The organism is Streptomyces sp. NPDC046821 (assembly GCF_040645335.1).
In the GTDB taxonomy this organism is placed as follows: Bacteria; Actinomycetota; Actinomycetes; order Streptomycetales; family Streptomycetaceae; genus Streptomyces.
On sequence record NZ_JBEYYB010000001.1, the window covers coordinates 334,193 to 785,458 of the forward strand.

The 451,266-nt window shown below is 69.8% G+C and carries 370 protein-coding genes, 1 tRNA gene, 19 pseudogenes and 1 riboswitch (1 of these 391 running past the window's edge); of the genes and pseudogenes, 175 read left to right on the forward strand and 215 right to left on the reverse strand.

Annotated elements, in window-relative coordinates; translation table 11 throughout:
• Positions 1–259: the start of a histidine kinase gene (locus ABZ893_RS01670; protein ID WP_361395025.1), read on the reverse strand. Its footprint begins 1,496 nt before the window's first position; the window shows 259 of its 1,755 coding nt (coding positions 1–259); its start codon is at positions 257–259; its stop codon lies off the left edge, out of view.
• 183 nt (positions 260–442) lie between these two features.
• Between ABZ893_RS01670 and ABZ893_RS01675 the strand changes: the two genes are divergently transcribed.
• Positions 443–3,409, forward strand: coding sequence for an ATP-binding protein (locus ABZ893_RS01675; protein WP_361395028.1), 2,967 nt, complete (start codon positions 443–445; stop codon positions 3,407–3,409).
• A gap of 34 nt (positions 3,410–3,443) precedes the next feature.
• Here the strand turns inward: ABZ893_RS01675 and ABZ893_RS01680 are convergent, their stop codons facing one another.
• The 8 genes from ABZ893_RS01680 to ABZ893_RS01715 form a co-directional block, all read right to left on the reverse strand.
• Positions 3,444–5,822, reverse strand: coding sequence for a beta-N-acetylglucosaminidase domain-containing protein (locus tag ABZ893_RS01680; protein WP_361395031.1), 2,379 nt, complete (start codon positions 5,820–5,822; stop codon positions 3,444–3,446).
• An 89-nt stretch (positions 5,823–5,911) separates the two neighbouring features.
• Entirely contained in the window at positions 5,912–7,171 is a 1,260-nt protein-coding gene (locus ABZ893_RS01685) for an alpha-L-fucosidase (RefSeq protein ID WP_361396060.1), read from the reverse strand.
• Complete coding sequence (locus ABZ893_RS01690) at positions 7,171–8,205, reverse strand: ABC transporter ATP-binding protein (protein WP_361395035.1); 1,035 nt, start codon at positions 8,203–8,205, stop codon at positions 7,171–7,173. Before ABZ893_RS01690 ends, ABZ893_RS01685 begins: the two co-directional genes overlap by 1 nt.
• Complete coding sequence (locus ABZ893_RS01695) at positions 8,189–9,214, reverse strand: ABC transporter ATP-binding protein (protein ID WP_361395038.1); 1,026 nt, start codon at positions 9,212–9,214, stop codon at positions 8,189–8,191. The genes ABZ893_RS01690 and ABZ893_RS01695 overlap by 17 nt, the downstream gene beginning before the upstream one ends.
• Positions 9,211–10,158, reverse strand: coding sequence for an ABC transporter permease (locus ABZ893_RS01700; protein ID WP_361395041.1), 948 nt, complete (start codon positions 10,156–10,158; stop codon positions 9,211–9,213). Before ABZ893_RS01700 ends, ABZ893_RS01695 begins: the two co-directional genes overlap by 4 nt.
• The gene (locus tag ABZ893_RS01705; protein WP_361395044.1) at positions 10,155–11,207 is read right to left on the reverse strand and encodes an ABC transporter permease; all 1,053 of its coding nucleotides are present in this window, start codon (positions 11,205–11,207) and stop codon (positions 10,155–10,157) included. Before ABZ893_RS01705 ends, ABZ893_RS01700 begins: the two co-directional genes overlap by 4 nt.
• Positions 11,208–11,212: 5 nt before the next feature.
• Positions 11,213–12,874, reverse strand: coding sequence for an ABC transporter substrate-binding protein (locus tag ABZ893_RS01710; protein ID WP_361395047.1), 1,662 nt, complete (start codon positions 12,872–12,874; stop codon positions 11,213–11,215).
• An 83-nt stretch (positions 12,875–12,957) separates the two neighbouring features.
• Positions 12,958–14,004, reverse strand: a complete 1,047-nt coding sequence (locus ABZ893_RS01715) for a LacI family DNA-binding transcriptional regulator (protein ID WP_361395050.1) — start codon at positions 14,002–14,004, stop codon at positions 12,958–12,960.
• Positions 14,005–14,229: 225 nt separating this feature from the next.
• Here ABZ893_RS01715 and ABZ893_RS01720 point away from each other — a divergent pair, with 225 nt between their 5' ends.
• From ABZ893_RS01720 to ABZ893_RS01770, 11 genes are all read left to right on the forward strand, one after another.
• Positions 14,230–15,471, forward strand: coding sequence for a glycosyl hydrolase (locus ABZ893_RS01720; protein ID WP_361395053.1), 1,242 nt, complete (start codon positions 14,230–14,232; stop codon positions 15,469–15,471).
• A 94-nt stretch (positions 15,472–15,565) separates the two neighbouring features.
• Complete coding sequence (locus ABZ893_RS01725) at positions 15,566–17,533, forward strand: hypothetical protein (RefSeq protein ID WP_361395056.1); 1,968 nt, start codon at positions 15,566–15,568, stop codon at positions 17,531–17,533.
• 142 nt (positions 17,534–17,675) lie between these two features.
• Positions 17,676–18,539: a TetR/AcrR family transcriptional regulator gene (locus ABZ893_RS01730; RefSeq protein WP_361395059.1), complete on the forward strand. Its 864-nt coding sequence runs from the start codon at positions 17,676–17,678 to the stop codon at positions 18,537–18,539.
• Between the two features lie 67 nt (positions 18,540–18,606).
• Complete coding sequence (locus tag ABZ893_RS01735) at positions 18,607–19,518, forward strand: 3-keto-5-aminohexanoate cleavage protein (protein ID WP_361395063.1); 912 nt, start codon at positions 18,607–18,609, stop codon at positions 19,516–19,518.
• Between the two features lie 2 nt (positions 19,519–19,520).
• Positions 19,521–20,489, forward strand: a complete 969-nt coding sequence (locus ABZ893_RS01740) for a 3-hydroxyacyl-CoA dehydrogenase NAD-binding domain-containing protein (RefSeq protein WP_361395066.1) — start codon at positions 19,521–19,523, stop codon at positions 20,487–20,489.
• A complete protein-coding gene (locus ABZ893_RS01745) occupies positions 20,486–20,962 on the forward strand; it encodes a thioesterase family protein (RefSeq protein WP_361395069.1) in 477 nt (158 codons plus the stop codon). The genes ABZ893_RS01740 and ABZ893_RS01745 overlap by 4 nt, the downstream gene beginning before the upstream one ends.
• A gap of 243 nt (positions 20,963–21,205) precedes the next feature.
• The gene (locus tag ABZ893_RS01750; protein WP_361395071.1) at positions 21,206–23,191 is read left to right on the forward strand and encodes a hypothetical protein; all 1,986 of its coding nucleotides are present in this window, start codon (positions 21,206–21,208) and stop codon (positions 23,189–23,191) included.
• On the forward strand, positions 23,188–24,687 hold the full coding sequence (locus tag ABZ893_RS01755; protein WP_361395073.1) for a branched-chain amino acid ABC transporter substrate-binding protein: 1,500 nt from the start codon (positions 23,188–23,190) through the stop codon (positions 24,685–24,687). The genes ABZ893_RS01750 and ABZ893_RS01755 overlap by 4 nt, the downstream gene beginning before the upstream one ends.
• Before the next feature lie 122 nt (positions 24,688–24,809).
• Positions 24,810–25,898 carry a toll/interleukin-1 receptor domain-containing protein gene (locus tag ABZ893_RS01760; protein ID WP_361395076.1) on the forward strand — a complete coding sequence of 363 codons (1,089 nt, stop codon included), beginning with the start codon at positions 24,810–24,812 and terminating at the stop codon, positions 25,896–25,898.
• On the forward strand, positions 25,895–28,177 hold the full coding sequence (locus tag ABZ893_RS01765) for a toll/interleukin-1 receptor domain-containing protein (protein ID WP_361395079.1): 2,283 nt from the start codon (positions 25,895–25,897) through the stop codon (positions 28,175–28,177). The genes ABZ893_RS01760 and ABZ893_RS01765 overlap by 4 nt, the downstream gene beginning before the upstream one ends.
• Positions 28,159–28,608 carry an HIT domain-containing protein gene (locus ABZ893_RS01770; RefSeq protein ID WP_361395081.1) on the forward strand — a complete coding sequence of 150 codons (450 nt, stop codon included), beginning with the start codon at positions 28,159–28,161 and terminating at the stop codon, positions 28,606–28,608. Before ABZ893_RS01765 ends, ABZ893_RS01770 begins: the two co-directional genes overlap by 19 nt.
• A 25-nt stretch (positions 28,609–28,633) precedes the next feature.
• Here the strand turns inward: ABZ893_RS01770 and ABZ893_RS01775 are convergent, their stop codons facing one another.
• The gene (locus tag ABZ893_RS01775) at positions 28,634–29,062 is read right to left on the reverse strand and encodes a hypothetical protein (protein WP_361395084.1); all 429 of its coding nucleotides are present in this window, start codon (positions 29,060–29,062) and stop codon (positions 28,634–28,636) included.
• Between the two features lie 197 nt (positions 29,063–29,259).
• Here ABZ893_RS01775 and ABZ893_RS01780 point away from each other — a divergent pair, with 197 nt between their 5' ends.
• Together ABZ893_RS01780 and ABZ893_RS01785 are read left to right on the forward strand one after the other, a co-directional pair.
• On the forward strand, positions 29,260–31,056 hold the full coding sequence (locus ABZ893_RS01780; RefSeq protein WP_361395087.1) for an acyl-CoA dehydrogenase: 1,797 nt from the start codon (positions 29,260–29,262) through the stop codon (positions 31,054–31,056).
• A gap of 146 nt (positions 31,057–31,202) precedes the next feature.
• Positions 31,203–32,561 carry an aminopeptidase P family protein gene (locus ABZ893_RS01785; protein WP_361396063.1) on the forward strand — a complete coding sequence of 453 codons (1,359 nt, stop codon included), beginning with the start codon at positions 31,203–31,205 and terminating at the stop codon, positions 32,559–32,561.
• Between the two features lie 80 nt (positions 32,562–32,641).
• Here the strand turns inward: ABZ893_RS01785 and ABZ893_RS01790 are convergent, their stop codons facing one another.
• A complete protein-coding gene (locus ABZ893_RS01790; RefSeq protein WP_361395090.1) occupies positions 32,642–34,087 on the reverse strand; it encodes a glyceraldehyde-3-phosphate dehydrogenase in 1,446 nt (481 codons plus the stop codon).
• A 346-nt stretch (positions 34,088–34,433) separates the two neighbouring features.
• Between ABZ893_RS01790 and ABZ893_RS01795 the strand changes: the two genes are divergently transcribed.
• Entirely contained in the window at positions 34,434–35,093 is a 660-nt protein-coding gene (locus ABZ893_RS01795; protein ID WP_361395093.1) for a YceI family protein, read from the forward strand.
• A gap of 44 nt (positions 35,094–35,137) precedes the next feature.
• On the opposite strand, the gene ABZ893_RS01800 is transcribed toward ABZ893_RS01795, so the two are convergent.
• A complete protein-coding gene (locus tag ABZ893_RS01800) occupies positions 35,138–37,288 on the reverse strand; it encodes an MMPL family transporter (protein ID WP_361395096.1) in 2,151 nt (716 codons plus the stop codon).
• A gap of 355 nt (positions 37,289–37,643) precedes the next feature.
• Between ABZ893_RS01800 and ABZ893_RS01805 the strand changes: the two genes are divergently transcribed.
• The 8 genes from ABZ893_RS01805 (at position 37,644) to ABZ893_RS01840 (ending at position 50,859) form a co-directional block, all read left to right on the forward strand.
• A complete protein-coding gene (locus ABZ893_RS01805; protein ID WP_361395099.1) occupies positions 37,644–39,884 on the forward strand; it encodes a bifunctional glycosyltransferase family 2 protein/CDP-glycerol:glycerophosphate glycerophosphotransferase in 2,241 nt (746 codons plus the stop codon).
• Between the two features lie 22 nt (positions 39,885–39,906).
• On the forward strand, positions 39,907–42,135 hold the full coding sequence (locus ABZ893_RS01810; protein WP_361395102.1) for a CDP-glycerol glycerophosphotransferase family protein: 2,229 nt from the start codon (positions 39,907–39,909) through the stop codon (positions 42,133–42,135).
• Between the two features lie 59 nt (positions 42,136–42,194).
• Positions 42,195–44,435 carry a bifunctional glycosyltransferase family 2 protein/CDP-glycerol:glycerophosphate glycerophosphotransferase gene (locus ABZ893_RS01815; RefSeq protein ID WP_361395105.1) on the forward strand — a complete coding sequence of 747 codons (2,241 nt, stop codon included), beginning with the start codon at positions 42,195–42,197 and terminating at the stop codon, positions 44,433–44,435.
• A 56-nt stretch (positions 44,436–44,491) separates the two neighbouring features.
• Positions 44,492–46,024, forward strand: a complete 1,533-nt coding sequence (locus ABZ893_RS01820) for a hypothetical protein (RefSeq protein WP_361395108.1) — start codon at positions 44,492–44,494, stop codon at positions 46,022–46,024.
• A 57-nt stretch (positions 46,025–46,081) separates the two neighbouring features.
• Entirely contained in the window at positions 46,082–47,593 is a 1,512-nt protein-coding gene (locus ABZ893_RS01825) for a hypothetical protein (protein ID WP_361395111.1), read from the forward strand.
• Positions 47,594–47,671: 78 nt separating this feature from the next.
• Complete coding sequence (locus ABZ893_RS01830) at positions 47,672–49,696, forward strand: N,N-dimethylformamidase beta subunit family domain-containing protein (RefSeq protein ID WP_361395113.1); 2,025 nt, start codon at positions 47,672–47,674, stop codon at positions 49,694–49,696.
• Positions 49,697–49,738: 42 nt separating this feature from the next.
• Positions 49,739–50,164 (forward strand): hypothetical protein, encoded by a 426-nt coding sequence (locus ABZ893_RS01835; protein ID WP_361395115.1) that lies wholly within the window; start codon positions 49,739–49,741, stop codon positions 50,162–50,164.
• Between the two features lie 110 nt (positions 50,165–50,274).
• Entirely contained in the window at positions 50,275–50,859 is a 585-nt protein-coding gene (locus ABZ893_RS01840) for an acyltransferase (protein ID WP_361395118.1), read from the forward strand.
• Positions 50,860–50,889: 30 nt separating this feature from the next.
• On the opposite strand, the gene ABZ893_RS01845 is transcribed toward ABZ893_RS01840, so the two are convergent.
• A complete protein-coding gene (locus tag ABZ893_RS01845; protein ID WP_361395121.1) occupies positions 50,890–51,855 on the reverse strand; it encodes a glycosyltransferase family 2 protein in 966 nt (321 codons plus the stop codon).
• 91 nt (positions 51,856–51,946) lie between these two features.
• On the opposite strand from ABZ893_RS01845, the gene ABZ893_RS01850 reads away from it, so the two are divergent.
• Positions 51,947–52,402, forward strand: a complete 456-nt coding sequence (locus ABZ893_RS01850) for a GtrA family protein (RefSeq protein WP_361395124.1) — start codon at positions 51,947–51,949, stop codon at positions 52,400–52,402.
• A gap of 1 nt (position 52,403) precedes the next feature.
• Here the strand turns inward: ABZ893_RS01850 and ABZ893_RS01855 are convergent, their stop codons facing one another.
• The 22 genes from ABZ893_RS01855 to ABZ893_RS01960 form a co-directional block, all read right to left on the reverse strand.
• Positions 52,404–53,441, reverse strand: a complete 1,038-nt coding sequence (locus tag ABZ893_RS01855) for a Gfo/Idh/MocA family oxidoreductase (protein ID WP_361395127.1) — start codon at positions 53,439–53,441, stop codon at positions 52,404–52,406.
• Positions 53,438–54,535: a DegT/DnrJ/EryC1/StrS family aminotransferase gene (locus ABZ893_RS01860; protein WP_361395130.1), complete on the reverse strand. Its 1,098-nt coding sequence runs from the start codon at positions 54,533–54,535 to the stop codon at positions 53,438–53,440. Before ABZ893_RS01860 ends, ABZ893_RS01855 begins: the two co-directional genes overlap by 4 nt.
• A gap of 204 nt (positions 54,536–54,739) precedes the next feature.
• Positions 54,740–55,657 carry a peptidoglycan-binding protein gene (locus ABZ893_RS01865; protein ID WP_361395133.1) on the reverse strand — a complete coding sequence of 306 codons (918 nt, stop codon included), beginning with the start codon at positions 55,655–55,657 and terminating at the stop codon, positions 54,740–54,742.
• Positions 55,657–57,270 (reverse strand): DUF6519 domain-containing protein, encoded by a 1,614-nt coding sequence (locus ABZ893_RS01870; RefSeq protein ID WP_361395135.1) that lies wholly within the window; start codon positions 57,268–57,270, stop codon positions 55,657–55,659. The genes ABZ893_RS01865 and ABZ893_RS01870 overlap by 1 nt, the downstream gene beginning before the upstream one ends.
• 117 nt (positions 57,271–57,387) lie before the next feature.
• Complete coding sequence (locus ABZ893_RS01875; RefSeq protein WP_361395137.1) at positions 57,388–59,511, reverse strand: hypothetical protein; 2,124 nt, start codon at positions 59,509–59,511, stop codon at positions 57,388–57,390.
• Positions 59,511–63,311, reverse strand: a complete 3,801-nt coding sequence (locus ABZ893_RS01880) for a putative baseplate assembly protein (protein WP_361395140.1) — start codon at positions 63,309–63,311, stop codon at positions 59,511–59,513. Before ABZ893_RS01880 ends, ABZ893_RS01875 begins: the two co-directional genes overlap by 1 nt.
• A complete protein-coding gene (locus ABZ893_RS01885) occupies positions 63,308–66,445 on the reverse strand; it encodes a putative baseplate assembly protein (protein ID WP_361395143.1) in 3,138 nt (1,045 codons plus the stop codon). The genes ABZ893_RS01880 and ABZ893_RS01885 overlap by 4 nt, the downstream gene beginning before the upstream one ends.
• Positions 66,442–66,828 carry a GPW/gp25 family protein gene (locus tag ABZ893_RS01890; protein ID WP_361395146.1) on the reverse strand — a complete coding sequence of 129 codons (387 nt, stop codon included), beginning with the start codon at positions 66,826–66,828 and terminating at the stop codon, positions 66,442–66,444. Before ABZ893_RS01890 ends, ABZ893_RS01885 begins: the two co-directional genes overlap by 4 nt.
• Complete coding sequence (locus tag ABZ893_RS01895; protein WP_361395149.1) at positions 66,825–67,073, reverse strand: hypothetical protein; 249 nt, start codon at positions 67,071–67,073, stop codon at positions 66,825–66,827. The genes ABZ893_RS01890 and ABZ893_RS01895 overlap by 4 nt, the downstream gene beginning before the upstream one ends.
• Positions 67,074–67,209: 136 nt before the next feature.
• Positions 67,210–67,743: a phage baseplate assembly protein V gene (locus tag ABZ893_RS01900; RefSeq protein WP_361395151.1), complete on the reverse strand. Its 534-nt coding sequence runs from the start codon at positions 67,741–67,743 to the stop codon at positions 67,210–67,212.
• 48 nt (positions 67,744–67,791) lie between these two features.
• A complete protein-coding gene (locus tag ABZ893_RS01905; RefSeq protein ID WP_361395154.1) occupies positions 67,792–68,931 on the reverse strand; it encodes a hypothetical protein in 1,140 nt (379 codons plus the stop codon).
• Positions 68,924–69,277, reverse strand: coding sequence for a hypothetical protein (locus ABZ893_RS01910; RefSeq protein WP_361395156.1), 354 nt, complete (start codon positions 69,275–69,277; stop codon positions 68,924–68,926). Before ABZ893_RS01910 ends, ABZ893_RS01905 begins: the two co-directional genes overlap by 8 nt.
• A gap of 10 nt (positions 69,278–69,287) precedes the next feature.
• On the reverse strand, positions 69,288–69,974 hold the full coding sequence (locus ABZ893_RS01915) for a hypothetical protein (RefSeq protein ID WP_361395159.1): 687 nt from the start codon (positions 69,972–69,974) through the stop codon (positions 69,288–69,290).
• On the reverse strand, positions 69,971–70,537 hold the full coding sequence (locus ABZ893_RS01920) for a hypothetical protein (protein ID WP_361395162.1): 567 nt from the start codon (positions 70,535–70,537) through the stop codon (positions 69,971–69,973). Before ABZ893_RS01920 ends, ABZ893_RS01915 begins: the two co-directional genes overlap by 4 nt.
• 12 nt (positions 70,538–70,549) lie before the next feature.
• On the reverse strand, positions 70,550–77,041 hold the full coding sequence (locus ABZ893_RS01925) for a DUF4157 domain-containing protein (RefSeq protein ID WP_361395165.1): 6,492 nt from the start codon (positions 77,039–77,041) through the stop codon (positions 70,550–70,552).
• A complete protein-coding gene (locus ABZ893_RS01930) occupies positions 77,038–77,358 on the reverse strand; it encodes a hypothetical protein (RefSeq protein WP_361395168.1) in 321 nt (106 codons plus the stop codon). Before ABZ893_RS01930 ends, ABZ893_RS01925 begins: the two co-directional genes overlap by 4 nt.
• Positions 77,349–79,346 carry an ATP-binding protein gene (locus tag ABZ893_RS01935; RefSeq protein WP_361395171.1) on the reverse strand — a complete coding sequence of 666 codons (1,998 nt, stop codon included), beginning with the start codon at positions 79,344–79,346 and terminating at the stop codon, positions 77,349–77,351. The genes ABZ893_RS01930 and ABZ893_RS01935 overlap by 10 nt, the downstream gene beginning before the upstream one ends.
• A 33-nt stretch (positions 79,347–79,379) precedes the next feature.
• Positions 79,380–80,279 (reverse strand): DUF4255 domain-containing protein, encoded by a 900-nt coding sequence (locus ABZ893_RS01940; RefSeq protein WP_361395174.1) that lies wholly within the window; start codon positions 80,277–80,279, stop codon positions 79,380–79,382.
• A 61-nt stretch (positions 80,280–80,340) separates the two neighbouring features.
• Positions 80,341–80,853: a hypothetical protein gene (locus ABZ893_RS01945; protein WP_361395177.1), complete on the reverse strand. Its 513-nt coding sequence runs from the start codon at positions 80,851–80,853 to the stop codon at positions 80,341–80,343.
• A gap of 241 nt (positions 80,854–81,094) precedes the next feature.
• Complete coding sequence (locus ABZ893_RS01950) at positions 81,095–81,865, reverse strand: hypothetical protein (protein WP_361395180.1); 771 nt, start codon at positions 81,863–81,865, stop codon at positions 81,095–81,097.
• 85 nt (positions 81,866–81,950) lie between these two features.
• A complete protein-coding gene (locus ABZ893_RS01955; protein WP_255979047.1) occupies positions 81,951–82,475 on the reverse strand; it encodes a phage tail protein in 525 nt (174 codons plus the stop codon).
• A gap of 26 nt (positions 82,476–82,501) precedes the next feature.
• A complete protein-coding gene (locus ABZ893_RS01960; RefSeq protein ID WP_361395183.1) occupies positions 82,502–84,364 on the reverse strand; it encodes a phage tail sheath C-terminal domain-containing protein in 1,863 nt (620 codons plus the stop codon).
• A gap of 595 nt (positions 84,365–84,959) precedes the next feature.
• On the opposite strand from ABZ893_RS01960, the gene ABZ893_RS01965 reads away from it, so the two are divergent.
• Complete coding sequence (locus ABZ893_RS01965) at positions 84,960–86,219, forward strand: diacylglycerol kinase family protein (protein ID WP_361396066.1); 1,260 nt, start codon at positions 84,960–84,962, stop codon at positions 86,217–86,219.
• Positions 86,212–86,802, forward strand: a complete 591-nt coding sequence (locus ABZ893_RS01970; RefSeq protein WP_361395186.1) for a phosphatase PAP2 family protein — start codon at positions 86,212–86,214, stop codon at positions 86,800–86,802. The genes ABZ893_RS01965 and ABZ893_RS01970 overlap by 8 nt, the downstream gene beginning before the upstream one ends.
• A 63-nt stretch (positions 86,803–86,865) precedes the next feature.
• On the opposite strand, the gene ABZ893_RS01975 is transcribed toward ABZ893_RS01970, so the two are convergent.
• The 8 genes from ABZ893_RS01975 to ABZ893_RS02010 form a co-directional block, all read right to left on the reverse strand.
• On the reverse strand, positions 86,866–87,915 hold the full coding sequence (locus tag ABZ893_RS01975) for an MASE1 domain-containing protein (RefSeq protein WP_361395189.1): 1,050 nt from the start codon (positions 87,913–87,915) through the stop codon (positions 86,866–86,868).
• A gap of 106 nt (positions 87,916–88,021) precedes the next feature.
• Entirely contained in the window at positions 88,022–89,353 is a 1,332-nt protein-coding gene (locus tag ABZ893_RS01980; protein WP_361395192.1) for a GAF domain-containing SpoIIE family protein phosphatase, read from the reverse strand.
• A gap of 103 nt (positions 89,354–89,456) precedes the next feature.
• Complete coding sequence (locus ABZ893_RS01985) at positions 89,457–90,887, reverse strand: DUF2252 domain-containing protein (RefSeq protein ID WP_361395195.1); 1,431 nt, start codon at positions 90,885–90,887, stop codon at positions 89,457–89,459.
• Between the two features lie 129 nt (positions 90,888–91,016).
• Positions 91,017–91,343: a carboxymuconolactone decarboxylase family protein gene (locus ABZ893_RS01990; protein WP_361395198.1), complete on the reverse strand. Its 327-nt coding sequence runs from the start codon at positions 91,341–91,343 to the stop codon at positions 91,017–91,019.
• Positions 91,344–91,396: 53 nt separating this feature from the next.
• Positions 91,397–91,654 carry a LapA family protein gene (locus ABZ893_RS01995; RefSeq protein WP_361395201.1) on the reverse strand — a complete coding sequence of 86 codons (258 nt, stop codon included), beginning with the start codon at positions 91,652–91,654 and terminating at the stop codon, positions 91,397–91,399.
• 166 nt (positions 91,655–91,820) lie between these two features.
• Entirely contained in the window at positions 91,821–94,031 is a 2,211-nt protein-coding gene (locus ABZ893_RS02000) for a xanthine dehydrogenase family protein molybdopterin-binding subunit (RefSeq protein ID WP_361395203.1), read from the reverse strand.
• Positions 94,032–94,099: 68 nt separating this feature from the next.
• A complete protein-coding gene (locus ABZ893_RS02005) occupies positions 94,100–95,125 on the reverse strand; it encodes a xanthine dehydrogenase family protein subunit M (protein ID WP_361395206.1) in 1,026 nt (341 codons plus the stop codon).
• Positions 95,122–95,619 (reverse strand): 2Fe-2S iron-sulfur cluster-binding protein, encoded by a 498-nt coding sequence (locus ABZ893_RS02010; RefSeq protein WP_361395209.1) that lies wholly within the window; start codon positions 95,617–95,619, stop codon positions 95,122–95,124. Before ABZ893_RS02010 ends, ABZ893_RS02005 begins: the two co-directional genes overlap by 4 nt.
• Before the next feature lie 261 nt (positions 95,620–95,880).
• On the opposite strand from ABZ893_RS02010, the gene ABZ893_RS02015 reads away from it, so the two are divergent.
• A complete protein-coding gene (locus tag ABZ893_RS02015; RefSeq protein ID WP_361395212.1) occupies positions 95,881–96,753 on the forward strand; it encodes an AraC family transcriptional regulator in 873 nt (290 codons plus the stop codon).
• 179 nt (positions 96,754–96,932) lie between these two features.
• Here ABZ893_RS02015 and ABZ893_RS02020 read toward each other — a convergent pair whose 3' ends face one another.
• A complete protein-coding gene (locus ABZ893_RS02020) occupies positions 96,933–97,511 on the reverse strand; it encodes a carbon-nitrogen hydrolase family protein (protein WP_361396069.1) in 579 nt (192 codons plus the stop codon).
• Between the two features lie 318 nt (positions 97,512–97,829).
• Here ABZ893_RS02020 and ABZ893_RS02025 point away from each other — a divergent pair, with 318 nt between their 5' ends.
• Positions 97,830–98,312 (forward strand): GNAT family N-acetyltransferase, encoded by a 483-nt coding sequence (locus ABZ893_RS02025; protein ID WP_361395215.1) that lies wholly within the window; start codon positions 97,830–97,832, stop codon positions 98,310–98,312.
• A 576-nt stretch (positions 98,313–98,888) separates the two neighbouring features.
• Positions 98,889–99,531, forward strand: a pseudogene (locus ABZ893_RS02030) (hypothetical protein); the annotation flags it as partial.
• Positions 99,532–99,549: 18 nt separating this feature from the next.
• Here the strand turns inward: ABZ893_RS02030 and ABZ893_RS02035 are convergent.
• Both ABZ893_RS02035 and ABZ893_RS02040 read right to left on the reverse strand, forming a co-directional pair.
• The gene (locus tag ABZ893_RS02035; protein WP_361395218.1) at positions 99,550–99,960 is read right to left on the reverse strand and encodes a VOC family protein; all 411 of its coding nucleotides are present in this window, start codon (positions 99,958–99,960) and stop codon (positions 99,550–99,552) included.
• Positions 99,961–100,516: 556 nt separating this feature from the next.
• The gene (locus tag ABZ893_RS02040) at positions 100,517–101,113 is read right to left on the reverse strand and encodes an MBL fold metallo-hydrolase (protein WP_361395221.1); all 597 of its coding nucleotides are present in this window, start codon (positions 101,111–101,113) and stop codon (positions 100,517–100,519) included.
• A gap of 308 nt (positions 101,114–101,421) precedes the next feature.
• Between ABZ893_RS02040 and ABZ893_RS02045 the strand changes: the two genes are divergently transcribed.
• The 6 genes from ABZ893_RS02045 to ABZ893_RS02070 all read left to right on the forward strand — a co-directional run bounded on the left by ABZ893_RS02045 (position 101,422) and on the right by ABZ893_RS02070 (position 108,235).
• Positions 101,422–103,125 carry an AMP-binding protein gene (locus ABZ893_RS02045; protein ID WP_361395224.1) on the forward strand — a complete coding sequence of 568 codons (1,704 nt, stop codon included), beginning with the start codon at positions 101,422–101,424 and terminating at the stop codon, positions 103,123–103,125.
• Positions 103,126–103,268: 143 nt separating this feature from the next.
• Entirely contained in the window at positions 103,269–104,435 is a 1,167-nt protein-coding gene (locus ABZ893_RS02050) for an acyl-CoA dehydrogenase family protein (RefSeq protein ID WP_361395227.1), read from the forward strand.
• Entirely contained in the window at positions 104,432–105,487 is a 1,056-nt protein-coding gene (locus ABZ893_RS02055; RefSeq protein ID WP_361395230.1) for a MaoC family dehydratase N-terminal domain-containing protein, read from the forward strand. Before ABZ893_RS02050 ends, ABZ893_RS02055 begins: the two co-directional genes overlap by 4 nt.
• Entirely contained in the window at positions 105,487–106,596 is a 1,110-nt protein-coding gene (locus tag ABZ893_RS02060) for an acyl-CoA dehydrogenase family protein (protein WP_361395233.1), read from the forward strand. Before ABZ893_RS02055 ends, ABZ893_RS02060 begins: the two co-directional genes overlap by 1 nt.
• Positions 106,593–107,054 carry a MaoC family dehydratase gene (locus tag ABZ893_RS02065; protein ID WP_361395236.1) on the forward strand — a complete coding sequence of 154 codons (462 nt, stop codon included), beginning with the start codon at positions 106,593–106,595 and terminating at the stop codon, positions 107,052–107,054. Before ABZ893_RS02060 ends, ABZ893_RS02065 begins: the two co-directional genes overlap by 4 nt.
• Entirely contained in the window at positions 107,051–108,235 is a 1,185-nt protein-coding gene (locus tag ABZ893_RS02070) for a lipid-transfer protein (RefSeq protein ID WP_361395239.1), read from the forward strand. Before ABZ893_RS02065 ends, ABZ893_RS02070 begins: the two co-directional genes overlap by 4 nt.
• 166 nt (positions 108,236–108,401) lie before the next feature.
• On the opposite strand, the gene ABZ893_RS02075 is transcribed toward ABZ893_RS02070, so the two are convergent.
• The 6 genes from ABZ893_RS02075 to ABZ893_RS02100 form a co-directional block, all read right to left on the reverse strand.
• On the reverse strand, positions 108,402–108,746 hold the full coding sequence (locus ABZ893_RS02075; protein WP_361395242.1) for a hypothetical protein: 345 nt from the start codon (positions 108,744–108,746) through the stop codon (positions 108,402–108,404).
• 63 nt (positions 108,747–108,809) lie between these two features.
• Positions 108,810–109,100, reverse strand: coding sequence for a DUF1330 domain-containing protein (locus ABZ893_RS02080; RefSeq protein WP_361395245.1), 291 nt, complete (start codon positions 109,098–109,100; stop codon positions 108,810–108,812).
• A gap of 200 nt (positions 109,101–109,300) precedes the next feature.
• Positions 109,301–110,047 (reverse strand): hypothetical protein, encoded by a 747-nt coding sequence (locus tag ABZ893_RS02085; RefSeq protein WP_361395248.1) that lies wholly within the window; start codon positions 110,045–110,047, stop codon positions 109,301–109,303.
• Between the two features lie 99 nt (positions 110,048–110,146).
• A complete protein-coding gene (locus ABZ893_RS02090) occupies positions 110,147–110,665 on the reverse strand; it encodes a putative immunity protein (protein ID WP_361395251.1) in 519 nt (172 codons plus the stop codon).
• 39 nt (positions 110,666–110,704) lie between these two features.
• Positions 110,705–111,064, reverse strand: coding sequence for a hypothetical protein (locus tag ABZ893_RS02095; protein WP_361395254.1), 360 nt, complete (start codon positions 111,062–111,064; stop codon positions 110,705–110,707).
• The gene (locus tag ABZ893_RS02100; RefSeq protein WP_361395256.1) at positions 111,061–112,296 is read right to left on the reverse strand and encodes an MFS transporter; all 1,236 of its coding nucleotides are present in this window, start codon (positions 112,294–112,296) and stop codon (positions 111,061–111,063) included. Before ABZ893_RS02100 ends, ABZ893_RS02095 begins: the two co-directional genes overlap by 4 nt.
• Positions 112,297–112,365: 69 nt before the next feature.
• On the opposite strand from ABZ893_RS02100, the gene ABZ893_RS02105 reads away from it, so the two are divergent.
• The gene (locus ABZ893_RS02105) at positions 112,366–112,797 is read left to right on the forward strand and encodes a MerR family transcriptional regulator (RefSeq protein WP_361395260.1); all 432 of its coding nucleotides are present in this window, start codon (positions 112,366–112,368) and stop codon (positions 112,795–112,797) included.
• A 503-nt stretch (positions 112,798–113,300) separates the two neighbouring features.
• Here ABZ893_RS02105 and ABZ893_RS02110 read toward each other — a convergent pair.
• From ABZ893_RS02110 to ABZ893_RS02120, 3 genes are all read right to left on the reverse strand, one after another.
• On the reverse strand, positions 113,301–114,119 hold the full coding sequence (locus ABZ893_RS02110) for a BN159_2729 family protein (RefSeq protein WP_361395263.1): 819 nt from the start codon (positions 114,117–114,119) through the stop codon (positions 113,301–113,303).
• Entirely contained in the window at positions 114,116–114,754 is a 639-nt protein-coding gene (locus ABZ893_RS02115; RefSeq protein ID WP_361395266.1) for a sigma-70 family RNA polymerase sigma factor, read from the reverse strand. The genes ABZ893_RS02110 and ABZ893_RS02115 overlap by 4 nt, the downstream gene beginning before the upstream one ends.
• A gap of 101 nt (positions 114,755–114,855) precedes the next feature.
• Entirely contained in the window at positions 114,856–115,059 is a 204-nt protein-coding gene (locus ABZ893_RS02120; RefSeq protein ID WP_361395270.1) for a helix-turn-helix transcriptional regulator, read from the reverse strand.
• 274 nt (positions 115,060–115,333) lie between these two features.
• On the opposite strand from ABZ893_RS02120, the gene ABZ893_RS02125 reads away from it, so the two are divergent.
• The gene (locus ABZ893_RS02125; protein ID WP_361395272.1) at positions 115,334–115,888 is read left to right on the forward strand and encodes a helix-turn-helix transcriptional regulator; all 555 of its coding nucleotides are present in this window, start codon (positions 115,334–115,336) and stop codon (positions 115,886–115,888) included.
• A 111-nt stretch (positions 115,889–115,999) separates the two neighbouring features.
• Complete coding sequence (locus ABZ893_RS02130) at positions 116,000–116,170, forward strand: hypothetical protein (protein ID WP_361395275.1); 171 nt, start codon at positions 116,000–116,002, stop codon at positions 116,168–116,170.
• Here ABZ893_RS02130 and ABZ893_RS02135 read toward each other — a convergent pair.
• Positions 116,139–116,594 (reverse strand): annotated as a pseudogene (locus ABZ893_RS02135) (DUF6183 family protein); the annotation flags it as partial. The gene ABZ893_RS02130 and the pseudogene ABZ893_RS02135 sit on opposite strands and share 32 nt — an antisense overlap.
• Positions 116,595–116,850: 256 nt before the next feature.
• On the opposite strand from ABZ893_RS02135, the gene ABZ893_RS02140 reads away from it, so the two are divergent.
• Positions 116,851–117,594, forward strand: a complete 744-nt coding sequence (locus tag ABZ893_RS02140; protein ID WP_361395278.1) for an SDR family oxidoreductase — start codon at positions 116,851–116,853, stop codon at positions 117,592–117,594.
• A 408-nt stretch (positions 117,595–118,002) separates the two neighbouring features.
• Here ABZ893_RS02140 and ABZ893_RS02145 read toward each other — a convergent pair whose 3' ends face one another.
• The 3 genes and pseudogenes from ABZ893_RS02145 to ABZ893_RS02155 all read right to left on the reverse strand — a co-directional run bounded on the left by ABZ893_RS02145 (position 118,003) and on the right by ABZ893_RS02155 (position 119,122).
• Positions 118,003–118,269: a hypothetical protein gene (locus ABZ893_RS02145; RefSeq protein ID WP_361396073.1), complete on the reverse strand. Its 267-nt coding sequence runs from the start codon at positions 118,267–118,269 to the stop codon at positions 118,003–118,005.
• 198 nt (positions 118,270–118,467) lie between these two features.
• Positions 118,468–118,723, reverse strand: a pseudogene (locus ABZ893_RS02150) (transposase); the annotation flags it as partial.
• A gap of 186 nt (positions 118,724–118,909) precedes the next feature.
• On the reverse strand, positions 118,910–119,122 hold the full coding sequence (locus tag ABZ893_RS02155) for a hypothetical protein (protein WP_361395281.1): 213 nt from the start codon (positions 119,120–119,122) through the stop codon (positions 118,910–118,912).
• A 248-nt stretch (positions 119,123–119,370) separates the two neighbouring features.
• Here ABZ893_RS02155 and ABZ893_RS02160 point away from each other — a divergent pair, with 248 nt between their 5' ends.
• Positions 119,371–119,511 (forward strand): hypothetical protein, encoded by a 141-nt coding sequence (locus tag ABZ893_RS02160; protein ID WP_361396148.1) that lies wholly within the window; start codon positions 119,371–119,373, stop codon positions 119,509–119,511.
• Between the two features lie 82 nt (positions 119,512–119,593).
• Here the strand turns inward: ABZ893_RS02160 and ABZ893_RS02165 are convergent, their stop codons facing one another.
• Positions 119,594–120,067 (reverse strand): MarR family transcriptional regulator, encoded by a 474-nt coding sequence (locus ABZ893_RS02165; RefSeq protein WP_361395284.1) that lies wholly within the window; start codon positions 120,065–120,067, stop codon positions 119,594–119,596.
• 48 nt (positions 120,068–120,115) lie between these two features.
• On the opposite strand from ABZ893_RS02165, the gene ABZ893_RS02170 reads away from it, so the two are divergent.
• The gene (locus ABZ893_RS02170) at positions 120,116–120,583 is read left to right on the forward strand and encodes a hypothetical protein (protein ID WP_361395288.1); all 468 of its coding nucleotides are present in this window, start codon (positions 120,116–120,118) and stop codon (positions 120,581–120,583) included.
• A 64-nt stretch (positions 120,584–120,647) separates the two neighbouring features.
• Here the strand turns inward: ABZ893_RS02170 and ABZ893_RS02175 are convergent, their stop codons facing one another.
• Positions 120,648–121,340 (reverse strand): TetR/AcrR family transcriptional regulator C-terminal domain-containing protein, encoded by a 693-nt coding sequence (locus tag ABZ893_RS02175; protein WP_361395291.1) that lies wholly within the window; start codon positions 121,338–121,340, stop codon positions 120,648–120,650.
• Between the two features lie 58 nt (positions 121,341–121,398).
• Here ABZ893_RS02175 and ABZ893_RS02180 point away from each other — a divergent pair, with 58 nt between their 5' ends.
• The 3 genes and pseudogenes from ABZ893_RS02180 to ABZ893_RS02190 all read left to right on the forward strand — a co-directional run bounded on the left by ABZ893_RS02180 (position 121,399) and on the right by ABZ893_RS02190 (position 124,692).
• Positions 121,399–122,535 (forward strand): NAD(P)/FAD-dependent oxidoreductase, encoded by a 1,137-nt coding sequence (locus ABZ893_RS02180; protein WP_361395294.1) that lies wholly within the window; start codon positions 121,399–121,401, stop codon positions 122,533–122,535.
• A gap of 120 nt (positions 122,536–122,655) precedes the next feature.
• Positions 122,656–122,916: pseudogene (locus ABZ893_RS02185) on the forward strand (hypothetical protein); the annotation flags it as partial.
• Between the two features lie 819 nt (positions 122,917–123,735).
• A complete protein-coding gene (locus tag ABZ893_RS02190) occupies positions 123,736–124,692 on the forward strand; it encodes a helix-turn-helix domain-containing protein (protein WP_361395297.1) in 957 nt (318 codons plus the stop codon).
• A gap of 35 nt (positions 124,693–124,727) precedes the next feature.
• On the opposite strand, the gene ABZ893_RS02195 is transcribed toward ABZ893_RS02190, so the two are convergent.
• Together ABZ893_RS02195 and ABZ893_RS02200 are read right to left on the reverse strand one after the other, a co-directional pair.
• On the reverse strand, positions 124,728–126,047 hold the full coding sequence (locus ABZ893_RS02195; protein WP_361395300.1) for a hypothetical protein: 1,320 nt from the start codon (positions 126,045–126,047) through the stop codon (positions 124,728–124,730).
• A gap of 269 nt (positions 126,048–126,316) precedes the next feature.
• Entirely contained in the window at positions 126,317–127,363 is a 1,047-nt protein-coding gene (locus tag ABZ893_RS02200) for an FAD-dependent oxidoreductase (RefSeq protein WP_361395303.1), read from the reverse strand.
• 744 nt (positions 127,364–128,107) lie between these two features.
• Here ABZ893_RS02200 and ABZ893_RS02205 point away from each other — a divergent pair.
• A complete protein-coding gene (locus tag ABZ893_RS02205; protein ID WP_361395306.1) occupies positions 128,108–128,335 on the forward strand; it encodes a hypothetical protein in 228 nt (75 codons plus the stop codon).
• Between the two features lie 329 nt (positions 128,336–128,664).
• Positions 128,665–128,961, forward strand: a complete 297-nt coding sequence (locus ABZ893_RS02210; protein WP_361395309.1) for a hypothetical protein — start codon at positions 128,665–128,667, stop codon at positions 128,959–128,961.
• 291 nt (positions 128,962–129,252) lie between these two features.
• Here the strand turns inward: ABZ893_RS02210 and ABZ893_RS02215 are convergent, their stop codons facing one another.
• Positions 129,253–129,603: a DUF4333 domain-containing protein gene (locus tag ABZ893_RS02215; protein WP_361395312.1), complete on the reverse strand. Its 351-nt coding sequence runs from the start codon at positions 129,601–129,603 to the stop codon at positions 129,253–129,255.
• A 143-nt stretch (positions 129,604–129,746) separates the two neighbouring features.
• Here ABZ893_RS02215 and ABZ893_RS02220 point away from each other — a divergent pair, with 143 nt between their 5' ends.
• The 4 genes and pseudogenes from ABZ893_RS02220 (at position 129,747) to ABZ893_RS02235 (ending at position 133,139) form a co-directional block, all read left to right on the forward strand.
• On the forward strand, positions 129,747–129,929 hold the full coding sequence (locus ABZ893_RS02220; protein WP_361395315.1) for a hypothetical protein: 183 nt from the start codon (positions 129,747–129,749) through the stop codon (positions 129,927–129,929).
• Between the two features lie 429 nt (positions 129,930–130,358).
• Positions 130,359–131,348, forward strand: coding sequence for a S66 peptidase family protein (locus tag ABZ893_RS02225; RefSeq protein WP_361395318.1), 990 nt, complete (start codon positions 130,359–130,361; stop codon positions 131,346–131,348).
• Between the two features lie 317 nt (positions 131,349–131,665).
• Positions 131,666–131,887: pseudogene (locus ABZ893_RS02230) on the forward strand (DUF664 domain-containing protein); the annotation flags it as partial.
• A 517-nt stretch (positions 131,888–132,404) separates the two neighbouring features.
• Positions 132,405–133,139, forward strand: a complete 735-nt coding sequence (locus tag ABZ893_RS02235; protein ID WP_361395321.1) for a dienelactone hydrolase family protein — start codon at positions 132,405–132,407, stop codon at positions 133,137–133,139.
• A 413-nt stretch (positions 133,140–133,552) separates the two neighbouring features.
• Here the strand turns inward: ABZ893_RS02235 and ABZ893_RS02240 are convergent, their stop codons facing one another.
• Both ABZ893_RS02240 and hisC read right to left on the reverse strand, forming a co-directional pair.
• Entirely contained in the window at positions 133,553–135,022 is a 1,470-nt protein-coding gene (locus tag ABZ893_RS02240; protein ID WP_361395323.1) for a cytosine permease, read from the reverse strand.
• A gap of 136 nt (positions 135,023–135,158) precedes the next feature.
• Positions 135,159–136,190, reverse strand: a complete 1,032-nt coding sequence (gene hisC, locus ABZ893_RS02245) for a histidinol-phosphate transaminase (protein ID WP_361395326.1) — start codon at positions 136,188–136,190, stop codon at positions 135,159–135,161.
• A gap of 283 nt (positions 136,191–136,473) precedes the next feature.
• Between hisC and ABZ893_RS02250 the strand changes: the two genes are divergently transcribed.
• Positions 136,474–137,208 (forward strand): IclR family transcriptional regulator, encoded by a 735-nt coding sequence (locus ABZ893_RS02250; protein WP_361395330.1) that lies wholly within the window; start codon positions 136,474–136,476, stop codon positions 137,206–137,208.
• Between the two features lie 59 nt (positions 137,209–137,267).
• Here the strand turns inward: ABZ893_RS02250 and ABZ893_RS02255 are convergent, their stop codons facing one another.
• Positions 137,268–137,741: a GNAT family N-acetyltransferase gene (locus ABZ893_RS02255; RefSeq protein WP_361395333.1), complete on the reverse strand. Its 474-nt coding sequence runs from the start codon at positions 137,739–137,741 to the stop codon at positions 137,268–137,270.
• Between the two features lie 64 nt (positions 137,742–137,805).
• Complete coding sequence (locus ABZ893_RS02260; RefSeq protein ID WP_361395336.1) at positions 137,806–138,789, reverse strand: helix-turn-helix transcriptional regulator; 984 nt, start codon at positions 138,787–138,789, stop codon at positions 137,806–137,808.
• A 115-nt stretch (positions 138,790–138,904) separates the two neighbouring features.
• Between ABZ893_RS02260 and ABZ893_RS02265 the strand changes: the two genes are divergently transcribed.
• Together ABZ893_RS02265 and ABZ893_RS02270 are read left to right on the forward strand one after the other, a co-directional pair.
• Positions 138,905–139,717: an ABC transporter ATP-binding protein gene (locus ABZ893_RS02265; RefSeq protein ID WP_361395338.1), complete on the forward strand. Its 813-nt coding sequence runs from the start codon at positions 138,905–138,907 to the stop codon at positions 139,715–139,717.
• The gene (locus ABZ893_RS02270; RefSeq protein WP_361396076.1) at positions 139,717–142,242 is read left to right on the forward strand and encodes an ABC transporter permease; all 2,526 of its coding nucleotides are present in this window, start codon (positions 139,717–139,719) and stop codon (positions 142,240–142,242) included. Before ABZ893_RS02265 ends, ABZ893_RS02270 begins: the two co-directional genes overlap by 1 nt.
• Positions 142,243–142,414: 172 nt before the next feature.
• On the opposite strand, the gene ABZ893_RS02275 is transcribed toward ABZ893_RS02270, so the two are convergent.
• Positions 142,415–143,470 carry a winged helix-turn-helix domain-containing protein gene (locus tag ABZ893_RS02275; RefSeq protein WP_361395342.1) on the reverse strand — a complete coding sequence of 352 codons (1,056 nt, stop codon included), beginning with the start codon at positions 143,468–143,470 and terminating at the stop codon, positions 142,415–142,417.
• A 58-nt stretch (positions 143,471–143,528) separates the two neighbouring features.
• On the opposite strand from ABZ893_RS02275, the gene ABZ893_RS02280 reads away from it, so the two are divergent.
• Positions 143,529–144,710, forward strand: coding sequence for an MFS transporter (locus ABZ893_RS02280; RefSeq protein ID WP_361395344.1), 1,182 nt, complete (start codon positions 143,529–143,531; stop codon positions 144,708–144,710).
• 61 nt (positions 144,711–144,771) lie between these two features.
• Here the strand turns inward: ABZ893_RS02280 and ABZ893_RS02285 are convergent, their stop codons facing one another.
• Positions 144,772–145,662 carry a LysR family transcriptional regulator gene (locus ABZ893_RS02285; protein ID WP_361395347.1) on the reverse strand — a complete coding sequence of 297 codons (891 nt, stop codon included), beginning with the start codon at positions 145,660–145,662 and terminating at the stop codon, positions 144,772–144,774.
• 153 nt (positions 145,663–145,815) lie between these two features.
• Here ABZ893_RS02285 and ABZ893_RS02290 point away from each other — a divergent pair, with 153 nt between their 5' ends.
• Together ABZ893_RS02290 and ABZ893_RS02295 are read left to right on the forward strand one after the other, a co-directional pair.
• Positions 145,816–146,184, forward strand: a complete 369-nt coding sequence (locus ABZ893_RS02290; protein ID WP_361395350.1) for a hypothetical protein — start codon at positions 145,816–145,818, stop codon at positions 146,182–146,184.
• Between the two features lie 114 nt (positions 146,185–146,298).
• On the forward strand, positions 146,299–147,330 hold the full coding sequence (locus ABZ893_RS02295) for a hypothetical protein (RefSeq protein WP_361395353.1): 1,032 nt from the start codon (positions 146,299–146,301) through the stop codon (positions 147,328–147,330).
• Between the two features lie 82 nt (positions 147,331–147,412).
• Here the strand turns inward: ABZ893_RS02295 and ABZ893_RS02300 are convergent, their stop codons facing one another.
• Positions 147,413–148,357: an amidohydrolase family protein gene (locus ABZ893_RS02300; protein WP_361395356.1), complete on the reverse strand. Its 945-nt coding sequence runs from the start codon at positions 148,355–148,357 to the stop codon at positions 147,413–147,415.
• A 58-nt stretch (positions 148,358–148,415) separates the two neighbouring features.
• Between ABZ893_RS02300 and ABZ893_RS02305 the strand changes: the two genes are divergently transcribed.
• Positions 148,416–148,994, forward strand: coding sequence for a MarR family transcriptional regulator (locus ABZ893_RS02305; RefSeq protein WP_361395359.1), 579 nt, complete (start codon positions 148,416–148,418; stop codon positions 148,992–148,994).
• Between the two features lie 39 nt (positions 148,995–149,033).
• Here ABZ893_RS02305 and ABZ893_RS02310 read toward each other — a convergent pair whose 3' ends face one another.
• Complete coding sequence (locus ABZ893_RS02310) at positions 149,034–149,558, reverse strand: ATP-binding protein (RefSeq protein ID WP_361395362.1); 525 nt, start codon at positions 149,556–149,558, stop codon at positions 149,034–149,036.
• Positions 149,559–149,890: 332 nt separating this feature from the next.
• On the opposite strand from ABZ893_RS02310, the gene ABZ893_RS02315 reads away from it, so the two are divergent.
• The 3 genes from ABZ893_RS02315 (at position 149,891) to ABZ893_RS02325 (ending at position 153,709) form a co-directional block, all read left to right on the forward strand.
• Positions 149,891–151,075: an LLM class flavin-dependent oxidoreductase gene (locus tag ABZ893_RS02315; RefSeq protein WP_361395365.1), complete on the forward strand. Its 1,185-nt coding sequence runs from the start codon at positions 149,891–149,893 to the stop codon at positions 151,073–151,075.
• Between the two features lie 3 nt (positions 151,076–151,078).
• On the forward strand, positions 151,079–152,143 hold the full coding sequence (locus tag ABZ893_RS02320) for an alcohol dehydrogenase catalytic domain-containing protein (protein WP_361395368.1): 1,065 nt from the start codon (positions 151,079–151,081) through the stop codon (positions 152,141–152,143).
• A 168-nt stretch (positions 152,144–152,311) separates the two neighbouring features.
• Complete coding sequence (locus tag ABZ893_RS02325) at positions 152,312–153,709, forward strand: MFS transporter (RefSeq protein WP_361395371.1); 1,398 nt, start codon at positions 152,312–152,314, stop codon at positions 153,707–153,709.
• 52 nt (positions 153,710–153,761) lie between these two features.
• Here the strand turns inward: ABZ893_RS02325 and ABZ893_RS02330 are convergent, their stop codons facing one another.
• Complete coding sequence (locus ABZ893_RS02330) at positions 153,762–154,403, reverse strand: TetR/AcrR family transcriptional regulator (protein WP_361395374.1); 642 nt, start codon at positions 154,401–154,403, stop codon at positions 153,762–153,764.
• Between the two features lie 91 nt (positions 154,404–154,494).
• Between ABZ893_RS02330 and ABZ893_RS02335 the strand changes: the two genes are divergently transcribed.
• Complete coding sequence (locus tag ABZ893_RS02335) at positions 154,495–155,469, forward strand: alpha/beta hydrolase (RefSeq protein ID WP_361395377.1); 975 nt, start codon at positions 154,495–154,497, stop codon at positions 155,467–155,469.
• Between the two features lie 166 nt (positions 155,470–155,635).
• Positions 155,636–156,847, forward strand: a complete 1,212-nt coding sequence (locus ABZ893_RS02340; RefSeq protein ID WP_361395380.1) for an oxygenase MpaB family protein — start codon at positions 155,636–155,638, stop codon at positions 156,845–156,847.
• Positions 156,848–156,856: 9 nt separating this feature from the next.
• Here the strand turns inward: ABZ893_RS02340 and ABZ893_RS02345 are convergent, their stop codons facing one another.
• The 4 genes from ABZ893_RS02345 to ABZ893_RS02360 form a co-directional block, all read right to left on the reverse strand.
• Positions 156,857–158,020 (reverse strand): TetR/AcrR family transcriptional regulator, encoded by a 1,164-nt coding sequence (locus ABZ893_RS02345; RefSeq protein ID WP_361395383.1) that lies wholly within the window; start codon positions 158,018–158,020, stop codon positions 156,857–156,859.
• Positions 158,021–158,097: 77 nt separating this feature from the next.
• The gene (locus ABZ893_RS02350; protein ID WP_361395386.1) at positions 158,098–158,892 is read right to left on the reverse strand and encodes a WecB/TagA/CpsF family glycosyltransferase; all 795 of its coding nucleotides are present in this window, start codon (positions 158,890–158,892) and stop codon (positions 158,098–158,100) included.
• Positions 158,889–159,962, reverse strand: a complete 1,074-nt coding sequence (locus ABZ893_RS02355) for an NAD-dependent epimerase/dehydratase family protein (protein WP_361395389.1) — start codon at positions 159,960–159,962, stop codon at positions 158,889–158,891. The genes ABZ893_RS02350 and ABZ893_RS02355 overlap by 4 nt, the downstream gene beginning before the upstream one ends.
• Positions 159,963–160,019: 57 nt before the next feature.
• Complete coding sequence (locus ABZ893_RS02360; RefSeq protein WP_361395392.1) at positions 160,020–161,213, reverse strand: glycosyltransferase family 4 protein; 1,194 nt, start codon at positions 161,211–161,213, stop codon at positions 160,020–160,022.
• Between the two features lie 494 nt (positions 161,214–161,707).
• Between ABZ893_RS02360 and ABZ893_RS02365 the strand changes: the two genes are divergently transcribed.
• The 3 genes from ABZ893_RS02365 to ABZ893_RS02375 all read left to right on the forward strand — a co-directional run bounded on the left by ABZ893_RS02365 (position 161,708) and on the right by ABZ893_RS02375 (position 165,725).
• Positions 161,708–163,036 carry a sugar transferase gene (locus tag ABZ893_RS02365; RefSeq protein WP_361395395.1) on the forward strand — a complete coding sequence of 443 codons (1,329 nt, stop codon included), beginning with the start codon at positions 161,708–161,710 and terminating at the stop codon, positions 163,034–163,036.
• Between the two features lie 296 nt (positions 163,037–163,332).
• A complete protein-coding gene (locus tag ABZ893_RS02370) occupies positions 163,333–164,292 on the forward strand; it encodes a UDP-glucuronic acid decarboxylase family protein (protein WP_361395397.1) in 960 nt (319 codons plus the stop codon).
• A 44-nt stretch (positions 164,293–164,336) separates the two neighbouring features.
• Positions 164,337–165,725: a UDP-glucose/GDP-mannose dehydrogenase family protein gene (locus ABZ893_RS02375; RefSeq protein ID WP_361395400.1), complete on the forward strand. Its 1,389-nt coding sequence runs from the start codon at positions 164,337–164,339 to the stop codon at positions 165,723–165,725.
• A 235-nt stretch (positions 165,726–165,960) separates the two neighbouring features.
• On the opposite strand, the gene ABZ893_RS02380 is transcribed toward ABZ893_RS02375, so the two are convergent.
• From ABZ893_RS02380 to ABZ893_RS02390, 3 genes are read right to left on the reverse strand one after another with little or no spacing between them, the layout of a single operon-like run.
• Complete coding sequence (locus ABZ893_RS02380) at positions 165,961–167,037, reverse strand: GNAT family N-acetyltransferase (protein WP_361395403.1); 1,077 nt, start codon at positions 167,035–167,037, stop codon at positions 165,961–165,963.
• Complete coding sequence (locus tag ABZ893_RS02385) at positions 167,034–168,197, reverse strand: glycosyltransferase family 4 protein (RefSeq protein WP_361395406.1); 1,164 nt, start codon at positions 168,195–168,197, stop codon at positions 167,034–167,036. The genes ABZ893_RS02380 and ABZ893_RS02385 overlap by 4 nt, the downstream gene beginning before the upstream one ends.
• A 17-nt stretch (positions 168,198–168,214) precedes the next feature.
• Complete coding sequence (locus ABZ893_RS02390) at positions 168,215–169,474, reverse strand: nucleotide sugar dehydrogenase (protein ID WP_361395409.1); 1,260 nt, start codon at positions 169,472–169,474, stop codon at positions 168,215–168,217.
• A gap of 187 nt (positions 169,475–169,661) precedes the next feature.
• Here ABZ893_RS02390 and ABZ893_RS02395 point away from each other — a divergent pair, with 187 nt between their 5' ends.
• On the forward strand, positions 169,662–170,507 hold the full coding sequence (locus ABZ893_RS02395; protein WP_361395412.1) for a class I SAM-dependent methyltransferase: 846 nt from the start codon (positions 169,662–169,664) through the stop codon (positions 170,505–170,507).
• Positions 170,504–171,508, forward strand: coding sequence for a polysaccharide deacetylase family protein (locus tag ABZ893_RS02400; RefSeq protein WP_361395414.1), 1,005 nt, complete (start codon positions 170,504–170,506; stop codon positions 171,506–171,508). Before ABZ893_RS02395 ends, ABZ893_RS02400 begins: the two co-directional genes overlap by 4 nt.
• Here the strand turns inward: ABZ893_RS02400 and ABZ893_RS02405 are convergent.
• Positions 171,484–172,050 carry a low molecular weight phosphatase family protein gene (locus tag ABZ893_RS02405; RefSeq protein ID WP_361395417.1) on the reverse strand — a complete coding sequence of 189 codons (567 nt, stop codon included), beginning with the start codon at positions 172,048–172,050 and terminating at the stop codon, positions 171,484–171,486. The genes ABZ893_RS02400 and ABZ893_RS02405 overlap by 25 nt on opposite strands.
• The gene (locus tag ABZ893_RS02410) at positions 172,047–174,716 is read right to left on the reverse strand and encodes a polysaccharide biosynthesis tyrosine autokinase (protein ID WP_361395419.1); all 2,670 of its coding nucleotides are present in this window, start codon (positions 174,714–174,716) and stop codon (positions 172,047–172,049) included. Before ABZ893_RS02410 ends, ABZ893_RS02405 begins: the two co-directional genes overlap by 4 nt.
• A gap of 177 nt (positions 174,717–174,893) precedes the next feature.
• Between ABZ893_RS02410 and ABZ893_RS02415 the strand changes: the two genes are divergently transcribed.
• Positions 174,894–176,351 (forward strand): oligosaccharide flippase family protein, encoded by a 1,458-nt coding sequence (locus ABZ893_RS02415; protein ID WP_361395422.1) that lies wholly within the window; start codon positions 174,894–174,896, stop codon positions 176,349–176,351.
• A gap of 97 nt (positions 176,352–176,448) precedes the next feature.
• Here ABZ893_RS02415 and ABZ893_RS02420 read toward each other — a convergent pair whose 3' ends face one another.
• From ABZ893_RS02420 to ABZ893_RS02465, 10 genes are all read right to left on the reverse strand, one after another.
• On the reverse strand, positions 176,449–177,786 hold the full coding sequence (locus ABZ893_RS02420) for a glycosyltransferase family 4 protein (RefSeq protein WP_361395425.1): 1,338 nt from the start codon (positions 177,784–177,786) through the stop codon (positions 176,449–176,451).
• 176 nt (positions 177,787–177,962) lie between these two features.
• Positions 177,963–179,825, reverse strand: coding sequence for a DUF4012 domain-containing protein (locus ABZ893_RS02425; protein ID WP_361395428.1), 1,863 nt, complete (start codon positions 179,823–179,825; stop codon positions 177,963–177,965).
• An 11-nt stretch (positions 179,826–179,836) separates the two neighbouring features.
• The gene (locus ABZ893_RS02430) at positions 179,837–180,538 is read right to left on the reverse strand and encodes a hypothetical protein (RefSeq protein ID WP_361395431.1); all 702 of its coding nucleotides are present in this window, start codon (positions 180,536–180,538) and stop codon (positions 179,837–179,839) included.
• A 227-nt stretch (positions 180,539–180,765) separates the two neighbouring features.
• On the reverse strand, positions 180,766–182,139 hold the full coding sequence (locus ABZ893_RS02435) for an MFS transporter (RefSeq protein ID WP_361395434.1): 1,374 nt from the start codon (positions 182,137–182,139) through the stop codon (positions 180,766–180,768).
• A 550-nt stretch (positions 182,140–182,689) separates the two neighbouring features.
• Positions 182,690–183,145, reverse strand: coding sequence for a nucleoside deaminase (locus tag ABZ893_RS02440; protein WP_361395437.1), 456 nt, complete (start codon positions 183,143–183,145; stop codon positions 182,690–182,692).
• A 46-nt stretch (positions 183,146–183,191) separates the two neighbouring features.
• Positions 183,192–183,866, reverse strand: a complete 675-nt coding sequence (locus ABZ893_RS02445; protein WP_361396079.1) for a GntR family transcriptional regulator — start codon at positions 183,864–183,866, stop codon at positions 183,192–183,194.
• 101 nt (positions 183,867–183,967) lie between these two features.
• The gene (locus ABZ893_RS02450; protein WP_361395440.1) at positions 183,968–185,242 is read right to left on the reverse strand and encodes an amidohydrolase; all 1,275 of its coding nucleotides are present in this window, start codon (positions 185,240–185,242) and stop codon (positions 183,968–183,970) included.
• Positions 185,239–185,748, reverse strand: coding sequence for a nucleoside deaminase (locus ABZ893_RS02455; protein ID WP_361395443.1), 510 nt, complete (start codon positions 185,746–185,748; stop codon positions 185,239–185,241). The genes ABZ893_RS02450 and ABZ893_RS02455 overlap by 4 nt, the downstream gene beginning before the upstream one ends.
• Before the next feature lie 73 nt (positions 185,749–185,821).
• Entirely contained in the window at positions 185,822–186,385 is a 564-nt protein-coding gene (locus ABZ893_RS02460; RefSeq protein ID WP_361395446.1) for a 2-oxo-4-hydroxy-4-carboxy-5-ureidoimidazoline decarboxylase, read from the reverse strand.
• 52 nt (positions 186,386–186,437) lie between these two features.
• Entirely contained in the window at positions 186,438–187,538 is a 1,101-nt protein-coding gene (locus ABZ893_RS02465; protein ID WP_361395449.1) for a sugar phosphate isomerase/epimerase family protein, read from the reverse strand.
• A gap of 615 nt (positions 187,539–188,153) precedes the next feature.
• Here ABZ893_RS02465 and ABZ893_RS02470 point away from each other — a divergent pair.
• On the forward strand, positions 188,154–188,774 hold the full coding sequence (locus tag ABZ893_RS02470) for a dihydrofolate reductase family protein (protein WP_361395452.1): 621 nt from the start codon (positions 188,154–188,156) through the stop codon (positions 188,772–188,774).
• Between the two features lie 99 nt (positions 188,775–188,873).
• On the opposite strand, the gene ABZ893_RS02475 is transcribed toward ABZ893_RS02470, so the two are convergent.
• On the reverse strand, positions 188,874–189,707 hold the full coding sequence (locus tag ABZ893_RS02475; RefSeq protein WP_361395455.1) for a PIG-L family deacetylase: 834 nt from the start codon (positions 189,705–189,707) through the stop codon (positions 188,874–188,876).
• A 307-nt stretch (positions 189,708–190,014) separates the two neighbouring features.
• On the opposite strand from ABZ893_RS02475, the gene ABZ893_RS02480 reads away from it, so the two are divergent.
• Positions 190,015–190,782: a polysaccharide deacetylase family protein gene (locus ABZ893_RS02480; RefSeq protein WP_361395458.1), complete on the forward strand. Its 768-nt coding sequence runs from the start codon at positions 190,015–190,017 to the stop codon at positions 190,780–190,782.
• Between the two features lie 31 nt (positions 190,783–190,813).
• Here ABZ893_RS02480 and ABZ893_RS02485 read toward each other — a convergent pair whose 3' ends face one another.
• Positions 190,814–191,272, reverse strand: coding sequence for an ATP-binding protein (locus ABZ893_RS02485; protein WP_361395461.1), 459 nt, complete (start codon positions 191,270–191,272; stop codon positions 190,814–190,816).
• A gap of 299 nt (positions 191,273–191,571) precedes the next feature.
• On the opposite strand from ABZ893_RS02485, the gene ABZ893_RS02490 reads away from it, so the two are divergent.
• The 3 genes from ABZ893_RS02490 to ABZ893_RS02500 all read left to right on the forward strand — a co-directional run bounded on the left by ABZ893_RS02490 (position 191,572) and on the right by ABZ893_RS02500 (position 193,624).
• Positions 191,572–192,438, forward strand: a complete 867-nt coding sequence (locus ABZ893_RS02490) for a helix-turn-helix transcriptional regulator (protein WP_361395464.1) — start codon at positions 191,572–191,574, stop codon at positions 192,436–192,438.
• Complete coding sequence (locus tag ABZ893_RS02495; protein WP_361395467.1) at positions 192,435–192,686, forward strand: DUF397 domain-containing protein; 252 nt, start codon at positions 192,435–192,437, stop codon at positions 192,684–192,686. Before ABZ893_RS02490 ends, ABZ893_RS02495 begins: the two co-directional genes overlap by 4 nt.
• 119 nt (positions 192,687–192,805) lie before the next feature.
• The gene (locus ABZ893_RS02500; RefSeq protein WP_361395470.1) at positions 192,806–193,624 is read left to right on the forward strand and encodes an SAM-dependent methyltransferase; all 819 of its coding nucleotides are present in this window, start codon (positions 192,806–192,808) and stop codon (positions 193,622–193,624) included.
• Between the two features lie 51 nt (positions 193,625–193,675).
• Here the strand turns inward: ABZ893_RS02500 and ABZ893_RS02505 are convergent, their stop codons facing one another.
• Positions 193,676–195,115 carry a cytosine permease gene (locus ABZ893_RS02505; RefSeq protein ID WP_361395473.1) on the reverse strand — a complete coding sequence of 480 codons (1,440 nt, stop codon included), beginning with the start codon at positions 195,113–195,115 and terminating at the stop codon, positions 193,676–193,678.
• A 202-nt stretch (positions 195,116–195,317) separates the two neighbouring features.
• Here ABZ893_RS02505 and ABZ893_RS02510 point away from each other — a divergent pair, with 202 nt between their 5' ends.
• From ABZ893_RS02510 to ABZ893_RS02530, 5 genes are all read left to right on the forward strand, one after another.
• Positions 195,318–196,139: a carbon-nitrogen hydrolase family protein gene (locus ABZ893_RS02510; RefSeq protein ID WP_361395476.1), complete on the forward strand. Its 822-nt coding sequence runs from the start codon at positions 195,318–195,320 to the stop codon at positions 196,137–196,139.
• Between the two features lie 192 nt (positions 196,140–196,331).
• A complete protein-coding gene (locus ABZ893_RS02515) occupies positions 196,332–197,636 on the forward strand; it encodes a phospholipase D-like domain-containing protein (RefSeq protein WP_361395478.1) in 1,305 nt (434 codons plus the stop codon).
• 164 nt (positions 197,637–197,800) lie between these two features.
• The gene (locus ABZ893_RS02520; protein WP_361396082.1) at positions 197,801–198,595 is read left to right on the forward strand and encodes a polysaccharide deacetylase family protein; all 795 of its coding nucleotides are present in this window, start codon (positions 197,801–197,803) and stop codon (positions 198,593–198,595) included.
• A gap of 118 nt (positions 198,596–198,713) precedes the next feature.
• Entirely contained in the window at positions 198,714–199,163 is a 450-nt protein-coding gene (locus tag ABZ893_RS02525; protein ID WP_361395481.1) for a hypothetical protein, read from the forward strand.
• 119 nt (positions 199,164–199,282) lie between these two features.
• The gene (locus ABZ893_RS02530; RefSeq protein WP_361395483.1) at positions 199,283–203,920 is read left to right on the forward strand and encodes an HEXXH motif-containing putative peptide modification protein; all 4,638 of its coding nucleotides are present in this window, start codon (positions 199,283–199,285) and stop codon (positions 203,918–203,920) included.
• 98 nt (positions 203,921–204,018) lie between these two features.
• Here the strand turns inward: ABZ893_RS02530 and ABZ893_RS02535 are convergent, their stop codons facing one another.
• From ABZ893_RS02535 to ABZ893_RS02575, 9 genes are all read right to left on the reverse strand, one after another.
• Positions 204,019–205,686 carry a M14 family zinc carboxypeptidase gene (locus ABZ893_RS02535; protein ID WP_361395486.1) on the reverse strand — a complete coding sequence of 556 codons (1,668 nt, stop codon included), beginning with the start codon at positions 205,684–205,686 and terminating at the stop codon, positions 204,019–204,021.
• 665 nt (positions 205,687–206,351) lie between these two features.
• Positions 206,352–206,963, reverse strand: coding sequence for a methyltransferase domain-containing protein (locus ABZ893_RS02540; protein WP_361395489.1), 612 nt, complete (start codon positions 206,961–206,963; stop codon positions 206,352–206,354).
• A gap of 269 nt (positions 206,964–207,232) precedes the next feature.
• Entirely contained in the window at positions 207,233–207,838 is a 606-nt protein-coding gene (locus tag ABZ893_RS02545; protein ID WP_361395492.1) for a CoA pyrophosphatase, read from the reverse strand.
• A gap of 181 nt (positions 207,839–208,019) precedes the next feature.
• Positions 208,020–208,316: a TetR family transcriptional regulator C-terminal domain-containing protein gene (locus tag ABZ893_RS02550; protein WP_361395495.1), complete on the reverse strand. Its 297-nt coding sequence runs from the start codon at positions 208,314–208,316 to the stop codon at positions 208,020–208,022.
• The gene (locus tag ABZ893_RS02555) at positions 208,205–209,491 is read right to left on the reverse strand and encodes an MFS transporter (RefSeq protein WP_361395498.1); all 1,287 of its coding nucleotides are present in this window, start codon (positions 209,489–209,491) and stop codon (positions 208,205–208,207) included. The genes ABZ893_RS02550 and ABZ893_RS02555 overlap by 112 nt, the downstream gene beginning before the upstream one ends.
• A 3-nt stretch (positions 209,492–209,494) precedes the next feature.
• Positions 209,495–210,079, reverse strand: a complete 585-nt coding sequence (locus ABZ893_RS02560) for a DUF5825 family protein (protein WP_361395500.1) — start codon at positions 210,077–210,079, stop codon at positions 209,495–209,497.
• A complete protein-coding gene (locus ABZ893_RS02565) occupies positions 210,076–211,983 on the reverse strand; it encodes a RiPP maturation radical SAM C-methyltransferase (RefSeq protein ID WP_361395502.1) in 1,908 nt (635 codons plus the stop codon). Before ABZ893_RS02565 ends, ABZ893_RS02560 begins: the two co-directional genes overlap by 4 nt.
• Positions 211,984–212,048: 65 nt before the next feature.
• Positions 212,049–212,174, reverse strand: a complete 126-nt coding sequence (locus tag ABZ893_RS02570; RefSeq protein WP_361395505.1) for a hypothetical protein — start codon at positions 212,172–212,174, stop codon at positions 212,049–212,051.
• A 762-nt stretch (positions 212,175–212,936) separates the two neighbouring features.
• A complete protein-coding gene (locus tag ABZ893_RS02575; protein WP_361395508.1) occupies positions 212,937–213,428 on the reverse strand; it encodes a class I SAM-dependent methyltransferase in 492 nt (163 codons plus the stop codon).
• 143 nt (positions 213,429–213,571) lie between these two features.
• Between ABZ893_RS02575 and ABZ893_RS02580 the strand changes: the two genes are divergently transcribed.
• On the forward strand, positions 213,572–213,853 hold the full coding sequence (locus tag ABZ893_RS02580) for a hypothetical protein (protein WP_361395510.1): 282 nt from the start codon (positions 213,572–213,574) through the stop codon (positions 213,851–213,853).
• Positions 213,854–213,892: 39 nt separating this feature from the next.
• On the opposite strand, the gene ABZ893_RS02585 is transcribed toward ABZ893_RS02580, so the two are convergent.
• Together ABZ893_RS02585 and ABZ893_RS02590 are read right to left on the reverse strand one after the other, a co-directional pair.
• Positions 213,893–214,114: a hypothetical protein gene (locus ABZ893_RS02585; protein WP_361395513.1), complete on the reverse strand. Its 222-nt coding sequence runs from the start codon at positions 214,112–214,114 to the stop codon at positions 213,893–213,895.
• Between the two features lie 53 nt (positions 214,115–214,167).
• Positions 214,168–216,954 (reverse strand): heparinase II/III family protein, encoded by a 2,787-nt coding sequence (locus ABZ893_RS02590; RefSeq protein WP_361395516.1) that lies wholly within the window; start codon positions 216,952–216,954, stop codon positions 214,168–214,170.
• Positions 216,955–217,677: 723 nt separating this feature from the next.
• Here ABZ893_RS02590 and ABZ893_RS02595 point away from each other — a divergent pair.
• Positions 217,678–217,920: pseudogene (locus tag ABZ893_RS02595) on the forward strand (M24 family metallopeptidase); the annotation flags it as partial.
• Positions 217,921–218,127: 207 nt separating this feature from the next.
• Here the strand turns inward: ABZ893_RS02595 and ABZ893_RS02600 are convergent.
• The gene (locus tag ABZ893_RS02600; RefSeq protein ID WP_361395518.1) at positions 218,128–218,355 is read right to left on the reverse strand and encodes an FCD domain-containing protein; all 228 of its coding nucleotides are present in this window, start codon (positions 218,353–218,355) and stop codon (positions 218,128–218,130) included.
• Positions 218,356–218,749: 394 nt separating this feature from the next.
• A complete protein-coding gene (locus ABZ893_RS02605) occupies positions 218,750–219,397 on the reverse strand; it encodes a GntR family transcriptional regulator (RefSeq protein WP_361395521.1) in 648 nt (215 codons plus the stop codon).
• 129 nt (positions 219,398–219,526) lie between these two features.
• Here ABZ893_RS02605 and argH point away from each other — a divergent pair, with 129 nt between their 5' ends.
• From argH to ABZ893_RS02640, 7 genes are all read left to right on the forward strand, one after another.
• Positions 219,527–220,954, forward strand: coding sequence for an argininosuccinate lyase (argH, locus tag ABZ893_RS02610; protein WP_361395524.1), 1,428 nt, complete (start codon positions 219,527–219,529; stop codon positions 220,952–220,954).
• Between the two features lie 126 nt (positions 220,955–221,080).
• Complete coding sequence (locus ABZ893_RS02615) at positions 221,081–222,007, forward strand: amino acid ABC transporter permease (protein WP_361395528.1); 927 nt, start codon at positions 221,081–221,083, stop codon at positions 222,005–222,007.
• Positions 222,004–222,783, forward strand: coding sequence for an amino acid ABC transporter ATP-binding protein (locus ABZ893_RS02620; protein WP_361395530.1), 780 nt, complete (start codon positions 222,004–222,006; stop codon positions 222,781–222,783). Before ABZ893_RS02615 ends, ABZ893_RS02620 begins: the two co-directional genes overlap by 4 nt.
• Before the next feature lie 100 nt (positions 222,784–222,883).
• A complete protein-coding gene (locus ABZ893_RS02625; protein ID WP_361395534.1) occupies positions 222,884–223,759 on the forward strand; it encodes an ABC transporter substrate-binding protein in 876 nt (291 codons plus the stop codon).
• Positions 223,760–223,830: 71 nt separating this feature from the next.
• Complete coding sequence (locus ABZ893_RS02630) at positions 223,831–224,718, forward strand: polysaccharide deacetylase (RefSeq protein ID WP_361395537.1); 888 nt, start codon at positions 223,831–223,833, stop codon at positions 224,716–224,718.
• Positions 224,711–225,619, forward strand: a complete 909-nt coding sequence (locus ABZ893_RS02635; RefSeq protein WP_361395540.1) for a polysaccharide deacetylase — start codon at positions 224,711–224,713, stop codon at positions 225,617–225,619. Before ABZ893_RS02630 ends, ABZ893_RS02635 begins: the two co-directional genes overlap by 8 nt.
• Complete coding sequence (locus ABZ893_RS02640; protein ID WP_361395543.1) at positions 225,616–227,019, forward strand: MmgE/PrpD family protein; 1,404 nt, start codon at positions 225,616–225,618, stop codon at positions 227,017–227,019. The genes ABZ893_RS02635 and ABZ893_RS02640 overlap by 4 nt, the downstream gene beginning before the upstream one ends.
• Positions 227,020–227,354: 335 nt before the next feature.
• On the opposite strand, the gene ABZ893_RS02645 is transcribed toward ABZ893_RS02640, so the two are convergent.
• The 5 genes and pseudogenes from ABZ893_RS02645 to ABZ893_RS02665 all read right to left on the reverse strand — a co-directional run bounded on the left by ABZ893_RS02645 (position 227,355) and on the right by ABZ893_RS02665 (position 233,421).
• On the reverse strand, positions 227,355–227,564 hold the full coding sequence (locus tag ABZ893_RS02645; protein ID WP_361395546.1) for a hypothetical protein: 210 nt from the start codon (positions 227,562–227,564) through the stop codon (positions 227,355–227,357).
• Between the two features lie 898 nt (positions 227,565–228,462).
• Positions 228,463–228,651, reverse strand: a complete 189-nt coding sequence (locus ABZ893_RS02650) for a DUF6381 family protein (RefSeq protein WP_361395549.1) — start codon at positions 228,649–228,651, stop codon at positions 228,463–228,465.
• Between the two features lie 582 nt (positions 228,652–229,233).
• A complete protein-coding gene (locus ABZ893_RS02655) occupies positions 229,234–231,492 on the reverse strand; it encodes a GH92 family glycosyl hydrolase (RefSeq protein ID WP_361395551.1) in 2,259 nt (752 codons plus the stop codon).
• Between the two features lie 112 nt (positions 231,493–231,604).
• Positions 231,605–232,123, reverse strand: a pseudogene (locus ABZ893_RS02660) (D-arabinono-1,4-lactone oxidase); the annotation flags it as partial.
• Complete coding sequence (locus ABZ893_RS02665) at positions 232,087–233,421, reverse strand: GH1 family beta-glucosidase (protein WP_361395554.1); 1,335 nt, start codon at positions 233,419–233,421, stop codon at positions 232,087–232,089. The pseudogene ABZ893_RS02660 and the gene ABZ893_RS02665, both read right to left, overlap by 37 nt.
• Before the next feature lie 97 nt (positions 233,422–233,518).
• On the opposite strand from ABZ893_RS02665, the gene ABZ893_RS02670 reads away from it, so the two are divergent.
• On the forward strand, positions 233,519–234,106 hold the full coding sequence (locus tag ABZ893_RS02670; RefSeq protein ID WP_361395557.1) for a TetR/AcrR family transcriptional regulator: 588 nt from the start codon (positions 233,519–233,521) through the stop codon (positions 234,104–234,106).
• Positions 234,107–234,140: 34 nt separating this feature from the next.
• On the opposite strand, the gene ABZ893_RS02675 is transcribed toward ABZ893_RS02670, so the two are convergent.
• The 3 genes from ABZ893_RS02675 to ABZ893_RS02685 form a co-directional block, all read right to left on the reverse strand.
• Complete coding sequence (locus ABZ893_RS02675) at positions 234,141–235,403, reverse strand: MFS transporter (protein WP_361395560.1); 1,263 nt, start codon at positions 235,401–235,403, stop codon at positions 234,141–234,143.
• Positions 235,400–237,460 carry an alpha-galactosidase gene (locus tag ABZ893_RS02680; protein WP_361395563.1) on the reverse strand — a complete coding sequence of 687 codons (2,061 nt, stop codon included), beginning with the start codon at positions 237,458–237,460 and terminating at the stop codon, positions 235,400–235,402. The genes ABZ893_RS02675 and ABZ893_RS02680 overlap by 4 nt, the downstream gene beginning before the upstream one ends.
• 171 nt (positions 237,461–237,631) lie before the next feature.
• On the reverse strand, positions 237,632–239,698 hold the full coding sequence (locus ABZ893_RS02685; protein ID WP_361395566.1) for a discoidin domain-containing protein: 2,067 nt from the start codon (positions 239,696–239,698) through the stop codon (positions 237,632–237,634).
• Between the two features lie 238 nt (positions 239,699–239,936).
• Between ABZ893_RS02685 and ABZ893_RS02690 the strand changes: the two are divergent.
• Positions 239,937–240,200 (forward strand): annotated as a pseudogene (locus ABZ893_RS02690) (ATP-binding protein); the annotation flags it as partial.
• A gap of 341 nt (positions 240,201–240,541) precedes the next feature.
• Here the strand turns inward: ABZ893_RS02690 and ABZ893_RS02695 are convergent.
• The 7 genes and pseudogenes from ABZ893_RS02695 to ABZ893_RS02725 form a co-directional block, all read right to left on the reverse strand.
• On the reverse strand, positions 240,542–240,880 hold the full coding sequence (locus tag ABZ893_RS02695) for a thioredoxin domain-containing protein (protein ID WP_361395569.1): 339 nt from the start codon (positions 240,878–240,880) through the stop codon (positions 240,542–240,544).
• A 268-nt stretch (positions 240,881–241,148) separates the two neighbouring features.
• Positions 241,149–241,379 carry a hypothetical protein gene (locus ABZ893_RS02700; protein WP_361395573.1) on the reverse strand — a complete coding sequence of 77 codons (231 nt, stop codon included), beginning with the start codon at positions 241,377–241,379 and terminating at the stop codon, positions 241,149–241,151.
• Between the two features lie 84 nt (positions 241,380–241,463).
• Complete coding sequence (locus ABZ893_RS02705) at positions 241,464–241,619, reverse strand: hypothetical protein (protein ID WP_361395576.1); 156 nt, start codon at positions 241,617–241,619, stop codon at positions 241,464–241,466.
• A pseudogene (locus tag ABZ893_RS02710) lies at positions 241,612–241,830 on the reverse strand (HAD hydrolase-like protein); the annotation flags it as partial. The pseudogene ABZ893_RS02710 and the gene ABZ893_RS02705, both read right to left, overlap by 8 nt.
• A 494-nt stretch (positions 241,831–242,324) precedes the next feature.
• Positions 242,325–242,489: a hypothetical protein gene (locus ABZ893_RS02715; protein ID WP_361395578.1), complete on the reverse strand. Its 165-nt coding sequence runs from the start codon at positions 242,487–242,489 to the stop codon at positions 242,325–242,327.
• Between the two features lie 190 nt (positions 242,490–242,679).
• Positions 242,680–248,091 carry a tetratricopeptide repeat protein gene (locus tag ABZ893_RS02720; RefSeq protein ID WP_361395581.1) on the reverse strand — a complete coding sequence of 1,804 codons (5,412 nt, stop codon included), beginning with the start codon at positions 248,089–248,091 and terminating at the stop codon, positions 242,680–242,682.
• Complete coding sequence (locus ABZ893_RS02725) at positions 248,088–248,876, reverse strand: hypothetical protein (protein ID WP_361395584.1); 789 nt, start codon at positions 248,874–248,876, stop codon at positions 248,088–248,090. Before ABZ893_RS02725 ends, ABZ893_RS02720 begins: the two co-directional genes overlap by 4 nt.
• A gap of 318 nt (positions 248,877–249,194) precedes the next feature.
• On the opposite strand from ABZ893_RS02725, the gene ABZ893_RS02730 reads away from it, so the two are divergent.
• Positions 249,195–249,728, forward strand: a complete 534-nt coding sequence (locus ABZ893_RS02730; protein WP_361395586.1) for a Pycsar system effector family protein — start codon at positions 249,195–249,197, stop codon at positions 249,726–249,728.
• 20 nt (positions 249,729–249,748) lie between these two features.
• On the opposite strand, the gene ABZ893_RS02735 is transcribed toward ABZ893_RS02730, so the two are convergent.
• Positions 249,749–250,447: a Crp/Fnr family transcriptional regulator gene (locus ABZ893_RS02735; RefSeq protein ID WP_361395589.1), complete on the reverse strand. Its 699-nt coding sequence runs from the start codon at positions 250,445–250,447 to the stop codon at positions 249,749–249,751.
• A gap of 374 nt (positions 250,448–250,821) precedes the next feature.
• On the opposite strand from ABZ893_RS02735, the pseudogene ABZ893_RS02740 reads away from it, so the two are divergent.
• The 4 genes and pseudogenes from ABZ893_RS02740 to ABZ893_RS02755 all read left to right on the forward strand — a co-directional run.
• Positions 250,822–251,105, forward strand: a pseudogene (locus ABZ893_RS02740) (integrase); the annotation flags it as partial.
• A gap of 72 nt (positions 251,106–251,177) precedes the next feature.
• Positions 251,178–252,269, forward strand: a pseudogene (locus tag ABZ893_RS02745) (integrase core domain-containing protein).
• A gap of 192 nt (positions 252,270–252,461) precedes the next feature.
• Complete coding sequence (locus tag ABZ893_RS02750) at positions 252,462–253,646, forward strand: hypothetical protein (RefSeq protein ID WP_361395591.1); 1,185 nt, start codon at positions 252,462–252,464, stop codon at positions 253,644–253,646.
• Positions 253,622–254,716 carry an integrase core domain-containing protein gene (locus ABZ893_RS02755; RefSeq protein WP_361395594.1) on the forward strand — a complete coding sequence of 365 codons (1,095 nt, stop codon included), beginning with the start codon at positions 253,622–253,624 and terminating at the stop codon, positions 254,714–254,716. The genes ABZ893_RS02750 and ABZ893_RS02755 overlap by 25 nt, the downstream gene beginning before the upstream one ends.
• An 87-nt stretch (positions 254,717–254,803) precedes the next feature.
• Here the strand turns inward: ABZ893_RS02755 and ABZ893_RS02760 are convergent, their stop codons facing one another.
• Entirely contained in the window at positions 254,804–255,061 is a 258-nt protein-coding gene (locus ABZ893_RS02760) for a hypothetical protein (RefSeq protein ID WP_361395597.1), read from the reverse strand.
• Positions 255,062–255,309: 248 nt separating this feature from the next.
• Here ABZ893_RS02760 and ABZ893_RS02765 point away from each other — a divergent pair, with 248 nt between their 5' ends.
• On the forward strand, positions 255,310–255,849 hold the full coding sequence (locus ABZ893_RS02765) for a hypothetical protein (protein WP_361395600.1): 540 nt from the start codon (positions 255,310–255,312) through the stop codon (positions 255,847–255,849).
• Here ABZ893_RS02765 and ABZ893_RS02770 read toward each other — a convergent pair.
• Both ABZ893_RS02770 and ABZ893_RS02775 read right to left on the reverse strand, forming a co-directional pair.
• Positions 255,846–259,454, reverse strand: coding sequence for a hypothetical protein (locus ABZ893_RS02770; protein ID WP_361395603.1), 3,609 nt, complete (start codon positions 259,452–259,454; stop codon positions 255,846–255,848). The two genes, ABZ893_RS02765 and ABZ893_RS02770, sit on opposite strands and share 4 nt — an antisense overlap.
• Positions 259,451–260,347 carry an S-4TM family putative pore-forming effector gene (locus tag ABZ893_RS02775; RefSeq protein WP_361395606.1) on the reverse strand — a complete coding sequence of 299 codons (897 nt, stop codon included), beginning with the start codon at positions 260,345–260,347 and terminating at the stop codon, positions 259,451–259,453. Before ABZ893_RS02775 ends, ABZ893_RS02770 begins: the two co-directional genes overlap by 4 nt.
• Positions 260,348–260,681: 334 nt before the next feature.
• On the opposite strand from ABZ893_RS02775, the gene ABZ893_RS02780 reads away from it, so the two are divergent.
• Positions 260,682–261,188 (forward strand): hypothetical protein, encoded by a 507-nt coding sequence (locus ABZ893_RS02780; RefSeq protein WP_361395609.1) that lies wholly within the window; start codon positions 260,682–260,684, stop codon positions 261,186–261,188.
• Here the strand turns inward: ABZ893_RS02780 and ABZ893_RS02785 are convergent.
• The gene (locus ABZ893_RS02785; RefSeq protein ID WP_361395612.1) at positions 261,177–261,602 is read right to left on the reverse strand and encodes a transposase; all 426 of its coding nucleotides are present in this window, start codon (positions 261,600–261,602) and stop codon (positions 261,177–261,179) included. The two genes, ABZ893_RS02780 and ABZ893_RS02785, sit on opposite strands and share 12 nt — an antisense overlap.
• 271 nt (positions 261,603–261,873) lie before the next feature.
• Between ABZ893_RS02785 and ABZ893_RS02790 the strand changes: the two genes are divergently transcribed.
• From ABZ893_RS02790 to ABZ893_RS02805, 4 genes are all read left to right on the forward strand, one after another.
• Positions 261,874–262,320: a hypothetical protein gene (locus tag ABZ893_RS02790; protein WP_361395615.1), complete on the forward strand. Its 447-nt coding sequence runs from the start codon at positions 261,874–261,876 to the stop codon at positions 262,318–262,320.
• 52 nt (positions 262,321–262,372) lie between these two features.
• Positions 262,373–263,626 carry an IS21 family transposase gene (gene istA / locus ABZ893_RS02795; RefSeq protein WP_361395618.1) on the forward strand — a complete coding sequence of 418 codons (1,254 nt, stop codon included), beginning with the start codon at positions 262,373–262,375 and terminating at the stop codon, positions 263,624–263,626.
• Complete coding sequence (istB, locus tag ABZ893_RS02800) at positions 263,626–264,435, forward strand: IS21-like element helper ATPase IstB (RefSeq protein ID WP_361395621.1); 810 nt, start codon at positions 263,626–263,628, stop codon at positions 264,433–264,435. Before istA (ABZ893_RS02795) ends, istB (ABZ893_RS02800) begins: the two co-directional genes overlap by 1 nt.
• A gap of 121 nt (positions 264,436–264,556) precedes the next feature.
• A complete protein-coding gene (locus ABZ893_RS02805) occupies positions 264,557–265,177 on the forward strand; it encodes a site-specific integrase (protein WP_361396086.1) in 621 nt (206 codons plus the stop codon).
• Between the two features lie 332 nt (positions 265,178–265,509).
• Here ABZ893_RS02805 and ABZ893_RS02810 read toward each other — a convergent pair whose 3' ends face one another.
• Positions 265,510–265,935, reverse strand: coding sequence for a hypothetical protein (locus ABZ893_RS02810; RefSeq protein ID WP_361395624.1), 426 nt, complete (start codon positions 265,933–265,935; stop codon positions 265,510–265,512).
• Between the two features lie 716 nt (positions 265,936–266,651).
• Here ABZ893_RS02810 and ABZ893_RS02815 point away from each other — a divergent pair.
• From ABZ893_RS02815 to ABZ893_RS02830, 4 genes and pseudogenes are all read left to right on the forward strand, one after another.
• Positions 266,652–267,500, forward strand: a complete 849-nt coding sequence (locus ABZ893_RS02815) for a tyrosine-type recombinase/integrase (protein WP_361395626.1) — start codon at positions 266,652–266,654, stop codon at positions 267,498–267,500.
• A 120-nt stretch (positions 267,501–267,620) separates the two neighbouring features.
• Positions 267,621–268,031: a hypothetical protein gene (locus ABZ893_RS02820; RefSeq protein ID WP_361395628.1), complete on the forward strand. Its 411-nt coding sequence runs from the start codon at positions 267,621–267,623 to the stop codon at positions 268,029–268,031.
• A 35-nt stretch (positions 268,032–268,066) separates the two neighbouring features.
• On the forward strand, positions 268,067–268,618 hold the full coding sequence (locus tag ABZ893_RS02825) for a GNAT family N-acetyltransferase (RefSeq protein WP_361395631.1): 552 nt from the start codon (positions 268,067–268,069) through the stop codon (positions 268,616–268,618).
• Positions 268,619–268,686: 68 nt separating this feature from the next.
• Positions 268,687–269,229: pseudogene (locus ABZ893_RS02830) on the forward strand (transposase); the annotation flags it as partial.
• 77 nt (positions 269,230–269,306) lie between these two features.
• Here ABZ893_RS02830 and ABZ893_RS02835 read toward each other — a convergent pair.
• A complete protein-coding gene (locus tag ABZ893_RS02835; RefSeq protein WP_361395634.1) occupies positions 269,307–271,235 on the reverse strand; it encodes an ATP-binding protein in 1,929 nt (642 codons plus the stop codon).
• A 56-nt stretch (positions 271,236–271,291) separates the two neighbouring features.
• On the opposite strand from ABZ893_RS02835, the gene ABZ893_RS02840 reads away from it, so the two are divergent.
• Both ABZ893_RS02840 and ABZ893_RS02845 read left to right on the forward strand, forming a co-directional pair.
• Complete coding sequence (locus ABZ893_RS02840; protein WP_361395637.1) at positions 271,292–272,377, forward strand: integrase core domain-containing protein; 1,086 nt, start codon at positions 271,292–271,294, stop codon at positions 272,375–272,377.
• Positions 272,378–272,991: 614 nt separating this feature from the next.
• Positions 272,992–273,818 (forward strand): IS5 family transposase gene (locus ABZ893_RS02845; RefSeq protein ID WP_361396089.1). Its coding sequence is split into 2 segments (ribosomal slippage): positions 272,992–273,327 and positions 273,330–273,818, totalling 825 coding nucleotides; the frame shifts between segments, so codons are not numbered across the junction.
• Here ABZ893_RS02845 and ABZ893_RS02850 read toward each other — a convergent pair.
• The 3 genes and pseudogenes from ABZ893_RS02850 to ABZ893_RS02860 form a co-directional block, all read right to left on the reverse strand.
• On the reverse strand, positions 273,800–274,333 hold the full coding sequence (locus ABZ893_RS02850) for a CbrC family protein (protein ID WP_361395640.1): 534 nt from the start codon (positions 274,331–274,333) through the stop codon (positions 273,800–273,802). The two genes, ABZ893_RS02845 and ABZ893_RS02850, sit on opposite strands and share 19 nt — an antisense overlap.
• A gap of 128 nt (positions 274,334–274,461) precedes the next feature.
• Positions 274,462–274,905 carry a LamG-like jellyroll fold domain-containing protein gene (locus tag ABZ893_RS02855; RefSeq protein ID WP_361396092.1) on the reverse strand — a complete coding sequence of 148 codons (444 nt, stop codon included), beginning with the start codon at positions 274,903–274,905 and terminating at the stop codon, positions 274,462–274,464.
• A 9-nt stretch (positions 274,906–274,914) separates the two neighbouring features.
• Positions 274,915–275,022: pseudogene (locus ABZ893_RS02860) on the reverse strand (IS5/IS1182 family transposase); the annotation flags it as partial.
• A gap of 375 nt (positions 275,023–275,397) precedes the next feature.
• On the opposite strand from ABZ893_RS02860, the gene ABZ893_RS02865 reads away from it, so the two are divergent.
• From ABZ893_RS02865 to ABZ893_RS02875, 3 genes and pseudogenes are all read left to right on the forward strand, one after another.
• Entirely contained in the window at positions 275,398–276,312 is a 915-nt protein-coding gene (locus ABZ893_RS02865; protein ID WP_361395643.1) for an NADP-dependent oxidoreductase, read from the forward strand.
• Positions 276,313–276,457: 145 nt separating this feature from the next.
• Positions 276,458–276,541: pseudogene (locus ABZ893_RS02870) on the forward strand (IS5/IS1182 family transposase); the annotation flags it as partial.
• A gap of 288 nt (positions 276,542–276,829) precedes the next feature.
• Entirely contained in the window at positions 276,830–277,279 is a 450-nt protein-coding gene (locus ABZ893_RS02875) for a hypothetical protein (RefSeq protein ID WP_361395646.1), read from the forward strand.
• A gap of 107 nt (positions 277,280–277,386) precedes the next feature.
• On the opposite strand, the pseudogene ABZ893_RS02880 reads toward ABZ893_RS02875, so the two are convergent.
• A pseudogene (locus ABZ893_RS02880) lies at positions 277,387–277,743 on the reverse strand (transposase); the annotation flags it as partial.
• 173 nt (positions 277,744–277,916) lie between these two features.
• Here ABZ893_RS02880 and ABZ893_RS02885 point away from each other — a divergent pair.
• Together ABZ893_RS02885 and ABZ893_RS02890 are read left to right on the forward strand one after the other, a co-directional pair.
• Complete coding sequence (locus ABZ893_RS02885) at positions 277,917–278,369, forward strand: SMI1/KNR4 family protein (RefSeq protein WP_361395649.1); 453 nt, start codon at positions 277,917–277,919, stop codon at positions 278,367–278,369.
• 61 nt (positions 278,370–278,430) lie between these two features.
• Positions 278,431–278,706 (forward strand): hypothetical protein, encoded by a 276-nt coding sequence (locus ABZ893_RS02890; RefSeq protein WP_361395652.1) that lies wholly within the window; start codon positions 278,431–278,433, stop codon positions 278,704–278,706.
• Positions 278,707–279,223: 517 nt separating this feature from the next.
• On the opposite strand, the gene ABZ893_RS02895 is transcribed toward ABZ893_RS02890, so the two are convergent.
• Positions 279,224–279,297 (reverse strand) — tRNA-Pro (locus ABZ893_RS02895).
• A gap of 147 nt (positions 279,298–279,444) precedes the next feature.
• Between ABZ893_RS02895 and ABZ893_RS02900 the strand changes: the two genes are divergently transcribed.
• Both ABZ893_RS02900 and ABZ893_RS02905 read left to right on the forward strand, forming a co-directional pair.
• Positions 279,445–280,161, forward strand: a complete 717-nt coding sequence (locus ABZ893_RS02900) for a transketolase (protein WP_361395655.1) — start codon at positions 279,445–279,447, stop codon at positions 280,159–280,161.
• A 37-nt stretch (positions 280,162–280,198) separates the two neighbouring features.
• Entirely contained in the window at positions 280,199–281,113 is a 915-nt protein-coding gene (locus tag ABZ893_RS02905) for a transketolase (RefSeq protein ID WP_361395657.1), read from the forward strand.
• Here ABZ893_RS02905 and ABZ893_RS02910 read toward each other — a convergent pair.
• The 10 genes from ABZ893_RS02910 to ABZ893_RS02955 form a co-directional block, all read right to left on the reverse strand.
• Entirely contained in the window at positions 281,079–282,329 is a 1,251-nt protein-coding gene (locus ABZ893_RS02910) for an MFS transporter (protein ID WP_361396095.1), read from the reverse strand. The genes ABZ893_RS02905 and ABZ893_RS02910 overlap by 35 nt on opposite strands.
• 675 nt (positions 282,330–283,004) lie before the next feature.
• The gene (locus tag ABZ893_RS02915) at positions 283,005–283,355 is read right to left on the reverse strand and encodes an MmcQ/YjbR family DNA-binding protein (protein WP_361395660.1); all 351 of its coding nucleotides are present in this window, start codon (positions 283,353–283,355) and stop codon (positions 283,005–283,007) included.
• Positions 283,356–283,508: 153 nt separating this feature from the next.
• Positions 283,509–284,411 (reverse strand): LysR family transcriptional regulator, encoded by a 903-nt coding sequence (locus ABZ893_RS02920; protein ID WP_361395663.1) that lies wholly within the window; start codon positions 284,409–284,411, stop codon positions 283,509–283,511.
• A 43-nt stretch (positions 284,412–284,454) separates the two neighbouring features.
• Positions 284,455–285,660: a glycine C-acetyltransferase gene (locus tag ABZ893_RS02925; RefSeq protein WP_361395666.1), complete on the reverse strand. Its 1,206-nt coding sequence runs from the start codon at positions 285,658–285,660 to the stop codon at positions 284,455–284,457.
• A 53-nt stretch (positions 285,661–285,713) separates the two neighbouring features.
• A complete protein-coding gene (gene tdh, locus ABZ893_RS02930) occupies positions 285,714–286,742 on the reverse strand; it encodes an L-threonine 3-dehydrogenase (protein ID WP_361395669.1) in 1,029 nt (342 codons plus the stop codon).
• 296 nt (positions 286,743–287,038) lie between these two features.
• Positions 287,039–289,258, reverse strand: a complete 2,220-nt coding sequence (locus ABZ893_RS02935) for a right-handed parallel beta-helix repeat-containing protein (RefSeq protein WP_361395672.1) — start codon at positions 289,256–289,258, stop codon at positions 287,039–287,041.
• An 8-nt stretch (positions 289,259–289,266) separates the two neighbouring features.
• Positions 289,267–290,709 (reverse strand): M1 family metallopeptidase, encoded by a 1,443-nt coding sequence (locus ABZ893_RS02940; RefSeq protein ID WP_361395675.1) that lies wholly within the window; start codon positions 290,707–290,709, stop codon positions 289,267–289,269.
• Positions 290,706–292,379 (reverse strand): extracellular solute-binding protein, encoded by a 1,674-nt coding sequence (locus tag ABZ893_RS02945; protein ID WP_361395678.1) that lies wholly within the window; start codon positions 292,377–292,379, stop codon positions 290,706–290,708. Before ABZ893_RS02945 ends, ABZ893_RS02940 begins: the two co-directional genes overlap by 4 nt.
• 96 nt (positions 292,380–292,475) lie before the next feature.
• Positions 292,476–293,336 carry a carbohydrate ABC transporter permease gene (locus tag ABZ893_RS02950; protein ID WP_361396097.1) on the reverse strand — a complete coding sequence of 287 codons (861 nt, stop codon included), beginning with the start codon at positions 293,334–293,336 and terminating at the stop codon, positions 292,476–292,478.
• A 94-nt stretch (positions 293,337–293,430) separates the two neighbouring features.
• Positions 293,431–294,387, reverse strand: a complete 957-nt coding sequence (locus tag ABZ893_RS02955; RefSeq protein WP_361395680.1) for an ABC transporter permease subunit — start codon at positions 294,385–294,387, stop codon at positions 293,431–293,433.
• Between the two features lie 298 nt (positions 294,388–294,685).
• On the opposite strand from ABZ893_RS02955, the gene ABZ893_RS02960 reads away from it, so the two are divergent.
• The 5 genes from ABZ893_RS02960 to ABZ893_RS02980 all read left to right on the forward strand — a co-directional run bounded on the left by ABZ893_RS02960 (position 294,686) and on the right by ABZ893_RS02980 (position 303,070).
• Positions 294,686–295,672 (forward strand): hydroxyacid dehydrogenase, encoded by a 987-nt coding sequence (locus ABZ893_RS02960; RefSeq protein WP_361396099.1) that lies wholly within the window; start codon positions 294,686–294,688, stop codon positions 295,670–295,672.
• Positions 295,673–295,767: 95 nt separating this feature from the next.
• Positions 295,768–296,868: a LacI family DNA-binding transcriptional regulator gene (locus ABZ893_RS02965; protein ID WP_361395683.1), complete on the forward strand. Its 1,101-nt coding sequence runs from the start codon at positions 295,768–295,770 to the stop codon at positions 296,866–296,868.
• Positions 296,869–297,209: 341 nt separating this feature from the next.
• Complete coding sequence (locus ABZ893_RS02970; protein WP_361395686.1) at positions 297,210–298,598, forward strand: M60 family metallopeptidase; 1,389 nt, start codon at positions 297,210–297,212, stop codon at positions 298,596–298,598.
• A gap of 21 nt (positions 298,599–298,619) precedes the next feature.
• The gene (locus ABZ893_RS02975; RefSeq protein ID WP_361395689.1) at positions 298,620–301,037 is read left to right on the forward strand and encodes a polysaccharide lyase 8 family protein; all 2,418 of its coding nucleotides are present in this window, start codon (positions 298,620–298,622) and stop codon (positions 301,035–301,037) included.
• Between the two features lie 107 nt (positions 301,038–301,144).
• Positions 301,145–303,070 (forward strand): DUF2264 domain-containing protein, encoded by a 1,926-nt coding sequence (locus ABZ893_RS02980; RefSeq protein ID WP_361395692.1) that lies wholly within the window; start codon positions 301,145–301,147, stop codon positions 303,068–303,070.
• A gap of 6 nt (positions 303,071–303,076) precedes the next feature.
• Here the strand turns inward: ABZ893_RS02980 and ABZ893_RS02985 are convergent, their stop codons facing one another.
• The 5 genes from ABZ893_RS02985 to ABZ893_RS03005 all read right to left on the reverse strand — a co-directional run bounded on the left by ABZ893_RS02985 (position 303,077) and on the right by ABZ893_RS03005 (position 308,656).
• Complete coding sequence (locus ABZ893_RS02985; RefSeq protein ID WP_361395695.1) at positions 303,077–303,673, reverse strand: ATP/GTP-binding protein; 597 nt, start codon at positions 303,671–303,673, stop codon at positions 303,077–303,079.
• Entirely contained in the window at positions 303,651–304,022 is a 372-nt protein-coding gene (locus tag ABZ893_RS02990; protein WP_361395698.1) for a DUF742 domain-containing protein, read from the reverse strand. Before ABZ893_RS02990 ends, ABZ893_RS02985 begins: the two co-directional genes overlap by 23 nt.
• A gap of 2 nt (positions 304,023–304,024) precedes the next feature.
• Complete coding sequence (locus ABZ893_RS02995) at positions 304,025–304,459, reverse strand: roadblock/LC7 domain-containing protein (RefSeq protein WP_361395701.1); 435 nt, start codon at positions 304,457–304,459, stop codon at positions 304,025–304,027.
• A gap of 230 nt (positions 304,460–304,689) precedes the next feature.
• A complete protein-coding gene (locus tag ABZ893_RS03000; protein ID WP_361395703.1) occupies positions 304,690–306,714 on the reverse strand; it encodes an ATP-binding protein in 2,025 nt (674 codons plus the stop codon).
• Between the two features lie 706 nt (positions 306,715–307,420).
• Complete coding sequence (locus ABZ893_RS03005) at positions 307,421–308,656, reverse strand: MBL fold metallo-hydrolase (protein ID WP_361395706.1); 1,236 nt, start codon at positions 308,654–308,656, stop codon at positions 307,421–307,423.
• Between the two features lie 388 nt (positions 308,657–309,044).
• On the opposite strand from ABZ893_RS03005, the gene ABZ893_RS03010 reads away from it, so the two are divergent.
• The 5 genes from ABZ893_RS03010 to ABZ893_RS03030 all read left to right on the forward strand — a co-directional run bounded on the left by ABZ893_RS03010 (position 309,045) and on the right by ABZ893_RS03030 (position 316,025).
• Positions 309,045–310,202: an acyl-CoA dehydrogenase family protein gene (locus ABZ893_RS03010; RefSeq protein ID WP_361395709.1), complete on the forward strand. Its 1,158-nt coding sequence runs from the start codon at positions 309,045–309,047 to the stop codon at positions 310,200–310,202.
• Positions 310,203–310,216: 14 nt separating this feature from the next.
• The gene (locus ABZ893_RS03015) at positions 310,217–311,812 is read left to right on the forward strand and encodes a thiamine pyrophosphate-dependent enzyme (protein WP_361395711.1); all 1,596 of its coding nucleotides are present in this window, start codon (positions 310,217–310,219) and stop codon (positions 311,810–311,812) included.
• Positions 311,809–312,996 (forward strand): Glu/Leu/Phe/Val dehydrogenase dimerization domain-containing protein, encoded by a 1,188-nt coding sequence (locus ABZ893_RS03020; RefSeq protein ID WP_361395714.1) that lies wholly within the window; start codon positions 311,809–311,811, stop codon positions 312,994–312,996. Before ABZ893_RS03015 ends, ABZ893_RS03020 begins: the two co-directional genes overlap by 4 nt.
• Positions 312,993–315,479: an acetate--CoA ligase family protein gene (locus ABZ893_RS03025; protein ID WP_361395717.1), complete on the forward strand. Its 2,487-nt coding sequence runs from the start codon at positions 312,993–312,995 to the stop codon at positions 315,477–315,479. Before ABZ893_RS03020 ends, ABZ893_RS03025 begins: the two co-directional genes overlap by 4 nt.
• Before the next feature lie 120 nt (positions 315,480–315,599).
• Positions 315,600–316,025, forward strand: a complete 426-nt coding sequence (locus ABZ893_RS03030; RefSeq protein ID WP_361395720.1) for a cytidine deaminase — start codon at positions 315,600–315,602, stop codon at positions 316,023–316,025.
• Between the two features lie 60 nt (positions 316,026–316,085).
• Here ABZ893_RS03030 and ABZ893_RS03035 read toward each other — a convergent pair whose 3' ends face one another.
• Complete coding sequence (locus tag ABZ893_RS03035) at positions 316,086–317,645, reverse strand: APC family permease (RefSeq protein WP_361395723.1); 1,560 nt, start codon at positions 317,643–317,645, stop codon at positions 316,086–316,088.
• Positions 317,646–317,886: 241 nt separating this feature from the next.
• Here ABZ893_RS03035 and ABZ893_RS03040 point away from each other — a divergent pair, with 241 nt between their 5' ends.
• Positions 317,887–318,510 carry a TetR/AcrR family transcriptional regulator gene (locus ABZ893_RS03040; protein ID WP_361395726.1) on the forward strand — a complete coding sequence of 208 codons (624 nt, stop codon included), beginning with the start codon at positions 317,887–317,889 and terminating at the stop codon, positions 318,508–318,510.
• A 96-nt stretch (positions 318,511–318,606) separates the two neighbouring features.
• Here ABZ893_RS03040 and ABZ893_RS03045 read toward each other — a convergent pair whose 3' ends face one another.
• Positions 318,607–319,398, reverse strand: a complete 792-nt coding sequence (locus tag ABZ893_RS03045; RefSeq protein WP_361395729.1) for an SGNH/GDSL hydrolase family protein — start codon at positions 319,396–319,398, stop codon at positions 318,607–318,609.
• A 172-nt stretch (positions 319,399–319,570) separates the two neighbouring features.
• Positions 319,571–320,149 (reverse strand): M23 family metallopeptidase, encoded by a 579-nt coding sequence (locus tag ABZ893_RS03050; protein ID WP_361395731.1) that lies wholly within the window; start codon positions 320,147–320,149, stop codon positions 319,571–319,573.
• A 4-nt stretch (positions 320,150–320,153) separates the two neighbouring features.
• A riboswitch (cyclic di-AMP (ydaO/yuaA leader) is annotated at positions 320,154–320,349 on the reverse strand.
• Between the two features lie 416 nt (positions 320,350–320,765).
• Between ABZ893_RS03050 and ABZ893_RS03055 the strand changes: the two genes are divergently transcribed.
• Positions 320,766–321,563, forward strand: coding sequence for a tyrosine-protein phosphatase (locus tag ABZ893_RS03055; protein WP_361395734.1), 798 nt, complete (start codon positions 320,766–320,768; stop codon positions 321,561–321,563).
• Between the two features lie 51 nt (positions 321,564–321,614).
• Here the strand turns inward: ABZ893_RS03055 and ABZ893_RS03060 are convergent, their stop codons facing one another.
• From ABZ893_RS03060 to ABZ893_RS03150, 19 genes are all read right to left on the reverse strand, one after another.
• Entirely contained in the window at positions 321,615–321,824 is a 210-nt protein-coding gene (locus tag ABZ893_RS03060) for a DUF6126 family protein (protein WP_361395737.1), read from the reverse strand.
• Positions 321,821–322,483 (reverse strand): XRE family transcriptional regulator, encoded by a 663-nt coding sequence (locus ABZ893_RS03065; RefSeq protein WP_361395740.1) that lies wholly within the window; start codon positions 322,481–322,483, stop codon positions 321,821–321,823. Before ABZ893_RS03065 ends, ABZ893_RS03060 begins: the two co-directional genes overlap by 4 nt.
• An 87-nt stretch (positions 322,484–322,570) precedes the next feature.
• Positions 322,571–323,956 carry an aspartate aminotransferase family protein gene (locus tag ABZ893_RS03070; RefSeq protein ID WP_361395744.1) on the reverse strand — a complete coding sequence of 462 codons (1,386 nt, stop codon included), beginning with the start codon at positions 323,954–323,956 and terminating at the stop codon, positions 322,571–322,573.
• Entirely contained in the window at positions 323,953–325,866 is a 1,914-nt protein-coding gene (gene dxs / locus ABZ893_RS03075; protein WP_361395747.1) for a 1-deoxy-D-xylulose-5-phosphate synthase, read from the reverse strand. The genes ABZ893_RS03070 and dxs overlap by 4 nt, the downstream gene beginning before the upstream one ends.
• A gap of 22 nt (positions 325,867–325,888) precedes the next feature.
• The gene (gene ispG / locus ABZ893_RS03080; protein ID WP_361395749.1) at positions 325,889–327,058 is read right to left on the reverse strand and encodes a flavodoxin-dependent (E)-4-hydroxy-3-methylbut-2-enyl-diphosphate synthase; all 1,170 of its coding nucleotides are present in this window, start codon (positions 327,056–327,058) and stop codon (positions 325,889–325,891) included.
• A gap of 6 nt (positions 327,059–327,064) precedes the next feature.
• Positions 327,065–328,087, reverse strand: coding sequence for an adenosyl-hopene transferase HpnH (gene hpnH / locus ABZ893_RS03085; protein WP_361395752.1), 1,023 nt, complete (start codon positions 328,085–328,087; stop codon positions 327,065–327,067).
• Positions 328,088–328,092: 5 nt separating this feature from the next.
• A complete protein-coding gene (locus ABZ893_RS03090) occupies positions 328,093–328,752 on the reverse strand; it encodes a 1-hydroxy-2-methyl-2-butenyl 4-diphosphate reductase (protein WP_361395755.1) in 660 nt (219 codons plus the stop codon).
• The gene (gene shc, locus ABZ893_RS03095; RefSeq protein WP_361395758.1) at positions 328,752–330,761 is read right to left on the reverse strand and encodes a squalene--hopene cyclase; all 2,010 of its coding nucleotides are present in this window, start codon (positions 330,759–330,761) and stop codon (positions 328,752–328,754) included. Before shc ends, ABZ893_RS03090 begins: the two co-directional genes overlap by 1 nt.
• 148 nt (positions 330,762–330,909) lie before the next feature.
• Entirely contained in the window at positions 330,910–332,040 is a 1,131-nt protein-coding gene (locus ABZ893_RS03100; RefSeq protein ID WP_361395761.1) for a polyprenyl synthetase family protein, read from the reverse strand.
• Positions 332,037–333,434 (reverse strand): hydroxysqualene dehydroxylase HpnE, encoded by a 1,398-nt coding sequence (hpnE, locus tag ABZ893_RS03105; RefSeq protein ID WP_361395764.1) that lies wholly within the window; start codon positions 333,432–333,434, stop codon positions 332,037–332,039. The genes ABZ893_RS03100 and hpnE overlap by 4 nt, the downstream gene beginning before the upstream one ends.
• 61 nt (positions 333,435–333,495) lie before the next feature.
• Positions 333,496–334,446: a presqualene diphosphate synthase HpnD gene (hpnD, locus tag ABZ893_RS03110; RefSeq protein WP_361395767.1), complete on the reverse strand. Its 951-nt coding sequence runs from the start codon at positions 334,444–334,446 to the stop codon at positions 333,496–333,498.
• Positions 334,443–335,348, reverse strand: coding sequence for a squalene synthase HpnC (hpnC, locus tag ABZ893_RS03115; RefSeq protein ID WP_361396102.1), 906 nt, complete (start codon positions 335,346–335,348; stop codon positions 334,443–334,445). The genes hpnD and hpnC overlap by 4 nt, the downstream gene beginning before the upstream one ends.
• 372 nt (positions 335,349–335,720) lie before the next feature.
• On the reverse strand, positions 335,721–336,509 hold the full coding sequence (locus tag ABZ893_RS03120) for an ABC transporter ATP-binding protein (RefSeq protein WP_361395770.1): 789 nt from the start codon (positions 336,507–336,509) through the stop codon (positions 335,721–335,723).
• Positions 336,502–337,431 carry an ABC transporter permease gene (locus tag ABZ893_RS03125; protein WP_361395773.1) on the reverse strand — a complete coding sequence of 310 codons (930 nt, stop codon included), beginning with the start codon at positions 337,429–337,431 and terminating at the stop codon, positions 336,502–336,504. The genes ABZ893_RS03120 and ABZ893_RS03125 overlap by 8 nt, the downstream gene beginning before the upstream one ends.
• 95 nt (positions 337,432–337,526) lie before the next feature.
• A complete protein-coding gene (locus ABZ893_RS03130) occupies positions 337,527–338,411 on the reverse strand; it encodes a glycosyltransferase (protein WP_361395776.1) in 885 nt (294 codons plus the stop codon).
• Entirely contained in the window at positions 338,408–339,187 is a 780-nt protein-coding gene (locus ABZ893_RS03135; protein ID WP_361395779.1) for a CDP-alcohol phosphatidyltransferase family protein, read from the reverse strand. The genes ABZ893_RS03130 and ABZ893_RS03135 overlap by 4 nt, the downstream gene beginning before the upstream one ends.
• Positions 339,165–340,232: an iron-containing alcohol dehydrogenase family protein gene (locus tag ABZ893_RS03140; protein ID WP_361395783.1), complete on the reverse strand. Its 1,068-nt coding sequence runs from the start codon at positions 340,230–340,232 to the stop codon at positions 339,165–339,167. The genes ABZ893_RS03135 and ABZ893_RS03140 overlap by 23 nt, the downstream gene beginning before the upstream one ends.
• Positions 340,220–340,972: a phosphocholine cytidylyltransferase family protein gene (locus tag ABZ893_RS03145; RefSeq protein ID WP_361395786.1), complete on the reverse strand. Its 753-nt coding sequence runs from the start codon at positions 340,970–340,972 to the stop codon at positions 340,220–340,222. Before ABZ893_RS03145 ends, ABZ893_RS03140 begins: the two co-directional genes overlap by 13 nt.
• Positions 340,969–342,792, reverse strand: a complete 1,824-nt coding sequence (locus ABZ893_RS03150) for a DUF5941 domain-containing protein (protein ID WP_361396105.1) — start codon at positions 342,790–342,792, stop codon at positions 340,969–340,971. Before ABZ893_RS03150 ends, ABZ893_RS03145 begins: the two co-directional genes overlap by 4 nt.
• Before the next feature lie 445 nt (positions 342,793–343,237).
• On the opposite strand from ABZ893_RS03150, the gene galE reads away from it, so the two are divergent.
• The 3 genes from galE to idi all read left to right on the forward strand — a co-directional run bounded on the left by galE (position 343,238) and on the right by idi (position 346,177).
• Positions 343,238–344,221 carry a UDP-glucose 4-epimerase GalE gene (galE, locus tag ABZ893_RS03155; protein WP_361395789.1) on the forward strand — a complete coding sequence of 328 codons (984 nt, stop codon included), beginning with the start codon at positions 343,238–343,240 and terminating at the stop codon, positions 344,219–344,221.
• Between the two features lie 292 nt (positions 344,222–344,513).
• The gene (locus ABZ893_RS03160) at positions 344,514–345,449 is read left to right on the forward strand and encodes a cation diffusion facilitator family transporter (RefSeq protein WP_361395792.1); all 936 of its coding nucleotides are present in this window, start codon (positions 344,514–344,516) and stop codon (positions 345,447–345,449) included.
• Positions 345,450–345,583: 134 nt separating this feature from the next.
• Positions 345,584–346,177, forward strand: coding sequence for an isopentenyl-diphosphate Delta-isomerase (gene idi, locus ABZ893_RS03165; RefSeq protein ID WP_361395794.1), 594 nt, complete (start codon positions 345,584–345,586; stop codon positions 346,175–346,177).
• A gap of 54 nt (positions 346,178–346,231) precedes the next feature.
• On the opposite strand, the gene ABZ893_RS03170 is transcribed toward idi, so the two are convergent.
• Positions 346,232–346,708, reverse strand: a complete 477-nt coding sequence (locus ABZ893_RS03170; RefSeq protein ID WP_361396108.1) for an ATP-binding protein — start codon at positions 346,706–346,708, stop codon at positions 346,232–346,234.
• 129 nt (positions 346,709–346,837) lie between these two features.
• Positions 346,838–347,494, reverse strand: coding sequence for a DUF308 domain-containing protein (locus ABZ893_RS03175; RefSeq protein ID WP_361395798.1), 657 nt, complete (start codon positions 347,492–347,494; stop codon positions 346,838–346,840).
• A gap of 65 nt (positions 347,495–347,559) precedes the next feature.
• Here ABZ893_RS03175 and ABZ893_RS03180 point away from each other — a divergent pair, with 65 nt between their 5' ends.
• From ABZ893_RS03180 to ABZ893_RS03190, 3 genes are all read left to right on the forward strand, one after another.
• On the forward strand, positions 347,560–348,312 hold the full coding sequence (locus tag ABZ893_RS03180) for an enoyl-CoA hydratase/isomerase family protein (protein ID WP_361395802.1): 753 nt from the start codon (positions 347,560–347,562) through the stop codon (positions 348,310–348,312).
• Between the two features lie 61 nt (positions 348,313–348,373).
• On the forward strand, positions 348,374–349,249 hold the full coding sequence (locus ABZ893_RS03185; protein WP_361395805.1) for a hypothetical protein: 876 nt from the start codon (positions 348,374–348,376) through the stop codon (positions 349,247–349,249).
• Positions 349,250–349,588: 339 nt separating this feature from the next.
• A complete protein-coding gene (locus ABZ893_RS03190; RefSeq protein WP_361395807.1) occupies positions 349,589–352,060 on the forward strand; it encodes a Tex family protein in 2,472 nt (823 codons plus the stop codon).
• Between the two features lie 464 nt (positions 352,061–352,524).
• Here ABZ893_RS03190 and ABZ893_RS03195 read toward each other — a convergent pair whose 3' ends face one another.
• Entirely contained in the window at positions 352,525–354,168 is a 1,644-nt protein-coding gene (locus tag ABZ893_RS03195; protein WP_361395809.1) for an ABC-F family ATP-binding cassette domain-containing protein, read from the reverse strand.
• A 123-nt stretch (positions 354,169–354,291) separates the two neighbouring features.
• Here ABZ893_RS03195 and ABZ893_RS03200 point away from each other — a divergent pair, with 123 nt between their 5' ends.
• Positions 354,292–355,248, forward strand: a complete 957-nt coding sequence (locus ABZ893_RS03200; RefSeq protein WP_361395811.1) for an FAD-dependent oxidoreductase — start codon at positions 354,292–354,294, stop codon at positions 355,246–355,248.
• A gap of 381 nt (positions 355,249–355,629) precedes the next feature.
• On the opposite strand, the gene ABZ893_RS03205 is transcribed toward ABZ893_RS03200, so the two are convergent.
• Positions 355,630–356,934, reverse strand: a complete 1,305-nt coding sequence (locus ABZ893_RS03205) for a M14 family metallocarboxypeptidase (protein ID WP_361395813.1) — start codon at positions 356,932–356,934, stop codon at positions 355,630–355,632.
• On the reverse strand, positions 356,934–358,898 hold the full coding sequence (locus tag ABZ893_RS03210) for a Xaa-Pro dipeptidyl-peptidase (protein WP_361395816.1): 1,965 nt from the start codon (positions 358,896–358,898) through the stop codon (positions 356,934–356,936). The genes ABZ893_RS03205 and ABZ893_RS03210 overlap by 1 nt, the downstream gene beginning before the upstream one ends.
• A 191-nt stretch (positions 358,899–359,089) precedes the next feature.
• Here ABZ893_RS03210 and ABZ893_RS03215 point away from each other — a divergent pair, with 191 nt between their 5' ends.
• The gene (locus tag ABZ893_RS03215) at positions 359,090–360,580 is read left to right on the forward strand and encodes a M1 family metallopeptidase (RefSeq protein ID WP_361395819.1); all 1,491 of its coding nucleotides are present in this window, start codon (positions 359,090–359,092) and stop codon (positions 360,578–360,580) included.
• A gap of 15 nt (positions 360,581–360,595) precedes the next feature.
• Here ABZ893_RS03215 and ABZ893_RS03220 read toward each other — a convergent pair whose 3' ends face one another.
• The 3 genes from ABZ893_RS03220 to ABZ893_RS03230 form a co-directional block, all read right to left on the reverse strand.
• Positions 360,596–361,462 carry an oxygenase MpaB family protein gene (locus ABZ893_RS03220; protein ID WP_361395822.1) on the reverse strand — a complete coding sequence of 289 codons (867 nt, stop codon included), beginning with the start codon at positions 361,460–361,462 and terminating at the stop codon, positions 360,596–360,598.
• A gap of 78 nt (positions 361,463–361,540) precedes the next feature.
• Positions 361,541–361,858: a hypothetical protein gene (locus ABZ893_RS03225; protein ID WP_361395825.1), complete on the reverse strand. Its 318-nt coding sequence runs from the start codon at positions 361,856–361,858 to the stop codon at positions 361,541–361,543.
• A gap of 146 nt (positions 361,859–362,004) precedes the next feature.
• Positions 362,005–363,477 (reverse strand): amino acid permease, encoded by a 1,473-nt coding sequence (locus ABZ893_RS03230; RefSeq protein WP_361395828.1) that lies wholly within the window; start codon positions 363,475–363,477, stop codon positions 362,005–362,007.
• 290 nt (positions 363,478–363,767) lie between these two features.
• Here ABZ893_RS03230 and ABZ893_RS03235 point away from each other — a divergent pair, with 290 nt between their 5' ends.
• On the forward strand, positions 363,768–364,508 hold the full coding sequence (locus tag ABZ893_RS03235; RefSeq protein WP_361395831.1) for a MerR family transcriptional regulator: 741 nt from the start codon (positions 363,768–363,770) through the stop codon (positions 364,506–364,508).
• Between the two features lie 108 nt (positions 364,509–364,616).
• Here ABZ893_RS03235 and ABZ893_RS03240 read toward each other — a convergent pair whose 3' ends face one another.
• The 6 genes from ABZ893_RS03240 to ABZ893_RS03265 form a co-directional block, all read right to left on the reverse strand.
• On the reverse strand, positions 364,617–366,788 hold the full coding sequence (locus tag ABZ893_RS03240; RefSeq protein ID WP_361395834.1) for a 3-hydroxyacyl-CoA dehydrogenase NAD-binding domain-containing protein: 2,172 nt from the start codon (positions 366,786–366,788) through the stop codon (positions 364,617–364,619).
• Positions 366,789–367,015: 227 nt separating this feature from the next.
• Positions 367,016–368,233: an acetyl-CoA C-acetyltransferase gene (locus ABZ893_RS03245; protein ID WP_361395837.1), complete on the reverse strand. Its 1,218-nt coding sequence runs from the start codon at positions 368,231–368,233 to the stop codon at positions 367,016–367,018.
• Positions 368,234–368,269: 36 nt separating this feature from the next.
• Entirely contained in the window at positions 368,270–369,412 is a 1,143-nt protein-coding gene (locus ABZ893_RS03250) for an acyl-CoA dehydrogenase family protein (RefSeq protein WP_361396111.1), read from the reverse strand.
• An 18-nt stretch (positions 369,413–369,430) separates the two neighbouring features.
• Positions 369,431–370,456 (reverse strand): LLM class F420-dependent oxidoreductase, encoded by a 1,026-nt coding sequence (locus ABZ893_RS03255; protein ID WP_361395840.1) that lies wholly within the window; start codon positions 370,454–370,456, stop codon positions 369,431–369,433.
• The gene (locus tag ABZ893_RS03260; protein ID WP_361395843.1) at positions 370,456–371,613 is read right to left on the reverse strand and encodes a CaiB/BaiF CoA-transferase family protein; all 1,158 of its coding nucleotides are present in this window, start codon (positions 371,611–371,613) and stop codon (positions 370,456–370,458) included. Before ABZ893_RS03260 ends, ABZ893_RS03255 begins: the two co-directional genes overlap by 1 nt.
• Positions 371,614–371,861: 248 nt before the next feature.
• Positions 371,862–372,254 carry an MmcQ/YjbR family DNA-binding protein gene (locus ABZ893_RS03265; protein WP_361395845.1) on the reverse strand — a complete coding sequence of 131 codons (393 nt, stop codon included), beginning with the start codon at positions 372,252–372,254 and terminating at the stop codon, positions 371,862–371,864.
• Between the two features lie 99 nt (positions 372,255–372,353).
• On the opposite strand from ABZ893_RS03265, the gene ABZ893_RS03270 reads away from it, so the two are divergent.
• Complete coding sequence (locus ABZ893_RS03270; RefSeq protein WP_361395848.1) at positions 372,354–373,610, forward strand: saccharopine dehydrogenase NADP-binding domain-containing protein; 1,257 nt, start codon at positions 372,354–372,356, stop codon at positions 373,608–373,610.
• A gap of 145 nt (positions 373,611–373,755) precedes the next feature.
• Here ABZ893_RS03270 and ABZ893_RS03275 read toward each other — a convergent pair whose 3' ends face one another.
• Complete coding sequence (locus ABZ893_RS03275) at positions 373,756–374,478, reverse strand: endonuclease V (protein ID WP_361395851.1); 723 nt, start codon at positions 374,476–374,478, stop codon at positions 373,756–373,758.
• 169 nt (positions 374,479–374,647) lie between these two features.
• Here ABZ893_RS03275 and ABZ893_RS03280 point away from each other — a divergent pair, with 169 nt between their 5' ends.
• The 9 genes from ABZ893_RS03280 (at position 374,648) to ABZ893_RS03320 (ending at position 385,204) form a co-directional block, all read left to right on the forward strand.
• On the forward strand, positions 374,648–377,329 hold the full coding sequence (locus tag ABZ893_RS03280; RefSeq protein ID WP_361396114.1) for a LuxR C-terminal-related transcriptional regulator: 2,682 nt from the start codon (positions 374,648–374,650) through the stop codon (positions 377,327–377,329).
• 155 nt (positions 377,330–377,484) lie between these two features.
• Entirely contained in the window at positions 377,485–379,110 is a 1,626-nt protein-coding gene (locus ABZ893_RS03285) for an MFS transporter (protein ID WP_361395853.1), read from the forward strand.
• Between the two features lie 123 nt (positions 379,111–379,233).
• Positions 379,234–379,899: a DUF308 domain-containing protein gene (locus tag ABZ893_RS03290; RefSeq protein WP_361395857.1), complete on the forward strand. Its 666-nt coding sequence runs from the start codon at positions 379,234–379,236 to the stop codon at positions 379,897–379,899.
• A 129-nt stretch (positions 379,900–380,028) separates the two neighbouring features.
• Positions 380,029–380,499, forward strand: a complete 471-nt coding sequence (locus tag ABZ893_RS03295; RefSeq protein WP_361395860.1) for an SHOCT domain-containing protein — start codon at positions 380,029–380,031, stop codon at positions 380,497–380,499.
• 57 nt (positions 380,500–380,556) lie between these two features.
• Positions 380,557–380,997, forward strand: coding sequence for a hypothetical protein (locus ABZ893_RS03300; RefSeq protein ID WP_361395862.1), 441 nt, complete (start codon positions 380,557–380,559; stop codon positions 380,995–380,997).
• A gap of 69 nt (positions 380,998–381,066) precedes the next feature.
• Positions 381,067–381,366 (forward strand): YciI family protein, encoded by a 300-nt coding sequence (locus tag ABZ893_RS03305; RefSeq protein WP_361395865.1) that lies wholly within the window; start codon positions 381,067–381,069, stop codon positions 381,364–381,366.
• A gap of 274 nt (positions 381,367–381,640) precedes the next feature.
• Positions 381,641–382,054 carry an SsgA family sporulation/cell division regulator gene (locus ABZ893_RS03310; protein ID WP_361395868.1) on the forward strand — a complete coding sequence of 138 codons (414 nt, stop codon included), beginning with the start codon at positions 381,641–381,643 and terminating at the stop codon, positions 382,052–382,054.
• A 339-nt stretch (positions 382,055–382,393) separates the two neighbouring features.
• Positions 382,394–384,028: an ABC-F family ATP-binding cassette domain-containing protein gene (locus tag ABZ893_RS03315; RefSeq protein ID WP_361395870.1), complete on the forward strand. Its 1,635-nt coding sequence runs from the start codon at positions 382,394–382,396 to the stop codon at positions 384,026–384,028.
• A gap of 198 nt (positions 384,029–384,226) precedes the next feature.
• A complete protein-coding gene (locus ABZ893_RS03320) occupies positions 384,227–385,204 on the forward strand; it encodes an acyl-ACP desaturase (protein ID WP_361395873.1) in 978 nt (325 codons plus the stop codon).
• Between the two features lie 51 nt (positions 385,205–385,255).
• Here ABZ893_RS03320 and ABZ893_RS03325 read toward each other — a convergent pair whose 3' ends face one another.
• From ABZ893_RS03325 to ABZ893_RS03370, 10 genes are all read right to left on the reverse strand, one after another.
• The gene (locus ABZ893_RS03325) at positions 385,256–385,507 is read right to left on the reverse strand and encodes a WhiB family transcriptional regulator (protein WP_361395876.1); all 252 of its coding nucleotides are present in this window, start codon (positions 385,505–385,507) and stop codon (positions 385,256–385,258) included.
• Positions 385,508–385,611: 104 nt separating this feature from the next.
• Complete coding sequence (locus ABZ893_RS03330) at positions 385,612–386,403, reverse strand: VOC family protein (RefSeq protein ID WP_361395879.1); 792 nt, start codon at positions 386,401–386,403, stop codon at positions 385,612–385,614.
• Positions 386,404–386,522: 119 nt separating this feature from the next.
• Complete coding sequence (locus tag ABZ893_RS03335; protein WP_361395882.1) at positions 386,523–388,112, reverse strand: GMC family oxidoreductase N-terminal domain-containing protein; 1,590 nt, start codon at positions 388,110–388,112, stop codon at positions 386,523–386,525.
• Positions 388,113–388,188: 76 nt separating this feature from the next.
• Positions 388,189–389,274 (reverse strand): LLM class flavin-dependent oxidoreductase, encoded by a 1,086-nt coding sequence (locus tag ABZ893_RS03340; protein WP_361396117.1) that lies wholly within the window; start codon positions 389,272–389,274, stop codon positions 388,189–388,191.
• Positions 389,274–390,140, reverse strand: coding sequence for an ABC transporter substrate-binding protein (locus ABZ893_RS03345; protein ID WP_361395885.1), 867 nt, complete (start codon positions 390,138–390,140; stop codon positions 389,274–389,276). Before ABZ893_RS03345 ends, ABZ893_RS03340 begins: the two co-directional genes overlap by 1 nt.
• Positions 390,141–390,869, reverse strand: a complete 729-nt coding sequence (locus ABZ893_RS03350) for an ABC transporter ATP-binding protein (protein WP_361395888.1) — start codon at positions 390,867–390,869, stop codon at positions 390,141–390,143.
• Positions 390,866–391,717 (reverse strand): ABC transporter permease, encoded by an 852-nt coding sequence (locus ABZ893_RS03355; RefSeq protein ID WP_361395892.1) that lies wholly within the window; start codon positions 391,715–391,717, stop codon positions 390,866–390,868. The genes ABZ893_RS03350 and ABZ893_RS03355 overlap by 4 nt, the downstream gene beginning before the upstream one ends.
• Positions 391,714–392,709, reverse strand: a complete 996-nt coding sequence (locus tag ABZ893_RS03360) for an NrtA/SsuA/CpmA family ABC transporter substrate-binding protein (RefSeq protein ID WP_361395894.1) — start codon at positions 392,707–392,709, stop codon at positions 391,714–391,716. The genes ABZ893_RS03355 and ABZ893_RS03360 overlap by 4 nt, the downstream gene beginning before the upstream one ends.
• Positions 392,710–392,720: 11 nt before the next feature.
• Positions 392,721–393,827 carry an ABC transporter substrate-binding protein gene (locus ABZ893_RS03365; RefSeq protein WP_361395896.1) on the reverse strand — a complete coding sequence of 369 codons (1,107 nt, stop codon included), beginning with the start codon at positions 393,825–393,827 and terminating at the stop codon, positions 392,721–392,723.
• Positions 393,828–393,992: 165 nt separating this feature from the next.
• On the reverse strand, positions 393,993–394,106 hold the full coding sequence (locus ABZ893_RS03370) for a putative leader peptide (protein WP_361395898.1): 114 nt from the start codon (positions 394,104–394,106) through the stop codon (positions 393,993–393,995).
• Between the two features lie 241 nt (positions 394,107–394,347).
• On the opposite strand from ABZ893_RS03370, the gene ABZ893_RS03375 reads away from it, so the two are divergent.
• Positions 394,348–395,124 carry an IclR family transcriptional regulator gene (locus ABZ893_RS03375; protein WP_361395901.1) on the forward strand — a complete coding sequence of 259 codons (777 nt, stop codon included), beginning with the start codon at positions 394,348–394,350 and terminating at the stop codon, positions 395,122–395,124.
• 80 nt (positions 395,125–395,204) lie between these two features.
• Here ABZ893_RS03375 and ligD read toward each other — a convergent pair whose 3' ends face one another.
• On the reverse strand, positions 395,205–396,230 hold the full coding sequence (gene ligD / locus ABZ893_RS03380; protein WP_361395904.1) for a non-homologous end-joining DNA ligase: 1,026 nt from the start codon (positions 396,228–396,230) through the stop codon (positions 395,205–395,207).
• Between the two features lie 81 nt (positions 396,231–396,311).
• Between ligD and ABZ893_RS03385 the strand changes: the two genes are divergently transcribed.
• Both ABZ893_RS03385 and ABZ893_RS03390 read left to right on the forward strand, forming a co-directional pair.
• On the forward strand, positions 396,312–397,373 hold the full coding sequence (locus ABZ893_RS03385) for an ATP-dependent DNA ligase (protein WP_361396120.1): 1,062 nt from the start codon (positions 396,312–396,314) through the stop codon (positions 397,371–397,373).
• A 117-nt stretch (positions 397,374–397,490) separates the two neighbouring features.
• The gene (locus ABZ893_RS03390) at positions 397,491–398,453 is read left to right on the forward strand and encodes a DUF3048 domain-containing protein (RefSeq protein ID WP_361395907.1); all 963 of its coding nucleotides are present in this window, start codon (positions 397,491–397,493) and stop codon (positions 398,451–398,453) included.
• An 86-nt stretch (positions 398,454–398,539) separates the two neighbouring features.
• On the opposite strand, the gene ABZ893_RS03395 is transcribed toward ABZ893_RS03390, so the two are convergent.
• Positions 398,540–401,212, reverse strand: coding sequence for an AAA family ATPase (locus tag ABZ893_RS03395; protein WP_361395910.1), 2,673 nt, complete (start codon positions 401,210–401,212; stop codon positions 398,540–398,542).
• A gap of 196 nt (positions 401,213–401,408) precedes the next feature.
• Between ABZ893_RS03395 and ABZ893_RS03400 the strand changes: the two genes are divergently transcribed.
• The gene (locus tag ABZ893_RS03400) at positions 401,409–402,464 is read left to right on the forward strand and encodes a DUF2510 domain-containing protein (RefSeq protein WP_361395913.1); all 1,056 of its coding nucleotides are present in this window, start codon (positions 401,409–401,411) and stop codon (positions 402,462–402,464) included.
• Positions 402,465–402,654: 190 nt separating this feature from the next.
• On the opposite strand, the gene ABZ893_RS03405 is transcribed toward ABZ893_RS03400, so the two are convergent.
• Positions 402,655–403,275 (reverse strand): TetR/AcrR family transcriptional regulator, encoded by a 621-nt coding sequence (locus tag ABZ893_RS03405; RefSeq protein WP_361395916.1) that lies wholly within the window; start codon positions 403,273–403,275, stop codon positions 402,655–402,657.
• 151 nt (positions 403,276–403,426) lie between these two features.
• On the opposite strand from ABZ893_RS03405, the gene ABZ893_RS03410 reads away from it, so the two are divergent.
• A complete protein-coding gene (locus ABZ893_RS03410) occupies positions 403,427–404,500 on the forward strand; it encodes a phosphatase PAP2 family protein (protein WP_361395919.1) in 1,074 nt (357 codons plus the stop codon).
• Positions 404,497–405,447 carry a hypothetical protein gene (locus ABZ893_RS03415; protein WP_361395921.1) on the forward strand — a complete coding sequence of 317 codons (951 nt, stop codon included), beginning with the start codon at positions 404,497–404,499 and terminating at the stop codon, positions 405,445–405,447. The genes ABZ893_RS03410 and ABZ893_RS03415 overlap by 4 nt, the downstream gene beginning before the upstream one ends.
• A 74-nt stretch (positions 405,448–405,521) precedes the next feature.
• Here the strand turns inward: ABZ893_RS03415 and ABZ893_RS03420 are convergent, their stop codons facing one another.
• The 3 genes from ABZ893_RS03420 to ABZ893_RS03430 form a co-directional block, all read right to left on the reverse strand.
• Complete coding sequence (locus tag ABZ893_RS03420; protein WP_361395924.1) at positions 405,522–406,556, reverse strand: phospholipid scramblase-related protein; 1,035 nt, start codon at positions 406,554–406,556, stop codon at positions 405,522–405,524.
• 111 nt (positions 406,557–406,667) lie between these two features.
• On the reverse strand, positions 406,668–408,725 hold the full coding sequence (locus ABZ893_RS03425; protein ID WP_361395926.1) for a phosphocholine-specific phospholipase C: 2,058 nt from the start codon (positions 408,723–408,725) through the stop codon (positions 406,668–406,670).
• 130 nt (positions 408,726–408,855) lie between these two features.
• Positions 408,856–410,187 carry a 6-phospho-beta-glucosidase gene (locus ABZ893_RS03430; protein ID WP_361395929.1) on the reverse strand — a complete coding sequence of 444 codons (1,332 nt, stop codon included), beginning with the start codon at positions 410,185–410,187 and terminating at the stop codon, positions 408,856–408,858.
• 328 nt (positions 410,188–410,515) lie between these two features.
• Here ABZ893_RS03430 and efeU point away from each other — a divergent pair, with 328 nt between their 5' ends.
• Both efeU and efeB read left to right on the forward strand, forming a co-directional pair.
• The gene (gene efeU / locus ABZ893_RS03435; protein WP_361395932.1) at positions 410,516–412,546 is read left to right on the forward strand and encodes an iron uptake transporter permease EfeU; all 2,031 of its coding nucleotides are present in this window, start codon (positions 410,516–410,518) and stop codon (positions 412,544–412,546) included.
• A 56-nt stretch (positions 412,547–412,602) separates the two neighbouring features.
• Positions 412,603–413,883: an iron uptake transporter deferrochelatase/peroxidase subunit gene (gene efeB, locus ABZ893_RS03440; protein ID WP_361396123.1), complete on the forward strand. Its 1,281-nt coding sequence runs from the start codon at positions 412,603–412,605 to the stop codon at positions 413,881–413,883.
• A gap of 229 nt (positions 413,884–414,112) precedes the next feature.
• Here efeB and ABZ893_RS03445 read toward each other — a convergent pair whose 3' ends face one another.
• The 5 genes from ABZ893_RS03445 to ABZ893_RS03465 are packed head-to-tail and all read right to left on the reverse strand — an operon-like array spanning position 414,113 to position 419,555.
• Positions 414,113–414,838 (reverse strand): response regulator transcription factor, encoded by a 726-nt coding sequence (locus ABZ893_RS03445; protein ID WP_361395935.1) that lies wholly within the window; start codon positions 414,836–414,838, stop codon positions 414,113–414,115.
• A gap of 56 nt (positions 414,839–414,894) precedes the next feature.
• Positions 414,895–417,540 (reverse strand): ABC transporter permease, encoded by a 2,646-nt coding sequence (locus ABZ893_RS03450; RefSeq protein ID WP_361395937.1) that lies wholly within the window; start codon positions 417,538–417,540, stop codon positions 414,895–414,897.
• Positions 417,537–418,199: an ATP-binding cassette domain-containing protein gene (locus ABZ893_RS03455; RefSeq protein ID WP_361395940.1), complete on the reverse strand. Its 663-nt coding sequence runs from the start codon at positions 418,197–418,199 to the stop codon at positions 417,537–417,539. Before ABZ893_RS03455 ends, ABZ893_RS03450 begins: the two co-directional genes overlap by 4 nt.
• Entirely contained in the window at positions 418,186–418,902 is a 717-nt protein-coding gene (locus ABZ893_RS03460) for an ABC transporter ATP-binding protein (RefSeq protein WP_361396126.1), read from the reverse strand. Before ABZ893_RS03460 ends, ABZ893_RS03455 begins: the two co-directional genes overlap by 14 nt.
• 5 nt (positions 418,903–418,907) lie before the next feature.
• On the reverse strand, positions 418,908–419,555 hold the full coding sequence (locus ABZ893_RS03465; protein ID WP_361395942.1) for a hypothetical protein: 648 nt from the start codon (positions 419,553–419,555) through the stop codon (positions 418,908–418,910).
• A 159-nt stretch (positions 419,556–419,714) separates the two neighbouring features.
• On the opposite strand from ABZ893_RS03465, the gene ABZ893_RS03470 reads away from it, so the two are divergent.
• The 11 genes and pseudogenes from ABZ893_RS03470 (at position 419,715) to ABZ893_RS03520 (ending at position 433,841) form a co-directional block, all read left to right on the forward strand.
• Positions 419,715–421,046, forward strand: coding sequence for a HAMP domain-containing sensor histidine kinase (locus tag ABZ893_RS03470; RefSeq protein ID WP_361395945.1), 1,332 nt, complete (start codon positions 419,715–419,717; stop codon positions 421,044–421,046).
• Between the two features lie 1,648 nt (positions 421,047–422,694).
• A pseudogene (locus tag ABZ893_RS03475) lies at positions 422,695–422,847 on the forward strand (recombinase family protein); the annotation flags it as partial.
• 788 nt (positions 422,848–423,635) lie between these two features.
• Positions 423,636–424,409 (forward strand): SDR family oxidoreductase, encoded by a 774-nt coding sequence (locus ABZ893_RS03480; protein ID WP_361396129.1) that lies wholly within the window; start codon positions 423,636–423,638, stop codon positions 424,407–424,409.
• A 46-nt stretch (positions 424,410–424,455) separates the two neighbouring features.
• On the forward strand, positions 424,456–425,493 hold the full coding sequence (locus ABZ893_RS03485) for an Inducer of phenazine A (RefSeq protein WP_361395948.1): 1,038 nt from the start codon (positions 424,456–424,458) through the stop codon (positions 425,491–425,493).
• A gap of 177 nt (positions 425,494–425,670) precedes the next feature.
• The gene (locus tag ABZ893_RS03490) at positions 425,671–427,815 is read left to right on the forward strand and encodes an iron-containing redox enzyme family protein (RefSeq protein WP_361395951.1); all 2,145 of its coding nucleotides are present in this window, start codon (positions 425,671–425,673) and stop codon (positions 427,813–427,815) included.
• 71 nt (positions 427,816–427,886) lie between these two features.
• Positions 427,887–429,725 (forward strand): carbamoyltransferase, encoded by a 1,839-nt coding sequence (locus tag ABZ893_RS03495; protein ID WP_361395954.1) that lies wholly within the window; start codon positions 427,887–427,889, stop codon positions 429,723–429,725.
• A gap of 69 nt (positions 429,726–429,794) precedes the next feature.
• Entirely contained in the window at positions 429,795–429,944 is a 150-nt protein-coding gene (locus ABZ893_RS03500) for a hypothetical protein (protein WP_361395956.1), read from the forward strand.
• 45 nt (positions 429,945–429,989) lie between these two features.
• Entirely contained in the window at positions 429,990–430,943 is a 954-nt protein-coding gene (locus ABZ893_RS03505) for a TauD/TfdA family dioxygenase (RefSeq protein ID WP_361395959.1), read from the forward strand.
• Positions 430,944–430,983: 40 nt separating this feature from the next.
• Positions 430,984–432,237, forward strand: coding sequence for an ATP-grasp domain-containing protein (locus tag ABZ893_RS03510; RefSeq protein ID WP_361395961.1), 1,254 nt, complete (start codon positions 430,984–430,986; stop codon positions 432,235–432,237).
• Positions 432,238–432,381: 144 nt separating this feature from the next.
• Positions 432,382–432,579: a hypothetical protein gene (locus tag ABZ893_RS03515; protein ID WP_361395964.1), complete on the forward strand. Its 198-nt coding sequence runs from the start codon at positions 432,382–432,384 to the stop codon at positions 432,577–432,579.
• Positions 432,576–433,841 carry a biotin carboxylase gene (locus ABZ893_RS03520; protein ID WP_361395967.1) on the forward strand — a complete coding sequence of 422 codons (1,266 nt, stop codon included), beginning with the start codon at positions 432,576–432,578 and terminating at the stop codon, positions 433,839–433,841. The genes ABZ893_RS03515 and ABZ893_RS03520 overlap by 4 nt, the downstream gene beginning before the upstream one ends.
• A 108-nt stretch (positions 433,842–433,949) precedes the next feature.
• Here the strand turns inward: ABZ893_RS03520 and ABZ893_RS03525 are convergent, their stop codons facing one another.
• A complete protein-coding gene (locus ABZ893_RS03525; RefSeq protein WP_361395970.1) occupies positions 433,950–434,588 on the reverse strand; it encodes a LysE family translocator in 639 nt (212 codons plus the stop codon).
• A 27-nt stretch (positions 434,589–434,615) separates the two neighbouring features.
• Positions 434,616–434,924 carry a hypothetical protein gene (locus ABZ893_RS03530; RefSeq protein ID WP_361395972.1) on the reverse strand — a complete coding sequence of 103 codons (309 nt, stop codon included), beginning with the start codon at positions 434,922–434,924 and terminating at the stop codon, positions 434,616–434,618.
• A gap of 364 nt (positions 434,925–435,288) precedes the next feature.
• Between ABZ893_RS03530 and ABZ893_RS03535 the strand changes: the two genes are divergently transcribed.
• The 5 genes and pseudogenes from ABZ893_RS03535 to istB (ABZ893_RS03555) all read left to right on the forward strand — a co-directional run bounded on the left by ABZ893_RS03535 (position 435,289) and on the right by istB (ABZ893_RS03555) (position 441,326).
• Positions 435,289–436,626 carry a PLP-dependent aminotransferase family protein gene (locus ABZ893_RS03535; protein WP_361395974.1) on the forward strand — a complete coding sequence of 446 codons (1,338 nt, stop codon included), beginning with the start codon at positions 435,289–435,291 and terminating at the stop codon, positions 436,624–436,626.
• Positions 436,627–437,302: 676 nt separating this feature from the next.
• Positions 437,303–438,379, forward strand: coding sequence for a LuxR C-terminal-related transcriptional regulator (locus ABZ893_RS03540; protein ID WP_361395977.1), 1,077 nt, complete (start codon positions 437,303–437,305; stop codon positions 438,377–438,379).
• A 262-nt stretch (positions 438,380–438,641) separates the two neighbouring features.
• Positions 438,642–438,821, forward strand: a pseudogene (locus ABZ893_RS03545) (hypothetical protein); the annotation flags it as partial.
• A 145-nt stretch (positions 438,822–438,966) separates the two neighbouring features.
• Positions 438,967–440,547, forward strand: coding sequence for an IS21 family transposase (gene istA, locus ABZ893_RS03550; protein WP_361396132.1), 1,581 nt, complete (start codon positions 438,967–438,969; stop codon positions 440,545–440,547).
• Entirely contained in the window at positions 440,544–441,326 is a 783-nt protein-coding gene (gene istB, locus ABZ893_RS03555; RefSeq protein WP_361395980.1) for an IS21-like element helper ATPase IstB, read from the forward strand. Before istA (ABZ893_RS03550) ends, istB (ABZ893_RS03555) begins: the two co-directional genes overlap by 4 nt.
• 31 nt (positions 441,327–441,357) lie before the next feature.
• Here istB (ABZ893_RS03555) and ABZ893_RS03560 read toward each other — a convergent pair whose 3' ends face one another.
• Both ABZ893_RS03560 and ABZ893_RS03565 read right to left on the reverse strand, forming a co-directional pair.
• Complete coding sequence (locus tag ABZ893_RS03560; RefSeq protein WP_361395983.1) at positions 441,358–441,732, reverse strand: hypothetical protein; 375 nt, start codon at positions 441,730–441,732, stop codon at positions 441,358–441,360.
• A 75-nt stretch (positions 441,733–441,807) separates the two neighbouring features.
• Positions 441,808–442,251 (reverse strand): hypothetical protein, encoded by a 444-nt coding sequence (locus ABZ893_RS03565; protein WP_361395986.1) that lies wholly within the window; start codon positions 442,249–442,251, stop codon positions 441,808–441,810.
• A 150-nt stretch (positions 442,252–442,401) separates the two neighbouring features.
• Between ABZ893_RS03565 and ABZ893_RS03570 the strand changes: the two genes are divergently transcribed.
• Positions 442,402–442,932 carry a hypothetical protein gene (locus ABZ893_RS03570; protein WP_361395989.1) on the forward strand — a complete coding sequence of 177 codons (531 nt, stop codon included), beginning with the start codon at positions 442,402–442,404 and terminating at the stop codon, positions 442,930–442,932.
• Between the two features lie 309 nt (positions 442,933–443,241).
• Here ABZ893_RS03570 and ABZ893_RS03575 read toward each other — a convergent pair whose 3' ends face one another.
• Complete coding sequence (locus ABZ893_RS03575; RefSeq protein WP_361395992.1) at positions 443,242–444,285, reverse strand: hypothetical protein; 1,044 nt, start codon at positions 444,283–444,285, stop codon at positions 443,242–443,244.
• On the reverse strand, positions 444,282–444,761 hold the full coding sequence (locus ABZ893_RS03580; RefSeq protein ID WP_361395995.1) for a hypothetical protein: 480 nt from the start codon (positions 444,759–444,761) through the stop codon (positions 444,282–444,284). The genes ABZ893_RS03575 and ABZ893_RS03580 overlap by 4 nt, the downstream gene beginning before the upstream one ends.
• 416 nt (positions 444,762–445,177) lie before the next feature.
• On the opposite strand from ABZ893_RS03580, the gene ABZ893_RS03585 reads away from it, so the two are divergent.
• Positions 445,178–447,424 carry a hypothetical protein gene (locus ABZ893_RS03585; protein WP_361395998.1) on the forward strand — a complete coding sequence of 749 codons (2,247 nt, stop codon included), beginning with the start codon at positions 445,178–445,180 and terminating at the stop codon, positions 447,422–447,424.
• A 103-nt stretch (positions 447,425–447,527) separates the two neighbouring features.
• Positions 447,528–448,327, forward strand: a protein-coding gene (locus ABZ893_RS03590) for an IS5 family transposase (RefSeq protein ID WP_361396135.1) whose coding sequence is annotated in 2 segments (ribosomal slippage) — positions 447,528–447,866 and positions 447,869–448,327 — 798 coding nt in all. Because the reading frame shifts where the segments join, the coding sequence is not laid out codon by codon here.
• A 40-nt stretch (positions 448,328–448,367) separates the two neighbouring features.
• On the opposite strand, the gene ABZ893_RS03595 is transcribed toward ABZ893_RS03590, so the two are convergent.
• Positions 448,368–448,832, reverse strand: coding sequence for a hypothetical protein (locus tag ABZ893_RS03595; protein ID WP_361396001.1), 465 nt, complete (start codon positions 448,830–448,832; stop codon positions 448,368–448,370).
• 225 nt (positions 448,833–449,057) lie between these two features.
• On the opposite strand from ABZ893_RS03595, the pseudogene ABZ893_RS03600 reads away from it, so the two are divergent.
• The 4 genes and pseudogenes from ABZ893_RS03600 to ABZ893_RS03615 all read left to right on the forward strand — a co-directional run.
• Positions 449,058–449,387, forward strand: a pseudogene (locus ABZ893_RS03600) (hypothetical protein); the annotation flags it as partial.
• Positions 449,385–449,712: pseudogene (locus tag ABZ893_RS03605) on the forward strand (YdcF family protein); the annotation flags it as partial. The pseudogenes ABZ893_RS03600 and ABZ893_RS03605, both read left to right, overlap by 3 nt.
• A gap of 189 nt (positions 449,713–449,901) precedes the next feature.
• Entirely contained in the window at positions 449,902–450,252 is a 351-nt protein-coding gene (locus tag ABZ893_RS03610; RefSeq protein ID WP_361396137.1) for a WbqC family protein, read from the forward strand.
• The gene (locus ABZ893_RS03615) at positions 450,249–450,446 is read left to right on the forward strand and encodes a hypothetical protein (protein ID WP_361396004.1); all 198 of its coding nucleotides are present in this window, start codon (positions 450,249–450,251) and stop codon (positions 450,444–450,446) included. The genes ABZ893_RS03610 and ABZ893_RS03615 overlap by 4 nt, the downstream gene beginning before the upstream one ends.
• Positions 450,447–451,266: the final 820 nt, after the last annotated feature.

Below are 451,266 nucleotides of genomic sequence, written 5' to 3' on the forward strand. Positions count from 1 at the left end.
AGGTGCCCTGGAGGTTCCCGAAGAACCAGGTGACGCCTTCGGCGATCATCAGGGGGCCGGTCCGGTTGGCGGGCCTGCGCCGCCAGGCGACGACTCCGGCCGCCGTGTACGACCAGCCGACGGCGAGGTCACGTACGACATCGCCCGCGGAGCCGCCGATCCGCACATAGGACCACGCGCCGGCCAGGCCCGAGGCGGCGGCCAGCACGACGGCTCCGGTCAGGCGCAGCCGTACCGCACGCTTCCCCTGACTGTCCACGGCCACACGTTAAGCCATGCGGACGAGCGGCGCGCCCGAGGTGTCCGGCGGCTCACGCACCGTGGCCGGGGAACCGTTTCCCGCCCGCCGCGGCATGGACCGCCGCCCGTGTGCCCTGGCAGAGTGGCCGCGTCCGCACATGATCGCCGGGGGGTTCAGGTGGGTTCGCGCAGACTGCTGTCGTTGTCCGACGCGCTGGTGCTGCTGGGTGCGGATCCGCCGCGTCTGGCGGCGCTCGACCGGGCCCTCGGGGGCGCGCTGGCGGTGGCGACGGGCGGGGTGAGTGACGGGGTGCTGCGCATCGCGGACGCGCGCGGGCGGATCCTGGGGCTCGGGCGGGACGCGGTGCTAGGGGTCGGGCGGCGGCTCGGGGCCGCGGGCGGACGGGCGGAGCGGGGCGAGCTGCTGCGGGCGGCGCACACGGTCGTCGTCGTGCTCGGCTGGTTCGAGGCGCTCGAAGAGCTGGAGCTGCCGTTCTCCCTGGACGAGGTGCGGCTCACGCGTGACGACCAGCTGACGCTGGTCGGGGCGGGCGAGCGGGACGCCGGTTTCGCGCAGGCGCTCGCCGCCGTGGACGCGCCGCTCCCGGCGCCGCATCTGCCGCCGGAGGCCGTGGCCGGTCAGCTCCTCGACTGGTACGCGGCGCTGTCCCGGCGCTTCGAGCAGTTCGTGGCGGGGCTTGCGGTGCGGGACCGGCTCACCGCGGCCGAGTGGGACGCGACGCAACGCGCCCTGACCCTGGATCTGCCCGCGGCCGCGGCCGCTCACTACGACACGCTCTACGCCCAACTCGCCCAGCAGGCACCGGAGTTCGGCTTCTGGGTCGCTCGGAACGAGCACCGGGCGACGCGGGCGGAGGTGCAGCGCGCGCTCGCGGGCATCGAGGTCCTGCTCGCCGCGTCGGCCGCGACCGCGCCGCCGCCGGTCGACGTGGCCGCCGCGCTGGCCCGCTCCCACCGGGCCGTGCTCTCCCGTCCGGTCCTCGACGCGGAGTCGGCGCCCGAGGGCATCCGCGTGCCTTCCCTGGAGGAGATGTATCTGGACCCGGACTTCCGGGTGCGGGCCGTCACCGGGCAGCACGGGCCCGCCGACGAGTCGTGGTGGGAACACGCCCCGGTGCGCGAGGACCTGACCCGCTATCTCGCCGGTGCGCTGACCTCGTCCGCCCAGACGCGGACGCCGCTCCTGGTGCTCGGGCAGCCCGGCGCGGGCAAGTCCGTCCTGACCCGGGTGCTCGCCGCCCGGCTGCCCGCCGCCGGGTTCCTGCCGGTGCGCGTACCGCTGCGCGACGTGCGCGCCGAGGACGACCTCCAGGAGCAGATCGAGAACGCGGTACGGTCCGCGACCGGCGAGCGTGCCACCTGGCCGGAGCTGGTGCGCTCGGCGGGCGGCGCGGTCCCCGTGCTGCTGCTCGACGGGTTCGACGAGCTGCTCCAGACGACCGGGGTGCACCACAACGACTTCCTGGTCCGGGTGGCCCGGTTCCAGGAGCGCGAGGCGGAACAGGGCCGCCCGCTGCTCGCCCTCGTGACCAGCCGTACGTCCGTCGCCGACCGCGCCCGCTACCCGCAGGGCATGGTCGCGCTGCGCCTCGAACCGTTCCGGGCCGCGCAGATCCAGCGCTGGCTGTCGGTGTGGAACGACGCGAACGCGGCCGGATTCGCGGCGCAGGGCCTGCGCCCCCTGTCGTGGGAGGTCGTGTCACGGCACGCGGCGCTCGCGGCGCAGCCGCTGCTCCTGACGATGCTGGCGCTGTACGACGTCGCGGGCAACGGCCTCCAGCGCGACGGCGGCGAACCGCTCGACGAGGCCGACCTGTACGAGGAGCTGCTGTTCTCGTTCGCGCGCCGTGAGGTCGGCAAGACGAGCCGGGACACCGTGCCCGAGGACGAGATGCGCGAGCGGGCGGAGCTGGAGATGCAGCGCCTCTCGCTGGTCGCGTTCGCGCTGCTCAACCGCCGCCGCCAGTGGGTGTCCGCGGCCGAACTCGACGAGGACCTGACGGCGCTCCTCGGCCGCGGCCCCGCCGGGGCTTCCGGCTTCCGCACCCCGCTCGGGGCGGCGGAGGTGGCGCTCGGCCGGTTCTTCTTCGTACAGCGCGCCCAGTCCGTGCGCGACGGCCGGGTCCTCGCGTCGTACGAGTTCCTGCACGCCACGTTCGGCGAGTACCTGGCGGTGCGGCTCGCGCTGCATGTGCTGACCGGGCTGCTGCGGGACCGTCCGTCGCTCGCGCTCGGTGACGCGCGGGTCGACGACGATCTGGCGTACGCACTCCTGTCGTACGCGCCGCTGTCGGGCCGTCAGATGCTGCGGTTCGCCAAGTCGATGACGGCGCGGATGCCGGAGGCCGAGCGGGCCCGGCTCGGGCGGCTGCTCATCCGCGTGCTCGACCAGCACGAGACGCGTACGGGCGACCAGCACCCGGCGTACCGGCCCGCGGTCCTGCGGGTCGCCTCCCGGCACGGTCTCTACGGCGCCAACCTCGTCCTGGTGATCCTGCTCCTGACGGGCGGCACGTCGGCCCGCGAGCTGTTCCCGAGTTCGGCGAACCCGATGAGTGCCTGGCACCGGCACGCTCTGCTGTGGCGGTCGGCGCTGAACGAGGAGCAGTGGACGGACTTCGCCCTGTCGCTGTCCCTGCGCCGGTCCTGGGGAGCGGACGGCCGGGGCACGCTCGACATCTCGCTGCGCGAGGGCGAGCTGAGGCCCCCGGACCCGGTCGACGCGAACTGGCTCTACCGCTACCCGCAGGGGCACGGCGGGCCGGGCTGGTCGCGGCCCTACTGGGACGAGATCTGGCACAAGATGGAGGTGTCCGGCGGGACGAACGACTCCCTCGTGCGCCATGTGATGGACCCGGTGTTCGCGTGGCTGGGCCCCTCCGTGACCACGTTCGTGACCGCGGAGGGGCAGCCGGCGACATCGCTGGCGCACGACCTGCTGCATCTGCTGCTCAGTGACGGCACCGAACTCGACGACACGGAACTGGAGTTGGCGTATCGGCGCGTGCTGCGTGGGATCTTGAACCTGGCGCGCGGCGGCGCCGACCACGCCGTCCATGCCGCGCGGCTCCTGCGCACCGCCGCGCACCGGGACGAGTCCCGCCTGTCGGCGCAGCTGCTCGGTGAGATCGAGGTGTGGACGCGCTAGCGGGTGGTGCGGACGCGCTGGCGGTTGGTGCGGGTCAGCCCCGCGCCCTGCCGTACACCTCCACCTCCGCCATGTTCAGCTCGACCGGCTTGTCGTTGGCCAGCCACACCCGCACGTAGCGGCCGTGGGCCTGGGCCGGGATCACCGTCGGGCCGCCGGCCTGGGCGGTCTCGTGGTGGGCCCAGACGCCGGGCTTGGAGAGCTGGTCGGCGAGCGTGCCGGTGAAGGGCTCGTCGGAGACCAGGACGTAGTAGTCCTTGGTGCGGTCGGCGCAGCAGTCGGTGCGGTTGTAGATGTCGATGTGCTCCAGGTCGGCGACCGAACCGAGGTCGACCTGCCACCAGGGCTGTGCCTCCTTGCCGCTGGTGGTGGAGAAGTCGAAGCGGTCGCCGTCGACGGACTTGGCCGCGTTGAACGGGTAGCCGCCGTTCCAGCTGTAGTCCGAGCTCTGGGTGGCGGTCTTGTTCAGGGCGAGCTGGCGCAGCGGCTTGAGGCCCATCGACTCGTCGTGCAGGTCCTTGACCTTGCTGACGAAGTCGCCGAGGAACGGGTCGGCGATCTTCACGGGTCCCGGCTGGTGGTGCTCGGCCGGGTCGATGGTGATGTGCGAGGCGGCGTCGGCCGCCTTCTCCATCGCGGCGCGCTCGGTGGCGGCCGTGGCCGCGTCATGGGCGTCGATCGCCTTCAGCGCGGCGAGCCCGTGCGCGAGGGCCTTGCCCCACAGCTCGGTCGAGTCGAGCCAGGGCCCGGCGTCGTGGAGGAACATGTTGTCGGGGACCCCGGCGCGCAGGACAGCCGGAGTGTTCCCGATCGTGGTGGCGGTCGGCGTGAACGTGCGGATCGCGGTCTTCGGGTCGGTCCCGTACGCCTTCCAGAACCGTTCGAGCCGGTCGCTCAGGATCGGCGACTGGGGCTGCCACGGCGTGGAGCCGAACGTGGGCGCCATGTGGTTGAGGTCGACGAAGGTCTGGACGGCGTCGGCGACGCGCGGGTCGCCGCCGGCCAGGTGCAGCGCGGACTGGCGGGCGGAGCGGTCACGGTCGTAGCCGCGGTCGTTCCACGAGAAGTCGGACATCGTGAAGACGGCGAGCTTGCTGGCCGCCTCCTGGTTCATCGGGTTGGAGACGATGCCGCTGAGGTGCCCGGACAGGCCCGGCTCACGCTTGTCGTAGGGGGCGAGGAGCAGGCGTCCGGAGGTGCGGCCGAAGTCGTTGACCGGGTAGTTGTCCCACACGAACACCTTGCGGCCGAACAGCGCGGCGGCCTTCTCCGCCTGGTCGTTGGTGATCTCCGGCGGGACGACGTCCGTGCCGGTCCACATGACCTCGACGTCCTTGTCGAGGTTGCCGCGGATCTCCTGCTTGTACGCGGTGTCGGTGAGGTCGCCGTACTCAGTGGGCACCATCTGGAGCGGGTTGGCGCCGTCGTGGGTGGCGATGAAGTCCCGCTGGATGGTGTTGAGCAGGCCGACCTGCGCCTTCGCTGCGGGGCCACGGCCCGGGGCGCCGAACTTGGCCTGGTCGCCCGCGCAGTTCCACTTGGTGTAGCTGATGTCGTCGAGCGGGACCGAGAAGGAGCGCACGCCCAGGTCGTACATCGCCTGGAGCTTCGCGGTGAGGGCCTTGACGTCGGCCGGGTCCGAGTAGCAGACCGAGCCGCCGGGCGACACGGCGAAGGTGAAGCGGACGTGGTTGGCGCGGGCCCGGTCGACGAGCGCGCCGAGCTGGGAGAGCTTGTCCGCCGGGTAGGGCTCGCGCCACTTGTCGCGGTGGTACGGGTCGTCCTTGGGCGCGTACACGTAGGTGTTGGACTTGACCTCGCCGAGGAAGTCCATCTGGTCCAGGCGCTCTTCGGCGGTCCAGGGCGGCCCGTAGAAGCCCTCGATGGAGCCGCGCAGGCGCATGGAGGGGAAGTCGGAGACGGACGCCCCGGCGATGGTCCCCTTCCTCACGAGCTGCTTGAGGGTCTGGGCGGCGTAGAACTGGCCGGTCGCGTCGGCGCCGCCGAGCGCGACGGTGTGTTCGCCGACGCGCACGGCGTAGCCCTCGTCCTGGGTGGGGACGTCGGTGGCGCCCAGGGCCTCGGCGATGTCGGGGCGGGTGGCCGGGCCGAGGAGCACGGTCAGCGGCGAGTTCCCGGAGGCGCTGGTGCGTACGTCGATGTCGCGGACGCCGTGGGCGCGCAGGGTGGCGGTGACGAGGTCGCGGGCCGGTTTGTCGGTGGCATCGCCTACGACGAGTTCGGCGTGCGAGGGAAGCGGGGCGTCGTCGCCGGCGCGCTCCATGTGCTGCGGGGTGGGCGAGACGACGGGGAGGGGGCGCTCTCCCGCGTCGTCCGCCGCCACGGTCGGGGCCGCCGCGGCGACGAGGAGTGTGGCCACGGCACAGGCGTGCACGGCTCTTCGGGCTGTCATGGAGTGGTGCCTCCGTGATCGGGGGTCGGAGTCGGTGTGCTCTGTGGGGGGAGGTATGTGTCGGCTACCTGTATGCCGGTCGCGGTGCGTCAGTCGCGGGTGTGTTCCCGGTACAGGTCCAGTTCGCCGTCGAGTTCGAGGGCGACGACCGTGCACAGCGGGTCGAGCTGGTCGTCGGTGACGTACAGGTACTCCCAGCCGGGGACCTCGCCGAGTCCGCCGACCCGCTCGTGGCGGACGTCCGCGCCCGTGCCGAGGATGCGTGCGGAGATGACGGCGTTGCGGACGCCGCGCAGCACGACGTACTCGTTGGGCCGGTCGAAGAGGAAGAGGTACAGGGTGCGGCGGTCGGCGGAGAGGGTGGAGGGGCCGTAGAAGTGGCCGTGCGGCAGGCCGCGTACGGCGCCGTGGACGGCGGGGCGGTGGCCGGCGATCCACGCGCCGAGCGCTTCGAGGCGGTCGGTCTGTGCGGGCGGGATCGTGCCGTCCGCCTTCGGGCCCACGGCGAGCAGGAGGTTGCCGCCTCCGCCGACGGTCTCGGCGAAAACGCGGACGAGCTGGCGGGGTGACTTGTGGTGGTCGTCCTGCGGCTGCCAGCCCCACGAGTCGTTGACGGTGAGGCACAGCTCCCAGGGGCCCTTCGGCGGTTCGACGGGTACGCCCTGCTCGGGTGTCGCGTAGTCGCCGTGCCCGGAGAGCCGCCCGTTGACCACGGTGTGCGGGCTCAACTCCTTGATGAGATCGGCGAGTTCGGCCATGCGCCACTGCTCGGGGCTGCGCTCCCACTCCCCGTCGAACCAGAGCAGGTCCGGCTGGAAGCGGCCGAGGAGTTCGCGGATCTGGGTGCGGTGGAAGGCGATGAAGGCGTCCCAGCGCTCGGGTGACTCCTCGCCCACGGCGGGCATCGAGTACGGGTTGCCGCGGTCGGAGGGGTCCTGCCCGTCGGGCCGGACGGTGGCGTAGTCGGGGTGGGACCAGTCGAGGTGCGAGTAGTAGAGGCCGACCTTGAGGCCTCGGCGGCGCAGGGCCTCCACGTAGGGGGTGACGAGGTCGCGGGCCGCGGGGGTCCGCTTGGGCACGGACAGGTCGTTGGCCTGGGTGTCCCACAGGGCGACGCCGTCGTGGTGCTTCGCGGTGAGGACCGCGTAGGTGGCACCAGCGTCGGCGAACAGTTCGGCCCACGCGTCGGGGTCCCACTTCTCGGCGCCGAACCCGTCGAGCTGCGCCATGTAGGTGTCGTACGGGACGTCCCCGTTGAAGAAGGACCAGGACTCGGCGACGCCGTCGACGCTGTAGATCCCCCAGTGCAGGAAGATGCCGAGTTTTCCGTCCGTGAACCAGGGCTGTATCACCGGTAGTTCTCCTCGTCGTAGCTCCAGCAGTGCACCCACTGTCCGTCGTCGAACTCCGTGCGCGGTGGGAACGCGGTCGCGCATACGGGTTGCGCGAGCGGGCAGCGCGGGTGGAAGCGGCAGCCCGTCGGCGGGTCGACGAGGCTCGGGGGCTCCCCCAGCGTCTCCTCGTCGTCGACTACGTCGGGCGCGTCCAGGAGCGCGCCCTCGCGGTCCGGGTCGGGCGCGGAGTCCAGGAGGAGGCGGGTGTACGGGTGCCGGGGCTGTTCCACGACGGCGTCGGCGGGTCCCGACTCCACGAGCTGGCCCGCGTACAGGACCTTGATCTCGTCGGCGAAGTAGCGGGCGCCGGCGATGTCGTGGGTGATGTAGAGGATGGCCAGGCCCTCGTCGTCGCGGAGCGTGCCGAGGAGGTTGAGGATGTCGAGGCGGATCGAGACGTCGAGCATCGAGACGGGTTCGTCGCCGAGGAGGACCTTGGGGCGGGCCGCGAGGGCACGGGCGATGGCGACGCGCTGACGCTGGCCGCCGGACAGTTCGTGCGGGAACTTGTCGATGAACTGGTCGGCGGGGGTGAGGTTGACGCGCCGGAGGAGTTCGAGGATCTGCCGCTCCAGCTCGGCGCGGCCGGACGCGTGGCCGTGCAGCTGGAGGGGCCTGCTGAGGATGTAGCGCAGGCGGTGCACGGGGCTGAGCGAGGAGAACGGGTCCTGGAACACCATCTGGACCTGGCGGTGGTACGCGCGTCGGCCGCGGGCGGTGCGGGCCTGCTTGACGGGGGCGCCGTCGAGCCGGATCTCGCCCTCGGTGGGCGGGTAGGCGAGGGCCAGCATCCGGGCGAGCGTCGACTTGCCGCTGCCGCTCTCGCCGACGAGGGCGGTGATCCGGCCCGCGTGCAGGGCGAGGCTTGTCGGCTCGACGGCGTGCACCTCCTTGCCGTGCTGCCCGGGGCCGTGCAGGGGGAAGCGCTTGACGACGTCGCGGGCCTCGAGAACCGGTGCGCCGGGGGCGGGCTCAGTGGGTGCGGGCATGGTGGTCCTCCTCTCCGCGTACGTTCTGGTGCAGATGGCAGGCGGTCTCGCCGGCGCCGAGGGCGAGGAGGGGCGGCGTCGTCCGGTCGCAGGGTTCGAAGCGGTGGGCGCAGCGCGGGTGGAAGGCGCAGCCTTCGGGCAGGACGCGCAGGCCGGGCGGGGAGCCGGGGATGCCGGTGATCTCGCGGCGCGGGCCGTGCAGCGGAGGGAAGGCGCCGCGCAGGGCTTCCGTGTAGGGGTGCTTGGGGTCGGTGTAGAGCTGCCGTGCGGGTCCGGTCTCGACGACCTTGCCCGCGTACATCACGGCGATGCGGTCGGCGATCTCGATGAGCAGGGACAGGTCGTGGGTGATGAAGATGACGGAGAAGCCCAACTCCCGCTTAAGTCTTGATACTTGGCGCAGGATCTGGCGCTGCATGACGACGTCGACCGCGGTGGTCGGCTCGTCCATGACGACGAGGTCGGGTTCGCAGGCGAGGGCCAGGGCGATGGTGGCGCGCTGGCGCATTCCGCCGGACAGCTCGTGGGCGTAGGAGCGGAGCCGGTCGGCGGGGATGCCGACCATGCCGAGCAGTTCGCCGGCCCGCGCGAGCGCGTCCTTCTTCGACAGGCCGCGGTGTCTGCGCAGGACGTCGGTGAACTGGGCGCCGAGCCGGAGCACCGGGTTGAGGGCGTTCATGGCGCTCTGGAAGACGACGGCGATCTTCTCCCAGCGCAGTGCGCCGAGCCCGCGGTCGGACAGGGTGAGCAGGTCGACCGGGGGCGCGCCGTCCTTGCCGTGGAAGAGGACGGATCCGGCGGTGGTGACGGCCGGCGGGCGCTCCAGTCGGGTGACGGCGGTGACGAGGGTGGACTTGCCGCAGCCGCTCTCGCCGACGATGCCGAGGGTCTCGCCGCGCAGCAGGGTGAGGTCGACGCCGCTGACGGCGTGCACGGGGTCGGCGCGGTCGAAGTAGTCGACGTGCAGTCCGCGCACGGTGAGCAGGGGCTCTTGTTCCCGGGTCGTCATGAGGCCGCCTCCGGGGCCGTGAGGGCGGGCTTGGTGGTGGGCTCGGCGTGGGCTCCCGTGCGGCGCAGCTTCGCGGCGTCCGCGCGGTCGCGTACCTTCTTGGGCGGCTTGCGCAGACGGGGGTTGGCGATCTCGTCGATGCCGAAGTTGATGAGTCCGGCGGCGACGCCGATGAGGGCGATGCACGCGCCGGGCGGCACGAACCACCACCAGGCGCCCCGGGTGAGCGCTGAGCCGTTCTGCGCCCAGTACAGCATCGAGCCCCAGCTGGTGATGTTGATGTTGCCGAGGCCGATGAAGGACAGGCCGGCGTCGGCGAACATCGAGCCGACGACGGCGCCGAGGAAGCTCACGGAGATGATCGGCGCGAGGCTCGGGATGAGTTCGCGGGTGATGACGCCCCAGCGGCTCTCGCCGGTCATCTCGGCGGCGGTGACGAAGTCGCGGTGGCGCAGGGAGAGGGTCTGGGCGCGTTTCTGGCGGGCGCCCCACGGCCAGGCGGTGAGCCCGATGATGAGGGCGACGGTGAGCCAGCCGCCCCTGCCCTGCACATAGCTGGCGATGATGATGAGCAGCGGCATCCCGGGGATGACGAGGCAGATGTTGGTGAGGACGGTCAGGACGGAGTCGGCGCGCCCGCCGAGGTAGCCGCCGGCGACGCCCACGATCACCGACAGGACGGTCGTGACGAGCCCGGCGACGAGTCCCACGAGGAGCGAGACGCGGCTGCCGACGACGAGTTGGGCGAGGACGTCCTCGCCGGTCGCGGTGGTACCGAGGGGGTGTGCGCCGGACGGACCCTGCATCGCGTCGGCGGTGTGTACGTCGCTGGGTGACAGGCCCATGAGGTTCTGCACGACGTACGGGCCGGCGAGCGCCACGAGGGCGAAGAACGCGAAGACGCAGATGCCGGTGCGCACCTTGGGGTTGCCCGGGAGCTTCATGAGCGGGTCTCCCTCGCGCGCGGGTCGATGAGGCCGTACACGGAGTCGGCGATGAAGTTCGCCGCGAGGACGGACAGGGACACGTTGAGGAACAGGGCCTGCATCAGCGGGTAGTCGACGCTGCTGACGGCCTGGTAGAGGAGGTAGCCGACGCCCGGGTAGGCGAAGACGATCTCGACGAGGAGCTGGCCGCTGACGACGGTGCCGATGGTGAGGGCGAAGCCGGCGACGCTGGGCAGGACGGCGTTGCGGGCGGCGTACTGGAACATGACGCGGGCCTTGGACAGGCCCTTGGCTCGGGCGAGCAGCACGTAGTCCTCGGAGACGGTGGTCACCATCATGTTCCGCATCCCGACGAGCCACCCGCCGAGCGAGGAGACGACCATGGTCAGCGCGGGCAGGATGCCGTGGCTGACGACGCTGGCGAGGAAGGGGCCGCTGAAGGACGGGACGAGGTCACCGTCGTAGCCGCCGCCGATGGGGAGCCAGCCGAGCTGGACGCCGAAGGCCATGAGCAGGAGGAGGGCGACCCAGAAGTACGGGAGCGATCCGAGGAACATGGACGCGGGCGTCAGGATCGAGTCGAAGCGGGAGCCCACGCGGCTCCCGGAGACGACACCGGCCGCCGTGCCGAGCAGGAACGCGATCACGGCCGTCAGGCCGACCAGACCCATCGTCCAGGGCAGCCCGGTGCGGATGACCTCCCACACGGGCGTCGGATAGTAGGCGACCGAGAGACCGAAGTCGAAGTGGGCGACCTGGCCCAGGTAGGTCAGGTACTGGTCCCAGAGCGGCTCGCCGGGCTTGCCGAACAGGCGGTAGATGCTGGCCACTTGATCGCCGGACAGCGCCTGCTTCTGCTGCATCTGCATGATCAGGGCGGAGGCCGGGTCGCCGGGCATCAGGCGCGGTACGAGGAAGTTCAGGGTGATGGCGCCCCACGCGGCGACGGCGTAGAAGCCCAGACGGCGCAGGAAGTAGCGGGAGGCCCCGCCGGTGCGCCGCTTCGTGGGCGCACCGGCTGTCTTGGGGGTGGTCAGGGTGGTCATGCCGCTCAATTCGCCTTTGCGGGGCGGAGGTTGAGCAGGATGCCCATCGCGTTGGTGGTGCCGGACCACGGGGCGGGGTTGGCGTAGGGGTTCGTCTCGTCGGGCCAGCCGGTCCAGCGGCTGCTGTTGTACTCGGCGGAGGCGCCGATGGTGATGAGCGGGGCGGCCGGCACGTCATCGATCATGACCTTCTCCAGCTTGCCGGAGATCCGCTTGATGGTGGCCTCGTCGCCGGAGCTCTCCAGCTGGGTGAGGAGCGCGTCCGTGCTCTTGCTCTTGTAGTGGCCGTAGTTGGTCCAGATTCCGGCGTTCCCGCTGAAGAGCATGTCCTTGAAGAAGCCGAACGGCGTGTTGTAGTACACGGCTCCGCCCACCACCACGTCGAACTTGGCCTCCCGGCGCTTCTCGTCGACCTGGGCGCCGGTCACCGGCCTGACGTCGACGTTGATGCCGACCTTCTTGAACTGTTCGGCGAGGACCTTGTCCCGCTGGACCGAGTCGCCGAACTCGGCGACCTCGGTGATCTCGAAGGAGAACTGCTTGCCGTCCTTGCCGACCAGCTTGTCGCCCTTCTTGGTGTAGCCCGCCTTCGCGAACTCCTTGAGGGCTGCGGCCACTTCGGCGTTGGGCTGATTGCTTCCGGCGTACTCGGGGGCGATCCATTTGCCCTGGGTCTTGGTGTCGAGCCCGGTGAGGTTCATGTCGTTGAACATCCCGGGGTTGCCGAGCTGGGCGAGCTCCGAACGGTCCACCGCCAGGGAGAGCCCCTTGCGTACGTGGACGTCATTGAACGGCGCCTTCGTTTGGTTGAAGAACATGTACAGGCCGCCGTAGGTGGGGTACCAGGCGTGGTGGTTCTTCGGGTCCTTGTCGACGTACTGCTTCTTGACGTCGGTGACCGCTCCCCCGCTCCACTCGATGTCGCCGCGCAGCAGCTTGCCGACCTCGGAGGAACTGGCGACCACCGGCGCCTTGACGATCTTGACGGGGACGTTCTTCTGCTTCCAGTAGTCGCCCCTGGCCTCGAAGGTGAGCTGCTGGGCGCCGAACTGCTTGAGCTTGTAGGCGCCGCTGCCGACCGGGTCCGGGTTGGTGAACTTCACGCCGTCCTTGTTCTTCCAGATCTTCTCCGGGACCGGTGTGACGCCGCCGATGCTGCTCAGCTTGGCGTAGGCGGGCTCGGCGAAGGTGATCTCGACGGTGTGCGGATCGACGGCGGTCACCTTCTTGTACTCGAAGGTGCCGAAGGACGGCTGGAGCTTCTGCTTCTTGATGTAGTCGATGGTGAAGGCCACGTCGGACGCCGTCAGCGGGGACCCGTCGCTCCAGTTCGCCCGCTTGTCCAGGTGCAGGGTGATCTTCTTGCCGCCGTCCGCCCAGTCGTACTTGGTGACGAGCCAGGGCATGAACTCGCCGGCCTTCAGCGTGTTGAACCCGAAGAGCGACTCGTACTGGAACCCGAACGTGCCCTGGGTCGCCTTCAACGAGAGCGGGTTGAAGTTCCGCGTGATCGTCGTCCCCGCGTAGCCGAGGTTCACCGTCAGCGAGCTCGCGCCGCCGGGGCCCGCCGCGGGCGTTGGCGTGGCCGAGCAGCCGGTCGCGGCCAGCGCGAGGGCCACCGATCCGAGGGCGCCGATTCTGAAGTGCCGGGTGAGGGAGCCGTTCATGGACCTGAGACCTCCGGGGCGAGGGGGCGACATCGTTGTCCTGGCGACTTGCGTGTGGGGGGTGGCGCGTTCGGTGGTGCGGCTCAGCCCGCGGCGGCTCCCGTGCTGCCGCGCGGTTCGAGGCGGGGCAGCACGTCCTCCACGCGCCGGGCCGCGCCCCCGTCGAGCAGCGCGAGCAGTTCCTCGGCGGCCCGCCGCCCGTACGCCGCCGTGTCGCGGACGAGCGCGGTCAGCGTGGGGTGCGTCGTGCGGCACAGGACGGAGTCGTCCCAGGCCACGAGGGAGATCCGGTCCGGTACCGGGATGCCGCGCGCGGCGACGACGGCGAGCCCGGCGACGGCCAGGACGTCACTGTCGTAGACGATGGCCGTGGGCGGGTCGGCGGAGTCGAGGAGGCGCCGGGTGGCCTCCGCGCCCTCGGTGTCCGAGTAGTCGGTGGGGTACGAGGAGACGTCGAGTCCGCGCCGGTCCGCCTCACTGCGCAGGCAGGCGATGCGGCGGCGGGTGTGGGCGAGGCCGGGCAGACCGGCGACATGCGCGATCCTGCGGTGCCCCAGGCCGTCGAGGTGGTCGACGATCGAGGCCATGGCGCGGGCGTCGTCGGCCCACAGGTTGGAGATGTTGGCGTGCCCCGTCCCGTCGTCGCCGGGTGGCAGGGAGCCGATGACGACGGCGGGCAGGCCGAGTTCGTCGAGCACCGGCAGGCGCGGGTCGTCGGCGCGGGGGTCGACGACGATCACCCCGTCCACGCGGTGCTCCGCCCACCAGCGCCGGTACGTGTCGCACTCCGCCGGCAGGTCCTCGGCGACCTGGAAGAGCAGGCCGAGCCGGCGCGTGGCGAGGACTTCCTGGATGCCCGAGACGAGCTGCAGGAAGAACGACTCGACGCCGAGCGTGCTGGCCGGCCGGGCCAGGACGAGGCCGACCGTGGCGGCGCCCTCGCCGGACAGGGCGCGGGCCGCCGCGCTCGGCTGCCAGCCGAGCTGGTCGGCGACGCGGCGGACCCGGTCGCGGGTGGTTTCCGAGACTCCGGCCTTGCCGTTGAGCGCGAAGGAGACGGCACTCTCGGACACGCCCGCGCGGAGGGCGATGTCCTTGATGGTGGGGCGTCTGGCGGGGGTACGCCGCATGACCTGTCTCCTGGATCCGCTTCGCCGGGGTGCTGCGATGATCCGCTTCGCCGGGGTGCTGCGATCGGCTCGCTAAAGCGCTTGAGTGCCGTGGAGACTAAAGCGCTAAAGCCGCCTCGGCAAGGGGTCCCGCAGAAATCCCGCGGAACCGCGCAAACGCTGGATGCGAACGCCGAGTTGAGGGCAGACTGCCCGGGATTCGATTCCTAGATCCGGGAGTCCGTGATGCGTTTCGGCGCCAACTACACGCCCAGTCAGGGGTGGTTCCACCACTGGCTCGACTTCGACCTCGACGCGGTGCGCGCCGACCTGGACGCGATCGCCGGGCTCGGCCTCGACCATGTGCGGGTGTTCCCGCTGTGGCCCGTCTTCCAGCCCAACCGCACCCTGATCAGACCGCGTGCCGTGGAGCAGCTGGTGGCACTCGCGGACGCGGCGGCCGAGCGCGGTCTCGACGTCAACGTGGACGGCCTCCAGGGCCATCTGTCGAGCTTCGACTTCCTGCCCACCTGGACGCAGACCTGGCACCGCCGGAACATCTTCACCGACCCGGACGTGATCTCCGGGCAGCAGGAGTACCTCCGCACCCTGGCATCCGCGCTCGCGGACCGGCCGAACTTCCTGGGCATGACGATCGGCAACGAGATCGCGCAGTTCGCGGCCGGTCCGCCGCACCCGGACCCGGACCGCATCACGCCGGAGCAGGCCGGGAGCTGGCTGGAGCGGGTGCTCGCCGCGTGCGAGGAGGGGGCGCCGGGACTCAACCACATGCACGCCGAGTACGACGCGTCGTGGTTCCAGGACGACCAGCCGTTCACCCCGGCGCACGCGGCGCGGCTCGGCGCGATGACGGCGGTGCACTCCTGGGTCTTCAACGGCACGGCCCAGCGCCACGGCCACGACGGCGGTGCGACGACCGGGCTCGCGGCGTATCTGATCGAGCTTTCGAAGGCGTGGGCGCCGGACCCGCGGCGGCCGGTGTGGCTCCAGGAGGTGGGTGCGCCGCAGCCGCTGATCCCGGCGGAGCACGCGGCCGCGTTCATGGAGGCGACGGTGGAGGCCGCGCTCGACTGCCCGGATCTGTGGGGCGTCACGTGGTGGTGCTCGCACGATGTCAGCCGCGGCCTGGCCGACTTCCCCGAACTGGAGTATTCGCTGGGCCTGTTGACGAACGCGGGCGAGGTGAAGCCGGCCGGCAAGACCATCGCCGCTATCGCCGAGCGGTGGCGGGGACGGCTTCACGCGCCGGCGCCGCGCACGACGGCTCTGGTCGTGGACACGGGCGACGACGAGCTGGCGCCGAACCGTTCGGTGTGCGCGCCGGGCGGAGCGGTCTTCGAGGCGTTCGCGCGGCTTGCGGCGGACGGGGTCCGCCCGACGACGGTCCTGGCGAGCCTCGCGAACGACAAGGACCATCTCGCGGCGCGCGGGATCACCGAGGTCGTGACGGTTGACAACGTTGCCTGACCTCGGCCTCTGATCTCGGCCCCTGATTTCGCCCTCTGATCTCGGCCCTTGAACTCGGCCCTTGAACTGACCGCTGTCCCACCGGAGTTGACCCATGGATGCCGACCGCTCCGCCGTGCGCCCGTACATGCACGGCTATGACGCCGCCGCGCTCAAGGGCTGGAGTCCCGGGTCGGACCGGTGGGCGCGGTACTTCCGCTCGCGGGTCCCGCTCGCGCCGCGCATCGCCCCGTTCCCCGCCACGCAGGCCCACCCGGACCTGGCGACGGGCCCGCAGCTCATGAACCTCTCCTACGACTACGACAACGCCTTCTTCACCGCCCGCAAGTACGGCGACGGTTTCGCCCGCCGCTTGCTGCGCTTCTGGCAGTACTCGGATCTCTACGGCTCCTGGCACGGGCTGCCCGTCGACGGTTCACCCACGGACAACCCTGCCCACGGCCTGGTCAACCTGCCCAACCCGGCTTACACGGACGCCGCCCACCGCAACGGCGTCCGCAGCCTGGGCTGCTGGTTCTGGCCGCGCGACGGGGACTTCGAGGAGTACCTGGAGCAGCGCGCCGACGGCTCCTTCCCCGTGGCGGACAAGCTGGTCGAGATGGCCGCGTACTTCGGCTTCGACGGCTACTTCATCAACCACGAGGCCGAGACACCGCCCGCACAGGCGGCCCTCCTGGCCGACCTCCTGCGCGCACTCCGCGAGCGCGCCCCGGAGGGGTTCCACCTCCAGTGGTACGACACGATCACGCCCGACGGACACCTCGACTACGTCAACCACCTCAACACCGACAACGCCCCCTGGCTCGACCACACCGACAGCTTCTTCGCGAACTACTGGATGACACCGGAGGGCGTCGAGACCTCGGTGGCAACCGCCCGGAAGCTGGGCCGGGACCCGTACGCGACCGTCTTCCACGGCACGGAGAACGAGCAGTTCGGCTTCGACCCCGAGTACGATCCCCGGCTGCTGTTCCCGCCGGGTGAGCCGGCGCGCACGAGCTGGGCGCTGTTCGGTTCGCACTTCGTGAAGGAACTCGCCCCGGACCACGACGACCTGGACGCGCAGGGCGAGGTGTTCCGGCGTGAGCGGCGCTACTGGTCGGGGCCGCACGAGGATCCCACGCGCAGCGGGCGCCTCCTCCCCCACGACCGCGAGACGCCGCGCGACCGGGACGACCACCGGGCGTGGGACGGCGTGGCGCACCACATCACCGAGCGGTCGGTCATCGGCGCGTTCCCCTTCGTCACACGCTTCAACACCGGGCACGGGCGCGCGTTCTTCCTCGACGGGCGGCGCGCGGCAGACGGCGACTGGCACAACGCGTCCGTCCAGGACGTGCTGCCGACGTGGCAGTTCTGGACACGCGCGGAGGGCTCGGGCGCTCCCCTGTCCGTCGACTTCGACCACACGCTCGCGTACGACGGCGGGTCCTCGCTGCTTCTGTCGGGCGAGGTCGGGCCGGGCGGCGGGGCGACGACCGTACGTCTTTACAAGACGGCGCTCTCGGTGACCGGGCCAGAGCGCCTGACGGTGACCGCACGTGGCACGGAGGACGGGGTCACGCTGGAGGTGGGGCTGCTGTTCCAGGACGATCCCCGGGAGTTCACATGGCTCGCGGCGGGCACGTCGGAGGCGGGGTGGCACACGACGACACACGATCTTGCCGCGTTCCGGGGAAGGACGATCGCGGCTGTGGGTCTGCGGGTGTCGTCCGCGCGGCCCACCTCGTGCGCGGTGCGGGTGGGTGAACTCACCCTGTTGGGGCCAGAGTTGAAGCCTCCCGCTCCGCCGCAGGACTTCACCGTCGACGACGTGTGCGTCGAAGGGGAGACCGCCCACGTCTTCCTGTCGTGGCGCCTCGCCGAGGAAGGCGTCCGCCACTACGACGTACTGCGTGACTGCGACGGGAGGTGGCTGGGGCGGATCTACGACGACGTGTATGTGCTGAGCGTGCCGCGAGCGTCGGTGGCAGGTACCGGCGCCGGCACGCGGCTGCGGCTCGTGGCGGTCGGGCAAGACGGTTCCCGGAGCGCGCCCGCGACGACGACGATCACGTGTTGAGGCAATGCGTTGCGACAGGTGTTGCGATAGGCGTTGCGATCCTGACTGATGCGCCGGTCAGCACCTCAATACAAGCCTTGAACTGTATGAATACTCGCCGAGGTGTTGAGATCTGCTCAACGCTGGGTTAGCGTCGTCGATCGTGGAGCACGGACACGGAGACGAGAACCGCGACGAGATCGCCGCCCGGGTACGGGAAGTGATCACGGCCGCCGGGGTGAGCCAGCGCGAGTTCGCCCGGCGGATCGTCATGGACCCGTCGAAGCTGTCCCGGTCCCTGAGCGGTACGCGCCGTTTCACGGCCGCCGAGCTGGCCCGGATCGCCGACGAGGGTCAGGTGGACGCGGGTCGTCTGCTGGGCTCCCGGCACCGGACCCCGGCCCGCCCGTCGGGCACCGCCGTCCCGGTCGAGGGGGGCCGCCCCTCGCAGATCGTGCGCGAGACGGTCCGCCTCATCGCCGAGCGCGGTTTCCACGCCGTACGGGTCTCCGACATCGCGGAGGCCTGTGAGACCAGTACGGCCGCGATCCACTACCACTTCCCCGGCCGCGCGGAACTCCTCGAGGCGTCCGTGCGGTGGTGCATGGACGAGGACACCGCGCACCGGGCGGCCCGTACCGCCGAGGCGTCCGACGCGGCCGGCGAACTGCGCCGACTCATCGCCCTGCAGACGCCGCGCACCGCGCAGCAGCGGCGGCAGTGGGCGGTGTGGCTGGACCTGTGGGCCGAGGCGGCGCGCTCCACGGCGGTCGGCGACCTGCACGCCGAGTACTACCGGCAGTGGCGCGAGACCGTCGCCGACGTGGTGCGGCGCGGCATCGCGCAGGGTTCGTTCAGACCCGTCGACCCGCAGGCGGCGGCGCTCGCGCTGACCGCCCTGATCGACGGCCTCGCCACCCAGGTCCTCGCCACGGCCCCCGGCGCCCCCGGCACCGACGCCGAGGCGATGCACGCGGCCCTGCTCGCGTACGTCGACACCACCCTCACCGCTCACTCCCCCGGATGAACTGACCCACCCGCCCCACATCCCCCCAGCCCCCAACGGCCCTCCGGCCCAAAGGAGCCATGTCCCCATGCCCATGAACCAGGACGTCATCATCACCGCCGCTCTCACCGGCGCCGGCGACACGGTCCGCAAGAGCCCTCACGTACCGGTGACCCCCGAGCAGATCGCGCGCTCCGCGGTCGAGGCGGCCGACGCGGGCGCCGCCGAGGTCCACATCCACGTACGCGACCCCGAGACCGGCGCGCCCTCGCGTGACCCGCGGCTGTACCGCGAGGTCGTCGAGCGGATCAAGGAGACCGGCACCGACGTCGTCATCAACCTCACCGCCGGGATGGGCGGCGACCTGGTCGTCGACCCGGACGAGCCGCTGAAGCAGCTGCCGGGCACCGACCTCGTCGGCGGACTCGACCGGCTCCCGCACGTCGAGGAACTGCTCCCCGACATCTGCACGCTGGACTGCGGCTCCCTCAACTTCGGTGACGGCAGCAACCTGTACGTCTCCACCCCCGACATGCTGCGTGCGGGTGCCAAGCGCATCCAGGAGCTGGGTGTGCGGCCCGAGCTGGAGATCTTCGACACGGGCCACCTGTGGTTCGCGAAGCAGATGCTGGCCGAGGGTCTGCTCGACGACCCGACCGTGTTCCAGCTCTGCATGGGCATCCCGTGGGGCGCCCCGGCCGACCCGGGCGTTCTGCAGTCGATGGTGAACATGCTGCCGGAGGGCGCCCAGTGGGCGAGCTTCGCGCTCGGCCGGATGCAGATGCCGTGGGTCGCGCAGTCGGTCCTGCTCGGCGGCCACGTCCGTGTCGGCCTGGAGGACAACCTCTACCTCGGCAAGGGCGTCAAGGCCACCAACGCGCAGCTCGTGGAGCGCGCCGTGACGATCGTCGAGGCGATGGGCGCCCGCGTCGCCACCCCGGACGAGGCCCGGCAGAAGCTCGGCCTCAAGCCCCGCACCATCCAGGAAGGGAAGGCCTGACCATGGCAACGCTCGCACCCGAGGACGTCCGCCGGGTCGCCTGTGTCGGCGCCGGTGTGATCGGCGGCGGCTGGGTCGCCCACTTCCTGGCCCGCGGCTACGACGTGAAGGCCTGGGACCCGGCGCCCGACGCCGAGGTCCGCCTGCGCCGCCTCGTCGACGCCGCCTGGCCCGCGCTGACGCAGCTCGGTCTCGCGGAGGGCGCGTCCAGGGACCGGCTCACGGTGACCGCGACCCTCGAAGAGGCAGTTGTGGACGCCCAGTTCGTCCAGGAGAGCGCCCCCGAGAAGCTCGACCTGAAGCGCGATCTGCTGGCCCGTCTGGACGCGGCGACGCCGGAGGGGGTCGTCATCGCGTCGTCCACGTCCGGCTACCCGATGACCGACATGCAGACGGAGATCGCGGGCGCGGGCCGGCTCGTCGTGGGGCACCCGTTCAACCCGCCGTACCTGATCCCCCTGGTCGAGGTCGTCGGCGGCGTGAAGACCGACGCGGAGGCGGTGGCCTGGTCGTCCCGCTTCTACGAGGTCGCGGGCAAGTCCGTCATCACGATGGACCGCGAGGTGCCCGGCTTCATCGCCAACCGCCTCCAGGAAGCCCTGTGGCGCGAGGCCCTGCACATGGTCGCCAACGGCGAGGCCACGGTGAAGGAGATCGACGACTCGATCACCGAGGGGCCCGGCCTGCGCTGGGCGTTCATGGGCCCGATGCTGACGTTCGCGCTCGCCGGCGGCGAGGGCGGCATGGCGCACATGCTGGACCACTTCGGCCCGTCCCTGAAGTCCCCGTGGACCCGCCTCGAAGCCCCCGAGCTGGACAAGAAGCTGTACGACGCCGTGGTCAGCGGCTGCGACGACGCGGCGGCCGGGCGCACCATCGCAGACCTGGTGGCCGAGCGCGACCAGGGCGTCATCGACGTACTGCGGGCGACGGGCCGGCTGCCGGGCGGGCGGACGGAGGGCGGGAAGTGACCGCCCTGCCGCTGCACCACAGCACCGTGCGCGCGGAGTGGATCGACTACAACGGCCATATGAGCGAGGCCTTCTACGTCCTCGTCTTCGGGCACGCCACCGACGCGCTGATGATCGAGACGGGCCTGCACTCGGGCTACCGCGAGTCCACGGGCTGCTCCCTGTACACGGTCGAGTCGCACATCCGCTATCTCGACGACGTCCCGGAGGGCGCGGAACTCGCCATCCGTACCCGGGTCCTGGGCGCGGCCGCGAAGAAGGCGCGCTTCACGCACGAGATGTTCGTCGTCGGCGCCGCGGGCGAGCAGCCCGCGGCGGACGCGCGGCCGGTCGCCACGACGGAGCTGCTCGCCCTGCACGTCGACCAGGAGGCAGGGCGCGCGGTCCCGTTCCCCGACGAGATCCTCAAGCGCTTCACCGAACTGACGGAGGCCGCCCCGGAGTGGGCGGGCCGGTCCATCTCGGAGGTGTAGACCCGCCTCTGAGGTGTAGACCCGCCGAGATCGGCTAGGTGTCCCGGGACCCGGATTGAGGGCCCCGGGGCACCTTCGGCATGTGTGCGGCGACCCCGCACCGGAACCCGTCCGTCGGCCACTCCCGGCAAAGATCGGCCAACTCCGGGGGAAACCTGAATACTTGATGTCACAGAGTGCCTGATGTGGCATTGTCGCTGGACTGATGCCCTGCAGATCACCTAGAGACGAGGGAGCGGGGGCGTGACGGAGCACTCTGCGGTCACCGGCGTGCGAGGGCGCGGAGGCATCGTCTCGCTCGTGGAGTCGACGCTCGCGCTCGACCGCGCGGCGGAGCGGCCGCTGACCCTGCTGCTCGGGCCGCGCGGCAGCGGAACGAGCGAGCTGCTGTGTGTCCTGGCTGAGCAGTTCGGGACGCGGTACCCCTTCGGATACGTCGCGTTCACGTCGGGACAGGAGCTGCTGCCGCGCCACGCGCTCGGGCTGCTCGCTCGGCAGCTGGCGCGCAATCTGCCGAACTACCGGCACACGGGTTTCCCGCGGCTCGCCCTGGGGCTGCTCGCCTCCGACCAGGACCTTCCGCACCAGGCCCTCACCGGCGGGCAGCGCGGGATCAGGGGCGCGCTGACGGACCTCGAAAAACGGGCCAGAGCGCAGCACGGCGACTACCTGGCCGCGTATCTGACGGTCGCTCATGGATCGGTCGACGCCCCCGACGGCGCGAGCCCCGAGGCGCGGTCGCTGCTCGGCACGGCGACCGGACCGGCCGCGCGGCCCTGGGCGGGCCGCTGGGACAACTCGACCGCCGCGTGGTACGGCGAGCACCGGCTCACCCACGGCACCGACCCGTGGGAGGTGCTGCTCGAACTCAACCGCTGGCGCCACCAGGGCGACGAGCGCGACAAGCTGCGGCTCGACCAACTGCTGTGCTCCGCCTTCCTGGAGGACCTGCGCGCCGCCGTCAAGGGACCTTTCCGGCCGCGTTCGTATCTGCTGCTGCTCGACGAGGCGCACACGGACCACGGCCGCGCGTTCCTCGATCTGCTGGTCCAGGCGCGGCACGACGACACGGTGCTCGGGGGGCGCCCGTGCGACCCGCTGACGGTCGTCGCGGGCTGCAACCGCTGGCTGCCGCGCTGGGGCCCGGCGACCGGCGAGGAGTGGCCGTGGGAGCCCCGCGAGCCGGACCGCGCCTCGCTCGCGGACTGGCACGCCCACCGCCCGTCCGGGGACGGCCAGGACACATGGTGGTATCCGCTGCGGATGCGTGACCTGGACCGTGACGAGGTGCGTATCCATGTCGAGCAGCAGCTCACGTCGCACCCCGAGCTGACCCCGTTCACGACGCTCGCGCCGTTCGTCCACCGGCTCACCGGCGGCCTGCCCAAGGCCGTGAAGCTGGTCTTCGAGGTGCTCGGCGGGCCGAACGTGCCGCAGGTGCCCGGACCCCAGCAGAATCTGTGGCTGCGCGACCTGCCGCACCGCACCGTGTCCACCGGCGGCGGCAATCCGCTCCTCGTGGACGCCGCGCTGGACGACCTGCTGGCCGACTTCGACACGGCGGACCGCGACCGCCTGGCCCAATGTGCCGCCGCCGACGACCTGTTCGTGGGCGCGCAGCTCCTCGGTCGCGGGGCGGAGCTGTTCACCGACATCCGCAGCCGCTGGCTGCTCAGCACTCCCGGATCGCTGTCGCTCCATCCGTGGCTGCGGCGGATGCTGCTGTGGCACCTCGCGGGGCGCGCGGGCGCGTGGGACACCGCGCACGAAGTCCTCGCGGAGCACTACGCGAACGCGGAGGACCGCGTCCAGGAGCTGTACCACCAGCTCGCCCTGGAGAAGGTCGACGAGGTCGCCGACTATCTCGTGACGCTGCGCAGCACGGCGCACACGGAGGAATGGCTGAGCGCCTTCCACACCATCACGGCGGCGCCCAACCGGCTGGCCCACCCCGGCGGTCCGCTGGAGCTGCGCGCCCGGTTCGCCCCTTCCGACCCCGACGACCAGGTCACGGTTCCGGCGGTGATCCGCGACCTGGTGGTGGCGCGCTGGCTGTGGAGCGATCCGCTCACGGACCCGGGGATGCAGCTCAGCCCGGTCCTCGCCGACGGCTTCGTGCACCTGTCCCGACTGTGGAGGAACTACAACGTGGCTCTGGTCAACGAGGCGGAGCGCTACCGCCTCACGACACCCGCCCGTACGTCGCCGGTGCTCGGGAGCGGGGCATGAGCCCGCTGACCTGGCCCCGGTGGCGCGAGTGGTCCTGGCGGACGGTGAAGCTGGTGGCGGCCGCCGTGGCGCTCGCGGTCGTGGCCACGGTCGCCGGGATCGTGATCGCCGGCAAGGTGTCCGACGCGCGGGCCCGCTGCGCCGCCGGTGTGACACACGAGGGGGCGAACGGGGAGTGCGTCGGTGTCACCGACGGCTCGTTCGCGTTCGCCGGGCACCTGAAGCCCGTAGAGAAGATGATCGCGGACGAGAACAAGCGGGTCCGCGCCGCGAGCGGCAAGGAGCCGTACGTCACGGTCGCCTATCTCACGTCGTTCACCGTCACCGACGACGACAGCAACTCCGAGGACTCGGTGCGGCACGAGCTGGAAGGCGCCTATCTCGCGCAGTTCCGGCACAACCGGGGCGACCTCGCCGCCTCCCCGAAGATCCGGCTGCTCGTCGCCAACACCGGGAGCAACTCTGTCCATTGGGAGCACACCGTCGACCAGCTGATCGCGCTGAAGGACTCCCCGGACCGGCTGGTCGCCGTCGCCGGTCTCGGCCCGAGCACCGACCGGAACCTCGCGGCGCTGCGCAAGCTGTCGAAGAGCGGGATCGCCACGGTCTCCAGCATCATGACGGCCACGGACATCACCGGGATACAGGGTTTTGTGCGGGTCGCGCCGACCAACGCGGACGAGGCGCGGGCCGGCGCCGCGTACCTCAAGCGCCAGAAGGGCAAGTTCCGTACCGCCGTCGTCATCCAGGACGCCGCCAAGAGCAATCTCTACGCGTCGACGCTCGGCGCTGCGTTCACCGAGGAGTACCCGGACAAGGACCACCGTCTCGTCGCGGACCGGTTCACGTACGACTCGTCGGTTCCCTCGGCCTGGCCCAACGAACTCCGCTACAGGGCCGAGCAGTTGTGCACGGAGCGGCCCGAAGTCGTGTATTTCGCGGGGCGTGGGATTCATCTGTCGCACTTCCTGGACGCGCTCGCCAACCGGGCCTGCCAGAAACAGCAGTTCACCGTCCTCACCGGCGACGACACGACGAACCTGACGCCCGAGGAGCTGGAGGCCGCCGCGCACACCGGCGTGACCGTCCTCTACACGGGCCTGGCCCACGCGGACATGTGGCGTGACGACCCGGGCGCCGTCTCCGGGCCCTCGGCGGGCAACTTCCAGCCGGGCGGCCTGATGGACAAGTGGTTCCCCGGTGACGCCCGTTACGACGGCCAGGACATCATGAGCCACGACGCGGTGCTCACGGCGGCGCAGGGCATCCGGATGGCGTCCAACTGGCAGGGCAAGGTGACAGGGCCCTCGGTCGGCCGGATGTTCCACCAGCTCGACGGGGACCGCAAGGTGCCGGGGGCGAGCGGCTTCCTGTCCTTCAAGGACAACGGTGACCCGCGCGACAAGGCCGTCCCGATCCTGCGGCTCACGCCGAAGGGCGAGTCGAAGCTGGTCGACGTGTCGGCGCCGGGCGGCCGGCCCGCCACAGGCGAGTAGCCCCCTAGCGCCGGTCCGGCGCACCCACCAGGCCCTTTACGCCCAGTACCCAGGAAGGTCAACCCGTCCTATTCTCAATGCTGTTGAACCGTCCGGCCCGTACCGCAGTCTGTGAGGGGCGCGTGGATCCATCCGCTTTCTTCTACACGAGCTGCACCCGGGGCGACGGCTGGCCCGCGCTCACCCGCTTCCACGCGGACCTGGAGTACCGGCTGCGGGCCCAGGAGGGGTACGGCGTGAGCGGCGCCCTCGGCGCGGCGCTGCACCCCGGCACGCTGCCGGGCAGCGCCATCACCCGGGCCGGCGTCATGATCGCGCTCTACTCCCCCGGCTACTTCGACGACCGCGGCTGCGGTCTCGAATGGGCGGTCGTCCAGTCCCGGATGCGCCACCACGCGACCACCGGGGCCGGCCAGGTGCCCGGCTGTCTCATCCCGGTCTGCTGGAAGCCCGTCCCCGACGGTCTGGTCCCGGACGTGGTGCGCCGCTCCGAGTCGTTCCCCGGACCCGGCGCCTTCGACTGGCTCCGCCAACAGGGCCTGGAATCCCTGGTGTCGTCGTCGGCCCCGGGCGCCGACGAGCGGTACTACGGGTTCGTCGAGCAGCTCGCCAAAAGCATCCTGGAGGCGGGGCGCGCCGGGCTCGAACCGCTGGAGGCGGACGAGGCGGAGGGCACTGTCCCCGCGTTCGGCTCCCCGAAGGGCGCGCCGTTGCCCGCCGTGTTCCCGCGTACGACGCCGGACCCGCCGGCGCCCCGGCACGAGGGCGCGGCCCGCGAACCCGGCTCGGTCGCGATCAGTTACGTCGGCGCCGACCAGGCCTGGGCGGACTGGATCGAGGAGGTGCTGAGCGACGGCGGCCACAGCGTCCGCCAACGGCGCTGGCGCGTCGGGCGGGAGACCCTGGCGGAGGCGGTAGCGCGGGCCAGGGAGTCCGCCGACCGGGTCGTGGTCGTGTTCTCCCGCAGTTACTTCGACGCCGGGGACACCGCCCCCACCGACTGGGAGGCCACCTTCACGCCGCCCGCGTCCGATCCGTCCTGGCTCGTCGCCGTACAGATCGACGCGGCGCCCCTGCCGGTGCTCGTACGGGGTGCCGACGTGCTGCCGTTGCCGGGTGCGGGGCCGGAGCAGGCCGAGCGGTTGCGGTCCGTGGTCATGGCCGCCGCGGCCGCGAGGCGGCGTGACCCCGCGGGGGGAGGCAGCCTGTGACCGTGTCGAGGCGCTCCGCCACCGATCCGCCGCCGATCTCGAACCTGCCGGTCCAGGCGACCCCGTTCGTCGGCCGCGACGAGGAGATCGCCGCCATACAGGACCTGTTCGAGGAGCATCGCGCGGTCCTCCTCCACGACCCTGTCGGCCGCCCGCACGGGTACGGCAAGTCGGAGGCCGCCATCACCTACGGCCACCGCTACCGGATGCGCTACCGCGTGGCCTGGTGGTTCGACTGCTCCCACGAAAGGGACCCGGCCCGCCTGCGAGAGCTCCTCGACCTCGGAATGCAGGAGCTGCACACCCGGTACCGCGAGGTCCTGCGGACGGACCTCCCCGGGAACCCCGACGCCAAGTGGCTGCTGCTGTACGACAACGTCGCGGACCCGGACAAGATCCAGGAGCACTTCCCGTCCGGCGAGGCCCGGATCCTCGTCACGTCGCGCCCGCCGGGCACGGAATGGGACAGCGCGGCGGCCCGCCTGCCCGTCGGCGACCTCGGCGTGCCCGAAACCGCCGGTCTCTTCCGCCAGTTGGCCGACATCCGCCAGCCAGTCGCTGACGAACTGGCCCGTACGTTCGCAGGGCATCCGCGCCAGATCATCGCCGTCGCCGAGCAGATCCGGCGGGGCACACCGCCCGCCGTGTGCGTCGCGATCGCCGACGCCGTACGACTGGCGCCCGCGCCCGAGAGGCCCGCACCGGCGCCGTCGGGCCACGTCCGGATGAGCGGCCAGGACCGCGAGACCCTCATCGACACCCTGCTGTCCTCTCCGGTGTGCCGGGACCTGCGCAGCTACCGGGAGTGGATCAAGGCCATCGACCGGCGCGCGACGGTCTCGCCGAGCCTGCCGTCCGAGACCGAGACGATCCGTACGCGCGTGGTCGGCCTGGTCTCCGTCGCGCTCGGCCGCGACCGCCCCGACGTCCTCCAGGCGCTCGCCGCCGCTCTTGAGGAGATGGCCGACGGCCAGGAGGCACGGCTCGTCCAGGCCCTGATCGGCCCGGCGGCGGCGAACTGGGACGGGACCAAGAAGCCGCAGCGCGCTGTGCTCGGCCCGCCCCCCGTCGACGCCCCGTTCTTCTTCACCAGTTACGCGAACCGCGAGGACGACCAGGACCACGTCGCGGAGTTCCATGAACGACTCGAACAGGAACTCCGCATCAAGCGTGGCCGCAACCTGTCGAGTGCGGGCTTCCTGGACCGCCGCAGTCTGCGCCTCGGTCTCACGTGGCGCGAGCCCATGGTCGACGCGATCCGCTCCACACGGCTTCTGGTCGCGCTGATCACGGCGGACTACTTCGAGAGCGAGTGGTGCCGGCGGGAGTGGGCCGTGATGATGGAGCGGGCCCGGCGGGCCGGGCGTTCACCGGGTCAGGAGCCGGTCGCGGTCCTGCCGCTGTTCTGGGTCAAGCCGCGCGGCCCGCTGCCCCGGGATCTCGCGTCCATCCAGTACAGCTCCGCCGAGCTGTTCGGCGGGAACAAGGCACCCGACAACCTCATCGACCTGCTGCGCGAGGACAAGCAGGAGGCAGCGGCCTTCATCCGCAGGCTCGCCACCGTCATGATCGAGGCGGCGGACCGTGACCTTCCGGTCCTCGACGCGGAGGCCGTACGGAGCATTCCGCTGGCGTTCAGCGAGTGGGACGACGCGGGGGACACTTCGCTTGCGGGGGTGGGGGCGGGGACGGAGGAATCGGGGGCTTCGACTGTAACTCCCGTACAGGACATGCTTGTTGATGTTCCTCCCATTGACGTTCCGCCGGTTCACATCCCGCCACCCGTTCCGGAGACGCCTTCGGAGAACGGGGCGGGTACTGGGACCGACACCCTGATCGAGCCCGAGCCCACGACGCCGGTGACCGAGCCCGCAACGCCCGAGCCCGAGCCGGAGCCCGCGAAGCCGGTGGCCGAACCTGAGACGACGCCCGCGCCCCAGACCCCGCCCGTCTCCGACAAAACCCTCCTCATCGAGGCCCTCACCGCGACCCGGGTCCTGCGCGACGCCACGCACTACACGCGCTGGGTGGAAGCCGTGCTCACGGACGTCGAGGCGGAGCGCCGTCCCGACGTCACGCAACTCGTCGACCCGCTCAGGCTCCGGGTCCGGCTCCTGGTGAACTTCGCCAACGAGCACAGCACCCCGGACCTGTTCCTCGCCATGGCCCGGGCCCTCACGCTGGTGGACCCGGGCAGTGCGGACGCGCCAAACGGGACCGTGGCGGAGGTGCACGCTCTGGTGAACCGTATTGTCGCGGCATGGCCTCACCACGCGTGACCCCGCCCGCCTGCCCCTTCTGCCGTATCGCCGCGGGCACGGCGCCGGCCCATATGGTCAGCGCCGGGCCCGAGGTCATCGCGTTCCTGCCGCTGCGTCCGGTGCACGCCGGTCACGTCCTCGTCGTCCCGCGTCGTCACGTGGAGGACATCTGGGACCTCGACGAGCCGACGGCGGCCTCGGTGGGCAGGTCGGTGCTGAGGGTCGCGCACGCGGTGCGCTCGGTGTTCCGGCCCGACGGGCTCAACGTCATCCAGTCGTCGGGCGCCGCCGCGACGCAGACGGTGCCGCATCTCCACGTCCACGTCGTGCCGCGGTTCGCGAACGACCGGATGGGACGTATCTGGCCCGCGCCCGTCGAAGCGCCGCCCGGGGTCCAGGACGACGCCGCGCGACGGTTGTCCGAGGCACTGACCACCGAACAGGACTGACGTGACTGACTGACTGACTGACCGACTACAGCACGACCAGCAGGACGATCCCCTGCGCGAGGGCGAGACCGCCGTAGAACAGCGCGACCGTCAGTGAGCCCGCCGCCCGCAGGGTCCCGGCGCGCTCGGCGCCCGCGCTCGCGTCCATGCTGAACGGCTCAACCTCGGCGCCCGACCGCCGCACCCGGTCGTACAGACGCCTGAACTGCCGCTCCTTGTAGAGGAAATACCCGTCGAGCAGCCAGAACGCCACGATGGGGACGAAGCCGGTGGTCGCGATCGTCCGGCTGCCGTTCTGGGCGGCGAAGGCGAGCAGCGCGCCCATGAGTGTCAGCGCCCAGCCCTTGATCAGGAACGAGTTGTTCCCCATGCGGGCCACGACGGTCTGGATCAGTTCGAGGTGCCGGATCTGCCCGTCGTCCAGAGCGGCGCGCGGCACCGGTTCCGCTGTCACTGCATTCCCCCTTCGGCCTTACAACCCGTTCGGTCTCGTCTCCCGGCCGGAAGACTACCCAGGGGCGCCCGCCCCACCCCGGTCTTCTCACCGGCACCTACTGGCCGTATAAGCAACTGCTCAGTACGCTGCCCGGTGGGGTCCGGTCACCCCGGGGCCGGAAGCGCCCGTCATCCCCGTACGCCTGGAGAACACGCATGGCATCCCTGCTGCTGAACCGCCGCGATCTCGAATTCCTGCTGTACGAATGGCTCGACGTGTGCGCGCTCACGGACCGGGAGCGGTACGCGGACCACTCGCGCGAGACGTTCGACGCGGCGATCGACCTCAGCGAGCAGATCGCGACGCGTCACTTCGCCCCGCACAACAAGAAGAACGACACCCACGAGCCGACCTTCGACGGGGAGCGGGTGCACATCATCCCGGAGGTGAAGGAGGCGCTCCGGGTCTTCGGCGATTCGGGGCTCATCGCGAGCACCATGGACTACGACGTGGGCGGCGGGCAGCTGCCGTCGGTGGTCGCGGACGCGTGCTTCGCCTGGTTCCAGGCGGCGAACATCGGCACGGCCGCGTACCCGTTCCTCACCATGGCCAATGCCAACCTGCTTCTCGCGCACGGCTCGAAGGAGCAGGTCGACACGTATGTGCGGCCCATGCTGGCGGGCCGCTTCACCGGCACGATGTGTCTCTCGGAGCCGCAGGCTGGGTCGTCGCTGGCCGATGTGCGGACGCGGGCCGAGCGTCGGGACGACGGGACGTACCGCCTCTTCGGGAACAAGATGTGGATCTCCGGCGGCGAGCACGAGCTGTCGGAGAACATCGTGCATCTCGTGCTGGCCAGGACGCCGGACGGGCCGCCCGGTGTGAAGGGTCTTTCCCTGTTCATCGTGCCCAAGGTCTTGGTGGGCGAGGACAGTTCGCTGGGCGAGCGCAACGACGTGGTCCTGGCGGGCCTCAACCACAAGATGGGTTACCGGGGCACGACGAACACCCTGCTCAACTTCGGTGAGGGCGCCCATCGGCCGGGCGGCGCGCCGGGCGCCGTCGGGTACCTCGTCGGCGAGGAGAACCGCGGGCTCGCCTACATGTTCCACATGATGAACGAGGCCCGCATCGGCGTCGGCCTGGGCGCCACCGCCCTCGGCTACACCGGCTATCTGCACTCCCTCGACTACGCCCGCACCCGCCCGCAGGGCCGCCCCGTCACGGCCAAGGACCCGGCGGCTCCCCAGGTCCCGATTCTCGCCCACGCCGACGTCCGCAGGATGCTCCTGGCCCAGAAGGCTTACGTGGAGGGGGCGTTGGCGCTCACGCTGTACTGCGGCCGGCTGCTCGACGAGCAGCGCACCGGCACGACACCCGAGGACCGGGACGCCGCGCGGCTGCTGCTCGACGTCCTCACCCCGATCGCCAAAAGCTGGCCGTCGCAGTGGTGCCTGGAGGCCAACAGCCTCGCCATTCAGGTGCACGGCGGCTACGGCTACACGCGCGAGTACGACGTCGAGCAGTTCTACCGCGACAACCGCCTCAACCCCATTCACGAGGGCACGCACGGCATCCACGGGCTCGACCTCCTCGGCCGCAAGGTCGTCATGGACGGCGGGGCCGGGCTGCGGCTGCTCGTGGAGCGGATCTCGGTGACGACCGCCCGCGCGGCCGAGGCGGGCGGCGAGGCGGCCGAGTTCGGCGCCCGGCTCGACGCGTCGGTGCGCCGCGCGGTCGCCGTGACCCAGCGCCTGTGGTCGACCGGCGATCCGGAGACCGCCCTCGCCAACGCGAGCGTCTACCTCGAAGCCGTCGGGCATGTCGTCGTCGCCTGGATGTGGCTGGAGCAGCTGCTCGCCGCGGCGCCGGGCACCGAGCCCGTGCACGAGGGCAAGCGCGGCGCCTGCCGGTACTTCTTCCGGCACGAACTACCGCGTACCGAGGCGCAGTTCAGCCTGCTCGATTCCCTGGACCGTACCGCCGTCGACCTCGCGGACGACGCGTTCTGACGCACCTGCGCCGACGAGAACTACGCTGACCGGCGAGCCCACCCGAAAGGTGCCCCGTGAACCCCTCCGAGAGCAAGGCCGAGGCGAACGCCAACCCCCGTAAGAACAGCCTCTACGGCGGCCTCTCCGACGAGCTGTCGGCCCTGATGCGCACCGGCTGGGCCGACACCGAGCGGCGTGACGTGCGGCCCACCGAGCAGGCGCCGTACGCCGCGCGTCGCCGTGCGGCCCTGTCCGTCATGTTCCCGGGCGAGCGCCTGATCGTCCCGTCCGGCAAGCTCAAGGTCCGCTCGAACGACAGCCACTACCCGTTCCGTCCATACTCGGCCTACGTGCACCTGACGGGTGATCAAGCTCGTGACAGCGCAGCCGTGTTCGAGCCTCGCGAGGGCGGCGACGGCCACGACATCCACCTGTATCTGCTCCCCCGGGACAGCCGCGACACCGATGAGTTCTGGACCGGCATGACGTCCGAGCTGTGGATGGGCCGGCGCCGCAGCCTCGCCGAGTCCGAACTGCTCCTCGGCCTGCCCTGCCGCGACATCCGCGACGCCGCCGCCGAACTCTCGGCCACCCCCGGGACCCCCACCCGTATCGTCCGCGGCCACGACCCGGCGCTCGAAGCCGCGGTGACGACGGACGCTGAGCGCGACGCCGAACTCGAAGAGGCGCTGTCCGGGCTGCGTCTGGTCAAGGACGACTGGGAGATCGGCGAACTGTGCAAGGCCGTCGACTCCACCGTGCGCGGATTCACCGATGTCGTAAGGGAGTTGGCGACGGCGATCGCGACGTCGGAGCGCTGGATCGAGGGCACCTTCTTCCGCCGCGCCCGCCTCGAAGGGAACGCCGTCGGCTACGGCTCGATCTGCGCGGCCGGCGCGCACGCCACGATCATGCACTGGGAGCAGAACGACGGCCCGGTACGCCCCGGCGAACTCCTGCTCCTCGACGCGGGCGTGGAGACGCACACCCTCTACACCGCGGACGTGACCCGCACCCTCCCGATCAGCGGCACGTTCGCCCCGCTCCAGCGCCAGATCTACGACGCGGTGTACGAGGCCCAGGAGGCCGGGATCGCGGCGGTGAAGCCCGGTGCTGCGTACCGCGACTTCCATGACGCGGCGCAACGGTACATGGCGGGCAAGCTGGTCGAGTGGGGCCTGCTGGAGGGCGATCCGGAACGGGTCTTCGAGCTGGGGCTCCAGCGGCGCTTCACCATGGCGGGCACGGGTCACATGCTGGGACTCGACGTCCACGACTGCGCGGCCGCGCGCACGGAGACGTATGTGGGCGGCGTCCTGGAGCCCGGCATGGTGCTGACGGTGGAGCCAGGACTGTACTTCCAGCCGGACGACTTGACGGTGCCCGAGGAGTATCGCGGCATCGGTGTACGGATCGAGGACGACATCCTGGTCACGGCCGACGGTACGGAGAATCTGTCGGCGGGGCTGCCGCGTTCGGCCGACGAGGTCGAGGCGTGGATGGCCTCGCCGGCAGGCGCGTGAGCCTGTAAACCCCGAGGGGGTCCGGCCGTGTCAACGGCCGGACCCCCTCGGGTCGTTCAGGGCTGTGCCGCCCGGGGCGGTCAGACCTTCCGGAGCGGGAAGGTCGGGTACTCGACGCCGGAGACGTGCTGGACGACGCGGATGACCTGGCACGAGTAGCCGAACTCGTTGTCGTACCACAGGTAGAGGATCGCGTTGTCGCCGTCGACCTTGGTGGCACCGGCGTCGACGATGGACGCGTGGCGCGAGCCGACGAAGTCCATGGAGACGGCGTCGGGCGCGTTGGTGAAGTCGATCTGGCGCTTGAGCGGCGAGTGCAGCGAGACGTCGCGCAGGTAGTCGAGGACTTCCTCGCGGTTGGTCTCACGGCCGAGGCGCAGGCTGAGGATGGCGATCGAGACGTCCGGGACGGGGACGCGGATCGAGCTGCCGGTGATGGGGGCCTTGAGGTCGGGCAGGGCCTTCGCGACGGCGGAGGCGGCACCGGTCTCGGTGATGACCATGTTCAGCGGCGCGCTGCGGCCACGACGGTCGGCCTTGTGGTAGTTGTCCAGCAGGTTCTGGTCGTTCGTGAACGAGTGGACGGTCTCCACGTGACCACGCAGGACGCCGTACTCGTCGTCCATGGCCTTGAGCGGCGGGACGATGGCGTTGGTGGTGCAGGAGGCGCAGGACAGGATCTGCTCGTCCGGCTTGATCATGTCGTGGTTGACGCCGTGGACGATGTTCGGGACGTCGCCCTTGCCCGGAGCGGTCAGGACGACCTTCTCGATACCGGGGCGCAGGTGCTGCGAGAGGCCCTCGCGGTCACGCCACTTGCCGGTGTTGTCGATCAGGATGGCGTCGTTGATGCCGTGCGCCGTGTAGTCGATCTCCGACGGGTCGTTCGCGTAGATGACCTTGATCTCGTTGCCGTTGGCGACGATGGTGCCGTTCGCCTCGTCGACGGTGATCGTGCCCTGGAACTGACCGTGGATCGAGTCGCGGCGCAGGAGCGCGGCGCGCTTCGTGAGGTCCTGGTCGCCACCGCCGCGGACGACGATCGCGCGCAGGCGCAGACCGTTGCCGGAGCCGGCCTTCTCGATGAGGAGGCGGGCGACGAGGCGGCCGATGCGGCCGAAGCCGTAGAGGACGACGTCGCGGCCGTCGCGGCGCTCGATCTTGTTCTCGCCCGTGGCGCCGGAGACGGCCTCGGCGGTGAACGCCTCGATGGACAGACCGCGGTCGTCGGCGCGGTACGACTCGGCGAGGATGCCGATGTCGATCTGCGAGGGGCCGAGGTCCAGCGAGGCGAGCGCCTGGAGGAACGGCATCGTCTCGGTGACCGAGAGCTCCTCGCCGACGATCTGGCGGGCGAAGCGGTGCGTCTTGAGGATGCTCACGACCGACTTGTTCACCAAGGAGCGGCTGTGGATCAGGACCGTGACGTCACGCTCCCGGTGCATCTTCCCGATGATCGGAATCATCGACTCCGCGATCTCCTCGCGGTTCATCCAGTCAGTGAACGTGTCGTCTTTGGCAGTCACAGGTTCGTCTTTCGAGCTAGGCGGCGCTCATATGCTAACGCGCCGCAACTTTGATCGTTCAAATGGGCCGACCGCTCCGGAGCCCCCCGGCCCCTCCCCGGGAACACGGCGGGACACAATCGGCACACCCGCGCCGATACCGGCACCGACACCGCCAGAGTCACGCGCAACCGTCACACTGCGTGATATTAGACCACCCGTCAGTGCCTTCATATTTGTGGCGATTCTGTGGACCTTTGCAGGCCAGAGCCGATAACTCGGACGAGAACGCCCATCTCACTCGGGGGACTTTACCCAACGCGTGATAACACATAGTGACCAGACCCGAAGGAGACGACGACACATCATGGGAATCTTCAGCCGTCGCCAGTCCGCGACTCTCGAGCCGACGTCGGCTGCCGGCCCTCATACGCCCTTCCCTCAGAGCTCCGCACAGAGTGACGAACTCAACCCCGCGCTGCGTGCCCTGACCGGTCACTGGACCATCGACCGTCCCCACAGCCGCATAGGTTTCTCCGTCCGGCACGCGATGGTCACGACGGTCCGCGGTGCCTTCCTCGACTACGACAGCTCGATGTACTTCGACGGCGCCCGGCCGTCGGCGTCGCGCGCCGAGATCGTCATCCGGATCGGCAGCGTCGACACGGGCGTGGAGCAGCGGGACGCGCACCTCGTCAGCGCCGACTTCTTCGACGCGCGCCAGCACCCGGAGATGTCGTTCCGCAGCACCTCCACCGCCCACGCGGGCGGTGAGACGTTCCTCATGGCGGGCGACCTGACGATCCGCGGCGTGACCCGTCCCGTCGAGCTGCAGCTCGACTACCTGGGCTCGGTCGTCGACCCCTTCGGCTACGAGCGCGCCGGCTTCGACGGCACGACCACGATCGACCGCAAGGACTGGGGCCTGGTCTACAACCAGCGCCTCGAGGCCGGCGGCGCGATGGTGAGCGAGAAGGTCCGTCTGCAGTTCGACATCTCCGCGATCCGGGCCACGGCGGCGGAGTAGTAGTACGCGGATCCGCCCCCGGCTCAGGCGGATCCGCTCCCGCCTCAGTCCGCGGCGGTCGCCTTCGGCTCGGGAACGTCCTGCTCCGGGTGCGGGTACGACGGCTGGACGCGCAGGGGGCGGGCTGCCCAGCGGGGCAGGATCCAGTTCCACGGGCCGAACAGGGACACCAGGGACGGGACGAGCAGCATCCGCACGATCGTCGCGTCCAGCAGGATGCCGATGCCGAGCCCGGTGGCCAGGGTCTTGAGGTCGGTCCCCGGTCCCGAGGCGAGGGCGGCGAAGGCCAGGAAGAGGATGAGGGCGGCGCTGGTGACGAGCCGGCCGGTGCGGCCGATGCCCTCGATGACGGCGCCGTTCGTGGACCGCCCGGCGTCGTGCTCCTCCCTGATGCGGGACAGGATGAACACCTCGTAGTCCATCGAGAGCCCGAACAGGAACGCGAAGACCATGAGGGGGATCCAGAACGTGATGGCCCCCGTCGCAGCGATGCCGAAGATCGCGTTCGAGCCGTGGCCGTTCTGCCAGAAGATCACCATCACGCCGAGCGTCGCCGCGAGCGAGACCAGATTCAGCAGCACCGCCTTGAGCGGCAGGAGCAATGACCGGAAAGCGCGCGCCAGCAGTACGTAGGTGAGCAGCGCGATGATCGTGAGCATCAGCGGGAAGTTGCCGTAGACCGCGTTCAGGAAGTCGATCTGCGCGGCGCCGATGCCGGCGACTCCGACGACTCCCGGCAGTCCGTCCGCGACGCTCTTGACCCGTTTGACGACGTCGACGCTCTTCGAGTTCACCGTCTCGCTGTCGGGGATGACGACGACGATGCTCTGGCCGCCCCGGTTGCCGGCGGGTCCGGAGGCGATGACGGCCCCGCTCACCCCGCCGACCTTCGCGAGGCGGGCGGCGGTCGACGGCGCCTGGCCGGTACTGACCAGGACCTCCATCGGCGTCAGCGCACCGGTCGGGACCCCGCCGCGCTCCAGCGTCTTGAGCGTCTCGTACGCGGGTCCGCTCTTGGCCAGTGACGCCGAGGACGCGAGGCCGATCTTGATGCCGAAGAAGACGCCGATGAGGGCGAAGAGCGCGGCGAGCGCGGTGATCGCCGCGATCCAGCGGTGCCGTACCACTCCCGCGGTCCACCGGCTCCAGGCGCGGCTCGCCCGGTTCTCGTGACGGATCTTCGGCCAGTCGACGCGGGGGCCGATGCCGCCGAGGATCGCGGGCGTCAGCGTGAGCGTCGTCGTGACGCTGGCGAGCGGGATGAGCGCGCCGCCGTAGCCCATGCTGCGCATGAACGGGACCGGCAGGACGACGAGCGCGAGCAGACCGATGGCCACCGTCACACCGCTGAACACGACGGCGTGCCCGGCCCGTTCCATCGCGACGACGACGGCCTCGTGGTTGTCCCGGCCGCGGTCACGCTCCTCCCGCCAGCGCGTGACGAAGAGGAGCGAGTAGTCGATCGCGACGCCGAGGCCGATCAGGGCGACTAGGTACTGCACGATGAACGACACATTCGTCGCGTACGTGATGGGCAGCAGCATCACGAACGTGGCGAGGATCGACACCGCGGCCACCACCAGCGGCAGCAGGGCGAGGAAGGACGCGAACACGAAGGCGAGCACAGCGAGGGCTCCGGCCGCGCCGAGGAAGGTCTCCCCCAGCACGCCCGGCCCACCGGTGCCCTTGCCTCCCGACGCCAGCACGTCATGGCCCGTCACGCCGATCGTCGCGCCGGGCGGGGCGGCGTGCTGCCCCACCATGCGGACCGGATCGGTCAACAGGTGCTGCTTCGGCGACGGGTTGAAGCGGTAGAAGACGAGCGCGTACGCGGTGCGGTCATCCTTCGTACGGAACGCCTTGTCCCCGGTGTTGGCCTCGTCGATCACGCGCAGCCCCGGGACCGCTCCCCCGATCGCCGTGAACACCCCGGCGACCTGGGCCTCATGGCCGGTGATGGTCTGCCCGGGGGGCATCGTGACGGTGACGAGGTACGGGCTGGTGTTGCCGCCGCTGCCGAAGGTGCTCTCGATCTTGTGCGCCGTCACCGTGCCCGGCTGACCCGGCAGCGAGAAGTCGATGGTCAGACGGTTCGTCGTGTGCCCGGCGAGCAGCGCGCCGGCGATGAGCACGATCCCCCAGAACGCCACAACCGCCTTGCGATGCCGCAGAACGAACTCGGCCCACCGCCGCATTTCGGGCCTCCCACAAGCCGTCGGGTTGCGCGAGTCTATCCGTTTCGAGACTTTCGTCACCGCTTAGGCGGATCAGCCCTGTTCGGACCACTCAGGTGGCGGCGCCCGCGGGCTACGGCCCGAGCGACGTACGCCATCCGCACCTGCTGAACTCCCGAGCACAGGCAAATACCGGGTGGCAATTCCACTTCCCCGTACGACAATTCCGAATGGTCGTACCGTCAGAAATGGGCCCTTGCCACGGAATCGTCAGCCGCGCGCATCCGAGGGTCCCCCGTACGCCGCATCCTCCGTAACCCCTTCACTCCATGGGCCGTTTTCATGCAATACCCCGCTGACGACCCATGGAAATGCATTGCCACGGTTCAGTGTGATCATCCCCGTCTATGAGGTGCAGGCATATCTTCACGAATGCCTGGAATCCGTCCTGGAACAGCCGTTCACGGATTTCGAGCTGATCGCGGTCGACGACTGTTCCCCGGATGCCAGTGGAACGATCGTCGACGAGTTCGCGGCCCGTGACCCGCGGGTGCGCGTCGTGCATCTGGCGGAGAACGTCGGTCTGGGCCGGGCCCGTAACGCCGGTCTCGAACGCGCCACCGGCGATTATGTGATCTTCCTGGACAGCGACGATTCCCTGGCCCCCGACGCGCTGCGCGCCATCTCGGACCGGCTCAAGAACACCGGCGGCCCCGATGTCCTGGTCTACGACTACGTACGGTCGTACTGGACCGGTGACACCGCCCCCAATCCCGTCACGGCCCACCTCGCCGAGAGGGGGCCCGCGTCATTCAGCCTCGACGACAGGCCGGGCCTGCTGAGGGTGCTGCACGTCGTCTGGAACAAGGCATATCGACGTGAGTTCCTGGAGCGGGCCGGCTTCACTTTCGCTCCCGGTTACTACGAGGACGTCTCCTGGACCTATCCGGTACTGGTGACCGCCGAGTCGATCGCGGTGCTCGACCGGGTCTGCGTGCGATACCGCCAGCGCAGAAAAGGCGCGATCACCTGCTCCCCGGGGCAGCGGCATTTCGAGATCTTCGGTCAGTACGACCGGGTCTTCGCCTACTTGACCGCGCACCCCGAAACGGCACGCTGGCGGCCCCTCGTGTTCCGCCGGATGATCGACCACTTCAGCACGGTGTTCACGGCGCCCGACCGGCTGCCGCGTCGCAGCCGCGCGGCGTTCCTGCGCCGGGCCCGGACCTACTGCCGCCGCTACCACTGCCCGGGCGCGACTCCCCGTATCCGCACCCGAGTCCGGCACGGACTCGTACGGCTGGGCGCGCACCGCAGCTACCGGGCCCTGCACTCGGCGCGGGCCCTGCAACGACGCGTCCACCGCGCCGCCTCGGCCACCCATCGTGCGGTCAGGGCGGCCATGCTCCAGCTCCACTACCGCGTGCAGCGGCTCCTTCCGCTGCGCGAGCACGACGCCGTGTTCTCCGCCTACTGGGGCCGTGGCTACGGCTGCAACCCGGCGGCCGTCGAGGCGAAGGTCCGCGAACTCGCGCCGCACATCCGCACCGCCTGGATCGCCGACCCCGCGCACCACCACACGGTCCCGCCGGGCACCCGCCGCCTCACCCCCGGTACAGCCGCGTACTGGACGGCCCTGGCCCGCTCCAAGTACCTCGTCAACAACGTCAACTTCGACCGCCGGCTCGTCAAAGGCCGGGGCCAGGTGTTCCTCCAGACCCAGCACGGCACCCCGCTCAAGCGCATGGGACTCGACCTCGTCCACCGGCCGTCCGCCGTGGGCGACACCGACGTCCGGCGAATGCTCGCCAACTGCGACAAGTGGGACTACGTCCTGTCGGCGAACCGCCACTCCACCCTCGTCTGGGAACGGGTCTACCCCGCCGGCTACACCACGCTCGAGTACGGCTATCCGCGCAACGACGTCTATCAGAGCGCGACCGCCAAGGACGTGGCCCGGCTGCGTGAGTCCCTGGGCATCCCCCGGGACTCGGTCGCGATCCTGTACGCCCCCACGCACCGGGACTACCACCGCGACCAGCGCCACGCCGTCGACCTGGAACGGATGCTCCGCGCACTCGGTCCCGGCTTCATGGTGCTCACCCGCGCCCACCACCTGTCTTCGGCCGTGCCGGTGGGCGCGGACTCGTCCCGCCTCGTGGACGTCTCGGACCACCCCAGCGTCGAATCCCTCTGCCTGGCCAGCGACGTCCTGGTCACGGACTACTCCTCGCTGATGTTCGACTACGCCAACCTGGACCGCCCGATCGTCGTGTACGCGGACGACCGGGAGGCCTACGAGGCGACCCGCGGCACCTACTTCGACGTCCGGGACTTCCCGCCCGGCGCCGTCGCCACCGGCGAGAACGAACTCATCGACATCTTCGCCACCGGGGAGTGGCACGGGCCGCGCTCCGCCCGGCTGCGGGCCGCGTTCCGCGAGCGCTTCTGCCCGCACGACGACGGGGGCGCCGCCGAGCGGGTCGTACGGCACGTCCTCCTCGGGGAGCCGGCGGTGCGGCCGCGTGCGGTGCCGTTGGAGGAGAGGCGGCCGGCGGCCGCGCCGCCGCGGCATGAACCGGAATCGAGCGTGACGCTGCCCACGAGCGCCGTCTGAACACCCGTCAAAGGAGAGTGTGTTGCCCCGCTTCAGTGTTGTCGTTCCGGCCCACGACGGTCCGGGTCGGCTGCCCGACTGTCTGGACTCGGTGCTCGGCCAGGCCTTCGCCGACTTCGAGCTGATCGCCGTCGTCGGCGACCCGGACGGGCTGTGCGCGTCGATCGTGGCGTCTCGCGCGGAGCGCGATCCACGGGTCAGGGTGGCGCACTCGCCGGCGGGCGACGGACTGCCGGGCGCGCGGAACGCCGGGACGGCGGTCGCCGGGGGCGAGTTCCTGCTCTTCCTCGACGGCGACGACACGCTGGTGCCCGGGGCGCTGGGAATCCTCGACGCGCGGCTCGCGGAGTCCGGCGAGCCCGATCTGCTGCTCTTCGACCACGAGCGGGTGCACTGGTTCAGCGGCGGCACGGGACCGACGCTCGGCAGGCTGTGGGAGGACGCCCCGGCGGGGACCTTCTCGGTGGATCAGCACCCCGCGCTGCCCGACGTCTGGGTGCCCGCGTGGAGCGCGGCCTATCGGCGCGACTTCGTGACCCGGCGCCAACTCACCTTCGTACCAGGCATGTTCACCGACACGGTGTGGAGCGTGGTCACCACTCTCCAGGCCGAGCGGATCGCGGTGCTCGACCGGATCTGCGTACGCCACATGGTGCGCCGCCAGGGCAGCCGGAACCACCTGCCGGGGCTCCACCACATGGACCTGCTCGACCAGTTCGACCTGGTGATGCGCCGGGCCGGCGAGCTGAAGCCGGACCCGGCTCTGCTCGGCAGGGTCTTCGACCAGCTGGTGGGCGGAGTGCTCAAGACGGCGGCGACCCCGGGGCGACTGCCCAGCCGGGCGGCGCGGCGGCATTTCTTCCGGCGGGCCACCCGGCTCTACCGCGTGCACCGCCCTGCGGACAGCCGACGGCCGGGCGGCAGCGTGGGGCTCCAGCACGCGGTGCTGGCCTCCGGCTCCTACGCGGCGTTCAGCGCGCTGCGCGGCACGAAGGCCCGGGCGGGCAGGGTGGCCCGGTTCGTCGGACGGTGCCTCAGGTGGCTGCGGAAGCGGAGCGGCAACCCGTACCGGGCGTATCTCAGGCGGCCGGTCGACGAGAACCTGGCCGTCTACTCCTCGTACTGGGGCCGCGGCTACACCTGCAATCCCGCCGCCATCCACGCGGCGGCGCGGCGCCTGGCCCCGCACATCAAGTCCGTGTTCCTGGTGGCCGAGGGCCATACGGGGCCGATGCCCGACGACGTGGAGAGCGTGGTGATCGGCAGCGCCCGCTACTGGCAGGTCATGGCCACCGCCAAGTACACCTTCAACAACGTCAACTTCGAGATGGCGGTGAAGAAGCGCCCCGGCACGATCCATGTGCAGACCCAGCACGGCACACCGCTCAAGCGCATGGGTGTGGACCTGGTGGAGTACCCGGCGGCGGCCGCCGCGACCGGTCCGCTCGGCAAGCTGTTGCAGCGCGTGGACCGCTGGGACTTCAACATCTCCTCCAACCACCACTCCACCGAGGTCTGGGACCGGGCCTACCCGGGGACGTACGAGAGTCTGGACGTCGGTTATCCGCGCAACGACGCGTTCTACACGTCGACGGGCGAGGACGTCGCCGCGATCCGGCGCCGCCTCGGCGTCCCCGAGGACCGGATCGCCGTGCTGTACGCGCCGACCCACCGCGACTACCGCACGGACTTCCTCCCCCAGCTCGACCTCGCCGCGTTCTGCCGGGCGCTCGGCGACGAGTTCGTCGTGCTGCTGCGGGCCCACCACTCCTACGAGGGGTCGGCGGGCCTCGAAGGGATGCTGCGGTCGGGTGCGCTGATCGACGTGACGGAGCACCTCTCACCCGAGGAGGTGTGCCTCGCCTCGGACGCCCTGATCACGGACTACTCGTCGGTGATGTTCGACTACGCCAACCTGGACCGCCCGGTCGTCGTGTACGCCGACGACTGGGACATCTACCGGGAGACACGCGGCGTGTACTTCGACCTGCTCGCCACACCGCCGGGTCCCGTGGCCCGTACGCAGGAGGACCTGGCGCGGATCTTCCGCAGCGGTGAGTGGCAGGGCAGGACATCGGCCCGGCTGCGTCACGCGTTCCGCCGGCGGTTCTGCGAGTTCGACGACGGGCTGGCCGCCGAGCGGGTCGTGCGCCGGGTGCTGCTCGGCGAGCCGGCCGGGGCCCTGCCGCCGGTCGTTCCGCTGGCCGAGCGCGCCCCGGCCCCGGCCGCCGTCCGCGCCCTGCACGACTGACCCCGTCCCCCACGTCAACGTCCCCTACCTCAACGTCCCCTACGACAACGGAAGAGCCCGTGCCTCGTTTCAGCGTCATCGTCCCCGTCTACCGGGTCCAGGGCTACCTGCGTGAATGCCTCGACTCGGTCCTGACCCAGTCCTGTACCGACGTCGAGGTCATCGCGGTCGACGACTGCTCCCCCGACCACTGCGGCGCGATCCTCGACGAGTACGCGGCGCGCGACAGCCGGGTCAGGGCGGTGCACCTGCCGGAAAACGTCGGTCTCGGCCGGGCACGCAACGCGGGCGTCACGCACGCGACGGGTGACTATCTGCTCTTCCTCGACAGCGACGACCGCTACACGCCCGGGACGCTGCGGGCGATCGACGAGCGTCTCACCGTCACCGACGACCCGGACATCCTCGTGTTCGACCATGTGCGCACACACTGGTGGGGCCGTGGCGGCCGGAGCATGACGGCGGACCTGCTCGCCTCCGCAGGCACGGACACCTTCGACATCAAGAGCAGTCCCCAGTATCTGCACCTGTTCCTGGTGGCGTGGAACAAGGCGTACCGCCGCGACTTCTTCACCGGCCACGGATTCACGTACCAGCCGGGCCTGTACGAGGACGCCCCGATCACCTACCAGGCGCTGCTGTCCGCCCGCCGCATCGCGTGCCTCGACCGGGTGTGTGTCGAGTATCTGCAGCGCAGGCGTGGTGCGATCACCCGCACACCGGGACGCAAGCACTTCGACATCTTCGCGCAGTACGCGGGGCTGTTCGCGTTTCTCGACGAGCACCCGGAGCTGCGCGAGTCGAGGCCGCTCCTGTTCGAGCGGATGATCAACCACTTCCTGGCGACGATGCCTCTCACCGAGCGCGTGCTGCCCGAGGACCGGTCCGCCTTCTACCGGGAGACGGTGGACTTCTACCGGCGCCACAAGCCGGACAGTTTCACGGCGCCGGACGACGCCTACCGCGCGCAGTGGCGTCTGATGGGCTCCCCGTACCCCGTGTTCCAGGCATACGCGCTGGCCGAACGCCTCGGCCGCGTGTCCGTGCGCAAGAAGCGCGTGCTGGGCAAGGTGGCCGCCGGGCAGGTCAAGCGCGTGTATGCCGGGGCCGAGCGCCTGCGCCGGCTCGATCCGAACCTCGCCGTGTACTCGGCCAACTGGCACCGCGGTTTTCTCGGCGACCCGGCGGCCATCTATGACGCGGCCCGGCTGGTGGCCCCGCACATCGACGCGGTGTGGGTGGTCCGGCCGGAAGCCGTGGACCAGCTGCCCAGCGGCATCGACTACGTCACCCCGGACAGCCCGCGCTACCACCGGGTGACGAGCCGGGCCACGTACTTCGTCAACAACGTCGACTGGACTCTCAACCTGGTGAAGCGCCCGGGGCAGGTCCATGTCCACACCCACGAGGGCACGCCCCTCGGGCACATGGGCGTCGATCTGCTCAGCCGTCCGGCCGCCAAGCACGGCGTCAACCTCCGTGCACAGCTGAGGCGTTCGGACCGCTGGGACTTCAGCCTGGTCTCCAGCCCGTACGCGCAGCAGATCTGGGACCGCGCCTATCCATGTCACTTCACCTCGCTGCCGACCGGCGCCCCGCGCAACGACGTGCTGGTGAAGGGCGACCGGATGCGGACGGTCTCGCTGCGCAGAAGGCTCGGTGTCCCGGACGGCAACACCGTGGTGCTCTACGCCCCGACCCGGCGCGACCACCGCAAGTCCTACGTCCCACGGATCGACCTGGAACAGCTCGCGCGCGGGCTCGGGCCGGGCGTCACGCTGCTCGTGCGGCTGCACCCGAGGGACGCGCAGGCCGCATTCCGCGGCCTGGAGCTGCGTGACCTCCAGCGGCGGGGGCTGCTCCTCGACGTCACCGACGAGCCCTCGGCCATGGACATGATGCTCGTCTCCGACGCCCTGGTGACCGACTACTCGTCCCTGATGTTCGACTACGCCACCACGGACCGCCCGATCATCGTCCACGGCGACGACTGGGCGGCCTACCGGGCGGCGCGCGGCGTCTACTTCGACGTACTGGCCGAGCCGCCGGGTCATGTCACGAGCAGCACCGAGGAGTTGACGGAGCTGTTCGCCTCCGGGGCGTGGCAGGACGCGCGCTCGGCGGCTCTGCGGGCCGACTTCCGGCGACGGTTCTGTGTGTACGACGACGGGCACGCGGCGGCACGGGTGGTGTCCATGGTCATGCTCGGCCGGGAGTACCCCGCGTCGGTCATTCCGCAGCAGGACGCGCGGCAGCTGCTCGGGGACGCGCACTCCGCGCTTCCGGACGGCACCCGCTGACCGTGCGTACGCCTCAAACCCGGGATTCCGGTCCGAACACCCAGGAGAGCTCCCCCATGTCAGACGCCCCGCACGGTTCCCGGGCCGTGGCCCTGCACGTCCGGTCCCTGTGGTCGCGCGTACCGCCGCCCCTGCGGTTGCCGCTGGCCGTCTTCCTTTCCTGCCAGGCCTGTTACCTGCTCTGGTGGGCGGCCTTCTACCCGGGGATGATCGACTACGACGCGATCACCTACACCTGGCAGGTCACCACCGACCACTGGATGTCCAACCACTCGGTCCTCTACAACTCACTGCTCTGGCTGAGCCTCAACACCACTGGCGGCTTTGCTGCACTGACGTTGTGTCAGACAGTCGCGATGTCCGCCGTCCTCGCCTACACGTGCACGAGTCTGCGCACCCTCGGTGTGCGCGGGCGATGGAGCGCACCGGCCGCGCTGGTGTGCGCGCTGACCCCGTCGCTCGCTCCGTTCACCGTGTACGTGGCGAAGGACGTGCCGTTCACGATCTGTGCGGTGCTGGTGTTCGCGGTCACCGTGCGGCGGGTGGGCAGGCGGTTGCGCGGAACCTGGAACGGGCGTCTGCCCCGCTCCGAACTCGCCCTGCTGTGCGCCGGCTTCCTCGGCGTCAGCCTCTTCCGTAACAACGGCTTCCCCGTCGCCGTGATCGCCGCGCTGTGCCTTCTGGTGGTGCTGCCGGGTGCGCGGCGCGTGATCGCCGCCCTGGTCATCGTCACCACGACCGTGACCCTGGCCCTGATGTTCGTGGTGTATGGGGCGGTCGGCATCCAGAAGCCTCCAAAGGCCCTCGTCTACAACCTCCACTACGCCGACCTGTCGGTGACCTACGCGCAGAGGCCGGAGCTGTTCACCAAGGGCGACCTACGGGTGATGGCGAAGGCGGCACCGCTCTCGGACTGGCGCACGACGGGCACCTCGTGCTTCGCCTCCGACCCGCTGTACCGCAAGGTCAAGAGCCGGGTCACCGACCAACTCAACGATTCCCTCGTCCAGTTGTGGTGGCGCACCCTGCGCAAGGCCCCCCAGAACGTGCTCGGCGCGCGCCTGTGCCGGGGCCACATCGCGTGGGCCGTCTTTCCCGGGCCCCGCGATCAGGGGGGCATGACGTACAACGAGCTGAACCGGGTCGACCCGTCGTTCTACAAGTGGCACCCGGAGATGAAGTCGAGCCCGTACAACAAGGCGGCCAAGCCCCGGCCCCTGTCGGCGACCCTCCACCGCGTCGGGGCGTTCGCGTACGCCGCCGCCCACGTCCACCAGCTGGAGTGGCTCCTGTGGCGCGGCGCGATCTGGGCCTACGCGACCTACGTACTCGTCACCCGGTTCGCCCGGTCGCGCCGCTGCCGCCCGCTGTTCGCGCTGGCGGGCGTCACGTTCGGCACCCAACTCACCGTTCTGGTCGCGACTCCGTCGCCGTGCTTCCGCTACATGGCTCCTCCGATGTTCATCGGCGTGCTCTGTCTGTCGCTGATCCCCGCGCTGCGCGGTGGGGCGGGTGCCGTCATCCCGTCCCCGGCGGCACGGGCCACACCGGCCACCACGCCGCCGGAGCACGTGGAGTACGCGCCGTAGTTGTCGCTCGTCTGCCGGTCCCCACCGCTTTCCGATACGCCCAGGAGATCTCAAGCCGTGTCATACGCCCAGCCCCCTGCCACGGTCCCGACCGGTGGACCCCGTGAGACGGCGGCCTCGAAGGCACGGGCCCTCCAGGCGCGCGTACCACCGGGCCTGCGGCTGCCGCTGGCCGTCTTCCTCGCGTGCCAGAGCTGCTATCTGCTGTGGTGGGCGGCCTTCTATCCGGGCCTGATGACGATGGACTCGGTGGTGTACACGTGGCAGGTCACGACCGGCCACTGGCGCGCGGACCACTCGGTGCTCTACAACTCGCTGGTCTGGCTGTCGCTCAACGTCACGGGCGACTTCTCCGCCCTGACGCTGCTGCAGACCGTCGCGATGTCCGCGGTGCTCGCCTACACGTGTGCGAGCCTGCGCACCCTAGGTGTGCGCGGGAGGTGGAGCGCACCGGCCGCGGTGGCCTGCGCGGCGACTCCACCGCTCGGGTCCTTCGTCGTCTTCGTGTGGAAGGACGTGCCGTTCACGGTGTGCGCGGTGCTCGTGTTCGCCGTGGCTGTACGGCTGTTGGGCAGACGTGCGCACGGCACATGGAACGGCCGTCCACAGCGCTCGGAACTCGTGCTGCTGTGCACCGGGCTGCTGGGCATCGCCCTCTTCCGCAACAACGGCTTCCCCATGGCCCTGGTCGCGTCGCTGGCCCTTCTCCTGGCGCTGCCCGGGGCCCGGCTGCTGATCGCCGGTCTCGCGACGGGCACCACGGCCCTGACCCTGCTGCTCACACTCGTCGTCTACCCGGCGGCCGGGATCCAGCTGCCGAGCAGGGCGTTCCTCTACAACCTGCACTACGCCGACATCTCGGTGACGTACGCGCGCGCACCCGGCCTCTTCACCCCGGACGATCTGCGGCTGATGGCCAAGGTGGCACCTTTGGCGACGTGGCGCGAGGCCGGCAACAACTGCTACGAGGCCGACGTCCTCACCTACAACGCGAAGCTCAACCGCACTGCGGCCAGCCAACTCTCCAAGCCGCTCGTGGAGTTGTGGTGGCGCACCCTGCGCGAGTCGCCGCAGCAGATCCTCGGGTCCCGCCTGTGCCGGGCCCACATCGCCTGGGCCGTCTTCCCCGGGCCGGCGGACAAGAACGCGAGGACATGGACGTACAACTCGGCGATCCCCGCCGACCTGTGGGGTTACCAGCCGATCGCGGGCAACCCGTACCGGCCGCTGCTCAAGGCCAGACCGCTGTCCGACTCCCTCCACCAGGCCGCCACGTTCAGCCGTGAGGCCTTCCGTGTCCCGCAGCTGGAGTGGCTCCTGTGGCGCGGCGCGACCTGGTGTTACGCCACCTACGCGCTCGTGGCCCTGCTCGCCCGGAACCGTCGTTGCCGTTCCCTGCTCGCCCTCGCGGGCGTCTCCCTCGGCGTACAGCTCACCGTGCTCGCCGCCAATCCGGCGCCGTGTTTTCGCTATATGGCAGCGCCCATGTTCATCGGTATTCTCTGCCTTTCGCTGATTCCCGCGCTCAGGACCGCGCCCGCGTGTCGATTCTTGCGCCCGGACAAGTGACGCAGAATCATCCGAGCCCACGACAGATCATCCAGAAGGGCACCAAGAGATATGGCCTACGACCCTCAACAACGGTTCTTGAGCTTGGTGCCCGGCGGCAACGGAATTATTTATACGATTCAGGCCGACGGAAATCTGTATTGGTATCGGCATGTCAACTGGACCACCGGAACCCCCGCGTCCTGGGCGAACTCCGGCTCCCCTCGGCTCATCGGGACCGGCTGGCAGAAATTCCGTACCGTCCTGGCCGCGGCCGACGGTCAGATCTTCGCGATCCTGCCCAACGGTGATCTTCTCTGGTACCGGTACATCCTCTCGGACCTCAACACAGGCGCCGGCAGCTGGCACGCGGCGAGCGGCACCCGCATCGGTACCCAGTGGAACTTCCCCCGCGTGATCGGCGGGTGGAACAACGTCCTCTACGCGCAGGACGGCAACGGAGACCTGCGCTGGTACAAATACACCGGCACCAACGGCTCTTTCGGCTGGGCGGCGAATTCGGGTGCCAGGATCGGCACGCAATGGCAGCCCTACACCCAGCTCTTCGCCGACCCGAACGGGGTCATTTTCGGAACCCGGCACGGCAGCTCCCTCAGCTGGTTCCGTTATCTCGGGACGGATGGAACCTTCAAGTGGGCTAATGGCGGTGCCCCTGTCGACACGACCATTCTGGGTCCGTTCGAGCGGGGTCTTTTCTCCAACGGTTCCGGTGCCGTCTACAAGATCCAGACGAACACCGCGAACCCTCCGGGCCCCGACAAGAACCTCCAGTGGTACCGCCTGCTCAACTCCGAGACGGTGAACACCAGCGGCGTCAAATGGGCGAGCGGGTCCGGTTCCGTGGTCGGCACGGGTTTCACCCGTGAGCAATCCGCGGCACTTCAGGGATATGCGACCACGCTGTCCGTCCGGCAGGGCACGAGCGTCGGCATCCATGTGTCCACGACCTTCCCCACGTACACGTCCTCCACCCTGCGCCTCGCCCCCACCACGGGCGCACCCGTCGTGGTCACCCGGCCCACCACACGGACCGGGCAGTTCCAGCTGCTGCAGAGCGGGTACCACAGCGCGGGCTGCGGGTGGAGCGAGTCCTATTCCGTGCCTGTGGGGACGGGGACCAGCTGGCCGACGGGCGTCTACGCCTCGCAGCTGAAATCGCCCCAGGGCAAAGAACACAACGTGATGTTCGTGGTGCGACCCACCTCGCCACAGCAGAAGATCGCCGTCCTGGTGCCCACCAACACCTACAACGCCTACAACTACTGGGGCGGGCACAACCAGTACACGACCGGCCAGTCCGGTGCCCGGCGCACCGTCACCATGCAACGCCCCAACATGGGCACCTCGTGGGACAACTCCTACCTGTCGACGCCCGGCATCATCGACCATCTGCTCTACAGCGACGTGCAGTTGTTCCGCTGGATGACCTCGAAGAGCATCGGCTACGACTGCTACGCCGACACCGACCTGCACTCCACGGGCACCAACTGGCTGCGCACACCGGCACAGGGCGGGAGTTACAAGGCACTGGTCCTGACGACGCATCCCGAATACTTCAGCCCCACCGCGCGCAACAACCTCGTGGCCTTCCAGAACCACGGCGGCCGCATCATCTACCTCGGCGGCAACGGCGTCTACGAACGGATGCAGTACACGTCGGACGGCAACGCCATCATCTTCCGGCGCACCGACGGCACCCGGGACGTCTACGCGGACGCCGGGCAGTCCGAGTCGCAGATCATCGGCGTATCGCACTACCAGCCGACGTACATGTCCTTCGCCCCGTACCAGGTGCGCGACACCACCAGCAATCCCTTCACCGCCGGCACCGGTCTGAGCGTGGGAGACACCATCGGCAGCGTCTCGTACGACATCGCCGCGAGCGGCTGGGAGGTCGACCGCCGGCAGACCACGGTGCCCGGATCCGTACTCATCGCCGAAGGGCTCAACAAGACCGGAGGGGCCGAAATGATCTACATGCCGCCCACCGGCCCCAAAGGCTGGGTGTTCGCGGTCGGCTCCCTGTCCTTCACCGGCAGCGTCCCGACCGACACCGCGATCCAGAAACTCCTGCAGAACGTGTTCACGCAGGCCGTGGCCTAGTTCGTTGATCCGATCCGACCGCACCGACGGAGAGAAGAGAAGATGAAGGAGATCTCGCGGCGCACCGTACTGGCCGGGACGGCGGTGTCGACTGTCGCGCTGGGCCTGCCCGCATCGACCGCCGTCGCGGAACCCGCCGGGGATGAACCACCACCCACGACTGCCGAGGGAAAACTGGGCAGCTCCCCGATCTCCGTCACGGCACGCGAGGTCCAGGACGTGACCGGCCTCCAGTACGTCATCACCAACGGCGGTTCCCGGCCGATGACTTACGTGGTGTGGTATGTGGATGTGACGGGCGGGCCCGCGTCCGGCAGGGTCACGGAGACGGCGGAGGCGGGAGAGAGCGTCGCCGGATACTTCTACGGCGCCGTCCATCACTGCTTCACGCTCCATGTGTCCGACGAGGCGGGGGCCGAAAGCGCCGTCCTCGGGCCCGTGTGCGGCCACGGTGCGTCGAGCTGGTAGCAGGGCGGGCCGGACGGACCAAGTCCCCGCACCCAGATGCCGGTTGGTTCGTTCCACAGCACATGAAGCAGAACCGTGAAGTGCCCGAAGTGTCCGTTTCTCCGGTCCGTATGGCAGCCGGGGCCCAGGTCGACGAGTCGGCCGCCCTGGGTCCCGGCACCGCCGTGTGGGAGCTCGCCCAGATCCGTGAGCAGGCCGTGCTCGGCGACAACTGCGTGGTGGGGCGGGGCGCCTACGTCGGCCCCGGTGTCCGGATCGGCCACGGGGTCAAGATCCAGAACCTCGCCCTTGTCTACGAGCCCGCACAGCTCGGCGACGGCGTCTTCGTCGGGCCCGCGGTCGTGCTGACGAACGATCACAACCCGCGCTCGGTCGACCCGGAAGGGCGGCCCAAGGGACGTGCCGACTGGGAGCCCGTGGGGGTCACGGTCGCCGAGGGCGCGTCGCTCGGCGCGCGCTCGGTCTGTGTGGCGCCGCTCCGCGTCGGCCGCTGGGCGATGGTCGCCGCGGGCGCCGTGGTCACGCGGGACGTGCCGGACTTCGCCCTCGTCGCGGGCGTCCCGGCCCGGCACATCGGCTGGGTGGGCCGTGCGGGGCAGCGGCTGCGCGAAGTTCCGGGCTCACCGGGCGTGTGGGAGTGCCCGGGCACCGGCGCCCTGCACACCGAGAAGGACGGCGTGCTCACGGAGACCTGAAGGCCGCCGTGCCCAGCTCGCGGCCGCCGGTCAGGAGCCCCCGATTCCGGCGGTCGCGGCCCGGCGGTCCGGACTCTCCTGGATATCGAGCATGAGGGCGCCGATGAGAAGGTGAATTCCGGTGAGGACCGGAAAGGTGGCGACCAGGACACTGCCCGCGCTGGCGGTCGCGGGCCCGATCGTGTGGATCAATACCCAGGTGCTGGCCACACCGCCGAAGGCGATGAGGAAAAGTCCCGCCAGGAGCAGCAGGGCGATCGGCGAGAACGAGAAGATGACGTACTTGAGGATGACGCGCCGGCCGGTGCCGCGCGCCAGTTGGGAAATCAGCGCGGGAATGACCTTGTGCATCCGCATCGTGGACACCTCGCTCCCGTAGACCGCGGGGATCGGGACGTCGCAGGCCGGAATCCGGAGGATGTTCAGATTGATCAGCAGGTCGTTCTCGAACGAGTAGTCCTTGGCCACGGTGTCGAGGTTCAGTCGTTCCAGTGCTGTCCTGTGGATCGCGGTGTAACCGTTCTGAGGGTCGAACAGGTGCCAGTATCCGGAGGCCAGTTTGGTCATGAAAGAGAGAATGATGTTGCCGAGAATCCGGAACTTCGGCATTCCCTGGTAGGAGTCGCGGGAGTAGAAGCGGTTGGCCTTCGTGAAGAGAGCGGTCCCGTCGCAGATCGGGGCGAGCAGGGCGGGCAGGTAGGCCGGGTCCATCTGGCCGTCGCCCGCCATGACCACGGAGACGTCGCACCCGAGGCGCAGGGCCTCCTGGTGTCCGTCGCAGACCGCTCCGCCGACTCCGGTGTTCTCGCCGTGCCGGATGAGCACCATCCGCGGGTCGCCGGCGTCGAGGGCCTCGGAGGCCGTCTCGTCGGTGCTGGCGTCGTCGATCACCACGATATGGTCGACGAATTCAGGCATGGTGCTGATCGTCCGGGCGATCAGCTTTTCCTCGTTGTAGGCCGGCACCACGACGGCGACTTTCATGTTCTGATACACGAAGAAAAACCCTCTCATGGTTCTCTGCCTGGAAACCCGTCCGCGACAACGGTCTTGAGCACGGAGGAAGGTACCAGAAATTATTCGGGGAATGTGGAACTCCGCTTGCCGCTTCTCGTCGGCCGATACGACAAGATTCCTCCTGGTCGGAGGCCTGTGCTACGCGATCGATGTCGGGACGCTGGTCCTGCTGCACGGCGTATTTCATATGCCCTTGGCCGCGGCGACCTCACTGGCTTTCGTCACCGTGCTGACGGTCAACTTCGGACTCAACAGATCGTTCGTCTTCCGGAACGGCGCAATGGCCGGACCGGCATTCGCGAAATACCTTGTGCTCGTCGTACTGAATTACCTTGCGACCTTGGCGACGGTCACCGGGCTGACCGCTCTGGGCCTGTCGTACGTCGCCGCCAAGACGACGTCGACCGTCGTCAACGCGGTGGCGAATTACGCCGCGTTCCGCTGGTGGGTCTTCAGATCGCCCGCCGCGGCGCCCGCGTGGTCGCTCCCCGCGGAGAGCGGGACGACCACGCAGGTCCGGGACTGACTCAGGACCGCTGGGCGAACGCCGTCAGACTCCGGGGATGCGCGTTCTGGAGCGGCAGGGACGCCTTCCGCCGTGCCGAGTCCAGGACGACCTCGGCGACCTCGACCGTCCTCAGCCCCTGGTCGAGGGTGACGATGTCCATGGACTTGCCGTCGACGGCGTCGCGGAAGCGTTCATGCTCGACGAACAGCGGCTCGCGCTTGGGGATCGCGTACCGGATCATGTCGCCCTCGGCGGCTCCCCGGAAGGCGCTCAGTGCTTCCCACTCGGTGGCGAAGGCGCCGTTGGCGTGGAAGGTGAGGTCCGCGGTGAGGGTGTCGGCGATGAAGCAGCCGCGCTCGCCGGTCACCGCCGTGAAGCGCTCCTTGAGCGGGCTGAGCCAGTTCACGAGGTGGCTGACCATGGTGCCGTCGGTCAGCTCGCCGACGACCGCGACCATGTCCTCGTGCGGGCGGCCGCTCTTGTGGACGGTGCGGGCGGCCACGGAGGCGTAGCGGCAGCCCGTCACCCAGCTGGTGAGGTCGATGTCGTGGGTCGCCAGGTCCTTGACGACGCCCACGTCCGCGATGCGCTGCGGGAAGGGTCCCTGGCGCCGGGTGACCACCTGGAAGAGCTCGCCGAGTTCGCCCGCCTCCAGACGTGAACGCAGGCTCTGCAGCGCCGGGTTGAAGCGCTCGATGTGTCCGACGCCGGCGATCAGACGGGCACCGTCGAAGGCGTCGACCAAGCGCCGGGCCGCGGCCGAAGAGTGGGCGAGCGGCTTCTCGATCAGCGCGCACACGCCGTTCGCGGCGAGCGCGAGGCCGATGTCCTCGTGCAGCACGGTGGGGCAGGCGACCACCGCGTAGTCGAGGCCGAGCGCGAGGAGTTCGGGCAGGGTGGCGACGGCCGGGGCGCCACGGGCGGCACCCGTGGGATCTCCGGCCGGGTCCATCACGCCGACGAGGTCGACGCCGTCGAGCGACGAGAGCACCCGGGCGTGATTGCGTCCCATCGCCCCGAGTCCGACCAGGCCCGCGCGCAGTGTCCGCCGGTTCATCGGGCACCTCCGGCGACGCTCACGGCCTTGGCGATGCGCTCGAGTTCGCCGATCCCGAGGGTGGGGTGAACCGGCAGCGACAGCACTTCGGCGGCGGCACTGTCGGTCTCGGGCAGTGGCGGCCTGGCCGGGTCGCGGAACGGCGCGAGGCGGTGGATGGGGGTCGGGTAGTACACCGCACTGCCGATGCCCTGCGCTGCCAGTTCCCGCTGAACGGCGTCCCTGCGGCCGTCGGGAATGGCCACCGTGTACTGGTGGTAGACGTGCCGGGCGCCGTCGGCCACGAGCGGCACCGCCAGCCCCTCGATGCGGGAGTCGAGCACCTTGGCGTTGGCCCGCCGCTGCTCGGTCCACGCCGGCAGCTGCTCCAGCTGCACCCGGCCCACGGCCGCCGCGACGTCGGTCATGCGCAGGTTGGCGCCGACGATCTCGTTCTCGTAGCGCTGTTCCATGCCCTGGTTCCTGAGCAGTCGCAGGGTGCGGGCCAGTTGCTGGTCGGCGGTGGTGATCATGCCGCCTTCGAGGGCGTGCATGTTCTTCGTCGGATAGAAGCTGAAGCAGCCGGTCTGCCCGAATGTGCCGACGGGACGGCCGTGCAGGGCGGCGCCGTGCGCCTGGCAGGCGTCCTCGATCACGGCGAGGCCGTGGCGGTCGGCGAGCGGCATCAGCTCGTCCATGGCGGCCGGGTGCCCGTACAGGTGGACGGGGATCAGTGCGGCGGTGCGCGGGCCGAGCACCGCCGACACGGCGGCAGGGTCGAGGCAGTAGGTGCCGGGCGTGATGTCGGCGAAGACCGGTTCGGCCCCGACGAGGCGTACCGCGTTGGCGGTAGCCGCGAACGAGAAGGAGGGCACCACGACTTCGTCGCCCGCCCCGATGCCGAGTGCCATGAGGCTCAGCTGGAGGGCGGAGGTGCCGGAGTTGACGGCGACGCAGGCGCGTTCGCCGACCAGCTCCGAGAACTCGTCCTCGAAGGCGGCCACCTCCGGCCCCTGGATGACATGGCCGCTACGCAGGACACGTACGGCCGCCTCGATCTCGGCTTCGCCGATCACGGGCCGGGCAGCGGGAATTGACAGGTTGGACCCAGACACGAGCAGTCTCCGTAGAAGAGCGAGGGAGTCGGCCTGGTTCAACCCGGGTCAGCGCCGGGGAGTTTCTGTTGCCACTGTTTATCAACCCTTACGCAGTATGCGTAAGATGAGTCGATTGGACGCACAACCGTCCGGACGGCCCACTCCCCCGCTTCCTTTACGGAACACGGCCCACTCCCCCGCTCCCTTCACGGAACAGCGTGTTCAGCGCCGTGTCTTCGGCACCTTCAGCAGATCCCAGCTGGCCTTCCCGGGGATGCCGTCGGCGTCCTTCCCCTTGAAGCCCAGCTTGTGCTGCCACGCCGTGTAGGACTTGCGGTCCGCCTCGGTCCAGTCGGGGCTCGGGCCCGACTCGTAGCGGCTGCAGCCCTCGGCCATCAGGCGGTGCCCCATCATCGTGATCATGGGGTGGCTCTGTCCGACGTGGAAGAAGCCGGCGCCGGGGAACGGCTCGTACTCGGCCTTCGGGGGCTGCTGCGGGGGCTTCGGGGTGGTGCTGCCGCTGCCCCCGCCGCCCTTGCTCCCGCCGTGGCCGGCGAGCCGGTCCGCGATGCGCTTGCGCATCCCGTCCATGGTGAAGCCGCGCGGGTCGACCTTGCCGGGCTGCCACTCCTTGTGGCCGATCACGGAGCGCGCACCCCAGCCGTGGGCGCGGCAGATGGCGGCGGAGACCTTCTCGATGGCCTCCTTCTGCGCGTCCGGCCAGGGGTCCTTGCCGTCGCCGAGGTTGATGCACTCGAAGCCGTAGAAGTACCGGTTGCCGTCGGTGTCGGCGGAGTTGTCGTGCGGCAGCGTCGTCTCGTTGGTGACGGCGCGCAGGACGTCGCCGTCACCGAGGCCCGCGTGGTTGGCGCGGCCGTTGCCGACGAGGTGGACCTCGCCCTTCTTGTCGATGACGCCGTGGCACAGCGGGCCGGGCAGGTCGGCCCGGCCCTCGTAGCAGAGCTGGACCGAGCCGCTCGTCCCGGAGCTGGCGGTGTGGTGGATCATCACGCCGCGCATCGGGCCGTAGGGGCCCTTCGCGTTGCGGTTGTGGGTCCGCCAGTTGCGTACCTCGTGGACGGTGAGGCCCTCGGCGCGCAGGACCTGCACGAGCTTGGACGCGGTCAGGGGCGTGGCCATCAGGCGGTCTCCTCTCCGGCCGCGGAGTCGTCCACCGCTGCCTCGGCGGCGGCGGTCGTCTCCGACCTGCTGTTGGACGGGGCCGCACCCTCGGTGGCCAACTCCTCGTCATACGCCTGCTGTTCGGCGGCGAGGGCGGCGGCGTCCGCGGGCGGGACGGCCCGGGTGGCGAGCGGGGAGAAGCCGAGGCGCAGGTCGACGGGGGCGCCCTCGCCCTCGACGAGCGCGAGCGGCGCGTAGTGGCGGACGATGCCGGCCGGGTGGATCAGGAGCGGCTTGCGGGCCGCGTTCACGGGCCATTCGACGCTGCCGGTGGCGGTGCGGGCCGCGATGGTCCAGTAGTCACCGGTGCGGTACGTGCCGCCCTTCTCGAAGTAGACCTCGACACCGTCCTCCAGGGGCAGCCAGGCCCCTTCCTCGATCTGGACGGCGCCGCCGCGCAGCGGGGTGGTGCGGCCGCGCTGCCGGGACCCGGCCTCGTGGTCCCAGCGGCGCAGGTACGGGTGGAGTTCGGGGCGCCGCCCGACGTGCTGGTCCGGCTCGCCGGAGAGCCTCACCCGGCGGCCCGGCAGGTCCAGTTCCTCGACCCTGAGCAGCGGCAGGGGCTCCAGGCGGGACGCGTACGCGGTGTCGACGAGTTCGACGTGGTCGCCGACATTCAGGTCGAGCTTGTCGTCCTGGCCGAGGGTCGCCAACTCGACCCAGGTGCCGTCCACTTCGTCGACCGGGAAGACCACGGAACCGTTCTCGCGGGACCACTTGAAGGTGGCCCGGCCGTTCTTGCCGGCCTCGCCGCCCTCGTGGATCTCGACGCGGTAGAGCTGGTTCTCCGGGCCCCGGTAGCGGGCGTCCGGCTTGACCAGGCAGGGGTCCTCGTCGGCGTGGTCGGGGCGCTCGCTGCGGGCGGCGAGGCGGGACTTGGGGGCGGCCTCCTTCGCCGCCCAGCGCTCGAAGGCCCGGCGGACGTCGTCGGGCGGCGGCACGTCGCCCTCGATGCCGAGCTTGGCGTACGCGAGCGGCAGGACCTGCCAGACGACCTTGCGGCGGGCGGCGGTGTCGGGCATCGCCGAGCCGAGGGCGACCTCGCGCAGCTCGGGGTCCTCTGCGGCAGTCACCGCGCGCTCGAACACGCTGAGGTACACGACGAAGGGGTAGTCGGTGGGCAGCCGGTCGGCCGGCTTCTCCTTGTCGCGGTAGGCGTCGGGCTGGTCCCAGTAGTTCCAGAAGGCGGGCGGGGCCGCGGGCTTCCCGTCCTCGGATTCGGCGTCGTCATCGGAGGCTGCGGTGGCGTCGTCGGGCACCGCGTCGCCGGGCCCCGGGCGGGTCGCGTCGCACAGAATGCCGTCGACGTAGTAGTGGCCGCCGTGGATGTCCAGGGTGTCGAGCTCGGGGGTGGCTCCGTGGTACGCGATGCGGAAGCCCGTGTCACCGCTCGTGCCGAGGGGGCCGCCGTGCTGTCCGATCAGGTCGACGGCGGTCGCGCGCGCCTGGTGGAGCTGGATCGCGGCCTGCTCGTTGGCGTCCGCGTCGAGCTGGACCCGGCCCTGCTGGGTGATGACCGCCGAGTAGTGCCGCGCCGGCCGGAACGTGGCGCGGGAGATATCTGCGTGCATGAAGGGTGTCCCCCTGGTTGGAAAGGTGCGGGTCGCATGTCGTCGGTGGGCGGGGCGCGCCCCGTGGGCGGGTCGGCTCAGGTCGGCTGAGGTCGGCTGAGGTCGGCTCAGGTCGGCTCAGGTCACGAAGAAGATCCCCGCGTCCGTCCCGGCGGGCACGTACTCGGCGAGCCGTGCCCGCAGGCTGTCCTCGCGCTGCGGCCGGTACAGGTCGTGGAAGGCGCCCAGCTCGGCCCCGTCCTCGGCCCCCCGCCGGATCTCCTCGGGGCACCGGTCCGCCAACAGCCCGTACCAGGGCGTCCCGTACCGCTCGGACGTGAACAGCGGTCGCACGTCGGCGGCGTCCGGCAGGCAGCGGTAGCGGCGCGGGGTGCGGGAGCCGACGGGTACGTAGCTGAAGCGCATACAGCCGATGCCGCGCCGTGCGACGTGCAGCTTCCCCGTGAAGATCGAGTTCTCGGCGATGCGCACGGCGTGCGTGTGCACCTCGCCGATGACCGTGGAGCGGTGGACGTGCAGGACCGCGTGCGCGTGGCGGCAGTCCGGTGCGGACAGCGCCTCGCGGTCGGGTCCGGTGGCGTCGAGGATGGAGTCGCGCAGGTGGATGTCGAGGGGGTCCTCGGACACCTCGTCGCCGATGACCTCGACGGTGCCGAGGACGCTGTCCTCGATCTGGAGGCGCGCGGTGGTGCGTTCCAGGACGATGCTGGGCTCGTCGGGCGAGTGCGGATCGCACTCGGGCTCCAGGGACCAGCCAGGTACGAGCGTCGAGTGCCGTACGACGACTGCGCCCATCGGGCCCGTGACGTTGATGCCGCGCCCGGCGACGAGCAGCCCGTCGAGCACGAGACGCGGACGGTCCGCCGGTGCGCAATCCTCGGACACCGCACGGATGTTGAGGGCGTCGGGCCGGTTGCTGTACCAGTCGAGGAGCCGGATGACGGGCCGGGTGCCCTCGGCGGCGCGCAGCTCGAAGCGGTCGCCCGGGTCGAGGTCGAAGTCGAGCTGCTCCTGGTAGGCGCCGCTGTGGGTGATCTCGACGATGCCGTCGGGCCCGCTCGCGCCCGAACGGCGGTCGTGCTGCCAGGCCCGGTAGGCGTCCATGATCTGCCGGTACGTCTCGCCGGGGCCGACCCGGTACACGGTGGCGTCGGGCCGCTCCACACGGTCGCGCGGGTACTCGCCGCCGCCCATGTCGGCGGCGGACGCGTAGTGGTAGTCGACCCATACGCCCTGCCGGGGCGCCGACCGTGCGCCGAACGCGATGCGGCCCAGTTCGGGGTCGACGGCGACCTGCCCGCGCTTCGGCCGGTAGCGCCACTGCGACAGGTCGGCGACCACGATGTCGGACAACGGCACCGGCTTGTCCTCGCCGTCACGCCGGATGACGAAGCTCTTGCCGGGCCCGTAGTAGTCGGCGAGCCGGTCGTGCAGCTGGCGGCGCCGGATGAACGCCGGCACGTTGTCGACGGTCGCGATGTGCGTGGCCGACGGCTCGGGCTCCGGCTTGGTGACCAGCGGGGTGTCGTTGCCGAGGATGGAGAAGGTGTACAGGTGCCGGGCCCGGTCTATGCAGTACGCGGGTGACGTGGTGAGCGAGTGGGCCTTGAGCCGCCACACGAAGAGCGCCACCCCGGCCGGGCTCAAGCCGCCTTGGCGGTAGCGGGAGTCGGCGCGCCGCACGTCCACGTTCCGGGCCACCGTGCCGAACGGGCCGCCCGCCAGGTCGAGGGCGGCACCATCTCGCAGGTCGGCGAGCCGGCCGCGCGTACGACGGTGTGCGGCACCGTCCGCGTACAGCTTGACCGGCTGCTGGTGCGCGACGGTCCGCGACAACTCCACTGCTCTCGCTGGCCAGTTGGCGACCTGTTCGGAGATTTCCTCCAGGAGGTGCAGGGTGCCCTTGCGGCGGCGGTTGCCGACGGTCGCGGCGACGTCGCGGCGGGGCGCGAGGGCCTGTTCGAGGCCGTCGCGGCCGGCTCCGCGCAGGCCGGTGGTGAGCACGCGCTCGTAGCCGGGCAGCGGCCGGTAGCCCACCAGGTCGCCGAGGTAGGGCAGCGCCCACGGCGCGGCCGTCTCCACGAACAGGTCCTCGTAGCCCTGCTCGACGCCGTCGCGCACGCGGTCCAGCTGCTCGGCCATGACGGCGAGCAGGGCCCGCAGCGGCTCGCCCTCCTCGGCGTCGCGCAGGCGGTGCCACTGGGGCAGCAGGTCGTAGAGCCCGTCCGGCTCTCGGGACATCACTTGACCTCCGTGAGAACGATCGTGTCCGTGGCCAGCGGCGACAGCATGGTCAGCTGGGCCGGGCGGACACCTCGGAAGACGAACACCGAACGGCCCTGGCCGATGCGCCGGGTGTCGGTGATGTCGGGGTTGAGGCGCAGCAGTTCGTCGAGCGGCAGACCGTGCCGCCTGCTGATCGACGACAGGGTCTCGCCGTCCTTGTCACGCACGGTGTAGGCGCGTTCGTCGTGCGTCGCCGAGCGCGCCGGGACCGAGGGACGCGGCGGGCCCGGCTCGGCGATCAGGCGGGCCATCTCCTCGGGAGTGGCGGACGCTGGTACGCCGGTGAAGACGTCGACGTCCACGTAGTCGACGCCCGGCACGGAGTGCGCGGTGGCGAGGACCTCGGAGAGCGCGGCGGGCTGCCCCAACTCCCGCCCGTCGAAGCCGAGTCGGCGCAGCAGCGCCGCCCGCAAACGGGGCTCGACGACCTCCCAGGCGTAGTCGGGCGCGAGTTTCACGCGGGCCGCCAGGAGCAGCAGCACAAGCTCCCGCACATCGACGCGGACGGGCAGGCGCGGGTCGCCGTACTCGGTGAGCGCGGCACGCAAGGACCGCAGCAGATCGGAGTCCTCGGCCATCGGTACGTCGTCCGTGCCCGCGACCGTCACATGCAGCAACCGCCGCTTGCCGTCGAAGAGTTCACGGGCGTGGGCCCGGCCGATACCGGCCCGCGAGCGCGCGAAGTCCTCGTAGTCGGGCGCCGACACAAGCCGGTCGAGGGCTGCGACCGACAGCGGGACGGTGCGCCGGGTGAGCGCGGGCCCGTCGGCGTCGGCCCCACCGGTGGCGGGCCGCGGGTTGGTGACCGCGGTGACGCCGAGGGGGCGGGTGACGGCCTGGGTGATGCGGTCCGCGGCCACGTTGGCGGCCTTGCCGGTGCCGAAGCGGTAGCGGGCCCGTACGTTCTCGTGGCCGCTGGGCAGCCGGGCGCCGTGCACACCGTCGCCGAACGTCACGGTGGTGCGGCCGTCGGCGGTGGTGCCGGTGATGTAGACCCGCTCGCGCTGGCCGCGCCCTGCGAGGCTGTCGACCGCGTGCCAGAGCAGGCCGTCGACCCGCACCTCCAGGGCCGGTGTCGCACCCAGGGGGGTGTCGGCGGCCATCCAGGTGAGCGGCGACTGCCAGAGCGTGAAGGTCTGGTTGACGCGGTCGAAGTCGCCGCTGCCGATGGGTTCGTCCCGGCTCTCGCCGTGCGTGGCCTCCACGACGTTGCCGAGGATCTCCACCGTCTCGCGGCGGTAGCGGTGGGCAAGGTCGGCGGTCAGAGTCAGCTTGGTGTGGAACGGCCCGTCCGGTGCGGTCGGGTCGGTGGCGCGCTCGACCTCGGCGATCACGACGACCTCGGTGGCCCGTACGCCGGTAGTGCCGGGGATGTCACTGCGCTCGCCGCCGACGATGAGGGTGCGGCCGCGCTCCAAGCCCTCGTACAGGTCGGCCAGTTCGATCTCGTTGCCGTGCACGTCCTCGCCGAGCGGTTCGTCGGCCATCCGCAGCGGTGCCCCGGCCGCGTACACCGTGGTCTCCCGGATGTGTGAGAGCAGCACGTCCTTGTCGTCGAGCCACGGGTCGGCGAGGACGAGTTCGGTGCCGCGTCCGGTGATGCCGTAGTTCGTGTACGCGACGGTGCGCGCCGCGGTGACCTTGGTGGTGACGAGCTGGAGCTTGCTGTCGCCGGGGATGCCGCCGTCCGCGCCCTTGCGGGGCCGCTGGACGGCGACCCAGCTGCCGACGGTGACGGCGTCCTGCACGCTGTCGAGCTGGAGGATGTTCCGGTTGACGGGTTCCGGGGTGCTCGCGATGACGATCTCTACGTTGGGCTGGGTACCGGCCGTCGTGTACGTGAGCGTCACCACGTACCCGCCCCGCGTGACCTGCTGCGGGGCGCCGGGGCGCAGTTCGACCGGGTCCGACGTGCCGTCGCCGACGACGACGTGGACGCGGCCCTCGTCGTCGGGGCGGGACACGAACAGGCCCAACTCCGGCAGCCCGGCGTGCAGTTGAGCGGTGACGCCCGGCTCCTGGGAGTCCGTGGGCCGGCGGGCCAGCCAGTTCAGGTCGCGCTCCGGGGCGACGCGGGCCGACAGGTCGACCGTGCCGGGGCCGAGGGGGAACGGCGGGATGTGCGTCTGGCCGAGCAGGTTCTCCGAGCGCTGGTCGGAGTTGCCGCCCTCGATGTACTGGAACTCGGCGCGCTCCGGCGCCTTGCCGGAGGTGTCGAAGACGACGCGCACACTCGTCAGCACGGCGCCGGTGAGCGGCCAGTCGGCGGTGCGGACCACGCGGCCGCGGTCGTCCTGGACCGGCTTGAGCGGCGCGGTCGCGCCGAAGGGGGCGGTCCGCGTGCGCAGGGCGAGCACCTCGCGCAGCACCTTGGGCGCGCTGGGCGCCTTGGCCTTGCGCAGTGCCGGGTAGAGGGTGCGGCCGAGGCCCGGGTGCAGGGCCGCGAGGAGGCGGGCCGTGTCGGCGCCGGGTGTCTGGGCGACGGGGGTGGTGCCGGGGCGGGATGCTGCCTTGCCGGTGGCCGTACCTGTGAGCGCGGGTACGAGGGTGGCCAGGGCGTCGAAGGCGACGGCCTGGGGTTCCTGGCGCCGCTTCGTGTACTGAAGCGCGGCGGCCCGCTCGTCATCGTCGACCGCTTGGGCTGGCGCCAACTCCCTTGCCCGCTCGGCCAGTTCATCGAGTACGGCTTCCAGCTGCTCGAACCAGGCAGCCACATCCTCGTACGCCCTGGCGAGTACCTGGGCCTCGCCGAGACGTTCCACCGGTTCGGCGAGGCGGTCGGCGAGGCTGCCGGGCGTCTTGATGCCCGGCAGGTCGGCCCGTAGCGGTGTGAGGACCTGGAAGTCGAACTCCTCGATGAGGAGGCTGACGGGCCGCGGGTTGGGGACCTCGGGCGTGGGCGGTTCCTCGCCGGGGGCGCCCGGCCCCGCCGGCTTCGCGACCCAGCGGCTCACCTCGTCGACGAGTTCCTTCAGCGTGGGCGGGGCCGACATGGGCAGGCCGATGCCGGTGACGTCGTCGTCCCGGTCGACGCGGACCCGCGTGACGGGCGTGAGCCTGCGGTCGCCGCCCGCCTTCTCCTCGAAGACGAACAGCAGCTGGTCCCCGGTGCGCAGGGAGGTGTCGGTGCCTTCGACGAACAGCTCGGAGCGGCGCTCTAGGTCGTCCGGGGTGATGAGCGAGGCCCGGCGCCTGCGGATCTTCAGCTCGTTCCAGTCCCAGCGGGCCTTGAGGTCCTGGCCGGTCTCGAAGGCCTGGGACTCCTCGTCGGCCGAGGCCGGCACGGCGTGGCTGCGCGCCCCGCGCGGGATGACCACGGGCAGCGTCTCGGCGCGCGGGTCGCGGTCGAGGCGGTACGCGAGGTGGGTGGACGCGGCGACACCGGGGCGCGGCCGGTGGCCTACGAGGCGGCCGAGCAGCACGAGGGAACGGTGTTCGTTGGCCGTCCGCAGGTAGGACTCGTCGGCGATGCGCTCGGAGTGGAAGGTCAGCAGGTCCCCGAGGACAGCGGTGGCGTCGAGCAGACCGAGCGCCGGGTCGTCGGGGGTACGGACGGTGAGCCGCCCGAGCGCCGGGTACGCGGGCGAGGCGAGCCGGTCATGAAGTGCGGCCAGGAAGGAGCCGTAGTCACCGACGCGGTGCGCCAGGGCGCTGAGGCCGGGCGGGTTGTGCGGGGCGGCGGGGGCCTGGCGTTCGTCGTGCCCGGCGCCCGCCGCGCAGGTGCCGCCGCAGGTGCAGGTGGGGTCGCTGGTCATCGGGGGCCTCCCAGCCGGATGTCGAGGCGGCCGTTCTCCGGGTGGTCCGGGTCGTTGTCGCAGCGGGCGATCTCCAGCGGGCCGAGCCGCAGCACGCCTTCCTCCCTCTCTCCACGGTCCTGCTCGAACAGCCTTTGCAGCCGGGCCACTTGGACGCTCTCCACACCCTGGACAGCCGCGGCGACCGCGACGAGTCGGCTGAGCCGCACCGGTTCGCCGAAGGTCAGCGCGTCGGGATGGAAGAAGCCGAGCCGCCCGCCGGGCAGCCGGCCGCGCCCGAGGACCCGGTACAGCTCGGCGAGGATCTGCCCCTGCTGGTGCCCCGGCTTCGCCGACACGCACAACTCGATGTCCACCGGCACCAGACGCGCCGGGCTCACGACGAGGTCGTGGCCGATGCGCCGGTACGTCTCCAGCTGGTGCGCGACCGCGTCGAGCAGTGCGGGCGCGGGCGTACCCGTCCCGTACGCGTCGATCGCGACGTGCGCCTCCTGGACGCTGCCGGTCCACCGGATCTCGGCGGCGGCCCGCTGCACGCCGGGCAGCGCGGAAGCGAGTTCGGCGTAGTCGTCGGCGGTGACGGCACGCAGCTTGGTGCGGCGCAGGTCGAGGGGCGCCAACTGCCGCACCTGTTCCAGTGGTTCAGGTTCGGTTCCGCCGAGTGCGGGCAGCGGGTTGCGTACACCCGCGACCGGCAGGGCCGCGTCGCCCTCCGGGTCGCGGCAGACGACGAGGTGGTTGATGGCCTCGGCGCCCACGTTGCCCGCGGTGCCGCCGCCGAGCCGGTAGCGCAGTTCCAGGCGCGCGCCCGGGGTGGGCCGGGCGCCGTGGCGGCCGTCGCCGAAACGCAGGGTGAGGCGGCCGTCGTCGTCCAGTTCACCGACGAAGTGCCGGTCGCGGGGGCCGCTTTCGAGCAGGTCGCGGCGGGGTTCCCAGGTGTGCTCACCCTCGTGGACACGGACGGCGGGCAGAGCGTGGCGCGGGTCGTGGGCGAGGGCGGCGGTGGCCGGACCGCGCAGGACGGGCTCGCCCGGGTGGAGTCCGGCGGCGTACGCCGGGCCCCAACTGTGGGCGATCTCCCAGGCGATACGCCCGTCGAGGACCGTACCGGCGCGGGCTCGCGCAGCGAGGACCTCGACGCGGCGCAGCTTGTTGTCCAGCAACTCGTCGCTGCGGTGCAGGAGTTCACGCAAGGCACGTACCGGGTGCAGACGCATTTCGAGCCGGTCGAGGACCTTCGGCCCGAACACGACGGTCAGCTCGTCGATCTCGGTGTCGTCGAGACCGTCACGGTCGCGGGCACTGCGCCACAGCTCGGTCAGGCGCTGCTCGATCCGCCCGGGGATCGCCGCGAGCCGGTCGGCCTGGCCCTTGCTGACGTGGTCCGGGTCAGGGAAGGCGACGACCTGGGTGACGGGCGAGCGGCCGAGCCGGGGCTGGAAACGAGGCTTGATACCCGGGTACACGGACTGGGCGAGCAGGGTGCCGAGTGCGGCGGCCTGCGCGTAAGCAGTACTGGGGACGACACGCTCGCGGCCCTGCTGCCCGGCGAGTTCGAGTCCGAGTCCGGCGCGGCTCGTCTCCGTATCGCCGACGACATCGAACAGCTCACGGATGTCGTCCGCGCTGAGCGGCACACCCGAATCAACCTTGTCGGCAAGGGAGTTGATGAGCCGGGCGGGAGCGTTGCCCTCGTCGCGGTCGACGCAGCCGAAAGCGGGGGTGCCGCAGGCGCCGGTGACGGCGGGGTCGTGCGGGACGGTGACGGTCTCCTGGAGGCCGTCACCGCACCAGGCGAGGGAGCGCCCGTGGTCGACGAGCACCACGTTGCCACGCGCCACGCTCACGTCCTCGACGGGTTCGCAGTCGCGGCCGCCGAGCGTGGTCAGGCGGAGCGGGAAGCGCAGGGCGTCCTCGGCGGCCCAGGTGACCTCCAGGACGGGCTGGTCCTCGATGTGGTCGACGCCGGGCGTGACCGAGGTGAGGCGGACGGCCTGGCGGTGGGTGGGGTCGGCGTCGCCGGGGGTGCCGGTGCGCGGGCCCTTGACCTCTTCGAGGATGAGGACGTCACCGGGGCGCAGGTCGAGCCGGCGTTCCTGGCACTGCTCGGGGTCACGCCACGCGTCGCGCAGAGTAGCGGCGGTGGCGCCCGCGGGCAGGACACACGTGTCGCCGTCCCAGGTCCAGAACCGGATGGTGTTGTGGGCGTCGAGGAGCCTCAGTGGCTCGTCGGCGGCGACCGGTTCGAAGACCTCGACGGAACCGCGTTCGCTCAGGTCGGCGAGGTCGGGGTCGTCGATGACGGTGCCCGGTTCGGGGGTGTCGTGCGGGTCGAGGGTGCGGGTGTCGACGGAGGCGAAGCGGAAGGTTCCCGCGGGCAGGGTGTGCTCGCCGGCGGTCTGCACGGCGACGTACGCGCGTGCGCTCGCGCCGTCGTGCATCGCGTAGTCGATGAGGCGTACGTGGCGGCGTACGGAGATCCGGCGGCGGGCGGTGTCCAGGTACGCCTCGGTGGCGACGGCGTCCTGCTGGTAGCTGATCTGGTCGCCGGTGTGCGCGAGCAGCTCGACGAGGGTCGTGCCCAGGTCGGCGGCGTTGCGCTCGACCCAGTCGGGCGTGGTGAGGGCGAGCCGGTCCAGAAGGAGCTTGCGGATGGTGTCGTAGTCGCGCGCGGTGTAGTCGATGACGGGGGCCTGCGGGAACTCCGTGTCCTCGTCCGGCTCGTCCGCGCAGTCGAACGGGGACGGGCAGTCGGGCCGGAAGCGGAACTCGGCGCTGTGGTAGCGCTGGTCGAACCCGTGGAAGGGCACGTCGCCCGGCCGCCCGTACGGGTCGGTCTCGACGAGCGAGAGCCGGTAGCGGGAGGTGTCGCCCGCCTTGTCGAGGGTGACGTACAGCCGGTCGTCGAGCTCCGGGTCCTCCTCGCGCTCGACGCTGACGTCGTCGGCGCGCAGGCCGGTGACGCGGCGGCCGCCGTCGATGCGTACGTTCTCGGGGCCGAGGCCGTGCGGGGCCTTGCCGAGGAAGGTGACGGTGAGGGTGAGCCCGTCGTCGCTCACCTCGACGGCGTCAACTCCGTTGAGCCGAGCGGCCCTTACCTTGGTGCGCCGCGCGCCTGTCGTGGTGCTGCTCACGTCTGGGTCCTCCCTTCGAGGACGTCGTCACGGCGGGTTCCGGTGGCGCGTACGGCGTAGGCCAGGTGGACGCGTACGACGTTCTCGTCGCTCTCCATGTCCAGGGCCTCGACCTCGATGAGGTCGCCGAGCCAGCGCTGCAGGGCGGCCTGCACGGACAGTTCGAGGGTGCTGATCAGCTCGGGGCTGTTCGGCGAGAACACGAGGTCGAGCAGGCCGCAGCCGAAGTCGGGGCGCATCACGCGCTCGCCTGGGCTGGTGAACAGCAACTGCTCGATCAGGTCCCGCACATGCTCGTCGTGGTCCGCGTGCGCGGTGCGCCCCCGCCGGTCGACCCGGAACGGGAAGGCGATGTCGCTGCGGACCCGGGTACGCCGGCTCATGGGATGGTCACCTCTCGCTGCGTGGCCTGGACGAAGGGCGGCCCCTGGGCGACGAACGCCGCCGAGAAGCACTGGGCCGCGGAGGTGTCGAGCAGCACGGGCGCGCCGTCGACGGTGATGCCGGTGTCATCCGCGGTGAAGCGGACAGCCACACAGGGTGAGGGCACACCGTCGACGGTGTGCGGGCAGCCGGCGACCACGAAGGTGTGCGCGCCGGTGAGGACCGGCACGCCGTTGAGGTGCACCGACCCGTTAGATGTCGTGGCGGGTACGGCCCTGCCGCCGTGCGGGCAGCTGATCACGGCGTCCTCGCCGAGCAGGCTCCCCGAAACCCCCGATACCCCGGATATCCCGGACACTTTAAATCTTTCCCCCGTCTTGTCACTGCTTGGCGGACACGGTCATGCCCTTGCTGATGGTCACGGTCGGTCCTTCGAGGACGACTTCGGCGCCCCCACCGGTCGCGATGACGATCTTTTCCTTGGTGATATGGATGTACGCGCCGCCCTCGGCCTGCAACTTGATCCCGCGCTCGTCCCCCTGGGCGTCCGACATCACGATCTTGTGAGCCGCGGGCGTCTGCACGACGACGGGCTTGTGGTCGGACGGCGAGGCCACCAACTTCCGTGCGTCGGGAGGCAGTTCCTTCTCCTCCCCGTACCAGCAGCCGGTCCAGATGGGGAAACTCGGATCACCCTGCTCGAACTCCACCCACACACCCGTCCCCTTCGACGGCACCACGAACTGGCCGGCCTCGGGCCCGGTGAACGGCAGGCAGGGCAGCGCCCAGGTCGACGGCTCGTCACCGAGCACGTCGGGAACCTCGACGGTGACCCGGCCGATGTGCAGCGGGTCGTTGTTGTCCACGACCCGGCCGCGGAACTTGCCGAGGTAGCGATTGCTGGGTGCCGCCATGCTGAACTGCTCCTGTTGTGTGCGGTGTTGTCGCCTGTCGGCTTGGGGTCAGGGCCGGACGGTGTCGTGCTGCGCCTCCAGGCCTTCCCGGGAGAGCGTGAAGTTCTGCTGGAAGGACCCGGGCCGCAGGTTGTGGGTGACGGACTTGACGTAATAGTCGCCGTCGTAGGCACGGCCTGATCCGCGTACGCCGACGAGTTGGCGGGGTTGGAGGATGTAGCCGTGGCGGTTGACGTCCAGGGAGCCGGAGCCGCTGATGACGTCGGCGGATGTGGCGGCTTGGGCCAGGAGTTCGGCCTCTGCCTGGGCGCGCTGCAGTTTGGCGGTTCCGGAGAGCGTCTTGCGCTTGAGGGCCGGGGTGGGGCGCCGGCCCAGTGGGGGCCGCAGCGGACTGATCGGCGGCTGAGGCAGCAGCGTGGACACGCGCGTCCCCGGATCCTGCCACCGGGCCTGCGGCTCTTCGCGCGCGGTCCCGTCGTAGGCGAAGGTGAGCTGGTCCACGGTGGTGTTGGCATCCATGTTGACGTTGAGGGCGTGCTGACGGATGCCGAGGCGGATTTCGGGGCCCCAACGAGCCGATGACTGACCGGGGTTGGGGCCGGGGTCGAGGTAGAAGGTGTAGCCGTTCGCGCGGGCGAGATCGGTGACGTACTGGAGGTCGGTGCCGGTCTGGTAGTGAACGCGGAGATCCTGATGGGGCGGCTGCGCGATCTTCTCGGCGTAGACGTCGGGCCGGATGCCGTAATCGGAGTACTGGCGAAGGATATTAAGGACGCGCTCGGAGGGCGGGAGATTGGGGTAACGGGCGGTGCGCTCCTCGAGGTCCATCAGCAGGGTCAGGTCCTCGCCCGTGATGGTGAGGGTGGAGTGACCGGGCTGATTGCTGGCGCCCACTTCCTGACGCACTATCAGCCCGTCGAAGAGAACATCGGTCGTCCCCCGGACGCTGACGGTGACGATGAGCCGCGTCTTGGGGTCGAAGAAGCCTTCGGGCAGCAGCGCCTTGTTGATGATCCCGGTCTTCGTGAGATCGAAGGCGAGCTGGAACCCGCTGCGTTCGCCGGCGGTGGCGGTGATCTGGGCGGACAGCAGGGCCTCGGTCACCTCGGCTGGCACGGGGCGGGCGAGCTTCGGCCCCATGAGGAGCGTGATGTGTACGGGGCCCTTCCCCACGGGCTGCTCAGACACGCCGGTGCCCCCCGGGCTCGGGAACGTCGATGACTCGTCCGGCTTCGTCGGTCAACTCCCGTGGGTCGAGTACGGGGTTGGCGTCGGCGATGCGCCACCACTGGGCGGGGTCGCCGAAGTAGCGCTGGGCGAGGAGGTCGGGGCGCTCCCCGGCCCCCACGACATGTTCCTGGCTCTCCTGGGCATCGAGCGGGGGCAGCAACCGCCGCTTGGCGTAACGCACTTCGGTCCCGTCGGGGAGCCGGTGCACCCCGATCTCGGCGTCGTGGTACCGGCTGCTGCGCGGATAGGGATGAGATCCCGGTATCGCGTCCAGGGCACTCTCGTAGGACTCGATGTCAGCCATGTCTGTGTCCTCAACGCCTTCCACTCAGTACGTCGGCACCCGGCAGCCCGAGCGAGCCGAGACTCCCACCACGCGCGGCGGAAGCGAGCCGCTCCTTCTGCGCGAGGTGAGCCATGTACAGATCGGCACCGCGGTGGCCTGCCGGCAGATCACTGACGGTGAGAATCTTCATGCCGATGCTCAGCGAGGCCCGAATCGGATTGAGATTCACGTCGAACGCGGACTCATTGGCGGAAAGCTCGGTGAGCCGCACGGGCATGACCCGCTTGCTCCCCCACGTGAACAGCGTCAGGGGCATCTCGATCGGGCTGATCTCGATGGTCCCGTTCTGCGCGAGGCGGCTAGCTGCGCGCAGCTGAGCGGTGGACGGCTGCACGAGCATTTCGAGGGTGGCGAGTTGGGGGTGGATGCCGTCGGGCGCGGCGATCTCCAGTTGATCGGTGGAGTCGATCTCGGCGGTAAATTTCCAGGTCTCTTCGGCGGGACCCTTAAGACGCAGGGCCTCGTTCCGGTCCCCGTTCCCGCCACCACCGGCACCGGAGTCGCCACTGTCCCCAGCGGTCTGCGGGGCGATGCTGCGCTCCAGGGTGTCAGGATTGAACTGCAGCACGATGACGCGCTGGGGGGTGCCACGGTCGGGGTCAACTACGACTATGCCGGAGCGGATGGGTTTGGGGATGTCTGCGTAGCGGGTCACTCGCCACCCCGCTGGAGGCCTTCGAGGAGGAGTTCAGAGTTCCTCCTCACACGATCCACCGGATCGCGCGTGAGCACCTCGTCCACGATGCGCACCAGACCGGGCCAGGGGAGGTATCCGGTCGCGATGACGACGGACTGCCGCACACCCGGATCAGCGTCATGGGCCACTTCCCGAAAGGCCGCGACGAGGCCCCCGTCTTCCTCGGCCGGAGCGGTGAGCGCGGCGGCGTACACGGCCGTGAGCTTCTCGTTCCTGTCAGCTGCCGATCGCAGCGCGCGCCGGGCTTCCTGGTAGCTCCAAAGGTCACAGTTCTCCTGGATCTGCCGCGCAACCTCGTCGCCGGCTTCTCCCCGCACAGTGAGATACCGCATGCCAATGGGCTCATCGTCCACGTGATGGATTTCGGTGCGCTTGTCGTACGTGATCCAGATGTCGACGTACGCTCCGGCCTCCGATCGACGCAGGTCCACGATATCCCAGTCGAGATCCCACGCAAGCCGCTTGAGATCCCGAATGGAACAGGTCGGTTTGAGAACGAAGCGGTGACTGAAATCGGTCATGAGGCGGCCTCACTATTGCAATTTGTAGAAGTTTTTGACGAATTCAGAAACAATTCTTCTGCCATGATCCATAGCATCCGGTCGATTTATCCCTGTGATTCCCTTCCCTTGAGTGGCCGCAAGGACCCACTTCTCCGCCAGCTCTTCCTCTCGGCGGACGAGTTCATCACGATTCTTGCGTGTTCCGCGAAGTCCCTTCTTCTGCTCATCTTCCTCCTGTTCGAGGCCCCAACCGGCCTGGATCGCTCCCTTCATGGACATGGGATAGGCGCCACGGACGCCCCGCCTACCCGTCCCCTCATATGCCGAGAAGGCATCCTCGGCGGAGAGGCCACCGCCTTCTCTACCGCGGGCAAGGAGATCGGTCGTCATCGCCGCAAACCCTATGTTGGCATAGTTACGAGTCGACTCCCGAACAAACATGAGCCAGTGCGAGCTCCTGATGAAGTCACGCTGTTCCTCGTCCCAGGACCCCGGCAGAGTCCCGTTCCTGACGTACGCACGCATACCAGCTGCGAAGTCTTCTTCCGAGATTTTCAGATCCTTCAGTTCTTGAGGTACCTGGTCGTATCTCTCGACTCCTATGGTCTTTGCATTTCGCGCGCCGGGCTGGTCCTTCTCGCGTACTCTCTCTCGGTTCGGACCGACTTCGTAGTCCTCGTTCTTGTAGCCCGGGTCGTACGGAGGAAGCTTCTCCCTGGCGCCGTCCGACTTCGAGATCTCCAGGCCCTCGCCGCGTTCGCGGAGGTAATGGACCACCCCAGGAATGTCGGAGCTGCCGGACGTCCTCGGGACATGTTCCGCCCCCTTGCCTTTGCCGGTCTGCTCCGCCGCGAGCTTCTCGCGGTGCACGCGCTCGGCGGCGGCACGAACGTCCTGGCGTTTCAGAACGTTCTTCGACTCCTCCCGCACCAACTGACGCATGTCCGGTGGCACCAGTTGGTAGCCAACGTCGACGGGCTCCTCCGGGTTGAGACGAGCCCACACCTTGAACTGCTGCTCACCCTGTTTCCCCAGGCCGGTGAGCCGGTACCAGACGCGAAGGGCGCCGAGCACGGCCAACAGCATGCGCTCGGGGACGCCCTGCTTGAGGAGGAGGCGCACCTTCGGCCTCAGCCTGGCCAGGATCTTCTGCAGCCGCGCCTCCTTCGACTCCTTAGACTTTTCCTCTTTACGCCTCTTGTCCTGGTCCCCTCTCTTCTGCTCGTGCTGCCTCTTCTTGTGGTCACGCAGGTGGCCCTTCTTCCGCTTGAACAAGTTCCGCAGCTTCGACGCGCCGTTCTTGAGCGCCTTGCCCAGCTTCGACTTCTTCAGCTTCCTGCCCAGCGTCTTCGCCGCGTTGCCGGCCTTCTTCATGGCCGACTTGACCGCGCCCTTAGCCTTCGAGAGTGCCTTGCCCACAGGAGACTTGGGCTTCTTGGGCTTGGTCGGCTTGGGGCCCTCGATCTCCTTCTGCTTCTTCTTCGGCGCGGATTCAGAAGTCTTGTCCTTGGCCGGGGCCCGGTCCTTGGTGGGGCGCTGCTCCTTCTCCGGTGCCTGGTCTTTCGGCTTCGCCTCCGGCTTCTTCGCCGGCCCCTTAGGCGTAGCGTGATCCTTCGGTTTCACCGGGGACTTGGGGTCCGGCGAGGGCTCGCCCTTCGGCTTGTGTGCCGACCCGGGACGGGTCAATGCCTGCTTGGCCTTGCGCAGCGCCCCCCGCGCCGAGTTCACCGCCGAACCCGCCGCCTTCTTCGCGCCTCCCCCGACCTTCTTCAGGCCGTCCATGATTTTCTGGGCCATGCCCTTGAGGCGTTTGCCTACGCCCTTGGTGGCTGAAGCCAGCTTCTGGAGGAGGAAGTTGGTGATGAAGTCCAGCAGGGCCACGACCCCCGCAGCCACCGCCTCCGCGAACAAGCACGCCGCCGGGCCCGCCTTCACCGCCTTCAGGTAGGCCCAGAACTTGCCGAACGCCGACAGGATCGAGCTCACCGTCGACCATGCCGCCATCAGGCCCTGGATGATCGTGAGGATCGCGCCCGCCGCCGGCACGATCATCGAGACGACCTTCTCGATGACCAGCGTCGCGATCATCATCGGGAGGGAGGCGATGATCGCGTCCCACGCCATCTTGCCGATCTGTTTCAGCGATACGCAGCCCTTTACCAGGACGTCGATCACCGCTTTGCCCAGGCCGAGGATGCCCTCGACCTTCGTGTCGAACCAGCCCTTGACCGCCACCTTGATGGCGCCCCAGAGATGGTCGGTGATACCGGTCTTGGCGGAGCTGCCCGCCTTCGAGATCCAGCCGCCCGGGTCCGGCGCGATGTCCGCCACCAGCGCCGCGAACTTCCCCAGCGCTTCGATCGCCGCCTGCGCGAACTTGATCGCGCCCTCGATGACGGCCTGGTACGCCTTGATGACCGCCTTGACGCCCGCTTCCAGGACGTCGAGCAGCTTGTTCAGGCCGGCGGCAAGGGCGTCCAGCAGGCTGTTGACCGCCTTCTTCAGGCCGTCCGCCAGCTTGTTGACCGTTGCGATCGCCGCGTCCCGCAGGCCCTCGATCGCCTTGCGGAACTTGTCCCGCAGTTCGGGGAAGGCCGCCAGCAGCGTGTCGCCGATCGCGATCAGGACGTCCGCCAGCGCGTTGATCGCCTTGACGGCCAGGTCCCGTACGAAGTCGATCGCCTGGTTGGCCCACTCCTTGAACTTGTCGATGATCCCGTTGACGGCCTTGCGGGCGGCGTCGAAGACCGCGGTGACGGCGGCGAGCAGGCCCTTGAAGAAGTCGGCGACCTTGTCCGCGATCCAGCCGAGGATGCCTCCGGAGGGCTTCTTCTCCTCCTTCTTCTTCTTGGCCTCCTTCTCGGCGTTCTCGCGCTCGGTGTCGATCGAGGCGTTGTCCTTGTCCTTGCGCTCGCCGACCTCCTTGTCCTTGTCGTCGCGGGCCTTGACGATCTCCTTGTTCTTCTTGCCGTGTTCGTCGTCGGACTGTTTGTCCGCGTCCTCGATCTTCTTGTCCTGCTCGCCCCGCCAGTCCTCGCGCTGCTTCTGTGTCTCCTGGGCGACCCGGCCCCGTTCGGCCGTCTGCTGCGAGGTGTTGCGCTCGACCTCGCTGTTGATCTCGGCCTGCTTCTCCTGCTTGGCCTGCTGCTCGCTCTGCTGGTGTTCCTTGTCCTTGGCGTCGAGGTCGCCCTGCGCCTTGCCGGCGGCGCCGGTGATCTCTGAGCCCTTCTCCTGCTTGGCGACGGCGCCGACCCCGGCCTTCGGCGCCGGAGTGGCCTCAAGGGCGCCCGCCTTGCCGCCGCCCCCGCCGGAGGCCTTGCCCCGGAGTTCCTCCCGGGGAGCATCGGGGAAGATCTGGTCCTCGCCGAGCGGCTTGGCCGCGTCGTCACGGCCCGTCGTCTGCAGGTCGGACTGCTTGTCCTTGAGCGCCTTGGCCTGGTCGTCGGTACGGGTGGGGTCGCTGGCGCCTTCGAGACGGATCTTGGGCGCCGGGCCCACCGTCTTGTTCTCGAGTTCGGGGTCGGTGGTCGGGACCGCGTCGGCGGCCGCCTCGACGTTCTTCGCCTCGGCCTCGCTGAGCCCCTTGTTGGGCACGGCGGGGGCCGGCGGAGGCGCCACATCGGCGGTGGCCTCCTTGCCCTGGGCCTTGTCGCCGCCCTTGGCCTTCTGCTTGTCGGCCTGGTCCTCCGGGCCGATCCGCTCCACCTTGCCGGTGACCTGGGCGGCCTGCGGCGCGGCCTCGGGCGGCGCCGAACGCGTCTGCGGCGCGCCCGAAGGACGTTCCTTCGTCGGCGGGGCGGCGTCGAGCCGCTTCTGCTCCTCGCCGATCTTCTTGTCCGCGGCCTTGTCGACCCCGGGCATGGCGGCAGCCGCCTGATCGGGCGCCAGCTTGCTCACGGTCTGCACGGCAGCCTTGGGATCCTGCCCCGAGACGTCCGGCGGATCCTCCTGCTTCTGTTCGGGCGCGGCCTCGCCACCGCCCCCTCCGCAACCGCCCTGCCCCTCTTCCTTCTCAGGCGCGGGCGCGGGCGGCGCACAGCCACCGCCGTCCTTCTCCAACGACGCCTCGGGCCGGGGCGCGTCCGTCGCCGCCGTCTGGCCGGGCCCGTCGGTCTGCTCGGCGGCCGGGCTCACCGCGGCCTGAGCGACGGACGGCGCGGCACCAGGTCCGGCAGCGGTCGTCGGCCCGGTCTTCTCGGCGGCACCGACGGGTCCGCGCGGCGCGGCGCCGGGCCCGGTCTCCTTGGGAACCTGGCTCTTGGCCTGCGGCGCCTCACGCTCGGACCGGGGCGGCTCGGCTCCACGCCGGGCGGCGGGCGAGGGTTCACGGTCCTCGACCGGTGTCTTGGGAGTCTGCGCACCGGCGGGCTTGGCCACGGCGGCGGCCACCGGGGTCGCCACCGACGGCGCGGCTCCCGCACCCGACGGGGCCCCTGCGCCCGTACGGGACTCCGCAGCCGTACGCCCCCGCTGCTCGCTCTTCTCCGCCTCCGCGTCCTCGGCGTCCGGCTGCTCGTCGTCGTCCGCCCGGTCGCCGTCGGCGGACTCGGGCTCCTTGTTCTGCTCCTTCTCCTGCTGCTGCTCCGGGTCGGGCTTCTCGGCCTCGGGCTCGGGGCGGTCCTTCTCCTGGGTCGCCGGGTCCTGGCCGACCTCCTGGTCGAGCGGCTTCTCGGTCTCCTGGAGGTCCTTGGTGCCACGGTCTTGAGCCTGTGCGGCAGGCCCGTTCTCAGGCTGCGGAGCCTCGCCCTCTACGGGCCCCTCGTCCTGGCCAGGGGCCTTCTGCTCCGGCCCGGCGTCGTCCTCGTCCTGCTCCCCCTCCCGCTTCTCCCGCTCCTGCTCGGTCTTCTCCGCCTTCGTCGGCGGCGGGGTGGGGAAGGAAGGCAGCGACGGTTCGGCGGCCCCCGGAGCGAGCTTGTCGGCGGTCGGTACGGCGGACAGGTCGAGGTCGGCGTCCGGCAGGTAGTCCTCGGGCTTGAGCGCGGGTTCGTCGTGCTCGCCCGCCGCCGGTGCGCCCTCGTCCTCGCCGCCCGCGACCTCCTGATCGGCTCCCGCTTCAAGTCCGAGCGGCCGCTCCTCCTCACGCGGTTCGGCCTCCGCGCCGCCGTCCTCGCCCTTCTCGTTCAGGCCGTGCTCGGACAGCGCGGAGTCGGACCGCTCGCCGCGCTCGTCGACCTTCTCGGGGCGTACGGGGCCGGGCTGGGCCCTCTGCTTCGGGTCCGGTTCCTCGCGCTTGGAACCCGCGCCCGGCTGCGTCTGGTCGTCGCGCCGCTTGCGCTTGTCGGCGCCCGGCTCGCTGGCCTGCCGCGGGTCTGCCTCTTCACGCTCGCGCTGTTCCTTGCGCTCCTCCTTGGCCTGTTCGGTGCCCTGCTGCTGCCCCTGGGCGCGTTCGTCGGCGGCCTGGTCGGTGCGCTCGCGGTCGCCCGCCGCCTCCTCGTCCGTCTGCTGCTGTTCCTCCTGGGCCTGCTGCCGGGAGGCGTTCCGCTCGTCCTCCTGCTCGGTGCGCTGAGCGGACTCCTGCTCTTCGGTGGCGGCGTCGGAGCGCGCCCGGCTCCGGTCGCTGCCGCTCTTCTGGTCTCGGGCCTTGGCGTCCTGCTTTTCCTCGCGGGTGTCGGTGGCACGCCGGTCGGCAGACTTGCGGTCGGACTCCTGCTTCTTCTGCCACTGGGTACGTTCGACACCGAGCTCTTCGAACAGGTCCAGCTCGGGCAACGGCGCCTGGGTGGGCTGGAGTTCGACGGGACCGGGGCGAGCCTCGTCGGCGATCTCCAGGAGCCGGTCGTACTCGGGCGTCAGCAGCCGGTTCTCCAGCCGGTCGACGACCGCGTCCTCCAACTCCTCTGACATACGGGCCAGTTGGAGCCGCACCCGGCCGGAGGCGTCGGTCGGGTCGCCGCGCAGGCTGCGCAGCACATTGCCCGCGAGCCGGTCCACGAGGGTCGCCGGGTCGACGGCCTCGGCACGCATCCGGTCGGCGTCGACGGTGGCGTAGCGCAGCCAGCCGGGCGTGGCCTGGCCCTCTTCGACCGTCGGGGCCTGCTCTGAGGACGCCGAGGATGTTGGCCGAACGACCGCCTGCGCGGCCGCCTCCGCCTCCCGCTCGATGGACTGCTGCGGCAGGCTGACCGCACCGAGTTCGCGGCCGGCCCGCAGCGCGCCCAGGCCGTGCGGGTTCTGCACGGTGTGCTGCAGTTCGTGGGTCAGCAGCCGCCGGCCCTCGTCGGTGCCGGGCCGAAAGGCTCCCTCGCGGAAGAAGATGTCCTGGCCGACGGCTACGGCGTCCGCGCCAAGCAGTTCGGTCAGCTGCCCGGCGTCCCGGCCGGTGTGCAGCCGTACCCGCCCGAGGTCGTGGCCGAGCTGTCCCTCCAACTCCCGCCGGAGACCGACGTCGAGCGGCTGGCCGGCCCCGCTGACGATGTCCTTCGGCTCGGGCGCCTGGTTCTTGGCGGCGCGTTCCTTGCGCTTCTTGCGGCGTTGTTCCGCGGCCTGGTCCGCGCGGGAGTCCTGGGTCTGGGCGCCGCTCATCGCGTCACCTCCCCGCGTCCGGAAAGGCCGGCGTGCACGGCGCGGGCCAGTTCCTGGCCGAGGCGGCGGGCGGAGAGGCCGGCGGGCAGTGGCGACAGGCCGGACAGGGCGTCCACCGCCACAGCGCCGTCCGCCGCCAGGGGTACGCCGTGTTCGCGTACGAGGCGCGTCAGTTCGCGTTCGAAAGATGCCGAGACCCTGTCCGGGTCTACGCGGAAGCCGTCTAGGACGAGTTCGCCGACGTCGATACGGATTTCCCGAGGGACGCGAGCGTCGTCACGCCGGTCCCGTGAGCCTGAGTGCGGAGTCACACCCATCCGCGTACCTCCCCCGGCGTCAAGGAGCGTTCCAGCTTCAGGTATTCGGTGCGGGCCGCCGCGAGCATGTGGCGCATCTGGAGGCGGTCGCCTTCCTCGGCGGCGAGGAAGGCGCCGGAGAGAGCTATGTTGCGTATCGAGCCGCCGGCGACGGTGAGTTGCGCGAGCAGGTCCGGCTCTATGCCCTTCACCGGGGCCTGCGACGGGAGTACGCGGCGCCAGATCTCGGCGCGTTCGTTCTCGGCCGGGAACGGGAAGTCGACGACGAAGCGGATGCGCCGCATGAAGGCCGTGTCGAGGGCCTTCTTCATGTTGGTGGTCAGGATGGCGAGGCCCCGGTAGGCCTCCATCCGCATCAGCAGATAGCTGACCTCGAGGTTCGCGTAGCGGTCGTGGCTGTCCTTGACCTCGCTGCGCTTGCCGAACAGGGCGTCGGCCTCGTCGAACAGGAGCAGGGCGCCGCCCCGTTCGGCGGCGTCGAAGACCTTGCGGAGGTTCTTCTCCGTCTCGCCGATGTACTTACTGACCACCTGGGAGAGGTCGATGATGAAGAGGTCGAGGCCGAGTTCCTTGGCCATGACCTCGGCGGCGAGGGTCTTGCCGGTGCCGGAGCCGCCCGCGAAGAGCGCGGTGACGCCGAGGCCGCGGCGCAGGGTCTGCGCGAACCCCCACTCCTGGTGGACCGTGGCCCGCTGCCGCACATGCGCGACGATCTCGCGCAGGACACTGGTCTGGCGCTCGTGCAGCACGAGGTCGTCCCAGCCCGCCTCCGGTTCGATGCGCCGGCCGAGCGCGTCCATGCCGACGCGGGCCTCGCCCAGGCCGGCCCGCCAGGCGAGCTTCGCCCCGTCGAGTTCGTCCTCGCCGGGGAGATCACGGCGTACGGTCGCGGCGGCTGAACGTACGACGTGCGGTGGCAGCTGGAACTGGGCGACCAGCGAGCGCAGTTCCCCCTCCGCGATGTCGACGACGCCGTCGAACTCCCCTGCCCACAGGCTTAGTTGCTCTTCGTCGTCGAGGTGCGGCACGGCCACCCGTTCGCCTCGCGCCCGCTCCGTGGGCCACGCGTCCTCGCTCGATACGACTACGGGTACGGCGGCCCCGGCCAGGAACGCCTCGGTCGCCGCCCGCTGGTCCCGGTCCAGTTCGCCGACCTCGACGAGCAGCGCGGCCGGCAGCAGGATCGCCTCGCGCTGCCAGAGCCGGGCGAGGGCGTCACGTGCGGCGGGGTCGGTGGGGATGTCCTCCGCGTCCATCGCGTAGATCCCGAGCCCGGCGCGGGCGGCCGCGGCGGCGGCTATGTCGGCGCGGCTGCGCAGATCGCCGCCGACCAGCTCGACGAGGAGCGGGCCGTCCGGGCGGGCCCCGTCCGTCCAGCCGGCGGTGACGCGGTTCGCGGCCAGGTCGTACGAGGGCGGCAGGCCGTCGGCGACCGGGGTGCGGCGCAACTGGCCGTGCAGCCGGGCGTCCAGATAGGGCGAGCCGAGCAGGAAGTGCAGGATCCGCTCGTCGAGCCGGAGCCGCGACATGGTCAGCCGGGACTCGTCGTCCAGCTCCACGAGGCGCCAGCGGCGCAGCGGGGCGACCGGGGTGAGCGCGCTCCAGTGCGGTTCGCCGAGCGCGGCCAGGGCGAGGGAGAAGGTGGGGTAGGCGCGTTCCGGGTCACCGCTGGCCGCTGCGCAGCGGGCCGCCGTGGTGGGGTCCAGTTCGTAGGCGGCGGTGAGCAGGATGAGGTCGCGCTCGAACGTGGTGAGGCCGAAGCAGGAGGACAGGGCCGTGAGGGGGGCGGCGGTGGCGGGGGCCGTCTCGGGCACGGAGGCTGAAGCGCCGCCGTCCACACCCAAGTCACCTTGCTCATCGGCTGGTTGGGCCTTTCCGGCGGTGTCCGCCGCCCGCGCGGCATGAGCATCCACGAGTGCCAGTACGCGCTGGATCTCCGCCGCCAGCGGCAGCGCACCGCCCGTCCCGACGGCACGGTCCGCCGTCATGTCGTCGCCTCGCCCCCGAGTCCCCACGCCGCCTCAGCTCTCCCCGCCGTCAGTGGCGCCCGGTTTCTTCGGGGCGGCAGCGTCCGTGGTCTTGGCGGCGCCACGCGCCGAGGTCTTACGAGTACGGGTGGTCGGCGCCTTCGCAGCAGCCGCCGTCGACTTGGCCGGAGCCTTCGCGGCGGTCTTCGCCACCGCCTTGCCGGTGACCTTCCCCTGGGCACCGCCCTTCACAGGCGCGTCGGCCACCTCCGACACCGGGGCACCTTCAGAGCCCGCCCCCGTATCCGCACCCCCGTCAGAAACCGGCCGCTCCGGCGCCCCCGGCGCCCCGAACGGCAGCACCGTCACCGTCTGCCGCTCCACCGGCTTAACCGGCACCGGCTGCTCGCGGCCCTCGATGAAGACGAGCGACGCCTGGTAGACCACGGACAGCGTGTACGGCGTCTGGTTGAGCATCCCCCACAGCTTCGACGTCTCGTCGACGTCCATCACGGTCGGCGTGAACCGCACCTTCTGGACCGCGTCGGCCAGGTCACTGCCCGCCAAGTACGGCTTCTCACCTGCCTGTTCGATGACGTCCTTGGGCAGGACGGGTATCTCGTGCAGGGTGCGCACGACCGAGCCGATGAGGCGCTGGCCGACCAGTTCGCTCTCCTCGCCGTACGCGCTGATCACGAAGTGCAGGTCGAGAGCGGCGGCCGGGCGCTTGACGAGCCTGCCGTCGGAGGCCCTGGTCGGCAGGTCGTTGCCGCGCTGCGAGGTGTTGGGCGTGACCTGGTACAGGAACACGATGATGGTCGGGTCGGTGGGCGGGTCGGCCGGCGGCTTGCGCGGCTCGACCTTGACGGCCATGCCGATCTCCGGCTGCAGGTTGGCCTCGATGAGCAGGGCCAGGGCCTGGGTGACGTGGGCGAGTGCGAGTGCGTTGCTCATGGGGTCAGTTCCTCAGTCCCTCGTCCACGTGTCCCTCCCGCGTGTCCACGGCTTGCGTTCCTCACTCGCGCCCCCGGGCCAGGTAGTCCTGCAGGCTCACGGTCGCGCTCTGCCTGGCGGGAGCGGACCGGCCCGCACGGCCGGTGTCGGCGGACGACGCCCCGGCCGCCGTCACCTCGAGCCGCCCGATCTGCACCTGCACCACCTGCTCGCCGCCGCGCCCTCCGCGCCGACCCGCCGACTGCCGTACGGCGTCCCGTGCCGCCGCCGTGTCCACGGCGCTGGGCCGAAGGGGGGTGGGCACGGCGACGGCGGCGGTCTCCGTCCCCGGGGGGACGGGCGCGGAGACCGCGCTTCGGGTCGGGAGCGCGGCGCTTCGCTCCCGTGCGGCGGTACGGCGTGCGGTCTCGGGGACGGCACGCGGCACCGGCATGGCGGCGGGCCGCAGCGGACGCACCTCCGGCGTGGCCGGGAGCGGCGTCCGCGAGACTTCAAAAGCGGGGGCCGCTTCAGTACGTACGACGGTGCGCTCACGCTCCGAGTGGAAGCGGACCTCACGCGTCGGCGTACTCAACTCACCGTGATCTATTGGCACTTGTGGGGTCGAAGGCCATAGAGACTCGACGCCGTCCGATTCCTGCACCCCATCCCCCCGTACCGCCTCCACCCGCTCGAAGGGCCCGGCGAGCCTCGGCCGTACCCGGGTCACGCCCGCGTGCGGCACGGCACCCCCGGCGTGCCGGGCGAGCAGCCGGTCGAAATAGTCCGGGGCACCCCCGTCCGAAGACCCCGATGCGCCCGCAGGCTCAGTGGGCTCACGCATCCGCACACAGCTCCAGGTAGTAGCGGCGCCGCAGCGGGCTGAGCGCCAGAATCTCCGGCTCGCTCCAGCCGTAGGCGGTGGCGAGCAGATGGACGTCGAGCAGGACGTCACGGGCCCAAGCGTCCAGCTCCGCCCACAGGTAGGAGGCGATGTCGAGTTCGGCGCGGGTGGCCGCCTCGCACTCCGGGCAGTTGATGTTGAGCGTCACGTCGGCGGCCGGGTCGGCGGCCTCGACCGCCTCCGCGATCATCTTCTGCACGGCCTCGGGCAGTACGTCCACGGCGACGGCGGCCCCGTCTCGCTCCGCCGACACGACGCACCGTGCGAGGAGCGCGCGCCGGGCCGCGCCGGCGGAGAAGGCCGCGTCCGGGTGCCGGGCCGCCGCCGTCAGATCGGCGACGGTCGGCACCCGGAACGCGACGTCCCAACCGCCTTCGGTGAGCTGAACCACAGACTCGTCCGGCGCGCGCAGGGTCCGGGCGAACTCCCGTGCGTCCAGGTCGAATTCCATGTCCGCGCCGCACGCGTCGCAGTCGATCCTGACCTGCATCCGCTCGCCGAACAGGGCCCGGCGCAGCGCGAACAGGTCGGCCTCGCGGGCGCCGACCGGCAGCGCCAGCAGCGCCTCATGGTCGCCGCCGAGCTCGGGACGGGCGGCGCGGTGCAGGAGCAGCGCGCGGCCGTGGCCGTCGCGCCCGAGTCCCGCCTCCCATGTCGCCAGGAGGTCGCCGGCCTGAGTGCTGTCCGTGATCCCCGCCGTCATCCCCGCCCCCGTTCCCTGCCCGTGCCGCCGCCCCCGCGACGGCCTTCAACCCACGCTCCGCCCGATTACCTCAACTAGCCCTTACTCAGGCCGGGTTGAGGAAAGAAGGCTCCTCCGGCTCCGGCACCTCGTAGTCCCGCTCCCAGCCCTCGCACTCGAGCTTGAGGCTCTGGATCGCCACCGCGTTGGCGTTGGCGTCCAGCTCGCCGAGGACCTGGTACTCGCTGGGCCAGGTCCGGTAGAGCTTGTGCGAGACGGCGACCTGCCCGGCCTCGTTGAGGACCTGGATCACGATGTCCTTGCGGAAGTCGGCCAGGGACACCTCGGAGCCGAGTCCGGCGCCGACCTGCCAGACCTTGTTGGCCCAGCGGTCGAACTCGGGGTCGTGGGTGACCCCGCGCTCCAGGGTTATGCCCTCGAACTCGGAGCGGCCCGGCGACTTGCGCGGGGAGCTCGGGTCGCCGCCGTGCCGGTGCTTGACGACCTCGGTGGTCCGCTTCAGGGGACTGATCTTGCTGATGCCCGCGACCGTCCGACCGTCCCACAGGACCAGGAACTTGAAGTTCTTGTAGGGGTCGAAGCGATGGGCGTTGACGTTGAACTCAGCCATCGGATTCCTTCACGCCTCAAAGGTCTTTAGATCTCGAACTGCCCGGACGTCTGCTGGATCTTGACGATCACGAACTCGGCGGGCTTGACCGGCGCGATGCCGACGAGGACGTTCACCACGCCGTTCGCGATGTCCTCGTCCGTCGTCGTGTCGTGGTCGCACTTGACGAAGTACGCCTCGCGCGGAGTGCCGCCCTTGAAGGCGCCCTGGCGGAAGAGGTTGTGCAGGTACGAGGAGGCGCTGAGGCGGATCTGCTGCCACAGGTTCTCGTCGTTGGGCTCGAACACGACCCATTGCAGGCCGCGTTGCAGGCTCTCCTCGACGTGCAGGGCGAGCCGCCGCACGGGCACGTACTTCCATTCACTGTCGAGGGCGTCGGAACCCTCCAGCGTGCGGGCGCCCCAGACGGTCGGGCCGACCATCGGGAAGGTGCGCAGGCAGTTCACGCCGAGCGGGTTGAGCAGGCCGTTCTCGCGGTCGGTGAGCTTGACCGCGAGGGACTGCACCCCGGCGAGGCGCGCCTCGGTCCCGGCCGGCGCCTTCCACACGCCACGCTCGGCGTCGGTACGGGCGTACACACCCGCGACGGCGCCCGACGGCGGGAAGGAGCGGAGGCGTCCGGTGAGCGGGTCGGTGAGCTGGATCTGCGGGAAGTACAGGCCCGCGTGGTTGCCGCGCACCGGCTCGAAGGCGGCGAGTCCGGCACGGGCCGCGTCGACGCTGCCCCAGGAATTCGGCGCGTCGACGAGCAGGAAGATCCGCCGCTCCTGGCACAGCCGCTGCGCCGCCGAGACCACGGTGACCGCGTCCTCGACCTTCTCGTACGCGGCCAGCTCGGGCAGGACGAGCAGATTGACGTCGGCCTCGTCGCGCAGCGACTGGATGCCGGTCTTGTCGGCCTCGGATCCGATGAGGTCGCGCGGGCCGGGCGCGCCGCCGTCCTCACCGCCCTCGAGCGGGAACACGGGCGGGTTGACGGAGCCTTCGAGGCCCAGGTCGTTGGCGCACTCGCCGACGAACCGGACGACGTCCTCGGGGTCGGTGGACCCGGCGACGACCTGGACACGCCGGCCGAACGCGGTGACCTCGGCACCCGCGAAGGCGTGCTTGCCGGGGGCGTCGGGCAGGGCCCGCAGTTTGCGTTCGAGGAGGAGCGCCAACTCGGCGACGTTGCACGGGACTTCGCCGTCGGTGTCGGCGTCGTAGAGCGTGAACTCGCGCTCGACGTCGCCGATCTTCACCTTCAAGTCCACGGCCAGATCGGTGAGTTCGTGCCCGAACGGCTTGGAGACGGTGCCCGACGGATCGGGGCGGCCCTCGCCGACGACGTCGACGCGGATCAGCCGGGAGCCGGAGTTGACGACGGTCGGCGCGTAACGGCCGTGCGAGGCGTCCATGGAGAGGCCGGTGAAGGCCTCGCGGGCGCCGCCCCGGGCGTCGTACACGCGAAGGTTGAACTCGTCGTCCGGGCACGCGGTGTCGTAGTCGACGGCGACGCGGAGTCCGTCGCCCCAGTGGCCGGGCTCCTTGGCGTGGACCTCGAGGACCGGGCTGTCGCTGTGGCCCTCGGTGGAGGCCAGGGCGACGCAGGCGGCCTTGCCGGTGCCCGCCTTGGTGACGCGGACGATCACGGCGACCGTGCCGCCATTGCCGAAGAACTGGTGCACCGCGTAGCCGACGGCACTCTGCGAGCTGAGACCGCCGAAGCGGCGCTCGAACTCGGCGAAGCTGGTGACGCGCACCGGCTGGTTCAGCGGTCCGCGGCGGGTGTGACCGACGAACGCGGTCACCGAGGTCGTGACGGTCGAGATGGTGCGGACACTGCTGGGAAGCTCTTCGACGTATACGCCGGGATATGTCGGCTTGGCGCTCACTGCATTCGTCGGCATTCCCCCTCCTATCCCTTCTCAGGCACCGGACGAAGGCACCAAGAGATGGCATGGGGAGCCGCTCCGTCGGGCACGCGGGAAAGGACCGGCCGCTGGTCACGACGGGTCACGCGCACCTCATCAAGTTTCCCCCGTCAACATCCGGGCGGTTGGCCGCCGGACCGAGCGTCGCGCGCTCGTGACTCCTGATGCGTAAGTGCTCAACGGAGTATTCATTGCTGGCAAGTTGGGGAGCAAGGCGACTTCCGGTCACAGAGCGGGGAGGTTCCGTGAAGAGCGGATGACCGTCATAGCGCGCGGATCATCATGCCGGTGCGCGTCGCAGCGCTTCTGGCGATGCGGCTCGCGTATGCCTCGCGGTGCGCCTCTCGGTGCCGCGGGGACAATGGTCGCCTGCTCACCCGCCCGGACCCGCCGGGCTGCTCCGCGCTCCGGGCGCGCGCAGGCTGGTGGGAAGGACCGACCGGAAGGGCTCATTCGACATGGGGAGGACGGCATAAACACGACACGGACGGCGGGCACCCGCAGAAGCACCGTCGCTCGGCTCCTTGCGCGTCTGGCCGTGCTGGCGGTGCTCGGTTCCCTGGCCGTGCTGATGCTCGCGCTGGGCAGGAACGGGCTGAAGGTCGTCGGCGCCGGGCTGCTCGGGCTGATCCTGTGCGCCATCGGTGTCTGGTGGATCGTGGCCCATCGCGGGGTGGTGCGGCTGCTCGGGGTGCTCCTCGCGCTCGGCGCCCCCGTCGGAGTCATGGTGCTATTCGTCTACGACGGGTTGTGGCTGACGGCACTCGTGATGATCCTCTGCTGGGCGGCCGCACTGGCCCTCGCCCGAGCGGCGCTGCGCGCGGCGCGTCCGGAGCGGCCGATGCGGGCGCTTCCCGCGTCCCGGCCGAAGCGACCGGTCCTGATCATGAACCCGAAGTCCGGTGGCGGAAAGGTGGGCCGCTTCGAACTGGTCGAGCGGGCCGAGGCACTGGGCGCCAGGGTGATCCTGCTCGACCCGTCGGCCCCGGCCGATGTGGCGGCGCTGGCGCGCGAGGCGGTGGCCGGGGGCGCGGACCTGCTGGGCGTCGCGGGCGGTGACGGTACGCAGGCGCTGGTGGCGGCGGTTGCGGCGGAGCACGGCCTGCCGTTCCTGGTGATCTCGGCCGGTACCCGCAACCACTTCGCCATGGACCTCGGCCTCGACCGCTCCGACCCGTCCCGCTGCCTCGACGCGCTGACCGACGGCGAGGAACTCCGCGTCGACCTCGGCGACGTCGCGGGCCGCGCGTTCGTCAACACCGTCTCCTTTGGGGTGTACGCGGACATCGTGCAGCGCCCCGAGTACCGCGACGACAAGGCGGGCACCGCCCTGAACCTGATGCCGGACCTGCTGGTCGGCGCCGAGGGACGGCGCCTGGACGCCCGGGTCGACGACGCCGGCCTCTCGTCCCAGCAGGCGCTGCTGGTCAGCAACAACCCGTACAGCTCGCTCGACGACATCGCCGGGGGCGGGCGGCGGCCCCGGCTCGACGACGGGGAGCTGGGCGTCGTGGGCATCCGGGTGGAGGGCGCCGCGCAGGCGGCGGCGCTCGCCGTGCGGGGGTCGCAGTCCGAGGGGCTGACCGTCATGACCGCGCACCGGGTCGAGGTCGTCTCCGAGGCGGAGGAGATTCCGGTGGCGGTGGACGGTGAGGCGCTGCGGATGCCGACGCCGGTCCTGTGCACGCTGCGTCCGCGTGCGCTGCGGGTTCTGGTGCCGCGCGACCGTCCCGGCGTCATGATTCCCGCCCCGCCCGTGGACTGGCGGAAGCTTCTCGTCCTCGCCGTCGGCCGCACCGAACGAACGTCTGAAGGGCCCACCCGTGCCTGACCCGAACTCCCCCGCGTCCGCCCGCCGCACCGTCGCGGCCGTGCTCAAGGACCTGGACGCGATCGACGGGGCGATGTACGCGGCCGTGGCCGCCACGCCCACGCCCACGCTCGACCGGGCGCTGCGGCGGCTTTCACGCACCGCCAACCACTCGAAGATCTCGCTGACCGTCGCGGCGGGCCTCGCGCTGGCACCCGGGCGTCCCCGTCGGGCGGCGCTGGCCGGGGTCGGCGCCGTCACGGTGGCCTCGGCGGCGGCGAACCTGTTCGGGAAGCGGATGTTCCACCGGCACCGGCCCGACCGCGAACGGGCCCTGGTCGTCGCGGAGCGGCACGTTCCCATGCCCCGGTCGGCATCCTTCCCGTCCGGCCACACGGCGTCGGCGACCGCGTTCGCGACCGCCGTGGGCGTCGTCTGGCCCCCGTCGGCGGTGCCGCTCGGCGCGCTGGCCGTCGCCGTCGGCTACTCGCGGGTGCATACGGGCGTCCATTACCCCGGCGACGTCGCGGCGGGCGGGGTGCTGGGCTTCGCGGCGGCGGCGGTGTCCCTGGCCTTCGTACAGGCGCGGCAGAACCGTACGTGACGGGCGTCCTGACCGGACCCAGCTGTGCGGAAAGGCCTCGAGCTGTGCGGAAAGCCGGGCCGGTCAGGCCGTTCTCCCTCGTCGTCCGCCCGGGTGGTCCTGCGTGTCCGGGGCTTCCGCCTCGACCGGGTTGTCCTCGCCGACGCGGAGCGTGAGCGTCGACGGGTAGCCGCCCTCGGAGATCTTGGCGACCATCCCGGCGAGGTACTCGCAGGCCAGCGAGATCTCCTCCTGCGCCTTGTTGCGCTCGCTGACGGCCGCCGCGACCAGCAGGGCGGTCAGCGCCGAGGAACCGTTGAACGCCTGCAAGGTGATCATCTTGGTGAGCAGATCGTGATCGGCGAACGGCCCGGACCCCCGGGCCGCGGCGACGATCGCGAAGGTGGACACGGCAAGGGCGCAGGGTGCGGCCCCGCCCAGCCGGAAGCGGAACGCCGCCCAGATCAGCAGCGGGAAGCCCAGGAAGATGAGCGGCGTGCTGCCGCTCGCGGCGAGTCCGACGCCCACGGTGGCCACGACGAGCAGGAAGGCCTCCACCCAGCGGGTCGGCGGAGCGTGCTTCGGCCAGTGTGCCGAGCGCAGCACGAGCAGGACCGGCGTCACCACGAGGACGCCCATCGCGTCGCCGGTCCACCAGACCGACCACGTCGGCCAGAAGCCGTCGTGGCCCACCACTCCTGCCAGAGCGAGGGCGGAGCTGCCGATCGTGGCGCTGACCAGCATCCCGGTGAACGCGCCGAGGAAGATCAGGGCGAGCACGTCCCTCAGCCGGGACAGCTCGACGCGGAATCCCACGCGGCGCAGCAGGGCGTAGGAGCACAGGGGCGCGAGGGTGTTCCCGACGATGATGGCGGCGACGGCCGGAGGCGTGGGCCCGAGCGTGCCGTTGACCAGAAGGGCACCGAGCGTGATCCCCGGCCAGACCCGCGGGCCGCGCAGGAGCAGGCCGGCCAGGGCGATGCCGGTCGGCGGCCACAGCGGGGTGACCTGGCCGCGTACGAGTTGCTGGAGCAGTCCCAGTTTGGCCGAGCCGTAGTAGACCGCGGCCACGACACAGATCTCGAGGGCGACCGCGGCGCCGTGCCGGAGCCGTTCTCGCCGGGCGACAGTCATGGGACGGCCTCCGCTTCGACAGCGCTCCGGGATCCATCATCCGCCGCTTCCCGCGGATCCTCCACGGGACCGGTCTGCGGGGGCGTCCGTCGCGGGCCGGCCGGCGTCAGGCGGGCGGGGTGCGCAGGGCGAGTACGGCCATGTCGTCGTGGCCGTCGCTGGGGTGGTGGTCGGCCAGGGCCTGGACGAACTCCGCGAGCGGCAGCGCCGCGTACCGGGTGGCGAGGTCGGTGAGTTGGTCGAGGCTGTCGTCGATGGGGCGGGCGGGGTGCTCGATCAGTCCGTCCGTGAAGAAGACGACGGTGGAGTCGGGGGGGATGTACCGGGAGTGGTCGGGGCGGGGTTCCTCGGTGGCGACCCCGAGCGGCAGGCCCGGCTCGGCGAACAGTGTTTCGGCGCGCTGCCCGGGGACGATCAGCAGGTGCGGGACGTGGCCGGCGCTGCTCCAGCGGAGCCGCCAGACCGGTCCGGCGGGTTCGATGCGCGCCAGGGTGGTCGTGGTGAGCGGGTTGTTCGTGAGGGCTTGAAGTGTGCGGTCGAGCTGGGCGAGGACGGCTCCGGGCGAGTCTCCCCGTTCGAACAGCAGGGCCCGCAGCATGTTGCGGGTGGAGGCCATTGAGGCGGCGGCTCTCAGGTCGTGTCCGACCACGTCACCGATGACGACGGCCACGACGTTGCCGGGCAGCGGGACGGCGTCGTACCAGTCGCCGCCGAGCTGGCTGGGCTCGGTCGCCGGCCGGTAGATCGCGGCCGCGGTGAAGGGGCGCAGGTCGGGCAGCGTCGGCAGGAGGAGCCGCTGGAACTGCTCGGCGCCTACCCGGACCCGCTCGAAGAGGCGGGCGTTCTCGATGGCGATTCCGGCGGCGCCGGCCAGGGCGACGACGACGTTCTCGTCGTGCGCGTCGAAGGGCTCTCCGTCGCGCCGCTCGGAGAGGTAGAGGTCCCCGTAGATCTCGCCGCGCACGTTGATCGCGACGCCGAGCAGGGTCCGCATCCGCGGATGGCCGGGCGGGAACCCGGTGGACGAGGGGTGCGCCTGGATGCTGTCCACGCGCAGGGGCTCGGGGTGACGGATCAGGTGTCCGAGCACGCCCCGGCCGCGCGGGAAACCGGTGCCGGCCAGCTCGGCGCGCTCCTCCTCGGACAGGCCCGCGGTGATGAACTGCTCCAGGTGCCCGCCGGACTCGTCGAGCACGCCGAGCGCCCCGTAGCGCGCCCCCACCAGGTCCATGGCGGTGGTGACGATGCGCTGGAGCACCGCGGGCAGCTCGACCTCGCGGCTGATGGAGACCACGGCGTCGAGCAGGCCCTGCAGCCGGTCCATGGCTCCCAGCATGGCCCGCAGCTGTTCGTCGATCCTGCCCAATTCGGCTCGCAGACGTTCGTGCAGGTCAGGAATGTGCGGCTGCCTCGGACGGGCGCCTCCCTCTCCCGCCATCAGGGGTCCGCCCCTACGGTCGAGGAGTGCATGTCGGCCTCCTGGCAGGACCCCCGGCGATCGAGGTGATGGCGGCGCACACCGGGTAGATGTGCGCCCCGGGTCAGGCGGCCGGCAGCTCCTCCACCGGGAGCCGGCCTGCGCGCACGGCGTCGACCAGTGCCTGATGGTCACGCTCGTTCTGGTCGGCGTACGACTCCGCGAACGTCGCCATCGCGCGGTCGAACGCGTCACCCTTGCCGAGGTAGGAGGCGATGGCGACGCGGTCACCGGAACGCGCGTGCGCGCGTGCCAGCGTGACGCCGCACAGCTGGCCGAAGGCCTCCATGCCCTCCGGCTTCATCTTCTCCGGTTCAGCGATGCCCTTCCAGTCACGCAACTGGCGTATGTAGAAGTCGCGTTGCTTGCCGTCGATGCCGTCCACCCGTTCCCATCCGAGGAAGATGTCGCTGGCGGCCTGCATCAGCCGCTGGCCCGCGACCACCCGCTCGCCCTGGTTGCGGTACCGGCTCGCGCCGACGTGGGCGGCGAGCACGGAGTTGTCGGCCTCCTTTGCCTGGAGGAAGAGCGGATCGCGGCCGTCGCGGCCGATCAGGAGGATGATCCAGCACCGGGTGCCGACGCTGCCGACGCCGACCACCTTGCGGGCGACATCAGCCATCTCGTAGTCCTCCAGGAGCGCGCGCCGGTCGGACGGCATTGTCTTGCCGTACCGCTCGAGCATCCCGCGGAACTGGCGCTCGAAGGCGCTGCGCTCGATCTCCGGCATCAGGTCGCCGACAGGGATGAGCAGGGGCGGATCCGCCGCGATCCGGGGCTGGCCGGAGACCATCTCGGTGAGCTTGTCGAACACCTGGAGGCTGTCGCGGGTACGGGCTTTCGCCATCGCGCGGGCCAGGTTCTTCTGACCGCGCTTGGGGAGCTGGTCCGCGGCGACGGTCTCGAGAATGCTGGCGTCGATCTTCGCGTACCAGACGTCGAGGTTGCCCGTCCCCGCGAAGCGGATCATCCACTCGCGGTACGAACGGACCGCGGCGGTCACGATGCGGGCGCGTTCCGCGTCGTCGAACCCGTTGGCCCGGGCCGCGATGACGAGGCTGGCCGAGAGCCGCTTCACGTCGAACTCCCAGGGGCCCGGCAGCGTCTCGTCGAAGTCGTTGATGTCGAACATCAAGTCCCGTTCGGGCGAGGCGAGCAGACGGAAGTTCAACAGGTGTGCGTCACCGCAGAGTTGGGCCGTGATGCCCGAGCGTGGACTGTCGGCGAGGTCGGACGCCATGATCGCGGCGGCGCCCCGGTAGAAGCGGAACGGGGACTCGATCATGCGGCCGTAACGGATCGGGACGAGTTCCGGAACGCGCGCCTCGGACTGTTTCTCCAGGATCTTCAGCGGGTCCCGCCGGTCGGTGGCCGGCCGGTACACGCCGTGGCCCGACCGTGGGCAGTCGCGACGCGCCTTCTTGCCCAGCGCCACGCGCTCTTCGGGAGTGAGGTGGGGCGACGAACGCATCGCCGTGGTCGCGCTCCGGGTCATCGGACCCTCCTGCCTGGCCCAGCGGCCGTTGGAACGCCCGGCACAGGGCGTCTCGGGTGGTGGGGGCGACCTCGCCGCCTGCCGCCCGGTGCCGGACGTGCGGACGATCGATCCCGGGTGAGCGTCCGCTCAGCCCTCGGCCTCGATCTCGGCGTCCGCGACGGCTATGGCGATGCCGAGCGCGGAGGCGATGTTGCCCGCCGCCGTCATGACACGGGCGGTGCCCACGATGGGCGCTATGGCGACCAGGACGTCCTGCACCTGCTCGGCGTTGACGCCGGTCTGGAGCGCGGGGTCGATGTGGGCCGCGTAGGAGATGGGCGGCGCGTCCGAGGCGGCGAGCGCCGCGATACGCGTAAGGAGAAGCATGTCCGGCGCCAGCTGGCAACGGTCGATGGAATCGGCCGTCATGGCGGCGAGAGTGTCCAGGACGGGGGTTTCAGAGACGGTGGACATTCCGAATGACCTCCTGGCGAGATTCGTGCGGGAGGGAAACGTACTGCGTCGCGTCAGCGACGCGTGCGGCGCCGGTGAGCGCCGTACAGGCCCAGCAGTATGCCCACGACAAGGGTGACGGTCAGGACGCTCCACAGCGGCAGCGTCACTGTCGGGATCCACAGCCTGATGGTGACGGATTCCGTATTGGCCGCGATGAACCAGATGGCCACCGCGGCGAGGAGAACAAATCCGATGGTGCGCAGTCGCACGGCGTGCCCTTTTACGGTCACGGCGGACGGGCCATGCCCCTGCGTGGAGCTCTGGGTCATGGGTCCATTGTCCGATGGCGGGAACGATCGGTCGAATTGTGGCCGATTCGGCGCGGTCAGGGGCTTACCTGCTCGAAATTCATAAGGGCCCGAATGGGCAGATGACAGTCTTGGAGGGAGCGGCCGCCCCGCGTCAGGTTGCCGGGTACCGAGTGTGGTGGGCCGCTCACACTCCGGGCTCGTCTTCGATCACGCGGTCGAGGCGAATGGGCAACGTACGCACCCGGCGGCCCGTGGCGTGCCAGACCGCGTTCGCGATCGCCGCCGCTGTGCCCACGGTGCCGATCTCGCCGACACCCTTCACACCTGCCGGGAGGCCCGGTTCGTAGTCGGGTACGAAGTCGGCCTCGATGTCGGGTACGTCGGCGTGCGCGGCGATGTGGTACCCGGCGAGGTCGGTGTTGACATGGCGCCCCGTACCCACGTCACGTACACCCTCCTCATGGAGGGCCATCGACAGGCCCATGATCATGCCGCCGACGAGCTGGCTGCGTGCGAGCAGCGGGTTGATGACGCGGCCCACGGCGTACATCCCGAGGAGCCTGCGCACCCGTACTTCACCGGTGGCCGGATCCACGGTCACTTCGCTGAACACGGCACTGTAGGCGTGCCGTTCCATGAGAGGCAGGTCCTTGAGCGCCTGAGTCGTGTCATACGAGACCGTCAACGGGAGCTCGCCGGTGGGTAGTTGGGAGCGGAGGCGGGACGCCGCCTCGGTGATCGCCCACGCCCAGGACGCGGTCCCCCGGGAACCACTGGCGCCCCACGCGGGGCCGAGGTCACTGTCGGCGATCAGCAGACGTACGCGTTCGGACGGTACGCGCAGTGCTTCCGCCGCGATCGCGGTCAGCGCGGTGCGCGCGCCCTGGCCGATGTCGATGGCGCCGACGGCCACGGTGAACGTCCCGTCGGTCTCGGCGGTGACGGAAGCCGACGAGGGCAGCGCTCCCGCGGAGAAGGACGTGGCCGCCATCCCCGTACCGACGAGCAGGTGACCTTCTCTCCGGGTACGCGGCCGGTGGTCACGATTGGCCCAACTGAAGCGCCGGGCACCCTCGTTGAGGCAGGCGACGAGGTTACGGCGGCTGAACGGCAGGCCGGAGACGGGACCGACGGTGGGTTCGTTGCGGAGCCGCAGTTCGACGGGGTCCATGCCCAGGCGTTCGGCGACCTCGTCCATGGCGGATTCGAGGGCGAACGATCCCGGTGTCGCGCCGGGCCCGCGTACCGAGTAGGGCGGGAGGATGTCGATCGGGACCGCGGTGCGGCGGGTGCGGATGGCGCGGGCCGCGTAGAGCGTGTTGGTGAGTTCGGTGCAGTTCTCCAGGTAGTCCGCGACCTTGGAGAGCTCGAACGCCGCCGTGTGGTCGATCGCGCGCAGCCGGCCGTCGGGGTCGGCGCCGATCCGTACGCGCTGGTCGGTCATCGGGCGCATCGGGACGATCTGGAAGACCTGGGTGCGGGTGAGGGTGACACGTACGGGACGGTCGAACATCTTGGTGGCCATCACCGCGAGGACCAACTGGGGCCCGCACGTACCCGACTTGGAGCCGAAACCGCCGCCCACGTGCGGGGCCCGGACCCGCACCTGCTTCGGGTCCAGATGGAACAGAGTGGCGACGGTCATGGCGACCACGAAGGGCGCCTGGTTGGAGTCGACGATCTGCAGGCGCTCGCCCTCCCACCACGCGGTCGCGGAGTGCGGCTCCATGGCGGCGCCGTGTTCCTCGGGAGTGACGTAACGCTCGTCGACGACCACCTCGCTCGCGGCGAGTTCCGCGTCCACGTCGCCGACGGTGGCGTCCTCGCCGAACGCCGGGGTGGCCGGGCGGGCGTCGGGGTGGTCGGCCGAGAAGCCGACGTCGTGCGGTTCCACGTCGTACGTCACCCGCAGGGCCGTGGCCGCGGCGCGGGCCTGCTCGGCGGTGTCCGCGACCACCAGGGCGACCGGCCGGCCGGAGTACGCGATCTCCGCGCTCTGGAACAGGTGCATACCGCCGTCGGGTCCGAAGAACGAGCCCGCTTCCAGGTTGAGGCGGGGCGCGTTGCGGTGATCGATGACACCGAGCACGCCGGGCATGGCGAGCGCGGCGGAGGTGTCGATGTCGCGGACGCGTCCGCGGGTGACGGTGGAGGTGACGACCCAGCCGTGCGCCAGGCCGGCCATCGGCTCGTCGGCGGCGTAGCGGACGGCACCGGTGACCTTGGCGGTTCCCTCCACCCTGGGCCGGGCGACGCCGATGGCTCCCGGGTGGGGGCCGTTGTTCTCGGGGGCGGGGGTGGACGGTGGCGGGGTGGACGGTGTCGGGGCGGGCGACGTCGGGGCGGACGACGTCGGGGCGGACGGTGTCGGAGGGCTGGTCGAGGAGGCGTCCATGGGCTGATCTCCTTCGGAGCGACGTGTGACGGACGTGTGCGTGCCCGGCGTACGGCGGAACCGGTCCGTCACTCGGCCCGGTCGGCGAGTTCGGCCCGGTCGGTGAGTTCGGCCCGGTCGGTGAGTTCGGTCAGGACCGCCACCATGAGGTTGCGGGCCAGGGCGACCTTGTACGCGTTGTCGGCCAGTGGCCGAGCGGCGGCCAGCTCCGCGTCGGCGGCGGCGCGGAACGCGTCAGGTGTGGCGGCGGCGTCGCGCAGGGCGGCCTCGGCTTCGCGGGCGCGCCACGGCCGGGAGGCGACACCGCCGAACGCGATCCGGGCACCGCGCACCACGCCGTCGTGTACGTCGAGTGCGGCCGCCACGGACACGTTGGCGAAGGCGTAGGAGGCCCGCTCACGCACCTTGCGGTAGCGCGACCGCAGGCCACCCGCCGAGCCCGGCAGGGTGACCGCGGTGATCAGCGCACCGCGCGGAAGCACCGTCTCCCGCTGCGGGCTGTCGCCGACAGGCAGGTAGAAGTCGGCCAGGGGGATCTCACTCACCCCGTCCAACGTCTCGTACCGCACGCGGGCGTCGAACGCGGCCAGGGCCACGCACATGTCCGAGGGGTGGGTGGCCACGCAGTGCTCGGTCCAGCCGAGGATCGCGTGGTTGTGGTGTTCGCCGGCGAGTGCGGCGCAACCGCTGCCCGGGGTGCGCTTGTTGCAGGGCTGCGAGGTGTCCGCGAAGTATCCGCACCGGGTGCGCTGGAGGAGGTTGCCGCCGACGGTGGCCATGTTCCGCAGCTGCCCGGAGGCGCCCGCCAGTACGGCCTGGCTGAGGGCGGGGTAGTGCCGGCGGACCTCGGGGTGCACGGCCAGATCGCTGTTGGTCGCCGTCGCACCGATGACGAGGTCTCCTCCGGGAGACAACTGGATGCCTTTCAGCGGGAGTTGACGCACATCAACCAGCCGAGTCGGCGCCTCGACCCCGTCCTTCATCAGGTCGACGAGATTGGTGCCGCCGCCCAGATAGCGAGTCCCGTCGTGGGCGGCGGCGAGCGCCAGGGCCTCCCGTACCTGGGCGGGCCGCTGGTAGGTGAAGTTCTTCATCGCGCCTCCTCCGTGCGGGACGCGGTCTCCAGGACGGCGCGGACGATGGACGGGTACGCGCCGCACCGGCACAGGTTGCCGCTGAGCCGCTCGCGGACCTCCACCGCGTCGAGAGCCGGAGCCGGCGAATCCGGCGACACGTCCGCGGTGACCGCGCTGGGCCAGCCCGCCGCGTGTTCGGCCAGCATCCCGGCCGCGGAGCAGAGCTGCCCGGGGGTGCAGTACCCGCACTGGAACCCGTCGAGCTGGACGAACGCGTCCTGCAGCGGGTGCAGTTCTCGCTCACGGGCCAGTCCCTCGACCGTCGTGACGTCCGAGCCGTCGGCGGCGACCGCCAACGTCAGGCAGGACACGACCCGCCGCCCGTCGAGCAGTACCGTGCAGGCGCCGCACTGTCCGCGGTCGCAGCCCTTTTTCGGCCCCGTGTGACCGATGCTTTCCCGGAGCGTGTCGAGCAGAGTCCTGCGATTGTCGACGATCGGACGATGCGTCACCCCATTGACGCAAAGAATGACCTCACTACGGAACTCACCACCGAGGTCACCACGAAATTCACTAAGCGCACTAAGAGTCGCTTCCTCTTCCGCCATTTCGCCCTCCTTCCCCGAAACAACGAGACGACCGATATTCAATCAGGCCGCAGGCGGAGTTACTTTGCCCGAAAGTGGCGAAGGCTTGCACAATACTCTCGCCCCGCTCCCCCGCGCGGAGCGAATCGCTGTCCCCGCCTTCCCTGCCGGTGTATCTATCTCTCCATGCTGCTGAACGAGCTCCGGGCCCTGCTCGGCCGTCACGCCCGGCCCGACGCGACGACCGCCATCGACGGCGTGCTGATCGGCCGCGAGGAATCGCCGGCACCCCACGCGGCGATGAGCGGCACGGTCATGGCACTCATCGCCCAGGGCACCAAGCGCCTCGCCCTGGGCGAGTACGTCCATGAGTACGGCCCCGGCCAGTACCTGGTCGCATCGGTGGACCTGCCCGTGTCGGGCCACTTCGTGGGCGCGTCGGCGGAGGAGCCGGCGCTCGGACTGGGCCTGGTCCTCCAGCCCTCCGAGATCGCCGAGATCCTGCTGCTGGCCGCGCCCGGAACCTTCCCGTCGAACGGAACGGCTCCTCCGGCCATCGCCGTCAGCACCGCGTCCGACGAGTTCCTCGACGCGGCCGTACGCCTGGTACGCCTGCTCGACCAGCCCCGAGACAGAGACATGCTCGCGCCGCTGGTCAAGCGCGAGTTGCTGTGGCGCCTCATCACGAGCGAGCAGGGCGCGACGGTACGCCAGATCGGCCTGGCCGACAGCAAGCTCTCGCATATCGCGCGGGCCGTGCACTGGATCCGCGAAAACTATGCGGAACCGTTCCGAGTGGACGACGTGGCCACGCTGGTCGGCATGAGCAATTCCGCGTTCCACCGCAACTTCCAGGCGGTCACCGGAATGAGCCCCATCCAATTCCAGAAAAAAATCCGCCTGCACCAGGCCCGCCTACTCCTACTGGCACACCCGAAAGACATCGCCTACATCGGCTTCCGCGTGGGCTACGACAGCCCCTCACAATTCAGCCGCGAGTACCGACGCCTATTCGGCTCCCCACCAAGCCAGGACGCGACACGCTTCACGACGAACTGACTCGCGGTCACGCGTGGCCAGGGGGGGGCGAGCAGCAGCCGGGTCTGCTTTGGGAACTGGATCGGTCTCATCGCCGCCACCGCCTGGAAGTTGCGGCAGAACGCGGACACGCTCATCGGCCGGCCATGCCCAGCGCCTCTACCCTCTCCCCTTTCGTGATGTCTGAGCTGCACCTGAACTCAGTCGTTGTGGTCGAGCCTGTGACGGGTCCAGAGCGTGAGGTCGCTGACAAGTTTGCGCCGTAGGCGGGGCAGTCGGGGATCCATGCGGCCACAGCCGATCCACGCTCCTGCCGGTCCGACGTGGTTGGCCAGCACGACGGACATGTTCAAGTCTTTGGCGATACCCGGATAGACCGCCGCCAGTTCATCAACTCCCCCACCCGTGTCGTACAGCGAGCTGGCCAAGTGCACCTGGCACCCGTCAGCAGACCCACGCGAGGTCAGATCGGGAAAATGGTTGTCGTAGCACGTGGCGAGTGCGAAGAGCACTCCTCCCAACTCGAATCGCCCATCATGCTGCCCGGCTGTGAACACCGCCTGCTCATGCTCGAACAGGTGCTGCTTCCGGTAGCTGGTGAGCAGTTCGCCGTCGGCCCCGAAGACCAGCGTCTCAATCGCGGGCCGCGGCCCGTCGGTGGCCGCTGCGCAATTGACGACGGTGGCGATACCGCTCTCCCGGACCACGTCCAAGCGTGGATCCCGGGTATCGCGACCGTCATCGAGGTAACTATTGGCTTCGTTCGTCTCTGGAAGCAGCGTTTGTCGTCGGGGGTCCGGAGGCCCGTCGACGACCAACACGCCGGTTAACGTTGATGAGATGTCACGGAACTGCCGTGACCACCACGGACGTGGGTGTCTGTGTACTCGGTGGTGAGCTGCTCGACTGAGTGGCGGAGGAAGACGCACTCGCTGCCAGGCACCTTGCCGGATTCTGGTTCGGCTCTGTCCATAAGTGGCAGCAGCACTTGCGCGCGATGTTGCTAGTCACTTGTCGACCTTGACACCTCAGTATGTTCACGAGCCCGGGAGGCACTTGGGGCTGCGTTGTCAGCGCGAACCGATAGCGTCACGGTCATGAGCGATCAACAACAGGAAGTGGTAGTCCGCAGGGCTGAGAAGACGGACATTGGCGGGCTCGTCGCGTGCAGCAGCGCGTTGTTCGCTGAGGACGCCGGGACTCGGGATCCAAGCATCAACACCGACTGGCCCCGTCAACACGGGCCTCAGCGTTTCGCAGCCGGCATAGACGATCCGAACCGGCTGTTACTGATCGCCGACTGTCACGGCGAGGTCGTAGGACACCTCGTTGGTGCGCTGGGCGATGCGTCGGAGATGAAGCCGGTGAAGGTCGCGACGCTGGTGAGCATGTATGTGCAGCCCGCATTTCGGCGTAGCCAGATCGGCCGGCGTCTGGTCGCGGAGTTCTTCGGCTGGGCGAAGGCGGAAGGGGCCGAGTCTGCGGAGGTGACGGCCTATTCGAGCAACGCTGAGGCCGTCCGGTTCTATGAACGCAACGGCTTCGCGCCCCAGGCAGTTACGTTGCAGACGTCGCTGTAGTTGATGGCCTGTGATCTGGCGGGTGGTTGCTCGCCTCGGCCTCCACGGTTCGTGCTCGGGTGCCGACGAGGCGTCAGTGCCAGTCTCAACGACGTTGCCCTTGAAGGTAGGACGGTCGGCAAAGGAAGCGTAGGGGCGGGGATCGGCGAACCTTTTAATCCAGCCGTCGAAGGACTCGTTGGACGGGACGGCGACGCTGCACCTCTTGCACCACTGCCGATGCCGGCGATCCGGATCAAGCGTTCCATCTGCTCGCCCTGAGTGGTGCGTTGGCGGATGTCACTCGGATCGGTAGGAGCCGACTTCGTCCAGGTGGGCTCCAACCCGACCACATCGCCGCAACGTTGGCCACCACCGCCGAGCACGCCATGTGCTCCTGAGGATCACCGGCAAGACGCTGAAGGCGGCCTGCCCGTCCTCGCCCGCACCCACGGGACACAGGAAACGACAGCTGGCGGTGCTCAATGCTCAGCAGGTGCTGGGGGCCGCCTTGCTGGCGAAGCGGTCCGTGAGCCAGGGGGCGCCTTCGGTGCTGCTCGCGGCCGCCCTGACACCGGCTCCGCCTCGTGTCCGCAGTGGCGTGACGCCGGCGTGTTCAAGGCCCTCCTGGAGAACCTGATCGCGGAAGCCGCGAAGCGGGGTCGGGTGGACCTGTCACTGGTCGGCGTGGACTCAACCACCGCATGCGCTCACCACGACGCCGGCGCCGGGATGCACATGACCGAGGACGTGCTCACCGCCCTGGAGAAGGCCGCCGCCGAGGAGGGAAATGCCAGGTCAAAGGGGGCGGCTCCAAAGAACAAAACGGGCAGGACGCCGAAGCCGATCCCGTGAGGGAGGAACGACGACGCGTCCGGCGTCGCCGAAAGCTCCGCCTGAAGGCTGCCCTCCTGGGACGCTCGCGCGGCGGGCAGACCAGCAAGGTCCACCTCGCCGCCGACCGCAAGTGCCGCCCCCTGCGTGCATCCTGACCGCTGGGCAGGCGGCCGACAGCCCACAGTTCATCCCCGTGCTGAAGAAGATCCGGGTCCGTGGGCCCGTCGGCCACGATGCCGACCTCTACAAGGAGAGGAACACCGTCGAGCGCCTGATCAACAAGCTCAAGGCACGGCGAGGCATCTCCACCAGATACGACAAGCCCCCGGACAGCTACCTCGCCGGCCTCCGCCTACGCGCCTCGATGATCTGGATCAAAGACCTCGCCCGAGGCGCCCGTTGATCACGGCCCTGTCATGCTCTATGGGCGGGCGTAAGGCCGGGTCATGACCTCCATGTTGTGACCGTCCGGGTCGTCGAAGTAAGCGCCGCGACCACCGAACAGATTGTTGACCCGGCCGGGGTCGGTGTGGCCAGGGTCCGCGTAGTAGGTGACCCCGACCACCTCCAGGCGGGCGATCACGGCGTCGAACTGCTCGTCTGGCACGAGGAACGCATAGTGCTGCGACTGGATCGCCTCGTCCCTCTTCTCGTAGTAGTCGAGCGTCACGCCGTTGCCGAGGTCAACTGGCAGGAACGGCCCAAACGGTGCGCCGACCTTGAGGCCCAGGATCGCGGCGATGAACTCGGCGGACAGGTAGCGGTCGCTCGCGTAGACAGCCGTGTGGTTCAGCTGCACGCCGGCATGTGGGTATGGCTGGTCGTAGGACATCAGTGGTGTGTCTCCGGTCTTGGGATCCGCTGGAAAGGCGCCGTACGCGGGCGCCGGGAGCAAAGACGCGGAGAAGGGGGCGGGCCTCTGGCCCGCCTCGGGCTCACGCCGAGGCCGGGAAACTCACTCGTGCATGGCCCAAGGCCGACCCGGCAGTCACCCGACCGACCTTAGCGATCACCACAGGCGAGGGCAACACCGTTTCTCGGCCGTGCTCCGGCCGCAGATCGAGCCGTTGCCTCTGGTGATCACGACTCGATACGCACCCTGGACCCCGCACGCGGCATGGGCCGTATCTACGTGGATGGATGAGTATGTCCATGAGGACATCAGGCAGCGGGTGTTCACCACTTCGGATTCTGGCTCGTGATCAGCGTCCTGACGAAACCACTCTCGACTGCCTGCGCTTCGCGCTCCCGCCTGAATGGCGCGAGCCGACGCTCAGTCAGGAAGCCGTTGCAGCACGGGAGGGGGCGGAGAACCGGGTGATACTTCCGCAGCCGTGGGACTGCGCGCTCCGTCCCGCGCGGTCGCAGCGTACGGACCCTGCGGACCCTCAAAGCGATTCGCCGGGCCTCAGATACCGGTAGCCGTAGTCGGTCTCCTCCGTGAGCCAGCCGTTGAGGCTGCTCAGGCCGCGGTCGTTGATCTGGGCATCGTGAATCGCGAACGACCTCTGCGGTTTGATCGCCTTGACGAAGTCGATCGCCTCAGCTGTCTTCATCCACGACCCTTGTGCCGGAACGAGGAGCGTCTCGATCGGCTGATCGGGCACATGCAGCGAGTCACCGGGATGGTAGACCGCCTCGTCGAGGATGTAGCCGAGGTTCGCACAGTCCGGTTGACCGCCGTAGACGAACGCATGACGCCCGCCAACCGCCCGCACGCGGAAGTCAGCAACCGTGAACTCCCCGCCGACCGACACCCCGATGACATCCAGTCCCGGAATGTCAGCGTCGGCAGGGGCGTAGACCGGCACGCCGAGCCCGGCCAGACGAAGGACATCGATGTGATCGGCGTGTTCGTGCGTCACCAGCACAGCATCAGCACCAGTCAAGGCAGCCGGTTCGCTCCACACACCCGGATCGATAACCAGGACCCGGCCTTCATGTTCGAGCCGTACACAAGCGTGGGTGTACTTCGTGATCCGCATCGCGCCCAAACGTACAGCGGCTGCGCCACCCGACGCTCCCAGTTCCCAGTCCCCAGGCTGCACCCTCAAAACCATGCCGGCTAACGCTAGGCCTCCTTCACCTCGCCGGAGCCGGCGACATCCGAAGCTGTCGGCTGCCCAGGGACGGGCCTGCGCACCAACCACCCCCACGTCCCCTCGCCCCCGGCGCAACCCCGCACCCCCTCCCATCCATCCCATCCCACTGAGTGGGAAACCCACGTACCCCCGCCCCACCCCCCTGGCTATGGTTCACAACCCGCTGCACACAGTGGTGAGAGGGACCGCCGATGGCACACGAGACGATTGCCGACCTTCTGCTCGACCGTGTCGGGGACGACCGCGCGGGTCTGCGGACCCGGGAGCGGACCTGGTCGTGGGACGAGGTCGTCCGGGAGAGCGCGGCACGCGCGTCGCTGGCGAGGTCGCTGCGCGTCTCGGGCCCCTTCCACATCGGCGTGTTGCTGGACAACGTGCCCGAGCACATCTTCTGGCTCGGCGCTGCCGCCCTCAGCGGAGCGGCCGTCGTCGGCATCAACTCCACCCGCCGCGGCGCCGCCCTCGAGGCGGAAGTGCGGCACACCGAATGCCAGTTGATCGTCACCGACCGGGCTGGGCTTGCGCTCCTCGACGGTCTCGACATCGGGGTGGCACGCGACAGGTTCCTGCTCGTGGACGATCCGGCGTACGCGGAGCGGGTGGCCGCCCACGCCGGTGACATGACCGGTGACATGACCAGTGATACGGCCGGTGACACGGCCGATGACGTGATCCGTGACCCGGCCGTCACCGCCGACACGCGGATGCTGCTGCTGTTCACCTCCGGCACGACGGGCGCCTCGAAGGCGGCGATCTGCTCGCAGGGCCGGCTGACCGCGCTCGGCCACGCGAACAGCGCCAAGTACGACATCGCCCGGGACGACATCTGTTACTGCCCCATGCCCCTGTTCCACGGCAACGCGCTGATGGCGCTGTGGGCGCCGGCTCTGGCCGCGGGCGCCTGCGTGGCGCTCACGCCGAAGTTCACCGCCTCCGGATTCCTGCCGGACGTACGGTATTTCGGCGCGACCTTCTTCACCTACGTCGGCAAGGCGATCTCCTACATCCTGGCGAGGCCCGAGCAGGCCGACGACGGAGACAACAGCCTGACCCACGCCTTCGGAACGGAGGCCTCGCCGGAGGACAAGGCCGCCTTCCTGAACCGCTTCGGATGCCGGCTCGTCGAGGGCTACGGCTCCAGCGAGGGCTCCGGAATGCTCAAGCAGGCCCCCGACGGTCCCGCCGGCGCGCTCGGTGTGCCCGCCCGCGACAGCGTCAGGATCGTCCACCCGGACACGCGCGAGACATGCCCTCCGGCCGTTCTCGACGAGCACGGGAGGGTGAAGAACTCCGAAGAGGCCATCGGGGAGATCGTCGACACGGAGGGCGCTGCCAAGTTCGAGGGCTACTACAACAACCCCGCCGCCAACGCCGAGCGCGTACGCCACGGGTGGTACTGGACCGGCGACCTCGGATACGTGGACGAGGCCGGCTACTTCTACTTCGCGGGCCGCTCCGGCGACTGGATCCGGGTCGACGGCGAGAACACCTCCGCGCTCCTGACCGAACGCGTCCTGCGACGGCACGACGCCGTCCTCGCCGCCGCGGTCTTCGGCGTGCCCGACCCCCGCTCGGGGGACCAGGTGATGGCCGCCGTCGAAATCCCCGAGGGGACGCGCTTCGAGGAGCTGAGCCTGCCCGGGTTCCTGTCCACGCAGGAGGATCTCGGCACCAAGGGCGCACCGCGCTTCGTCCGGGTCTCGCACGCGCTGCCGGCCACCGGTTCGAACAAGCTGCGCAAGAAGGAGATGCAGCTCGAGGGCTGGAGCACCGACGACCCCGTATACCGCTGGGCCGGGCGCGGGGAACCGGAATACGTCGTCATGACCGAGGACGACAAGGCCGCGCTGCGCGCGGAGTTCGTCACCAACGGGCGCCAGCGCTTCCTTCCCTGAACCTCACAGGCTCCGGCCACACCGGCCCCGGCCGCGCACGCTCCGCCCGCACATGCCCCGGCCGCGCACGCTCCGCCCTCACATGCCCCGACCGCACAGGCCGGCCACCGACACAGGACACACAGGACAAAGAGGAGAACCACATGCACGTGCGGGAGACCGCCGCACAGCGCCGGCTGCGCGCGGAGCTGCGGGAGTACTTCACGGGCCTGATGCCTGAGGACGAGCGCCGCCGGGTCGGTGAGGAAGGCGTGGGCGGGAGCCGCTTCCGCGAGGTGGTCAAGAGGCTCGGCTCCGACGGCTGGCTCGGCATCGGCTGGCCCGAGGAGTACGGCGGTCAGGGCCGTTCGATCGAGGAGCAGTACGTGTTCTTCGACGAGGTCCAGCGCGCAGGTCTGCCCTTCCCGTTCGTCACCGTGAACACCGTCGGACCCACGCTCATGACGTACGGGTCCGAGGAGCACAAGAAGCGCTTCCTGCCCGGCATCCTGTCCGGCGACATCGTGTTCGCGATCGGCTACACCGAGCCCGAGGCCGGAACGGACCTGGCGTCGCTGACGACGCGGGCCGTCCGCGACGGGGACGGCTTCGTCGTCGACGGCAGCAAGATCTTCACCAGCGGTGCGAACACCGCCGACTACGTCTGGCTGGCAGCCCGTACCGACCCGGACGCCCCCAAGCACAAGGGCATCTCGATCCTGATCGTCCCGACCGACGCCGAGGGCTTCTCATGGAGCCCCATCCAGACCGTCGGCGGCATGATCGTCACCGCGACCTACTACAGCGGGATCCGGGTGCCCGCCACCGATGTGGTGGGCGAGGTGAACGGCGGCTGGCCGCTGATCACTGCGCAGCTCAATCACGAGCGGATCGGCCTGGCCGCCCTGGGCGGCCGCATGGCCCAGCTGTGGGAGCAGGCGCTGGAGTGGGCCAAGGACAACGGAACCATCGAAGTGCCCTGGGTCCGCCAGGAGTTCGCGCGCACCTACGCCAAGCTGGAGGCGATGCGCCTGATGAACTGGAAGATGACCGGTGCGGTCGCCCAGGGAGCGCTGACCGGTGCCGACGCCGGTGCGGCCAAGGTGTACGGCACCGAGACCCACATCGACGTACAGCGGACCCTGACCCAGATCCTGGGCGCGGCGGGCCGGATCCGCCCGGAGTCACCGGGTGCGGTGCTGGCCGGACAGATCGAGCAGCTCTCGCGCCAGGGCATCGTGAACACCTTCGGCGGCGGCGTCAACGAGATCCTCCGCGACATGGTGGCCACCCAGGGCCTCGGCCTCCCCCGGAAGGGACGCGGCGCGTGAGCGGGGAGATCGAGGACAGCACGGAGTACGAGAAGCGGCTCCAGGCGTTCGTCGGCCGTGAGCTGAACGCACCCACCCCCGGCCAGGACCCGGTGAACCAGCCGATGATCCGGCACTGGGCCGAGGCGATGGGCGACGGCAATCCGGTGTACGTCGACGAGGCGGCGGCCCGTGCGACGGGGCGCGCCGGTGTGGTGGCCCCGGCCTCGATGGTCCAGGCGTGGACCATGCGCGGTTACGCCGCCACTGTGTCCCCATCGTCCCCGCCGCCTGGCCGCCGCGGGTTCGACGAGCTGGTCGAGCTGCTCGACGAGGGCGGCTACACCTCCGTGGTCGCGACCGACTCCGAGCTGGAATTCCTGCGCGAGCTGGTGCCGGGCGACCACGTCAGCCAGCAGGAGGTCGTCGAGTCGATTTCGGCGCAGAAGAAGACCGGGCTGGGCGTCGGACGCTTCGTCACCACGCTGAAGACCTATCGCGACCAAGAGGGCGAGGTCGTCGCCACGCAGCGCTGGCGCACCCTTCGGTTCCGGCCCGCGGAGCCCGTACAGGAGCCGGTTCCCGAGCTGGTCGCGGAGCCGGCCCGTGAGCCGGCCGGGGAACGGGTGGAAGAGCCCGTCGGCGAACCGGCGGCGCTGCGCCCCCGCCCCGCCGTCAACCGGGACAACGCCTTCTGGTTCGACGCGGCCAAGGAGCACCGGCTGCCGATCCAGCGCTGTACGTCGTGTGCGACCCTGCGGCACCCACCCGGCCCCTGCTGCCCGCAGTGCAACTCCCTGGAATGGGACACCGTCGAGGCGTCGGGCCACGGCCATGTCCACAGCTTCGTGGTGAACCACCACCCACGCCACCCGGCGTTCGAGTTCCCCCTGGTCGTCGCGCTGGTCGAGCTCGCGGAGGGCACCAGGCTCATCACCAACCTGGCCGGCATCGCGCCCGAGGACGTCGAGATCGACATGCCCGTCGTCCTCGACTGGCTCGACGCCGACCCCGACGTGTCGCTGCCGGTGTTCCGGCCAGTGGTCCGGCCGGTCGCGAAGGAGAACCCCTGATGGATTTCGCCCTGTCCGAAGAGCTCGAAGCAGTACGGGACCTCGCGCGTGAGATCTTCACCGACCGCGCCACCACCGAGCGGGTGCGGGAGGTGGAGACGTCCGAGACGCGCGTCGACGACAAGCTCTGGAGCGACGTGGCCCGTGCCGGACTGATCGGCCCCGCCCTCCCCGAAGAGGTGGGCGGGGCCGGCCTCGGCCTTGCCGCATTGTGCGTGCTGCTGGAGGAACAGGGCAGGTGCGTGGCGCCCGTTCCGCTCTGGCCCGCCGTCGTCGGGGCCCTGGCGGTGGCCGCGCACGGGTCCGCGCGGCAGCGATCGGCGCTGCTGCCGTCGGCCGTAGACGGCACGGCCCGGCTGACCCTGGCCCTGGAGGAGTTCGGCCCGGCCGATCCGCTCGCACCGCTGACGTCGGCCATCGCCGACGGGCAAGGATGGCGGCTCACCGGAACCAAAGCAGTAGTGCCCTCACCCTCCGGCGCCGACCACGTGCTGGTCACCGCAGCCACCGACGCGGGCACCTGCCTCTTCCTTGTCGCCGCGGACGCCGCAGGGGTGACCTGGGAACAGGCCGAGACCACCAGCCACGACCTGAGCGCCCACCTCGTCCTCGACGGTGCCTTCGCCGAGGCCGTCGGCACCCCGGGCAGCGGAGCGGTGGAGTGGAGCGTCGACCGCGCCGGTGTCGCGCTGGCCGCCGTACAGCTCGGCGTGGCCGAGGGCGCGCTGCGGCACGCAGCCACGTACCTGACCGATCGTCACCAGTTCGGCCGTCCGCTGGCCACCTTCCAGGCCGTGCAGCACCAACTGGCCGACTGCTACATCGACATCGAAGCGATGCGGGTGACGCTGTGGCAGGCCGTGACCGCGCTCGAGGACGGCGAAGACGCCGAACGGGCGGTACTGGTGGCCAAATGGTGGGCCACCGACAGCGGGCTGAACGTCGTCCACCGCGTCCAGCATGTGCACGGCGGAATGGGCGTGGACACCGACTATCCGGTGCACCGCCACTTCCTGTGGGGCAAGCAGATCTCCACGACCCTGGGCGGGGCGAGCGCCGACCTGTCGCGCCTCGGAGCGGTCCTGGCCCGCGAGGCGGTGACGTCATGACGACGCGGAACACGACGCGGGCCCTCGTGCCGACCACGAGGCCGTACGACGAGGTGGCGGTAGGCGACACGCTCCCCGAGCTGTCCATCCCCCTGACCCGCACGCTCATCGTCGCCACAGCCATCGCCGGCCGCGACTACCAGGACGTGCACCACGACCCCGCGCTCGCCGTCGACCGAGGCTCCAAAGACATCTTCATGAACATCCTCACCAGCAACGGGCTGGTCGACCGGTACCTCACCGAATGGGCCGGCCCGGCAGCGGTCGTCAAGGCGATCAGGATCCGTCTCGGCGCCCCCAACTACCCTGGCGACACAATGGTGTTGACCGGAACCGTCACGGCCAGGACCGACGAGACCCGACGCGTCGAGATCTCCGTGACAGGCACGAACAGCCTGGGCACCCACCTCACCGGCACGGCCGTCGTGGAGCTTCCGAAGGTGGTGGACGCGCGATGACCGGCAGCAGCGCTCTTTCGGGGACCGCCGCCATCGCGGGCATCGGCGCCACCGAGTTCTCCAAGTTCTCCGGACGCAGCGAGCTCCAACTCGCCTGCGAGGCCGTGCTCGCGGCTCTCGCCGACGCCGGTCTCAACCCCTCCGACGTCGACGGCCTGGTCACCTTCACCGCCGAGACGAACTCCGAGATCCACGTGGCCCGCAACACGGGCATGGGCGAGCTGACGTTCTTCTCCCGGATCGGCTACGGCGGCGGGGCCGCCTGCGCGACCGTGCAGCAGGCGGTCATGGCCGTCGCCACGGGCGCGGCACAGGTGGTGGTCTGCTACCGCGCCTTCAACGAGCGCTCTGGCGAACGTTACGGTCTCGGGCAGGCCGACCGGCCGATGGACACCACCGCCGACCGTGCCGCGTACGCCTGGATGACCCCGTTCGGCCTGAGCACGCCCGCCCAGTGGGTGGCCATGTTCGCGCGCAGGTACATGCACGAGTACGGCGCCACCAGCGCGGACTTCGGACGGGTCGCCGTCGTGGACCGCAAGCACGCCGCCAACAACCCGGCCGCCTGGTTCTACGAGCGCCCCATCACCCTGGAGGACCACCAGAGTTCACGCTGGATCGCCGAGCCACTGCGCCTGCTGGACTGCTGCCAGGAGACCGACGGCGGCCAGGCCCTCGTGATCGTGTCGGCGGAACGGGCCCGGGACCTCCCGCAACCGCCCGCCGTGATCCGCGGGGCGGCCCAGGGCCTGGGCGCGGACCAGCACATGATGACCAGCTACTACCGGCCGACGATCTCCGGCATCCCGGAGATGGGCCTGGTCGGCCGACAGCTCTACGCCCAGAGCGGCCTGCGCCCCGACGACATCGACGCCGCGATCCTCTACGACCACTTCACCCCCCTGGTGCTGCCGCAACTGGAGGAACTCGGCTTCTGCGGCACCGGCGAGGCCAAGGACTTCATCGCGGACGGAAACCTGGAGACGGGCGGCCGCCTGCCGATGAACACCCACGGAGGCCAACTCGGCGAGGCCTACCTGCACGGCATGAACGGAATCGCCGAAGGCGTCCGTCTGATCCGCGGCACTTCGGTGAACCAGCCCGACGGCGTCACCCACGCACTGGTCACCGCGGGCACGGGGGTGCCGACGAGCGGGCTGATTCTGGGACGCGAGCGGTGACCCCAGACCGGGCCGTGCCGCTGCGCATGGTCTCCGGCGCGACCTCCGGTCTCAAGGGGCAGCCCGGAGGCCACCGCCTTGGCGACCTCGTCATCATGGGTGAGGCCTGCATCTCCGTGTCGACGGCGCCCGGCATGTGGCGGGTGCGCCTTGAGAGGGACCACTGTCATCGGACGGTTCTGCGGACTCCCGTGCAGGCCAGGATGGACCTGGCATCCTCGGTCAGGAAGAGCATGAAGGCCCACGTTCTGTCCGGTGAGAAGATGCAGCCCGGTCGCAACGGCGTGGTGCCGTACTGGGTGAGGATGTCGACGGTGGCTGACAGGGCGAGTGTCTCGGTGCCCCGTTTCCGCGCGCGCCGGTCGCGCGCCGCGTAAACATCGGCAAGTCGCTGACCGGGGGCGGTGCCGTCCCAGACGACGAAGTCGCCTCCGCCGAGAAGTGCCGCCTTCGCCGGTTCGCAGGCTTCGCTCCGTCCATTGAGCATCCCGGCCAGCTCTGCCCGGTTCACTTACCTCCCCCTGTCCTTCATGTCTGAGCTGCACTCAGGCCGTTGACCGGCCGTGCGAAGTGCTTACAGCCCCTGGACGATGAGCCGCTTGCTGTCAGTGTTGCGGATGCGCAGCGGAGCGATCGCCTGATACTCCGGCGAATCGTTCCACGCCCGCGCAGCAACCACGTCCGGGAACTCCACGAGCACGATCTGCCCAGGCGCCCACGCGCCCTCCACAACGTCGACGTCGCCACCCCGAGCGAGGTACCTGCCTCCGTACGGCTCCAACGTCGCCACAACCTGAGAGCGGTACTCAGCCAGCTCCTCGACGTCACCAGTCAGCTGCACATCTGCGATCACATAAGCGGGCATGGAACCGACCCTATCCATGAGGACGCAGAGCCATGATCACGAACCCGGCGAACGTTCACAGTCAGCTCTCCACAGGTGAGCCTTCCGTGCGTGGTCCAGGATCGGGTCGATAAGGCTCTGCCGTGATCGGGGTGTATGCCCTCTGCAGGGCTGCGTAGCGTCCCGCCGCCCCTCAGCCGCCGCCACGCGGTGCCGAGTTGTCACACGACCAAGGGGCAGTGAGTGCCGGTGTAGATGGTGGGCATACACCGGTTGCAGTGGATGCACTGCGAGGTGGTGTTCCGGTCGGCCGTTATGCGCTCGATCAGGTCCGGTTCGCGGAGCAGGGCCCGGGCCATGGCCACGAACTCGAAGCCCTCGGCCATGGCCTGGTCCATCGTCTCGCGGCGGGTTATGCCGCCGAGCAGGATCAGCGGAAGGTCCAGCGCGGCGCGGAACCGGCGGGCCGACTCCAGCAGGTACGCCTCTTCGTACGGGTAGCTGCGCAGGAAGCTGTTGCCGAGCAGTCGGATGCCGAGCCGCTGGGGCTGCGGGAACTGTGCCGCGAAGTCCTTGATCGGTGCGTCGCCGCGGAACAGGTACATGGCGTTGAGCAGGGAGCTGCCGGCGGTGAGTTCGAGGGCGTCGACCGAGCCGTCGTCCTGGAGCCAGCGGGCGACCTGGATGCTCTCGTCGATGGCGAAGCCGCCGGGGACGCCGTCTTCCATGTTGAGTTTGGCGGTGATCGCGATGCGGTCGCCGACCTCGTCGCGGACGGCGCGCGCGATGCCGCGGGCGACTTTGGCACGGTTTTCGAGGCTGCCGCCGTATGCGTCCTTGCGGTGGTTGAGTTTGGGGCTGAGGAAGGAGCTGGCCGCGCTTTCAAGCGCGAGTTCGGCACAGCGCCCGGCATCTACCGCCGCACCCGCCCCACCCCCGACACCCAGCGGTGAACTCCCGCGGATCAAGGCCGAGGGGCAGCAACCATCAACAACAGGCTGGTCGTGCGGTCGCTGGCCGCTGGCCGCTGGCCGCTGGCCGGACGATCTTGACGTTCCGATGGGTGCTCAGCAGTCAAACACCGACCAGCAGATGTCGTTCCGCAATCGCTGATCGTCAAGTACGAGGTCGCGGATCGCCCCCGGGAGCTGGTCGCGCTGCCACTGGCACTCGAGTCGCCCTGCGGCCTCGGCACTCTCGCCTTTCGGCGCGGCAGCGCGTACGGCCTTGATCGCGTAGGCGGCCGCACCGAGTTCGTGCGCGGCGACGTGTGCGACGACTGCGGCCTGGCCGGCGGCGTAGGCGGCGTGCCGTGCTGCGCCACGCAGGTCCCGGGCGGCGCCCATTGCGTGGCCTCCCGCGGCGCGGGCCTGCATCATCTTGACCTCGCCACGCACCCAGGCGCGGGCATGTTCGATCGCCTCGCGCGGCCGTGGGTCCTCAGGCCGAGCTACCTCGAAGAGGCCAAGGACGTGCTCCGCGCAGTCTGCCGCCCACAGAGCAAGGAGATGGTGATCCGCATCAGTGAGGGTCCCACCACGACGGATCGTCACGAACCGAGGGTCCCGGACCTGCGGCAGGATCACGGCTGACACTCCTTCTGCTTGCGTCCGCTCGCCTGACCGTCAGGCAAGTCGGCGTCCCATCCTCGCCGACTGCCGGTTGTGTGCCTTCGTGTCCCACCATTCATCGAGGTGGGCGTGTACGAGGTGGACGAGCTGCCGCAGTCGGTCGGGAGGAGGCGCGGCCGAGGTGAGCACGTCCGTCCAAGACCTGTCGTCCCAGGGCAAAGCCACTTCCCAGCGCTCATCCGCGGAGCCTTGGCGGCGCACGGTCAGCCAGTACGTCAACGTTGCGCTGCGGTCTTGATGGTGCTCGACCGACAGCTTGATGACGTCGAAACGGAGTCCGTCAGCGGTGACGTAGGAGTGGCTCAGGGCCTGCTCGGCAGGCGTCTGTTCCTCTGATACGTTGGCGTAAGTCATGGCTTGGCCTGGGTGTTGGGAAATGCGTGGTGTCGGGATCCGGCGACGACGAACAGGCTGACTGCTCCGAGGGCAGCCGCTGCCACGGCGACCACGGTGACGCCCGAGCTTTGCAGCAGGAGTCCGCCGATGATGCCGCCGAGGGCCATTGCGGCGTTCCAGAGGGTGACGAGGACGGCTTGCGCGGTGTCGGCGGCAGCGGGGCTGTGTTGCATTCCGGCTTGTCCGGCTGCGGTTTGCAGCAAGGTCGGGGCCCCGCCCCATCCCAGGCCCCAAGGGACAGCGGCGGCCCAGACGATCGAATGCGTCGCGGTGACGGCGAGAGTTGCGGTGGCAAGAGTGAACAGCACGGTGGCGGTGACCGTCAGAGTCCGCAGTCGGCGGTCGACGTGGCGTCCGACGTACCAAATGCTCACCATGCACGCGGCACCGAAAGCAAGAAGAACCGCGTCGGTTGCTGACCCGAGCCCAGCGTGCTGTAGGTAGGGAGCGACGTAGGCGTAGAGGATCGTGTGTCCGAGGACGAACGTCGTGACCGTCACCATGATCGCGGCGACACCGGGCACAGTCAGGGTCTGCCCCAGGGGCGACTTCGCCGATTTTGGTGCGGTGTCCGCACCGTCACCGGCGGCCTGACTCACGGCGGGGACGGACATACTGATCCAGCCGATGACGAGAAGAGTGACCAGGGAGATAGCGGCGAACGCCGCCCGCCATCCCATCTGTTCACCGATGAGGGTGCCGGCCGGAACTCCCAGGGACAACGCCAGCGGGATCCCGGTCATCGCTACGGCGATGGCGCGGCCTTCCATCCCGGCAGGCGCGATACGACGCGCGTAGCCGGCGAGGATCGCCCACGCCAGGCTGGCGGCCACGCCGGCGAGGAACCGGGCAGCCAGAAGGACGACGTATCCCGGTGCGGCCGCAGTCAGCGTGTTGGCCGCCAGGAAGATGGCCATGGCGCCGAGCAGCAGAGGTTTGCGCGGAACAGACGCTGTCGCCGTGGCCAGCGGGATGGCCGTCAGCGCCGTACCGGCCGCATAGACGGTGACAGCCTGGCCGGTAGCACCTGAACTCGTGCCCAGCGAGGCGGAGATCTCGGGCAGGACGCCGGCGGGCAGAGTCTCGGTCAGGCTCGTGATGAAGACGGCGGTCCCCAATGCCAACAGCGCTGACCATGGCAGGCCGGCCTGTCGCATACGAGGTTGCGTGTGAGAAGACGTGGTCGTCATGGACCGCATCCTGAAACCCTCACACGAATGTGAGGGTCAAGCCGAGGTGCGCGGGGTAGCTTCGGCGGTGTGAGAATCGGTGAATTGTCGCGCCTGACGGGCGCGTCCCGTCGGCTACTTCGCTACTACGAGGAGCAGGGGCTGATCGTCCCGGACCGGGGTGCGAACGGGTATCGCGAGTACGACGGCCGCTACGTGGACCGGGTCCACCAAATCCGTGGCCTGCTGGATGCGGGGCTCCCCACCCGCATCATCAAGCAGATCCTCCCGTGCCTGGACAAACCTCGATCGATCCACTTTCCCGATGCGACACCGGAGATGCTTGCCCTGCTGGCCGCAGAGAGGGACCGGCTCACCGAGCGGATCGACGTACTCATCCGCAACCGTGATGCGATGAGCGAGTACCTCACCGAAGTCGCACAATGCCGGGCGCCGGCGCCTGACAGCTCTCCACGGAACACCGAACTCCCGTCGATGGCGTCGGCATCAGCAACGTCATGACCGGCAACGGCTAGTCGCGAATCGCGCCCTCGGGCCACACCACCTCGACCGGCACGCCGGTACGGCGCGCATAGTCGACGACGTCGGCCGTCCCGCCGTAGCCGCGGGCCGGCTGCCCGTCCCCCACCGTTCGCGTCGGCGCAGCTGATCGCGCTCGGCGCCCGTCACCTTTGCCTGCTCGCCCGGGTCCCGGTCATGCGCCGGAGTCTCAGCCACTGGTGGCTGGCGCCGTCGCTGGCCTTCGTGCTGGTGCGCGCGGCGCGGCGGGTGTACATCGGGTTCACCTATCCAGCGGGGGCCGGGGGCTGAACCTGACAGCGCAGGCGGCGGCCGACATTGGACGATGCCACCGCCCGGGCCGGCCACGTGAAGGCAGCTCGTCGTGGGTGTGCGGCAGGGCTCGCGCGGCTCGGCCGAGAAGGCTGCTCAGGTCCAGCCGCGGGCCTTCGGCTACCGCATCACCTCCGGCGGCGCCTTCGGTCCGGCGGCCACCGCTCGGGCGATCAGGGCCTTTCAGAACGCCGCCAAGGGGCGCGGCAAGGTGCCCTGTCGGTCAGCGGTCCGGTGTCGCGGACGAGGCACGTCAGTGGCGAGAGCTCGTCGCGGTCGCGCCTGCGCAGCAGCGGGACGTGGTCCTGGGGCCGATATCGGTGGTGGTGCCAGATGTCGCCGTTGCGGTCGGTCAGCGGCCGCGACAGGTCGTAGACCCGGCCCCAAAGGATGTACGGCTCGCAGGCCGCGTCCCATGCCTCTTCGAGGAGACGCGGCACGTCGTGCGCGACGAGATGCACCGGCACCCCGTCCCGTCGCCCGAACGCCAGTTGCGCGTATCCGGCCTGCCGGGGCTCGGCGTCCACCGGCGCCCCGATGGCTGCGAGCCAGGAGTACCAGTCGGCCAGGGACGCCGCCTTGATGCAGACCACCACGCGGTCGCCACAACAGTCGATGGCCATGACCTCCGGCCTGTGGCCGTGGAATTCCGTCCACAGCGAGGCCCATACGGACTTCACCCGGGCGCACTGTGTCTCCCCCGCGGCGGCTTCGGCCTCCAGCGCGCTCAGCGGCTCCCTGCCCGGATGCAGGGCCAGGGCCGGGGACTGGGCCTGGGCCGGGGCCTGGGCCAAGGCCTGCCGGTGGACCACCGTGTCGCCGGCCCGCCCCCGGTGCCGCTCCCGTTCCGCCTCGGCCGCCGCGGAGTGCAGCCGCTGCAGGGCATCGGGGACCAGAACCGGGGCGAGCCTGACCGCCACCTCCTCCTCGAAGCGCGCGAAACACTCGCGGATGACGGCGCTTGCCGCGCGGACGTTCCCGTTCTGCGTCACGCGCCCACCGCCCAGGTGGCCTGGACCAGCTGGGTCATGCTGCGCATGGCCCGGTACTGGAGCGACCTGACCGCGTTGGGCTGCCTGCCCATCAGCCTGGCCGTCTCGTACACGGACAGCTCCTCCAGGAACCGGAGCCTCAGGCAGGTGCGTTGGTGCGCGTTGAGGAAGGGCAGAGCGTCGCCGACGACCTTGCGGGCCTCCGCGACCAGCAAGGTGTGGATCACGGTGTCCTCAGTGTTCTCCGTGTTCCGGTCCCCGTTCCGGTCCCACTCGCCCCACTCGCCAGTGGGCACTTCGCGCCGCGCCCAGCTGGATTTGTAGTGGTCGGCGATCAGGTTCCGGGCGATCGTCTGCAGCCAGGCGTCGATGCTCTTCCCCTGCCAGGTGAAGGTCTCGATTCGGCGCAGCGCCCGTACGAACACCTCCTGGGTGAGATCCTCCGCCAGCTCCCGGTTGCGTACCTGGCGGACGATGGCGGCGTAGACCGTGTCACGGTGCCGGCGGTACAGGACGGCGAAGGCCCGCCGGTCGCCGCTGCGTGCTCGGGTGATGAACTCGGGCTCCGGCCCGTTGCGCGGACCTGTCTTGGCCTGGGCATGAGTTGCCTGACCGCCTCCGGTCTGGTCGGGCATCGCGGCGATCCGTCTTCTCTCGCAGGGGCGCGTGGTGCCTGCTGCTGCGAAGTACGGGGGCGGTCTTTGACGGTCGACTGGTACCGGCTGTGCGGTCTGACTCACGGTCTCTCCCTGGTGATGGCCTCGACGGGGATCTCCAAAGCTGCAGCGATCCGCCTCAGGGTCTCGGGGGTCGCACCCCGGCACCCTTCTTCGATGCGCATGATGGTGCTGGGATGCCTATCTGTGAGGTGGGCAAGACTTCTCAACGAGTGCCCACGCGCCTCTCGAAAGGCCCGAATTGTGGCTCCATTGGGTGTCACGGGGAGGAGAGTAGCGACGGGTAAACATCACTGCAAGGTGTTTCAAGCGCCTTACCGGACGGGAATACATCACCGTGATGTCTAGAGGTGATGCGCGGAAGGACCAGGTCGACCCGGTCGGCCCCGTCCGCCGCAAGAAGGCGCGAGGGGGAGGCAGTTGAGACCAATGAAGGCGCAATGGGCAACGCTTTGCCACCCCGTGCGCTGATCATTACTGATGAGGAGCTTGAAAGGATCTGTAGGTGTTGCCTTACGGTGAGGCATCATGACTTCTGTGACCACCACCCGAGACTGGAAGCGCCTCGCTGAGGCAATTCGTGACGTGCGCAAGGCGCGCGGATGGCGGCAGGAAGACCTTGCGGAAGCAGCCGGCATCGGTTACTCCACGGTGCAGCGCGCCGAGTCCAGCGACGGTTACAAGACCATGCCTCTCACCATCGACAAGATCGAACGGACCCTCGGCTGGACACCCGGAAGCGCCAGGGCGGTCCTGGAGGGCGGCACGCCCACCCTTCTGACACCCCCGGCCGCAGCCCCGGTCCCGCCTGCCGCGGACACCGAGATGCCGGCGTCGGCCTCCGGTGACGCCGCAGGGTTCGTCGCGCGCCTACCGGCCCGCATCCAGCACGAACTGGCCGACGGAGAGCTCGTGGACACCGATGTCATCGAGTTGCAGCGCAAGGGTATGCGTCTGATCGTCTTCGCCACGCGCGATCCCGAGCAGGCCACGGAGGACAGGGCCGAGAAGGCCGAGGACATCCGGGAGTGGACGCGCGTACAACGCCGGCTCCGCGGTCTCGCGAGCGACGAACGCCCTGTCGATAAGTAGATAGTTGCGGATTTTCGACCGATCTCTACACACGGTTCGTATCTGCATGGTTACATTTCGTTCACCTCTGGCGGGCGTCACCGCAGCAGGTATCTGGGGGTGGGTGTCCGCATGGAGACCGGTGAATGGCGTGTGGAGCGAGTCCGTGGCATCCCTCATGGCGCGAAGGTGATCATCGACGCGCCTGAGGGCGAGGTCGGAATCGTCTGGGTCAACGAGGAGGTGTCCACCGGCGACGTGTCCACCCCCCTCACGGAATACCCGCCCGAACCCGCCTGCTGACACGGTCATTTCGGCCAAGGGGCAAGTCTGGCTCGAGCACGTCACCGGTGTGACCGCCGTGCACAACTTCGGCCACGAGTACGGGCACAGGAACTCGGGCACACGCCGATCGAACTCCCGGCCGCGTCCTCACGACGTTCACCGCCCTGGCCATCGGCGCGGCGCTCCGCTTCTCGTAGACCTGAAGCCTGGACCGTTCTGCGGTGCGCGGTATCGGCGGGTGCATTCGGCCTTCGGGCTGCAGCCCGGTCTCCGCCCCGCCGGCGGAGCCCTGTATCGAGCGGCTCGGAAAGTAGATATCGGACTCAAGGCCGCTGCGGTGCGCCGGCAGCCAGGACAGTGCAAGCCAGCGCGGCTGAACCAGCGGCCAGGAGCGCAACTCCGGGAACGCCCCGATGTCCACGCCACGGAGTACCAACTCGTGGAAGAGGCAGGAGCTGGAGCAGTTGCGCCGAGGAGGCCGCCATGGCCGTGGACGGAGTACCCGTCACCGCCCTTGACCGACGGACTGACGAACCACCCCCACCGACCTGGTCGAGCTGTCTGACGCAGGTTATGTCCCTGAATGCGGGGAAGGGCTCCATGAGGTTGTTGGATTCCCAGCGAGCCTTTCGCTCTTGTCAAGGCTGCATGTAAGTCTGGGTGTTCACGCCAAACAGGACATCAAGGCAGGGAGAGTCATGGCGGTTCTCACAGGCAAGGCAGCTGTCGTTACCGGTGGATCGAGGGGGATCGGTCGGGCTGTCGCGCTGCGGCTCGCGCGGGACGGAGCGAGCGTGGTCTTCAATTACGCGCAGAACCGGGATGCCGCGGATGAGGTCGTGCGGCAGGCCGAGAAGGCGGGTGGGAAGGTCACTGCGGTGCAGCTGGATCTGGCCGAGCCCGGCGCGGCAGAGGAGTTGTTGGCGACCGCCGAACGCCGGCTCGGCGGGCTCGACATTCTGGTCAACAACGCAGCTACGCATACCGAAGTCGTGCCCATCGCGCAGACAGAGGAGGCCGTCTTCGACACAGTGATGGCCGTGAACGCGAAGTCGGTCTTCCTCACGGTTCGTTACGCGGCCCGGCACATGCGTGACGGCGGGCGGATCGTGAACATCTCCACCCTCAACACCGCTTTCCCCGCCCCCGGCAACGCCCCGTACGCAGCCAGCAAGGGTGCCCTCGAGCAACTGACCTTGGTAGCTTCACGCGAGCTCGGCGGACGGGGCATCACGGTCAATACGGTATCCCCCGGCGCCACCGACACCGATTTGCTGAGAGCGGCCAACGAGCCGGAGAAGTTGGCGATGGCCATCGGCATGACCTCGCTCGGACGCCTCGGCCAGCCCGAGGACGTGGCGGACGTCGTCGCGTTCCTTGCAGGACCGGACGGACGGTGGCTGACAGGCCAGAACATCCGTGCCAATGGAGGCGTTCTGTAGTCAACAGGAGGCGTGGTTGTGGGCGGCGCTTCTCCTCGTCCTGGCCGAACAACACCTCCGGGTCACTCTGTTGGGCTTGGCCAGGACATCCGGCCATACGGACTGGGATGTGTTTCTCGCCAGTGCGGGCCAACTCGTTGGGGCGGCACGACGGCGGACACGGGCCCTTGCATCACGTCGGCCCAGACAGCCTCATCGAAGACCTCGGCTGCCTTCTCGGTGGCGCTCTCCTGGACCGTAAGGACATTCAGGTCGACCCGGTCTTCGTGCGGCAAGTAGTCAAGGGCCAGACGACGACCGATGCAGTCCATCACCGGGCTGCTGTCAGGCAAAGCAGCCGCTCACGCTACGAGTACGCGGGCGGAGGCGAACCAGAAGAGCTTTGAAAACACGTACTGAGCTTGTCTTTTAACCCCGGCGTGAAGCGCGGCGGGCGAGCGACTGCGTAGGCCAGCAGAGCCATTTGAGAAGGCGGCTGGTGATCACAAAGTAGTGGACGCTGACCCAGCCCCGCTTTTTGTCCAGGATCTGCGGGGCCTCGTCTCGGTGGACGTAGCGGAGGTAGCTGCGGCGAATCGGCGCCCCAACCAGCAGCAGCACCGGTGAGGAGACGAGGATGACCACCGGAACCATGGCCCTCACCACGGTCGACTTCGCCCTCTCCTCATATCGCATGTGGTCAGTGTGCTGACCTGTATGTTGCTTGTCAGCCTGCCCTGCGGGGTTTGGTGCCGACTTTGTGGCGGGCGGAGAGCGGCTGAACGCCTCGCCGGTGGCGAGGACTTGGCCCACGCCGTCGGCATCTCCCAGGGCCTGCGGAGGTCGGTGGCCAGCGGGCGGGCGAGCCGAAGCTGGGCATAGGCAGCGATCACGAGCCAGAGCACGACGCAGCCGGGCGACGTCGATCCGGCCCTGGTCGAGCCCGCCGTACAGAGCCCCGTGTCCACGGCGGTGTTCGGGCGAGCGCGAGATCAACCAGCGTCCGCACCGGCCCGTCCGTACACAGCAGCGCGTCGCACAACTCGAACAAGGCGTCGCCCCGCACGGTCAGACACGCGTACAGCTCCGACCGGAAGTGTGACACTTCCGCGAACGCGTCCCGCAGGGCATCCCTATACACCAAACTCACGACCACGGCCTTCGCACTGATCCACTCTGTGACGGAGCACAGGATCAGACGAAGGCCGTCTACACACCTGCCGAACTGCGAAAACGCTGATCAAGTTCGCGCCGCGTTCGACACCGGTCGTTAAATGACAAGCCAAGACACCGTTTCTTATGGCACGAAGCCCATGGCGTCAGCGATGGTCGACGGCTACTGGCACGACTGAAGGAAGCTGGTGAACGCCTTGCCAGCCGAGTCGGTGAGGAACAGCCGGGCGACGGCGATGCGGTCCATCAGGGTCACGTGGGAGGCCGGCCAGCCGTCGCCGCGGCATTGCCGGATTCGGGGAGTGAGCGCTTCCCTCTCACCCCATGTCTCCTCGAGCGCCGAGAGTTCGGCGCGGACCGTCTCGTTGATCGCCACGTCCTTGCTCGAGATGCCGGAACGAGCAGGCCCAGCCCTGCCTCCTGCTCCCCGATGGCCCAGCAATCGCTGAACTCCTGGGCCTGGTCCGATGGCAGCAAGGCGGCGAGCCGGTGCCAGGTGTCAGCGTCGTCGATTTCCTGCGGAGGCTACCGACCCACAACGGCGTTCAGGCATCGGAAGCAGATCAGCACCACCGCGATCGCCGTGAAGCCCAGGAAGTGTTCGGGCTTTCGCTCGTTGCGCCGGTGCAGGCGCCGCGAGTCCACGGCCGCGGCCCGCTCCACCGCTCCGAGGTCTTCGGCACGGCCGAGAAGACCGTGGTCCGATACGCGGACTCCACCCGGGCCCTGCTGCCCCAGACCGCCGAGACCGCCCCCGCGTCCTGACCGCGGACGTCCGGGGCCATCCCAGCTTCCTGGTAACCCCACCACTGGCGCGCCGACGATCCACGTGCCCGCTCCGAGGAGCTCATTCGGCGTCGGGCACCACCTGGGCGAACGAGGTCACGAACGCGGTGATGAGGCGGGCGAACTCGGACCGGTCGACGTCCGACCAGTCCGCCATCACCCGCGCGAAGATCTCCTGCCGGAACCGGTGTGCGCGGTCGAGCTGTTCCCGCCCGGAGCCGGTAAGGGCAAGCAGCGTGCGCCGGGCGTCGGACGGATCGGTCCTGCGGTCCAGCCACCCTTCTTCGACGGTCCGGAGCACCAGCCGGCTCGCCCTCGGCTGATCAACGCTCAGCGCGGTGGCGACGTCCCTGACGGAGCACGGTTTGTCGTGGTCGTCGATGACGTCCAGCACGTTGAACAGCGTGGGGTCGATTGGCCCGCCACCGCCGGGTGGCGTCAACCGCGCCAGCGACCGACGGGTCTGCCTGCGGCGGATCGCGACCATGGCCCGTTCGACGTCGGCGATCGCATCGTCCTGTTCCCTCTTCGACATGCATGCTAGATTACAATAGTTGTCAAAAGACATGCATTGGGGGATGTCATGACTGACCTGACTCGGCTGCCCAACGTCCGTGAACAGCGGCCGCTCGGCTACTGGTTGAGGCACATCGACGGGGCGATCGAGGGAAGCATGGGCCGACTGTTCGCCGCGGACGGCCTGAACCGCCGGGGGTGGCAGGTGTTGAACACCATCTCGTGCGACCCGATCACGATCGTCGAACTCGACGAGGCCATGGCCGCGTTCCTGTCCGCCGACGAGCCCACCATGCGCCCGTACGTCGACCGGTTGGTCGAGCGCGGCTGGGCACACATGGCTGACGACGGCGCGGTGGCACTGACTGGCGAGGGCCGACGGGCACACGAGCGGGTGTCCGAGCAGTCCGGAGCCCTGAGGGTCCGGATGATGGAGTGCCTCTCGAGCGAGGAGCACGCGGTGTTGATGGAACTGCTCCAGCGGATCGCCACCCACCTCGACGCCCTGGCGGTCGAAACGCCGAAATGGAACTGACGGACTGCCCGCACGGCCGTGGACACCGTCCTCGACCTCACTCACATTCGGCAGGAACTGAGCCTCACGCCGGTGGCCGGGTGAGTTTGGCGGCCACGGCGTCGAGGACCCAGTCCAGGCCGGTCGTGAAGGATGTCTCGGCGTCCATGTCCGTGCTGTCGTGCACGACCTTGGCCAATGCCGGGAACCGGCCCGTGGCCAGCATCCTCGTCACATGCGGGCCGCGAGTGCGCTGCCAGTCACGTTCGGACAGGCCCGTGGCGCGCTCGGCCCGCAGGTTCGTGATCTCGCGCCTGATCGCGCCGGTGAAGTAGGCGCTGACGGTCTCCACGGCGCGCATGACGGTGTCGATGTCGGCGAGGCCGTCGAGGGCGGCCAGCGTGGCCTCGGCCACGGCGAGGCCGTTGGGGCCCAGGGCCGGGCGGCCGCCGAGCAGGTCGGCCAGCCATTCATGGCGAAGGGCGGCCTGCCTGGTGCGGTGGGCGAGGTTGCGCAGTGCTTCCCGCCAGTCATCGGGCTGCTCCTCGGGGAGGATCTCGCCCTGGACCTCGTCCACCATGAGGTCGAACAGCTCCTCCTTGGTGGAGAGGTATCCGTACAGCCGCATCGGGCCGGCGTTCAGCCGGGCGGCGACCTTGCGCACCGATACCGCCTCCAGCCCGCCCTCGTCGGCCAGAGCGATGGCGGCGGCGACGATCCGCTCCCGATCGAGGGGTACGGGGCGAGTCGGCGGCTCCGGCCGGTCCCAGACAGTCATGCTCACACCGTTCTGTTGCGTTGCGATGCATCGTACTGAAGAAATACAGTGTATCGATATGAGACGTCGTATTGCTGTGGTCGGGAGCGGCCCTGGCGGCCTTACCTTCGCCCGTGTCTTGCACCGCCATGGCCACCCCGTCGCCGTCCTCGAACGCGATCCCGCCCCCGACGCGCGCCCTCCGGGCGGCACGCTGGACCTGCACGAAGGGCTGGGCCAACTCGCCCTGGACAAGGCAGGGCTGCTCGCGGAGTTCCAGGCCCTGTCCCGCCCCGAGGGACAGGCCATGCGCATCCTGGACACAGCCGGGACCGTCCTGCGCGACTGGCGCCCCCGCCCGGACGACCGGGCCAATCCCGAGATCGACCGCCGGCACCTCCGTGACCTGCTGCTCGGCGCTCTCGATGTCCAGTGGGGGCGGGGCGTGACGCGGGTGGTGCCGGGGACCCGGGACGGCGTACTGGTCCATTTCGCGGACGGGCGACAGGAGACGTTCGACCTCGTGGTCGGCGCGGACGGTGCCTGGTCCCGGACCCGCCCGGCAGTCTCGCCGGTGACGCCGCACTACACCGGCGTCACCACGATCGAGACCTCCCTGGACGACGTCGACACCCGCCACCCCGACCTCGCCCGGTTGATCGGCGACGGTTCCGTGGCTGTGTACGGGGCGAACCGAGCTCTCGTCGCCCAGCGCAACAGCGGCAGCCACGTCAAGGTGTACGCCCAGTTCCGCGCGCCGCTGGACTGGCACACGAACCTGGACCTGGCCGACGTCGAGGCCGTGCGATCGGGTCTGCTGACGCTGTTCGAGGGCTGGGCCGCTCCCGTCCTCGACCTCCTCCACTACGGCACCGCTTTCGTCCACCGCCCCCTCTACGTCCTGCCCGTGTCCCACACCTGGGCCCACGTCCCCGGGGTGACGCTCCTGGGTGACGCCGCCCATCTGATGCCCCCGCTGGGGGCGGGCGCGAACCTCGCGATGCTGGAGGGCGCCGAACTCGCCGAGTCCATCGCCACCGCCACCGCCACTGCCACCGGCCCTGGAGATCTGGATGAGGCCGTCCGCGCCTTCGAGGAACGCATGTGGGCACGGGCCGGCAGATGGGCAAAGATCACGACGGCCGGTCTGGAACGCCTCGTGAGCCCAGACCCCGCCGAAGCCCTCGCGCTCTTCGACCAAGTCCAGCCATCCTGACCGGCAAGCGCGAGAGCACCAGCACCAGCACCAGCACCAGCACCAGCAGCTCGCCACGGCTTCACCTGACAGCGCGGCACCGGCGCAGTGCCTTCCGGCGAAACCGCAGTCAGGCGGACGATTCCGCCGCGACGGATCGCCGAGCTGTCCCGGTACGGCGTGGACGGCAAGGCGTCGCCGCTGCGCCGGCAGGGCGATTCCCGTCGGCCGACGACGCTGCCGGCCACCACCGTCTACCTGACGACCCGGGCGGTGGACGACGCGCTCGACCTCCTGGAGGTACTGATCGCGAAGAAGCTGCTGGCCAAGGCCGAGCGCGAGACGGTCAAGGAGAAGGCGAAGACCCTGCCGCGGGTCGAGCGGGCCTCGGCGAAGCTGGCGAACGGACCATCCACCCCCGCCGAATACGGCAGTCCGCAACATGTCGACCCTGCCGTCATTGCCGACATCTCCCATTGGCTCAGCCACAGCCAGAGATGAACGTTCCCGCCGCCTGTGAGCGAGCGGTCGGCAGCCTCCTGCACCAGCTCACTGCCGACCCCGCGTACCAAGAGATGTGCCCCGCTCGCCCTCGCGACAGCGCTGACAGGCCGGGTGCCGCCGAATTCAACGCCTGCCGTCGCTCGGCGCGAGCAGACTCGTGACCTCGGCGATCGCCCCTGCAGAAGAGTGGAATAGCGTCGGCCGTCAGAGGGTTCCCCCGCACGCCGGGCCGCCTTGATCGACAAGCCGTACCAGGTACGCGCCGACCCGTTGTCTCCCATGCCCCAATGAAGCCACGCGGCGAGGCTCGCGGCTTCGCTGCCGACGGCCGCGAGCCTCGCCCGCTCATCTTCGCGCTCAGCATCCTTCGCGATCGTCTTTCAGGTGGGCGAGCACCTCATCGACAAACTGGCGTGACGACGTCGTGACGTTGAGGCGCCGAAATGCTGTCGTAGCCACGCGAAGGGTGGCCGCTTGTCCGGTCTCGGCCGCGTGCGCTTGCTGCTTGGGCGCCATCGAGAGCATGGGCGCTGCAGCAACAACCAGGCAGGCGGCAGGTGTCCGATCACGTGCTCAGTCCCCCGTCACCAAGCCACATCCACACCCACATCCGCAGTCACATCCACAGCGGACGCCCAAATTTGCTCAGCTTATAGGCTGACCGCCCGACCGACGGTGCCGGGCCGGTCGGAAGTGGAGGGGGCGACGGGAGTGGGAATGGGTCGGGAATCGGTGGCGGCGGGGCGTGGGCCTCGGCTCGGTCTGCCCGCGGACCAGGTGCCCCTGGGCCTCGACGAAGACGCGCGGGCGCTCTATGTGCGGCTGGCCACCACCGGTCGGCGGGCGCTGGACGAGGTGGACGGTCGCGCCCTCGGGCCGTTGCTGAGCTCGGGGCTCGTCGTACAGACCGAGGGGATGGTCGAGGCGCGGGCGCCGCGCGGCCCGCTCGAGGCGACCGCGCAGTCGTACACGCAGACGGCAGCGCGCATACGGGAGGTCGGCGAGGAGCTGACGGATGTGTGGAACGCGTCCCGACGGGCTGACGTGGGCGTCGACATCGCGACCGGTGACGTCGCGCTGCAGGAGTACGCGGATCTCATCAGCTCCGCGACGACCCGGATCGACGCGCTGACCATGGCCTCGCGGGGCGACCGGCCGATCGCGACGGCGGACGGCGTCTTCGAGGTGCTGGCGCGCGGTATCGAGGTCAGGGTCGTGTACGACAGCCGGCTGCTGGAGTCGCCCGAGGCGATCGAGGTCGTGGAGACGTGCATGGCGGCCGGTGAACAGGCCAGGGTCTTCCCGGGAGTTCCGATCAATCTCGTCATCGTCGACGACGTGGTCTCCGCCAACGTCACGTCCGACCGCGACGATGAGGTGCACGTCGCCAACATCCGAAACCGCCGTCTCGTCGCGGGGCTCCGCAGCGTGTTCGAGTCCTACTGGCAGCTGTCGATGCCGCTCGCCGACGAGAAGCTCGTGCGGGACGACTCGAAGGACTTCCGGCACCTCGTACGTCTGCTCAGCATCGGGCTCACCGACCGCTCGATCGCCCGGGAACTCGGCGTGTCCGAACGCACGGTGGGCCGCCGGGTCACCCGACTGCAGGAACTGCTCGGAGCGGACACCCGCTTCCAGCTAGGACTGCAGATCGCCAGACATGGCTGGGTGTGACTGTGACCCGGCGGCCTTAACTCACTCTCGGTGCGTCAGCGCGCGTCCGGAGCGACGAGCTCCGGCAGCACCTTCTCGAAGGAGTCGGCGACCGTCAGGCTCGGCAGGATGTGCCCCTGGTCGCTGGCGCTCTTGGCGAGGTCGGCACCCCAGGCGGAGGTGCGGTAGCGCTGGTTGGGCGTGCCGTGGTGCCCGGGGTTGGCGAAGCTGCAGTCGCCGACGTTGTAGAACGTCTGGAGGTCCTGCAGGGTGTACGCCTTGTTGAGCGACTCGCCGCGCTTGTGGACCGTGAAGTACGTGCCCATGGCGTCGGCCATCAGCTCCGTACGGCGGGTGGCCTCGGCCTCGTCGGTGATGTCGGTGTCGAAGAGGTTGTCCGAATACTGGACCTGGTGCCCGAACTCGTGGGCCAGCACGGCGCGTCCGCCGACCCGGCCGAGGCCGAGCTCGTTCCACATCTGAAGGATGCCCTCACCCATCGCCACACGGCGGGTGATGCCGAGCTCCTCGAGCGTGGCCTTCGAGTCGGGGTCGGAGTGGGTGGGGTCGATCGCGAAGGCGTTGAGCGAGAACATCGGGTTGTCGACGCCGCCCGGGAACCCGGCGAGCTTGCCTGAGCTGAGACCGCCCTCGACGCCCCACTGGAGGAAGAGCGAGCCGAGCGGGCTGATCTTGGCGAGGCCGTCGTAGACGACCTTGCGGTCGGCCGCGGCGTCGGGGCCGAGGACCTTGCCGTCGAGCGAGACGAGTCCGACGTTGCTGGTGTCGACGTCCCAGAACCGCTGGAGGTTCGTGAACGTGCGGGCCAGCTCGTCGGTGTTCGCTCCGTTGGGACCGAGAGCGGTCTCCGCGGGGCTGGTGGGCGTCTTCATCAGGGTCCAGTACTGGATCAGCAGGTCGGGCGACAGGCCCAAGAAGCCGTTCTGGTACCAGTCCCACGACGCGGGGTCGATCTGCGCGATCTGACCGCTGGCCCAATTGCGGAAGTCCGTGGTCGAGCACTGGTAGTCACCGGGGTTGATGGCCCCGGAGGTCCACTCGTTGTCGACGCCGGCGTCGGTGAGCACCGCCTTGATCTGGGTACGGGACTCCTTGGCGGCGGCGACGAGTGCCTGGTCGGACGATCCCGCATCCTCGGCGGCCGCTCTGGTGGCGGCATCGAGGTCGAGCCCGGCGATGTAGTCGTTGAACTCCTGGCGCAGCTGCGAGATGTCCGCGGAGTCGGCCCCTCCGCTAGGCGCGGCCACGGCGGCGGCGGACGAGGCGGGGGTGACCGCGGTGGCGGCCGTCGCGCCGGTGAGTGACATGGTCGCGAGCGACGCGACGGCCAGGGTCGCCAGGATGGGACGCTTCATCCGTACTGACTCCTCAGTGTGGCCAGGCTCGGTGTGCCTGGGCGTGCTCGGCATTCAAGCGAGGCGGGGGAGGTCGGCGGAAGGGTTGGGGGGTGGCGGGGACCGGACATGTCTGGTGCCGGACAGGGGGGTTGGGCGGTGAGGCGTGTTCTTTCGGGGTTGTACGGGTTGTCTGGCCCGTGGCCTGCGCCTCTGGCGGAAGGGCAGGACGGGGCCGGCCAGCCGGCCCGGCAATAGGCCGATTCCCGTTGCAGCCTGACGACCAGATGTCAGTGAATACGCGGGCGGCAACGACGTAGCTCGGAGGCCGGCCTGCCGGTCACGAGTTCGTCGGCGACGAGCCGTCCGACGGTGGGCGCCAGGGTAATGGCGGAGTGCATGACGGCGACGTAGACGGATCGGTCGCGTGTCGCGTATCCGATGACGGGCCCGTGCGCGGGCATGGGGCGTCTGGAGGTGCGGTGGCCCAACAGGCGGCACGAGTCACTCCCTTGGAAGGCCGCCATCACGCGCTGGAGCGCGTCTTGAGCGGCCTGCGCCATCGCTGCCGCTGTGCCTTCGACATGCGGCACGACCAGCACGAGCTCGCCTTCCCGGACTTCTCGAACCTCGAACTCAGGGCGCGCTACAACGGTCTTGACCAGGCCTGGCGGTGCCGCGACTCGCGCGAGGGTGGCCGGGGAGGCGGCAATGGCCAGGTCGGCTGAGGCTGACAGCGGCGCGCAGAGCCTGGGGACGTTGGTTCCAGCGGTGAGTACGACGGTGGCGGCGGCGTGGCGCCCGGTCGAAGTCAGCACTCCCCGGACGCGCCCATTGGTCACCTGCAAGGACGTGACCACGGTTTCGTAGAACACGGTCGCTCCGTGGGCGCCGGCGGCTGCCACGAGTGCGCGGGTCAGGGCCGTTGGGTCGACGCCTGCGTCACTCGGGGTGTGGATGGCGTGATCGGGGGGTCGTCGGAGGTTGGGCTCCAGGGCAGAGATGTCGCTTCGGCCGATACGGAACTGGCCGGGCCCTGGCTGTGAGTCCTCATCCGGTGTGCCGGCCCAGGACAGAGAGCCGGTCCGGCGGACAGCGACATGGGGCAGTTCGGCCTCCAGGCGTCGGAAGTCCGCCAGCACGTACTCGCGGAGGTGACGAGCTCCGCCAGGCCAGCGCCCTCCCGAGCCGCGAACCCAGCCGAAGGAATCTCCGGTGACCCCGGCTGCCGGCACAGGCGCGCGCTCCAACAGCGTGACCGGGACACCCCGACGGGCCAGGTGGTAGGCCACGGAGGAGCCGACAATCCCCGCACCGACAACAACAACGGCTGACATGAGGTCCTTGTCGATAGCTCAACGACCATTCAGGCCGTGTCGGCAGCCGTAGCACCACAGTTCACGTCGAGGCTGGGACGACGCAACGGGATTTGCTGCGTCCTGGCTGGCAGCAGACCACAACGCCGCCAGGACCCGGCCCTATCCCGGACGCTGACGGCGTATGTGTTCGGGGGAACCCGCTGCCACGAGTTCTGACCCAGTTGGTAAATCATCGAGTTGACTACGGCCGAGACGGCTGAAGGGGCGGAGGAGAGCATGATCAGGCCCAGTACCCGCCACTATGAATAGGGCACACCGGTGGGCTACTCCCAAGGGAACCAGGCCTGCCACAGCCCAGACGCACGACATGCCTAGGCAATGCGAATGCTTCACGCAGGTGTGGCACAGCGATACGGCTCCCCATGGCCCTTACATGACCTTCTCCCCACCGAAGTCCGTGTGTCCGAACACCTAGAGAGTGCCGCACGCTCAGGGCTCCCGCTACCACCCATTTCAGTTCGTCCCACATTCGCGTGGAACGGACCTCCCTGGCCTGTCGCAGGTCAGAGAGCCGGGAGCCCTCGAAACCGGTGACGTCAGGCAGCAACTGGCCAGCGTTGTCCCGGTTCTTGGACTCGGGCGTCCTATACGCGGTGCTTGCACGCCGGGAAACTTTGCGCAGGTGTCGGATCTCTCAAGCCCTGCCAGGCCTGGAAATCCCAACGACACCAATCGAGTTGACTACGCGACCGAGAGGTGAACGTGAACCGTAATCCGAACACCGAGGACACACAGGGGAAGAACACCCCTGCCCCTCAGCTGGTGCCCGTCATCCCCGCCGTCATGGTGGCGCTCGTCCTCAGCGTCTTCACCGTCCTGATCCTCACGGGTATGCCTCTGGAGACGGCAGCCATAACCGTGAGCGTCGGCGGCACTCTGGGCATCGAGCTGGTTCGCCGGCTGATGCGCCTCTTCCCCACCCGCCGATAGCTATGGGGCGCCGGACGAGCGCCCCTGCTGAGGCAACCAGGAAGGAACTGGCGGAGTGGCTCCGGTCGCTCCGCCCGTCCTGGCTCCCCTACAGCCAGATGGCGTACAAGTCGAAGCAGTTGGGTCACCCCGCCTCAGCCGCGGCACTGTGCCGGGCCGACAAAGGGCGCAGCCTTCCTCCGTGGAAGACCGTTGAAGCGTACGTCCGATGCTGTGACGGGTCGGTGTCCGAGGCCAGGAAGCGCTGGGGGCGTGCGACCCGGGCCGCGACCCAGGTACGGAGCGTCAAGGTCTCCCTGCCGAGGACGGCACCGGCTCTCCCTTACGTGATGAATCCCGCCGAGCTCCTCCTGGCCATGCGGGACCTCCGGATTGCCGCAGGGCAGCCGTCCCTGCGGGATCTCGGTGACCGGGCAGCTGTCCCCGGCGGCGGTGGCAGCTACCTGCCGCGTACCACCATCGGGAACGTCCTCAGCGGCAAGCGCGCCTGCACCGACGTCCTGTTGCTGCACTTCGTAAAGGCCTGCGGCGTGACCCGCGAGTCCGAAATCCAGCAGTGGAAGGAAGCGTGGAAGCGTGCGTATCAGCCGGAAGGAGTCACCTCCCGGTACGGCACAGCGTGCTGAGAAATCCGGAGGCATTCGAAAGGGCCCGAGCCGATGCTCGGGCCCTTTCAAAGACCCAAGCCAATGGCTTCACGTTCACGTGCCGGACGACGTGTCCGCCAACATCGCCCCCGCGGTGCCATCCGCCCCGACCGCGTCGCAAGCTGCTGACCCTGGTGCGCCGCAAGACCGTGGACGAGGCATGGCGCGGACGTACGAGGAGCCTGCTCCTGCCCCTGGAGGACCGGGGTCGACTGGTCACGGCTTAGCTTGTTCCGAGGCCCGGCTGCGGTCCCGCTCGCTCCCAGTTCCTCAGCTGAGTGACAGATCACCCTGATCGTCCCTGATCTTCACCTTGACCCAGGCATGGCCGCTGGTGTGGCCGTCGCCGACGCCGTCGACCTTGCACTCGAACTCCCGGCCCACCTCGACGGGGATGGAAGCGGGACAGCTGACGTCGTCGATGGTCGGGGGCTTGGCGAAGTCGCTGGAACTGACGTTGTTGAGCACGGCCCGCGCCAGCGCGTCCTGATCCAGGACGCGCTTCGGCTGCACGGCGGGACTCCCGGCCAGCAGCATGATGGTGAAAGTGAGCGCACAACAGGCGATCACGGCCAGGGAGAGCGCGGTGACGGTACGGGCGAAGCTGCGTTGATCAGTCACACGGACAGTCCTATCCGGCTGTCCGTGTACAAACAACCCTCTGCTGACGTGAAGTCACCTCTCGGTCCCTGCGGAGCGGCGGTTCATGAGGGTGATGACTGTCCAGATGACCAGGGTTTGGAAGCCTCGGAGGGGAGTAACGGGTGACCCAGTGGGTGGAAGGTGACAAGGTCATCCCTGTAGTGCCGACCGATCACCCCGAAGACCCGGTGGGGGAGGTTGTCATGATTACCGCGAACGGCGGCGTCATGGTCAATTTCCCACTCGCCGGAGCCGAGGTGTACTCCCCCGACGAGCTTGCCCGCGCACCTTCCGAAGGCGAGTAGGACCCCATCGACAAGGGCTAAATCCTGGTGAGCGCGCTGTGGTCCGGCTGCCATATCGCCCGCGCTTTCGCCACGACGTCGGATCACCGCGGGGTGGCCAGGGGTTCCAGCAGTCCGGCCGGCCCCCAACTACCCACCCCGCGGGGCGGAGGCACTGAACTGTCTCCGCTACACTTGATCACGAGCTGGTCGCCGCAACTTCGGTTGGCTGGTGTTGCGTTGGTGGTCCAAGGAAAGACGCCCCGCTTCCTGCGGGGAAATGCAGGTGCAAGGCCTGCCCGGCGCTCGATGATGGGGCCCGTTCGCGTACTGCGCGGACGGGCCCCATGCGTTCTCCAGTGAGGCGGAATATCGGCGGCAAGGCGGAATATCGGCGGCACCGGCCATGTTGATCGTCATTGTTGATCAACAAGGAGGAAGCGAAACCCCATGCCTGCGCCCCTTCGGCCCCGCGCGCTACGTCCCGGTGACCTCGTGGTCGTTACCGCGCCCTCGGGCCAGCTCGAGCCGGGTGAGGAGCCACTGCTCGCCCGCGGTGTGGCGATACTCGAGCGGATGGGTTTCCGCGTGCGGGTCAGCCCGATGGTCAACCCGGCGCAGAATCGCTGGTGGGCATCGGGCACTCCGGTAGAACAGGCCGACGAACTGAATGCTTTGCTCCGGGACCCCGAGGTGCGGGCCATCGTCGCGCACACCGGCGGACAGGCGACCATCGGCTACCTCGATCTGATCGATCTGGACGCGATCCGGGCCGACCCGAAACCGATCCTCGGCTACAGCGATATCTCGCTTCTGCACATGGCGTTGCACGCCAAGACCGGCCTCGTGGGCTTCCACGCCGACATCGCCACCCACGGTTTCGGCGGCGATTGGTACACGCTGGGCGACAAGGCCCGTCGCACCGAGCTCGTGGACCTCTACACCCGCGTGCTCACCAAGGCCGAGGCGCCGGGCGTGCTGCCGGCGATGGGGGCCTGGGAGACCTGGCGGCCGGGCCGTGCGCAGGGACCACTGTTCGGCGGTTTGCTGAACCGCCTGGTCATGCTGCAGGCGACACCGTTCGCTATGGCCGCCGAACAGTTCGACGGTGCCGTGTTGTTCTGGGAGGAAGTGCAGCGGCCGGTCTCGCGGATCTGGAACGATCTGCACACCTTGCGGCTGTCCGGCGTGCTGGACCGCATCGCAGGCATGGTGGTCGGCAACCCGACCGAGGTCACACCTCACGGTGACGGCGCAGACCGCGCAGGTCTACGCGACGTGGTGCTCGATGTCCTGGGCCAGCGTGACATCCCGGTCCTCGCTCAGGTCGACTTCGGCCACTCCTCGCCGAACCTGCCGCTGCCCATCGGCGTCCGCGCACAGGTGGACGCGGAGAACCGGACGCTGTCCCTGCTGGAGCCGGCGGTCGCGGAAAGCTGAGTTCGGAAGGACGTTGGCCTGAGCCCGCAGGGCTGCGATCGGTCGTGTTCCGACTCTCCCGATCGGCCTGCCTGTCATGCCCGTTGGCCCCGGCCCGGTCCGATCAGGCTGACCGGCGCCGAGGACGAGCGACTGAAGCTCGCCCTGCACTTGCTGCAGGCCGCCCTGATGCACGTCAACACCTTGCTGCTGCAGGAGGCGCTGGCCAAGCCGAAGTAGGCCGACCGGCGGGCGCTGTCCCCACTGCTCGGGACCCACGTGCACCCCTGTTCGATCTGGTGCCGCATCAGGCAACGTGTGCCCTGTGACGAGGCCCGGCCGAGGGCGCCACGCTGAGCGATGCCCTCGCGACCTGGCAGGCGGAGATCGCCCGTGCCCGCGAGAACTGCGCCGAACACGCTCTGACCGATACGGGCCGCTTCATGGAACAGGACGTCAGCCTTCGCTGGATCTACGTCCACATGATCGAGGAGTACGCCCGCCACAACGGCCACGCCGACCTGGTCCGCGAACGCATCGACGGCACCACCGGCGTGTAGCGCCGCATCAGCGCGACGACGGCGCGAAGGCACCGGTCGTCGGCGGGGCGGTCTCACCAGGCGATGCAGCCGCGGATTTGGTCAGGTCCAGGGCGGCGAACAGGTGTCGTCGCACTCCGGCGTAACGGTTGTAGGTCGCCCGTCACTGTCGGCGAGTGCACTGTCGGGTTCCTTGTAGTCCCGGGTGCTTACCTGGCAAGTCCTGCACGCTGACGGCTGCGGAGTGTTTCGCTGTGCGGTGAGGACGGACCCTGCAAGGGTGGTAGCCGAGATCATTCTCGCGAACTGCCCTGTGGACCAGGGGTGTTGGTGGCGGCTCTGTTCGGTGGTTTATGTTGCAGGCATGACTACCGGGACGGCATTGCGCCATACACGGATTGGTGACCCGGGGCTCTTCTGAGCGCCGTACGGGCCGGGGCAGGCCCTCTGTCCGATCGAGCGTCTTGCGCTGCTGCGCGAGCTCCACCTCCGTCGTGTTGACCACAGGCTCGACACATCAACCACGACAGGAGAATTCATGCCTACCAAGACGCTGCAGATTCCCACCGCGGACGGCCAGGCCGATGCCTTCGCCGACTTCCCCGAGGACCGCGAGCAGCACCCGGGGGTGCTGATGTACGCGGACGGCTTCGGTATCCGGCCCGTGCTTCGGGAGATGGCCCGCGAACTGGCCGAGCACGGTTACTACGTGCTCGTCCCCAACCCCTTCTACCGGCACGGCCCCGCACCGGTGATCGAACTTCCCGAGCACATCGGAGAAGAGGCCCGGCCCGCGGTCTTCGCCCAGCTGATGCCCTTGATCGAGGCGCACACCGCTGACCGTGTCCTGCGAGACGCTGATGCCTACCTCAGGTTCCTCACCGCTCAGCCCGAGGTCAGCGCCGGACCGGTCGGGGTGACCGGCTATTGCATCGGTGGCCTCCTGGCGACACGCACCGCCGCGGCTCACCCCAGCCACGTAGCCGCCCTCGCCGCATTCCACGGCCCGGTGGGAGCCGACGGACCCGACAGCCTTTCCAAGCTCACCGCCGAGGTCCACTTCGGCCACGCCGAGAGCGACTTGACGCCCGAGGCCCTCGGCCAGCTCAACAAGGCCCTGGAGGCGGCGGGCATCCGCTACACCTCCGAGATCTATCCCGGCACCGTCCACGGCTTCACCATGTCTGACACCGATGCCTTCAACCCCGCCGCGTTGCAACTTCATTGGGACCGCCTGCTGCCCCTACTCAGCCGCACCCTGACCAAGAGCTGAGGCCCCGGCCCGGAACCAAGCCTCTCTCGGACTGTCCCGCCCTCACCGACGGCGGAGCCCGTCGTACTCGGCGCGGCGCCCTCCGACACGCTGCCGCGTTCGTACGAGATCACGGAGGCACTGCCAGTCACCCATTACAGCCCGCGACAACCACAGACTTCGAGCACCGGATTCCTGCAGATGGCGCGCTTTGTACGAGGCGTGACGTGGAGCTGAGGGCTCGCCGCATCCGGTACAGTTGATCACGAGCTGGTCGCCGCAACTCCGGTTGGCTGGTGTTGCGTTGGTGGTCCAAGGAAAGACGTCCCGCTTCCTGCGGGGAAATGCAGGTGCAAGGCCTGCCCGGCGCTCGATTGTGGGGCCCGTACGCGTACTGCGCGTACGGGCCCCACGTGTTTTCCGGGCCGGTTCGGTCAGCGCGGGGTTGTGACGCCGGTTGGTGTCGTGTCGGGCAGGAAGCCCTCCGGGTAGATCATGCGTTCCGGTGCGCGGGAGCGGCTGCGGCTGAGGGGGTAGTAGAGGGCTGCGGTGACTACCAGGCCGACGATCCAGGAGATGTCGGCGCCGCCGAGCATCTTTGTCAGGGGGCCGGTGTAGAGGGACTGGGCGAGGAACGGGATCTGGGCGACGATTCCGACGGCGTAGCAGCCGAGCGCGACCGGGTTCCAACGGCCGTAGCGGCCTTCGGGGTTGTACAGGGCGGGGATGTCGACGCGCTCCTTGGCCACGAGGTAGTAGTCCACCAGGTTGATGGCGCTCCACGGGGTGAAGACCATCAGCAGGGTGAGGACGAAGTTCTTGAAGTTGCTGAGGAAGTTCTCGCTGGCCAGGAGCGCCACGAGGACGGACAGTGCGAGGAAGCCGGTGATGTAAAGGGTGCGCACGCGCGCGGTGATCCGTCGTTCGCTGGTGAGGGCGGAGACCGTCGTCAGGATCGACATGAACCCGCCGTACGCGTTAAGGGTGTTGACGGTCAGTTTGCCCACCACGATGACCAGGTAGATCAGCAGCGCGACCGCACCGCTGCCGCCCAGGTGTCCCAGGAAGCCGATCTGGTTGTCCAGGAAGCCCGTCCCGGTAGCGGCCGGCAGCGCGGCGAGGAGTGCGCCGAAGGCCCCGGACCACTGCGAGCCGAGCACGCTGCCCCACAGGGTGCTGTGGAAGGTGGCGCGCGGGGAGGTGGTCCTGGGCAGGTAGCGGGAGTAGTCCGCCACGTAGGGGCCGTAGGTCAGCTGCCAGCCGGCGCCGAGGGAGATCGCGAGCAGGAAGGTCGCGGCGTCGAAGGGCTTTGCCCCGAGCAGGGCGCCGAGGTGGTCCGTAGTGGTGAAGAGCCGGAAGGCCAGGTAGGCGAAGCCTATGGCGCCGAGCACGGTCGCGGTCCGCCCCAGCGCGTGGATGTAGCGGTATCCCAGTACGGCGACCAGCGCGGTCAGGGCGCCGAAGACGATGATGCCCACCGGGCGGGCGCTGGTGTGCACAATCTCGTTGACGGCCTGGCCGGCCAGCACCGTGCCGGTGGCGGCGAAGCCGACGTACATCACGATGACCAGCACGAGTGGGAGCACCGCGCCCAGGACGCCGAACTGCGCGCGGCTGGAGATCATCTGTGGCAGACCGAGGCGCGGGCCCTGGGCGGAGTGCAGGGCCATGACGATGCCGCCGAGCAGGTTGCCGATCAGCAGGCCGATGATCGCCCACAGAAGGTCCGCGCCGAAGGCGACCGCGAGTGCGCCGTTCACGACGGCGGTGATCTGCATGTTCGCGCCGAACCACAGGGTGAACTGGTTGAACGGTCTGCCGTGGCGCTCGGATTCGGGTACGACGTCGATGGTGCGGCGTTCGACGATCCCGGTGGGTCTGGCGGGCGGGTCCAGTTGTGCCATGGTGCGCCTCCTAGGGCGACGGCGACGGTATGGAACGGTACGGAGCGGTATGAGCGGTATGGAGCTGGCGGGGCAGAGGTGTGCCGGGGGGCTGATGCCAGGTTTGACGGACACCTCGGTCTGGGGGTGGGCGTCGTCAGGCCAGAGCTCGCTCGACGAGTTCGAGCCCTCTGGTCGTCGGGACACTGATGCGTACCGTTCCGGGTACGCCGAGGGTGCTTCCGGGGCGGACGGCCACCCCGTGACGGGCGAGCCGGTCGATCAGTTCTGTCTCGTCACCGGCTTCCACCAGGACGAAGTTGGCCTGGGACGGGACGACTTGGTAGCCGGCGCGGGTGACGAGGCCGGTCAGGGCTTCTCGGTGGGTGAGGGTGTGTCGGCGGACGGCTTCGTGGTGCTCGGCGTCCCGCAGGGCGGCGAGGCCGGCGGCCTGTGCCAGTACACCGACCGAGAAGGGGGCGCGGATCTTGCGCAGCGTCTCCACGATGGCGCTGTCCGCCACGAGGTAGCCGACGCGGAGGCCGGCGAGTCCGTGGATCTTGGAGAAGGTACGCAGGACCGCCACCTTGCCCTCGCGGGCGAGAGGCATCGCGGTCGTGGCGCTCGGGTCGTCCGTGAAGTCGACGTACGCCTCGTCCACGACGACCAGGCGGGCACGGCTCTCGGCTACGAAGCGTTCCAGCGCGGCCAGGGGCAGTGCGGTGCCGGTCGGGTTGTGCGGGTTGACCACGTAGGCGATGTCGGCGTCCACCCCCGCCATCGCGTCCAGGTCGTGGGCCCAGTCGCGTAGCGGAACCTTCGTCAGCTCGGCGCCGACCACCTGGCTGCTGATCTCGTCCATGCGGTAGGCCGGATCCGCGCAGACCGCGCGACCGCCGTGGGCGAGATAGGCCCATGCCAGCAGGAAGATCAGCTCGTCGGAGCCGTTGCCTATGAGGATCTGCTCGGGAGCGACCTGGTGCAGCCGGGCGAGCTCCTCGCGCAGCTCGCCCGCCAGCGGGTCCGGGTAGTGGTGGACCCCGGAAGCGGCCTCGGCCACCGCCTGGGCCACCCGCGGGCTCGCGCCGAGCGGTGACTCGTTGGACGCGAGCGAGCCGTCCTCGCTGCTCGCGTGCGTGCCGGGCCGGTAGGGCTGGATACGGCTCAGCCACGGCCGAGGTTTGATCATTGAGGAGGCCCTTCCGGGATCGATCGATGTCAGTGCCGGTCGTGCGCCCGCCCACACGCCACCTGTCGTGCGCGCCAGTGCGTCGAGGGCGGAGACCACGGGCTCGTTCATGCCCGCGCCTGCGCGTGTTCGTATATACGAAAATGAATCGCTTATACGGACGACAGGAACCCTAGGATCGGCTCAACCGGGGTGTCAATGGCCGGTTGTCGACTACGACGGGGCCCGTTGAAGGGAAATGGGGAACGGTGTTTCTATATACGAACAGACCCGGAGGAGGAACGTGAGTACATCCGTCGTCCGCGCCATGCGCATCCTCGACCTGCTGGCCCACGCAGACGAGGCGATGACGCTGACCGAGATCACCGAGAAGCTCGACATACCCAAGAGCACGGCGTTCGGCATCCTGCGCGACATGGCGAACGAGTCCTTCGTGTCGCTGCCCAAGCCGGCCACGTACACCATCGGCATGAAGGCGTTCGAGGTCGGTTCGGCGCACCTGCGCCGCGTCGGCGTCACCGGCATCGTGGCCCCGGAGCTGAGCCGGCTCACCCGTGCGCTCGGGGTGACCTCGCACTACGCGATCCTCGACCGCGCCGACGCCGTCTACCTGTGCAAGCAGGACCCGCCCGGCCTCGGGATCCGTCTGGCGAGCTCGGTCGGCGCGCGCCTTCCGTCGCACCTGACCGCCGTCGGCAAGACGTGTCTCGCCTGGCTGCCCGAAGAGCGCCTGCCCGAACACACCGAACTGAGCGCGCCTGACGACACCGGCGTCGAGAATCCGCTCGAGCAGCTCACCGCGGAACTGGCCCAGATCCGCCGGCGCGGCTTCGCCACCGACTACGGACAGATCACGCCGGGAATCACCTGCGTCGCAGCACCGGTCTTCAATCCCGCCGGCTGCCAAGGTGCCATCGGCGTGAGCTACTTGCGCGACACCGCAGTGGACTTCGACAGCCTCGTCACGCAGGTGTGCGAGACCGCCGGGCGGGCGTCGGCGCTGTTCGGCGGGGCCTAGGCGGACGCTCCTTCGCCTATGCGGCGTAAGCCCCCTCGGCCGTGGCGGGCGGGCGTGACTTACCGCGTGCTGTCCGGTGTCCAGCGAAGCGTCATGTCGGGCAGGTTCTCCATGTTGCGGTCGCCGTCGGTGGTGCAGAGGACGGTGAAGCCGTGGCGCTCGTAGAACGCGCGGGCGTCGGTGTTCTGCTGGAAGACGTGCAGGGACACCCCGTCGGGGCTGTGTCGTCTGGCCTCGTCGAGCAGGAGGGTGCCGATTCCCTGTCGGCGGGCGTCCGGGTTCAGGTAGAGGTGTTCAAGTATGTCGCCGTCCAGGGCCGCGTAGCCGGTGATCTCCGCGTCGCGCACGGCGACCCACGTACGGCATTGCTTGAGCACGACGTCGTGGACCCAACGGGTCACCTGCTCGTAACTGCGCTTCTGTGGGGGCAGATAGGGCATGGTGGCCGATCGAGAGGACATGTGGATGTGCGCGATCACGGGCGCATCTGCCTCTTCCGCGTGTCGGATCCGAGTCTTGCCGGCGTCGCTCATGGCAGGAACTTAGTCGTTGCCGGTCGGGCCGGTGGCGACTTCGGGCGGCGGTACAGGAACCCTCTCAGATCCATCCCCGCTCCTTGGCGAGAAGTCCCGCCTGGAAGCGGTTGGCCGCGCCGAGGCGCAGCATGATGTCGGCCACGTAGCGGCGGAACGTCCTGAGGGAGACGCCCAGTTCGCGGGCCGCCGCCTCGTCCTTGTCCGCGTGGGTCAGCGCTTCCAGGACACGGTGCTCCAGAGCGGACAGGGCCGGCGCCCGTACCGCGAGGTCGTCCTCGGCGGGAAGCGCGTCGCTGGTGTCCCAGACCTGCTCGAACCAGGCCACGGTGTTCGCCACCACGCCCGGCTGGCGGACGACGAGCGTCGACTCGTAGTGGTCGTCCGGGTCGACGGGGACCATCGCGACGCCGCGGTCCCAGATCGCGAGGCGCCGGATCGCCTGCTCGGTACGGCGCACCTGTCCCCCCAGCTTCTCCAGTTCCCGCAGATAGGCCAGGGTCGCGGGGTCGGCGAGTGCCTTCGGGGTGGCGACCGTACGCCAGCGGATGCCGCGGCGGAGCATCCTGAGGTCCGAGGCGCGGGCCTCGTCGATGCTGTGCGGGCGCCAGGGCGACGGGAGCAGCGACATGTGCTCGCGGAAGGTGAAGAAGGCCAGGTCGGTGAGGCGTTCGCGGATCGCCTCGGGTCCGTCGACCCGTTCGATGTCGTCGCTCGGGGAGCGGGCCGCGCCCTGCTTGTGGTCGTCGATGAGCGAGGCGATCACGTCCCTGGTGGCGAGCACTTCGCCGGTGGCGGACTTGAGTTCCCCCAGGCGCTGTTCCACCAGCCACTCCACGGCGACCGCCGGATCGGAGACCAGCACCGTGTGCCGCTCGGAGAGCCGGATCAGGCTCCGCTCCTGTAACGCGTCCAGTCCCTCGTCGACGGTGTCGCGGTCCCAGCCGAGCGCGCCTCCGGCGGACTCGGCCCCGCGCTCGGGATGGCGCAGGAAGTAGCGGTAGAGCCGCAGGTGTTGGTCGGACACCCCGACCGATGTCAGGCTCATGTTCTGTTTTTTCCCCCCGGAGCCGGTCCCCCTGGCCTGCCCGTTGGCAGCATGGTGACAGTGGCCGCCCTTTCTGACCGTAGCGCAGTGATCAGCGGCGCAACAGGCTGAGTTCATGCCCTGGATCTTCTCTTCGGCGGGCCGCGCGACGGCGCCCGCATCCTCAGCCCTTTCGGACGGCTCCCGCTCCGGAGAGCCCGCCCCCGCGGTCCGGCTCGACGCCGTGACCAAGGTGTACGGACGCGGCGCGAGCGCGGTGCACGCGCTGCGCGGCCTCGAACTCGCCATCCCCCGGGGGAGTTTCACCGCCGTGATGGGGCCCTCCGGCTCCGGCAAGTCGACCTTCCTGCACTGCGCCGCCGGCCTCGACCGGCCCAGCGGCGGCACCGTCTCCCTCGGTGGCCAGGAACTGACGGCCCTCGACGAGACCGCGCTGACCCGGATGCGCCGGGACCGCGTCGGCTTCGTCTTCCAGGCCTACAACCTGATGCCGTCGCTGACGGTCGAGCAGAACATCACCCTCCCGCTGCGCCTGGCCGGGCGCCGGGCCGACCCGGACTGGCTCGCGCGGATCACCGACCAGGTGGGGCTCACCGGACGCGGCGGACGCAGGCCCGCCGAGCTCTCCGGCGGCCAGCAGCAGCGGGTGGCCCTCGCCCGCGCGCTGGTCACCCGGCCCGAGGTCGTGTTCGGCGACGAGCCGACCGGCGCGCTGGACACCATGACCGCCAAGGAGGTGCTCGGGCTGCTGCGCCGGACCGTGGACGACCTCGGCCAGACCGTCGTGATGGTCACGCACGACCCGATGGCCGCCTCGTACGCGGACGCGGTGCTGTTCCTCGCGGACGGGCGGATCGTCGACCGGATGGCCGCGCCGACCGCGGAGCGGGTCGCCGACCGTATGAGCCGCCTGGGAGCGTGGGCGTGATGCTGACTCTCGCGCTGAGTACGCTGCGGGCCCGCAAGGGCGCTTTCGCCGGCGCCTTCGTGGCCCTGCTGTTCGCCGCCGCCCTCGTCACCGCGTGCGGGACCCTGCTCGACACGGGGCTGCGCGGGACGATCCCCACGGAGCGGTACGCCGGAACTCCCGTACTGGTCACGGCAGATCAGGAACTGCACTGGACGAAGGTCAAGAAGGGCAAGACCAAGGAGAAGTCCAAGCCGCTGACCGAGCGGGCCTGGGCGAAGGCGGACCCCGCCCTGCTCAAGAGGCTCGCGGCCGTGCCCGGCGTGCGCGCGGTCGTCCCCGAACTCACCTTCCCCGCACATGTGTTGACGGAGAAGGGCCCGCTCGCCGAGGGGGCGTCGTGGGGCCACGCCTGGGAGTCGGCGCCACTGACGCCGTTCGCGCTGCGCGAGGGCCGGGCGCCGACCGGTGCGGACGAGATCGTGGCCGACGCCGGCAGTGGGCTGCGCACCGGCGCGAAGGTGACCGTGCAGTCGACCGGCGCACCTTCCGTGTACGAGGTCGTGGGCATCGCCGCACCGGCCGGCCGTGACGCCCTGGCCCGCCAGTCGACGCTGTTCTTCAGCGCGGAGCAGGCGCGGCGCCTGGCCGGACACCCGGGTCAGGTCTCCGCGCTCGGCCTGCTCACGGACCCCGGCACATCGGTAAGTGACGTACGTACCAAGGCTGTTGAGGTGGTCTCCGGTACGCCCTCTCTGGAGGTGCGGTCGGGGGACGAGCGCGGGCCCGTCGAGTTCATCGACGCCGGCAAGGCGCGGGTCAGCCTGATCAGTCTGGGCGGTGCGATGGGCGGTACGTCGCTGCTCGTCGCCCTGCTCGTGGTGGCCGGGACGTTCGCACTGTCGATCCAGCAGCGGGCCCGGGAACTGGCCCTGCTGCGGGCGGTCGGCGCGACGCCGCGCCAGCTGCGGCGGATGGTGGGGCGCGAGGCACTGGTCGTGGGGCTGCTCGCCGGTCCGCCCGGAGCGGTCGCGGGACTGTTCCTGGCCCGCTGGATGCACGGGCGGTTCGTGGCCGTGGGTGCGCTGCCGGACACCCTGGAGCTCACCGTGAGCGCGTTCCCGCCCGTCGCCGCGGTCCTCGCGACGCTGCTCGCGGCGTGGGGTGCGGCGCGGGTCTCCGCCCGCGGGCCGGCCCGGATGCGCCCCACGGAGGGGCTCGCCGCGGCGGCGCTCGACTCGGAGCGGCCGCACGCCGGCCGGGTCGTCGCGGGTGTTCTGGCCGCTGTGGGGTACGTCGTCCTGGTCGTGGTCCTGTCCGGGCTGAAGACCGATGCGGCGGCCACCCCCGTGACGTTCCTGTCGGTGATCGTCGCGGCCGCGGCGATCGCGCTGCTCGGCCCGTCGCTCGCCCGGTCCGCGACCTGGGTGACGGGCGGGATCGCCCGGCGGATCTCCCCGGCCTCCGGATTCCTCGCCGCACGGAACACCCATGTCAGCGCCCGTCGTGTCGCGGCCGTGGTCACCCCGTTGAGCCTGGCCGTGGGGATGGCCTCGACGATCCTGTTCACGCAGACGACGTCGAGCCATGCGGCGGGCGAGCAGGCCGCGTCCGGCACGCGCGCCTCCTACGTCCTCACCGCCTCGGGGCCCGGTGTCCCGGCCGTGGCCGCACAGGCCGTACGCGAGCGGGTACCGGGGGCGACGGTGACGGAGTTCGTCCGTACGACGGTGCGGCTCGGGCAGGACAAGTTCCCTGCCCAGGGCGTGAGTTCACCGGGTCTGGCCCGGACCCTCGACCCCGAGGTCACCGCCGGCACACTCGCCTCGATGGACGACGGGACGGTGGCGCTCAGCGAACTTGCGGCCCGTATCCGGCACGCGCGGGTCGGCGACCGCGTCACCGTCACGCTCGGCGACGGGGTCAAGAAGGACCTCGAACTGGCCGCCGTGTACGGACGCGGTCTGGGCTTCGGCGATCTGCTGCTGCCCCACCGGCTGGTGGCGGCACATGTGGACCGGCCGCTCTCCTCGTCGGTCCTGGTGGCCGGGGCGCCGAGCCGGTCGGCGCTCACCGCCGCGCTACGCCCTTTCCCTACGGTCCACGTCCTGGACCGCACCGCCGTGGCAGCGGCGCGGTCCACCCAGGAGGGCGCGCAGGCCCAGGTCAACTACATCGCGATGGGGCTCGTGATCGCCTTCACCGCGATCGCCGTGGTCAACACCCTCGTGATGTCGACGTCCGCCCGGCGCCGCGAGTTCGCTCTGCTGCGCATGATCGGCACGACCGGCCGCCAACTGCGGGCGATGCTCCGCTGGGAGACGCTCACGGTCACGCTGCTCGCGATCATGCTGGGAGCGGCGGTGGCGGGTGCGACTCTGACCGCGTACAGCCTGGGCATGACCGGCGCCGCGACACCGTACGCACCGCTCGTACCGTGTCTTGCCGTCATCGCGACGGCCCTGCTCCTGGCCTTCGTCTCGACGGCCCTGCCGGCCCGCGCCGCGCAGCGAGGCGGGGCGGGGACGGTGGGCGGGGTGGAGTGAGCGGGCGATCGGCGGCGGAGGTGGGTCGGGCGCGCGCTCGGCGGCGGACCGGCTCGCTGCCGCGGCCAGGCTTCCGGGGCCGTGGCGGGAGCGAAACCGGCGGCGGACCGGCCGCCGGCGCACCCGCCGGCACACCCGCCCGCGCACCAGGTCCGGCTCCGCGGCCGGAGCGTCATGACGGCTCCGCGCCCCGGCCGTCCGCCGCCGGCCCCCGCCCCTCCTGCACCCGCCCGTCCTGCACCCGCCCCTCCTCCGCCCGCCCGTCCTGCGCCCGGACGAGCACGTCGGCCGTGGCGGTCCGGTAGTAGAGCACCGACCGGCCCGCCCGGCGCCGCTGTGCCAGTCCCGCGTCGAGCAGCACCCTCAAGTGACGTCCTACGGAGCCGAGTTGCTGCCCGGTCAGGGCGACGAGCTGAGTCGTGCTCTTGGGGGTGTCGAGCAGCGTCAGCACCGTGGCCCGTCCGGTCCCGAGCAGCCTGGCGAGCGAGTGGGGCACCGGGGTCCGCTCCCCCTCGGCCAGCGCTCCCGCGCACGGGTAGATCACCGCGTACCGATGCGGCTCCTCGGCCGTGACCCATCCCCGGTACGGGGTGACGGGCACGAACATCAGGCCCGTCCCCGAGACCTTCATCGGTGGGTAGTCGAAGGCGTTGATCTGCAGCCGGCTCTCCCCGAGCCAGCGCATCCCGGGCCGCAGCTCTCCCAGCGCCGCGGCCCAGCCGCCCAGGCTCAGCCGGCGGGTGCGCGCCACCACGTCCGCCTCCAGGACCGCCCGGCGCCGCGGCCAGGTGGGCAGCACCGTCTCCCGCCACACCCACTCCAAGATGCCGGCCAGGCGGTCCGGCAGGTCGGAGCGGTCCAGCAGGGCGGGCAGCGGACCGCGCAGCGACACCCGCAGGTCGGCGCGGGCGGCCTGCGCGGGTGTTCGCCTGACGGCGGCGACCTCCTGTTCGAAGGTGGCGGCGTCCTCGCCGGAGGGCGTCGGCGTCAGGAAGTCGGCGTGCCAGTTGTGCCGTCCGACGGCGGCCGGGACGAGCAGCGCTGCGACCGGGTCGCCCGCGAGGAACTGCCGGTACGCGGGCAGATGCGTGTCCAGCCACTTCTTCTCGCCGGGGTGGGAACCGGTGCCCGTGTCGAGCAGCATGAGCGCGGCGATCGTCTCGGCCAGCGGGGAGATGACGAAGCGGCCGCTCGCGAGCGTGTCCGCGTCGATCTGCCACCAGCCCATGTTTCGCCCCCTCGCGAAAGATTACGGCCCGCCCGTGGCGGCTGCGCAGACTCCGCCCATGCGTACCTACCGCGAACTTCTGCGCACCCCCGAATTCACCCCGTTCTTCTGCGTCGTCTCGCTGCAGGTGGCCGCCATGACCGTGAGTGGGCTCGCGCTGAGCACGCGGGTGTACGCGGCCACGGGGTCACCGCTGCTGTCGGCGCTCAGCATGTTCGGTCCGTCGCTGGGCCAGGTGGTCGGGGCCACCCTGCTGATGTCGGCGGCCGACCGGCTGCCGCCCCGGGCCGCCATGACGGCGGTGGCCCTCGTCTTCTGTGCCGGCACCGCGCTCTTGGCCATACCTGGACTGTCCATGGCGGCCGTGTTCCTGATCATTTTCGGGCTCGGGCCGGTCGGCTCGGTCGGCGGCGGGGTGCGCTACGGGCTGCTCAACGAGATCCTGCCCGCGGACGGTTACCTGCTCGGGCGCTCCCTGATCAACATGTCGGTCGGGGTGATGCAGATCTGCGGGTTCGCGGCGGGCGGCGTCCTGGTGGCCGTACTGTCGCCCACCGCCACCCTGCTGGTCGCCGCCGCGCTGTATCTGGCCGCTGCCGCGATGGCCCGGCTGGGCCTCGGCGAGCGTGCGCCGCGCGCGGCGGGGAGACCGTCCGTGGCGGCGACGTGGCGTGCGAACGCACGCCTGTTGTCCTCCCGGCCGCACCGGCACCTGTATCTGGCGCTGTGGGTGCCGAACGGGCTGATCGTCGGCTGCGAGTCGCTGTTCGTGCCGTTCGCGCCGGCTCACGCGGGTGCGCTCTTCGCCCTGGCGGCGGTCGGCATGTTGGCGGGCGACGTCGTGGTCGGCAGGTTCGTGCCGGCCCGGTGGCGGGCGCGGCTCGGCTTCCCGCTGCTCCTGCTGCTGGCCGTGCCGTACCTGCTCCTCGTACTGGATCCGCCGCTGCCGGTGGTGTTCCTCGTGGTGACGCTGTCGGCCGTCGGTTACGCGTCCGGGCTCGTGCTGCAACAACGGCTGGTGGAACTCACCCCGGCGGAGCTGAGCGGGCACGCGCTGGGACTGCACTCCTCGGGAATGCTCACCCTTCAGGGTGTCGCCGCCGCTGTGGCGGGCGCCCTGGCCCAGGTCGCGTCGCCGGCGGCGGCCATGGGGGTGCTGGCCACGGCGTCGGTGACGGTGACTCTCGTACTGGCCCGCGCCCGCCGGTCCCCGGAACCGGTGGCGGTGGGGCAGCTGTGACCGGGGGGCGGCGGGCGCGTGGTCGAGCGCTCTCGCCCCGTCAGCCCCTTCGCGCGCCCAGTCAGCCCTTTCGCGGCCCCGCATCCCGCGCCGCCCCGGCCAGCGCGCGGACGAGGTCCGTCTCTCCGGCTGTGGGCCAGATCAGGACCCAGGTCCCCAACGGGGCGTCGTACGGGCGGAGATAGCGGAGTCCGGGCCACGGGTAGTAGCGGGCGGCGTCGCCGTGGACGAGGCTGATCGCCTCGCCCGCCGCGACCACGGCGGCGACTTCCTGGAACGTGGAGACCTTCGGGCCCCGCCGGACGGGCCGGCCGCCGGGGGTGTGGGTGGGCACCAGGGTCTGCAGCCAGTAGTCGGGTACGGGCACTGCGGATTGCGGCAGAAGCCAGTCCGCCAGGTCTTCCATTCCGACCGAGTCGCGGGCGGCTAGGGGATGGTCGGCGGCGACCATGAGAAGGAGCGGCTCCGCGACGACCACCGGGCCGACGGTGAGGTCAGGCTCGCGTACCGGCAGCCAGCAAGTCGCCACCTGGGCCGAGCCGTCACGAAGGGGCCCGAAGGGGTCGGTGAAGTGGATCTCCTGAATGCGGAGGTCGACGTCGGGACGCCGGGCGCGGAAGAGGTCGATGACGTGCGCGCAGTCGTGCGCCTGCGGCCCGTACAGCCCGAGGGTCAGCGTGCTGGTGACACCGCGGGCGGTGGCCGTGGCCGCGCTGGTGCCGTCGAGGATGCGCTGGTAGCCCGCTCTGAGGTCTTCCTCCAACTGAGCTCCGATGGCGGTGAGTTCGACCCGGCGGCTGTTGCGGGCGAACAGGCGCGCACCGATCTGCCGTTCCTGCCGGGCGATCGACTGGCTCACGCGCGCCTGTGACACATGCAGCCGGTCCGCGGTCCGGCCGAAATGCAGCTCCTCGGCCAGCGTCAGAAAGATCTCGATATCGCGCAACTCCACGCGCCCAACCCCCTTGGACCACCGGCGATAACCGAGGAGTTATCAGACCATGCGGAGACGAGGATTGTTCAGCTTTCCGCCGATCTTCATGCTGATGGCGAAACGCCGGGGGCATGGACCCGGTTCAAGCGCAGAGAGAGTTGAGCTTCACTCGTGAAGAAGATCAAGGCATGGACGGCGATGGCCCTTCCCGCCCTTATGGCCTCAGCCGCCGTCTACGCCGCCCCGTCGGCCACGGCGGCGCCCGAGCGGACGACCCTCACCTCGGTCGGCGCCATCTCCCCGACCGCCCTCACCTGTGACTTCCGCCCAGGGCTCAAGGTGACGAACAAGCGCACCCCGGTCCACACGGGCCCCTCGGGCAAGGCCCCCGTCACCCAGTACTTCGCCGCCGGGCGGAAGGTCAACACGTATTACGAGTGCATCAACTCCGCCGGGAACCTCTGGTACGAGATCACCGGAAAGCTCGACAACGGGGGCAGCATCAACGGCAGGTTCATCTACAGCGGATATCTGTCGTAATCCAGATCGCGCGCATCTGCTTGACCGAGACCCCCTATTCCGGAATCTGTTCCTCCGTCAGGCACTTTGCCGGATAGGCCCGTTGGAACCTGTTCACGATGGAGAGGTAAAGGTGTGACTGAGCCCTTTGGGCGTGCAGCCCGTTCGACGCACAGCCGCAGGAGCCTGCTGACCGGCGGCATCAAGCTGGCCGCGGGGGCGGCGGTGCTCGGCGGTGGCTCGCTGCTCGCAGCAAGTCCGGCGCAGGCAGCAGTACCGAATTCGCCGAAGTTCTATCTGCCGGGGGCGGGCGGCAATCCGGTCTGGCGCCGGACACTCCATCAGCCCTCCTGGGCGATGCAGTCGTTCGCCTACGACAGCGTCAACGGCCGCATCTACTTCGCCCAGCACAAGTCGGGCGGTAAAAACGGGGATCTCTGGCTGAGCAAGACGGATCTGTCCGGCAAGGTGCTGGGCAGCATGGCCCTCCACGGCTTCGGCCACGGCTCGTCGATGGGCGTGGAGGAGACGGGTGCGGGCAGCTCGCCCTACATCTGGATCGAAAGCAACTCGGCCAATGACTCCGGCACCCGGGTCGCCCGCTTCCGCTGGGTCAATGGCGGGACGCTGAAGAGCACTGACCTCTCGGCCGTCCACAACCGAACTCCCAAGGTCTCCAGCTTCCACGACACCCCGCGGCCGGCGATCGACCCGCATTACAAGCGCGTTCTGTACCGCTACCACTCAAAGGCCGCCACTCGCCCCTGGCGCATCGCCGTCTTCACCCTCGCCAACGCCGCGGCCGGGCGGTTGAGCGACGGCTATCGCCTGGCGGAGCGGGCGATCCCGACCAACCAGGAACTGGGCCTCACCGACAAGGACCTCTTCCAGGGCTTCACCGCCTGCGGCCGCTACGCGTATCTCCTCTTCGGCGGCCCGAACCGCCCCTCCTACATCGTCACTCTCGACCTGAACGGCACCGGGTCGAGCTACGTAGGGAAGTTCCGCACGAACGCCGGATCGTCGCTTCCGGGGCGCGAGCCCGAGGGAATCGCCATCCAGCGGGTCGGCGGAGCACCCAGGCTCGCGTTCGGCTTCTCCTCGAAGACGGGCTCGACACCGACCTACCAGTCGAGCATCTTCTACAAGAGTGACTTCCGGGCCTGAGTGACGGATGGGCCCGTCCGTGGTTGTCGCTGCCCGGACGAGCCCATCCGCTGCCGTACGCCCTGGTCCGGTTCGGCGGCCGTCAGCGGGCGAGGCGGGGGAAGAGGGCCTCGGCGTTGCCGCGGTCGATGGCGTCGGCCTGGCCGGGGGTGAAGTCGGGGTAGGACTCCAGGTAGTTGTTGTAGTACGTGCCGGCATCCTGGGGTGCGAACGGCCAGTCGCTCCCGTAGAGGACGTGGCCGGGCTCGGCGAAGGCCAGGAGGGCGGGGAGGGCGCTGGGGCTGGCGGACAGGGCCGTGTCGAAGTAGAACCGCTTCAGGTCGCGCAGGATGTCGTCGGCCTTGCGGTCCGGGTCGACGACGGTGGAGGTCAGGCCGGTGAAGCGGTAGGCGGCGTAGGGGAGGAAGCCGCCGCCGTGGGAGAGGATCACGCGCACGTTCGGGTACCGGCTCATGACGCCGTTGAGGACGAGGTTGAGGGCGGTGCGGGTGGTGTCGAAGACGTAGTCGGCGAGCGGGGCGGGGGTGCCGGGGAGCAGCGGCATCGGTGGCTGGGCGGGGTGGATGAAGACGTTGGCCGCCCGGCGGTCGAGCTCAGCCCACAGCGGTTCGAAGTCCGCGTCGCCGAGGTAGCGGCCGTGGGCGTTGGACATGAGGACCACGCCGTCGGCGCCCAGGGTGTCGAGGGCGTGGACGGCCTCCGTCACGGCGGCGTCGATGTCGGGCAGCGGGATACTGGCGAAGTGGCCGAAGCGGTCAGGGTGGTCCTTGACGACTTCGGCGCCGTACTCGTTGACGGCGCGCGCGAGGTCGCGGGCGACCGCGTCGCTGTCGAGGTGCACGCCGGGCGCGGTGACGGACAGTACGCCGGTGGCGATGCCCTGCTGGTCCATCATCGCGATGGCGCTTTCCGGGGTCCAGGACGGGATGGCCCAGCCGCCCGAGTCCAGGCCGCGGGCGTCGAGGGCCTGTGCCCAGACGGGCGGGACGATGTGCTGGTGGACGTCGATGCGGGCGGGGAAGCTCATGACTCTTAGCTCTCTAGTAGTTAGCGTGCTAATGACTTCATTTAGTAAGCTAACAGTCATGGGAGACGTGAGCAAGCGCGCAGGTGAAGGGCGGCGGGACGCCGCCGGTGACGGGGGCGGCGTGGACGGGGGCGCGGAGGACGGCGTGGAGGGAGGCACAGAAGGCGGCGTGGAGGAGCTGGCGCGCGCCGCTGACCAGCTCTTCTACGCCATGCGCCGCTCCCGGGCCGCCACGGTCGGCCAGTCCACGGCCGGGTTGTCCATGGCTCAGGTGGCGATGCTTGAGCCGCTTGCGGGAGACGTCCGGGGTGAGGGGGTGTCGGTCGGCGGGCTCGCCGCCGGCGCGGAGGTCAGCGTTCCCACCGCCACCCGGATGCTCAAGCAGCTCGAGGCCGACGGGGTGGTCACGCGACGACGCTCCGAGCACGACGAGCGACAGGTACTGATCCGTCTCACGGAAGACGGCGCCGACCGGCTCGCCGCCATGCGCGCCGAACTGAGGGCACGGCAGTTCCAGGCCCTGACGGAATTCACGCCGAGCGAACGCCACGCGCTGGCTGCGCAGCTGCGGCGGCTCGCCACCGTCATCGGCGAAACCGCCGCACGTTCGGGCGCGGGCAAGGGCGCGCAGGGCTGACGAGGAGTACCTGTCAGGCCTCGGTCACCAATGGAACAGTCACGCGAAGGACGGCCATCGGTTGGCGGCCCACTCCCTCCAGTCCGCCCAGCCCGGGGGCGGGCCGGCGGTCCCGCGGCCTTCGAGTTCCGCCGCATCGGGTTCCTCGAAGTGCGCCCGCCCGTGCAGGATGTCGGCCTCGGTCATCGGGAGCGTCTCCTCGGGGGCGGTGGCCCGGCGACGGGCGATCCGGGCGCGCTGGGTCTCATCGTTCACCGGCAGATAGACCATGCGGCAGCGCGCACCCTCGGCCTCCGCCAGCCAGCGGATCGCGGACCGTTCGTTCCGGGACCAGCAGCCGTAGTCCACCACCACGTCGGTGCCCAGCTTGACCGTCTCCAAGGCGAGCCAGAGCATCCGCCCTTCCAGCACATCGCGCTTGCCGTCCGCCTCCGCCTCGCCGAACAGGGGAATCATCCAGTCGTCGGGCGTCAGGCGCAGAGCACCGTGCTCCTCGGCGAGCTGCCGGGCCCTCGTGGTCTTCCCGGCCCCTGGCAGGCCGACCATCAGGAACAACGTGGTCACACTCAGATCGTGTCAGTGACGCGAGGGGAATGACGACCATTTTTGTCTGCTTGCCAGGGACGACGCGCACGCGGATCGTGGATGACGTCTCCGGCGGCTCAACCTCTATCGCCGAACGCCCCACCCACGCACGTCCATTGCGCCCGCAGCGCCCCCCTCCCCCACCATTTCCCACTCACCGGGAACACCCCCCTAACCCCCGCAAGACTTCTATCAAGTGATTGAAATCTCTGATAGACATCGCGGCGATGGCGATGGCCCGAGTGCTCGTGCGAGACGCGTCGTGCGGGGTGGTGTGGTGTGGCGTCGCGTGAGCTGAGGAGATGGCAACCATGTGGACCGCCGAATCACTGAAGTTCGGGGCGTTCCTCGCCCCGTTCCACCCTTTGGACGCTGATCCCGCGTTGCAGCTGCGGCGCGATCTCGATCTGATGGAGCACCTCGACCACCTCGGGTTCGAGGAGGCGTGGATGGGGGAGCACCACTCCACCGGCGCCGAGATCGTGCCCGCGCCCGACCAGTTCATCGCGGCCGCCGCCGAGCGCACGTCCCGTATCCGGTTCGGCACCGGTGTCGTGTCGCTGCCGTACCACCACCCGCTGATCACGGTCGACCGCATCACGCAGCTGGACCTGCAGACCCGCGGCCGGGTCATCCTCGGCACCGGTCCGGGCAAGATCCCGCTGGACGCGCACATGATGGGCATCGACCCCTCCGACCAGCGGCGGATGCAGGGCGAGGCCCTCGACGCCGTGCTTCCGCTGCTGCGGGGCGAGGTCGTGAACATGGAGACGGACTGGTTCACGCTCCGTGACGCGCGTGCCCAGCTGCCCACGTACGACCCGGCCGGCATCGAGGTCGTGGCCGCGTCCACGATCTCCCCGAACGGCTCCGTCCTCGCCGGCAAGAACGGCCTGTCGCTGCTTTCGCTCGCCGCCAGCTCCCCCACCGGCTTCGACGCGCTCGACCGGAACTGGGAGGTGTACGAGAAGGTCTCGGCGGAGCACGGACACGTCGCCGACCGCGCGCGCTGGCGTCTGGTCAACCCGATGTTCCTCGCCGAGACCCAGGCCGACGCCGAGCGTGCGGTCAGCCGCCGTATCCAGGCCATGGCCGCGTACGCGAACCGGCAGAACGGCCGCTACCCCGACTGGGCCGACACCCCCCAGGGCGTGATCGACTTCTGGCGCCACAACTCCCTCGGCGAGTTCGGCCAGGCCGTCATCGGCACCCCCGACCAGGCGATCGCGCAGATCGAGCGGCTGGTCGAGAAGACCGGCGGCTTCGGCACGATGCTGATCCTGCATGTGGACATGGCCAACTGGGAGGACACGAAGCGCAGTTACGAGCTGTTCGCCTCCGAGGTCGTCCCGCACTTCCGCAACCGTAACCGCAACCGGCAGGCCAGCCTGCAGTTCGCGGAGGACAACCGCGAGCACCTGATCGGCAGCCTGGTCGGCGCGATCACCAAGGCCCACACGGACTACTACGGCGAGACGGCCAAGACGGGAGCCTGACCCATGCGTGCAGTGCAGTACCTGGACGGGACCTTCACCCTCGCCGACGCGCCGGAGCTGCCCGCGCTCGGCCCGAAGCAGCTGCGTATCGAGGTGGCCGCCTGCGGCATCTGCGGCAGTGACCTCACGGTGTCGAAGGACCCGTGCCGGTTCGTGCAGGTGGTCGAGGGTGCCAACTACCCGCTCGCCCAGTTCGATGCGCAGCGCCCGATCGTCCTCGGGCACGAGTTCGCCGGGATCGTCGCCGAGGCCGGGGCCGAGGTCTCCGACTTCGCGGTCGGGGACCGGGTGACCGGCCTGGGCATCGTCACCGACACCTCGACCGGCATCCCGAAGATCATCGGCTACTCGAACGAGTACCACGGCGCGTTCGGCGAGTACATCGTGGTCGACAGCTCCTGGGCCCGCCACGTGCCCGAAGGCCTCTCGCTGGAGCACGCGGCGCTCGCGGAACCGCTCCACGTCGGCGAGCTGCACATGCAGCGCTCCGGCCTCACCTCGGCCGACTCGGCCCTGGTCATCGGCTGCGGCACGATCGGACTCGGCGCGATCATCGCGGCCAAGGCCCGCGGCACGCAGACGATCATCGCGTCCGAGCCGTCACCGAAGCGGCGTGAACTCGCGCTCAAGATGGGCGCCGATCACGTCGTCGACCCGAACGAGCAGGACCCCATCGAGCTCTACAACTCCCTTGTGGCGGAAGGGAAGACGGGCGACGGCATTCTCATCGCCTACGAGTGCAGCGGCCGGGCCGGCATCATCAACAAGCTCCTGCACGAGCTGCCGTACGACTCGCGCATCCAGGTCCTTGCGGCGCCCTTCGCCGACGAGACCATCATCCCCGTGGTCGGCCAACTCCGGCGTATCGCCATCAACTTCGGCCACGGTCCCACCGAGCGCGGTTACGAGATCGTGCTGCAGCGGCTGGCCGACGGCGAGATCGACGCGGACGCGATCATCACCGGCCGGGTCGGACTCGACGGCGTCGCCGACGCGTTCACCGCACTGCGGAACCCGGACGAACACGTGAAGATCCTCGTACTCCCTCGCGGCAAGGCCGACAGCTGACGGCTGCGCTCTACGGCTGACAAGGCCGCACGCCCCCCACGTAGGCGGTCACCGTAATCCGCCCGGACCACGCACCCGGACCTCTCCGCTCAGCCAAGGTCCGGGCGGACATCCCCTCTACACGCACCCCCAATGCGACAACGCCCCTACCGCTCAAGGGAGTTCGTCATGCCATCAGCACAGCCCTCCGAAAGACCCGAGCACCAGCACCAGCCCACCACACCGAACCCCGCGCTGCTGCGCAAGGTGGCCATCTCCGGCCTCCTCGGAACGGTCATCGAGTACTACGACTTCCTCGTCTACGGCACCCTCGCCGCCCTCGCCTTCGGCCAGCTCTTCTTCCCCAAGACGAACCCCACCGTCGGCACGATCGCCGCGTTCGGCACGCTGGCCGCCGGCTATGTCGCCCGCCCCCTCGGCGGCGCGATCTTCGGGCACTTCGGCGACCGCATCGGCCGTAAGTCCATGCTTATCCTCACCATGGTTCTCATGGGCGGGGCCAGCATTCTGATCGGCCTGCTGCCGACGTACGCGTCGATCGGCGTCGCCGCGCCCGCCCTGCTCGTCCTGCTGCGTGTCGTGCAGGGCATCGCCATCGGCGGTGAGTGGGGCGGTGCGACGCTCATGGTCGTCGAGCACGCCGACGCCGAGCGCCGCGGTTTCTGGAGCGGTGTGATGCAGATGGGCGCTCCGCTGGGCGGCCTGCTGTCCACGGTCTCGGTCACGACGGTCGCGTCGCTGCCGGGTGACCAGTTCCTGACGTGGGGCTGGCGCGTCCCCTTCCTGTGCAGCGCGGTCCTGCTCGGCATCGGCCTGTACGTGCGGATCAGCATCACGGAGAGCCCGCTGTTCCAGCAGGCGGCGGAGGCGCGGAAGAAGCAGGACGCCGGCTCGGCGCCCAACATTCCGTTGGTGCAGGTCCTGCGGCGGCCGCGCACGCTCATCCTCGGGTGCGCCATCGGCATCGGCCCGTTCGCGCTGACCTCGATCATCGCCACGTTCATGCTGACCTACGCCACGGCCATCGGCTACTCGCGGTCCGACGTGATGACGGGGCTCATGGGCACCTCGCTCATCGGACTCGTGGCCATCCCGTTCTTCTCGGCGCTGTCCGACCGTGTCGGGCGCCGCCGGGTCGTCCTCGGCGGAGCCGTCGGCACGATCCTGCTGGCCTTCCCCTTCTTCGCCCTGATCGACTCGAAGTCCCCCACGCTGCTCGTCGTCGCCATGGTCCTCGCCCAGGGACTGCTCCAGTCCTCGATGTACGCGCCGCTGGCACCGCTGCTGTCCGAGCTGTTCGGCACCCGGGTCCGGTACACCGGAGCCTCGCTCGGCTACCAGCTGGCGGCTCTCATCGGTGGCGGCTTCACCCCGATGTTCGCGAGCAGCCTGCTCGCCGCGTCGGGCGGGATCCGCAGTACCCCGCTGTCGATCCTCGTCATGGCGTGCGGGCTGGTGACGGCGGTGGCCATCTGGCGGACCGCCGAGACCCGGGGCCGCGACCTCTCCGGGAACGGGAACGAGAACGACCATGCGCCGCTGCCCGTCGCTTCACCGGCCGCCTGAGCGACGCCCGGTCTTCCGGCAGCAAGCGAGTCTCAGTCTCCGGCCCAGGCTCTCAACTGCCCAGCATCTGCTCCGCGCCGCCGATGACGAAGGTCACCAAGTCCTCGTAGAACGCGACGAGTTCGTCCCGGCCGAGGCGGCCCCCCGTGGCCGCCAGGTCGTCGGCGTGGCTCAGCGTCTGGAGGAAGCTCATGACCACGATCGGCCAGCGGAGCTCGATGCGGTCGGCGTCGCAGTCGGGGAACGCGCGCTGCACCTGCTTGCGCAGGCCCGACGCGACGGCGTCCTGGCCGGTGGACTCGATGGCCGGCCGGCCCGCGCGGGAGATCTGCACCACGATCTTCACCCACCGCATCCCGCGCACGCGGTGCTTGAGGAGCAGTTCGAGGTACGGGTCGGTGAGGGCGTGCACCACCTCGGTGGCGGTGGGCGCCTCGCGCCGGGCAGCGAGCGCGTCGGCGTTCGCGGCGATCTGGTCGCGCACGGCGGCGCCGACACCGAGAAGCACCTCGGCGACCAGGTTCTCCTTGGAGCCGAAGTGGTAGTGCACGGCGGCCGGGCCCTGTCCGGCCGCGGCGTTGATCGCGCGGACCGATACGGCGTCCACGCCCTGCGCGGCGAACAGCCGCTCGGCGGCCTTGACCAGCCGCTGCCGCGTGGCATCGCCCTGCCGGTTGTTCGAGGTGGAAGCCATGAGCCGCAGCTTAGTTCAAACACCTGATTGAAATCTGTCGACCGTATCCGTATCCGTATCCGTATCCGTCGCCCGACCTGAGGAGCCGTCCGTGCTGCCAGAACCACGATTCGTGTCCACCAACGGAGTCCGCCTCGCCGTGTTCGAGGCGAAGCCGGCGCAGCGGACGAAGGACGTGTGCGTCGTGCTCTGCCACGGTTTCCCGGAACTCGCCGCGTCGTGGCGCAACCAGCTCCAGCCCATCGCCGACGCGGGCTTCCACGTCATGGCGCCGGACATGCGCGGCTACGGTCAGTCCAGCGGGCCCGAGGACCGCAGGGCGTACAGCATCGCGGAGACCACGGCCGACGTCGCCGGGCTGATCGCCGACGCCGGGTACGAGAAGGCGGTCGTGGTCGGCCACGACTTCGGCGGGATGGTGTCGTGGATGATGCCGTACCTCCAGCCGGACTCGGTGGCGGGCGTCATCACGCTGAACACACCGTTCGGGTACTCGCGGGAGAACCCCATCGAGCGGTACGAGCAGGCCTACGGTCCCCGGAACTACGTCGCGCACTTCCAGACCCAGGAGTGCGAGGACGAGCTGGACAAGGACCCCGAGCGCTCCTTCCGCTTCTTCATGCGCCGGGACACCGGCGCGGGCACCAACCTGTCCCGCACCGGCCGCCACGACCCCGACACGATGGCCTACATCCACTGGCTCTGGGACGACGAGTCGACGTGGCCGGGCGAGGTCATCATGGGACCGGAGGAACTCCGCCACTACGCCGACGCCTACGCCCGCACCGGGTTCCGCGGCGGCCTCAGCTGGTACCACAGCATCCTCCGCAACTGGGAGGTGCACACGGAGCGCTTCCCCGACGGCAACGTCCCCAAGGCCGACGTCCCCGCGCTCCTCATCGCGGCCCGCCACGACCCGATCTGCCACCCGTCCCTCACGGACGACCTGCTCCACTACTTCGAGAACTTCGAACGCCGAATGATCGACACGGGCCACTGGACCCAACTCGAAGACCCGGAGGGGACGAACGACATCCTGGTGGACTGGCTGACGCGGCACTTCTGACGGGCCGATCGGGGGGCGCCTGACGCAGACCTTGTCGGCGTTGGCGCCCCTCGCTATGTTAATCAGGAATCACATTCCACTACGCGCTCCGAACCGCACCCGCGCCACCAACTCCCTTGTATTCAAGGCGAGATGCTCCGCACCTCCTATCTGGAAGGCGAGCAAGTTGACGCAGAATGTCAGCCGCAGAAGAGTCCTGTCCCTCGGTGCCGCGCTCGGGATCGTGAGTGCTGCGAATGTGAGCGACGCTTGGGCGTGGTCGCCGGCGGGGTCGGTCGCCGGGGTCGGGGCGGGTACCGACCCGGAGTACGTGTGGGACGACGAGGTGGACCGGCTGGTCGCCTCTCTCCTCACTCACGGACAGGTTCCCGCGGTCAACGCCGCTATGGCTTCGTGGGTGAACAACGACGACCCGCTGCCCGGCGGCCTGCCGGCCGACCTCACCGCGTATCTGCGGAAGGTGAACACGCTGCCCTCCTGGGCGGATCCCGGCAAGCTGGCCCGCGCCGCCGACTTCAACCGGCGTAAGGACACGTACCTCTTCATGCTCTACGGGCTCGGCAGCGGGATCATGAGCACCGTGATTCCGCGCGAGGCCAGGAGCGTCTACTGGTCCAAGGGCGGCGCGGACATGAAGGACCGCGCCGCCAAGACGTTCACGTTCGGCTACGACCTCGCCCAGCTCAACGGCTTTGAGCCGACAGGGCAGTTCGTGGTCACCGCCAACAAGACACGTCTGGTGCACGCTGCCGTACGTCACCTGCTGCCGCAGTCGCCCCAGTGGACGGCCGTCACGGACGAACGTATCCCCATCAGCAACGCCAACATCCTCGTCACCTTCCACAGCCTGGGCACCTTCGTCCGCAGGAAGCTGCTGGAGTGGAAGGTCCCCTTCTCGGCCGAGGACCAGGACGCCTTCCTGCACAGCTGGCAGGTCGCCCTGCATCTGCTCGGCGTGCGGGACGAGTACATCCCCAAGTCGTGGGCCGACGCGGACGCGCAGTCGCGGCAGGTGCTCACGCCGATCCTCGCCCCGACGACCGAGGGCGTCGAACTCGCCGAGGATCTGCTCAGCTTGCCCTCCCAGGTCGACCTCGGTGTCACGCGCGGGTTCCTCAACGAGTTCGTGCGCTACGTCCTGAGTGACGAGATCGGCGACTGGCTCGGGCTGAAGCGTGACTACGCCTCGGCGGCGCTGATCCGCACCGGCTGGCCCGCCTTCATCCTGTTCCGCGAAGGTCTTACCCCCGTAGTGCCCGCCGCGTTCTACGTGTTCGACCAGTTCGTGCGGGCCCTGGCCATGCTGTTCCTCAACCAAGGCGCGTCGGCGACGACTACGCCCATCGTGATTCCGACGGGGAACAGACCGACCCCCTGAGTCCTCCGCTCAAAGGCCCAGGGCGCCCGCGACCAGATGGGTCACGGCCGCCCGGTGGTCGGGGCTGTCCCGCCAGCGCAGTCTCCGCCCCGCCTCGACCACCACGCCGAACCCGGCGTGCACCAGCACCCGGGCCCGGCGCGGGTCGAGCTCCGGACGCGCACGTCTCAACTCCCGTTCCCAGACGGCGATGTGCTCCCGTTGCGCGAGGACCAACGGACGCCGCAGATCGGCCGGCAGCCCGGCGAACTCCGCCTCGGCGACGCTCGTGAGCGCGGTGTGCTCGAAGCTGTACGCCACGTAAGTCGCCGCCAGCGCCACGACCGCGTCACGCGCATCGGCCACGTCCCGCAGGCTCTGGTCCACCGCCTGCGCGAGCAGCCCCGCCGCCTGCAGACAGGCCGCCGCCAGGATGTCGACCTTGCCCGGGTAGTGCCGGTAGAGCGCGGACGGCGCGAGGCCCACCGCCTCCGCGATCTGGCCGTTCGTGACGTTGGCGAACCCGTCCCGGGCAAACAGCGGGACGGCGGCGGCGAGGATCTCGGCGCGTCGTGTGCGGGGTACCGGGAGTGTCGGCAGCTGTACGGAGGACTTGCTCCCCGTAGGACCTGCGGGGTCCGTCCCGATCACAATCAGCGCACACCCCAACAGCAGTTCCTCGACCCGGTGTTGGGCGATGGAGGTGTGGTGCATCGTGATGGACGCGACCGCGCCGAGCGCTGCCGCGACCCGCAGTTCCACCTCAGCGCCCGGCCCCTCGCGCCGCACCGCCTCCGTGACCCGCGCGACGACGTACCCGAACTTCCCCCGGAGGAGCCGGCGGTCCTCGCGGTTGAGGTACCTGGCCTCCCAGCGGTACACACCGCCCGACGCCCGATGCGTGACCGTGACACGGATGAGGGCGGCGAGTACGTCCGCCTGGTCCGCCTCGCGCGGCAGTTCGTCGAGGGCGCCCACGAGACGGTCCGCCATCACGTGCGCGCACTCGGCGAACAGCGCGTACTTGTTGGGGAAGTGCCGGTACAGGGCCGTGGCGGTGATGCCCACCCCGGCGGCGATCTCCTCCATGGACGCCGCGTGATAGCCGCGCTCACTGAAGAGCCGGCCGGCCGCCTCGACGATGAGCTGCCTGCGGTTACGGGGGCGGGTGGCCGCGGTCGGCTCGGCGGTCATGAACGCTCACGCACATGAGGAGACGGGGCCATACGGCCCAGTCAAGCACAACGCCTCGGCGGCCCCGGCCCACTCGATCACACGGGGAATACAGTCGCCCTGTCCGTCGCCGGGACCGGCGGGACGGTCCTCGCCGGCCGCGCACACTGGGCCATAAGCAGCAGCAGATAGCGCGGGTTGAGGAAGAGGTACCGCCACCACAGCCGGCGCGGTTCCATGCCCAGCCGCCACAGCCACTCCAGCCCGTACCTGCGCATCCACAGAGGGGGCCGGCGCAGGTTCCCGGCGTGGAAGTCGAACGCGGCGCCGACCGCGAGCAGCGGCATCGGCAGCAGCGGACGCATGGCGTGCACGAACTCCTCCTGGCGCGGGCAGCCGAGCCCGACCAGGACGATCCGCGCCCCGGACTCGGTGATCCGGGCGGCGATCTCCTCGTCCTCACCGGGGTGTGCCGCACGGAACTTGGACGGCTCGTGACCGGCGATCTTCAGAGCCGGCAGCGTGTTCCGCAGGTTCAGGAGCAGCCGGTCCAGCGTCTGCTCGGTCGAGCCGTACAGATACACCGGGAGGCCCTCGTCGGCCGCCGCGCGCAGCACGTCGAGCGTCAGGTTCGGGCCGCACACCGGGTCGGTGAGGGCCGCGCAGTGCAGCAGGTTCAGTGCCCAGCGCACGGGCTGGCCGTCCGGGGTGACGAGGTCGAAGGAGTTGAGGCGGGCGCCGTGCTTGCGGTCCAGTACGCCCGTCATCACGCCGTGCACGGCCAGCGCGGTGACGGCGAAGGGGCGGCGGCTCCTGGCGGCGGACAGCACGCTGCCCGCCGCCCGGTCATAGGTGGTCACGTCGACGAGGACGCCGAGCACGTTCCTTTTCACGGGGCTGAGATCCACCTGTCCACGTTGGCCTCGTAGATCTCGGTCAGGATCAAGGGCACGTCGTACGTCAACTGCCAGTCCGGGTAGTGCTGTTCGAAGCGCGCGTTGGAGCTGATCCACCAGATGTGGTCGCCGGTCCTGGGTGTCTCCACGTGTTCGAGGTGCATCTCGTTGCCCGAGATCTTCTCGGCCAGGGCGATGGCTTCGAGGTTGGAGGCGTTGGAGTGCCGGCCACCGCCGAGGTTGTAGACCTCGCCGCTGCGCGGGTTGCGGAAGAACGCCTCGAACGCGGCGACCACGTCATGGCTGTGGATGGCGTCCCGCACCTGTTTGCCCTGGTAGCCGATGAGTTTGTACGTACGCCGTTCCATGGCGCAGCGCATCACGTAGGCGAGGAAGCCGTGCAGTTCGGTGGCGGCGTGGCCGGGGCCGGTGAGGGTGCCGCCGCGGAAACATGCCGTCCTGAGTCCGAAGTAGCGGCCGTATTCCTGGACCATGACGTCGGCGGCCACCTTCGAGGCGCCGAAGACCGAGTGGAGGCACGTGTCGATGGACATGTCTTCGGTGATGCCTGCGCCGTAGCGGTGACCTGGTGTGATCTCCCAGCGTGTCTCCTGCTCGACCATGGGCAGGGAGTTGGGGCGGTCGCCGTACACCTTGTTGGTGGAGCAGTGGATCAGGGGGGCGTCGGGGCAGTGTTCGCGTACGTTCTGGAGCACGTTGAGCGTGCCGCCGGCGTTGATGTCGAAGTCCGTGAACGGGTCGCGCGCGGCCCAGTCGTGGGACGGTTGTGCGGCGGTGTGGATGACGACGGCGATGTCCCGGCCGTACTTGCGGAAGACTGCCGCCAGCGCTTCCCGGTCGCGGATGTCCACGGCGTGGTGGGCATAGGACTTGCCGAGGTCCTGCTCCAGACGCTTCACGTTCCACGCGGTCGATGCCTCCGGTCCGAAGAACCGCGAGCGCATGTCGTTGTCGATGCCGACGACATCAAGTCCGAGGCGCGCGAAGTGCCGTACCGCTTCCGAACCGATCAGACCGGCCGAGCCGGTCACGACTGCGACGCTCATACCGACGCCTCCTGAGATGGGGGAAAGGTGTGCTGTTCGGGTGTCTCTGCCGGTCGTTCAACCGGTCCGTGCGGGCGCCGTGCGGGCTCTGGCGCTGCGCGCCGCCTCGTACGCCTCGGTGATACGGGTGACCCACGACTCTTCCGTGAAGTGGTTCGCGTACACCTGCTCGCAGTGTTCGCGGAGCGTCGGGAAGCGGGTGGCCGCCTCCGTCAGGACCGGGGCGAGCGGCTCGTCCCACCGGGTGACGCGGCCGGTGCCGTGTTCCCGTACCGACTCGGCCACCGACGAGCCCTCGAAGGCGAGGATGGGGAGCCCGGCCGCCAGCGCCTCGACCTCCACGCAGGGGGCGCCCTCGTGGCAGCGGCTGGGGAAGACCAGGCCGCGCCAGGTGCGCATCCGGTCGCGCAGTTCGGCCCGGTCGAGCCGGCCGAGGAAGCGGACGGAGGAGGGGGCGGCCGCCCGGCACGCGGCGAGGAGTTCTCCGTCGCCGACGATGTCCAGCGGCTCGTGGGCGGGCCACCGGTTCAGCAGTTCCAGGACGCCTTTCTCGGCCGTGAGGCGCCCGGCGACGAGCCACCGGCCGGTGTCGCCGCCCGCCGACCCTTCGGACGGCGGCGCCTCGACGAAGTTGGGTACGCGCACGAGGCGCCCGGCGGGCACGCCGGCCCGCCGGTACGTCCGCTCGCTCAGCCGGGAGAGGACGACGAGCCGGTCCGCTCGGGCCAGCAACGCGTCCCGCGCGGGCCCGTGCCGTCCGGCCCAGGCAAGGGGCAGGGTCGCGGCCCGGGAATCGCGGTAGCAGCCGTAGCGCAGGGCCGCCCAGGGCTCGCCGTCCGGGCAGCGTGTGCACACGGCGCCCGCGCGGTAGAGCGTCGCCGCGGCGCACAGGGGCCGGTAGTTGTGCAGGGTCGCGACGAGCGGGCCGTCCCAGTGCCGTACCCAGGAGCGCCCGAAGTTGGGGAACAGGTTCTGGACGTGCACCACGTCGGGGGCGTGGGCGCGCAGCCGGGTGAGCGGGTTGTCGCCCCGGCCGGACGCCACGCGCGCCGCCGCTCTCAACGGATAGAAGGGGTCCCGCTCCAGTTCGTCGGTGTGGGCGGCGAACAGTTCCACGTCGTGGCCCGCCGCGCGCAGGGCGCACACCTGGTCCCGTACCGCCTCGTTCTCTCCGCTCGGCTGTCCGGAGGAGTAGAAGCTGTGCACTACCGCGATCTTCATGACGGGGTGCCTTCGGTCGTCGTCAGTCACGGCCCGCACGCTCTGCGGCCGCATCTAAAACTCGCGCAACTGGCGCTCCACGCCGTCCTTTTGGGGAGGGCGCGCGGCAATCCCACTCTGCTGGCGCAGCGACGGGCGGGGAGCGGTCCGGCCCCATGCTGCCCATCGGGTGAGACTTCTTCGTACCGGAGCGTCGCCGCCCGTCCCACCGCACGCGGCTCGGACACACTCGATGGAGTCCGCCCCTGCCGCACCTCGAACGACGGCCCGGCCCCCACGGCCGGGACCGTCGGCTTCCGCCCGTCCACAGGTGCATCGATCCGGGGCAATCCGTCGGAGCCGGTTGGAGAGGGTGACCCGTGGCTGTTCGGGGAGACGTTCCGCATGTGCCGTTGCCGGGGCCTACGCGGATGCGGTCCGACCGGGAGCAGCCTGGTGCCGGACGAAGACGACACGGGAAGCCCGCGTGGTATCTGCCGGTCGCGCTGACCGTAGACGCGGCGGGGGCCGCGGGGCCGGTGTACGTGGCTTTCCACCTCGCCGGCGAGGCGCGTGCCGAGGTGTGCGCGGCCGTGGTCGCCGTGACCTGGGTGCTGGTGCGGGCCTGGCGTACCCGGTACACGTGGCGTGACCTGGGAGAGCGCGGCAACGCGGACGGAAGTCTGCGGGACTGGCTGATCCTGGTGGGGCTGCTGGCGGTGGTGCGGGCGGCGACCGGTGAGGAGCCACCGTTCCGTCTCGCGCTCGCCGGGCTTGTGGCCTGCCTTCCGCTCACGGCGGTGTGCCAGGCGCTGACGCACCGCCACCTGCTGGCGCTGCGCCGCGCCGGACGCGCCGTGCGCCGGTCCCTGGTGATCGGTGAGGCGGCCGCTCTCGACGGCCTGGTGAACCATCTGTCGCGGCGCACCGACCACAGGTTCGTCGTGGTCGGGGTGTGCCCGGTCGGTGACGGCACCCCCAACGTGGTGGCCCCGGTCACGGCACGGCTCGACGGGCAGACCCCGGCGCGGCCGTCGAGTGACTCCCTGGCGGTGCTCGCGGCGGCCCGGAGCCTCGACGTGGACCAGGTCTTCGTCGCGTCCGGACCGAGGATGGCCGGCGAGCGACTGCGCCGGCTGTCCTGGGCCGTGCACGAGGACGGCCGTCCGCTCGCCGTCGTGCCCGGCCTGACCGAGGTGGCGCAACGCCGGATCGCCGTCTCGTCCGTGGCCGGCCTCGCGATGCTGTACGTGACCGCGCCCTCGCGGCGCGGCGGCGCCCTGGTGCTGAAGCAGGTGATGGACCGGGTGGGGGCGGCGTTGCTGATGGTGCTGTTCGCCCCGGTGTTCGCCGCCGTGGCCGTCGCCGTACGGCTGGATTCGCCGGGGACGGTCCTGCACCGGCAGATCCGCGTCGGGCAGGGCGGCCGCGTCTTCCACCTGGCGAAGTTCCGCACGATGGTCGCCAATGCCGAGCAGCTGAAGCACGAGCTCGCCGGGACGAACGAGCACGACGGGCTGATGTTCAAGATGCGCCGCGATCCCCGGATCACGCGCGTGGGCCGGGTGCTGCGCCGCTACTCGATGGACGAGCTGCCCCAGCTGCTGAACGTGCTGCAGGGGCACATGTCCCTGGTGGGTCCGAGGCCCCCGCTGCCCGACGAGGTGGCGAAGTACAACGAGGTGGAACTGCGGCGGCTGAGCGTCAAGCCGGGGCTCACCGGCCTGTGGCAGGTCAGCGGACGCTCCGACCTGTCCTGGGACGAGACGGTCGCCCTGGACCTGCGTTACGTCGACAACTGGTCCCCGTCGATCGACTTCGGCATCCTGCGCCGGACGCTGCGAGCCGTCGTCGAGGGCAAGGGTGCCTACTGACCGTCAGGAACCGTTGGCGTGAAGGGGGTCGGCCCGGCGGCCCCCACGCGACGCGCGAGATGCGTATCCACACATGCGAGTGAACGCTCCGCACGCGACAACGGCGGTCCGCCTGGTCGCAGCCCTCGAATACAGGGACCTGTGGGCGTAATGCGGGATCAGTCATTCAGTCCCAGGTACCGGCCAATCAGTGCACGGCGTCCGTCGCGCACCCCGGGCGGAACGGCATTCCGCTCATATCCTTTTCATGATCCTGCACAAGATCTCCACCTGTACCTCCACTCATGGAGAAAACCATGCGCGTTGCCGTGACCGGTGGGGGCGGATTTCTGGGCTCATTCCTGTGCGAGGCGCTGCTGCGGCGTGGAGACGCCGTCGTCTGCCTGGACAACTTCAGCACGGGACGGCCGGAGAACATCGCTCACCTCTGGGAATTTCCTGCCTTCGAATTCGTCCATGCCGATGTGAGCGTCGCCGCGGACGTCCCCGGTCCGGTCGACGCCGTCGCCCATCTCGCCAGTCCCGCGTCACCGCCGGACTATCTGCGCCTGCCGCTCCAGACCCTCGCCGTGGGCAGCCGGGGCACCGAGAACGCCCTCGAACTGGCCCGGCGCGACAACGCCCGGTTCCTCCTCGCGTCGACGAGTGAGGTCTACGGCGATCCGCTGGTCCACCCCCAGGACGAGGACTACTGGGGCAACGTCAATCCGATCGGACCGCGCAGCGTGTACGACGAGGCCAAGCGGTACGCGGAAGCCGTCTCCCTCGCCTACCGGCGCAGCCTGGGCGTCGACGTCGGCATCGTCCGGATCTTCAACACGTACGGCCCGCGGATGCGCCCGCACGACGGACGGGTCGTCACCAGCTTCATCTCCCAGGCGCTCGGCGGCGAACCGCTGACCGTCCACGGCGACGGAAAGCAGACCCGGAGTTTCTGCTACGTGAGCGATCTGGTCCGCGGCCTGATCGCGATGCTGGACTCCTCCGAGAGCGGGCCTTTCAACCTCGGGAATCCGGAGGAATGGACGGTGTCCGACCTCGCCCAGCTCGTCCTGGAAATCACGGGCTCGCATTCGGAGATCCAGTACCACCCGCTCCCCACGGACGATCCGGTCCGCCGCCGCCCGGTCATCACCCGCGCCCAAGAACACCTCGGCTGGAGCCCGGAAGTCAGGGTCGCCGACGGAGTGCGCCGGACCGTGGAGTGGTTCAGCCATTCAACCCGGGAACTCGATCTGTCCGGTTTTCCGAACTGACGAACTGACGAACTGACGAACTGACACAGAAAGCGACGGGCGATATGCGACTGACCGTCATCGGAACGGGATATCTCGGCGCCGTGCACGCCGCCTGCATGGCGGACATCGGCCACGAGGTACTGGGCGTCGACATCGACGCCGAGAAGATCAGGGCTCTGGGCGAGGGAAGAGTCCCCTTCTACGAACCCGGTCTGCAGGACGTGCTCTCCCGGGCCGTCGGCTCGGGACGCTTGCGCTTCACCACCTCGCTCCAGGAGGCGGCCGAGTTCGGCGAGGTGCACTTCATCTGCGTGAGCACCCCGCAGCGCCGCGACTCGCCGGCCGCCGATCTGCGGGCGGTCGACGCCGTCGTCGACGGGCTCGCGCCCCTGCTGCGCCAGCGTTGCCTGATCGTCGGCAAGTCCACGGTCACCGCGGGAACGACGGCCCGGCTCGCCGCGCGCGTCCAGGAACTCGCCCCGGAAGGCACGGACGTCGAGGTCGCCTGGAATCCGGAGTTCCTGCGCGAGGGCTTCGCCGTCCAGGACACGGTCCGCCCGGAACGCCTCGTGGCCGGCGTCCTGTCGAAGCGGGCGGACGAGACCCTGCGCGAGGTGTACGCGCCGATGCTGAGCGCCGGCGTGCCCTACATCAGCATGGATCCGGCGACGGCCGAGCTGGTGAAGGTCGCGGCGAACTCGTTCCTCGCCACCAAGATCTCGTTCATCAACGCGATGGCCGAGGTCTGCGACGCCACGGGCGCCGATGTGACCACCCTGGCCGACGCCCTCGGGTACGACACCCGGATCGGCCGGCGCTTCCTCTCCGCCGGTCTCGGCTTCGGAGGCGGCTGTCTCCCGAAGGACATCAGGGCGTTCACGGCACGGGCCGACGAACTCGGCGTAGGTGACGCGGTGTCGTTCCTCCGCTCGATCGACGAGATCAACGCTCGGCAGCGGCGGCGCACCGTCGACATCGCCCGGAACATGGTGGGCGGCGCGTTCACCGGCCGGCGTGTCGCCGTGCTCGGCGCCACGTTCAAGCCGGACAGCGACGACATCCGTGACTCGCCGGCCCTGGCCGTGGCGGCCGCGATCCACCACGAGGGCGCGGACGTTCGGCTCCATGACCCGCAGGGGATGGACAACGCGCGGGCCGTCCTGCCCCTGCTGGACTACGCCCCCGACGTGGAGAAGGCCTGCGCGGACGCCGATCTCGTCCTGCATCTCACCGAGTGGGCGGAGTACCGCCGGATCGACCCCGTCGCGCTCACCGCCGTGGTGCCCGCGCGGAAGATCCTCGACGCGCGCAATGCCCTCGACGCGTCGCTGTGGCGGTCGGCCGGCTGGACCCTGCGGGCGCTCGGCCGGCCGACGCCGACGACCGCCGTGCCGAACCAGCAGGCGGCCGACCGCCACACTCCCGCCATGGGCTACGCCGACCTGAACTGAGCTACTGCGCAGAGGACTTGACGCATGGGTCCGGGGCCGACACCGGTCGGCCCCGGACCCGAAACTCCCGGAGTCCGTTCAGCCCGAGCGCCGATGGTGCAGCCGAAGAGCAGCGCCCGCGAGCAGCGCCGCCGGGCTGCGCGGCCTGAGCCACTGCTCGTCGTAGCCGAGGACTTGGCACACGGGTCCGAGATTGACACCGGTCGGCCCCGGACCCGGAATCACCGGAGTCCGTTCAGCCCGAGCGCCGATGGTGCAGCCGAAGAGCAGCGCCCGCGAGCAGCGCCGCCGGGCTGCGCGGCCTGAGCCACTGCTCGTCGTAGTGGTCCCGCGCGCCGAACGACCGGTATTTGTACGCCTCGTCGCCGCGCAGGAAGTCGAAGGTCTCCACACCCGCCTCGGCCACGATGGCGATCGTCCGGTCAAGCAGCACGGTGCCGAGACTCATCCGCGCGTACGCGTCGTCCCAGCCGCCGTTGTAGTAGGCGAACGTGTTCTGCCACAGGAACCCGTAGACCGCTCCCACGGCGCGGCCGTCGTGCTCGGCGATCAGGGCGGCGGGGCCGCGTCCGGGGGCGGCGCGCTTCTGGAGCCGCAGATGGAAGTCGCGCCGGCCGGAGTCGAAGGCGGTCGTCGTGCCCGCCACCTGCCGCCGCGCCCGATGCAGGCCGAGCACGGTGTCGAGCACGTCGGCGGTCATCTCCGGCGGCGGCACCCAGCGGAAGGTGATCCCGGCCGTGTCGAGCTGCCGCTGCCGCCGCGCCATGAGCCGCCGGAAACTCCGGGAGCCGACGCCGATGCCCGGGCCGACGGCCAGGCGCGGGCAGGTTCCGCTGGTGATCCGGCGAGTGCCGGGCGGCAGCAGTCCCGGGTCGGCCTCGGGTGCCATCGCGGGGAGCCAGAGGCTGGCACGGCCCGTGCGTTCCCGGAGCCAGGCGCGGACTTCGTCGTGACGGTGCGGCAGGGCGGGGAACAGTCCGTGGTCCGCCGCGTCGGTCGCCGCCCCGAGCATGGTCCAGCAGGTCACCCGGAACGGGAACCGGCGATGCAGTCGCTGCCGGTCGTACACCAGGGGGACGACAGCTTCCACACGCCCGTCGGGGCCGGCCCACACCGCGATCTCGGCCTCGGCGGACGCGTCCATGGCCTCCCATGAGCCCAGCACCCAGTCCGGCGTGACGAAGTACGAGGAACCCGGGACGCCGGCGGCCAGTTCGCGCCAGCCGTCTTCCAGCGCGGCCAGGCCGCTCGGCGCCCGGTGGACCGCGAAGCCCGGTGCGGCAGTGGCTCGTACGTCTGCGGCCGGGATCATCGCTTGCCGTTCGCGAGGAGACGGACGAGCCCGTCGGTGAAGCGCCGGCTCATCTCCTCGACGGTGTACCGCCGGGCGTCCTCTCGGCACTCCCGGCGCATCGCGTCGAGCCGCTCCGGGCTCCCGAGCAGCTCCGCCACACAACTGGCGTACTGCCCAAGGTCGTTGGGGGCGACGACGGCGTTCCGGCCGTGCTCGAGGTACTCGAACTCCGGTCCGTGGTACGGCCACTGTGTGGTGACCATGGGTGTTTCCAACGCGAAGGAGTCGACGGCGCACAGCCCGACCAGACCTGGCATGAGCAGCACGTCGGCGGCCGCCCCGAGCAGGGCTTTCCGCTCGCCGAAGGCCTGCCCCACCGGGACGACGGCGGCCGAACGCGCGGCCCATGCCTGGAGGGTGGCCATCTCCTCACCCTGTCCCGCCACCATCAGGCGGAATCCGGGAAGCAGCCGCGCCACGGCGTCCGCCGCCTCCAGGAGAAAGCGGATGCGCTTCGAGGAGCTGATCGCCCCGATGTACAGCGCCGTCCGCCCGGGCGTCAGGCCGTACTCCTCCCGGACCCGTGCCAACTGCCCGGCCGTCACCTGCTCGTACGCCTTCCGTACGGCGGTGGTGTCGATGGAGTTCTGGACGACCGTCGTCCGGTCCTCGGGAAAGCCGTGTTCGACCACGCTGCGGGCGCCGCCCTCGGTGTAGGCGAAGAACCACCGGGCCTGGCGGGTGAAGGCGAACTTGAGCTGCTGCTCCCGCTGCGACTGGGGCTTCGAGTACGTCCGGCCATGGTCCCACATGGAGATGACCGGGCCCCGGCCGAGCCGTTGCCTGATCAACTGCGGATACAGCTCCACGTTGCGCAGGGCCTGGTCCACCACCAGCACGTCCGAGGAGTGGAACAGCGGCCCGAGGCGTTTGTAGACGAGGGGCCGCTTCCCCACCCGCAGGGTGTACTGCGGCAGTTGTACCGCGCCTTCCATGTCGACGGCGTCGGCACGGGAGTCCATGTCGCTGTTGTAGGGCCGGCCGTAGGCCACCGTCAGGTCGACCTCGACGTCTGCCAGGTCCTCGGCCAGCCGACGGAAGAAGGGGCGGCGGAACTCCGAGAGCATCGGTGTCACGAAGGTGACCCGGGGCCGCGGGGCGCGCTGGGGGCAGAACATCGGGGGTCCTCCTCGGGCTACAGCCTGGCCACGTTCTTGCCGGAGGTCCGTCCCCGGGTGTCGAAGAACAGCCGGGAGCGGGCGGCGAGATCGTCGAGGTCGTAGGTGGTGTGTGCCTGCAGCAGGACGGTGACGTCGGCCTCCGCCACGGCTTCGTGCAGCTGCGGGGTGCGGGTGAGTGCCGTGCCGTGGACGTTCCAGTGCGGCACGTAGGGGTCGTGGTAGCCGACATCGGCACCGAGGTCCTGAAGTCGTTCGGCGACCGGCAGGCTCGGGGACTCCCTCTCGTCGGCGATGTCCGCTTTGTAGGTCACGCCGAGCAGGAGTACCCGCGCACCGCGGAGACTGCGCCCCTCCTCGTTGAGCAGCCTGATCACCCGGTCCACGACGAACGTCGGCATCCGGCTGTTGATCTCCTGGGCCAGCTCCACGAACCGGAAGGGATAACCGAGGCTCCGCACGCGGTGCGAAAGATAGTTGGGATCGATCGGAATGCAGTGCCCGCCGACTCCCGGGCCTGGCCGGAAAGCCTGGAACCCGAATGGCTTGGTGGCCGCCGCGTCGATGGCCTCCCACAAATCGATCTTCAGCTCGTGGCAGAAGACCGCCATTTCGTTGACGAGGGCGATGTTGACCTGACGATAGGTGTTTTCGAGGAGTTTCGTCATTTCCGCGACGGCCGGGGTGCTGACCGGCACGACCGTATCCACGATTCGGCGGTAGAACGCCTCGGCCGCGGCCGTGCATTCGGGCGTCACCCCACCGACGCTCTTCGGCGTGTTGCGCAGCGAGAACGCCGGATTGCCCGGGTCGATCCGCTCGGGCGAGAAAGCGAGGTGGAAGTCCCGGCCGACCTTTCGGCCGTCGTGCTCCAGTGCCGGAAGCAGTACTTCCTCGGTCGTGCCCGGGTAGGTGGTCGACTCCAGGACGACCAGCGCACCCGGCCGCAGGCGTCCGGTCAGCTCCGCCGCCGCGGCCCGGACCGCCCCGAGGTCGGGAACCGACTGGTCGAGCGGGGTGGGCACGCAGATGACCACGACGTCGGCGTCACGCAGGCAGTCGGGGTCCTCGGTGGGCGTGAACCCCTGGGTGAGGGCCTCGGCGACGGATTCGTCCGGCACGTCGTCGATATGGCTCCGGCCGGCGCGCAGGCCGTCGACGCGCCGCCGGTCCTCGTCAAGGCCGTGGACGGTGAATCCGGCCCGGACAGCTTCGACGACCAGGGGGAGACCGACGTATCCGAGACCTACCACGACCAGTGAATGACGTTCGATCATCCTCGCACCGTCCTGAAATTCGTGATGTGCCCAGGAAAGCATTTGCACACTGCGGATCTCTGGACGACCGACCGTCGGGGCGTGTCGGTGGAGACTTCGCGGCCACGCTGGATAAATTTCGTGAACGTACTGAATGACTTGCCAGAAACCCGGTGAAGGAATCGGACAAGACTCCTTAGGAGTAGTCATGAAGCACAATGCGCTGACCCGCCGAATTGCCGCCAGCCCGCTCGCGCCCTTCGCCGTTCTCCCGAGCAGGATCGCGGCGGTGGCCCGGCACAACACCCGTAACGTGCAGCAGTCCGCCTCCTGGCTGCTGCGCTCGCGTGAACTCGTCCACTACACGTACGACCTCGAACCGCTGAACCTGGAGCACCTGGCCTGGTTCGTCTCGACGGTGACCGGGAGGCCGGTGGACGAGGTGCGCGGTTACCTGACGGAGCTTCAGGAGGACGTCGAGCTGCGCCGGGTCGTCATGGACGGGCTGGCCCGCAGCCCTCGGCGCAGCACCACCGACCGGGTCGTCCGCTACGGCAGGCGCATCGGCTGGTACGCCCTCGTGCGGGCGCTGCGACCCGAGTTCGTGGTCGAGACCGGAACCAACCGCGGCCTCGGGAGCGCCGTGATCGCCGCCGCGCTGCTGCGCAACGGCCGGGGCCGGCTCGCCACCTGCGACATCGACGACCGCTCGGGCGAGCTGATCCTGCCGCCGTACGACCGGGTGGTCGAGCATGTGGTCGGTGACTCGCTCGAATTCCTCGCCGGTCCCGTGGCCGGGCGGCAGCCCATCGACCTCCTCTTCGTGGACACCGGCTACACCCCGGAGCACGAGCGCGCCGAACTCGTCGCGGCGACACCGCTGTTGGCGCCGGACGCGGTCGTGCTGGCGACCAAGACCTACATGTGGCAGGAGCTGTCGCGGTGGGCGGAGGAGCAGCAGCGGGAGTTCCTGCACTTCGGCGAGCAGCCGCACGACCACTGGTACCGGGGCGTCGGTATCGGTGCGTCGTTCCCGGCCCTGGTCCGGGCGTGAACCCAGAGGCCGCGGCCAGGCTCGCCCGCTGGCACGGGCGGCTGGACGGCTGGCAGGGTGGTGACACCCTGCTGCGCCGCTCGCCCGCCCAGGCCTGGTTCCGCCGCCGGGCCGCCGGCCGGCTGGCGGTTCTCGGTTACCACGGCGTCGAGGATCCCGCGAACTTCGAGGCGCACCTCGACCTGCTGCAGAGACGGTTCGTACCGGTCTCCCTTGAGCGGGTCGAGGAGGCCGCCCATGGCGGCCGGGCGCTGCCGTCCCGCAGCGTGCTCGTCACCTTCGACGACGGTGATCACACCGTGCACGCCCATGGCCTGCCGTTGCTTGCGGCGCGCGGGGTTCCGGCCGTCTGCTTCGTCATCCCCGGCCTGGTGGGCACCTCGGCGCCTTTCTGGTGGGACGAGACCGAGCACCTGGTCAGGAACGGCGGTACCACGCACCGGGTGCCGCCCGCCCGGCCCGACCTCACGGTGCACACCCTGAAGTTGCTGTCCGAGCGTGAACGGCAGCTCGCCCTGGCCGAGCTGCGGGCGACGGCCTCGGCGCCCTGTCCGCCGCAACGTCAGCTGACCGCAGTCCAGTTGAGGGAGTTGGAGAAGGGGGGTGTCGTCGTCGGCAACCACACGTTGACCCATCCCTGCCTCGACCGCTGCGGCGACGATCAGGTACGCAGGGAGGTCCTTGAGGCGCACGACCGGCTGACGGAGCTGACGGGCCGTCCGCCGACCTCCTTCGCCTACCCCAACGGCAACGTCGACGAGCGGGCCCACCGCTTCCTGACGCAGGCGGGCTACCGTTCCGGGTTCCTCTACAACCACCGGCTCGCCGACCCGGGGGCCCGCCACCCGTTGCGCCTCGACCGGCTGGTCGTCTCCAGCCGGACCAGCGTGGTCCGGCTCGAGACCATCCTTTCCGGGCTTCGCCCGGCCCTGTTCCGGGCCGGGCGACGGGCTGCCCGCGCCGTCGCGCGTGCGGGTCAGCCGCTCAGCAGCAGGTCCTGACCGGTCGTCAGCGCTGCGGCCACGTGCCGCAGCGCCCGGTCGATCCGGGCGGCGCAGTCCCGCAGTTCCGCGAAGGAAAGGCCGTCGGGATCCTCGACGTCCTCCGACTCCGGAGCCCCCGGCGCAGCACGGCCGCGAGCCGCGGCCGCCCCGGCCACCACCGCCCCGGGGTCGCCCACCACGGGCCGCCCCTCCGTGAGGCGTACGAACTCCTCGAGCGTGAAACAGCGCCGCAACGCGGTGGGCCGAAGCTGTACCGCGGCCTCACGATGCTCCCGCGCAAGCCCAAGGACCACGTCGGCCGAGCCGATCAGCTCGGCCGACAGGCGTCGGGTGGTGAAGTCCGCCGTCCGGCCGCCGAGTTCCTCGATCACGGCCTCGCTCCAGGGCCTGAGCGGCTCCCCCGGGCGCGCCCTCGTGCCGGCGCTGCCGATCCGGAAGCCGTCGGCCGCCGCCCCCAGACGCACGGGCAGCAGCCGTTCGGCGATCGGCGACCGGTACATGTTGCCGGTGCACACGAACAGCAGCCGGAAGGTGGTCACCCGGAGATTCCCACCGTGTCGGCCTCCTTGCGGGGCGGCGTCACGAGGTTCTCCGTGCCGGTGGGGGGCGTCCCGTATCCGTAGCCGTACCCGTATCCGTAGCCCTTGTTGGCCGCCTTGGCCATGCTCAGCACGCCGCCGAGCACGGAGGCGTTCACGGAGTGCAGGGCGCTGACCGCGGCCTTCACGCGTTCACCGGGGGTGCGTCCGGCCCGGACGACGAGGACCGTGCCGTCGACGGCCGGGGCGAGGCCCACGGTGTCGGCGACCGGCAGCAGCGGGGCGCTGTCCACGACGACGGTGTCGAACTCCTGGGTGAGGTCCTCGAGGATCTGCCGCATCCGGTCGGAGGCGAGCAGCTCCGCCGGGTTCGGCGGCATGGGTCCCGAAGTGAGAACGCTGAGGCCCTGCTCCCCGAACGACTGGAGTACGTCGGTGGTGGTGGCCATGCCGATGAGCACGCTGGTGAGGCCGGCGTCCTGGACGAGCCCGAGGTTCTTGGCGACGCAGGGGTTGCGCAGGTCGGCGTCGACCAGGCAGATCCGGGCGCCGGTCTCGGCCAGCGAAAGCGCCAGGTTCGTCGCGGTGTTGGTCTTTCCCTCGCCCGGCAGCGGGCTGGTCACCATGATCACCCGCGGCCTGCGGTCGACCTGGGCGAACTGCAGGTTGGTCCGCACGAGCCGGTAGGCCTCGGCGCGGGCGCTGTAACCGGCCGGGCCGACCGCGAGCGGGGTCTGCGGCGCCTCCTTGTCGAACGGGATGCTGCCCAGCATCGCGAGGCCCGTCACCTCGGCCAGCGCGGAGCTGGTGCGCACGGTGGTGTCGAGGGTCTCGCGCAGGACGGCGAGACCGACGCCGACGACGAGTCCAGCGAGCAGACCGATCGCCGCGTCGAGCACGGGCTTCGGGCTGATGGGGTCGGTCCGCGGCTCGGCCTGGCGCGTGATGCCGATGCTCACCGGGGCGGCCCGCTCCCCGGTCGGCGTCTCCAGGCTGACGAGCATCCGGCTCGATTCGCTCGCCACGGAGTTGGCGATCCGCGCGGCACGGCGGGGGCTGGTGTCGGTGACGGAGATGTCGATGAGCACGGTGTTGAGCTTGACCTTGGCGCTGATGTGCTCGGTCAGCTCGGCCGGTGTCATCGTCAGTCCGAGCCGGCCGATGACCGACTTGGCGATCGCGGGGCTGGAGATGATGTCGGCGTAGGACTGCACGCGCGCCTGCGAGAACGCGCTGCCCTCGTTGAGTTGCGAGATGTCGGCCGCGGTCCGGGTGGAGACGAAGATCTGGCTGTCGGCCTGGTACTGGGGCGTCGAGTACGTCGTGAAGGCGATCCCGGCGCCGAGGCCGAGGAGCGTCAGCGCGGTGACGGAGAGCCATCGTCGGGCTAGGGCTTTGAGGAAGCCGCGCAGATCCAAGGTGTACCCCTTCGGGTTGGAGGAGCTCGGATGGGTTCGACGGAGTTCCTGGTCGCTGCCCGGCCCGAGGCCCAGGCTGGTGCCGATGACGACCGCGACCGGCAGCATGACGAACAGGTAGACGAGCAGGTTCGAGGTGATCACGTTGAGGCTCAGGCCGACCACGGCGAGCAGGGCGGCGTGGTGGATCGCCCACTCGGGTCCGTTCCGGGTGGCGCGCCTGCGGCGGTACGCCCCGCGGGCGAGGACGAACATCGCCGCCAGCCACAGACAGAGCCCGAGGAGTCCGAAGTCGTGCCACAGCCGCAGATAGTCGTTGTGCGGATGGCCGACGGTGGCCTGCACGGTTCCTACGCCGTGGCCGAGCCACGGAGCCTCCTTGATGGCGTTCCAGGTGTTGCTCCAGAGCCAGGAACGGCCCGACGTGCCGATCTCCACCCCCGCGAAGCCCTGTTGGTCGTTCTGGGTGAAGCGGTCCCGCAGTGGCGCGTACCGGGTGACCAGGAGATACGCGGCGGTCGCGAACACGCCGGCGAGCAGGAGCGCCCGCCGGAACTCACCGCGTCTGCGGCCCTTGACCACAAGGCCGAGCAACAGGAAGAGGCACACGGCGGCGGACGTCCGCGACAGACTCAGGACGTCGGCGGTCACCAGCAGGAAGGGTGCGAACCAGCCCCGGCGCGAGCGTTCCGCCAGCGGGACCGCGGCGACCAGTCCGATCCAGATGCCCTCGCCGAACAGCCGGCTGGCGTAGACCTCGTTGTTCGCCGGCCCGGCGACGACCACCGTCACCAGATATCCGACGGCGGTCAGCACGGCCGCGCCGCGCAGCCAGCGCAGGAGCAGCAGCGCCGAGCCGGGCGAGGCCCACGCGGCGGCCAGGGCCATCACGGCCACGAACGACAGGTACACCAGGGTGTTCTGGGCGCCGTCCAGAGTCCGTTGCTGGATGAAGGAGACGAGCGCATAACCGGCGAAGAGCCACAGGGGCAGCGGCAGCCTCGCGGACCGCCGGGCCGCGGAGTCGGCGGAGTCGGCGGCGTCGGCGGCGCCCGCACCGGCGGGCCGGTACAGCATGGCGCGCGGCAGCGTGATCACGGCTACGAGGAAGACGACAACCGTGGCCGCGCCGTTCAGTCCGAGCTGCGTGAGGCCGCCTCCCGTGAGCATCCAGAAGGCGGCCAGGGCGACCAGGGACACACGGGGCCGCTTGCCCACGATCGCTCGCGAGGTGACAGCTAGTGACATATCGGTCACGCTACCGGTCGACCGGTCGGAGGCGGGCGCGCCGCCGAGCGTGTCCAATTGCACTCATCCGTTCCGGTATCGGGTGAATCTCGGCCGGGCGCGATGTCGCTCGCCGGGCAACGCCCGCTGGTTCTGGAGAATCGCGGCAAAGCCGGACGTACTGAGACAGGGAGAGCCTTGTCCACCGACACCGCAGCACCGGAGGCGCGCACCACGCTGGTCGCCCTGGTCTGGAACTACGCCTCGGCGATCGTCGCCACGGTGCTCCAGCTCTGTTACACCGCCTACACCGCACGCGTGGTGCTCCCCGAGAACTTCGGGGCGTTCGCCGCGGCCGCCGCGGCCACCACCGTGCTCGGCTACGTCGCCGGAGCGGGGCTCGCGACCTACCTGCTGCGCGCGGAGCAGCTGACCCGGCCGACCGTCCGGACCGCCTACCGCGTCTCGCTGCTGAGCGGCGTCTTCTGCTGCGTCGTCAGCCAGTTGGTGGCCGCACCGGCGGCCGCGCTGTGGGGGCTGCCGGAGATCCGCCCGATGGTGCAGCTCTACGGCCTGTACTTCCTCACCCAGCCGGCCTCACTGGTGGCCGTCGCGGCGTTGCGCCGAATGGACCGGGCCCGCTTCTGCGCCGTCACGGAGACGGGTGCCCAGTTCGTCGGCATGGCGGCCGGTGCCGTCCTGCTCGAACTCGGGTGGAGCCCGTACGGACTGGTGATCTCCCAAGTCGTTACTCCCACGGTGGTGTTGGTGGTGGCGGGGGTGCGGCTCGCGCGGCTGCCCCTCGCGGACGGGCCCCCGGTGCCGGCGGGCGAAATGCTGCGTATCTCGGGGGCCTTCGCCGGTTACGGGATGATCCAGATGACGGCGGCCGACGTGTCCCTGTGGGCCGTCACGCGGTTCTTCGGGTCGGCCGCGGGTGGCCAGTTCTCGCGCGCGTCACTCGCCGTGAACCTGCCGGTCGTCGTGCTGTGCCAGAGCCTGCGGCGGGCGGTCATGCCGTCGCTGGCGCGGATCAACGCGGAAGGGCGGTCGCTCGCCACCGTGCTGCCCGACGTCCTCAGCGCGGCCTCCGCGGTCGCCTTCATCTCCTTCGGCGTGCTGGCGGGCGTGGGCCCGGCCGCCCTGGAGCTCCTGCTCGGGCCCGGCTGGGGACAGGCGGGCGCCCTGGTACCCGTACTGGCCCTGGGCGCCCCGCTCGTGCTGCTGTGTCAGGTCAGTTACGCGGCGGACGAGATCCGCAAGGCGATGGGCAGCCTGCTGCGCACCCAGTCGCTCGTCCTGGTGGCCACGGTGGTCGTCGCAGCGTTGTCGGTGACGGTCGGGCACAGCATGGTGCTCGTCGCCGCGGCCGCTTCGGTCGCGGCCGGTGTCGGCCATGTGGAGCAACTCGTCCGCTGGCACCGGTCCGAGGTGTGCCCCCTGTCGTCGCTCGTCCGGCCGTACGCCGTCCACGCGAGCCTCGGCGCAGCGCTGTACGCCAGCGGGCAGCTGGCGTCCGGCTACGGCAGCGGGCCGGTGTCGCAGGTCGTGCACGGACTGCTGGGCATGGTGCCGGTGGCGCTGGTGTGCGTGGCGCTGCGGCGCCGCCTCCCGCTGTACTCGGCGGCGGTCTCGCGGGGGCTTGTCACGGGGTGAGCCGAGCCCCGTTGGAAGACAGAGATAAGCCGGACCGACGCGGACGCTGTGTCGCGCGCCCGCGTCGGTCCGGCGGATGCCTCAGGAACCGTTACAACTACCGTGCCAGAGCGCCCACTTGGTCCCGGCCGGGACGGTCGTCATCGTCCGCCGAGGCGGCGGCGGGCGTCCTTCCTGCGGGCAGGACCGCGCGGTAGACCTCTTCGGCGGTCTCCGCCTTCGCCGTCCACGTGTGCTTCCGTGCCCAGGCCACCGCCGCCCTGCCCATACCCCGGCGCGTCTGCTGGTCGTCGATCAGGGCGCCGAGCGCGTGCGCGAGGCGTTGGGGCAGGTCGGCCGGGTCGCCCAGGGGCACGGAGATCGAGCCGCCCGGCGCCGAGAAGTCACTGATCCCGTGGTGACCGAGATGCACGACCGGCAGGCCCCTCGCCCATGACTCCAGGGCCTGCATACCGGAGGAGTCCCGCAGGCTGGTCATGAGAAGCGCGTCGGCGGTGTCGTAAGCCGTGAGCACCTCCTCCCAGGGGATCTCGCCACGGAATTCGACGGCCCCGCTCACACCCAGGCTCAGCGCGAGCTGTTCCAGGGCGGGCCGCAGAGGTCCTTGCCCGAGGACGACGAGGCGCGCCTGCGGGACGTCCGACCGCAGTCGCGCGAACGCGCGCAGCGCCAGCTCGGGAGACTTGCGCGGGATCAGCCCGCCGACCCACAGAACGGTCGGCGGGCGATCGGCCCGGGCGCTCTCGTCCTCCGGCGTCTCGCGGATCACGGACTCCTTGATGCCCTCGGCCAGCATCAGCCGGGCGTCAGTCCGTCCGAGCCGGCGTGCCGCCTGCTGCGTGTCGCGGTTGGTGACGAACACCGCCGCCGCCTCGCGCAGCGTCGTACGGCACGACGGCCGGCGGCTGTAGCAGCGAGCCCACAGCACGGTGCGCAGCGCTTCCTGCCAGTACGTGTCCAGGTAACGCCGGTGGCTGTGCGGTGCGGTCTGGCCGCCGCCGACGGGGCCGAACACCAAGGGCGGTCCCAGCCTGCGCAACGCGGAGCCGCCTTGCAGGGATCCGTAGGACACGTGGTGCACGAGGTCGGCGCGGTCGAAGCCACGTCGGCGCGCGTAGGCCAGGGCCCGGAGCTGCCAGGCGTCGTAACTGAGGATCTCCTTGGCCATCTGGCCCAGACGGTTCGGCAGCACGCCGACCCACGAGGGGTCGTCCGGTACGGGGATGATGTGCGGCCTGATCCGGGCGCCCACCTCGCCCAGTTCGGCCACGCGGCGCTTGATGTGCTCCGCGTTGTCGCGGTCGGGGTGGGTCAGCACTTCGACGGTGTGCCCGCGTCGCGCGAGCGTCTCGGCCCACGACCACCCGACGGCCGGTTCGCTGCCGCGGGTCGGATCGCAGCCGTACGCAACGAGCACGATATGCAATGCGCGCATGAATTCCTCTCCGTCCGCCGTGGGGATCCCCTCGGGGCGGCGGCGCGTGGGGGCGAGAACGTGACGAGGCCGGTGGTCCCGGCGCCTGATCCAGGGGCTGAGCGTAGGGGTGGATTTCGTGACGTGACCGCGCCTGATGTCGCGTTGCGAACCCCTTCCCTCGATCAGCCCCCGGCTCAGACCACGCACGGAGTCGCGGGCTTCACCGTCACCTGAAGCGGCGTCACCAGGGCCTGCCGCAGAATCGTCGGGGCGCGGTCGGCCCCGGGTTCGTCGAGATGCAGCACGAGCTTGCGGCTGGACTGCCGGGGAAGCTCCAGGTCGAGCGTGTAGACCGGGTGACCGCGTTCGGTGCCGGGGATCATGCGGACCGGGCGGCCGTCCAGCGTGGCACCGGTCAGCCGCGCTCCCTTGCCCGCGTAGTAGGACACGATGAGCCGGTTGTCGCCGGGCCGCGTCCGGTACGTCGGGAGGTCGGCGCGCTGGGTGACGTACTCGGGCAGGCCCGAGACCGGTGCCCGGTTGGTCAGGGTCATGGTCGCCGTGACCGAACGCCCGCGGTCCGTGCAGGCGCCCGGCGCCCAGACGAGGCTGCGGTCAAGGTAGTAGTCCAGCTTGGTGCCGGCCGCGTTGTTCACGACCAGCCCGGCGAAGGGCCCCGGACCCTCCGGGAGCACGCCCGAGAACGGCCGCGAGGCGAGCTGCCCCTGCTCGTCCGGGTGCGCGCTCCACACCTGGAGACGGCCCTCTCCCTGCACTTGGCGCACGGCTTTCAGCAGCGGGGGGATCATGCGCGGGTCGTCCGCCGCCGTCATGAGGCGTCCGGCGGCGGCGCGCGCGGTGTCCACGAAGTACGCCTTGCGCTGGGCGATGTCGTCGTACTTCGCGTAGGCGGCACGCTGGGTGATGTCCACGACGTTGTCCCCGGTGAGTTCGGTGCCGTCGGGCATCCGGGCCGGGCCGGTGGCGCGGAGCAGCAGGCCGAGCGCACCGGGGTCGATGGCGATCGCACCGTCCAGACGCCGGCCGCTGCGGTTCTGCCAAGCCGACGTCCAGATACGGGCCGCGTTCGGGAAGTGCGGGCTCATGTTGGAGTTGGCCCAGGAGCTTTCGGGCTGGTTGTTCCCGTACTCGGTGGCGAACTCGGATCCGAGGTCCACGTCGGCACGGGCGCCGTCCATCTCCGTGTTGTTGCCGAAATGCTCGAAGGAGATACGGCCCCGGTCGGCGCGCAGCACGGCGAAGGCTCCGGGGAGGCCGCCGGTGCCGCGTGCCTCGGCCGTGTTCTGGAAGGCGAGGAAGTAGCGCCGGGGCCCGTGCGAGCCGAGCATCGACGGCACCACGCGGGCCGCGACGGCGGCGTCGCGTGCCTGCGGGACGAGCCGGTCGAGCTGGTCCGACAACTGTCCGCGGACACGGTCCACGGCCGGCAGCCAGGTGGAGCGGGGCAGGCCGCGGGTGTCGTCCTGCACGTCGGCCGCGGCTCGCGCCGCACGGGCGAACGCGGGTGCCTCGCTCTCGAGTCCCTTGAGGACGCGCGGGATGCCGCCCGCCTTGGCACTCGCCTCCAGTTGCGGGAGAGCGCGCGCCAGCGGTGACACCACGGAGCCCGCCAGTCTGTCCGAGGCCTTCGCGAGGCCGCGCGTCGTCTCCAACGGGCCGCCGAGGAAGGGTAGTTGGGCTGCCGTGTACCAGGCAGGTCCGGTGGTGAGGTCGTGTGCGCGGGCGGCGTGCCGGGCCGCGGAACGGGCCAGCCACTCCTGTCCGGACTGTGCCGGGGCCCCTGCGGCGACGCCCGTCGTGGCGCTCGGCTTGTCCATGGTCGCGACCGACTCCCGGAGCTCCTGGAGATTGTCCTGGGCTGCGAGGAGCTCGGAGCGGGCCATCACGCCGGTGACGCCGATCCAGGCGGCCGCCGCCGCCGCCGGAACGGCGACGGCGGCCAGCAGAGCGCTCCTGACCAGGGGCCGGGAGACGCGCCGTTCTGCCCGGCGGGCGTCCCGGGCTCGCCCGGGACGCCCGCGGAAGGGCACACGCACCTTGGGAAAGGTCATGAGTTGCTGCGGCGGCGTACAACCAGCACGGAGCCGACGCCGAGGGCGATCAGACCGGCCGCCGCACTGCCGAGGATGATCTCCTTCTTGTTGTCGTCACCGGTGTTGGCGAGGTGCCCCGAACCCTTGTCGTTGCCCTTGTCGTGGCCCTTGTCGTGGCCCTCTCCGGAGCTGTTGCCGTTGTCGTCGCCCTTCTCGTGGCCTCCGGAGCCGTTGTCGTCGCCCTTGCCGTGGTCACCTCCGGAGCCGTTGTCGTCGTCCTTGCCGCCCCCGTAGCCGTTGTCGCGACCGTGGTCGTCGTCCTTGCCGTGACCGTGGTCCTTGCCGTGGTCCTTGCCGTGGTCCTTGCCGTGACCGTGGTCCTTGCCGTGGTCGTTGTCGCAGTCCTCGCCGTAGCCCTTCTCCTGGCCCTCTCCGTAGCCCTTCTCGTTGTCGTCCCCGTAGCCCTTGTCGTCGCTACCCCCGTAACCCTTCTCGTTGTCGTCCCCGTAGCCCTTGTCGTCGCTACCCCCGTAACCCTTCTCGTTGTCGTCCCCGTAGCCGTGCGGCGGCTTCGGGGGGTACGGCGGCTTCGTCGGGCACGGTTTCGGCTTGTCCATTGCGTACGCGGTCCCGGCGCCGGCGAGCGACGCTGTGAAGAGCGCGGCGGCAGCGGCGGCCGAGGCCGCGACAGACCGCCACCTGGGCGATGTCGTCATCTTTCTTCCACTCTCCTCGAACTGAGTAGACCTGTGCGCTACGAGCTGCACCAAAGGCCTTGATAGTGGAATGATTGGGACACCAGCGGTACGACTAACACTCCGGCGTGCGCGTCTCACCGGATGGTGTGGCGCGAATGGAACACCGCCACCCGTCTGCCCGGAACGGCCAGGGGGCGGCGCCGGTACGGCCGCCGCCCCTCGCCCCCAAAAAACTCCCGCGCCGCTCAGTGCGCCACGCTGATCAGATCCTGACGCGGCGGAACCCGCTTGGCCGCCAGCAGCACCACCCCGGAGGCAAGGCTCGCGCCGATGGCCGAGAGCGCTGCCTGCGCCGGGTTGAAACCGGCGCTCTGCAGTACGGCGTACAGCAGCGGGCCGACGATGAAGCCGATGGGGCCGGCGATCGCCGCGTACGCCACCGCCGTGCCGCGGATGCGCGTCGGGTAGGACTCACTCATGTAGGCGTACAGCGTCGCCGCCGTGCCCTGCGTGAAGAACAGCATCAGCGAGTACGAGATCATCACGGTGACGAGGTTGTCCGCCCAGAAGAGCAGATAGCCCGCCGGCAGCGCCGCGAGGATCTGGCACGCGATGCCTGTCTCACGTCGTCCGATGCGGTCGCCGACCCATCCGAAGATCAGGAAGCTCACGAACGCGAAGATGTTGGCGGCGAACACCGTCCACAGCGCGGAGTCGAGTGCGATTCCCTTGCCCTTGACCAGGACCGTGGTCGCCAGGTTGGCCAACTGCGAGTCGGAGACGGCCTTGAGGAAGAACACGATGCCGACGGCGATGGTGTGTCTGCGCAGTTGGGGCGTGAACAGCGCCGCGTAGGTGTTCTTCCGGTCGTCGCACATGTCGAGGCCGTAGTGCCGGGCGGCCTCGTCGGCGCCCTCGGTGTCACCCTTGGCCTTGAGCTGGCGCACGTACTTGACCTTGAGGAAGAAGGGGGACTCCTTCAGCCAGATCCGCAGGACGAGGATGAGTATCAGCGGGAACGAGCCGAGCAGGAAGACACCTCGCCAGCCGATCGACGACTCGAAGGACAGGGCCATCGCGGCGGAGATCATGACGCCGACGGGCCAGCCCGCCTGCACCAGCGCCGTGAAGAAGCCACGCCGCTTGGCGCTGAACACCTCGTTGAGATATGCGGCGTTGACCGCCTGCTCGGACTGGCCGAACCCGGAGAGGGAGCGGTAGAGGATCAGTGAGATCGGCCCGAGCGCCAGAGCCGCAAGGCCCGAGCTCAGCGCGGCGCCGGCCGTCGTCACGAACAGCGCGATGCGGCGCCCCAGGAAGTCGATCAACGGCCCTACGACGAACGCGACTCCGAGCGAGCCGATCGAGACGAGTGTCGCGACATAGGAGGCGGTCTCCGTCGACCAGCCGAACTCGTCCTGGATGGCGGGCAGCATGTTGCCGAAGGAGACGATGTCGTACACCGCCAGGCTCCACGCGATGAACGCCACGGACGCGGTGTACATCTTCTGCCCTCTGGTGAAGGGCGGGAATTCCGGGAACCTGCGCTTGGGCGAGCCGGGTTCGACGGTCTTCTCTGCGGATCCCGAGGGATCGGCCGACTCCACACGTTCTTCCATGATGGTCGAGCTCCTTCCTGTGCTCTGCAATGCGATGCACCACGTCGGCTGCGACGAGGGGTGCCTGATGTCATGACGGCAGGGCGAAGCGCCCGGGCGATGACACGGGATACACAGAAGTGCGGGCAACGGGTGTTGTGAGAACACCCGGCGAGAGAAGGCGTCGTGGGGCCACCTGGGGCGACCGGCACCGCGGCGGAATGCCTGCGCGGTCCGGCGTGACCATGGAGCGGAAGGCCGTCGCGGCGATGGGCGATCGGCGCTCGCCGGCGAGGGTACGGAGTGAGTCAGGACGGAAGGCCTGCGCTCAACTGCCTGCGCTCAACTTCCGTGAGAGAAAAGCATGTTGCTGCTACCGGACCTGGATCTGCTGCACCGGCAGTGTCGTGCGTGTGGCGGTGGTGGGGGGAGGTCCCGAAGAGGGGCCCACCACCCGCCGCCCCGTCCCCCCGTGGCTCGTCCGGCGAACTGCTTCACCGGACACGGTTCGCGCTGTGCGGTACGCGACCGGCCGAGGGACTGAGGTTCAAAGGGCTGACGCCCCGCGGGACTACGCGTTGTCGGCGTAGAAGGCGACGCACTCGTCGGCGAGCAGACCCGAGACGACCTCGAGGTCGTCCTTGCGGTTCAGCATCGCCATCAGCCCCTCCATGGTGTAGTCGCCCAGCGGCGCCTCACCGACGGTGCGGCGCACTCCGACGACCACCCGGCGGATCCCGGCCTCGACTATCGCGCCGCAGCAGAGCGGACACGGCTCGAACGAGGTCACCAGGGTGGCCTCCGAGAGGTCGAGGCCCCACTCCTTGGCGCCGGCGCGGATGGCCATGACCTCCGAGTGGGCCGTCGGGTCGGCGTCGCTCACCACGCGGTTGCGCTCGGCGATCACACCGCGCGGGCCCACCAGGACCGACCCGTACGGGTGGTCGCCGGCGTCGCGGGCGACGGCGGCCTGCTCGAGAGCGCCCCGCATGTGCTCGGGCGTGATGAGCGGGCTGGCTCCAGACATGATTCTCCTTGTGTAGAAACTGACATAGGACCCGAAGAGGGCCGAATCATTCAAGCCGCAGGGCCTGAACGTCCGTTCTCGCTCCGAAGAGTACGTGCAGTGCGCGGGCCTGGTTTTTCTCCACATGATCGAAAGCCGCCGCGGCCGCCGCCTCGGGGTCGCGGGCCTCGATCGCCAGGCACATGGCGTGGTGCTCGTCCCAGATCTGCACCGGGTCGTTGTACTGCCGCAGTTGCCAGTGCAGACGGCCCTGGAGGGGGTCGAGTATCCCCTTGAGGGTCTCGTTCCCCGAGAGCAGCACCAGGAGGTCGTGGAAACTCTCGTTGGCGGGGCCGGCCTCCGTCCCGTCGTCTCCCCCGATCGCCCGCTTGGCGCGCTCCAGGCTCGCCCGCAGCCGCCGGACGCCGTCCGGAGTGGCGTTCTCGGCGGCTCTGCGGCACGTGAGCGGTTCGAGTGCCGCGCGGATGTCGAAGAGGTGGCCCACTTCCTCGCGGGTGAACTCGCGCACCATGGCCCCGCGTCGCGCGACGGCCGCCACGAAGCCCTCGGTCTCGAGCATCCGGATCGCCTCGCGGACGGGGATCCGCGACACCGCGAGCTCCTCGGCGATCTCCCGCTCGACGAGGCGGTCCCCCGGCTTCAGCGTGCCGGCCGTGATGCGCCGCCTCAGCTCGTCCCGGATCTGGTCCCGAAGGGGCTGATGTACGGCACCGAGTGGCATGTCGACCACCGAAGCCCTCCTTAGGTGGAGTTCCGAACGTACGGGGCGCCTTCGCCACGAACGCGTTGCCAGGAGACGGAGTTACCCCGGCGGCCGGTGCTTCAGACCAGGACCTCGCCCTGGTGAGCGACGACCCTGCCTCCCGAGACCACGAGAGCACGTTCGGGCGCCCGCGTCACCGTGTCGGGAATGTTCTCGGCGTCGACCAGCACCACGTCTGCCCGCGCCCCGGCGACGAGGTCGTGCACGTCGCGGCCGACCAGACCTGCCGCGTCGGACGTGGCCATCCTCGCCACGGCCTCGAGACCGCCGTCGTCCCGCCGGCGCGAGAGCCGCGCCATGGTCGTGGCGACGGCCAGCAGATCACCGGTGCCGTACGGCGTCCACAGGTCGCGCACCCCGTCGGTGCCGAGGCCGACGACGACGCCCGCCTCCTTCAGCGCCGCGATGGGCAGCGGTGGCGGCTCCAGGGGCGCGACGGTCGACATCGTGACGCCCGCCTCGCCCATGGCGGCGACCAGTTCCTGCTGGCGGCCGGGCGGGACCTGCCCCACGGCGAACCCGTGCGCGACGGTGACCTTGCCCTGCAGACCGGCGCGCAGCGTCCGCTCGACGATCAACTCGATCTGGAACGCGCCCAGTTCACCGCCATCGTGCAGGTGCACGTCCACCCCGACGCCGTGCCGCTCCGCCACGGCGAAGACAGCGTCGAGCTGCCCGGCGGGATCGCGGTCGATCGTCGCGGGGTCGAGCCCTCCGATGTAGTGGGCCCCCGCCTTCGCGGCCTTCTCCAGCAGCTCGACGACACCGGGCCGGCGCAGCACCCCGTCCTGGGGAAAGGCGACGATCTGCGCCTCGATGGCACCCCCGAGCCCGTCCAGCGCCTCGCGCACCACCTCGATACCCCGGAGTCCGAGACCGAGATCGACGTCGACATGGGTGCGCAGTGCCGTCGTGCCGTGCCGTACGAATTCACGTAGCGACGCCGCCGTGAACTCCACACCCGGGATTCCCAGCGCGTCCCGGTGCTCACGCTCGTAGGCGATACGGCCGGGAGTGCTGGGGTCGCCCTGATAGCTGACCCAGGGTCCGCCCCACCAGGTCTTGTCGACGTGTGCGTGTACGTTCACCAGGCCCGGGAGCGCCAGCAGGCCTCGACCGTCCACCTCTCCCGTGCCGCTGACGGCCGGTTCGGAGGCGGGTTCGTGCGGCGGCGTCGCGGTGCTCGGCTCGATGCGGGTGATGCGAGTGATGCGGCCGTCGGCGATGTGGATGTCGGACGGTTCGCCGCCCCATGGCCGTACGTTGCGGATCAGGGTGACGTCGGTTGCGCCCGGGTTCTCTTCAGCTACGCCCGGGTTCTCTTCAGCACTCATGAAACTTTCCGCTCCTCTTCGGACGTGTCCTGGTCCTTGCCGTGGAAGGTCCGGATCAACTGGCGTACCTGGACGGCCAGTTCGTCGACCGGCCCCTCGACGCGGACCTGTGGTGCGACGGCCGGCACGGAGAGCGGTGCCACCGGGGCCGCCCCGAAGCCCATCTCCGTGAACCATCGGGTGAGTTGGTCGGTCGAGCTCGCGTACACGATGCGTCCCAGGCCGACCCATCCGTGGGCGGCGGCACACATGGCGCAGTGCTCGCTCGACGTGTAGACCGTGGCCCGGGCGCGCTCCTCCGGAGTGAGCCGCTCGGCGGCCCATCGGGCGAGTGCGAACTCGGGGTGCCGGGTGGGGTCGCCGCTGGACGACCTGTTGCGGTCCTCGGCGAGAACCTTGCCGTCCCCGTCGACGAGAACGGACCCGAAGGGCTCGTCCCCTGCCTCCAGCGACTCGCGTGCGAGTTCCACGCACCGGCGCAGGTGACTCAGTGACACCCAGTCCATGACCGGCCTCCTCGTCTTGTGTCGTCCGACCGTGCCCAACGAGGCGGCGTCGGGGCGGTGGCGGTCACATGTGTCATCGCGAGCGGCCGGGTTCGGCGAGTTCGTGCAGGACCTTGGGGATGCGTATGGCCAGGAACTTCGCCAGCTCTTCCTTGATCACGCGGGTCTCGGTGGCCCGGTCGTTGCCGGTCCGCTCGCGCAGGGCCCGCAGGATCTCGTCGCCGGACAGTCCGGTGGCGCTGATGAGGAACACGTGGCCGAACCGGGCTTCGTAGGCGTCGTGGGCGGCGTCGAGGTCACGCAGGAACTCCGCGTTGCGGTCGATGCCCTGGGACTCGGTGCTGGACCACCGGGTCTCGGGGTCCGACCCCGACTTGGGCGCACCGAGTCGCGCGAGGCCGTGGTGCGACGCGGCGATCTGCTCCTCGGTGAGGCGCTCGACCTCGTCCTCGGCCGACGCCACCAGGTCGGCCACGTTGCCGAAGGGCCTCTGCTCCACGGTCCGCAGACCCCACGTGGGTACGTTCACCCCGCACGACCGGCGGAGGTAGGTGGCCGCGCGGTCACGTTCCATCTGGTTGAAGAGGTCGAGCCCGTTGCTCGCAGGTGCCTGGACGGACGGTCTGGTTGTCACCATGTCCCCTCTCGATGGTTACGGATGGTGTTGTTTTTTGTGGCTGCGACGTCGTTCAGCGCGGCGGGGCGACGGCCAGGCCGGTCCGGGCGCACGCGGCCCGCAGGTGGTCGGCACTGTCGGTGATGAACTGCACCGCTTGCGTGTATCCGAACGGGCGGGCCGCGTACTCCTCGATGTCGGGCACTTCACCGCTGGCGATGCGCTGCTCGTAGGCGTGCACCATCTCCAGGTACGCGGCCAGCTCCTCGACACCCAGATCCGGGTGTCCGGCGAGGAATTCACGGTCGTATACCTCGATGAGGGCGGGGCCGGGCCGACGCGGGAAGTCGTCGGCCGATTCGGCGTTCTCGATGGTGAGGTTCATCGCGGGGTTCGCCTCGGCGAGGATCGGAAGGATCTCGTCGAACGGCATCACACCGTTCCCGAAGGGCCGCATCTGGTAGCAGAGGCCGCCCTCGCCATGGGCGACGTGCGCGTCCTTCATGTGGGTCTGCCGGACGTAGGGGGCCACGCGCCGGGCCGCCATGACGGGGTGTTCGACGCGGATCAGCACGTTCGCCGTGTCGAAGACGATCCCGATGGCGTCCGGTCCGACCGCCTCCACGAGCCGTACGAGTTCGAAGGTGGTGATCTCCTCGTGCGTCTCCAGGTTGATGTGTACGCCCAGGTCAAGCGCTATCGGGCGGAGTCGCGTCAAGAAGGCTTCCGTGGAACGGAGTTGCTCCTGCCAGCTGACGTCGGTGCGGAAGCGGTCGATCGAAAGGCGGCCTCTGTAGGCCGACTTCAGGTTGGCGGTGGCCGACCACAGCTCCGTACAGCTGATCTGCGCACATGCCTCCATCATGCGGCGGAATCCGAGGAGGGTGTCCCCGTCCCCGATGGCGCGCACCTCCGGGGTCTCGGCGAGGGCATAGGGGTTCGCCTTGCCCAGACCGGTCTCCAGGTACATGCCGAGGTCGTCCGCGCAGGCCCGGATGTCCCGGAGTTCCCCCAGGTCAAGCGTGGGGCTCATGTCGAGCACGGTGCGGAAGAAGACACCTTCCATGCCGAGCTCGCGGGCGTGCTGAAGGGTGCCGATCGTGCCGCGTTTCTCGGCTTCGGGGATCTTTTTGCCGTCCACACCGATACGCAGCGATTGTCCCGATGACGTCATGGCGATCTCCTCGTTCTCCGCGCTGGGGATGCAGTCGAACCGGACGTCACGTCCGGGTGGTTCTGCCGAGGTCGGATGAAGCAAAGCCGTCGAGCCGGCGTAGGTGCCTGGTGCGTGATGCCTGGTGCCTGGTGCCGGCAGGCGGGCGGCACTCCCCCGTCGAGCTCTGCGGAGGGGAGTCCGGCCCGGAATATCTGCTCGGCATCCTGTATACCATCCGCCGCCTAAGGGGCTGTCAACCCCTGGTGCACAAAGGGAATTTCGGGCCCTTCAGGCAAGCCGCAGCACGGGGCCGGGCCCTCTGACGTGGGCTTTCCGCCCCCTTCTGGCACCCGCTGCCAAGCGCGGGGCAGCGGTCGTCGGCATCAGTTGACAGTGACGTGCCGGCGAATCCCGACCTACGTTGACGCCATCGACGGCCCGGGCCGGCATCTCCGCCCCCGGTGCCGAACCGTCCTCCACGACGAACGCGGCGCACATGCCGCCGGCCGCCCGGCAGAGTCGACGCCGGGGCCCAGCACCACGGATGCCACGCAGCTCATCCACTCACCCACTCGTCCACGCCTCGGTGGACACACCTCGCCCCAAGGGCGCGCCATGGAGAGGGAACCCATCATGTCTACGCACACGAACACCGGAACCCCGCAGCGGAACGTCATCGCACACATCTCCATGTCACTCGACGGCCGCGTGAACGGTCCCGGCGGCGCGAGCGACATCGCGTGGGCCGACAAGTACGCCGACGCGTCCCGCGACCTACTGGCCGAACTGCCCAAGACCGCGACGGCGGTCGTCCTGGGACGCCGGAACTACGAGGCGTTCGGCCACCACTGGTCGACGGTCCTGAAGGACGACAGCGCCGACGCCCGCGACCGGACGGTCGCGCAGTGGCTGGAGAAGGTACGCAAGATCGTGCGCACGTCGACGCTCGCCGACGGCGATCTCAGCTGGAACAACTCCCGCCTCTCCGACCCCGACCCGGCCGCCGAGATCACCCGCCTCCGCCCCCAGCCGATCGGCGGCGACATCGTGATCCTCAACAGCGCCGGAATCATCGCCGACCTCCTCAAGGCCAAGGAGATCGACCGCCTCCACATCACCCTCTGCCCGGAAACCCTGGGCACGGGCACCCGCCTCTTCGACGACGGAATCCCGGGGGCGTCATGGAACCTGACGACACCCACGACGGCGCCTTCGGGGGCGACGGCTCTCATCTATGACCGGGTTCGCGGCTGACACTCGGGCCGTCCGGCGCTCCGGGCCACCTGGTTCGCCGATGCCGGCGAACCAGGTACGCGTCCGGCCACGCCGCTCAACCCTGGCCGCACAGCCGGATCAGCGCAGCCCGGCGAAGAGATCGTTCTCCGGTACGGGCGCGCCGGTGGTGTCCTGGACGCGTACGAAGGTCTCCGTGCCCATGAATTCGGCGAACCGCTCCTTGCCCATCTTGAGGAAGAAGATGTTCTCGCCCTGACTGGCGTGTGCGGCCAGTGAGTCGAACTTCTGGCCGCTGTACTCGATCGTGTCCACCCACGTGGTGATCTCGTCGTCGGGGAGTCCGATCTCGGCCATCGCCGCAGCCTCGGCGGGATCCGGCTCCGGCATGTCCTCACCGAACTCGCGCATGATCTCGCCGAACTGCCGCATCCCCGAGCGGGGCATCGTCGTCCAGTACACCTTCGGCGTCAGTCCGGACATCTCCACCGCCGCCATCGTGATGCGGTGGGCCTGGATGTGGTCGGGGTGACCGTAGAAACCGTTCTCGTCATAGGTGACGACCACATCGGGCCGGTAGTGCCGCATGAGGTCCGCAAGCCGGGCGGCGCCTTCCGAGACGGGCGTCTGCCAGAAAGATCCGGGAGCGTCGTTGCTCGGCCAGCCCGTCATTCCGGAGTCCGCGTAGTCCAGCATCTCCAGATCGCTGATGTTCAGGACCTCGCAACTGGCCTGGAGTTCTTCACGGCGCATCAACGCGACGGCCGCCGGGTCGTGCCCGGGTTCCCCCGGCTTGACTCCCCCGGGACCGTCACCGCAACCGCCGTCGGTACACGTGACAAGAACCGTGCGGATGCCCTCCGCCGCGTATCGCGCCAGCACCCCTCCGGTACTGGTGGCCTCGTCGTCGGGGTGGGCGTGCACTGCCATAAGGGTCAAGGGCCGGTCGGTCACAACAGTCCTCCTGCAGAAAAAGGTGTCTCGGGGCGGACAACCATAGGGTCTCAGCGGTCACCGTCCGTATGGCGCCCGTCCCCCGGTCGATGCAACAGCATCGACCGGACCGGCTGTTCCCGGCGCGCACGCGCACACAGGTTCGGCCAGTGTCAGTTGTCCGCGTACCTCCCAGTACTTGTCCGCGTACGTTCCTGGACTTGTCCGCGATCGGTAACGGACGCATCCGTGCGGCCACGCCTCTCGTCCTGACCAGTGATCTCACGGTCATGGGGAACCGGTGAGGCACTGTGCGGAGGGGACGGACATGGCACGGCGGAGCAACGGGCGAGGCTGGAACAGCAAATTGATCGGGGTCGCGCTCGGGGTGACGTTGCTCGCCACCGGCGCGTCGGTGTGGACCGCTCAGGCCGGTACCGCGAACGACTCGTCACCGGGGGCGTCAGCCCCGGCCGCACCGAGCGTGAAGCCGACCGAGGTGACCATCGCCCACTCCTCGGACGCGGGGGCACACGGCATCAACATCACCATCGACGACGGCCCGGACCCCACGTGGACCCCTCAAGTCCTCGACGTGCTGCGGGAGTACGGGGTGAAGGCCACGTTCTGCATGGTCGGCCCGCAGGCCCAGGCGCACCCGGACATCGTTAAGAAGATCGTCGCCGCCGGACACCGGCTGTGCGACCACTCCGTCTCGCACGACACCGCCATGGACAAGAAGTCCGAGGCCTACCAGTCCCGGCAGATCCTCGACGCCGAACGCATGATCACCAAGGCCTCCGGCGGCGTACGGCCGATGTACTACCGGGCACCCGGCGGAGCCTTCACCCCCTACAGCCGCAAGCTCGCCGCTTCCCGGGGTATGCGCCCGCTGGGCTGGAACGTGGACAGCAAGGACTTCGAGCGCCCGGGCACGGACACCATCGTCGCCACGGTCGAACGGGAACTGCCCAACGGCCCGACGCTCCTCTTCCACGACGCGGGCGGCGACCGCACCCAGACCGTCGAGGCCCTGCGCCGCCTCCTCCCCCAGCTCAAGGAACAGGGCTACACGTTCGGCTTCCCGGTGCGCTGACTCGATCCTGGCTCGGCCCGCCCCCATGACCTCAAGGGTGCGCCGTCAACTCCACCCAGACGACCTTCCCTTCGGCCCGCGTCGAGCGTTCCGAGCCCCAGCGGTCCGCGAGCTGCTGGACGAGGAGCAGGCCTCGTCCGTTCTCGTCGCCGGGGCCGGCGTGGTGCTCGGGCGCGCGGACCGGAGCGCGGCCGCCGTCGTGGAGTTCGATGCGCAGGCGTCCCTCCGCGCCGGTCAGCCTGAGGCCGCACAGGACATGGCCGCTGTCGGTGTGCAGTACGGCGTTCGTGGTCAGTTCGGAGACCAGCAGAACGGCGTCGCAGCATATGTCGCCGGGCACCTCCCAGACGCGGAGCCGGTCACGCACGGTGTCGCGGGCGGATCGCGCGCTGGTACGCAGGGCGGGCAGCCCGAACCAGTACTCCCGATGAGGCACCGTCGCGGCCATGGCGGGGGCCCAGGCCGGGACTGAGGGGGTGGGCAGAATCACGGGTGTCGCCTTTCAGTGCCTTGCGGGGGCGGGCGCGGTGTGGGGATGCGGGCCGCAGCTCGGGCGGTGAAAGGCAGGCGCCCTGCGGTGGGGGGCCGACGACATCAGCATCACGCACCCGGTCCGGGCCTGATGCTGCGTCAGAGCTGAGACTTGACCGCTCACACAGCAACTATGCGCGTGATCACACTCACGCTGCAACCGCCTCCCTGATAATTTCAGCAGTCCGGTATCACCCTGGCCTCTCCATCAAGTCACTGACACACTGGTGATGTTGATGACCCCTCAGGAGGTTGGCCGTGAGTGAGGCCCGTTCCGGCACCAGCGCGCCGACAGTCCTGCGCATGATCCTCGGCCGCCGGCTGCGGGACATGCGGCTCGGCGCCGGCGCCTCGCTGGAGGACGCGGCCAAGGCACTTCGCGTAAAAACCCTGACGATCCGGCGGCTGGAAAAGGCCGAGGTCGCGCTGAAGCCTCTCTACGTGGAGAAGCTCCTGGAGACCTTCGGCGCGGACCGCCAGGAGATCGACGAGTTCGTCGACCTCGCCGAACAGGCCAACCAGCCCGGCTGGTGGCACTCCTACCGGGACGTCGTGCCCAGCTGGTTCACCGCCTACGTGAGCCTGGAGACCGACGCCAAGACCCTGCGCACCTATGAACCCCAGTACGTCACCGGCCTTCTGCAGACTCCCGGCTACGCGCGTGCCGTCCTGCGCGGCGGGCTGCCGAACGGCAGCGAGGAGGAGCTGGCGCGCCGCGTGGAGCTGCGGCTGCGCCGCCAGAGCCTGCTGGAGCGGGAGGACGCCCCCACGTTGTGGGTGGTCATGGAGGAAGCCGTCCTGCACCGCGAGGTGGGCAGCCCCGAAATAATGCGTGAGCAGATCGAGCGGCTTCTGGACGTCTCCGAGCTCGCGCATGTCAGCCTCGACATCGTGCCCTTCGATGCGGGGGCGCACGTCGGGGCGTGTGCACCGTTCACATATTTCCGGTTCGAGGAACCCGAGCTGCCCGACGTCGTCTACAGCGAACTCCTGTCCGCCGCCGTCTACCTGGACCAGCGCGCGGACGTCGTCGCCCATCTCGAGGCGCATTCCCGACTGGCGCTGATGACGTCGTCCGAGGTCAGCAGGGCGCTCTTGAACCGTATGCGTAAGGAGTACTCATGACGATCACCGACGAGGGCGTCTACAACGGGATGCCGGCGCGCAATCTCGGGGAGCAGGGCTGGGAGCGTCCCTGGAGCGGGCCGACCGGCGGTCAGTGCGTCGAGACGAAGCAGCTCGCCGACGGCCGTGTGGCCGTACGGCAGTCGACCGACCCGGCCGGTCCGGCGCTGATCTACGCGCCGGAGGAGATCGCCGCGTTCGTCCGCGGGGTCAAACAGGGCCTGGCCGATCACTTGACCGGCGGGTGAAACCGGCGGCGAGCAGATGGAACGGCGACACCGGTCTCCGTTCCTGGCCTGCGGGCCTACTGCCCTGCGGGCCGACAGAAACACGCACGGTCGACAGCAAGAAGCACGAAGGGGAGCACATGACCACCAGGCAGCCCGGCCGGGATCTCGACACCAGCAGGCCGCACTCGGCCCGGATGTACGACTACTTCCTCGGTGGCAAGGACCATTTCGAGATCGACAAGGAAGCGGCCCTGGTCGCCTCCCAGGCCCACCCCGGCATCTACCTGACCGCCCGCGAGAACCGGGCGTTCATGCACCGGGCCACCCGTGTCCTGGCTGAGGAGCACGGCATCCGCCAGTGGCTCGACATCGGCACCGGCATCCCGACCGAGCCCAACCTGCACCAGGTCGCCCAGTCCGTGGTCCCCGAGGCCCGCGTCGTGTACGCCGACAACGATCCCCTCGTCCTCAAGTACGCCGAACGCCTCATGCGCAGCACGGTGCAGGGAAGCACCACGTACATCGAGGCCGACGCCACCGACCCCGACTCGCTGATGAGTGCCGTGGAGGCCTCGGGGGTCCTGGACTTCGAGCAGCCCATCGCCCTCTCCCTCAACGCGCTGATGCACTTCATCACCGACCCGCACGACCCGTACAGCATCGTCAAGCGGCTGCTCGACCCGCTTCCGGCGGGCAGCGCGCTCGCCATGAACCACTGCACGCCCGACTTCGACCCCGTCACGTGGAACAAGGTCGCGGAGGTCTACACCAAGTCCGGTTCTCCGGTGCAGTTCCGCTCACACGCCGATGTCAGCCGCTTCTTCGACGGGCTCGACCTGATCGAGCCCGGCATCGTCTGCTGCCACCGCTGGCGTCCCAAGGGCCCCGCCGCCGACGGCACGGAGCCGACGGACGCCCAGATCAGTCTGCTGGCGGGCGTGGGTATCAAGCGCTGACCGAGGTTTCGGGGCGTGGTCCATGACCGCCGGCAGCTGCCGATCCGGCCGTCATGCCACGCCCTGGGTCGCCGCCTCCATCACAGGGCGGTGGCCGGCGAAGCGGGCGAAGCGCTTCATCAGGAACAGGTAGAGCGGGCTGATCACCGCGAGTCCGACGATCCAGGAGATGTCGACGCCGCCGAGCCTGTGGGCCATCGGGCCGGTGTACATCGCGGTGCTCAGGAACGGGATCTGGACGAGGATGCCGAGGAAGTAGCAGGCGACCGCGATCAGGTTGAACTTGCCGTAGCGGCCGCCGTCCCGCTCGAACAGCGAGTCGATGTCGTACTCGCCGTGCTTGAGCGCGTAGTAGTCGACGAGATTGACGGCGGTCCACGGCACGAGCACGCAGAGCAGCAGAAGCATGAAGTTGGTGAAGTTGACGAGGAAGTTGTCCTTGCCGGCCAGCGCCATCACGACCGCGCCGAGGAAGAGGACGGACGAGACCACCGCGCGGGCGAAGGCGCCGGGCACCCACTTCGGGAAGATCGTCTGGCCGACCGTGATGGTGGACAGCGCGCCGCAGTAGAGGTTCATCGCGTTGGTGCACGCGATGCCGATGCCGAAGACCCCGATGACGAGACCGCCGACGCCGTGGGTCAGCTCCTGGAGGCCGGCGACCGTGTCGGCCTTGGGCAGCGCGGCGCCGACGAGCGCGCCGAGGATCATCGGGAAGAGCGAGCCGAGCACCGCGCCGGCGTACGTCGCCCAGAACGCGGGGCGCACACCTGTGTCGCGGGGCATGTAGCGGGTGTAGTCGGAGACGTAGGGCGCGTACGCGATCTGCCAGAGCGCGGCCAGCGAGACCGTGCCCATGAAGCCGGCCAGCGTGGCGCCGTCGGTGTGCAACGCGGCGGTGGGCAGGTGGTGGACGCCGAGCATCCAGACGAAGGCGAGGACCATCACCACGCCGGAGACGAGGCTCATCAGGCCGGTCAGCGCGTGGATCATCCGGTAGCCGACGATCGCGCCGGCGACGCTGACCAGTCCGATCAGGATGATCGCGAACGTCTCGTCGATCCCGAACAGGCTGGCGACCGCCTGGCCGCCGAGGACCATGTTCGAGGCGAAGAAGCCTACGTACATGAAGATCACGAGGACGACGACGAGCAGGCTGCCGAACGAGCCGAACTGCGCGCGCGTCTGCAGCATCTGCGGGACGCCCATCTGCGGACCCTGTGCGGCATGGAGGGCCATCACCACGCCGCCGACGGCGTGGCCGACGACGAGGGCGATGAGCGCGGCCCAGACGGGCAGGCCGTAGACGGCCGTCGCGACCACGCCGGTGGCCACGGTGAGCAGCATGATGTTGGAGCCGAACCAGATGGTGAACAGGTCGCGGGCGCGCCCGTGCCGCTCGGTCACGGGGATGTGGTCGATCGTGCGTTTCTCGACCGCCATCGTGGTCTCGACTGCGTCGTGCGTGGTATCGACTGCCTTGTGCTGCATGGGAGTTGTCCCTTCTGGCCAGCCGGCTCCGGCGCCCGGCGCCGCAGTCGTGATGGCGATCACGGTAGGCCCGTACGCGGGACTCCGACCAACAACGGTTTCCGTTGCTCTGCATCGCCAAATCAGATGATCCGGGACATTGACATCGGCTTCGTCGGGAACCTGTGATGAGCGTCCGCCCACGCCTGAAGGAGCACCTCTCATGCAGGATCGCGTCACCATCGGGATGGTCCAGTGGCACGCCGTGCCCGGCGACCCCGCCACCAACCTCGAGACCGCGCTCGAACTGATCGCCGAGGCCGCCGGCCGGGGCGCCGACCTTGTGGTCCTGCCCGAGCTGTGGGCGAGCGGGTACGACGCCCCGCGGCTCGGCGCGATCGTGGCCGCGGCGGCCGAGCCGGTCCCCGGGCCGCGCAGCGACCGGCTCGCGGAGGCCGCGCGCACGCACGGGATCTGGCTGTTCGCGGGATCGGTCCCGGAGCGGGCCGACGGGGCTACGTACAACACCACGGTGGTGTACGACCCGGACGGCGTCGTGATCGGCCGCCACCGCAAGGCCCATCTCTACCGTCCGACCGCCGAGGACGCCGTCTTCGCCGCCGGTGACGAGGCCTCCGTCGTCGACACGGATCGCTTCGGCCGGATCGGCATGGCGACCTGCTTCGACGGTGACCACGCCGGCTACGCGCGGGCGCTGCGTGAGCGCGGCGCCCGCGTCGTCGTGATGCCGGCCGCGTACGAGGCGGGCGCGGAGCGCTGGTGGGACCTGCTCCATCCGGCCAACGCACTCGCCAACGGCCAGTGGTGGATCACCGTCAACCAGGCCGGCGGCAAGGGCGACGCCGCCATGTTCGGCCGCAGCAGGGTGATCGCACCGGACGGCACCGTGGTCTGCGAGGCACCCCGCCACGACGCGGGCGGGCCGAACGTGGTGACCTGCACGGTCGACCTGGCCGCCGGGATCGCGGACGCCGACGCGCATGGCTCCGCCCTCTGGACGGATTCGCGTCCTGAGCTTTACTGAACAGACCACTGCATAAGGCGAGTTGGGCTACGAAAGGACCTCCCAGCCGACCCCCACTTCGGGCGACGATCGGAACAATCGGTGAAACAGTAGTAGATTCCGTGAAGGCGACATTGAACGCGACATCGCCTACACGGGGCCTCTTGCGGCAGCCCGACTCTTCACTCATCGACAGCCGGCGAAAGGCCGCCCATGAAAAGAACGTTCACCTTACTGACCGCGCTGTTCGTCACAGGACTGTCGCTGACGCCGGCGCAGGCCGCAGTCAAGAAGGCCAAGCCCCCGCTCAGCTGCGAGTCCCGGACGTTCACCTCCACCCCCGGCGCGCGCTTCAACAACCCGGAGGACCCGGACGCCCAGATGGAGGTCATGGGCCCGATCATCGACTCGATCAACAGCGCCGGCTGCGGACAGACCATCCGCGTCGCCATGTACTCGATGAGCAGCGCACAGCCGGGCCCGGACTTCGCCAACGCCCTGATCGCCGCGCACCAGCGCGGTGTCATCGTCAAGGCGCTGATGGACGCTCACAGTGACAACGCTGTCTGGCAGTCGGTGGTCGACGAGCTGGGCAACGACCCGCAAGCCTCCAGCTTCGCCGCGCTGTGCCCGGGCGCCTGCCTGACACACTTCAGCGGCTCGGCCCTGCACGCGAAGTACTACATGTTCAGCGGCGGGGCCGACGCGAACAGGACGGTGACCGTCAGCAGCGCCAACCCCACCAACGCTCAGGCCAGCACGGCTTGGAACAGCAGCGCCACCGTCAAGGGCAATGTGGACCTGTACAACTCGTACGTCCGCTACTTCACCGCCATGTCGATGGGGGCGGTGAACGGCCCGGGCCCGCTGGCGCCCGACTACTACAACTCCACGAGCGCCACGGCGGCCAGGAAACTGTCCCCGCCCTCCTACCAGTGGCCCAAGGCGCGCTCCAAGAGCGACACCTGGGTCGACTTCCTGAACAACATCAAGGCGCCGGCCACGATCAACATCGCCATGTTCCAGTGGACCTCTCACGGAGCGCCGGGCGACAAGAACTACCTGGAGCTGCCGAAGAAGCTGGTGAGCCTGGCACAGACGGGCGTCAAGATCCACATTCTCTTCACTGCCGGCCAGGTCGACGACAGCGTGCAGAGCTACCTGAAGAACCGGCCGAACATCGACGTGCACGACACGACCCACGGCACCGACGCGAACGGCAACGCCCGGCACTACACACACGACAAGTACATGATGGTCAGCGGCAGTTACGCGGGTGTGGCCAACTCCAGGATCGTGTTCGTCGGCTCCTCGAACTGGACGAGCAACGGCATCTGGCACAACGACGAGTCGGACCTGAAGCTCGTCGGCCGACCCAGCTACGACACGTTCATGACGGACTGGCAGAACCAGTACGACGCCTGCTGCGGGACGCCGACGCAAGAGCTGACCGCCGAGAAGCGCGCCGGGAACATGACACGGGAGATCCCGATCGATCCGCGGCAGGTGGAGGAGTAGGCACTCCCACCGCGGCCGCCGGGTGCCCTTCTTCGCGTCGGAGGGTGCGGCGGGCCGCGGTCGGCGGCCGGGCCGCCCAACTGTCCGCGAACCTTCCGGGACTTGTCCGCGATCGGTAACGGCCGCATCCATGGGCCGCCCCCTCTCGTCCTGCCCAGTGATCGCTGAGGCACGGTGCAGAGGGGGCGGACAAGGCGCGGCGGAGCAATGCGCGGGGATGGAACAGCAAGTTGGTCGGGGTCGCGCTCGGGGTGACGTTGCTCGCCACCGGCGCGTCGGTGTGGACCGCTCAGGCCGGTACCGCGAACGACGCGTCACCGGGGGCGTCAGCCCCGGCCGCACCGGGCGTGAAGCCGACCGAGGTGACCATCGCCCACTCCTCGGACGCGGGGGCACACGGCATCAACCTCACCATCGACGACGGCCCGGACCCCACGTGGACCCCTCAAGTCCTCGACGTGCTGCGGGAGTACGGGGTGAAGGCCACGTTCTGCATGGTCGGCCCGCAGGCCCAGGCGCACCCGGACATCGTGAAGAAGATCGTCGCCGCCGGACACCGGCTGTGCGACCACTCCGTCTCGCACGACACCGCCATGGACAAGAAGTCCGAGGCCTACCAGTCCCGGCAGATCCTCGCCGCCGAACGCATGATCACCAAGGCCTCCGGCGGCGTACGGCCGATGTACTACCGGGCACCCGGCGGAGCCTTCACCCCCTACAGCCGCAAGCTCGCCGCTTCCCGGGGTATGCGCCCGCTGGGCTGGAACGTGGACAGCAAGGACTTCGAGCGCCCGGGCACGGACACCATCGTCGCCACCGTCGAACGGGAACTCCCCAACGGCCCCACCCTCCTCTTCCACGACGCGGGCGGCGACCGCACCCAGACCGTCGAGGCCCTGCGCCGCCTCCTCCCCCAGCTCAAGGAACAGGGCTACACGTTCGGCTTCCCGGTGCGATGAGCCTCGCCCCTTGCCATGACACTACGGGGCGGCTTCTGGCACGCCATGGAAAAGCCCTGTGTCTTAAGGGAGTTGGCGCTACTGTCGTATGGATTCGAGGCCGAGGGGGCGGTGCGGAATGCTCGACGAGGTGCTGTTGGGGTTGGTTTCGTCCGGGGGAGCCGCGGTGGTGTCCGCGGCCGGTACAGACGCATGGGCCAAGACGCGCGACGCAGTAGCCCGCTTGCTCGGCTGGCGAGACCCGGAGCGCGAGGAGGCGGAACGGGTAGCGCTGAACCAGACAGCAATCATTTTGCAGACCGACTCAGCCAATTTCGCGGAACGGGAGCGTCTGCAGACCGAGTGGCAGGAGCGCATCAGGACGGCGCTCCGGGAACTGGAAGGGGCGGATCGCGACGAGGCTGCCGCGCCTTTGCTGGCATTGCTCACGCCACCCACACCCCAGCCCGTTGCCCCCATGTCCACCGGCAACGTCACCTCAGGCAACGGCGGGATCTCCATCGGCATCGTCCAGGGAGAACAGGTCACCTTCAACACCCCTCAGCAGCCGGATCCGTCTCAGGGCTGAACGGACCGGCTGACTCAAGCCCATCACCTGCCGGCGCGGTCCCGGGCCCGTACGCGAGGGCGGCAACGGACGAAGGCCAACCTCGATTTGAGGTCGGAACCGTCGCCTACGGCGGCCAGGTGACCTACAACATCCTGCCGGGCAACGCTCATGTGATGCGACCGCCCGACGTGACGGTTCCCTTGGCCGTGCCACAGCGCAGGGTCGCGCACCGGCTTCGCGGACGCGACAGATTGCTGGCCCGACTGACCAGCGCACTCACTGACCGTGCCGCCGGTGATCCCGACGTACCGGGAGTGTGGCTGCTGTCGGGGATGGGCGGGTGCGGCAAGACATCGGTTTCCTTGGAGGTGGCCCACCGGCTCGCGAGTGCCTCGACGCAGGTGTGGTGGGTGTCAGGCGTTGATGGCGAAGTCCTGTCGTCGGCTCTTCGGTCCGTGGCGTTCGCCTCGGGCGCCCAACCTGCCGACTTCGCAATGGCGCATCCGGCGGACGTGCTGTGGAAGCACCTCAACGGCCTCACCGCGCCGTGGTTGTTGGTCCTGGACAACATTGACGATCCCGCGGTGCTCGCGGCCGCTCCGTCCCGCGCGGCCGCGGGCATCGGCTGGCTGCGGCCGCCCGAGCACCACTGGGGAACGGTGCTCATCACCAGCCGCGAGACACGCCTTGAGCGGTGGGGGCACTGGGTCAACATGATCGGTGTGGACCTGCTGCCCACAGCAGACGGTGCTGACGTGCTGCTCGACCTGGCGCCGGGAGCCGGGAAGGTGCAGGACGCACGGAAACTCGCTGATGATCTCGCGGGCCTCCCTCTGGCTCTCGACCTCGCCGGCTCCTACCTCGCGCGTTCGCTGGAGGCCACTTGGCTGTCTCCGTCAACGCCGGTCACCTTCACCGCATATCGCCATGCCCTGGATTCTCGACTGGCGGATGTGACATCCGATCCGGATCCGGACCTGGGAGCGGACGAACGGGCCCGCCGTACGCTCCTGAGCACATGGGAACTCTCCCTCGACCTCTTGCACCGCCAAGGCGCCGACCTGGCGCGGGCGCTCCTTCGGCTGCTCTGCGCCTTCGGCCCGGCTCCGATTCCGTACCAAGAGCTCCTCGACCTGGGAGCACTCGCCCGGAGTGAGCTGTTCGCCAACCCGGCACAAGACCGCCTCGACACAACTCTCAAGGGGCTTGAGGGGCTGCGGCTGATCACTGTCGAAAGGCCTGACGTCGCCGTCCAGTCCGACGAGGGCCCGTCGAGATGGATCACCATCCATCCGCTCGTCCGCGCCGCCAGCCGCGCGCATCCGGAGTTCACCGCTCAGGCACCGCTGATGCTCGAACTCGTCACGGATCTTCTACACCGGAGCACGAGCCGTCTGGAGACGGACAACCCCGCGCACTCGCCGCTGTGGCGGGCTCTCGCTCCCCACTGCGCCGCGGCCCGCGTCCTGCTGGCCGACTACGAGGGCGGCGTTGCGACAGACGCCGGACTGGTCACGACGGTCACGGAGCCCGCAGTTCGCGCCGCGCAGTTCTACGCCTATGCGGGTCTGTACGGTGAGGCCGTCGCCGAACTCAGCCCCCTTGTCGACGTCAGGGCGCGGTACCTCGGCGCGGAGTATCCCTCCACGATCAGTGCACAACTGCACCTGGCCGCCGCGTTGCGCGAAAACGGTGATCTGATCGAATCCGACGAGCTTTACCGGGATGTGGTCAGGGCGGGCGATCGCGGCTTGTCGGATCAGCACCCGTACTTGCATTCGGCCAGGTCCGGCCGGGCACGTACGCTACTGGACCTGGGCCGGTACGGGGCGGCAGAGGCAGAGTTGCGCGCATCGTTGGCCTTGCGCCTGCGAGATCCACAGGCTGATCAGGGCGGCATCCTACGAGCCCGGCACGAGCTGGCGAGGCTCGCGCACTTTGGCGGTCGTCTTGAAGAGGCGGTCACCGAACTGCGTGACATCCACCGACGGACGCGCGATCTGTCAGGGGAAAGCCACCGGGACACCCTCGGCGCGAGACTCAGCCTCGTGCGGGCCTTGCGCGACGCCGGGTATGCCGAGGAAGCCCAGGATGCCGCCGAGGAAGTCGTGCGGGATTCCCTCCGGGTGATGCCACCCGATCACCCCGGCGTGCTCATCGCCCGCCACGAGCGGGCCCGGATCGTCCGGGACCACGAGTCTGACCTGGCGTCCCTCGAGCGGGCGAGGGACGAGTTCACCGACATCTGGCAGAGCGGCGAGCGCCAATTCGGGACCGACCACCCCGACACCATCGCCGCTCGGCATGAACTCGCGACCGTGTGGCACCTGCTCGGCCGCCCCGAAGTGGCTGAGACGCACTTCCAGGCTGCGTTCGAAGCCGGCAGGCGGCGGCTGGGCGAGCGGCACCCGAATGTAGCCGTCTGCGCGCGTCACCTGGCCATGGTGCGCGCCGAACTCGCCCAGCGAACCACGACCGGCAAGGACAGCTCCGACAGTCCCTGCGCCATCGAACCAAGGCAAGGAGACATCTCCATGGGAAACTCACCCGTCGCCGAGAATCCTCTGCCGTCCGGTGCTCCCGACCTATTTGATCTGTCCTTTGAGGAGGCTCTCTCGCCCGAGCCACACAATGCCTGGTCCTCCCCCTCCACGGCACGGCTGGTGGCCCGATTCATCCGGCCGCGCCAATGTCCCGTAGGGGGTGGAGACAGCGGCGGTAGCTACTCGGACGGCCATTCGGATTCATATTCGGGAACGGCATCCCAGTCGCCGTCGGCCAAGGGCAAGCGGCGTCGCCCCACCTACCGGCCACCGGCATCCGATGTCCCGCCGGTCACCAAACCCTACGGCCGCCGGCTGACACCCGATTCCGGAGACGGAGCAGACCTCTTCGAGCACGCGCCCGGCTCCCTCCTCCTCGGGGACGACACCCTGAGGGCCATCGCGACCGGCCAGGAGGACAGCGCGGCCATCGGAAAGCTGCGTGCGCAGCAGCGAACTGTTCGGGCGCTGGTCCTGGGTGAACTCCTACGCAAAGCTGACGCGTTGACAGCCGATCACGCCACGGCGCTGCCGATCGTCGGAGCGGTGCGGGACCTTCTTCTGGAAGCTCATCACACTGATCCCACGGCAGTGGCCACGGTCCTGCTCCACCCGGCCGTCGGCCGGTGGTTGAGCCGTGCGCTGCGCACCCTTTCCAGCTTTCCCAAGTCCTCTCACAGGCAGTCGCTCGCCTGGTCGGCAGACCTTCCCCACCTGCACTCCGTAGCCGCAGCGGCAGCCATCCGCGCAGGCATCGACTTCAGAGTCCCGATCCCGCTGCGCGATGGCATCGCCTTCCTGCCCACTCTCGGCGCCGCGCAACTGCACCCGACAGAATCCGCCACAGCGCTTGCCATTTCAGATGGCGAAGCCATCGTGATCAGCAACAAGGAAAGCAAGGTACGCCTGGCCGGCCCGACCGGTCGCTTCTCCAAGGGGTGGCTACCGGCGCACCGCGTGGGGGCATTCGGCACGTACCCCCAGTTCGACTTCATTCTCGACGACCTGGACCCCTACCGGATGGCGAACGGTCCTTTGCCGCCACAACGCCTCGACCAGTCCCAGGTCGAGCAATGGCGGCACCGAGTGGCCGGCGCGAGGAACATACTGACCCGCCTCGATCTGCGGCAGGCCGAGGCCCTGGCCACGGCAGTCACTGCCATTACTCCACGCCGCAAGGTCCCTGGCGGCCGGGTGTTCTCGATGTCGTCCAGCGAAGCCTTCGGTGGAGCAGTGATCAGCGCCGCGCCGCACGCCGCGGACCTGGCGGTCTCCCTGATCCACGAGTACCGGCACATGAAACTGAACGCCGTCCTGGACGCCTGCGACCTCTTCCAAGACGAGGGCGAGGAAGCCGAGGACACGTTGTACTACGCACCGTGGCGTGACGACCCCCGTCCCTTGCCCGGCTTCTTCCACGGCGTCTTTGCACACTTCGGAGTGGTCGAGTTCTGGCGTCGTCTGATCCGCACGACGCAAGACCCCAAGCTTCGGCGCCGAGCCGAATTCCAGTTCGTCCACTGGCGGACGCAAACCTCGGATGCCTACGTCGCCCTGCGGTCATCCCCTAAACTCACCCAAACCGGGCGGGAGTTCACAGCCCTGATGGGTGACAGCGCCACAGCCTGGACCGACCACGAGACCATTCCCGACAACGTGACGATGCTGGCCGCAGAAGCGGTCACAGCCCACCGCAGCCGATGGCGGATGCACTACCTGCGCCCCGAGGACGGATCCGTCGTCCAACTTGCTGACGCGTGGTCGTCCCACGCGCCGCGCTCACCCCGCCAACAGGTCGACAGCACCTTCCAGCGCAACCTACCGCCGCCCTCCCTCGACGGGTACACGGCGACACTGACTCAAGTAGCAGCCGATCCATCCCACTTCAGGAACCACGCCACAGGAACAGTCGACCCGTCCGACCGGGCCCGCCTTCTCGGTGACGTCGACAGGGCGCTTCACCTGGCCACGAGCCAAGTCACGCGGTGGCCGCACCAGGGCGACTCCTGGGTACGGCTCAGTCTCGCTCTGCAAAGGCTCCACGCCGAGCCCTCTCTCGACGCCTCTGGCACAGCAATTGCGGCGCAGGCGCTCACACACCGTCCAGAGGTCGTCCAGGCAGTACACGCTCATGTCACCGCCACCACGGGCACACCGCCGAACCCGGTGGCCCTGGCTTCGTGGATCGGCGTCCCTGACGGCGCCACGGATCTGCCCGCGCTACCCCTGTGAACGGGCCGGTGTCCCCCGACCCCGAGAGGTTGGAGGGACACCGGCTCAGTGGTTCAGTCGTTCAGTCGTTCAGGTGGTCCGGTTCGGGACCGGACTCATCACCTCACGTTGATCGACACGCTCGTGTTCCCGCCGGCGACGTTGGTGTCACCGGAGTAGGAGATGTCGACCTTGGTCACGCCGGGCTGGTCGAACGGGGTCAGCGTGAGCAGGGCGTGTCCGTTGACCACCGTTCCCGTACCGACGGTCACGCCGCCGACGGTCGCCACGACCTTGCCGGTGGGCTGCACGCCCTTGGCGGTCACCTGGACGTCCACCTGCGGCTTTGTCTCACCCGCGACGACCTTCTTGGTGACGACCTGCGCGTCGACCTTCGCCGCGTTCTTGTTCGACTTCTTGCAGTTCGGCAGGTCGACGTCGGCGACCTGGCCCATGTCGACCGTGACGGGGACGGTGTCGAGCACCGTACCGTCGGGCGAGGAGCAGGTCAGCGTCCATCTCTCCCGGATGAACTTGCCGGGACCGGTGGCGACCACACCGGCCGAGGTGTAGCCGGGCTGCGGCCGTACGGACGGGTTGACGTTCCACGTGAAGTGACCGCCGACCGGCACGGTCATCGTGGACTGGAGGTGCGTCGGCACCGCCTGCGGAGCGGACGTCGTACCGTCGATGTTCTTGATCGGCGAGGTCCACAGATCGAAGCTCTTGCTGATCTTCAGCACGTTGCCGGGCCGGGCGTCGCCGGTGATCTGGGAGTGTGCCGACGCCTTCGCGGTGTGGCGCAGCACGACCATGAAGCCCTCACGGTTCGAGTGGCCGTCGAAGACACCCGTGCCGTTGTAGTCGTCGATGACGCGGGCGTAGGTGTCCTTCGTGGTCGGCGTCATGATCTCGAAGGTGAAACCGAAGCCTCGACTCGCGTAGTAGGACCAGTCGTTGGCCTCACCCGTCGTCTCGTAGTCGTAGCCGGACTGCATTCCGGTGTACCCGTTCTTCGCCGTGATGGCGTCGGTGAGCGCCTTGTAGGCGGGCTCGTCGGGTGCGTCGCCCGCGGCCTTCTGGAAGGGCGCCCGCAGCACGGTGTGACCCGACGTGTGGTTGGTGATGAAGGTGGTCACCTGACGGCTCTTCACGATGTCCATGACGTTCTGGATCTCCGGCTCGGAGCCGGCGGCGGGACCGCGGTTCGTGAAGTCCGAGGCGATGTTGGCGCCCCAGCCGAACGGGTAGTTGCGGTTGACATCCACACCGTCGGCGATCGCGCAGTCGGGCGAAACGCCGCAGCCGGTACGGCGGTTGCGCATGAATCCGTCGACGTTGACGACCGGTACGAAGATGACCCGCACCTTGTGCAGCAGGTCGGTGATCTCCGGGTCGCCACTGTTGAAGTGGTTGATCAGGTCGTGGGCGAACTCGATGGTGTGCTCACCGGACGCCCACTCGTTGCCGTGGTGCATACCCATCATGAACATCACGGGCTTGCCGTCGTTGGCGGTGACGTCGTCGGTGACCTCGATGCCGAACACGCTCTTGCCCATCCGGGTCTTGTGCGGCAGCGTGATGTGCTTGACCAGGTTGGGATTCGCCGCGGCCAGGTCGACCATCTCGGCGTTGTAGTCGTTGATCGTGCGGAACGTCGTACGGCCACTGGGCATCGTCGACGTGTCCGCCGCGGCGACGGCCGTGTGGGCGGGCGACGCCTGCGCGGGCCCGGCCAACGCCGGGCCGAACCCGGCGGTCAGGCCGAGCGCAAGACCCACCGTCATGAAACGCTTGGCCAGCCTCCGGGCGGGGGGTGGGGCAAATGAAGACATGGTGGGACCTCCCGAGATGAACGCGCCGGCCTATCAGGGCCAACCCTGAATGCAGCCTTGCTGATTGAATGATCAGTCAGATTTCTCCTTCTTCTGCATACATGTCAAGAGTCGGGGCACGCGTTCGGAATCTTGACAACCCGGCCCCGGCGCCGGCTGCCCCACGCCCAACTACGGCCAGCCCGCCGCCGATCACCCGCTTCGCCTTCGCCGTGGACTTCGACGGTGTCGCCAACTGCGGGAGCCGATCCGGTTCTTCGCCTACGAGTCCGCCGGTGGCGCCACGCCGGACGGGCGCAACCTGATCCAGGAACTCGTCGACGGCGAACCCGCCACACCCCTGCCTGCGCAACATCTCCCAGCCGCATTCAACTTTCGGGGGCAAGAACTCGAACATGTGGCCAGCGATTTGAGTAGGAGCACTCCGTTACGGGCACTGGGAGCACCCCCGGAAAGCAGAAAAAGGCCGTTACGGAAACGGCCCTTCACCTGCGACGTTCGATACCTCGAACTGTCGGGACGACAGGATTGGGGGGCGCCGGCTTCTTCTCGGCTCTCAGAACTCCGCCGCAGCGGGCCCGGCGCTCATCCCGGTGGTCATGGAGCTGGGCAGTTGGTCAGGGGCTGGCGCGATGAATACTGACGGCGTAGCCACCGCCGTCGTAGGCGTCGGCGTCCCAGGTGGCGAAGCGGTCTACGAGGGCGAGGCCCGCCGCAGCGCAACTCGCGTCATACTCCGGCAGCGTGATGCTGGGCGGCACGGGCAGGAGGGCCGCGTCCAGGCCGAAGCCCGCGACCAGCAGCCCGCCCGGACGCAAAGCCCCGGCCAGGCGCTTGACCGCTGCGGCCTCGGTCCCGGCGGCCAGCAGCGGCAAGACATTGCCGGCTGCGAGGACCAGGTCGAAGTCCGCAGCGATGCCGAGCAGGGCCAGGTCGAACTGGGCGAGATCGGCCCGGAACCACGGCAACTGGGGTGCGTGAGTCCGCGCCACGTCCAGCATCGAGTCGTCGAGGTCGATCCCGACGCAGTCGTACCCCAGCTCCGCCAGCCGGATCGCGACCCGTCCGGTACCGCATCCGGCGTCAAGCACCCGCGCACCGGCCGGCACCAGGGCCGCACAGAAACGCGCCTCACCATGCATATCCTTGCCGGTGCGGGCCAGCGCAGCGAAGCGCGCGGCGTACTCGTGTCCGGACACGCCACCGGTCAGTTCCTGCCAACGACTCATGAGATCGACTCTAGGCCGCCCGGCGTGCCCTGCTCCGGCCCAGGGCCTGCCCCGAACCCGCCTCCCGAGCAGCGTGCCGAGACCCGTACCCTCCGCCGTGCCGCCGGGCTCGCCCAGAACCGCTCCTTCGCCGCCTCGTGCTGGGACCACCGCATCTCCCTGATGGCCGCCGGGACCGCCTCCTGACCGTCAAACCCCTCAACCTGGCCGGAGGAGTGAGGTCTCCGGCCAACGCCACCGCCCTACGCTGAAGCGCTCCCGTTCATCGTTCATGCCCGCGTGAACTCGGGCTGAGCCAGGTCCGCGACGCGTGTGGAGCGCCCGAGCAGGACCACTTCGCGGAACTGCCACAGCAGGGCGCCCGTCGGTGCGTGCACCAGCATGCCTCGGCGCAGTGGCATCTGCAGCAGGGTGCGGCCGTCGGGGTCGGTGTGCCAGCGCGGAATGTCGGGGTCGACGAGCCGACGCAGCGGGATGCGATGCAGCGAATGCACCTCACGCTCGTCGCGCGACGGAGTCACCGGCGGTTCGGGGATGACGACCACCGGAGTAATGACGAAACCGGAATCGGTGACGAAGTCGTCGAGTACGCCCGCGACTTCGGCCGGACCGGCCGAGATGCCCGCCTCCTCGGAGAGTTCGCGCAGTGCCGCCTGCACCGAGGTCTCCGTGCCGTCAAGCCGGCCGCCGGGCAGGGCCCACTGACCGGCGTTGCGGCCCTTGGCGACCCGCTTGATCATCAGTACGTGGGCCTCGCCGCGGTGTTCGAAGATCGTGAGGCACACACCTGCGCGCCGTGCGCCCTCCGGAACGACGGCCTCGCGCCGCTCGAATACCGCCAGATTGGTCCGCGCCCGGGTCGCGACCTCACTCATGTCGGTGAAGCCGGCGGCGTTCGGCGTGTGGTCCTGATGCCCAACTCTCTTGTCAGGAACGGTGGTTGTGGCCTGCTCAGACACTGGCAACGTCATGTGATCCGCCTGTCCGCACGAGGAGTTCGCGCTCGATGAAGTCCAGCAGAATGCCGCGCATCCGGTCGGCCATCACTTGTGGAGCCTAGGTCAGCACCTGGATGGCCGGCCCGGCTGTGAGTGCGGTGACGCTCAACGCGAGCCGCTCGGCGTCGGCATCGGCGCGGAACCGCCCCTGCCGTTGCCCTCGCCGGACGACGCGGACCACGGCTTCGCGCCACCGCGCGTAGAAGTCGTTGTGGATCGTGCGCAGCGTCCAAGAACATCGAACTAGCGGCGACTCTCCGCCTCCTCCTCCAGGGACCGCTTCGGCACCGTGACGTCTGCTCCCATGGGTGCCCAAAGGGTCGCCGCGGAGAGCAGGGTCACGGCCGCCGCGCACATGAGCATGGGTATGTTGCCGAGCCAGGCGGCCAGCACGCCGCCCGCAAGGGCTCCGACCGGCACCGTCGTGAGCAGCACCGCCTGCACGAGTCCCGCGACGCGGCCCTGCATTCCGTCAGGCGTCACCAGTTGCTGCGTGGTGGTCATGGAGATCATCCATACGGTGCCGGAGAGGCCGTAGCAGACCTGGTACGCGAGCAGCACGGGGAAGGCGAGGCCCAGCGACGCGGCCGGGATCAGGAACACGGCAGCGCCTGCCGCGAGTCCGAAGATCTGCGTGGCCCGCCACAGCCCCGAGGTCCTGGCGAAGCCTCCGGCGAGCAGGGCGCCCGCCAGGGTGGCCGCGCTGTAGGCCGCGTAGGTCGTGCCCAACTGCCAGGCGGGCAGGGCGAGATCGCGGGTCGCGTAGAAGACGTAGAGGGCGGCCGCGGCACCGCTGCCGAGGTTGAGTCCGGCGCCCGCCAGGACCATGCGGCGCAGCCGGCGCTCGGCGCGCACCACCGCGAGTCCCGTACGCAGCGAGCCGGCCAGGGACTTCGTACGGGCGGGCTCCCGCGAGCCTGTCAGCGCGTTCAGCGCGGCGGGCAGCGCGAACAGAAAGAGCGCCTCGATCGCATAGGCCGCACTGCCCGCCAGAAGCGCCGCGTCGGCCCCGAGGAGCCCGACCATGACACCGCCGAGCGCGGGCCCGCCGACCTGTCCGCTCGTACGGGCCGCGGTCAGCGCCGAGTTGGCGGCGAGGAGCCGGTCCGGTCCGACGACGCGCGGCAGCGCTGCCTGGAGCGCGACCGAGAGTGTGAAGGTCAGGGTGCCCGAGACGCCTGCGACCACGTACAGGTGCGCCAGGGTGACATGCCCCACCGCGCCGGCCAACGGGATCGAGCCGACGACCAGGGTCTGCAGGGCGGTCACCCACACGAGGAGGCGACGCAGCCTGATCCGGTCGACGATCGCTCCGGCCAGCGGGCTCAGCACGGCGCCGGGCAGATAGGTCAGCGCCAGCAGCGCGGCCGCCCCGAACGGCCCCGCGCCGAGGCCGGTCACGGCCAGCAGAGTCAGTGCGAGAGCGGTGATCTGCCGCCCGACGGAGCTGGCGACCTGCTCGCCGCACAGCAACACGAAGGGACGGTGGCGGCGCAGGGGGACCGTCCCGTCGGCCCGTGACGCGCCCAACCCTCAGATCCCCGTGCAGGGAACGGGCCAGCGGTGCAGCCGCGGCGCCAGGGCCACCGCCCAGCCGTCGGCGACGAGAGCGAGCCGCTCGGCCGCGAGCAGTTCTACGGCCTCCCGCTGCACGGCGTCGAGTTCACCGAGCGCCGTGGTCTCCTGGACCGTGGCGAAGGTGGCGAGCAGATCCGGGTGGTCGAGGGTGAATCTCGCCGAGGCGGGCCGCTCCCTGCGGTCCATGACGGTGATGAAGTCCGGGCCGCGGCGGTGGTAGAGCATGCCGGTGGGGAAGGCGGCGTACGAGGTGCGCCAGGCGCTCAACACACCTGGTTCGTCGGGCCGTTCGGCTGGGGGCGGAAGGTGGTGCAGCATCCGCACGTACTGGGCGTCATGCATGTCAAGCGCGTCGTCGCCTCGCGGCCGGTCTTCGTAGGCGATCTCCCAGTGTGTACGGAGCCGTTGGCTCTGGCACTCGCGCAGGAACTGGACCGCCACCGCCGTCTCGCGCCCTGCCCCGGCCAGGCGCAGCGGCACGTCCACGTGGACCCGTCGGCCGATCACGCGGTGGGGGACGGTCGCGGGAAGCCCGGTCATCCGGCCACCTCCTGACGGTCCGTGGATTGCGGAGCCGGGTCGGGGTCGATGCGGTCCGGTACGTCCCACGTGGGCAGGGACACGTACGTCCGCCCGTCGCGGAACACCAGCCCCGCCGCCTGAGCCTGCTGGATCCACCCGCTCAGCTCCTCGGCCGGGATGTCGTGCCCGTCGCCGGTCAGCAGCCGGTGCAGCGCGGGCTCCGTCCGCCCGTCCTCGAGGCGGCGCAACGCCCCCGCCTGCCAGCCGGTCAGCCGGTGGGTGCGGCGGGGCCAGCCGTGGCGCCGGTCGTGTACGAGCAGTACGTCCACGCCGTCCTCCGGCTCCGCTTCCTCCATCACCAGGCTCGATCCGTGATGTCCGTCGCGCCATGCCGCGACGGCCCGCTTGAGCCGGCTCTCGGTCTCTCCGCCGATGCCCGCGTCGTCCGTCGTGAACAGGTAGACGAGGTCAGCGAGTTCGGATTCGGGCAGCTCGTAGACATGCTGGTACATCTCGGCCGGGCGCCGCTTGCCGAAGCCGAACCCCGGGTCCGTGAAGTTCGGGCTGAACCGCTTCAGTTGGATGCGGTGGGCGCCGCCCGGGGGCTGCAGGTGGACGAGCGCGGGCAGCTGGTCGAGGACCGGGGCGTAGTCCTCGACGGTCTCGCCCGGGAAGCCGTACAGGTAGTTCCAGGTGACGGTCAGCGCGTGGTTCTCGCACTCACGGAGTGTGCGGACGTTGCGGGCGCCGCTGACGCCCTTGTCCATGAGGTCGAGGACCCGGTTGCTCAGGCTTTCGATGCCGGGCTGGATGAGCACGGCTCCGGCCCGCCCGAGGAGGGCGATCTGTTCACGGTTGAGGTTGGACTTGACCTCGTAGTGCATCCGCAGGTCCCAGCCGCTCTCGGCGGCGACGGGCAGGAAGTCCTTGAAGTACGCCATGTCGATGATGTTGTCGACGGTGACGACGTCGAGGATGCGGTGCCGTCGTACGAGGTGGTCGATCTCGCTCCACAGCTGCTCACCCGATTTGGCGCGGAACGCCATGGAGGAGCCGTTGAGCCCGCAGAACGTGCAGTGATGCTTCTCGCCCCACCAGCAGCCGCGTGCTCCCTCGACCACCAGCTTCGGGTAGACGTATTCGAGGACGGGGGATGCGTCGAGGGCTGCCTGCCACTGGTCGTAGTCGGGCGCGGGGATGTCGGAGGGCGCCACAGTGCGCCGGGACTCGGTGTTCGCCCGCGAGACCCTGCCGTCCGCCTGCCCTTCCCACCAGCACAGGCCCGGTACGTCGGCGGGTGGCGTGTCGGCGTCCAGGTGGCGCAGGAGCGCCGGGAAGGCGTACTCGCCCTCGCCGCGCACCACGTGGTCGACGAAGGGATGGTTGCGGTGCAGGGCGTGCCCCATCGGGCCGTCGCAGTTGCTGCCGCCGAAGACGACAGTGAGCCCTGGACGGCGGCGCTTGAGCTCCCTCGCCAGCGCGAGCGAGGGCACGTTCTGCATGAACGTGCTGGTGAACCCGACGACGTCCGGTTCCTGGGCGAGCACCTCCGTCGCACACTCGGCGATGAACTCGGTCGCGTGGACCCGCATGTCGGAGGCGGTGTCGATGCAGAGGCCGCGACGTGCGGCGTACTCCTTGAGCCGGGCGACGCCCCACTCCTCGTCCTCGTACAGCACGCCCGAGAAGACCCAGTCACCAAGGCCGTCGAAGATCGAATCGCTGCCGATCGCCTCGTAGTCACCGGGGCGCAGCCGCCCGCCGGACCGCTCGAGGAGGAACTCCGCCCAGCGCAGCGAGCCGTGGAACTCACGCACATCGTCGTCCGGGCGGACCTGCCGCAACAGCTGGTGCAGCAGGCCCACTTGGAGAGAGGGCAGATCGATCGGGTGCCACGGCATGGTCACCAGCTGTACGCGCACGCCACTCTCCCCCGTCACCTGCCCCTTGATATCCCGATCACGCTCACGCTCACGTTCACGCCCGGTCAGCGGGTCGGCGGGCGCTTCTCCATGACGGCGGGCTTGCGGTTCGTGCGCTCCTCTTCGCGGATCACTACCTTTTTGATCTGCACGACTCTCCCCTGGTCGACGTCCCCGAACTCACGTGCCACACAAGGCAGTTCACCTTAGAGGGCGTCACATTCGCCTCACAAGAACGCCGACGACGGAGCGGCGCCGGCCAGGGCTCGGCCGAAGGGGCACTGCGCCGGTTTCTCAAGGGCAAGGCCGGCGGGTTCAGCGCCGACCCGAACCAGACCGTCGCCGCCTACTCCGACGTGTGGCCGGCGGCGAAGGCTCTCGCGCTGAAGCCGACAACGATCGCCCGATACCGCGACTACGTCCGCAGCACACCAGGCCGTCGACACCATCGACCACGTACTCAGCGGCACCGAGCGCACTGGCCGCCGTCCGGGCCGGCCTGCATGGCTGCGACCACCACGCCCCCGGACGCACGAAAGGCCGTCCTCTCATGGATGAGAGAACCGCCTCCGACCTGCGATTCCGCATGGTCGGGACGACAGGATTTGAACCTGCGACCCCTTGACCCCCAGCGGTGCGGTCGCTCCCCGTCCAAGCTCTCGAAGGTCGTATGCCGCCCTCGCGGGACTTCGGACACCAATGGCACAGCAACTTGCGCAACTACCAACCTGGAGCGCGCAGTTCGAGGCTACTGACAGAATCCCGCTGCCGCTCCCGACCGTACGCACACGCCCAGGACCTCAATTCACCTCCCCAGCAACACAGTTGCCGACATCAACCAGCTCCCCCCGGGGCACGCTCACGTCCGCTGCGAGCCCTCAGCCACCGTCACGTCATCACGCTCTCGTAGGGGGCCTGGCGCTCAACCCGGTGGTCATGGAGCTGGACAGTGGTCAGGCGCTGGCGCGATGGACACTGACGGCGTAGCCACCGCCGTCGTAGGCGTCAGCGTCCCAGGTGGCGAAGCGGCCGACGAGGGCGAGGCCCACCGCAGCGCAACTCTCGTCGTACTCCGCCAGCGTGATGCCAGGCGGCACGGGCAGATGGGCGGCGTCCAGACCAAAGCCCGCGACCAGCAGCCCACCCGGACGCAAAACCCCGGCCAGGCGCTTGACCACCGCGACCTCGGTCCCGGCGGCCAGCAGCGGCAAGACATTGCCGGCAGCAAGGACCAGGTCGAAGTCCGCAGCAATGCCGAGCAGGGCCGGATCGAACTGGGCAAGATCGGCCCGAAACCACGGCAACTCCGGAGCGTGAGCCCGCGCCACGTCCAGCATCGAGTCGTCGAGGTCCAGTGCCTGCCCCACCCCCGGTCGCGCACAGCACCGCGAGTCAGCGACCTCGCGCTCCAGCTCCCGGCGCCCGATACGCGGTCGCTGGGCCATGCCGGGGACGCCTGGCAGGGGCATCCGATCGCCAGCGCGGTAACGCCGTCTCCTTGCTCCCGCCGTAGTCTCCCGCCGATCACAGCCATCCGGCACGAGGCTGCGGGTGGTTCGGCCACGCGACCACCTACTACGCTTGACTCATGAGCGGCATCGTCGTCGTGTACGAGCTCGACAAGGCGGTGGCCACGCGGTCCTCCCCGGGTGTACCGGATAGTGAGGAACGGCCCGTCCACAGGGTGCACGCAGCCCCCGCCACCCCTGGGGTGCCCGCCGCCACGGGACCACGGACCCTCTGCGGCAAGGACACCTTCGCCATGGCGACGGCCCACCGGAAGCCCACCGAGCGCCCTGGCGAGCCCTGGTACCCCGCGGAGTACGCATCTGTGGTCTGCCCCGACTGCAATGCCGTGATCGAGACCTGACCGGCATACCGACTGCCTGACGTCGCTGCACCGCCGTTCCTAGTTTTTCCTGTCGATCGCGCCCTGCTCTGGAACGAAGCCCACCTGCGGCGAGCGCTCCGCGAGTACGAGCAGCACTACAACCATCACCGCACCCACTGCACACTGCAGGCTGCCGCACCTCTCCACCCTGTCCCCGAACCGCTGGAACCAGTGCAGATCGAGCGTCTTGACATACGGCAACGCGACCGTCTCGGCGGCGTGCTCCACGAGTACCGACACGCTTCCTGACCTGCAAGGACGTAATTATCGGCACGCACACGGGCGGCGCACCGTCAGCCCCCGACGACGATCACCCCGCGCCCGCGCTCGAACCTGGCCTTCTTCCCGTCCGTCGTGACCGAGCGCGCCCACGGTGCGGCGATCTCCAGTGCGGTGCCGGCAGCGAGCCCTGACACCGCGACCGTGGACTGCGGCCGGTCCAATTCGACCGCGACGAGACCGAGTTCGGCGCTGGCACCCAGCAGCAACTCTCCCCCGTAGCGCAGGGTTGTGCCTCCCGCGATGAGCAGCCGCTGCCTGGCGCCCGATTCCTGGGCGTAGGCGACCCGAGCATCCGAGACGTAGTCGCCGAAGGCACGTTCGGTGCCGGATGCGTCCGCGTGCAGATACCAGCCGGACTCGCGCCCGGTGTCGACACGCAGTGCGGATGCTCCGGTCGCGGTGGCGAGCTTCTGGATGCGCGCGCCCTCCCTGGAGCCCTCGGGCAGCGGCATGAGCAGCGTGTCGAGCCGGGCCGCGCCTGTGGCCTGCAGTGTGTACGAGAGGTACTTCGCGTCCGAGATCGTGTAGAACGCCGACGAGTAGTAGCCGTCGGCCAGTGTTCCCGTGAGCGGCGCAGGATCGACGGGCACTACCTGGATGTTCCCGCCGTTGGGGAACGCGGTACTCGCCCTCAACGTATCGGCGCTCAGGGAGAGTTCGGCATCCGGAAGGAAGTGCCAGGTCTGCTCGTAGGAGTGCTCGGTGGTGTCCGAAGGGGTGAGTACGTCTGACACCAGCCAGAAGCGGCCCCGCACGAACAGTACCGAGCGGTGGTGGCGGGCCGCCGCAGATGCATCCGTCCAGCCCTCCGCCAGGTCGAACCAGGCTGTTGACGACTGGTCCAGCGCGCCGGCCGCATCGAGCACTTGGGCCTTGCCGTCCACGGTGACCGTGTTACGGGACTGCGAAGTCGTCCGCAGCCAGTTCGATTTGGCGTCGTCGCTGTAGGAGAACGCGCCCATCGCGGGCAGCAGCGGTCTGCCGTACCCGGCGACCGTCACATCGAGGTCGTCACGCACCGAGTGGGGGCCTTTGTCGGCGCTGAACCGCAGATAGAGGTCGTCGGCCGCCCAGCCGGTACGCTGCACGGCGGTGCGGGTGACCGGGTACACGGCCGAGGTGTGGCCGGGCCGCGTCCCCGCGGACCCCTGTGTGGCAACGTACCGCAGCTTCTCGTCGCTCAGCAGGCCGGAGAGTTCGAGGAACCGGGGCGCCCAGTTGGCGGTGCCACCGTCCCCGTACGACGGGTCGTACACCGTCGGATAAGCCTGGTCGGCGAGGAACCACGACAGTGTGCTCAAGCCGTCGGATGCTGTGAAGGTGCGGCCGTTGGCCTTCAGTACAGAGGCCACCGTGCTGAAAGTCGTCGCCACGCCCATTGCATAGCCCGAACTCGCTTCCATATAGCCGCCGTCGGAGTTCAGCGACGACGCGAGACGCTCCCCGAGATAGCTCTGCGCCTCGGTCACCCGTGTCTCGCTCCCTGCGAACTCCGGGAAGTACAGGGCGAGATAGAGCGCCGCGCTGCGGATGGAGATCATCCAGTTGGGGTTGGAGTTGGTGGTCGACGACAGAAAGACGCCGCCCGCCGCGAATGCCCGCAGGAGAGTGCTGTTGATCTCGGAGGTGAGGGAGCTCGATGTGCGGAGCACGTCGTAGGCGTAGGTCCAGTTGAGGAAACGCCACGATGCGTCGAGGTTACGGGGGAAGCCGGCCGCGCCGTCGGTGTAGCCGCCCTCGGCGTCCTGGACGAAGTCCGTCATCAGCGCGAGGAGCCCGGCGGCGATCCGCTCGTCCTTGCCTGCCTTGTACGCATCGGCCGTCGGCCCCGCGAAGTAGAAGCGCGGTAGCTGGTAACCGTATTCGGGATCGGACCCCTTGGGCCCTTTCCAGTCGAAACCGCCCGGGTCACCCTGCCAGGAGAAGGTGTTCTGGACAGTGGTGTTCCAGGTGCGGGTCGTCTCGTCGAAGGTCTCCTTCTCCTGGAAGAGGATGACGTCCTTCTCCCCGGAGCTGCTCACACCGGTCAGCTTCAGGACAGCGGCCTTGGGCGGTGCCGCCAGCGAGGACAGGTCGAAGGTGAGATACGCCTTGCGGGTCTCCGGCCCGTAGGCGCCCGCCCCCTCGTCCCGCACCAGCAGTGTGCTGTCCTTGCCGTGCACCGTCGATGGTGTGCTGCAGGCGATGTATGTGTCCTGCACCGGGGCCAGATCGCTGGTCGTGCCGTCCGCCAAGGTCACCGCAAGGACTGGGCCGCCGCTCGCCGCCTGCCTGCTGCGGAAGGTCGCCGTGGACGCCTCCTTGTGACGGGCCATCAGCATGAATCCGATCCAGCCGGCCCGGTAGGCGCTTGCGGCGTTGACCGAGACGTCCGCGGTGATCTGCGCCTCTACCGCGGGGACGGTGAGAACCGAGTGGTAGATCTCGCCGGTGCCAAGCGTCCATATGTGGTCGAGGAAGAGATCCTCCTGGCCCGCCGTATAGACGTTGTTCTGCACCCAGGGCGGCGGAGTGCGCCCCTCGCGAGTACGGAAGTAGGCGAGCAGCGAAGCCGAAGCAGCCTGGTAGTCCCCGGACTTGGCGGCCTGCTCCACCTTCGCCAGGCCGGCGAACCCCGCATAGTCGAGCACTGGCGCCTTCGTCCAGGCCGCGGCGCTCGTGTCCCACACCCCGAAGAAGGCGTCCTCGGCGGTGACCGGCGCGGCGACGGCGGGGGCCGCAGCGAACAGCCCGCCCGCCGAGGCAGCGAGGGTGACGGCAACGGCTGCACGCAGCACGGTTCTGCGATCGATGTCCATGGGGATCCGTTCAACGGAGGGACGGCCGGGCAGACAGGAGGACTGCAAGCGCTTTCTACCAGCGGGCCCACCCGGGCAGCAATGGTTGAGACCACTTGACTTTTCCGGCCCCGCCTCGCCCTGGCGCAGGTACGACGTGTCGCGGTTGAGCCACGTTAGGGAGTACGGCCTTTCTCTGAAGACCTGCCTCTCGCTGCGCGTTACCGCCGCTGCGGTGACGGCGTGCCCGCCGCTGGCGCTGCTATCGGCCGTCGAGCCGCTCAGCGCGTACAACCCTGTGAGGCTCAAAACACGAATCGTCGTCCCGCTTTGAAGCCCCTCGCCGCAAAGAACCAGGAGTACAGGACCCTGAGCAGCGGCTCTGCCGAGTCTGGGATCATGTTTCGTAATCCTCTCCACGGTGTACGCCTTCACCCGCCACCTGCTGTCGCTGCCCGCGTTGCTGCTGCGGCGTGACGTCACGAAGGACGCGGAGTTACTGGTGCTTCGCCACGACAACGCGGTCCTGCGCCAAGATGTCCCACGCCGACGCTACGAACCAGCCGATCTCCCGCGGTTCGCCGCGCTCTCGCACCTGATATCGCGCCGCCGCCGGCCTCAGGTCTTCCCCATGACTCCGGCCACACTGCTGGCCTGGCACCGCAGACTCGTCGCGAAGAAGTGGGAGTACAGCCGGCGTCGCCGACCCGGACGCCCACCCACGGCCACCACAGTCAAAGCCGTGACTGCGCCGTCGCGCGTACCGAGACGTACGTCGACGGCACGCTGGAGCCCGGCATGTGCCTGACCGTCGAGCCCGGTCTGTACTTCCAGGCCGACGACCTGACCGTGCCCGAGGAGTACCGCGGCATCGGCGTCCGGATCGAGGACGACATCCTCGTGACCGAGGACGGCAACCGGAACCCCTCCGCCGGTCTCCCGCGCCGCTCGGACGGCGTCAAGACGTGGATGACCGGCCTGAAGGGCGGATCGAGCCGGACCCCAAGTCGAGCCGCCCGGAGGGGTTTTCGCCGAGCCCCGATGCCCATGGGCTCGGACGCTCCCGCGGCTGGCCGGCCACCAAGCTGTACCTGTCGGTCGAGCAGGCCCAGAAGCCGATGTTGATGGTGATCACGGCCGGGCAACGCGCGGAACCGGTGAGACGCGACGAACAAGGCCGGGAAAAGCCCGAGATCAGGAACTTGCCGTGCCGGACTTCCCTTGCCCTCCGCTGATGGGCAGGCCCGCCAGCAGGGCGCGCCGGCTTGCCCTGACATGCTCACGCATCACCTTCTCGGCGCTGTCGCCGTCCTTTGCCAGGATCAGCTCCAGGACGAGGTGGTGTTCACGGTCGGTCTGGGTGGCGCGGCCCGGCTGGCTCAGAGAGGTGTTCACCAGCCGGGAGTACGCCGGCTGATTCATCAGCATCCGGTAGTGGGCCACCAACTTGCTGTTGTCGGCGCCGGTTATCAGGGCATCGCGAACGCCCGACCGCTACACCCGTTGCCCCAGGTGATCGCCGATCCAGGGCAGATCACCCGCCTCGACACACGCAGGCGTGGACGCCTGGGCGGCATCCTTCACGAGTACGAACATGCCTCGTGGCCTGGGCGGACGAGGTTTCCGGCAAGGGCAGCGCCATGGAGCGCGACAGCCTGGTGGCACGCACCGCCTACGACGAGAACCCGCCCGGGCCGAGTACGGACTCACGCCGCTGGGACGCACGCCGTTCTTGCTCATCACGGCCGCACGAGCATGGAGCATCCGCTCGCGTCGCGCGCGTCCCACGATGGGGCGCACCGGGGCCCCACCCGTCTCAAGGTGACGCCGGCACAAAGGCCTTGGCGTTGGAGATGTGCTGGTCGAGCAGTTTGACCGCCTCCTCGACCTTGGCCTTCCTGATCATCTCCGCGATCTTCCGGTGTGCCTGCAGCATCTCCGGCAGGTCGTCGCTGGACTGATCCACCGTGGAGATGGCGAGCTGTAGTTCGGCGAGCATGGAGACGGCGACCTCGGTGAGGCGCGGGCTGCCGAGCAGTCCGACGATGGCGGCATGGAACCGCATGTGGGTCCGGGCGATCTCGACGGGGCCGCCGTCCTGCACCGCCGCCTCATACGCCTCGAAGCTCGTACTCAAGGCCATCAGGTCCCGCCGGCTGGCGCTGACGACCGCGCGCACACCTGACAGCTCCAGGACACGCCGCGCACGGAAGATGTCCTCTACGTCGGCCTCGGTGAGCTGGCGCACCAGCACACCCTTGTTGGGCACCCGTACAAGCAGCCCCTCGCCGATGAGGAGCTGCATCGCCTCGCGGACGGTGCTTCGTGACACGTTGAGGCTCTCCACGAGAGTGCTCTCACGCAGAGTCGCACCGGGCTTCAGACGCCCGGTGAACAGCTGCTCCCGCAGCGCGCTCGCCACCTGCTCCACCACACTAGAGCGGTCGAGGCTGATCGATTCCATACCTGCCAATCTAGCGCAGGATCGTCTGAATGTCGGACGATCTATTGACTGCCTGAGCCATCTATCCTCAGTATTGTCCGACGATCCGACGTGAGTCGAGCGTCGGGTGAGCAAACGAAAAGGTGCGCTGTGACCAGTACGACGACCAAGCTGTGGGGCGGACGCTTCCGCGAGGCCTCCGATCCGGCACTGGCCAAGCTCTCCCGTTCGGAGCCCGGCTACTTCGACATGGCGCCCTACGACCTCGCGGGCTCCCGGGCCCATGCACGCGAACTCCGGCGGGCGGACATCCTGGACGAGGCCGAACTCGCCGCCGTCCTGTCCGGCATCGACCAGCTCGACGCGGACTACCGGGCCGGCTCGGTCGCCCCGTCGCCCGACGACGAGGACGTGCACACCTTCCTGGAGAGGGTTCTCACCCAGCGCCTCGGGCCGCTGGGCGGCAAGCTGCGCGCGGGCCGCTCACGTAACGATCAGGCGGCCAACGACCTGCGCCTCTATCTGCGTGACCAGTCCCGGGCCGTCGTCCTGGCCACCGTCGGCCTCATCGACGCGCTGCTCGCCCAGGCCGCCGAGCACACGCACACTCCGGCGCCCGGATTCACCCACCTACAGCCCGCCCAGCCCATCACGTTCGGGCATCAGCTCCTCGCCCACGCCCACGCGTTGGACCGGGACGCGGAACGTATTCAGGACTGGGACCGGCGAGCCGCGCAGTCGCCCCTCGGCGCGGCCGCCCTTGCCGGATCCGCTGTGGCCCTCCACCCGGAGCTGGCCGCCGAGGAGCTGGGCTACCAGCGGGTATGCCGCAACTCGCTCGACGCCGTGGCCGCCCGCGACCATGTCGCCGAGTTCACCTTCGCCGCCTCCATGCTCGCCGTCGACATCTCCAGGCTCGCCGAAGAAGTGTGCCTGTGGGCCTCACGGCAGTTCCGGTGGGTGGAGCTGGACGACCGGTTCGCCACCGGTTCGTCGATCATGCCGCAGAAGAAGAACCCGGACATCGCCGAACTCGCGCGCGGCAAGGCCGGACGCCTCCTCGGCAATCTGACCGGCCTGCTCGGCGCCCTCAAGGGACTGCCGCTCGCCTACAACCGCGACCTCGCCGAGGACAAGCACGCCGCAATGGACAGCGTCGACACTCTGCTGACCGTGCTGCCCGCCATGGCCGGCCTGATCCGCACCCTCAAGGTCGATGCCGACGAGATGCGTGCCCAGGCCACCGCCGGATTCACCCTCGCCACCGAGATGGCCGACTGGCTCGCGCTGCGCGGTGTGCCCTTCCAGGACGCGCACGAGATCACCGGGTCCGTGGTGCGCCGTTGCGAAGACTTGGGCATCGACCTCCCCGACATCAGCGACGGGGAACTCGCGGCCATCGACACGCGGCTCACCCCCGAGGTGCGCTCCGTCCTGACCGTCGACGCCTCACTGGCCGCCCGCTCCGGCCGTGGCGGAACTTCCCCCACGAGGGTCGTGGAGCAGATCGACGAGTTCGCCGAACGTATCGTCGCCCACCGCGCCTGGGCCGCCGCCTACACAGGCCCCCGCGTCTGACCTCCGCTGCCCGTCCCCGCCCCCTACCGCTTTCCCCCTCCCCGCCTCGACCTGCGAGCCCACCTCCTACCTCCCCTCGCCCCCGTCCCCCAGCCCGCTCCCGGGTTGCGCCGTGAGGAGCCACCTGTGCCCAGCACATCCGTCACCAAGACCGCCAGCAGCACCGATCCGCCCCTCGCCGACGGGGAGTTGCTCACCGCGCCCCGCAAGCATCCCGGTCGCTGGGCCGGCGCCGCCGCTGTACTCCTCGTAGCCGCATTTCTCGTCAACGCCTTCGCCGGAGCCGCCATCGACTGGGGCGTCGTACGCCACTATCTGGGCGCAGGATTCCTCATCCAGGGCCTCGGCATGACGATCCTGCTCACCGTGGTGGCGATGCTGCTCGGTGTGGTGCTCGGGGTGTTGATCACCGTGATGCGCCTGTCGAAGAACCCGATCACCAGTGGCATCGCGTGGTTCTATGTGTGGGTCTTCCGGGGCACGCCGGTGTATCTCCAGCTGCTCATGTGGTTCAACCTCGCGCTGATCTTCCCCATGGTGTCGGTCCCCGGCATCTACAGCGCCCGCACCGTCGAGGTCATGACCCCCTTCGTGGCCGCCGCACTCGGTCTGGGCATCAACCAGGGCGCGTACACCTCCGAAGTCGTCCGCGCCGGCATTCTGTCCGTGGACGAGGGGCAGGTGGAGGCCGCCTACGCCATCGGCATGGGCCGGCTCAAGACGATGTACCGGGTCGTGCTGCCGCAGGCCATGCGGGTCATCGTGCCTCCGATCGGCAACGAGACCATCGGCATGCTCAAGACCACGTCGCTGGCCTCCGCGGTGGGCGTTACGGAGATCCTGCTCGAGGCCCAGCACGCGTACTACGTCAACAACCGCATCATGGAGCTGCTGATCGTCTGCGCAGTCTGGTACCTGGCGGCGGTCTCCGTCCTGAGCGTGGCCCAGTTCTACGTCGAGCGGCACTTTGCCAAGGGCTCCTCCCGCCCGTTGCCCCCCACTCCCCTGCGGCGGCTGCGCGCCGCCGCCGGACGAAAGCCCGTGCTGCGATGACCACTTCGATGACCACGTCCCCCGTTGTGCGCGCCGAGGCGGTGCACAAGTATTTCGGCGACAACCACGTCCTCAAGGGCATCGATCTGGACGTCCGGCCCGGTGAGGTGCTGTGTCTGCTCGGCCCCTCCGGCTCCGGCAAGAGCACCTTCCTACGCTGCATCAACCACCTGGAGACGATCCACTCCGGCCGCATCTGGCTGGGCGAGGAGACCATCGGCTACCGCCTCCACCGCGGCAAGCTCGTCGAGCGGTCCGAGCGCGAGATCGTGCGCCAGCGGCGCTCCATGGGTATGGTCTTCCAGCGGTTCAACCTGTTCCCGCACCGCACCGCCCTGCAGAACGTCATCGAGGGCCCGGTACAGGTCAAGGGCGAGAACCCCAAGTCCGCCAGGGAGCACGGCACTTCGCTCCTTGAGCGCGTCGGCCTCGGCGACAAACTGGACGCGTATCCGCGGCAGCTGTCCGGCGGACAGCAGCAGCGGGTCGCCATCGCGCGGGCCCTGGCGATGGAACCGCAGCTCATGCTCTTCGACGAACCCACCTCCGCGCTCGACCCCGAGCTGGTGGGTGAGGTCCTCAACGTGATGAAGGATCTGGCAGAAACCGGGCTCACCATGATCGTCGTCACGCACGAGATCGGCTTCGCCCGGGAAGTGGCCGACCGTGTCGCCTTCATGGACGGCGGCCGGATCCTCGAGATCGGCACCCCGGCCGAAATCCTCGACGCCCCGCAGCACGAACGCACCAAAACGTTCCTGTCGCGGGTTCTGTAACCCCCTCACTACCTGTCCGGATCCCCCACGCCGGTCAGCGCCACTCTCGCGTCAGCACCACGCTCCCCTCATCTCCGCCCGTCCCCCTTGGAGTTGCGTCATGTCCCGATGTCCTCGTGTCCTCAAGCCCCTGCCCGTGCTCGCGATCGGCACGGTCCTGCTCGCCTCCGCCTGCGGAAGCGGGAGTGCCGCCGGCAACGACACCGCCGCGAAGAGCGGACTGTCCGCCGCCGTCGCCCAGTCGGGCACCCTGCGGGTCGGCATGTCCCCCGACTTCCCGCCGATGGAGTACCTCGACGAGAAGACCAAGAAGGTCACCGGTGTCGACGTCGAGCTGGCGAACGCGCTCGGCAAACAGCTCGGGGTGAAGGTCGAGATCGTGCAGCAGTCCTTCGACCAGCTCCTCAACTCCGTGCAGACCGGCCGGGTGGACATCGTCATGTCGGGCCTGTCCGACACCGTCGAGCGGCAGAAGACGGTCGACTTCATCGACTACTTCGGGTCCCAGGGCCGCTTCTACACCCGCCAGAAGGACTCAGCCGCGTACAAGAAGGCCACTGACGCCTGCGGGAAGACCCTCGCGGTGAGCAAGAAGACGGACTACTACGAGCAGGCTCAGGAATTCAGCAAGAAGAGATGCGTCGCCGCCGGCAAGCGGGCGATCACCCTGCTGCCCACCGACTCGGGATCGGCGGCCCGGCTCCAGCTCGAGCAGGGCCGCGTCGACCTCGCGCTGCAGGGTGCGGAGAACCTGGCGTACTTCGAGAAGAAGGACCCCGCCAAGTTCGAGCCCGTTCTCGAGCCGCTCGAGTCGCAGCCCTTCGGGATCGTCCTCAAGAAGGGAGACGCCAAGATGTCCGGTTCCGTCCTCAAGGGCATGAACGCCCTGGTCAAGAACGGCACTTACCGGCGCATCCTCACCGAGGGCGGCATGAAGTACGCCGTGATCACCCCGGCCCTGAACGGGACCAAGTAGCGCCCCGCGCGGCGGGGTCCCCACTCCGCGCGGGCCTCGCCGCGCCCCTTCTCTCCTCCCTAGGACCAGGTGTGAGCACCACCGAACCAGACGTCGCCGCCGGGCACTGGCCGGCAGGCCACCGCAGCGCGGTCGCGCTCGCCTTCGACGTCGACGGGCCGACCGGCGACGCCATGCTGAACGGCTCGATCTGGCGCAAGCCCAGTTACTTCGCGCTGGGCTCCTACGGTCCCCATCGCGCCCTGCCCCGCATCCTGGACCTCCTCGACGAAGCCGGAGTGCGGGCCACCTTCTTCACCCCGGCCTGGGTCGTCGAGACCTGGCCCGACACCTGCCGCAACGTCGTCGAGCGCGGTCACGAGATGGCCCACCACGGCTACCGGCACGAGCGCTACTGGGACCTGGAGCCGGACCAGCAGGCCGAAGTGATCGAGCGCAGCCAGCAGATCTTCCGCGACGTACTCGGCGCCCCCGCGGTCGGTTTCCGGACGCCGTCGGGCGACTGGCATCCCGACACACCACGGCTGCTCGCGCGGGCCGGGTTCGCCTACTCCAGCTCGATGCGCGGCGACGACCGCCCCTACTTCCACGAGATCGACGGCGAGGCCACCCGCCTCGTCGAGATCCCCGGACGCTGGGACCTCGACGACTACGCGTCGCTCGCCTACACCCGCAATCCGGACTACCCGGCCGGTCAGGACCGCATCGCCAGCTACGAGTTGACTCTCGACAACTGGATCCGCGAATTCGACGGCTCTCACGCCGAAGGGCTGTGCATGACCACCCTGTTCCACCCGAAGGTGTGCGGAAAGCCGGGCCGGCTGCTCCTGCTCGAACGCTTTCTCCAGCACATGCGCTCCGGCGGGGACGTCTGGTTCGCCACCTGCCGCGAGATCGCCGCATGGTGGTCGCGGCCCGCCGCTCCCGCCGCCGTGCGGACGGGTGGTCAGCATGTCTGAGTCCCAGGCCACGGCCGGCCGCTGGCCCGGCGGTGCCCGCTGCGCAGTCGTCGTGAGCGTCGACTTCGACGCCGAACTGCCGCTGCTCGCCTCCTCCCCCGACATCGCGCGCCGGGCCAAGACGTTGTCGGTGGGACGCTACGGCGCCACCCGTGGTGTCGACCGGCTACTGCGGGCCTTCGACGAACTCGGCGTGCGCACCACTTGGTTCGTCCCCGGCCGCCAGGCCGAACTCCGCCCGACACTCGTCGCGGAGATCGCGCGGGCCGGCCATGAGATCGCCCACCACGGCCATGCGCACGAGAACTTCGACCTGCTCGACCTGTCCGGTCAGCGAGCGGTGATCGAGCGCGGCAGCGCGGCGCTTGCCGAGGTCGTCGGGAGACTCCCCGAGGGATTCCGCATACCCGACGGCGAATGGGCCCTCGAACTACCGAATGCTCTAAGGGAATTGGGCTTCACCTGGTCCTCCTCGCTGCGCGGCGACGACCTGCCCCACTTCCACCCGGCCACGGACGACACGGCGGGGCACCTCATCGAGATCCCGGTCCACTTCGAGCTGGAGGACCACCCCTACTTCTTCTTCAATCTCGACCCGGCCTTCCCGTCCGGCCAGTCACGGATCGCCGCGTACCGCGAAGTCCTGGGCAACTGGACGACCGAGTTCGCCGCCTACCGCCGCTACGGCCTCTGCTATGTGCTGCGGCTCCAGCCCGAGGTCACCGGCACCCCCGGACGAATCGCGCTGGTCCGCGAGCTGCTCTCCCACATCCTCGCCCACGACGACGTGTGGCTCGCGACGGCCGGCGAGGTCGCCGACTGGTGGGCCGCCACGCAGGAGGTCAACGCACCCGACCACCCCGCCGAGATCTTCGCCCGCCTCACCCAAGGAGTCTCGTGACCACCGCGACCGCCCTCGCAGACCCGCCGCGCGCAGGCGGCGCGCTCGAAGCCCTCGCCGGTCTGACCGCCACCACCCGACTCGACGACCTGCCCGAAGCCGTCGTCACCAAGGCGGGTCACCACCTCCTGGACACACTCGGCGCGGCGCTGGCCGGGGCGCGGAGCACCGAGACGGCCGCACTCGTGCGCATGCTCACCCGCACGGAGCCGCTCGCCCATGCCCCCGTATGGGGTACGGAGTTGACCCTGTCGGCGCGCAACGCCGCCCTGGTCAACGGCGTATCCGCGCACGCGCTCGAACTGGACGACTCGGGCGGCTGCGACCACTCCGGTGCCGTCGTCGTCCCCGCGGCGCTCGCCGCCCTGCACACCACACACCGCCCCGTCTCCGGGGCGCAACTGCTCACCGCGGTGGTCGTGGGCTATGACGTGGCCCGACGTGTGCTCGAGTCGCTCGGCGGCTACACGCCCCACAACCGGGCGGGCTGGCACTCAACCGGAACCTGCGGCCCGTTCGGCGCCGCCGCGGCCGCCTGCTCCGTGCTCGGACTCGACGCGCGCGTGAGCGCCAACGCACTGGCCCTCGCGGCCAGTTCCAGCAGTGGCATCTGGGCGTTCGTCCACGACGGAGCCATGAGCAAACGACTTCACGCGGGCCGCGCGGCCGAGGCCGGACTCACCGCCGCGCTGCTCGCGGCGCAGGGAGTCACCGGACCCGGCCGGATCTTCGACGATGTCTGGGGCGGCTTCCTGAGCACCCTCGCCCCGACGAGCGCCGACGCAGCCGCGCTGACGAAGGACCTGGGCCACCGGTGGCGGATCACCCGCTGCTCCATCAAGCCTTACGCCTCCTGCCGCAGCACCCATTCCTCGGTCGACGCGGTGGCCACCCTCCTCAACACCCATCGCCTGACCCACGCTGACATCGCCGCGATCCACGTACGTCTCAACGCCTTCGTCCACGGCATGTGCGGCGGCACCGACGTACGGTCACTGGCGGCCGCCCAACTCAGCCTGCCGTACGCCGTCGCGGCCCGCGTCGCACTGGGAACGGCCGGCCTGGACGCGTACGACGAGGACAACCGGAACACGCCACACGTGCGCTCGGTCATGGAACGGATCGTCCTCGATGTCGACCCGACGATGGACTCGGACACGGAACCCGTCATCACCGTCACCACCCGCGACGGAGCGACGCACCGGACCCAGGTGAGCGACCCGCTCGGCTCGGCCACCAACCCGCTCGACGAGCGCACCGTCATCGCCAAGTTCCAGGAGCTGGCCACCCGCGTGCTGCCCGCACCACAGGCCAGGACAGTCGCGGACACGGCCTGCAGCCTGCCCGCCCTGGACGACGCCCGCACGCTGCTGCGACTCCTCGCCGCACCCCGGCGGTGAACCTGTGAGGCTCGTAAAGTCATCTGAGCCATCATCGCGGCACGTGAACGGGGTGCCGCGACGATGACTCAACGGTCCGGTCACCGCGTACCCACTCGGTCCCGCCCTAGGAAGCGCCTTCGCCTCGGCCTCGGCATGCAGCGCTCGTAGATCCACATCCGGCATGCCCAGAGGGAACAAGGGACGACCGGCCGACTTCTAAAGGCCCGGATCGCGGTGGACGGAGATACCGGGAAACGCAAAACTCCCGGCAGGCACGGGTCACCTTTGCTCAAGGACCCGTGCCCGCCAGGAGCTTCACGGTGTCATACAGCCTGCGCCGGTCAGGCCGATGGTCAGTAGGAGACGCTGACGCCCGCCTGGTGGAACTGGCCGAGGGCGCCGATGGCCTCGTTCTGGGCCGCGCCGACCTGCGCCCGCACATCCGCGTCGCTGATCGACACGGGGCCGGCAGTGAGACCGCCATGCGGGCTCAGGCCACCCGAGACGTTGTCGAGCTCGGCATCGGACAGCTCGGCGGTGTGAACCTGGGGAGCGGAGGCCATGACAGCACTTCCCTTCGCATGGGCGTTTTCACTGGGGGAGGACCCCCGCCGGGGACAGGCGGTGGGCCGTTGCCACCGAGGCACGACGTTCCCTGTCGGAAACCTTGGCGCGAACCCTGGCGGCGCAAAGGATCAAACCATGGAGCGCGCGGGGCATCCAGGCAACCAGCCTTCGCGCCACGGCAGTTGAACGCACGGGTTACGTACCTGTGCGGGTCCGGTCACGAACCGGAAGCAGCCTCTCCACATGCGGCGAGGCACAGGCACGCGCTTCCTCTTGCGGCAGCGACTCCGAACAGGACACTCCACATGAACGGGACACCAGCCGGCAGCCCCCGCACGCAACCACCGCCCACCGTGCCGCACTTGCACCTTCGATGTGCAGATTCGACGACCTCGGACTCCCACCCCAGGCCGGCGAACCCTGTAGTACTGCCGAAACTCGGCCGCGGCCCGGAGCTGCGATTGATGGGGGACCATGCCGATTCGACTGCCCTACCGGTTCACCCTCGCGGCGCCGTCCTGGCTGGTGCTGCCGGCCAGATCATCGGCGTCGAAGAACGCCGAGATACTGGTACTGCGCCAAAAGGTCGCGATCTTGTACAGCTCATCGTCCAGCTCGCCACCGAGAACCGGACCTGGGGCGTGGTCCGGATCCAGGGCGAGCTGCGCCGCCTTGGGGCATCGCCTCGGGGCGGGCACTATCCGAAGAATCCTGCGCGGCCGCCGTACCCCGCCACCGACAACACGCGACGACCAGTGGCGCACGTTTCTTCAGGCCCACGCCGAGGCTCAGGTGACTGAGCGGAGACAGCAGTGACCGGCCGGGGGCCTCTCGCGTGTCAGAAAGCCACGGAGGCCGGCCACCGGCCGGTGTCTGTGCTCGGAACCGCCGGGACTACATCGTCGGGTCGATGTCCGGCTTGCCCGTACCGCCTGCGTGCTCGCTCTGCTCCTTGAGCCGGCGAGCCTTGTCCTTCAGACGCTGACGCTCCTGCGGGTCAGTGGCGCGCTCCGCGGCCTGTTCCAGATCCTGAGCCTGAGCACGCATCTGCTGGGCACGACCGGACTTGCCTGCAGCGCTCATGATCACTCCTTGGGTGATGAGGAAGAGCGGACCACATCAGCGAAACAGGCATCGTCACCCTCTGCACTTCGATCAATCACCCATGGTGATCTGTGCAGGTAGGAAAGACCGTGCGCGTCCTCCATCGAACCGCCGGGATGACGATCAAGGCCGCGGAAGGAAGGATCGTCTCGGGGGGACGGGTTGCTTCGTGGACATCATGGAGGCGGCGATGGACCCAGGCTCTCGGGGCCCAGGACGGCGCCCGGAGGCAGCCGGGGGGGGGACGGATGATCGGCCGTTCCCGGGTAACCCTGAGGGTGTATAGGACCATCCGGATGGCGGAGTTCCGCAACAGGCGGCTGGAGGACGACCCGGGGGGGGCGGCCGAGCGGGACGGCCTGCCCCCACGTGCGGCGGTCCTCTTCGCTGTACGCGGCCTCCATCCCCTCGGTGGCGATGGTCCCGGGGGGCGACGCACACGGTGCGGATGCCGTAGCGGCTCCACTCCAGTGAGGCGTCCACGACCTGGGTGACTTAAGGCGGCTGGGAGGGAGCGCGCTCCCTCCCAGCCTCACACGGGGCGGGCCGCGCCGGCGTCGGTCAGGAGCCCCAGTTCTGCCGTGTGCGGCTCATCGTGAAGCGCAGCTTGCCGCCCTTCAGGAGGTCGGCGTGGCTCAGTACGGGCTGGTTGACGCTCTTGCCGTTCAGGGACAGCGAACTGACGTAGGGGTTCTTCGCCGCACCCTTGGCGGTGATGACCAACGGGCGGGAAGCGGCGGGCAGTTGAACTTCAGCCCGATCGAAGAACGGGCTGCCCACCGCGTACTTCGCCGATGCCGGGTTGACCGGATAGATGCCGAGTGAGGACAGCACGTACCAGGCGGACATCTGTCCGCAGTCCTCGTTGCCACTGAGGCCGTCCGTGCGGTTCGCATAGTTCGCCGCGGCGAGCTGACGCACCTTCTCCTGCGTCTTCCACGGCTGGCCCGCGTCGTCGTACAGGTAGGCCGTGTGGTGGCTTGGCTCGTTGCTGTGGTCGTTGTGGCCGCCGGCGAAGTAGCCGTCCAGCCACGACGCGAACTCCTCCTTGCCGCCCATCAGGTCGATCAAGCCCGGCACGTCGTGCAGGACGTCCAGGGTGTAGACCCACTTGTCGCCCTCGGTCCAGCTGTAGGTCTCGTCGCCCCAGGAGCCGTCGAGGTTGCGGGGCTGCATGAAACCGGTGGCCGGGTTGTAGAGCTTCTTGTAGTTGGCGCTGCGCTCGAGGAACATCTTCGCGTCGTCGGTCTTGCCGACCGACTTGGCGACCTGGGCGACCGCCCAGTCCTCGTACGCGTAGTCCAGCGTGCGGGACGCGGATTCGGCGGTGCGGTCCGCGGCTACCCAGCCGTTCTGCTTGTACGTCGTCAGGCCCGCCCGAGCTTCCACCGGAGTGCCCTCCTCGCGGTCGTAGTAGGGCAGTTCGGTGTCCTTGTCGGGCGGGGTCATCGCGTCCTTGTACACCGCCTCGTACGCGAGCTTGCGGTCAAAACCGGTGAAGCCCTTGGCGATGTCCTCGGCGATCACCGAGTCGGCGTTGGTGCCGACCATGATGTTGGTCTCGGCGAGGTTCTTCCACATGGGCAGCCAGCCGCCCTCCCGGTAATCCTGCAGCATCGACGTGACCATGCCGTCGATCCGTTCGGGGGCGAAGAGCGTCAGGAACGCGTTCTCGGCGCGGAAGGTGTCCCACAGCGAGTAGCCGGTGTAGCTCGTGCCGGAGTGGACCTTGTCGTCGTACGCGCTGTAGTAGCGGCCGTGTTCGGAGTTCTCCGACGGGTACTGCAGGGCGTGGTACATCGACGTGTAGAAGATCGCCTGTTGGTCCGCTGTCGCGCCTCGCAGGTGGACCCGGTTCAGCTTGCGGTTCCACTGCGCCCGGGTCTTTGCGGCGGTCCGTTCGAAGGACTGGTCGTCCGGGGCCTCGGCGGCGAGATTGGCGCGTGCCTGCTTCAGCGAGATGAACGACGTCGCGATGCGCACCTGGACGGTCCGGGTGCCGGAGGGGAAGCGTACGTACGCGGACAGGTCGCCGTCGGTGCGTTCGTTCTGGCCCTCGTGTAGCGTCGCGCCGGTGGCGGTGCCGTAGCTGTCGAAGGCGGTGTCGAAGCGGGCGACGAAGTAGCCCTTGAAGCCTGGGGCCTTGAACGGGCCGAGGTTGCTGTCCTGACGGTCGGGGTTGTAGCCGGTGATCTCCCGGGCGGCGGGGTCCACGTGGATGTTGCCTGTGATGCCCGAACGGGTCGCCTGCAGAACGAAGTTGGTGTCCGTTCCCGCCGGATACGTCGTACGCAACAGGCCCACGCGCGACGTCCCGGTCATCTCCGTCTTCAGCGTCCGGCCCGAACCGGCCTGCATCCGGACCGAGTAGCGGTCGGCGGCGGCGTGCTCGTCGGCGTGGCTGAATGGCAGCCCCCGGTCGTCCGCCGCCGTCTTCACCGTCCCGACGCCCGGCATTCCCGTCACATAGCCGGAGTCGCCCATCCAGATCGCCGGCTGGTGGGTGCCGATGAAGCCGCTGATCTTCGTGTCGCTGTAGTGGTACGGGGTGCGGCTGACGTAGTTCTGCCGGGTCATCGGCGACCAGCGGGTCATGGCGAACGGCGGGGCGGTGCTCGGGATCATCCCGCCGTAATCGGCGTCTTGTTTGCCCGAGGTGCCGATGAACGGGTTGACCAGGTCCACGTTGTCCACGTTGGACCGCGCAGTGTCCGACGAGGTGCTGACGGCGGCGTACGACGGCGGGACGAACGCCGCCACCAATGCCGCCGCGACAACAAGGGCCCGCGCGAGGGGGGCTCGGGATCTGCCATTGCGCATGAAGACTTCCTTCACTGGGTTGACCACTGGTGGCGTCCCTGCGCCGTGGAGAGCCAGAGGTCGTCGGCGGCGGCGAACCGGACCTCCAGCGGGAAGAGGACACCCGCTCGTCGTGGGTGCGGATCCAGCGCCCGATCTCCCCGAGCGCTTCCACGGCCCGCTCGCGGGGGATGGCGAACTCGCCCTCGTGGAAGCGGACTTCACGAGGTGAGGCGAAGATCTTCGGGGAGAGGTCGGTCCACTCCCGGGTGGACATCGCCCGAGCGGCGAGCCGGGTGATCGGCGGCACCGAGGAAGGGAGCTTCGTGGCGAGTCGGCACAGTGCCTCGGAGCCGAGGTTGCTGACGGTGGTGTCGAGGCGTCGGCCCAGGTCGAGGGACGCACTGCAGGGTGACTTCCGCGATGAGGCCGAGCGCCCCGATGCCGACGCGCGCGGCCCGGAACAGCTCAGGCCGCTCGTCGGCCGAGCAGTCGACCACCGCCCCGTCCGCGAGGACCAGGCGCAACCCCCTGACCTGCGTGGCGATTCCGCCGAACCGACTCGGTCACTGCGAGAAGTCCCCTCGTGAGATCGGGGCGAGCTCGGCGGGCGGCTCAACCGCGCTGAGCGCGGATGAGGTCGCGGTACCACGCGAAGGACGCCTTCGGGGTGCGCACCTGGGTGTCGTGGTCGACGTGGACGAGCCCGAAGCGCTGGTGGAAACCCTCGGCCCATTCGAAGTTGTCCATCAGGGTCCAGGTGAAGTAGCCGCGCACGTTCACGCCCTGGGCCGCAGCGGCGTCGACGGCCCGGAGGTGGGTGTCCAGGTAGTCGATGCGGTCGAGGTCCGGGACGGTGCCGTCCTCGGCGACCACATCCTCGGTCGAGCAGCCGTTCTCCGTGACGTAGACGGGTGGGAGTGCCGGGTAGCGCTCCTTGAGGCCGACGAGCAGTTCCCGTAGACCGTCGGGGACGACGGGCCAGTCGAAGGCGGTGCGACGGTAGCCCTCGATGGGGGCCTCTTCGAACGGCAGCCCTTCGGACGTCGGCGCTTGGATCCGGGTGGGGTTGTAGTAGTTGATGCCGAGCGCGTCCAGGGGCGCCGAGATCAGTTCGAGATCGCCGTCCCGGACGGAACCGCCGAGGCCGGCGTCCGCGCCGAAGGCCGACAGGTCGGGGTAGGTGCCGGTGAAGATCGGATCGTTGAACAGGCGGTTGTGCAGGTTGTCATAGGCCTGCGCGGCGGCACGGTCGGCCGGGGTGTCCGAGGCGGGCCAGACCGGGGTGCAATTGTTGGCGATCATCACCTGGAGGCCACGTGCCCGCAGCTCCTGCAGCGCCAGACCATGCCCGAGCAACTGATGGTGGGCGACCGGCAGGCAGTCCAGGAACAGGGTGCGGCCCGGCGCGTGGACGCCGAGTCCGTAGCCCCAAACCATATGGATGAACGGCTCGTTGAGCGTGATCCACTTCTGGACGCGATCCCCCAGCCTGTCGGCCACGACGGCGGCGTACTCGGCGAAGCGGTGCGCGGTGTCGCGGTTCAGCCAGCCGCCGTCGTCCTCGAGTCCCTGCGGGAGGTCCCAGTGGAACAGGGTCGGGACGGGTTCGACGCCGCGGGCCAGCAGGCCGTCGACCAGCCGGTCGTAGAAGTCCAGGCCCCGGACGTCGACCTCGCCCTTGCCGGTCGGCCGGATCCGGGGCCAGGCGATGGAGAAGCGGTAACCGGTGAGGCCCGCCTCGGCCATCAGCGCGAGGTCCTCCTCGTACCGGTGGTAGTGGTCGCAGGCGACGTCACCGGTGTGCCCGTCGCGGACCGTGCCCGGCCGGGCGGTGAAGGTGTCCCATACCGACGGTCCGCGGCCGTCCTCCTTGGTGGCGCCCTCGATCTGATACGACGCCGTCGAAGCGCCCCAGATGAAGTCCGCGGGCAGATTGTTCAGTGTCACGTCTAGCCTCCTAAAACATGAGCACGGCTCACGTTAGCTTCTTGGGTGGGATGATGGAAGCGTGAATCAAGACCGCAATGCAGGGACGTTGCGCAAGATGCCGGTCCAGAAGCGCAGCGCCGAACGCTTCGAACGGCTCCTTGACGCCTGCGCCGGGCTCCTGGACGAGGTCGGCTATGCCGCGCTGACCACCAAGGAGGTCGCCCGCAGGGCCGACGTGCCCATCGGCACCCTCTACCAGTTCTTCTCCGACAGAGAGGGGCTGATCGGCGCGCTCGCCGCCCGCAACCTGGAGTCCTTCATGGCGCGGGTCGCGGGTCGGCTTGAGCGTGAGGAGCCCGAAGGCATCCCGGGCATCGTGGAGGTGACCGTCGACGAGTTCGTCACCATGCGCCGGACGATCACCGGATTCGGCGTGGTCGACTTCGGCGCGGTGGGACAGGACCACATCCTTGAGCCGAACCGCGACAACAACACCGCGGTCGCCGGCAGGCTTCGCTCACTGACCGCCTCTCTGACCGGGGGTCAGGACGACGCCGAACTCGACGTCGCCGTGCGGGTGGCCCTCGAGTGCGCGGACAGCGTACTGAAACTCGCGTTCGCCACCGATCCGCAGGGCGACGCCCGGCTGATCGCCGAGTGCAAACGCGTCCTCACCAGCTATCTGAACGACCGGCTCCGGTAACACCCGCCTGCCCGGCTCAGGGGTCGGTCCTGGCTCAGCGGACGCTCCTGACCTTCCAGACCATGGCCGCGCCCAGTACGGACATGCCCGCGGAGCACAGGAACAGCGAGCGGTAGCCGCCCAGACTGCCGAGCACGACCGAGGCGATGGGGGGAACCAGGACGTACGGCAGGGACGTCATCAGGTTGGCCAGCGCCATGTCCTTGCTGCGGTCCGCCGAGGCGGGGAGCACCTCAGTGATCAAGGCGGTGTCGACGGACAGGTACACGCCGTAGCCCAGGCCCAGGATGACGGCCGCGACCAGCGTCATGGTCCACGTGGGCGACAATGCGAGGGGGATCGCGGCGACGGCCATCGTGAGGCCGCCGAGGAAGACCGGCATGCGCCGCCTGCCCAGCTTGTCGGAGAGCCAGCCGCCGAGCACGACCGTCGAGACCGTGGCCAGGCAGTTGACGCCGATCACGATGAGCAGGCCGTCGTCGATCGACTGGCCGGGGAACAACTGCTCGTAGTGCAGTACGTCGTCCAGGAAGTACGGCAGGTAGAGCGTGCCGAGGCCGTATCCGAGGCCCATGGCGAACCGGGAGCTCATCGCCCAGATGAAGTCGGGGTGCTCGCGTGGGCTGATCCGGTAACCGTCCAGGAAGGTGCGCAGCGAGAACGGCTCGCGGTGCCCGGCGGGAAGCGGCGGATCCTTCATGGTGGTCGCGAACAGCACGATCAGCAGCGGCAATGCAGCCAGCAGCAGGTACTTCGCGGAGAAGCTCGTGACCAGACCGACCAGTAGTCCGCCTGCGATCAGGCCGCCGGCTTGCGGGGCCGTGGCCCAGCCGAGGACCACACCACGCTGACCGACCGGGACTTGGTCGGGCACCACCGGGGAGAGTCCGGCACCGATGATCATGCAGGCGGCGGACAGCGCGAAGGAGCCGATCGCGACGCCGCCAACCGTCGCCTGGAGGCCGAGGAAGACCAGCACTGCCATATAGATCAGGGAGCCGATGACCATCCACGGCCGGCGCCGGCCGAACCGGCTGGTGGTGCGGTCGCTGAGGGCGCCGGCCAGCGGCGCGAGGACGATTCCCGAGATCGCGCCCATCGCGCTGACCCAGGCGTAACTGCCGACCTTCCCCGCCGGATCGATCTCGGCGATCTGCTCGGGCATCAGGATCGTGGTCGGCACCAGCATCGGGATGAACAAACCGACATTGCCCAGGACGTACAGGGTGATCCAGCCGCGGCCGACCGTGCGGACGGGCTCCGCCAAGGAATCGGTCCGCTCGGGGGCGAGGCTCATCGAGGCACCCTCTTGAGGTGGACGAGCTCGCTCGTCCAGTCGAAGGGCAGCAACGGCGGCAGGCCGTGGCCGAGCAGGACGGCGCCCGCGTGGACGGCACCGGTGGTCTCGTCCCGGTAGTGGGCATCGGGGTCGAGACCCTTCAGCCGGGTCCGGGCGACCGACCGGGCGGACGCGGACGGCTGGAACTGGAAGACGACGACTTCGTCCTCGGTGAGGTACTGCACCGCATCGCGCTCAAGGCGGTACTGGATGCCACCGTGCACCACGGGCCGGATCCGCTTGTACTGCTCGACCAGCATCCGGGCCCAGGAGAGATCCTCCTCGCTCCACTTCCTGAGGTCGCCGCCGATACCCATCGCCCCGGCCATCGAGACATGGAAGCGGTACCGGATCGGCGTCGTGCGGGCGGTGAAGGCGTGCGGGCTGTCGGTGACCCAGGCGCCCATGGTCCGGGCGGGCAGCGTCTGACCGTGGCCGTGCTGGATGGCGATCCGGTCGACAGCGTCGGTGTTGTCCGACGTCCAGACCTGGTCGGCGCGGGCAAGGACGCCGAGGTCGGCCCGGCCCCCGCCGCCCGCGCAGGACTCCAGGTACAGGCCGGGGCAGGCGGCTCGCAGCCGGTCCATCACCTCGTAGACCCCGTGGGTGTGCTCGATCCAGACCCGGTCGGGGTCGGCTGCCCCGGGCTGTCCGGCCTCGCTGAAGGGTCGGTTCATGTCCCATTTGAGGAAGGCCACGTCCAGCTCGGTGACGGTCCGGACGAGCCATTCCACCGCCCATTCCCGGACATCGCGGCGGGCGAAGTTCAGCACGTGCTGGTTGCGGCGCTGCGTCCGGGCCCGGCCTTCCTGGTGGAGGATCCAGTCGGGGTGCGCGCGGAAGAGGTCGCTGTCGGGGTTGACCGCCTCGGGCTCGACCCACAGGCCGAATCCCAGGCCGAGCGCGCGGACGTGATCCGCGAGCGGGCCCAGACCGTTCGGGAAGCGGTCGGGGTGGGGCCACCAGTCGCCGAGCCCTGCCTGGTCGTTGGTGCGGGCACCGAACCAGGCGTCGTCCACGACGAAGACCTCGACGCCGACCCCCGCGGCCAGTTCGGCCAGCTCCCTCTGCTGCTTCTCGCTGATGTCGAACTCGGTCGCCTCCCACGAGTTGAAGATCAAAGGGCGTTCGGCGGGCCGGGCGGGGAGCACCTGGCGTTCGACGTAGGCGTGCCAGCGGCGGCTGGTGCCGCCGAAGCCGTCGGGGGCGTAGAGCCCGGTGAAGACGGGGGTCTCCAGACGCTCACCGTCGCCCAGCTTCCAGACCAGCCCCTCGTGCCCGAATCCGCCGGTCCAGGAGGCACGTCCGTAGGGGTCGCGGCGCAGGGTGATCCGGCGGCTGCCGCTCCAGGCCAGGGTCGCGCTCCAGACCTCGCCGTGCTCCTCGGTGGCGTCGTGCGCGTCGAGCATCAGCCAGGGCCCGGCGTGCGGTCCCGTGATGCCGAGGCGGCTGGTGAACACGGTCTCGCCGACGGGCACCCGGTCGCGCCGGAGTTGGAACTCCCGGGCCCATTCGCCCACCACATGGCTGACCCGGTAGTCGTCGCGGGCGGGCAGCGTCCAGGCGGCGGAGTCGAACCGGAGGACGTCCACCGGTTCGCCCGCGGTGAGGACGGCCCAGCGCTCGATCTGGTCATGGCCGTCCCGGACCCGGTAGTTGAGATCGAGGTCGAGGGAGCGGACCCGGTCGGTGAAGGAGAGCGTGAGCAGGTCCTCCTCGACCGTGTGCGAGACGAACCGCCACTCGAAACCGCGGACGCCGTCGCCGAACCGGACGGTCAGGGAGGGGGGTCCGAACCGCAGGCCGCCCTCCGCCCCGTACTCCTCACCGCCGGGATCGTCGCCGCCGGGGTCCTCGGCGGGCAGGTCGGCCGCGACCTCGACGGCCTGTTCCAGGCTCAGCGGCCGGCCCCAGTGCACGTGCCGGGGGACGTCGCCGGCGTCCAACCGGAAGGCGTACGAGGTGCCGGGAGTGCTCAGAAGCCAGAGTCGGGCTTCGGGGTGGTGTGTGATCACGCAATTCCTCAAATGTGAGTCTGGCTCATGTTTTGCTCGTACGGTAGGCAGGCGAGCCCCCGATGCCAAGCCCCTGGCGGCCGAAAAACCAGCCGACAGCCGGCCGGGGCCGGCCGGATCAGGAGAGCTGATCCGGCCGGCCCCGGCCTCGCGCACTGCCTTACGGGCGGATCAGTCGGCGAATACGCCGACTTCACGAAGCGAGTAGCCCCACTGGGTGCCGCGCTCCAGCCCCTTGACGCGTACGTAGCGCGCCTGAGCTGAGGCGAAACGTGCCGTGTCCAGGCCGCCGTCACCGGCATCCGTGGACCACGCCGTCTTCCAGTTCGTGCCGTCCTCCGACAGCTCGATGCGGTACGACTTCGCGTACGCCGCCTCCCAGTCGAGGGTGACGCGACTGACCGGCTTCGTGGATCCGAGGTCGATCCGCAACCACTGGTCGTTGCTCCACTCGCTGGCCCAGCGGGTGCCGGTGTCGCCGTCGACGGCCTTGCCGGGCGCGAAGTTTTCGATCGGGTTCCACCACTCCGAAGAGGACGCCGAAGCGGCCGCTCCCGATGCCAGGTTCTTCCCCAGCGTGTGCTTCTCTGCCCTCCCCCAGGTGCGGAGGTAGGACTCGGCGCCCGAGAAGAGGTCGTCAACGACCTTCTGGCCGCCGACGATCCGGATGTCCTCGATCCAGTCCGGGACCATGCCGTAGTGCGCGGCGCCATCGGTGTTGAAGTCCCAAGTGCGCTCGCCGGTGGTCTGTTTGTCGATCACCGAGCCGCCGTCCGTGCTGCGGAAGGGGTACTTCACCGGGTTCGGGGTGTCCGCGCCCCGCGGGCCCGGCCAGCCGCCGACACCGTTCATGTCCGTGCCGTAGCCCAGGCCGACGTGGTACTTCACGCGCAGCGCTTCCTTGCCCCTGGCCTCCGCACTGAAGCCCTCGGAGCCGCTCATGTACGAGGCGGCGAACCCACCGAGCTTGTAGAGCCGTTCGGTCCAGCCCGCGTCCATCCAGCTGTGCGAGGAGATGGCGCCCGGGTACGACTCGGACTCGAGGATGTCGAAGGCCTGACCCGCGGCCTTGACGCTCATGTGGTCGAGCTCCAGCATCATGTGACGCTTCATCATGCCGCGCACCGCGTACGCGCCCAGGTCGGTGAGCCCGCGGGTGTTGCACTGCGCGCCCGAGGCGTACGACGGGACTTTCTCGCCCTCCGGCAGTCGCTTCTCCGCCTCCGGTGCCGGCGCGTTGCCGATGGGGTTGTCGTGCTGCGGGCCGCGGCAGTTCTCCGTCTTCCAGTACGTGCCGGTCGACAGGAACTGGCCCACGTTGATGGCCGTACCGAGCGCGCCGGAGTCGAAGCGCACCCCGCACAGGGCGTTGTCGAACTTGTGGCACAGGAACATGCTGCTGACGCCCAGGTTCTTCAGCTCGTCCAGGCCGCGGTCGATGTCCGCCTTGCTGCACTGCGCGACGTCCAGGATCTGCTTGCAGCCGAACGGCTCCGATGTCTCAACTCCCAGGACCACGGCCAGCTTTCCCTGCTTGATGACCTCACGGGCCTGCGCGCTGTCGGTGACGATCCGGAACCAGCCCTTGCCCGGTCCGCCGTACATCTTGTCGATGAAGGCCTGCATGTCGTACGACTTCTTCGCCTCCAGACGGATGGCGGTCATCTCGTCGCAGCTGCGGTCCTTGAAGAAGTAGACCGAGCAGATCACCCCGTTGGTGACCAGATCGTTGACCAGGATCCGCTGGCCGCCGCGCCAGGCCCGCTCGATTCCGGCGTAGTAGTTCTGCTGATGCGTCAGCGAGTCGTGGGCGGGCCAGTCTTTGAACGTCGGCCACCCGACGGGGTCATGCCTGCCGTCCCCGCCCTTGGTGATCATGTCGAAGATGGCGAGCGAGCCGTCGGGGTAGTGCTCGGGGCAGTCCTTGAGCGCGTCGGCGACGCCCTGCTCAGAGAACGGCTTGCCGCAGATCAACCGGCCGCCGAAGCCCTCGTTGGCCATGATGTGGTCGTGGGCGTCGACGAAGCCCCTCACGTTTCCCTGGGCGTCGGTGCCCTTGAAGGGCTCGCCCGTGACGTCGATCTGGGCGTCAGGTGTGGGCCGCGCTGTCGGATCCCACCAGTTGGGCTCCGCTGCGGAGCTGGGCATGGGGCCGAGCATCAGGGACATCGCGGTGAAGAGCAGTAGGACCACCGAGAGGGATCTGAGTCTGCGGCGTGGAGGTTGAACGATGTTCATCGCCATGATCCTAAATGTGAGGGGGGCTCATGTTTCGCTCACACGATAGGGACGCGAGCCCGCAACGCCAACCCCCTGACGGGGCTATCCCCGGGAAAGAGAGAAGGGGCGCACCCGCCGGGCACGGGGGCGCGCGCACGCTCGGGTGCAGGAACACCGACTCCTGCTGTCGAGATCTCGGAGGGCATGGGGGATCGGCCGTGACGGGCGCGTACGTCAGCGCCTGCGAAGACGGGAGTGGGGCCTTGACGACCTGGCGATGACGACCGAACTGATCGTCAGCGAGCTGATCGGGAACGTCGTTCGCTACGCGAAAGGCCCGGTTCGCCTGAGGCTGCTGCACAGTGCCGACCTGATCTGCGAGGTCTACGACGGAAGCCTGGCGACACCGCGCATCCGCCACGCGCCGGAGACGGACGAGGGCGGGCGTGGTCTGCAGCGGCGGGGCGCTCCCTACACCGCTGACGGGAAGTACATCTGGGCGGAACAGACACTCTCCGCCACCCCGGACGATTTGCCACGGCCCTGCTCGCCGCCCCGGCACGGTGAACCGCCCCGGGCGCTACCCCGGAGCGCTCTCAGTGGCGTGTGCTGTTCGGAAACTCATCGCTTCTACTCGGAGGCGGTCTGGCACGGCGTCACCCCGCTTCGTTGCGCGGCACGGGCCCGGCAGAGCAAGGCTCCACGGCGACATCCTGCCTGGCACCACTGACGGTGGCGGTCAGGCGGCCTGGACGGCATTACGTGACCTGTGGGGGTGTCTCGGTCCCAAGGTGTCCCAGGCGGCGCAGCTCCCATGGACGAGACGTGGCGGGTGTCGCGGCCACGTGCCGCAGCGGCCGCTCAGAGGTGGCCGTCCAGGAACTTCTGTACCTCGGCGGTGGTCATGGGCCCCGTGCCGTGCGCCACCGCCTCTCCCTCCTTCAGCAGGACGTAGGACGGAGCTCCGGTGATCCCGTACCGCTCGGTTGCGGCCGGACAACGCGTGATGTCGGCGCGGACGGCCGTCAGGCGGCCCGCGTAGTCGTCGGCGATGCCACCCACGACGAGGTCCATCACCCGGCAGAGCTCGATCGCCTTGGGCCATGTCCCGGTGAAGTATGCGAGGACCGGAACTCCGCTCATCCCGAGGATGAAATTGAATTCCGCGTCCTCACGAGGTCGGTGAACCCGCTTCGCCATGGAAACTCCTGACCTCACGTTCCGTCATTCCATCCCCATCATCCCTCGCGCGGTGTGCCAGGCCGGCCCGGTCGGTCGTCCGGTTGACCTGTCGGAAGGGAGGCACGGGCCACGGTTCCGAGCGGCGGCAGGGAAGCGTTCGCCGAAGCGGCCGACATCGCGGCGGTCGCGGCTGAAACGCTGCTGGACCCGGAAACCCACGCCGGCCCCGGCATCGGTGCTCCCGCGCTTCCCATCCCCCGGCCCCGCGCCTCAGACCGCTTCAGCCTCAGATCGCCTCGGCCTCAGGGCGGACGACCTGCTCGGCGAAGGTGCCGAGTCGCGTGGCCAACTGTTCGAGCGCGGCGGCCGCGTAGTGGTCGGGGCTCCAGCACGCGTGGATGGGGAGCTGGACGGGGGCGCCGTCGGTGTCGAGGACGAGCACGGGACGGGTGCCGAAGCGCGGCAGCTCGGTCCCGATCGCGACGCCACGCCGCCCTGCCGCCAGGGCGTGGCGCATCTGCGCCCACGGGACCTCGGTGTGGCGTCGGTACCGGAGCCGGGCCGCGGTGACGACCGCGTCGAGAACGGTGCGCGTCGGGTCCTACAGGCCAGGGAGGAGGAGGGGCTGCTCCGTCAGTTCGTCCAGGGTGACGCCGGTGTCGCGGGCCCAGGGGTGGCCCGGGTGGACGTAGGCGTGGAGCGGTACGCGGGTGAGGGTGCGCTCCGGCGGAGCGCAGCTCGGGTTCTGTGTGAGCACCTGTCAGGACGGCGACCACCAGCCCCGCTCCGGCCCGCAGGCCCGCCTCGATGTCGTACGGAGTGTCGCCGACGACGACGGTGTGCTGGACGGAGGGTGCCTGGGTGCAACGAGCACCGGCCACATCGAGCCCGGAATCAACTACCGCCCGACGCCCTCCATCAGCCCGCCACCGTGCACGACCTCGACACCCGCAAACTTCTCCGCGCACAAGTCCTCAGCGGCGCCATCAACGAATACCGCTACACCTCATGACCTGCAGCGACTTTCCGAGCCCCACAGGCTCGAGCGGGAGCAATCAGTTAACGCGGCTGGGAGGGAGCATGCTCCCTCCCAGCGCTCCCAGGGAGCGCCCCCGGAAACAGAAAAAGGGCCGTTATGAAAACGGCCCTTCACCTGCGACGTTCGATACGGTCGAACTGTCGGGACGACAGGATTTGAACCTGCGACCCCTTGACCCCCAGTCGGGTGCGCACTCCCTGTTCAAGCTCTTGAAGGCCACAGCGCGCCGTTGACGGCCTCTCAACACCAGGCTAACGCAATACCCGGATCACCGACCCTGAGCAAGTGGTTCAGAAGTTTCTGACAGAGGTTCATGAATGCTCGCGCCCGTACACGCACACAGCCCGCCATCTCTTCCCCCACCATGGCCGAGCTATCCAATATGCCGACGCCCCCAGCGGCCGTTGCCAGCCGCAAAGGCGCCTACAGACACCCACAAAGGATATTGGCAGCCGTACGCCGCTGCTGGAGAACAGCGGTCTCGTCGCTGACGTCCCGCTCGGTGTACGTCACGCCCGGGTCGTCGCTGGTCGGCACCTTCTCACCGGGCATCAGCACGGAGTGCCGGTCGACGAGCGGGCGCCCCACCGGCGCCTGTCCCGCGTGAAAATCCGGTTCAAGCGGTTGACCAGGTCGTTTACCCCGGCGCGGTCAGGCTTCCTGCTGGTACTCGCGGATCAGTCCGCCGAGCAAATCGGTGCGGAGCGACATCCCTCCCTCAGCGGAATGCCGCAGGTCAACGGCACGAACTCGGGTTTTCACGCAGGACAGGTTCCTGTCACCAGTGGCGGCCGCCTTTCAAACCTCGTTCAGCCTTGGCAAGTTGGCTCCGCGCGATCTGCAGGCCGATGGCGTTGGCGTCTTCTTTGACGGCAAGGCCGGTGGCCGTGCCCTTCTCGTAGAACTCGACGGCCCGCCGGTTCACGGTGAGGGCCTCCGTGTACTGCTGGACATCCACCAGCAGGCCTCCCAGCAGGAGCACTGCGGTGGCTTCTCCACGCCGATCTTTGGTCTCCTCACAGACCGTGAGGTACCGCCGGACCAGCGGGAGTGACTCCTTCAGGTACTGCTGCAGCAGCGGGTGGGACGGTTGCTGCTGTGCGGCGTTCACGAACTCGTTGGCGAGGTGGTAGAGCACCTGGCCCTCGGAGGCACGGCCCAGAATCAGGCCGTGCAGGAAGGCGGCCTGCAGGCCGTAGGAGACGGCCGACCCCAACTCGCCTGCCCTCAGGAGTGCCTTGCTCAGGTCGAGCTGGGCGGTGCCCTGGCCACGGCGATCGCCGGTCTTGCCATACGCAGTGGCGGATCGCAGGTAGGCGATGGCGGCCTCCGCGTACCGCTCCGCTGTCACGAGCACGCGGCCGAGGTGAGAGCAGGCATTGGCTTCGCTGTCCAGATCACGCACGTCCGCATAGACGACGGCCGCTCGGCGCAGGGCTGTGATGGTGTCGTCCGGCCGGTCCAGTGCCTCGTGGGCGCGGGCGAGGTTGAGGAGGGCCGAGCCTGCGAGGGTGGTGACGCCGAGCTTCAGCATGAGGCCGGCACATCGTTCGTAGAGAGAGACGGTTTCCTCGATCCGCTTCGCGCCATGGAGGACCTCGCCCAGCGCGTAGAGCACCACCGCTTCACGGCGCTCGTCGCCCGACTCCCGGAAACAGTCGATGGATCGCCGTGCCGCCGCGATGGACTCGGTGATCCGCCCCGCCGACGATAGGGCATTACTCAGGTTCTCCAGTGCATCCGCCTCGCCGTACACGTCGCGGTGTTCGCGGGAGAGGGCCACCGACCGTGAACAGACCGTGATGGACTCCTCGTAGTGGCCGTCTCTCAGCAGACCGAGACCGAGGTTCGACAGAGCCTTGGCCTCGCCACGGTCGTCGCCGAGCCGCTTGTAGAGCTCGGCGGCCCGCCTGCTGGCGACGACGGATTCCGCGTACCGGCCCACCCGGCCCAGGTCCGAGCCCAGTTCCCCCATCGTCGAGGCTTCCGAGCTGAGATTTCCCGTGGCGCGGAACGCCTCGACAGCTCGTCGACGGGTGGTGATGGCTTCTTCGGTGCGGTCGAGTGCTGCCAGCGCGGTCCCGCGGCACTCCAGCGCCATGCCCTCGGTGTCGCGCTCGCCGGTCTCGCGGCAGACGACGGCGGCCTGTTCGCAGAGGGCGACGGCATGCGCGTACCGCTTCATGCGTACGAGGGTGAAGCCGAGGCTGAAGAGCGACTGGCCCTCGGAGTGGCGGTCGCCGGCCTCCTGACAGAGCGCGACTGCCCGCTCCAGGGCGGTGATGGCCTCGGTGGGCCGCCCCGCGTCGAACAGATGGGTGCCGAGGACTTTCTGCATCGTGCGCTCACGCGGACCGTTGCCCGCCGTGCGGTAGAGGGCGACCGTCTGTTCACAGGCGGTGACGGCCTCCTCGTACCGACCTGCCTTCGCCAGCGCGTTGCTCCGGTTGGTCAGCGCGTTGGCTTCGCCGTCGTGGTCGTCCACCTCTCGGAAGATGGCAGCTGCCTTCCCGCACGCGGCGGCGGCTTCGGCGAACTGCCCCGTCTCCGCAGCGGTGTTGCCCAGGTTGACCAGTGCCTGAGCGGCGTTCCGGTGGTCGCCGGCCTCGCGCAGGAGTGCGGTGGCCCGCCGGGTGACGGTGACGGACTCCTCGAACCGACGCTGCCTGCCCAGGGCCGCGCCGAGCATGCACAGCACCCGGCCTTCGGCCTCGCGTTCACCGGTCTCGCTCAAGAGGGCCGCGGACTGCTCATAGACCGTCACCGCCTCCTCGTACCGTTCCAGCTCGTCCAGGGCGTGGCCCAGGTTGAGCAGGGAGTCGGCCTCCATGCTGCGCCTGCCCCTGTCGCGGTAGTCGGCGACGGCCTCCCGGGTGGGGGCGAGCGACTCCTCGAACCGGCCCAGCTTCAATAGCGCGTGACCGAGGTTGTGCAGCATCGCGCCCCGTGCGGCACCCGTGCTGTTCTCCTCGAAGACGTCGAGGGCGCGCCGGGAGACGGTCACCGCCTCCTCGTAGCGCTTCGCCGACGTCAGGGCGTGGCTCTGGTTGGTGAGTGCTACGGCCTCCAGGTGCCGTTCACCGGCTTCCTCGTAGAGGCCCGCGGCCCGCCCGGAGGCGTCGGCGGCCTCGCTGGTCCTCTCCAACTCGGCCAGAACGGAGCTGAGGTTGGCCAGCGCAGCGGCCTCCAGACCAGGATCGCCGACCTCGTGGAAGAGGACGGCGGCCCGCTCGTACGTGGTGACCGCCTCCTCGCTCCGCCCCATCTCGGTCAGGGACCTGCCGAAGTCCAGGAGTAGCTCCGCCGCTCTTCGCCGGCCGCCGGTTTCTAGGTGGACGGTGACGGCCCGTTCCACGGCCGAACGAGCCTCCTCAGGCAGCCCCAGCTCGGCAAAGGTCTTACCGAGGGCCTCCAGCGCCGTGGCGTGGGACGAGAGGTTGGTGCCGCGGCCGGCGTCGTCCAGTTGCCGGTACAGGTCGGCAACCTCCTGCCGGGCAACCCGGGCCTGCTCCCTGCGGTCCTTCCGGGCAAGGGACATGAGCTGCCGGGCTTTCCGGTGTCCGGGGAGGTCGAGGGTGGGGTGGGCGACGGCCAGCTGCTGATACAGGTCGATGGCCTCCTGGGCGGCGGCCAGGGCCTCTTCCTCGCGGCCCAGGGGCCACAGCCGGATACCGAGGCCGTTGAGCGAGTCCGCCAGGTGGAGGCGCTGGTCGCCGAAGCCGTCCTCAGCCAGCTGTCGTTGGATGTCCACGGCTTCCTGGACCGGAGCGAGCGCCTCCTGATCACGTCCCAGCTCCGCGAGGAATTCGCCGAGATTGAGCAGGGCGTGCGTCAGATCGGGCTGGTGGGCGGCGGGATTCACCTCGGCCAGTCGGCGGAACAGGTCAGCGGCCTCCTGGGCGACGGGCAAGCCCTCCGCCATGTGTCCCAGATCGCGCAACGGGAGCGTGAGATTGGTCAACGCCATGGCCAAGTGACGGTTGTCGGCGCCGAGGTTGTCGGCGGCCAGTCGCCGGAACAGGTCTGCGGCCTCCTGAGCGGCGGCCAGGGCCTCTTCCTTGCGGCCCGCCTCGTACAGGTGCAGCCCGAGGTTGCCGAGCGTCATCGCGAGGTCCCTCCGGTGGGCGGTGGGGTTCCTCTCCGCCTGTTCCCGATTCAGGTCGGTGGCCTCCTGGATGGCGGTCAGCGCCTCCCCCCGGCGACCGTGGCGGTGGAGCTGGTTGCCGAGGCTGGTCAGCGACGTCGCCAGGCCGGTCCGGTAGGTAGCAGGGTCGGCCTCGGCCAGGCGGCGGCTGATCGCCACGGACTCCTCGGAGAGGAAGAGCGCCTCCTCCAGCCGGCCCACGGCGGACAGTCGGTCGCCAAGAGTGGCCAGAGAGGTCGCCAGGGCGCTGACGCGGCCAAGGTGTTCGGGGCCGGCCTCGGTGTCTGTGCCCTCCTCGTCCTCGGCGAGCTCCCGGTACAGGCGTACGGACTCCTCGGCCGGGGCGACCGCCTCCTCCCTGCGGCCTGCGTTGGCGCGACGCCACGACAGGGTGCCGTACAGCTTGGCACGCTCGCCGGGCTCCGGCGTGGTGGCCAGGCGGTGGGCGATCAGGACCTCCGTGATCGCCAGGGTGCCGATGTCCAGGTCGACGTCGTGGCCGGGCATACGGCTTTCAACGGCCTCCAGCACAGCCAGCAGGTCGGGGTCGAGCAGGCCGCGCTCCGCGCCGTTCGGGCCGTCTGTGTCGGCGAGCGCGGCGAGCGTGGTCAGAGCCGGGCTACCGGCGGCGATGGCGAGGTCGGGATCGCTGCGTAGGAGCGGGTACACGACGTCCTCGCGGACATGACTCCAGCGGCCGGCGGCGGACGCGAGGAAGGTCACCGCGCGCGGGGCGATGACGGTCCGGAGACCGCTCTGCGCGGTCAGGGTTCGGGGGACATCGCTCGTCCAGGGGTCGGGTTCGTAGGAGGTGATGTCGTGCCCGGGTGTGAGCAGGCCGAGGAAGTCCTCCGCGAGCCGGTCAGGATAGAGGGGTTCCAGGACCAGTGCCCGGTCCGCGGGCGGGTAGCAGAACCGGTGGTCCTTCAGGAGATAGCCGGAGTGTTCGGGCAGGTCCAGTGCCTGCAAGGCACGTTTCCCCGTGGTGTGGCTGACCGCTCCGGTGAGTACGGAGGTGAACACGGTCTGAGCCATGACATCAGGGTCGGTCCGGTAGGTCTGCCCTTCCCTGCCGGCGTCGTAGAGCCGCTGCCATGCCAGGCGTTCACGGTCCAGCAGGTACGCCGACAACTCGTGCGGCTCGGTGAACGACGGCTTCTTGCCGTGGGCGTGGGCGTCGACGGCGACCAGCGCGGCCATGTGCAGGTTCAGCGTCAGGCCGAAGTCCGGGTTGTCGAGGGAGCCCGGCGGCTGGATCTCGGCGGTGTCCTCCAGGCCGTACAGGTCGGTGGCGCCGTAGCGGTCACGGGCGGCGGTGAACATCCGCGTCCGGTCCGCAGCCAACGAGGGAAGCAGCAGGTCGTCGGCGGCGGCACGACGTTCGCCGAGTTCACCGCGGAGTGCTGCGAACCATCGGACGGTCCGGCCGATCAGGAGGATCCGGGTGGGCCGCTGCAGGTTGAGGGCGGAGTGGGAGAGCAGGCGTTCCAGTTCGCTGTGTGCCCACCGGTCGGCGTAGTCGACGACGAGGAGCACGCCGGCCTCGGCGTCTGCTTGCGCGGCTCCGCCGCCCGACGGTGACGGTCCGACGAGGGCACCCCGGAATCCCGCCTGCAGCACCTGCCATCGCTCGGCCGCCGGCAGTTCCGGGCTCCGGGACCGTTCGGCGAACTCCGTGGCGAGCCGGGTCTTGCCCTGCCCACCGGGGGCGTGCAGCAGCAGGACCGACACTCGCGCGTCCCCGGCGTCCCGCCATTGCCGCAGCCGCTCCAGCTCGGCTTCCCGGCCGACGAAAGGTACGACGTGGCTGCGCGCGTCCAGTAGGCGGCTGGGCTGCGTCATCAGCCATGCGGACTCAGGAGCGATCGGGGCGGGGAGTTCCTCGATCGCGGGCAGGCGTGCGCCATAGACGTTGGTAACCGTTGCCTTGCCGCTATGCCCGACGACAATCGCGCTGGCCTCGCCGCTTCGCAGGTAGTTGACGCTCGGGCCCGGGCCCTCCGCCGCGCCGTCCACCTCGTGCCACCCGGAAGAGTTCTCGGTCACGGCCGGTCACCTGCGGTTCCGGAGCCCGGGGAGGGCAGGCCGCCGGGCCCGTTGGTGACGTTCGCGCTGGACCCGTGGCCCACTGCGATCGCGCTGCCGTCCCCGCTGCGCAGGTTGCCGACAGTGGGCCCGGAGCCCGGAGCGGTCTCCTGCGGATCCGGTTCCAGGTCCAGCCGCCGTACATCGGCGCCCGGGAGCCAGATCCATGCCTCCCCCCGGTGCTCCTTCTCCTCGACACTCACCTGCCGGAACTCATCCGCAGGAATACTGGTGTACGTCTCCCGCACAACGTCGAAGACAGTCTCCGAAACCGCGACGGCCAGGCAGGCGTACGGCGCCCGGTCCAGGGCGGTGCGCAGCGCCGCGCAGTCGCGGATGCGGCTGATCTCGACCGCGGCCCGTCCGACGAAGCCATTGGCGCCCAGCGCCACCGGGCCGAAGTGGACGGCCCCTCTCAGCCGGAGCCAGGGCTGCCGCTCCCGGCCTGAGTTGAAGGCTCGCAGACCGGCGTCGAGGGCACGCATGAATGTGTCGACCAAGGCGGGCTCGGAGGCGTCCGCGGGCAGAACAGCGAACAGCGAGTCCCCGCCCTCCTGCGTCACCCATTCCTCGCGGTCCAGCTCGGCGGTGACAGCCGCCTCGTCCAGCAACCGCACGATCGCTTCCTGGAACTGACGCTGCGTCTCCGCGCCGACGCCGCCGTATCCCTTCGCGTCAACCGTCAGCAGCGGCCTGCGCCCGAACGCCCGTACGTCGTCAGGCCTGTCCACACCGTTCCCTGTCATGACACCTCTCGGTACACGAACTTTGGAGGGGAGGTTTACGTATTTCTCAAATCCCCTTCAAAGCCATGGCTTTGCTCCACAGTCACTCGCCGGGGACGCCGACGCCCGCCCGCTCCCCGTAGGCGGGCGCCGGCACACAGCAGTTGTACATCCGTGTTCCGGTGTGAACCCTGTGGAAGTACGGGTTGCTGAGAAATACGAGGGTTTCCGAGGTCCGGAGAATCGGGGGGCGAGAACCCGTACAAGTGACTGGTCCGTTCGGGACGTTCGCCCGCTTACTGGACGGAACTCGTTCTCATCGACCGGAGGAGGGACCCCATGGCACCGACCGGACAGGCGGCGGGCGACCACCCCGCGCAGTACATGTTCACCACGCTGCAGACGACCCACCAGCACGCGGACACGAAGGCCGGGATCCTGGCGGCAGCGCAGGCGGCGCTGGCCGGCACGGCGGGGTCCTGGATCGGCCGGTCAATGTCCGCCTGGGAACGGGGTGGCGCGGCTGGGGCATTCGCAGGAGTGTCGCTGGCTCTGTTCGTCTGTGGTTTGGTCGGGGGCGTGGTGTGCCTGGCGGCGACGCTGTGGCCGCGGATGCTGGGTGGCCCGGCCGGGAACAGGTACTGCTTCGTCCAGCTGGCGTCGGGCTCAGACATCCTGCCCTCCGATCCGCCGTCCTCAGCCGACGCGAATCGGGACGAGGCCACAGATCGCCGGGAGTTGTCGCACACCGTGCGGTTCCTCGCTCATGTCGCCGTACGCAAGTACCGCTGGCTGTCGGGCGCGGTGGTGTGCACGGCCATCATGGGGGTGAGCGCGGGGCTAAGCGCGACCCTGCTGCCGGCGCTGATCTGACGTCGACTCGGCTACGGCTGTCAGGGGCCCAGGTCCGCGAGACGTTTCAGGCCGTCGAGGTCCAAGATCGTGGTAGTACGGTAACCGGTCATCAGTAGGCACTGCCCGCGCAGTTCACTCAGCACCTTGTGGATGGTCGTCTCGGCGGCGCCGACCATCGTGGCCAGCTCCGGCTGTGTCAGCGAGCAGCCGATCACCACTTGTTCGGCCTGGGGAGATCCGTAGCACTCGGCCAGTTCCACCAGCAGCCGGGCCAGCCGCACCTTCGCTGGGTATCCGCGGAAGTCGAGCCGCCGACGATTCGCCCAGCGCAGACGGTTGGCGATGATCCCCATCAGAGCCATCGAGATCTCGGGACTGCTCCGCAACAACTCCCGCAGTACGTCGGCCGACAGTTTCCGGGCGGTCAGCGGGCCACAGGCGATGACCGTCGCCGAGCGCGGCGCTCCGTCCATGGTCGCCATCTCGCCCACGGTGTCTCCACCAGCCCTGACGGCTAGCAGCGAAGTTTCGCCGTTCTCCACGGTCGCGGTGACCTTGACGAAACCACACAGCAACAGCAACGCGTGCCTGTCGTGCCACCCCTCCCTGAGCAGCACGTCACCCGCGCCGAACCGGACTTCAATACCCAGGCCGAGCAGTTTCTCCCGGGCCGGGGGTGACAACATTCCCAACAAACTGCGTTCGGGCCATTCGTCGGGCCGGATGAGAACAGCCATGGGCATCCTCCTGTCTTCCGGTCACAGCACATCATCATGTCGGCTTCCCCGGAAGGGTTCCGCAGCGACCGCATGTACCGTCACTTCCCAAGCTGAAAACACGAGTTCAACTCTCGCCACACGCCCCCGACAGTCCAGCAACTAGCAGGACGGAGGGCCCCGGAGAGACGCAACTTACCCGGGGCTCTCATCTCGACGGCCGCCTCGGCAATCATCTGCACCGCCGAACGCCGCTCGGGCACTGACGGTCGAGGCGCCCTGGATGGCATTTACGACGCAGTTGCGCTCAGTGCAGGCAGGTTGCGGGCGGCCTGAGTCACCCAGGCCGCGGTGGGGTGCGCGGTGGTGCCGAGGATTCGGACGCGGCGGGTGGCGTGCTCGGGGTGAAGGTGGCCGCGTCCACGGTATTGGAGATATTGAAGGAGGCCGGCATCGAACCGGGACCCCAACGAGCTTCCAATACCTGGGCCGGCTTCCTGCGCTCCCAGGCCGACGCGCTAATGGCCTGCGACTTCTTCGAGACCGTCACCTTGTCCGGGGCCGGTTGTACGTGTCCGCGGTGATCGAACATCGCCGGATCCATGTCCTGGGCGCCACCGCGCATCCGACCGCGTCCTGGGTGGCCCAGGCCGCGAGGAATCTCGTCATGCACCTGGAGGGACTGCGCCTGCCGAAAATGTCATCCATGCGGCTCAGGAGCGCCTTCGACAGTGCGGCAGGATAAGCACTCGTGCTGCTGCGCCTCGCCTACCTGACCGTCACCAACCTGTTCGCCGCAGTGCGGCTACTGCCGATGAGCGACCGCGACAAGGACGCGGAGATCCTCGCCTTGCGCCACCAACTCGCCGTCTTGGAGCGGCAGCTCGGCGCGGACCGGGTGAAGTTCACTGCGGAAGACCGGGCATTCCTTGCCGCTCTACTGGTACCCCTACCCCGTCAGGTCCTGCGCCGGCTCCGGTTACTGGTCCAGCCAGACACCGTGCTGCGATGGCACCGCGATCTGATGAAGCGGCGCCCTGCCCGCACGTGCCGGCCGAAAAGGCCGGGCCGGCCGCCCACGGTCCGCTCAATCCGCGTGCTGATCCTGCGCCTAATCCGGGAGAACCCGTCGTGGGGCTACCGCAGGGTGCACGGCGAACTCGCCACCCTCGGCATCCAAGTCGCCGCCTCCACCGTCTGGGAAATCCTCACCTCCGAGGCATCGACCCCGCGCCAGACCGGGCCGCCACCACCTGGGCCGACTTCCTGCGATCTCAGGCCGACACCATCCTGGCCTGCGACTTCATCGAGACCATCACCCTGACCGGCCAGCGCCAGTACATCCTCGCCGTCATCGAACACGCCACGCGCCGCATCCGGTCCTCGGCACCACTGCCCACCCCACCGCACCCTGGGTGACCCAGACAGCCCGGAACCTGGCCATGGACCTCACGGACGCCAACGCCACCCTCACGTACCTGATCCGAGACCGGGACACAAAGTACCCCGCCCTCTTCGACCAGATCCTGGCCGACGCCGGCATTCAGGTCGTGCGAACCGGCATACGAATACCGCGCATGAACGCGATCATGGAACGCTGGGGCCAAACCTGCCGCCATGAACTACTGGACCACACCCTCATCTGGAACGAACGACATCTGCGCCACGCGCTCCGCCAGTTCGAACTCCACTACAACCTCCACCGCCCCCACCAAGCAATGCATCAGGCAGCACCCTTACGCGCTGTCCCCGAACCGCTCCCCCTGCACGGATCTCCCACCTCGACGTACGACGAAGAGACCGCCTCGGCGGAGTCCTCCACGAATACCAACATGCCGCCTGAACAGCGCGGATAGAGTTTTCGGCAGGCGCAATGGCGAGGACGTCACCTGGATTGCCGAGCGGTTTCGATACTCCAGACCGCTTCACTCCAAGGCAAAACGTCATGACAGACGCTCGAACGCTGAGCGCTCCATTGGGCGCTTGCGGGGTTCAGGGTTGGTTCACCGGGATGTACTGGAATGGCCCCCAAAAGATGATGGCAGCGTCCGGGGACCGGCTGATCAGCGTACCGCTGTCCGCCCTGGACGGCGGGGAGAGCGATGGCGATGGTGATGCCGGGACCGTGCTCTACGTCAGCGGTGAACGCGACAGCCTGACGCCCCTGCTGATACGGGAGATGGCGCGCCCCCTGCTCACCCTTCCCGGTGTCTCGGCGCAGGCCGCCGAACTGCTGGCGGCCGAAAACCCCACCACCGTCCGGCATACCGACGACCTGAAGTTCACGGTGACCGTGGACGGCACGCGGGTTAACCCCGCGGCCATGGGAGAGCAATTGGTCCAGCAACTGCCCTGGCTCGCGCTGGCCGTGAGCGTACTCTCCGACCACCTGGCGCGCGGCCCCCCGGCGAGCGAGGCCGAGCTGAGCGAGCTGACGTCCCTGGTCCGGAGCGTACGTCTGCACCGCTACCGCTCCTGGAAAATCGAGCTCGACGGCCGGCCAGTGACATTGCCGGGCCGCCTCAGCGGAGTGCTGCCACTGCCCGATCCGAAGCATCCGCTCGTCCTCACCCCGGCCGGCGAGCCGGGCTGGCCCGAGACCACCCGCATCGTGATGGCGGTCGCCGAGCTGCTGGGACGGCGGGAGTTCGGCGACCGGCTGCGCCTCGCCGCCCACCAGCTCGCTTCCCGCCACGCTGATCTGCGCGACCCGGGTCAGGAGGAGCTCGCCGACGCCCTGGAAGTCACCGTCCACCAGGTCGAGGAGACAAGCCGCCGGATCGATGGGGCCGTCGGCGTGGTCCTGGAGCGCTGCTGGCCCTTCCTCGTCCACCTGCTCGGCACGGAGACGGCGAACTCGCTGTTCCTGCCGCCGCCGGACGACACCCGGGAGTTCCAGACTCGCCTCGAGGAGTACGCCGCCGAGCTCCCAGTCCCCGTATCCGAGTTCATCGCCAGGGCCCGTGCGGCGCGCGGTACGGACGAACTGCGGCGCGACCTGGGCATCGGATTCGCCGAGCTGAACGACACCCTGCGCACGATGAGCCCGCCCCTGGAACCGGTCAGCCACGCCGACGAGCACAAGGAGGCTCTCCGCACCTACCTGGACCTGCGCAAGAAGGAGCTCTGCGCCTGCCGAGAATGCCGTCCGTGCAGCTCAGGGGTCTGTGCGATGCTGCGGCAGGATGAGCACTTGTGCTGCTTCGTCTCGCCTACCTGACCGTCACCAACACGTTCGTCATGCTGCGACTGCTACCGATGAGCGACCGCGACAAGGATGCGGAGATCCTTGCCCTGCGCCACCAGATCACAGTCCTCGAACGACAACTCGACCCGGAACGAGTGAAGTTCACACCAGAGGACCGAGCCTTCCTCGCCGCTGTGCTGACGCCGCTCCCGCGCCAGGCTCTGCGCCGACTCCGGCTGCTGGTCCAACCCGACACCGTGCTGCGCTGGCACCGCAACCTGATCAAGCAGCGCCACGCCCACACCTGCCGGCCGAAGAGACCAGGCCGCCCACCCACTGTTCACTCGATCCGCACGCTGATCCTGCGCCTGGTCCACGAGAACCCGTCGTGGGGCTACCGCAGGGTGCACGGCGAACTCGCCACCCTCGGCATCAAGGTCGCCGCCTCCACCGTCTGGGAGATCCTCAAAGCCGAAGGCATCGACCCCGCACCCCACCGCAGTAACACCACCTGGGCCGGTTTCCTGCGCTCCCAAGCCGAAGTCCTCCTGGCCTGCGACTTCATCGAGACCGTCCCCCTGACCGGCCAACGCCAGTACATCCTGGCCGTCATCGAGCATGCCACCCGCCGCATCCGGATCCTGGGGACCACCGCGCACCCCACCGCACCATGGGTGACCCAGGCCGTCCGGAACCTTGTCATGGACCTCGATGACGCCGGAACCAGGGCCAGGTACCTCATCCGGGACCGGGACGCGAAATTCCCTGTTCTCTTCGACCAGATCCTGTGCGATGCCGGTATCCAGACCGTGCTCACCGGCGTCCGGATACCACGCATGAACGCCATCATCGAGCGCTGGGTCCAGACCTGCCGCCACGAACTCCTCGACCGCACCTTGATCCGGAACGAGCACCACCTGCGGCACGCCCTGCGCCAGTTCGAGCTGCACTACAACACCCACCGACCCCACCAGGCAATGCAACAAGCAGCGCCCCTACGCGCCGCCACCGACCCCCTCACCAACGCACAGATTGCCCAACTGAAGACACGCCGGAAAGACCGCCTCGACGGAGTCCTCCACGAATACCAACATGCCGCATGAGCTGCACGGATGGGATTTTCGGCAGGCGCAATGTCTTCACCGTCTATCTCGGCGGTCAACTTGCTGCCGCCTTTCTGCTTCACCTCGTCAACGGCCGAAGGGCCACAGAGGGAATCTGGGGCGAGGTGTGCCGAGGACCTTGCGCACCATGTCCTTGGAAATGTCGTGACGGCCTCGGTTGTAGTAGATCTCCGCGTGCACCTCTTCGGGCGTGAACCTCGGGTTTTCTTCGGCGACCTGGCGGATGTACCGGGACTTGGCCTCGTCGGGTTTACTGCCGGCCGGTTGCCTGCGGCGTTTCACGCGCCGCCGGATGCGTCGACCGGAGTTGTCGGAGTAGACCATGCACGCCTCCCCCAAGCGTCGATGAGTGATCCGACGCTAGGGGAGCAGAGCGTTGCAGGTCCATGACTGATCGTGCGCACCCATGACCGCCCGCTGGCGGGTTCCTGACCCGCCCTAAGCTGTCGGCTGCGTTCCGGGCGGCAGCGCGGCGGTCACAGGGAGGGACAGAGATCACGGCAACCGTTCATGTCGCGGTCCTGGACCCCTTGCCGGTGTTCCGGCATGGCGTCGCAGCGTCGTTGTCGAGCTTGGGGCACCTCGTCGAGGAACCCGCGAACACCGAAGCCTGGCTGCGTGAACACCCGGGCGGGGTGGTGCTGCTGACCCTCCACTCTGCAGACGACCTGGACCGGCTTACCGCTCTGTGCCGCTTACGGCCCCGCCCGCTCGTCGTCGCGCTGCCGTCCGCTGACGATGCCTCCCTGGGCGTGCGGGCCATGCGAGCCGGTGCCCGGTCGGTGGTGGCGCGCGAGGCGACGGTGTCGGCGTTGCAGCGGGCGGTGTCCGCGACCCTCGACGGCGAAGCGGTGATGCCGACCGCAGTGGCCGATCTCCTGGTGACCGGCCGGGGCGGCCGGGCCCCGCGCGGCTCGGTTCCCTCCGCGGAGCAGATCGCCTGGTTGCGCCGGCTCTCCGACGGATGGACCGTGTCCCGACTGGCCTCGGACACCGGCTACTCGGAGCGGGCGATGTACCGGCTGCTCCGGGCGTTCTACCAGCGGATCGGTGTCAGTACCCGGCTGGAGGCCATCGTGCTGGCGCACGACAAGGGCTGGTTCGAGAACTAGCCAACAGGGCCCGGTCGCATGCGTGCCAACTGCGTGAGTACCGGGTCAAGGCGCGGATCGCCGTTGGCCAGGATCTCCACCATGAACCTCAGCCGATCGTCCAGCCCGGGGGTCCGCTCGGCCGGTTCAGGGCGTGCCAGACGGAACGCCTCCAGCGCCGTCGCGGGATCCGCCTCGTCGACGAGGACCAAGTAGCACCTAGCGACACCCGTGAAGTCCCACGCGACCAGGTCGTGCGCATCCGCCGTGGTGCGCTGGCCGGTCTCGTCGTGGAGTTGCTGGAAGAGGTTCCTCGCGGTGCCCGGGAGATCGGAGCGGTGCGCGATGATCCCTCGCAACGCGAGTTCCACGGTTTCCTTTCCGGCCACCCTGTAGCGGGCCGACTCCTCGATCGCCTTCCGTGCCGCCGGGAAATCGCCCAAGTGCACATGCGTGAGGGCCAGTACGGTGAGCGACCGCCGCAGGCTGACCGGGTCCCGGTGGTCGCGCGCGATACCGATCGCCCGCTCGACCACCCGTCGCGCCTCGCCGTATCTGTTCCGATAGAGGTGCAGCTCGGCCCTCGCGCTGAGCAGGTCAGCCTGGAGCGATGGATCGGGGCGGGCCGTGACCAGTTCGTCGCACCTGGCCAGCATCGTCAGCGCGTCCGGGATCTCGTTCAGCTCAGCGAACCACCGGGCCAACCTCAGCCCGGCGCCGGAAGCCAGTTCGGGATCAGTCTCGTGGGCGGCTTCGAAAGCCGACAAGGCGTCCTTGATCGCGCGCCGGTAGTTGCCCTGCCGCTGTCGGCAGTCGGCCAGTCCGGTCAGCGCAGCGGCACGGTCGCCGCCGTCGTCGTCGTCCTCACCCGCCAGCCCCCATGCCCACCTGAAGTGCTTCTCGGCCTCCGCGAGGTAGCCGTGTTCCCAGAACATGGCACCCAGACCGATGTGGATACCGCGTATCGCCTCACGGTTCTGGTCCTCCTGGGCCATCTTGAGCGCGATCTGGTAGGCCGACCGGGCAGCGGAGAAGTCGCCACTGTACGAGTAGATGTCCCCCAGCCCGGCGAGGTTCAACATCTCGCCTTCCCGATCGTCACCGAGCTGTCCACGCACGGCTTCCCGCTGGGTCCGCAGCTCGGTCCCGCTGCCCCAGCGGTCCACCAGATCTTCCATCGACTCGATGACGCTGTACGCACAGTCGTACAGTCCGGCCCGGAGCCAGACGTCGACGCGCGCGAAGTGCGCGTGCAGGTCGACCATGCCGTGGACGTCATCGTCGTCCTTCTGCATGCCCTGCAACACCCCGGCCGCTCGCATCAAGAGGAGGCGCCGGGTCGGCAGCTCACCCACGTCCGCCCGCAAGTCACCAGCGGCCAGGCGGCCAAGGACCGCCTCGATCTCGCTCTTTCGCAGATACCGGCGGCCGTCCCGTCTCTCCAGGACTAGACCGGCCGCCACAAGCGCTTGCAAAGCCGGCTCGATCCGGTACGCCGGCACATACGGCTCCAGGATGCCGATGACGGCTTCGGTACCGGCCGGAATGCCGAGCGCCGCCAGCCCCTCAGCCACCCGCTGTTGTTCGGCGGGAAGGTGGTCGACGAACATGTGCACCAGGCGTTCATGCACCTCGCTGGTCGGCATGGAGGACAGCCACGCTCCGACCTCGTGGATCTGTAACGCCGGCGGATCACTGCCGATGACTGCGGAGAGAAGTTCGGCGAGCCGCGGGTTGCCGGCTAGACGACCGTGAACGCGCCGTAGATCGTTCTCCGGCAGGGCGGCCAGTCCGTACGTGTCGCTGGGGTCGAGTACGGCGAAATGCTTCCGCAGCCAAGGTGCCTGGAGTCCGCTGAGGCTGATATGGACGGCCTTCTCCGTCCACGCCACACCTGTCGTCGCCTCGGGCATGTGCTGCGACACGAAGACGATCTTGACGAGCGGATCCGGCCGACCTTGTACGGTCTCCAGCGCCAGGTCGAGTTCCGAATCGCGCAGGACGTACCCGTCCCCGAGGAGGTTCTCCGCCGAGTCGATCACGATCACCCGCCGGAAGCCGCCAGCTGCGTCGAGGCCGTCCAGGGCGATCTCCAGGCGTGCTCGTGCGAACGGGCCGGCCGCCTGGCCCGCCCCTGGTGGCTCGATGTCCTCGATCAGGGTCGTCACGCCGATCTCCCCGTACGGTGTGGCGTCGTGCCAGCGAACCACCGAGGACTCATCGTCCGGATCCGTCCAGTCCAGGTCGGCGAGCGCCTCGCGCACCAGCGCCGTCTTGCCTATCCCGGCCGGGCCGCTGACCACGATGACGGGGGTGGTCCGGTCGTCCAGCGCCGCGCGGAGGTCACTGCGCGGATCCTCGCGGTCGACGAAAGAGGATATGCCCCGCGCCGGTCGGCCGGCCGTCCGCGTTGCCACCGTGCCGGTCGTCCCGAGGTCTGCTCCTGCGTCGAAGAACTCCGGCCTGGCCGCCTCCGGGGCCGGCGGCACGAGCAGGACCCGGGTGAGCCGCCCAGCCAGCCGTGCGCACCACCGGCGGGCATCCGGTGTACCGCTCTCGTACGCGCTGTGCAGCATCGCCTGGGCGAGGAGGGAGACCTTCAGCTGCGTGTGCCACTGCTCAGGATCCCCGTGTTTGTCGACAACGAACTGGAATGCGGGCTCCCGGAGCGCGTCAATGATTTTTCGCACCCTGCCCGGCATGCCGCCATCGCGGCGCTTGCCGCGCTTGTCGCGCTCCAGATAGGTGAGAAACGTCGACTGGGTGCCAGCAGAGGACTCCCCGATCTCCCGCCAGCACAGTGAGATCAGCAAGGTGGCGAGATCCCGGCTCAGCGGCGCCCGTCCGTCGTAGGTGGCCAGGTCGATCAGCCGGAAGTGGTCCGCCTCGACGATCCCGTCGTACACAGGAACGAGGACGTTGTCCCCGTGCAGGTCGCCGTGCGTCCGGCCCACGAGACAGTGGATCTTTCTCCGTGTCGCGGGCGTGCCCTCGGCGAACAGCCGCCACGGGTTGGGCAACGGCTCACTTTCACCCGGCAGTTCCAGGAGGTCGGGCGTGAGCAGACCACGCGTTCGCGCCCAGCTGTGCAGCCACCCGCCGGTCTTGAAGCCGTCGCCCAGTTCGCGGGTCAGCAGTCCGGCCACCGTCGTCGGCTCACTGTCGTACTCGTCGCCGGTCCACCCCAGGAGCATCCTGCGCCAGATCGTCTTGCAGGCGTTGGCGAGTCGGTCTGGATCCACCTTCCCCAGCGGAATGCCCGCCACGTTGAACTGGCCGACGACGAAAGCGTCCTGAGGACAGTGGGCCGTTGGAAAGGCGATCTCTGCGAGGTGCTGGCGAAATTCCTCGGGCACCTCCTGCAGGGCGTCCGAATGCCGTTGGTTCTCCCGCTGGTGCTTCAACGGCACCGGCGGACAGTACTTGATCACACACCAACGCGGTTCGGGCTTTCCCTTGGCGTGGACCACCAGCGCCTTCGCCAGCCGCGCCCCGCTGAAGCCACGACTGCGTTCCTCGATGGTGCCGCTACGGATCTCGAAGCCGTTGCCGCGCAACGACTCAATGATCATCGAAGCGACGTCGGCGTCTCCGAACTCGTGGGTCAGCTCCTCCAAGATGGTCATGATCGGGGGAACCTCGATTCCAGTTCTCGCATCCTGATCTGGAAATCGCCCTTGTCCTGGTCGTGGTAGCGCCGGAAGTACCAGGCTGGCAGGCGCGGCTGGAGCCGTCTCATCTGAAAGAGCGTGTCCTGGACCTGGCGGGCGAAGCGGGTCACCCCGTCCGGTGTGGCGATCACCGGTGACGTGGGGTCGTCGATGACCGCACGTACCAGCCCCAGGACTCGCAGCCTCTCCTGAATGCTCGTCATCTGCGTGCGGTACATCTCCAGGCACAGGAGCAGTAGGCCGAGCGAGGGAACGAACCACCCGGTGACCAGCCGACTTACCGTCCCGCCGGTTGCGAGAGTTAGCAGGATCCCCGCCACGGACCACAGCACCAGCACGCCGAGCATCAGCTGGGCGAAGCGAAGTCGAATCCGGGATCCCCAGGCCAGGTTCTGTTCAAGGCAGAAGAGCACGTCGTAGGGCGCGGCGGAGTCCAGCACGAGGTAGTAGCCCCGAAGCCGGTCCTCGCCGCCGCGAAAGCGCCGACTGAGTCGGCTCACCTCTTCGTCGCCGATACGGCTCCCGACCGCCACGCCGTTCCACGGCAGGCCAAGTACGTCGGCGTCGAACATCTCCTGAAGAGTCGCGGCGATCCGCAGGTATCGCGCGGCCCAGGGTGCCATCACTCCCATGTAAAGGGCGGCCCAGATAGTGCCACCGAGAGTGATGGCGGTGCCGTATCGCGAACCCGAGCCGGTCAGCAGGCCAGCGACTGCCAAGACGATCGAGACACTCAAGCTCAGCGTCTGCGCCCGCTGGTTGCGGAGGTGAGCCACGGCGATGGCTTTGAGCACGCGCATGGCCGCGACGCTCTCCTGCCGGTCCGCGATGGGTTGAGTGCTCGTCAAAGTCCCTCCCCCGTGTGCAGATCTACGTAGTGAGTTTCACACGTCTGGTATCCCTAGCGGTACAGTCAGTTGACTCCGGTAACTGACTGTGCGCCGACACCGGCCCGCATACCGCTGCCGTACACGGGTCTGGCGAAGCGGCACCGCGAACTCGAAGTCCAGCTCCAAGGCCTGTTGTTGCACCTCCTTCGGACCTCTGCACTGGACGCCGTAGGCAGGATCGACACCGCCCATGGCGTTCTTCAACCTCTCTAAGTACCTGTTGTCGTTCCGCACTTGATAGCCGAGTTTCTGCTGGTGGGAGTGGCTTTCGGTCGGGCCAGGAAGTGATGCCTTGTCTGTCTTCTTTCTCGTTCGGGGGTGGCCGGTGGCGTCGGTGCTGGGGTTGCTGGAGGCGAAGGAATCATCAGCGCGGGAACGGGCCGAGCGACTGCGCTCAGAGCTCGAGGAAGCCGAGCGGGAGGTGGAACGGCTGGTGATCGCCCGGGAGATGGTGAGTCAGGTGCTGTCCCAGATGCAGGAGACTGGCTCGCAGGAGGTGGTGACCTGCCCGGATGCGCCCTGGGTGGCGCCGAAGCGGGGTTCGGTGGTGCCGCAACGCCGGGAGGGCCTCGATGTGGGTGTGCTCGCGCCGGACTACCAGCGGATCACGTCGATGCTTGCCTCCCAGACGCCTCAAGGCGGGCTGCGGGCCAAGGACTTGGCCCGGTTGCTGGAACTCGAGCTGGTTCCCGCGAAGATCGAAGGACTCAGGGCGAAGTTGAAGCGCCTGGCGGAACGGGGCTGGGTGGTGCAGTCGGCGTCCGGGATGTTCGCGGCGGCGACCGTTTCAGCCGGGTGAGGGCGGCTGGCGCCGGGCCAGACGACGTCCCATGAGCACGGTCATCGACCACATGACCATCGCCTCGCTGGTCACGGGCAGGCGTTCGTAGTCGCGGACCAGGCGTCGGCAGTGTATCAGCCAGGCCAGGGTGCGCTCGACGCACCACCGTCGGGGGAGCACGGTGAAGCCGGTGCTGTCGTCGGGGCGTTTGACGATGGTGAGGGCCAGGGCGAGGTGTTCACGGGCGAAGTCGTCGAGCCGGCCGGCATAGCCGCCGTCAGCCCACACGAGTGTGATCTTGCGGTGGAGTTGGCGGAGTTGTTCCAGCAGCGGCATGCAGGCGTCGCGGTCCTGGACGTTCGCGCTGGTCACCAGCACGCCCAGCAGCATTCCGAGGCAGTCCACGGAGATGTGCCGTTTGCGGCCGCCCACCTTCTTGCGTTGTCCCAGCCGCGAGTTGTGGCGCCGACGGTCTCGGCCGTCCGCACTGACTGTGAGTCGACGATTGCTGCCGTCGGATCCACCGACCGCCCCGCGGCCTGCCGCACCCGGCCGCGGAGCCGGTCGTGGAACTCTGCGATCAGCCCTTGCTCGCGCCACCGACGGAAGAACGCATAGACCGCGCTCCTATTAGTTACGTGGAATCACGCGCCGCGGGATGCAGCTCGTATCCTGCGGCGTCCCCACGCACTGAGGAGATCCGTTGGGCAGCGCGGTGGTGTTGGAAGAGAAGTGGCCGGTCCTTGGCCGGCACGAGAGGGCGGCCGAGTGGCTGCGAATATGGACGGATCTGGGGCGGGCGCCCCGGACCATCGACGCGTACGCGCGGGGACTGGCTGAGTACCTGCTGGTCTGCGAGCGAGACGGAATCGACCCGATTACCGCGAAGCGTCTGCACGTGGCAGCGTTCGTGAAGGAGCTGGCAACGCGGCCGAGCCGTCGGGGAGGCAATGTCGTCGTGCTGGACTCCGGGGCCGGCTTGGCGAACGCGACGCTGCAGCAACGCTTGGTGCCGGTGCGGCTGTTCTACGACCACCTCATCGAGGAGGGTCTGCGAGAGTCCAATCCGGTCGGCCGAGGCCGCTACACGCCCGGCCGGAAGTTCGGCGTGTCGACGACGCCTCAAAAGTGGACCACTAACGACGCTTGAAAGTTGACCCCCCATCGAGGGCCCGGTTCGTTGAACCGGGTCGGGAGGATGGGTGATCAGCGTGGAGGACTGGGCGGAGATCCGCCGGCTTCACCGGACCGAGCAGATGCCGATCCGGGCGATCGCAAGGAAGCTGGGGATCGCGAGAAACACCGTCCGCAGAGCGATCGCGGACGACACACCGCCGAAGTACCAGCGGTTGCCGAAGGGCTCGATCGTGGACACGGTCGAGCCGCGGATCCGTGAGCTGCTCGAGCAGTGGCCGGAGATGCCCGCGACGGTGATCGCTGAGCGGATCGGCTGGGACCGGGGCATGACGGTACTCAAGGAACGGGTCCGCGACCTGCGGGCGGCGTATCGGCCCGTCGATCCGGCCTCGCGGACGGTCTATGAACCGGGCGAGATCGGCCAGTGCGATCTGTGGTTCCCGGCCGCCGAAATCCCGCTAGGTTTCGGGCAGAGCGGGCATCCGCCGGTGCTGGTGATGGTGGCCGGCTACCCGCGGTGGATCTGCGCCCGCATGCTGCCTTCGCGGTCGGCGGCCGACCTGATCGCTGGGCACTGGCGCCTGCTGACCGAGCTCGGTGCCGTCCCGCGGGTGTTGGTCTGGGACAACGAGGGTGCCGTCGGTTCCTGGCGGTCAGGTGGACCTCAACTCACGGATGATTTCACCGCGTTCGCTGGACTGCTGGGCATCAAGTTCGTGCTCTGCAAGCCCCGCGATCCAGAAGCGAAAGGCCTGGTCGAGCGGGCCAATGGCTATCTGGAGACCTCGTTCCTGCCGGGGCGGGTGTTCACCTCGCCGGCGGACTTCAACATCCAGCTTGCCGACTGGCTCACCAAGGCGAACCGGCGCATTCACCGCGGCCTGCAGGCCCGCCCGACCGACCGGATCGAGGCCGACCGCTCCCGGATGCTGTCGCTGCCACCGATCGCCCCGCCGGGCTGGTGGAAAGCGTCGCTGAGGCTGCCTCGGGACCACTACGTCCGTCTGGACACCTGCGACTACTCCGTCCACCCGCTGGCGATCGGCCGGCGTGTCGAGGTCGCCGCCGACCTGGACCAGGTGCTGGTGACTTGCGACGGCGTCGAGGTCGCCCGGCATTCTCGCAGCTGGGCCCGCCACCAGACCATCACCGATCCAGATCACGCGGCCGCTGCCGCGGCCGCCCGCAGGACGGCCACCGCAGCCAGGAAGACGGTCCCTGCGCAGGGGACCGACGTCGAGGAGAGGTCGCTGGACAGCTACGACCGGATCTTCGGCGTGATCGACGGCGGACTGACCACGGGCGAAGGGGCAGCCTGATGACCACCACGACCAGCAGCAACAAGGCCGCCAAGACCGGCCGGGACGTCTCCTCCGAACTCGCCTATCTCACCAAAGCGTTGAAGGCGCCGGCCCTTCGTGATGCGGTCGCCCGGCTCGCCGAGCGAGCCCGCTCGGAGGGCTGGACTCATGAGGAGTATCTGGCCGCCTGCCTGCAGCGGGAGGTCGCCGCCCGCGACAGCCACGGCGCCGAGGGACGCATCCGCGCCGCCCGCTTCCCTTCCCGCAAGTCCCTCGAAGACTTCGACTTCGACCACCAACGGTCCGTGAAACGCAAGGTCATCTCCCATCTGGGAACTCTGGACTTCGTCGTCGGCAAGGAGAACGTGATCTTCCTGGGGCCGCCCGGCACCGGCAAGACCCACCTGGCCACCGGCCTGGGCATCCGGGCCTGCCAGGCCGGCCACCGCGTCGCCTTCGCCACCGCCGCCCAGTGGGTCACCCGCCTCGCCGATGCCCATCAAGCCGGCCGCCTCAGTGACGAGCTGACCAGGCTTGGCCGGATCCCGCTGATCGTGGTCGACGAGGTCGGCTACATCCCCTTCGAACCCGAGGCCGCGAACCTGTTCTTCCAGTTCATCTCGGGCCGCTATGAACGTGCCTCCGTGATCGTGACCAGCAACAAACCCTTCGGGCGCTGGGGAGAGGTCTTCGGCGACGACACCGTCGCCGCCGCGATGATCGACCGGCTCGTTCACCACGCCGAAGTGATCTCGCTGAAGGGCGACTCCTACCGGATGCGCGGACGCGACCTCGGCCGGGTTCCGCCCGCCAACTCCGGGGAATGAACAACATCAACTGACGGCCGGGGGTCAGTTTTCATCCGACGAGACCGGTCCACTTTTCGCGCGACGCCGACACGGCGGACACCAGCGAGGGCTGGTACCCCGGCTGACGAAACTGCCGTGGATCCCGAGCGAACAGCAGTGGCTCGACCTGCTGGACGTCGCGCGCGAGGAACCCGTACGCAACCGTGTCATGCTCGCTCTCGCCTACGACGCGGCCCTGCGGCGCGAGGAACTGTGCTCACTGCGGACCGATGACCTCGACCCGGCCCACCGGACCCTGCGGATTCGGGCCGAGACGACCAAAACCCGGCGGGAGCGCGTCGTCCCCTACTCGGCGGCGACCGGGGTTCTGCTGTCCGGCTATCTCACGCATCGGGCCACGATCAGCAGGGCCCGAGGGCCGCTGTTCTTGTCCGAGTCACGCCGCAACTACGGCCAGCCGCTGAGCCTGTGGACCTGGTCGAAGGTGATTCGGCGCGTTGGTCTCGCCGCCGACCTTCCGAGGTTCTCGACTCACACCACGCGGCATCTGTGCTTGACCGACCTGGCCCGGATGGGCTGGGAACTGCACGCCATCGCCTCTTTTGCCGGGCATCGCAGCACCGAGTCGACGCTCACCTACATCCATCTCTCGGGCCGCGACCTGGCCGAGAAACTGAACCGGGGCATGCAGCAGATCCATTCCTGGCGCGTGGACATGCTCACCCGTGCCGCCCATACCTCTGAGGCGGTCGCCGAGTGATCTCACAACCGAGGACGACGACCACACGGCCGACAAGCACTCCGACCTGGGCATCGCTCGTCGACCTTGCCCACTATGACCGTCGCGGCCTGCTCACCGAGGCTGAGGCGGAAGCACTCAACACACTCAGCATCGATCAGTTTCGGCTCGATGGTCTCAGTCTCGACTCGGTGCCGCTTCGGCCGGTGGCCCGGCTGGTGAAGCCGTTGGCGGACGCTCTCGCCGGTCTGCACTGGCCGCCGGACGACCGTCACCAGCGGCGGTTCGCGCGGGACGCGGCCGGGCTGGTGCTGATCCGCTGCGGCGAGCTTCGCCGAGCCTTTTGGGGCTGGTCAGTGGACGACTGGGTGGACCTGATCAACGCCAGCGGCGCCGACTTCCGGCGCTCGTGGGGCGGCCAGATCGGCCCCAACGCCCGGCCGTTCGTGCTCGTCTACGCCTACCTGCTCGGAGAGTTCACCGCCTTCGACCGGCTCGGTCGCTTCATGCGGCCGACCCTGGCCCGTCGGGTCTTCGGGGCCGATCTCATCGACGATGCCATCCGGCGGATCTGCACGGTTCTGGCCAACTGGGGCTATCGCCGTGACGCCGACAAGCTGGCCGCGGTGATCTGCCAGATGCTTCTGCTGAACCGCAGCCCGCTGCTGCAGGACCTGTCCACCGAGGCCCTGGCCGCACTGCGTGTCCACCCGGCGATGAGCGGGCAGTGGGGCAAGGACCTCTACGGCCTCCACCGGGCGGTCGCGGCACTCGGCCACGCGGACCCACCACCGTCGGGGCATGAGTCCGCACCGGCCGCGATGGAGGGAGTCCCCGCCCCGTGGGCGGCGTCGGTTGAGCATTGGTACGCGACATCGACGCTGACGCCGAAGATCCGCAACAGCTACCGCAGCGTGCTCGCGAAGATCGGCCACTGGTTAGCCGCCGAGCACCCCGAGATCACCGGGCCCAGTCAGTGGACCCGCCAGACGTGCGCGTCCTGGGTCGCGGCCGTGGACCGGATGGCCGTCGGCGACTTCTCGCAGTGGACCCACGGCATGCGCTCCCAGAACCGCTTGGGGAAACCGCTCACGCCGCAGACGAAGTCCGGCTACCTCAAAGTCCCCCGCGCGTTCTTCGACCTGCACGAATGGGAGTTGATCCCGCGCAGGTTCGACCCGGCCCATGCCCTGAGAACCCCGCGAAGCGTTCGCGCCCTGATGGGGCCGGAGCCGCGGGTGATCGCCGATGACATCTGGGCCAAGTTGCTCTGGGCGGGCCTGAACGTCGAACTCGACGATCTGCCGACCGCGGACGGCCGCACCTACCCGGTCGAGCTGATCCGGGCCATCACCCTGACCTGGCTGTTCGCCGGTCAACGCAGCGACGAGATCGCCCGGTTCCGGGTGGGTGCATCCGCTGGCAGCACGACGGCCTTCCCATTCCCGGAGATTCCGGCGAGGTCCTCGCCCGCGACGCCGTCTGCCTGCTGGACGTGCCGACGCACAAGACCGGCACCGCGTTCACCAAGCCCGTCGATCCGCTCTTGGGCCAGGCCATCGAGGCATGGCAGACCGTCAGGCCGACCCAGCCGTCGATGCTCGACCGCAAGACCAATGAGTACGCCGACTTCCTGTTCGCCCACCGGGCCCGCCGGGTCGCCAAGCACTACATCAACACAGCGATCATCCCGATGCTCTGCCGCAAGGCCGGCGTCCCCACCGCTGACGTCCGCGGCAACATCACCAGCCACCGGGCACGCTCCACCATCGCCAGCCAGCTCTACAACGCCAGGGAGCCCATGACGCTCTTCGAGCTGCAGGAATGGCTTGGGCACCGGACGCCCGAAGCGACCACGCACTACGCGAAGCTCACCCCGAACACCCTGGCCAGGGCCTACAACGACGCCGGATACATCGCCCGGAACGTCCGCACCATAGAAGTCCTCGTCGACCGCGACGCGGTCACCTCCGGCGCATCCGCCAGCGGCGAACCTTGGCAGTACTTCGACCTCGGCCACGGCTGGTGCACCTACACCTTCTTCGAGCAGTGCCAGCACCGCATGGCCTGCGCACGCTGCGACTTCTACACCCCGAAAGACTCCAGCAAGGGCCAGCTCCTTGAAGCGAAGGAGAACCTGCAGAAGATGCTGGCGAGCATCCCGCTCACCGACGACGAACGCGCCGCCGTCGACGATGGCCAGGCCGCCCTCAACCAGCTCCTGGAACGTCTCACCGACGTCCCGACCCCCTCCGGGCCGACTCCGCGTCAGATCGGCGTTCCCGCCACCGCGACGTTGCTGCCGATCGTCGATGTCCGCCAGGGCAAGACCGGAGGTTCTTGACCAGCACAAACGGGGCTCTGGCCGAGCCCATCGACCGGCAGATAGGTTGACCCGGCCGACTTCTTGGCCGCTAGTGCCCCACCAGGCAACCTTCGCCCTGATGACGGCTACTCTTCCGACGTGGTCGATCAGAAGGACAGCGAGAGCAGCTCGATCCGGCGCCAGCCGTGGGACCTGGTGGTGTCCACGATCGTGCACGAACTCACTGGCCTGGCTTTCGTCGGGGTTGTCGCCCTGGTGTTCTGGCCGTTCGGATGGCGGCCCGACCCCGACTTTTTCCTCGGCATGCCTGCCATGTTCGCGATTGGGCCGGTGAGCGAGGTGTACCGCACGGGGCCGCCTCGTCGGCTCGCCGCTGTGGCTTTCTTGCTTACGGCAATGTCGGTGGCGCTGCTTTTCGGTGCAATAGCGGACTGGGCCTTTCCGGCGCTGGCTGACCAGGACATCGGTATCTTTGCGGGCCTCTTCGTCGGTGCACCTGTCGGGGCGGGTGTATTTGCCTGGCTCTCCAACAGGGCGAACGTTGCCTGATGCGGCACTAGCACCTGAAATGGACGTCCAGGCTCATGGATCCACCGAAGGGGAGCCCCACAGTGTCAGACCGCTGGGTCAAGCTGGAACTCGATGCGAGCACCTTCGACGCGGCGCGCTTCGAGACGTACTTGGAGCGTTGCCGAAGCACCGGGATCCGATTGACGACGCTGGCCGATCTGGGTGATACCCCACCTCATCGGCGCGCGCTCTATGAGCTCAACAAGGAGTGCTCCGCGGACATCCCAGGCCGCGGCGAGTTCTACACCTTCGACGAGTATCTCAAGCGCAGAATCGAGGTTCCCTCCTACGACCCGCGTGGTGTCGTGGTTGCCCTCGACGGCGACACGTGGTGCGGGCTCGCCGCGACATCGGACTGGCGAACCGCCGGCTTCGTCTTCAACGAGATGACCGGCGTCAGAACGCCCTACCGCAGTCAGGGCCTCTCGGTCGCGATGAAGACGTACGGCATAGAGTTCGCCCGCCTCTGCGGCGTGGACAAGATTCGGACAGTCCACCATCCGGAAAACACGACCGCCATCGAGATGAACCGGCGCCTCGGTTACGTCGACGCCGAGTGGGACTGATCCCGCCGCCTTGACAGATCAGATTCCACAGAACGCACTGGAACACCGTCTACGCCTACTTCGCGCGCCGCAGGCAGGAAGGCCGGGAAGAGGAACCGACGGCATGCGTCATCGACTCCCAGAGCATCAAGACCTCCACCAATGTTCCCGCCTGCGAGCAGGGCATCGACGCGGGCAAGAAGATCGTGGGCCGCAAGCGGAGCATCGTCATCGACACCGTCGGACTCCTCCTCGGAGTCCTCGTCACCGCGGCCAGCGTGCAGGACTCCATCGCCGGCCAGACGCTCATCGAACGGGTCGCCACCGAGCACCCCACCGTCCGCAAGACCTGGGTCGACGGCGGCTACCGCCAGCACCTCGTCGAACACGCCGCCACCCTCGGCATCGACATGCACATCGTCCGCCGCGACCCCGCCACCAAGGGATTCGCCGTCCTGCCCCGCCGTTGGACCGTCGAGAGAACCTTGGGCTGGCTCATGAACCACCGACGCCTCGCCCGCGACTACGAAGCCCACCCACACCGCTCCGAAGCCATAATCCAACTCGCAATGATCAACCTCATGACCCGCAGACTCACCGCCGAATCCACCCCCAGCTGGCGCGGCACCTGAACCCCCCTCAACCCGGCAATCCGGGATCAAACAACGGGAGAAAACGCCCTCTCACACATCGACTAAACACGATTCCCTCACGAATCGGCCAGCCTAGGCGGTCCCGGACTCATCCGTCTCCTTATCTCCTTTTCGAGCTGGTCTTCGCTGGCTCTCTTGTTGTCCTTCAGGAAATCGATAAGCGCGCCGAGAACGCGGAAGGAAATTGGCTGATAGTACTTCTGACTCCGCTCTCCTTCTCGCTCGGTCCACTCACGCAAGACATTACGCAGCCGCTTGGCAGGCTTACCCCGCAATCCCATTTTCTTTATGTATCGTCGCTGTGCTTCCAATGACGGGTGCGGAAGGTATTGTTCAAAGTCAAATCTTCCAGGACGGATTACTGCAGGATCGAGCTGATCGATCGATATATTGGTCGACAAAGCAAAAATGAGCCAACCCTGCTCGCGTAGACGCTGCAACCTTGGCAGCATTCCAGCGGTGATGAAAGCTCCCATCGTTCGCTCACTCACAGCCGCTGAGGTCTCCGTGTCCCGACGCCGGAAAAAGTCTTCGCACTCATCGAATAGGACAACCACTCGGCGGAGTTTCATTAGATCATCAAAAATATTCGCCGAACTGACTTCGAACTTCTCGAGACCCCCTTGAAGGAAATCTGGAGGAGAAAGCGTCAAAAGAGTCCAATTCAGCGACTTCGCGAGACCCCTTACAAGACTCGTCTTCCCTGTCCCTGGGGGACCAGATAGCAGCAACGAAACATCCTCAGGCCGGCTGACAGGGCTCTGCTTCACCGGGGAAAGGAATTTCCCTATGATCTTCTTTTTGAGCTTACCGCTCTCTGTCGGGTCAAAGATCTTCAGGGTGGGCTCAGATCCCGAAGCGGAGCGAATGGACGGCCAGAGGTCCGGCCATTTGAAAACATCCGCCTTAGCATGTTCGACTGACAGATATTTTGCGAGTATCTCACGTTGTCGCAGCCTCCGCAGAGCGGTGTGGTATCGATCAAGGAAAGACAAGACAACGGCAGTGGTCCATGATTCCACATGGTCGCCCGGACGGGTCCGATCGCTGGACCACCCCTTCCACTCGCCGACCTCCGAGAGCGTGGCCTTGGTGTGCAGAAATGCGCCGTGGAGGACATCCAGCAACAAATCGGCATTATCGCCACGACCTCGATTTATTTCGCCACAGAGGACGATTGATAGGGCGAGCGCTATATCGTAACTGCCAATATGCAGCTCTCTCGCTTGACCACTCGTCTGCGAGTGCTGAAGAAAAACTCTTCGAGCTGTCGGCCATGACCCATTCGGTGATTGTGCTTCTTTTATGGCCCGTAGCGCGGCACCACCGATCTGGGAGAAGCCTTGCTCATTAAGCCGATGGAGTGGGCATATCCGGAAAGCGAGTTCGGCTGGATCGAATCGAGAGGCATCATTAGCATGGTACGCACCAAGCTGCGCTAGGACACCCAGATAGACAGTATCAGCCAATTCTGCATACTTAGCAGTGAGTTCAGCGCAAAACTTCTCCTCCTCCCAGATTGACCGGATTGCGTCAACCGCCCTCACCGCAAAGAGCGTTATGTAATCATGAAACAGATGCCTAGACGACTCATCGATCCCGAACCGCTTTTTGAGAATGTCATCGGATACGGCAACCGAAATTTCGCGAACCGCCTCTATAAGAGGCTCGTCGTTAGGTGGTTCAACTTCCAGCAGCTTTCGGGACATTTCCAGACGTGCCAAGGCAAGCAGAAGTTGACTGTCCCGAAAGGTCGAAGGATTGCTATCGCGAAAGTCTTCCTCCCGACCTACCCTGAGGTTGTCGTAATATCTTATGATCAGATTTTCGGCCAGAGTTCTAGTGGCCTTTTCATCTTCCTTATCCTCCTCCCTATTCTCTTCAACGAGAAAACGAAGGAAGTCGACAAGCGCAGCAAAGGCTCTGTGTGTCGATGTCTTCGGCTGCTTCGACCCAGATGTACCCTGTGCCGCTCGGAAACTCATCGCCGCTGGTCCGGGGCGGTCTTCCCTACGGCAGCGGAGACTGGGACCCTAACCGGATGATCTTGTCGACGGTGTACTCGGTAGTTCGGTGTCTGCTGTCGGTACCAGTCGTGTTGCTGCGCCGAAACGCCTCCAAGGACGCAGAGTTGTTGGCCCTTCAGCACGAGAACGCGGTGTTGCGTCGACAGCTGCCACGGATGCGGTATGAGCCGGCGGACCGGTTGTGGCTCGCGGCACTGTCTCGCCTGATACCCCGACACCGGTGGGGACAGGTCTTCGCGGTCGCACCCGCCACGATCCTGGCTTGGCACCAGTCCTTGGTCGCGCGAAAGTGGGACTACAGCAAGCGACCCCGACGCCCGGGCCGACCCCCTACCAGGGTCGCGGTCAAGCGGCTCGTGCTGCGACTGGCCCGGGAGAACAGTCGCTGGGGGCATCGTCGGATCCAGGGCGAGCTGGCCCGGCTGGGTTGCCCGGTCGCGGCGTCCACGGTGTGGGAAATCTTGAACGCGGCCGGCATTGATCCGGCCCCGCGCCGCTCAGGTCCTACCTGGCGACAATTCCTCCGTGCTCAGGCGAAAGGGGTGATCGCCTGCGACTTCCTCCACGTGGACTGCGCCCTGACGTTGAAACGGATCTACATCCTGGTGTTCGTCGAGCACGAAACTCGGCGTCTGCACCTCGCAGGAGCAACTGCTCGTCCGACCGGAGACTGGGTCACGCAGCAAGCGAGGAACCTGGCCGTCGAGCTGGACACCCGGATGGAGGAGCTGAGGTTTCTCATCCGGGACCGGGACGCGAAGTTCACCACCTCCTTCGACGCGGTCTTCGAAGCCGAAGACGTGGAAATCCTCAAGTCCCCGCCACGGGCGCCACGGGCGAATGCAGTCTGCGAGCGCCTCGTCGGCACCCTCCGCAGAGAACTGTTCGATCACGTCCTGGTCTACAACGAGGCCCACGCCCTGACCCTGCTGCGCGAGTACGCAGAGCACTACAACGAACATCGACCGCACCAGTCTCGGCGGCAACTGCCCCCGGGCCACCCGATACAGCCGACTCCGGCAACCGACCTGGATTCCCATCACATCCGACGACGACGGGTTCTCGGTGGCATCGTCAACGAATATCAGCAAGTCGCCTGAGCCTCATACGCTGCGCGGCGATTGCCGCTTGACCAGCAGCGATGAGTTTTCGAGCGGCACAGGTTACAAAACGGACACGAATGTGAACACGCGGCCAAGAAATCGAATATGTGGACAACGGCCCGAGCGGGAGCAATTCGTTAAGGGGACTGGGAGGGAGCATGCTCCCTCCCATCGCTCCCAGGGAGCGCCCCCGGAAACAGAAAAAGGGCCGTTATGAAAACGGCCCTTCACCTGCGACGTTCGATACGTTCGAACTGTCGGGACGACAGGATTTGAACCTGCGACCCCTTGACCCCCAGGAGTGAGGACTAGGGGCATTTTCTGGATATAGCAGGCTTATTCTGGGCGCATATCGTGCACGTGACGGCCCGTCGTGCACCATGGCGCCTGCCGTGTGGTCCCCAACTGGTCCCCATCAAGCGGCTGCTGTTTTGCCATCAGGCGGACGCCTCCGTGAGGCGGCAGCTGGCGAGCAGCCACCTCACGACGAACAAGTGGGGGGTGACCAGTTGATCCGCGACTACGCGATATCAGACGGGCCTGACAGACGAACGGGACGGCCACTAAGAAGTCATCTCATTTGGCCCGGTAGGCTGTTGACCGTGGTGGGGATCGTTGAGCGGCTGGTGCCGGATGAGCTGTGGGATCTGTTCCAACGGGTAGTGCCGGAGGCGCCGACGCGGCCTCAGGGCGGTGGCCGGCGAAGACATGGTGACCGTGAGGTTCTGGCCGCGATCGTCTTCGTGGCCACGTCGGGCTGCACCTGGCAGCAGCTGCCCTCTACGTCGTTCGGGCCGTCCGGGGCAACGGCCCACCGCAGGGTTACAGAGTGGACGAAGGCACGGGTGTGGGCCAAGCTGCACCGCCTGGTCCTCGACGAACTGGGCTCGCGCGGTGACCTGGACTGGTCGAGGTGCGCGATCGACTCGGTGAACATGCGGGCCCTTAAAAAGGGGATCTGACAGGTCCGAATCCTGTGGATCGGGGCAAGTACGGCTCGAAGATCCACCTGATCACCGAGCGGACCGGCCTACCTCTGTCCGTCGGGATCTCGGGCGCCAACGTCCATGACAGCCAGGCCCTGATCCCGCTCGTGAAGGGAATACCACCGATCCGCTCCCACCGCGGCCGACGGCGGCGCAAGCCCGGCAAACTCCACGCCGACAAGGGCTACGACTACAACCACCTGCGGCGATGGTTATCCCAGCGGGGCTTCCGACACCGCATCGCCCGCAAAGGCGCCGAGACCTCGCAGCGACTCGGACGACATCGGTGGACGATCGAACGCACCATGGCCTGGCTCGCCGGCTGCCGCCGCCTCCACCGCCGCTACGAACGCAAAGCCGACCACTTCCTGGCCTTCACCAGCATCGCCTGCACCCTCATCTGCTACCGCAGACTCACCAAGACAGACAGTCTTCAGGATGCGTCGGCGTAGGCGAGGTGGACGCCGCATACGGTGCAGCGGAAGAGCATGGCGGTGGCCCCCTCGCCCAGGTGGGTCAAGAAGTGCTCAAGCTGGTTTTCGTCGTGCCAGCCGTCGAGACGCATGTCGGCCCGCAGCTGCTCGAGGGCTTCGGGATGAGCCACCAACCCGATGTACCCGACTTCGCCCACAAAGGCGGCCGCGTCGTGGCAGTGGACGAGCCAGTGCGGATCCTGCCAGGCGTGGAATCCAGGCGTGCGACGGGTGACCTCATGCAAGACGTCCTCGCTGACACCGTCGAGCCCGTAGGAGTCGGTGAATTCACCAGCGAAGCGTTCAGCCGCGCTCCCATCAGCGATGCACCACGGGCAGAAACGTCCGCTGACCTCGTGGGCAGAGTAGAAGGTCGCCGTGTAGATCCAGCCGGTACTGCGGCTGCAGCAGGCACAAGTACCGGCGTCAGCGCGGATGGACCCGCTAGCGAGGGGGTCCGGGTGATACCGGAAAGAGGGCAGGCTGGCGTTCATCGCCGCTTCCCGATCTGCACCTCGGTGGCCATGCCTATTGATTCCATGGTGGGCATGCTGTCCGTAGGGAGGTTCGGGATCAAGCGGCGACGTCGGACTCCTGCCGGCCCAGCCAATTGAGATGGCTTCTAAGAAGGAGCAGAGACCTTCCAAATTCCACCGTGATCATCGGTGTGCTGCGTGAGCCGCCCGCTTGCCGGATCGTACGAGGCGGCAGCGTGCACCCGGCCCGACGGCAGGGTGACCTTCGTCATCTGACTGATCGCGGTACGCGCCGCGTAGTGTTCGGCGATCGTCGATGCGTCCAGCGCGTGGCCATAGATGGCCACCTCGTCCATCTGACCCTTGTAGTGGTATTCGCCATTGGCCACGCCCATCCAGCTGTCGCTGGCGTAGCCGGCACCCAAATATGCGTAGTCACGGGACTGCTCGGACACTGCTCCTGCGATCGAGCCGACCTTCTTACCATCGAGGTAGAGGCTCTGGCCGGTGGCCGAGGCCGTCAGTACGGCGTGGTGCCAGGCATTGTCGGTGACGGCGGTCGTGGTGGCGATCGGGCCACTGGCCCCCACGACGCCCGCGCGGCGGAACCAGTGCAGGTGGGCGAACGCCCGCTCCACCACCCAGCGTTGGGTGCCAAGTCCGGAGTCGTGCTCGGTGTCCCGGCGGGCGATCAGCGGTTTCACACCGAGCGCGCGCGGACGACGGCCTCGGGGATCAATGGAACCGTGGTTATCGGCGAGAACGATCATGGTCCCGGGGGTCGATACCACGGAAGGGATCTTCCGCGCAGGGGTTCGAGCGACGGCTAACTGATGCGGCCTCAGTCCGGCTACCCTCCGGCCCGTGCCGTGCACCGGCTCGGGGGTGACGGCAGCGTGGGGCAGATGACAGACGCGGTCCGCGACCCGGGCTCCGGGCCGACATCCGGTCAGTGGCCCAGCAGGGTGGCACGGAATTGGCCCAGACGGCTGGGATGCTTCGCACGTAGCGTCGAAATCGCGATCACATCGCCCTGCAGCGGCCCCGGGATCGCTCCCCCACCAACTCGCCCGAGGAAACCCATGCGCGCCATCACCGTCCAGGACCGCGACGCCGGCATCAGCGGCCTCACCCTCACCGACCTGCCCCACCCCCACGCGGCCGAGAACGACGTGATCGTCCGCGTCCATGCCGCCGGCTTCACCCCGGGGGAGCTCACCTGGCCCGGCACCTGGACTGACCGGGCCGGCCGCGACCGCACCCCCTCCGTCCCAGGCCACGAGCTGTCCGGCGTGGTCACCGGGCTCGGCTACGGCACCACCGGCCTGACCGTCGGCCAGCGCGTCTTCGGGCTCACCGACTGGACGCGCAACGGCTCACTGGCCGAGTACACCGCGGTCGAGGCCCGCAACCTCGCCCCGCTCCCCGCCGACGTCGACCACATCACGGCCGCCGCCTTGCCGATCTCCGGACTCACCGCCTGGCAGGGCCTCTTCGACCACGGCCGCCTCACCACCGGCCAAAGCGTGCTCATCCACGGCGCCGCGGGCGGCGTCGGCTCCATCGCCGTGCAGCTCGCCCGCGAGGCAGGCGCCCGGGTGATCGGCACCGGTCGGGCCGCGGACCGGGAGGCCGCGCTCGGCCTCGGCGTGCACACGTTCGTGGACCTGCAGGCCGACCGCCTGGAGGACATCGGCGAGATGGACGTCGTGTTCGACGTCATCGGCGGCGAGATCCTGGAACGCTCCACGGCGCTGGTCCGCGCCGGCGGCACCTTGGTCACCATTGCGCAGCCGGTCACCGTCCACCCCGCGGACGGCCGCGCCGTCTTCTTCGTCGTCGAACCCGATCGGGTCCGTCTCGCCGACCTCGCCCAGCGCCTGCGCGACGGGCGACTCAAGCCGATCGTCGGGGCGATCCGCCCACTGGGTGATGCAGCCGCCGCCTTCGCACCCAACAAGCGCACCCCCGGTAAAACGATCATCCGGGTCGCCTAAGCTCCGGCGGGCGGCAACACGCGGCTGCGGCGGCACCTGATCGACCTGTCCCGCCGACTAGTGCGGGACGTGCCGCGCGAGCGACGTGCAGACCTTCGGCGCCGCGCCGGGGAGGAGTCGTGACCCGGGTCCGGCGGTCCTGGGACTCCTGCGGAAACTCCGCTGCAGCACCAACCGCATCACCAACATCGTGAAGGCCGTCCTCGTCCTTCACCACGCGCCAGCATGAGGTTGGAAGAGACTCAGTGTGTGAGCCACTCCCCGGCCCGGGCCATCACGGAGTCGGGGGCGCAATGGGGCCATGAAAACGTAAGTGTGATAGTCGACCTGTGGCCCGGGTTGGGTTCCCACCAGGCTGGCGTTGGCGTTCCGGCATGACCGGAAAAGGTAGGGCGGTTACGCCGTCGTCGGGCTCTCTGGCACTGAGAGCCCGTCGCCAATCCGCCCGCCCTTGCCCGCGTCGGCTGGTTGAGGAATTTGGTTGCGGTGGATCAGGCGGATGCGGTGATACTCCGGCATGAGTAGAGACGCCGAGGTCATCGTGCTCGCCCGCTGGTCGGACGAGGTGATGGAACCGCTGACCCAGGACGACCCGGAACGCACGTGGCGAGGTCGCTTCGTCCCCATAGCCGGGCACTGGGGCTACGAGTTCGGGTGGGCCCTGGAGTTCGAGAAAATGCGTGCCCGCAAGGGCCTGCTCAGGCACCTGGAGTCGTTGCCGTGGCCGCATCCGCATACGGTGCAAGTTCTGCTTCGCGACCAGGACGACGACTGCTTCGGACTATGGATGTTCCAGGAGGGCCGGCTGGTGGAAGTCACCATTCCGCGCACCGAGCGTTTCCACCAGCCGACACCGCCCAATGAGGACTTCGAACCCGACCCGGGCATGCTGTTGCGCACCGACCAGAACACGGCTCTGCCCGAGCAGACCCCAGAAACACGCCGCGACACCCGCTCACCCTGGTAGACCGAGTTCAACAGCTCATCTTGGGACGTCAGGGCTGTCGACGCGCACCTACTCGGCGAACTTGCGCCACCACTACCCAGGTGCCGATAAGCCCTGAACGAGGCGTTTCACTGCGGATGGAGCCACAGGCGGATCGCGGCCAGGATGACCGTCCCGTGGAAGACGTACGCCCGCTTGTCGAAGCGCGTGGCGACGGCTCGGAAGTTCCTGAGCCGGTTGATGGTCCGCGCGACCTCGTTGCGGCGGCGGTAGATCGCCTTGTCGAAGCCTGTGGGCCGGCCTCCTTGGCTGCCGCGGCGTCGGCGGTTACTCCGCTGGTCTCTCGGCTCGGGGACCGTGTGCTTGATCTGGCGTCTGCGCAAGTCACGCCGATTACGGCGTGATGAGTACGCCTCATCTCCCCCGACATGGTCGGGCCGAGTACGCAGTCGTCCACCAGCCTGCCGGGGCACACGGATCTCTTCTGGAAATCTTTAAAGGTGCGGGTTACGGCGGGCCGTGACGGCTGTCGTGGGCCGCGCTATGCCGGGACAATGCCCGCCTAGCCCAGGAGGAGTGCGACATGACCGATGACGAACTGTTCGAGGCCGTCCGGGCCCGGGGCAGGGAGTGACGCCCAACCGATAAACCTTCCGCGGTGACGGTGCCCGAACCCGCTTCCCCCAGCGCCGTCGAAGAGGGAGAGCAAGTGGTGGGCTACCCGATACCGCCGTTGGTGCGTCGTCTCTATCTTGAGATAGCCGACGGAGGTATCGGCCCGTTCAGAGGCTTTTACCCATTGCTCGACGGGCCCGAGTCAGGGGCCATGCTCGTCGGCTATGTCGAGTTCCTCACTTGCGAATTGGCCTCAACGGACCCACCACCCACGCCCGCTGGGGTGCTGTTCTTCTGTTTCGAACATGAGATGTCGGGGATGCTGTTGGACTTCCGCCACCCCGAGGGGCAGATGTGGCTCTGGGATCAAGGGGATCGGCACAAGCTAGACCTGACCTTCCCTCAGTGGCTGGAGGCGTGGCTTGGTGGACGTCTGACAGACCAGTTCTTGGCGTCGCGAAAGTTGCAGGACGAGTCGTGGGTCAGTGACTGGTGAGTGAAGAGCTGCCCCCAAGCACGTTCGAGGTTCCGGACTCGCACTAGAGATCTTTAAGGGCGTGGTGACGTGGGGTCGTGACGGCACCAGCAACTCGGCGGTCCGATCGTCGTGGTCTGGGACAATTCGAAACGCACGTCAGTCGCGCGATGCGCCCGAGTTCAACCCGGTCGAGGGCATCTGGTCGCACCTGAAACGGTCCCTGGCCAACCTCACCAAACACAGCCTCGACCAACTCACCGCGCTCGTGAAGACCCGGCTCAAACGGATGCAGTACCGACCCGGCCTCATCGACGGCCTCATCGCCAAGGCCGGCCTCGACTTCCAACCGCCGTAACCTCAGCCATTGAAGATCTCTAGAAGCCTCGCGGAAGCTGTGGAGCGCGAACTGCGGGCGGCCGGAGGGCCCTTGTACTAACTGGACTCCCGAGGGGCCGACAGCATTGCTTTTCGAACAGAAGCCCCACTGGAACTATTCATTCCGATGAATCTGACCTGCACCGCAAGCCGCCTGACGTCAAATGAGCGTCACGACAGTCATTTCAGCGTCAAGATATCCGCGCGCAACGCCCACACTGCACATAACGCGCGCCGACAAAGCCGCAGGCCAGGAGCCCTTCGCGACGGCTCAAGCACCGCCACGCACTCCACATGGTGCGTCATCGGAAACCCATAAACGACTCCACGAACGACCCACTCCGCGCCTTACCGTCTGCTCCATGGCGCACCTTGACCGGGTCAAAGTGCGCCACAGCCCCCGTCAAGCATCCCGGTCCCCAACTGGTCCCCAAGAACGATCAAGGGGCCGTTTCAGATCTCCTCTGAAACGGCCCCTGATCTGCGACTTCGTAAAGTCGGGACGACAGGATTTGAACCTGCGACCCCTTGACCCCCAGTCAAGTGCGCTACCAAGCTGCGCCACGTCCCGGTGCTTGTCTGACCTGGGCTTTCCCCCTGGCCGAACTCGCACGGAAACCATACCGCACTCGGGGGCGTGGTCGCGCACACCTTTCCCGCCGCCCAGCCGCGCGCCCCCGTTGACCTCAAGCTTGCTTGAGGTTGCACGCTTCCTGTCATGACAGCGACAGCGGCGTCAGCGACGACGACACATACGTACGCCTACTCCGACCTTCCCGCCCTGATGGGGCGCATGACCGGTGACGAGAAGCACGGGCCCGCGGCGACCTCCACCCTTGATGTGCTGTGGGTTCTGTACGACCGGGTGCTGCGGGTGACGCCCGAGTCACTGCGGGATCCGGTGCGCGATCGGTTCCTGTTGTCCAAGGGGCACGGGCCCATGGCGTACTACGCCGTGCTCGCGGCCAAGGGGTTCCTGCCGGTGGAGTGGCTGGGCGGATTCGGGGGCTACGACTCTCCGCTCGGGCATCATCCGGATCGGGTGCTCGTCCCTGGTGTCGAGATCGGGAGCGGGTCCCTTGGGCATGGGCTGCCCGTCGGTGTCGGGACCGCCCTCGGGCTGCGGGCGCAGGGGCTGTCGGAGGCGGCCGTGTGGGTCCTGATCGGTGATGCCGAGCTGGATGAAGGCAGTAATCACGAGGCAGTCGCCTTCGCCGGGCCCGCCGGCCTCGATCGGCTGCACGCCGTCGTCGTCGACAATTCCTCCGCCAGTCATGCCAGGCCCGGCGGCATCGCCGCCCGTTTCGAGGCGGGCGGCTGGTCCGCCGTGACCGTCGACGGGCGCGATCACTCCGCCCTGTACGAGGCGTTCACCGCGCCGCATCCCGGGCGTCCCCGCGTGATCGTCGCCCGTGTCGAGCCCAAGTCCGCGTGACGCTCACATCCATCTCTGTGGAAGGACACACCGCGTAATGGACACCATGCGTGATCGATTCGTGCCCGTCGTCTCCCGGCTGCTCGACGAGGACCCTCGGGTTGCCCTCGTCCTGGCCGAGATCGGCAGGGCCCAGCTCGTGGAGACCGAGCGTAAGCATCCCGACCGGGTGATCAACGTCGGGATCAGGGAGCAGTTGCTCATCGGGACCGGGGCCGGGCTCGCGCTCACGGGGATGCGGCCCGTCGTGCATACCTTCGCCAGCTTCCTGGTGGAGCGGCCCTTCGAGCAGGTGAAGCTGGACTTCGGGCATCAGGGCGTGGGCGGGGTGCTGGTGAGTGCCGGCGGGTCGTTCGACTGGCCTGCCGGAGGGTTCACTCACATGGCGCCCGGTGACGTGGCTCTGCTCGACACCCTCGACGGGTGGACCGTGCATGTGCCGGGGCATCCGGACGAGGCTGAGACGCTGCTGCGGCACGCCGTCGGGGCGGGTGACGACCGGGTTTACGTTCGGCTCTCCGTGCAGTCGAACCGGGAGGCGTTGGCCGTCGACGGGGAGCGCTTCCTGACCCTGCGCGAGGGGCGGGGCGGGGTCGTGGTCGCCGTCGGGCCCATGCTCGACGCCGTGCTCGCCGCGACCGAGGGCGTCGACGTCACTGTGCTCTACGCGACGACCGTGCGGCCCTTCGACCGGGAAGCGTTGCGGCGTGCCGTGGGGGCGGCCCATGCCGCTGACGTGGTGATCGTCGAGCCTTATCTCGCCGGTACGTCCACGGGCTTCGCCAATGACGCCCTCGCCGATGTGCCGCACCGGGTGCTCGGGCTCGGCGTGGGGCGCCGGGAGCTGCGCCGGTACGGGCAGATCGAGGAGCATGTGGCCGCGCACGGGCTCGACGCCGCGTCTCTGCGGGAGCGGATCAGCGGGTTCCTGGACGCGCGGGTTCGCGGGTAGGGGCCTGCGGCGCGCGTTCCGGTCTGCTGTCCACCCGTACCAGGCCGCGTATCGCGGGGACGGTGAGCAGGGACGCTGCGACCAGGACCGTCGTGACGCCGCCGGCGAGCAGTACGTGGCGGGTGCCGAAGACTCCGGCGGCTGGGCCCGCGAGTGCCTGGCCTACCGGGGTCATCGCGAGGGAGCCCGCTACGTCGTAAGCGTGGATGCGGTTGAGGACGTCGCGCGGGACCTGGGTCTGAATGCTCGTGGCCCACATGACGCCCCAGAACGACATGCCCGCGCCCGCGACGACCGAGCCCGCCGCCATCCACTCGACGTCGAGCCCGGCGCCGACCGTCGCCGGGTACAGGCTGAACCCGAACAGGGCGACGGCGCCCGCGCGCAGCATGTGGCGGGGGCGCAGGCGCAGGGCGAAGACTCCGCCGATGACGGTGCCGAGGCCGAGCGCGGAGTTCACCAGGCCGTAGGCGCGCGGGCCGTGTTCCTGGACGACCTGCGTCGCGATGAGCGGTACGGCCGGGCCCGACGCCGCGATCATCAGGACGCACCAAATTGCTATCACGCCCCAGAGCCAAGTGCGGGACCTGAACTCCCGCCAGCCCTCGACGAGTTCGGCCCGGAAGCCGTTGCCGTGGACCGTCTCGGCGGTGGTCGGCAGCGGGGGCAGTCGGAGCAGGAGCAGGCACAGGGCGCTCACCACGTACGTGCCCGCGTGGGCCGCGAAGACCACGCCGGGGGACGCGAACGCGACGAGTATTCCTGCGACGGCCGGGCCCGCGAGCTGTGCCACGGACTCGGCCACGCGTATCGCGCCGTTCGCCGCCTGTACGTCGGTGGCGAGGCGCGGGACCGTGCTGGCGACGCCAGGCTGGAACAGGGCGGACGCCGCGCCGTTCACCGCGCCGATGACGCAGATCTCCCAGAGCACGACGTGTCCCGTGAAGAACATGACCGCCGCGAGGGACTGCGTGACGAGGCGCGTCGCGTCGGCTCCGATCATGAGGAGCCGGGTGCTGAAGCGGTCCGCGATGACGCCGCCGAAGATGACGAGGCCCGCGAAACAGGCGACGGAGGCCGCCATTGCGAGGCCGACGGCGCCCGCGCCGTACCCGTGCTGGAGCAGGCCCGCGGCGAGCGCGACGGGCAGCATGGTGTCGCCGAGCTTTGCGACGGCTCGCGCCGCGAAGAACAGGCCGAAGTCGCGGGACCAGATGGAGGTCGGCTTGCGGGGCGGCGGCGCGTCCGCTGGGTCCGAGGCCGCTGAGGCCGCTGAGGCCGCTGAGGCCGCTGAGGCCGCTGAGGCCGCTGAGGCCGCTGAGGCCGCTGAGGCCGCTGAGGCCAGGCTCCGGCCGCCTTCGCGCGTCTCAGGCGCGGCTTCGGGCCTCGTCAGCCCCTTGGTACAGGGGGCTGACTCATGGCCCGGCTCGGATCCGCCCCTCTCACCGCCGACCGCCCCGCCGCCGGCCGAACCCGGCTCCGTGCCCGGCCCGCCCTCGCACATCTCGGGCACACCGTCGGACCGGGTCAGCCCCAAGCCATCGGGGGCGGCGTTGTCGTCTGCGGGCCGCAGAGGGCTGGTCGCGCAGTTCCCCGCGCCCCTTACGGGCCCAAGTTCCGGCTCGGATCCGCCCTTGGTACCGGCGATGTTCCGGCCGCCCACCGAACCCTGCTCCGGGACCGACCCGCGCTCCCCCTCCGCATCAGCGATCCCCCGACCGCCGCCCAAGCCCTCCGCCCGGTCCCGCTCCCCCGGTCCACCCGAACCCTCCGCCGACAACCCGCCCATGCCCCTCCGTGCCCCTCCCCAGCAACGCAACGCGCCCCTCCGGCGCCGCTCTCCCTACGCCGCCGGATCATTGCACGTCACATCTAGATCGCTCCCCGAACATCAGACCGGCCCCAACTCCGGGTGCGCGTCCAGGAGTCGGCCCGGCGCCGCCTGACGCCACGAGTCCGTCAGGATGTCCCGCAGTTCCTCGGTGTCGTCGAGCGCCGCGAGTCTCACCCGTACCCACGCGAAGCTCGCCTCGTGGGCCGCGATCCAGAATTTCTTGGGCTCGGCGAGGACCAGTTCGTCTCGCTCCACCTTGGGGCAGCGCACCGCGATGGACGTCTCCTCCTCGGGCAGCGTGGCGAACATCTTCCCCGCGACCCGGAACGTCGGCATACTCCACGCGATCTTCTCCGTCACCTCCGGCAGGGCCAGGGCGATGGAACGTACGTCGTCGGCGTCTGACATGGAACGAACCGTAGCCAAGCCCTCTGACAATCGCCCGACCGTCACCGCCCTCAAGCCCGTAAGCCCGTAAGCCCACGCCACCCCGCACCATCCCCACCCCGCAAGCCCACGCCACCCCGCAAGCCCCATAAGCCGGCCCACCGCCACCGCCCCCTACCCCTCCGCCGCCTCCCCCAGCGCCTCCAGTACCGGGCTGATCAGCGGATGCTGCTCCGCCCCGCAGCGGACCGCCGCGAAGACTCGGCGGGTGGGGGCCACGCCGTCCACCGGGCGGACGACCGCGTCCGACAGGTCCATGCCGCGCAGGGCCGAGCGCGGGACCAGGGCGACGCCCGCGCCCGCCGAGGCGAGGGCGACGACCGCGCGGAAGTCGTCCGAGGAATGTTCGAGCTGGGGCTGAAAACCCGCGTGTTCGCAGGCCAGGACCACTACGTCGTGACACGGGTTGCCGGGGAACGGGCCGATCCAGTTGTCCTTGGACAGAGCCGCGAGCGGCACCCGGTCCGCCGACGCCAGCCGGTGCGTCGCGGGCAGCACCGCGTCGAACGGTTCCGCGTACAGCGGTACGCGCGTGAGGCGGGCGTCGTCCGCGCCCGGCGCGCCCCGGTACTCGACGGCGACCGCGACGTCGACCTGCCGGTCGAGGACCATCGGCAGGCTGGCGTCGCCCTCGGCGTCCTGGACGCGGATCCTGATGCCGGGCGCCGTGCGGGCGAGCCGGGCGAGCGCCGGGCCGACGACCAGGCCGATGCCGGTGGCGAACGCGGCGACGGTGACCGTGCCGGCCGCCCCCGAGCTGTACGCCGCCAGCTCGGCCTCCGCCCGCTCCAGCTGGGCGAGGACCGCGTTGGTGTGGGTCAGCAGGATCTCGCCGGCCGGGGTGAGCCGTACGCCCTTGGCGCCTCGGTCGACGAGACGGTGACCCGTCTCCTGTTCCAGGGCGGAGAGCTGTTGGGAGACCGCCGACGGGGTCAGATAGAGCGCGGCGGCAGCCGCTGTCACGGTGCGGTGGTCCGCCACCGCACGGAGGATGTGCAGCCGCCGCGCTTCGATCATGCGGCGAATTCTCCCAAATGTATGACCGTGCTCCGAACCCAGGTCACGACGCGGACTCGGCGTCGAGTTCGGCGCGCGCCGCGACGAAGGCGTCCACGGCCCGGTTCACGTCCTCCGTGGAGTGCGCGGCGGAGAGCTGGACGCGGATGCGGGCCTTGCCCTGCGGGACGACGGGGTACGAGAAGCCGATCACGTACACCCCGCGCTCCAGGAGCAGTTCCGCCATGCGGCCCGCGACGGAGGCGTCGCCGATCATGACCGGGGCGATCGCGTGGTCGCCGGGCAGGATGTCGAAGCCCGCCTCTGCCATGCGGGTCCGGAAGAGCGCCGTGTTCGCGGCGAGCCGCTCGCGCAGTTCGCCCGCCGACTCCAGCAGGTCGAGGACCTTGAGCGACGCGGCCGCGATGACCGGGGCGAGGCTGTTGGAGAAGAGGTACGGGCGCGAGCGCTGGCGGAGCAGCGCGACGATCTCGGCGCGGGCGGCGACGTAGCCGCCGGAGGCGCCGCCGAGGGCCTTGCCGAGGGTGCCGGTGATGATGTCGACGCGGTCCATGACGCCGTGCAGTTCGGGGGTGCCGCGGCCGCCGGGGCCGACGAAGCCGACGGCGTGCGAGTCGTCGACCATGACCATGGCGTCGTAGCGCTCGGCCAGGTCGCAGATCTCGTCGAGCGGGGCGACGTAGCCGTCCATCGAGAAGACGCCGTCGGTGACGATCAGCTTGCGGCGGGCGTCGCCGGCCGCCTTGAGCTGCATCTCCAGGTCGGCCATGTCGCGGTTGGCGTAGCGGAAGCGCTGAGCCTTGGACAGGCGGATGCCGTCGATGATCGAGGCGTGGTTGAGGGCGTCGGAGATGACGGCGTCCTCGGCGCCGAGGAGGGTCTCGAAGACGCCGCCGTTGGCGTCGAAGCAGGAGGAGTAGAGGATCGTGTCCTCCTGGCCGAGGAAGTTCGAGATCCGTGCCTCGAGCTCCTTGTGGACCTCCTGGGTGCCGCAGATGAAGCGGACGGAGGCCATGCCGTAGCCCCAGCGGTCGAGCGCCGCGTGTCCGGCGGCGATGACCTCGGGGTGGTCGGCGAGGCCGAGGTAGTTGTTCGCGCAGAAGTTGAGCACCTCGCCGGGGCGGCCGCCCGCGGTGACGGCGACCGTCGCGGACTGCGGGGTGCCGATGACGCGCTCGGGCTTGTGAAGCCCGGCGGCGGTGATCTCGTCGAGGGTGGCCTGGAGGTCGTCGCGTACTGAGTCGAACATGCCGAAAGTCCTTAGAGGGGTGGGGAGTTCAGGGGCGCGGGGAGGGGGCCGTGTCAGACGTTCCAGTCGAGGATGACCTTGCCGCCCGTGCCGCTCGCCGCGTCGTCGAACGCGGCGTCGAAGTCGGTGTACGCGTAGCGGCCGGTGATCACGGGGGCGAGGTCGAGGCCGGCCTCCAGGAGGACCGACATCGCGTACCAGGTCTCGAACATCTCGCGGCCGTAGATGCCCTTGATCGTGATCATCGAGGTGACGACGCGGGACCAGTCGACGGCGAACTCCTCGGCGGGGAGGCCGAGCATGGCGATCTTGCCGCCGTGGGTCATGTTGGCCAGCATGTCGCGCATCGCGACGGGGTTGCCGGACATCTCCAGGCCGACGTCGAAGCCCTCGCGCAGGCCGAGCTCGCGCTGGCCGTCGGCGATCGTGGACTGCGCGACGTTCAGGGCGAGGCTGACGCCGATCTTGCGGGCGAGGTCCAGGCGCTCCTCGCTGACGTCGGTGACGACGACGTTGCGGGCGCCGGCGTGCCGGGCGACAGCCGCGGCCATCAGGCCGATGGGTCCGGCGCCGGTGATCAGGACGTCCTCGCCGACCAGCGGGAACGACAGGGCCGTGTGCACGGCGTTGCCGAACGGGTCGAAGATCGCGGCCACGTCGAGGTCAACCGGCACCCGGTGCACCCACACGTTCGACGCGGGCAGCGCCACGTACTCGGCGAACGCGCCGTCGCGGCCGACGCCGAGGCCTACGGTCGAGCGGCAGAGGTGGCGGCGGCCCGCGAGACAGTTGCGGCACTTGCCGCAGACGAGGTGGCCCTCGCCGCTGACGCGGTCGCCGACGTTGATGTCCACGACGTCACGGCCGGTCCCGACGACCTCGCCGACGAACTCGTGGCCGACGACCAGGGGCGCGCTGATCGCCTGCTGCGCCCAGCCGTCCCAGTTGCGGATGTGGAGGTCGGTGCCGCAGATCCCCGTTCTGAGGACCTTGATCAGTACGTCCGAGTGGCCGATGCCCGGCTCGGGCACGTCCGTCAGCCACAGTCCGGGCTCGGACCTCTCCTTGACCAGCGCCTTCAACGTACGGCTCCCGTCGTCGCGCCCCAGGTCAGGACAGGCCGGGACCGGCCGCCGTCCGAGGGGAAGAGTGAAGTGACGGCATGGGCGGGCGCCTTGGTAGCACACGGCTTGGGCGCGCCCTCCTGCCGACGCCGTAAATCTTCCGCACATCGGCGCCCGGGTCCATCGAGGATTTCTTAAGCGGAGGAGAAGGTTTCCTTCAGGCCCCGACGGCGTGTCGGCGCTGTGGGCAGGCCGAAGCCGCCCTCCGTCGCACCGCGTGAAATCGGTGAAACGGAGGGCGGCCGGTCGGGTGGTTACGGGTGGACGAGCACCTGGGAGAGGGCGACGCGGCCCGTTCCCGTGACCTTGATCCGGACGTAGCGGGCCTCGCTGTCCGTGTCCAGGACGGTGGGCCGCATGGCCTTGCCGGGGACATGGACGGTGGTGGCGTCGGCGAAGTCCGCGGTGCGGGACAGCTGGAGGTCGAAGCCGGCGGTGGTCATCGAGCTGTTGTTCCAGATCTCGACCTGGCCGACGTGCTGCGCGGAGCCGAGGTCGACCTGCCACCAGGCGCCCGGCTCGGACAGCGTGCGGGTGTCGGTGTTGGTGTCACCGTCGACGGCGAGGGCCGCGGTGGCAGTGCCCTCCGTGGAGGACTGGGAGACGGTGCCGGTGCGGGCCAGGTCGGGGCGCAGCTGCTCGACGGTGCCGTGCCCGGTGGCACCCGCGGCGGCGGCCACCGCGACGGCCTCGTCCGGGAGCCGGTCGAGGCCGGTCTTGTTGTCGGTCATCACGGAGCCGCGGCCGGCGAGGTCGGGAGCCGCGGTGTCGGTCCAGTTGCCGGTGGCGGTGTTCTCGATGCCGTAACCGGCCCAGTTGGACACCCACTTGTAGCCCATGCGGGTGAGCACGTTGCCCGTGACTCGGATGTGGCTGGACTGCTCGTCGAGGTAGATGCCGTTGCCGTCGCGCTCGGTGTTGCCGAAGGCGCTGCGGTTGATGTAGTTGCCGGAGATGACGGTGCCGGGCTGGGAGCCCTGGGTGTAGATGGCGCCGCCGTCGTGCATGTCGTTCTCGACGCGCATGACGTTGTTCATGCGGTTGTCGGTGATCTTGTTGTCACGCAGGACGGACTTCTGCGACTCGGGCTGGTTCCAGCCCCAGCCGACGGAGATGGCCGAGTAGGGCAGCTCTTCCAGAGTGTTGTGGTCGACGGTCAGCTCGGCCTCGTAGCCGGCCCAGATGCCGACGGAGTCGGTGAACTCGACGCCTGCGTGCCGGATGGTGTTGTACGCGACCGTGTTGCGCTCACCGGTGAGTTCGGCGGCCGGCATGGGCTCGGTGTCGCCGATGTAGGCGGCGCCGGAGGACAGGTCGGTGAACCGGGAGTGGGTGACGCCCGAGTCCTTGGTGCCCGACTCGAAGATGACGCCGGCGCCGCCGAGGTGGCTGAAGTCGGCCTGGTCGACGGTCACATGGCGGCCGCCGCGCACGGTGAGGGCGGCGGCGGGCTTGGTGTAGTAGCGGCCCGCGTGGTCGACGGGGCCGGTGGCGCCGGTGAGGGTGAGTCCCGCCTGCATACCGGCGTAACCCTCGTCGGTGGACGGCTGGTGCCAGGCGGCGTACTCGAAGCCGATGCCCTGGACGTTCACGTCGTGGGCGCCGTCGAGGACGAGCAGCCGCTCGGTGACCGGGGTGTACGCCTTGACGTGCTTCATGTCCTGGCCCTGGCGCGGCAGGTACGTGAGGGTGCGGGCGCCCGAGTTCCAGACGAACTCGCCCGGCTTGTCGAGGAGTTCGGGCGCGTTCTCGAAGTAGGCGACCTTCGAGTAGCGCGAGGAGTCGACGGTGGTGGTGTCCCAGGCGGGGCCCGTGCGGTTCGTGCCGGACGCGGAGTTGGTCCAGCAGGGCTGGGCGAAGGTCAGGATGTCGCCGGTGACGGAGTCGATGCGGCAGTGGTAGTTGCGCCAGCGGACGCTGATGACGGCCTCGGCGTCGGTGGGGCGGGCCCAGTTCGCGATGCCGGTGGCCTTGGCGCCGGTCATGCCGGTCTTGGTGGCGTCGCACGTGGAGGCGGCGCAGGACTCGCCGCGGGCGCGCACGGCCCGGTCACCGTCGACGAAGAGCTGGCGCGGGGTGATGCCGTCGGGGACCTTCGTGGTGTACGTGCCGTCCGCGTTGGCCTCCCAGCCCTTCAGCTTGCGACCGCCGGACAGGACGGGGTGGGCGCCGGGGGCGGCGGTCCAGGTGACGGTGTGTCCGTCGCGCCCGGAGTCGGCGGCGCCGAGTTCCAGGGATCTGCTCAACGCGTAGGTGCCGTCGGCGAGTTCGATGCGTACGTCACGTCCGTCGACGGTCCGGGCGAGGTCTCTGGCGCCTTCGAGGGAGCAGGGGTTGCCGGGTGCGCAGGAGGTGCCCGATCCGTCCGGGGACGCGTACAGGACACGGGCTCCCGCGTCGGCCTGGGCGACGGGGGCGGTGGACAGGAGGGCGGCGGTCGCGGCGAGGGCGACGGCTATGCGGGTTCTGTTCACGGTGGGCGTCAGCTCCAGTCGGGGTGGCCGGGCATGGGCGGGTTGTCCTTGCTGAACAGCCAGTCCTCCAGGAAGGGCCGCAGCGACGGGTCGTGCGTGACGTTCACCGCGTTGTCGATGAAGTCCTGGGAGTCGGCGACGGAGTGCCGGTGCTTGGTGAGCCAGGACTTCATGATCGCGTCGTACTGGTCCTGGCCGACCTGCTGGTTGAGGGCGTACAGGACGACGGAGGCACCGTCGTAGATGTTGAACCCGCCCAGCTCGGTGGGCAGTCCGGGCGGTCCGTCGGTCTTGCGTACGGCGTCGAGCTTGCCGTACGCCGTCTTCATCTTATCCTCCATGGAGGCGGTGCCCTGCTGGTCGGCCCAGAGGGCGGCGTAGTAGACGGCGGGGCCCTCGTTCAGCCAGGCGCTCTGCCAGGTTCTGGGCGTGACCGAGTCGCCGAACCACTGGTGGGTCATCTCGTGGACCATGACGTTCGTGTACGTCGGTGAAGTGGCGGCGTTCTTGAACCAGTTGGGCCCGAACAGCGACAGGGTCTGGTTCTCCAGCGCGTCGCTGTAGCCGTCGCGGACGATCTGCATCCCGTAGGTACCGAACGGGAAGCGCACGCCGAGCGTCTTCTCCAGCCACGCGATCTGGCCGCCGGTCTGCTCGACGATCGGCTGGTACTTCGCGACCTGGTCGTCCGGGACGTAGTGGCGCAGCTTCACGCCGTGCGGGCCCTCGCCGGTCAGGAGGGTCTGCTTCTCCACGGAGATGCCGAGGAGTTCGGACGCCATGGGGACGTTCAGGCTGAAGTCGGAGGTGGTCTTGCCCTCGCCCGCGGGGCGGGTGCCGGTCAGGGTGCCGTTGGCGCCGGGGGTCCAGCCGTCGGGGGCGGTGAGGTGGAAGCTCCAGGTCGCCTTGTCCATCGTGGTGTCGTTGACGGGGGCGAACGTGTCGGCGCGGGTGGACTGCGCGGCGGACGCGAATCCGCCGTCGCTCATGTAGCGCCAGCCGGGGGCGCCGATGGGCTTCGTCTTGCCGTTGCCGTGGTAGGTGACGGCGACCTCGAACGGGGTGTTGTCGTGGATGCCGCCGGCGGGCGTGACCGTCAGTTCCTGGCCGCTCTTGCCGAGGGAGACGGCGAAGTCCGCGTCCGCTCCGTTCACCGTCACCTTCTCGATGGCGAGCGAGTCGATGTCGAGGTTGAACGAGGACAGGTCCTGGGTGGCCTTCGCGCTGATCTTCATGGTGCCGGTGAAGTCGTACGTCACGGGCGTGAAGTCGAAGGACAGGTCGTAGTGGCGTACGTCGTAGCCGCCGTTGCCCAGCGTCGGGAACAGCGGGTCGCCGACGCCGTCGGCTCCGGGCTTCGGGTCGAACGGGTCGGCCTGCGCGGGGCCTGCCAGGGCCATGACCGCGAGGGCGGCGGCGGTGGCGATCGCGGCGCGTACGGTGCGGGTCACTTGCCGGTTCCCTTCTGGGCGGCTTCCTCGAACTCGGAGCGGGACTGCTCGCCGCCCTTGGCCAGGTACTCCTTGACCAGGGCGTCGTAGTCCTTCATGGATTTACGGCCGGAGATGATGTCCTTGAGGCCGTCGAGCCTGAGCGTGTAGAGGCTGCCGAACCCCTTGGAGTCCCAGGTCGGGGACGTGTAGTCCATGAAGTCGGCCTTGATCAGCTTCGGGATGAGCTTCGTGTACGCCTCGTGGGCGTGCGTCACGGCGTCCTTGGACGTCGGCGAGAATAGGGCCGGGACGCCGGACGTGAGCTTGCCCCAGGGGACGCCGACGTCCTGGGTGCCCTTGTCCGTCAGCACCGGGTTGCCCTTGGCGTCGCGCTTGTGATCAGTGCCCTCGACACCGAAGTTGATGAGCGTGTACTCCTCCGTGCCGAACGGCGCGGCGATGAAGTCGAGCAGCCGCAGGACTTCCTCGATCCGCGCCTTGGGCGCCTTCTTCAGGTACGACTCGCTGAGCGTGACGTTGTCCGGCCAGGTGACCGCCTTGTCGCCGACCGGCACGAAGGGACGCACGTCGAAGCTCTTGTCGATGGCGGCCATCGAGTCGACGTACCCGGTGCCGGGCTGGAGGTAGGCGGGCGTGCCGTCGTAGACGAAGGCTCCCTTGCCGTTCTTGAAGAGGTCCGTGTACTGGGCCTTCTGGGCGCCGGTCATGGCGAGGGTGCCCGGGTAGTAGCAGCCCGCCTTGTAGAGCTTGGCCGCCACCTCGACGGCACTGCGGAACTCGTCGGTCTCCAGGTCCGCGGTGAACTTGCCGGTCTTCTTGTCCATCGCCCAGAAGTACGGGGCGCCGGCAGACATGGCGAGCATGGTGGTGGCGCCCGCGATGATCGCGTACTGCTTCTTCTTGGGCTGCGTCAGCTCCTTGCAGACCTCGACGAAGCGGTCCAGGTCGGTGATCTGGTCGAGGCTGTCGACCCCGACCTCCTTGAACAGGTCGTGCCGGTAGAAGCCGGCGCCCCCGGTGCCGTAGCGGGAGATGGGGACGCCGTACAGCTTGTCGCCGTAGAGGCCCGACCGCCAGGCGACGGCGGGGATCGCCGCGAGGTTCGGGTACGCCTTGACCTTGTCGCCGGACAGGAACGGCGTCAGGTCGGCGCACTGGGCCGCCAGGAAGGACGCCTTGTGGTCGACGCCTCCGAACTCCGGGTACATGAACACGTCCGCGATGTCGCCGCTCGCGACCATCGTCGAGAACTTCGTCGCGTAGTCGTCGGCGGGCACCGCCGTCAGGTCGACCGTGCCGCCGAGCCGCTTCTCGACCGCCTGCCACGCCGGGTTCTTGCCTCGCGCGGGAGCGGGCGGCGCGTAGGTCTCCGTCATCGCCTTGATGGGCTTCGCGCCCTTGAGGGGGCTGCCCTTGACCGAGCGGACCGGGGTGGCGGGGTAGCTGTAGAAGGCGCTCGGCACACCGGAGGCCGTGCCGGGCAGGTCGGCCTTGACGCTGTTGGCCGCGACGGTGGACGGCAGCACCTTGCCGCTCTTGGCGGCGGACTTCTCCGCCGTGCCGCCGTCGCCGCAGGCGGTCAGCAGCGGGGTCGCGGCGAGCCCCAGGCCCAGGCCCAGGGACGTCCGCAGGAGCGTTCTGCGGTTGATGGGGGTGGAGCGCGACACGGGGAACTCCTCGGTGAGGGAGGGGACATGAGCGCGGGGGGTGAGGGTGGGGCGCGGTGGGTGGTGCGTGCGAAAGCGAGGCGTGGCGGGTGCGGGTCAGCCCTTGATCGCTCCGGTGAGCACGCCCTTGGTGAAGTAGCGCTGGAGGAAGGGGTAGACGCACAGGATCGGTACGACGGCGATGACGAGGACCGCCATCTGTACGGACTGCTGCGGGGCGAGCGACTCGCCCACGGAGGCGCCCTCCAGGGACTGGCCCTGCAGGACGAAGGTGCGCAGGACCATCGACAGGGGCCACTTGTCGTTGTCGCTGAGGTAGAGCATCGCGTTGAAGAAGGCGTTCCAGTACGTCACCGCGTAGAACAGGCTGATCACGGCGAGGACGGCCTTGGACAGGGGGAGGACGACCTGGACGAGGATGCGGAAGTCGCCGGCGCCGTCCACCTTCGCGGCGTCGTACAGCTCCTCGGGCAGGTTCATGAAGAAGGAGCGCAGGACGACCAGGTTGAAGGCGCTGACCAGGGTCGGCAGGACGAGAGAGGCCAGGGTGTTGTAGAGGCCCAGCTCCTTGACGGTGAGGAACTTGGGGATGATGCCGGGGTCGAAGAGCATCGTGAACAGGGCCGTCATGAGGATGAAGCGGGAGCCGGTGACCTCGCGGCGCGAGAGGCCGTACGCCATTCCGATGGTGACGAGGACGCTGCACGCGGTGCCGACGAGGGTCACGCCGACACTGATGAGGAGTGCGTGGGTGACGACTCCCCCGCCGAGGACGGTGCGGTACGCCTGGGTGGTGGGGTGGTCCGGCCACAGGACGAGGCCGGGGCTCTTGATGATGTCGGTCTGCGAGGCGAAGCTCGTGCCGATCACGCCGAGCAGCGGGTAGGCGACGGCGGCGACGACCAGGACGAGGACAAGTCCCTTGCCCAGCAGGCCTGTTCGGGTGGGTTTCTCCATCCACGGGGGTCTGCCGTCGCCTGACCTGGCCTTGGGCTTGGCGCGCCCTCGGGCCGCCCGGACCTTGAGGGCGGCGGTGGTCGTCGTGTGCGTCTCAGCGGTCAGCACCGCGGTACACCCCTTCGTGGCCGAGGCGGTGGGCGAACTTGTTCGCGCCGAGGACGAGTCCGGTGCCGATGATCGCCTTGACGAGCCCGACGGCGGCCGACGTGCCCCAGTCGTTGTCCTTGATGCCGTGGAAGTACACGTAGGTGTCGAGGACTTCGCCGGAGGCCGGGCCGACCGCGTCCCGCTGGAGCAGGATCTGCTCGAAGCCGACGGACAGGATCTGGCCGAGGTTGAGAATGAGCAGCAGGATGATCACCGGGGAGAGGCCGGGGAGCGTGACGTGCCACAGCCGGCGCAGGCGGCCGGCTCCGTCGATGGCGGACGCCTCGTACAGGCCGCGGTCGATGTTGAGCAGCGCGGCGAGCATGATGATCGTGCCCCAGCCCGCGTCCTTCCAGGCGACCTGAAGGGTGAGGAGCCAGGGGAAGGCGGCCGGGTCGGTCGTCATGTCGTAGCGCGGCAGGCCAAGCCCGGCGAGCAGGTCGGGCAGGACGCCGGCGCCGCCGAGGATCTGCTGGAAGATCGAGACGATGATCACCCAGCCGATGAAGTGCGGCAGATAGACCACGCTCTGCACGAAGCGGCGGACCCGGTCGCTGACGATGCTGTTGAGCAGCAGCGCGAGGGCGATCGGCACCGGGAAGAAGAACACGAGCTGCACGAGCGCGATCTTCAGGGTGTTGCCGGTCGCGGACCAGAACGCGGCGTCGGTGAAGGCTGACGTGAAGTTCGAGACGCCCACCCACGCGCTGTGCAGGTAGCCGAGGTACGGCTGGTAGTCCTGGAACGCGACCACGTAGCCGAGCAGCGGCAGGTAGTGGAAGACGACGAAATAGAGCAGGCCCGGCAGGGTCAGCAGCAGCATGACCCTGTCCCGCTTGAGCCGCTGCCCCAGCGAGAGGCGGTGAACGACCTGCGGCGGTGAGGGCGTTGTGTCAGCCATGGGGCCGCAAGTTAGTAATCGGTTACCCCGCGCGTCAATAGGTCGGAGCAATCCCTGCGGTGAGCGGGATTTTCGACTGGGCTTCTGTGGGCGGTATTTGGCGTTATCCCGCAGTACGGCCCGGTGGTTGCCGGGGAGGCACGCTTGACGCTCACCCGTCGCGATCCCTAGCGTGCCGTCACCTCATAGAACACGCTTACTGTCCGGAGGCAGGGTGCGTACCACTGACGAGTCGCCGACCCCGGCAGACTCCGCCGGCTCCACACAGCCCCCACGCAGACCCCGAACGGTCCTGGCCATGGACGCGGGGCTGCTCGACGACGTTTTCCCGCCCGCGGTACGGCTCAGGCTCGAAGAGGCCGCAGACATCCGACCACCGCACGTGGTGGGCGAGTTCACCAGCCCGGCATCGGTGGCCGCCCTCGCCGAGTGCGAGGTGCTGCTCACCGGCTGGGGCTGCCCGTCCATCGACATCGATGTCCTCGACCGGGCGCCGCGCCTGCGCGCGGTGATCCACTCGGCGGGCACGGTCAAGACCTTCCTCACCCCGGAGGCGTACAGACGCGGCATCTCGGTGTCCTCCGCCGCCGCGGCCAACGCCGTGCCCGTCGCGGAGTTCACCCTCGCGGCGATCATCATGGGCGCCAAGCGGGTCTTCCCGCTCGCCCACCTGTTCCGCACCCGCCGCACCCACCGCACGGCGCCCGACCTGGACCGCCACCACTGGCTCGGCACCCACGGCATCACCGTCGGTGTCGTCGGCGCCTCGCGGACCGGCCGCCGCGTCATCCAGCTGCTGCGCTCCATCGACGCCGACGTCCTGCTCCACGACCCGTACGTGAGCGACGCCGAGGCCGAACTGCTCGGCGCCACCCGCACCGACCTGGACACCCTCGTCGCGACCAGCGACGTCGTGACCCTGCACGCGCCGTCCACGCCCCTCACCCGCCACCAGCTCGACGCCCGGCGCATCGCCCTGATGCGCCCCGGCGCCCTGCTCATCAACACCGCCCGCGGCCCCCTCGTCGACACCGAGGCCCTGACCGAACACCTGGTCAGCGGGCGTATCGACGCCGTCCTCGACGTCACGGACCCCGAACCGCTGCCCCACGGCCACCCCCTGTGGGACCTCCCGAACGTGTTCATCACCCCGCACCTGGCGGGGGCCCAGGGCAACGAGGTGGGGCGGCTCGGCTCGCTCGCCGTCGACGAACTCGCCCGCTACGCGCGTGGGGTGCCGCTCAACCACCCGGTGCTGCTGGAAGAGCTGGAGCGGATCGCGTGAGCGGGCGGTCCAGGGACCCCATAGGCTCTGCGCACGGCAGGGTCCCGCGACCCGCCGCGCACACCGACGACGAGAACGACCAGGGGGTGGCCCCGATGCCCCGGCAGGGCCCGACGGCAGGCGGACGGCGCGCGACCGTCGTGGACGTGGCACGGCACGCGGGTGTGTCGACCGCGACCGTGTCCCGCGTGATGAACCGCAACTACCCGGTCGCCGCCGCCACGCGCGAGCGCGTCGAGGAGGCCATGCGCGAACTGGGCTATGTGGTCAACGCCCACGCCCGCGCGCTCGCCGGCGCCTCGGGGCGGACGGTCGGCATCATCATCAGCGACGTGGTCGATCCGTTCTACGCGTACATCGCGCGCGGGGTGGAGCGGGAGGCGTCCGCCGGCGGCAGGCTCTGTCTCGTCTGCAGCACCCAGAGCGGCGACCCCCAGCGCGAGCTGGCCTTCATCGAGCTGATGCACGAGCGGCGGGCGGACGCCGTGATCCTCGTCGGCGGCAGCGCCACCGACCGGGGCTACCGCGCGGAACTGGAGTGCCGCGCCCGCGAGTTGGACGCGAGCGGCTCCAAGCTCGTGCTCTGCGGCCGCCCCCCGCTCGGCAAGGACGCGCCCACGGTCGGCGTCGAGTACGACAACGAGGGCGGCGCCTTCGCGATCACCGACCACCTGCTGTCCGAGGGCCACGAACGCATCCTCTACCTGGGCGGTCCGCCGGGGCTCTCGACGACCAGGGAACGCATCGCCGGGCACCGGCGCGCCCTGGAGCAGCGCGGGCTTCCGCGCGACCCCGAACTGGTGCAGCCCGGCGCGTTCAGCCGCCAGTTCGGCCACCACAGAATGGCTGAACTGCTGGCCGACGGGCCGGAGTTCACCGCCGTCTTCGCCGCGAACGACATCGTGGCGGCGGGCGCGATGCAGGCCCTGGAGGAGGCCGGGCTGCGGGTGCCGCACGACATCTCGCTGGTCGGCTACGACGATGTGCCGGTTGCCCAGGAGCTGCGGCCACGCCTCACCACGGTGCACATCCCGCTGGAGGAGATGGGGCGGCAGGCGGTTCGGGTCGCCCTGTCCGGGGGCGACGAGGACGACTGGCGCGCCCCGACGACGGGCACGCTCCGGCTCGGCACGCATCTCGTCGTGCGGGATTCGGTGGCGCCGCCGCGTGCGACGGGGCGTTGGCGGCGGGGGTGATGCGGGGGGGGCGCCGGTGCCGGGGCGGTGCCGGTTCTGGCGGCGCCGGGTCGCTCGCGCGGGGCATTCCGGTCGCCCGCACGGGGCGTTACGGGCGCCCGCACGGGCCGTTCTGGGTGCCCGCACGGGCCGTTCCGGGCGCCCGCACGGGCCGTTCTGGGTGCCCGCACGTGCTGTTCCGGTTGCTCGAAACGCTCGCCCCACCGCAGTAACAGCCAGGAAAGCCGTAGTAACAGACAGAAACTTGACTAGACCTCTTGCGGCGGCATAGCAAACGCTTACATGCTGGCGCGCAGCCCGCACATCACTCCGATGCTGTTGATCCCCATGGGAGTTTCTGGATGCGCCCTGCCCGTATGTCCCACGCCGCCCCGGCCGACGCCACCGCCACCGCCACGCCTGACTCCGCCCCGGGATTCTCCCGGCGCGGGGTGCTCGCGACGCTGGCCGGCGCGGGAGCCGCCACTCTCCTCGGCGCCACGACCGGCACCGCCCACGCCGACGGCGGCGACGTCACCGTCTCGCTCACCGCACGCCCCTCCGCCGAGGCCGAACGCCTCCGGCTCGGACAGGCCCTGCGCGCCACCGAGTTCCAGCCGACCGGACAGTACGTCCCGGCCGACACCGCGCTCCGCCTCGACGTGTTGCCGTACGACGACGTGCTCCCCACGCTGTGGATCGGCCAGTGGGACTACTACGGCAAAGTGGCGGAACCCCGTAAGTACGCGCTGAAGCCCGGGTCCAACACCGTCACGGACCCGCACGGCGGCCCCGTCTATTTCTCGCTCGAAGGCAACGGCGAGCGCGCCGGAGTGCGGCTCAAGTCGGGGTCCACCCCGATGGCTGTCTTCGCGCTCGGCAAGACCTCCGAAGCCGAATACCAGCGGCAGTTGGACGCGTACACCGACGTCCCCGTGGTCGAGCTGCACGGGCCGCGCACGATCATGACTCTGACGCGTGACGGCGCGCTGCTGTACCGGGACCAGGACCACGCGGCGCTGCTGCGGCTTGTCGAGGAGATCATCGACGCCGAGTCTGCGATCAGCGGCCTCGACAGCTCGAAGCCGGTGCACCGGCCGAAGGCGGGCGGCTACCACTTCACGGAGGTGTCCGTCGTCCCGTCCGGGGTCGGCGCCTTCGCCACGCACGGCTACAACGGCTTCCCGCGCGCGTATCTCGACCGCGCCACCACCGTCGACCTGCTGCGCACCCGGGGCTGGGGGCTGTACCACGAACTCGGCCACCTGCACCAGCAGATGGCGTACAAGCCGACGGGGCTGACCGAGGTCACGGTCAACATCTACTCGCTGGCCGTGCAGCGCGCGCTCGGCGAGCGGTCCAACCTGCTGACCACCATCGACTCGAAGACCGGCCTCAACCCCTTCCAGTCCTCGCGACCGAAGCTCGGCACGGCCGGCCTGAACTACGAGAGGTCCTTCGGCGCCTACGAGAAGCTCGTGCCGCTGCGTCAGCTGGAGCTGGCGTTCGGCGACGACTTCTGGCCGCGGATGCACAAGCTGGTGCGCGAGGAGAACCCGCAGTCGGACTACACGGAGACCGACAAGCGGTACCGCGCCCTCTCCACCTACGCGAGCCGTGTCTCGGGCTACGACCTCACGGACTTCTTCATCCGCGACTGGGCCTTCCCCATCGACGCGACCGGCCGCGCCGAGATCGCCGCGCTCAACCTGCCGAAGCCGCCCGTCGACCCGGCCACGCTGTCCGACTGACCTGGAGGGGACCCACCGCTCATGGACCTCACCCGCAGACAGACCCTGGCGCTCGCGGGCGTGACCGCCGCCGCTGCGATCCCGCTCGTGGCGGGCATCGCGGCAGCTGACGACGCCCCGGCGTCCGACGCCTTCGACGCGCTCCTCGCGCGCGCCGAGGAGCAGCTCACCGGCGGCGCCTTCGACACCGCCGACCCGGACTTCACCGCCGCCGTCGACGCCCTCGACACGCAGGCCTCGGCCTGGTGGCAGGACCTCGACCGGAGCGCGGGCAGGAAGGCCCTGTGGGCCGACCTCTCCCCCGCGTCGGACCCCGGCAACTTCGGGCAGAGCTACACCCGGATCCGCACCCTTGCCACCGCCTGGGCCACCCCGGGCACCTCGCTGACCGGCAGCGCCGAGGTCACGGACACGCTCCTCGCGGCGCTGCGCTTCCTGAACACCACCGGCTACAACCCGGCGCGCGGCGAGTCCGGCAACTGGTGGTTCTGGGAGATCGGCGCGCCCCGGGCCCTGATGGACACCTGCGTGCTCCTGCGCTCGCAGCTGCCTGCCGCGGACCTGACCGCCTATCTCGCGGTCGTCGGGAAGTTCTGCGCGAACCCCGACCGCCGCACCAACTCCCCCTCCCTCGCGGAGACCGGCGCGAACCGTGCCGACAAGGCCGTCATCGTGGCCCTGCGCGGGCTGCTCGCGCGTGACGCGGCGATCGTCGCGCTGGCCCGTGACGGCCTCTCCGACGTCCGCGACAGCGGCAAGCACAGCCTTTTCGCCTACGTGAAGTCCGGCGACGGCTTCTACGAGGACGGCTCGTTCATCCAGCACGACTACGTCGCCTACACCGGCACGTACGGCAGCATCCTGCTCGGCAGCGCGGGGCAGCTGATCGCGCTGCTCGCCGGGTCCGACTGGGCCGTGACCGACCCGAACGTGTCGGTTCTCTACGAGGCGGTGGAGCGGACGTTCTCCCCCGTCGTCCTCGACGGGCTGATGATGGACGCGCTGCGCGGGCGGGCCATCTCCCGCGAGCGGGCCCGCGACTACAACGACGGTGCCGTCACCGTCAGCAACATCCTCCAGCTCGCCGCGGGCGCCCCGGCCCCGTACGCCGACCGCTGGCGGGCGCTCGCCAAGGGGTGGGTGAGCCGCAACAAGGCCAACCCGTACACGGGGCTCGTCGGGGTGCCCGCCCTGGCGCGCGCGAAGGCGCTCCTCGTCGACGCCTCGGTCCCGGCGGGCGAGCGCCTCACCGGTCACTTCGCGTTCGCCGACATGGACCGCGTCGTGCACCGGCGGCCCGGCTGGGCGCTCGCCCTCGCGCTCTCCTCGAAGCGCATCTCCGCGTACGAGGCGGGCAACGGGGAGAACCTGCACGGCTGGTACACCGGCGACGGCATGGTCTATCTCTACGACGGTGACGACCTGGGCCAGTTCGGTGACGGCTTCTGGCCGACCGTCGACCCGTACCGGCTGCCGGGCACGACGGTGGACACGCGCCCGCGGACGGACCTCGGAACGGCCGGCGGCACCAGCACCTTCCGCCCGAAGAACGCCGTGGCCGGCGGCGCCGTCCTCCAGGGCCGGTACGGTGCGTCCGCGATGGAACTGATCGCCGACGGCAGCACCCTGCGCGCCCGCAAGGCGTGGTTCTCCCTGGACAACGCGGTCGTCGCGCTCGGCACGGGCATCACCGCGAGTGACGGCCGCACGATCGAGACCGTCGTCGAGAACCGCAGCCTGCACGCCGACGGCACGTCTCCGCTCCTCGTGGACGCGCAGCGGCAGCCCGACCGACTCGGTTGGTCCGAGACGCTGTCCGGCGCCGGCTGGGCACACCTGGACGGGACCGGGGGCTACGTGTTCCCCGACTATCCCGGCCGCGCGCAGGCCGGCACCTCGCTGCGGGCCCTGCGGGAGGAGCGCACCGGCAAGTGGGGCGACCTCAACTCCGGTGCGGACACCGGCGGCGACGCCCAACCCGTCACCCGCCGCTACGTCACCATGTGGTTCGACCACGGCACCTCCCCCACCGATTCCTCGTACGCCTATGTGCTCCTCCCTGGTGCCAGCGCCGCGTCGACCGGGGCGTGGGCACAGTCGCGGCCCGTCCAGATCGTGGCCAACGACTCCACGGTCCAGGCCATCGAGGTGCGCCGCCTGGGCATCGTCGCCGCGCACTTCTGGGGCGCGGGCAGCGCCGGCGGACTCACCTCGTCCGGTCCCGGCACCGTCCTGGTCCGGCGGCGCGACGAGGGCATCTCGGTCGCCGTGGCCGACCCGGGCCGCACCGCGACCACGCTCACCGTCGAACTCCCCTTCCCCGTCACCTCGGTGGTCCGCACCGACGACACGGTCACCGTCACTCCGGGCCGCCGACCCGTGGTGACCGTCAAGGTCGGGGGTTCGCGCGGGCACACCCACACGGCGGAGCTCGCGTGAGCGCGCGGGTGAGCGCAGGTCCGCGTGTCCGGACCGTCGACGTGCGCCCCGGGCGCGCATAGGGTCACCCCGACCCACCATTTCCGAACAAGGAGCAACACGAGCCCATGCCCGCACCGCATCTCTCGCTGCCGCCCACGGATCGCGTCCTGTCCCCGCTCACGGGCTGGACGCGGGCTCACTGGGAGGCGCTCGCCGACCGGCAGTTGGAGGCGCTCGTCCCGTACGCGACGCCGGGTTTCGCGCAGTACCGGCTGCCGGGGCGGGCGAGCTGGTCGGGGGTCGTGTCGGACGGACTCGAGGGGTTCGCGCGGTCATTCCTGCTCGCCTCCTTCCGGATCGCGGGTGCGGGCGGGGACGTCGATCCCCGACTCGTAGAACGCTACGCGGCGGGTCTGACAACGGGCACCGACCGCGGTCGCGGCACGGGCCTCGGCGGTGAGGCGTGGCCTCAACTCACCGACTGCTCCCAGCAGATGGTGGAGGCCGCGTCGATCGCCATCGGGCTGCACGAGACCCGCCCCTGGATCTGGGACAAGCTGGACTCCCGGGTCCAGGAGCGGATCGTGGACTGGTTCTCCGGCTTCGTGGGCGGCCGCACCTGGGACAACAACTGGCGGCTCTTCCAGGTGGTGTCCGAGCAGTTCCTGGCCTCCGTCGGGGCCCCGTACAGCCAGAAGGACATCGACGGGGGCCTGGACCGCATCGAGGACTGGTACGTCGGCGACGGCTGGTACACCGACGGCGACGGGCGCAACTTCGACTACTACATCGGCTGGGCCATGCATCTGTACCCGCTCCTGTGGGCGCGGATGGCGGGCCCGGACGGCGACGGCGGCCGCGCGGAGGTGTACCGCGAGCGCCTGTCCCAATTCCTCACCACCTACCCGCACTTCTTCGGCGCCGATGGGGCGCCGGTGCACCAGGGCCGGTCACTGACGTACCGGTTCGCCGCGACGGCACCGGTCTGGATGGGTGCGCTCGCGGACTGCTCCCCGCTGGAGCCGGGCCTCACCCGCCGTCTCGCGTCGGGCACGGCACGGCACTTCGTGGAGCGCGGCGTCCCCGACGAGCGCGGGCTCCTGCCGCTCGGCTGGTACGGCACGTTCCTGCCCACCACGCAGGCGTACTCGGGACCCGCGTCGCCGTACTGGGCGAGCAAGGGATTCCTCGGGCTGCTGCTGCCCGCCGATCACCCTGTGTGGACGGCGCGCGAAGAGTCACTCCCCGTCGAGAAGTCCGAGCAGTACATGGCGCTGCCCGCGCCCGGCTGGCTGCTCCACGGCACGCCCCACGACGGGATCGTCCGCCTCATCAACCACGGCAGCGACCACAACCCGCTCGAAGGCCCCGCCGCCGACGACCCGCACTACGCGAAGCTCGCCTACTCCACGGCCACGGCGCCCGAGTCGGCCCCGCACGCCTGGGACCGCGACGTCGACAACCACATCGCGCTGCTCGCCCCGGACGGCACCGCCTCCCGCCGCTGCCGCATCCATCCCCTCACCTGTGAGGGACGCGTCGCCTCCTCCCTTCACCATGCCCAACTCCCCGGACGGGACGAAGAGTTCCCCATCGAGTCGACGACCGTGCTGCACGGCCCGTGGGAGATCCGCGTCCACCGCGTGCAGGCTCCGGCGGGCGTGACCGTGCGCGAGGGCGGTTACGCGGTCGCCGACGAGAGCTGCATCCAGGACGAACAAGGACCCGGCTGGGCCCTGACGCGTACGGAAGCCGGGCTGACCAGCGCGGTCGTGGCGCTGCACGGCTGGGACGAGGAGTCCGGCATCGCCCGCGAGGTCGAGGCCAACGCCTACGGGCCGCGTTCGGCCACGCCGTTCCTCCGCTCGACCGGTCACCCGGGCGGGCCGAGCGTGCATGTCACCCTCGCGGTCCTGACCCGGGACGTCGTGCATCCGCGGGCGCTGCGGGAATCGATCTCGTGCGTCGTCGAAGCCGGTTACGGGGACGCCGCCGGGGAGCGGGACCAGGTGCGGATCACGTTCCCCGACGGCGAGACGGTCACCGTCTGACGCCGGTCACATGTGGGCCCCGTAGGTCGGCTGGGCCGGGGTGTGGGCCAGCAGGTGTTTGACGAGGGTGAGGAGCGTCTGGATTCCCGAGCTGGAGATCCGGGCGTCGCACCGCACGACGGGCACCTGCGGGTCCAGGTCTATGGCCGCCCGCACCTCTTCGGGGTCGTAACGGTAGCCGCCGTCGAACTCGTTGACGGCGACGATGAACCCCATGCCCCGCTCCTCGAAGAAGTCGACGGCGGCGAAACAGTCCTCCAGACGCCGGGTGTCCGCGAGGATCACCGCACCGAGCGCCCCCTCGGAGAGCTCGTCCCACATGAACCAGAAGCGCTCCTGTCCTGGCGTGCCGAACAGGTACAGCACGTGTTCCGGGCTGAGGGTGATCCGCCCGAAGTCCATGGCGACCGTCGTCTCGACCTTGTTCTCGATGCCTTCGAGGCTGTCGGTGTCCTCACTGACCGTGGTGAGCAGCTCCTCCGTGCTCAGCGGGGCGATCTCACTGACCGCTCCGACGAAGGTCGTCTTGCCGACACCGAATCCGCCCGCGACCAGGATCTTCAGCGCGGTGGGGAAGGCGTCAGAGCTGTCGTCGTAGTCCATCGAGCACTGCCTCCAGTAGGGACCGGTCAGTGGGGTTGTCATGGAACGTGGGGGGTTTGGTGGTGATCGCCCCGCAGTCGACGAGGTCGGACAGCAGGACCTTCGTGACGGCGGCGGGGAGTTCGAGATGGGCCGCGAGCTCCGCGACCGATGTGGGGTGAGCACACAGTTTGAGCGCGTCGCCGTGTTCCGGCCCCAGGTAGCCGAGGGGGGTGACCCCCGTGGCCATCACCTGCGACAGCAGATCCAGCGAAGTGGTCGGCCGCGTCCGCCCGTCACTCACGGTGTACGGGCGGACGAGGCGGCCGGCGGCGCCGTCCAGCCACGGCCCGTCCTGCGGGGCCGTCATGCTCAGGTCCTCATCGCCGTGGGCCGGTCCGCGTGCTGGCGGGGCGCGGTCATCAGGTACGGGCGCACGCTCTTGACCAGCATGGCCATCTCGTAGCCGAGCACCGCGGCGTCGGCCTCCCGCCCGGCGAGCACCGCCAGGCAGGTGCCGGAACCGGCCGTGGAGACGAACAGCAGGGTCGAGTCCAGCTCGACGACGACCTGCCGGACCTCACCCCCGTCCCCGAACCGGACGCCCGCGCTGCGCCCGAGCGAGTACAGGCCGGACGCCAGCGCCGCCATGTGGTCGGCGCTGTCGGCGTCGAGGCCGTGCACGGACTTGACCAGTCCGTCGGACGACAGGAGCACGGCGCTGCGGGTGTGCGGCACCCGCTGGACGAGGCCGCTCATCAGCCAGTCGAGATCGGACACATGACCCGTCGGCACATCGCTCGCCATGGGGATCGACTCCTTGGTGGACTGCGGGAGGTTGTACGAGGAAGGGGGGCTGGGGCGTGAGGTTCTGGTGGGGAGGGCGGGGATCGGGGCGTGGGGTGAGGGGGCGTGGGCTGACGGGATGTGGGCTGATGGGGTGTCGGCTGAGGGGTCTCGGCTGAGAGGGGGTGAGCTGAGGGGGCATGGGCTGACGGGGAGTAGGCCGAGGTGGCGGGCGAGGGGCGTCCGGCCGGTCATCGGGCCGACTCGCCCCCGTCGTCCCTCACGCCGAGGTCATGGGTCGCGACTTCGTAGGGGCCGTCGGGCCCGTACACGGCGAGCGGTCCGGGAACGGGGCCGCCGGTCCAGTCCGCCCCGCCGTCCGCCGTGTCCCGCATCCCGAGTCTGAGGTCCCGTGCCTCGGCCGCTTCCGCGAGCCCGATGCCACGCTGGAACGACGCCATGAGGTTGGGGTCGTGCAGCACCGGCTCGTCCTCCGGACGCTCCTGCCGCGGTGCCGGACCGCCCCTCAGCTGCGGTGCCAGGTTCTCCTGGCTGCGCCGCTTGGGGAGTTGGGGCCGCCCCATCGTGCCGCGCACGGCTCCGTCGAGCGGGCCCGGCAGGAGCGGCGTGGGTTCGTCGGGGGCCTGCCGGTCCTCCGCACGGATGCCGGGCAGGGCGTCGGCCGGTGTCCGCCGGTCGTTCCTGGCCGTACGCATGGGCAGGGGCGGCACGGTCCCGTTCACCCCGGGGTGCCCGTTGTCCGGCTGTCGCGGGACGACGGCGACACCGGCGTGCGGCGCGCGCGGGACGGGTGGCGGTTCCTGGGGCGCGGGCGCCTGGTGCTGCGCCTCGACGGGCTGGAGGTCGTAGGACTGGGAGTCGTACGTCTGCGCCTCCCCCGCCTGCTGCGGCAGTGGCTGTGGCTGCTGTTCGAGTGCGGGCTGCCGGCCCGGTCGGCCCTGGTGCTGGGAGAGCCGGCGCTCGTGCGCCTGGTGCCGCTGGTGCATACTCTGCGCGCTGTCGTCCGTCGCGGACGCCGCTCCCCGCGCCTTCGGTTCCGGCTCGTTCTCGTCGTCGCCGAGCAGGCTCTGCGGTACGACGAGGACCGCCTGGACGCCGCCGTAGATATTGCTCTGGAGCTGAACGGTGATGCCGTGCCTGCGGGCGAGCTGGGAGACCACGTAGAGGCCGATGCGCCCGTCCTGGAGGAGGCTCGCGACGTTGACCTGGTCCGGGTCGGCGAGCAGCCCGTTCATCTTGTCCTGCTCGGCGACCGGCATACCGAGGCCGCGGTCCTCGACCTCGATGGCGAGCCCGGACGTCACGATGTTGGCGCGCAGCAGGACCTGGGTCTGCGGGGCGGAGAACACGGTGGCGTTCTCGACGAGTTCGGCGAGCAGGTGGATGCAGTCGGCGACTGCGTGTCCGCGCAGGGTGCCGTCGACCGGCGGGACGAGCTTGACCCGCGCGTACTGTTCGACCTCGGCGATGGCGGAGCGCATGACCTCGCTCATCGCGACCGGGCGGCTCCACTGGCGCCGGGACACGGCGCCGCCGAGTACGGCGAGGTTCTCCGCGTGGCGACGGATCCGGGTGGCGAGGTGGTCGACGTGGAACAGGCCCTTGAGCAGGTCAGGGTCCTCGACGTCGTTCTCGAGTTCGTCGAGGATCGAGATCTCGCGGTGTACGAGGGACTGCAGGCGCCGGGCGAGATTGACGAAGACCTCGACCTTCTGTTCGCTGCCCGCGTGGCTGGAGAGCTGCGACGCCTGCACGACGGCGGCGACGGCCACGTCCTGGGCGCGCGTGATGTCCGCGGCCAGCTGGTCGAACTCGTCGCCGTCGGAGGCTGCCGGGGGCAGTGCCCTGCGGGGCGGCGGCCCCTCGCCCTTGCGCAACTGCTCGACGAGGGCGCTCAGTTCACCCTGCCCGCGCGCGCTCACCCGGCGCAGGACGCCGACCCGTTCGCGTACGGACCTGGCGGCGCGGTCGGCGGCGACGGCCGCGATGACGATGCCGGCGAGGGTCACGAAACAGGCTCCGGCGAGGACGGCCCACAGTGCGGGACCGGGGCGGGCGGCCGTGGAGCGGACGGTGAAGATCACCGCGGCGCTGGCGCTCAGGGCGACGGCGAGCGGGGGCAGTACGGCTAGGCGCAGAAGCTGGGGCCGTATGTGGGTCTCGGGCTGCGGGGGGACTGACCTGCCGCCCGGCCTGCCGTGCCGACCGCCCTCTCGGCGGTCTGCGCGGGCGGCCGGCGGGCGAAGGTGAGACATTCGGCGTCCTCGTACGTGGGGGCTCCTGCGGGTCGCGCGACGCGGGCAGGCGGCATGGCGCTCCCGGCGGGGAACGGATGGGAATGCCGTCGCTCTGTCGCTCAGCGAGCACACACGGTAGTCGCGGACGCCTCACATGCGGTGGGCAGTTGCCAAAGTCCGGCGCCGGAGGTCCCGCTCTGGTATGAGGCTTCGTACGAAAGGCCGATAACAGGGCCACCGGGCCGCGAGGCTACGGGTACATGTGTTCCCATGCTCGAAAATTCGCACCCTCGGATGCGCGAGAGCAGGGCCGCGTGGCAACGCGGGACACGCACGGGAACGCGTGCTGCACAGGCCCACAACGGCCATCAACCGACGTCAGACGGGGATCACGCCGGACATCCGGGGCCCCGCCTCAAAACCGGGCACGGCGCGTTGAAGCACACGAGGGGCTCGCAGCAACCGAGACCGAGACGCCCCCGCAGCCGCCCGCGCGCCAGAGGGGACGTGGCGGTGTGTGCGCGCGGAGCACACAAGCCCACTCCCCGGGCACAGGACAAGGCGACCAAGGAGAAGGGATGGCGAGCACGTACACACCGCCGCGGCCCCGCCCCACAACGCAGCACGGCCTCCCGGCCACCAGGCCCGTCCCGCCTCACTCCACCCGCCCCAGCCTCGCCACTCCCCCAAGCCCTCAAGCCCTCAAGCCGGACAGACCCCCGCCCTACACCGCCCCCACAGCCGCCTGCTCCCCCGACCCCGCACCGGCGCCACCGGCCGCGCCCGCGCCAGTCCCAGCACCACCGCCGGACGCCGCCGCACCCGTACGCCCCTCCTCCGCGACCCAGCCGCCCTCAGGCCGCGCAGCGATCCCCCGCCACCACGCCCGCGAAGGCAGCGTCTCCGCCCCCGGTTCGAACGGCTCGCCCGGGCAAGGGAGCGCGATCCCCGCACCGGCCTGCCGCGCCGCCGCGAGCGAGCCCTCGCCCGGCTCGGCCCACGGGTGCGGGGCCAGATTGAAGGTGCCCCAGTGGATAGGCAGCATCGGCCCGCCGCCCGGTCCGCCCTGGAGGTCGAGGTGGGCCCGCATCCCTTCCTCGGGACGCATGTGGATGTCCGGCCAGAAGTCGCTGTACGCGCCGATCTGGATCATCGTCGCGTCGAACGGGCCGTGCTCGGCGCCGATGTCCTTGAAGCCGGGGAAATAGCCGGTGTCACCGGAGTGGTAGACGCGGTGCTCAGGGCCGGCGACGACCCAGGACGCCCACAGGGTGTGCTGTTCGTTGCGCAGCCCGCGGCCGCAGAAGTGGCGCGCGGGGGTCGCCGTCAGGGTCAGCCCGGCCACCTCCGTCGACTCGTTCCAGTCGAGCTCGCGGAGCCGGTCCGCGGGGACGCCCCAGTGCTCCAGGTGGGCGCCGACGCCGAGCGGCACCGCGAACAGCGTGTCCGTCCCGGCCAGGGCCTTGATGGTGGGGAGGTCCAGGTGGTCGTAGTGGTCGTGGGAGATGACGACCACGTCGACCGGGCCGAGCGCGGCGAGCGGCAGGGGTACGGGGTGCAGGCGCTTGGGGCCCGCGAAGGCGAACGGTGAGCAGCGCTCTCCCCAGACGGGGTCGAAGAGGACGCGCCGTCCGTCGATCTCGGTGAGGACGCTGGAGTGCCCCATCCAGGTGAGCCGCAGCCCGCTGACCGGGGGCTTGGCGAGATCGGCGAGGGTCGTGGGGTGGACGGGGACGTTGCCCGTGGGCGCGCGGCGGACGCGCCCCTCCTTGGCGAGGAAGACCTTCGCGAACTCGACCATGGAGCCCGTGGGTCTGGTGCGGGCACCCACCGGGTTCCGGAAGCTGCCGTCCTCGAAGTTCGGCGAGCTCAGGATCCGCGCGAGGCGCTCTCCTGCCGGGTCCGCGCCGAAGGCGGCCGGCCGCAGCGGGCGGAGCCCGGAACTCAGGGAACGTGACACAGCGCCTCCCGGTGCGTCGGTCGGGAATTCCCGGTCGGGGACTCCACGGAATTCCATTATGTGCGCCCCCACCGACACTGCCCGGAGCGGGCCGTTGACGCACCGGATTTCCGGGCCGCACCCGCCTGTCGCCCGGCACACACGGGCCCGGCACACCACACTCGATCCACCGGCTCGGTCCGCCGGCCGGCCCGCCCTGCGTCCCTGCCCGCGAAGGCGCGTCCAAAACTGATCCATCATTCAGTAGCAGCTCCGTTGACACGGGTCTTCGCGGGCTCCAATACTGACTGGCGATTCAGTAATTCGGTTCCGCGAGCCGCCGGTCGGCGCGTCGGTCCGTGCCGTCCGGCCGCGCCGCCGGTCAGGCCCGTCAGTTTCAGGAGGCACCGTGTCAGAGCTCCCCGTCGAGCTGGTTCCCCTCACCCCGGAGCAGCGCGACATCGTCGACCTCACCAGGACGTTCGCGCGTGAGGAGATCCGCCCGCGCGGCCGTGCCGTGGACGAGGCGGACGTGGAGACGCCCTGGGATCTGTGGCGTGCCGCCGCGAAGGTCGGCATCACCGGCTTCATGCTGCCCGAGGAGTACGGGGGCGGCGGCTTCACCGACATCTTCACCCAGGTCCTCGTCCAGGAGGAGCTGTGCGTCGGCGACCTGGGCATCGGGAACCTGATGTGCTCGAACGGGTTCTTCGCCGACCCGGTCATGGAGCTGGGCACCGAGGAGCAGAAGCGCACGTGGCTGACGCCGCTGGCCGGCCCCGACACCCCGATGACCTCGCTCGCGACGACCGAGCCGGGCTCGGGTTCCGACGCGGCGTCGATCGTGACGACGGCGACGCGCACCTCGGGCGGCTACCTCCTGAACGGCCAGAAGGCGTGGATCTCGAACGCCGGCGAGGCCGACCAGTACGTCGTGTTCGCCAAGACCGACCCGTCGCAGCGCTCGCGCGGTGTCACGGCGTTCCTGCTGCGCAAGGGCGTCGAGGGGCTGACCTTCGGTGAGCCGATGCGCAAGATGGGCCAGCGCGCCATCGTGTGCCGCGAGATGTTCTTCTCCGACGTGTTCGTGCCCGAGGAGGACCGGCTCGGCGAGGAGGGTCAGGGCTTCGCGGGCCTCATGCGGACGTTCGACATCTCGCGCACCGTGCTCGGCGCCGCCGCCACGGGTGTGGCGCGGGCCGCGTACGAGTACGCCCGTGACTACGCACGCGAGCGCGTGCAGTTCGGCAAGCCGATCATCGAGCACCAGGCCGTGGCGTTCCGGCTCGCGGACATGCGGACGCGGATCGAGCAGGCACGCCTGATGACGTGGCGCGCGGCCAAGCGGCTCGACGCGGGTCTCGACGCGACCGCCGAGGCCGCGATGGCCAAGGTGACCGCTTCGGAGACGGCGGCGTTCTGCACCTGGGCGGCCGTGCAGACGCTGGGCGGCTGGGGCTACTCGCGGGAGTTCCCGGTCGAGCAGTGGATGCGTGACGCCAAGCTGGAGGAGATCGAGGAAGGCACCTCGGACATCATGCGCCTGGTCATCTCGAGGTCGCTGTGACCGGGGCGGAGCCCATGTCGACCGGCGGCGAGGCGCTCGTCCGCGCGCTCGCCGCGCACGGTGTCTCCACCGCGTTCGGCATTCCGGGCACCCACAACCTGGAGATCTACCGTCACCTGGCGGCGTACGGCATCACGCATGTGGCGCCGCGTCACGAGCAGGGCGCCGGGTACGCGGCCGACGCCTACGCGCGCGTGACGGGCGAGCCCGGCGTGGCGATCACGACGACGGGTCCCGCTCTCCTGAACATCGCGGCCGCCGTGGGCCAGGCCTACTCGGACAGCGTGCCGCTGCTCGTGGTGTCGCCGGGTATGCCGCTGCGCCACCCGCGTCAGTCGACCGGTCTGCTGCACGAGATGCGCAGCCAGACGGAGGCGCTGCGGAACGTGGCTGCGTTCAGCCACCGTGTGTCCTCGGTGGAGGAGATCGGGGCGGCGGTCGCGCGGGCCTTCAGCCTGTTCCGTACGGAGCGGCCGCGGCCCGCGCACATCGAGGTGCCGCTCGACCTCCTGGAGGCCGTGGAGGCCGCCGGTCCCGTGCGGCTCGCGCCCGTGTCCGCGCCCCGCGCGGCCGACGCGCCGTCGCTCGACGAGGCGGCCGTGCTGCTCGCGGGCGCCGTGCGGCCGGGTCTGGTCCTGGGCGGTGGCGCGCGCGGCGCTGCCGAGCAATGCCTGGCGCTGGCCGAGCAGTTGGGCGCTCCGGTGGCGACCAGCGCGAACGGCAAGGGCATCGTCGACGAACGGCATCCGCTGTCCCTGGGCGTGTCCCTGCACAGCCCGTCCGTGCAGAAGTGGCTGTCCGGCTGCGACGTCGTGCTCGCCGTCGGGACGGAACTCGCCGAGTCCGACCTGTGGTCCGCGCCGCCCGTCCTGGACGGCAAGCTGGTCCGCGTGGACATCGACCCGGCGCAGATGTACGCGGGAGTCCCCGCCGACGTCTCCCTGGTGGGCGACGCCGGGGCCACCCTGCGGGCCCTGACGGAACGCCTCGCGAACGTGCCTTCCACCACGTCCGGGGCCGAGGCCACACGCACCACCGCCACCGTGCGCATCGCCCGCGACGACGAGACACGCGCGCGTGACGCCCGTTGGGTGCCGTATCTCGAGGCGATCAGGAGTGTGCTCGCGGCCGATGCCGTGCTCACCTCCGACAGCGCGCAGTGCTGCTACTACGGTGCGATCCCGCACCTCCCGGTCGGTCCCGGAGGCCGCTATCTGCACCCGACGGGATTCGGCACGCTCGGCTACGCGCTGCCCGCCGCGATCGGCGCGAAGGCCGCCTGCCCCGACCGGCAGGTGGTCGCCATCAGCGGGGACGGCGGGCTCCAGTTCTCCGTACAGGAACTGGCCACCGCAGCGCAGCTCCAACTCCCGCTGCCCGTAGTGGTGTTCGACAACGGCGGGTACGGCGAGATCCGCGACGAGATGGTGGCGCGCGGCGACGCACCGGAGGCCGTGAACCACGCGCGCGTGGACCTGCCCGGCCTCGCGCGGGCCTTCGGGGGCGCCGGCGCTGCCGCGCACTCCCCCGGCGAACTCGCCGAGCTCCTGACCCGCGCGCTGACCACCCCCGGCCCCACCCTGATCATCGTCCCCGAGGAGACCGCATGACCGCGTCCGCCACTCCCCTGACGTCCATCTCCTGGACGGACCACATCACCGGCAGGAACGGCTACCTCGTCGTCGACCGGCTGGTGCGCGGTGTGTCCAGCGGCGGGCTCCGGATGCGCCAGGGATGCACGCTCGACGAGGTCGCCGGCCTCGCGCGCGGCATGACGATGAAGGAGGCCCTGCACTACAACCCGCAGGGCAAGTACATCCCGCTCGGCGGCGCCAAGGGCGGCATCGACTGCGACCCGCAGGACCCGGAGGCGTACGGCGTCCTCGTGCGGTATCTGCGGGCCATGCGGCCCTACATCGAGTCGTTCTGGACGACCGGTGAGGACCTCGGGCTCACCCAGGACCTCGTCGACCGGGCGGCCGCGGAGGCCGGGCTCGTCTCGTCGATCCAGGCCGTGTACCCGCTGCTCGACGACGAGGCGGTGGCGCGCAAGCGCCTCGCGGACGCCTTCGAGGTCGAGGTCGACGGCATCGGCCTGGACGAGCTGGTCGGCGGCTGCGGCGTCGCCGAGTCGGTGCTCGCGACCCTCGACCGCGCGGGCGTGCCGTACGAGGGCACCCGTGTGTCCGTGCAGGGTCTGGGCACCATGGGCGGCGCGACCGCCCGGTTCCTGTCCCGAGCGGGGCTGCTGATCGTGGCGATCGCCGATGTGAAGGGGACCATCGCCAACCCCGAGGGCCTGGACGTGGAGGCCCTGCTCGCCGCCCGTGACTCCTACGGGACCGTTGACCGCTCGGCGCTGCGGGCCGAGGACCGCGAACTCCCGGGCGACGCCTGGCTGTCGGCGGAGGCCGAGGTGCTCGTGCCCGCCGCCGTGTCGTACGCGGTGGACGCGGCGAACCAGGAGCGGATCACGGCGCGCTGGATCGTCGAGGCCGCCAACATGCCGGTCCTGCCCGACGCGGAGGAACTGCTGGCGCGACGCGGCATCCCCGTGCTGCCCGACGTCGTCGTCAACTCCGGTACGAACGCGTGGTGGTGGTGGACCCTGTTCGGGGACATCGACGCCGACGCGGACGAGGCGTTCGCGTACACGCGCCGTTCCATGCGCGCGCTGATCGACCAGATGCTGGCGCGTGCCGAGGCGGACGGTACGACGCCGCGCGCCGCCGCGCACGCGATCGTGGCGGACCGTCTTCCGGTGATCGCGGAGCGGTTCGGGTGGTACCGGTGACGACCCGGCTGCCGGACGCCGGTACGCACGCGCGCGTAGGTCTCGACGCGCTCTTCGACCCCCGGTCGGTCGCGGTCGTCGGGGCGTCGGACAACCCCGAGAAGTGGGGCTACTGGCTGGCGTCGGGGGCCCTTTCGGGCCGCGGGCGCCGGTCCGTCCACCTGGTGAACCACCGCGGCGGCAGCCTGGACGGTGAACCGTTCCTGCCTGATCTGGCGTCGCTGCCCGTGCCCCCCGAGCACGTCGTCGTCGCCGTGCCGCCGCGCCATGTGCGGCCGGTCGTCACCGACGGTCTCGCGGCGGGCGCCCGGTGCTTCACCGTGATCACGTCGGGCGGTGCCACCGTCGACGAAGAGCGCGCGCTCGCCAAGCTGGTCAAGGCGGGCGGGGCCCGGCTGCTCGGCCCGAACTGCATGGGCGTGGTGGACACGACGAGCGAACTCCGGCTCAGCTGGGGCGAGTTCCCCTCGGGCGGCCTCGGTCTCGTGTCCCAGAGCGGCAACCTCGCCCTGGAGATCGGCCGCCTCCTCGCCCGCGCCGGGCAGGGCTTCTCCCGCTTCGTGTCGCTGGGCAACCAGCGGGATATCGACGCGGCGGACGCCCTGGAGTCGCTGATCTCGCACGAGCCGACCAAGGCGCTCGCCGCGTACATCGAGGACTTCCGCGACGGCCGGCGCCTCGCGCAGGTCCTCGCGGCGGCGCACGCGGCCGGGAAGCCGGTGCTGCTCCTGACCGTCGGGCGCAGTGCCGCCTCCGGGCGGGCCGCCGCGTCCCACACGGGCGCCCTGGTGAGCGCCCGCGCAACCGTGGAGGCGGTGTGCCGCGACGCCGGCGCCCTGCTCCTCGACACGGCAGGCGAACTGGTCGACACGGCGGTCTACTTGCTGGCGGAGGGCACACGCCACCGCCAGGCGGGGCGTACGGAGGGGGCCTCACCGCTCCTGCACGGCGTCGCTGTGGTGGGCGAGAGCAGGGGCCAAAACGCCCTGGCCGCCCACGCGTTCGCGGCCCAGGGTCTGGACGTTCCCGTCTCCGCGGACGGCACGCGCGATGCCCTGGCGGGCGCGAGCGGCACCACGCCCGCCGACCCTGCCGACGCGGGCGCGACTACATCACCCCGCCCCCGCCGCGTCGCCATCGTGGGTGACAGCGAGGGCCAAGACGCCCTAGCCGCCGACAGGTTCACTGCCCAGGGGCTGGACGACGGCACGCGCGATGCCCCGGCGGCACGTCAACCCGGCGGCGCGGAGGGCACCACGCCCGCCGACCTTGCCGACGCGGGCGCGACCGCAACAGCGTCACCCCGCCCGCGCCCCCGTCGCGTCGCCGTCGTAGGTGACAGCGGTGGCCAAGGCGCCCTCGCCGCCGACGCGTTCGCCGCGCAGGGGCTCGACGTGCCCGCCTTCTCGGCCGGTACGCGGGAGGCCGTGGCGGAGCAGCTGCCGGGCGGCGCGGGGTGCGCCAATCCGGTGGACCTGGCGGGCGCCGGTGAGGCCGATCTCGGCAGCTACGCGCGCGTGGCGGGTACGTTGCTGCGTTCGGGCGACGCCGACGCGGTGGTCCTCACGGGCTACTTCGGTGACTACGCGACCGCCAACCCGGCCCAGGCGGACGAGGAGTGCCAGGTCGCGCACGCCCTCGCGGACGCCGCCGTCGACTCGGGACGCGCCCTCGTGGTGCACACGATGGCGCGGGACACCCCCGCCCTGTCGGTCCTGCGTCAGCGCGGTGTGCCCGTCTACGAGCGCATCGAGCAGGCCGCCACCGCCATCGCGGGCGCCGCCCGCCTCACCGGCCGGCCACTCCTCCCGGAGGAACCCCAGACCCAAGCGGCGTACGAGCTGACGGACGGCGGTTACGAGCAGGTACGCGAACTGCTCGCGTCCTATCAACTCGCCTTTCCCGCAGCAGAGTTCGTCACCGACGCGGACTCCGCTGTCGAGGCCGCGGAGCGCCGGACCGGGTACCCGGTCGTCCTCAAGGCGATGGGGCTCGCGCACAAGACCGAGGCGGGCGGGGTCGCCCTCTCGATCGGTGACGCCGACGCCCTGCGGGCCGCGTTCGCGCGCATGAAGGCGGCGACAGGCGCGGACCGTTACGCCGTGGAGGCGATGGCCACACCGCCGTACGGACACGAGCTGATCGTCGGTGTGCGGCGTGACCCGTCGTTCGGGCCCGTCGTCATGGTGGGCATCGGTGGTGTGACCGCCGAACTGCTCGCGGACACGGCGCTGGCGCTCGCGCCGGTGACACACGCACGCGCGCGTGCACTGCTGTTGGAGCTGCGGCACGCTGCACTGCTGACGGGCTGGCGGGGTGCGCCCGGGGTCCACCTGGACGCGGCTGCGGCCGCCGTGTGCGCGGTGGCACGAGCCGCCGTCGACCACCCCGAGCTGACCGAACTGGAGGTCAACCCCCTGCTCGTGCACCCGGGCGGCGCCATCGCCCTGGACGCGCACGGGGTGCTCCGCCAGGACAACTAGCCTCTGAGTGACATGTGAAGCGCCGCCCGGGATCCGTCCCGGGCGGCGCTTCGCTGCCGTACGGCGCGAGGCAGTCGCCGGCGCCATAACATCGCCCGTATCCCGACGAAGGCAGAGGTCATGAGCACCCATCCCCACCCCGTCGACCACGAACTCGTCGAGGCGGCGACCCACGTCGCTCGCACGCGCTGCCGCGGGGACAACCACACCGTGGCCGCCGCGGCCCGCGCCAGTGACGGCCGGATCGTCACCGCGGTGAACGCCTACCACTTCACCGGCGGCCCCTGCGCCGAGCTGGTCGTCATCGGCACGGCGGCGGCGCAGGGCGCGTACGAGCTGGAGACGATGGTGGCCGTGGGCGACCGCGACCGGGGTGTCATCCCGCCGTGCGGCCGGTGCCGTCAGGCACTGCTCGACTACTTCCCCGCCCTGAAGGTCATCGTCGGCGCGGGCGACCGCCTGCGAGCGGTCCCCGTCACCGACCTGCTCCCCGAGAGCTACGTCTGGCACGACCACCAGCTCGACACCGAACCCACCACCGGCTGACACGTGAAGAGGGCCTCCCCCACCCGGGGAAGGCCCTCTTCACGAATCAAGCGTCTACGTCTATACGTCCACACGCCGTCGCGTCTTCGCGCCCATCGCGTAGAAGACGATCCCGATGCCCACGAAGAGCAGCAGCGGCACCACCTGGCTGAGCGTGTACTCCAGGCGCTGGCCGGCGAACGACGCCGGGAGCGAGTCGGCCGCGTTGCCCGCCGTGCCGAACCAGCCGACGCCGAAGCCCGGCCAGATCAGGACGACCACGGTGAAGGCCACGAGGCCGGTGGCGAGCGCGCTCACGATCCACGTACCGACCCGACCGCCGGGGACGGCGTACGGCCGGGGCTGGTCGGGGTACTTGCGGCGCAGGACCGCGAGGCTCGGGAAGGTGATGACGTACGAGATGAACGTGGTGCAGATGGTCAGGCCGAGGCCGGCGGCGAAGTACTTCTCGCCGTTGCCGTCGGTGAGGTTGAGGGCGACCACGAAGAGGATGGAGCCGAGGACCGCGGAGAGCAGGTTCACGCGGACCGGGGTGCCGTGCTTCTCCGAGATCTTGCCGAGCCAGGCCGGGCCGGCGCCGTCCGCACAAGCGACGGCCTGCGCGCGGTGGGCGCCCATGGCCCAGGTGACGCCCGAGGTGAGGAGGCCGATGATGAGGCCGGCCGCGGCGACACCGCCGAAGACGGAGCCCATGCCGGTGAGAGTGACCGTTCCGTCGGCGGCGACCGATCCGCCGTAGACCGTGAACACGGCCTTGCACGCGTCGATGAAGCCGCCGAGGCTGCCGATCTCCTTGCTGGGCAGCACGAACAGGATGCCGAGGATCGGTCCGCCGTAGAGGACGACGGAGGCGAGGCCGGAGCGCAGGATGGAGAGCGGGATGTCGCGCCGCGGGTTCTTCATCTCCTCGGCCGCGGAGCTCGGCAGCTCGAAGCCCACGTAGTTGAAGATCAGGACCGGGACGAGCGCCACGAAGCCCGCGTACGTCGGGACGAACTCACCCGAGGGCAGGGCGTGCACGCCGTGCTGGACGGCGAACACCACGACGGAGACGAGGAAGAAGCCGAGCAGCACGATACGGGCGACGGCACCGGCGATGGGCACCCACTTGCCGATCCGCACGGACTGCACGACGGCGAGCGCGCCGCCCCAGATGAAGACGAGACCGGCCGCGTACTTCCACAGGCCGGGCAGCGGGGTGAAGAACTCCTCCCACGTGGTGAGGGCGATGATGCAGAGGCTGCCGCCCACCCAGACGGGGTTGGAGATCCAGTACAGGAGCTGGTTGACACCGGCGACGAGCCGTCCGAACGCCAGCCGCGTCCACACGTAGGGGCCGCCCTGCACGGGGAAGGCCGAGCCGAGTTCGGCCACGAGCAGGCCGTACGGGAGGAAGAACACCAGGGCGAGGATGGCCATCCAGGTGAGGCCCTGGGGGCCTTGTGCGGCCACGGAGCCGATGGTGTCGAGCCCGACGAGGGTGCAGATCAGGAAGAACAGCACGTCCAGCCTGCGGAGGTCCTTCTTGAGCCTGGATCGCTGTTCACCCCAGCCTTCTGACAGGTCGGGTTCGCCCGAGGCGGGCTGCTCGGTCGGCGGAATCGGCGGCGCTTGGGTCACGGGGAAACTCCTGCTGCACGGCGGGGCACGGGGCTCGACGCTGCTTTACGGGACCGGTCTGCCCGGACGGTGCTCGCACCGGCCTTCGAGCGGTCTCCCGATCAGCTATTGACTGAACAGCCAGTCAGTAAGCGAGACTGTGACGGCCCTCACCGGACACTGTCAAGAGTCGTGCACGAGCCGGTCTCACGAGGTTCACCACCCGGCCCCGAACGGCGGACCCCGTGTGTAGGGTTACCGCGTGGCAAGAGTCCGGTTGAGCGTGGCCGAGCGGCGTGAAGAGCTGCTGGGGGCCGCCATCGAACAGATCGAGGCGCGGGGCGTGGCTGCCGTGCGCATCGCCGACGTGGCCGCGGCGCTCGGGGTGAGCAACGCGCTTGTGCTGTACCACTTCTCGACCAAGGAGAAGCTCGTCGCCGCCGCCTTCGCACACGCCGCCGAGGGCGACCTGGCGCATCTGCGCAAGCTCCTCGGCAAGCGGACGACGGCGGTGCGCCGACTGCGTTCGGCGGTGCGCTGGTACGCGCCCACCGGGCAGGCCAAGGGCTGGCGGCTGTGGATCGAGGGCTGGGCGGCGGCGCTGCGCGAACCCGCGCTGCGGGAGGTCACCCGCGATCTCGACAAGCAGTGGAAGGCCGCGCTGACCGAGGTCGTCGCCGAGGGTGTGGCCGCGGGCGAGTTCCAGTGCCCGGATCCGGCGGGCGCGGCGCTGCGCCTGACGGCCCTCCTGGACGGGCTCGCGGTGCAGATGACGGCGTACACGGGGACGGTGTCCCGAACGCGGATGCAGCAGTGGGTGGACGAGGCGCTGGCCCGCGAGCTGGGCCTCGCACGCGAAGACCTGACGGCGACGACGGCGGGCTGACGCGCCTGCCTCGGGATGCCGGGCTGACGCGCCCGCCCCGGGATACAGACGTGGGGAGCCGTCCCGAGGGCCGGCTCCCCTGAAGATCAACTCCCGTCAGAGCGGCAGCAGATCGGGCCGCTTCGCCTCGACGTGGTCCCCGGACGACTCGCCCCGCAGCCGTCGCCCGATCCACGGGACCAGGAACTCACGGGCCCAGTGGATGTCGTCGCGCCGGACCTCCAGCGTGCCGCGCGGCGCCTGCGGCGGCCAGGGCTGGTCCGGGTCGGCGGGCACGTCGACGCCGAGCACCTGGCCCGCCCGCAGCGCGACCCGCGTGTGCCCCTCGGGCGAGAGGTGCAGCCGGTCGTCGTCCCAGGCCCGGCGGTCCTGGACCGTCTTCAGCGACCACAGGTCGAGCACCGGGCAACCATGGCGGTCGGCGATCGCGCGCACATGTCCGTTGTACGTCGCGATCTTGCCGCGCAGATGCTTGAGGACCGGGACGTCACGGGTGTCGAAGCCCGTGGTGACCATGACGGTGCCGACGGCGGAGGTCAGTTTGGCCACGGCCTTCTCGAAGCGTTCCGCGACGTCGTCGGGGTCGGTGCCGGGCCGGATGATGTCGTTGCCGCCGGCGGAGAAGCTCACCAGCTCGGGGGCGAGCTCCATGGCGCGCGGGAGCTGGTCCTCCACGATCTGGTCGAGGAGCTTGCCGCGCACGGCGAGGTTCGCGTACCGGAAGGAGTGCTCGGGGGTCCGGTCGTCCAGGAGGACGGCGAGGCGGTCGGCCCAGCCCACGAAGCTGCCGTCGGGGCCGGGGTCCCCGACGCCTTCGGTGAAGCTGTCCCCCACCGCCGCGTAGGACCGAATCGTGCCGCCGCTGAGTGATCTCGATTCGTTTGCCACAACCACACATCTTTCACCCGGGGATGTGACCTACGCGACCGTAAGGAGGGGTTGACGAGTGGTGACATAGACCACCCGGTCAGTTTCGGCATTCCAGGAATACGGCCCCCGGAGTACGCCCGGAGGGGCGGGCCCGCGCCGGGCCCGCCCCTTCGGTGTCACGCTGCCCGGGTCAGACGGAGACCCCGTGGGCGTTGAGGTACGCGACCGGGTCGACGTCCGAGCCGTAGTACGGGGTGGTGCGGATCTCGAAGTGCAGGTGCGGTCCCGTGACGTTGCCAGTGGCACCCGAGAGGCCGAGCTGCTGGCCCTCGGTCACACTCTGGCCGGTCGAGACGGACAGCGCCGACATGTGGGCGTACTGCGAGTACTTGCCGTCGGGGTGCAGGACGACGACCTCGTTGCCGTACGCGCCGTCGTAGCCGGCGGAGACCACGGTGCCGGCGGCTATGGCCTTGATGGACGTGCCCGTCGGGACGAGGAAGTCCACGCCGGTGTGGTAGCCGCTGGACCACATGGGGCCGGGGGTCTTGTAGGCCGTGCCGATCTTGGCGCCCTGGACGGGCAGCTGGTAGCCGGCGCTGGCGGAGGCCTGGATGGCCAGCGCGGGCGCCGCGGCCGGGGTCGCGGCGTGGGCGCCGGCGGCACCCAGCAGGGGCAGCGCGATCGCGGCGCCACCGGCGACGACCAGGGCGGCGGTGCGGGTGAGGTTCAGGGACTTCGGACGGCGGTGCTTACCCTTCGCGGGCATGGCGGATTCCTCTCCGTCGCCTGCGAGGTGAGCTGTCGGGTTCGGGCTGGAGATGCCCGGCCGGGCCCTGTTCGGGCACGGCTTCACCCCGAGCCGTCGCCGGTGTCCCGGAAACGGCGTTCTACCTGGGTCCCCCGCTCCTGCCGGCACGGATCTGGATGCGGATTCCGGTCGGCGGCAGGATTAGGCGTTCCGTCCGGATTGCGGTGAACGTAAGCGAGCGGGGAGCGCCACGACAAGGCCCGAACGCCCTTGCGCGGCCCGGGTCTTGATCCTTTGCTGATCCACTCCGGAGCACGCCGTCACACTCCGTGGACTCCCGATCTTTGCAACTGTTATTCCTAAGGGGAGTTCAAGGGAGTTCACTCGGCGCGCCCGTCACGCCCGGTCACGGCTATGAGGCTGCTCACATATGACACGCCATGTCACGTCATTTCAGGTCTATTTATGACTAACGAGTCATTCAATGACTTACTGGTTTATTTAGGTCATTCAGGGCGCAATGGCGGCCCCCTTCTGACCCGTCGCGTCGCACATGGTTGCCCCTGGAATCCATGTCGTATCGTCGAGAACGCCCGCAGGCGAACAGCGCCGCGGCCGACCGGGAGGAGCCCCCGTGACGCAGCAGGTCCCGTCCACCGAGCCCGAGTTGGCCGGAGTGCGCAACTTCCGCGATGTGGGCGGCCTCCCCACCGTGGACGGCCGTCGGGTCAAGCAGGGCGTGCTGTTCCGGAGCGGTCACCTCGCGCACGCGACGCCGGAGGACGCCGAGTTCCTCGCCTCGCTCGGGCTGCACACGATCTTCGACTTCCGCAACGCCGCCGACCAGCGCCTCGAAGGCCCCGACGTCACGCTGCCCGGCGTGCGGAACGTGAATCTGCCGCTGACCGACCCGGCGGACGGCGCCGAGTTCTGGAAGATGGTCCGCGACGGCCACATCGACGAGCTGCGCGCGGCCCTGTCCGAGGGCCAGGCGGCGGACCGCATGATCACGTCGTACCGGGCGATCATCAAGGAGCGGACCGCCGAGCACAGCCAGGTGCTGCACGCCATGGCCGAGGACAGCGTGCCCGCGCTCATGCACTGCGCGGCGGGCAAGGACCGCGCGGGTCTCTCGATAGCGGTCACGCTGCTGGCCGTGGGCGTGGAGCGCGACGCGATCGAGGCGGACTACCTGGAGTCGAACGCCGCGCACCGCCGCTACAAGGTGCACCGCTCCAGCGCCGACGAGGACGCGATGTCCCCCGAGGTCATGGAGCTGCTGAGCCCTCTGTTCGACGCGCGCGCCGGCTATCTGGCGGCCGCCTTCGAGACGATCGAGGAGACGTGGGGCTCGGTCGACCGCTACCTGGAGGAAGGCCTCGAGCTGACCCCGGCCGAGCGTGATCGCCTGCGCGAGCACCTCCTCGACTGACCAGGACCAGGACCGGGATCGGGACCGGAACCGGCTCTTGGCCTCACGGCGTCACCCGCGCGAGGCCCCCAGCGTGAACAGCAGGTAGATGAAGGCCGCGACGATGTGCCCGGCGAAGACGTAGACGAGCAGCCGCACCCAGATGCCGCGCGGGAGCCTGTCCTCCACGTCGCGCCGGCGGACGGGGTTCACGGGCCCGGTCACATCACCGGTCACGCCGGTGGTCACGTCGCCGGTCACGTCGTTGGTCTCCGCGTTCATCGCGGGCCTCCCAGGGTCGGTTCGCCGCCGCCGGCCGCCGGTCCGAGACACAGCGCGGCGGACGGGCTCTGCAGCAGGGTGTGGACGAAGAGCAGTTCGGCGCCGCCGCGGTCGGCGGCGGCGATCCGGTGCGGGGTGAGCGAGTCGAAGTGCGCGCTGTCCCCCGCCTCGAGCCCGTACGCGGTGTCCCCGAGGCGCAGCCGCAGCCGCCCTTCGAGGACGTACAGCCACTCCTCGCCGGGGTGGACCCGCACGATGTCGCCCTGGGCGCCGTACGGCACATGGACGCGCAGGGCCTGCATCCCGCGCCCGGGGGAACCGGCCTGGCGATAGATCCAGCCGCCCGCCTCGTTGGGTTCCATGTCACCGGCGCGCACGACGGAGTTCTGGTCCGCCGGAGTCTCCCCCAGGACCTCCGAGACCGTCGTACCGTAGGTGCGGGCGAGGGCGAGCAGCATCGGGAGCGAGGGCTGGCGGCGCCCCGTCTCCAGGCGGGAGAGATGGGCCGGCGAGAGTCCGGCGGCGCGGGCGGCGGCCTCCAGGGTGAGGGCGGCGCGGCGGCGCAGTTCGCGCAGCTGTGGCGCGACGACAGGCAGCTCCGTGGGCTCGGGGCCGGGCTCCGAGGAGTCCGGAGCCGGCTCCGGCAGGGCAGGGCTCATACCGTCGATTGAGCCAGAGCCGTGCCTCTAGGGCAAATTTCTTGCCCCAGAGGCAAAAGCACCTCGCGCAAACCTCACGCAAAGGCTTCAGCGGTTGGCGACCGCCTGCTTCACGAGCGTCTTGCCGAAGTCCCACATCAGTCCGCCGCCCGAGTGCGCGTCGTCCATGACGGCGGTGAACGCGTCGACGAAGCGGTCCACCTCGCGCTCCCCGATGATCAGCGGCGGGATCAGCTTGATGACCTCCAGGTGGTCACCGGAGACCTGGGTGAGGATCCGGTGCTTCTGGAGCAGCGGTACGACGACCATCTGCGCGAAGAGTCCCTTGCGCGCGGCCTGGAGCATCGTCCAGCGGCTGCGCAGTTTCAGGGATCTGGGCCGCCCGAACTCGATGCCGATCATCAGGCCCCGGCCGCGTACGTCGCTCAGCAGCTCGTAGCGGTCGACGAGTGCGGCGAGGCGGGACTTCAGGAGTTCGCCGGTCGCCCGCGCGTTGGCGACGGTCTGCTCGTCCTCCATGACGGCCAGGACCGCGAGACCGGCGGCCATGGCCTGGGCGTTGGACCCGAAGCTGGCCGAGTGGACGAGCACCCGGTCCATGGACGAGTAGACCTTCTTGAAGATCCAGTCCTTGCCGAGGGTCGCGCCGACGGGCACATAGCCGCCGGACAGCGCCTTCGCCACGCACACGAGGTCGGGTTCGACGCCGTCCTCGTGCTGGTAGGCGTAGAAGTCGCCGGTCCTGCCGAGGCCCGTCTGGACCTCGTCCGCGATGAGCAGGGCCTTGTGCCGGTGCAGCAGTTCCTGGGCGGCGCGCAGATAGCCGGGCGGCGCCGCGTGGACGCCCTTGCCCTGGATGGGCTCGACGATCAGCGCGGCGACGTCGCCCTTCGCCAGCTCCGCGCGCAGGGCGTCGAGGTCGCCGAGCGGCACCGCGGTGTCCGGCAGGAGCGGCGCGAAGCCGTCCCGGAATCCGGACTCGCCGTTCACTGACAGAGACCCGGTGGTCAGCCCGTGGAAGGCGTGCCCGCAGTACAGGATGCGTGGCCTGCCGGTCGCGTACCGGGCGAACTTCAGCGCCGTCTCGACGGCCTCGGTGCCGCTGTTGCCGAAGAAGACGCGGTCCAGGTGCGGGCTGTGCGCGAGCAGTTTCTCGGCGAGCAGGCCCGGCAGCGGCTGGCAGTCGAAGCGGGTGAGGTCGGCGAGCGAGGCGTCGAGGACGTCGTGCAGGGCCTTGCGGACGACGGGGTGGTGCCGGCCGAGTCCCATCACGCCGAATCCGGCGAGCATGTCCAGGTAGTCGTCGCCGTCCCGGTCCCAGAAGTACGCGCCCTCGGCCCGCTCGTAGACCTTGTCGAAGCCGATGGTGTGCAACATGCGCGGGAGCTGGTGGTTCAGGTACTTCTCGTGCAGCTCGTAGCGCTCGGCGCCGCGCTCGGCCAGGAGCCGGCCGAGATCGAACTCCTTGCTCATACGTCGTCGCTCTCCTTGCCGGCCGCGGGGGCCTCGGTCACGGCCCTCTGGGCCATGCTGGAACCGATCCGCCCGGCGATCTCGACGGGCGTGAGTCCGATGTCGGCGAGCACCTCAGCGCGTTTGGCGTGCGCGAGGAACTGCTCGGGGATCCCGAACCTCCGTACCGGCACGTCGACTTCGGCCTCACCGAGCGCGAGGGCCACGGCGGAACCGACGCCGGCCGCCTTGCTGTTGTCCTCGACGACGGCGACCAGCTTGTGCCGGGCGGCGAGCGGCGCGAGGTCGGGGTCGACGGGTTTGACCCAACGGGGGTCCACGACCGTGCAGTTGATGCCGCGTGCCGCGAGGAGTTCGGCGACCTTGAGGCAGACCGGGGCCATCACGCCGACGGAGACGACGAGCACCTCCGCGTCGTCGGCGCGGTGCAGGACGTCGAGGCCGCCGATCCGGTCGACCGCCGGGATCTCGGGTCCGGCGGACTCCTTCGGGAAGCGTACGAGCGTGGGCGCGTCGTCGACGGCGACGGCTTCCCGCAGCTGTGTGCGCAGTTGTTCGGCGTCGCGCGGGGCGGCGATGCGCAGGCCGGGCACGACCTGGAGCACGGACATGTCCCACATGCCGTTGTGCGAGGGCCCGTCGACACCGGTGACGCCCGCCCGGTCGAGGACGAAGGTGACGCCGCACTTGTGCAGGGCGACGTCCATGAGGAGCTGGTCGAAGGCGCGGTTGAGGAAGGTGGCGTAGACGGCGACGACGGGGTGGAGGCCGCCCGTCGCGAGGCCGGCCGCCGAGACCGCCGCGTGCTGCTCGGCGATGCCCACGTCCCACACACGCTGCGGGAACTCCTCGGCGAACTTCGTGAGTCCGACGGGGTGCAGCATCGCCGCGGTGATCGCGACGACGTCGTCCCGCTCACGGCCGATGCGGACGAGTTCGTCGCCGAACACCGAGGTCCAGGAAGGCCCGTTGGACGGTGCGAGCGGTTCGCAGGTGAGCGGGTCCATGACGCCGACGGTGTGGAAGTGGTCGGCCTCGTCCGCGAGCGCGGGCTCGTAACCGCGGCCCTTCTCGGTGAGGCAATGTACGAGTACGGGCCCGTGGAACCGCTTGGCGCGGCGCAGCGCCGACTCGACGGCGCCGATGTCGTGCCCGTCGATGGGGCCCACGTACTTGAGCCCCAGGTCCTCGAACATGCCCTGCGGCGCGAAGGCGTCCTTGAAGCCCTTCTTGGCGCCGTGCAGGGACTCGTACACCGTGCGTCCGATCACGGGGGTGCGCAGGAGGACGTCCTTGCCCCAGGCGAGGACCTTCTCGTAGTTGTCGGTGGTGCGCAGGGTGGCGAGGTGGTTGGCGAGGCCGCCGATCGTGGGTGCGTACGAGCGCTCGTTGTCGTTCACGACGATGATGAGCGGGCGGTTCTTCGCGGCGGCGATGTTGTTCAGCGCCTCCCAGGCCATGCCGCCGGTGAGTGCCCCGTCGCCGATGACGGCGACGACGTGGCCGCGCTCCCCCAGGACCTGGCGGGCCTTGGCGAGGCCGTCGGCCCAGCCGAGCGCGGTGGACGCGTGGCTGTTCTCGATGACGTCGTGCTCGGACTCCTCGCGCGACGGGTAGCCGGACAGGCCGCCCTTGCCGCGCAGCTTCGAGAAGTCCTGACGGCCCGTCAGCATCTTGTGCACATAGCTCTGGTGGCCGGTGTCCCACAGGATCCGGTCGACCGGTGACTCGAAGACGCGGTGCAGGGCGACGGAGAGTTCCACCACCCCGAGGTTGGGTCCCAGGTGACCTCCGGTCCTCGACACGGCGTGAATGAGGAACTCCCTGATCTCCGCGGCCAGTTCGGCGAGTTGTTCCTCGCTCAGCGCCTTCAGGTCGCGCGGTCCCCGGACGTTTTCCAAGATCGGCACGCTCGGGCCCCCTCTCCGGTTGTTATCGGCTCACGGTGACGTCCGGCGTGCCCGAGGCCACGCCGTCCTTCTCCATCTGCCCGGCGATCTTCATCGCCTCTTCGATGAGCGTCTCGACGATCTTCGACTCGGGGACGGTCTTGATGACCTCGCCCTTCACGAAGATCTGACCCTTGCCGTTGCCGGAGGCGACACCGAGATCCGCCTCGCGCGCCTCGCCGGGCCCGTTCACCACACACCCCATGACGGCGACCCTGAGCGGCACCTCCATGCCGTCCAGACCCGCTGTCACCTCTTCGGCCAGCTTGTAGACGTCGACCTGAGCCCGCCCGCACGACGGGCAGGACACGATCTCCAGACGCCGCTGCCGCAGGCCGAGCGACTCCAGGATCTGGATGCCGACCTTGACCTCCTCCACGGGCGGCGCGGACAGCGAGACGCGGATCGTGTCGCCGATCCCCTCACTGAGCAACGCCCCGAAGGCGACGGCGGACTTGATGGTGCCCTGGAACGCCGGACCCGCCTCCGTCACGCCCAGGTGCAGCGGGTAGTCGCACTGGGCCGCGAGCTGCCGGTAGGCGTTCACCATCACGACCGGGTCGTTGTGCTTGACCGAGATCTTGATGTCGCCGAAGTCGTGCTCCTCGAAGAGCGACGCCTCCCACAGCGCCGACTCGACCAGTGCCTCAGGCGTCGCCTTGCCGTACTTCTTCAGGAGCCGGGCGTCCAGCGAGCCCGCGTTCACACCGATGCGGATCGGGGTGCCCGCGTCCTTCGCGGCGCGCGCGATCTCCTTCACCTTGTCGTCGAACTGCTTGATGTTGCCCGGGTTCACGCGCACCGCCGCACACCCCGCGTCGATGGCCGCGAACACGTACTTCGGCTGGAAGTGGATGTCCGCGATCACCGGGATCTGCGACTTCTGCGCGATCGCCGCGAGCGCGTCCGCGTCGTCCTGCGTGGGGCACGCCACCCGCACGATCTGGCAGCCGGCCGCCGTCAGTTCGGCGATCTGCTGCAGCGTGGCCCCGACGTCCGAGGTCCGCGTCGTCGTCATCGACTGCACGGACACCGGCGCTCCGCCCCCCACGGCCACCGGCCCGACATGGATCAGCCTGCTCGTCCTGCGAGCGGCGACCGGCCGGACCGGAAGCGAAGGGAGCCCGAGTGCGACAGGCTCTCCTGAACTCATGGTGTATCAGCCCCGATTCCCCGAGACGGTCTCACGGGCGGCACGGATGGACTCCTTGAGCGAGCCCATCGTGGCGAGCACGGCCGTCGGCTCGTAGCCGCAGTGCGCCATGCAGTTGTTGCAGCGGTCGTCCTTGCCCCGGCCGTAGGCGTCCCAGTCGGTCTTCTCGACAAGGTCCTTGTACGTGGTGACGTATCCGTCCGCCATCAGGTAGCAGGGTTTCTGCCAGCCGAAGAGCGAGTAGTTCGGGATCGCCCACGCGGTGCACGGAAAGTCGATCTTCCCTTCGAGGAAGTCGAGGAAGAGCGGCGAGTGGTTGAGCCGCCAGCGCCGCCTGTTCCCGCCCGCGAACGCCTTCTTGAAGAGTTCGCGGGTCTGCTCGACGCCGAGGAAGTGCTCCTGGTCGGGCGCCTTCTCGTAGGCGTAGGCGGGCGACAGCATCATCTCGTCGACCTGGAGGTCGTCGTTGAGGTAGTTCAGCACCTCGATGATGTTCTGCGGGGTGTCCGTGTTGAAGAAGGTCGAGTTCGTGGTGACCCGGAAGCCGCGCCTCTTGGCCTCCTTGATGGCCGCCACCGCCTCGTCGAAGACGCCTTCCTTGGCGACCGACTCGTCGTGGCGCTCGCGCATCCCGTCGATGTGCACCGTGAAGGCGAAGAAGGGCGACGGCTTGAACTTGTCGATCTTCTTGCGCAGCAGCAGCGCGTTCGTGCAGAGGAAGACGTACTTCTTCCGCGCGACCAGCTGCCGCACGATCTCGTCGATCTGGGGGTGCATCAGGGGCTCGCCGCCTGCGATGGACACCATCGGCGCACCGGACTCCAGGACGGCGCCCACGGCCTGCGCCACGGGCATCCGCTGCTTGAGCACACCGGCCGGGTGCTGGATCTTTCCGCAGCCCTCGCATTTGAGGTTGCAGGCGTACAGCGGCTCCAGTTCGACAATGAGCGGGAACTTGTCGCGCTTGCGGAGCTTCTGTTCAAAGAGGTACGTCGCGACCTTGATGGACTGACGCAGCGGCATGGCCATCTGGCTCACCTCCGGGGGAGCAGCAAAGAACGGTGCCATTCGAAGAATGCGGGAAGTACGGCACGAAGAACACGGAAAGCTGATATTCCACCGCGCACCGTGCCGATACGGACGAGTTCATGTTCTGGAGCGTCCACGACCACCCGTACGGCCGCAACCGGACGTGGGCCGTGCACGGTCGCCGCGCGCAGCGTGGCGGCTGACTCCATGTCGACGGCGATCGCGCCGGTGGCCAGCAGGTCCCCGCGCTCCTGACCTCGCACGACGTGGTCGGACCCGGTCAGCGGCCCGGTGTGCACGGTCCGGCCGGGGACCGCCCTGACCAGCTCCCGCACGAGGAGCTCCGTACCGGTGCACGGCGTGGAGCCGTACGGGTCGCGGGTCTCCTCGGCGACGACCAGGTCACCCGGGTGCATTCCGGGGGCGAGGCCCGCGCAGAAGCCGGTCGCGAGGACGGCCGCGTCCATGAGCGGCGGCCCGTCCAGGGCCCGGGTCACGGACCGCTCGGCCGCCTTGGGGCCCATGCCCGTCCGCAGTACGGTCACGGCGGCCGGGGCCCGCGTTCGGGCGCCGGTGCGCAGGGCGAGGTGCTCGATGCCGAGCGCGCAGGCGACCAGCAGCGGGACGGGTTCCGGCGGTCTCGGTGCCGCCGGGGATGCGGCCATCAGCCCCCCTTGCCCGGCAGTGCCGGCCGGTCGGAGAACGGCTCCCCGTGGACGTACCGGCCCAGTGCGGTGAGGGGGAAGACGTGGCGGTACAGGTGGTAGTTGATCGAGAAGTCCCAGGGGAAGCCGGTGCCGGTGAAGTACGGCTCGTCCCAGGTGCCGTCGGCCAGCTGGGTCCCGGTCAGGAAGGCGACTCCGCGTTCGACCTCTTTCGAGTCCCGCTCCCCCGCCGCCAGGAGCGCCATCAGGGCCCAGGCGGTCTGGGACGCGGTGGAGGCGCCGTGGCCCTTCCAGTCCTCGTAGCGGTAGGAGCGCAGGTCCTCGCCCCAGCCGCCGTCGTCGTTCTGGACGGACGCGAGCCAGTCGGCGGCGCGGCGGATCGCGGGGTGCGAGGTGGGCAGTCCTGCGGCGGTCAGGGCGGGCAGCACCGACCCTGTGCCGTAGATGTAGTTGACGCCCCAGCGGCCGAACCAGGCGCCGTTCGGCTCCTGTTCGGCGAGCAGCCAGTCGATGCCGCGCCGGGTGCGGGGGTCGTGCGTGAGGCCTTCGACGGCGAGCATCTCGACGACGTGTCCGGTGACGTCGGCGGACGGGGGGTCGATGACCTCGCCGAAGTCGCAGAACGGCAGCCGGTTCGGGAAGGGGCTGGTGTTGTCGACGTCGAACGCGGCCCAGGCGCCGTTCTTCGACTGCATCCCGAGGTTCCAGCGCACCCCGCGCCCGATGGCCTTCTCCATGCGGGCGATGTCGGGGTGCCGGACGCGGCGCAGGGCGAGGACGACCTCGGCGGTGTCGTCGATGTCGGGGTAGTTGTCGTTGTGGAACTCGAACGCCCATCCGCCGGAGGCGAGTTGAGGCTTGCGTACGGACCAGTCGCCGGGCCGGTCGATCTGTTCCCGCAGCATCCACTCGGCGGCCTTGACGAGTCCCGGGTGGTCGGCGGGCAGGCCCGCGTCGGCGAGCGCGATGACGGCCAGACAGGTGTCCCACACCGGGGACTGGCAGGCCTCGATCATCCGGGCCCCGTCCTCGCGCCACACGGCGAACCGGTCCAGGGACTCCAACCCCGCCTTCATCACGGGGTGTTGGAGGTCGTAGCCGAGGAGATGGAGGGCGATGACGGAGTACACGGCGGGGGGCTGGATGCCGCCCCAGCAGCCGTCGTTCTCCTGGCGTTCGATGATCCAGCGGGCGGCGGTGTTCATGGCCGCCCTGCGCAGCCTGCGGGGCGCGACCTTGCGGTAGAGGTGCATCGCCTTGTCGAGCCGCTCGAAGGCGCCGTCCCAACTGGCCAGTGAGGAAAGGGGTTTGGACGGGCTGGGGTTTCGCGGGTCGGTGTGGAGTTCGTCGAGGGGGAAGGGCGCGGGCCGCACGGGGCGCTTGGCGGAGACGATCGTGAGCGGCACGATGGTCTGCCGGGCCCAGCAGCCGAAGTCGTAGATGTTGAGCGGCAGCCACTTCGGGAAGTAGATGAGTTCCGGCGGGAGTTCGGGCAGGTCGTCCCACTTCCACCAGCCGAACAGGGCCAGCCAGATGCGGGTGAAGACGCGGCTCGCTGCGATGCCGCCGCGCTCCCTGACCCAGGCGGATGCCTTCGCCATGTGCGGGTCGCCGGGGGCGTCCCCGGCGAGGCGCAGGGCGACGTACGCCTCGACGGTGGTGGAGAGTTCGCCGGGGCCGCCGAAGAACGTGGCCCAGCTGCCGTCCTCGCGCTGTTCGCCGCGGATGAAGAGGCCGGCCGCGCGGGTGGTCGCCTCGTCCCTGATCCCCAGGAACTGGCGCAGCAGCAGGTCCTCGGCGTCCATCGTGACGTTCGTCTCGAGGTCGCCCTTCCACCAGCCCTGGGCGTCCTGCCGGTCGAGCAGGTACTCGGTGGCGCGCCGGGCGGCCCGGTCCGCGGCCTCGCGCGGGCCGGCCGTCTCGGTGGTCGTGTCGGTCGATCGGGCAGTGCTGGCCGCGGTCGCGCGGGGAGCTGCCGCTCCGCTGCTTCCGTCGGTCGTCGCTGTCATGGCTTCCCCTTACATAGCAGTGCTCGTTCTCTGCTGGGTCCGCCGTCGGCCGATGCCTGGATGGACACCGGCCGGCGACTGCGCTGGGGGTTGGTGACTCACCCCCCAGAAGGCGCGGGTATGTGGCCGATCACGATCATCTCTTCCGTCATCTCTTCCGTACGACGACGAAGTCGGCGAGCGCCACGAACTGGGCCCGCACGTGCTCCGGCATCTCGACGGAGTCCAGGGCCTCGATGGCGATCGCGTGCTGGCGGCGTGCCTCGTCGGCGGTCCAGTCGCGGCCGCCCGCCTCCTCGATGAGGGCGGCGCGGGCCGCGAACTCCGCCTCGGAGAAGCTGTCGAATTCGTTGCTCTTGGCGTCGGCGGCGAGCAGTTCACCGAGCCGCTCGGACGCGGGGCCGCCCGCGGCGAGCGCGGCGACGACCGGGAGGGACTTCTTGCGCTGGCGCAGGTCGCTCCAGGTCTGCTTGCCGGTGGCCTCCGGGTCGCCCCAGATACCGAGCAGGTCGTCCACGGCCTGGAAGGCGAGGCCGAGGTGGTAGCCGTACTTCTCCAGCTGGTCCGCGGTGCGGTCGTCGACGCCGCCGAGGACGGCGCCGATGGAGGAGGCGCAGGCGAGGAGGGCGCCGGTCTTGTTGCCCTCCATCTCCAGGCACTCCTCGACGGTGACCCGCTCGCGGTGCTCGTAGCTGATGTCCTGCGCCTGACCGTCGATCAGGGCGCGCGACGCGGCGGTCAGGCGGCGCGTGGCGCGGCCCGCCTCGACGGTGCCGAGTTCGAGCAGCACCTCGTTGGCCAGGGCGAAGAGGGCGTCGCCGACGAGGATGGCCTGCGCCGGGCCGTGCACCTTCCACACGGTGTCCCGGTGCCGGCGCTGTTCGTCGCCGTCCATCAGGTCGTCGTGCAGCAGCGAGAAGTTGTGCACCATCTCGACGGCGACCGCGCCGGGCACGCCCACCTCGGGTGCCGCGCCCGGGACCTGCGCGGACAGCACTGCGAGCGCGGGGCGTACGGCCTTGCCGCCGTCGCCGGCCGCCGGGTTGCCCTGCGCGTCGATCCAGCCGAAGTGGTATGCGGCGACGGTGTCCATCGGGGACGCGAGGCGGTCCACGGCGGCCCGCAGCACCGGTGTGGACAGGGTCCGGCCGCGCTCGAGCAGCGCGGTCACGTCCACCGCGTCGGCGGCCGGTTGGGCCGAGGGCACAGCGGGCACAGGGTCTCCTTTTGTTGCGTCGCCGGGGGCCGGCTGGTCCGCCCCCTGGAGATCGAGCTTCATGCCGCCTCCCGGAACAGATGACCGCGTGGGCGGTCGAGTGCGGCGAGCGCGGCGTCGGCGGCACTGACACCGCTGCGCACCGCGCCTTCCATGGTCGCGGGCCACCCGGTGGCGGTCCACGCGCCGGCCAGGTACAGGCCGGGGGTGTTGGTGCGGGCCGTGGGCCGCAGGGCGCCGACCCCGGGGGCCGGCGCGAAGGTCGCCGTGCGCTCCCGGGTGACGAAGAAGTCGAGGACCTTGGCGCCCCGCGCGGCGGGCAGCAGCCGCTCGAACTCGGGCAGGTACCGCTCGCGCAGCACGGCGACGGGCTCGTCGATCTCGTCGTGCGCGTCGGACTGGGACACGGCGAGGTACTGGCCCTCGGTGAGCCCGGAGGCCTCCGTACGGTCGAAGACCCACTGCACGGGCGAGCCGAGCGCCGTGAAGAAGGGCCGCTTGAGGACCTTGCGGTCGTAGACGACGTGCAGGTTCAGGATCGGCGCGGTCCCGATGGCGAGCAGCCGCTCCGCGTCGTCGAGCGCGCCGTCGGGCAGCAGGTCGTACGTCTCGCGCTGGGGTACGGCGAGGACGACGGCGTCGGCCGTGATGTGCTCGCCGGGGATCTCGACGGTCCAACGTCCGTTCTCCGTACGGGAGATGGAGCTGACGCGGGTGCGGAGTTCGGTGCGTACGCCCGCGTCGTCGAGGGCCTTGCGGGCGAGGGTGTCGTGGAGTTCGCCGAGGGGGACGCGCGCCCAGCCGATGTCGGCGGCGCCCGCTTCGGACAGCAGCCCGGTCTTGAAGACCATGGCGGCGAGGGCGAGCGAGGACTCGCCGGCGGGGGCGTTCAGGGTGGCGACGCCGACGAGGTCCCACAGCGCCTCGACGGCGCGCGGCGACTGCCCGTGCGCGGCGAGCCAGCTCCCGAAGTTCTGCTCGTCGAGTGCCGGGTCGGCCAGGTCGAGCCCCTTGAGCGCGAGCGCGGCGCGTCCTACGTTGGCGCGCTCCGCGAGCGAGAGGTGCGGGTACGTGGCGAGGCTGGCGGCGAGGTGCAGCGGCACGGGCAGAGCGTTGCGCCGGAGCCGGCCGAGCCGGTTCCGGTCGGCGTCGAGGACGGGGACGTCGAGCCGGTCCTGGAGCGGCGACAGCTCCGTGCCCTCGATCCGGTCAAGGAACCAGCGGTACGCGGTGCAGCAGCGCAGGTACACGTGCTGGCCGTTGTCGATGGTCAGGTCGCCGCGCTTGAAGGAGAACGCGAGACCGCCGAGCCGCGGGCGCCCTTCGAGCAGCGTGACGTCGAGGCCCGCGTCGGCGAGCGCGAGGGCGGACGTGATCCCGGCGAGGCCTCCGCCGACGACCACGGCACTCTGCCGACCGGAGCCGGCCGGCCCGTCGGGCATGTTCCCGGCGCTCATACGCCCTCCCCTCCGGTCGCGTCGTGGGCACCCACAGGGCGCACTCTGTCCGGGACGCCCATCAGGCGCGCCTCCTGAGGTGCTGCCGGGAGACGCTGCGGGCGTCCAGTCCGGACAGTCCGCGCACGGCGACGTACGCCTTCTCCCGGCCGGGGAGGGAGACGCGGCCGCGCAGGACGGCCTCGGGCTCGCGCTCGATGCGGTCGAGGAGGCGCCGGTAGATCCCTGCCATGGCGGCGACGCACGCGCCGCTGCGCCGGTCGAGCATCGGCAGGAGCCGGTAGCCCTCGACGAACAGGGCGCGGGCGCGGCGCACCTCGAAGTGCACGAGGCCCGCGAAGTCGGAGCCGGGCGGCGGCGTGGGTGAGTCGAACCCGGCCGAGCAGCCGAACTTGGCGAGGTCGTCGGCGGGCAGGTAGGTGCGGTCGTTGGCCGCGTCCTCGCGCACGTCGCGCAGGATGTTGGTCAGCTGGAGCGCGAGGCCCAGGGTGTCGGCGTACTCGGCGGCGCGCTCGGCACCGCGTGCGCCGGGTTCCGTGCCGAAGACGCCGAGGGAGACGCGGCCGATGGCGCCCGCGACGCAGCGGCAGTAGACCTTGAGGTCGTCCCAGGTCTCGTACGTCTCGCCGCGCAGGTCCATGACGACGCCGTCGATGAGTTCGTCGAGGCCGCCGAGCGGGATCGGGAAGCGGCGCGCGGCGTGCGCGAGGGCGACGCCCACCGGGTCGGTGTCGTCCTCGGCCACGCCGCCCTCGCGGACGCGGGTGAGCAGCGCCCGCGTCTCGTCGAGCCGTTCGGCCTTGACCTCGGGCGGCAGCGCTCCGTCGCCGATGTCGTCGACACGGCGCGAGAACGCGTACACGGCCGACATGGCGCGGCGCTTGTCCGTCGGCAGCAGCCTGATGCCGTAGGCGAAGTTGCGTGCCTGCTGTCCGGTGACGGTCTCGCAGTAGCTGTACGCGGCGAGTACCGCTGCCGACACGTGCTGGTCTGACTCCACGGTGCGGCTCACCCCTCTCCTCGCAGAGTCGCTCCCACCTCACGCAGCAACCGGAGCTTGGTGGGCTTGGGCGGTCCAGGAAGTACGTCGTACATCATGGCGGCGATCTCCGCGACCGCCGCCTTCCCCCCGGCCACGAACCCGGCGAGCAGCAGCTTCAGCCTGCCGTGGACGCTACCCACCAGGGGGGTCCCTTCATTCAGGAGTCCGAGGGCGCGTTCGGCCTCGTACGCGACCAGGGCGCGCACCGATGCGCCGGTCGTGGCGGCGGCGAGGTCGGACTCCTGGACGTGGAAACGCTTCATGTCCTCGGCGGGCAGATAGATGCGCCCCCGCCGCAGGTCCTCGCGCACGTCCTGGAGGTGCTCGACGATCTGCAGGCCGGTGCACACGGCGTCCGAGAGCCGGACGCGTTCCGGGGTCGAGGTGCCGGTGACCCCGAGGACGAGCCGCCCGACGGGGTTGGCGGAGAGCTCGCAGTAGGCCAGGAGGTCGTCGTACGTCTCGTAGCGCGTGACGAGCTGGTCCTGGCGGTTGGCCTGGATGAGGCCGAGGAAGGGTTCGGGTGTGAGGCCGCTGCGGTGCACGGTGGGCTGGAGTGCGCGCAGGAGCGGGTGGTGCGGGGTCGAGTCGAAGACGCGGTGCAGGTCGGCCTCGACGGCGTCGAGCAACGCGAGACGGTCGGCATCGGCCCGTTCGGGTGACACGCCCAGGAGGCGGGCGTCCGCGCCGCCGGGTGCGAGGTCGCCGTCACCGATGTCGTCGACGAGCCGGGCGAAGCCGTAGACCGCCATCAGGTCGTCGCGCCAGTCGCGCGGCAGGAAGAAGGGGGCCACCGGAAAATTCTCGTCGGCGGCCTTGTCGAGCGTCGCCCCGGCCGGGGATCCGGCGGGCGCCCCGGAGCGCCCCGTCACCACGCGCTGCCCAGTACGAGGACGGCGAAAGCATCGTGGAGCTGGAGAGTTTCCATAGCCATTGCCGTCACATCTCCCGTTCTACACCGCTGACCTAAAACATCCTATTTCGGACACGCCGCTCGGCCTTATGCAGGGCATACCGGCCCCTGGGTCAGAGTGTCGCGCATTATCGCCCCTTTGCCGCGAATCGGGACCGGTACAGCTTACGTTGTACAACCACCCCCGGACCGCCGGGGTCCGAATCAATTGCCGTCTACATGCGTCCAGGCCCCGCCGAGGACAGCCCGGCGGGGCCTTGAGACGCAGAACGGGTGGGGAGGGTTGCCCGGGACACCCCGGACCTCCCCCGATGCCCCGCCGACAGCCCGGCTACTTGCCCGTGAACTTCTCGTACTCCTTGAGCACCTCGGCCGTCGGGCCGTCCATGCGCAGTTCGCCGCGCTCCAGCCACAGGACCCGGTCGCAGGTGTCGCGGATCGACTTGTTGTTGTGGCTCACGAGGAAGACCGTGCCGGCCTCCTTGCGCAGCTCACGGATGCGCGCCTCCGACCGCTTCTGGAACTTGCGGTCACCGGTCGCCAGGGCCTCGTCGATCATCAGGACGTCGTGGTCCTTGGCGGCCGCGATGGAGAAGCGCAGACGGGCCGCCATGCCGGAGGAGTAGGTACGCATCGGGAGCGTGATGAAGTCGCCCTTCTCGTTGATGCCCGAGAAGTCGACGATCTGCTGGTAACGCTCCTTGATCTGCTCGCGGGACATGCCCATCGCGAGTCCACCGAGGATGACGTTCCGCTCGCCCGTCAGGTCGTTCATCAGCGCCGCGTTCACACCGAGGAGCGAGGGCTGGCCGTCGGTGAAGACCTTGCCCTTCTCTGCGGGCAGCAGCCCGGCGATCGCGCGCAGCAGGGTCGACTTGCCCGAGCCGTTCGAACCGATCAGGCCGATCGCCTCGCCGCGGTACGCCGTGAAGGACACGCCCTTGACCGCGTGCACCTTGCGGACGCCGCGCTCGTCGCCGCGCTTGATGATGCGGCTCAGGGCGGAGGTGGCGCTGCCCTTGCCCGTCTTCGCGCCGTTGACGCGGTAGACGATGTGCAGCCCGTCGGCGATGACGGTGGGGATGTGCGCCCCGGAGAGGTTGGTGTTGTCGTCAGCCACGGCCGTAGCGCTCCTCAGCCTTCCAGAAGTACACGAAGCCGCCGAGTGCGACGAGGACCGCCCAGCCGAGCGCGACCGCCCAGACGTGCGGCGGCAGGTTCTCGCGCGGGTAGCCGTCGATGAGGGCGTAGCGCATCAGGTCCATGTAGATGGCCGCCGGGTTCCACTGCAGCACGTCGGCGATCCAGCCCGGCTTGCCCTTGAGCATGATCGGGATGGAGAACATGACGCCCGACGCGTACATCCACGTACGCATCACGAACGGCATCAGCTGCGCGAGGTCCGGGGTCTTGGAACCGGCCCGCGCCATGATCAGGGCGAGGCCGACGTTGAAGAGGAACTGCAGCGCCAGGGCCGGGATGATCAGCAGCCACGCGAGGCTCGGGTAGCTGCCGAAGGCCACCGCCACGATGAACAGCACGATCATCGAGAACAGCAGCTGCTGGAGCTGCTGCAGCGCGAACGAGACGGGCAGCGAGGCGCGCGGGAAGTGCAGCGCGCGCACCAGGCCGAGGTTGCCGGAGATCGCCCGAACGCCCGCCATCACCGAGGACTGCGTGAAGGTGAAGACGAAGACCCCGGTCACCAGGAACGGGATGTAGACGTCCTTCCCCATGCCCCGGTCGGCGCCCAGGATCAGGCCGAAGATCAAGTAGTAGACGAGCGCGTTCAGCAGCGGCGTCGCCACCTGCCAGAGCTGGCCGAGCTTGGCCTGGCTGTACTGGGCGGTGAGCTTCGCCTGCGAGAAGGCGATGATGAAGTGACGCCGCCCCCACAGCTGGCGGACGTACTCGAACAGGCCGGGCCTCGCGCCGCTGACGGTCAGACCGTACTTGGCGGCCAGGTCGGCCGGGGAGAGCCCGTCGTCGGGCGACGGGCGCGGGGTCACCGCGACACCGCCGTCGTGCGTTGTGTCACTCACTGGTGGAAACTTCCGTCTTCAAAGTGCGCGGCCTGGTCACCGGCCGCGGCAGTCAGGGACCGGGTATGGGCCGGATGCTCACGGACACGAGCTTGTCAGATGATCGGAGGCCGGCCCAGTCGGGTCAGGCGCCACACCGTGCGCCACTTCATGGGGCGCCGCGGGCCGCAGGGGCTCGTCCAGCCCTCCTTGAACCCGCCGAACCATGCCTTGAGGGCGGGTCCGGAAGGCTTGCGGGCCAGCGTGAGCAGCAGCCAGACACCCAGGTACACGGGCACGAGGAGCGCGGGCAGGTTGCGGCGCGCGAGCCAGACGCGGTTCCTGGCGACCATGCGGTGGTAGACCGCGTGCCGCGAGGGAGCCGTCGTCGGGTGGTGCAGCACCATGTCCGCGCGGTAGTCGATCAGCCAGCCCGCGTCGAGGGCACGCCAGGCGAGGTCGGTCTCCTCGTGGGCGTAGAAGAACTCGGCGGGCAGGGCGCCGACCTGTGCGAGGACCTTGGTGCGCACCGCGTTGGCGCCGCCGAGGAACGTCGTGACGCGCGAGGAGCGCATCGGGTCGGCGGCGCGCAGCCGTGGGACATGCCGGCGCGCGGTGACGCCAGTGTCCGGGTCGGCGATCCGGAAGCTGATGATGCCGAGCTCCGGGTCGGCCTCGAAGGCCTCGCGGCACAGCTGCGCGGTGTCGGTGTTCGGCAGGAGGCCGTCGTCGTCGAGGAACAGCAGCACGTCGACGTCGGTGCCACCGGGCCCGAACGCCTCGATGCCGACGTTGCGGCCGCCCGGGATGCCCAGGTTCTCGGGCAGTTCGACGGTACGGACTCCGGCTGGTACGTCGGGAACCGGGGAGCCGTTGCCGACCACGACCACCTCGACCCGGTCGCCGTCCTGCTTGGCGACGGAGTCGAGGAGGGCGCGCAGCTCCTCGGGGCGGTTGCCCATGGTGATGATCACCGCGCCGACCTTCATCGGCGTACTCACTTGAGCCTGCTCGAAGCGAGGATGGACACCAGGTGCAGCAGGGTCTGCAGCACGGCGATGCCGGCGAGCACCGCGACGCCGAGACGCGTGAAGAACAGGTCGCCCCGGATCTGGTCGACGATCGCGAGGACCAGGATCAGCAGCGTCGCCTCAATGCCGAGGATGAGGCGGTGGAACTTGAGCGCGGCGGCGGCCTTGCGGGCCAGCGCCATGCCGGAGGAGCGCATCTCGGACGCGGCCTCCTTGACCTGCTCCTTGCCGCTGGCCGCACGGGCGAGGCCGACCAGGTCCGTCTCCGCCTTGATCAGGATGGCGCCGAGCGCGGCGAGCGTGCCGAGGAAGGCCCACAGCCAGTCGATCCGGCCGGTGCCCCACAGGTCGGCGGCGCGCAGACCGAGGCCGACGAGGACGGCGGCGTCGGTCAGGTACGCGCCGACGCGGTCCATCCACACACCGGCCAGCGAGTACTGCTTACGCCACCGGGCGATCTCGCCGTCGACGCAGTCGAGCAGCAGGTACAGCTGCACCGCGACGACGCCGAGGACGGCACCCCAGACACCCGGGACCAGCAGCGCGGGAGCCGCGAGGACTCCGCACACGGTCATCAGGTAGGTCAGCTGGTTGGGCGTGACCTTGGTGTTCACGAGGTGCCGGTCCACACGCAGCGAGATCTCGCGCATGTAGAGCCGGCCGCCCCAGTGCTCGCCGCTCCGCCGGTCCTTCACCCCGGCGGGGTGAACGACCGGGCGGAGCTCAGCTACCGATGGTTTTTGCATAGTCGGCGTATGCGTCCCTGATCTGATCGGCATTGAGGTCGAGATGTTCGAGGATCGTGTAGCGGCCGGGGCGCGTCTGCGGGGCGAAGAGCACCGCGTCCACGAGGTCCTGGTCGCTGTAGCCCATTTCCTTGGCGAGAACCGGCAGCCCGTGGCGGCGCAGCGTGGCGACCATCTCCTTCGCGGTGTCGTGATCACCGCGCAGGAACGTGGCGAACGCTCCGCCGAACCCGCACTGCTCCCCGTGCTGCGCGTTGCGCTTGGGGAAGAGCAGGTCGAAGGCGTGGCAGATCTCGTGGCAGGCGCCCGAGGCGGGCCTCGAGTCACCGGCGACGGACATCGCGAGACCGCACATCACCAGCGACTCGGCGAGCACGCTGAGGAAGTCGTCGTCGCCGATGCCGCCCGGGTGCCGGAGCACCGCGTGCGCGGCCTGCCGGGCCATGGCGGCGGCCAGGCCGTCGACCTGCTCGCCGTTGACCTCGTGCGAGAGCTCCCAGTCCGCGACGGCGGAGATCTTGCAGATCACGTCGCCGATGCCGGCCCGGACGAACCGCGCGGGGGCGTCCCGGATGACGTCGAGGTCGATGACCACGCCGATCGGGTTCGGCACCCCGTACGAGCCGCGGCCCGCGTCGTTGTCCAGCGTCGCGACCGGCGAGCACAGACCGTCGTGCGCGAGGTTGGTGGCGACGGCCACCAGCGGCAGGCCCACCCGGGCCGCCGCGTACTTCGCACAGTCGACGACCTTGCCACCGCCGAGCGAGACCACCGCGTCGTAGCGGCCCGCCTTCTTTATCGAGTCGGCGAGCTTGACCGCGCCGTCGATGGTGCCGTCGGCGTCGTCGAACCAGTCCGCGCCCGGGAAGGCCGGGGCGAACCGCTCCTTGAGGACACCGCCGGAAGCGCCGTTGCTGATCGCGAAGGCGAGCTTGCCGGTGGGGGCGATGCGCTGGTCGGTGAGGATGGTGGCGAGGTCGTCCAGCGCGCCGGCCCGGATGTCGACGACGACCGGGCTCGGCATGAGCCGGGTCAGTACTGGCACGCGATCTCCCGGGCCTTGGCGAGGTCCTCGTGGTTGTCGATCTCGACCCACGGGACGTCGCCGATCGGCGCGACGTCGATCTGGAAGCCGCGGTTCACGAGCTCCTGGTAGCCGTCCTCGTAGTACAGCTGCGGGTCACGCTCGTACGTGGCCTTCAGGGCGTCGGCGAGCTCGTCGGCCGCCTCGCCCTCGATGAGGGTCACGCCGATGTACTCGCCCGTGGCCTCCGCCGGCTCCATCAGCTTCGTGATCTTCTGGACGCCCTTCTCGGGGTCCACGACGACCTTCATCTCCTCGTCGCCCAGGTTCTTCACCGTGTCGAGCGCGAGGATGATCTTCTTGCCGTCGCCGCGGGCGGCGAGCAGGGTCTTCTCGACGGAGACCGGGTGCACGGTGTCGCCGTTGGCGAGGATCACCGAGTGCTTGATGGCGTCACGGCCGCACCACAGGGAGTAGGCGTTGTTCCACTTCTCGGCCACGTCGTTCTCGATCAGCGTGAGCTTCAGCCCGTACTTCGCCTCGAGGGCGGCCTTGCGCTCGTAGACGACCTCCTTGCGGTAGCCGACGATGATGCCGACCTCCGTCAGGCCGATCTCGGCGAAGTTCTTGAGGGTGAGGTCGAGGACGGAGAGCTCGTTCTCGGTGCCCTCGCCCACGACGGGCACGAGCGCCTTGGGAAGCGTCTCGGTGTAGGGGCGAAGCCGGCTGCCTGCGCCGGCGGCCAGGACGAGGCCGATCATGCGGGTTCTCCTTCATCGTGAACGGCGGGCGCCCCGCGGCGGGCGGAGACGACCCAGAAGCGGATGCTCTCGACGAGCACCACCAGCGCCACGAGCACGGCGCAGACCGTGAGCGCGACAGTGAAATCTGTGGCGGTGAGCAGCGCGGCGATCACGGTGACCACCAGCGTCCTGCCCTCATGTCCCCCGATCGCACGGACCAGCCAGTGCGGGGGCGCGCCGGTGCCACCGCGGATGCGGTACACCGTGTCGTAGTGATGGTAGGCGACTGCGGCAACCAGTCCGAAAGCCGCCGGCAACGCTCCGTGCACATCCGCTTTCGCGGCGACGAGCAGGATCGTGCCGTATTCGGCGGCCCTGAAGAAGGGCGGAACCAGCCAGTCGAGCGGGCCCGTGAGCGGGCGGGCGACGGCCGCGGCGGAGGTCAGCGCGTAGACGGCGGCGCCGAGGACGGGCCACCAGCTGCCGTAGCCGGACAGGGACGTGGCGAGGACGACGACGAGTGCGCCCACGGCGCCGAGCGACGGTCCCATGTGACGAGGCACACCGCGTACCGCGCGCCGCAGGAGCTCGCTGAGCGGCCCGCTGTCGGCGAGATCCGCGAGGGCCCGCGCGGCCCGGTCGGTGCGGGTGGCCCGGCGGGTGAGCGAGCGCAGGACGCGGCCGGCGGTCGTGTACGTCGCCGCGAGGGCGCAGCCGATCAGCAGCACGACGAACGTGATGCGGGGCGTCGTGAACGCGGTGAGCACCGCGAGCAGGGCCCAGCGTTCGCCGATCGGCAGGACGATCATGCGCCGCACCCAGACCGTCCAGCCGACGCTGTCGAGCCGGTCGGAGAGGGCGGCGGTGGGGCTGGTGTTGGCGGTCGCGTCGTGGTTCGCCTCGTTGAAGGAGAAGTCCACGACGTGCCGGCAGGTCTGGAGGACCATCGCGCCGAGCGCGAGCGCCCAGACGTCGTCGCCGTTCGCGTTGGCGGCGCCGAGCGCCAGGCCCGCGTAGTAGGCGTATTCCTTGGCGCGGTCGAAGGTCGCGTCGAGCCAGGCGCCGAGCGTCGAGTACTGCAGCGAGTAGCGGGCGAGCTGCCCGTCCGTGCAGTCCAGGACGAAGGAGAAGAGGAGGAGGAGCCCCGCCGCGACGAACCCGAGGCGGGTGCCCGTGGCCGCGCAGCCCGCCGCGATCAGCGCGGTGAACAGCGAGGCGGTCGTCACCTGGTTCGGGGTGAGTCCGCGCCGGGCGCACCAGCGGGCGATGTAGCGGGAGTACGGGCTGATGCAGTAGGTCGTGAAGAAGCCGTCGCGGGCCTTGACCGCCGTACGCAGCCGGATCGCCTCGTCGTCGACGGCCGCGACGGCCTGGCGGGCCTCGTTGCGGGACTGGGGGTCGGCGGGCACGGCGGCGACGAGCTCACCGAGCTCGGGCCGGTGCACGTCGGTGCCGGACGTGATCAGGCGCTCGGCGACGCGGTCGGCGAGGGCGCCGGTCAGCGTGCCGGCCCGTATGCCGGACTCCGCGGCCGGTTCGGCGGCGGTGTCGCGCAGGGCGGCGGTCAGCGCCTCCCGGGCGGCGGGCTGTACGGAGACGGCACCGGGGACGGCCGAGGCGGCGAAGCGGGGGTCGGTGAGGCCGAGGCGCAGGGAGTGGGTGTGGCCCACGAAGCCCGCGTCGACGAGTGCGACCCGCTCTCCGGCCGGGACCGCGGCGAGCGCCGTCCCCGCCTGCGCGGCGTCGGGGGCGAGCCGCACGTCGAAGCCGAGTGACCGCAGATCGCCCTCGAGCGACGACCCGGGTACCGGCTGGCCGGTGACGATGGCGGTCGACAGACGAACTCACTCCTTGGATTGCCTGCTGCACGCCGGCGCGGCAGGGCACAGGCGTGGTGGGGGCGCCTCGGGCCGAGAGCGGCCGGGCGGCTCGTCGGCAGAGGCTATCGGATGATGAGAAGCGGACGTTCACCGCCCGTTTACGGCCCGATAAGCGCGGTCTGCGTCGGCGCGACCGCCCGGCACATCATTGTCGATCAAGGCCCCGGCCCACAAACCGCCACCGTCCCGGGGGGTGCGGCGCAGTGCCTGGGGCCTGTCTTTGGCGGGGTCTGGTGCCGTGCGTCGCAAGGCGGAGGAGGGGCCCCGCGCGATGGGGGTGCCCCCGGCTCGGGCTCGGTCGAGAGCTGGGCGATTCGGCGACCGCCGCCAACGCCGCGAGGTGTGGTGCCAGGCCCTCGCGAGCCCGGCCCGGTCCGAACGAGAGGCCCTAGGGTGGTCCCCCATGACATGGCTGATCACTGGTGGCGCGGGATATATCGGAGCACACGTGGCGCGGGCGATGGCCGGTGCCGGGGAGGAGCTGGTCGTCCTCGACGACCTCTCGACCGGGGTGTCCGAGCGGCTGCCGGCGGGCGTCGCGCTGGTCAGGGGGTCGGTCAACGATCCCGCTCTGCTGAAGCGGGTGTGCGCGGAGCACGCGGTGACCGGTGTGGTGCATCTCGCGGCGCACAAGCAGGTCGGTGAGTCCGTGGAGCGGCCCGAGCTCTACTACCGCGACAACGTGGGCGGCCTCGCCGTACTCCTGGACGCGGTGGCCGAGGCCGGAGTCCGGCGCTTCGTCTTCTCCTCCTCTGCGGCCGTGTACGGCAACCCCGATGTGGACCTCATCACGGAGACCACCCCCTGCGTGCCGATGAGCCCCTACGGCGAGACGAAGCTCGCGGGCGAGTGGCTGGTGCGGGCGGCGGGCCGCGCGCACGGCATGGCGACCGTGTGCCTGCGTTACTTCAACGTGGCGGGCGCCGCCTCCCCCGAGCTCGCGGACACCGGCGTCTTCAACGTGATCCCGATGGTCTTCGACCGCCTGAGCCACGGAGAGGCCCCCCGCATCTTCGGCGACGACTATCCGACGCCGGACGGCACGTGCGTACGTGACTATCTGCACGTCGCCGATCTCGCCGAGGCGCATCTGGCGGCCGCGCGGCGGATCGGCGCTCCGGGTGCGACGGGTGATCTGACGGTGAACATCGGCTCCGGCACGGGCGTCTCCGTGCGTGAGCTCGTCGACGTGATCTCGGAGGTCACCGGCGACCCGCGGGCCGCCGTCGTCGAAGCGCGCCGGGAGGGCGACTCCCCGCGCGCGGTGGCGTCCGCCGAACTCGCGGCGAAGGAGCTGGGCTGGTCGACCACGCGCGGGGTGCGCGAGATGGTCGAGTCGGCGTGGGCGGGCTGGTGCCTGCGCCACCCTCAGGCTGACGCCGGGTGACTGGCGGGGTGGGCGGGCCGGCGTCCGCGGCTGCCGCCGAGTGACGGCCGGCGTGGGCGGGCCGGCGGCCGTAGCAGTCGCCGGGTGACGGTCGGCGTGGGCGGGCCTGCGTCCGCAGCGCACCCAGGGGCCACACCTCTCTGACCTGCACCCATTTCCGCAGGTCAGGGCACATGACAACGGTGTTCAGTGCAGTGTTTGCGGATACCCCCTCCCCGTAGTTCACTGTGACCGCGGGGGCGGGTGTGACCCGTTTCCGGGTGCGCCGACGAACTTACGGAGGGCGGTTTCCATGGGGGCCGGACACGATCACGGGCACAGCCACGGACCCACGGGGGGTACGGCATCGGCCGCCCATGTGGGCCGGCTGCGCATAGCGCTGGGCATCACGCTCACCGTGATGGTGGTCGAGATCTTCGGCGGTCTCCTCGCGGACTCCCTCGCCCTGGTCGCGGACGCCGCCCACATGGCCACCGACGCGCTCGGACTCGGCATGGCGCTCCTCGCGATCCACTTCGCGAACCGGCCCGCGAGCGACCAGCGCACCTTCGGCTTCGCCCGCGCGGAGATCCTGGCGGCCCTCGCCAACTGCCTGCTGCTGCTCGGCGTCGGCGGCTATGTGCTCGTCGAGGCGATCCAGCGGTTCATCACTCCCGCCGACACCGAGGGCGGCCTGACCATCGTCTTCGGCGTGATCGGCCTCGTGGCGAACATGATCTCGCTGTCGATCCTGGTACGCGGCCAGAAGGAGAGCCTGAACGTACGCGGCGCCTTCCTCGAGGTGGCGGCGGACGCGCTCGGCTCGGCGGCGGTGATCATCTCGGCGACGGTCATCCTGACCACCGGCTGGCAGGCCGCCGACCCGATCGCCTCGCTCGCGATCGGCCTGATGATCGTGCCGAGGACCGTGAAGCTGCTGCGGGAGACGCTGAACGTGCTGCTCGAAGCTGCCCCCAAGGACGTCGACATCGCGGAGGTGCGGGCGCACATCGTGGCGCTGCCGGGCGTCCTGGACGTCCACGACCTGCACGCCTGGACCATCACTTCGGGTATGCCGGTCCTGTCCGCACACGTGGTCGTCAGCTCGGAGGCCCTGGACACGATCGGGCACGAGAAGATGCTGCACGAGCTCCAGGGCTGCCTCGGCGTCCATTTCGACGTCGAGCACTGCACGTTCCAGCTGGAGCCGGTGGGCCACGCCGAGCACGAGGCCAAGCTCTGCCACTGATTCTCCCTGGCGCGGCGGACGATTCCACTCCGGTCCGGCGGGGCACGATCACCTTTCCGGCCTCTTTCGAAGTGCCCGGAGTGTCTGCGATGTACGGCAGACTTGAGGTTCGAGGACCGAAGTGAAGGATGGGTATGCCGACCACACCTGCCACCACGGCGAACATTTCGTCGAACGGCACCGGAGAAGCGATCTTGCTGGAACTCGTGGACGAGGACGGCAGGACGATCGGCACCGCGGAGAAGCTGGCCGCGCACCAGGCGCCCGGTCAGCTGCACAGAGCGTTCTCCGTGTTCCTCTTCGACGAGAAGGGCCGGCTGCTGCTCCAGCAGCGCGCCCTGGGCAAGTACCACTCCCCCGGCGTGTGGTCGAACACGTGCTGCGGGCACCCGTACCCCGGCGAGGCGCCGTTCGCCGCGGCCGCGCGCAGGACGTATGAGGAGCTGGGGATCTCGCCGTCGCTGCTCGCCGAGGCGGGGACGGTGCGTTACAACCACCCGGACCCCGACTCGGGGCTTGTGGAGCAGGAGTTCAACCACCTGTTCGTGGGGATGGTCCAGGCTCAGCTGCGCCCGGACCCCTCCGAGGTGGGTGAGACGGCGTTCGTGACGGCGCAGGAGCTGGCCGAGCGGCACGAGAAGGACCCGTTCTCGGCGTGGTTCATGACCGTGCTCGACGCGGCGCGGCCCGCGGTCAGGGAGCTGACGGGGCCGTCCGCGGGCTGGTGACCGACCAGGGCCTGTCGTCGCCTCGCCACACAGGCGGGAACCTGACGACAGGCCCTAGAACGTGCCCGCGGGCTTGAGGGGCAGGGCGGCCCAGATGACCTTGCCCCCGCTCGCGGTGTGCTCGACGTCGCACACCCCGCCGGCCTCGCTGGTGATCTCCCGTACGAGGAGCAGGCCGCGTCCGCCGGTCTGCCCGTCGGTGGCTTCCAGGGCGGTCGGGCGGTAGGGGTGCTCGTCCTCGACGGAGACCCTCACCCACTCGGCGCCGACCGCGACCTCCACCGCGAGGACGGGTGACAGCAGGGCTGCGTGCCGTACCGCGTTGGTGACCAGCTCGGAGACGATGAGCAGGAGCCCCTGGACGAGGTCGTCCGAGACCGGTACGCCCTGGCGGACCAGCAGGTCGCGGACGGCGTGCCGGGCCTGCGGCACGGACGCGTCGACGGCCTGCGCGGTGAAGCGCCAGACCCCCTCGTACGGCAGCGGCCCGCCCGATGGCTGATCGGGAGGCCCGCCCCCCTGACCGCTCATCGTCCGGTCGCCGCCCTTGCGCTCGATTGTCACCACGCAAAGAGTGTTGGGACTCCGCTGGTCCGTACCGCCAGACTGATCAGAACTCATCGACTATCGACGCTTTTTGACCACTGACGTACAACGCCGTCAGGTGTGCGACCGATCCTGGCCGTCTTGTGCCGTCTTCCATGGCTCTTCAGGTTGTACGGGTTTGGGGGCCTCCTGCGGCGTCATAAGGCCGACCACGCGCCGGCCGCCGAGCCCGGTGGCCAGCAGACCCAGGCCGTCGAAGAGCAGGGCGAGCGAGACGAAGGCGCCGATGACGTAGCGGCTGCTGCTCGGCCAGTTGCCGAGGACCAGGACGCCGAGCAGCAGGTCGAACGCGCCCTGCACCAGCGTCCAGCCGAACTGCGGCCCGCGCACCACGATCCCGCCGGCGAGCCGGAACACACCACCCGTCAGGAAAAGCAGCGCCGCGAACATCGTGAGCGCCTCGGCCGAGCCCTCCGGGTGACGGATCACCACGGTGCCGGCGGCGAGGTTGAGCGCGGCGACGACGATGCTCAGCCAGAAGAAGCTGGTGCCGCGCGCCTGCACGGCGTGCAGCAGGCCGACGATCCCGCCGACGAGCAGCAGCCAGCCGAAGAGGAGCATCGACGTCAGCGTGGCCAGGCCCGTATAGACAAGGCCCACGAGTCCGGCAAGTACGAGGATGCAGCCGAGGCCCGCGAGCCACCCGAAGCCGCGCAGCAGCTGCTTCGACGTCCGGGCCGGGTCAGGGTCTTTGTGGTGGGACCGTGCCATCAACGCCTCCTCGTGACCGCCCCCTTGCTGATCGTACGTTCGAGACCGGTGGATAGCATCCGCCCATGTCGCACTCATCGCCGCAGCTCACGCACACGGTCACGGACGGCGTCGCCACCGTCGTCATCGACAACGCCGCCAAACGGAACGCCATGACGGACGACATGTGGCGCTCGCTGCCGCCGCTGCTCGCCGCGCTGGAAGCCGATCCGGCGGTGCGGGTGCTCGTGCTGACGGGGGCCGGCGGGACGTTCTGCGCGGGCGCCGACATCTCGACGCTCGGTTCGTCCGGGTCGCAGGCGCAGGAACTCGCCGTCGCGGCCGAGGAGGCGCTCGCGGCCTTCGCCAAGCCGACGCTCGCCGCGGTGCGCGGGTACTGCGTGGGCGGCGGCTGCCAGCTCGCGGCGGCCTGTGACCTGCGCTTCGCGGCCGAGACCGCGCTGTTCGGGGTCACCCCGTCGAAGCTGGGGATCGTCTACCCGGCGGGCTCGACGCGTCGCCTCGCGTCCCTGGTGGGCCCCGCGACGGCCAAGTACCTGTTGTTCTCGGGCGAGTTGATCGGCACGGAACGCGCCCAGCGGACCGGACTCGTGGACGAGGTGCTCCCCGAGGCCGAACTGGACAAGCGCGTCGGGGAGTTCACCCGAATCCTCGGCGAGCGCTCACAGCTGACGCAGGCGGCGGCGAAGGAATTCATCGACGGGCACGTGGACCGGGCCGCACATTGGGCCGAGGAAGCGCGCGGCAGTGCGGATACGGCGGAGGGGGTGGCGGCGTTCTTGGAGCGGCGGAAGCCTCGGTTCACGTGGACTGTGTAGGGCGATGGGCTCCCCTGCCTCACGACTTCCCGGCGTACCAACCAGTCGGTAACGTACGCGTATGACTACTGACCCGTCGTCCGGGGCGCGTGCCGCCCGGCGCTGTCACGACATGCTCAACCCCTTCCACTCGACGCACTACTTCTCGCCCGACCTGGGCAAGGAGCTGGCCGCCGTCGGGGTCACCGACGGCAACGCGGCGTACTTCGCCGTGCGTGCGGCGGCGATGGGGGCCGTCGGCGCCGGGACCGTGACGGCGACGTTCTACAACTTCAAGCACGAGTTCGTCGCCCGGCATGTGCCGGCCGTGTGGGAGGCGGCCTCCCCGGAGACCGTCCTCGCGGCACGCGCGCGTGCCGTCGACTCGACGCTGCGCAGGCTCCTGGGTGACGAGGTGCTGGCCTCCCCCGAGATGGCGGAGGCCGCCGAGCTCGCACTGCGCGCCACGGAGGCGTGCACGCGCCACGCCCGGCCGCTGTACGCCGCCCACGCCGACCTGCCCGTGCCGGAGGAACCGCACCTCGCGTACTGGCACGCGGCCACGCTGCTGCGGGAACACCGCGGTGACGGGCACATCGCCGCGCTGATCGCCGCCGATCTCGACCCCGTCGAGGCGCTGGTGAGCCATGTGGCGACCGGCAAGGGCATGGCCCCGAAGTGGCTGCTGGTCACGCGCGGCTGGACCCGCGAGGAGTTCGACGCGGCCGCCGACCGGCTCCGCGAGCGCAAGATCCTGGACGCGGACGGCGAGTTGACCGAACGGGGCGTGGCACTGCGCCACAACCTGGAGGCGGAGACCGACCGCCTCGACCTGGCACCGTACGCCCACCTGGGCGAGGCGGCCGTGACCCGACTGACGGAGCTGGCGACGGGCTTCACGGTCGCGGCTCTGCGCGCGGGGGCGTTCCCGGCGGACTTGATCGGCAAGGCGGCCTGAGGCCGGGTCTGCGGCCTGGGAGCCACCCGGCGAGAAAGGTTGGCTGAGCGCCGCTAGGCGGGAAGTCGGCCGGGCGGGAGGGTTATCCGAGTGCGGCCGGGCGAGGCCGCCCGAGTCGCCGCCCGGCTGATTCGTCACCTGGGAGCCGCCCGGCGGAGTGGTCGCCCGAGCCCAGTCCCGGCGCCGGCCCATGCGGCGGCCTGTGCGCCGGGCCGGGCGCAGGACCGTGCGACGGGCCAGGTGGTGGGCCGGGCGCTCAGGCCGGTGCGCTCCCCACACTTGTCACCGCCACCTGCCACAATTGCCGCGCACCCTCAGTTGAGAAGGCGGTACGGCATCGTGGCGACATCCAGCGCAGGTCCCATCACGGGGTCCATCGAAGGCAGGATTGCCGAGGAGCTCGGCGTACGGGAGCGGCAGGTGAAGGCTGCCGTCGAGCTGCTCGACGGCGGTTCGACCGTCCCGTTCATCGCGCGCTACCGCAAGGAAGCGACCGAGATGCTCGACGACGCGCAGCTGCGCACGCTCGAGGAGCGGCTGCGGTATCTGCGGGAGCTGGAGGACCGGCGCGCGGCCATCCTCGACTCGGTCCGTGAACAGGGCAAGCTCACCGACGAGTTGGCGGCCCAGATCAACGCCGCCGAGACGAAGGCGCGCCTCGAGGACATCTACCTGCCGTTCAAGCCGAAGCGCCGCACCAAGGCGCAGATCGCGCGCGAGGCGGGCCTCGAACCGCTGGCGGAGGGGCTGCTCGGGGACCCGTCGGTGGAGCCGGCCGCCGCTGCGGCCGCGTTCGTCGACGCCGACAAGGGTGTCGCCGACGCGCAGGCCGCGCTCGACGGCGCCCGCGCCATCCTCACCGAGCGCTTCTCCGAGGACGCCGACCTGATCGGCGAGCTGCGTGAGCGCATGTGGGGCCGCGGCCAGCTCGCCGCCAAGGTCCGCGAGGGCAAAGAGGAGGCGGGCGCTAAGTTCGCCGACTACTTCGACTTCGCCGAGCCCTTCACCGCGCTCCCCTCCCACCGCATCCTCGCGATGCTGCGCGGCGAGAAGGAGGAGATTCTGGAACTGAACCTAGAGCCTGAGGAGCCGACGGAGGCCGGGACTCCGTCCTCGTACGAGGCCATCGTCGCGGACCGGTTCGGGATCAGGAACCAGGGGCGGCCCGGCGACAAGTGGCTGGGCGACACGGTGCGTTGGGCCTGGCGCACCCGCATCCTCGTGCACCTCGGTCTCGACCTGCGCCTTCGTCTGCGTACCGCAGCCGAGGACGAGGCCGTGCAGGTCTTCGCGGCGAACCTGCGGGACCTGCTGCTCGCCGCCCCGGCGGGCACGCGCGCGACGCTGGGCCTCGACCCCGGTTTCCGTACGGGCGTGAAGGTCGCCGTCGTCGACGCGACGGGCAAGGTCGTCGCGACGGACGTCATCCACCCGCACGTGCCGGCGAACCGGTGGGACGAGGCGCTGGCCAAGCTGGCCCGGCTCGCCCAGGAGCACAAGGTCGACCTGATCGCGATCGGGAACGGCACGGCGTCCCGTGAGACCGACAAGCTCGCGGGTGAACTGATCACCAAGCACCCGGAGTTGAGCCTCACCAAGGTGACGGTGTCGGAGGCGGGCGCCTCCGTGTACTCGGCGTCGGCCTTCGCCTCGCAGGAGCTGCCCGACATGGACGTGTCGCTGCGCGGCGCCGTGTCGATCGCCCGCCGTCTCCAGGACCCGCTCGCGGAGCTGGTGAAGATCGACCCCAAGTCGATCGGCGTCGGCCAGTACCAGCACGACCTGTCCGAGGTGAAGCTGTCGCGCTCCCTGGACGCGGTCGTCGAGGACTGTGTGAACGGCGTGGGCGTGGACGTGAACACGGCGTCCGCTCCCCTGCTCGCCCGGGTGTCCGGCATCGGTTCGGGCCTCGCGGAGAACATCGTGGCGCACCGCGACGCCAACGGCCCGTTCACGTCCCGCAAGGGCCTCAAGGACGTGGCCAGGCTCGGCCCGAAGGCGTACGAGCAGTGCGCGGGCTTCCTCCGGATCCGGGGCGGTGACGACCCGCTGGACGCGTCGTCCGTGCACCCGGAGGCGTACCCCGTGGTGCGGCGGATGGTGAAGTCGACGGGCGGCGAGGTCGCGTCCCTGGTCGGGAACGCGGCGGCGCTGCGGTCGCTCAGCGCGGCCGATTTCGTGGACGACAAGTTCGGTCTGCCGACGGTGACGGACATCCTGAGGGAGCTGGAGAAGCCGGGGCGCGACCCGCGGCCGGCCTTCAAGACTGCGACGTTCAAGGACGGCGTGGAGAAGATCTCCGACCTGGCCTCCGGGATGGTCCTCGAAGGTGTCGTGACGAACGTGGCGGCGTTCGGCGCGTTCGTGGACGTCGGTGTGCACCAGGACGGGCTCGTGCACGTGTCCGCGATGTCGAAGACGTTCGTGAAGGACCCGCGGGACGTCGTGAAGCCGGGTGACATCGTCAAGGTGAAGGTCCTCGACGTGGACATCCCGCGCAAGCGGATCTCGCTGACGCTGCGTCTCGACGACGAGGCGGCGGCGGCCGGTGGCGAGGGCTCCGGCTCGGGTGCCGGCGGCGGTCGCAGGGAGCGCGGCGGGCGCCCGCCCCAGCAGCGCCAGCAGCGTCAGGGGCAGGGTTCGGGCCAGGGCCGGGGACAAGGCCAGGGCCGACGCCAGCAGGGCTCGGGGCAGGGTCAGGGCCAGGGCCAGGGCCAGCGGCGTGGCGGTGCGTCCGCCCCCGCGCCCGCCAACAGCGAGATGGCCGACGCACTGCGCCGCGCGGGCCTGCTCGACCCGAAGGGACGCTGACGCGCTCGGGGCCGGTCACCACGCGGATGACACCGCGGGTGACCGGCCCCGGCCGGCACGTGTCGGAGGGGGCGCGCGTCGGAGGGCACGCGCGTCGGCGCGACCCCGACAGCGCGCCCGTCCGTCAGAGGGCCCGCAGGTCAACGCGCCCGCCCGACAGCACGCCCACGTCAGCGCAACCCCACGTCAGGGCACCCCCACGTCAGCACGACCCCGACAGCACGCCCGCAGGTCAACGCGCCCGCGCGTCAGAGCGCCCACCCGTCGGCGCAACCCCGTCAGCACCCGCCGCCCATCGGCGCGACCCCGTCAGCGCCCACCCGTCACCCGCGACCCCACGTAAGCACGCGCACGTCAGCGCGCCCACCCGTCAGCCGCGACCCCACGTCACCGCAACCCCGTCAGCACGCCCACCCGTCAGGGCGACCCCCGTCAGGGAGACCCACGTCCGGCGGCCCCCGACCTCACGGCGAAAGCTCCTTCACCCTGCCCTCAGCCACCTCCAGGCGCCGCTGCGTGCGGACGGCGTCCAGCATTCGGCGGTCGTGGGTGACCAGCAGCAGCGTGCCCTCGTACGAGTCGAGCGCCGACTCCAGCTGTTCGATCGCGGGCAGGTCAAGGTGGTTGGTCGGCTCGTCGAGGACGAGCAGGTTGACGCCCCGGCCCTGGAGCAGGGCCAGCGCCGCGCGCGTGCGCTCGCCCGGCGACAGCGTGACCGCGGGCCGCAGCACGTGGTCGGCCTTGAGGCCGAACTTCGCGAGCAGTGTGCGTACGTCGGCCGGTTCCGTGTCCGGTACGGCCGCGCAGAACGCTTCGAGCAGCGCCTCGGAGCCGTGGAACAGGGCGCGGGCCTGGTCGACCTCGCCGACGACGACACCCGAACCGAGCGTCGCGTTGCCCGCGTCCAGCGGCACCCGGCCGAGGAGCGCGCCTAGCAGCGTCGACTTCCCCGCGCCGTTCGCGCCGGTGATCGCGATGCGGTCGGCCCAGTCGATCTGGAGCGAGACCGGTCCGAGCGTGAAGTCCCCGCGCCGCACCTCCGCGTCGCGCAGGGTGGCGACGACGGAGCCGGAGCGCGGCGCAACCGCGATCTCCATGCGCAGCTCCCACTCCTTGCGCGGCTCCTCCACAATGTCGAGCCGCTCGATCATGCGCTGCGTCTGGCGGGCCTTCGCGGCCTGCTTCTCGCTGGCCTCGCTGCGGAACTTGCGGCCGATCTTGTCGTTGTCCGTGGCCTTTCGGCGGGCGTTCTTGACGCCCTTGTCCATCCAGCCGCGCTGCATCTGGGCGCGGCCTTCGAGGGCGGCCTTCTTGTCGGCGTACTCGTCGAACTCCTCGCGCGCGTGCCGGCGGGCGGTGTCGCGCTCCTCAAGGTAGGCCTCGTAGCCGCCGCCGTAGAGGTTGATCTGCTGCTGGGCGAGGTCCAGCTCCAGGACCTTGGTGACGGTGCGGGTCAGGAACTCGCGGTCGTGGCTGACGACGACCGTGCCCGCGCGCAGCCCGCGCACGAACGACTCCAGGCGCTCCAGGCCGTCCAGGTCGAGGTCGTTCGTGGGCTCGTCGAGGAGGAACACGTCGTAGCGGGAGAGCAGCAGGGAGGCGAGGCCCGCGCGGGCGGCCTGGCCGCCGGACAGGGACGTCATCTCCTGGTCGAGTCCGACGCCGAGGCCGAGGGACGCGGTGACTTCCTCGGCGCGCTCGTCGAGGTCGGCGCCGCCGAGGTCGAGCCAGCGCTCCAGGCTCACGGAGTACGCGTCGTCCGCCCCGGGTGCCCCGTCGACGAGTGCCTGGGTGGCCTCGTCCATCGCGCGCTGTGCGGCGTCGACGCCGGTGCGGCGGGCGAGGAACTCGCGCACGGTCTCGCCGGGCCGGCGCTCCGGCTCCTGGGGCAGGTGCCCGACGGTGGCGCCGGGCGGCGACAGGCGCAGCTCGCCCTGCTCGGGGGTGGTGAGCCCGGCGAGGAGCTTGAGGAGGGTGGACTTCCCGGCGCCGTTGGCGCCGACGAGCCCGATCACGTCGCCGGGCGCGACCACGAGGTCGAGCCCGGAGAACAGGGAACGGTCGCCGTGCCCGGCGGCGAGGTTCTTGGCTACGAGAGTGGCAGTCATCAGATCGTCGATCCTAGAGCCTGTCGTCACCTGCCGGCCGCGTGAGCCCACGCTCCCTGATGTGAGCACGGCAGCACACCGATGTGAGCACGGCAGCGCATCCCGTCCGCTACCGTCCGCCCCGTGGACAGTGACGCGAGCGGCGATGTGATCGTGGTCGGTGGCGGGGTCGTCGGCCTTACGACGGCCCTCGAACTCGTACGCATGGGGCGGCGCGTGCGCGTCTGGACGCGGGATCCCACCGCCCTGACGACGTCGGCGGTCGCGGGCGCGCTCTGGTGGCCGTACCGGATCGACCCGGTGGAGCGCGTGGGCGCGTGGTCGGTGCGGTCCCTGCGGGTGTACGAGGAGCTGGCGGGGCGGCCGGGTACCGGGGTGCGCATGGCCGAGGGTGTGCACGCGGACACCCGGCTCGACGAGCTCGGGCCGTGGGCGGCCGAGGTGGCGGGGCTGCGTCCGGCGACCCGGGCGGAGTACGCGGGCGGCGACGGCCTGTGGGCGCGGCTTCCGCTGATCGACATGCCGGTGCATCTGGAGTGGCTGCGGGAGTCGTTCGTCGCGGCGGGCGGCCGCGTGGAGATACGCGAGGTGGCGGACCTCGCAGAGGCGGGAGCGGAGGCGCCGGTCGTGATCAACTGCACCGGCCTCGACGCCCGCACGCTCGTACCCGACCCGTCGGTACGTCCGCTGCGCGGGCAGCTCGTCCTCGTCGAGAACTCCGGGGTGACCACCTGGTTCGTGGCCGCGGGACATTCCGAGGCGACGTCGACGTACTTCTTCCCGCAGCCCGGACGGCTGGTCCTGGGTGGCACCGCGCAGGAGGACGCGTGGTCGCTCACGCCGGATCCCGAGGTGGCGCGGGCGATCGTGGAGCGGTGTGCGGCGGTGCGGCCCGAGATCGCGGGGGCACGGGTGATCGGGCACCGCGTGGGACTGCGGCCGACGCGCCCCGCTGTACGCATCGAGCGTGAACGGGAGCCCTGGGGCGGGGAGTTGGTGCACAACTACGGGCACGGCGGGGCGGGTGTGACCGTGGCGTGGGGGTGCGCGAGGGAGGCGGCGGGACTCGTCACCGGCTAGCGCCGCCGGCCAGGGCGCGACCGACTGAGCGCCGACGGGCACCGTCCGGCCATCTGAGCTCCCTCTGCCACCACCCGACGGACTGAGCTCCCTCGAAACACGGCACGGTGGGGGCGGGCGTCACGGTGGCGTGGGTGTGCGCCCAGGAGACGGCCGGTCTCGTCACCGGCTAGCCCCGCCGGCCAGGGCGCGACCGGCTGAGCGCCGACGGGCACCGCCCGACCAGCTGAGCCCCCTCGGCCGCCGCCTGACGGACCGAGCCTCCTCGGAACACGGCACGTCGGGGCCGGGCGCCCAGAGGTCATCTCTGAGCGCCCGGCCGCCGTCGCGGATCAGCCCTTGGTCTCAGGGCCTACCGCCCACGCGCTGATCGCCCCGGTTTCAGCACGTGGCTTCGGGCTTCCCCTCGATGAGGTGGTACGGAGCGCGGGCGTCGAGGAGCAGCGCCACGAGCGCTCGCTCGGACTGGCGCAGGGGCACGAGGACGCCGTTCCCCTCGTCGTCCTTGCGGACCTTGATGCCGTGCAGCGCCAGCTTGTCCTTGACCGACGCGTACTGGGCCGCGTCGAGGTGGTAGCCGCACGGCGGGTTCTGGATGACCGCCGACGGGTCGGCCGGCTCGTTGTCCGCGCCGCCGAAGTAGACCGGTCCGCTGTCGCGGTAACCGGCGACGCGGGCCGCGCCGGTGGCCGCCTCGATCTTCGCGCGGTGGTCGTCCGTGAACTTGAACAGGCCGCCCAGGGCGGAGAGTTGGCTCTGGACGCGGCGCCGGTTGTTGAGCGCGGGGTCGGCCTTCTCGGCGGCCGTCTGCGGGTCGACGCGGCTCTCGATGAGCAGGCCGACCGCGTGCTTCACGCCGGAGACGTTGCGCAGGATCCGCTCCTGCCCGTCGCCCGCGGTCTGCTTGATCGGGTCACCGCTCACCGGGTCGGTCCAGATGCCGTACGTGCCCGTGGAGTAGCCGCCCGCGTTGGCGGCCGGACGGACGTACTTCAGCGAGAGGGTCTGCGCCTCGTCGTGGACCTGGGAGTCGGTGTTGAGGTTGCGCGGCCAGAGGTCGAAGAGGGCCTTGTCGTAGTACTGGGGTGTGGCGCCGTACTCGTGGAGGTCGTAGATCACGTCCGGCTTGTCGTCGCGGATGACGGCGGCCATGGCGCGTGCCTCGGCGGTGTCCAGGGCCACGTGGTCGCGGTTGATGTCGATGCCGTCGGAGTTGCCGCGGGTGTTGGCGGCGCGGCCGTCGGGGTTCGCGGTGGGGACGACGAGCAGCGTGTGCCGGGACAGGAAGTCCTTGGTCTTCTGGTCCTTGGCGTACGCGAGGTCGCGGATCGTGGTGAGACAGGCCTCGCGGCCGGACGGTTCGTTGCCGTGCTGGCTGCAGATGAGCAGCACGGTGTTCTGGTTCGGGTGCTCGCCGATGCGGACGAGCTGGACCGGCCGGTTCTGCTTGGTGGTGCCGATTCTCGTGACGTCGACTCTGTCGCTGCCCTTGTCGACGGCCGCGAGGAAGTCCTGCTCCTCGGGCTGGCTGGTCCAGCGGGCGCCGTCGCTCTGCTCGAAGCCGGTGCGCGGCGCCGGGGGCGCGGCGTGGGCCGGGACGGTGAGCAGGGGTGCGGCGAGGGCGGCTGCGGTCGCGGCCAGGGCGACCGTGCGCAGACGCGGGGCGCGTGTGGTGTGCGGGGCCATCAGTGTGCTCCTCCGGGAATCGGACGGGACGGGCTCAAGGGGCTGAGTCCGTCGGGTGCGGTGGCTCGGGGGGTGGCCTTGGCGGAGCGGGTCAGGGCGGACGCGAACGCGGTGGAACCGCCGACGAGCGGCACGCTCGCGGACGTCCTGGCCAGGTCGAGGGTGAGGGTGGGTGTGGTGGACGGGGGGTCGATGAGGTCCTTGTCGGTGCCCGCGACGATCAGCGCGAGGCGGTGGCCCGCCGGGACGACGTGGTCGCTCGCGGCGAGCTTGATGGTGAGGCTGTACGCCTTGCCCGGGGTGAGCGGGCGCTCCTTGCCCGGGTCCGCGTACGTGCCGAGGTCGGCCCAACCGCGGCTGAACACCGTCTGGTTGACGTCCGTCGCGACGGCCTGGGTGTTCTTGAAGCAGGAGCTGTCACCGGCGGTGCTCGCGCCCCAGCAGGTGCGGTCGGTGAGCGTGGTGATGCCTTCGCCGGCGCCCGCGTAGTCGCGGATGGTGGCCGGGCCGAGGTCCACGAGGACGGCGGAGAGGTGGGCGGTCGTGGTCGACGGGGTCGCGGTGACGGTGACCGTGGAGGAACCGGACAGGCGCAGGTCCTTGCCGAGCGGTGCGGTGACGAACCCGGCCTTGTCGGGGGTCGGTTCGTCGATCCGCGCGGCCCAGTCGGTCTCGCTCAGCTTCGGGTCGTCGGTGAACGACTCGGTGCCGGAGCCGCGCTTCAGGCCGAGCGTGCCGACGCCGGCGGCGCTGCCCTTGCCGGGGTTCAGGCGGACGGTGTCGGTGGTGCGGGGCGGCCAGACGCGGTCGGTGGTCCAGTGGTCGGGGGTGCGCTCGATGTCGGCCATCGGCTCGCGGTCCACGCCGTTGTCGTAGCCGAGGAGTTCGTGGTCGAACCAGCGGTGCAGGGTGTCGACCCAGGCGCCGCGGCGGAAGTCGAACGGGTCGACGTGGCCGGTCTGCGACAGCCAGATCTTGCGGTCGACGCCCGCCTTCGCGAGGGCGTCCCACCACTGGCCGAAGTGCTTGGCCCGGACGTTGAGGTCCTGCATACCGTGCACGACGAACACGCTGGCCTTGACCTTGCCGGCGTCGGGGACGTAGTTCCGCTCGCTCCACAGGCTGGTCCAGTCGCCGGTCCGGGGCGCTTCGTCGACAAGTCGCTTCTGGACGGCGGCGCAGCGGGCGCGGGCCGCGGGGCTCTCGACGTAGTCGGACAGCCACTCGGGGCCGCTGTCGTAGAGGGGCGCGCCCTGCTGGAAGTAGTAGTCGTACCAGGAGGAGATGCCGCCGATCGGGACGATCGTCTTCAGGCCCTCGACTCCGGTGGCGGCGACGCCGTTGGCGATCGTGGCGTCGTAGCTCTTGCCGATCATGCCGGTCTTGCCGTTGGTCCAGCCGGCCTTGGCGGGCTGGGTGCCCGTGCGGGTGGTGTAGCCCTTCGCGCGGCCGTTCAGCCAGTCGACGACGGCCTTGCCGGACTGGATGTCGGAGCGGCCGCCGACATCCACGCAGCCGTCGGAGCGGTTGGTTCCGGCGAGGTCGACGGCCACGAAGGCGTAGCCGCGCGGCACGAAGTAGTTGTCGTAGAACAGCGGGAACTGGACGACGTTCCCGTTCGCGTCGTACGTCTTCTTCTGGCTCTCGTTGCCGCGTCCGCAGCAGGAGTAGTACGGGCTGGCGTCCATGATCACGGGGACCTTGCGGCCCTGTTGGGCGGGCTCGCGCGGCCGGACGATGTCGACGGCGACCCGGTCGGTCTTCCCGTCGCCGTCGCCGTCGAGCCGGGTGTCGACCCAGACGGACTCGCGGATGGCGTCGTCGTACGAGTAGACGGGCTTCGACTCGCGGGGCGCGGCGCTCTGGGCGGCCCCGGGAGAGACGAGGACGGCGAGCAGTGCGGCGGTGACCGCGGTCGCGAACGTCCTCCACAGGGGGCGCGTGCGTCTCTCAGGTATCGGCATGGGGCGGAAGGTATCCCGTTCAACTCCCTTGCAAAAGAGGGCCTTACGCGGCGATGAAAGGCGCATGGGGCGGAATGGCACATGTCGTCCGAATGGCAGTCGTGTGACGTGTGGGGCCATGGACATGACCGGGGAGGCGGGGGCTGAATAGGGTCACAACATCGTTCGCAGCCCTACGACTTGGAGTTTTCGTGTACCGCAGACTCATCGCCCCGGGCGCCATGGCGGCCGCTCTGATGCTGGCGATCCCGGCATCGGCCGCCGACTTCACACCCGGGGCTCCGGGCATCGGTGATCCCTACTACCCGGACTACGGGAACGGCGGCTACGACGTCTCCCACTACGACCTGCGGCTGAAGTACCAGCCGAAGACGGACCTCCTGGAGGGCACGGCGACGATCCTCGCCACGTCCACGCAGGACCTCTCGCGCTTCGACCTCGACTTCGGCCTGAAGGTCAGCGAGGTCCTCGTCAACGGCAAGAAGGCCAAGTTCGCCACGTCCGGCGTGGAGGAACTCGAGGTCACTCCGCCGGCGGGCCTGCCCAAGGGATCGTCGTTCACGGTCGTCGTGCGCTACTCGGGCAAGCCGTCGGAGGTGAAGCTGTACGGCTTCACGTCCCCGCAGCGCACGCCGGACGGCGCCGTCTTCGCCAACGAGCCGGAGTCGGCGGCCTGGTGGTTCCCGTCGAACGACCACCCGCTCGACAAGGCGACGTACGACGTGTCGGTCTCGGTGCCCGACGGGACGCAGGCGATCTCCAACGGCGTGCTCCAGTCGCAGAGTTCGCAGCTCGGCTGGACGCGCTTCAACTGGCGCTCCAGCAAGCCGCAGGCGACGTATCTGACCACGCTCGCGATCGGCAATTTCGACATCACGACCGACAAGACGGCGGACGGCCTGCCGGTCGTGAACGCGTACAGCAAGGATCTCGGCGCCAACTACGGCGCCGCGCGCGCCAGCGTGGAGCGGACGACCGAGGTCGCCGAATGGCTGGAGACGAAGTTCGGGAAGTACCCGTTCGACGCGCTCGGCGGGTACGTCCCGAACGTGCCGTCGCACTTCGCGCTCGAGACGCAGACGCGGCCCTTCTACTCGCCCGCGCAGTTCGCGAACGGTTCGAACGTGTCGGTGATCGTGCACGAGCTGGCGCACCAGTGGTACGGCGACAGCGTCTCCGTGGACGGCTGGAAGGACATCTGGATCAACGAGGGCTTCGCCCGCTACAGCCAGTGGCTCTGGTCGGAGAAGGAGGGCGAGGGCACGGCCCAGGAGCTGGCGGACTACGTGTACGCCCAGCACCCGGCGGACGACGCGTTCTGGAAGGTGAAGCCCGGTGACCCGGGTGCGGAGAACCAGTTCGACCTCGCGGTGTACGACCGTGGCGCGCTGGCGATCCAGGCGCTGCGCAACGAGGTCGGCGAGAAGAAGTTCGCCGCGATCCTCAAGGGCTGGCCGCAGGAGCACGCGTACGGGAACGCGAAGGTCGCCGACTTCGTGAAGTTCGCGGAGAAGGTCTCGGGCAAGCGGCTGGCCGGGCTGTTCGACACGTGGCTGTACCAGCCGTCGAAGCCGGGTGCCGCCGCGGCGCAGCGGGAGCGGGTGGCTCCGGCCGGGGTGGCGACGGCCAAGCCGAAGTCGTGGAAGCAGATCGCGGCGACGAATTCGCTGCACGACCACTGACGCTTCACTGACGCTTTACCGGGCGCGGGCCGCCGTTTCGGCGGCTCGCGCCCGTCTGGCCATCGGCAGGTAGCGCAGGCGCTCGGGCAGCAGCGGGACGACCCGGCGCGCGACCGCGCCGAACCGTCTGAGCCGGCGTTCCTGGGCCGGGGTCCACGGCAGGCCGATGGCCTCGCGGGCGTCCGGCGGCATCAGGCCGATCGTGAGGAACCGCCGGAAGCGGGCCAGCGGCGGCTTCAGGACCGGCCACAGCGCGCGCAGCACGAGCCGCACCGGCCGTGGCCCGCGGTCGGGCGGCGGGACCGGGACGTCGACCGCGACGAGCTCGCGCACGACGGTCGTCAGCTCGATCTCGTCGGCCAGCACCTTGCGGTAGTACGGCCAGAACTCCTCGATCGTCTGCGGCATGTCCCGGTCGTGGAGGCCGAGGATACGGCCGACCTGGAGCCACTCGGCGTAGAGCGTGCGCTCCTGCGCCTCGGTGAAGGGGGCGTTGCCGAGGTAGCGCTGCGCCTGCCGGTAGACGGGGAATCCGGTGGCGTGGACCCAGGCGTAGTACGCCGGGGTCAGCGCGTGGTAGCTGCGGCCCCGGGTGTCGGTGCCGCTGATCGTCTTGTGGAGCCGGCGCAGGCGCCGGCCCTCCTCTGCGGCGGCGTCTCCGCCGTACACCCACAGCATCACCGAGCGCAGGGAGCGCTCGCCGCGCCCCCAGGGGTCGGTCCGGAACACCGAGTGCTCGTCGACGCCCGCGCCGACCGCCGGGTGGGCGACCTGGAGGGTGAGCGCGGCGGGCAGCGCGAGCAGGGAGCGCACCTCGCCGGCGATGTCCCACAGGATGCCGCCGGGCGGGGGCGGCTCCGGATCGGGCTCGTGCTGCTTCATACGGCTCCCCAGCGGTTCCCGGGCAATACGTGATCCAGTATGCGACGGCGAGGAACGGGTGATCTTGCGGGGCGGTCCTCAGGAGTGCGCCGGGCCTCCGTAGCCCTGCGCCTCGTGGCCGATGCGGGACGCCAGGTCGGACGCGAGCTCCGAGACGCGGTTACGGAGTTCCGTCTCGGCGGCGGCCACCGGGTCTCCGGGGTCCGCAGTGACATCCGGACCGGGCCTGACCGCGACGAGCCCGCAGGTCCCGGGCGGGCCGCCGTGCGCGCGTGCGAGGAGTCGCGGCAACCCGTGCCGCGCCCAGCCGAGGACCCCCACGGTGAGCAGGGCGACCGATGCGCCGATTCGCCCCACCTTGAGAGGGGATGCCGGAGGCTGCGATACGTAGGTCATGACGTCGGCGTACCCGCCCGCCGCCGCACCGCAACGTCGGGCTCAGGGCCCGTACCAACGGCACGGTGGCGTCACCTCGGACATACGTGATCTCCGACATGACGCCACCGTAGGGGCTGCCACTGACAGTGGGGGGGAAGGCGGTGTTACTCGCCGTCGGTCAGCTTGGCCAGTTCCTCGTCGGCCCGGCGCCGGATGCCGCGGCGGGCGGCGAACCAGCCGATGACGAGCATCACGGCGATGACCGGAAGCAGCATCAGCGTCTTGCGGCCGACCGCCGGGTCGTTCCACATGAGGACGAGAACCAGCGCCAGGAAGGCGATCGTGGCGATCTCGGTGACCGGGGACCAGGGCAGACGGAACGACGGCCGCTGGACCAGGCCCTTCTTGGCCTTCCGGACGAACGCCAGGTGGGCGACCATGATCATGACCCAGGTGCCGATGATGCCGATCGAGGACACCTCGATGACGATCTCGAAGGCCTCGGCCGGAAGCAGGTAGTTCAGGCCGACACCGAGGACGCCGACGCCGGCGGTGAGCAGGATGCCGCCGTAGGGGACCTGGCTGCGGTTCATGCGGGCGGTGAACTTCGGCGCGGAGCCGGACATCGCCATGGAGCGCAGGATGCGGCCCGTGGAGTAGAGGCCGGAGTTGAGCGACGACATGGCGGCCGTCAGCACGACGAGGTTCATGATGTCGCCGATGCCGCCGACGCCCAGCTTGCTGAACAGCGTGACGAACGGGCTCTCGCCGGCCTTGTAGACCGAGGACGGGAGCAGCAGCGACAGGAGCACGACGGAGCCGACGTAGAACAGGCCGACGCGCCACATGATCGAGTTCACCGCGCGCGGGACGAGCTTCTGCGGCTCGGCGGTCTCGCCCGCCGCGACGCCGACCAGTTCCAGGGCCGCGTACGCGAAGACGACGCCCTGCATCACGAGGACCACCGACATCATGCCGCCCGGCATGAATCCGCCGTGCTGCGTGATGATGTTCAGGCCTGGGGTGTGGCCGTCGATCGGGTGCTGCGTGGCGACCAGGAAGATGCCCACGAACAGGAAGGCGACGAGCGTGGCCACCTTGATGATCGCGAACCAGAACTCCATCTCACCGAAGTACTTCACGGAGATGAGGTTCACGCCGAGCACGACCGCGAGGGCGATGAGTGCGAGCACCCACTGCGGAATCGTGGTGAAGGCGCTCCAGTACTGGGTGTAGAGGGCGATCGCGGTGATGTCCGCGATCCCGGTCATCGACCAGTTGAGGAAGTACATCCAGCCGGCGACGTACGCGCCCTTCTCGCCGAGGAACTCACGCGCGTACGACACGAAGGAACCGGAGGACGGGCGGTACACGACCATCTCGCCGAGGGCGCGCACGACGAAGTACGCGAAGACTCCGCAGATGGCGTAGGCGACGGCGAGCGCGGGGCCCGCGGTGTGGAGGCGGCCACCCGCCCCGAGGAACAGTCCTGTGCCGATCGCGCCACCGATCGCGATCATGTTGACGTGGCGGGCCTTGAGGTCCTTGCTGTAGCCGGCGTCACCCGCGTCGGCGGGCGCCTTGGACACGTCTGTGCGGGACGCGTCCAGAGCCGTGTTGGCGGCTTCCTTGCTCACGTGGGGGGATCCACTCTGTGGTGCCCGGATCTCTCCGGGGTCCGGATGGTGCTCGGTCCCACGACACTCCTGACATGGCGCGGGCCGACTCTGCACCTTCCCGCACAAGGCAAGTTGCGCGAAGCGATGTAGATCACATAGCGGAACTTCTCACATACTGAGCACCATCTGTACATGAACCCCCTAGGGGTGTAGAAGCCCCGGTTTCAGGGTCCCGAGCGCTTTCACAAGATTGGTGTGTCAGCAATACTGTTAAATCAGGACGGCGTGGAAGCGAAGTGAGGCGGAAGATGACGACGGACACCGGGGAGCCGACGCTCACGGTCGACGAACTGGCCGCCCGCGCGGGCGTCACGGTCCGCACGATCCGCTTCTACAGCACGAAGGGTCTGCTTCCGCCGCCCGTGATCGGGCCCCGCCGGGTCGGGCACTACGGCCGGGACCACCTCTCCCGGCTCGCGCTCATCGAGGAGTTGCAGCACCAGGGCATGACGCTCTCCGCGATCGAGCGGTATCTGGAGCAGCTGCCGACGGACCTGAGCGCGCACGACCTGGCGATCCACCGTGCCCTGGTCGCGAGCTGGGCGCCGGACGCCGCCGAGGACATGACGAGGGCCGACCTTGAGCGGCGCGCGGGGCGTGCGCTGTCCGGGGAGGATCTGGACCGGCTCGCCGCGATGGGCGTGGTCGCGTACCTGGAGGACAGCGACGCGTTCCGGGTGGATCCCGGTCTGCTGCGGCTCGGGGTGGAGCTGCTGGGGGTGCCGATCGCGCACGAGACGATCCTCGCGGCGCGCACGGTCCTGATGGAGCACACGCGGGACGCCGCACAGGAGCTGACGCGGCTGTTCCGCGACGAGGTGTGGGAGCCGTACCGGGAGCGGGAGTCGGACCCCGAGGACCCCGCGCATGTGCAGGCGATGAAGTCGCTGTCGGCCCATATGCAGCCGATGGTGGTGCAGGCGCTGGTCACGGCGTTCCAGCGGTCGCTGAAGGAGCAGTTGGGGGAGGCGTTCCGGGCGGAGGGGTGATGTTGCCATCCGGCGGGAGCGTTGTGTGCGGGGCGGTGACGGGTGGCGGAAGTGTTCCGCGCCGAGGGGGGAGCCCCGGCGCGGAACGTGCCACTCGGAGAGGGACCGTCACGCGTCCGTGAAGGTCTCGCCCTTCTCCGCCTTCTCCACCAGCAGTGCCGGCGGCAGGAAGCGCTCGCCGTAGGAGTCGGCGAGTTCGCGTGCGCGGGCCACGAAGCCGGGCACTCCGCCCTCGTAGCCGTTGATGTACTGCAGGACGCCGCCGGTCCAGCCCGGGAAGCCGATGCCGAGGATGGAGCCGATGTTGGCGTCGGCGACCGATGTCAGGACGCCCTCTTCGATGAGGCGCACGGTGTCGAGCGCCTCGGAGAAGAGCATCCGCTCCTGCATGTCCTTGAACGGGATCTCGTACCCGGGCTTGGTGAAGTGCTCACGCAGGCCGGGCCACAGGCCGGCGCGCTTGCCGTCCACGTACTCGTAGAAGCCGGCGCCGCCGCTGCGGCCGGGGCGCTCGAACTCGTCGACCATGCGGTCGATGACGAGGTCGGAGGGGTGGCCGACCCACGTGCCGCCCGCTTCCTCGACGGCCCGCTTCGTCTCGTCACGGATCTTGCGGGGCAGCGTCAGGGTCAGCTCGTCCATCAGCGAGAGGACCTTCGCCGGGTAACCGGCCTGGGCCGCGGCCTGCTCGACGGACGCGGGCTCGACGCCCTCGGCGACCATCGCGACGCCCTCGTTGATGAAGTGCCCGATGACGCGCGAGGTGAAGAAGCCGCGCGAGTCGTTCACGACGATCGGAGTCTTGTTGATCTGGCGGACCAGGTCGAAGGCGCGGGCCAGCGTCTCGTCGCCGGTGCGCTCGCCCTTGATGATCTCGACGAGCAGCATCTTGTCGACGGGCGAGAAGAAGTGCAGGCCGATGAAGTCGACCGGACGCTCGACGCCCTCGGCGAGGAGGGTGATGGGCAGCGTCGACGTGTTCGAGCAGAGCAGCGCGTCGGGCTCGATGACGTGCTGGATCTGCCGGAAGACCTCCTGCTTGAGGGCCGGGTTCTCGAAGACGGCCTCGATCACGGCGTCGCAGCCGGCGGCGTCCTGCGGGTCGGCGGTGGGCGTGATGCGGGCGAGGAGCGCGTCGGCCTTCTCCTGCGTGGTGCGGCCGCGCGAGACGGCCTTGGCGCACAGCTTCTCGGAGTACGCCTTGCCCTTGGCGGCGGCCTCGGCCGTCACGTCCTTGAGGACGACGTCGATACCGGCGCGGGCGCACGAGTACGCGATGCCGGCGCCCATCATCCCGGCGCCGAGGACGGCGACCTTGCGGACGAGGCGCTTCTCGATGCCCTTGGGCCGGTTGGCACCGGAGTTGACGGCCTGGAGGTCGAAGAAGAACGCCTGCATCATGTTCTTCGCCGTCTGGCCGGTGATCAGCTCGGTGAAGTAGCGCGCCTCGATGGTGAGGGCGGTGTCGAAGTCGACCTGGGAGCCCTCGACGGCGGCCGCGAGGATGTTGCGCGGGGCCGGGTAGGGAGCGCCGTTGAGCTCCTTCTTGAGGTTGGCCGGGAAGGCGGGCAGGTTCGCCGCGAACTTCGGGTTGGCCGGGGTGCCGCCCGGGATGCGGTAGCCGGGCTTGTCCCAGGGCTGGTGCGCCTCGGGGTTGGCGTCGATGAACGCGCGGGCCTTCGCGATCATCTCCTCGGGGGTGTCGGCCAGTTCATGGACGAGCCCGTTCTCCAGGGCGCGCTTGGGGGTGTACTGGGTGCCCTTGAGCAGCACCTTGAGCAGGGCGTCGGCGATGCCCATGAGGCGCACGGTACGGGTGACGCCGCCGCCCGCGGGGAGCAGGCCGAGCGTGACCTCGGGGAGGCCGATCTTGGAGCGGGGCGCGTCGAGCGCGATGCGGTGGTGGGAGGCGAGCGCGATCTCGTAACCGCCGCCCAGGGCCGCGCCGTTGATCGCCGCGACGACGGGCTTGCCGAGCGTCTCGATGCGGCGCAGGGAGCTCTTGATGCCGGTGCCGGTGTCGAACGCCTCCTGGGCGTTGTCCGGACCGATCTTCATCATGTCCTTGAGGTCACCGCCCGCGAAGAAGGTCTTCTTGGCGGAGGTGTAGATGATACCGCGGATCGAGTCCTTCTCGGCCTCTGCGCGATCCGCTACCGCGGCGATCGAGTCCTTGAAGGCCTGGTTCATGGTGTTCGCGGACTGGTTGGGGTCGTCGAAGACGAGGGTGACGATGCCGGTCTCGTCCTGTTCCCAACGGATGGTTGTGCTGGCGGTCATGGGTTACTCCGGGAGTTTGTGCGGGCGGGGTGAGGAGAGGGTGGGCTGATCTCTCGTTGCCGGGTGCGGGTCCGGTGGGGGTTGTTCGCGCAGTTCCCCGCGCCCCTGAAATGCGCCCTTCGGGCGGCATTTCTCCGATGAAGGCGCGGCGGAGCCGCAAGCCTTCAGGGGCGCGGGGAACTGCGCGACCAGCCACGACGAATCCCGCACCCGGCGACGGCGCGGCGCTAAACCACCCGTTCCACGATCGTCGCGATCCCCATCCCCCCGCCCACACACAACGTGGCGAGCCCATAGCGCAGATCACGCCGCTCCAGCTCGTCCACGAGCGTCCCCAGGATCATCGCGCCGGTGGCGCCCAGCGGGTGCCCGAGCGCGATCGCCCCCCCGTTGACGTTCACCTTGTCCAACGACAACCTCATGTCCCGCACAAAGCGGAGCACAACCGCCGCGAAGGCCTCGTTGATCTCGACGAGGTCGATGTCGTCGATGGTCAGCCCGGCCTTGGCGAGCGCCTTACGCGTCGCGGGCGCAGGGCCCGTGAGCATGATGGTCGGCTCGGAGCCGGACACGGCGGCCGAGACGATCCGGGCGCGCGGCGTCAGCCCGTACCGCTCGCCGACTTCCTTCGTGCCGATCGCGACGAGCGACGCGCCGTCGACGATGCCGGAGGAGTTGCCCGCGTGGTGGACGTGGTCGATCTTCTCGACCCAGTGGTACTTCTGCAGCGCGACGGCGTCGAAGCCGCCGAGGTCGCCGATGTCCTTGAACGACGGCTTGAGCTTGGCCAGCGAGTCGGCGGTCGTGCCGGGGCGCAGGAACTCGTCCTGGTCGAGGACGGTCAGGCCGCTGCGGTCCTTGACGGGGACGACGGAACGGGCGAAGCGGCCGTCCTTGACGGCGGCGGCCGCCCGCTCCTGGGACAGCGCCGCGTACTCGTCGACGTCGCGCCGCGAGAAGCCCTCGATGGTCGCGATCAGGTCCGCGCCGATGCCCTGCGGTACGAAGCCCGTCTCGAAGTTGGTCATCGGGTCGGCGAACCAGGCGCCGCCGTCGGAGGCCATCGGGACGCGCGACATCGACTCGACGCCACCGGCGAGGACGAGGTCCTCCCAGCCCGAACGGACCTTCATGGCCGCGAGGTTGACGGCCTCCAGGCCCGAGGCACAGAAGCGGTTCTCCTGGACGCCGGCCACCGTGTCGGGCAGGCCCGCGGCGATGGCCGCGATGCGCGCGATGTCGGAGCCCTGGTCGCCGACCGGCCCGACGACGCCGAGCACGATGTCGTCGATCGCGGCCGGGTCCAGGTCCGGGAAGCGGGCCTGGATCTCGTGGATGAGGCCGACGACGAGGTCGATCGGCTTGGTGCCGTGCAGGGAGCCGTTGGCCTTGCCCCGGCCGCGCGGGGTGCGGATCGCGTCGTACACGTACGCGTCTGTGGTCACGGGAGGTGCCTTTCGAAATGGTGCGGGAGGGTGCGGTCAGGACAGCAGCGAGCGCCCGATGATCTCCTTCATGATCTCGGTCGTGCCGCCGTAGATCGTCTGGATGCGTCCGTCGGTGAAGGCCTTGGCGACGCGGTACTCCGTCATGTAGCCGTAGCCGCCGTGCAGTTGGAGGCAGCGGTCGGCGACGCGCTTCTGGAGTTCGGTCGCCCACCACTTGGCCATCGAGGCGTGCACGGCGTCGAGCCGGCCCTCCGAGTGGTCGACGATGCAGCGGTCGAGGAAGGTCCGGGTGACGGCGCACTCGGTCGCCATCTCGGCTATCTCGAACCGGATGTGCTGAAGCTTGGCGAGCGGGCGCCCGAACGCCTCACGCTCCTTGACGTACTCCGTGGTGATCTCCAGCAGATGCTCGGCGCCGGCGATGGCCGCGACGGCGATGCCCATGCGCTCCTGCGCGAGGTTCGTCATCAGGTGGATGAAGGCGCCGTCGAGCTCGCCGAGAAGGTTCTCCTTCGGGACGCGGACGTCGTTGAAGAAGAGCTCGGCCGTGTCCTGGGACTTCTGGCCGATCTTGTCGAGGTTGCGGCCGCGCTCGAAGCCCTCCATGCCGCGCTCGACGACCAGCAGGGACAGGCCGTGCGCCCCGCCCTCGGAGGTCGTCTTCGCGACGACGATGACGAGGTCGGCGAGGATGCCGTTCGAGATGAACGTCTTGGAGCCGTTGAGCAGCCAGTGGTCGCCCTTGTCCTCGGCGCTGGTGCGGATGCCCTGGAGGTCGGATCCGGCGCCGGGCTCGGTCATGGCGATCGCGGTGATCAGGGTGCCGTCGCAGAACCCGGGCAGCCAGCGGCGCTTCTGCTCGTCGGTGGCGAGCGAGGTCAGGTACGGCCCGATGATGTCGTTGTGCAGGCCGACCGCGAGCCCGGCGGCGCCCGCGCGCGTGAACTCCTCGGCGAGTACGGCGCTGTACCGGAAGTCGGTGTTGCCCCCTCCCCCGTACTCCTCGTCGACGGCGAGCCCGAGGAGGCCCTGGCGTCCGGCGGCGAGCCAGGCGTCGCGCGAGACGATGCCGTCCTTCTCCCACTGCTCGTAGTGCGGGAGGACCTCCTTGGCGAGGAAGGTGCGGACGGTCTCGCGGAACGCGTCGTGCTCCTCGGTGAAGATCTGCCGTTCCATGGTCATGCGGCGTTCCCCCTACAGCCAGTTCTTGACGGTCTCGATCAGCCGGGCCGGCCGGGGGCCGACCGGGATGACGTTCAGCATGGTGACTCCCGCGGCGCGGAACGCCTCGACACGCTCGCGTACGTAACTCTCGGGCCCGCACAGCGACATGAGCTCGCAGAACTCGTCCGGGACGGCGGCCTCGGCCTCCTTCTTGCGCCCGGAGAGGTAGAGCTCCTGGATGAGCTTTGCCTCCTTCTCGTAGCCGTAGGCCACGGCGAGGTCGTTGTAGAAGTTCTTGCCGACGGCGCCCATGCCGCCCACGTACAGGGCGATGCTCGGGCGGGCGAGGTCCCGGGCGGCGGCCGCGTCCTCGCCGATGGCGAGCAGGCCGCCGGCGACGATCTGGAGCGGGCCGAGTTCGGGAGCGCGCTTGGCGGCGCCCTCGGCGAGCGGGGCGCCCCACACCTCGTGCGCCTTCTCCGGGATGAAGAGCGTGGGCAGCCAGCCGTCGGCGATCTCGGCGGTCATCCGGACGTTCGCCGGGCCCAACGAGGCGACGTACAGCGGCACTTCGGGGCGTACGGGCTTGGCGAGGATCTTCAGCGGCTTGCCGAGCGTGCCGCCCTTCTCCGGCGGCAGCGGCATGTCGGTGATGCCGTGGTGGTCGATGACCTCGCGGCGCAGGATCCGGCGCGTCAGCTCGATGGCCTCGCGCGTACGGCCGAGCGGCTTGTCGTACGCCTTGCCGTGCCAGCCCTCGACGACCTGCGGGCCCGAGGCGCCCAGGCCGATGATCGCGCGGCCCCCGGAGATGGCGTCGAGCCCGGCGGCGGTCTGGGCGATGAGCGCGGGAGTGCGCGAGTAGACGTTGAGGATGGCGGCGCCGATCTTCATGCGCTCGGTGCGCGCCGCGAGGTAGCCCATGATCGTGGGCGAGTCGAAGCCGTACGCCTCGGCGACCCAGACGGCGTCCAGTCCGGCCGATTCGAGCGCGGCGGCTTCGTCGGCGGCCTGCCGGGGGTCGGCCGCGTAGGAGAGGGGTACGGACAGCTCCATCAGTTGTCTTCCTCCGTCTCGCTGGAGATGCCTTTCGTCAGGCTCGGTACGTCCCAGTCGCCGGCCACGTCCTCGGTGTCGGCGCCCGGCTGTGCGGGGCCCGTCCGGACGGCGGTGGGGGTCGCGGAGAAGCGGGGCGCGGGGGCCGCCTGGGTGATGCCGCCGTGGTCGGTGAAGGTGCCGCGGGCGGCGAGGTGCGGGTGGCGGGGGGCCTCGGCCATGGAGAGGACGGGCGCGACGCACGCGTCGGACCCCTCGAAGACGGCGGTCCACTCCTCGCGCGTGCGGGTCTTGAACTGTGCGGCGACCGCGGCGCGCAGCTCGTCCCACCGGGCGAGTTCGTGGCGCGGGGGCGCGGTGTCCGCGATGCCGAGGAGCCGCACGAATTCGTCGTAGAACTGCTGCTCAAGCGCGCCGACCGCCATGTACTGGCCGTCGGACGTCTCGTACGAGCCGTAGAAGGGGCAGCCGCCGTCGAGGAGGTTGGTGCCGCGCCGGTCCTGCCAGCCGCCGGAGGCGAACATGCCGTGGATCATCGACGCGAGGTGCGAGGCGCCGTCGACGATCGCGGCGTCCACGACCTGGCCCGTGCCGGTGTCGCGCGCGTGGTGGAGGGCGGCGAGGACGCCGACGACGAGGTAGAGCGAGCCGCCCGCGTAGTCACCGAGGAGGTTCGCGGGGACGGTGGGCGGCTCGTCGGGCCGGCCGATCATGCCGAGGGTGCCGGTGAGCGCGATGTACGCGATGTCGTGTCCGGCGCGCTGCGCGAGGGGGCCGTCCTGGCCCCAGCCGGTCATGCGTCCGTAGACGAGCCGTGGGTTACGGGCGTGGCACGCCTCAGGGCCGACGCCCAGGCGTTCGGCGACGCCGGGGCGGTAGCCCTCGATGAGGACGTCCGCCTTTTCGACGAGGTCGAGGACGCGCGCGGGGCCGTCCGCCGCCTTGAGGTCGACGATCACGGAGCGTTTGTTGCGGTTGGTGATGTCGTACTCGGGCGCGATCCCGAGCCCGGCGCCTCCCGGGCGGTCCACCCGTACGACGTCGGCCCCCAGGTCCGCGAGGAGCATCGCGGCGAACGGGCCCGGGCCGATGCCCGCCAGTTCGACCACGCGCACCCCGGCGAGCGGGCCGCTGTTCGCCATCCCTGCCACTGCCATCGAGCCCCCAGCACTGTGACACAACTGATGTAACACCAGCGATGCTAAGAACGTGTTCCACTCAGCACAACCCCTGGCGAGCAAGCGCTTAGCAATTTCCGGCTCGTCGTTCCGGGGCCATGGGCGTTCACGTATGGATTCGGTAGAGGTCGGCGCGCGCTTGAGGAGCACACCGCACCTGCCGTCCGTCCGGGCCTCACTCAACGGGCGTACGGCTCAGCCTGCACACGGCTCAGCAGACGTGTGGCTCAGCGCGCGTCCAGCTCCGCCACGCGTCTCTTCGTCGCGACCACCCGGAAGCTCTCCTCCACCCAGTCGCAGAGCAGTTCGGCGCCCGGGGCGCCCTTCTCGTCCAGGGGTATCCGCACCCAGCCCGCTCTGCCCAGGCCATATCCGGCCGGTTCGGCGCCCGGGGACGTGAGGGCGTGCGCGTGCGCCTCCTCGTCCTTGAGCTTGACCGTGAGGCCCATGGGGTAGCTGCCGTCGTCGACTCCGAGGAAGACGAACACCTTCTTGTCGGCCTTCGCGACCGTCTCGCCCCACGGGAAGTCCTCCGTGGCACCCGGCAGGCCCAGCGCGAACTCCCGTACCCGCGCCCACGTCCTGCGCGCCCGCTGCGACGGCTTCTTCGGCTCGGCCACGGCGACCTCCGCTTCCGGCGGGGCCCCTGAGCCGCCGCTCACCCCTCACGCTAGCCTCGGCCACCGACAACGGCGCGGGCCACACGGCTGAGGGGTGTCATGACCAGGCGGGACAGCGGACAGGGCGACGGGCGGGACAGGGCGCGGGACGGGAGTCCCGACAGGCGGGACAGGCCCGACAGGTCAGGCCGGGACTTCGACATCGTGCTCTTCGGGGCGACCGGGTTCGTCGGCGCGCTCACCGCCGAGTATCTGGCGGCGCACGCGCCCGAGGGGCTGCGCTGGGCCGTCGCCGGGCGCGACTTCGGCAAGCTGGAGCGGCTGCGTGAGCGCCTCACCGAGATCGACCCGGCGTGCGCGGTGCTGCCGCTCGTCCACGCGGACGTCGCCGACCCGGCGTCCCTGCGCGCCCTCGCGGCACGCACGCGCGTGGTCGCCACGACCGTCGGCCCGTACCTCACCCACGGCCAGGAACTGGTGGCCGCCTGCGCCGACGCCGGCACCGACTACGCGGATCTGGCGGGCGAGCCGGAGTTCGTCGACGTCACCTTCGTGCGGCACGACGCCCGCGCGCGGGAGACCGGGGCGCGGCTCGTGCACGCGTGCGGCTTCGACTCGATCCCGCACGACCTGGGCGTGCGCTTCACCGTGGCGCAGCTCCCGGAGGGGGTGCCGCTGCGGATCGACGGGTTCGTGCGGTCGAACGCGACGCTCTCGGGCGGCACGTTCGCGTCCGCGCTCAACCAGTTCGCGCGGGGGCGGCAGATGCTGGCCGCACAGCAGGACCGCCGGCGCCACCAGCCGCGCCTCGTGGGGCGCACGGCGTACGCGCCGACGAGCACACCCCGGTACGCCAAGGAGGTCGGCGCGTGGGCGGTCCCGCTCCCGACGATCGACCCGCAGATCGTGCAGCGGTCGGCGCGGGCGCTCGAGCGTTACGGTCCCGACTTCCGTTACCGGCACTACGCGGCGGTGAAGCATCTGTCCGTCGCGGCCGGGGGTGTCGTGGGGGCGGGCGCGCTGTTCGCGGCGGCCCAACTGCCGCCCGCGCGCCGCTGGTTGTCGGACCGGCTCAAGCCGGGTGAGGGGCCGGACGAGGCGCGCCGGGCGAAGAGCTGGTTCTCGGTGCGGTTCGTCGGCGAGGGCGGCGGACGCCGGGTGTTCACGGAGGTGTCCGGCGGGGACCCCGGGTACGGCGAGACGGCGAAGATGCTGGGTGAGTCGGCGATGTGCCTGGCCCTCGACGACCTGCCGCCGACTTCGGGGCAGGTCACGACGGCGGTGGCGATGGGCGACGCGCTGACGGACCGGCTTCGGGCGGCGGGGATCCGGTTCCGGGTGGCGGCGACGAGGTAGGGCGGGAGCGAGGTAGGGCGGGCGCAAGGTAGGGCGGCGAGCGGGGTGCGCCGGGGCGCCCCCTAGGGGGTGGACCTTCTGGCGCCGGGTGCCCCTAGGGGGTGGGCCTCCCGGCGCCGGGCGCCCCGTACGGAGCGGGCCCCAGCTACTCCGGCCCCACTCCCTGCGCCTCACCCAGCGCCCGTCGGCACAGCGCGTCCGCCCTGCGGGTCGTCTCGGGCTGGCGGTACTCAGGGGTGAGGCTCAGGGTCCAGGCGCACGCCGTGTCGAGGCTCGTGCGGTGGCCGACCGAGACGTAGACGGGCTTGACGCCGTGCTGCGTGCGGAGGGCGCGGCCCACCTCCTCGTCGCCGTCGAGCAGCGGGGCCGCGCTGCCGCGCGGTGCGTCCGGCTCCTCGTACGTGAAGGTGAACGGGTTCTTCGCGACGCCGATCGTGGGGAGCCCCGTCAGCACGCCGAGGTGGCTCGCGAGGCCGAAGCGGCGCGGGTGGGCCATGCCGTATCCGTCACAAACCACAAGGCCGGGGCGGGAGTTGAGAGCGGCCAGCGCGGCGACGACGGTCGGGATCTCGCGGAAGGCGAGCAGCCCCGGCACGTACGGGAAGGAGATCCGGCCGACGGCCGTGGACTTCTCCACGACGGCGAGTGTCGCCGCGTCCAGCACGACGGCCGCGGCGGCGACGAGGTCGCGCTCGTCGTCGTAGGCCACGTCGACCCCGGTGACGAGTCCGGTGCCGGGCCGCGGTCCCGGCTCGTCGAGGACGACGCGCCCCCGCAGTTCGTCCTGGACCGCGCGGGCGGAGGCCTCGTCGGCGGGCCAGTCGGCGAGAAGGGCGGACCGGTCGGCGAGGCTCTGGAGGTCATTCATGATGGCCGCCACCCTAGTGGTGCTCCCTAGGTGAGGTCCTTAGTCACGTCGGGTGACCTCGCGCTCACGTGACTCATGATCGGCGCGCGCCGGTGCGTACGGGCTGAGATGCTGGGCGTGCGGACGCTGCCCACAGTCTGGACGGACAGTGGTGATGGAGACCAAGACCATGACCGTGACCGTGACCGATGAACGTGATCGACTCCCGATGTCCTCGGGATCGATGGATCCTTCCGGCGTCCCGATTCTTCGAGCCCGCTTCGCGCTGCCGTCCAGGCCCGACGGGTTCCTGCGCCGCGAACGGCTGATCAAGCAACTGGACCAGGCGTTGAGCACTCCGTTGACCGTGGTCGACGGGTCGGCGGGCGCCGGCAAGACCCTCCTGGTCGCCGACTGGGCCGCCCACCTGGACGTCCCCGTCGCCTGGCTCACCGCCGACGCGGCCGACCAGGCACCCGGACTGTTCTGGGCGTACGTGCTGGAGGCGATGCACGCCGCCGGGGTGTCCGTGCCCGAGGAGGTCGGCCGCCCCGCCGAGCCGGGCAGCGTCGACCGCCGCACGCTGTCGCGCCTCGCCGCCGTACTGGAGCGTCGCGAGCGCCCCGTGGTCCTCGTACTCGACGAGTCCAGCCGCGTCACCACGCCCGAGACGGCCGAGCAACTGCAGTTCGTGCTGTCCCACGCGGGCAAGGGGATGCGCCTGGTCGTCGTCACCCGCACCGAACCGCTGCTGCCGATGCTGCACCGGTACCGGGCGTCCGGTGAGATGACGGAGATCCGGAACAGGCAGCTCGCGTTCACGCGCGCGGAGGCCGTTTCGCTCCTGGCGCTGCACGGCCTGTCTCCGTCGAGGCGTGCCGTGCACGCCCTGATGTCGCGTACGCAGGGGTGGGCCGCGGGCCTGAAGCTCTGCGCCCTGGACGCGTGTGAGAGCTCGGATCCGGAGACGTATCTGAGGCAGTTCGAAGCCGGGAGCAGTCCGGTCTCCGGGTTCCTTTTGGCGGAGGTCCTGGACCTGCAACCGGCCGATACGCAGGACCTGTTGCTGCGCCTCAGCGTGCTGGAGCGGTTCTGCCCCGACCTGGCGAACGCCCTGACCCACCGGAGCGACGCCGAGCCGACGCTGGCCGCGCTCCACCGCGAGAACGCGTTCGTCCAGTACCTGGGTCACTCCTGGTACCGGCTCCACCCCCTGTTCCGGGAGGTCCTCCGCGCCCATCTGCGGGAGCGGGTGCCCGGACTCGAGGCCGAACTCCGCCGTCGTGCCGCGCTGTGGCTGAGGCATTCCGGATCCATGCCCGAGGCGCTGGCCCAGGGGGCCGCGACGGGTGACTGGGAGTTCACCGCCGGGCTGGTCGTCGACGACCTGGCGATCGGGCAGCTGTTCACCGGCCTGCACTCCGCGGACCTGTCCCGCCTGTTCGAGCGGATGAGCCCGGACGCCACGGGGCCGGCCTCCGAACTCGTCCGCGCGGCCCGTGAGCTGGCGCACCACGACCTCGAACCGGGCCTGCACCACCTGCACCACGCGGAGGAGTTCCTGGACCGGTCAGGCCCGGCCGCCGCCCGACTGAGCTGCGCCCTGCTCGAAGCCCTGTCGGCACGGCTGACCGGTTCGCCCGGCCGGGCGGAACAGGCCGCCGAGGCGGCGCAGAAGCTGACGCAGGACGTGCCCGCGCACCTGCTAGGTGAGCATCCGGAACTCACCGCTCTTCTCCTCACCCACCTCGGCTCCGCCCGCCTGTGGGCCGGCCGGTTCGAGGAGGCGCGCGTCCCCCTGTCCGCGGTCGCCGGGCGCCAGGGCGGGGCGCCGATGGCGCTGCCTCGCCGGGAGTGCCTCGGTCATCTGGCTCTGATCGACTACCTGAACGGCTGGCTCGGCAGGGCGGAGCACAGGGCTCTGGAGGCGGTCGAGGAGGCGAAGCGGTACGGGCTGCCGGAGCACTCGGGCTCGGGCATCGACCGGCTCGTCCTGGCCGCCGTCCGTATCGACCGCGACGAACTGGACGAGGCCGAGGCCCTGCTGGAGGACGCGACCGCCGCCGGCGCGGTCGCGGCCGACCCGGTGACGCAGGCGAGCCGCGCCATCATCAAGGGGCGGCTGCTGCTTGCCCGGGGCGATCCCCAGGCCGCGCTCCGGGCGGCGAACTCCGCCGTCCCCGCAGTGGTGACCTCACCCTGGGCGCAGGACCACGCCGCCCTCGTCAGCTCCGCCGCCCATCTGGCCCAGGGCTGTCCGGAGACGGCCGAGAAGGTCCTCGCGCCGGTGGAAGGAAACCGTCCGGCGTGTGCGATCGAGGCCGCGCGGGCGCGGCTCGCGACCGGACACCGCGACGAGGCGCTGGACATGATCGACAGCCTGCCGGGCGATTCCCGGCCGGGCCCCGCGGTGACGGTCCGGGCCGTTCTGGTGCGCGCCCAGGCCGCGCACCAGGCGGGGGACCTGACCACAGCCCACCAGTTCGTGGCCCAGGCCCTGCTGGCCGCTCGGCGCGAGCAGTTGCGCCGGCCGTTCCTGGAGACCGGCCCCTGGATCCTCCCCCTGCTGAACACGGACCGGCTGCGTCCGCTGGCCCGGGACTGGCTCCCGGCGAGTACGTCGGACGGGCACGGCGAGGTCGAATCCGACGTGGTGAACCCGCCGGCGGCACCCCTGCTCGAAGAGCTGAGCGGACGCGAGCTGGACGTCCTGCGGCGGCTGGCCCAGATGATGTCCACGCAGGAGATCGCGGCCGACCTCTTCCTCTCCGTCAACACGGTGAAGACCCACCTCAAGGGCATCTACCGCAAGCTGACGGTGAACCGGCGCAGCGACGCGGTGCGGCGGGGGCGGGAGCTGGGGTTGCTGTGACTGTGACCTGACGGTCTGCCCGGCCGGTACGCCTCCCCCGTAAAGGGTGAAGCGCCCGCACGAGGAGTCCTGTGTCATGGGTGCGGCGGCAGACCGCGCGCCCGTCGGGGCCGGGGCGCCGATGGCGCCAGGCCGATCTCAGACAGGGAGCACCCGTGTCTCACTGGCGGGCGTTGATCGTACTCGGGGCTGCCCAGTTCCTCATGGTGCTGGACACCTCCGTCATGAACGTCTCCATCAGCAAACTCGTGGAGGACTTCGACACCGAGGTCACCGCCATCCAGGCCGTCATCACGCTGTACGCCCTGGTCATGGCCGCGTTCATGATCGTCGGCGGCCGGCTCGGCGACATCTTCGGGCGGCGCCGCATGTTCTTCCTGGGCCTCGCCGTGTACGGCACCGGCTCGGCCCTGACGGCGGTGGCCCCGACTCTCGGGGTGCTCGCGGTGGGCTGGTCGGTCATCGAAGGGCTCGGTGCCGCGATGGTGCTCCCGGCCATGGCCGCCCTCGTCGCCGAGAACTACCGGGGGCCGGACCGGGCGGTGGCCTACGGAGTCGTCGGCGGGCTCGCGGGCGCGGGGATCGCGGTCGGTCCGCTGCTCGGCGGCTGGGTGACGACGTACCTGACCTGGCGGCTCGTGTTCGCCGGTGAGGTGGTCGTCGTCCTGGTCGTGCTCATCTTCCGCGGGGTGATCAAGGAATCCCCGCGGATCGGTACGCCGCCCAGGCTGGACGGCGTCGGCGCGGCGCTCTCGGCGGGCGGACTCGCGCTCGGCGTGCTCGGCGTTCTGCAGAGCGGTACCTGGGGATGGGTGCAGCCCCGTAACCCGCCCTTCACGATCCTGAGCTTCTCCCCGACGCTGTTCGTCATCGGCGCCGGAGTGGCGGTGCTGTTCTACTTCGCGCACTGGGAACGGCTGCGGGTCGCCAAGGGCCGCGATCCGCTGGTCCAAATGACGCTCCTGCACCAGCCCGTGCTGCGCTCCGGCCTGCTGTCGCTGCTGAGCCAGAACCTCATTCTCCTCGGACTGTTCTTCACCATCCCGCTGTATCTGCAGGTGGTGCAGGGCTTCGACGCGTTCGAGACGGGGCTACGGCTGCTGCCCGTGTCCGTGACCATGCTGGTCGCGTCCACCGTCGGGTCCCGGCTCGGGCGGGTGCTGGGGCCGCGCCGGGTGGTCCGCCTCGCGCTGCTGACGCTGGCCGGGGCGGTGGTGTGGCTGCTGGCGACCATCGATCCGGTGATCGACGACGCGCAGTTCGCCGGGGCCATGGCCGTGCTCGGCGTGGGCATGGGGCTGATGGCGTCGCAGCTCGGCAATGTCGTCCAGAACAGCGTGGGCGAGACGGAACGCAGCGAGGCGGGCGGGCTGCAGTTCACGGCCCAGAACCTGGGCTCCGCGCTGGGCACCGCGCTCATCGGTTCGCTGCTCATCGGTGCCCTGGCGCACGCCTTCACCACCCAGGTGGAGAGCGATCCACGGCTGTCGGCGGAGGCTCGGCAGCAGACGGGGGTGGCGCTGGAGGCGGGGATCTCCTTCGTCCCCACGCAGCAGGTGCGCTCGGCGGCCGAGGCGGCCGGGTTCCCGCCCAGCGAGGTCGACGCCGTCACGGACTCCTACGCCTCGGCGCAGTTGCAGGGGCTGAAGGCGGCGATATTCGCCACCGGAGGCATCACGCTCGCCAGTTTCCTGGTCACCCGGCACCTGCCGGCCGGGAAGGCGGCCGAGGCGGACGCCTCTGGCACCGATGCCTCGGGCGGGGCGCCGGACCAGGAGTGAGCGTCACTCCCCCGGTCTGATCACCCGGTAAGGGTGATCCCCGGTGCCGGCCGCACGCGCGACGCTGGTCCGGAGATCGGGGAGCAGGCCTGGCTGCCCCTGTGACCCAGGTGAGGAGGAGCCGTGAGTGCGTCGTCGCATTCGTCACCGTCCGCCGGACCGGACCGGCCGTCCGGTGGGGCGGCCTCAAGCCCGTTCGGAGACAACCCCGCGTGGGCGCTGGAATCCGCGGGGCGTTCCTGGCTGTGGATCCTGGGGGCGGCCCTGACCACCCTGGTGCCAGGCATCTTCGTACTGGTCTGGCCCGACGAGACCCTGCATGTGCTGGCCGTGCTGCTGGGCCTGTACCTGCTGGTGACCGGGGCGTTCCGTTTCGTGTCGTCCTTCTCCCAGGAAGGGCACGGCGAGCGGCTCGCCGGACTGCTGCTCGCGGTGCTGTACGTGCTGGCCGGCGTGCTGGTCCTGCGTAACCCGTTGCAGACCGTCGCGGCGCTGTCGCTGGTCGTCGGGGTCGTCTGGCTGGTGACCGGTGTCATCACCCTGCACACGGCTCTCGCGACGAAGGAACTCCCCCACCGGGGCTTCGTCCTCGCCGTGGCGGTGCTCGGAATCGTCGCGGGCATCGTCGTACTGGCCCTGCCGACCCAGTCGGCGCACGCGCTGACCCGGCTCCTGGGGCTGTGGATGGTGCTGCTCGGTGTGTTCGAGCTGGCGGTCGCGTTCGCGTGGCGGGCCACCGTCCGCAGAAGCGGCAGCGCTGCACCGGGCGGACCCGGCGAGCCCGTCTGACGTCCTTATGCAATCTTCACCCCCTTCGGGTGAGGCGCCCCGTGCTCTGCCCTGGGCACGCTGAGAGACGCCACACCACCTACCGGGAGCGTGTCCGCGACGGAGGCGCGTCCGAGCTGGAGGAGAGAGATGAGCGCGCTGAACACCCTCGCGTACGACTTTCCACTGCTGAGCGCCTTCTGGACGATGCTCTGGTTCTTCCTGTGGATCATGTGGTTCGTCCTGCTCTTCAAGGTCATCGTCGACATCTTCCGTGACGACGAGCTGAGCGGCTGGGGCAAGGCCGGCTGGCTGATATTCGCCTGTGTCCTGCCCTTCCTGGGCGTGTTCGTCTACGTCGTCACCCGCGGCAAGGACATGGGCCGCCGGGAGAGGGCGCAGGCTCGCTCGCAGCAGGAACAGTTCGACAAGTACATCCGTGAGACCGCCGGCACGAGCGGGGCCCCGGCGAGCAACGTCGACCAACTCGCCAAGCTGTCGGAGATCCGCGCGCGCGGCGACATCACGGACGAGGAGTTCAACAAGGCGAAGGCCATGGTCCTGAGCGGAGCGGGTACCTCCGGGCGCCCCACCGACGTCACCCCGAAGTCCGGTGACTGAGCCCCGGCCGCGTCGGACAACCCTCACTCCCACGAAAATCGAAACGAGGTAGCCAGGATGAGCGCCGCACCCACCGGACACACCACGCATACAGCCAGACAGGAATGGGCCACCGGCCTGACCGTCTTCGCCGCGGTCACGCTCATGATCGTCGGAGTCCTCGCCATCATGAGAGGCATCGCGGCGATCGCTCAGGACGACCTCTTCGTCACGACGCGGAACTACTCGTTCGCGTTCGACCTGACCAGCTGGGGCTGGATACACCTCGCCCTCGGCGTCGTCGGCGTCATCGTCGGACTCGGGCTGTTCACGGTATCGATGTGGGCGCGCGTCGCCGGCGTGGTCATCGCCGCTCTCGTCATCATCGCCAACTTCATGTCCCTGCCGTACTACCCGGCCTGGTCGCTCGTGATGATCGCGGGCTCGGGTTTCGTCATCTGGGCGCTGTGCGTGGCGAAGAGGGACGAGGCCTTCGAATCCCAGCGTCGAGGCAGGTGAATCGCGGGGGCGGGCAGACGACGTGGCCGCCCCCGCAACACCGCCCCGGGCCCGGGTAGCCTGGCGATCATGTTTGTACTTGAGCTCACCTACACGGCCCCGATGGAGCGCGTCGACGCACTTCTGGAACCGCACGTCGCCTGGCTCGACGCGCAGTACGAGGCCGGCGTCGTCATCGCCTCGGGCCGCAAGAACCCGCGCGACGGCGGAATCCTCCTGGCCGTAGGCGACGACCGCACGGAGATCGAGAAGATCACAGCGACCGACCCCTTCGTCACGGGCGGCGTGTGCGAGTACCGCGTCACGGAATTCATCGCCACGAAGACGGCACCTGAACTGGAACGCTTCCGCCAGCAACTGGCGGGTTAGTTCTCCCTGTACGGATCAAGCGAGGCGGGCCATGCCAAGGCGCAGGCCCGCCTTCGCCGTAACACGGTTCGATGACCTGCTGTTCAACCGGTGGAACTGACCCTGAACGCCTGAACGATCAGTGGGGTGGGCGGAATACTCGGGGGCGGGAGCGGTGACAGACGTCACTCAGGTTGTCGGGGGATCCGGTGCACGGATTGCTTCGTTCCGTCGTCTGTTCAAGTGGGAGGAGTCTGGCCCGCCGTCCGTGCCAGCCATCACAAGGGAGCAGGCGATGTTCACCGTCATCGAGCAAGCCGTAGAGGCCCGTCTCGTCGCCGCCGCGCCGCGGATGCCCACGATTCCCGCGACGCTTAGGTACGACATGCGGGATCCCTTTGCCGTACACATGTCGTTCCCCGCGTCGGCCACGCTCGAGGACGTGGACGTGAGCTGGACGTTCGCCCGTGAGCTGCTCGCGGTCGGCCTTGGCGAGGCTGCCGGTCAGGGTGATGTCCGGGTCCGCCCGTACGGCTTCGAGCGGACGGTGCTCGAGTTCCACGCCTGTGAGGGCACCGCGATCGTGCACATCCGCACCGGCGAGCTGCGCCGCTTCCTCACCAGCACGGCGATGCTGGTGCCCGTCGGCGACGAGCACCTGTATCTCGACCTGGACGCCGACCTCGCCGAGCTGATGCGCGAGGCGTAGGACGGAAGAGACGGAAGAGGGGCCGGCCGCGCTCCCGTAATTCCGTTGACGGGGCCGCCACCCCGTTCCTACGTTGTACAGCGACCCTGTAGTCGTCGATCGGAGCAGGACGTTGCTTCTCTGAGGTCTTCAGACACCGCGCCACGCGACCCGCACCCCACCGGTGCCGCCCGCGTGCCCCCGTGTGCGACCTCGGACGACGAGCCGTCCGCCTTCCCGCCGAACCCGGTTCCGGTGATCCGGTAACCCCGGGATCCGGCGATCAGCCATCTGGCACAGGGGTCTCCCGCGGTGTCCCGACGCGTAGCCACTCTTCCCGTCGAGCGACCCGAGGCACATATGTCAACGTCCCCCTCCCCCGCTTCTCTCACCTGTACCTCCCTCACCTACGACTGGCCCGACGGCACCCGGGTCTTCGACGAGCTCCAGGCTCATTTCGGCCCCGGCAGAACCGGGCTCATCGGCCTCAACGGCGCAGGAAAATCAACGCTGTTGAAGCTCCTCGCCGGAGAACTCGCCCCGACGGAAGGCACCGTGACCGTCACCGGCGAGATCGGCCACCTCCCCCAGAACGTCACCCTCCAGACCTCGCTGCGCGTCGACGAAGCGCTCGGGATCTCCGCCGCCCGCGCCGCCCTGCACGCCATCGAGGCGGGCGACGTGCGAGAGGAACACTTCGCTGCGGTGGGCGACGACTGGGACGTCGAGGAGCGCGCCGCGGCGGCCCTCGACGAACTCGGCCTGGGCCACATCGGCCTCGACCGCACCATCGGCGAGCTGTCGGGCGGCGAGTCGGTGCTACTGCGCCTCGCCGCGCTGCTCCTGCGCCGCCCTGACGTCCTACTGCTCGACGAGCCCACGAACAACCTCGACCTGCCCGCCCGCAGACGCCTGTACGCGACCGTCGAGGCGTGGCCCGGCATCCTGATCGCCGTCAGCCACGACCGTGAACTCCTCGAACGCGTCGACCAGATCGCCGACCTGCGCGCGGGCGGCGACATCGTCCGGTACGGCGGAACCCTGTCCGCGTACGAGGAGGCACTGGCCGTCGAACAGGAGGCGGCGGAGCGCATGGTGCGGGCGGCCGGTGCCGACCTGAAGCGGCAGAAGCGTGAACTCACGGACGCCCACCTCAAGTTGGCCCGGCGCAAGCGCTACGGGCAGAAGATGTGGGACACCAAGCGCGAGCCGAAGACGATCATGGCGCAGCGCAAGCGGCAGGCCCAGGTCTCCGCGGGCAAGCACCGCCTGCTGCACGAAGGCCGGCTGGCCGAGGCGAAGGAACGGCTCGACGAGGCGGTGGAGGCCGTGCGCGACGACGACGAGATCCGGGTCGACCTGCCGCACACGGAGGTGCCGCCGGGCCGCTCGGTCTTCACGTTGCGCGCCCTGCGAATGGCCCACGGGGCGTGCGTGCAGGGCGAGTTGGAGGTGCGGGGTCCGGAGCGGATCGCGCTCGTCGGGCGCAACGGGTCGGGCAAGACGACGCTGCTGCGCACGATCGCCGGGGAGCTGGCGCCCGTCGGGGGTGAGGCGGAGGCGCACGTCCCGCTGCGCTTCCTGCCGCAGCGCCTCGACGTGCTCGACGACGGCCTGACCGTCGCCGAGAACGTCGCCCGGTTCGCCCCCGGTGTGACGAACAACCGCGTCCGCGCGCGCCTCGCCCGCTTCCTGTTCAAGGGGGCGGGGGCCGACCAGATCGCGGGGACGCTCTCGGGCGGCGAGCGGTTCAGGGCGACGCTCGCGGCGCTGATGCTGGCCGAGCCGGCGCCCCAACTGCTGCTGCTCGACGAGCCGACGAACAACCTGGACCTGGCGAGCGTGCGCCGGCTGACCACGGCCTTGGAGTCCTACCGGGGCGCGCTGGTCGTCGCGAGCCACGATCTGCCGTTCCTCTCGGCCGTCGGCGTCACACGGACGCTGCTCATGGAGGGAGGCGAGCTGAGGGAGGGCAAGACGGGCGAACTTGTGTGAAGTCGCTCTCACTCCGGCCCTGAGAGCCATACTTCTGGGGCGCAATGGCCCCATAGGGGCTCTTAGGGCTGGAGGGACCAATTCCGGAGGCCCTTTACGGAGGGTTTAACCTACGGCAACGTAACCTACGAGACCGTAGGTACAACCGCTCGTACCTGCCCGGCCTTACGCATTACTCCCGTCCCCCTGGAGCAACTCGTGACCATCACCTCTCCCCACCTCGGCAGCTCGTCCGCCACGTGGACGGACGCCCAGCTGCTGTACGCGCTGGAGGAAGTGGTCGAGAAGGAGCTCAACCGCCACCTCAAGGTGGCCAAGGACTGGATGCCGCACGAGTACGTGCCGTGGGCCGACGCCCGTAACTTCCCCGGCTTCTTCGAGGACGGCGAGGCCTGGGCGAAGGACCAGTCGAAGGTCTCCGAGGTCGGCCGCGTCGCGCTCGTCGTGAACCTGCTGACCGAGGACAACCTCCCCAGCTATCACCACGAGATCGCCAGCCTCTTCGGCCGCGACGGCGCCTGGGGCACCTGGGTGCACCGCTGGACCGCCGAGGAGGGCCGCCACGGCATCGTCATGCGTGACTACCTGCTCGCGTCGCGCGCCGTCGACCCGGACCAGCTCGAGCGGTTCCGCATGTCGCACATGGGGGAGGGCTTCGAGTCGGACAACCGCCACTCGATGCTGCACACGGTCGCGTACGTCGCGTTCCAGGAGCTCGCGACCCGCGTCTCGCACCGCAACACCGGCCACCACTCGGGCGACCCGGTCTGCGACCGGATGCTGGCGCGCATCGCGACCGACGAGAACCTGCACATGGTCTTCTACCGGAACCTGCTCGGCGCCGCCTTCGAGCTCGCCCCGGACCTCACGATGCAGTCCGTGCGCGACGTCGTCGTCAACTTCCGGATGCCCGGACACGGAATGCCCGGCTTCGAGCGCGCCGCCGCGCAGATGGCCATCGGCGAGATCTACAACATGCGGATCCACCACGACGACGTGATCCAGCCCGTGCTGCGCTTCCTGAAGGTCCTCGACATCGACGGCCTCGGCCCCGAGGGTCTCAAGGCCCAGGAGGAGCTCGGTCTGTACATGGGCGGCCTGGACCAGGAAGCCTCGAAGTTCGACGAGAAGCTGGCCGCGCGCAAGGCCCGCCTCGCGGCCCGCGCCGCCGGCTGACCCACGCCGCACACACGCGCTCCCGGGCCCGCCCGGGGGCGCGTTCGTGTGTCAGCCGCGCCGCAGCTGGAGGCGTTCCTTCTCGGAGAGTCCGCCCCACACGCCGAAGCGTTCGTCGTTGGCGAGCGCGTACTCCAGGCAGGCCGAGCGGATCTCGCACAGACCGCAGATGCTCTTCGCCTCCCGCACGGAGCTGCCGGGCTCGGGGAAGAAGAAGTCACCGCCCGTCTGGGCGCACAACGCCGCGTCCTGCCAGCTCGGGGCGGCCGGGGCGGGGCTCAGTGTCGTCGTGTTCGAGTACATGCCGAAGATCGTGCCGGGCAGGGAAAAACAGACGATCAACGACTGATCAACGCGGCGCGCCGGGCGCGTCACACCGTGGACGCGCCCATGCTCCCCGACACGGCTCAGGTCTGGTTCGGGTCCCCCTTGATGACCGCGAAACGGGCGCCCTGCGGGTCGGTGATCTTCGCGATGCGACCGACGCCCGGCAGGTTCGTCGGCGCGAGGCGCACCTTACCCCCCAGCTCCAGCGCCCGGTCCACGACCGCGTCGACGTCCGGCACATGGAAGTACGGCGTCCAGTGCGCGTCCGTGTCCGACTCGGCGGGGTCGTCGCGGAGCGTGACGATGCCGCCGAACATGTCGTCCTCGCTGGTCACCGCCGGGTTCACCGTCGTATAGGTGCCGCCCGGGAACGGTACGTCGAACGTGTTCCAGCCGAGGACCGAGTGGTAGAACTCCTTGGCCGCGGCGACGTCGGGGACGTACAGCTCGATCCAGTTGAGCGAGAAGTCCTCGGTGGCGACGTCGAGGCCCTTGTTCCGGCCGGGTTGCCAGAGGCCGAAGAGCGCGCCGGCCTGGTCGGCGAGGACGGCCATGCGGCCCAGGTCCATGACGTCCATCGGCTTGTACGGCACGGATCCGCCGGCCTGCTCGGCGGCCCGCACGGTCGCGTCGGTGTCCTGCGTCTGGAAGTAGACGGTCCAGGTGGGCGGCGCCTGTTCGGGGGTGACGGTCATGGCGCCCGCGACGGTCCTGCCATCGAGCTGGAAGAGGCCGTAGCCGCCGGCCTCGGGGCCGCCCGACTGGAACTGCCAGCCGAAGATCCCGGTGTAGAAGCGGACGGCGGCGTCGAGATCGGGCGTCGCGAGGTCCAGCCAGTTCGGCGAACCGTCGACGAAACGGGTGGTGAGCATGGTGCCCTCCTCGTTGAGGGTGCCCCCCTTGCAGGGGTCCCGTTGTCTGCCTCACCGAGTCTTCCACCGCCCACTGACAATGGCCGTTCACGAACCGCCACGGGGTGAACGGCCCACGCTCACGCCCCGGCGTCCTCCCTGATCAGCTCGGCCGCCTTCTCCGCGATGGCGACGGTCGGCGCGTGCGTGTGCCCGCGCGTGATGCGCGGCATGACCGACGCGTCGACGACCCGCAGCGCGTCCACTCCCCTGACCCGGAGGCGCGGATCCGTCACCGAGCCCTCGTCGGCGCCCATACGGCAGGTGCCGACGGGGTGGTACAGCGTCTCGGCGCCCGCCCGGACCACCCGCGTCAGCTCTTCGTCACCGACGATCCCGGGGTACGGCGCGAGGGGCCCGTCGGCGTACGGGGCGAGGGCCTTTGACGTGAAGAGCTCTTCGGCGCGCCGGACACCGGCGACGAAGGTGCGCAGGTCCCCTTCGTGGGCGAGATAGTCCGGGTCGATGACGGGCGGTGCCGACGGGCCCGCTCCGCCCGGGGTGACGCGGCCCCGGCTCTCGGGCTGGAGGAGGACGACTCCGATGGTGACGCCGTGTTCGACGGGCGGGGTGAGTCCGTGGTTGACGAACGGCACGGGCGCGTAGATCAACTCGATGTCCGGGGCGGCCAGTTCGGGCCTGCTCCTGATGAAGGCGACCGCCTCTCCGACGTTCGAGGTGAGGGGGCCTCGGCCGGAGAGCAGGACGCGGCCCACGTTGGTGAGCGAGTCGGCGCCGGTGAGCGTGACGGGGCGCGGGCAGCGCATCGTGACCGCGTAGGAGAGGTGGTCCTGGAGGTGGTTGCCGACGTCGGGGGACGCGACCCGGACGTCGATGCCGGCTGCGGCGAGCTGTTCGGGGTCGCCGACGCCTGCCTGCTGGAGGAGTTGTGGGGAGCCGATCGCGCCCGCGCTGAGGATCACCTCGCGGCGGGCGCGCAGGACGCCCGGGACGCCCTCGACGACGACTCCGGCCGCGCGGGTGCCGTCGAAGTCGATCCGGGTGACGCGGGCGTCGGTGAGGATGTGGAGGTTGGGGCGGCGCGCGGCCGGTTTGAGGTAGCCGTCGGCGGCGCTCCAGCGGCGGCCCCGGCGCTGGTTGAGCGGGGTGAGCGCGAAGCCGCTGTGGTCCGGCTCGTTCAGCTCGGCCGACTCCCTCAGGCCCGCCGCGCGGCAGGCGTCGAGGAACGCGGCCGTCGTCACGTTCGGGTCGCGCGGCGGCGAGATCCACAGCGGTCCGAGGGTGCCGTGCACGGAGTCCTCCCGCTGGACTCCGGCCCAGCGTTCGGCCCGGTGGAAGAAGCGCTCGAACTGGTCGTACGACCACTCGTCCCCGGCGGCCTCGCCCCACGCGTCGTAGTCGTCGCGGTGGCCGCGCACCCACATCATGGCGTTCATCGAGGAGGAACCGCCGAGCATGTGGCCGCGCGGCCAGTAGAGTTCGCGGCCGTCGAGCGCGGGCTGCTTCACCGTCGAGTGGTCCCAGTCGTACGGCGTGCGGAACAGCTTGGGGAACGCCGCCGGGATACGGATCTCGGGCTTGCGGTCGCGCGGGCCCGACTCGACGAGCGCGACGCGTACGGACGGGTCCTCGGAGAGCCGCGCGGCCAGCACACAGCCGGCCGACCCGGCGCCGACGATGACGTAGTCGTATTCGCTGTCCTTGCTCAACTTGGCTCCCGGGGTGGGGGGTTGGGGACCTGGGCCATGATCCCTACCCTCCCCTCCGGTGTACACCCGTGACGCCCTACCCCCTCACCACCCCCAGCGCCGGGAGGACCGTCTCCGCCACGCGGTACGCCTCCTCCAGGAGCGGGTTGCCGGAGAGGATGAACGTGTCGACGCCCAACTCCTGGTACTCCTGCAGACGTTCGACGACCTGGGCCGTCGAGCCGACGACCGCCGTGCCGGGGCCCGGCCGGAACAGGCTCATGCCGGGCCAGAGGTTCGGGTGGGTCTCCAGCTCGCGCGCGCGGGCCGGGACCCGTCCGCCGTGCTGGCGGAACTGCCTCTCCCAGCCCACCCCGTCCTCGCCCGCGCGGTCGCCGAGCTGCCGCCGGTAGGTGGCCTCGGAGGTGACGTCGAGGAGTCGGTCGGCCGCCGCCCACGCCTCGTCCTCGGTGTCACGGACGATGAGGTGGAGGCGCAGGCCGATGCGCAGGGTGCGGCCGTGGGCGGCGGCGCGTTCGCGGACGCGGTCCAGCTTCTCCTTGAGCAGGTGCGGGGGTTCGCCCCAGGTCAGATACACGTCCACGTGCTCGGCCGCCATCTCGATGCCGGGTGCGGACGAGCCGCCGAACCAGAGCGGGACGTGCGGGTCCTGGACCGGCTTCAGGTCGCGCAGGGAGGCGCCCGCGTCCTTCAGGTCGTAGAAGCGTCCCTTGTGGTCGAAGATCTCGCCGGCGGTGAGGCGCTTCACGATCGACCAGTACTCGGCACTGAGTTCGTAGCGCTCGTCGTGCCCGACGTGGAGGCCGTACTCCTGGAGGGACTTGGTGGAGCCGTTGACGACGTTGAAGCGCAGACGGCCGCCGAAAAGCGTGTCGAAGCTGAGCGCCATCTTGGCGAGGAGGGTGGGCGAGATCAGGCCGGGGTGGACGGCGAGGAGCGGCTTGAACGCGGTGCTCGTCGAGGCCGCGAGCGCGCTGCCGAGCGGCCAGACATCGTAGAGGTCGGTGGCGAGGAGCGCACCCGTGAAGCCGAGCCGTTCGACGGTCGTGGCCAGGTGGGTCAGGTAGCCGAGGTCGACCTGTCTGCGGCCGGCCGGCTCCCAGGGGTAGGCGCCCTCGCGCGGGATGATGTACCAGAGGACTTCGGGGGCGGGCACGGCGATCAGGCCGCCTTCCGGGCCACGGCGTCCGCGACGGTGACGGGGCGCTCGATGAATCCGGTGCGGTGGAAGACGTCCGCGCCCTGCTGCTGCTCGGCGAGGAAGGCGTCGCTGACGGCCTCGATCCGCCAGGGCAGCGCGCGCAGCGCCGTCTCCCAGTCGTCGGCCGTGCCACCCTGGTGCGTGGCGGCGATCTCGGCAGCCTCGCGCGGGTGCGCCTTCGCCCAGTCGTCGGCGCGCTGGAGAGCGCGGGTCAGGGCGTCGATCACGTCGGGGCGCTGTTCGGCCAGGTCACGGCGGGTGAAGAAGACGGACCGGTCGGAGATGATCTCGCCGGTGCGTACGACGGCACGGACTCCACCGGCGCGCACGGCGGCGACGAGCTGGGCGCCCTGGGCGACCCAGGCGGTGATCTCCCCGGAGCGCAGCAGCTTCTCGCTGTCCTCGCCGCCGCGGACGGCGGTGATGTCGGTGGCGTACGAGAGGCCGGCGTCGTCCAGGGCCTTGGCGACGAGGTGGGTCTGCCAGGAGCCGATGGCCAAGTGGACGGTGCCGCCCTTGAGGTCGGCGACGGTGCGGACCGGGCTGTCCTCGGGGACGAGGAGCGCGCCGTGGTCGGGGCGGGGTGCGGAGACAGCTGTGTAGACGATGTCGTGGCCCGCGGCCTGGGCGGTGACGGGCGGAGTCGAGCCGGTGCCGCCGAAGTCGATGACTCCCTCGGTGAGGAGTTCGCCGGTGCGGATGCCGTTGACGTAGGAGTGGAAGACGGCGGTCTCTCCGACGGCGGCGAGCTCCTGCTGTGCGTAGTCGAGGCGGGAGAGGTAGTAGAGCGACGGATTGCTGGCGTGGACGCCGATGGTGATGGTCATTCAGATCACTCCGGTTTCTGCGTGGGTGCGGTGGGTGCGGTCGTGCACGCCGAGGTCGGCGAGGAGGCGCCGGCGGAGGGCGGCGAAGGCGGGTTCCCCGGGGTCGCGGGGGTGGTCGACGGCGACGGGTTCGTCGGTGACGAGGCGCCCGTCGCGCAGGACGCAGACGCGGTCCGCGAGGCGGACGGCCTCGTCGACGTCGTGGGTGACGAGGAGTACGGCGGGGCGGTGCGCGCGGCACAGCTCGCCGACCAGGTCCTGCATCCTGAGCCGGGTCAGGGCGTCGAGGGCGGCGAACGGCTCGTCCAGGAGCAGGAGTTCGGGCTCGCGGACGAGGGCGCGGGCGAGCGCGACGCGCTGGGCCTCGCCGCCGGAGAGCGTGCCGGGCCAGGCGTCGGCGTGCCGTTCGAGGCCGACCTCGGACAGGGCCTTGAGCCCACGTGCCGCCTGCCCGCGCGGCAGCGCGACGGTCACGTTGGCGAGGACCTTCTTGGACGGGACGAGGCGCGGCTCCTGGAAGACGACAGTGCGTGCCTCGGGGACGAGGACCTGTCCCCCGTCGGCCCGGTCGAGGGCGCCGAGGATGCGCAGGAGTGTCGTCTTGCCACTGCCGCTCGCGCCGAGGAGGGCGACGAACTCGCCGCGCCTGATGGTGAGATCGAGCCCGTCGAGGACGGCCCGCTCCCCGAAGACACGGCGCAGGCCCGTGATGCTGACCGCTGTGCTCATCGGGCGCCCCCTTGTCCGGCGCGGCGCCACGGCATGAGGCCGCGTTCGAGGAGGCGTACGACGGCGTCGGCGAGCAGGCCGAGCAACCCGTAGACGAGGATGCAAACCGCCAGGATGTCGGTGCGGGCGTAGCTCTGGGCCTGGGTCATGAGGTAGCCGATGCCGGCGGTGGCGTTGATCTCCTCGGCGGCGATGAGCGCGATGACGCTGAGGGTCATGGACAGGCGCAGGCCCGCGAGCAGTGAGGGCAGCGCGCCGGGCAGGACGACCTCGCGGACGATGCCGAGGCGGCTCATGCCGAAGCTGCGCATGGCCTCGACGAGTTTGCGGTCGGTGTTGCGGACGCCGCTGGAGGTGGAGACGTACATGGGGAAGGTGGTGGCGACGGCGACGAGGAGGATCTTCGCCGTCTCGTTGATGCCGAACCAGACCATGAACAGCGGTACCAGGGACAGGAACGGGATGGTGCGCAGGGTCTGCAGGGAGGAGTCGAGGAGTTCGTCGCCGAGGCGGGTGAAGCCGGTGGTGATGCCGAGGGTGAGGCCGGTGACGAGCCCGAGGGCGAGGCCCAGGCCGGAGCGCGTGAGTGAGGTCGCGAGGGCGTCCGGCAGCTGACCGTTGCCCCACACCTCACCTATCGCATCGAGTACTTGAGGTGGCGAGGCGAGGACGTCGGGGGTGAGCAGGCCCGTGGCCGACGCCGCCCACCACAGGGCGAGGAGGGCGACGGGGCCGAGGGCGCGGACGGTGACGGAGCGGGCCCGGGAGCTCGGGCGGGTGGACGGCGGGCGCGGGGTGACGAGGCCGTGCGGCGCCGCATCTGTGGCCGGCCGGTCGGTGAGCGTCATGACAGTTTCTCCACGTCGATGACGTGCGGCGCGACGTCGACCTTCGCCTTGGTCACCTTCTGGTCGGCGTAGAACCGGGCGACGTCGTCGAAGCGCTTGATGTCGGCGCGGGTGATTGGCTCGACGGTGCCGCCCTGCGCGGTGAAGGCGGTCTGAATGCGCTTGGCCTCGCCGGTGACGGCCTGCGGGCCCGCGTCGGTGATGACGTTCAGATAGGCGCCCGGGTCCTTCTTCTCCTTGACGCTGCCTTCGTGGAGGTAGGCATAGAGGGCCTTGACGACCTCGGGGTGCTGCTTGGCGAAGTCGGTGCGGACGGCGTTCAGGCTGTAGTTGTCCGAGCCGATCTGCTTGCCGTCGGCGATGAACTTCGCCTTGCCGCCGCCGAGTTCGGCCACCGCGTACGTCGACCAGACCGCCCAGGCGTCGACCTTGCCGGTGTTGAAGACGGCGGCGGTCTGGTCGGGGCGGAGGTAGACGCGCTCGACCTTGTCCGCCGGGATGTGGTGGTCGGCGAGGGCCTTGAGGAGCAGATACTCGCCGGTGCCGCCCTGGTTGACGGCGACCTTCTTGCCGACGAGATCCTCGATCCGGTCGATCCCGGAGCCCTTCCTGGCGAGGATGCCCTCGCCGACGGGGTCGGGGGCGGTCGCGCTGAAGAACGCGAAGCCGGGGGTCTGGGCGAGCGACGTGATGCCCGAGGTGATCGAGCCGGTCGCGATGTCGAGCTGCCCGGCGTTCATGGCCTGGGCGGCGGGGGCGAACGGGCCCGCGCTGCCGGTCCATTCGACCTTGGCGTGCACCTTGGCGAGCGCCCTGTCCAGGGAGCCGTCCTTCTTGCCGAGGGCGAGCACGCCGGAGTTCCCGGGGTCGGGGATGCGGACGGTGATGCCGGCTGCCTTGGGGCCGGGGTCCGCCTCGGAGGTGCCGCAGCCGGTGACGGCCGTGAGCGCGGCGAGTGCGGCGAGCGCCGACAGGGTCTTCTGGATGCGCATGACGGGGTCCTTTAGGAAGCGGGCCGGGCTGGGGCGGGCCGGGCAGTGGCGGGGGCGGGGGCAGGCTCGGCAGTGGCGGGGACAGGCTCGGCAGTGGCGGGGGCAGGCTGAAGGAGGCGGGCGCGGCGCAGTGGCTCGGGGTCCGCCCAGTCCCGTACGTCGACGGGCTCGGGCAGGAAGCCGTGGGCGTGCAGGGCCGTGGACTGCTGGGCCAGCAGGCCGAGGCGGTCCTCGGAGAGATCGGGGTGCAGGGCGCGGTGGGTGCCGGGACGGTAGGCGCCGGCGACCCCCTCGGCGCCTGCTCCGGTCTCGGCGCCGAGGATGCGGGCCACGTCGTCCGGCCGGTCCGCGGCCCAGTCGGCGGCGCGCAGGAGCACGGCGAGGAAGCGGTCGACGAGGTCGGGGTGATCGTCGAGGAGACGGCGGTGGACGGTGACGGGGCGAGGGGTTCCGTTGTTCACGCGGTGCGTACGGTCGGGCAACTCGTCCAGTTCCAGGGCCACTTCGGCCCCGACGCGGCGGGCCGCCTCGACGGAGAGCGCTCCCTTGACGTAGACGGCGTCGACGTCGCCGCGACGGAGAGCGGCCAGTTCCGCGGCCCACTGTCCGGCGCGGCCGTCGGCGTCCACGTCGACGAGGGTGGCGTCGTCGAGGCCGAGCCCGGCCGACGCGAGGGCGCCCTCGAAGCCGCGCAGGGCCATCGCCCGCCAGAAGTCGATGGCGATGCGGTGGCGTGGCAGCGCGAGGCGCAGGCCGCGCAGAGCCGCGGCCCCTCTGATGCCCGAGCCGGGCGCGACCAGGACCGTCTGGCGCTCCTCGATCCAGGTGAGCCCGACGAGCCGGGTCTCCTCACCACGCGAACGGGCCCACAGCGCGGGGACGTTGCCACCCTCACGGAAGAGGCCGGGCAGGGCGTGGGTGTAGTGCGTCTGCCGGTCGACGTCGCGGCCGGCGTCCTGCAGCGACCGTACGGTGATGCCGTCCGGTGCGAACTCGGCGGCGAGCCACTGCTGGTCGGCGGCGATGCCGGTCGCGGTGGGGACGGGACAGCGGGTGAACCAGAGGGTGTCCGGGACCGCTTGGGCGGCGGTCGTCGTCCGGATCTGGGCATACGTCATGGCGGGTTCCCGGGGTGGGCGGAAGGCAGGGGCGGGTGGAGCGCGCGCCGGGGGGTACGGGGGCCGCGCGGACGCCCGGCTCGTGAGGCGCGGAGCGTGCGTGAGGCGCAGGGGGTACGTGAGGCGCGGCGGCGCGGGGAGTGCGGGGGTGTTTTCGGGAGGGGGTCAGCGACAGGTGGCGCTGGAGACGCGCGCCAGGTCGATGTGACGGCGCAGCGTGAACAGGGACGCGACCAGGGACGGGGTGAGCGCGGCGGCGGGCCGGAGTCGTCCGGTCATGGCGCTGCTCCCCTCTGCGATCGAATGATCCGTGCTGGTGGCGTGGTGGTGACGGGTGCACAGTGACACGTCCCGGGCGGCACCGGCAAGCACCTTCCCATGATGTGGGAACGAGCGTGAACGGAGTGTTTCAGACGGCCATTTGGGCCGCCGATGACCACCGCTGAGGCCCGCCGAAGCTGCCGTAATGTGGGAAGTCAGAGCCGAGCCCGATGCCGTACGCACGACAGGGAGCCCCACCGTGACCGCCCCCACCGCGCCCCGACCGCCCGGCGGCGCGCAGGCCGTGCAGCGCGCTCTCGACGTCCTGCACTGTTTCCACGACAACGGGCCCGACCTGAGCGCGTCCGACCTGGCGCGGCGTCTCACGCTGCCCGTGTCCACGGCACACCGGCTGGCCCGCACCCTCCTGGGCGCGGGCTTCCTCGAACAGGACGTCCGCACGTCGCGCTACCGGCTCGGCCCCGCCGTGACCGAACTGGGGCGGCTCTCCTACCACCAGCGCGGGCTGCACCTCGCCGCCCCGGAACTGGCCGACCTGGCGGAGCGCACCGGCGCGACCGCGGACCTCGCGCTGCGCAGCGGCCCGCACGCGGTGATCGTGGCCGGCGGCTCGGTCACGCCGAAGGTCGGCCTGCGCAGACCGCTGCACTCCACCGCGCTCGGCAAGGTGCTGCTGGCGTGGGCGCGGCCCGGCGAGGCCGACCTCGCGTCGCTGCCGCCGCTGCGCGCCTTCACGGACCGCACGATCGTCGAACCTGCCGCGCTGGCGGCCGAGTTGGAGCGCGTCCGGCGCGACGGGCACGCGTGGAACGACGGTGAGTCGGCGCAGGGCGTGCGCACGCTGGCCGTGCCGGTTCTGGACCGGGCGGGGCACGCGCGCTTCGCGCTCGCCGTGCGCGCCACTCCGGAACTCCTCACGGACGAGCGCGCCGACCGGTTCCTGGACCGGGCCAGAGCGTGCGCCCGCGCCTTGGAGATCCTGCTACTGCCGCCCGGGGAGCGCAGGGAGCACTGAACGCAGACCCCTCGGAGGGTGGCCCACCCGGGGAGCGCGGGCAGGCCCCTCAGACCGTGACCCGCCGCGTCAATCTCGCGTCAGTCCTCGTGCCTGGCCCGACTAGGCTGCACCCGCTTCGGTTCGCCCGGCATCTTCGGGTACTCCGGCGGGTACGGCATGTCGCCGAGGCCGCGGTCGCGTTCGTCACGCTCGGCGAGTTCGAGGAGCGCGTCGAGGCGGAAGGCGTGTTCCTCCATGTCCTCGTGCACGTCGCCGAGTTGGGCGTAGCGGGCGGGCATCGTGCCGACGGTGAAGTCGGCGGGGCGCGCGTCGTCGATCTCGTCCCAGCGCAGGGGCGCCGAGACGGGCGCGTTCGGCCGGGGCCGCACCGAGTAGGCGGAGGCGATGGTGCGGTCGCGGGCGGTCTGGTTGAAGTCGACGAAGATGCGCTCCCCGCGCTCCTCCTTCCACCAGGCCGTGGTGACCCGGTCCGGCATACGGCGTTCCAGCTCGCGCCCGCAGGCGATGGCGGCGCGGCGCACCTCGACGAACGTCCAGTGCGGGGCGATCGGCACGAAGACGTGCATTCCCCGGCCGCCGGAGGTCTTGGGCCAGCCGCGCAGGCCGCCGAAGTCCTTGAGGACGGAGCTCAGCTCGTGGGCGGCGCGGACGGCGTCCGTGTAGTCGGTGCCGGGCTGCGGGTCGAGGTCGATGCGGAGTTCGTCCGGGTGGTCGGGGGCGCCGCGCCGTACGGGCCAGGGGTGGAAGGTGAGGGTGCCGTACTGGGCGGCCCAGAGGACGGCGGCGATCTCGGTGGGGCACATCTCGTCGGCGTGCCGGCCGCTGGGGAAGGTGATGGTGCCGGTGGGGATCCACTCGGGGAGGTTCTTGGCGGCGCGCTTCTGGTAGAAGGACTCGCCGTCGAGTCCTTCGGGGTAGCGCTGGAGGGTGGTAGGCCGGTCGCGCAGGGCGCGCACGATGCCGTCGCCCACGGAGAGGAAGTACCGGGCCACGTCGAGCTTGGTGTAGCCGGGCTCCGGGAACATCACGCGGTCGGGACTGGACAGCCGTACCGTCCGCTCCCCCGCCTCCAGCTCCACCGCCGCACCGTTCGCCTTGGCCATGCGGGCCACGCTAAGCGCATCGAGCACGGCCCGCCATACCGGGCAATCAGTGATGTATCGGGTCAGAATCGGCTCATGGTCATGGATCTGCCGGTGATGCCACCCGTGAAGCCGATGCTCGCCAAGTCCGTCGCGAAGATCCCGCCGGGGATGAGCTACGAGGCCAAGTGGGACGGCTTCCGCGCGATCGTGTTCCGGGACGGCGGCGACCTGGAGATCGGCAGCCGTACGGGCAAGCCCCTGACCCGCTACTTTCCGGAGCTGGTCACCGCGCTGCTCGAACGGCTCCCCGAGCGCTGTGTCCTCGACGGCGAGATCGTGATCGCCCGCGAGGGCCGGCTCGACTTCGACGCTCTCACGGAACGTATCCACCCGGCGGACTCCCGGGTCAGGACGCTGGCGGAGCGGACCCCTGCCTCCTTCGTGGCGTTCGACGTACTGGCCCTCGGCGACGAGTCGCTGATGAACACCCCGATGGTGGACCGCCGCGCCCGCCTGGCCGAGGCCCTGTCCGACGTGACACCGCCCGTGCACCTGGCGCCCGCGACGACCGACCCCGAGCTGGCCCAGACATGGTTCGAGCAGTACGAGGGCGCGGGCCTCGACGGCGTGATCGCCAAGCCGCTCGACCTGCGGTACCGCGAGAACGAGCGCCTGATGTTCAAGATCAAGCACGAACGCACGGCCGACTGCGTCGTGGCCGGCTACCGCTTCCACAAGAGCGGCCCGGTGGTCGGCTCCCTGCTGCTCGGCCTGTACGACGACCGGGGCACGCTCCAGCACGTCGGGGTGTGCGCGGCGTTCACGATGAAGCGGCGCGCGGAGCTGATCGAGGAGCTGGAGCCGCTGCGCCTGGAGTCACCCGAGGACCACCCGTGGGCGGCCTGGACGGACGAGGCGGCGCACGAAAAGGCCCGGCTGCCCGGCGCGACCAGCCGCTGGACCGGCAAGAAGGACCTGTCCTGGGTGCCGCTGGACCCGCGTCTCGTCGCCGAGGTCGCGTACGAGCACATGGAGAACGGCGCCCGCTTCCGCCACACGGCCCGGTTCCGCCGCTGGCGCCCGGACAGGACCGCCGAGAGCTGCACGTACGCGCAGCTGGACGAGCCGGTCCGGTACGACCTGGCGGACGTCCTGGGGTAGCTGCGTTTTATCCGGAGGCGTTTTATCCGGAGAGGTTTCGTCCGCATATGGGTAGATTTTTGCAAACTTGTTCGATCGGAATTGGTCGATCCGTCGCCGGGCGGGTATCACCCCGGGGTGGGCATACGACGGGCGCGGAGGACGCGCGCACGGCGGGCCGCGGTCGTCGTGGCGGTACTGGCGGCGACGGCCGCCGGCTGCTCGACGGGTGGCGGGCACCCGTCGGGCCAGGACGCGACGACGTCGCCCGGAGACTCGGCCCGCGGCCCCGTCCTCGCCGTGAAGATCGACAACGTGGGCGCCGCGCGCCCGCAGACCGGCATCGACAAGGCCGACATCATCTACGCGGAGCAGGTGGAGGGCGGTCTGAGCCGCCTGATGGCCGTGTACGCGAAGCAGCTTCCGCCCGTGGTCGGGCCGGTACGCAGCGCGCGCGAGACCGATCTCGGACTGCTGCGGCAGTTCGACCGTCCCGCGTTCGCCTTCTCCGGCGCGCAGTCCAATCTGCTGCCGGTGATCGCGGCGGCCCCGCTCACGGAGTTCCCGCCCGGCAAGGCCCCGGCGTCGGCGTACTTCCGGGGCAATGACAAGCCCGCGCCGCACAATCTGTACCTGCGGCCGGACAAGCTCGGCGTCACTCCCAACGCGAACGCGGTGGCGGCGGCCGGGGTGACGTTCGGCGCGGCACCCACCGGCGGCCAGGCGGAGAACTCCCTCACGGTGCGCTTCCCGGCGGCCCGCTTCACCTTCGACTGGTCGGCGCAGAGCGGGAGTTGGCAGGTGTCGATGGACGGGACGCGCGCGCGGACCACCGACGGGAAGACGCTCGACGCGTCGACCGTGGTGGTCCAGTACGTCGACATCACCCAGTCGAAGTTGCGCGACAAGCACGGCGCCACGACACCGTTCTCGCAGACGGTGGGTTCGGGCAAGGCGACGGTCCTGCGGGACGGGCGGGCCTACGACGTGAAGTGGCAGCGGCCGTCGGAGACGGACAGCACGAGCTACACGACGGCCGACGGCGGCAAGCCGATGAAGTTCGCGCCGGGCCAGGTGTGGGTGGTCCTGGCGCCGAAGTGAGTACAGGGGGCTTACGGCGAGAGACCTCGCCATAAACCTCCGTCACCTCAAGCCACCAGCCCCGTAAGCCCCCGGCCCCCGAGGATTCACCTCAACCCCCGCCCCGTATCAAGCACTTCACGTGCCCGCGCCGCAAGCGCGTCCGCCCCGCAGGACTTCGCCAGCGTGAGGCCGCGGGTGAGTTCCGCGACCGAGCGGGCCGCGATGCCGTACTCGACGCGGGCCACCGCGTGTTCGTACGCGCACGGGGACGCTTCGAGATACGTGACCGACTTGGCGTGGAGCATCAGGGCGCGCTGGCCCGTCTCCAGTGCCGCCTCGCAGCGCAGGGCCTCGCCGATCGCCGTGTCCGTGCCGAAGCGTTCGGCCTGGAGCCGGGCGTCGGCGGCGAGTTCGCGGGCGCGCTTGGGGTCGACGGTGGCGAGCGCGCGGGCCAGGTCGCAGGCCCAGGACGCCATGATCGTGTTGTGTCCGCCGCGGGCCGTCGCCGCCTTGGCCGCCGCCTCCAGCTCGTTGATGCCCTCCTCCGTGCGGCCCGCCGCGATCAGCAGCCGGCCGCGTACGGAGTGCGCGTCGGGCAGGACGATCGTGGACGGGTACGGCGGGGCGAAGTTGTAGCGTTCCGCGACCTCCATGGCCTCGTCGATACGCCCGCGTACGAGCAGCGTGTCGATCAACATGCACGCGGCGTCCCAGTGCATGGGCAGGCCACGGCCGACGCGGTCGGCGAGGCGCAGGCTCTCGCGCAGGACGGCCTCGGCGTCGGTGAGCCGGCCGCGCCTGCGGTGGACGTAGCCGACGAAGGCCTGCGCGAGCGCCTGGTGGCCGCCGCTCCAGCCGGCGGTCTCGTAGGCGCGTACGGCCTCGTTGAACAGGCTCTCCGCGCGGTCGAGCCGGTCGGCGAAGAGGTAGGCGGTGCCGAGCATGGTGAGGGGTTCGAAGCCCCACTCGGGGTCGGTCCAGCCGAGGCCGGGCGCGAGGCGTTCGTTGACGAGGGCGCGGTCGCAGAGTTCGACGACCTCCTCCGCGCTCTCGCCCCGGGTCATCGCGTCGAAGGCGCGCAGGATGAGCAGGACGCGCTCGGAGTTGTCGCGGCCGGTGAGGGGGTTCGCGAGGGCGGCGAGGCTGCGGGAGCGGCCCGGGGAGTCCTCCTCGCCCGCGTGGATGCCCTCCCACATGTAGCGCATGGCCTGGAGGCGGAGGAGGCCGGGACCCGCGTCGAGCCGGGCGGCCTCGGCGTCGATCGCGCCGAGCGCTTCTTCGAGCTCGTTGTTGTGGACGAGGGCCTGGGACAGGCGGCACACGGCGTCCACGCGCGTGTCGCCGTCGAGACCGGGTTCGGTGTCGAGGGCCTGGCGGAGATAGCCGATGGTGATCGCGGGTGAGGTGAGGAGCGTGGCGCGGCCGAGTTCGTAGAGGAGATGGGGCCGGACCTCGGGCAACGGCGGTTCCTCGAGGGCTCGTTCCAGGCAGCGGCGGGCGGCCTCGGGCGCGCCGACCGCGAGGTGTTCGCCGGCGGCCACGCGCAGCTGCTCGACGAGTTCGGGGTCGTCGTCGGGGTGGACCTGGAGCAGGTGCCGGGAGGCCGCCGCGGCGCCGTGGCCGGAGGCGGTGACGGCCCAGGCGGCCTGGCCGTGCATCGCGGTGCGGGTGGCCGACGGGATCGAGCGGTACACGGCGCTGGCGATGAGCGGGTGCACGAACTCCAGTGCCTCGGCGTCTCCCGCGTACGTCGTGTCGGTGAGGATGCGGGCGCCGCGCAGCCGCTCCGCGCAGCGGTGGGCCTCGTCGGGGGTCATGCCCGCGAGGCGCGCCGCGAGGTCGGGGGCGATGCGGGTGCCGAGGATGGCGGCGGCCCAGGCGAAGCGGGTCGCGTCGGTGCCGAGGCCTTCGAGGCGGTCGACGAGACCGCGGCCGCGCGCCGCCTTGTTCAGGGCGCGCAGCTCACCGGCCGAGGCTTCCACGGGTTCGAACGCGCTGTCCTGGACCTTGGCGAGCAGCTCGACGGTCTCGTACGGATTGCCGCCGGTGACGGCCCATACCTCGCGGCAGAAGGGCGCGTCGGCGTGTTCGCCGAGCGTGAGGCGGGTGAGGCCGGCGGTGGCGTCCGGGGTGAGGGCGTGCAGGGTGGTGCGGGGCCGGGCTGCGGCGCCGACGGCTTCGAGGTGGCCGGTGGAGGCGGCGGTCGCCTCGCCGTCGCGGTGCGCGACCACGACGAGGACCGGGAGGTCGTCGAGGCGTTCCGCGAACGCGGCGAGCCAGTGCAGGGTTTCCTCGTCGGCCCATTGCGCGTCGTCGATGAGCAGGACGAGCGGCCAGTGCAGCCGGGCGAGCCGGGCGACGGCCACGCAGAGCCCGTCGCGCACGCCCTGCGGGTCGGCCTGACGCCCGCTCGGTTCGGCTATGCCGAGGGCGGGTCCCGCGATGTCGTACCAGTCGCCGAAGTACTCGCGGGCCTCCTCCTGCGAGAGGTGCAGGAGTGCGGGCTGGAGCAGTTGGCGTACGACGTTGAAGGGGACGGAGGTGACGGTCTCGCCGCCGCGGGCGGACCAGACGGTGGCCCTGCCCTGCGCGATGCGGCGCACCTCGTCGAGGAGTGCGGTCTTGCCGATGCCGGCCTCTCCGCCGAACACGACGAGGCTGCCCGACGACGCCGCGTCCCCGCAGAGTTCACCGAGTGCCTGCGCGACGACCGCGACCTCCGCGTCCCGCTCCCACAGCGGTGCCGAGGCGGCTCCCTCAGGCCGACTCTGCGTCATCCCGCACCCTCCCGAAGTCGCTCGATCGACGTACAGATGTCGAGAGTAGCCGGATGCAAGGGGTTGTGGGTGAGGGTCCGGACACGTCTTCGCCATAAGTGGTAAGACACCCTTCCGGAAGCGGAACGGTGCTCGTAGATAAGCGGAACGGCCCCCTCTCATACCCCTTTCACGCACGCCTCATACTGTGGCGCCCATGACCCAGGTAACTCCCCCCGGCTGGTACCCCGATCCCGGCCAGAAGCCCGAAGGCCCCCGCACGGAACGCTGGTGGGACGGCAGTGTGTGGACGGATCAGACGCGTTCCGCCGGGGCCGCCGCCGCGCCCGCGTACCCGCACACGGCGGCTCCCGGTCCGTACGCCCCGACGGCCCCGGCGACGATTCCCGCCTACGGCCAGGCGCAGCAGCCTCAGCCGCAGACCGGGTACCCGGGGTACCCGGGACATCCGGGGTATCCCGCCTATCCGGAACCAAGACCCAGACGCGGCCTGCGCATAGCCATCGCCGCCGGTGTCGCCGTGCTGGTGCTCGGCGGCATCGCCGGCGGTGTCTACGCGCTGACGGCCGGGGGCGGCAAGTCCGATCGGGCTGACAGGTCGTCAAGTCCCTCTGCTTCTCCGTCAGTTCCGAAGGGGCCGGGCGACGGCCAGGGCGGCGCCGGCGGCTCGGGAGGCGAGAGCGGCGTTCCCCAGCCGCCCGGCGCCGGTGGCAAGTTCGCGGCTGATCTCGTCAACGGCGTGTCGCTGCCCGTTCTCGACGGCTGGGACGGCGGTACGACGAAGCAGGGCAACGCCGGTGTGACGACCGGCCTGTCCGCGTGCCCCGGTGACGAGAAGCATCAGTGCGTGCGCGGCAGCGCGTTCTCGGCGTCGGCGGATTCGCTGAAGCTCAAGGCGACCGGCGCGCAGGCGGCGGCGAAGGAGGACATCGCCAAGAACGCGCAGCAGTCCTACGGCGGCTCGGTCTACGGGAAGATAACCTCCCACAAGGAACTGGCCTCCGAGGCCGTCACCGTGGCCGGCCGGCAGGGCTACCTGGTGCGCTGGAAGGTCGTCACGCTCAAGGGCGACGACGGCTATGTCGAGTCGCTGGCCTTCCCCTCGCCCTCCGACCCGAACTCCCTGGTCGTCGTCCGCTTCGGCATCGACGTGAACGACAAGGCGCCGGACGTGAAGGCCATGGACGAGATCACGGCGGGCATCAAGCGGTCCGCGGTCGCCGAAAGCGGCGGCAACGGGCAGAGCGTTTAGTGCGTTTAGGCGTTCCCGTTCCCTACGGCTCACGGAACCGGTAGAACGCAGATGACCCGACGGGCCGGGCCGATCCCTCTCCGCTCAAAGGAGGAATCCGCCCGGCCCCAGGGTGCGCGCCGCTCCCGTCCCCACGGTGCGGCGCGGGCAGACCGCCGTCCGGTCATCCCTACGGACGGCGGTCTCCCATTCAGGGGGCTTCGCCGAGGCCGAGTGCGGGCAGCACCACGGCCTCCACGAAGCGGGTGAGGTAGTCCGCGTCCGCGTACCGGCCTTCGAGGACCGGGCGGATGCGCAGCACCCCGAGTAGCTGTGCGGCGAGGAACTCCAGGGCCGGGTGGTCCGCCGCGACCTCGCCGCGCGCCACGGCCCTCTCGACCATCGCGCCGAGCGCGACGACCTCGGGCTCGATCAGCGCCTCGCGCAGCGCCGCCTGCAGTTCCTCGTCGTTGAGGACCGCGTGGCCGAGGGCCTGCACGAGCTGGGTGTCACGCCCCGCCTGCTGCGCCGCCGCGCGGGCGGCCGAGCGCAGGTCACCGGCGAGGCTGCCCGTGTCGACGTTGGCGAACTTCACACAGCGCCCCGACCGCAGTGCGGCGGCCACGAGCTGGGGCTTCGTCTTCCACTGCCGGTAGAGCGTGGACTTGCTGCAGGACGCGCGGGTGGCGACGCCCTCCATGGTGAGCGCCTCGTAGCCGTTCTCGCGGAGCTGGTCGAGGACCGCGTCGAAGAACTCCTGCTCGCGCTCGGGCGTGATCTTGGAGCGGCGCGAAGTGGTCACTGTTGTGCCTGCCTGCTCCTGGGACGTCATGGCTCTGTCTCCTCGCGATACTCACTATCGATACGCCAGTGTACCGGTACGCCAGCGTTTCGGTACACTGGCGTATCGATGAGCCTGGTTCACCCCGCGCTCATCTCCCGCAACACCGCACCACCAAGTCGTCATGAAAAGGGGCCGGGGGATGAATGCCCTCACCGAGCCTGCCGAACCGGAGCCGGACACAGCCGGCCGCGAGACGGACGCCGCCGGACACCGGTCCGGCGCCGTCGCCCGCCCGCCCCTGGTCCGGGAGCTCCTGCTGGTCGCCGGACTGTTCCTCGTGTACAAGTCCGGCCGGCAACTCGCCAACGGCCACACCGGCGAGGCGTTCCACAACGCGCACCGCGTGTGGGACCTCGAACGCACCGTCCATCTGCCGGGCGAGGGAGCCGTGCAGCACGCGCTGCTGCACAGCGAGGGCCTCGTCCACCTCGCGAACACCTACTACGCGACGGTGCACTTCCCGGCGACGGCCGCCTTTCTGATCTGGCTGTATCTGCGCAGGCCAGGGCATTACATATGGACGCGGCGAATACTGGCCGCGCTCACCGCGGCCGCCCTCGTGCTGCACCTCACGTTCCCGCTGGCCCCGCCGCGGATGCTGGACGCGGCCCACCTCGTGGACACCGCGCAGGTGTACGGGCCGAGCGTCTACGCGGCGACACCGGAGACCGACTCGATGGCGAACCAGTTCGCCGCGATGCCCTCACTGCACTTCGGCTGGGCCCTCATGGTGGCCGTCGGCCTGATCGCGGCGACCCGCTCGCGGTGGCGGTGGCTGTGGCTCCTGCACCCCTTGCTCACCCTTCTCGTGGTCGTCGGCACGGCGAACCACTACTGGCTGGACACGATCGTCGCGACGGCCCTCCTCGGCATCGCACTCACCGCGATCCGGCTGCCCGCCGCCGCGCCCGCCCCGGAGTCCGGACAGACACCCCTGCGTCACGTCCTCCCCGCCCAGCGCGTCGCGACCTCGCGTGCGGCGACGGCGGGGACCATGGGGGCGGCCGGGACCTCGGGGGCGGCACTGTCCGTCCCGTGGGCCCCGGCCCATCCGCGTGGCTCGCTCTCCGCGTCCGAGGTCATCGCCCGCTTCCCGGTGTCGGTGACCAGAGGATCGGCGTCGGCCGTGGCCGCCCCGCCGGTCCCGGCAGACATGACAGGTACGGCACGTACCGCGCGTACGGCCCTCGCGGCGGCAGGAGGACACCGGTGAACGCCACCCTTGTCGCCGTCGCCCTCTCCCTCGTCTCGTCGGTCGCCTACGCGGCCGCCGCCGTCGCCCAGGAACGGCTCGCCGCCCGTACCGCACACACCGACGCCAGCCTCGTGCGCCTGCTCGGCACCGGCGCCTGGTGGGGTTCCGTCCTGCTCAACGCGTCCGCCGCGCTGCTCCACGTAGCTGCGCTCAAGTACGGGCCGCTCACCCTCGTGCAGCCGCTCGGCGCGCTGACCCTGGTCGCGGCCGTGCCGCTGGGGGCACGTATGGCCGGGCGGCAGGTCACCGGCGTCGAGTGGCGCGGCACCGCGCTGACCCTCCTCGGGCTCGGCGCGCTCCTGGTCACGGCCTCGGGCCCCGCGCCCGACGACACGCTCAGCATCCCCGAGGCACTCGCCGTCGCCGGTACGACGGCCGCGCTGATCGGCGTACTGTCGCGGCGCGGGGCCAAGCCCGGACTGCGGCACGCGACGGCTTCCGGGGTCGCGTCGGGTGTCGCGTCGGCGCTCACCCAGACCGTGACCGTCGCCGTCACCGACCGGTCGGGACCGCTGCTCAGCGTGAAGGTCATCGTGGTGGCGCTGCTGATCGCGGCGTTCGCGGCGGGTGGCCTCCTCCTGTCGCAGACCGCGTACCGCGGCGGCCTCGGCGCCCCGCTCGCGATGGTCACCCTGTCCAACCCGGTCGCCGCGGCGATCATCGGCGTGACGCTGCTCGGCGAACGGCTCCAGGGCGGGATCGCGGGGATGCTTCTCGCGGCGGCGGGGGCGACGCTCGCGGCCCGAGGGGTACTGCTCCTCACGCGTACGTCGCCGGAGGACGTGCCCGCCCCGCAGCAGCCGGAAAGCCCGGCACCGGCACCGGAGCCCGCCCCTCTCAGGGTCGTGCTTCCGTCGGTCCCGGCGCAGCCCGAACCCGCCCCGGCGGCGCTCCGGGCGTCCTGACGGTCCACGCGACAACGCAACGAGGACCCGGCCACCCCATGGGGCCGGGTCCTCGTCGTATGAAACCGGGCCTGTCAGCCCCAGCCGCGCGAGTCCTGCTTGAGCGCCGTGTCGACCGTCAGCGCGGTCGCCACGACGAGGCTCAGGAGCGGCTCGGGCAGCTGGTAGTGGATCTGGAGGACGTAGTTGTCCGCGGTCGTGAACATCGTCTTGGCGAGTCCCTCCCACGTCTTCGTGATGCGGGCGACCTCGTTGTCGGCGTGGTCGACGATCGAGAAATTCCAGGCCCGCCAGTTCTCGGCCTTGATCGCGCCGACCTGCTGGCCGTTCACGTTCATCGCGAAGTTGATCTTGCCGATCATGTTCTGCTGGACGATCTCGCCGACCGGCGAGCCGTCCGGGCGCTCCACGACGACGCGCGACTTCATGATCTTCGCGGGCCGCGTCATGACGAGCTGGGGCTGCCCGTACGCGTCACGGATCTCCAGCTTGTGCGTCATGAACTGGTCGAGGCTGGAGACGAAGCGCGCGACTTTCTTCAGCGTGCTCTGGCCGACCTGGACGACGGAACCGATCTGGGTGCCGTGCTGGTCCATGACGGTGTACTCGTTCGTCAGCTCGATCAGCTTGGCCTTCTGGTTCACCACCAGGACCGGCTCGGTGAAGAGGCTGCCGCCCCCCTGCGCGGTGGGCGCGACCCCGGCCTGGTGCTGCACCTGACGCTGCACCTTGGCCTGATTCGGGTGCTGGGGCGCGGCCTGCTGCGGGGCGGCGGCCTGCTGCCCGTAGCCGTACTGGCCGGCGGCGTGCTGCTGAGGCTGATGCGCTTGCTGCTGCGGCTGCTGTACGTGCTGCTGGGGCTGCTGCTGCCCGTACTGCTGCGCCGGCTGTGCCTGCTGTGCCGGCTGCTGACCGAACTGGCCCTGGGCCGCCTGCTGCGCGGGCTGCTGCACCGGCTGCTGCGCCTGGTGCGGCACCTGCTGCCCGCCCTGCTGCGGCACGGGGCTGGTGTGCTCGGTCCACTGGGAGCCGTCCCACCACCGGAGGGTCTGGGGCGTGCCCTGGGGGTCCGGGTACCAGCCTGCAGGGGTGTTCGAATGCGTCGTCACCGGGGCACACTATCGCGCCACCCCCTGAACGGAACCAGCCCGGACAGTTGTGATGTACGCCGCCACCCGGACCCGGAGGAAACGGGCGGCGACGCACAAACCGACACGGAATCAGACGGTCAGAATCGCCGGGTCACTCACACCCGTCTGGCCGTTCTCGACGTGTCCCGCGAGGCGCCGCAGGTACGCCGAGTCGGTGTCGGAGGTGACCTTCAGGTCGTACCAGCGCTTCGTGGCGCGCAGGTCCACCGTCTGCGTGACGGTGGCTCCGGCCCGCACCGTGTACGTCTGCGGCTGTCCGCCGTAGGCGTTGGCGACCGTGAGGTGGACGTCGGCGGCGGTGTAGTTCGTGAACGTGAGCGTGAGGTTGCCCGTGCTCGCGTCGTGGCGGGCGGTCAGCTCCGGCTCGGACGCCTTGTTGTTCCCCTTGAAGGCGCGCAGGAACCCGTTCGGGCCGTGGACCGTCAGGTCGTACTTCCCGCCGGAGTAGGCGGAGTTCCAGGTGTCCGCGATCGACTTGCCGGCCTCGGTGGAGTACGTCCAGGGGCCGTCGGCCCGGTTCTGCGAGCGCACCTGGAAGGCCGCGCCCGCCGAGGGGCCGCCGCTGAAGGTGAGCGTGAACTTGCCGGTCGACGGCGAGGACGTCCCGTCGACGTACGGCGCGTAGGGCAGCGGGCGGGTGGGCCGGGAGCCGGATTCCTGCCGGGGCAGGGCCGGGTTGGCGGGCGGCTTGGGCACGTAACTGGCGTGCCGGGCGCGGTCCGGCGGGACGTAGCCGGCCGTGCTGGGCAGGCGGGCCGGGGCGTCGTCCGTGAGGGAGAAGTCGAACGCGGAGGACAGGTCGCCGCAGATGGCGCGGCGCCACGGCGAGATGTTGGTCTCCTTGACCCCGAAGCGCTTCTCCATGAAACGCAGGATCGAGGTGTGGTCCAGGGTCTCCGAGCAGACGTAGCCGCCGGTCGACCAGGGCGAGACCACGATCATCGGGACGCGCACGCCGAGGCCGTACGGTCCGGGCGCGTAGCTGATGTTGCCCTTGAAGTAGTCGAGGCTCGTGTCGGCCGTGGACAGGCCCTGGCTCGCGGAGCCCGGGACGTAGGGCGGCACGACGTGGTCGAAGTAGCCGTCGTTCTCGTCGTAGGTGACGAAGAGGGCGGTCTTGCTCCACACGTCCGGGTTGGAGGTGAGGGCGTCCAGGACCTGCGAGATGTACCAAGCACCGTAGTTCGCGGGCCAGTTGGGGTGTTCGGAGAAGGCCTCGGGCGCGGCGATCCAGGAGATCTGCGGGAGCGTGCCCGCCTTGACGTCGGCCTTGAGGATGTCGAAGTAGCCGTCGCCGTTCTTGGCGTTCGTGCCGGTGCGGGCCTTCTCGTAGAGGGGGTCGCCGGGCTTGGCGCCCCGGTAGCTGTTGAAGTAGAGGAGCGAGTTGTCGCCGTAGTTGCCGCGGTAGGCGTCGTCGATCCAGCCCCAGCCGCCGGCGGCGTCGAGGCCGTTGCCGATGTCCTGGTAGACCTTCCAGGAGACCCCCGCCTTCTCAAGGCGTTCGGCGTAGGTGGTCCAGCCGTAGCCCGCCTCCTGGTTGCCGAGGACCGGGCCGCCGCCGGTGCCGTCGTTGCCGACGTGGCCCGTCAGCATGTAGTAGCGGTTCGGGTCGGTGGCGCCCAGGAACGAGCAGTGGTAGTCGTCGCACACCGTGAACTTGTCGGCGAGCGCGTAGTGGAACGGGATGTCCTGGCGCGTCAGGTGCGCCATCGTGCCGTTGCCCTTGGCGAGCAGCCAGTTGTCGTACTTGCCCTTGTTGAACGCGCTGTGCCCGCCGGCCCAGTCGTGGTCGAGGCCCGCGATGAACTGCATTCCGAGGTCCGCCGCGTCCGGGTGGTAGGGCAGGACCTCGGTGAAGCCGTTCGACTGGTTCCACACGGGCTTGCCGCTGGGGAGGGTCACCGGGCGCGGGTCGCCGAAGCCGCGGACGCCCTTCATCGTGCCGAAGTAGTGGTCGAAGGACCGGTTCTCCTGCATCAGGACGACGATGTGCTCGATGTCCTGGACGGTGCCCTTGACGCGGGCCGCGGGGATGGCCGCGGCCCGGTCGATGCTGTTGGACAGGGCGGTGAAGCCCGCGGTCGCGCCCGCTATCTGGAGGAAGCGCCGCCGGTTGAGTTCAGGCATGGGTGGGGCCTCTTGGAAGTGTGGGGACAGAAGCGATCAGAGTTTTCCAAGAGGATCCGGCGGAGGGAAGAGAAGTTACTGCCACGTACGGCAAAGTTCAGGCCTCGCGTCAGAAACACCTACCTGTCGGCTACTTGCAGGTCAGGTAAGCAAGTCCGGGGTGGGCGTCCTTGTAACCGTCGAGGAGCCGGCGGGCCACCGTCACCGAGTCGACGAGCGGGTGCAGCGCGAACGCCTTGACGGCTGCGGCGCGCGAGCCGCTCTCCGCCGCCGCGAGCACCTCGCGCTCCACGGCCTTGACCGACGAGACAAGCCCGGCGGCGTGACCCGTCAGCGGGGACACGCTCACCGGGTGCGCACCGTTCGCGTCGACGAGGCAGGGGATCTCGACCACGGCGTCGTCGTCGAGGGAGGGCAGGGCGCCGCGCCCGCGCACGTTGAGGATCAGCGTCGCGCGTTCGTCACGGGCGATGGCGCGCATCAGGGCGAGCGCCACGTGCTCGTAACCGCCCGACTCCTCCAGGTCGGCCGCGTCACGCTCGCCCGCGCCGGACGCCTCGCGGTTGTGGGCCATGTACGTCGCCTCGCGCTCGGCGCGCGTCGCGTCCCAGCTCTCGTACGACGGGTCGGCGTAGAAGGCGGCCTGCTGGTCGAGGAGGAACGCGCCGCGGGTGCGTTCGGCTTCCTGGTAGGCGCGGACGGTCTCGCGGTTGAAGTAGTAGTAGTGGAGGTACTCGTTCGGGATCGCGCCGAGCGACTGGAGCCAGTCGGCGCCGAAGAGCCGGCCCTCCTCGAAGGAGCCGAGCAGCTTCTCGTCGGCGAGCAGGCGCGGGAGTTGGTCGCGGCCGTCGACCTTCAGACCGCGCAGCCAGCCGAGGTGATTGAGGCCTACGTAGTCGATCCAGGCCCGGTCGGGGTCGGCGCCGAGGACGCGCGCGACGCGGCGGCCGAGGCCGACGGGTGAGTCGCAGATGCCGATGACGCGGTCGCCGAGGTGGCGCGACATGGCCTCGGTGACGAGCCCCGCCGGGTTGGTGAAGTTGATGACCCAGGCGTCGGGGGCGAGTTCCTTGACGCGGCGCGCGATGTCGACGGCGACGGGCACGGTCCGCAGCCCGTACGCGATGCCGCCGGCGCCGACGGTCTCCTGCCCGAGCACCCCTTCGGCGAGCGCGACGCGTTCGTCGGCGGCCCGGCCGGCGAGGCCGCCGACGCGGATGGCCGAGAACACGAAGTCGGCACCGGGCAGCGCCTCGTCGAGGTCGGTGGTGGCGTGCACGGCGGGCGCGTCCGGAACACCGGCGGCCTGCTCGGCAAGAACCCCGGCGACGGCCGCGAGCCGATCCGCGTCGAGGTCGTACAGGGTGACATGGGTGACGCGACCGGGCGCGTGGTCCGCGAGCAGCGCCCCGTACACGAGGGGCACGCGGAATCCCCCACCGCCAAGAATCGTGAGCCTCATGCCAACCCCTTCACTGTGTGCGTGCACGCCGACGTGATGAACAGTACGGTCGCGGCCCGCGTTCGCGTGGGCGGGTGGTGGGGGTGTGTGACGGCGGGGGCCACAGGGGCTGACGGCGGAGATGTGCGACTGGGCCTCGCGAAGGAGGCGTGCGGCCGGGCCTGCCCGTGATCACCGTCACTCCGACGGTCCGCACCTGAGGGTTTTACCTCGGTATTACCGCCCCATGACCGACTGACTACACAGCTGTAGTCATGATGGTCAGCGTTGTAGTTAGGTATGCCTACGCTAAGGAACCGTGTCCGTGGCGCAGGCCTGGGGAGGGCGCATGTGGGATGACACGTTTCCGAGTTTCCTGATCGGACTCCGGGAAGGGCTCGAAGGCGGACTCATCGTCTCCATCCTCGTCGCGACCCTCGCGAAGGCCGACGCACGCTCCCGGCTTCCGCAGGTGTGGACCGGGGTGCTCGCGGCGATCGCGCTCGCCATGAGCTTCGGCGCGGTCCTGACCTTCACCGCCGCTTCCTTGTCGGCGACCGCCCAGGAGACCTTCGGCGGCACGTTGAGCCTGATCGCGGTCGCGTTCGTCACCGCGATGGTGTTCTGGATGCGCCGCTCGGCCCGCAGCCTGTCCGGGGAGATCAAGGAGAAGGTCACCGGGGCGCTCAGCATGGGCGCGGGCGTCCTGATCCTCACCTCCTTCCTCGCTGTGGGCCGGGAGGGCCTGGAGACCGCGCTGTTCCTGTGGACCACCGCCCAGGCAGCCGGCGGATCCGCGGGTCCCCTCACCGGCGCCGCTGTCGGCCTCGTCCTGTCGGCCGTCCTGTGCTGGGGTCTGTACCGACGGGTCCTGAAGATCAACCTGACGAAGTTCTTCACCGCGACCGGCGCGGTCCTGATCGTCATCGCGGCCGGCGTCCTCGGCTACGGCCTGCGCGACCTCCAGGAAGGCGGAGTCCTGCCCGGCAAGGCGGCCTACGCCGTCGATCTGAGCGGCAGCGTCGACGCCGGCTCCTGGTACAGCACCCTGGTGCAGGGCGTGTTCAACCTGACGCCGACCATGACCTGGCTCCAGGTCGTCGGCTACGTCGGCTACCTCACCGTGGTGATGACGCTGTTCGTCCGCGGCGTACGCGTCACGGCGCCGAAGACCGCCCCCGGAGAGACGACACCCGCCCCGGACACCCGGACGCCCGCCCGGCGCCGCCCCGCCTGGGCGGTCCCCGTCGCCGTCGTCACCGTCCCCGCGCTCCTGGCGGGCCTCGCCGTCGCCCTCGGCCGCCCCAAGCCGGCCACCGCCCAGCCCGTCGCCGTCTCGGCGAAGGAGTGCGGCAAGGGCTTCACCGCGCCGAAGCCCGGACGGCAGACGTTCCAGATGCACAACACCGGCGACAAGACCTCCGAGGTGTACCTCGTCGACCCGGCCACGAACGCCGTCTACGGCGAGATCGAGGGCCTGGCCCCCGGTACCACCCGTGCCCTGGTCGCCACCGTCGACGGCGGCACCTACGCGTGGCGGTGCGTGCCCACCGGCGGCGGCGCGGTCACCTCCAAGAGCGTCCGCGTCAGCGGCGGACGGGGGTCCAAGGCGGTCATACCGCTCTCCGAGCACGAACTCGCCGGCCCCCTCGCGCAGTACCGGGCGTACGTCGACAAGGGCCTGACCACTCTCGTGGCCCAGACCCGCACCCTCGCCGACGACATCAGGCACGACCACCTCGGCCGGGCCCGCGCCGACTGGCTCACCGCCCACCGCACCTACACCTCCCTCGGTGCCGCCTACGGCACCTTCGAGAACTACGACCAGAAGATCGACGGCAGGGCGGACGGCCTGCCCGGCGGCGTGCACGACAAGGACTTCACCGGCTTCCTCCGCGTCGAGTACGGCCTGTGGCACGGCGAGTCCGCGGCCTCCCTCACGGCCCCGGGCCGGCAGCTGGCGGCCGACGCCGCAGGGTTGCGGAACGCCTTCCCGCACCAGGACTTCGCCCCGTCCGACCTGCCGCTGCGCTCCCACGAGATCCTCGAGAACACCCTGCAGTTCGAGCTGACCGGCGACACGGACGAGGGCAGCGGCACCGGCCTCGCGACCGCCGACGCCAACCTCGCCGGCACCCGCGAGCTGATCACCGTACTGAAGCCGCTGCTGGCCGCCCGCTCCACGGAGCTGCTGCCGACGGTCGAGGCGGACATGGCCCGTCTGCAGAAGCTCCTCGACGCCGCCCACCACGGCAGTTCCTGGACCCCCGTCGGACAACTCGACGAGGCCGCCCGCGCCCGCGTCGACGGAGCCACCGGCCGGCTCCTCGAGGACCTCGCCCCGGTCCCGGACCTGCTGGAGATCCGGAAGTCCGCCTGATGACCACCGCACACCGACCGAGCGACGACCCCGCACACACCGAAGGGAACACCCCCATGCCGTCCGCCGAACCCCCTGCCCCGCAAGGCAGTTGCCCAGCCGGTGCCGGCCGTCGCTCCTTCGTGAAGACGGCCCTCGGCGCGGGAGCCGCCGGAGCGGTCCTGGCCGGCGGCGGCCTCGCGCTCGCCAGGAGCGGCGGCACCGCGCAGGCCGCCACGCAACCGCAGAACGCCGCCGAGGTGCCCTTCCACGGCACCCATCAGGCCGGCATCATCACCCCCGCTCCGGCCGCCGCCGCCTTCGTCTCCCTGGACGTCATCGCCGACAACCGCCAGGAACTGGCCGACCTCATGAAGACGATCACCGGCCGGGCCCGCTTCCTCACCTCCGGCGGCACCCCCACCGACCTCGGTGTCGGCGCCCCGCCCTCCGACAGCGGCATTCTCGGCCCGACCGTCCCGGCCGACGGCCTCACCGTCACGGTCGGCGTCGGCGCGTCCCTCTTCGACGCCCGCTACGGCCTCGCCAAGGAGAAGCCCCGCCGTCTCACCCCCATGCGGACCTTCCCCAACGACAACCTCAAGCCCGCCGAGTGCCACGGCGACCTGTCCCTGCAGATCTGCGCCAACCGTCAGGACACCGTCCTGCACGCGCTGCGCGACATCGCCAGGCACACCCGCGGCGCCATGCAGATCAAGTGGCGCATCGACGGCTTCCAGAACACGCCCCGCCCCACCGGAGCCCAGCGCAACCTGCTCGGTTTCAAGGACGGCATCGCCAATCCCGACGTCGCCTCGGCCCGTGAGACCAACCGTCTCATCTGGGTGGGCGACGACGCCGGCGAGCCCTCCTGGACGCGCGGCGGCAGCTACCAGGTGATCCGTGTCATCCGTATGCTCGTCGAGTTCTGGGACCGGGTCTCGCTGACCGAACAGGAGAAGATGTTCGGCCGCCGCAAGGACACCGGCGCCCCGCTGGACGGCGCGACCGAGACCGACATCCCCCACTACGCCAAGGACCCGCACGGCAACGCGATTCCGCTGGACGCCCATATACGCCTGGCCAACCCCCGCACGCCGCAGACGGACAACACCCGCATCCTGCGCCGCGGGTACAACTACGACCGCGGCATCGACAACGTCGGCAACCTCGACATGGGCCTCGCCTTCTGCAGTTACCAGCAGGACATCAAGCGACAGTTCGAGGCGACCCAGGAGCGCCTGATCGACGAACCGCTCGTCGACTACATCTCCCCGACCGGCGGCGGCTACTTCTTCGCTCTGCCCGGAGTCCGCGACGGCCGGGACTGGTTCGGCAGCGGACTCCTCGGGAGCTGACCCACATCCCTGGTCTTCCCTGCCCCGGTCGTCCCGACGCGGGGGTGAAGCGAGCTGTGCCTCCCGGCCCCGCCGCGGCCACGCCTCGCTCCGGCGGAGGACGCGTCGCGCACCTCTCGCTCGGGCGGGCCTCCCGATCCGGCCGCGTCCGGTCCTTCGCTCTCCTCGTGGCGCGTGCCGCTCGTCGCCACCGCGGTCGCGGTCCCCTTCCAGGCACCGTGGCCCGCTCTCAGCACTCCAGGCGGTATCCGTGTCCCCGCAGCGTGGTGATGCGGGGCAGGAGGGCCGACGGGGGTGATCCGGCCGCTGCCTCGGCGAGGCGTCGTCGCAGGGCCGCCATGGTGACGTCGAGGGTCTTGGTGGATCCGAACCAGTTCTCGTCCCAGACCTCGGACATCAGGGTTTCGCGCGAAACGGCCTCGCCGGTGCGCTGGGCGAGGACGGCGAGCAGGTCGAACTCCTTGGGGCGGAGACGGAGTTCCTCGTCGTTCAGGAGACAGCGGCGGGCGGTGGTGTCGAGGACGAGGTCGCCGAGGCGGATGGGGTCCTGCGGCGGGGAGGCGACGGTCCGGCGGCGCAGGTGTGCGCGGAGGCGGGCGAGGAGAACGCTGAGGCTGAAGGGTTTGACGAGGTAGTCGTCGGCTCCGGCGTCGAGGCCGGCGATGACGTCGATGTCGTCGGTGCGGGCGGTGAGGATGACGATCAGCAGGTGGGGGTGGCCGGCGCGCAGGGTGCGGGCGATGTCCAGGCCGTCCATGTCGGGCAGGCCGAGGTCGAGGAGCAGCACGTCGTACCGGGACCGCGCGGCCTCGGCCAGCGCGGCCGCTCCGGTGCGGCACCAGGTGGCGGCGTAGTCGTTGCTGAACAGGCCGGTCCGCAGATGACGGCCGATGGTGTCGTCGTCCTCGACGACAAGGACCCGGTGGCGGCCGCGGTCGACGGCGGGTGCACGCATGGTCTCCAGCCTAGGAGCCGTCGGGGCGGGCGGCCCCGCGGCCGCGTACCGGGTTGTCACAGGTCGCGGAGTTCTTCCACGGCCGGGCGGCCCGCGCTGCGGATGCCGTTGAGGGCCGCGGCCAGGATGGCGGCGACCGCGGCACTCACGGTCAGGGCCAGGTAAGTACCGGGCACCGCGAGGCTTGCGGGTGGTGGGTCGAAGACGCCGGTGAGGACCTTGACCAGCATCTCCGACAGCGCCCAGCCGATGAGCGCGCCGCCGGCGAGGCCACCCGTGGCGAGCAGCAGGGCCTCGCTGAGGACCATGCCGCGCAGTTGGCCGCTCCTGGCACCCAGCACCGTGGCGATGGCGAAGGTGCGTCGGCGTTCCGCGAGTCCGAGGGCCAGGACGAGTCCTCCGGCCCCGGCGGCGAGCAGCACGGCGAAGGCGAGTTCGATGCGGGTGAGTCCGGCCAGGTCGACGGAGGTGAGGCTGGTGCCTACGGTGCCGCGCGTCTGGGTGAGGTCGGTGACGGTGGCGCTGGTGCCGAGCCGGGTACGCAGCTGCGTGGCGATCTGCTTCTGGTGGGTGCCGTCGGTGTCGAGGAGAAACGCCCCGACGGAATCGCTGCCGGTCGCCTTCGCCACGTAGTCGGCGTTGGCGACGAAGAAGCTGTCCTTCGGCGCGGTCGGGAATTCCTTGACGATGCCGGCGTAGTGGAACGGCACCGTGCGCAGGGCCTTCGTGCGGGCGTCCTGGACACGGAGGTTGACGGTGTCGCCGGGAGAGAGCTGGAAATCCTTGACGGTCTCCTCGCTGACCAGCAGGTTGTCGGGGCGTTGGGCGAGCCGCCGCATGAGCTGGCCGGTGGTGCCGCCGGCGAAGTAGGCGTCCTGGAGCGACGTCGCTCGTGCGATGGTGCCGGGCCGGACGCCGTAGAGGTCCTGCAGGTCGGAGCCGACGTAGGCGAAGCGGTGCTGCACGGGCTCGACGTGGCGGACGCCGGGGACCCGCAGCTTGCTCGCCGCACCCGGAGGGACATGGGCGCCGGGCGGCTCGCTGACCGTGACGTCGGCTCCGTTGGTGAGCCGGGCATCGGCCTCGGCCTGCTGCTGGTAGGTGGAGTTGAAGACGGCGGTGGAGATGGCGAAGGACACCGCGAGGGCGAGGAGCACCACGGAGCGGGCCAGCGGACGCCGTCGTCGGGACATCACGGCAGCGGTGGTTCCCGCGAGGCTCGCCGTGAGCGGGCGGGCGAGGCGGGCCAGCGCCGGGCGGCCGTGCGCCAGGGCCAGCAGGGTCACACGCCACATCAGCAGCGCGGCGCCGATCCACAGCAGGGCCGGGCCGAGGAAGGCCCAGTACGACACGGAGAGGGCAGGTACGCCTTCGGGCGCGAGCACGAGCGCGTACTGGTTGCCGGAGGAGGCCCGGAAGACCAGCCAGGAGCCGATCAGCAGCGCGAAGTCGACGCCGTAGCGCATCCACCAGGGCGAGCGGCGCCGCACACCGGCCTCCTTGCGCGTGTCGGCGACGGTGACCGAGTGCAGGTCGCGCAGGGCGGGTACGAGGACGGCGCCGGCGGCCACGGCCGCGCCGAGGACGAAGGCTAGGCCGTACCAGAGGGCCCAGGTCGTGGCGCTCGCGCCGAAGGACACGGTGCCGAAGGCGAGCCGTCCGGTCAGCGCGGCGATGGCGAGCCCGGCGAGTCCGCCCACGCCGGCGACCACAGCGGCCTCCAGGCCGGCGAGACCGGTGATCTGACGGGGGCTCAGTCCGCGCAGCCGCAGCAGGCCCTGTTCCTGACGGCGCCTCTCTCCGCCGGCCGAGGCGACGGCGGCGGTCAGCGCGGCGGCCAGGAGGGCGCCGGGGACGCCGAGGAAGAGGAAGAGGATCTGGGCGTAGAGGGCGTCCTGGCGGGCGGAGTCGAGGGCGGCGCCCAGGTTGTCGCCGACCAGGGCCCCGCCCGCCGACTTGGCCTCCAGGTTGTGGGCCGCGCCTGTTGTGCTGGTGAAGGCGGCGGCCGGGTCGGAGGGCAGGCCCGCGTCGCGGGCGACGTGGATCTGGGTGGTGACGTCCGGGGCGCCGTGGGTGAGGGAGGCGAAGCGGTCGGCGGGCAGCAGGACGACGTTGTCAGGGGGTGCGGTCGGCTGGGTCTGGGCGGGGGCGCCCGCCTTCTGGAACAGGGAGTCCGCCTGGGGCAGGTCGACGACGCCGTCCACGCGGACCTGCCGCACCCCGACGTTCGGCAGCTGGATGCCGACGGTGTCACCGGGGGCCGCGTGCAGGTTGGACGCGGTCTGCTGGGCCAGCAGGACACCGGTGGGAGACCCGGAGAGGGAACGGATCTCGTCGGGGAACCGGGCGCGGTATCCGGCGGGCAGGCCCAGCACCACGCCGGGGCCGGTGGTCTGTGTGCTGCCTTGAACGCGCGCGGTGAAGCCGGTGGTGCGGGCGAATCCGACCGGCAGGGCGGCGCGGGTGCCGGGCGCCTTTCGCACCAGGGACAGGACGGCGTTCGGGTCGGCGCCGGGCTGCACCTCGACCTGCCAGGCGACGGCCACCGAGCGCACCGCGCGCTGCGTCATCGTGGCCTTGGAGGCGGTGAGGAAGGATCCGAGCGCGGCGACGAGGGCGACGGCGAGCGCGATCCCGGCCACGGCGGCCGCGAGGCGCCCGGTCCGGTGACGGGCCAGGCCGCTCGTCCACGAGGTGATCATGGTGTTTCCTCCGGTGGGAGCAACCGCCCGTCGCGCATGGTCCGCCGGACGGTGAGGCGGGCGGCGACGGCCGGGTCGTGGGTGGTGACGACGAGAGCCGCGCCCGTTCGGTCGGCGGCGGTCAGCAGGGCGTCGAGGACGTGGGCGGCGGTGGCGTGGTCCAGTCGGCCGGTGGGCTCGTCGGCGAGGATCAGTCGCGGTGCCTGCGCCAGGACGCGGGCCACGGCGACGCGCTGGGCCTGGCCGCCGGAGATCTCCTCGGGCAGGCGGTCGGCGAGGTCGGCCGCGCCGACCAGGCCGAGGGCCTCGATGACCGGCAGGCGGGTCTCCGCCTCCGTGCGGCCGGCGAGCACCAGCGGCAGCGCGGTGTTCTCGGCGACGTCGAGTGCCGGGATGAGACTGTCGGCCTGGAAGACGAGGCCGATGGCGGACGGCCCGTCGAGGCCGGGCCGGCTGACCGATCCGCTGGTGGGGCGTTCGAGCCCGGCCAGCAGGTGCAGCAGCGACGACTTTCCCGAACCGGACGGGCCGACGACGGCCAGTCGGTCCCCCGCCCGGACATCCAGATGGGCGCCGTGCACCGCGACCATGGCCGTCGAGCCCCGCCCGAAGGTCAGCGCGGCGTCGCGGCAGGCGACGAGCACTTCACCGGAAGGCATGACCGGTCCCCCTCTCGTCCTTCTCCTGAGCCCGGCCGTCGTCCAGCGCGACCACCCGGTCGGCGATACGGACGGCCTCCGCGCTGTGCGTCACGATCAGCACCCCGCTGCCGTCGGCGGCCCGGTCCCGCAGCAGGCGCAACACCAACTGCTCGGTGTCTCCGTCGAGTTCACCGGTCGGTTCGTCGGCAAGCAGGACGGCGGGGGAATTCGCGAGCGCCACGGCGAGCCCGGCGCGTGCCAGTTCTCCGCCGGACAGCTGCCGGGGCAGCGCGCGCCCCCGCCGCTCGATCCCCACCTGTTCCAGGAGCGCGTCGGCGGCCATGGCGGGACGGCCTCGTACGGCGTGCTGGGCCATGCGGATGTTGTCGCGCACGCTCAGGTGGGGCAGCAGGTTGCGGGTCTGCAGGAGGACGCCGACGTGCCGGGCACGCAGCCGGGCCCGTTCCGTCTCCGGCCGGTGACTGATCCGCACACCGTCCACCCGGACCTCGCCGCCGGACGGCTCGTCCAGACCGGCCAGACACGCCAGCAGCGTGGACTTGCCGGCTCCGGAGGGGCCGACGACGGCGACGGTCTCGCCCCGCCCCACGCGCAGCGACACGCCGCGCAGCGCGAGGGTCTCCTCCTCACCGGCCCGGTAGAAGCGGTACAGGTCACGAGCGGTGAGGACGTCGTCGTCCGACGACGGCACGGCGGTCATCGCGTTCACCGCCACGTGAAGGAGTCGCTGACGATCCGCCACGGGTCGACGTTGTCGGCGTTGACCGGACCGGACAGCGTCAGATCCACCTCGTGCCCCTGCCGGTAGAACGCGTAGCGCTCGAAGGTGTCCCGCACCACCTTGCCGGTGACCGGGTCCTTGGCGGAGTCGCCCTGGTAGGTGAGCAGGACGACACGACCGCTGTGCCGCTTCACCTCCGAGACCTTCGGCTGGGCGAACTTCGCCACTTGCGACCTGAGCTGCGGTACGACCGTGCCGGTCACCGAACCGGCCGTGGGCGCGGCCGTGGCGGTGGCCGTGGTGACGCGTACGGTGTTCAGCTTGTCCGTGAACACCGTGGCGGGCCCCTTCTCGGTGCGTGCCCAGCCCTCGGGCACCTTCACCGTGAAGCCGCTGAACCCGCCGGCCGGCCGGAACGGCACGTACACCTGGTTGTCCGGGATGTCGCCCGGCGGATTGGACTCCGTGGGCGCCGGGTTCGGCTGCGTACCACCGCCGCCGCCACTGCTGGACGAGACGGGGGAGCCTGTCGAGGCCGCGCCGGCGTGCGATCCGCCGCCGGAACATCCGACGACGGTCACCGCCGCGACCAGCGCCAGACCGGCTGCTGCCGCCGTGCGTGCATGTGTCATGGCCACTGCCCTCCTGAGAGGCCTGAGACCGACGGGGGCCGGTCGTGGCACCGACGCTAGGAGGCGGCCGGTTAACGCCCCGCACACCGACGGTTAGACGACGGCAAAAGCGAGTGGCGCAGCCGGCCCGGACGGGCCGGGTGCCCGCAGGATGAAGGCATGAGAAAGCGCGTGGTGCGAGTCGCCCTCACCGCCGCCCTGGTCGCCGTGGTCCTCCTCGCCGTGCCCCTGGCCCTGGCCATCAGGTCCTCCCTGTACGCCGACCGGCGCGACTCTCTGGAACGGGCGGCACTGTCCGGTGCCGTCCGGGTCAGCCCCGACTACGCGACCGGCGACCCGGTGGAGCTCCCGGGACCCCCGGCCGGCGGACGCATAGGCCTGTACGACCGGCAGTCGCGGCTCCGGGCGGGCAGCGGCCCCCGCACCGGTGACACGGCTGTGCGAAGGGCGTTCGGGGCCGAGGTGGTGCGCGGCCACTCCGGCGACGACCTGGTCGTCGCGGTGCCCGTCTCCCACGCCGAGCAGGTGATCGGGGTCGTGCGCGCCTCCTCGCCCGCCGCCGCCGTACGCGCCCGCGTCCTCGCCGTGTGGGCGGTCCTCGCGGGCGCGTGCACCCTCGCGCTGACCGTGGCGGTCCTGATCGCCCGCCGCCAGGCACGACGGCTGGCCGCCCCGCTGGAGGATCTCTCCCGCCACAGCCGGGCGGTCACCGCCGGCGACCTCGGAGCCCGGGCCGCCCCCAGCGACATCGCCGAGATCGACCAGGTCGCTCACGCCCACAACGAGATGCTGCAGAGCCTTACCGAACTCCTGCGCCGCGAGCGCGACTTCACCACCAACGCCTCCCACCAGCTGCGCACCCCGCTGACCGGACTGCAGCTCACGATCGAGGCGGGCCTGGAGCAGACGGAAGAGGGCGGCCTGCGGGACTCCCTCCGGGCGGCGCTGGCCACCACGCGCCGACTGCACGGCACCGTCGAGGAGGTGCTGCGGCTGTCCCGCTCCCGCGGCCTCCCCCACTCCGCCGTCCCGGACACGCCCGTACCGCGGCTCCTGCGCGAGACCCAGGAACGCTGGCACGGGACACTCGCCCGCGACGGCCGACGCCTGGAGTGCGAACTCCATGACGCACCGGACGACGTCCGCGTCCCCGGCACCCCGCTCGCCGAGATCCTCGGCATCCTGCTGGACAACGCGCACGTCCACGGGCGCGGCACCATCCGCCTCGGAGTGCGGGACCTGGACAACGCGCTCGCCTTCGACGTCAGTGACGAAGGCACCGTGCACGGCGAGGCGGCCAGGCTGTTCGACCGCGGTCACAGCGGCCACGGCACAGGAACGGGGATCGGCCTCGCCCTGGCTCGCGACCTGGCCATCTCGCTCGGCGGCAGGCTTTCCCTGTCCAGCGGCCACCCGGCCACCTTCACCCTCCTCGTGCCGGTCCGTCAGGACGGGACCACCCACGACGGAGCCACAGAGGGAGACGGCTGAAGCTCCACGGCGAAGCGGACATGACTCTTGACCCCCGCTTCTCCGCCGGCGCCCCGGACCGTCCTGTGGACCCACGAAAGGGGGGCCACCGGTCCCGCGCCCGGGTCAGCTGCTTCAGTTCGATGAGTCCCGTTCAGCGGCGTGACCACCATCTGCGTGATCCGCACGCCGGAACCGCCACTGTCGTTGGGCGGGGTGTGCAGCGCGAAGCGGGTCGTGGCGCCGCTCTTGAGGACGACCTCCGGCGCGGCGAGATTGCTGCGCGCGGCGCACGTCGCCCTCGCCACTGCTGCCGCCGGCGGAGGCACCGTTGTCACCGCCGCCGGACCGGCACGCGGTGAGCGAGAGACACGCGGGACCTGGACGGCGGCTTCCTGGGACAGTTCGGTGACGCGGCCCGGCACCGCTGGACAGCCTCGCGAGCGACACCCGCCGGCGCCCGGCCGCACCAAACGGCAGCGGCGACCAGCAGCGTCGGCCGACTGCGGCGAGTCGGCGTGGCTGACGGCGGGCCATCGACTCCGGCAGCCTGTGCGTGAGCAGGGGATTTCCTGGGAACGGGTCAGGATCATGACAGAAACCCTGAACACCGCCACCCGTCCTGCCCACCCTCTACGCCAACTCGTCGCCGCCTCCATCGGTAACGCCGTCGAGTGGTTCGACTGGTTCTCCTATACGGGCGTGGAGTCAGGCTACACCCCCGCCTTTGGCCAGCGTCTTTGCAGGTCAGATCGCTTCTGGTGGTGATGCCCACTTTTCATGTGCCACCAAGTTCGACCACCTCTGGCCGCCTCGATGCTGACCGGTTGCCGACTTTCATGAGGGGCCGTCAGCTCAGTGGGTGAGCTTTGGCGCCAGGAGAGCCGCGGGCCCCGCGGTGACCGCAGAGACGGCCTGCACGCGCGTGCCACCGTCGACGTGCGCAATCGCCGCAACCTCGGCGCCTTACCCTTCGCGCAGGAGCAGCATGAGCGGTACCTCTCCGGAGAAGCCGAACCGGACTTGCTGGAGCTCCATGAAACCGGCCACATAGGCGCTGGCCGCCCCTGCGGTCGCGTCGTCTCGTCTCAGCCCGGGCTTCGGCGACCCACTCCGGCGGGTCGACCGCGAGCGCACCGACGGCGCCCGCGGACTTTGCAGACTCGAGCAGCAACTCCGCGTGTGCAGGCTTTAGTTCGCACTCGGAGGTAACGCGGCAGGGGAGATCGACACCGCCTTCCGTTCCCAGGTCTCCCACATACCGCGCTCGCGGCTGGACCGGGTCACCTTCGGACCCGCGCCATGCAGGCCTGATCGCGCAGTCGCCTCACCCGCGGCGAGGGCCGCTAACTCAAACTGCGTGAACGCCGCAGTTGTGCCGGGTAGTTGAGGAGCATTGTCCGGGAGAGGTTGCCGCGGCTGCTGCAGGGCCCAGATTCGGTCACCATGCCAAATGTCCGCCCGTTGCTCCGACACCGGGGGTGGTTACTGCCTCCATGACGCGAATCGCATCAAACTGTTGAACGGTGCCGCGCCGTGCCCAATTTTGGAGCGATCCATTCAATTTTGGGTGACTTGTTCCGAATGGTGACTGCAGCTGGTCTCACGTACGTCTGAACCTGCCTGTTTGCGTCACGTCTCGATGACCGACCACGCCGCCGGATGCCGGATGCCGGATGCCGGATGCCGGAAGATCTTCGCGGACAAGAAGTCCGGCAAGGACGCACTCCGGCCCGAACTGAAGGCATGCCACGCGTTCCTCGACCCGGGCGACACGCTCATAGTCCCTTCGCTCGACCGCTACGGCCGAAGCCTCCAGGACCTCATCAACATGGTCGCCGCGCTGCGCGAGCGCAGCGTCGGCTTCACCTCACTGCACTCGCCATGCTCCTCAGGGTCTCCCCGGGCACCCTCTACAACCGCATCCCGGACCTGCGCGAACTCCGCGCCGGCACCGTCCCCCGTCAACTCGAAGCCCCCGCGCGGTAAGCGAGTCCGAGCAAGATCGACCTCAGCGGCACTTTCTGTACCTCAACCACTCACACCCGTACCCGGTGCCCAGCCGCGCAACATTGATCTACATGTAACTGAACCGCAACTCATGGATGCGGTTGTCGGTGCCGCCGTAGATCACGTACGTGTCTTGTCGGCGTCCCAGGCGTAGCCAGCGGGAGGGCTGGCAGCGGTGGGGACCAGGTTATGGCGAGCGGCTAGCCGTATCGGAGTAGCAGCCGGCGGGATGCAGAACGCTCCGTACGCCTCGCCGAATTCGGACAGTGTCCAGATCGCCCCGCGCTTGATCTCTGATGTCACAGGGCGGCGAGCCGGTGACCGGCGTCTACCCGGACGCTGTACCAGTTGACGCTCAGGCCAGCCGCTTTCGCGGCCTGCCGGATCGCAGGAGCGATTCGTGGGGAACGCCGAGCACGTCGGGAGCCTGAACATCACCTCACCCCTTTTGTCCGTACTACGGGTTCCCGCAGTGCGGATTTCCGAACAATGTGCACGCTTTAGCCTCAGGCGTTGAAGGGGCAAGCTTTCAGCAGATGCAGAAATTGCCGGGGAATTTATAGAAAGTCGCGGTGGATTCTCTGCTATGTGGACTTCCGGATGAATAGAAAGGCGGTGGCGTCGGTGGCCGGAAAGGCTGTGGTGACCGGGGCGAGCAGTGGAATCGGAGCGGCGGCAGTGCGTCGGCTTTCGAAGGAGGGTTTCGAGGTGGTGGCCGTCGCGCGCCGCGCAGACAGGCTGCACCGGCTGGCCGAGGAGACCGGCGCGCGACCGCATCCGCTCGACGTCACTGACGGCGCATCGGTACAGCGATTCGCAGCGGGACTCGGCTCCTGCGATGTCCTGGTGAACAACGCGGGCGGCGCCTTGGGCGCGGACACTGTGGCCGAGACGGACCCTGCGGACTGGGAGCGGATGTACTCCGTGAACGTCCTCGGCACCTTGCGCATGACCCAGGCCCTACTGCCGCTGCTGCGGGCCGACCATGGCGGCACCGTCGTCACGGTCACTTCCACTGCGGCCTTCACGGCCTACGAAGGCGGCGGCGGCTACTCCGCGGCCAAGTACGCCGAGCACGCACTCACCGAGACGCTGCGCTTGGAGCTGTGCGGCGAGCCCGTCCGGGTAGTTGAGGTGGTGCCCGGGATGGTCAGGACCGAGGAGTTCTCCCTGAACCGGATGCGCGGTGATGCCGAACGGGCCGCAGCGGTATACGAGGGCGTCGACCACCCCCTGACCGCGGACGACGTCGCCGAGTGCATTGCGCTGGCGGTCGGGCTGCCTCAGCACGTCAATGTCGATCGGCTCGTGGTGCGCCCGCTGGCCCAGGCGGCCCAGCACAAGCTGCACCGCGGCCCCCTCTTCCGCGACTGACCTTCCTCTCCTCAACTGTCTTCCTGAGCCAAGGAGTGCACCCGACGTGAAGCTCCACCGTGACGAACTGACCCCGCAGATGCAGGAGTACGCGCGCTTCGACGACCGCGGCGAGGCCCGCTACTTGCCTTACCTCATGTACTTCCATCAGTCGGACTACCAGTCCTCTGTCATCAACACCGACCGGGCGGGCTTCCGCATCTCGCATGGCCCGGATGGCGAGACGGCTTCCGCTGCCGGCCGGGTGCCGACGGGACCGGTTCGGCTGATCTCCGGCAGCTCCACCGTGCTCGGCATTGGCGCTACCAGCGACGCCACCACCCTCGCCTCCCAGCTGTGGAGCAAGCACGCCCCATCCGCGCCGTGGCTCAACTTCGGCGGCCGCTGCTACAACTCGACGCAGGAACTGCTCCTGTTCACCCTCTACCGCCATCTGCTGCCCGAGATTGAGGAGATCGTCGTCTTCTCGGGGCTCAATGACCTCACCGTCGGCAGGCTCCCCGAGTGGCAGCAGGGCGACAACGGGGCGTTCTGGTTCTGTGGCGAGTACTTCGACAAGATGGAGGAACTGCGGGAGAACAACCGCAAGGCCATCGGTAACAAGCTCCTCGGTCGCCGCAAAGAACGCCGCCGCACCATCTCCACCCACGACGACGTGCACCACGACATCTCCGCGGTCATCGACTCCGCCGCCGACCTGACCCTACGTCATCTGGACAGCTGGCGGCGGCTGGCCGGTCCGTCGGCCCGGCTGACGTACGTGCTTCAGCCCATGGCGCTGTGGATGCGCGACCGGCACGCACCGCAGGAGCAGCTGCTCTTCGACGAGATCGATCGAATCTCCAAGCTGGGCACTTGGGAGGCCCTGTACGGCGACATCTCCCGCAAGGAGGTCGCCCGCGCCTTCTCCGACAAGCTTGAAGCTGGCTGCGAGAAGCTCGGCATCCGATATGTCGACCTCAACCCGGTCGTCGCCGAGGCTGTCACCGAGCGGGACTGGATCTACGTGGACCGTGCGCACTATACCGACCACGGCTACGACCTCGTGGCCCGCATTCTCGCCGAAACTCTCAGCCTTTCCTGAGCTCGCTTTTCCCATTCCCTCTTTTTCTTGAAAGAAGGCGATCGCGCATGTCCCTGTTGCGTAGGCTCGCGGACCTTTTGTTCCGGCGCAAGAAGCGTGCCAACCAAAAGAACGACGCATCCATCTACCCCATGTTCTGAGGCTGTGTTTCGAGGAAAATCCGCTGAAAGGAGAAGGATGTACGACGACGACGGCCCCGCCCGGGTCGTGTACGCGTACGCCGCCGACCCCGAGGCGTCTGTACCGGACGGTGGATTCGTCGAGGAGGTTCGCGCCGAACTGCTCCGGGCAGCCGTCGCGGACCCGCTCGCCGAACTACTGCGGCAGGCTGGCGACTGGGCAGCGGCCGAGGGCCAGCGGTTCACCGGCCTGCTCGACGCAGGGCACAGGGACGGCCGGCCCGACGGGCACGAGGAGGTGCTGGTACGTCGGGCCGTGCTCGGCTGCGCCCCGCTCTCTCTCATCTCCGGCGCCTGGCTGCAGTGGCTGAGCGCACCCGGCTCGTTCGAGGTACCGGTAGTGCTGCGGATCCTCGCCTTGTACGCCGCCGACGTGGGCGCAGGGCACCCTCATGCCTCCCGAGGCAGTGCCTTCCTGGAGCTGCTGCGCCGACTACGGCTCGCCGAACACGCGGTACCGGCGGCCAGGCTCACCGGTGACCGGCGCATCCCCGAAACGGCCTTCCGGCTCCCCGGCCTGCTGCTGGCCATGAGCAGGCGGCCGGACGACTTCCGAGGCGAACTGCTCGGCGCCGACCTGTGCCTGCGCACGGTCGGCCTGCTGCCTGCGCTGAGGCTGGTGAAGAAAGCCCGGCCAACTGAGACCGACTGGGACGCGGTGGACCCCTCGATGCCGCGGGAGTCTGACGCGGAACGGCCAGACACGAAGTGCAGTGCGCTGGTCGCCGAGCTGGTCGCGGAGGGCGGCGACCGGGCCGACAGTGCGGTGCGTCGGGGCTTCGCTTGGACGCTGGGGGCACTACGCGAGTGGTCTGAGGCACTACACGTGGAGCTCGTCGCAGCAGGGGACCCAGCCTTCGACATGGCGGAGCTGATGCGTCAGCGCTCCCGGGAAGGCTCCGTCTATCACCACCAGTTCCAGTTGGAGGGCAAGCCGCTGGCCCGCTGGCTTGCAGAGTGCCGCACCGACGCGGGGCCCCTGCTGGACGCGCTGGCACGCAGCAAACTCGTCAAGCCGGGGCGCGCGTCCGCCAGCTCGCTGGTCCGGGGGCTGGTGGGCGAACGCGGTCCGATGTTCCGGGTGTTCTCGCCGGAGGACCTCAACGTCATCCGACGCTGGATCGACTCTCTGCCGACGGAACCCCCAGAGGGGAAGCTCGGCGCATCCGAGGTCGTTATGGCGGTTGCACCCGACGGGTCCACGGGGGTGGCTGCCGCCCTCCGCGCCGGGCACCGCAACCCGGGCCGCGCTCCATCTTCCGTACGCGAGGCGTATCACTTGCTGATGCGACGCACCGACACCCCGGAGCTGCGCTCCTGGGCCAAGCGGTATGTCACCGGCTGGCTGGCTCGGTCGCGGCACGGGATGGATGAGCGAACCATGCCGCTGCCGGCGTCTTGGAGCCGGGAGGGGTTGCGTCCCTGGTTGCAGGAGCGGCACGACCGGCACGGAGCAGAGTTCGAGCAGAACGCAGAGGTGCCGCTTCCCCCGCGGCACGCAGTCGTCGACAACACTGTGCAGACGGCGCCGCTGACCCTGATCGACGGCAGCTGGCTACAGGGGTTCACGGACTACGAGCAGGCGTCCTCGGAGATCGGGCATTCGCTGTTCGAGACGTACTGGGATGAACTCGGCAACGGCGAGCCGCGGTTGAATCACCCGCTGATCTACCGCGACGTTCTCAAGGAGATGGGCGTCGACCTGCCGCCCACCGACTCACCGGAGTTCGCCCGTTGGCACGGCTTCCGGGACGAGTCGTTCGAACTGCCCGTGTACTGGCTGTGCGTCGGCCGGTTCCCGAGGACGTTCCTGCCGGAGGTGCTGGGTTTGAACCTGGCGATGGAATTGTCCGGTGTCGGCGGCACCTACCGCAGGGCCCGGCTGGCATTGAAGGCGTACGGCTTCAGCACGCGCTTCGTCGACATACACAACACCATCGACAACGTCGCCACCGGCCACTCCGCGTGGGCTGCAGACGCGGTGGACACCCTGATGGCAGCCCTGCCCGAGACCCCTGGTCCTGGTGGTAGGGCGGAGACCTGGCAGCGGGTACGGACGGGCTACCGCTCGCTGAACCCGCCTAGTGGTGTGGGCGCCCGGCTGGCCGCCCGCCGCGGACGGCTCGCGGGCAGGCGGGGATGAGGCTCGTGCCCACCCGGCGTCCGCTCACAAGGAACACAACCCGCACATCAATTCCGTGGAGGAACACAGCGGTGTCTGACTTGATCCTGGGAGTGTCGGCCTTCTACCACGACAGCGCCGCGGCGCTGATTGCCGACGGCGTGCCGGTCGCGGCTGCTCAAGAGGAACGTTTCAGCAGGCGACGGCACGACTCCTCCTTCCCCTCGGCGGCCGTCCGCTACTGCCTCGAAGAGGCCGGCGCACGTCTGGACGACGTTTCCGCCATCGCCTACTACGAGGACCCTCAGCTCAAGTTCCGCCGTGTCCTGGCCACTTTCCTCGGTGCCGCCCCGTCGGGCTTTGCTTCCTTCCGTGACACTCTCCCCTCCTGGCTCGGGCCGAACGGAAAGCGGCGCACCGCCGATCGGGTGCGCGCCGAGTTCGCAGCTCTGGGCTTGGGCCGGGTGCCGGAGCTGTCCGTGCGCCGCCACCACGAGTCGCACGCTGTGTCGGCGTTCTTCCCCAGCCCCTACGAGTCTGCGGCCGTCCTGTGCATCGACGGCGTCGGCGAATGGGCCACCACGACTCTCTGGCACGGTCGCGGCACAAAATTGACTCCGGTCGCCGAGATCCGCTTCCCGCACTCGCTGGGCCTGCTGTACTCGGCCTTCACCTACTTCTGCGGCTTCAAGGTCGACTCGGGTGAGTACAAGCTGATGGGCCTCGCCCCCTACGGCAAGCCCCGCTATGCCGACCTGATCCGCGAGCAGCTCATCGACATCAAGCCCGACGGCTCCTTCCGCCTGGATATGCGCTACTTCGAGTATCTGCGCGGTCAGGTCATGACCGGGCGGGGCTTCGAGAAGCTCTTCGACGGACCCCGGCGTGCTCCCGAAGGCCCCCTCACAGAACGGGAATTCGACCTCGCTGCTTCCGTTCAGGCCGTGACGGAGGAGGTCGTGCTGCGCCTCGCGCGGACCGCTCGGGAACGCACCGGCGAGTCCAAGCTGTGCCTGGCCGGCGGTGTCGCCCTCAACTGCGTCGCCAACGGCAAGATCATCGACGCGGGGATCTTCGATGAAGTGTGGATCCAGCCGGCCGCCGGTGACGCCGGTGGGGCGCTTGGCGCGGCCCAGGCCGTCGCCATGCAACACGGCGTGCGCCGTGACCATCCCGCCACGGGGCGCGACTCGATGAGCGGCTCGCTCCTCGGCCCCGGCTATGACGACGAGGAGATCGCTGCCTACTTGGAGTCCCACAACATCCCGCACCAGCGGCTAGACCCCGACACTCTGGTCAAAGCGGTCGCCGAGGGGTTGGCGGACGGCAAGATCGTCGGCTGGTTCCAGGGGCGTATGGAGTTCGGGCCGCGCGCCTTGGGCGCCCGCTCGATCATCGGTGACCCGCGCAACCCCGAGATGCAGTCGACCATGAACCTGAAGATCAAGTTCCGTGAGTCGTTCCGCCCGTTTGCGCCCGCCGTGCTGGCCACTGACGCCACCGATTACTTTGACCTGCGGCAGGAGAGCCCGTACATGCTCGTGGTCTCCCAGATCGCGGCGGCGCAGCGGCTCGACGCCGACAGCCACGGTGCCAGCGGCCTCGATCTGCTGAAGGTGCACCGCTCCACCATCCCCGCGGTCACACACGTCGACCAGTCAGCGCGCGTACAGACAGTGACCGAGCACAGCAACCCCGCATACCACCGGCTGCTGACTGCCTTCAAGGCTCGTACCGGCTGCCCCGTGCTCGTCAACACCTCGTTCAACGTGCGCGGAGAGCCCATCGTGAACACGCCGGACGAAGCCTTCACCTGCTTCATGCGCACCGACATCGACATGCTCGCGCTCGGCAACTTTCTGCTGGAGAAGAGCGCCCAGCGCGCTTGGTCCGAGGAGCACGACTGGCGCACCGAGATCCCCCTCGACTGAGCACCACCTCTCCGAACGCCTCTTGATCCCCAGCGCCCATCCGGGAGCACGGGGAGAAAAGGACCTGCCATGCGTACCTTTCTACTTTTCCTCGTCTACGCCCTCGTCGTGACACCCGTTGGCCTGCTGAGCCGGGTCGTCAAGGACCCCCTGGCCCGCCGCCAGCCCGCTGGTACGAAGACCTACTGGACCCCGCCGACCCCGTCTCATGGCCGCTGAGCGGCGAGCAGTGGAGGCGAGCGCAAGACCGATGGGAGACAAACGATGACCAGCCTGCTCCAGTTCGCCCGGCACCGTATCGACGACAGTGCCCGGGACCTGCTGGACAAGGAGATTTCGGAACGCGTCTCGGAGACCCGGCTGGACTCCGATCTCGACGACGCCATCCTCGCCGGCATCGGGGCCCACGCGCTCAGCCGCCACCTGCCCGGTGATGTGCTACAGAGCGTTCAGGTCTTCACCGCGGCCGCGCGGCACGCCCTGGTGCTGTCCAACCTGCCAGCCCAGGAGTTTCCTGCCACCCCGGTGAGCGGCTTCGGGGACGAACCCGAGCTGGCCGTCACCAACGCCATCCACCTAGGGTTGATCCGGCTCATCCGCGGCACGCCCTTCGCTGTCGCCTACGAGAACGACGGCCACCTCATCCGCAACGTTGTGCCGAACCCGGCGGCCTGTGGAACGACCAGCTCCTGGGGCGCCGACGCGGAGTTCTTCTGGCACACCGACAACCCGCACCAACCGTTCGGCCGGCCGGGCTCCGACCCCCGCCTGTACACCCCGCCGTACCTGACCTTCTACGCGGTGCGCAACGAGGAGCAGGTGCCTACCGAGATCGCCGCCCTCGACGACGTCGTCGTGCGTCTGGACGCCGAGACCCGGCAGATCCTGCAGACGCCCGAGTTTGAGGTCGGCGCGCCAGACTCCAACGACGGGGGATCCACCGGCGCGCTGCGCGAGGCCGCGATCATCGAACCCGATGGCGCCGGCCGCCACCGCGTCCGCTATGACCGCGGCACCACCCGTGGCGTAACCGAGCGCGCCTGCACCGCACTGGACAGTTGGTGCGAGGCGCTGACTACGGTCCCGGGCGCCGAACTCATCCTGGACACCGGCGACTTCATGATCTTCGACAACCATCGGGTGCTGCACCGTCGTAAGGCATTCACGCCGCGTCCCGACGCGACGGCCCGCTGGCTGCGCCGCTGCTACGCCGCGTGAACCCGGCCTCCCCCCCACCCACCCCATGAAGGGATCCCCCATGAACAAGTACCGCGTGGCCGTCATCGGCGGCCGGCCAGCCCCGATTGCTGGCGCCAAGCAGCTAGGCATTGACGTCGTCCTCATCCACGAAGAGGGTGCCTACGACCCGGCCATCGCCGAGCACTGCGAGCGCATCGTGCACGCCCCGATCGCCGACGGTCAGGCCATCCTGGACACACTGAAGCCGCTGCACGACGAGCGGCCGTTCGACCGCGTGCTCACCACCACCGAACCGGCCGCCGAGTCCACCGGGTTCGTCGTTGACTCGCTCGGCCTGCCCGGCGTCACCGAGGCCACCGCCCGTGCCCTCAAGGACAAGGCACTCACCCGTGAACTGCTCGCCAAGTACGACCTGAGCCCGGTGCGCTACCAGATGGTCCACAACGCCGCCGAGATAGCCGAGTTCCAGGCTGAGGTCGGCGAGAAAATCATCGTCAAGCCGGTCGACGGCGTGGCCAGCCTGCACATCCACACCGTCGACGGCGCCGAGGACGCCCAGCGGGCCTGGCAGGCGCTGGGCGAGGCCGGCATCACCGGCATCATCGCCGAGGAGTACCTGGACGGCCCGGTGGTCAGTGTCGACTCCTTCTCCTACGACGGCCGCCACCTGCCTATCGGGTACTCCGAGTACCGCATGAACGAGCGGTACGTCGAATGGGAGGTCAGCACGCCCAGCCGGTACGCCCTGCCCTGGCTCGCTGAACTCCGGGAGCTCACCCCGAAGCTGCTGGACGCGGTCGGCCTCACTGAAGGCCCCTCTCACAGCGAATTCGTACTGACCGACAAGGGCCCCCGGGTCCTGGAGTCGCACGCCCGGCTGGCTGGCAGCGGCGCCCCCGAGCTGGTCCGGCGCGCGTTCGGACTGGACCTGAACCGGATGTTCCTCACCGTCCCTCTCGGCATCGACCAGCTGCCCGCCACTTCGCCTGAACCGATCGGCGGCGCGGCCGTACGATTCTTCACCCCCGAGCCCGGCACGGTAGCCGCCGTCGAGGTCGCCGAGGACGCTGCCAATGAGGTGCGCAGGATTCCCGGGGGAGAGGTGCTCTACGTCTTCCTGCCCTACCTGGAGGAGTTCCGCGACACCGAGGTCGCCGCGGTGATCGGCAAGGCCGTCGGCGGGACTGTGCCCCCACTGCTCACCGTCGCCGACTGCGTCTCCGGGTACGCCATCGCGTCCGGTAGGGACGCCGACGACGCCGTGGCCAAGACCGAGGCCGTCAACGAGCGGATCCGCTTCGTCACACGCTGAGCACGCCTTCCCCGCTCCGGCGGGACGGCCGGGCCTCGCTGGCGCCCGGCCGTCCCGCCCCGCCTCGTGCCCGTCCGGGCACCGCTTCGTCCGTGACGTCCTACAAGGCGCCGACCCGTACTGACCACTGGGAAGGAACCGTCCGTGAACCTCATCGCCGCTTCCACCGCCCCTGCGCTTAGCTCCGCACCGGCCCCCGTCACCCAGCTGAACTCCGCCCGGTTGCTCGTCGAGGCGCGGTACACCGACGAGCAACCGCTGACCCGGGCAGCTCTCCATCTGATCGACTGCGCGACCGAAATCGTCACCGGACTGCCCGGGACAGGAACGGAGCACGCATGAACCGCCACTTAGTAGTCCTCCACCGCTGGCGCGACCGCCACGCCCGCTATGAGGACTACCTGGACCACAGCACCCACCACGTCACCTACGTCACCACCCGCCTTGCCCTCGACTCGGTGCCCATCAGCGCCGCGGCCGCCGTGGTCGTCCCCGCAACAGATGACACCGCCGCCGTCTGGCGTGCAGTGGCCGAACTGCGCACCCGCTTCGGTCCTCCAGCCCGGCTGCTGGCCCTCAACGAGGGCGACCTTGATACCGCATCCATCATCCGCGAGCGCCTCGGCTGCGCTGGCCAAAACCCATCCGAACTCGCCCGTTTCCGCGACAAGTTGACCATGAATCGGATTGTGTCCGAGGCGGGTGTACCGGCCCCGCGCTTCGCGGACGCCTCCGGCGAACACGCCGTCCGCGCGTTCGTCGACCGCCACGGCCTGCCCGTCGTGGTCAAGCCCCGCCGGGGCACTGCCAGCCGAGGGATCGTGCGCCTCGTATCCGACGCCGATCTGTCGCAGCTGCGCGCCCTGCCGTCCGAACCGCGCCTGGTGCAGGAGTACTGCCTCGATGACATCGTGCACATCGACGGTCTGTGGATGGGCGATCGTCTCGGGCCGTGGCGTGCCTCGCGCTACATCAACACGTGTGTCGACTTCACACGGGGCCAGGCGCTCGGATCAGTCGAGATCGACGACCCCCAACTCCTCCGTCCGCTGGAGGAGTTCACCACACAGGTTGCCGGTGCGCTCAGCACTGAGCCTTGGGTCTTCCACCTAGAGGCCTTCGTCGGCACCGCCACAGATGGCCGGCCCGCGATCCGCTTCCTGGAAGCGGGCTACCGGGTCGGCGGCGCCGAGATCCCGTTCGTCTGGCGTGAGGTGCACGGCATCGATCTGATGCGGGCCGCCGCCGACATCCAGCTCGGCCGCACTCCCAGCCTCCCCGTGCCCGAGCAGTGGCGCACCGCGGGCTGGCTGCTTGTGCCGTCCCCCGTCCCGGCGCCCTGCCGGGTGACGGCCCACGACCTCCCCACCCCGCAGGATCCCACCGAGGCACCGTACGCCGCGGTCGTGCCTGCCGTCGGTCGGGTCATCCCGCGCGTCGGCGGCTACGAACATGTCGGCGCCCGTTTCCGCTTCCGCGGTGACTCCAGCGGTGAGGTCGAGAAGGCGGTCCTGCGCACGGCGGAACAGTTCCGCCTGGAGTGCGTCGCCGAGACCGAGGTCCACAGCGGCGGGGGCCGCCCGGCGTGCGGACTGGATCGATGAGCGGCCGCGGCGGTGCACTCCCGGCCTGACCGCGATGACCGAAGCCGAATGGCTGGTCAGGGAATTCCGTGACCAGCCATTCGGCGTTGCCGTGTATCACCAAATGCCCTATGCCGGGCCCGAGGTGTCGGCGGCGAGGGAGATGGCGAGGGCACCGAGCACCGTTCCCATCATGTAGCGCTGCACCTTGAGCCAGGAGGGGCGGCGGGACAGGAAGACAGCGATCGTGCCGGCGGCGAGGACGATGCTGAAGTTAACCGCAACGCTGACCACGATCTGGACGGAGCCGAGGATGAGGCCCTGGAGGAGGATGTGGCCCTTGTCCAGGTCGATGAACTGAGGGATGAGGGAAACGTACATGATGGCGATCTTCGGGTTGAGTAGATTCGTCATCAGACCCATTGTGAACAGTTTGCGCGGCGAGTCGTGCGACACATCCTGAGGGGCGAAGACGGAGATGCCGCCCGGCTTCAGGGCGTTCCAGGCGAGGTATGCGAGGTATGCAGCGCCAGCCAGTTTCACCACGAAATAAAGTTCTGGTACGGCGATGAAGACGACCGAGAGGCCCAGGTTCGCGGCGAGCAGGTACATCATAAAGCCCAGCGCCACACCGCCGAGAGAGATCATTCCGGCGCGCCTTCCCTGCGTGATGCTGCGGGAGACGAGATAGATCATGTTCGGGCCAGGGGTAAGCACCATGCCAAGTGCCACCACCGTCACGCCAAGGATCCCGCTCAGTTCAACCATGACAATCCCTCATTTGCTGTTCGCTGATCACTTACTTGCGTGCACGGCCTCGGCCAGGTCGTGCGCGATGTCGTGGAGGAGGTGACGGGTGAAGAAGTCCACGGTGAGCCGTGGATCGGCCAGGTGTGGATCGTCGTGCTCCCAGTCGTCGGAGGTGAGCCCGGATAGCCGGCTGGCCAGCGCTTCGGCGGCCCGCCCCAACTCTTCCGCTACCTGCCGTGGCGCCTCGTCCCGGTAGCGCCTGGCGGAATCTGCACCTCCTCCGGCGGACCATCTCGGTGCAATCAGCGATTGACTGAGGATTGCATCGAGTCGGGTGTGGAACAGCAGGCACATGTCCCGGACGTGGCAGCCGGACTCCAGGGGCGACCAGGAGGGCGCGCCAGTAGGGCGGCTGCTCAGTCCTGGTGCCCGCAGCAGCTGTTGCCACCCGGCTGCATACTTACGGAGTGCGCCAGCTATTGCGTCTGATCTGATCAGGTTGGACGCGAAGCCGCAGCTTCGACAGTCGGGCGAGGGCAGGGTGGTCCGATCGAGCGGAGACGCGGTTTGCGCGGTCATGTTCACTACATCCAAGTATCTCTTCAGGTTCGGCGCAGTGCCCGGAGCTTATGGCAGTGCAATGCTCAATGCAATATCCATATTGCTCTCGGTGCAATATTGTGATTGAGTTGGGGCACCCGATGAAGGAGAGCGCGCCGTGAAGGACTACCAGAGCGTCGCCGACGCCGTGGCCCAGGAGATCAGAGCCGGCATCCTCCGGCCGGGCGACAGGCTCCCCCCGCAGCGCGATTTCGCACGCCGGCACGGCATCGCCAATTCCACGGCAACGCGTGTGTACCAGGAACTGGCCCGACGGGGGCTGACGGTCGGCGAGGTCGGCCGGGGAACTTTCGTCCGGGCTGCGTCTGAGGTGTCCGTCCCGGCGCTCACCGAACCTGCTGGCAGCCGAATCGACTTGGAGCTCAACTACCCGGTCGTACCGGAGCAGAGCACGCTCCTAGCCGAAGGGCTTGGCGGGTTGCTGAGTCCCGAAGCCCTCGGCCATGCCCTGCGCCAAATCGGCCCGACCGGACTCCCGGCCGTCCAGGAGTCCGCCGCCGATATCCTCGCCCGCGGCGGCTGGCGCCCCGCCCCCTCGCGGATCCTGTTCGCGGGCAACGGGCGACAAGCCATCTCGGCCGTCATCACTGCGCTGGTGCCGCCCGGTGCGCGACTCGGTGTCGAGGAGCTGACGTACCCCGTGATCAAGGCCGTCGCCGCCCGGCTTGGCGTCACCCTCGTTCCCATGGCCATGGACAGCGCCGGCTTGATCCCGGAAGCCGTCGAGGAGGCTCACGCCTCCACGCCGCTCCACGCCATCTACGTACAGCCCAGGCTGCACAACCCGCTCTCGCTCACCATGCCTACTCAGCGTGTCGAGCGCTTGGCCGAGGTGCTGTTGAGGCTCGGGATCCCCGCGATCGAGGACGCCATCTGGGCATTCCTGCGCGACGAACTACCACCGCTCGCCGCCTTCACCCCCGAGCGGACCGTACTGATCGATAGTCTGAGCAAGCGCATAGCGCCTGGCTTGACGCTCGGCTTCGCGGTGGCGCCCACCGGTCTGGCCAGCGAGATCATCACCACTCTGCGGTCGGGCAGTTGGACCCCCATGCGGTTCGCCCTCGAGGTAGCCCACCGCTGGCAGCAAGACGGCATCGTGAAGAAGCTGGTCGAGGCTAAGCAACGGGAAGCAGCTGTGCGGCAGGAGATCGCGGCTCGGCACCTCGCCGGTTTCGCTGTTCAGAGTGACCCACGTTCTTACCACTGCTGGTGGCAGCTGCCCAGTCCGTGGCGCGCGGACACGTTCGTGGCTGCCGCAGCGCGGCACGGCATCGGGGTCGTGCCGGCTGCCGCGTTCACCATCGGCCGAAACCACGCCCCCAACGCCATCCGGGTCGGCCTCGCTTCGCCCCAACCGGATGCCCTGTCTCAGGCGCTTGGCACTCTGGCCGAACTCGCCAGATCGACGCCAGAGGACCTCGTTACTGACTGAGTCCGGGCGGGCGATTGCGGCGCTGCACTTGTAGCGGACCGTGATCTCGATCTCGCGGACCGAGAGGAACTGCTCGAGGTCGAGTCGTACGGCTTCCGGGACCCGCCACTCGAAACGCCGCGAAGGCGTCCCATGCCCCCAAGGTCGGGGTGAATGTTGCACATTACCTGCACCAGCATCTGGCGCCCCCGCGACGAGGCCCGCTACAGAAAGCGCAGCGGCCCCTTCGGTAGCGACACGATACCTATACGTGCGTCCCGCTCGACTTGCTCACATTCCCTCCCCGATATAGTTGCTTATTGAAATTTTTTGCGTTGAGGCGACCCCATCGAGGCCAGTTGCAGGGGGCGGCCCGATTCGCCATATGATATAGAGCCCCTCCCTCCCCTGCGAGGAAAGTCGAGCTGGCTAAATTCCTTTTACCGAGTGGCTGAAGTCAGCCCCAGGCTGAGTCCTCGCATGCCGCCGCAATGGTCGCGACAAGGGCGGTGCAGACGTGGCCATAACGGGTGGTCTGGGACATGTTCGAAACCTCGACAGTGTGAGTAGTTGCACGTTTAGCGATATCTGGCCCGGCAGGCAGCAAGGATCATTCGCAGCCCCGAGCCAGGATGAAAAACCTGACAGGAGCTTGTCCGACCGCTCGACCCGCCTACGTGATCAATCTTGCTGACCCGTGACTGCGTACGTGAGGTCGAACGGCGTCAAGATCACGCAACGCAGCAACATGAAGGGGGGGCATATGTGCCCAGAAAAGGGCATCGAGGAAAAGGGCAGTCGCGGATCTTCGTCCGTCGTATACATCTGCGCCAAAGGCCTCGAGCGTTATAGCGAAGCTCTCAACCAAGGCGCCACATCGGGTGAGGTACCCGAGTGCCTGATCTCTTACGGACTTCTGCGCCCGATGGCAGGCGTGGCAGGATTCTTCATCCCCATCCCCCCGAGAGTCGCCGAGGCTGAACTCTCTCGCTCAGTGGTTCGTGAGATCGAACATCGTGAGAAAACCCTGGAGACTCTGCGCTCCTCGTTCGTAGCAGCCGACACCCTTTACAACAAGGCGCAGCACGGCACAGGCGTCCCCATCGAATCGCTGCGCGGCACGGACGTGATCAGCCAGTCGCTGCGCCTGGCCGTCGAGGCATGCGAGGAGGAACTCCTCACGGCACAGTCCGGCGGAGGCCGGTCCCCAGCCCTCCTGGCCGAAGCGCTGCCCCGCGATTTGGCGTTGGTCCGCCGCGGTGTGGGCCAGCGCACCCTTTACCAGCACAGCGTCCGCTCTCACCAACCGACCCTGGCCTACATAGAGCGCGTGACGGCGGAGGGCGCTAAAGTCCGCACCCTGGACGAGATATTCGAGCGCGTCATCATCTGCGATCGTGCGGTCGCCTTCATCCCAGGCCACCCGGAACGCGACACAGCCGCCCTCGCCGTCCGCCACCCCGGCGCCGTCGCCTTTCTGGTAAAGCTCTTCGACCACATGTGGGAACGGGCCCGCCCCGTCTCCATCGTTCCCGAACAGCACCGTCCGGACCTGATGACCGACTCAGTGCGCGCGACCATGCTTCGTATGGTCGTGACCGGCCACACCGATGAGACCATCGCTGCCCGCCTCGGAGTGAGCTCCCGTACGGTTTCCGCCCACATCAAGAAGGTGTCCGACCTCCTCGGCAGCCGTAGCCGAGCTGAACTCGGCTACCTCATCTCCCAACGCCGCCTCCTCGAGCAGGAGGAGCTGATCGGTTCTTGGAACTGATGGCCCTGCGACCAAGTGACGCAAGGGGGTAGTAGGTGTCAGGCGTCGATGCCCATCGAAGGATGTAGGCAACGCAGCCTTCGTCGAGGTCAGTGACTATGTCGTCCCAGATCTTGTCGAGCGTGTCCTCGTCCTGGGCGTTTCGGGGCGGGCGTGATGTCGCCGTGGGATGCATCGGTGCCCCGGACCATCGGTCCGGGGCACCGATGCCCTCGCTGGCAATTGCGGCCAGACGGCGGAGAACCGGGCTATGCGCGCGTTCGCCTCGCTCCACCAGTTCAAACGACTCCGCATCCGCTACGAACGACGCGCCGATCTCCACGTCGGCCTGCTTCAACTCGCGTGCAGCGTCATCTGCTTGCGTCGACTGCGCGCATCAGGATGTGGCTTTGTAACTGAGGGTGGGAGTCGTTCCGAGGTGATTGCGGGAGTCACCTTCTGACCGAGTTTGCTGTGTCGGTTTGTTTTGACGTCAGCAGGGGTCTTGCGGTGGGAGCGTGGAGTGTGCATCTCCCATAGGGGGCTTGATGTCGGAGTCGAAGGTAGATCTGTACGCCGCGATTCGCCGTGACCATGACCGCAACTGACTGTCCCAACGAGCCCTGCAGCGCAAGTACAACGTCACCTGGCGGACGGTGCGCCGGGGCCTGGACGGTCAGTGGCCCGAACCTCGGAAGAAGCCGCGCCGGCGCGAGTCCCGGCTGGACCCGTACAAGCAACTGATCGATGACATGCTTCGAGCGGACCTTGACGCGCCGTCGAAGCAGCGGCACACCGCTCAGCGGATCTTCGACCGTCTGGTCGACGAGCACGAGGCCCGAGACATCTCCTATCCGATGGTCCGCGTGCACGTGAAGGAACGGCGGGCGGAGGTGCGGCGGGAGGCGGGGCTGGGGCCGCAGGCTATGTTCGTGCCGCAGACCCATCTGCCCGGGGCCGAGGCGGAGGTCGACTTCGGCGAGTTCCACATCGTGCTCGCCGGGAAGATGACGAAGGTCTACCTCTTCTCACTGCGGTTGTCGTACTCCGGCAAGGCCGTCCACCGTGTCTTCGCCACCGCCGGCCAGGAGGCGTTCTTCGAAGGCCACGTGCACGCGTTCCGGATGCTGGGCGGGATCCCGCGCGGCCACATTCGCTACGACAACCTGCGGGCCGCAGTGGAGCGGGTCCTCGGACTGACCCGAGGCCGGGTGGAAGCGGACCGCTGGACCGCGTTCCGCTCGCACTGGGGCGTCGAACCGTTCTACTGCCGTCCCGGCATCGAGGGCGCCCACGAGAAGGGCGGCGTCGAGGGCCAGATCGGGTACTTCCGCCGCAACCACCTGGTCCCCGTTCCAGAGGTCTCGTCCCTGACCGAGCTCAACGTGATGGTCGACGCGTGGGACCTTGCCGACGAGGGCCGCCGACTGCGGTCGCGGACCCGCACGGTCGGCGAGTACTTCGCCGCCGAGCAGTCGCTGCTGAAGCCGCTGCCGACCGAGCTGTTCGAGACCGGACGCTGGTTCACCCCGCGCGTCGACCGCTTCGGACAGGTCAACGTCCGTGGCAACGCCTACTCGGTGCCAGTGCGGTTCATCGGCCGCCAGCTCCGGGTGCTGCTGCACGCCAACGACCTGATCGTCTTCGACGGCCGCACCGAGGTCACCCGCCACGAGCGACTCGGCGGCCGCGGCGGCTCCTGCCTGGTCCTGGACCACTACCTCGAAGCGCTCCTGCGCAAGCCCGGTGCCTTCCCTGGCTCGACCGCACTGGAGCAGGCCCGCTCGGCCGGACGCTTCACCCCGGTCCACGACAAGTGGTGGGCGGCTGCAAAGGCCGCCCACGGGGATTCCGCCGGAACCCGTGCGCTGATCGAGGTGCTGTTGCTTGGCCGGCACATGGACCACGAGCAGGTCGTCGCAGGCCTGGCTGCTGCTTACCGGGTCGGCGCGCTGACCTCCGACGCGGTCGCCCTGGAGGCCCGCAAGCTCGCCGAGATCGATGACCCACCCCCGGCCGCGGGGAAGGGGCTGCCCGACGGCGACGGGCCGGCTGCATCGGTGACGTCCTTGTCCGACTGGCGCCTCGCACACCTGCCTCCCGACAACCGGCCGCTGCCCTCGGTGGCCCACTACGACCAGCTGCTGACCCCACGCGGCCGCACGGCCGGAGACAAGGAAGGATCATGATGCGCAAGCGAGGCCTGACCGAAGAAGCCGCCACCGCCTCCATCGACCAGGCATGCCGCATGCTCCGGCTGCCCACCATCCGCCAGCAGTTCAAGGAGATGGCCGACAGCGCCGGCCACGACCAGATGTCCTACCGCGGCTTCCTCGCCGAACTGCTGATGGCCGAGTGCGACGACCGGGCCCGGCGCCGGTCCGAACGGCGGATCCGGGCCGCCGCCTTCCCCAGGGACAAGTCGCTGCGAGCCTTCGACTTCGACGCCAACACCAGCATCGACCCGGCCACCATCAACACCCTCGCCACCTGCGAATGGGTCAAGAAGGGCGAGCCGCTCTGCCTGATCGGCGACTCCGGCACCGGCAAGTCCCACCTGCTGATCGCGCTCGGCACCGAGGCGGCGATGCAGGGCTTCCGCGTCCGCTACGTGCTGGCGACCAAACTCGTCAACGAGCTCGTCGAGGCCGCCGACGACAAGCAGCTGTCCAAGACCATCGCCCGCTACGGCCGCGTCGATCTCCTCTGCTTCGACGAACTGGGCTACATGGAACTCGACCGCCGCGGCGCCGAACTCCTGTTCCAGGTTCTGACGGAGCGTGAGGAAAAGAACAGCGTGGCCATCGCGAGCAACGAGTCCTTCAGCGGCTGGACCAAGACCTTCACCGACCCCAGGCTCTGCGCGGCCATCGTCGACCGCCTCACCTTCAACGGCGCGATCATCCAGACCGGCACCGAGTCCTACCGACTGGCCCACACCGGAGCACAGGCCGAACGCGCCAGCTGACAGCCCGGCACGATTCTCGTCGTTCGCGAGACTACAGACCGGCTCTCGCCAGGAGCTCTTCTGCCTGCTCACGGCTACGCGCCTCGGGAGTGGGGGCCGGAGGTGGGCAGGCATGGGTCTGGCGGGCGAAGCTCAGGAACCACTCCAGTCGGGGATCGTCCGTTTCCAGCGTTGTCACTAGGTCGTCGCGGAGCGCGGCCGGGGTGTCGACGCGGGCCGCGATGGCGTTGCGGACGAAGATGTCCGGGTCCTCAGCCAATTGATCACGCATGCTGGCCTGCAAGGCCGGATGGTCGGCAAGGGCCAGCCGGACCTCCACGTCCGGATCGGTGACCATGTCCGCTGACGGCTTCGCATGCCGAACCGCAACGGCACGGGTGGCGGGATCGGCCAGCAGCCCTGACAAGAGGTCTGACGGCGGTGGGTACGCGCGGACGGCCGCCCTTCTGACATCAGGCTCCGGGGCGGTCAACCACGAGCGTCAGACCTCCTCGGGCGCGTCCCGCCAATGCTCGATGACCAACACGCGCACCCGCGGCTCCGGGTCCGCAGCCAAGCCGGCGCGGATCGGCGGATCCAAGCGCTCGTTCATTGCCAGGAACTCGCGCACCATGGGATCAGCATCCTCCGACAGGCGGACCAAGAGACCCGGAGGATCATCGGACGCATTGGCGGCAAGCGCGGCGCGGACGTCAGGCCGAGGGTGTCCGGCCAGCTGCTCTTTCACGCCGGCGGGCATCGACGAGTTGGCGGCGATGGTGCGGGCCGCACCAAGCAAGATGATCTCCTCGATCAACTCCACGGGCAGGTCCCGCCGCCGAGCCACGCAACGGCGCGCGCCAGGATGGCGGACAAGACGCTGCAGCAGATCCAGGTCGAGCCCCTCTTGGGCAGCCAACTCCTGCAGCTCAACATCCAAGCTCATGGCCTGAAGGCTAGGCGACTTGACGGCTCGCGTCAGCCGCAGGCGGACTTTCCTCGCGACCGGCGACCGACATCACTTCTCGCAGACATTGATCTTGCCGAGACACCGTCAGTGACTCCCGAAGTCACCTCGAAACGACATCCACGACAAGTGACACAGCCAGTCCTGGACACCCCGGATCAAGGACAGCAGGCCTTCCAGGCGATGCTGCACACCTGCCTGTTCAGCCGCGATCGCGAGCACCCCTTTGACCGTATGGATGGCCGGAGCTTTCCCGACCTTCTGCTCTACTTCGGCGGCCTCAGCCCCCGGCCGGATCGCCTCGTCCTTCGGCTGAGCTGCGCCGCCCGCATCGCCCGCTTCCAGCTGCCCACCCAGCGCACCGACAACGACGGCACGATCGAGCTGACCGGCTTGCCCGGACTGAGGCTGGAGTCGGTCGGCAAGCGCAGCCTCGTCCTGCGCCACCTGCCGACCGGCTCGCCCCTCGAACTCCTCGATACCAGCGGCCAGTTGGGCCGATGGGACCTTGTGCTGCTGGATGAGCCCTTCGAGCGGCAGCTCCTCAAGAACGCCCCACTGCTTACGCCCACCGAGATGAACCTCGCCCACTACTGGACCCCCGCTACGCAGTGCCCTGCTGACGCGGGCGTATCTGTGGTGGAGCTGCTGGGGGCATGAAGGCGCCACCGCCCCAGCTCACCGGCCTGATGGCCGGTACTGCGTGCGCTGGGCGAAAGGCCGCACCACCGACGAGATCGGCGAGCTTCTCACGGACTCACCCATCGCCATCACCGGCTCCACCTACACCCCGCCGGCTGCCCGGGGCGACCGGGGGGGTACTGCGTCTGAATGACGGCCTGGTCGAGCTCGACGGCCGGGCACGCACCCAGACGGCGGGTAAGACCCGCCGGCACCGCACTTCCCTCTCGCCTGCTCGCGGACCAGCAGGAGTGGCGAGAATCAAGGTGAGGCGGCGTGGACCGTCGGCTAAGAAGTGCCGTCGACCTGCTGCGTCCGGGCATGCTCGAGCACGGCCCTCGGGAGTTCGGTGCCGGACCCGCGGGTTTGGTTGAGGAGCTTCGTCAGGCCGGCGGGGGCGTGGTGCCAGTGGTCGGCCAAGCTCACTCGCGTACTGATGTCGTCCATGAGCTGGGAGATGACCCAGGCGGCTTCCGTGGGCCGGTCCCCTCCGCCGGGGCCCCACCACAGGTGGTCGTCTGGGGTACACGGCCCGGGATGGATCCGGCCGTCCGTGGTCTGTACCCACACGGTGTCTTCCAGGATCACGGACTCGAGCTGGGCGCCTTGATCCTCTAGCTGCAGTGGGGCCAGGAAGAGCCAGGTGCCGTCGCGGGAGGATCCTTTGCGGACGATGGGAATGCCGGTGGTGCGGTCGGTGTAGAAGGTCACGTCATGGGCGTCACCGGCGAGGACGGCGTGTACGGCGGTAGGTGTGCACGCCGTGAGCTGCTGCCCCCATCGGCCAGCGGCGGGGCCTCGCAGGCGCACTTCGGTGCGCGGGCCGTACGGCAGGAGATCGGCGGCGTAGTGCATGCCGATCTCCATGGGTTCGTAGGCTTCGAAGAGCTGGCTGGAAGCGATGGCGCGCCAGCCTGCAGCGGGCAGATCACGGTCGTGTGTGCGGGGCAGAGGGTAGCCGTCGGTGCGGTGTCGGGCCGCAATTAGGAGCGGGTCGCCGTGGGGGCTCCCACCGTGTTCGGCGAAGATGCGAATCTCACTGTCGAGGCTGTCGATGTCTTGATTGCGCAGGGAGTTGGCCAGGTCCACAAGTGCCGTCTTGGCGGCGTCATCAGGCCATCGGACGGTGGCTGCCTGCCGCAGGGTGGTCTCCTTCTCGTCGGGCAGGACTTCGGCGAGGGTGACGGGTGCGCCCGGCGACCACTGGCTGATCACGTCGGAGCGTCGCAGCGCACGGGGCCACCAGGGCAGCGACTGGCCGACGAGCCGGGTCACAAGGCCCCACTGGGTCTCATACTCCAGGAACGGCTGCGCCGTGTCGGCCGCGATCAAGGCCGGTCCCGAGATCCGATATCACCGAACAGGGCGCATACGGTGATCACGCCCTGGGCTCCGAAGTCCTCGGCCAGTTCTTCGGCCATAGCGCAGGCTGCGCCTTGGCGAGTGGTGTGGACAATGCGCACGATGCCAAGGTCGGTGTCCCAGTCCATGGCCGGGCCCTGCGAGGTGGGCTGGAATCCGAGCCACTTGCCGGGCGCGACGGACCGTGTGTCCAGGGCAGGATCAAGTAGCACGGCTCCTCGCTCACGAAACCGACTTGAGCGGGCGGCCCAGATGTAGACCGAGCCGCCGTCCCACGTCACGGGGGGCTCCTTGCCGAGTGCCTGGTCGAGCAGGTTGTGAGGTTCTCGGGACCCTTCAGGGAAGTCTTCGTCTTCCTCCAGCAGTCGGTCCAGCTCGCCTTTGTCCAGGTGGAGGAGCTTCTCCACCTCGTGCCTGCGCAGGTACGCCATGTTCCGCCCGGCCAAGTCGCCCTCTCCTTAGTGCAGTTGCTCCTCGCTGGCACGCGTGCGCCGGCCGTGTCCGCCCCCGGACCTCGATGGGTCGCATCCATGAAATGCCGCGACCGCCAGCTGCTACCAGCGACATTGCGTCAACTTTCTTCCAGCCGAGCCCTGTTGAGCATGTTGACTCCTACGATGCTGCCCTGGTCCAGGGGTTCCGCACGGGGCGTAAGGTGTCAGCCCCTTACGGTCTCCCGTTGCTGTCGGGCCCCGGGATGCATTCGCTACTCAGAGGAAAGGCATGGATGCCGAGCGGAATCTGGCACCTGGAGCCCCGGCGGATCCGGCCCTGGTACGAGCGTGCCGTGACGGCGTCAACCGAGCACCCAGAGATCCGGGCGTATCTGGACCCGGACCGGCCTCAGACCACGGACGAGCACTTGCGGCAGGCCTTCGACCAGCCCCGGATCATCGCCGAAGTGCTGCGGGCCGATCTCTCCTACTTCGATCTGCGCCGCAGAGCGGCTCGCGTCGACTCCTTGCGTCAAAGCCTCATCGAGTCCCGGGAGCGATGCCGCACCACGCCCTTCCTGTCGCTCATGTTCTTGGTGGCGCTCGCCTACTGGCTGGCGGATGCAATGGTCGGGATGCCCTGGTGGGTGGGTATCACGGTCCTTATCTGGCCTCTGGGCTACTGCGGCGTCAAAGAGTTTAGAAACGCGGATAACCGGAACAACTTTGTCAACCAAATACAGACCGCCCTATACGCCGTGCTGTGGACCGCATGCGCGGCCGACGCCGAGGTGCGCCTGGGCTGGTGGGCGCTCGTCAGGCTGAAGAAGACAATGGACCCGATCATGCGGCGCGAGATGACGGCGCTGCTCGGACCTGATCACGAGTCACTGCTGGTGGCCCGCAGCCATGACGGTCTCATCGACGCCGGCAACTCCCGGTACTGGATATCGACGCAGGTCGAGGCCACGTTGCAGCGCAAGCTCGATCAGATGAGCGGTGGGGCGATCGCGATCTGCGGGCCACGGGGCGTCGGCAAGAGCACCCTGCTGAAGAAGGCCTGCCAGGGCCGGCTCGGTCCTTTTCCCGAACTGCATTTCCACACCATCATCCAGACGCCGGCCAACTACCGCCCCGAGGAGTTCCTGCTCTCCCTGTTCCAGTCGGTGTGCCGGGACTACCTCGCACTGTACGGCCGCCGTCCGCGTACCCCGTTTCTGTTCCGCTCGCGGGCCCGCGCAGCACACCGCCCCCGGCGCCTGTACTACTCGGCCCGCCGGTGGGCCCAGCTCCTGGCCGGGCTCGGCCTGGTCGTCCTGGCGATCCAGAGGGAAGTCCGCGATCTCGTCGATGCCGTCTACCAGTCCACTCGCCCCGCCGCCGCGGGATGGGCGGTGGGTCTGTGGGAGTGGACGTTGACCGCATGGCAGGAGCATCCCGTGATCTCCCGTCTGGTGATGCTCGTGGTGGGGGCGCTGTTGCTGTGGCGGGCCGATCCGAGGAGCTGGCTCACCGGGCGGCCGGTGCGGCGCCTGGTGCACGACTGCCACAACTACCTGAATCTGCTGCAGCACATCCAGTCTGTCGGCACGTCAACCTCGCTCGGCACGTCGGCCCGCGCGCTCACCTTGGGATTCGGCCGCACCAGCGGCAGCAGTTCCCGCACCTTCACCTACCCGGAGCTGGTGTGGGAGTTCCGGAGTCTGCTGTCCCGCATCAGCGCCATCGAGCGCCAGGACAACTGGAAGGTCTTCGTCGGCATTGACGAGCTCGACCGGCTGGGCTCGAGCGAGCAGGCACGCGCGTTCCTCGCCGAGATCAAGGCCATCTTCGACGTACCGCGCGTGTACTTCGTGCTGTCGGTGTCGGAGGACATCGGGTCGGCCTTCATCCGCCGCGGACTGCCCACCCGCGACGTCACCGACAGTTCCCTGGAGGACGTCCTGGTCATCGAGGCGCGCACCCTGGAGGAGTCCAGAGAGCTGCTGCAGATACGGGTCCCGGGATTCACCGACCCCTTCGTCGCACTTGTCCACGCGCTGTCCGGCGGGCTCCCACGCGACCTCATCCGCTACACCCGCAAGGTGACAGAGACCCACCGGCGTACCCGGCGGCCCGGACTGGCGGCCCTGGCCCGCGAAGTGCTGTGGGAGGAGGCCGCACAAGCCCTGGCCGGATTTCGCGCGCTACTGGCCCGCCACGACGATTCCACCGCCACCGCGCAGACCGTGCACGACCTGCACACCCTGATCACCCTGATCCGCGAGGCCGATTCCAGTCGGGCCAACCCCGAACTCGAGCAGCGCGTCCTGCACCTGGCACACGCCGTACACCCTCCCCACGCCGAAGGCACCGACCCCGTCGGCGAATCTGCCCAGCGGTGGGAGGAGTTCTCTTGCTACCTCTACTTCATCGGCACCCTGCTCGAAGTGTTTGCGCGACCTAACTTCGCGGCCCGCAAAGCGGCCTACACCGGCCCCTACAAGACACCCGGCGACCTGCAGCGACTGGCCGAGGCGCGCCTGGAGATGACCGTGTCCCCGCACAGCGCCCGAAAGATCCTGGAACAGTTCCGCGTGCACTGGGCCCTGCGTCCCGCCGCCCTGCCGCGGATCGTGCCGCAGCCCGGACCGGACGCGGAGCCAAGGCCAGCCGTCGTACGCGACCGTTCCTGACATCTGCCGCCCGGTGCCTCACCACTGGCACCCGGCTGGTCCCGAAGGCTCTAAGTCGTCGTTTCTTATGGCGTGATCGTTCGTTGAACCATGCATGACGGATCTGGTTGAACGGCTGGTGCCGGACGAGTTGTGGGTGCTGTTTCGGCGAGTGGTGCCGCCGACGCAGCTGAAGCGTCCGCAGGGCGGAGGCCGGCGCCGAGCCGGTGATCGCGAGGCCCTGGCAGCGATCATCTTCGTGGCCACCTCGGGATGCACATGGCGGCAGCTCCCGCCTGTGTTCGGTCCGTGCTGGCAGACGGTTTACCGACGCTTCGCCCAGTGGAGCCGGGACCGCGTCTGGGCCCGGCTCCACCGTGTCGTCCTCGACGAACTCGGTGCCCGCGGCGAACTGGACTGGTCGCGGTGCGCCATCGACTCCGTCAGTGTCCGGGCTGCAAAGGGGGGCCCTTGACGGGACCGAATCCGACCGACCGCGGCAAGTTGGGGTCGAAGATTCACCTGCTCACGGACCGGAACGGGCTTCCCCTGTCGCTGGGCATCTCGGGCGCCAACATGCACGACAGCAAGGGCCTTGAGCCGCTCGTGCGTGGGATCCCGCCCATCCGTTCCCGGCGCGGACCTCGAAGGCGACGCCCGGCGAAACTACACGCCGACAAGGGCTACGACTACGACCACCTGCGCAGATGGCTCCGCCAGCGCGGCATCCGCCACCGCATTGCCCGCAAGGGCGTGGAGTCCTCACAGCGGCTCGGCCGCCACCGCTGGGTGGCGGAGCGAACAGTGTCCTGGCTCGCCGGCTGCCGGCGGCTCCACCGTCGCTACGAACGCAAGGCTGAGCACTTCCTCGCCTTCGTCGGCATAGCCGCGCTGTTCATCTGCTTTCGCCGACTCACCGCCTGAACTGGGAGAAGGACGCAGAAGGCAGCAATCAAGAAGATCCTCAGAGGCCATCCGGGTGACTGGAAAGCCAGTCACCGTGCCTGTCGCGAAGCCGGTTCCGTTCCGCAGAACTGGCGAGAGAGACGTCGGCCCCACCATCGTAGGGGTGGTAAATGCGCTCCATCCGAACATCGGTAACGAGGACGTCCGCCACCTCGTCATCGGCGACCTCACGCAGCAGGCCGTCGATGCACCCACGCTGCCAGGGACGGCGGTCGGCGAAGAGGTGGTAGTAGGTACGGAACTCCGGATCGGGGTCGTCCGCTACCAGCAGGGTCCGCCAATGGCCCACGTCAGGCGCGTGAGCGGGGACATCGGGTTCGGTCGTCCACACCGGACGGACCACATACACGTCCGCACCCGCGAACAGCTCGTCCAGCACAGTGTTGTAGCGCTCCAGGACAACCGTGTACTCGCTCTCGTCCCCGGGGTAGCGCTTCGATTCCGGCAGGCTGTGGAAGCGCACCCACACTTCCCCGTATACGCCACGGAGCAAGTGCCCGATCGGATCGCAGTCGGGCCAACGCTGATGCCACAACTCCGTCAACGCAGCATGGTCGTTCCCAGGCACCTGTAGCTCCCGTCATGATGCCGACAGACCTCTCGCCATAAGAAACGACGTCTAAGGCAGGTGCGGGCCTCGGGGGCATGGGGCGAACGAGCCGTCTCCGTGGTGACAATCGCCTGTACCGGCGCCCGCCCCGTCTTCACCCAGCTCGACATCCCCCGCCGCGTCGCCCAGCTCGACCTCTCCCTCGCGGTCGTCACCGAGATGTCCGGGAAGTTCGAGATCGCCGCCCACCACTACGAAACCCTCGCCGTCGACGACCGACTCTCCCGCCGTGACCGCGCCAGGGCCCGGCTGTGGGTGGGGACCGCGCTGAGCAAGGACGGCAACCACGACTATGCGACCCGCGTCCTGCAGGCCGCGACCCGCGACTTCGAAAACCTCCAGGAACCCGACGACTGGTCGGTGGCCCACCAAAAGCAAGCCCTCGCCCGCCGCGGCGCTGGCGATCTCGAGCCCAACGCGGACAACACCGGGCAGAACATCACCCTTTCGCGTGGTCCCCAAGCCCTATATGGAAAGGCGGTCCTTCGCGACCGCCCGCAAGCTGTGGCCCGACGTCGAGATCCTCTGCGCGTCGGAACCGCTGGAGTTCGACGACTACGTGAAGTCCATCGGCGACGAGAAGCTCGTCCTGGACATGCTCGTCGGCGACCTCCAGCGGGTCATCGAGTATCCGAAGCTCGGATTCGCCATCGAGCAGGAGGTCCCGGAGGACGTGCATGCCGCGTACGAATCTCTCATCCACGACGGCTTCACCAGCCGACTCATCTCCTGACCTGCCCGAACCGGGCGGGCTGTGCGCGATCCACCAGCCCAACCTGTTCCCAAGGCTAATGACGCTGGCCAAGCTGTTCGCGGCGGACTACTGGATCGCCCTGGACGACGCCCAGTTCACTCGCCGCGACTACCAGCACCGCACCCGCTTGCTGCCCTCGACGACCCGGCTCGCGACCAGTGGCTCACCATCCCCACCCGCCTCCCCAGCGGGCGGTCCCCTCTCATCCGGGACGCCGTCATCGACGACCCCGCCTTGGCCCACCGCCGGACCGCGGGCATGGTGCGGCAGCACTACGTGGACAGCCCGCAATGGCCCGCCCTCACAAAGGCCCCGGTCCCGGTGCTGGACGCCTTTACCACCGGACGGACAGCGACGGTCGCCGAGATGTCCACCCGCGTCCTGCTGGACCGTCTCGGCTGGCCGGGACAGATCCTCACCAGCAGCCGACTGCCCTCCCGGCCGGGGCGATCCGTCCGGCTCGCGGACCTCGCCGCCGCGACCGGCGCCCGCGCGTATCTGTGTGAACCGGCGGCATGACCTATCTCGACCCCGCCCCGTTCACCGCCCGGAACATCGGCGTGACGCCGTTCCGGCCACCGATGATCAATATTTGGTCCTCCGGCCGCCGTCTCAGTGCCCTGTGGGCTCTCGCGGAACTTGGCCCGGACTCGGTGGCCGACCGACTCCAGACCCGCGCCGCCGGCCACACGATCCTGCAGCCCGCCGCCTGACTGCGGCTGCCCCCCTCCTCGAGGAGGGGGGACGTACCACTGAACGTCCCCAGTCACGTACGACTCCGCCGTGCATCATCGCGTACGGGATGTGCACCAAGGTCACATGCCCTCTTGACTCCGGGCAGGGAGCCAAGGCAGGCCCGCACGCGGGTGCGGCGCCCAGGAGAACAGGCAGCCAGAGATTCCGCTTAGGGTCGTACGCGGAGTCGCTGAGCCGTGTCGGCGTCCCGCGCGGTGGCCGCCAGCCCGGCGGCTGACGCGACGACGCTCTCGCCCATATGACGAACGCCACATCACCTCCGGCGCGTCCGAAGCGGCTGCTGGGCGTAGTGCGGGGCGGCCCGATGCGGAACCGTGCACCCCTCCTCACCAGGGATTCGGCTGCTTTGCCTCGTCCGTGACGGTGGCGGAGCCCTGCCAGAGCGCCCTCCGTCGGGCGACGAGCGGCTGGGACGAATCGCCAGGGAAGGCCCCTCCCGCACGGATCTCCTGCCGGGTTGGCAGCCGACACTCCGGCGTCTGCTCACTGCGCAAGGCGCCAGGAGAGCACCAAGGAGAGTCCCTCCGAATACCCGTGCCTCGGGGCCTTGGGCTGCACCTCGGCCAGTGGGACACGCCACCGCGGAACAGGCCAGCCGCACCTGGGATCAATCTCGTTGGGAATTCTGACGCCCAACTCTGCGCGTTCGTGCCTCGCCGTTCCGGCCCGCGCAACCGCGCATTCCTGTGTGGTGTTTCGAGGGCACGGCCATCGGCTTCGGGAGCGTCCCCGTTCGTTTCGGAGACGCGGCCATCGGCTTCGGGGGCGGCCCCGTTC

Coding starts and splice junctions, on each gene's coding strand:
- ABZ893_RS01680 (WP_361395031.1), bottom strand. CDS start 5,822: ATGACAGCCCGAAGAGCCGTGCACGCCTGTGCCGTGGCCACACTCCTC.
- ABZ893_RS01690 (WP_361395035.1), bottom strand. CDS start 8,205: ATGCCCGCACCCACTGAGCCCGCCCCCGGCGCACCGGTTCTCGAGGCC.
- ABZ893_RS01695 (WP_361395038.1), bottom strand. CDS start 9,214: ATGACGACCCGGGAACAAGAGCCCCTGCTCACCGTGCGCGGACTGCAC.
- ABZ893_RS01700 (WP_361395041.1), bottom strand. CDS start 10,158: ATGAAGCTCCCGGGCAACCCCAAGGTGCGCACCGGCATCTGCGTCTTC.
- ABZ893_RS01705 (WP_361395044.1), bottom strand. CDS start 11,207: ATGACCACCCTGACCACCCCCAAGACAGCCGGTGCGCCCACGAAGCGG.
- ABZ893_RS01710 (WP_361395047.1), bottom strand. CDS start 12,874: ATGAACGGCTCCCTCACCCGGCACTTCAGAATCGGCGCCCTCGGATCG.
- ABZ893_RS01715 (WP_361395050.1), bottom strand. CDS start 14,004: ATGCGGCGTACCCCCGCCAGACGCCCCACCATCAAGGACATCGCCCTC.
- ABZ893_RS01720 (WP_361395053.1), top strand. CDS start 14,230: ATGCGTTTCGGCGCCAACTACACGCCCAGTCAGGGGTGGTTCCACCAC.
- ABZ893_RS01725 (WP_361395056.1), top strand. CDS start 15,566: ATGGATGCCGACCGCTCCGCCGTGCGCCCGTACATGCACGGCTATGAC.
- ABZ893_RS01735 (WP_361395063.1), top strand. CDS start 18,607: ATGCCCATGAACCAGGACGTCATCATCACCGCCGCTCTCACCGGCGCC.
- ABZ893_RS01740 (WP_361395066.1), top strand. CDS start 19,521: ATGGCAACGCTCGCACCCGAGGACGTCCGCCGGGTCGCCTGTGTCGGC.
- ABZ893_RS01755 (WP_361395073.1), top strand. CDS start 23,188: ATGAGCCCGCTGACCTGGCCCCGGTGGCGCGAGTGGTCCTGGCGGACG.
- ABZ893_RS01770 (WP_361395081.1), top strand. CDS start 28,159: ATGGCCTCACCACGCGTGACCCCGCCCGCCTGCCCCTTCTGCCGTATC.
- ABZ893_RS01780 (WP_361395087.1), top strand. CDS start 29,260: ATGGCATCCCTGCTGCTGAACCGCCGCGATCTCGAATTCCTGCTGTAC.
- ABZ893_RS01785 (WP_361396063.1), top strand. CDS start 31,203: ATGCGCACCGGCTGGGCCGACACCGAGCGGCGTGACGTGCGGCCCACC.
- ABZ893_RS01795 (WP_361395093.1), top strand. CDS start 34,434: ATGGGAATCTTCAGCCGTCGCCAGTCCGCGACTCTCGAGCCGACGTCG.
- ABZ893_RS01800 (WP_361395096.1), bottom strand. CDS start 37,288: ATGCGGCGGTGGGCCGAGTTCGTTCTGCGGCATCGCAAGGCGGTTGTG.
- ABZ893_RS01820 (WP_361395108.1), top strand. CDS start 44,492: ATGTCAGACGCCCCGCACGGTTCCCGGGCCGTGGCCCTGCACGTCCGG.
- ABZ893_RS01835 (WP_361395115.1), top strand. CDS start 49,739: ATGAAGGAGATCTCGCGGCGCACCGTACTGGCCGGGACGGCGGTGTCG.
- ABZ893_RS01840 (WP_361395118.1), top strand. CDS start 50,275: ATGGCAGCCGGGGCCCAGGTCGACGAGTCGGCCGCCCTGGGTCCCGGC.
- ABZ893_RS01850 (WP_361395124.1), top strand. CDS start 51,947: ATGTGGAACTCCGCTTGCCGCTTCTCGTCGGCCGATACGACAAGATTC.
- ABZ893_RS01855 (WP_361395127.1), bottom strand. CDS start 53,441: ATGAACCGGCGGACACTGCGCGCGGGCCTGGTCGGACTCGGGGCGATG.
- ABZ893_RS01865 (WP_361395133.1), bottom strand. CDS start 55,657: ATGGCCACGCCCCTGACCGCGTCCAAGCTCGTGCAGGTCCTGCGCGCC.
- ABZ893_RS01870 (WP_361395135.1), bottom strand. CDS start 57,270: ATGCACGCAGATATCTCCCGCGCCACGTTCCGGCCGGCGCGGCACTAC.
- ABZ893_RS01875 (WP_361395137.1), bottom strand. CDS start 59,511: ATGTCCCGAGAGCCGGACGGGCTCTACGACCTGCTGCCCCAGTGGCAC.
- ABZ893_RS01880 (WP_361395140.1), bottom strand. CDS start 63,311: ATGACCAGCGACCCCACCTGCACCTGCGGCGGCACCTGCGCGGCGGGC.
- ABZ893_RS01890 (WP_361395146.1), bottom strand. CDS start 66,828: ATGAGCCGGCGTACCCGGGTCCGCAGCGACATCGCCTTCCCGTTCCGG.
- ABZ893_RS01900 (WP_361395151.1), bottom strand. CDS start 67,743: ATGGCGGCACCCAGCAATCGCTACCTCGGCAAGTTCCGCGGCCGGGTC.
- ABZ893_RS01910 (WP_361395156.1), bottom strand. CDS start 69,277: ATGGCTGACATCGAGTCCTACGAGAGTGCCCTGGACGCGATACCGGGA.
- ABZ893_RS01920 (WP_361395162.1), bottom strand. CDS start 70,537: ATGACCGATTTCAGTCACCGCTTCGTTCTCAAACCGACCTGTTCCATT.
- ABZ893_RS01925 (WP_361395165.1), bottom strand. CDS start 77,041: ATGAGCGGCGCCCAGACCCAGGACTCCCGCGCGGACCAGGCCGCGGAA.
- ABZ893_RS01930 (WP_361395168.1), bottom strand. CDS start 77,358: ATGGGTGTGACTCCGCACTCAGGCTCACGGGACCGGCGTGACGACGCT.
- ABZ893_RS01935 (WP_361395171.1), bottom strand. CDS start 79,346: ATGACGGCGGACCGTGCCGTCGGGACGGGCGGTGCGCTGCCGCTGGCG.
- ABZ893_RS01940 (WP_361395174.1), bottom strand. CDS start 80,279: ATGAGCAACGCACTCGCACTCGCCCACGTCACCCAGGCCCTGGCCCTG.
- ABZ893_RS01950 (WP_361395180.1), bottom strand. CDS start 81,865: ATGACGGCGGGGATCACGGACAGCACTCAGGCCGGCGACCTCCTGGCG.
- ABZ893_RS01955 (WP_255979047.1), bottom strand. CDS start 82,475: ATGGCTGAGTTCAACGTCAACGCCCATCGCTTCGACCCCTACAAGAAC.
- ABZ893_RS01960 (WP_361395183.1), bottom strand. CDS start 84,364: ATGCCGACGAATGCAGTGAGCGCCAAGCCGACATATCCCGGCGTATAC.
- ABZ893_RS01965 (WP_361396066.1), top strand. CDS start 84,960: ATGCTCGCGCTGGGCAGGAACGGGCTGAAGGTCGTCGGCGCCGGGCTG.
- ABZ893_RS01975 (WP_361395189.1), bottom strand. CDS start 87,915: ATGACTGTCGCCCGGCGAGAACGGCTCCGGCACGGCGCCGCGGTCGCC.
- ABZ893_RS01980 (WP_361395192.1), bottom strand. CDS start 89,353: ATGGCGGGAGAGGGAGGCGCCCGTCCGAGGCAGCCGCACATTCCTGAC.
- ABZ893_RS01985 (WP_361395195.1), bottom strand. CDS start 90,887: ATGACCCGGAGCGCGACCACGGCGATGCGTTCGTCGCCCCACCTCACT.
- ABZ893_RS01990 (WP_361395198.1), bottom strand. CDS start 91,343: ATGTCCACCGTCTCTGAAACCCCCGTCCTGGACACTCTCGCCGCCATG.
- ABZ893_RS01995 (WP_361395201.1), bottom strand. CDS start 91,654: ATGACCCAGAGCTCCACGCAGGGGCATGGCCCGTCCGCCGTGACCGTA.
- ABZ893_RS02000 (WP_361395203.1), bottom strand. CDS start 94,031: ATGGACGCCTCCTCGACCAGCCCTCCGACACCGTCCGCCCCGACGTCG.
- ABZ893_RS02005 (WP_361395206.1), bottom strand. CDS start 95,125: ATGAAGAACTTCACCTACCAGCGGCCCGCCCAGGTACGGGAGGCCCTG.
- ABZ893_RS02015 (WP_361395212.1), top strand. CDS start 95,881: ATGCTGCTGAACGAGCTCCGGGCCCTGCTCGGCCGTCACGCCCGGCCC.
- ABZ893_RS02025 (WP_361395215.1), top strand. CDS start 97,830: ATGAGCGATCAACAACAGGAAGTGGTAGTCCGCAGGGCTGAGAAGACG.
- ABZ893_RS02035 (WP_361395218.1), bottom strand. CDS start 99,960: ATGTCCTACGACCAGCCATACCCACATGCCGGCGTGCAGCTGAACCAC.
- ABZ893_RS02040 (WP_361395221.1), bottom strand. CDS start 101,113: ATGCGGATCACGAAGTACACCCACGCTTGTGTACGGCTCGAACATGAA.
- ABZ893_RS02045 (WP_361395224.1), top strand. CDS start 101,422: ATGGCACACGAGACGATTGCCGACCTTCTGCTCGACCGTGTCGGGGAC.
- ABZ893_RS02050 (WP_361395227.1), top strand. CDS start 103,269: ATGCACGTGCGGGAGACCGCCGCACAGCGCCGGCTGCGCGCGGAGCTG.
- ABZ893_RS02060 (WP_361395233.1), top strand. CDS start 105,487: ATGGATTTCGCCCTGTCCGAAGAGCTCGAAGCAGTACGGGACCTCGCG.
- ABZ893_RS02065 (WP_361395236.1), top strand. CDS start 106,593: ATGACGACGCGGAACACGACGCGGGCCCTCGTGCCGACCACGAGGCCG.
- ABZ893_RS02070 (WP_361395239.1), top strand. CDS start 107,051: ATGACCGGCAGCAGCGCTCTTTCGGGGACCGCCGCCATCGCGGGCATC.
- ABZ893_RS02080 (WP_361395245.1), bottom strand. CDS start 109,100: ATGCCCGCTTATGTGATCGCAGATGTGCAGCTGACTGGTGACGTCGAG.
- ABZ893_RS02095 (WP_361395254.1), bottom strand. CDS start 111,064: ATGACTTACGCCAACGTATCAGAGGAACAGACGCCTGCCGAGCAGGCC.
- ABZ893_RS02100 (WP_361395256.1), bottom strand. CDS start 112,296: ATGACGACCACGTCTTCTCACACGCAACCTCGTATGCGACAGGCCGGC.
- ABZ893_RS02115 (WP_361395266.1), bottom strand. CDS start 114,754: ATGCCCGACCAGACCGGAGGCGGTCAGGCAACTCATGCCCAGGCCAAG.
- ABZ893_RS02130 (WP_361395275.1), top strand. CDS start 116,000: ATGGAGACCGGTGAATGGCGTGTGGAGCGAGTCCGTGGCATCCCTCAT.
- ABZ893_RS02140 (WP_361395278.1), top strand. CDS start 116,851: ATGGCGGTTCTCACAGGCAAGGCAGCTGTCGTTACCGGTGGATCGAGG.
- ABZ893_RS02145 (WP_361396073.1), bottom strand. CDS start 118,269: ATGCGATATGAGGAGAGGGCGAAGTCGACCGTGGTGAGGGCCATGGTT.
- ABZ893_RS02165 (WP_361395284.1), bottom strand. CDS start 120,067: ATGTCGAAGAGGGAACAGGACGATGCGATCGCCGACGTCGAACGGGCC.
- ABZ893_RS02170 (WP_361395288.1), top strand. CDS start 120,116: ATGACTGACCTGACTCGGCTGCCCAACGTCCGTGAACAGCGGCCGCTC.
- ABZ893_RS02175 (WP_361395291.1), bottom strand. CDS start 121,340: ATGACTGTCTGGGACCGGCCGGAGCCGCCGACTCGCCCCGTACCCCTC.
- ABZ893_RS02180 (WP_361395294.1), top strand. CDS start 121,399: ATGAGACGTCGTATTGCTGTGGTCGGGAGCGGCCCTGGCGGCCTTACC.
- ABZ893_RS02190 (WP_361395297.1), top strand. CDS start 123,736: ATGGGTCGGGAATCGGTGGCGGCGGGGCGTGGGCCTCGGCTCGGTCTG.
- ABZ893_RS02195 (WP_361395300.1), bottom strand. CDS start 126,047: ATGAAGCGTCCCATCCTGGCGACCCTGGCCGTCGCGTCGCTCGCGACC.
- ABZ893_RS02200 (WP_361395303.1), bottom strand. CDS start 127,363: ATGTCAGCCGTTGTTGTTGTCGGTGCGGGGATTGTCGGCTCCTCCGTG.
- ABZ893_RS02210 (WP_361395309.1), top strand. CDS start 128,665: ATGAATCCCGCCGAGCTCCTCCTGGCCATGCGGGACCTCCGGATTGCC.
- ABZ893_RS02225 (WP_361395318.1), top strand. CDS start 130,359: ATGCCTGCGCCCCTTCGGCCCCGCGCGCTACGTCCCGGTGACCTCGTG.
- ABZ893_RS02235 (WP_361395321.1), top strand. CDS start 132,405: ATGCCTACCAAGACGCTGCAGATTCCCACCGCGGACGGCCAGGCCGAT.
- ABZ893_RS02240 (WP_361395323.1), bottom strand. CDS start 135,022: ATGGCACAACTGGACCCGCCCGCCAGACCCACCGGGATCGTCGAACGC.
- hisC (WP_361395326.1), bottom strand. CDS start 136,190: ATGATCAAACCTCGGCCGTGGCTGAGCCGTATCCAGCCCTACCGGCCC.
- ABZ893_RS02255 (WP_361395333.1), bottom strand. CDS start 137,741: ATGAGCGACGCCGGCAAGACTCGGATCCGACACGCGGAAGAGGCAGAT.
- ABZ893_RS02260 (WP_361395336.1), bottom strand. CDS start 138,789: ATGAGCCTGACATCGGTCGGGGTGTCCGACCAACACCTGCGGCTCTAC.
- ABZ893_RS02265 (WP_361395338.1), top strand. CDS start 138,905: ATGCCCTGGATCTTCTCTTCGGCGGGCCGCGCGACGGCGCCCGCATCC.
- ABZ893_RS02270 (WP_361396076.1), top strand. CDS start 139,717: ATGCTGACTCTCGCGCTGAGTACGCTGCGGGCCCGCAAGGGCGCTTTC.
- ABZ893_RS02275 (WP_361395342.1), bottom strand. CDS start 143,470: ATGGGCTGGTGGCAGATCGACGCGGACACGCTCGCGAGCGGCCGCTTC.
- ABZ893_RS02280 (WP_361395344.1), top strand. CDS start 143,529: ATGCGTACCTACCGCGAACTTCTGCGCACCCCCGAATTCACCCCGTTC.
- ABZ893_RS02300 (WP_361395356.1), bottom strand. CDS start 148,357: ATGAGCTTCCCCGCCCGCATCGACGTCCACCAGCACATCGTCCCGCCC.
- ABZ893_RS02305 (WP_361395359.1), top strand. CDS start 148,416: ATGGGAGACGTGAGCAAGCGCGCAGGTGAAGGGCGGCGGGACGCCGCC.
- ABZ893_RS02315 (WP_361395365.1), top strand. CDS start 149,891: ATGTGGACCGCCGAATCACTGAAGTTCGGGGCGTTCCTCGCCCCGTTC.
- ABZ893_RS02320 (WP_361395368.1), top strand. CDS start 151,079: ATGCGTGCAGTGCAGTACCTGGACGGGACCTTCACCCTCGCCGACGCG.
- ABZ893_RS02325 (WP_361395371.1), top strand. CDS start 152,312: ATGCCATCAGCACAGCCCTCCGAAAGACCCGAGCACCAGCACCAGCCC.
- ABZ893_RS02330 (WP_361395374.1), bottom strand. CDS start 154,403: ATGGCTTCCACCTCGAACAACCGGCAGGGCGATGCCACGCGGCAGCGG.
- ABZ893_RS02345 (WP_361395383.1), bottom strand. CDS start 158,020: ATGACCGCCGAGCCGACCGCGGCCACCCGCCCCCGTAACCGCAGGCAG.
- ABZ893_RS02355 (WP_361395389.1), bottom strand. CDS start 159,962: ATGAGCGTCGCAGTCGTGACCGGCTCGGCCGGTCTGATCGGTTCGGAA.
- ABZ893_RS02370 (WP_361395397.1), top strand. CDS start 163,333: ATGCGCGTTGCCGTGACCGGTGGGGGCGGATTTCTGGGCTCATTCCTG.
- ABZ893_RS02375 (WP_361395400.1), top strand. CDS start 164,337: ATGCGACTGACCGTCATCGGAACGGGATATCTCGGCGCCGTGCACGCC.
- ABZ893_RS02380 (WP_361395403.1), bottom strand. CDS start 167,037: ATGATCCCGGCCGCAGACGTACGAGCCACTGCCGCACCGGGCTTCGCG.
- ABZ893_RS02385 (WP_361395406.1), bottom strand. CDS start 168,197: ATGTTCTGCCCCCAGCGCGCCCCGCGGCCCCGGGTCACCTTCGTGACA.
- ABZ893_RS02390 (WP_361395409.1), bottom strand. CDS start 169,474: ATGATCGAACGTCATTCACTGGTCGTGGTAGGTCTCGGATACGTCGGT.
- ABZ893_RS02395 (WP_361395412.1), top strand. CDS start 169,662: ATGAAGCACAATGCGCTGACCCGCCGAATTGCCGCCAGCCCGCTCGCG.
- ABZ893_RS02410 (WP_361395419.1), bottom strand. CDS start 174,716: ATGTCACTAGCTGTCACCTCGCGAGCGATCGTGGGCAAGCGGCCCCGT.
- ABZ893_RS02420 (WP_361395425.1), bottom strand. CDS start 177,786: ATGCGCGCATTGCATATCGTGCTCGTTGCGTACGGCTGCGATCCGACC.
- ABZ893_RS02430 (WP_361395431.1), bottom strand. CDS start 180,538: ATGACGACATCGCCCAGGTGGCGGTCTGTCGCGGCCTCGGCCGCCGCT.
- ABZ893_RS02435 (WP_361395434.1), bottom strand. CDS start 182,139: ATGGAAGAACGTGTGGAGTCGGCCGATCCCTCGGGATCCGCAGAGAAG.
- ABZ893_RS02440 (WP_361395437.1), bottom strand. CDS start 183,145: ATGTCTGGAGCCAGCCCGCTCATCACGCCCGAGCACATGCGGGGCGCT.
- ABZ893_RS02445 (WP_361396079.1), bottom strand. CDS start 183,866: ATGCCACTCGGTGCCGTACATCAGCCCCTTCGGGACCAGATCCGGGAC.
- ABZ893_RS02450 (WP_361395440.1), bottom strand. CDS start 185,242: ATGAGTGCTGAAGAGAACCCGGGCGTAGCTGAAGAGAACCCGGGCGCA.
- ABZ893_RS02455 (WP_361395443.1), bottom strand. CDS start 185,748: ATGGACTGGGTGTCACTGAGTCACCTGCGCCGGTGCGTGGAACTCGCA.
- ABZ893_RS02460 (WP_361395446.1), bottom strand. CDS start 186,385: ATGGTGACAACCAGACCGTCCGTCCAGGCACCTGCGAGCAACGGGCTC.
- ABZ893_RS02465 (WP_361395449.1), bottom strand. CDS start 187,538: ATGACGTCATCGGGACAATCGCTGCGTATCGGTGTGGACGGCAAAAAG.
- ABZ893_RS02470 (WP_361395452.1), top strand. CDS start 188,154: ATGTCTACGCACACGAACACCGGAACCCCGCAGCGGAACGTCATCGCA.
- ABZ893_RS02480 (WP_361395458.1), top strand. CDS start 190,015: ATGGCACGGCGGAGCAACGGGCGAGGCTGGAACAGCAAATTGATCGGG.
- ABZ893_RS02495 (WP_361395467.1), top strand. CDS start 192,435: ATGACGATCACCGACGAGGGCGTCTACAACGGGATGCCGGCGCGCAAT.
- ABZ893_RS02500 (WP_361395470.1), top strand. CDS start 192,806: ATGACCACCAGGCAGCCCGGCCGGGATCTCGACACCAGCAGGCCGCAC.
- ABZ893_RS02505 (WP_361395473.1), bottom strand. CDS start 195,115: ATGCAGCACAAGGCAGTCGATACCACGCACGACGCAGTCGAGACCACG.
- ABZ893_RS02510 (WP_361395476.1), top strand. CDS start 195,318: ATGCAGGATCGCGTCACCATCGGGATGGTCCAGTGGCACGCCGTGCCC.
- ABZ893_RS02515 (WP_361395478.1), top strand. CDS start 196,332: ATGAAAAGAACGTTCACCTTACTGACCGCGCTGTTCGTCACAGGACTG.
- ABZ893_RS02525 (WP_361395481.1), top strand. CDS start 198,714: ATGCTCGACGAGGTGCTGTTGGGGTTGGTTTCGTCCGGGGGAGCCGCG.
- ABZ893_RS02535 (WP_361395486.1), bottom strand. CDS start 205,686: ATGACGGTGGGTCTTGCGCTCGGCCTGACCGCCGGGTTCGGCCCGGCG.
- ABZ893_RS02540 (WP_361395489.1), bottom strand. CDS start 206,963: ATGAGTCGTTGGCAGGAACTGACCGGTGGCGTGTCCGGACACGAGTAC.
- ABZ893_RS02545 (WP_361395492.1), bottom strand. CDS start 207,838: ATGAGTGAGGTCGCGACCCGGGCGCGGACCAATCTGGCGGTATTCGAG.
- ABZ893_RS02560 (WP_361395500.1), bottom strand. CDS start 210,079: ATGACCGGGCTTCCCGCGACCGTCCCCCACCGCGTGATCGGCCGACGG.
- ABZ893_RS02575 (WP_361395508.1), bottom strand. CDS start 213,428: ATGGCCCAGCGACCGCGTATCGGGCGCCGGGAGCTGGAGCGCGAGGTC.
- ABZ893_RS02580 (WP_361395510.1), top strand. CDS start 213,572: ATGAGCGGCATCGTCGTCGTGTACGAGCTCGACAAGGCGGTGGCCACG.
- ABZ893_RS02590 (WP_361395516.1), bottom strand. CDS start 216,954: ATGGACATCGATCGCAGAACCGTGCTGCGTGCAGCCGTTGCCGTCACC.
- ABZ893_RS02600 (WP_361395518.1), bottom strand. CDS start 218,355: ATGAATCAGCCGGCGTACTCCCGGCTGGTGAACACCTCTCTGAGCCAG.
- ABZ893_RS02605 (WP_361395521.1), bottom strand. CDS start 219,397: ATGGAATCGATCAGCCTCGACCGCTCTAGTGTGGTGGAGCAGGTGGCG.
- ABZ893_RS02620 (WP_361395530.1), top strand. CDS start 222,004: ATGACCACTTCGATGACCACGTCCCCCGTTGTGCGCGCCGAGGCGGTG.
- ABZ893_RS02625 (WP_361395534.1), top strand. CDS start 222,884: ATGTCCCGATGTCCTCGTGTCCTCAAGCCCCTGCCCGTGCTCGCGATC.
- ABZ893_RS02635 (WP_361395540.1), top strand. CDS start 224,711: ATGTCTGAGTCCCAGGCCACGGCCGGCCGCTGGCCCGGCGGTGCCCGC.
- ABZ893_RS02645 (WP_361395546.1), bottom strand. CDS start 227,564: ATGGCCTCCGCTCCCCAGGTTCACACCGCCGAGCTGTCCGATGCCGAG.
- ABZ893_RS02650 (WP_361395549.1), bottom strand. CDS start 228,651: ATGAGCGCTGCAGGCAAGTCCGGTCGTGCCCAGCAGATGCGTGCTCAG.
- ABZ893_RS02655 (WP_361395551.1), bottom strand. CDS start 231,492: ATGCGCAATGGCAGATCCCGAGCCCCCCTCGCGCGGGCCCTTGTTGTC.
- ABZ893_RS02670 (WP_361395557.1), top strand. CDS start 233,519: ATGCCGGTCCAGAAGCGCAGCGCCGAACGCTTCGAACGGCTCCTTGAC.
- ABZ893_RS02675 (WP_361395560.1), bottom strand. CDS start 235,403: ATGAGCCTCGCCCCCGAGCGGACCGATTCCTTGGCGGAGCCCGTCCGC.
- ABZ893_RS02685 (WP_361395566.1), bottom strand. CDS start 239,698: ATGAACATCGTTCAACCTCCACGCCGCAGACTCAGATCCCTCTCGGTG.
- ABZ893_RS02695 (WP_361395569.1), bottom strand. CDS start 240,880: ATGGCGAAGCGGGTTCACCGACCTCGTGAGGACGCGGAATTCAATTTC.
- ABZ893_RS02700 (WP_361395573.1), bottom strand. CDS start 241,379: ATGCGCCACGCCCTGGCGGCAGGGCGGCGTGGCGTCGCGATCGGGACC.
- ABZ893_RS02725 (WP_361395584.1), bottom strand. CDS start 248,876: ATGACAGGGAACGGTGTGGACAGGCCTGACGACGTACGGGCGTTCGGG.
- ABZ893_RS02730 (WP_361395586.1), top strand. CDS start 249,195: ATGGCACCGACCGGACAGGCGGCGGGCGACCACCCCGCGCAGTACATG.
- ABZ893_RS02735 (WP_361395589.1), bottom strand. CDS start 250,447: ATGGCTGTTCTCATCCGGCCCGACGAATGGCCCGAACGCAGTTTGTTG.
- ABZ893_RS02750 (WP_361395591.1), top strand. CDS start 252,462: ATGATGGCAGCGTCCGGGGACCGGCTGATCAGCGTACCGCTGTCCGCC.
- ABZ893_RS02760 (WP_361395597.1), bottom strand. CDS start 255,061: ATGGTCTACTCCGACAACTCCGGTCGACGCATCCGGCGGCGCGTGAAA.
- ABZ893_RS02770 (WP_361395603.1), bottom strand. CDS start 259,454: ATGACCATCTTGGAGGAGCTGACCCACGAGTTCGGAGACGCCGACGTC.
- istB (WP_361395621.1), top strand. CDS start 263,626: ATGACCACCACGACCAGCAGCAACAAGGCCGCCAAGACCGGCCGGGAC.
- ABZ893_RS02825 (WP_361395631.1), top strand. CDS start 268,067: ATGGATCCACCGAAGGGGAGCCCCACAGTGTCAGACCGCTGGGTCAAG.
- ABZ893_RS02835 (WP_361395634.1), bottom strand. CDS start 271,235: ATGAGTTTCCGAGCGGCACAGGGTACATCTGGGTCGAAGCAGCCGAAG.
- ABZ893_RS02840 (WP_361395637.1), top strand. CDS start 271,292: ATGATCTTGTCGACGGTGTACTCGGTAGTTCGGTGTCTGCTGTCGGTA.
- ABZ893_RS02850 (WP_361395640.1), bottom strand. CDS start 274,333: ATGAACGCCAGCCTGCCCTCTTTCCGGTATCACCCGGACCCCCTCGCT.
- ABZ893_RS02865 (WP_361395643.1), top strand. CDS start 275,398: ATGCGCGCCATCACCGTCCAGGACCGCGACGCCGGCATCAGCGGCCTC.
- ABZ893_RS02875 (WP_361395646.1), top strand. CDS start 276,830: ATGAGTAGAGACGCCGAGGTCATCGTGCTCGCCCGCTGGTCGGACGAG.
- ABZ893_RS02900 (WP_361395655.1), top strand. CDS start 279,445: ATGACAGCGACAGCGGCGTCAGCGACGACGACACATACGTACGCCTAC.
- ABZ893_RS02905 (WP_361395657.1), top strand. CDS start 280,199: ATGGACACCATGCGTGATCGATTCGTGCCCGTCGTCTCCCGGCTGCTC.
- ABZ893_RS02915 (WP_361395660.1), bottom strand. CDS start 283,355: ATGTCAGACGCCGACGACGTACGTTCCATCGCCCTGGCCCTGCCGGAG.
- ABZ893_RS02920 (WP_361395663.1), bottom strand. CDS start 284,411: ATGATCGAAGCGCGGCGGCTGCACATCCTCCGTGCGGTGGCGGACCAC.
- ABZ893_RS02925 (WP_361395666.1), bottom strand. CDS start 285,660: ATGTTCGACTCAGTACGCGACGACCTCCAGGCCACCCTCGACGAGATC.
- ABZ893_RS02950 (WP_361396097.1), bottom strand. CDS start 293,336: ATGGAGAAACCCACCCGAACAGGCCTGCTGGGCAAGGGACTTGTCCTC.
- ABZ893_RS02955 (WP_361395680.1), bottom strand. CDS start 294,387: ATGGCTGACACAACGCCCTCACCGCCGCAGGTCGTTCACCGCCTCTCG.
- ABZ893_RS02960 (WP_361396099.1), top strand. CDS start 294,686: ATGGACGCGGGGCTGCTCGACGACGTTTTCCCGCCCGCGGTACGGCTC.
- ABZ893_RS02965 (WP_361395683.1), top strand. CDS start 295,768: ATGCCCCGGCAGGGCCCGACGGCAGGCGGACGGCGCGCGACCGTCGTG.
- ABZ893_RS02970 (WP_361395686.1), top strand. CDS start 297,210: ATGCGCCCTGCCCGTATGTCCCACGCCGCCCCGGCCGACGCCACCGCC.
- ABZ893_RS02975 (WP_361395689.1), top strand. CDS start 298,620: ATGGACCTCACCCGCAGACAGACCCTGGCGCTCGCGGGCGTGACCGCC.
- ABZ893_RS02980 (WP_361395692.1), top strand. CDS start 301,145: ATGCCCGCACCGCATCTCTCGCTGCCGCCCACGGATCGCGTCCTGTCC.
- ABZ893_RS02985 (WP_361395695.1), bottom strand. CDS start 303,673: ATGGACTACGACGACAGCTCTGACGCCTTCCCCACCGCGCTGAAGATC.
- ABZ893_RS02990 (WP_361395698.1), bottom strand. CDS start 304,022: ATGACGGCCCCGCAGGACGGGCCGTGGCTGGACGGCGCCGCCGGCCGC.
- ABZ893_RS02995 (WP_361395701.1), bottom strand. CDS start 304,459: ATGGCGAGCGATGTGCCGACGGGTCATGTGTCCGATCTCGACTGGCTG.
- ABZ893_RS03000 (WP_361395703.1), bottom strand. CDS start 306,714: ATGTCTCACCTTCGCCCGCCGGCCGCCCGCGCAGACCGCCGAGAGGGC.
- ABZ893_RS03015 (WP_361395711.1), top strand. CDS start 310,217: ATGTCGACCGGCGGCGAGGCGCTCGTCCGCGCGCTCGCCGCGCACGGT.
- ABZ893_RS03020 (WP_361395714.1), top strand. CDS start 311,809: ATGACCGCGTCCGCCACTCCCCTGACGTCCATCTCCTGGACGGACCAC.
- ABZ893_RS03030 (WP_361395720.1), top strand. CDS start 315,600: ATGAGCACCCATCCCCACCCCGTCGACCACGAACTCGTCGAGGCGGCG.
- ABZ893_RS03050 (WP_361395731.1), bottom strand. CDS start 320,149: ATGCCCGCGAAGGGTAAGCACCGCCGTCCGAAGTCCCTGAACCTCACC.
- ABZ893_RS03060 (WP_361395737.1), bottom strand. CDS start 321,824: ATGAACGCGGAGACCAACGACGTGACCGGCGACGTGACCACCGGCGTG.
- ABZ893_RS03065 (WP_361395740.1), bottom strand. CDS start 322,483: ATGAGCCCTGCCCTGCCGGAGCCGGCTCCGGACTCCTCGGAGCCCGGC.
- ABZ893_RS03070 (WP_361395744.1), bottom strand. CDS start 323,956: ATGAGCAAGGAGTTCGATCTCGGCCGGCTCCTGGCCGAGCGCGGCGCC.
- ispG (WP_361395749.1), bottom strand. CDS start 327,058: ATGAGTTCAGGAGAGCCTGTCGCACTCGGGCTCCCTTCGCTTCCGGTC.
- hpnH (WP_361395752.1), bottom strand. CDS start 328,087: ATGGCCATGCCGCTGCGTCAGTCCATCAAGGTCGCGACGTACCTCTTT.
- ABZ893_RS03090 (WP_361395755.1), bottom strand. CDS start 328,752: ATGGCCGCATCCCCGGCGGCACCGAGACCGCCGGAACCCGTCCCGCTG.
- shc (WP_361395758.1), bottom strand. CDS start 330,761: ATGACAGCGACGACCGACGGAAGCAGCGGAGCGGCAGCTCCCCGCGCG.
- ABZ893_RS03100 (WP_361395761.1), bottom strand. CDS start 332,040: ATGAAGCTCGATCTCCAGGGGGCGGACCAGCCGGCCCCCGGCGACGCA.
- hpnE (WP_361395764.1), bottom strand. CDS start 333,434: ATGAGCGCCGGGAACATGCCCGACGGGCCGGCCGGCTCCGGTCGGCAG.
- ABZ893_RS03135 (WP_361395779.1), bottom strand. CDS start 339,187: ATGCAAAAACCATCGGTAGCTGAGCTCCGCCCGGTCGTTCACCCCGCC.
- ABZ893_RS03145 (WP_361395786.1), bottom strand. CDS start 340,972: ATGATCGGCCTCGTCCTGGCCGCCGGCGCAGGCAGCCGGCTTCGCCCC.
- galE (WP_361395789.1), top strand. CDS start 343,238: ATGACATGGCTGATCACTGGTGGCGCGGGATATATCGGAGCACACGTG.
- ABZ893_RS03160 (WP_361395792.1), top strand. CDS start 344,514: ATGGGGGCCGGACACGATCACGGGCACAGCCACGGACCCACGGGGGGT.
- idi (WP_361395794.1), top strand. CDS start 345,584: ATGCCGACCACACCTGCCACCACGGCGAACATTTCGTCGAACGGCACC.
- ABZ893_RS03170 (WP_361396108.1), bottom strand. CDS start 346,708: ATGAGCGGTCAGGGGGGCGGGCCTCCCGATCAGCCATCGGGCGGGCCG.
- ABZ893_RS03175 (WP_361395798.1), bottom strand. CDS start 347,494: ATGGCACGGTCCCACCACAAAGACCCTGACCCGGCCCGGACGTCGAAG.
- ABZ893_RS03180 (WP_361395802.1), top strand. CDS start 347,560: ATGTCGCACTCATCGCCGCAGCTCACGCACACGGTCACGGACGGCGTC.
- ABZ893_RS03185 (WP_361395805.1), top strand. CDS start 348,374: ATGACTACTGACCCGTCGTCCGGGGCGCGTGCCGCCCGGCGCTGTCAC.
- ABZ893_RS03195 (WP_361395809.1), bottom strand. CDS start 354,168: ATGACTGCCACTCTCGTAGCCAAGAACCTCGCCGCCGGGCACGGCGAC.
- ABZ893_RS03205 (WP_361395813.1), bottom strand. CDS start 356,934: ATGGCCCCGCACACCACACGCGCCCCGCGTCTGCGCACGGTCGCCCTG.
- ABZ893_RS03210 (WP_361395816.1), bottom strand. CDS start 358,898: ATGCCGATACCTGAGAGACGCACGCGCCCCCTGTGGAGGACGTTCGCG.
- ABZ893_RS03220 (WP_361395822.1), bottom strand. CDS start 361,462: ATGAAGCAGCACGAGCCCGATCCGGAGCCGCCCCCGCCCGGCGGCATC.
- ABZ893_RS03225 (WP_361395825.1), bottom strand. CDS start 361,858: ATGACCTACGTATCGCAGCCTCCGGCATCCCCTCTCAAGGTGGGGCGA.
- ABZ893_RS03235 (WP_361395831.1), top strand. CDS start 363,768: ATGACGACGGACACCGGGGAGCCGACGCTCACGGTCGACGAACTGGCC.
- ABZ893_RS03240 (WP_361395834.1), bottom strand. CDS start 366,788: ATGACCGCCAGCACAACCATCCGTTGGGAACAGGACGAGACCGGCATC.
- ABZ893_RS03250 (WP_361396111.1), bottom strand. CDS start 369,412: ATGGAACGGCAGATCTTCACCGAGGAGCACGACGCGTTCCGCGAGACC.
- ABZ893_RS03255 (WP_361395840.1), bottom strand. CDS start 370,456: ATGGAGCTGTCCGTACCCCTCTCCTACGCGGCCGACCCCCGGCAGGCC.
- ABZ893_RS03260 (WP_361395843.1), bottom strand. CDS start 371,613: ATGGCAGTGGCAGGGATGGCGAACAGCGGCCCGCTCGCCGGGGTGCGC.
- ABZ893_RS03270 (WP_361395848.1), top strand. CDS start 372,354: ATGACCAGGCGGGACAGCGGACAGGGCGACGGGCGGGACAGGGCGCGG.
- ABZ893_RS03275 (WP_361395851.1), bottom strand. CDS start 374,478: ATGAATGACCTCCAGAGCCTCGCCGACCGGTCCGCCCTTCTCGCCGAC.
- ABZ893_RS03280 (WP_361396114.1), top strand. CDS start 374,648: ATGACCGTGACCGTGACCGATGAACGTGATCGACTCCCGATGTCCTCG.
- ABZ893_RS03295 (WP_361395860.1), top strand. CDS start 380,029: ATGAGCGCGCTGAACACCCTCGCGTACGACTTTCCACTGCTGAGCGCC.
- ABZ893_RS03300 (WP_361395862.1), top strand. CDS start 380,557: ATGAGCGCCGCACCCACCGGACACACCACGCATACAGCCAGACAGGAA.
- ABZ893_RS03305 (WP_361395865.1), top strand. CDS start 381,067: ATGTTTGTACTTGAGCTCACCTACACGGCCCCGATGGAGCGCGTCGAC.
- ABZ893_RS03310 (WP_361395868.1), top strand. CDS start 381,641: ATGTTCACCGTCATCGAGCAAGCCGTAGAGGCCCGTCTCGTCGCCGCC.
- ABZ893_RS03315 (WP_361395870.1), top strand. CDS start 382,394: ATGTCAACGTCCCCCTCCCCCGCTTCTCTCACCTGTACCTCCCTCACC.
- ABZ893_RS03325 (WP_361395876.1), bottom strand. CDS start 385,507: ATGTACTCGAACACGACGACACTGAGCCCCGCCCCGGCCGCCCCGAGC.
- ABZ893_RS03330 (WP_361395879.1), bottom strand. CDS start 386,403: ATGCTCACCACCCGTTTCGTCGACGGTTCGCCGAACTGGCTGGACCTC.
- ABZ893_RS03345 (WP_361395885.1), bottom strand. CDS start 390,140: ATGACCATCACCATCGGCGTCCACGCCAGCAATCCGTCGCTCTACTAC.
- ABZ893_RS03350 (WP_361395888.1), bottom strand. CDS start 390,869: ATGAGCACAGCGGTCAGCATCACGGGCCTGCGCCGTGTCTTCGGGGAG.
- ABZ893_RS03355 (WP_361395892.1), bottom strand. CDS start 391,717: ATGACGCTCACCGACCGGCCGGCCACAGATGCGGCGCCGCACGGCCTC.
- ABZ893_RS03360 (WP_361395894.1), bottom strand. CDS start 392,709: ATGCGCATCCAGAAGACCCTGTCGGCGCTCGCCGCACTCGCCGCGCTC.
- ABZ893_RS03365 (WP_361395896.1), bottom strand. CDS start 393,827: ATGACGTATGCCCAGATCCGGACGACGACCGCCGCCCAAGCGGTCCCG.
- ABZ893_RS03370 (WP_361395898.1), bottom strand. CDS start 394,106: ATGACCGGACGACTCCGGCCCGCCGCCGCGCTCACCCCGTCCCTGGTC.
- ligD (WP_361395904.1), bottom strand. CDS start 396,230: ATGGCCAAGGCGAACGGTGCGGCGGTGGAGCTGGAGGCGGGGGAGCGG.
- ABZ893_RS03385 (WP_361396120.1), top strand. CDS start 396,312: ATGGATCTGCCGGTGATGCCACCCGTGAAGCCGATGCTCGCCAAGTCC.
- ABZ893_RS03395 (WP_361395910.1), bottom strand. CDS start 401,212: ATGACGCAGAGTCGGCCTGAGGGAGCCGCCTCGGCACCGCTGTGGGAG.
- ABZ893_RS03400 (WP_361395913.1), top strand. CDS start 401,409: ATGACCCAGGTAACTCCCCCCGGCTGGTACCCCGATCCCGGCCAGAAG.
- ABZ893_RS03405 (WP_361395916.1), bottom strand. CDS start 403,275: ATGACGTCCCAGGAGCAGGCAGGCACAACAGTGACCACTTCGCGCCGC.
- ABZ893_RS03410 (WP_361395919.1), top strand. CDS start 403,427: ATGAATGCCCTCACCGAGCCTGCCGAACCGGAGCCGGACACAGCCGGC.
- ABZ893_RS03425 (WP_361395926.1), bottom strand. CDS start 408,725: ATGCCTGAACTCAACCGGCGGCGCTTCCTCCAGATAGCGGGCGCGACC.
- ABZ893_RS03430 (WP_361395929.1), bottom strand. CDS start 410,187: ATGAGGCTCACGATTCTTGGCGGTGGGGGATTCCGCGTGCCCCTCGTG.
- efeU (WP_361395932.1), top strand. CDS start 410,516: ATGTGGGATGACACGTTTCCGAGTTTCCTGATCGGACTCCGGGAAGGG.
- efeB (WP_361396123.1), top strand. CDS start 412,603: ATGCCGTCCGCCGAACCCCCTGCCCCGCAAGGCAGTTGCCCAGCCGGT.
- ABZ893_RS03445 (WP_361395935.1), bottom strand. CDS start 414,838: ATGCGTGCACCCGCCGTCGACCGCGGCCGCCACCGGGTCCTTGTCGTC.
- ABZ893_RS03450 (WP_361395937.1), bottom strand. CDS start 417,540: ATGATCACCTCGTGGACGAGCGGCCTGGCCCGTCACCGGACCGGGCGC.
- ABZ893_RS03455 (WP_361395940.1), bottom strand. CDS start 418,199: ATGCCTTCCGGTGAAGTGCTCGTCGCCTGCCGCGACGCCGCGCTGACC.
- ABZ893_RS03460 (WP_361396126.1), bottom strand. CDS start 418,902: ATGACCGCCGTGCCGTCGTCGGACGACGACGTCCTCACCGCTCGTGAC.
- ABZ893_RS03465 (WP_361395942.1), bottom strand. CDS start 419,555: ATGACACATGCACGCACGGCGGCAGCAGCCGGTCTGGCGCTGGTCGCG.
- ABZ893_RS03470 (WP_361395945.1), top strand. CDS start 419,715: ATGAGAAAGCGCGTGGTGCGAGTCGCCCTCACCGCCGCCCTGGTCGCC.
- ABZ893_RS03480 (WP_361396129.1), top strand. CDS start 423,636: ATGAATAGAAAGGCGGTGGCGTCGGTGGCCGGAAAGGCTGTGGTGACC.
- ABZ893_RS03490 (WP_361395951.1), top strand. CDS start 425,671: ATGTACGACGACGACGGCCCCGCCCGGGTCGTGTACGCGTACGCCGCC.
- ABZ893_RS03500 (WP_361395956.1), top strand. CDS start 429,795: ATGCGTACCTTTCTACTTTTCCTCGTCTACGCCCTCGTCGTGACACCC.
- ABZ893_RS03505 (WP_361395959.1), top strand. CDS start 429,990: ATGACCAGCCTGCTCCAGTTCGCCCGGCACCGTATCGACGACAGTGCC.
- ABZ893_RS03510 (WP_361395961.1), top strand. CDS start 430,984: ATGAACAAGTACCGCGTGGCCGTCATCGGCGGCCGGCCAGCCCCGATT.
- ABZ893_RS03520 (WP_361395967.1), top strand. CDS start 432,576: ATGAACCGCCACTTAGTAGTCCTCCACCGCTGGCGCGACCGCCACGCC.
- ABZ893_RS03525 (WP_361395970.1), bottom strand. CDS start 434,588: ATGGTTGAACTGAGCGGGATCCTTGGCGTGACGGTGGTGGCACTTGGC.
- ABZ893_RS03530 (WP_361395972.1), bottom strand. CDS start 434,924: ATGTGCCTGCTGTTCCACACCCGACTCGATGCAATCCTCAGTCAATCG.
- istB (WP_361395980.1), top strand. CDS start 440,544: ATGATGCGCAAGCGAGGCCTGACCGAAGAAGCCGCCACCGCCTCCATC.
- ABZ893_RS03565 (WP_361395986.1), bottom strand. CDS start 442,251: ATGAGCTTGGATGTTGAGCTGCAGGAGTTGGCTGCCCAAGAGGGGCTC.
- ABZ893_RS03615 (WP_361396004.1), top strand. CDS start 450,249: ATGACCTATCTCGACCCCGCCCCGTTCACCGCCCGGAACATCGGCGTG.